General features: G+C 43.7%; 326 protein-coding genes, 3 tRNA genes, 3 pseudogenes and 2 riboswitches (1 of these 334 cut by a window edge). Of the genes and pseudogenes, 176 read left to right on the forward strand and 156 right to left on the reverse strand.

The genetic code is table 11. The features are described 5' to 3' along the window. Window positions 1-1,648: the 3' portion of a selenocysteine-specific translation elongation factor gene (gene selB / locus K5R16_RS00205; protein ID WP_220735539.1), read on the forward strand. The gene continues 260 nt to the left of window position 1, outside the view; the window shows 1,648 of its 1,908 coding nt (coding positions 261-1,908); the start codon falls outside the window, past its left edge; the stop codon is at window positions 1,646-1,648. Here selB and K5R16_RS00210 read toward each other — a convergent pair. Beyond that, window positions 1,626-1,720, reverse strand: a tRNA-Sec gene (locus K5R16_RS00210). The genes selB and K5R16_RS00210 overlap by 23 nt on opposite strands. Window positions 1,721-1,868: 148 nt before the next feature. Between K5R16_RS00210 and fdhD the strand changes: the two genes are divergently transcribed. The 5 genes from fdhD (at window position 1,869) to K5R16_RS00235 (ending at window position 5,567) form a co-directional block, all read left to right on the forward strand. After that, window positions 1,869-2,732, forward strand: coding sequence for a formate dehydrogenase accessory sulfurtransferase FdhD (gene fdhD, locus K5R16_RS00215; RefSeq protein ID WP_220735540.1), 864 nt, complete (start codon window positions 1,869-1,871; stop codon window positions 2,730-2,732). A gap of 23 nt (window positions 2,733-2,755) precedes the next feature. Then, entirely contained in the window at window positions 2,756-4,003 is a 1,248-nt protein-coding gene (gene yedE / locus K5R16_RS00220) for a selenium metabolism membrane protein YedE/FdhT (RefSeq protein WP_220735541.1), read from the forward strand. A gap of 85 nt (window positions 4,004-4,088) precedes the next feature. Next, window positions 4,089-4,325 carry a sulfurtransferase-like selenium metabolism protein YedF gene (gene yedF, locus K5R16_RS00225; RefSeq protein WP_220735542.1) on the forward strand — a complete coding sequence of 79 codons (237 nt, stop codon included), beginning with the start codon at window positions 4,089-4,091 and terminating at the stop codon, window positions 4,323-4,325. Window positions 4,326-4,497: 172 nt separating this feature from the next. Further along, on the forward strand, window positions 4,498-5,148 hold the full coding sequence (locus K5R16_RS00230; RefSeq protein WP_220735543.1) for a thiol:disulfide interchange protein DsbA/DsbL: 651 nt from the start codon (window positions 4,498-4,500) through the stop codon (window positions 5,146-5,148). Between the two features lie 11 nt (window positions 5,149-5,159). After that, entirely contained in the window at window positions 5,160-5,567 is a 408-nt protein-coding gene (locus tag K5R16_RS00235; protein WP_220735544.1) for a thiol-disulfide oxidoreductase DCC family protein, read from the forward strand. A 73-nt stretch (window positions 5,568-5,640) separates the two neighbouring features. Here K5R16_RS00235 and K5R16_RS00240 read toward each other — a convergent pair whose 3' ends face one another. After that, window positions 5,641-6,375 carry a YebC/PmpR family DNA-binding transcriptional regulator gene (locus tag K5R16_RS00240; RefSeq protein WP_220735545.1) on the reverse strand — a complete coding sequence of 245 codons (735 nt, stop codon included), beginning with the start codon at window positions 6,373-6,375 and terminating at the stop codon, window positions 5,641-5,643. Window positions 6,376-6,509: 134 nt separating this feature from the next. Then, window positions 6,510-7,037, reverse strand: coding sequence for a carboxymuconolactone decarboxylase family protein (locus K5R16_RS00245; protein ID WP_220735546.1), 528 nt, complete (start codon window positions 7,035-7,037; stop codon window positions 6,510-6,512). A gap of 117 nt (window positions 7,038-7,154) precedes the next feature. On the opposite strand from K5R16_RS00245, the gene K5R16_RS00250 reads away from it, so the two are divergent. Further along, window positions 7,155-7,541: a VOC family protein gene (locus K5R16_RS00250; protein WP_220735547.1), complete on the forward strand. Its 387-nt coding sequence runs from the start codon at window positions 7,155-7,157 to the stop codon at window positions 7,539-7,541. 203 nt (window positions 7,542-7,744) lie between these two features. Here K5R16_RS00250 and K5R16_RS00255 read toward each other — a convergent pair whose 3' ends face one another. Then, window positions 7,745-8,647, reverse strand: coding sequence for a LysR family transcriptional regulator (locus K5R16_RS00255; RefSeq protein ID WP_220735548.1), 903 nt, complete (start codon window positions 8,645-8,647; stop codon window positions 7,745-7,747). 122 nt (window positions 8,648-8,769) lie between these two features. On the opposite strand from K5R16_RS00255, the gene K5R16_RS00260 reads away from it, so the two are divergent. Both K5R16_RS00260 and K5R16_RS00265 read left to right on the forward strand, forming a co-directional pair. After that, window positions 8,770-9,135 (forward strand): isochorismatase, encoded by a 366-nt coding sequence (locus K5R16_RS00260; RefSeq protein ID WP_220735549.1) that lies wholly within the window; start codon window positions 8,770-8,772, stop codon window positions 9,133-9,135. Between the two features lie 399 nt (window positions 9,136-9,534). Continuing rightward, complete coding sequence (locus K5R16_RS00265; protein WP_220735550.1) at window positions 9,535-11,562, forward strand: hypothetical protein; 2,028 nt, start codon at window positions 9,535-9,537, stop codon at window positions 11,560-11,562. Between the two features lie 386 nt (window positions 11,563-11,948). On the opposite strand, the gene K5R16_RS00270 is transcribed toward K5R16_RS00265, so the two are convergent. Then, window positions 11,949-12,890: a LysR family transcriptional regulator gene (locus K5R16_RS00270; RefSeq protein WP_220735551.1), complete on the reverse strand. Its 942-nt coding sequence runs from the start codon at window positions 12,888-12,890 to the stop codon at window positions 11,949-11,951. Between the two features lie 126 nt (window positions 12,891-13,016). Between K5R16_RS00270 and K5R16_RS00275 the strand changes: the two genes are divergently transcribed. From K5R16_RS00275 to K5R16_RS00290, 4 genes are all read left to right on the forward strand, one after another. Next, window positions 13,017-14,090, forward strand: a complete 1,074-nt coding sequence (locus tag K5R16_RS00275; RefSeq protein ID WP_220735552.1) for an HlyD family secretion protein — start codon at window positions 13,017-13,019, stop codon at window positions 14,088-14,090. After that, window positions 14,087-15,676: a DHA2 family efflux MFS transporter permease subunit gene (locus K5R16_RS00280; protein WP_374758362.1), complete on the forward strand. Its 1,590-nt coding sequence runs from the start codon at window positions 14,087-14,089 to the stop codon at window positions 15,674-15,676. Before K5R16_RS00275 ends, K5R16_RS00280 begins: the two co-directional genes overlap by 4 nt. A gap of 90 nt (window positions 15,677-15,766) precedes the next feature. Continuing rightward, entirely contained in the window at window positions 15,767-16,228 is a 462-nt protein-coding gene (locus K5R16_RS00285) for a GNAT family N-acetyltransferase (protein WP_220735553.1), read from the forward strand. 115 nt (window positions 16,229-16,343) lie between these two features. Beyond that, window positions 16,344-17,228, forward strand: coding sequence for a radical SAM protein (locus tag K5R16_RS00290; protein ID WP_220735554.1), 885 nt, complete (start codon window positions 16,344-16,346; stop codon window positions 17,226-17,228). A 17-nt stretch (window positions 17,229-17,245) separates the two neighbouring features. On the opposite strand, the gene K5R16_RS00295 is transcribed toward K5R16_RS00290, so the two are convergent. Continuing rightward, the gene (locus tag K5R16_RS00295) at window positions 17,246-18,082 is read right to left on the reverse strand and encodes a mechanosensitive ion channel family protein (RefSeq protein ID WP_220735555.1); all 837 of its coding nucleotides are present in this window, start codon (window positions 18,080-18,082) and stop codon (window positions 17,246-17,248) included. A 210-nt stretch (window positions 18,083-18,292) separates the two neighbouring features. Here K5R16_RS00295 and K5R16_RS00300 point away from each other — a divergent pair, with 210 nt between their 5' ends. Beyond that, complete coding sequence (locus tag K5R16_RS00300; protein WP_220735556.1) at window positions 18,293-18,751, forward strand: hypothetical protein; 459 nt, start codon at window positions 18,293-18,295, stop codon at window positions 18,749-18,751. Between the two features lie 334 nt (window positions 18,752-19,085). Here K5R16_RS00300 and K5R16_RS00305 read toward each other — a convergent pair whose 3' ends face one another. Continuing rightward, window positions 19,086-19,301: a YdcH family protein gene (locus K5R16_RS00305; RefSeq protein WP_020914669.1), complete on the reverse strand. Its 216-nt coding sequence runs from the start codon at window positions 19,299-19,301 to the stop codon at window positions 19,086-19,088. 376 nt (window positions 19,302-19,677) lie between these two features. Between K5R16_RS00305 and udp the strand changes: the two genes are divergently transcribed. Continuing rightward, window positions 19,678-20,436, forward strand: coding sequence for a uridine phosphorylase (udp, locus tag K5R16_RS00310; protein ID WP_220735557.1), 759 nt, complete (start codon window positions 19,678-19,680; stop codon window positions 20,434-20,436). Window positions 20,437-20,534: 98 nt separating this feature from the next. Here udp and K5R16_RS00315 read toward each other — a convergent pair whose 3' ends face one another. Then, on the reverse strand, window positions 20,535-21,287 hold the full coding sequence (locus tag K5R16_RS00315) for an ion channel protein Tsx (protein ID WP_220735558.1): 753 nt from the start codon (window positions 21,285-21,287) through the stop codon (window positions 20,535-20,537). Between the two features lie 409 nt (window positions 21,288-21,696). Here K5R16_RS00315 and K5R16_RS00320 point away from each other — a divergent pair, with 409 nt between their 5' ends. The 4 genes from K5R16_RS00320 to K5R16_RS00335 all read left to right on the forward strand — a co-directional run bounded on the left by K5R16_RS00320 (window position 21,697) and on the right by K5R16_RS00335 (window position 24,998). Next, window positions 21,697-22,176: an NfeD family protein gene (locus K5R16_RS00320; protein ID WP_220735559.1), complete on the forward strand. Its 480-nt coding sequence runs from the start codon at window positions 21,697-21,699 to the stop codon at window positions 22,174-22,176. 350 nt (window positions 22,177-22,526) lie between these two features. Beyond that, complete coding sequence (locus K5R16_RS00325; RefSeq protein ID WP_220735560.1) at window positions 22,527-23,456, forward strand: slipin family protein; 930 nt, start codon at window positions 22,527-22,529, stop codon at window positions 23,454-23,456. Further along, window positions 23,456-24,397, forward strand: a complete 942-nt coding sequence (locus K5R16_RS00330; protein WP_220735561.1) for an SPFH domain-containing protein — start codon at window positions 23,456-23,458, stop codon at window positions 24,395-24,397. The genes K5R16_RS00325 and K5R16_RS00330 overlap by 1 nt, the downstream gene beginning before the upstream one ends. Before the next feature lie 187 nt (window positions 24,398-24,584). Further along, a complete protein-coding gene (locus tag K5R16_RS00335; RefSeq protein ID WP_220735562.1) occupies window positions 24,585-24,998 on the forward strand; it encodes an NUDIX hydrolase in 414 nt (137 codons plus the stop codon). Here K5R16_RS00335 and K5R16_RS00340 read toward each other — a convergent pair. After that, the gene (locus tag K5R16_RS00340) at window positions 24,982-27,111 is read right to left on the reverse strand and encodes a bifunctional diguanylate cyclase/phosphodiesterase (protein WP_259649726.1); all 2,130 of its coding nucleotides are present in this window, start codon (window positions 27,109-27,111) and stop codon (window positions 24,982-24,984) included. The genes K5R16_RS00335 and K5R16_RS00340 overlap by 17 nt on opposite strands. Before the next feature lie 487 nt (window positions 27,112-27,598). Between K5R16_RS00340 and K5R16_RS00345 the strand changes: the two genes are divergently transcribed. The 4 genes from K5R16_RS00345 (at window position 27,599) to K5R16_RS00360 (ending at window position 32,135) form a co-directional block, all read left to right on the forward strand. Then, the gene (locus tag K5R16_RS00345; RefSeq protein ID WP_220735563.1) at window positions 27,599-27,949 is read left to right on the forward strand and encodes a RidA family protein; all 351 of its coding nucleotides are present in this window, start codon (window positions 27,599-27,601) and stop codon (window positions 27,947-27,949) included. A 234-nt stretch (window positions 27,950-28,183) separates the two neighbouring features. Further along, the gene (gene uvrD / locus K5R16_RS00350) at window positions 28,184-30,349 is read left to right on the forward strand and encodes a DNA helicase II (RefSeq protein ID WP_220735564.1); all 2,166 of its coding nucleotides are present in this window, start codon (window positions 28,184-28,186) and stop codon (window positions 30,347-30,349) included. A 107-nt stretch (window positions 30,350-30,456) separates the two neighbouring features. Beyond that, window positions 30,457-31,320, forward strand: coding sequence for a 4-hydroxybenzoate octaprenyltransferase (ubiA, locus tag K5R16_RS00355; RefSeq protein WP_220735565.1), 864 nt, complete (start codon window positions 30,457-30,459; stop codon window positions 31,318-31,320). A gap of 278 nt (window positions 31,321-31,598) precedes the next feature. Then, window positions 31,599-32,135, forward strand: coding sequence for a hypothetical protein (locus K5R16_RS00360; protein ID WP_220735566.1), 537 nt, complete (start codon window positions 31,599-31,601; stop codon window positions 32,133-32,135). Here the strand turns inward: K5R16_RS00360 and K5R16_RS00365 are convergent. Continuing rightward, on the reverse strand, window positions 32,132-33,019 hold the full coding sequence (locus K5R16_RS00365) for an alpha/beta hydrolase (protein WP_220735567.1): 888 nt from the start codon (window positions 33,017-33,019) through the stop codon (window positions 32,132-32,134). The genes K5R16_RS00360 and K5R16_RS00365 overlap by 4 nt on opposite strands. Before the next feature lie 191 nt (window positions 33,020-33,210). Between K5R16_RS00365 and K5R16_RS00370 the strand changes: the two genes are divergently transcribed. After that, on the forward strand, window positions 33,211-34,260 hold the full coding sequence (locus K5R16_RS00370) for a hypothetical protein (protein WP_220735568.1): 1,050 nt from the start codon (window positions 33,211-33,213) through the stop codon (window positions 34,258-34,260). 468 nt (window positions 34,261-34,728) lie between these two features. Here K5R16_RS00370 and K5R16_RS00375 read toward each other — a convergent pair whose 3' ends face one another. The 5 genes from K5R16_RS00375 to K5R16_RS00395 all read right to left on the reverse strand — a co-directional run bounded on the left by K5R16_RS00375 (window position 34,729) and on the right by K5R16_RS00395 (window position 37,752). Further along, entirely contained in the window at window positions 34,729-35,307 is a 579-nt protein-coding gene (locus K5R16_RS00375; RefSeq protein WP_220735569.1) for a DUF6680 family protein, read from the reverse strand. A gap of 127 nt (window positions 35,308-35,434) precedes the next feature. After that, window positions 35,435-35,812 (reverse strand): SHOCT domain-containing protein, encoded by a 378-nt coding sequence (locus tag K5R16_RS00380; protein WP_220735570.1) that lies wholly within the window; start codon window positions 35,810-35,812, stop codon window positions 35,435-35,437. A 701-nt stretch (window positions 35,813-36,513) separates the two neighbouring features. Continuing rightward, entirely contained in the window at window positions 36,514-37,092 is a 579-nt protein-coding gene (locus K5R16_RS00385) for a nucleoside triphosphate pyrophosphohydrolase family protein (protein ID WP_220735571.1), read from the reverse strand. 132 nt (window positions 37,093-37,224) lie between these two features. Further along, a complete protein-coding gene (locus tag K5R16_RS00390) occupies window positions 37,225-37,518 on the reverse strand; it encodes a hypothetical protein (protein WP_220735572.1) in 294 nt (97 codons plus the stop codon). Next, entirely contained in the window at window positions 37,519-37,752 is a 234-nt protein-coding gene (locus K5R16_RS00395; protein ID WP_220735573.1) for a hypothetical protein, read from the reverse strand. A 368-nt stretch (window positions 37,753-38,120) separates the two neighbouring features. Here K5R16_RS00395 and nhaC point away from each other — a divergent pair, with 368 nt between their 5' ends. Then, a complete protein-coding gene (nhaC, locus tag K5R16_RS00400; RefSeq protein ID WP_220735574.1) occupies window positions 38,121-39,623 on the forward strand; it encodes a Na+/H+ antiporter NhaC in 1,503 nt (500 codons plus the stop codon). A 61-nt stretch (window positions 39,624-39,684) separates the two neighbouring features. Here the strand turns inward: nhaC and K5R16_RS00405 are convergent, their stop codons facing one another. The 4 genes from K5R16_RS00405 to K5R16_RS00420 form a co-directional block, all read right to left on the reverse strand. Beyond that, window positions 39,685-41,289: a winged helix-turn-helix domain-containing protein gene (locus K5R16_RS00405; RefSeq protein ID WP_220735839.1), complete on the reverse strand. Its 1,605-nt coding sequence runs from the start codon at window positions 41,287-41,289 to the stop codon at window positions 39,685-39,687. Window positions 41,290-41,571: 282 nt separating this feature from the next. Then, complete coding sequence (locus tag K5R16_RS00410) at window positions 41,572-42,195, reverse strand: TlpA disulfide reductase family protein (RefSeq protein ID WP_259649727.1); 624 nt, start codon at window positions 42,193-42,195, stop codon at window positions 41,572-41,574. After that, window positions 42,188-42,664, reverse strand: a complete 477-nt coding sequence (locus K5R16_RS00415) for a cytochrome c-type biogenesis protein (RefSeq protein ID WP_259649728.1) — start codon at window positions 42,662-42,664, stop codon at window positions 42,188-42,190. The genes K5R16_RS00410 and K5R16_RS00415 overlap by 8 nt, the downstream gene beginning before the upstream one ends. Further along, window positions 42,661-44,652 (reverse strand): heme lyase CcmF/NrfE family subunit, encoded by a 1,992-nt coding sequence (locus tag K5R16_RS00420; RefSeq protein WP_220735575.1) that lies wholly within the window; start codon window positions 44,650-44,652, stop codon window positions 42,661-42,663. The genes K5R16_RS00415 and K5R16_RS00420 overlap by 4 nt, the downstream gene beginning before the upstream one ends. A gap of 604 nt (window positions 44,653-45,256) precedes the next feature. Here K5R16_RS00420 and K5R16_RS00425 point away from each other — a divergent pair. The 11 genes from K5R16_RS00425 to K5R16_RS00475 all read left to right on the forward strand — a co-directional run bounded on the left by K5R16_RS00425 (window position 45,257) and on the right by K5R16_RS00475 (window position 56,405). Further along, window positions 45,257-47,290: a cytochrome c3 family protein gene (locus K5R16_RS00425; protein WP_220735576.1), complete on the forward strand. Its 2,034-nt coding sequence runs from the start codon at window positions 45,257-45,259 to the stop codon at window positions 47,288-47,290. A gap of 72 nt (window positions 47,291-47,362) precedes the next feature. After that, window positions 47,363-47,791: a rhodanese-like domain-containing protein gene (locus K5R16_RS00430; RefSeq protein ID WP_220735577.1), complete on the forward strand. Its 429-nt coding sequence runs from the start codon at window positions 47,363-47,365 to the stop codon at window positions 47,789-47,791. Between the two features lie 60 nt (window positions 47,792-47,851). Further along, complete coding sequence (locus tag K5R16_RS00435) at window positions 47,852-48,643, forward strand: FKBP-type peptidyl-prolyl cis-trans isomerase (protein ID WP_220735578.1); 792 nt, start codon at window positions 47,852-47,854, stop codon at window positions 48,641-48,643. Between the two features lie 42 nt (window positions 48,644-48,685). Further along, complete coding sequence (locus tag K5R16_RS00440) at window positions 48,686-49,402, forward strand: nitrite reductase (RefSeq protein ID WP_220735579.1); 717 nt, start codon at window positions 48,686-48,688, stop codon at window positions 49,400-49,402. Window positions 49,403-49,455: 53 nt separating this feature from the next. Further along, on the forward strand, window positions 49,456-50,160 hold the full coding sequence (locus tag K5R16_RS00445) for a 4Fe-4S dicluster domain-containing protein (RefSeq protein ID WP_220735580.1): 705 nt from the start codon (window positions 49,456-49,458) through the stop codon (window positions 50,158-50,160). A 2-nt stretch (window positions 50,161-50,162) separates the two neighbouring features. Beyond that, window positions 50,163-51,110 carry an NrfD/PsrC family molybdoenzyme membrane anchor subunit gene (gene nrfD / locus K5R16_RS00450; RefSeq protein WP_220735581.1) on the forward strand — a complete coding sequence of 316 codons (948 nt, stop codon included), beginning with the start codon at window positions 50,163-50,165 and terminating at the stop codon, window positions 51,108-51,110. Window positions 51,111-51,234: 124 nt separating this feature from the next. Continuing rightward, entirely contained in the window at window positions 51,235-51,720 is a 486-nt protein-coding gene (locus K5R16_RS00455; RefSeq protein ID WP_220735582.1) for a nitrous oxide reductase accessory protein NosL, read from the forward strand. Window positions 51,721-51,740: 20 nt separating this feature from the next. Further along, a complete protein-coding gene (gene nosD, locus K5R16_RS00460) occupies window positions 51,741-53,072 on the forward strand; it encodes a nitrous oxide reductase family maturation protein NosD (RefSeq protein WP_220735583.1) in 1,332 nt (443 codons plus the stop codon). Then, the gene (locus K5R16_RS00465) at window positions 53,062-54,054 is read left to right on the forward strand and encodes an ABC transporter ATP-binding protein (RefSeq protein WP_220735584.1); all 993 of its coding nucleotides are present in this window, start codon (window positions 53,062-53,064) and stop codon (window positions 54,052-54,054) included. Before nosD ends, K5R16_RS00465 begins: the two co-directional genes overlap by 11 nt. After that, window positions 54,051-54,896, forward strand: coding sequence for an ABC transporter permease (locus K5R16_RS00470; RefSeq protein WP_220735585.1), 846 nt, complete (start codon window positions 54,051-54,053; stop codon window positions 54,894-54,896). Before K5R16_RS00465 ends, K5R16_RS00470 begins: the two co-directional genes overlap by 4 nt. 231 nt (window positions 54,897-55,127) lie before the next feature. After that, window positions 55,128-56,405, forward strand: coding sequence for a winged helix-turn-helix domain-containing protein (locus K5R16_RS00475; protein ID WP_220735586.1), 1,278 nt, complete (start codon window positions 55,128-55,130; stop codon window positions 56,403-56,405). A 74-nt stretch (window positions 56,406-56,479) separates the two neighbouring features. On the opposite strand, the gene fre is transcribed toward K5R16_RS00475, so the two are convergent. Both fre and ubiD read right to left on the reverse strand, forming a co-directional pair. After that, a complete protein-coding gene (fre, locus tag K5R16_RS00480; RefSeq protein ID WP_220735587.1) occupies window positions 56,480-57,190 on the reverse strand; it encodes an NAD(P)H-flavin reductase in 711 nt (236 codons plus the stop codon). 73 nt (window positions 57,191-57,263) lie between these two features. Continuing rightward, window positions 57,264-58,745: a 4-hydroxy-3-polyprenylbenzoate decarboxylase gene (ubiD, locus tag K5R16_RS00485; RefSeq protein WP_220735588.1), complete on the reverse strand. Its 1,482-nt coding sequence runs from the start codon at window positions 58,743-58,745 to the stop codon at window positions 57,264-57,266. A gap of 235 nt (window positions 58,746-58,980) precedes the next feature. Between ubiD and K5R16_RS00490 the strand changes: the two genes are divergently transcribed. Both K5R16_RS00490 and K5R16_RS00495 read left to right on the forward strand, forming a co-directional pair. Beyond that, window positions 58,981-59,478, forward strand: a complete 498-nt coding sequence (locus K5R16_RS00490) for a hypothetical protein (protein ID WP_220735589.1) — start codon at window positions 58,981-58,983, stop codon at window positions 59,476-59,478. Between the two features lie 54 nt (window positions 59,479-59,532). After that, a complete protein-coding gene (locus K5R16_RS00495) occupies window positions 59,533-60,123 on the forward strand; it encodes a hypothetical protein (RefSeq protein ID WP_220735590.1) in 591 nt (196 codons plus the stop codon). A 139-nt stretch (window positions 60,124-60,262) separates the two neighbouring features. Here the strand turns inward: K5R16_RS00495 and K5R16_RS00500 are convergent, their stop codons facing one another. Together K5R16_RS00500 and lepB are read right to left on the reverse strand one after the other, a co-directional pair. After that, complete coding sequence (locus K5R16_RS00500) at window positions 60,263-60,772, reverse strand: TlpA disulfide reductase family protein (RefSeq protein ID WP_220735591.1); 510 nt, start codon at window positions 60,770-60,772, stop codon at window positions 60,263-60,265. A 167-nt stretch (window positions 60,773-60,939) separates the two neighbouring features. After that, window positions 60,940-61,608, reverse strand: coding sequence for a signal peptidase I (gene lepB, locus K5R16_RS00505; RefSeq protein WP_220735592.1), 669 nt, complete (start codon window positions 61,606-61,608; stop codon window positions 60,940-60,942). Between the two features lie 285 nt (window positions 61,609-61,893). Here lepB and K5R16_RS00510 point away from each other — a divergent pair. Beyond that, a tRNA-Ser gene (locus K5R16_RS00510) sits at window positions 61,894-61,984 on the forward strand. A gap of 401 nt (window positions 61,985-62,385) precedes the next feature. On the opposite strand, the gene K5R16_RS00515 is transcribed toward K5R16_RS00510, so the two are convergent. Together K5R16_RS00515 and K5R16_RS00520 are read right to left on the reverse strand one after the other, a co-directional pair. Continuing rightward, window positions 62,386-63,255, reverse strand: coding sequence for a GyrI-like domain-containing protein (locus K5R16_RS00515; RefSeq protein WP_220735593.1), 870 nt, complete (start codon window positions 63,253-63,255; stop codon window positions 62,386-62,388). A gap of 85 nt (window positions 63,256-63,340) precedes the next feature. Next, window positions 63,341-63,775 (reverse strand): DUF3859 domain-containing protein, encoded by a 435-nt coding sequence (locus tag K5R16_RS00520; RefSeq protein WP_220735594.1) that lies wholly within the window; start codon window positions 63,773-63,775, stop codon window positions 63,341-63,343. Between the two features lie 252 nt (window positions 63,776-64,027). Here K5R16_RS00520 and K5R16_RS00525 point away from each other — a divergent pair, with 252 nt between their 5' ends. After that, on the forward strand, window positions 64,028-64,708 hold the full coding sequence (locus K5R16_RS00525) for a DsbA family protein (protein WP_308440775.1): 681 nt from the start codon (window positions 64,028-64,030) through the stop codon (window positions 64,706-64,708). Between the two features lie 158 nt (window positions 64,709-64,866). Here K5R16_RS00525 and K5R16_RS00530 read toward each other — a convergent pair whose 3' ends face one another. The 5 genes from K5R16_RS00530 to arfB all read right to left on the reverse strand — a co-directional run bounded on the left by K5R16_RS00530 (window position 64,867) and on the right by arfB (window position 67,437). Continuing rightward, the gene (locus K5R16_RS00530; protein ID WP_220735595.1) at window positions 64,867-65,223 is read right to left on the reverse strand and encodes a hypothetical protein; all 357 of its coding nucleotides are present in this window, start codon (window positions 65,221-65,223) and stop codon (window positions 64,867-64,869) included. Window positions 65,224-65,318: 95 nt separating this feature from the next. Next, window positions 65,319-65,981 (reverse strand): SDR family NAD(P)-dependent oxidoreductase, encoded by a 663-nt coding sequence (locus K5R16_RS00535; RefSeq protein ID WP_220735596.1) that lies wholly within the window; start codon window positions 65,979-65,981, stop codon window positions 65,319-65,321. 23 nt (window positions 65,982-66,004) lie between these two features. Continuing rightward, window positions 66,005-66,460 (reverse strand): acetyl-CoA carboxylase biotin carboxyl carrier protein, encoded by a 456-nt coding sequence (accB, locus tag K5R16_RS00540; protein ID WP_220735597.1) that lies wholly within the window; start codon window positions 66,458-66,460, stop codon window positions 66,005-66,007. 15 nt (window positions 66,461-66,475) lie between these two features. Next, on the reverse strand, window positions 66,476-66,928 hold the full coding sequence (aroQ, locus tag K5R16_RS00545; protein ID WP_220735598.1) for a type II 3-dehydroquinate dehydratase: 453 nt from the start codon (window positions 66,926-66,928) through the stop codon (window positions 66,476-66,478). Window positions 66,929-67,014: 86 nt separating this feature from the next. After that, window positions 67,015-67,437, reverse strand: coding sequence for an alternative ribosome rescue aminoacyl-tRNA hydrolase ArfB (gene arfB, locus K5R16_RS00550; protein WP_220735599.1), 423 nt, complete (start codon window positions 67,435-67,437; stop codon window positions 67,015-67,017). Window positions 67,438-67,629: 192 nt separating this feature from the next. Between arfB and K5R16_RS00555 the strand changes: the two genes are divergently transcribed. The 6 genes from K5R16_RS00555 to K5R16_RS00580 all read left to right on the forward strand — a co-directional run bounded on the left by K5R16_RS00555 (window position 67,630) and on the right by K5R16_RS00580 (window position 75,041). Then, window positions 67,630-67,989: an STAS/SEC14 domain-containing protein gene (locus tag K5R16_RS00555; protein WP_220735600.1), complete on the forward strand. Its 360-nt coding sequence runs from the start codon at window positions 67,630-67,632 to the stop codon at window positions 67,987-67,989. A gap of 66 nt (window positions 67,990-68,055) precedes the next feature. Then, a complete protein-coding gene (locus K5R16_RS00560) occupies window positions 68,056-68,232 on the forward strand; it encodes a DUF3012 domain-containing protein (RefSeq protein ID WP_220735601.1) in 177 nt (58 codons plus the stop codon). A gap of 174 nt (window positions 68,233-68,406) precedes the next feature. After that, window positions 68,407-68,814, forward strand: a complete 408-nt coding sequence (locus K5R16_RS00565; RefSeq protein ID WP_220735843.1) for a hypothetical protein — start codon at window positions 68,407-68,409, stop codon at window positions 68,812-68,814. Window positions 68,815-69,157: 343 nt separating this feature from the next. Beyond that, window positions 69,158-70,477 carry a TolC family protein gene (locus K5R16_RS00570; RefSeq protein WP_220735602.1) on the forward strand — a complete coding sequence of 440 codons (1,320 nt, stop codon included), beginning with the start codon at window positions 69,158-69,160 and terminating at the stop codon, window positions 70,475-70,477. Window positions 70,478-70,517: 40 nt separating this feature from the next. Then, window positions 70,518-71,780, forward strand: a complete 1,263-nt coding sequence (locus K5R16_RS00575) for an efflux RND transporter periplasmic adaptor subunit (RefSeq protein WP_220735844.1) — start codon at window positions 70,518-70,520, stop codon at window positions 71,778-71,780. Between the two features lie 12 nt (window positions 71,781-71,792). After that, window positions 71,793-75,041 (forward strand): efflux RND transporter permease subunit, encoded by a 3,249-nt coding sequence (locus K5R16_RS00580; RefSeq protein ID WP_220735603.1) that lies wholly within the window; start codon window positions 71,793-71,795, stop codon window positions 75,039-75,041. Window positions 75,042-75,092: 51 nt separating this feature from the next. Here K5R16_RS00580 and K5R16_RS00585 read toward each other — a convergent pair whose 3' ends face one another. Next, window positions 75,093-76,355 (reverse strand): alpha/beta hydrolase-fold protein, encoded by a 1,263-nt coding sequence (locus K5R16_RS00585; protein WP_308440776.1) that lies wholly within the window; start codon window positions 76,353-76,355, stop codon window positions 75,093-75,095. 291 nt (window positions 76,356-76,646) lie between these two features. Here K5R16_RS00585 and K5R16_RS00590 point away from each other — a divergent pair, with 291 nt between their 5' ends. From K5R16_RS00590 to mepA, 3 genes are all read left to right on the forward strand, one after another. Next, window positions 76,647-77,687, forward strand: coding sequence for a cytochrome-c peroxidase (locus tag K5R16_RS00590; protein ID WP_220735605.1), 1,041 nt, complete (start codon window positions 76,647-76,649; stop codon window positions 77,685-77,687). Beyond that, a complete protein-coding gene (locus tag K5R16_RS00595; RefSeq protein ID WP_220735606.1) occupies window positions 77,684-80,488 on the forward strand; it encodes a PAS domain-containing hybrid sensor histidine kinase/response regulator in 2,805 nt (934 codons plus the stop codon). Before K5R16_RS00590 ends, K5R16_RS00595 begins: the two co-directional genes overlap by 4 nt. A gap of 95 nt (window positions 80,489-80,583) precedes the next feature. Further along, the gene (mepA, locus tag K5R16_RS00600; RefSeq protein ID WP_259649729.1) at window positions 80,584-81,438 is read left to right on the forward strand and encodes a penicillin-insensitive murein endopeptidase; all 855 of its coding nucleotides are present in this window, start codon (window positions 80,584-80,586) and stop codon (window positions 81,436-81,438) included. Between the two features lie 73 nt (window positions 81,439-81,511). Here the strand turns inward: mepA and K5R16_RS00605 are convergent, their stop codons facing one another. From K5R16_RS00605 to K5R16_RS00620, 4 genes are all read right to left on the reverse strand, one after another. Further along, window positions 81,512-83,797 carry an aminotransferase class V-fold PLP-dependent enzyme gene (locus K5R16_RS00605; protein WP_220735608.1) on the reverse strand — a complete coding sequence of 762 codons (2,286 nt, stop codon included), beginning with the start codon at window positions 83,795-83,797 and terminating at the stop codon, window positions 81,512-81,514. A gap of 267 nt (window positions 83,798-84,064) precedes the next feature. After that, a complete protein-coding gene (locus K5R16_RS00610; RefSeq protein ID WP_220735609.1) occupies window positions 84,065-84,598 on the reverse strand; it encodes a protein tyrosine phosphatase family protein in 534 nt (177 codons plus the stop codon). 22 nt (window positions 84,599-84,620) lie between these two features. Further along, entirely contained in the window at window positions 84,621-85,082 is a 462-nt protein-coding gene (locus K5R16_RS00615; RefSeq protein WP_220735610.1) for a YhcH/YjgK/YiaL family protein, read from the reverse strand. 85 nt (window positions 85,083-85,167) lie between these two features. After that, window positions 85,168-85,596 carry a hypothetical protein gene (locus tag K5R16_RS00620; protein WP_220735611.1) on the reverse strand — a complete coding sequence of 143 codons (429 nt, stop codon included), beginning with the start codon at window positions 85,594-85,596 and terminating at the stop codon, window positions 85,168-85,170. An 87-nt stretch (window positions 85,597-85,683) separates the two neighbouring features. On the opposite strand from K5R16_RS00620, the pseudogene K5R16_RS22440 reads away from it, so the two are divergent. Next, window positions 85,684-85,806, forward strand: a pseudogene (locus K5R16_RS22440) (alpha/beta hydrolase); the annotation flags it as partial. Window positions 85,807-85,892: 86 nt separating this feature from the next. Here the strand turns inward: K5R16_RS22440 and K5R16_RS00625 are convergent. Both K5R16_RS00625 and K5R16_RS00630 read right to left on the reverse strand, forming a co-directional pair. Beyond that, window positions 85,893-88,721, reverse strand: coding sequence for a serine/threonine-protein kinase (locus K5R16_RS00625; RefSeq protein WP_259649741.1), 2,829 nt, complete (start codon window positions 88,719-88,721; stop codon window positions 85,893-85,895). Window positions 88,722-88,749: 28 nt separating this feature from the next. Next, window positions 88,750-89,334, reverse strand: a complete 585-nt coding sequence (locus tag K5R16_RS00630; protein ID WP_220735613.1) for an ECF-type sigma factor — start codon at window positions 89,332-89,334, stop codon at window positions 88,750-88,752. Between the two features lie 574 nt (window positions 89,335-89,908). Here K5R16_RS00630 and K5R16_RS00635 point away from each other — a divergent pair. From K5R16_RS00635 to K5R16_RS00680, 10 genes and pseudogenes are all read left to right on the forward strand, one after another. Beyond that, window positions 89,909-90,316 carry a hypothetical protein gene (locus tag K5R16_RS00635; RefSeq protein ID WP_220735614.1) on the forward strand — a complete coding sequence of 136 codons (408 nt, stop codon included), beginning with the start codon at window positions 89,909-89,911 and terminating at the stop codon, window positions 90,314-90,316. Window positions 90,317-90,402: 86 nt separating this feature from the next. Beyond that, the gene (locus K5R16_RS00640) at window positions 90,403-90,816 is read left to right on the forward strand and encodes a hypothetical protein (RefSeq protein ID WP_220735615.1); all 414 of its coding nucleotides are present in this window, start codon (window positions 90,403-90,405) and stop codon (window positions 90,814-90,816) included. 23 nt (window positions 90,817-90,839) lie between these two features. Continuing rightward, complete coding sequence (locus K5R16_RS00645; RefSeq protein WP_220735616.1) at window positions 90,840-91,664, forward strand: hypothetical protein; 825 nt, start codon at window positions 90,840-90,842, stop codon at window positions 91,662-91,664. Between the two features lie 236 nt (window positions 91,665-91,900). Then, window positions 91,901-92,275: a hypothetical protein gene (locus K5R16_RS00650; protein WP_220735617.1), complete on the forward strand. Its 375-nt coding sequence runs from the start codon at window positions 91,901-91,903 to the stop codon at window positions 92,273-92,275. Between the two features lie 530 nt (window positions 92,276-92,805). Next, window positions 92,806-94,785 (forward strand): hypothetical protein, encoded by a 1,980-nt coding sequence (locus K5R16_RS00655; protein WP_220735618.1) that lies wholly within the window; start codon window positions 92,806-92,808, stop codon window positions 94,783-94,785. A 67-nt stretch (window positions 94,786-94,852) separates the two neighbouring features. Beyond that, window positions 94,853-96,781, forward strand: a complete 1,929-nt coding sequence (locus K5R16_RS00660; protein ID WP_220735619.1) for a S8 family serine peptidase — start codon at window positions 94,853-94,855, stop codon at window positions 96,779-96,781. Window positions 96,782-96,940: 159 nt separating this feature from the next. Continuing rightward, the gene (locus K5R16_RS00665) at window positions 96,941-97,336 is read left to right on the forward strand and encodes a hypothetical protein (RefSeq protein WP_220735620.1); all 396 of its coding nucleotides are present in this window, start codon (window positions 96,941-96,943) and stop codon (window positions 97,334-97,336) included. Window positions 97,337-97,512: 176 nt separating this feature from the next. After that, window positions 97,513-98,460, forward strand: a pseudogene (locus K5R16_RS00670) (alpha/beta hydrolase); the annotation flags it as partial. A 159-nt stretch (window positions 98,461-98,619) separates the two neighbouring features. Continuing rightward, window positions 98,620-99,210, forward strand: a complete 591-nt coding sequence (locus K5R16_RS00675) for an LON peptidase substrate-binding domain-containing protein (protein ID WP_220735621.1) — start codon at window positions 98,620-98,622, stop codon at window positions 99,208-99,210. 57 nt (window positions 99,211-99,267) lie between these two features. After that, window positions 99,268-100,191: a pseudouridine synthase gene (locus K5R16_RS00680; RefSeq protein ID WP_220735622.1), complete on the forward strand. Its 924-nt coding sequence runs from the start codon at window positions 99,268-99,270 to the stop codon at window positions 100,189-100,191. Here K5R16_RS00680 and K5R16_RS00685 read toward each other — a convergent pair. Beyond that, window positions 100,188-102,107 (reverse strand): alkaline phosphatase D family protein, encoded by a 1,920-nt coding sequence (locus K5R16_RS00685; RefSeq protein ID WP_220735623.1) that lies wholly within the window; start codon window positions 102,105-102,107, stop codon window positions 100,188-100,190. The genes K5R16_RS00680 and K5R16_RS00685 overlap by 4 nt on opposite strands. Before the next feature lie 102 nt (window positions 102,108-102,209). Between K5R16_RS00685 and K5R16_RS00690 the strand changes: the two genes are divergently transcribed. From K5R16_RS00690 to K5R16_RS00705, 4 genes are all read left to right on the forward strand, one after another. Continuing rightward, window positions 102,210-103,121 (forward strand): SDR family oxidoreductase, encoded by a 912-nt coding sequence (locus K5R16_RS00690; RefSeq protein ID WP_220735624.1) that lies wholly within the window; start codon window positions 102,210-102,212, stop codon window positions 103,119-103,121. Between the two features lie 14 nt (window positions 103,122-103,135). Continuing rightward, window positions 103,136-104,449 (forward strand): sensor histidine kinase KdpD, encoded by a 1,314-nt coding sequence (locus K5R16_RS00695; protein WP_220735625.1) that lies wholly within the window; start codon window positions 103,136-103,138, stop codon window positions 104,447-104,449. Next, a complete protein-coding gene (locus K5R16_RS00700; protein ID WP_220735626.1) occupies window positions 104,446-104,982 on the forward strand; it encodes a response regulator transcription factor in 537 nt (178 codons plus the stop codon). The genes K5R16_RS00695 and K5R16_RS00700 overlap by 4 nt, the downstream gene beginning before the upstream one ends. A gap of 221 nt (window positions 104,983-105,203) precedes the next feature. Continuing rightward, window positions 105,204-106,181 (forward strand): sensor domain-containing diguanylate cyclase, encoded by a 978-nt coding sequence (locus K5R16_RS00705; RefSeq protein WP_220735627.1) that lies wholly within the window; start codon window positions 105,204-105,206, stop codon window positions 106,179-106,181. Window positions 106,182-106,261: 80 nt separating this feature from the next. On the opposite strand, the gene K5R16_RS00710 is transcribed toward K5R16_RS00705, so the two are convergent. Next, on the reverse strand, window positions 106,262-108,313 hold the full coding sequence (locus K5R16_RS00710) for a TonB-dependent siderophore receptor (RefSeq protein ID WP_220735628.1): 2,052 nt from the start codon (window positions 108,311-108,313) through the stop codon (window positions 106,262-106,264). Window positions 108,314-108,612: 299 nt separating this feature from the next. On the opposite strand from K5R16_RS00710, the gene K5R16_RS00715 reads away from it, so the two are divergent. Continuing rightward, the gene (locus K5R16_RS00715; protein WP_220735629.1) at window positions 108,613-109,023 is read left to right on the forward strand and encodes a cupin domain-containing protein; all 411 of its coding nucleotides are present in this window, start codon (window positions 108,613-108,615) and stop codon (window positions 109,021-109,023) included. 2 nt (window positions 109,024-109,025) lie between these two features. Continuing rightward, complete coding sequence (locus K5R16_RS00720; protein WP_220735630.1) at window positions 109,026-109,235, forward strand: DUF3955 domain-containing protein; 210 nt, start codon at window positions 109,026-109,028, stop codon at window positions 109,233-109,235. 20 nt (window positions 109,236-109,255) lie between these two features. Here the strand turns inward: K5R16_RS00720 and K5R16_RS00725 are convergent, their stop codons facing one another. Then, the gene (locus tag K5R16_RS00725; RefSeq protein ID WP_220735631.1) at window positions 109,256-110,170 is read right to left on the reverse strand and encodes a LysR family transcriptional regulator; all 915 of its coding nucleotides are present in this window, start codon (window positions 110,168-110,170) and stop codon (window positions 109,256-109,258) included. Window positions 110,171-110,272: 102 nt separating this feature from the next. On the opposite strand from K5R16_RS00725, the gene K5R16_RS00730 reads away from it, so the two are divergent. Both K5R16_RS00730 and K5R16_RS00735 read left to right on the forward strand, forming a co-directional pair. Beyond that, a complete protein-coding gene (locus K5R16_RS00730; protein ID WP_220735632.1) occupies window positions 110,273-110,674 on the forward strand; it encodes a hypothetical protein in 402 nt (133 codons plus the stop codon). After that, the gene (locus tag K5R16_RS00735) at window positions 110,671-111,765 is read left to right on the forward strand and encodes an alkene reductase (RefSeq protein WP_220735633.1); all 1,095 of its coding nucleotides are present in this window, start codon (window positions 110,671-110,673) and stop codon (window positions 111,763-111,765) included. The genes K5R16_RS00730 and K5R16_RS00735 overlap by 4 nt, the downstream gene beginning before the upstream one ends. Before the next feature lie 91 nt (window positions 111,766-111,856). Here K5R16_RS00735 and K5R16_RS00740 read toward each other — a convergent pair whose 3' ends face one another. From K5R16_RS00740 to K5R16_RS00780, 9 genes are all read right to left on the reverse strand, one after another. After that, on the reverse strand, window positions 111,857-113,005 hold the full coding sequence (locus K5R16_RS00740) for a putative sulfate/molybdate transporter (protein ID WP_220735634.1): 1,149 nt from the start codon (window positions 113,003-113,005) through the stop codon (window positions 111,857-111,859). Window positions 113,006-113,276: 271 nt separating this feature from the next. After that, the gene (locus tag K5R16_RS00745) at window positions 113,277-125,207 is read right to left on the reverse strand and encodes a VCBS domain-containing protein (RefSeq protein WP_220735635.1); all 11,931 of its coding nucleotides are present in this window, start codon (window positions 125,205-125,207) and stop codon (window positions 113,277-113,279) included. Between the two features lie 14 nt (window positions 125,208-125,221). After that, entirely contained in the window at window positions 125,222-126,547 is a 1,326-nt protein-coding gene (locus K5R16_RS00750; protein ID WP_220735636.1) for an HlyD family type I secretion periplasmic adaptor subunit, read from the reverse strand. Further along, on the reverse strand, window positions 126,540-128,663 hold the full coding sequence (locus tag K5R16_RS00755; RefSeq protein ID WP_220735637.1) for a peptidase domain-containing ABC transporter: 2,124 nt from the start codon (window positions 128,661-128,663) through the stop codon (window positions 126,540-126,542). The genes K5R16_RS00750 and K5R16_RS00755 overlap by 8 nt, the downstream gene beginning before the upstream one ends. After that, window positions 128,660-130,318, reverse strand: coding sequence for an ABC transporter transmembrane domain-containing protein (locus K5R16_RS00760; protein WP_220735638.1), 1,659 nt, complete (start codon window positions 130,316-130,318; stop codon window positions 128,660-128,662). Before K5R16_RS00760 ends, K5R16_RS00755 begins: the two co-directional genes overlap by 4 nt. Before the next feature lie 273 nt (window positions 130,319-130,591). Next, entirely contained in the window at window positions 130,592-131,929 is a 1,338-nt protein-coding gene (locus K5R16_RS00765) for a tetrathionate reductase family octaheme c-type cytochrome (protein ID WP_374758365.1), read from the reverse strand. 105 nt (window positions 131,930-132,034) lie between these two features. After that, window positions 132,035-133,747: a DUF3373 domain-containing protein gene (locus K5R16_RS00770; protein WP_220735640.1), complete on the reverse strand. Its 1,713-nt coding sequence runs from the start codon at window positions 133,745-133,747 to the stop codon at window positions 132,035-132,037. 174 nt (window positions 133,748-133,921) lie between these two features. Further along, complete coding sequence (locus K5R16_RS00775; RefSeq protein ID WP_220735641.1) at window positions 133,922-134,251, reverse strand: cytochrome c; 330 nt, start codon at window positions 134,249-134,251, stop codon at window positions 133,922-133,924. A 436-nt stretch (window positions 134,252-134,687) separates the two neighbouring features. Continuing rightward, a complete protein-coding gene (locus tag K5R16_RS00780; protein WP_220735642.1) occupies window positions 134,688-135,407 on the reverse strand; it encodes an SDR family oxidoreductase in 720 nt (239 codons plus the stop codon). Between the two features lie 199 nt (window positions 135,408-135,606). Here K5R16_RS00780 and K5R16_RS00785 point away from each other — a divergent pair, with 199 nt between their 5' ends. Further along, window positions 135,607-136,506 (forward strand): LysR family transcriptional regulator, encoded by a 900-nt coding sequence (locus K5R16_RS00785; RefSeq protein ID WP_220735643.1) that lies wholly within the window; start codon window positions 135,607-135,609, stop codon window positions 136,504-136,506. 189 nt (window positions 136,507-136,695) lie between these two features. Here K5R16_RS00785 and K5R16_RS00790 read toward each other — a convergent pair whose 3' ends face one another. Continuing rightward, window positions 136,696-136,893, reverse strand: a complete 198-nt coding sequence (locus K5R16_RS00790) for a hypothetical protein (RefSeq protein ID WP_220735644.1) — start codon at window positions 136,891-136,893, stop codon at window positions 136,696-136,698. A gap of 271 nt (window positions 136,894-137,164) precedes the next feature. Here K5R16_RS00790 and K5R16_RS00795 point away from each other — a divergent pair, with 271 nt between their 5' ends. Both K5R16_RS00795 and K5R16_RS00800 read left to right on the forward strand, forming a co-directional pair. Further along, window positions 137,165-137,476: a helix-turn-helix transcriptional regulator gene (locus K5R16_RS00795; RefSeq protein ID WP_220735645.1), complete on the forward strand. Its 312-nt coding sequence runs from the start codon at window positions 137,165-137,167 to the stop codon at window positions 137,474-137,476. 329 nt (window positions 137,477-137,805) lie between these two features. Continuing rightward, window positions 137,806-138,999 carry a conjugal transfer protein TraF gene (locus K5R16_RS00800; RefSeq protein ID WP_220735646.1) on the forward strand — a complete coding sequence of 398 codons (1,194 nt, stop codon included), beginning with the start codon at window positions 137,806-137,808 and terminating at the stop codon, window positions 138,997-138,999. Window positions 139,000-139,054: 55 nt separating this feature from the next. Here K5R16_RS00800 and K5R16_RS00805 read toward each other — a convergent pair whose 3' ends face one another. Both K5R16_RS00805 and metJ read right to left on the reverse strand, forming a co-directional pair. Then, window positions 139,055-139,783, reverse strand: a complete 729-nt coding sequence (locus K5R16_RS00805; RefSeq protein ID WP_220735647.1) for a sulfite exporter TauE/SafE family protein — start codon at window positions 139,781-139,783, stop codon at window positions 139,055-139,057. A gap of 268 nt (window positions 139,784-140,051) precedes the next feature. Continuing rightward, window positions 140,052-140,366: a met regulon transcriptional regulator MetJ gene (gene metJ / locus K5R16_RS00810; RefSeq protein WP_020914530.1), complete on the reverse strand. Its 315-nt coding sequence runs from the start codon at window positions 140,364-140,366 to the stop codon at window positions 140,052-140,054. A 209-nt stretch (window positions 140,367-140,575) separates the two neighbouring features. On the opposite strand from metJ, the gene metB reads away from it, so the two are divergent. The 6 genes from metB (at window position 140,576) to K5R16_RS00840 (ending at window position 146,709) form a co-directional block, all read left to right on the forward strand. Beyond that, complete coding sequence (metB, locus tag K5R16_RS00815) at window positions 140,576-141,736, forward strand: cystathionine gamma-synthase (protein WP_220735648.1); 1,161 nt, start codon at window positions 140,576-140,578, stop codon at window positions 141,734-141,736. A gap of 15 nt (window positions 141,737-141,751) precedes the next feature. After that, window positions 141,752-144,145 carry a bifunctional aspartate kinase/homoserine dehydrogenase II gene (locus K5R16_RS00820; RefSeq protein ID WP_220735649.1) on the forward strand — a complete coding sequence of 798 codons (2,394 nt, stop codon included), beginning with the start codon at window positions 141,752-141,754 and terminating at the stop codon, window positions 144,143-144,145. A gap of 205 nt (window positions 144,146-144,350) precedes the next feature. Beyond that, window positions 144,351-144,926: a c-type cytochrome gene (locus K5R16_RS00825; RefSeq protein ID WP_259649730.1), complete on the forward strand. Its 576-nt coding sequence runs from the start codon at window positions 144,351-144,353 to the stop codon at window positions 144,924-144,926. Between the two features lie 10 nt (window positions 144,927-144,936). Next, window positions 144,937-145,992: a c-type cytochrome gene (locus K5R16_RS00830; protein WP_220735651.1), complete on the forward strand. Its 1,056-nt coding sequence runs from the start codon at window positions 144,937-144,939 to the stop codon at window positions 145,990-145,992. A gap of 93 nt (window positions 145,993-146,085) precedes the next feature. Further along, entirely contained in the window at window positions 146,086-146,454 is a 369-nt protein-coding gene (locus K5R16_RS00835) for a GFA family protein (RefSeq protein WP_220735652.1), read from the forward strand. Window positions 146,455-146,472: 18 nt separating this feature from the next. Then, complete coding sequence (locus K5R16_RS00840) at window positions 146,473-146,709, forward strand: cysteine-rich CWC family protein (RefSeq protein ID WP_220735653.1); 237 nt, start codon at window positions 146,473-146,475, stop codon at window positions 146,707-146,709. Window positions 146,710-146,817: 108 nt separating this feature from the next. On the opposite strand, the gene K5R16_RS00845 is transcribed toward K5R16_RS00840, so the two are convergent. The 4 genes from K5R16_RS00845 to uvrA all read right to left on the reverse strand — a co-directional run bounded on the left by K5R16_RS00845 (window position 146,818) and on the right by uvrA (window position 153,097). Beyond that, window positions 146,818-148,662: a DEAD/DEAH box helicase gene (locus K5R16_RS00845; RefSeq protein WP_220735654.1), complete on the reverse strand. Its 1,845-nt coding sequence runs from the start codon at window positions 148,660-148,662 to the stop codon at window positions 146,818-146,820. A gap of 226 nt (window positions 148,663-148,888) precedes the next feature. Further along, complete coding sequence (locus tag K5R16_RS00850; protein ID WP_220735655.1) at window positions 148,889-149,854, reverse strand: M28 family peptidase; 966 nt, start codon at window positions 149,852-149,854, stop codon at window positions 148,889-148,891. An 80-nt stretch (window positions 149,855-149,934) separates the two neighbouring features. Beyond that, window positions 149,935-150,240, reverse strand: coding sequence for a hypothetical protein (locus K5R16_RS00855; RefSeq protein WP_259649731.1), 306 nt, complete (start codon window positions 150,238-150,240; stop codon window positions 149,935-149,937). Window positions 150,241-150,256: 16 nt separating this feature from the next. Further along, the gene (gene uvrA / locus K5R16_RS00860) at window positions 150,257-153,097 is read right to left on the reverse strand and encodes an excinuclease ABC subunit UvrA (RefSeq protein ID WP_220735656.1); all 2,841 of its coding nucleotides are present in this window, start codon (window positions 153,095-153,097) and stop codon (window positions 150,257-150,259) included. A 265-nt stretch (window positions 153,098-153,362) separates the two neighbouring features. On the opposite strand from uvrA, the gene K5R16_RS00865 reads away from it, so the two are divergent. Then, the gene (locus tag K5R16_RS00865) at window positions 153,363-154,730 is read left to right on the forward strand and encodes an MFS transporter (RefSeq protein WP_220735657.1); all 1,368 of its coding nucleotides are present in this window, start codon (window positions 153,363-153,365) and stop codon (window positions 154,728-154,730) included. Between the two features lie 303 nt (window positions 154,731-155,033). On the opposite strand, the gene K5R16_RS00870 is transcribed toward K5R16_RS00865, so the two are convergent. Both K5R16_RS00870 and K5R16_RS00875 read right to left on the reverse strand, forming a co-directional pair. Then, on the reverse strand, window positions 155,034-155,249 hold the full coding sequence (locus K5R16_RS00870) for a hypothetical protein (RefSeq protein ID WP_220735658.1): 216 nt from the start codon (window positions 155,247-155,249) through the stop codon (window positions 155,034-155,036). 371 nt (window positions 155,250-155,620) lie between these two features. Further along, on the reverse strand, window positions 155,621-156,946 hold the full coding sequence (locus K5R16_RS00875) for a phosphatase PAP2 family protein (RefSeq protein ID WP_220735659.1): 1,326 nt from the start codon (window positions 156,944-156,946) through the stop codon (window positions 155,621-155,623). 459 nt (window positions 156,947-157,405) lie between these two features. On the opposite strand from K5R16_RS00875, the gene K5R16_RS00880 reads away from it, so the two are divergent. Then, window positions 157,406-158,521: an MFS transporter gene (locus K5R16_RS00880; RefSeq protein ID WP_220735660.1), complete on the forward strand. Its 1,116-nt coding sequence runs from the start codon at window positions 157,406-157,408 to the stop codon at window positions 158,519-158,521. Between the two features lie 37 nt (window positions 158,522-158,558). On the opposite strand, the gene K5R16_RS00885 is transcribed toward K5R16_RS00880, so the two are convergent. The 4 genes from K5R16_RS00885 to K5R16_RS00900 form a co-directional block, all read right to left on the reverse strand. Continuing rightward, window positions 158,559-159,485, reverse strand: coding sequence for a LysR family transcriptional regulator (locus K5R16_RS00885; protein ID WP_259649732.1), 927 nt, complete (start codon window positions 159,483-159,485; stop codon window positions 158,559-158,561). 574 nt (window positions 159,486-160,059) lie between these two features. Continuing rightward, a complete protein-coding gene (locus K5R16_RS00890; protein ID WP_220735661.1) occupies window positions 160,060-160,620 on the reverse strand; it encodes a cytochrome P460 family protein in 561 nt (186 codons plus the stop codon). A 150-nt stretch (window positions 160,621-160,770) separates the two neighbouring features. Next, entirely contained in the window at window positions 160,771-161,748 is a 978-nt protein-coding gene (locus K5R16_RS00895; protein WP_220735662.1) for a linear amide C-N hydrolase, read from the reverse strand. Between the two features lie 401 nt (window positions 161,749-162,149). Next, a complete protein-coding gene (locus K5R16_RS00900; RefSeq protein ID WP_259649733.1) occupies window positions 162,150-162,872 on the reverse strand; it encodes a hypothetical protein in 723 nt (240 codons plus the stop codon). Window positions 162,873-163,904: 1,032 nt separating this feature from the next. Here K5R16_RS00900 and K5R16_RS00905 point away from each other — a divergent pair. The 8 genes from K5R16_RS00905 to K5R16_RS00940 all read left to right on the forward strand — a co-directional run bounded on the left by K5R16_RS00905 (window position 163,905) and on the right by K5R16_RS00940 (window position 170,746). Next, the gene (locus K5R16_RS00905; protein WP_220735664.1) at window positions 163,905-164,594 is read left to right on the forward strand and encodes a hypothetical protein; all 690 of its coding nucleotides are present in this window, start codon (window positions 163,905-163,907) and stop codon (window positions 164,592-164,594) included. A gap of 1,070 nt (window positions 164,595-165,664) precedes the next feature. Then, the gene (locus K5R16_RS00910) at window positions 165,665-166,354 is read left to right on the forward strand and encodes a hypothetical protein (RefSeq protein WP_220735664.1); all 690 of its coding nucleotides are present in this window, start codon (window positions 165,665-165,667) and stop codon (window positions 166,352-166,354) included. Between the two features lie 134 nt (window positions 166,355-166,488). Then, the gene (locus K5R16_RS00915) at window positions 166,489-166,866 is read left to right on the forward strand and encodes a hypothetical protein (protein ID WP_220735665.1); all 378 of its coding nucleotides are present in this window, start codon (window positions 166,489-166,491) and stop codon (window positions 166,864-166,866) included. A gap of 350 nt (window positions 166,867-167,216) precedes the next feature. Beyond that, window positions 167,217-167,909, forward strand: coding sequence for a single-stranded DNA-binding protein (ssb, locus tag K5R16_RS00920; RefSeq protein ID WP_220735666.1), 693 nt, complete (start codon window positions 167,217-167,219; stop codon window positions 167,907-167,909). Window positions 167,910-168,197: 288 nt separating this feature from the next. Further along, complete coding sequence (locus K5R16_RS00925) at window positions 168,198-168,593, forward strand: curli production assembly/transport protein CsgE (RefSeq protein ID WP_220735667.1); 396 nt, start codon at window positions 168,198-168,200, stop codon at window positions 168,591-168,593. A gap of 10 nt (window positions 168,594-168,603) precedes the next feature. Beyond that, window positions 168,604-168,990: a curli assembly protein CsgF gene (locus K5R16_RS00930; protein ID WP_220735668.1), complete on the forward strand. Its 387-nt coding sequence runs from the start codon at window positions 168,604-168,606 to the stop codon at window positions 168,988-168,990. A 3-nt stretch (window positions 168,991-168,993) separates the two neighbouring features. Next, window positions 168,994-169,782 (forward strand): CsgG/HfaB family protein, encoded by a 789-nt coding sequence (locus K5R16_RS00935; protein ID WP_374758363.1) that lies wholly within the window; start codon window positions 168,994-168,996, stop codon window positions 169,780-169,782. A 292-nt stretch (window positions 169,783-170,074) separates the two neighbouring features. Continuing rightward, complete coding sequence (locus K5R16_RS00940; protein WP_220735669.1) at window positions 170,075-170,746, forward strand: response regulator transcription factor; 672 nt, start codon at window positions 170,075-170,077, stop codon at window positions 170,744-170,746. 65 nt (window positions 170,747-170,811) lie between these two features. Here the strand turns inward: K5R16_RS00940 and K5R16_RS00945 are convergent, their stop codons facing one another. Both K5R16_RS00945 and K5R16_RS00950 read right to left on the reverse strand, forming a co-directional pair. Continuing rightward, window positions 170,812-172,329 (reverse strand): curlin, encoded by a 1,518-nt coding sequence (locus tag K5R16_RS00945; protein ID WP_220735670.1) that lies wholly within the window; start codon window positions 172,327-172,329, stop codon window positions 170,812-170,814. 14 nt (window positions 172,330-172,343) lie between these two features. Continuing rightward, window positions 172,344-172,727 (reverse strand): curlin, encoded by a 384-nt coding sequence (locus K5R16_RS00950; protein WP_220735848.1) that lies wholly within the window; start codon window positions 172,725-172,727, stop codon window positions 172,344-172,346. A gap of 510 nt (window positions 172,728-173,237) precedes the next feature. Here K5R16_RS00950 and K5R16_RS00955 point away from each other — a divergent pair. Further along, window positions 173,238-175,751 (forward strand): S8 family serine peptidase, encoded by a 2,514-nt coding sequence (locus K5R16_RS00955; RefSeq protein WP_220735671.1) that lies wholly within the window; start codon window positions 173,238-173,240, stop codon window positions 175,749-175,751. Window positions 175,752-175,965: 214 nt separating this feature from the next. Here the strand turns inward: K5R16_RS00955 and K5R16_RS00960 are convergent, their stop codons facing one another. Then, window positions 175,966-176,706, reverse strand: a complete 741-nt coding sequence (locus tag K5R16_RS00960; protein WP_220735672.1) for an ABC transporter substrate-binding protein — start codon at window positions 176,704-176,706, stop codon at window positions 175,966-175,968. A gap of 501 nt (window positions 176,707-177,207) precedes the next feature. Between K5R16_RS00960 and K5R16_RS00965 the strand changes: the two genes are divergently transcribed. Beyond that, on the forward strand, window positions 177,208-177,642 hold the full coding sequence (locus K5R16_RS00965; RefSeq protein WP_220735673.1) for a hypothetical protein: 435 nt from the start codon (window positions 177,208-177,210) through the stop codon (window positions 177,640-177,642). 49 nt (window positions 177,643-177,691) lie between these two features. On the opposite strand, the gene K5R16_RS00970 is transcribed toward K5R16_RS00965, so the two are convergent. From K5R16_RS00970 to K5R16_RS00995, 6 genes are all read right to left on the reverse strand, one after another. Then, complete coding sequence (locus K5R16_RS00970; protein WP_220735674.1) at window positions 177,692-178,723, reverse strand: aldose epimerase family protein; 1,032 nt, start codon at window positions 178,721-178,723, stop codon at window positions 177,692-177,694. A 93-nt stretch (window positions 178,724-178,816) separates the two neighbouring features. Then, the gene (gene galK, locus K5R16_RS00975; protein ID WP_220735675.1) at window positions 178,817-179,974 is read right to left on the reverse strand and encodes a galactokinase; all 1,158 of its coding nucleotides are present in this window, start codon (window positions 179,972-179,974) and stop codon (window positions 178,817-178,819) included. A 267-nt stretch (window positions 179,975-180,241) separates the two neighbouring features. Next, window positions 180,242-181,273 (reverse strand): UDP-glucose--hexose-1-phosphate uridylyltransferase, encoded by a 1,032-nt coding sequence (locus tag K5R16_RS00980; RefSeq protein WP_220735676.1) that lies wholly within the window; start codon window positions 181,271-181,273, stop codon window positions 180,242-180,244. Window positions 181,274-181,333: 60 nt separating this feature from the next. Beyond that, entirely contained in the window at window positions 181,334-182,758 is a 1,425-nt protein-coding gene (locus K5R16_RS00985) for a solute:sodium symporter family transporter (protein ID WP_220735677.1), read from the reverse strand. A gap of 68 nt (window positions 182,759-182,826) precedes the next feature. After that, on the reverse strand, window positions 182,827-186,057 hold the full coding sequence (locus K5R16_RS00990) for a glycoside hydrolase family 2 TIM barrel-domain containing protein (protein ID WP_220735678.1): 3,231 nt from the start codon (window positions 186,055-186,057) through the stop codon (window positions 182,827-182,829). Between the two features lie 103 nt (window positions 186,058-186,160). Then, on the reverse strand, window positions 186,161-187,795 hold the full coding sequence (locus K5R16_RS00995; RefSeq protein ID WP_220735679.1) for a cation:proton antiporter family protein: 1,635 nt from the start codon (window positions 187,793-187,795) through the stop codon (window positions 186,161-186,163). Between the two features lie 26 nt (window positions 187,796-187,821). Here K5R16_RS00995 and K5R16_RS01000 point away from each other — a divergent pair, with 26 nt between their 5' ends. Beyond that, window positions 187,822-187,992, forward strand: a complete 171-nt coding sequence (locus K5R16_RS01000; RefSeq protein ID WP_220735680.1) for a hypothetical protein — start codon at window positions 187,822-187,824, stop codon at window positions 187,990-187,992. A gap of 316 nt (window positions 187,993-188,308) precedes the next feature. On the opposite strand, the gene K5R16_RS01005 is transcribed toward K5R16_RS01000, so the two are convergent. Then, window positions 188,309-190,123, reverse strand: coding sequence for a protein-disulfide reductase DsbD (locus tag K5R16_RS01005; protein WP_220735681.1), 1,815 nt, complete (start codon window positions 190,121-190,123; stop codon window positions 188,309-188,311). Then, on the reverse strand, window positions 190,120-190,443 hold the full coding sequence (gene cutA / locus K5R16_RS01010) for a divalent-cation tolerance protein CutA (RefSeq protein WP_220735682.1): 324 nt from the start codon (window positions 190,441-190,443) through the stop codon (window positions 190,120-190,122). Before cutA ends, K5R16_RS01005 begins: the two co-directional genes overlap by 4 nt. A gap of 309 nt (window positions 190,444-190,752) precedes the next feature. On the opposite strand from cutA, the gene K5R16_RS01015 reads away from it, so the two are divergent. Beyond that, window positions 190,753-191,334 carry an FxsA family protein gene (locus tag K5R16_RS01015; RefSeq protein WP_220735683.1) on the forward strand — a complete coding sequence of 194 codons (582 nt, stop codon included), beginning with the start codon at window positions 190,753-190,755 and terminating at the stop codon, window positions 191,332-191,334. Window positions 191,335-191,337: 3 nt separating this feature from the next. Here K5R16_RS01015 and K5R16_RS01020 read toward each other — a convergent pair whose 3' ends face one another. Continuing rightward, window positions 191,338-193,140: a protein kinase gene (locus tag K5R16_RS01020; protein ID WP_220735684.1), complete on the reverse strand. Its 1,803-nt coding sequence runs from the start codon at window positions 193,138-193,140 to the stop codon at window positions 191,338-191,340. Window positions 193,141-193,377: 237 nt separating this feature from the next. Between K5R16_RS01020 and K5R16_RS01025 the strand changes: the two genes are divergently transcribed. After that, entirely contained in the window at window positions 193,378-193,728 is a 351-nt protein-coding gene (locus K5R16_RS01025) for a hypothetical protein (RefSeq protein WP_220735685.1), read from the forward strand. 151 nt (window positions 193,729-193,879) lie between these two features. Next, a complete protein-coding gene (locus K5R16_RS01030; protein WP_220735686.1) occupies window positions 193,880-194,548 on the forward strand; it encodes a thiopurine S-methyltransferase in 669 nt (222 codons plus the stop codon). Window positions 194,549-194,768: 220 nt separating this feature from the next. Here the strand turns inward: K5R16_RS01030 and K5R16_RS01035 are convergent, their stop codons facing one another. Both K5R16_RS01035 and K5R16_RS01040 read right to left on the reverse strand, forming a co-directional pair. Next, the gene (locus K5R16_RS01035) at window positions 194,769-195,809 is read right to left on the reverse strand and encodes a porin (RefSeq protein WP_220735687.1); all 1,041 of its coding nucleotides are present in this window, start codon (window positions 195,807-195,809) and stop codon (window positions 194,769-194,771) included. A 497-nt stretch (window positions 195,810-196,306) separates the two neighbouring features. Continuing rightward, window positions 196,307-197,368 (reverse strand): porin, encoded by a 1,062-nt coding sequence (locus tag K5R16_RS01040; RefSeq protein ID WP_220735688.1) that lies wholly within the window; start codon window positions 197,366-197,368, stop codon window positions 196,307-196,309. A 369-nt stretch (window positions 197,369-197,737) separates the two neighbouring features. On the opposite strand from K5R16_RS01040, the gene tcdA reads away from it, so the two are divergent. Both tcdA and K5R16_RS01050 read left to right on the forward strand, forming a co-directional pair. Then, on the forward strand, window positions 197,738-198,565 hold the full coding sequence (tcdA, locus tag K5R16_RS01045) for a tRNA cyclic N6-threonylcarbamoyladenosine(37) synthase TcdA (RefSeq protein ID WP_220735689.1): 828 nt from the start codon (window positions 197,738-197,740) through the stop codon (window positions 198,563-198,565). 153 nt (window positions 198,566-198,718) lie between these two features. Continuing rightward, complete coding sequence (locus K5R16_RS01050) at window positions 198,719-199,336, forward strand: superinfection exclusion B family protein (RefSeq protein ID WP_220735690.1); 618 nt, start codon at window positions 198,719-198,721, stop codon at window positions 199,334-199,336. Between the two features lie 96 nt (window positions 199,337-199,432). Here the strand turns inward: K5R16_RS01050 and K5R16_RS01055 are convergent, their stop codons facing one another. Next, window positions 199,433-199,567: a DUF3149 domain-containing protein gene (locus tag K5R16_RS01055; RefSeq protein ID WP_079891968.1), complete on the reverse strand. Its 135-nt coding sequence runs from the start codon at window positions 199,565-199,567 to the stop codon at window positions 199,433-199,435. A gap of 318 nt (window positions 199,568-199,885) precedes the next feature. On the opposite strand from K5R16_RS01055, the gene K5R16_RS01060 reads away from it, so the two are divergent. The 3 genes from K5R16_RS01060 to K5R16_RS01070 all read left to right on the forward strand — a co-directional run bounded on the left by K5R16_RS01060 (window position 199,886) and on the right by K5R16_RS01070 (window position 201,253). Further along, window positions 199,886-199,970, forward strand: a tRNA-Leu gene (locus K5R16_RS01060). 340 nt (window positions 199,971-200,310) lie between these two features. Continuing rightward, a complete protein-coding gene (locus tag K5R16_RS01065) occupies window positions 200,311-200,544 on the forward strand; it encodes a hypothetical protein (RefSeq protein WP_220735691.1) in 234 nt (77 codons plus the stop codon). Between the two features lie 436 nt (window positions 200,545-200,980). After that, window positions 200,981-201,253 carry a hypothetical protein gene (locus tag K5R16_RS01070; RefSeq protein ID WP_220735692.1) on the forward strand — a complete coding sequence of 91 codons (273 nt, stop codon included), beginning with the start codon at window positions 200,981-200,983 and terminating at the stop codon, window positions 201,251-201,253. Between the two features lie 522 nt (window positions 201,254-201,775). On the opposite strand, the gene K5R16_RS01075 is transcribed toward K5R16_RS01070, so the two are convergent. Next, window positions 201,776-202,456, reverse strand: a complete 681-nt coding sequence (locus K5R16_RS01075) for a TorF family putative porin (RefSeq protein WP_308440777.1) — start codon at window positions 202,454-202,456, stop codon at window positions 201,776-201,778. Window positions 202,457-203,023: 567 nt separating this feature from the next. Here K5R16_RS01075 and nrfD (K5R16_RS01080) point away from each other — a divergent pair. The 3 genes from nrfD (K5R16_RS01080) to K5R16_RS01090 are packed head-to-tail and all read left to right on the forward strand — an operon-like array spanning window position 203,024 to window position 207,731. Continuing rightward, on the forward strand, window positions 203,024-203,920 hold the full coding sequence (nrfD, locus tag K5R16_RS01080; RefSeq protein ID WP_220735694.1) for an NrfD/PsrC family molybdoenzyme membrane anchor subunit: 897 nt from the start codon (window positions 203,024-203,026) through the stop codon (window positions 203,918-203,920). Window positions 203,921-203,929: 9 nt separating this feature from the next. Next, window positions 203,930-204,646 carry a sulfate reduction electron transfer complex DsrMKJOP subunit DsrO gene (gene dsrO, locus K5R16_RS01085; RefSeq protein ID WP_220735695.1) on the forward strand — a complete coding sequence of 239 codons (717 nt, stop codon included), beginning with the start codon at window positions 203,930-203,932 and terminating at the stop codon, window positions 204,644-204,646. A 4-nt stretch (window positions 204,647-204,650) separates the two neighbouring features. Then, a complete protein-coding gene (locus tag K5R16_RS01090) occupies window positions 204,651-207,731 on the forward strand; it encodes a molybdopterin-dependent oxidoreductase (RefSeq protein ID WP_220735696.1) in 3,081 nt (1,026 codons plus the stop codon). Between the two features lie 266 nt (window positions 207,732-207,997). On the opposite strand, the gene K5R16_RS01095 is transcribed toward K5R16_RS01090, so the two are convergent. The 10 genes from K5R16_RS01095 to K5R16_RS01140 form a co-directional block, all read right to left on the reverse strand. Next, window positions 207,998-208,960 (reverse strand): LysR family transcriptional regulator, encoded by a 963-nt coding sequence (locus K5R16_RS01095; protein ID WP_220735697.1) that lies wholly within the window; start codon window positions 208,958-208,960, stop codon window positions 207,998-208,000. Between the two features lie 149 nt (window positions 208,961-209,109). After that, entirely contained in the window at window positions 209,110-210,228 is a 1,119-nt protein-coding gene (locus K5R16_RS01100; protein ID WP_374758364.1) for a site-2 protease family protein, read from the reverse strand. A gap of 85 nt (window positions 210,229-210,313) precedes the next feature. Next, a complete protein-coding gene (locus K5R16_RS01105) occupies window positions 210,314-211,984 on the reverse strand; it encodes a DUF342 domain-containing protein (RefSeq protein WP_220735699.1) in 1,671 nt (556 codons plus the stop codon). 183 nt (window positions 211,985-212,167) lie between these two features. Next, window positions 212,168-213,196 (reverse strand): methyltransferase, encoded by a 1,029-nt coding sequence (locus K5R16_RS01110; RefSeq protein ID WP_220735700.1) that lies wholly within the window; start codon window positions 213,194-213,196, stop codon window positions 212,168-212,170. Window positions 213,197-213,332: 136 nt separating this feature from the next. Further along, entirely contained in the window at window positions 213,333-214,637 is a 1,305-nt protein-coding gene (locus tag K5R16_RS01115) for an alkaline phosphatase (RefSeq protein WP_220735701.1), read from the reverse strand. Between the two features lie 18 nt (window positions 214,638-214,655). Then, window positions 214,656-215,603, reverse strand: coding sequence for a glutathione synthase (gene gshB, locus K5R16_RS01120; RefSeq protein ID WP_220735702.1), 948 nt, complete (start codon window positions 215,601-215,603; stop codon window positions 214,656-214,658). 118 nt (window positions 215,604-215,721) lie between these two features. Further along, window positions 215,722-216,453: a 16S rRNA (uracil(1498)-N(3))-methyltransferase gene (rsmE, locus tag K5R16_RS01125; RefSeq protein WP_220735703.1), complete on the reverse strand. Its 732-nt coding sequence runs from the start codon at window positions 216,451-216,453 to the stop codon at window positions 215,722-215,724. Window positions 216,454-216,467: 14 nt separating this feature from the next. Beyond that, window positions 216,468-217,217 (reverse strand): endonuclease, encoded by a 750-nt coding sequence (locus K5R16_RS01130; protein WP_220735704.1) that lies wholly within the window; start codon window positions 217,215-217,217, stop codon window positions 216,468-216,470. A 93-nt stretch (window positions 217,218-217,310) separates the two neighbouring features. Beyond that, complete coding sequence (locus K5R16_RS01135; protein ID WP_220735849.1) at window positions 217,311-217,877, reverse strand: SprT family zinc-dependent metalloprotease; 567 nt, start codon at window positions 217,875-217,877, stop codon at window positions 217,311-217,313. 85 nt (window positions 217,878-217,962) lie between these two features. Next, window positions 217,963-219,123 carry a hypothetical protein gene (locus K5R16_RS01140; protein WP_220735705.1) on the reverse strand — a complete coding sequence of 387 codons (1,161 nt, stop codon included), beginning with the start codon at window positions 219,121-219,123 and terminating at the stop codon, window positions 217,963-217,965. A gap of 262 nt (window positions 219,124-219,385) precedes the next feature. Here K5R16_RS01140 and blaOXA point away from each other — a divergent pair, with 262 nt between their 5' ends. Then, complete coding sequence (gene blaOXA / locus K5R16_RS01145) at window positions 219,386-220,210, forward strand: class D beta-lactamase (RefSeq protein WP_220735706.1); 825 nt, start codon at window positions 219,386-219,388, stop codon at window positions 220,208-220,210. A gap of 10 nt (window positions 220,211-220,220) precedes the next feature. Here the strand turns inward: blaOXA and K5R16_RS01150 are convergent, their stop codons facing one another. After that, window positions 220,221-221,132, reverse strand: a complete 912-nt coding sequence (locus tag K5R16_RS01150; protein WP_220735707.1) for a LysR family transcriptional regulator — start codon at window positions 221,130-221,132, stop codon at window positions 220,221-220,223. 122 nt (window positions 221,133-221,254) lie between these two features. Here K5R16_RS01150 and K5R16_RS01155 point away from each other — a divergent pair, with 122 nt between their 5' ends. Both K5R16_RS01155 and K5R16_RS01160 read left to right on the forward strand, forming a co-directional pair. After that, entirely contained in the window at window positions 221,255-225,808 is a 4,554-nt protein-coding gene (locus K5R16_RS01155) for a biotin carboxylase N-terminal domain-containing protein (protein ID WP_220735708.1), read from the forward strand. A 235-nt stretch (window positions 225,809-226,043) separates the two neighbouring features. Further along, window positions 226,044-227,027, forward strand: coding sequence for a sensor domain-containing diguanylate cyclase (locus K5R16_RS01160; protein WP_259649734.1), 984 nt, complete (start codon window positions 226,044-226,046; stop codon window positions 227,025-227,027). A 14-nt stretch (window positions 227,028-227,041) separates the two neighbouring features. Here the strand turns inward: K5R16_RS01160 and K5R16_RS01165 are convergent, their stop codons facing one another. Continuing rightward, complete coding sequence (locus tag K5R16_RS01165) at window positions 227,042-227,659, reverse strand: hypothetical protein (protein WP_220735709.1); 618 nt, start codon at window positions 227,657-227,659, stop codon at window positions 227,042-227,044. Window positions 227,660-227,767: 108 nt separating this feature from the next. Then, window positions 227,768-228,655 (reverse strand): LysR family transcriptional regulator, encoded by an 888-nt coding sequence (locus K5R16_RS01170; protein ID WP_220735710.1) that lies wholly within the window; start codon window positions 228,653-228,655, stop codon window positions 227,768-227,770. Between the two features lie 114 nt (window positions 228,656-228,769). On the opposite strand from K5R16_RS01170, the gene K5R16_RS01175 reads away from it, so the two are divergent. Continuing rightward, window positions 228,770-228,910: a hypothetical protein gene (locus tag K5R16_RS01175; protein WP_220735711.1), complete on the forward strand. Its 141-nt coding sequence runs from the start codon at window positions 228,770-228,772 to the stop codon at window positions 228,908-228,910. Window positions 228,911-228,959: 49 nt separating this feature from the next. Here the strand turns inward: K5R16_RS01175 and K5R16_RS01180 are convergent, their stop codons facing one another. From K5R16_RS01180 to K5R16_RS01190, 3 genes are all read right to left on the reverse strand, one after another. Further along, on the reverse strand, window positions 228,960-229,175 hold the full coding sequence (locus K5R16_RS01180) for a TIGR02450 family Trp-rich protein (RefSeq protein ID WP_220735712.1): 216 nt from the start codon (window positions 229,173-229,175) through the stop codon (window positions 228,960-228,962). A 127-nt stretch (window positions 229,176-229,302) separates the two neighbouring features. Beyond that, window positions 229,303-229,563 (reverse strand): DUF5062 family protein, encoded by a 261-nt coding sequence (locus tag K5R16_RS01185; protein WP_220735713.1) that lies wholly within the window; start codon window positions 229,561-229,563, stop codon window positions 229,303-229,305. 134 nt (window positions 229,564-229,697) lie between these two features. Further along, window positions 229,698-230,894 carry a cation:proton antiporter gene (locus K5R16_RS01190; protein WP_220735714.1) on the reverse strand — a complete coding sequence of 399 codons (1,197 nt, stop codon included), beginning with the start codon at window positions 230,892-230,894 and terminating at the stop codon, window positions 229,698-229,700. A gap of 122 nt (window positions 230,895-231,016) precedes the next feature. Between K5R16_RS01190 and K5R16_RS01195 the strand changes: the two genes are divergently transcribed. After that, entirely contained in the window at window positions 231,017-231,889 is an 873-nt protein-coding gene (locus K5R16_RS01195; protein WP_220735715.1) for a universal stress protein, read from the forward strand. A 265-nt stretch (window positions 231,890-232,154) separates the two neighbouring features. Here K5R16_RS01195 and K5R16_RS01200 read toward each other — a convergent pair whose 3' ends face one another. After that, a complete protein-coding gene (locus tag K5R16_RS01200; RefSeq protein WP_220735716.1) occupies window positions 232,155-233,189 on the reverse strand; it encodes an AraC family transcriptional regulator in 1,035 nt (344 codons plus the stop codon). A 168-nt stretch (window positions 233,190-233,357) separates the two neighbouring features. On the opposite strand from K5R16_RS01200, the gene K5R16_RS01205 reads away from it, so the two are divergent. Continuing rightward, on the forward strand, window positions 233,358-234,725 hold the full coding sequence (locus K5R16_RS01205) for a hypothetical protein (RefSeq protein WP_220735717.1): 1,368 nt from the start codon (window positions 233,358-233,360) through the stop codon (window positions 234,723-234,725). An 83-nt stretch (window positions 234,726-234,808) separates the two neighbouring features. On the opposite strand, the gene K5R16_RS01210 is transcribed toward K5R16_RS01205, so the two are convergent. From K5R16_RS01210 to K5R16_RS01245, 8 genes are all read right to left on the reverse strand, one after another. Continuing rightward, window positions 234,809-235,231, reverse strand: coding sequence for a nitrate reductase cytochrome c-type subunit (locus K5R16_RS01210; protein ID WP_220735718.1), 423 nt, complete (start codon window positions 235,229-235,231; stop codon window positions 234,809-234,811). Next, window positions 235,228-236,109 (reverse strand): quinol dehydrogenase ferredoxin subunit NapH, encoded by an 882-nt coding sequence (gene napH / locus K5R16_RS01215; protein WP_220735719.1) that lies wholly within the window; start codon window positions 236,107-236,109, stop codon window positions 235,228-235,230. Before napH ends, K5R16_RS01210 begins: the two co-directional genes overlap by 4 nt. After that, entirely contained in the window at window positions 236,106-236,840 is a 735-nt protein-coding gene (gene napG / locus K5R16_RS01220; RefSeq protein WP_220735720.1) for a ferredoxin-type protein NapG, read from the reverse strand. The genes napH and napG overlap by 4 nt, the downstream gene beginning before the upstream one ends. A 61-nt stretch (window positions 236,841-236,901) precedes the next feature. Then, a complete protein-coding gene (gene napA, locus K5R16_RS01225; protein WP_220735721.1) occupies window positions 236,902-239,385 on the reverse strand; it encodes a nitrate reductase catalytic subunit NapA in 2,484 nt (827 codons plus the stop codon). Next, window positions 239,375-239,650, reverse strand: coding sequence for a chaperone NapD (locus tag K5R16_RS01230; protein WP_220735722.1), 276 nt, complete (start codon window positions 239,648-239,650; stop codon window positions 239,375-239,377). The genes napA and K5R16_RS01230 overlap by 11 nt, the downstream gene beginning before the upstream one ends. Before the next feature lie 345 nt (window positions 239,651-239,995). Continuing rightward, complete coding sequence (locus tag K5R16_RS01235) at window positions 239,996-241,102, reverse strand: lipocalin-like domain-containing protein (RefSeq protein ID WP_220735723.1); 1,107 nt, start codon at window positions 241,100-241,102, stop codon at window positions 239,996-239,998. After that, the gene (locus K5R16_RS01240) at window positions 241,099-243,621 is read right to left on the reverse strand and encodes an ABC transporter permease (RefSeq protein ID WP_220735724.1); all 2,523 of its coding nucleotides are present in this window, start codon (window positions 243,619-243,621) and stop codon (window positions 241,099-241,101) included. The genes K5R16_RS01235 and K5R16_RS01240 overlap by 4 nt, the downstream gene beginning before the upstream one ends. Next, window positions 243,614-244,282, reverse strand: coding sequence for an ABC transporter ATP-binding protein (locus tag K5R16_RS01245; protein ID WP_220735725.1), 669 nt, complete (start codon window positions 244,280-244,282; stop codon window positions 243,614-243,616). The genes K5R16_RS01240 and K5R16_RS01245 overlap by 8 nt, the downstream gene beginning before the upstream one ends. A 500-nt stretch (window positions 244,283-244,782) precedes the next feature. Between K5R16_RS01245 and K5R16_RS01250 the strand changes: the two genes are divergently transcribed. Both K5R16_RS01250 and K5R16_RS01255 read left to right on the forward strand, forming a co-directional pair. Beyond that, window positions 244,783-250,065, forward strand: a complete 5,283-nt coding sequence (locus tag K5R16_RS01250) for a PAS domain S-box protein (RefSeq protein ID WP_220735726.1) — start codon at window positions 244,783-244,785, stop codon at window positions 250,063-250,065. Window positions 250,066-250,194: 129 nt separating this feature from the next. After that, complete coding sequence (locus K5R16_RS01255) at window positions 250,195-251,211, forward strand: two-component system response regulator (RefSeq protein ID WP_220735727.1); 1,017 nt, start codon at window positions 250,195-250,197, stop codon at window positions 251,209-251,211. 62 nt (window positions 251,212-251,273) lie between these two features. On the opposite strand, the gene ygfZ is transcribed toward K5R16_RS01255, so the two are convergent. Both ygfZ and serA read right to left on the reverse strand, forming a co-directional pair. Beyond that, window positions 251,274-252,245 (reverse strand): tRNA-modifying protein YgfZ, encoded by a 972-nt coding sequence (gene ygfZ, locus K5R16_RS01260; RefSeq protein WP_220735728.1) that lies wholly within the window; start codon window positions 252,243-252,245, stop codon window positions 251,274-251,276. 164 nt (window positions 252,246-252,409) lie between these two features. After that, window positions 252,410-253,639, reverse strand: a complete 1,230-nt coding sequence (serA, locus tag K5R16_RS01265) for a phosphoglycerate dehydrogenase (protein ID WP_020914426.1) — start codon at window positions 253,637-253,639, stop codon at window positions 252,410-252,412. A 462-nt stretch (window positions 253,640-254,101) separates the two neighbouring features. Between serA and K5R16_RS01270 the strand changes: the two genes are divergently transcribed. From K5R16_RS01270 to katB, 11 genes are all read left to right on the forward strand, one after another. Then, the gene (locus K5R16_RS01270; RefSeq protein ID WP_220735729.1) at window positions 254,102-254,719 is read left to right on the forward strand and encodes a DUF2238 domain-containing protein; all 618 of its coding nucleotides are present in this window, start codon (window positions 254,102-254,104) and stop codon (window positions 254,717-254,719) included. A gap of 203 nt (window positions 254,720-254,922) precedes the next feature. Next, window positions 254,923-255,591, forward strand: a complete 669-nt coding sequence (locus K5R16_RS01275) for a response regulator transcription factor (RefSeq protein WP_220735730.1) — start codon at window positions 254,923-254,925, stop codon at window positions 255,589-255,591. 917 nt (window positions 255,592-256,508) lie between these two features. Further along, window positions 256,509-257,561, forward strand: a complete 1,053-nt coding sequence (locus K5R16_RS01280) for a porin (RefSeq protein WP_220735731.1) — start codon at window positions 256,509-256,511, stop codon at window positions 257,559-257,561. A gap of 33 nt (window positions 257,562-257,594) precedes the next feature. Further along, window positions 257,595-260,858: an ExeM/NucH family extracellular endonuclease gene (locus tag K5R16_RS01285; RefSeq protein ID WP_220735732.1), complete on the forward strand. Its 3,264-nt coding sequence runs from the start codon at window positions 257,595-257,597 to the stop codon at window positions 260,856-260,858. A gap of 74 nt (window positions 260,859-260,932) precedes the next feature. Next, window positions 260,933-263,725 (forward strand): endonuclease, encoded by a 2,793-nt coding sequence (locus tag K5R16_RS01290; protein WP_220735733.1) that lies wholly within the window; start codon window positions 260,933-260,935, stop codon window positions 263,723-263,725. Window positions 263,726-263,880: 155 nt separating this feature from the next. Beyond that, window positions 263,881-265,623, forward strand: coding sequence for a bifunctional UDP-sugar hydrolase/5'-nucleotidase UshA (ushA, locus tag K5R16_RS01295; RefSeq protein WP_220735734.1), 1,743 nt, complete (start codon window positions 263,881-263,883; stop codon window positions 265,621-265,623). A 611-nt stretch (window positions 265,624-266,234) separates the two neighbouring features. After that, window positions 266,235-267,461, forward strand: coding sequence for a NupC/NupG family nucleoside CNT transporter (locus K5R16_RS01300; protein ID WP_220735735.1), 1,227 nt, complete (start codon window positions 266,235-266,237; stop codon window positions 267,459-267,461). Between the two features lie 88 nt (window positions 267,462-267,549). Further along, window positions 267,550-268,260 carry a purine-nucleoside phosphorylase gene (gene deoD / locus K5R16_RS01305; protein WP_220735736.1) on the forward strand — a complete coding sequence of 237 codons (711 nt, stop codon included), beginning with the start codon at window positions 267,550-267,552 and terminating at the stop codon, window positions 268,258-268,260. Between the two features lie 281 nt (window positions 268,261-268,541). Next, complete coding sequence (locus tag K5R16_RS01310; protein ID WP_220735737.1) at window positions 268,542-268,979, forward strand: PaaI family thioesterase; 438 nt, start codon at window positions 268,542-268,544, stop codon at window positions 268,977-268,979. 118 nt (window positions 268,980-269,097) lie between these two features. Further along, complete coding sequence (locus K5R16_RS01315) at window positions 269,098-269,352, forward strand: hypothetical protein (protein WP_220735738.1); 255 nt, start codon at window positions 269,098-269,100, stop codon at window positions 269,350-269,352. 528 nt (window positions 269,353-269,880) lie between these two features. Next, complete coding sequence (katB, locus tag K5R16_RS01320) at window positions 269,881-271,344, forward strand: catalase KatB (protein WP_220735739.1); 1,464 nt, start codon at window positions 269,881-269,883, stop codon at window positions 271,342-271,344. A 110-nt stretch (window positions 271,345-271,454) separates the two neighbouring features. On the opposite strand, the gene K5R16_RS01325 is transcribed toward katB, so the two are convergent. Then, window positions 271,455-272,009 carry a TMEM165/GDT1 family protein gene (locus K5R16_RS01325; protein ID WP_220735740.1) on the reverse strand — a complete coding sequence of 185 codons (555 nt, stop codon included), beginning with the start codon at window positions 272,007-272,009 and terminating at the stop codon, window positions 271,455-271,457. 662 nt (window positions 272,010-272,671) lie between these two features. On the opposite strand from K5R16_RS01325, the gene K5R16_RS01330 reads away from it, so the two are divergent. Together K5R16_RS01330 and K5R16_RS01335 are read left to right on the forward strand one after the other, a co-directional pair. Then, window positions 272,672-273,871 carry an aromatic amino acid transport family protein gene (locus K5R16_RS01330; RefSeq protein ID WP_220735741.1) on the forward strand — a complete coding sequence of 400 codons (1,200 nt, stop codon included), beginning with the start codon at window positions 272,672-272,674 and terminating at the stop codon, window positions 273,869-273,871. A gap of 192 nt (window positions 273,872-274,063) precedes the next feature. Further along, a complete protein-coding gene (locus K5R16_RS01335; protein WP_220735742.1) occupies window positions 274,064-276,223 on the forward strand; it encodes a S46 family peptidase in 2,160 nt (719 codons plus the stop codon). Window positions 276,224-276,300: 77 nt separating this feature from the next. On the opposite strand, the gene K5R16_RS01340 is transcribed toward K5R16_RS01335, so the two are convergent. Then, window positions 276,301-276,885 carry a hypothetical protein gene (locus tag K5R16_RS01340; RefSeq protein WP_220735743.1) on the reverse strand — a complete coding sequence of 195 codons (585 nt, stop codon included), beginning with the start codon at window positions 276,883-276,885 and terminating at the stop codon, window positions 276,301-276,303. A gap of 1,227 nt (window positions 276,886-278,112) precedes the next feature. On the opposite strand from K5R16_RS01340, the gene K5R16_RS01345 reads away from it, so the two are divergent. After that, window positions 278,113-278,397 carry a hypothetical protein gene (locus K5R16_RS01345; RefSeq protein ID WP_220735744.1) on the forward strand — a complete coding sequence of 95 codons (285 nt, stop codon included), beginning with the start codon at window positions 278,113-278,115 and terminating at the stop codon, window positions 278,395-278,397. 172 nt (window positions 278,398-278,569) lie between these two features. Continuing rightward, window positions 278,570-279,286, forward strand: a complete 717-nt coding sequence (locus K5R16_RS01350; protein ID WP_220735745.1) for a Crp/Fnr family transcriptional regulator — start codon at window positions 278,570-278,572, stop codon at window positions 279,284-279,286. Here K5R16_RS01350 and K5R16_RS01355 read toward each other — a convergent pair. The 3 genes from K5R16_RS01355 to K5R16_RS01365 all read right to left on the reverse strand — a co-directional run bounded on the left by K5R16_RS01355 (window position 279,283) and on the right by K5R16_RS01365 (window position 282,288). Then, window positions 279,283-280,005: an RNA pseudouridine synthase gene (locus K5R16_RS01355; protein WP_220735746.1), complete on the reverse strand. Its 723-nt coding sequence runs from the start codon at window positions 280,003-280,005 to the stop codon at window positions 279,283-279,285. The genes K5R16_RS01350 and K5R16_RS01355 overlap by 4 nt on opposite strands. 7 nt (window positions 280,006-280,012) lie before the next feature. Further along, complete coding sequence (locus K5R16_RS01360; RefSeq protein ID WP_220735747.1) at window positions 280,013-280,723, reverse strand: DUF998 domain-containing protein; 711 nt, start codon at window positions 280,721-280,723, stop codon at window positions 280,013-280,015. 215 nt (window positions 280,724-280,938) lie between these two features. Beyond that, entirely contained in the window at window positions 280,939-282,288 is a 1,350-nt protein-coding gene (locus K5R16_RS01365) for a Na+/H+ antiporter NhaC family protein (RefSeq protein WP_259649735.1), read from the reverse strand. Between the two features lie 365 nt (window positions 282,289-282,653). On the opposite strand from K5R16_RS01365, the gene K5R16_RS01370 reads away from it, so the two are divergent. The 4 genes from K5R16_RS01370 to K5R16_RS01385 all read left to right on the forward strand — a co-directional run bounded on the left by K5R16_RS01370 (window position 282,654) and on the right by K5R16_RS01385 (window position 288,312). After that, a complete protein-coding gene (locus K5R16_RS01370) occupies window positions 282,654-283,178 on the forward strand; it encodes a DUF3087 domain-containing protein (RefSeq protein ID WP_220735748.1) in 525 nt (174 codons plus the stop codon). A 220-nt stretch (window positions 283,179-283,398) separates the two neighbouring features. Then, a complete protein-coding gene (locus K5R16_RS01375; RefSeq protein ID WP_220735749.1) occupies window positions 283,399-284,679 on the forward strand; it encodes an O-acetylhomoserine aminocarboxypropyltransferase/cysteine synthase family protein in 1,281 nt (426 codons plus the stop codon). Between the two features lie 274 nt (window positions 284,680-284,953). Further along, on the forward strand, window positions 284,954-286,825 hold the full coding sequence (locus K5R16_RS01380; RefSeq protein ID WP_259649736.1) for a GGDEF domain-containing protein: 1,872 nt from the start codon (window positions 284,954-284,956) through the stop codon (window positions 286,823-286,825). Between the two features lie 320 nt (window positions 286,826-287,145). Next, complete coding sequence (locus K5R16_RS01385) at window positions 287,146-288,312, forward strand: porin (protein ID WP_220735750.1); 1,167 nt, start codon at window positions 287,146-287,148, stop codon at window positions 288,310-288,312. A gap of 70 nt (window positions 288,313-288,382) precedes the next feature. Here K5R16_RS01385 and K5R16_RS01390 read toward each other — a convergent pair whose 3' ends face one another. Next, window positions 288,383-289,093, reverse strand: coding sequence for an oxidative stress defense protein (locus K5R16_RS01390; RefSeq protein ID WP_220735751.1), 711 nt, complete (start codon window positions 289,091-289,093; stop codon window positions 288,383-288,385). A gap of 227 nt (window positions 289,094-289,320) precedes the next feature. Between K5R16_RS01390 and K5R16_RS01395 the strand changes: the two genes are divergently transcribed. Beyond that, window positions 289,321-289,668, forward strand: coding sequence for a hypothetical protein (locus K5R16_RS01395; RefSeq protein ID WP_220735752.1), 348 nt, complete (start codon window positions 289,321-289,323; stop codon window positions 289,666-289,668). A gap of 3 nt (window positions 289,669-289,671) precedes the next feature. Here K5R16_RS01395 and bluB read toward each other — a convergent pair whose 3' ends face one another. The 4 genes from bluB to K5R16_RS01415 all read right to left on the reverse strand — a co-directional run bounded on the left by bluB (window position 289,672) and on the right by K5R16_RS01415 (window position 294,555). Further along, window positions 289,672-290,316, reverse strand: coding sequence for a 5,6-dimethylbenzimidazole synthase (gene bluB / locus K5R16_RS01400; protein WP_220735753.1), 645 nt, complete (start codon window positions 290,314-290,316; stop codon window positions 289,672-289,674). Between the two features lie 128 nt (window positions 290,317-290,444). Continuing rightward, window positions 290,445-291,761 (reverse strand): anaerobic C4-dicarboxylate transporter, encoded by a 1,317-nt coding sequence (locus tag K5R16_RS01405; RefSeq protein ID WP_220735754.1) that lies wholly within the window; start codon window positions 291,759-291,761, stop codon window positions 290,445-290,447. Between the two features lie 449 nt (window positions 291,762-292,210). After that, window positions 292,211-293,056, reverse strand: coding sequence for a universal stress protein (locus K5R16_RS01410; RefSeq protein WP_220735755.1), 846 nt, complete (start codon window positions 293,054-293,056; stop codon window positions 292,211-292,213). 11 nt (window positions 293,057-293,067) lie between these two features. Beyond that, complete coding sequence (locus K5R16_RS01415) at window positions 293,068-294,555, reverse strand: SulP family inorganic anion transporter (RefSeq protein ID WP_220735756.1); 1,488 nt, start codon at window positions 294,553-294,555, stop codon at window positions 293,068-293,070. 490 nt (window positions 294,556-295,045) lie between these two features. Between K5R16_RS01415 and mpl the strand changes: the two genes are divergently transcribed. From mpl to K5R16_RS01440, 5 genes are all read left to right on the forward strand, one after another. Then, complete coding sequence (gene mpl, locus K5R16_RS01420; RefSeq protein WP_220735757.1) at window positions 295,046-296,431, forward strand: UDP-N-acetylmuramate:L-alanyl-gamma-D-glutamyl-meso-diaminopimelate ligase; 1,386 nt, start codon at window positions 295,046-295,048, stop codon at window positions 296,429-296,431. A gap of 32 nt (window positions 296,432-296,463) precedes the next feature. Then, window positions 296,464-297,117, forward strand: coding sequence for a flavin prenyltransferase UbiX (locus tag K5R16_RS01425; protein WP_220735758.1), 654 nt, complete (start codon window positions 296,464-296,466; stop codon window positions 297,115-297,117). Window positions 297,118-297,124: 7 nt separating this feature from the next. Next, a complete protein-coding gene (gene hpt, locus K5R16_RS01430; protein ID WP_044556115.1) occupies window positions 297,125-297,658 on the forward strand; it encodes a hypoxanthine phosphoribosyltransferase in 534 nt (177 codons plus the stop codon). A 136-nt stretch (window positions 297,659-297,794) separates the two neighbouring features. Then, window positions 297,795-298,739, forward strand: a complete 945-nt coding sequence (locus K5R16_RS01435) for an ABC transporter ATP-binding protein (RefSeq protein WP_220735759.1) — start codon at window positions 297,795-297,797, stop codon at window positions 298,737-298,739. A 2-nt stretch (window positions 298,740-298,741) separates the two neighbouring features. After that, complete coding sequence (locus K5R16_RS01440) at window positions 298,742-299,512, forward strand: ABC transporter permease (RefSeq protein WP_220735853.1); 771 nt, start codon at window positions 298,742-298,744, stop codon at window positions 299,510-299,512. A gap of 65 nt (window positions 299,513-299,577) precedes the next feature. On the opposite strand, the gene K5R16_RS01445 is transcribed toward K5R16_RS01440, so the two are convergent. The 10 genes from K5R16_RS01445 to sfsA all read right to left on the reverse strand — a co-directional run bounded on the left by K5R16_RS01445 (window position 299,578) and on the right by sfsA (window position 307,649). Beyond that, entirely contained in the window at window positions 299,578-299,919 is a 342-nt protein-coding gene (locus tag K5R16_RS01445) for a DUF4144 domain-containing protein (protein ID WP_220735760.1), read from the reverse strand. Continuing rightward, window positions 299,916-300,329 (reverse strand): hypothetical protein, encoded by a 414-nt coding sequence (locus K5R16_RS01450; protein ID WP_220735761.1) that lies wholly within the window; start codon window positions 300,327-300,329, stop codon window positions 299,916-299,918. Before K5R16_RS01450 ends, K5R16_RS01445 begins: the two co-directional genes overlap by 4 nt. A gap of 115 nt (window positions 300,330-300,444) precedes the next feature. Continuing rightward, complete coding sequence (locus K5R16_RS01455; protein ID WP_220735762.1) at window positions 300,445-300,951, reverse strand: DUF4124 domain-containing protein; 507 nt, start codon at window positions 300,949-300,951, stop codon at window positions 300,445-300,447. A 655-nt stretch (window positions 300,952-301,606) separates the two neighbouring features. Beyond that, window positions 301,607-302,455, reverse strand: a complete 849-nt coding sequence (gene panC / locus K5R16_RS01460; protein WP_220735763.1) for a pantoate--beta-alanine ligase — start codon at window positions 302,453-302,455, stop codon at window positions 301,607-301,609. A gap of 59 nt (window positions 302,456-302,514) precedes the next feature. Next, entirely contained in the window at window positions 302,515-303,309 is a 795-nt protein-coding gene (gene panB, locus K5R16_RS01465) for a 3-methyl-2-oxobutanoate hydroxymethyltransferase (protein WP_220735764.1), read from the reverse strand. A gap of 128 nt (window positions 303,310-303,437) precedes the next feature. After that, complete coding sequence (gene folK / locus K5R16_RS01470) at window positions 303,438-303,929, reverse strand: 2-amino-4-hydroxy-6-hydroxymethyldihydropteridine diphosphokinase (protein WP_220735765.1); 492 nt, start codon at window positions 303,927-303,929, stop codon at window positions 303,438-303,440. Beyond that, on the reverse strand, window positions 303,929-305,323 hold the full coding sequence (pcnB, locus tag K5R16_RS01475; RefSeq protein WP_220735854.1) for a polynucleotide adenylyltransferase PcnB: 1,395 nt from the start codon (window positions 305,321-305,323) through the stop codon (window positions 303,929-303,931). The genes folK and pcnB overlap by 1 nt, the downstream gene beginning before the upstream one ends. An 87-nt stretch (window positions 305,324-305,410) precedes the next feature. Then, on the reverse strand, window positions 305,411-306,289 hold the full coding sequence (gluQRS, locus tag K5R16_RS01480; RefSeq protein WP_220735766.1) for a tRNA glutamyl-Q(34) synthetase GluQRS: 879 nt from the start codon (window positions 306,287-306,289) through the stop codon (window positions 305,411-305,413). Window positions 306,290-306,340: 51 nt separating this feature from the next. Beyond that, window positions 306,341-306,784, reverse strand: a complete 444-nt coding sequence (gene dksA / locus K5R16_RS01485) for an RNA polymerase-binding protein DksA (RefSeq protein WP_220735767.1) — start codon at window positions 306,782-306,784, stop codon at window positions 306,341-306,343. Between the two features lie 160 nt (window positions 306,785-306,944). Further along, entirely contained in the window at window positions 306,945-307,649 is a 705-nt protein-coding gene (gene sfsA / locus K5R16_RS01490; RefSeq protein ID WP_220735768.1) for a DNA/RNA nuclease SfsA, read from the reverse strand. A gap of 225 nt (window positions 307,650-307,874) precedes the next feature. Between sfsA and pepB the strand changes: the two genes are divergently transcribed. Then, window positions 307,875-309,152, forward strand: coding sequence for an aminopeptidase PepB (pepB, locus tag K5R16_RS01495; protein ID WP_220735769.1), 1,278 nt, complete (start codon window positions 307,875-307,877; stop codon window positions 309,150-309,152). Window positions 309,153-309,378: 226 nt separating this feature from the next. After that, the gene (locus K5R16_RS01500) at window positions 309,379-310,284 is read left to right on the forward strand and encodes a winged helix-turn-helix domain-containing protein (protein WP_220735770.1); all 906 of its coding nucleotides are present in this window, start codon (window positions 309,379-309,381) and stop codon (window positions 310,282-310,284) included. A gap of 488 nt (window positions 310,285-310,772) precedes the next feature. Here the strand turns inward: K5R16_RS01500 and K5R16_RS01505 are convergent, their stop codons facing one another. Both K5R16_RS01505 and thpR read right to left on the reverse strand, forming a co-directional pair. Continuing rightward, entirely contained in the window at window positions 310,773-311,084 is a 312-nt protein-coding gene (locus K5R16_RS01505) for a hypothetical protein (RefSeq protein WP_220735771.1), read from the reverse strand. A 75-nt stretch (window positions 311,085-311,159) separates the two neighbouring features. Continuing rightward, window positions 311,160-311,705: an RNA 2',3'-cyclic phosphodiesterase gene (thpR, locus tag K5R16_RS01510; RefSeq protein ID WP_220735772.1), complete on the reverse strand. Its 546-nt coding sequence runs from the start codon at window positions 311,703-311,705 to the stop codon at window positions 311,160-311,162. A gap of 132 nt (window positions 311,706-311,837) precedes the next feature. Between thpR and hrpB the strand changes: the two genes are divergently transcribed. Beyond that, window positions 311,838-314,348, forward strand: coding sequence for an ATP-dependent helicase HrpB (gene hrpB / locus K5R16_RS01515; RefSeq protein ID WP_220735855.1), 2,511 nt, complete (start codon window positions 311,838-311,840; stop codon window positions 314,346-314,348). A gap of 25 nt (window positions 314,349-314,373) precedes the next feature. Then, window positions 314,374-316,740 (forward strand): penicillin-binding protein 1B, encoded by a 2,367-nt coding sequence (mrcB, locus tag K5R16_RS01520; RefSeq protein WP_220735773.1) that lies wholly within the window; start codon window positions 314,374-314,376, stop codon window positions 316,738-316,740. Between the two features lie 57 nt (window positions 316,741-316,797). Here the strand turns inward: mrcB and K5R16_RS01525 are convergent, their stop codons facing one another. Beyond that, entirely contained in the window at window positions 316,798-317,550 is a 753-nt protein-coding gene (locus K5R16_RS01525) for a hypothetical protein (protein WP_220735774.1), read from the reverse strand. A gap of 344 nt (window positions 317,551-317,894) precedes the next feature. On the opposite strand from K5R16_RS01525, the gene K5R16_RS01530 reads away from it, so the two are divergent. The 4 genes from K5R16_RS01530 to K5R16_RS01545 all read left to right on the forward strand — a co-directional run bounded on the left by K5R16_RS01530 (window position 317,895) and on the right by K5R16_RS01545 (window position 322,665). Next, the gene (locus tag K5R16_RS01530; protein ID WP_220735775.1) at window positions 317,895-318,797 is read left to right on the forward strand and encodes a LysR family transcriptional regulator; all 903 of its coding nucleotides are present in this window, start codon (window positions 317,895-317,897) and stop codon (window positions 318,795-318,797) included. 149 nt (window positions 318,798-318,946) lie between these two features. Beyond that, window positions 318,947-320,821: an alkyl sulfatase dimerization domain-containing protein gene (locus K5R16_RS01535; protein ID WP_220735776.1), complete on the forward strand. Its 1,875-nt coding sequence runs from the start codon at window positions 318,947-318,949 to the stop codon at window positions 320,819-320,821. Window positions 320,822-320,987: 166 nt separating this feature from the next. Continuing rightward, the gene (locus K5R16_RS01540; protein WP_220735777.1) at window positions 320,988-321,665 is read left to right on the forward strand and encodes a glutathione S-transferase family protein; all 678 of its coding nucleotides are present in this window, start codon (window positions 320,988-320,990) and stop codon (window positions 321,663-321,665) included. Between the two features lie 238 nt (window positions 321,666-321,903). After that, entirely contained in the window at window positions 321,904-322,665 is a 762-nt protein-coding gene (locus K5R16_RS01545) for a class I SAM-dependent methyltransferase (RefSeq protein ID WP_220735778.1), read from the forward strand. A 99-nt stretch (window positions 322,666-322,764) separates the two neighbouring features. On the opposite strand, the gene K5R16_RS01550 is transcribed toward K5R16_RS01545, so the two are convergent. After that, window positions 322,765-323,370 carry a short chain dehydrogenase gene (locus tag K5R16_RS01550; RefSeq protein ID WP_220735779.1) on the reverse strand — a complete coding sequence of 202 codons (606 nt, stop codon included), beginning with the start codon at window positions 323,368-323,370 and terminating at the stop codon, window positions 322,765-322,767. A 198-nt stretch (window positions 323,371-323,568) separates the two neighbouring features. Between K5R16_RS01550 and K5R16_RS01555 the strand changes: the two genes are divergently transcribed. After that, a complete protein-coding gene (locus K5R16_RS01555) occupies window positions 323,569-324,456 on the forward strand; it encodes a LysR family transcriptional regulator (RefSeq protein ID WP_220735780.1) in 888 nt (295 codons plus the stop codon). Between the two features lie 15 nt (window positions 324,457-324,471). Here K5R16_RS01555 and K5R16_RS01560 read toward each other — a convergent pair whose 3' ends face one another. The 3 genes from K5R16_RS01560 to K5R16_RS01570 form a co-directional block, all read right to left on the reverse strand. Beyond that, window positions 324,472-325,245 carry a PepSY-associated TM helix domain-containing protein gene (locus tag K5R16_RS01560; RefSeq protein WP_220735781.1) on the reverse strand — a complete coding sequence of 258 codons (774 nt, stop codon included), beginning with the start codon at window positions 325,243-325,245 and terminating at the stop codon, window positions 324,472-324,474. After that, window positions 325,242-325,727 (reverse strand): FMN-binding protein, encoded by a 486-nt coding sequence (locus K5R16_RS01565; protein WP_259649737.1) that lies wholly within the window; start codon window positions 325,725-325,727, stop codon window positions 325,242-325,244. Before K5R16_RS01565 ends, K5R16_RS01560 begins: the two co-directional genes overlap by 4 nt. Window positions 325,728-325,857: 130 nt before the next feature. Then, window positions 325,858-327,036, reverse strand: a complete 1,179-nt coding sequence (locus K5R16_RS01570) for a porin (protein ID WP_220735783.1) — start codon at window positions 327,034-327,036, stop codon at window positions 325,858-325,860. A gap of 444 nt (window positions 327,037-327,480) precedes the next feature. Between K5R16_RS01570 and K5R16_RS01575 the strand changes: the two genes are divergently transcribed. The 13 genes and pseudogenes from K5R16_RS01575 to K5R16_RS01635 form a co-directional block, all read left to right on the forward strand. Continuing rightward, on the forward strand, window positions 327,481-328,188 hold the full coding sequence (locus K5R16_RS01575) for a DUF3581 domain-containing protein (RefSeq protein WP_220735784.1): 708 nt from the start codon (window positions 327,481-327,483) through the stop codon (window positions 328,186-328,188). Between the two features lie 351 nt (window positions 328,189-328,539). Continuing rightward, window positions 328,540-328,669, forward strand: a riboswitch (glycine riboswitch). A 206-nt stretch (window positions 328,670-328,875) separates the two neighbouring features. Continuing rightward, window positions 328,876-330,249, forward strand: coding sequence for a sodium:alanine symporter family protein (locus tag K5R16_RS01580; RefSeq protein WP_220735785.1), 1,374 nt, complete (start codon window positions 328,876-328,878; stop codon window positions 330,247-330,249). 319 nt (window positions 330,250-330,568) lie between these two features. Next, window positions 330,569-334,243, forward strand: coding sequence for an ATP-binding protein (locus tag K5R16_RS01585; RefSeq protein ID WP_220735786.1), 3,675 nt, complete (start codon window positions 330,569-330,571; stop codon window positions 334,241-334,243). Then, complete coding sequence (locus K5R16_RS01590) at window positions 334,243-334,896, forward strand: hypothetical protein (RefSeq protein WP_220735787.1); 654 nt, start codon at window positions 334,243-334,245, stop codon at window positions 334,894-334,896. The genes K5R16_RS01585 and K5R16_RS01590 overlap by 1 nt, the downstream gene beginning before the upstream one ends. 88 nt (window positions 334,897-334,984) lie before the next feature. Continuing rightward, window positions 334,985-336,205 carry a phosphoenolpyruvate carboxylase gene (locus K5R16_RS01595; RefSeq protein WP_220735788.1) on the forward strand — a complete coding sequence of 407 codons (1,221 nt, stop codon included), beginning with the start codon at window positions 334,985-334,987 and terminating at the stop codon, window positions 336,203-336,205. Beyond that, window positions 336,193-337,047, forward strand: coding sequence for a hypothetical protein (locus K5R16_RS01600; protein ID WP_220735789.1), 855 nt, complete (start codon window positions 336,193-336,195; stop codon window positions 337,045-337,047). Before K5R16_RS01595 ends, K5R16_RS01600 begins: the two co-directional genes overlap by 13 nt. Before the next feature lie 420 nt (window positions 337,048-337,467). Next, a complete protein-coding gene (locus tag K5R16_RS01605; protein WP_220735790.1) occupies window positions 337,468-338,733 on the forward strand; it encodes a dicarboxylate/amino acid:cation symporter in 1,266 nt (421 codons plus the stop codon). Window positions 338,734-339,776: 1,043 nt separating this feature from the next. Beyond that, the gene (locus K5R16_RS01610; RefSeq protein ID WP_259649738.1) at window positions 339,777-340,022 is read left to right on the forward strand and encodes a pilus assembly protein; all 246 of its coding nucleotides are present in this window, start codon (window positions 339,777-339,779) and stop codon (window positions 340,020-340,022) included. A 60-nt stretch (window positions 340,023-340,082) separates the two neighbouring features. Further along, on the forward strand, window positions 340,083-340,550 hold the full coding sequence (locus K5R16_RS01615; RefSeq protein WP_220735792.1) for a hypothetical protein: 468 nt from the start codon (window positions 340,083-340,085) through the stop codon (window positions 340,548-340,550). A gap of 75 nt (window positions 340,551-340,625) precedes the next feature. Beyond that, on the forward strand, window positions 340,626-341,141 hold the full coding sequence (locus K5R16_RS01620) for a hypothetical protein (RefSeq protein ID WP_220735793.1): 516 nt from the start codon (window positions 340,626-340,628) through the stop codon (window positions 341,139-341,141). Continuing rightward, window positions 341,138-341,455: a hypothetical protein gene (locus tag K5R16_RS01625; RefSeq protein ID WP_220735794.1), complete on the forward strand. Its 318-nt coding sequence runs from the start codon at window positions 341,138-341,140 to the stop codon at window positions 341,453-341,455. The genes K5R16_RS01620 and K5R16_RS01625 overlap by 4 nt, the downstream gene beginning before the upstream one ends. Window positions 341,456-341,663: 208 nt before the next feature. Beyond that, window positions 341,664-342,581 (forward strand): IS5 family transposase, encoded by a 918-nt coding sequence (locus K5R16_RS01630; protein ID WP_220735795.1) that lies wholly within the window; start codon window positions 341,664-341,666, stop codon window positions 342,579-342,581. A gap of 69 nt (window positions 342,582-342,650) precedes the next feature. Next, a pseudogene (locus K5R16_RS01635) lies at window positions 342,651-342,872 on the forward strand (DUF4892 domain-containing protein); the annotation flags it as partial. Window positions 342,873-342,944: 72 nt separating this feature from the next. Here K5R16_RS01635 and K5R16_RS01640 read toward each other — a convergent pair. Both K5R16_RS01640 and K5R16_RS01645 read right to left on the reverse strand, forming a co-directional pair. Then, on the reverse strand, window positions 342,945-344,318 hold the full coding sequence (locus tag K5R16_RS01640) for a sigma-54 dependent transcriptional regulator (RefSeq protein ID WP_220735796.1): 1,374 nt from the start codon (window positions 344,316-344,318) through the stop codon (window positions 342,945-342,947). Then, a complete protein-coding gene (locus tag K5R16_RS01645) occupies window positions 344,315-346,327 on the reverse strand; it encodes an ATP-binding protein (protein ID WP_220735797.1) in 2,013 nt (670 codons plus the stop codon). The genes K5R16_RS01640 and K5R16_RS01645 overlap by 4 nt, the downstream gene beginning before the upstream one ends. 407 nt (window positions 346,328-346,734) lie before the next feature. Here K5R16_RS01645 and K5R16_RS01650 point away from each other — a divergent pair, with 407 nt between their 5' ends. Next, the gene (locus K5R16_RS01650; protein WP_220735798.1) at window positions 346,735-348,525 is read left to right on the forward strand and encodes a flavocytochrome c; all 1,791 of its coding nucleotides are present in this window, start codon (window positions 346,735-346,737) and stop codon (window positions 348,523-348,525) included. 87 nt (window positions 348,526-348,612) lie between these two features. Here the strand turns inward: K5R16_RS01650 and K5R16_RS01655 are convergent, their stop codons facing one another. Continuing rightward, the gene (locus K5R16_RS01655) at window positions 348,613-349,524 is read right to left on the reverse strand and encodes a LysR family transcriptional regulator (protein ID WP_220735799.1); all 912 of its coding nucleotides are present in this window, start codon (window positions 349,522-349,524) and stop codon (window positions 348,613-348,615) included. A gap of 97 nt (window positions 349,525-349,621) precedes the next feature. On the opposite strand from K5R16_RS01655, the gene K5R16_RS01660 reads away from it, so the two are divergent. After that, a complete protein-coding gene (locus K5R16_RS01660) occupies window positions 349,622-349,972 on the forward strand; it encodes a DoxX family protein (protein WP_220735800.1) in 351 nt (116 codons plus the stop codon). A gap of 146 nt (window positions 349,973-350,118) precedes the next feature. Here the strand turns inward: K5R16_RS01660 and K5R16_RS01665 are convergent, their stop codons facing one another. Then, a complete protein-coding gene (locus K5R16_RS01665; RefSeq protein ID WP_220735801.1) occupies window positions 350,119-350,559 on the reverse strand; it encodes a MarR family winged helix-turn-helix transcriptional regulator in 441 nt (146 codons plus the stop codon). 98 nt (window positions 350,560-350,657) lie between these two features. On the opposite strand from K5R16_RS01665, the gene K5R16_RS01670 reads away from it, so the two are divergent. Both K5R16_RS01670 and K5R16_RS01675 read left to right on the forward strand, forming a co-directional pair. After that, window positions 350,658-351,149: a DUF2798 domain-containing protein gene (locus tag K5R16_RS01670; protein ID WP_220735802.1), complete on the forward strand. Its 492-nt coding sequence runs from the start codon at window positions 350,658-350,660 to the stop codon at window positions 351,147-351,149. 194 nt (window positions 351,150-351,343) lie between these two features. Then, the gene (locus tag K5R16_RS01675; protein WP_220735803.1) at window positions 351,344-351,634 is read left to right on the forward strand and encodes a DUF3861 domain-containing protein; all 291 of its coding nucleotides are present in this window, start codon (window positions 351,344-351,346) and stop codon (window positions 351,632-351,634) included. 73 nt (window positions 351,635-351,707) lie between these two features. Here the strand turns inward: K5R16_RS01675 and K5R16_RS01680 are convergent, their stop codons facing one another. Further along, window positions 351,708-352,697 carry a class 1 fructose-bisphosphatase gene (locus tag K5R16_RS01680; RefSeq protein ID WP_220735804.1) on the reverse strand — a complete coding sequence of 330 codons (990 nt, stop codon included), beginning with the start codon at window positions 352,695-352,697 and terminating at the stop codon, window positions 351,708-351,710. A 542-nt stretch (window positions 352,698-353,239) separates the two neighbouring features. Between K5R16_RS01680 and K5R16_RS01685 the strand changes: the two genes are divergently transcribed. Further along, a complete protein-coding gene (locus tag K5R16_RS01685) occupies window positions 353,240-355,438 on the forward strand; it encodes a DPP IV N-terminal domain-containing protein (protein ID WP_374758366.1) in 2,199 nt (732 codons plus the stop codon). A gap of 334 nt (window positions 355,439-355,772) precedes the next feature. On the opposite strand, the gene arcA is transcribed toward K5R16_RS01685, so the two are convergent. Beyond that, window positions 355,773-356,489 carry a two-component system response regulator ArcA gene (arcA, locus tag K5R16_RS01690; protein WP_020914329.1) on the reverse strand — a complete coding sequence of 239 codons (717 nt, stop codon included), beginning with the start codon at window positions 356,487-356,489 and terminating at the stop codon, window positions 355,773-355,775. Between the two features lie 569 nt (window positions 356,490-357,058). Between arcA and K5R16_RS01695 the strand changes: the two genes are divergently transcribed. The 4 genes from K5R16_RS01695 (at window position 357,059) to K5R16_RS01710 (ending at window position 361,023) form a co-directional block, all read left to right on the forward strand. Then, window positions 357,059-357,487: a DUF3293 domain-containing protein gene (locus K5R16_RS01695; RefSeq protein WP_220735806.1), complete on the forward strand. Its 429-nt coding sequence runs from the start codon at window positions 357,059-357,061 to the stop codon at window positions 357,485-357,487. A gap of 143 nt (window positions 357,488-357,630) precedes the next feature. Continuing rightward, a riboswitch (Lysine riboswitch) is annotated at window positions 357,631-357,810 on the forward strand. 134 nt (window positions 357,811-357,944) lie between these two features. Beyond that, the gene (gene lysC / locus K5R16_RS01700; RefSeq protein ID WP_220735807.1) at window positions 357,945-359,309 is read left to right on the forward strand and encodes a lysine-sensitive aspartokinase 3; all 1,365 of its coding nucleotides are present in this window, start codon (window positions 357,945-357,947) and stop codon (window positions 359,307-359,309) included. 49 nt (window positions 359,310-359,358) lie between these two features. Then, entirely contained in the window at window positions 359,359-360,465 is a 1,107-nt protein-coding gene (locus K5R16_RS01705; protein WP_220735857.1) for a succinylglutamate desuccinylase/aspartoacylase family protein, read from the forward strand. Window positions 360,466-360,543: 78 nt separating this feature from the next. After that, complete coding sequence (locus K5R16_RS01710; protein WP_220735808.1) at window positions 360,544-361,023, forward strand: hypothetical protein; 480 nt, start codon at window positions 360,544-360,546, stop codon at window positions 361,021-361,023. A 112-nt stretch (window positions 361,024-361,135) separates the two neighbouring features. Here K5R16_RS01710 and K5R16_RS01715 read toward each other — a convergent pair whose 3' ends face one another. The 8 genes from K5R16_RS01715 to K5R16_RS01750 form a co-directional block, all read right to left on the reverse strand. Then, complete coding sequence (locus tag K5R16_RS01715) at window positions 361,136-365,077, reverse strand: rhombosortase-dependent M36 family metallopeptidase (RefSeq protein WP_220735809.1); 3,942 nt, start codon at window positions 365,075-365,077, stop codon at window positions 361,136-361,138. 562 nt (window positions 365,078-365,639) lie between these two features. Further along, window positions 365,640-366,101: a transcriptional regulator AsnC gene (gene asnC, locus K5R16_RS01720; protein ID WP_220735810.1), complete on the reverse strand. Its 462-nt coding sequence runs from the start codon at window positions 366,099-366,101 to the stop codon at window positions 365,640-365,642. A gap of 87 nt (window positions 366,102-366,188) precedes the next feature. After that, complete coding sequence (gene rluA / locus K5R16_RS01725; protein ID WP_220735811.1) at window positions 366,189-366,866, reverse strand: bifunctional tRNA pseudouridine(32) synthase/23S rRNA pseudouridine(746) synthase RluA; 678 nt, start codon at window positions 366,864-366,866, stop codon at window positions 366,189-366,191. Between the two features lie 209 nt (window positions 366,867-367,075). Then, entirely contained in the window at window positions 367,076-367,702 is a 627-nt protein-coding gene (locus K5R16_RS01730; RefSeq protein ID WP_259649739.1) for a DUF2182 domain-containing protein, read from the reverse strand. A gap of 114 nt (window positions 367,703-367,816) precedes the next feature. Beyond that, on the reverse strand, window positions 367,817-368,443 hold the full coding sequence (locus K5R16_RS01735; RefSeq protein ID WP_220735812.1) for a DUF1326 domain-containing protein: 627 nt from the start codon (window positions 368,441-368,443) through the stop codon (window positions 367,817-367,819). Between the two features lie 370 nt (window positions 368,444-368,813). Further along, window positions 368,814-369,104: a hypothetical protein gene (locus tag K5R16_RS01740; RefSeq protein ID WP_220735813.1), complete on the reverse strand. Its 291-nt coding sequence runs from the start codon at window positions 369,102-369,104 to the stop codon at window positions 368,814-368,816. Window positions 369,105-369,132: 28 nt separating this feature from the next. Beyond that, window positions 369,133-369,672 carry a bifunctional 2-polyprenyl-6-hydroxyphenol methylase/3-demethylubiquinol 3-O-methyltransferase UbiG gene (locus tag K5R16_RS01745; protein WP_220735814.1) on the reverse strand — a complete coding sequence of 180 codons (540 nt, stop codon included), beginning with the start codon at window positions 369,670-369,672 and terminating at the stop codon, window positions 369,133-369,135. Further along, window positions 369,647-370,057, reverse strand: a complete 411-nt coding sequence (locus tag K5R16_RS01750) for a hypothetical protein (RefSeq protein ID WP_220735815.1) — start codon at window positions 370,055-370,057, stop codon at window positions 369,647-369,649. The genes K5R16_RS01745 and K5R16_RS01750 overlap by 26 nt, the downstream gene beginning before the upstream one ends. A 184-nt stretch (window positions 370,058-370,241) precedes the next feature. Between K5R16_RS01750 and K5R16_RS01755 the strand changes: the two genes are divergently transcribed. Beyond that, window positions 370,242-371,231, forward strand: a complete 990-nt coding sequence (locus tag K5R16_RS01755) for a 2-hydroxyacid dehydrogenase (RefSeq protein ID WP_220735816.1) — start codon at window positions 370,242-370,244, stop codon at window positions 371,229-371,231. A gap of 175 nt (window positions 371,232-371,406) precedes the next feature. Then, on the forward strand, window positions 371,407-372,144 hold the full coding sequence (locus tag K5R16_RS01760) for a dienelactone hydrolase family protein (protein WP_220735817.1): 738 nt from the start codon (window positions 371,407-371,409) through the stop codon (window positions 372,142-372,144). Window positions 372,145-372,189: 45 nt separating this feature from the next. On the opposite strand, the gene corA is transcribed toward K5R16_RS01760, so the two are convergent. The 3 genes from corA to K5R16_RS01775 all read right to left on the reverse strand — a co-directional run bounded on the left by corA (window position 372,190) and on the right by K5R16_RS01775 (window position 374,385). Beyond that, a complete protein-coding gene (gene corA, locus K5R16_RS01765) occupies window positions 372,190-373,161 on the reverse strand; it encodes a magnesium/cobalt transporter CorA (protein ID WP_220735818.1) in 972 nt (323 codons plus the stop codon). Window positions 373,162-373,194: 33 nt separating this feature from the next. After that, a complete protein-coding gene (locus K5R16_RS01770) occupies window positions 373,195-373,740 on the reverse strand; it encodes a mechanosensitive ion channel domain-containing protein (protein ID WP_220735819.1) in 546 nt (181 codons plus the stop codon). A 114-nt stretch (window positions 373,741-373,854) separates the two neighbouring features. Next, window positions 373,855-374,385: a DUF3332 domain-containing protein gene (locus tag K5R16_RS01775; RefSeq protein WP_220735820.1), complete on the reverse strand. Its 531-nt coding sequence runs from the start codon at window positions 374,383-374,385 to the stop codon at window positions 373,855-373,857. A 308-nt stretch (window positions 374,386-374,693) separates the two neighbouring features. Between K5R16_RS01775 and K5R16_RS01780 the strand changes: the two genes are divergently transcribed. The 4 genes from K5R16_RS01780 (at window position 374,694) to K5R16_RS01795 (ending at window position 379,403) form a co-directional block, all read left to right on the forward strand. Then, window positions 374,694-375,437, forward strand: coding sequence for a spermidine synthase (locus tag K5R16_RS01780; protein WP_220735821.1), 744 nt, complete (start codon window positions 374,694-374,696; stop codon window positions 375,435-375,437). 335 nt (window positions 375,438-375,772) lie between these two features. Beyond that, complete coding sequence (gene ahpC, locus K5R16_RS01785) at window positions 375,773-376,342, forward strand: alkyl hydroperoxide reductase subunit C (RefSeq protein ID WP_220735822.1); 570 nt, start codon at window positions 375,773-375,775, stop codon at window positions 376,340-376,342. 262 nt (window positions 376,343-376,604) lie between these two features. Continuing rightward, entirely contained in the window at window positions 376,605-378,167 is a 1,563-nt protein-coding gene (ahpF, locus tag K5R16_RS01790) for an alkyl hydroperoxide reductase subunit F (protein ID WP_220735823.1), read from the forward strand. A 168-nt stretch (window positions 378,168-378,335) separates the two neighbouring features. After that, a complete protein-coding gene (locus K5R16_RS01795; protein ID WP_259649744.1) occupies window positions 378,336-379,403 on the forward strand; it encodes a GGDEF domain-containing protein in 1,068 nt (355 codons plus the stop codon). Window positions 379,404-379,690: 287 nt separating this feature from the next. Here the strand turns inward: K5R16_RS01795 and K5R16_RS01800 are convergent, their stop codons facing one another. The 4 genes from K5R16_RS01800 to K5R16_RS01815 all read right to left on the reverse strand — a co-directional run bounded on the left by K5R16_RS01800 (window position 379,691) and on the right by K5R16_RS01815 (window position 382,893). Beyond that, window positions 379,691-379,888, reverse strand: coding sequence for a cytoplasmic protein (locus K5R16_RS01800; protein ID WP_220735825.1), 198 nt, complete (start codon window positions 379,886-379,888; stop codon window positions 379,691-379,693). A gap of 100 nt (window positions 379,889-379,988) precedes the next feature. Then, complete coding sequence (locus K5R16_RS01805) at window positions 379,989-381,404, reverse strand: cytochrome C biosynthesis protein (RefSeq protein ID WP_220735826.1); 1,416 nt, start codon at window positions 381,402-381,404, stop codon at window positions 379,989-379,991. 365 nt (window positions 381,405-381,769) lie between these two features. After that, window positions 381,770-382,216, reverse strand: coding sequence for a hypothetical protein (locus K5R16_RS01810; RefSeq protein WP_220735827.1), 447 nt, complete (start codon window positions 382,214-382,216; stop codon window positions 381,770-381,772). A gap of 251 nt (window positions 382,217-382,467) precedes the next feature. After that, window positions 382,468-382,893, reverse strand: a complete 426-nt coding sequence (locus K5R16_RS01815) for an organic hydroperoxide resistance protein (RefSeq protein WP_220735828.1) — start codon at window positions 382,891-382,893, stop codon at window positions 382,468-382,470. Between the two features lie 113 nt (window positions 382,894-383,006). Here K5R16_RS01815 and K5R16_RS01820 point away from each other — a divergent pair, with 113 nt between their 5' ends. The 3 genes from K5R16_RS01820 (at window position 383,007) to chrA (ending at window position 386,431) form a co-directional block, all read left to right on the forward strand. Beyond that, a complete protein-coding gene (locus K5R16_RS01820; protein WP_220735829.1) occupies window positions 383,007-383,450 on the forward strand; it encodes a MarR family winged helix-turn-helix transcriptional regulator in 444 nt (147 codons plus the stop codon). Between the two features lie 520 nt (window positions 383,451-383,970). Beyond that, window positions 383,971-385,146 carry a glycerol-3-phosphate dehydrogenase/oxidase gene (locus K5R16_RS01825; protein ID WP_220735830.1) on the forward strand — a complete coding sequence of 392 codons (1,176 nt, stop codon included), beginning with the start codon at window positions 383,971-383,973 and terminating at the stop codon, window positions 385,144-385,146. Window positions 385,147-385,237: 91 nt separating this feature from the next. Then, window positions 385,238-386,431: a chromate efflux transporter gene (gene chrA / locus K5R16_RS01830; protein ID WP_220735831.1), complete on the forward strand. Its 1,194-nt coding sequence runs from the start codon at window positions 385,238-385,240 to the stop codon at window positions 386,429-386,431. A gap of 106 nt (window positions 386,432-386,537) precedes the next feature. Here the strand turns inward: chrA and fdhF are convergent, their stop codons facing one another. Beyond that, entirely contained in the window at window positions 386,538-390,821 is a 4,284-nt protein-coding gene (gene fdhF / locus K5R16_RS01835; RefSeq protein ID WP_220735832.1) for a formate dehydrogenase subunit alpha, read from the reverse strand. Between the two features lie 327 nt (window positions 390,822-391,148). Beyond that, the gene (locus tag K5R16_RS01840; RefSeq protein WP_220735833.1) at window positions 391,149-391,637 is read right to left on the reverse strand and encodes a hypothetical protein; all 489 of its coding nucleotides are present in this window, start codon (window positions 391,635-391,637) and stop codon (window positions 391,149-391,151) included. Window positions 391,638-391,921: 284 nt separating this feature from the next. Here K5R16_RS01840 and K5R16_RS01845 point away from each other — a divergent pair, with 284 nt between their 5' ends. Further along, complete coding sequence (locus tag K5R16_RS01845) at window positions 391,922-392,203, forward strand: putative quinol monooxygenase (RefSeq protein WP_220735834.1); 282 nt, start codon at window positions 391,922-391,924, stop codon at window positions 392,201-392,203. Window positions 392,204-392,667: 464 nt separating this feature from the next. Here K5R16_RS01845 and K5R16_RS01850 read toward each other — a convergent pair whose 3' ends face one another. Beyond that, window positions 392,668-392,820 carry a hypothetical protein gene (locus tag K5R16_RS01850; protein ID WP_220735835.1) on the reverse strand — a complete coding sequence of 51 codons (153 nt, stop codon included), beginning with the start codon at window positions 392,818-392,820 and terminating at the stop codon, window positions 392,668-392,670. 360 nt (window positions 392,821-393,180) lie between these two features. On the opposite strand from K5R16_RS01850, the gene K5R16_RS01855 reads away from it, so the two are divergent. After that, window positions 393,181-393,636, forward strand: coding sequence for an energy transducer TonB (locus K5R16_RS01855; RefSeq protein ID WP_220735836.1), 456 nt, complete (start codon window positions 393,181-393,183; stop codon window positions 393,634-393,636). The last annotated feature ends 636 nt before the right edge of the window (window positions 393,637-394,272 follow it).

Here is a 394,272-nt window from a genome sequence, read left to right on the forward strand (position 1 = left end):
CATCATGCCACAAACAACAGAGCATCTCGCTATTTTACAGCTGCTGGATCTTGAGCATTTAGTTGTCGTACTAACGAAAAAAGACAACGTTGATGACGCTCGCATAGCAGCGGTTAAGCTTCAGGTGGCATCGCTATTACAGCACTACGGAAAACAAAGTCCCATCTATGTCGTATCGGCACTAACAGGCTGCGGGATCCCTGAACTAAGCAAGGCCATTAAGCAGCTGGCGCTAACTGAAGTGCAGCTCGTTAAGCAACGACAGCAGCAAACAAGTTTTCGCATGGCTATCGATAGGGTTTTTACGGTTAAAGGATCAGGGCTGGTGGCCACTGGCACTGTAATCAGCGGTAAGGTCAATGAAGGCCAAAGCCTCTATCTTTCAGGGCAAAGCAAGGCTGTTAAGGTTCGAACACTTCATAGCCAAGGGAAAGTGAGCAATCATGGCCAAAGTGGTCAACGCGTTGCGCTCAACCTAACAGGGGTTAATCAACATCGTGGTGCTCAACGCGGTGACTGGCTAACGGCCTTATCCCCACTGGAGCCCGCTAACGTTATCTGTGGCGTACTCGATAGTCATTTGCCATTCAAACATTGGCAAAGCGTGCAAATTCACCTCGGTAATAGCCATACCACTGCGCGACTTGGTTTATTGCAAACACTGTCTGCTAACCAAGCATTAATAGAACTTCAGTGCGAGCATCCATTCGCTTGTGTAGAGCAAGAGAAGATCATTATTCGCGATGCAGCAGCCAAGACTACACTTGGCGCAATGCGAGTGCTCGATATTACGCCGCTTAAGCGAGGCAAGCGCAGCCCAGAACGATTGAGATTTTTAAACACGTTAAGGCAGTGCACCACGCTCAACGCGAGCTTAAAAGCTCAAACTGCCGAACATTGCCTGCAAAAGTCTGCTTTCATGTGGGCCAATCAGTTGAGCCAATTAAATGATGCTGTACTGCTCGATAATGAGGTGATTGAAGCTGGCGGTTATTTGCTATCAAAGTCGCTAAATACACAAATCGAAGTTCAGCTACTGGGACTAGTTAGTGATTATCATCAAGCCTCACCAGAGCTATTAGGGCTGACGCTCAATCGCTTGCAGCGCATGACCCACGGACAATATCCGCTCCCCATTTTAGTTTATGTTAGCGATAACTTATGTGAGCAAAAGCGCCTGCACTGCACTAGAGGCTTGTTTCATCGGCCGCTGCATAACTTAACGTTATCAGATAATGAGCAACAGCTATGGATGTTAATTAAGCAGCAGATGCTAGTGGAAAGAGGGCCGTTGTGGTCATCAGAGCTGGCTAAATGGCATAACGTGGACTTGAGGATCGTGCGTCAGCTTTGCCGCAAGCTGATTCAATTGGGTTACATCTCCGCGATTATTAAAGATCGTTATGTATTAACTGAAAGTCTCTATTTCTACGCCAATGTCATACGCGAACAGATTAATGCACATGGAGAGATAAAAACAGCCGACTTTAATTCCATTACTAAATTAGGCCGAAAGGCGAGTATTCAACTTCTCGAGTTTTATGACCGCAGTGGATTAACTTGGAGGAAGAAGAAGGATAATTCTAGAGTCATAAGAGATAGCAGTAATTTTATATTAAGTGATTTGGCGGAAGAACATAGGAGTTGAACCTACCCAGGACTGCTGGCAGCCCTACCTGGATTTGAAATCCAGACGTTTCACCGGAAACGACGTTCTTCCTTAACACTTGCAAGAATAATAGAGAATTGTTTTTTACTAAACAATATCAGTTGCTTTATGAATTGAGTAAATGTGAATCCAACAATCATTTATCGATATGAATGGTCAACAGTGGGACATTATTTACCAGAACAAATGGAAATTCACGATGACGGAACTTGTGTGTGGACTAAATAATATTACCGAACAAGCTGAAGTGACTTGTTTTAGAAATGATAGAGAACAGGCATTAATAGAAACCATCGCGAAAGAAGTTCGAGTTGCATTGATCTATAACGGTATATCACATGTGGTAATGATGGCTTGCCCAACCGCATTGAGAGAGTTCGCCATCGGATTTAGTCTATCTGAATCGATAATTGGTGAAGTGAAAGATATTCGCTCGATTGAAGTTGAGCCCATAACAGCTGGCGTCTTAGTGCATATAACGATTAGCCCAAGAAGCTTTGCGCATCTTAAATCCCATCGACGCAGCCTTGCAGGTCGAACTGGCTGTGGGCTTTGTGGTGTTGAACAGATAGAGCAAACTCTTAAACCCACGATTAGAGTTGAAAATAGTAATAAATTTAATCTTAACAGCTTAAAAAAGGCATTAGCTTACTTACATAAGCATCAAACTACATTTAATTTGACTGGGGCCACACATGCAGCTGCTATGTTATCTGCAGAAGGTGATATTATATCCTGCTTTGAAGATGTTGGTCGTCATGTCGCCCTCGATAAATTAATTGGTCATACTGCAATTAATAATGATTCGCGTCAGGCAGCGTTATTGTTAACCAGTCGCGCTAGTTTTGAAATGGTACAAAAAGCAGCCACTGCAAACATTAGTATTGTATTTGCGATTTCTTCTGCTACGTCGTTAGCGATAGAAATAGCGCATAAGTCGAATATAACCTTGGTTGGGTTTTGTCGTGAAAATAGAGTGACAATATATACTCATCCGCAAAGGTTGTATTTGTGTAATAAAACACTAAGTAATGTTAATCGTAATAACTTAGCTGTAATGTGAAAATAGAACTTGGTAATTTAAATATGTGGTTAACTTTTAAAAATAAATTCTTTATTCAATTCTGGTCACCTTTTGCAGCAGTAATTGCAGCGGGTATCTTATCGACCTACTTTTTTGGTCTCACTGGATCTCTTTGGGCCGTGACGGGTGAGTTCACTCGTTGGGGTGGGCATATCATGCAATGGTTTGGTGCGGAGCCTGAAACGTGGCAGTACTTTAAAATTATCGGCCTTGAGGGGACACCACTCGATCGGGTTGGTGGCGTGATGATTATTGGTATGTTTGGTGGTTGTTTGGCAGCTGTGCTTTGGGCTAATAACATGAAACTGCGCATGCCTAGTAGTAAAAAACGTATCGCGCAGGCATTAGCCGGCGGCATGATCGCTGGCTTTGGAGCTCGTTTGGCGATGGGGTGTAATCTTGCCGCTTTTTTCACTGGAATTCCGCAGTTTACCTTACATGCTTGGTTATTTGCTTTTGCAGCCGCAGCAGGAACTTATCTTGGGGCTAAAATTACTTTACTGCCCTTTATCCGCTCAAAGGCAACCGTTAAGCTAGGGGGCTTAACGAAAATGGCCATACCTCATCCTAACCAAGTGAAGAATCGCTTTCGATTGGGTTGGGTGGTGTTTGGCGCAATGATCGCGGGCTCATTCTATATCATGAACAGCTCCCAAAAACTTGGTTTTGCTATGTTAATGGGGGTTGTGTTTGGCTTACTGATTGAGCGAGCGCAGATCTGTTTTACGTCGGCTTTTAGAGATATGTGGATCACAGGCCGTACTCATATGGCGAAAGCGATCATCCTTGGGATGGCGGTAAGTGTTATTGGCATTTATAGCTACGTGCAGCTGGGAATGACACCGAAAACGTTGTGGGCAGGGCCTAATGCCGTGATCGGCGGTTTGCTGTTTGGCATTGGTATTGTTATTGCTGGTGGCTGTGAAACGGGCTGGATGTATCGTGCATTAGAGGGGCAAGTGCATTTTTGGTGGGTGGGGATCGGCAATATTATTGGCGCCACTGTTTTAGCTTACTACTGGGATGTATTTTCAGGTCCATTGGCAACTCAATGGGACAGGGTGAACTTGCTCGATGTCTTCGGGCCATTAGGGGGCTTAGCGGTGACTTATTTGTTACTCGGTCTGTCCTTTTTGCTGATCCTATTGTGGGAAAGACACTTTTTTAAGCAGCAGAGTGTAACAAATTCAATACCATGTTCTGCTGTGTCACAACAAGAGTTGGTTAACGCTATGACTAAAACACACTAATCGTGCCGCTAACATCCCTTTTATAAACGAATTCAATTTACCGAGAGCTCAAGATAATTTGAGCCTATTTTGCTGAGGATCATTTATGACCGAATCTGTTGTGGCTGATTATAATTTAGAAATTTATGGTGAGCCATGCCCTTACCCTGCAGTCGCTACGCTTGAAGCGATGGCGTCGTTAAAGCCTGGTGAAGTGCTAGAAGTGCTGACAGACTGTTCGCAATCTATCAATAATATCCCTAGCGATGCACGTAATCACGGCTATGAAGTACTTGATATTAGTCAGCAAGGTGTAATGCTGCGATATTTAATCAGGCGATAATCGCTGCAAACTCAATATAGTGAGTCGGGATTAATAATGCTTTATTGGTCGCGCGATACAAAGGCACTCATTGAGTGCCTTTTTTATGCTAATTTAGTAATGAATAAAAAATTTGCTAATCAGCCAACTGCTGATACTGATTGGTAAAACAAACACATCGTAAGGATACTTGATGAAAAAATTACTGACGCTGCTACTTTTGACCTTTGTCGTTGTGGGTTGCGGTGATAAAAATGCAATCGATGCCAATTATGTTGAAGGCGTTAACTATCGTGCGCTTGCAACTCCGATTGTGACAAGCGGTGAGCAGGTCGAAGTGATGGAGTTTTTTTGGTATGGCTGTCCACATTGTGAGTCATTTGAGAAACCGCTGCACCAATGGCAAAAAACAATGGCTGCAGATGTTCGCCTAGTGCAGTCACCCGCCATTTGGAATGATCTAATGAAGTTGCACGCCAAGGTATTTTTCATCGTGCAAAATATGCCTGCTGGCGATAAGGCACATGCTGCGCTGTTTCAAGAAGTGATGGGATTGCGAGAGATCCGTGATATTAAACTGCAAACACAAAAGATGGCTGAGTTTTTACAGCGTTTCGGCCTTAGTCAGACAGACTTTGAACGACAATTGGCATCGGCAGAGATCAACCAGCAGCTTGCTCAAGCCATTAAGCTTATGTCTCAGTCTGAAATCGATGGTACGCCTTCAATTGTGGTAAATGGCCGCTACTTAGTACTGAATCAGTCAGCAAAGAGTTTTGAGCAGGTATTGGATATTACTCGCTTTCTGGTTGAGAAAGAGAAAGGGCGTTTAGCTGCGAATTAACGGTGGGGATAGTGCAAGCTCAATCACAGATAATCATCTTTGATGGCATATGTAATCTATGCCACGGTGCAGTTAATTTCGTGATTAACCACGATAGCCACGAGCAGTTTGTGTTTGCCTCGCTGCAATCGAATGTGGGTAAAAGGTACTTGTCTAAGTTCGGCGTTTCTGAGGTTGCTTTAGATAGCGTGATATTGATAAAGGCAGGTAAATGCTATTTGCGCAGTGATGCGGCGATTGAAATTGCAATGTCTCTTGATGCACCTTGGTCGTTATTACGTTTTAGTCGTTTTTTGCCGAAAATAATACGTGATGGACTTTATAATGCGCTGGCGAAACGTCGTTACGCATTATTTGGCACTCGAGCTATATGTTTGATACCAACTGTCGCACTTAGCAAACGTTTTATCGAAGACTGATATCCAAATTAAAACCAATAAAAAAGGCACTCAATGAGTGCCTTTTCTGTATCAATATTACCTTTAGATAAGCTTATGCTTGCTCTGGTAATTCAGCGTTGTGGTAGATGTTTTGCACATCATCACAATCTTCAAGTGCTGCATAAAACTGCTCAAACTGTTCAACTTCTTCTGCATCAGTAATCGCTGTCATGGTTTGCGGTACGAAAGTAATCTCTTCCATAACATAATCAGTATCAGCAGGTAATTCAGCCGTTAATGCCGTTTTAACTTTGAAGAACTCAGTATGTGGTGCGTAAACGCTGATCATGCCGTCATCAAGCTCAACGTCAGTCACATCAACGTCAGCCATCATTAGCATTTCAAGAATGGCATCTTCATCGTCACCTGCAAATACGAATACTGCTTGGTGATCAAACATGTGACCTACGGTACCTGGTCCACCTAATTTAGCGTGGTTCTTAACGAACGCTTGGCGCACTTGAGTGAAGGTACGCTTACCGTTATCGGTTAGGCAATCTGCAATGACCATGCAGCCACCAGGGCCAAAGCCTTCGTAACGTGCTGATTCATAATCTTCACCGCCACCGCCACGCGCTTTCTCAATTGCACGCTCAATAACGTGAGCAGGAACCTGGTCTTTTTTGGCCTTGGAAATCATTTGGCGTAACGCTAAGTTACCTTCAGGATCGAAACCACCATTTTTAGCACAAACGTAGAGTTCTTTTCCGTATCTGGAATAGATTTTTGTTTTCTGCCCAGCGGTTTTCGCCATGGATTCTTTCTTGTTTTGGTATGCTCTGCCCATCTTGATTCTTCTCACTAAGCTTTAAAAATTGCCAGCAATGTTAGCAGCTTTATTTGCACAAATCAGGTGCAGGTCTTTAAAAATACTAATCGCAGTCAATAAATACGGCTTAGTGCAACGTTAGCAAGCGTATCTTAGTGTTGAAATAGAGTTTGGCTGTTGAAGTGCACCTGGCGAGCAGCCATAACTGCAGCGGTTATTCGCATGGCTTGATCGATTGCGGTATCACTTTCTCCTAGGGCTTTAAGGCTCATGGTATGGCTTTTAAAGCATGCATAGCCACCATTAACCATGGATACCGCGATACAGGCGTAGTGATAGTTAACTTCGTTGTCGACCGCAATATCAGCAAAAGGCCTAAATTTTAGCGATGGTAGATCGCCCCCTGCATGGATATCGACAAACTGACGGCTAAAAAAATAGGGGTTGGTGACTGACATTCTACTCATCGCGTACTGCATGTCTCGTTTGGCTTCTTTGCATAGCTCGCCAACAATGAATTGCACCTGCTTAACCACTTCGCTATCTCTACAGGCTAGAGCTGCTGACCAGGCTACCATCCTTATTGCTGAGGAGGGTAGGTGGTTCTCACCAATTAATACCGATTTAAGCAATAGTCGTTGATCTTCTGACTCATCGGGAAATTGTACAAAGGTGGACATAATTGCCTCCGAGGTTAAGGAGCTGGAGAATCTAGTTTTTGTCCGAATTCAATGAGTTTAGTTCAAAGGTCCATAACCTGTTATGTTTAATACAATGAGTATAAACAGGAACTAACGATGCCTACTGATAAAAAAGCCCCTTCAATCGGTGCTGTTGAGTGGTGTGATTTAACAGTACAAGACGCATCACATGTAAAAGATTTCTACTGCAATGTGATTGGCTGGGAGTCCGCAGCGGTTTCCATGGGAGATTATGACGATTTCAATATTACATTGCCCAATGGTGGAGACACGATTACTGGCATTTGCCACGCTCGAGGTGGCAACAGTAATTTGCCGCCGCAATGGTTACTGTATGTCAGAGTCGCCAGTGTTGCTGATAGTGCCGCAATCTGCATCGCCAAAGGTGGCAAAGTTATTGAGGGGCCGCGCGAAATGGCGGGATGCCAATTTTGCGTCATTAAAGATCCCGAAGGAGCCGTATTGGCGTTGCTATCAGATTAAATGCTCGCTGGGCTTATTAGGTTATGTTGCTATTGTACTGTTGTTTTTGCCGCAGTTTACTGGCCGTTTTGGGGCGATTCAATGCTTCTATTACTGTGTGATGAGTTTTCACTTAGCCAGCTAGGCTTCAGCGGCAAGTCTGTACTCGTAACATTGAATTAGCACAAAACTAAGCTCTAAAGAGCAACAGCCCTTAGGCATATTTAAAAATAATTCATCATTAAATCAATGGTGCGTTTTATCAGTTGTGGTGGCTTATGGCCAAAATCATGTACAGCGTACACGGTATTAAGTGGGCATTGGTGATCGGGCACTAACATGGCTAATTGATTTTGTTGCTCTGCTTGCTGAAATACAAACTCAGGTAATAGTGCAACGCCTAAACCTGCTTTAGCTAAAGCGCAAACCGCGGATGAATTATCGGTGAATCGATTGGCGACAAACGCTAAGTGTTTTGTCATTGCCGTGTTGTTGTTATTTGTATTTGATAGCGGCTCTAGCTCATGGGTTAATCTTGCCTTTTGCCATGAGTTGGCTATGTAATCCAAAGATTGCCACTGCTCTGCATCAATCTCGTGCTTATGTCGCTCAATATACGTTGGACTAGCACAAACTACATCCCTGAAATCGCCGAGCTTACGCTGCATTAAATTGCTAGAAGGCAGCTTTCCGACCCGAATAACTAGATCAACATCATCACTGAGCAGGTCAATACGTTGATCGGCAACGGAAATCGTTGGCTTTACCTGCGCGTTATCACTACATAGTGCAGCGATAGCTGGAGCAACGATTGAATCAATAAGCGCATGGGGCGCACTTATTCTAATGGGGCCAGCAAGCTTTCCGCCTGTATCGCGTGCTTCCTGCCATGCGGTTTGAGATATGTCAGCCATTTGCGCGCAGCGCTGATAAAAGTCAGTTCCCGCTGGGGTTAGCTGTTGCTTGCGGGTGGTTCGATGCAGTAATTGTACTCCTACTGCTAGCTCAAGGCTTTTTAGGTGATGGCTTACGACTGATTTCGACAGTTCTAAATTGTCTGCCGCAGCACTGATAGAACCCGCATCAACTATCTGTTTAAAAATGGCCATATGCCGTAAGTAATCCATAATACCTTCAGTATTGTTCTGTTTTATCGAACAGTGGTTGCTGTATTGGCTAGGTTATCAATCTCAATCTTAGCTGTAAACTGGTCTCATATTTTGAAAACAACAGTGATTGGAGTTATACAATGTCTTCGACCTTATTAGATGCAGTTAAGTTAGCCAGTGAAACGTGGAAAAATGGTTTTAATAGCCAAGATGCTAAGCAGTGCGCTGGGCAATATGAAGTGAACGCGACCATGAATGCTCGACCATTCGGCGAATTTGTCGGCAGAGATGCTATCGAGGCATTTTGGCAAAACTTGATTAATGAAGGGTTTGATAGTGTGGAATATATCGAGCCTAACTTCAGCATTGTGGACGACAAGACTGTGTTACTAACCTCTTCGTGGAAAATGAATAAGGCTCATGGCGTGATCCATAAAGAGCTGTGGGTGCTGCAACAAGATGGTAGTGCCAAGCTTGCAGATGATGATTTTGAAGTGCTGGGGTAGTTGCTCTGTTAGCGGGGTAATTATTCATAGGCAATTATTGAAGAAAGCCAAGGTGAAATTTACAGACCGCAGTAGAGCTATTAACTATAAAAAACGTCGGCAAACTTGCCGGCGTTTTCGTATGTAGGAAGCAATCGATTCACTCATTTATACCGAATGGTATAGGGTATACTTTTAATCTAAACTCTCTATCGATGAGTTGTAAGTCATTAAATATTCGTAAAATATTAATTTAACATTAATTTAATTCTGTATATTAATTGCTCTTTTTATTTTTGTGATGAGTGATGAAAAGGCTTCATGTTAATGGGGAATAATTCACACATTAAATGTTTAAACATCATTACTGTATTCACGGGGGAGTAAAGATCACATCTAAAGAATAATTTTGGAGTGATGATGAAGCGCTTTAACAAATGTGGGGTCGCCTTAATTGTAGCGGCAGCTTTCGGGCTTACAGCTTGTAGTGATGGAAAAGATGGTAATGACGGTGAAGATGGCACCAGTCCGTTGCCACCTGTTGTAGAGAAATCTACAACGACAAATGTAGAAATGATAGCGCACAGCCTTGAAGCCGGGGCAATTAAATTTGAGTTTGAAATTACTAACGAAGAAGGGTTATTGATTTCAGGTTTAGAAAATGTCAGCGCTGAAATGGCGGCATTAACCGAAAAAGGTATCGCTCGTAGTCGCCCTGATTACGAAGGCACTATAGTCGGTGGCAATGCAGACCAAGCAACAGATGGTGCGAGTCTGACAATGACTGACAATGGCCGTTATGAATTTTTTGCACCAATGCCAGCGATTGATGCCGGCAGTGAAGGGATAATTCGTCTTGTTGTTGGTGGTGGTGACAATATCGCCAAGTCGCGCTATATGGTTGTCGATAAAACCGAAGGCCTACACACTACGTCAACAGCAACCTGCCAGGGTTGTCACGTCGATTATACGGCGTCTAAATTAAAGCATCCAAGCTACACTGCAATTAATACTGATGGCGATACTGATCTCGTTGCAGGTTGTATGGTTTGTCACGGCAATGTTGTACGCGATGAAGGCGGTTACGCACGTAACTCCATGCAAAAAATTGGTCATATTAATCACCAAAAGTTTGAAAAAGATTTCGAACCGGCCAATTGTTACACCTGTCATGCTGAACCGATCACTAAAGTAAATAGCATGACGACTTGTACTGATTGTCATGATGCTGCTGGCGTTGGCTCAACGGCTGTGACTATGACTTATAGCGGCTTTAGTGAGTCAGACGATGTTCGTTTATTCCATAAGAAGGTAATGGAGAGAGCACAACTTAGAGAAGATCACTACACCACGACATCGGTGCCATTTATTGATAATTCAATTGAGTGGGAAGAATATCCACAGGGTGGCTGGTGTACAACTGTATCGCTATTCAATACCGCAGGTGACACTGAGCAACAACTTAATATCGGTGAAATGTACGCTGCAAAAACTTTGACATATGCAGGGGCTTACATTCATGGCTACCATAACGAGTCTTTAGTTGGTCGCCCGAGTCCACGTGGTTCTGATCAGTATATTGAAAATGAAGATGGTAGCCGTTCGGTCTGTTACCCATACTTGGATGGATTAGACACTGACTATCGAGTGGCAGACTTAGTCGCAAGTACTCGTGTGACATTTAAACAAGCTGATGATGACGGTGGCTACGACGGCGTGTCTTTCACTAGTTATTCAGATGCAGTCGATCATAGTGGTGTGAAAACACAGGACTATGAACGTCGTCATTCGGTGACAGCTAATAGTTGTACCACTTGTCACAACAATGAAACTAACTACCATAAAAACGGAAGTTATAATGAAGGTGGCTTAGACTGTGTTGCTTGTCATAACAACGGCCAAGATCGCTCAGGTATGAGAACTGTTGCGATGGATGCGTTCGAAACAGATGCTAAACGCGTTAAAGCTGGTTACATTATTCGTGCTATGAGTGATGGTGTTCAAGTCGGTTGGAAAGCGAACAGTGCTCCAGGTTTTGGGCCGCTAGTACATGCTCAGCACTGGGGAATACAGGCGGTTGTAGGTTCGGAGATGAGTAAAGAAGTAGAAGTACTTGTTACCAACTCTGCCGCGAAGCTAAACGCCGAAAACTGTGTGGCATGTCATGCTGATGGTATCGATTTGAATGCGATTCCAAACCAGTTTATCCGTGCAAAGTCGTTCAATGGCAATGACAATACTAAGATGGCAAGCCCAATTACGGCTAACTGTTTTGCTTGTCACAACGACGATTCAGCGCTAAATCATATGATTCAACAGGGTGGTTCGATTGATGAGGAAGTCGTTGCTGATTGGTACACCCAGCCAACTTCTGAGTCTTGTGCGACTTGTCACGCCGAAGGTAAGTCTTACGGTATTGAGAAGTTCCACGTATTTGAGCGTAACTAATAAAAAGTAAGGATTAGTTTTCCCTGCAATCAGCTAATCCATGACTTTTTAGGGCTCTTACATAAGAGCCCTTTTTCGTTTTCGATGCTCAGATTATTCTAATAATACCAATCAGTATAAGAAGTTGATCTACTCAGAGCGTTTTTGGCAAGCGAGTTCAAGGCAGGCTAATTCAAAGTGAGTAATGACATAATGGTTATTCCCTTATGAGTTTATTCAACGTAGAAGTAGCAAGCCCAAAACACTCCTACTGGCGAGTTTTAGCGGCTCTGATACTGCGTTAATGAACTTGAGCGTAGAATAACTATGCTCTTCATTCATCGCCTTGCTTCAAAGCCGCTAAACTCTCGCTGAGCGATCAAATCTTTATACTGATTGGTATTAGCTCAATGGCCTTGAGCTGGAGCGGTTATAAAGTCCGGTATATCAATAATTTGATCTTGCCAATTTTCAAATAAACTTTGATATAAAAACTCTATAAACACTCGGTATCTTCTGGGGAGATAAATCCGCTGCGGCATACTCATGGTGACAGCACTTTGTTTCATTGGATAGTCCTCAAGTATTGGTACTAATAGGCCATCCTCGATTGCCGCATTACCAATAATAATCGGCACAGTGGCGATGCCAAGTCCCTCAATAGCGGCCTCTCGAACCAAAGTAATGTTATTGGTCTCTAGCCTAGATTCTGGTTCGACGGTTATCCACTGCTCGCCATTAAACAGAGTCCAGCTATTGTCAACATAGGGGGTCGAAAGGCGAATGCATTGATGCTGGCTAAGATCTTCGGGGATCTGCGGTGTGCCATGTTGGCTGAGATATTCAGGGCTTGCCATCAGCACTTTTGGGGTATTCATCAGGGTGTATGTTTGTAGCGCTGCGTTAGGTTTTTCGGTAATTTGAAAGTTGAAATCTACCCCCTCGGCAATTACATCTACCATACGGTTTGTTAACTCTGCATCAATGGTTATCTGTGGGTAGGCTTTTAGGAACTTTGCCAGCACTCGCCCAAAATACAACTGGCCTAATTCGATTGGGCAGATGATTTTAAGATGGCCGCTAATAGTCTGCTGGCTAGCACTGAGTTGATCTTCAGCATTTTGCAGTTCAGATAAAATATGATGCACTCGATTGTAATAATTTGCCCCTGCTTCGGTCAGCTTTAAGGCTCGAGTGGTTCTAAACAGCAGCTGCACACCAACGTCAGCTTCTAGCTCTGCAATCTTGCGGCTTACGGTTGCTTTAGTGATCCCCAAGACCTTGGCTGCCTTGGTAAAACTTCCCTGCTCAACCACTTGAGCAAACATCTGCACTCGATTTAAATCCATTTTTTTAAACTCATGATTGTTACACCTGTGAAACAGTGGGTAATTTTTTAGCTATCTAATAAATATAGTGAAACAGTAGTAAAATGTCTTCTACTAATTTACGGGCCGATGATTGGGGAGTCACTTATGTCCATTAATAGAATGTTTATCGCTGTACCTGTTTTACTGCTAGCCGTCGCTGCTGGTGGCTATTATTGGTGGAATGAAGTGCGAAACTTTGAATCGACAGATAACGCCTATGTCGAAGCCGATATTTCTAATATCAGCGTTAAGGTACCAGGGTATGTCACTGCGACCTTTGTGACTGACAATCAGCATGTTGAAAAAGGCCAGTTACTGGCGCAACTTGAAGACAATCAATACAAAGCAAAGGTTGCTCAAAATCAGGCCATGCTGGCTAGTGCCAACGCGGATCTGCAGACATTAGCGGCGCAAGTTGACTTGCAACGTGCACTGATTACTCAAGCCAAAGCGGGCGTGGCAGCTGCCGAGGCTGAAAGGTTACGTTCATCGCAGCAGCTTAACCGGGCGACTCAGCTTAAAATCAAAAACTACAGTTCACAAGATACCGTTGATGAGGCGCAAGCTGGTTTCCAGTCAGCGATAGCTCATCTCGATGAAGCAGAGGCTGCGTTGGTGGCTAAGCAACGCGAGCTAGCAGTATTTAAATCGCAGCTTATTGAGGCTGATTCTAGTGTCGAGCAAGCTAAAGCGGGACTCGCACTGGCCAAAATCCAACTGGCTGATACACAAATAACCGCACCATTTAATGGCATAGTGGGTAAGCGCGGTGCGCTGCAAGGACAATATGTACAGCCAGGGCAAGCCATTTATAGTTTAGTGCCAGACAACGCCGTATGGATAACTGCGAACTTTAAAGAAACCCAGATAGAGCATATGCAGCCAGGGCAAACGGTAGCGGTAGAGCTTGATGCTTTTTCTGGTGAATCATTTATTGGGGTGATAGACAGCTTAGCACCAGCTTCAGGGGCAAAATTCAGTTTGTTACCTGCTGAGAATGCCACCGGTAATTTCACTAAAATAGTACAAAGGATCCCCGTTAGAATCCGCCTCGAATCAGCAACTTCTGGAGACATTCAACAGGTAAGAATCGTTCCAGGCTTGAGTGCATTAGTTAAGGTAGATACCTCGAAAAGTGGCTTAACTGAAGCCGTTGCTCTTAACTCGGCCAAACAATGATGTCAGTTTTGCAGCAATCTCAACCAAGCATTGTTCCTGCCTATGAGCAGGTTGAGCGTGGCAGTCGCCGCGCTTGGATAGCGGTTTTTGGTGGTCTGATTGGCGCCTTTATGGCCATTTTGGATATCCAAATTACCAATGCTTCAATGAAAGAGATCCAAGGCGGTTTAGGGGCAACGCTTGAGGAAGGTTCCTGGATTGCTACTGCCTACTTAGTTGCTGAGATGATAGCAATTCCCCTTTCAGGTTGGCTCAGCAAAGGGTTGGATATACGGCGCTACATGTTATGGAATAGCGCCATATTTATAGGCGCTTCTCTGCTTTGCTCAGTCGCATGGAACTTAGAATCAATGATCGCGTTTAGAGCGATGCAGGGGTTCTTTGGTGGTGCGCTTATTCCGATGGCATTTAGACTTATTCTTGAATACCTGCCGGATGAGAAGCGTGCAGTGGGCATGGCCTTATTTGGGGTCACGGCTACCTTTGCTCCTTCGATAGGGCCAACATTAGGCGGCTGGTTAACAGAGCAGTTTAGCTGGCATTATCTGTTTTATATTAATGTGCCACCAGGGTTGCTGGTGATGTCGATGTTGGCATATGGTTTAGTTAAAAAACCGATAAACTGGCCGGAGCTTAAAAATGTTGATGTGAGCAGTATTATCACCATGGCACTGGGGATGGGCTGTTTAGAAGTTGTGCTGGAAGAGGGTAGCCGTAAAGAGTGGTTTAGCTCAGATTTTATTCGTAATTTAGCGATTATATCTGCGATTAATATTGTTATTTTCGTCTATTTGCAGCTTAAAAGAAGCAATCCCTTAGTGAATTTAAAGTTGCTAGGACAGCGAGATTTTGCGCTTTCTACCATTGCTTATTTTCTGCTGGGATTAGCGCTGTTTTCATCTATCTATATGGTGCCGCTGTATCTATCGCAAGTGCAGGATTATAACTCGCTAGAGATTGGTGAAGTACTGATGTGGATGGGATTTCCTCAACTGCTCATTTTGCCTTTTATGCCCAAATTAATGCAGCGATTTGATAATAGATATTTGGCGGGGTTTGGCTTTTTCATGTTTGGCGTTAGTTACTATATGAATAGTCATATGACCTCAGACTTTGCTGGACCGCAAATGATAGCCTCGATGGTCGTCCGAGCCATTGGTCAGCCATTTATTATGGTGCCTATCGGCATGTTGGCCACAGCGGGGATTAAAAAGGCTGAAAACGCTTCGGCATCAACGGTGCTTAACGTTATTCGTAATCTTGGTGGTGCGGTTGGTATAGCGCTTGTTGCCACATTAACGGATAACTTAAGCCGCAGCCATCTGGCACACATAAAAGAAACAGTACCAGCGGTTAGCTCAATGGCTAATGAGTATTTAGCAGCAACTGCCAATATGTTACAAGCGTCGGGCTCGAACCCTGTCACTGCAAGCTTACAAGCATCGGCATTACTAGGACAAACGATGGCCAAACAGGCATCTATTCAAGCATATAATGATGTGTTTTTCATTATGTCAGCGCTGTTGATGGTGGCGGTATTGGCGGTATTATCAATCCGCAAACCGGCTGCTACTGCTATTAGCTAAGCAATCTATTCGCTTAGCTAATATTGTCTGTATTTGTTGATTTGAAGCGGCTAGACTGCTGATAAAACTGGTTGTGATGGAGAGAGACTTTTGTTGTGGAAATCGCTAGCTTTTTCGGAGCTTACACTCGATGAATTGTATGAGCTACTCAAACTGAGAGTAGATGTGTTTGTGGTAGAGCAAAACTGCCCTTATCCAGAGTTGGACAATAAAGACCGCCATAGCCAAACCCAACACTTACTCGGTGTCGATGGACAAGGCGTTATTCAAGCTTATGCACGGGTGCTAGCGCCTGGCGTGAGTTATCCAGATGCCAGTATTGGCCGTGTGATTGTTTCCGAAGCTGCTCGAGGGGGCGGAGTTGCGCATACCTTGATGCAAAAGGCTATTTCGATATCAACCAAAAAGTGGCCCGAGCATAATATTCAACTCGGTGGACAAGAGCACTTAAAAGGCTTCTATCAAAAGCTCGGTTTTGAGCCCGTATCGGAAATGTATCTTGAGGATGGGATCCCTCATCTCGATATGTTACTAACGCGAGAAGGTTTATAGCATACAGCTCTAGTTTTAAACTAAAGTTGGAGATGTTTACCGACGAATAAAGATAGTTTTTTTGTGGTAAAAGTGTTCAACTTTATATCCCGTTATCAATCAATAAAGGCGCGCAGTGCTAAATTATATTGAACCTGTATTTAGACCCCCTTCGGAGTGGAAATCACTTATTCTGCAGGTGACCAATGGTTGTAGTTGGAACCAGTGCAGCTTCTGCGATATGTACACTGCTAGCCAGAAGCGTTTTCGAGCGCAAAAAATTGATAAAGTAGAACAAGAGCTGATCAAAGTATCTAGCTCCCAAGCTCACATCTCTAGAGTATTCTTGGCTGATGGCGATGCCATGACGCTACCATTCGCCAGATTGGAAGAGATCTGCTTACTTATAAAAAAATTCCTACCGTCAGTGACACGGATCAGCAGTTATTGTTTGCCTCGTAATATCAACAACAAGACTCCAGAGCAGTTACAACGATTGCGTGAACTAGGGCTAACTTTGCTCTACATCGGCTGTGAAAGTGGTGACGATGAAGTGCTAAAACGGATCAACAAGGGTGAAACGTTTACCTCCTCATTGACCGCGCTGCAAAAAATTAAAGCGGCGGGTATCAAGTCATCGGTAATGATTCTAAATGGTCTAGGCGGGGTGTCGTTGTCACGGCAGCATGCATTGCAATCAGCAAAGCTAATGAATGCTGCACAACCCGAATTTTTGTCAACGCTGGTGGTGACGCTACCACTGGGCACTGAGCGCATGGACAAGGCGTTTGATGGTCATTTTCAATTGCCAAATCAAATGCAATTGTTTGAAGAGATGCAGGTACTTCTGAGTCATTTAGAACTGGATAAAACTATCTTTCGTTCAGACCATGCTTCTAATTATTTAGTATTAAAAGGTGTGCTGGGCAAAGATAAAGCAAGCTTATTAGGCCAAGTCGAGGCCGCAATGAATACGCCTGAACGTATTCAATTGCGACAAGAATGGCAACGAGGTTTGTAGCATCGCCATAGCGATGTTTACGGCTCTTGAATATGGATCTCTCTTACTGGGCAAGGGATCTCTATATCGGCTTCTCTGAGTGCTTTGATTAGGCTAGCGTTGGTTTGGTATTTATCTTGGAAATAGCTTTCGGTTGCCACCCAATAACGAATGCCGATCTCAATACCTATGTTATTAAAATCATTGATACCCACTTGTGCATGCTCGCCATCACTTACCTGAGCGCTGTCAGCTAATACTTGTTTGAGGATTGACACAACCTGTTCAGGATCTGATTTATAGCTGATATTGAGCGTAGTCTCTACCAGTTTGTTAGCAAAAGAGTTATGTAATACCTCACCGACTATGTGTTTATTGGGCACATTTATTTGTTCGCCCTCTTCATTGGTGAGCACTGTCATTCCTAGATGAATATCCTTAACTAACCCGCTAACTCCTTTTACTTCAATGGTGTTACCGACAATGAAAGGTCGAGTTACTATGATAGTGATACCAGCGGCATAGTTTGCCAACATCCCTTGCAGAGCAAGACCTGCGCCTAATGATGCTGCACCAATCGCGGCGACCATAGGAGTCACACTAATCCCGAGTTTTCCAAGGGCAATAACGCCAACCAATAGGATGACTAGAATACGAACAAAGTTACTGGTGAAATTGCTGAGGGTTATATCGATTTCATGTTTTTCAAAAAGGCGGGTAACAAGGTTGGATGCTTTAGCTGCAACCCATAAGCCAATTAAGAAAATTAGCGCAGCACCTAAAATACTAAAGCTATACTGCACAATAAACTCAGTGATCATGCTATAGGCATTTTGTAATTGAGCGATCTCTTGATCTAAACCTTGTTCATTCATTATTTGGTCCTTAATACAACATTTTCACTTTGCAGCTTACTGAAGTTAAACTGTTTTGTAACTTGGTATTTACCTTGAAAATAGTTTGTTTTCAACTTTTACCTAGTCAGGTAACGATCCGTGAAGATGATCATGGTTTGCTGTAAACCTTCTGTGATATCAGCAAGAATAGGTTATTCTCAAGGGTAATTCTAATCAGTGAGATCCACTATGAAAGCGATTATTCTAGTTATATGTAGTTTGTTTGCGACCTCTGTCTGGGCAAATACTTATAGTATTGGCGATCAGTTGGAGACACTAAAATTACAAGATCAATACGAAGCAGATTACGCTGTTGATCAAAAAGTTACTCGAGTATTGTTTAGCCGTAGCATGGACGGTGGCAACCTTATTCAGGAAGCATTAGAAACAGATCCAGCGCTTTATGAAACGAACTCACTCGCTTACGTAGCAGACATTAGTGGCATGCCTTCATTAATTGCTCGCTTTGTGGCGATTCCACAGTTTAAGAAGTTTGATTATAGAGTGGCATTAGATCGAGAGGGTGAGATAACCAAGGCGCTACCTGCTGAAAAAGATCAGGCGACGTTGATTGAGCTTACAGATAACAAGATCACTCAAATCAGTTATTTTGACTCAACAGAGTCATTGTTAGAAGCGCTTAAGTAACTTATAAGTTTATAAAAAAGGCGCGTTAAGCGCCTTTATTAGTTTTATACCAATAGCATTAAGTATTTTCCCCGTTCAGAGCCCCTCAGTCTTTTCAATTCAAAGCGCATTGGTAAAGGAATGGTTATTCCCTTTTAAGTCAATGCAAAGCAGAAGTGGAAAGACTGAGGGGCTTACGTAGTGTGGCTGAGGTAAAAATGGGTAAAACGCTGTATGCTTCGCTATGAGATTTGGATATAGAATAACGATTAGCTCAAATCCCACTACTTGCCTACAGCGTTTTGAATTCCCGCTGAATGGTCAAACTTTTAATACAATTGGTATTAGCATCTAGCTAAGCTGAATGACCTTTCAAAATATCGTAGATCTCCTCTTTTAAATGCAGCTTCTGCAGCTTTAATTCGTGTACCTCTGGGGTGTAGTCGCTTGCGCTATGCTGTTCCAGATTCTTAATCTCTTCATCGAGCTGGTTATGCTTGTTAAATTTTTTCTGGAAGTGAGTATCAGAAGTTTTAAGTTTGCTTATTAATTCTCTATATTCTGGAAACATGCAGGCTGTCCTTTTGCTGATATTTTCTTGTGGTTCAACTTTAAACTAGCGTGTTCTATTTGGACTATTTGTGAGCTAGATCATGTTTTAGTGCTTTATCCCACTTGAGGAGTGTTTGATACTGTAATTGTTTGTTTTTATTGTGTTTTTAATGTTAATTATCTTTTGGGGAAATAACCTTAAGTGCGGCTGGCACTCTGCTGTTCTACTGCTATATTTCTACAATCGTTAACAATCTTGGTTTGGTAACTAGATTACGACAATTCATTTACTCTTGGCAGAAAAAGTGTGATCAGGTTAACCTTATCGCAGTCGATACTAGGTTAAAGTCGATTTATTGAGAATTTTATAATCAAAATTGAAAGAGGTTTTCACAATGTCTGATGTATTTCATTTAGGCTTAACCAAAGAAATGCTAGCTGGCGCAAGCTTAGCTATCGTTCCAGGTGATCCAGAAAGAGTTAAACGTATTGCAGAGCTAATGGAGAATGCGACATTTCTTGCAAGCCACCGCGAATATACCAGTTATCTAGCGTATATCGACGGTAAGCCTGTTGTCGTGTGTTCAACGGGTATCGGTGGACCATCTACCTCTATCGCAGTTGAAGAGCTGGCTCAGCTAGGTGTACGTACCTTCTTACGTGTTGGAACAACTGGTGCTATCCAGCCACAGGTTAATGTTGGAGACGTGATTGTTACTCAAGCTTCTGTCCGTCTTGATGGCGCTAGCTTGCACTTTGCTCCAATGGAGTTCCCAGCGGTTGCAAACTTTGAATGTACTACAGCTATGGTTGAAGCAAGCCGTGATGCAGGTTTAGAGCCTCATATCGGTATCACTGCGTCATCTGACACCTTCTACCCAGGACAAGAGCGTTACGATACGGTTTCTGGCCGCATTACTCGTCAGTTCAAAGGGTCGATGCAAGAGTGGCAAGATCTTGGTGTGCTTAACTATGAAATGGAGTCTTCAACGCTATTTACCATGTGTGCTTCACAAGGTTGGCGTGCAGCCTGTGTTGCGGGTGTTATTGTGAACCGTACACAGCAAGAGATCCCAGATGAAGCGACGATGAAGAAAACAGAAGTTAGTGCTGTTTCTATCGTTGTGGCTGCAGCTAAAAAGCTGTTGGCATAGTGGTATGACATTCTCTATAAGAGGGGTCTATTAGGGAATTAATATACTTAAGCAAAAAGGCGCATATAGCGCCTTTTTTGTATCTGTATCAAACATATTTAGAAGTGATATTTTGCTATCACTGAGTAGGTGTTCTGATCGATACCATCGACACCATACTTGTTCTTCCAGTAATCGTATTCGATACCGACAAACAGTTTATTCTTCTTATGCTCACCGAAAACCACTGCGCCTAGATCATATTTAAGCTGTGGGTTGAAGTGGAAGTTGGTTTGATACGCATCTTCATCAGTCGCGAATACCCAATCAAAGAAGCCATCAAATACGATATTAGAGTTACCAACAGGAAAGTCCATTCTAAATGCTGGAGTTAACTGCCAGCCATCGCTGATGTTATCGCTACCGGTTGCATGTCTGCGGTAGGTATTGAGCTGGAAATAGCTGAAGTACGGCACATTCAAATCCATACCTAAACCATATAGCCAGCTTTTTACTGGGCCTTCACCTTCTTCGAAGGTAAGTGCTAGAGATAGATCGCTAATTGGGCCAAGGGCTATCTCTTTGCCTAATATTTTCCCCGCGCTAAAACGAGTCGATATTTCGCCGTACGTGGTGCTGTCTTTGCCACCATTATTGCCGTTAAAATAAGTAACATCTTGGAAAGCAAACCAATCACCATACTTCCAGTCACCTGCCGTTTCAAAGGTGAAAGTTGTTTGTGAGTCAGACGGTGCCAAGTCGTAATTATCACCATATAGCGCAGTGACGCTTGCATCCCACCAATTAATCATATTGTCAGCCATTGCGGTTGGGCTGACTAGTAGCGCTAGGCATAACCATTTCTTATTCATCTCAAAACCTTTTGTGTGCAGCTTGCGCTGCTTATTGTTTGGCAATCTATACACTCTATGGTGTTATTTATAAGGGGACAGACCAATTTAAAACGATTGCTCTATAACCGTTTTAATGGCGTGGAATATAGGCTGAAACTGAATATTGTTCAAAGAGTTTGTTACGATTTTTTGCGTTAGATTGTAAATATTTTACGGTAGATTGTAATTGCACTGAGTGAGGTGTAAAAAGGTGTGTTGTGCTAGTTAGCTGCTAAGTGTTATTTATTCAGTGGTTTATGTTCGATTAATAAATGATTCATAGACCTCAGGTAGCGTGTTCTTTATAGCTTGTTTGACATAATATGTCGCAAAAAAAACAAACAGCTGATATAGTGACTGTCTGGACTCTTTCATTTCAGGGGGAAATATGGAGTTATCAAATCCTATCTTGATCTGGGCTGTAATCGGCCTATTTCTGATGTTAGCGGAGATTATTTTACCAGGTGGTATTGTGATTCTTCTCGGTGCAGCTTGTTTGGTAGTAGCTGGAGCATTAGCGACTGGTTTAGTTGAAGGTATTGTTCAAAGCCTTACGTTGTGGTTTATCGCTTCCATGGTGCTTTTACTGCTATTTAGGCAGGTAACGCAAAAGCTTGTTGGTGGTGATGCCCACGTGGATAATACCGATGAAGAGTTAGAACTCTTTAATCAATCTGCCATCGTCAAGCAAACAATCGGTCCGGCACAAAAAACGGGTCGTATTGAATTTCAGGGAAGTGAATGGCCAGCACTCGGTGATGGCACTGAAATCGCTGTCGGTAGCCAAGTCAGAGTTATCTGTCGAGACAATATCGCCTTAGTTGTCGAGCCGTTAGTTGAGCAAGCTGAAAACTTAACAAATACCTAGTTATACCAATCGGTATAAAAATTTGGTCGCTCAGCGAGAGTTTAGCGGTTTTGAAGCAAGGTCATTAAATGCTCCTGCATTAATGACATTCACCACATCCATGTGGTTTGCAGTGAGTGAAGTACATAGTTATTCTACGTTCAAGCTCATTAACGCAGTATCAGAGCCGCTAAAACTCGCCTGTAAGGAGTGTTTTTGGCTTCCTACTTCGGTGTTGGATAAAGGCAAAAGGGAACAACCATTCTGTCAATTATCCGCCTTGAATTAGTTCGCCAAAAAACACTCTGAGTAGACCAACTACTTATGCCGATTGGTATTACACTGTTTTTCTGTTGGGAAGGAATCTATACATGTTTATATTTACAATATTTGTTCTATTTGTTTTTTTCATCCTCTATAAGTTGCTACTTATTGTGCCAATGCGCGAAGTCAATGTGATTGAGCGTTTAGGGAAATTCCGAGTTGTCCTGCAGCCAGGGTTTCATTTTCTAATCCCATTTTTTGATCGTGTTGCTTACAAGCATGAGATCCGCGAGCAGGTACTCGATGTGCCGCCGCAAAGTTGTATTTCAAAAGATAACACCCAGCTTGAAGTTGATGGTTTAGTTTACCTTAAGGTGATGGACGGTAAGTTAGCCAGTTATGGTATTGAGGACTATCGTCTTGCTGCGGTTAACCTTGCACAAACAACCATGCGCTCTGAGATTGGTAAATTAAGCCTAAGCCAAACTTTCTCCGAGCGAGATAGCCTAAATGAATCTATTGTGCGTGAGATTGATAAGGCTTCAGATCCATGGGGTATAAAAGTGCTCCGTTACGAGATAAAGAATATCACTCCGTCTCGAAAGGTTATCCACACACTTGAGAAGCAGATGGAAGCTGAGCGTAGTAAACGTGCTGAAATTACGCTAGCTAATGCTGAGAAAGCCGCGATGATTAACCTTTCGCAAGGTGAACGTCAGGAAGCAATTAACCTGTCAGAGGGTGAAAAGCAGCGCCGTATAAATGAAGCAAAAGGTACGGCAGCAGAGATCACCATTATTGCCAAAGCGAAGACCGAAGGGATGGAGTTAGTCTCGACTGCACTTGCACAAGAGGGCGGTAATGAAGCGATGAACATGCAACTGAAAGAGCAGTTTATAAGCCAAATTGGTAAAATTCTCGATGAGGCCGATGTGTCAATTGTGCCTGCTGAGCTAGCCAAACTGGAAGGTTTTTTTGAAGGTATGGAGCAAGTCACTCATGCTGTGTCTGCTAATTCAGTGAAAGGAGCACGCTAATGTTTGCAGGAATTAATACTGATCTGATTGTAATGGCGATTTGGGGACTTATCTTTGCCATCTTCGTGGTTAAGCTATTTCAATCAATTCGCTTGGTGCCGACTAAATCGGCTTACATTGTTGAGCGTCTTGGTAAGTACCATTCAACCTTAGATGCTGGTTTTCATGCTTTAGTACCGTTTGTAGATAAAGTTTCTTATATCCACGACTTAAAGGAAGAAACTATTGATGTGCCACCGCAAGAGTGTTTCTCTTGTGACGAGGTTAACGTCGAAGTTGATGGTGTTATCTATATTTCAGTGACGGATCCAGTAAAAGCGAGTTACGGTGTGGTTGATTATCGTTTCGCTGCGATTCAGTTAGCGCAAACGACCACCCGCTCGGTGATTGGTACCCTTGATCTCGATCGTACCTTTGAAGAGCGAGATGTCATTAGTGCCAAGGTGGTTGAAGTACTTGATCAAGCTGGTGCTATGTGGGGGATCCGAGTTCATCGTTACGAAATTAAGAACATCACTCCACCAGAAACGGTTAAAAATGCCATGGAGATGCAGGTCAATGCCGAGCGCGAAAAGCGTGCACTGTTGGCTAAGAGTGAAGGCGACAAGCAAAGTAAGATTAATCGCTCTGAAGGTGTAAAAGCTGAAACCATTAACCACTCTGAAGGTGAAATGCAGCGCCGCATCAACGAAGCGGAAGGTAAGGGCGAGGAGATATTAACGATTGCTCGTGCTACCGCTGAATCGATTGAGCGGATGGCGGCAGTGATTGCAGCTCCAGGTGGTAAGAATGTGGTGCGTATGCAGCTTGGCGCTCAATATCTTAAGCAGATGGATGGGCTGAGTTCAAGTAAGAGTAAAGTGGTCTTGCCGGGCAACATGATGGACTTTGACCATTGGATGAATAGCATCGGGTTAGAAGAATCCAAGACTAAAAAGTAGTTCTCAGTGGTTTAGATGAACTAAATACGCCACAAATTAAAATGCTGGGTTTCAATAGGAATCCAGCATTTTTGTTGTTCGCTATTTGTCGCTCACGTAGTGTGGCTGAGGTAAAAAATTGTCAAAACGCGCTAAATGGTCAAACTGTTAATGCAATTAGTATAAGCTATTGATAATAGGAGCAAGTATGGCATTCAACGACAAGTTTAGATTGAGTTGTCACGCGGTGATACTGCGAGAGGGCGTGGATGAGATGGAGGTTCTACTGTTGAAAGCAACCTATGGTGCTTACTCATGGGGACTGCCAGGTGGTGCGTTAGAGCCTGGGGAGACTATCCATCAAGCGCTTATTAGGGAATGCCGAGAAGAGCTTGGTTTGAGCATCAATGTTCAATATCTGTCTGGCGTTTATTACCACAGCGCTTATGACTCTCAAGCATTTATCTTTCGCTGTGAAATGGATGAATCAGCGCTAATCATCTTGAGTGATGAGCACTCAGAGTACCGGTTCGTAGCAATCTCTGCACTTTCTGCGGTGCAGAAAGTGAGAGTATGTGATTGCCTTGAATATAGCGGCGCTGCGGTTAGCCGTAAGTTTTAACGGGTTTATCCTCTGCTATAGCCTTATCTTCAATAGACGCTGTTACTTGCCCTTGAGTGCTTTTCATATAGTGTTCACCTATCTTTAATAGGTCATCGAGTACCACAGGTTTACTGATCAAAAAGCCTTGGGCGTAGTCACACATCATAAAGCTTAATTCGTCGAACTGCTCTTGGGTTTCAACGCCTTCTGCAATCACTCTAATCCCGAGTGCATGCGCCATCTCTATGGTGGCAATAATCAGCTCTTTGCTGGTATCGTCGTTGTTCATATCTTTAATAAAGCTACGATCAATTTTCAAGATCTGGAATGGATAAGTACGCAGGTAACTCAGCGATGAATAGCCAGTACCAAAATCATCCATCGAGATACAGAAGCCAGCTTCACTCAGCGCCATTAAAGCATCAAGCGTATAAGCATGGCCACTGAGCAATACGCCTTCAGTTATTTCGAGTTCCAGATCTTTAGGTTGCATGCCTAACTGATTAACACTGTCATTGATTAGTTGAACAAGGTTTGGGTTTCTAAACTGTCTTGGTGACAGGTTGATAGCGATTCTAAAATCATCATTAAAGGTCTGCTGCCAAGTATGAGCGGTTTCAAGTGCACGATGCAGAATAAATTCTCCCATTGGTTCAATCACTCCCGTTTGCTCAGCAATCGGAATAAACTCTGCTGGAGAGACATTTCCTAACACTGGATTATTCCACCTCAGTAGCGCTTCAGCCCCCATTATGCTGCCATCGCGAATATCGAGCTGAATTTGATAATGAACTTGCAGTTCGCCTCGTTCAAGCGCGCCGTGGATCTGCTCCTCAATCGCTAAGCGACGAGATACTTCTTTATTCATTGCATGGGTGAAGTAGGAGTAGGTATTACGACCAATACTCTTAGTGTGGTACATGGCGGAATCGGCATTTCGCAGCAATTCTGACGGCGTTTTGCCGTCGTTAGGGTAAATAGCGATACCAATACTAGCGGTTAGAATTAACTGTCGATTATCGATGTAGAAGGGCTTTCTAAAACCACCAATAAGGTTTTCAGCCAAGGGCTGCGCATCATTGGCACTGGAGAGGCCATCGAGAAGAATGATAAATTCATCGCCACCTAAGCGACCAACGGTATCTTCTTTACGGGTGGCTTTCATAAGACGGTCGGCGGCAGTGATCAGTAGCTGATCACCAGCTTCATGCCCTAATGAATCATTAATTTTCTTAAAGTCATCTAAGTCTAAAAAGATCACAGCCAGCATTTTACCACTGCGCTCAGAGGCATCGACCAACTGCTCTAGTCGTCTTAGTGCGAGGAAGCGGTTAGGGAGATCCGTTAGCGCGTCATAATGTGCTTGGTGGCGAATTAACGCTTCTGACTCTAACCGTTCACTATTATCGTGAAAGGAGATCACCGCCCCCATTTTGTTATCGTTTAAGGTCATTGGATGTGACCAATACTCGACCGGAAAACTACTGCCATCAGCTCGCCAGAAATGATCCTCTTTGAGATTTTCATCTCGCTTATTATCTTGCTCGATAATTGAACTGACAATAGCGTTAACATCGTCAGGATTTTGGTGAATTAGACTGCGCATGTTGCAAGCGATAAGCTGTTCTTCGCTACGATAGCCAAGCAGTTTCACACACTGGGGGTTAGCAAAAATGCAGCGCCCATTTTCGTCGACACCATAAATGGCTGCAGCAGCAGAGTCCAAAATAGCAGTTAGAAGATGGTTCTTGCCAAGGATAGTTTGTTGATTATTGTGCTCCTTAGCTGAGATCTCTTGCAGGCGACTAAACATATGGTTGAGTTCAACCTCTAGATCGCTTAATTCCCCATAATCACCAATTTTATTGCGCGTATTAAGATCGCCATTTGACCAACGCCTTACACAATTTGTTAGATGGCGAACTCGCGGTGCTATCGACAATAGTTGGTATAAGCTGACGCTTAACACTGCGACATTGGCTAAGCAAAACAGGCTGACGACAAATACAAGCGTCATGTCTAAAGAGGGTTTAGCGATATATAGATAGATCACTAAACAAAGGGATATCACGCTGATGAATGAAAGTGTTAGCTGCCATGGCTTAAGTGTGTGTCGTTTCATTGTTAGCATACGCATTTCCTAACCTTGAGTTGTAAAAACAGCACCGCTCTTGCTGATAATTCAAGAGAGATGTTGCAGTGCTATCGCCGTTTTCTGAAAAACAGCTTTGCTTTGAGATAATCAACGAAATCGCCAAACCGCCCTGAAGCTCCATCGCTAGAGGACTTTTTGGCAGGTAAAAATCGTGAAATGCATAAAGTAATGTCTAGTAAGGGATAACACTTATCTAGGTGTCTAAATATGAACGTGTGGGAGTTGTGGTTGAAATTTGCTGTAGAGGTCATTTTAATCCTTTAAAATATAAGAAATCAGTCCGTGATCGCTTGTCTTGCCTGAATAAGTATAGGATCTAATTTGTTAAACAGGAAACAAGCAATTTAGCGATAAAATATCTATCTGAATGATAAGTATTTTTCACTGGTTAATTTGCACCTTTTCGATAGAATCCACTAAATTGATCAGAGCCTAATCGCCAATAAATGAGTATGAGTTGAATATGAGTATTGAAAGAATTGAAACAGGTAGTCGAATGAGTCGTATCGTGAAGCATAACGGTACTATCTATCTGTGCGGCCAAGTTTGTAAGGATGCTGAACAAGGGATTATTGAACAGACAAGCTCTATGCTGGAAAAAGTCGATGCGTTGCTTGCGCAAGCGGGTAGCGATAGAGAGCACATCTTATCGGCGACGATTTACGTAAAAGATATGCAGTACTTTGCCGAAATGAATGCCGTTTGGGATGCTTGGGTGCCTGAAGGTCATGCGCCGGCGAGAGCATGTGTAGCTGCAAAAATGGCTCGCGAAGCACTGCTAGTCGAAATTTCAGTGGTTGCTGCAGAGAAGTAATCAGCAAGTGCTGAGATGGCACCGCGATAACCAGCCATCTCAGCGATCCTCTAAGCTTTCTGTCGTTAAGATAATAGCGGTTGTTATTCCCTTCCTAGCCGTGGCGACAACGCAGAGAACTTGCAAAAAGTCTTCCTCGGTAGCAACTTCGTTTATATAAAGAATTGCCTCTGAAACCTGCACATTCACGTGGCTTGGGTATATACTGCCTGCTTGATTTTCTTGGAGGCAATAATGGACGTATCTTCTTTACTAGACGGCCTAAATGACAAGCAGCGTGAAGCCGTAGGCGCGCCGCAATCTAGCATGTTAGTGTTGGCTGGAGCGGGTAGTGGTAAAACTCGAGTGCTAACACACCGAATCGCTTGGCTAATGCAGGTCGAACAGCAAAGTCCTTACGCTATTTTAGCGGTAACTTTTACCAATAAAGCAGCTAAAGAGATGCGTGAGCGCGTCGAGAAAGTGGCTGGCGGTAATATGAGCCGTATGTGGATTGGTACATTCCACGGTTTAGCTCACCGATTACTGCGCACTCATTATAAAGATGCCAATCTGCCACAAAGCTTCCAAATCTTAGATTCGGATGATCAGCTACGACTGATTAAACGCATTCTTAAGAGTCTTAATCTGGATGAAAAACAGTATCCGCCAAGGCATGCTCAAGGCTATATCAACGGTAAGAAAGATCTCGGCCTACGACCTGCGCATATTGACGCTGGTGGTTTTCCAATTGAGCAAAACCTGCTAAAAATTTATCAGGTTTACCAAGACTCTTGCGACCGAGCGGGTCTGGTCGATTTTGCCGAAATCTTACTGCGCGCCCACGAACTGTGGCTTAACAAGCCGCATATCTTAGATCACTATCAAGATCGATTTAAGCATATCTTGGTGGACGAGTTTCAAGATACCAACGCCATTCAATATGCTTGGATCCGTGTACTCGCGGGCTCAACAGCTAACGTAATGATAGTGGGTGATGATGATCAATCTATTTACGGATGGCGTGGCGCCCAGGTTGAAAACCTACACAAGTTCTTAGGGGATTTCCCAACGGCACAAACAATTCGCTTAGAGCAGAACTACCGTTCAACTGCCAATATTCTTAATGCCTCTAACGAACTGATCGCTAACAACCCAGATCGCATGGGTAAAAAGCTGTGGACCGATGATAAAGACGGCGAGCCTATTGGGCTTTATTGTGCGTTTAATGAAATGGATGAAGCCCGCTTTATTGTGGGGCGAATTAACGATTGGCAAGATGAAGGTGGCAAGTTAGAAGACTGCGCCATTTTATACCGCTCAAACGCCCAATCACGCGTGTTAGAAGAAGCCCTGCTGCACAAAGGGATCGCTTACCGCATCTATGGCGGTCTACGATTCTTCGAGCGCCAAGAGATTAAAGATGCCATGGGTTACCTAAGGCTCATCAGTAATAAAAATGATGACGCCGCTTTTGAGCGTGTGGTGAATACACCTGCGCGTGGTATTGGCGGTAGAACCTTAGAGATAATGCGCACCACAGCGCGTCAGCAAGAGCTCACCCTGTGGGATGCCTGTGTACGTTTACTAGAAGAGAAAGTACTTAGCGGCCGTGCGGCCAATGCGGTACGTGGTTTTATGGACTTAATTGTCGCGCTAAGAGTCGATACTGAAGAGCAGTCGCTGCACAGACGTACCGATCATGTGATCCAAGCGTCTGGCCTTAAGTTGATGTATGAAACTGAAAAGGGCGAGAAGGCTAGAGCGCGCGTGGAAAACTTAGAAGAACTGGTTACCGCTGCCCGCAGCTTTGTTGTGCCTGAAGAGCTTGAAGATATGGGCGAGCTCAATGCTTTCTTATCGCACGCAGCATTGGAAGCAGGTGAAGGCCAAGCCGATGAGTTTACCGATGCGGTGCAGCTGATGACATTACACTCAGCCAAAGGTCTTGAATTCCCCATGGTCTTTATGGCGGGGGTTGAAGAGGGATTGTTCCCAAGCCAGATGGCAATCGATGAAGGTGACCGCCTCGATGAAGAACGACGTCTTTGTTATGTCGGTATGACCCGAGCGATGCAGCAGCTCTACATTACCTATGCCGAGTCTCGCCGTATTTATGGCCGAGAAAGCTTTGCGAGGCCGTCACGTTTTGTGAAAGAGATCCCTGAGCAATTTGTGCAAGAGATCCGCATGCGCACCCAAGTGTCGGCGCCAGCAGTAAGCACTCGCTTTAGCAAACAGGACAGCTCTTTTAACGAATCGGGTTTCAAAATTGGCCAAAAAGTGAGTCATCCAAAATTTGGAGAGGGCACTGTTACCAATTACGAAGGCAGTGGCCCACAGGCAAGAATTCAGGTTAACTTTTATGATGTCGGCAGCAAGTGGTTAGTGATCGCTTATGCTCGGCTAGAGAAGCTATAGCAGCGCTATTTCCAACGGATTGACGATAGCAGTTGAATACTGATTCAGCTCAGTCATAATGCGGGTATTAATTAAAGGCCGAAGACGTTTTAGGAGAGCCTAATAAAATGAATTTAAGGGATAAATTGGATGTCTACCTGCGACTAACACGCATGGACCGTCCTATTGGCACCTTGTTGTTAATGTGGCCTTGTTTAATGGCATTATGGTTTGCCGCTGGTGGGATGCCAGACATTAAGGTTCTGGTCATTTTTGTCATTGGTGTGGTTGTAATGCGTGCTTGTGGCTGTGTTATTAATGACTACGCTGACCGCGACCTCGATGCACATGTTGAACGTACTCAATCTCGACCATTAGCCAGTGGCGAAATCAGCAGCAAAGAAGCACTAATGTTGTTTGTGGTTATGGCACTGTTTGCATTTTGCTTGGTGTTATTACTCAATCCGCTAGTGGTTAAGCTGTCAGTGGTTGGCATCATTCTTACTATCATCTATCCGTTTACCAAGCGCTATACCAATATGCCGCAGATGTTCCTTGGTACGGTTTGGAGCTGGTCGATTCCAATGGCCTATGCAGCACAAACGGGTAGCGTTCCGGCTGAAGCTTGGTGGTTATTTGCTGCGAACTGGTGTTGGACAGTTGCTTACGACACCATGTACGCCATGGTTGATCGTGATGATGACCTCAAAGTAGGCATTAAATCGACGGCTATTTTATTTGGTAAATATGACCGACAGATCATTGCAGCCTTTCAATTCGCCGCACTGTGCTGCTTTATTATTGCTGGTTTTATCGCTAATCGTGGTGAGATCTACGGCTTAGGGATCTTAACCTTTATTGGTTTTGCTCTTTATCAGCAAAAACTGATTTTTGGCCGCGAAAGAGCGCCTTGCTTTAAAGCCTTTTTGAATAATAACTGGGCTGGCATGGCACTGTTTATTGCGCTTGGATTAGATTATTTAGTTTTTTAATTGTAGTACCAATTACCTCTGCCTCACTGAGGTACTGATAAGTTCATCATTATAAACGCCTTCCATCTGAAGGCGTTTTTTTATGGCTCGCTGCCGCACTGACAAATGGGCTTTGCTCTGCCCAACCTTGCTTGAATAATTGCAGAACTGTCTATACTTAATGTGTCACGGGTAACCTACATAGGCCATTTGGTCATCATTTTACTAACCACTTAAAGCGTTACCTCATCGAGACTATGGCAACAAACAAAAGGAATTGTTTGCATGGAGGAGAGCGTATGTCGTATTGGGTAACGAGCTTCGATTCGAGCCAATGGGCCGACTATGAATTAGCACTGTTGATGGTCGCCATTCTTATCTTGGTTATTTGGATTTGTGTTTGTTTATTTAAGCCTCAAGGGGCTTTACGTTGGACTGCAGCGGTATTGAGCTGCGTTGTCGTTAGTGGTGTGTGCCTTACAAGCCGTGTCGACGCGCTGCAGTTAAGTTCGTTGTTAACAAAAGGGCAGAACATCGAGGTGCTCGATGGCAGTTATCGTTACGGGCGCTATCATTTTCCCCACAATTCAGCTCACGGCGTCGACTTTCGAGAGATCCATATTGGAGGGCGCATATTAAAGCTGTATCACGCTGGGTATCTTGAGCATACTCGCTGCTATCGCAGTTTTTATAACAGTAATGAGTTCGATGACAATGCCCAGCTACGTTTATACATACATTGGTATGAACATGAAATCGAACATAACAGCGATACCGTAAAGATTAGAACCCCATGTATTCTGCGCATTGAGCAGCTTGGCACTGAAGCAGCCTAACTGACTTTTTCGCTGACGCCATTGTTAAGGTTAAACAACCAATAAAGCCCCTGTATAGCACTCGTCGGAAAAGCCGTTTCATGGCTCGCTTGGTCGATAATCAACAATTTGCTATTAATGCTGTCGAGCATTGTTTTAAACTGCTGCGCATCAGCGACCATATCAAAGTTTGAAAAGCCGCCATCGCGATTATGTTCTAATGCGCCAATCCCAATAAAGACATTGGCTTTTATGTTGCTCAAGGTCTTTTTTTGCTGCTTAATCACCTCAAATATCATCTGTTTATCCCACCAGAAAGAGGGACTGCCGAGCACATAGTTGCGGAACAACTCAGGATTTTTAAGCAGAATATAACCGCCTAACAACCCACCTAAAGAGTTACCAACAAAAGTGCGTTGTTTAGGCTCTGTTCTGAAATGCTGCTGCATATAGGGCAATATTTCGTGCTGTAGAAAGGCAATATGCCTATCGGCACCACCAGTCTGTTTTTTCCAACTGTTATCAATGCTTGGAGTAAAGTCTCGCACTCGGCTCTTGTCGCCGCGAAGGCCATTTTGCCATGAGATCCCAACTAATATCGCCTGCTGCATTTTATTCGAGTTCATTGGAAAGCGAGTGGCACCAGAGACAATTTGAAAGGCATACATAGCGTCGGTAATATAAATAACGGGATAGTGTTTAGCCTTATTGCGCTCTGCGCTATAGCCTTTAGGTAACTTAATATAGAGCTCATAGCTTCTATCGCTATCTTGGAGTGCCACGGTTTGGGTTCGAGGAATGGTAAACGCAGTATTATTGTCAGCGCTGGCGCTTGTTAATGCCGATAGCGATAGCAAGCTAATGAGAGCCAATAAAGAACCTGAGCGGGAGAGTGACTTAAGCAAACGACTGCTCCTGAAGAATGACTATGAACGGCTAAACATACGCGCAATGTATCGGATTTGGTAGTATTAACATTAGTTTACACTTAAGTTGTGGTTGTCTGCGGGCTTCACTTTCAATTAACGCGATATATGCGTACGTTAAGTGAACCGTTGAACAGGAACAATAATCATAATAATCGCAGGGAGCCAATATGCGGCGCAGCGTAAAATTCAGGATAAGCTTTTTAGCACTGGCCATTATCAGCTATGTGTTAGGGTTCAACACTCTTCCTGACACCTTATTAACTGATATTGATGAGCTCAAACTCGCCGCAGTAGCAGGTCTCTACTTTGTGATTTTGCCAATCTTCTACTGGTTGTGGATAATCAAAGCAGGCCAACAAAAAGCGTGGAAGTTGCTGCTTATTTTTAGTCTAAGTGGCTTGATGGCTAGACTCAGTTTTCCTGCCGAAATTGCCAGCTATTTTGAATTTATCATGTGGTTTAGGTACCCGATTATCGCCATATTGCTCGTCATTGAGCTGTACTTGATGGTCAGTATTGTTAAAGGACTTTGGCAAGCGCGTAGTTTAAAAGGCGACCCTAGAGTTCATATTGTTGAAAAGTATCAAGACGAAGATGACAAGAAGCGCTCTTTAGCATTGGTGTTGGCGTCAGAGCCTGCAAGTTGGTACTACGCCATCCCTTGGTTTACCCGTAATCATGTTGAGAGTGATCATTCAATAGCGCTGTTATCAGGTAAGCCCTGGGCATGGTTGCTGATGTTAATCGCAACGATTGCTTCTGCTACCGTGGTGTATCTACTACTGGCGCAGTGGAGTGAGTTAGTGGCGATTATCATCTCCAGTATTATCGCTTACGGGGTTATTTTTATTACTGCCAACTACCGAGTTTCTCGCCATTACTCTGTTTATATCCAACAGGATAAACTGGTCATTAACAACAGCATGTGGGGCTTTTTGGCTATCGATATAAATGATATTGCAGAGGTCGAAGTTGGTGAGTGGCACAAACAAACCCAAGACTCAGAGCTACTAAGCATAGGTCGTGGTACTAGCGCAAATTTACAACTTAAATTTAGCCAACCGCAGACTTACTTTGGTGCACTCGGTCAGTTGCCCGAGCAGATAGAGAAGCTTAAATTAGTCGTGAGTGACCCACAAGGTTTAGCTGCTGAGCTTGAGTTATTGCGCTCAGAGAACGCTGAGTTGTCAAATATTGAAGTTGCCAAAGCGGGCTGAAAGCAGCTCGCTAAAGTGTTTTACCTGTTGACTGGAATTGGGTTGCTTCTAGCTCGCTTAGGCTGGAATGAGCTAATACGAAGAGTCTAAAGGTCAGCACCTAATTGAAGGTGATATATGTCAGCTGAAACGTTATTCAGCTGCATTGAGCTTTTGCAAGCCGCCGTGAATATATCCCTATAGGCTCTGCTAAATCATCCATGATTTAGAAGCTTGCACAGCTCAACTCAGATGAATCACAGGCTGTTCCATGAGTTTGACTCGTTAATGGACAGGAACGCGTTAGTGCAAAGCGTCTAAGAATGGGTAGTGGAATTAGCAAATGTATGGGTATGAATTAAAGTTTACACTGACCCCACTTTTTCATTTAAGAAACACTAACACCGCATTAAGCAGCAAAAAATTGTTGGCTAAAATGTTGAACCGAGTGAAAACAGCCAACTGTTTTTGTCCACTTTAAGCGACTTGTTATGTGCTTTTTACATCTGCCATTTCTGGTTCAATAGGATGATATGGCGGTAGATATGTAACAGCCATAGGAATTGACTTTTTTCCATCCAATACAGCAACAATACCTTCACGTATCTTTTGTTGTTCGGCTTCCACGTCACCATGAGCCATAGGCTTATAGCAGTCTCTTTTTAATTGAACTTCATCAAAGTCATAACCTAAGTGTTGCGACATTGCATATAAAAGCGCCGTGAAAAGGTCATCACGTTTATCAGCCCAAGCACCTAACCTATCTTTTGTGAATTTTTCATTTAAATGGTCGTTATATACTTTCCATGCATTGGTTATTTTCTTTTCACCAGCGGATTGCGATCGTTTACCAAATAGAGTCTTTCCGTAAAACTCTAGATCAATCATGTTAAGTGCTGATACGTGTGCTTGTGAAACCCTATTTGCCCTTGTTGACATTAACGTGTGAAACAAGCCCATTTTACGTCTTTTATTTTCTTTAATGCTTTCAAGGTACTTTTGAGCCTGTACTGCGAGAATTGGTCCTGCGATGACAGCAATAACCATAATGATTTCTTTATATTCCAAGTTAACTCCTTAACTCAATGAACTACATAACGCTTTGCTAAGAGGAAAATTATGGTTGGCTAAAATGTGCGAGGCACGAGCGCAGCCAATTGTAATTTTTCCTTTTAAGCAACTTGTTATAACACGATTACGACATTACTTTATCAAGTATATCTTGGACTCTTTTTTTATATTCTGCTTCTGTGATTGTGCCTTCGTCAGCCATTTTCTTCAAAGCTTTTAATTTTTCATCTGTTTCTTTACGTTCTGCTTCAGGTGTATTTTTCCAAGCACTCCAAGCTTTAGATATTGCTTCAACAGTAAATGTCCCTCCGGTAACCGCATAGACAATAATCCAGCCCGTAGCACCGACTACACCAGCGGGGGCAAAGGCAGGAACCGCCAATAATATACCTATAGCTGTTGCCCCAGCTAATAGTGACTTTACAAAAATATTACTTTGAATCGATTCAGGGATAAAACTTGCGATAATTTCCTTGATTTCTTCTTTACTCATTGCAGGCATAAGTTGCCAACTCCTTTAGTGTTATAACAGTATATTAGGCTGAATTCCGATTAAGAACGGTCTTAATAAGAACAAGTCACCAGGGTTTCAACCACTCAAGACTAACAGTAAACTACTGTATAAACATTGAGTTGCAGCATATAAGGAAATGACTCCCTGTTTCTTTGCCTGAGTGAAACAAAGAACCTCTATCATTGCATAAAGTGCAATGTTCACGCAGGAAGAAAAGTCACTAGGCTGCGGCATATATGATAATTCGGGGGCAGGTCTTTTATCTTGCGTCCCACATTAGCTTTTGTAAGGCTGAAGCTTTAATTGCGCGACTAACAACTTCTACCAGTGAAAATCATTTTGGGGCAAAAGTGAGTTACAAAACTTGTAGAGCACACCGATTCCCCATCGGAGTTGCCGAAGTGCGGAGATGAAAATGCCGTAGAACCATCATGGATGATGGTTCAGGCTCGGCGGGACATGGATGTCGCATCTGAGCCGTTAGGCGATTTTTATTAGAGCATGAGGAGCAACAACTTCGTAGGGGCGTCATGGTGGATGCAAGGAGGATAAGGACGAGCAGTCCTCCTTGGCTCGGGTGTGGGCGAAGCGCCACGACTTTAGTCAGACGCAGTCTGATGCATTAGAAGTGTAGGCGAAGCATTATCACCTAACTAAAACTAAACAACCCAAATAAAGCGAAAAGAAGACTAAGCTTTAACGAGCTTATCCAAATCCGCTGGACGATAGTAAACCGACTTAAGCACCTTACCTTGGCGAACAATCTTACCCGCCATATCAACATCTTTAGCGCATTTAGCGATAATGAAATCACCTTTTGTGCTACCAACAATCTCTACACCTTGCTCGGCATAAAACGCGATAGTCTCTGCTAGCTCTTGCTCGTTGCGGCATACTTTGCTCATGTTGCTTGAGTGCACTTCATCCCAGCAAGTCACAAAATCGATTTCACGGTTTTTAGCCACATGTAAAAGTAGATCTATCACGTAGCTTATCTCAACACGGTCGGTCAGTTGAGTTGCACCTAAGTGCACTAAGCGGCCCATTAATACATAAACGGAGTCGACAATCGCGTCAGCTTGTTCCACTCGGCTGTCGGCTTCTGCAAGCTCTGTTAGCTCTTCGATAGCAAGGGATGTGTGCAGAGTATCGGCTTTATCATCCAGTGTTGATTCATCTTCAATCGGCAAATCAAAGGTTGCCCGAAACTCTCTAATATCACGGTAAAGGTGGTCGTAGAGTGGTTGATCTAAAGCGGATAGTTTCATTGGTATTGCCCTTGGCGCTAATATTCAAAAATTGACGCCATAGTAAAGAAATGAGCTTAAAAATGAAAGCTTGGTCTATGAGTGAATGGACTCAAGCCTATGTTGTTATTTTAAGGTCTTGGAATGAGTCAGTTAATCCTCATTATGCCCTGAAAACAGAAATGCCATGATAGTGGTTAAAATACCCACTTCAACATCTTTATTGCTGCTTTGCTGGCCATTAATATTGTGTGCATCTTGCTCTTCTCTCGCTTCACGGGCCCTGTCTGCACCTGTAATGAAAGGTTCTGCAACGGATTGAGTTTGTTGCACACTGCATCCCGTTAAGGCTGGCGTAACCAATAACATGGCAGCAAGCAGACATGCTGCTGTGGCAGGCTTACTTATGCTGCTGACTAAAAATTTGTTATGTGCTTTTGGCATCATTTAGTTCTCTATTTTTAAGTGCTCAATAACTGGAGAGGTCAGTTCATTGAGTAGTGGCTGCAGTGAATCTGCACTGATATCTAATGCTTGCCAGCCATCGGTGCCCATTATCTCTAATGAGGTGATGTGAATTGGGGGCTGAACCGTACTATTTGGCATGTTCATAGTTAATTTGCCAGCGATTCTAAAGATACCTTTTTCGGTCGTAAGGCGACTGATATTAAACACTTGCATTGCGACAGCACTATTACTGAATGATGCTGCTCACCATAAAATAATTGTCCGCACAATGAAAGAAGATGCAGGTTTGTTAGGATAATTTTTAACTTGAGCCACTTTTTTCTGTTTCTAGAAATTATTTTGTAAATATGTCTGCCAGCTTTAAAAACTATATTTTTTGCATAATAAGTTGTCACGGAGTGGCTAGATTGAATGGTTAGTCTGTTCTGCTGCGGACGCAGGTATTGCTGAAAGGGGGGCTGAAGCTAGTTGGCTGGACGCTGATGTTGCATTTATGTAAGGATTGTCGGCTTGCTAAATCAGTTGCCCGTCTTAGAGGCGATATAACATAGCAAAAGATAACAATAATAAAAGGATGTTGTATGACCTCAAATAATGACCCGAGTCCGTCCCCTACAGAAGAAAAGCCGCAACACAGGTTACCTTCGTTATTCGATGCACTGGTGCCTATCATCGCGCTGGTGATCATGTTGACCGCTGCGGTGTACCTATTCTCATCTGACAGTTCTTATGGTGCCAACCAGATAGCATTGATCATGGCGGCGTGTATTGCTTTGGTGATTGGCTGGAAAAACGGTTATAGCTGGAACGAGATGGAGAAGGGGATTGTACGCAGTATTGGCGTGGCAACCGGTGCTTTACTGATCCTGTTTACGGTTGGCTCGCTAATTGGTACCTGGATTTTAGCTGGTACGGTGCCGACGATGATCTACTACGGCATGCTGATCCTCAATCCTGAATATTTCTATGCGGCTTGCTGCCTATTATGTGCCGTGGTTGCCATCAGTATCGGCAGCTCTTGGACTGTTGCGGGCACCTTAGGTATTGCATTAGTGGGCGTGGCATCAGCCATGGGGCTCAGTGTTGAAATTACTGCCGGTGCCATTATCAGTGGCGCTTACTTTGGTGACAAAATGTCCCCAATGTCAGATACCACTAACTTAGCTCCTGCAGTGGCGGGCACTGATATTTTCTCTCATATTCGCCATATGGTGTGGACTACCGTACCGAGTATTATTATTGCGCTGATTATCTTTTTGTTCATAGGGTTAAACAGTGAAGCGACGACCAACAGCAGCAACTTTGAAACCACCTTGTCCTTGATAGAAGCCCAGTTTGCACCGGGCTTACACCTGTTATTACCATTGTTGGTGGTATTGTTCCTCGCATATAAGAGAATGCCGGCGTTTCCAACGGTAATTATTGGCACTATTGCTGGTGCTATCTGCGCTGCAATCTTTCAGTTTGATGGGGTGGTTGCACTGGCACAAGATGACACGCTATTACCTGTGGTTGCATTGGTGAAAGGCATTTGGATAGCCATGTTTAACGGTTATAGCGCTAACACTGGTGATGAAGTACTGGATAGTTTATTAAGCCGCGGCGGTATGAGCAGTATGATTAATACGGTGTGGCTGATCTTATGCGCAATGACGTTCGGTGGCATCATGGAAGTAACAGGCCTACTTAAACGGATACTGCAGGGCATTTTAGTTGGGGTTAAATCAAGTGGTAGCCTAATTATTACTACCTTAGCCAGCTGTATTGGCGCTAACTTGATCACCGCCGATCAGTTTATTGCCATCGTATTGCCGGGACGCATGTTAAAAGTGGAATACGCCAAGCGCGGTCTGGCGCCAGTGAACCTGAGCCGAGCATTGGAAGATTCAGCCACTATTACTAGCCCACTGATCCCGTGGAATACTTGTGGCGCTTATATGGCGAGCACACTTGGCGTTGCGACGATTGCCTATCTGCCCTACGCCTTTTTTAACTTAGTGTGCCCGTTTATTAGTGCCGCTTATGCTCATTATGATTTTAAGATTGAGCGTTTAGAGCCTGAATTGGAAGAGGCCATCGCGTAACTATTTCGACTGTCAGATAAGACCGAGTATTTTAAAATATTCGGCCTTTTTTTATGGCGATTTAGTTGTCTATTTGCCACTGTCTTTGGTTGTTCATCTCGGTGAGCAACACTTGAAAGCTATGTTGATTGTGTAGGTAATCAAAGCTTGGGTGCCGTAGTAATAATTCGCCGTTGAGTAAGCCCTGATTAATCGCCTGGATCAGGTAGCGCAAGCTATCATCAGTTTGCTGTTGATGGGCGTAAATCAGCGCCAATGACAAGCTATCTTCTGCTCTGTCTGAACCGTTAGTGAGCCGGAGTTTGTACTGCTCAATCAGTGAGGGTGCAGCGAGATCTTGCTGGCTTAGATAAAGCAGTAATTCAGCATGTTGGCGGGTGTGGTTGTTGCTGCTGTTAATGTATGGGGCAATCGTTTTAGCGGCCAATTCAAAGTGCTGTTGATATAAATAGCTTTGCGCCAGACCATAGTGATATTGGAACTGCTGCGGATGGGATAACAGCAACTGGCTAAAGTGACTTTGCGCCGCAGTTAATTGCCCCTGTTGCAGCAGCCAAAGGCCAAGCGTGGTGTTGCCAAGCACTGAGTCAGGTTGCAGCAGCAATGCTTTGTCGAGCCATTCTTTAGCTTGGGAGTATTGAGTAAGTGCGAGTAAGGTTTGTGCCTTGTGAACCATGCTAACGCTGTTGGTGTTATCTCTATCGAGTGCTTTATTGTTCCAATACAACGCCCGTTGTAACTGCCCCATTTCACGATAGATAAAGCCTAAATTTGACATCGCTTCGCTAAAATCACTTTGCTTTTGCAGCGCTTTTAGATTGGCATTGGCGGCTTTAGTTAACCAGCCCTTATTGTAGTAAGCCAGTCCTAGCGCTTTATAAGCTTGAGCCAAATTGGGATCGAGTGCTATCGCTTTATAGGCGGCATCTATGGCTAGCTGTTGCCAATGATCGTCACCGTTAAACTGAAATACCCCTTGGCTGTAAGCATCTGATAGCCCTGCATAAGCTTTGGCCATATTAGGGTTGATCTCTATGGCGGATTTGAACAGTTTTATGGCATTTAAGTTATCTGCTTGTCGATAGCGATGATAGTAATCTAGCGCCTTACGATAAAGCTCATTATCAAAACCTTGGGCTTGTTGCTCTGCCATGGTCTCGCTGACTGATTTGGGAATATTATGGCTAGAGGAGATAAGCAGGGCGATGCAGGCGAATAGCACTACGATAGTGGCAAGCCCCAGTGAAGTAACCTTCCAGAATAAAGGATACCCGTGGCCAGCTTTAGGGCTGACATAGCTATCATTGGCTAAGCTTAACTTGACGCTTAAAGATGTGTCGGCAATCGGCGTTTTATTGACCTCGCCGAGCATACGGTAGCCACGGCCTCTTATCGCTTCTATATATTTAGGTTGTGAAGCATCATCTTCTAAAGCTCTTCTAAGCAGTTTGACTCGTTGCTTTAGTGTTTCGTTGCCCACAACAGTATTGGGCCAAACTTTTTCTAGTAGCTGCTGCTGGCTTAATATTGCGGGAGCCGCCTCTAATAGCGTGCAAAGTAGCTGATAGCTTAACCAAGGCAGTTTAAGCTCTTCTGTGTCATTGCGAACAAGCGTTCCAAGCTGGGTATCTAACTTAAAGTCAGCAAATTGGTAGCGATAATTGATAGTGCCATCCTATAGCGAGCCCAGTGAATAGGCCATATCTTGGTGAATGTTCACAACTTAAATGCGGTGACTCTTAGCATCAGTTCAAGCCGCTTGAGCCGATGCTAAATGTCTACTTTACCCATGTTTCACCAACTGACAACTGCTTTCACCAACCTTCACCAAGATTTACTTAGCCTTTCACCGAGTGTTCTGAGGCTATTCTACAAAAAAGCCCCTTTGATTATCATCAAAGGGGCTGCTCTATAGATACGTCGAGCTAAAGTATAGCGAGGAAAAGGGTTAGCGTTTTGCGTACTTGTTGATGAGCTTCTCAAGGTAAGGTTGGATCTCTTTATCGCTCCAGTCTAGGTAACCGCGCAAAAAGCCTATCAGGTTGCCCGAACCGTCAAATACGTAGGTGGCAGGTACGATATCAGCAGGCATTACCTGACCGATGTTCATTTTAGGGTCTAGCCAAGTTTGGTAGTAACCAAGGTCGTGACGTTCTAAGAATGCCGCCACTTTATCGCTCTCTTCATCAATTGATATCGGCAGTACGATAAGGTCATTATTGATATTGGCTTGGCGAATAGCTTCCATCTGTGGGATCTCTTTTATACAAGGTGAGCACCATGTAGCCCACAAGCTCACAAGTACGACTTTTCCATCAAATTGTTTTAGGCTTACTGAGTCTCCTTTTGTATCGCTAAAGCTAACATCAGGTACTTGTCTGGCTGCACTCATCTCGACAAAGCGCGACATAATCATCGGTTTTTCAATCGGCTCGCCGGTATCGTAAACTTTGTTGCTAGGCACCGATGCCTGCGCAGAGAAAGCCAAACCTAAACTAAGGCTGATAAAAGCTATCGATGAGAGAAGTCGCTGTTTGGCATTAAAGCCTTTATGCATACCTAACTTAGTCATGTGAAGTGTCCTGAATGTTCTTTGAGGTAATAAGTGCTGGTCTAATAAAAATAAATCCGCCTATAAGCACCAATATCACAAGTGCCAGCGGCAATAGCCAAAGTACTGCGGTATTACTATTTAGCGGTGGCATATAGCGGATCTTGTCGCCATAGCGGGCAACCATAAAGTCGATAATCGCCGCTTTTGATTGTCCCTCTTCTAACATTAAAAATATCTGTCCTTTCAGTTCACTGGCGATTTGGCTTTGAGAGTCGAACAGGTTTTGATTCACCGCCATCGGGCAGCGCAGTTCACGAGCTATTTCAAAGCCAATGACCTGTTTTTGTTGTTCGCTATAGTGGGTCGGTGCACTGTGTTCTTGGGCAAATACACTGATACAGATAAATAGCTGTAGCACTGCTAATACTGCAGTGATAAGCAGCTTTACCGCGATCATATTATTGAACCAAGGCTTAGGAGATTTCATGACAAAACCTCCGTGCGCAGTGGTTGCTGTACTTTAGAATTGACTGAGTTGCGCGTAGTAATAAAAACAGTGCTTAGTCCACCACACATCATCAGCAGTGCACCTAACCATATCCAGTTTACCAGCGGTTTGTAGCTGATCCTGATGAGGTATTCGTTGTCATTGAGATTGTTGCTATCAGTCAGTTTTTGCCCCATAGAGACATAAAGGTCACCAAATAAACCGCTGTGAATCCCAGCAGCTGACATCTGCATACCATTGGTTTTAAAGGTTTGCCTCTGAGGGTAAAGGTAGGTGATGAAATTATCTTGGCTATCTACCACTCTGACCTGTGCTTGAATCGCGTTGTAGCTGCGATGCTCTACTGCTTGAGTCTCTTCATAGATAAAGCTGTAGCCGCTTAATGTTTTACCTTGGCCTGGCCCCATCCGCAGTAGCTCTTCTGTTTCAAAGTTTGATACTAGCGTGGCGCCCAGAACAGACACTGCCACACCCAGATGCGCAATACACATCGCGTAAAAGCGGATTGATGAAGAGCTGCAGTTGCCACGGTTGACTTCATATTTTCGAAAAGCGACTCGTTGCACTATCGCAAGGCCAGTGGCGCTAATAATCCACAGCGCTGAAAACAGACCAAGTAACAGCCAAATGTTGAAGCTATCTTGCATTATTAGGGTAGCAATGAGTGCCATAGCCAAACATATCGCTGCTAGTATTAGCGCGAGTTTTAGTTTGTTACTGGATTGCCATTTTAGCAGGGGGGCAAAGCCCATTAGTAAAAATATAAGCGCGGCAATAGGAACAAAAATACTGTTGAAGTAGGGCGCACCCACTGAAATAGTTTGACCGGTAATGACTTCAAAAATAAGTGGATAGCAGGTGCCTAGTAGCACTGAAATTGCTGCAACGACCAACAGCATATTACCAAATAGAATCAAACTTTCTTTGGATAATAGTGAGAAGCCAAGAGGTGTTGATTTTACTTTGACTCGCTGGGCAAACAACGCCAATGCAGAGCCTGAAAATACAATCAACAGGATGAGTATCGACAAACCTCGGGTTGGATCGGAGGCAAAAGCGTGTACCGATTGCACCACGCCAGAGCGAACTAAGAAACTGCCAAGTAGGCTTAAGGAAAATGCCAGTATGGCGAGAAAAATACTGCAGTAACCTAATATTCCACGTTTGGCGGTCAGTAATATAGAGTGCACCATGGCTGTTGCCACTAACCAAGGAATAAAAGAAGCGTTCTCTACAGGATCCCAGAACCACCATCCACCCCAACCCAGTTCGTTGTAAGCCCACCAAGAGCCGAACGCATTACCACCCGTTAAAAATACCCAAGCCAGAATAGCCCACGGTTGCAGGTAGCGCGCATATTGTTGACTCAGTCCACCACACAGTAAAGCGGCAATAGCGCCAGCAAAGCAGATGGTTAAGCCGACATAGCCAAGAAACAGCAATGGTGGATGAATAATAAGCCCAATGTCTTGCAGTATTGGATTGAGATCTCTGCCTTCAATGGGGATGTCGGGCAGTAACCGCGCAAAAGGGCTAGAGGTAAAAAGTAGGAATAGGCAAAAACCAAAAATGAGTAAAGCGGCAACGGCAACAAGTTTATGGTGAAAGTGTTGTTCGGTCTTAGGAGCACGATTAATGATAAAGGCTGCCCAAACCGCTATCGAGACCACCCAGAACAACATTGAACCTTCATGTGAGCCCCAAACTGCAGCTACCTTATATAAGGTTGCTAATTGAGTGTTTGAGTTATTGGCGACATAGGCAACAGAGAAGTCATTAACGAGAAAACAATAGGCGAGTACTGCTATTGCAGTGATTAAAGTAAAGCACATTAATGTTGCTAATGGCTTGGTGTAACTCAATAGGTATTCACTATCTAACTTAATACCTGCAATCGTTACGATGGATAATATAAGTGATAGTGAAGAAGATATTATTAATAATATTAAGCCTATCTCTGGGATCATATCTGTGCCTATTTATTAAATTTTATGCAGTAAAATAAATACGTTCTATTCTATTTTAATTACTTGTGTTTATTTGTTATGTATATATAAAGAGGTGCTTTGCTATTTTTTAAATTTAGGGTTTATTGACTTGCTCTTATCCTAAGGTACAAAAAAATGGATTAATGAGAGGCTCCTCAAACTCTATAATCGCCAATCCTATGACTACAACTTTTAATATCTAAATGGTGGTCATTAGCTTTTTTTAGATCTAAAAATGACCGTTTTTATTCTTGAAAACTTATCGATGCTGAAACCTATCTTATTGTTACTAAAGGACTAAAAGTCTTTTATAACTCATCACAACTAATGCGTTTTTTTATGTGCTCTAGCGCATGTTTTTTCTATTAAGGATCAGGAGAATAGCGGTTGCTCAGTTGTTTAAGTCGTTCGGTGAACGGTTAGGTTTTGTAAAACATATTTGATTTATTACTGGAGGCTTAACTGGATAAATAGCAAATCGGTGAAGCTGTTTATAGGTTAGGTAAAGTAAACATTAAATGTGATGCGTTATATGTAAGAACAAAATTCAAAGAATAATACTGATGATAAGTAGGAGTGAATGATGAGACGATGGAAACACAAGGTAGCATTAAGCGTGCTGTTTTGTTTTGGTGCCATTGCTAATGTGAACGCTGCTGGTGGTAAATACAACAGCGTACCAGAAATGGGCAAGACAGCTAAAGAAATGATTGCTGATTACCAGGGCACAGAGAAAGTTAACGGTGTTAAAACACTGCAAGACTACGTTGTCCAAGAGGGTGAACTTTTTGATTTTCTATTCGAAAACCACCCTCTCTTTAAATATCAAGAGTCAGGTAACTTAGTGGGTGATTACCACATCAGTGACCGTGGTGAAGAGTATTTTGATACTGGACATAGCCCGAAATATAGCAAGTTAGATGGTAAGCCTCGTTCAATTCAATACCGTTTAGGGGCAAAGTCTATTCTTGATTACCCTAACAACTTTGTTGGTCCTGAAAAATGTGCTGAATGTCATGCTGCTCAATATGAGAAGTGGAAACGTTCGCGCCATGCCCAAACAGTTCGTTTCCCTGGTGAACATCCAGAAGTGGATAACGATATAGAAAAAACCATGTATGGCACCAAAGATACGTCAATCTTGCCGGACGGTATCACCCCAGACATGATCTACGCCACTATTGGTACACCTCGTACAAAATATGGCTTCATGGATGCTTGGCTAGTACGCGGTACTTACCACATTGAAGGCGGCTTACTACGTGACGGTACCGGTAAAATGGTTGCCGGTGCTAACCAGTTCTCCCGCGGCTGGGCTGAGTGGTTAACCGACGATATGGCGAAGAAAATTAACGACGTCATTCCAGAGTTCCCACTCACTGTAGCTGACTTTGGTGACTCCGGTTCTCATCAAAAAGGCATGAGCTCTTACGGGGCTAAATACCGTAAAGAGATGCTATTCCAACCTGCATCGTCTTACTGTGAAATTTGTCATACCTTCAAGTTTGACTTCCAAGACAAGCAAGAGTTCTTTGACGCCTTGGGCGATCCTAAGAAACTGCAAGAACATACCATCTCTAAAGGTATTGCTTGTGAAGAGTGTCATGGCGCTGGTGGTCACTTAGATGGCGGTACTGGTGGCATGCAGTCTAACTGTGAACGTTGTCATCAACGCTTCCAATACGATCCAACGATGACTGAAAGTGCTGCTGAAAAAGGCAAGCCTGAATTAGCGTTCGGCGTAAAAATGAAGTCTCTATGTCCATCTTGTGGTACCGAAGGTTCACAGATGTTCGGCTCTAAGCATTACGAAAAAGGCATGCGTTGTACTACTTGTCATGATCCGCATGAGGTGACTGACGGTGATTGGATGTCTGGTATCACTAAGCCGAAGCTGAAAAAAGACTGTAAAGATTGTCACGCAGCACAGACTTTGATTGCGGAGAATACTAAGACTCACAGTGAACAAACTTGTCAAAGCTGTCACATGCCTAACATGGGTAGCTGTGAGAACTTCAAAGCGATGCAGTTCCCTGACCAAGCTGGTTTCGATGCAGTACGTAAGTCTCACATGTGGAAAATTGATGTCGACCCTGTTCGTAAGACATTGAACCCACCAGAAGGTGAGCCGCGTACCCAAGGACCTAAAGCGGGTAAGGGTTGGACTGTTGCTAAGAACGAAGACGGTCGTACTTACCTCGACTTAATGTGGTCTTGTGCACGTACCGCGATTTCAGATCATGACGTAGTAGAAAACAAAGGTTGTCATAGCCAGTTCCAATCAGAGCTTGAAACAGGCCTGCACTATGAAGACCAAATGGAAATCTACGGCGAAGTAATGAAATGGCAGACGCCTATTAAGGAAGTCTTCGGCCAAGTTGAGCAAGCGCTAGTGCGTATTGACCAACTACTTGAAGTGACCAAGCTTCCTACGGAAGACAAGACTCAAGTGCTACTTCTCGCAGAGAAGGCGCAAGAGGCTGTTGAGCTAATCAAGAAAGATGGTTCTTGGGGGGTACACGGTTTCCGTTATAGCCAGAAACGTCTAGATGCCGCGCTAACTTATGTTACGCAAGCGCAGAACATCCTTGATGGTTCAGGTTACAAAGCTAAATAAGCGATAAGTCTTTAATGACCTCGACACCGGATTAAGTACCAGCAGGTGTCGAGGTATTAAGAGAGGAATGAGATGAAAAAAGCACTTGGTCAAATACTGGTAACACTGACATTGATCGCAAGTTCGGCAAGCTGCTTAGCAGGTGGCGGTAGCGAAATGGCACCAGCACCAAGATATGAGCACCAGCTAAATACCATCACCATGCGCGAAGCCCAGATGTTATTAGAGCAAGGTGGAGTCACTTTCTTTGATGTTAACACTTTGGAGTTATGGGCAGAGGGGTTCATCCCTGGAGCCATCTACTTCAATGTTAAAGATTGGAAAAAACTGCTACCTGAAAACAAAGAAACACCGATGGTTTTCTACTGCGCTAACCGTATCTGTAATGCCAGTGAGATTGCAGCAAGAGCTGTGATGAAGTTGGGTTATACCAACGTAAAGCAGATGCCAGACGGAATATATGGCTGGCGACTATCAAACCGTGTGACTGAAAAGCCATAGAAGATGGATCTTTGGCAATCAATATACTGAATCAAAATGTTCCTAAATGAGATGATTAAAATGACTAAAATTAGCAAAACTTCATTAGCTGTTATTACCGGCCTTTCACTATTTATTTCAGCCACTAGCATGGCGAACACGCCACTCAATACTGAGGTTCAAAAAGAGTCTTACAGTATTGGTGCTTCTTTAGGCAAATACCTTTCTAGTCAGATCTACTCTCAAACAGAACTGGGTGCCGAAGTGGATGTTGAGTTAGTGATTGAAGGGGTGGTCGATGCCCTCAAAAACAAAACACAATATTCAGATGAAGAGATTTTAACTTATCTGAATCAACGCGCAGAGCAATTAAATGCTGCTAAAGAAGCAGCCAATGAGCGCATCGCATTAGAAAACATGACCGCAGGCAGTAGCTTCCTCGCTAATAACAAAAAACAAGACGGTGTCATCGTGACCGATTCTGGGTTGCAGTATCAAGTTGTTTCAGAAGGTGAGGGTCGTAAACCTAACCCTGAAGACGTGGTTACTGTGCACTACAAAGGTTACTTAATCGACGGCACTGAGTTTGACAATTCTTATGAGCGAGATGAACCAAATCGCTTTGCACTTATGAGTGTGATTGAAGGTTGGCAGGAAGGGATCCCACTGATGAATGAAGGTTCTACCTATAAATTCACTATCCCATCAGAGCTTGCTTATAGCACAAAGCAGGTTGGCATCATTCCACCTAGCTCCACCTTAGTGTTCGAAGTTGAACTGGTTAAAGTGGAAGCGCCAGGTGATAACGCCCACGGCATGGGCCTAAGCGGTATGGGCATGGGTGGCATGATGGGATCCGGTAGCGGACATTAGTCGCCACGTACTCAATAAGTTAAAACAAATTAGAGAGTCACTATGAGTAGTCTTGCTGTTGGTATTGGTTTTTGTCTGGTTAGCGTTATTGCGTGTGTTTGGGGCCATCACCTTCAAGCTCATCATCTCAAACGTACTGCGCTAGCGAGCCAAAAGGCTGCGTCGACTGCTAAAGGACGAGCTTTTAACGGAGCGGTACCAGCAGCAATCTCTTTAGTGATGTTAATCATTCCCTTGATGGTTTACAGCCAAATAGGACGATTTAGTGAGTGGGATAAAGGAGTAATTGACGAGAACATTGATTATCTGATCGCCGCAGATATCAATAAGAACGCACGAAAAGTAAATGAGCAACCTAACAACGAAATTGCATTATTAACTTTGGCTCAATCATACGCAGAGGGCGGCTTATATGCCCAATCTGTATCGACCTTAAATGACCTACTCGCCATCACTGGTGATGACGCTAACACATTAGGGATGAAAGCCACTGCTATGTACTACCGTGACAATCGAGAGATGAGTATCGAAACCAAATTAGTGTTGGCCAGAGCACTAGCGCTTGACGAATTTGAGTTTCAATCTCAGTTACTTATTGCTACCGATGCATACCTTAATCAAGAGTATGAAACCGCAATAACTCACTGGCAGTTGCTGTTACGCAGTCAAAGCCAGAGATTTAATCGAGCCTCAATTAATAATGCAATTTTGAAAACCGAGCAAAAAATAGCTAATCGTTCAGTGACTGCATCTGAGTAAAGTCACACCAATAAAAAATAGGTCAGCAAGATAGCTGATAGATGGAGGATGCTGTGAGTGAAAATATAGAGAGACGGAGGTTCCTTAAATGCTTAGGAGCCAGCTCTTTGATAATAGCGCCCTTAGGGTGCAGTTCAGTCAAAGAGGAGTCAGATGCAAATAAACCCCATTATGTGATGGTGTTTGATCAAAACAAGTGTACCGGTTGTGGTGAGTGTAAGGACGCTTGTAACGTGACCAATAATCTTCCTGATGGCAAATCACGGATGATTATGGAGCAGCAGTCAGGTGGCGTAGCAGGTGAGACTTGTCCTCACTGTGGTAAGAAGAACTGCGACTGTGAACGCAAGTATGTGCGGGTTTCGTGTCAACAATGTAAGAACGCTCCTTGTGTCACTGTCTGCCCAACTGGCGCAGCGCATCGTGATGAGAAGACGGGCATTGTGACTATGGATGCTTCGAAATGTGCAGGTTGTAAGTACTGTATTGGCGCTTGCCCATACGATGCTCGATTCATCAACAAAGAGACTGATGTTGCTGATAACTGCGACTTCTGCTTAAACACCAAGCTGGTGAAGGGTGAGCTTCCTGCTTGTGTACAGCAGTGCCGATACGATGCATTGATATTTGGTGATGCGAACGATCCGACCTCTTATGTGAGCAAGTTGCTAAGAGTTAAAGATTCAGTGCGCATTAAGCCTGGCTTTGGAACGGAGCCGAGCTTGAGATACATACCAATTGTTAAGCTGGGGGTGTAGCGATGGACGGAACTATTGATTTTAGCATGGGATTATCTCAAGGCATTGCGTGGCCTTGGCCAATTGCCGTTTATCTGTTTTTTGCGGGTATTTCTGGTGGTGCGCTAGCCACTGCAATATTTATCCGTTTCTATAAAAAGCAGACTGAGAATACCGCCTTTTACAAAGCGGCGGCGATTATCTCTTTTGTCACCATCAGCTTAGGCATGCTGTGTTTGGTTTTAGACTTAACTAATCCGCTGTTTTTCTGGCGAATTCTGGTCTACTACAACCTTAATTCAGTCATGTCGATAGGTGTGATTGCGTTGACGGCTTATATCCCGTTAACGGCGGTCATTGCGCTATTAGCATTGGAAGATGAGCTACGTGCCATTCCTGCACTTAAAGTGTTAATGCCAATCATTGAAAAGCTAAAAGCAGTGCGTAAGCCAATGGAAGTGTTGGTGCTGATTTTGGCGTTATCTGTGTGTGCTTATACAGGTTTCCTTATCTCAGCACTTATTCGTTTCCCGATTATAAATACCTCGGTATTACCGGCGCTATTTATTGCGTCTGGGATCTCGGCTGGTGCTGCATCGGCAAAAATGTTGGCGGTGTCATTCTTTAAAGAAGATCTGCATAGCCAAGATATGAAGCTGTTACATGGTGCTGAATGGCCAATTATGTTCGCTGAAGCCATGTTCATTTTCATGATTGTTACTTCGCTGATGACGGGCAATGCGGGTGCACAAAGTGCGTTTGCGGCGTTCCATACTGGTGAGTGGGCTAATGTGTTCTGGCTTGGTGTGATTGGAGTTGGTTTTGCAGGTCCACTGCTGCTGAACTTTGCTACCAGTAAGTCGTTTAGTCACTCTGCTAAGGCGTTTTACGCTTCAGGTGTTTGCGCTGTGACAGGCATGATGTGTTTGCGTTTATTCATCTTGTATGCGGGACAAAACTTTGCCATTTAATGTTCAAAGTTTGCTTGACGGATAGCGAGTAGGTCAACCCCAATTGCGCCGCCCCTGCAGGGTTGCAATTGGGTGTTGTACCGAAAGTTAGCTAGATATTATGAAATAGAAATAGAGGTTATTAATGAAAAAACTTTTGTGCTTGCTACTACTGCCTTTGTTATTTGCTTGTAGTCAAGGTGCCGATGACAACATGGTTTTAGAAGCGCCTGCTATTCATGACCATGACCGCTGTCATATGTGCGGCATGATGATTAAGAAATACCCGGGTCCTAAAGGGCAAGTTCATTTGAAAGGTCAGCTGGTAACTCCAAAGTTCTGCTCGACTCGCGACATGTTCAATTTTGTGCTGCAAAGTGAAAACAAGCGTCAGGTAACTGAATTGTTTGTACATGACATGGCAAAAACAGATTGGGCGGATCCTCAAGATAGTGCTTTTATTGATGCTAAAACCGCCTGGTATGTCTACGGCAGCAGTAAAAAAGCGGTGATGGGGCCTGCGGTGGCAAGCTTTGGTACTAAAGAGGCTGCATTAAAGTTTGCCGAAGAGTTAGGCGGTATCGTGCTTAGTTATGATCAAATTGATACCAAGTTGCTTGCGGGTGAGTGAGTAGACTTAGGTTAGGTGCTATGACGAAATTAACGGTTGTCTCGGTTTCAATCCTGTTGATTGCAAGCGCACTGCTAAGCAACGACTCGATGGCTGCGACATGGACCGTAAATAATAGTCATGACTTACAGCAGCAATTAACTCAAGCAAGTATTGGCGACACTATTATTTTAAATGCTGGCCGTTATCAGGGAAATTTTGAAATAGCCAAAGCCCTCACAATTAGCGGTGAACATGGAGCCGTTATTGATGCCAAGGGGCTGGGCAGTGCAATAAAAGTCAGTGCTAATGATGTCACGATTGAAGGTCTTAGGATTGAGAGCTGGGGCAGTGACCTGTATGAACGTGATGCCGGTATTTTGGTTATGGAGCAAAGCCGCAATATCAAGATAATGCACAACAACCTGCAAGGGGACGGCTTTGGGGTTCGTGCAGATCACAGTGAACAACTGGTAATACGTCACAACCAAATTCGCGGCAACTCCCAGCTGCATGTGCTTGATCGAGGGGATGGTATTCATCTTGATAGAGTGCAGCAAGCAATGATTGAGTATAACCAGATTGAACATGTTAGAGACGGTGTTTATATCGAGTCTAGCAAAGGCAGTTTAGTGGCAAATAACCACTTTTATCATCAGCAATACGGTATTCATTACATGTATAGCGAACATGACGAAGCCTACGGTAATCATAGTGAGAATGTCAGTGGTGGTTACGCGATCATGAGCTCTAAATTTGTCTATTTACATCATAACCGAGCAGAAAGTGCCACTGAGTATGGGGTGTTACTTAATATCACTAACGGTGCGCGTATTGAGTTTAATGTATTGCGTAATATCCATAATCCTCAAGGTCAGGAAGCTTTAGGCAACCAAGGTCGCGCAATGTTTATTTATGGCGCGTTAGATAATGAAATCCGTGGTAATGAGTTTGCCTTGAGTGATATAGGCATTGCGATGGCAATGGGTGGAGAGAAGAATCGTATCTATGAGAATAACTTTATCAATAATCTTACCCAAGTGAAGTATGTTGGCGACGAACTGCTGCAGTGGAGCCAACAGGGGCGTGGTAACTATTGGAGCAGCTATATGGGCTGGGATCATACTCAAGATGGCATTGGCGATCAGAGTTATCAACCTAATGACTCGATGGACAAATTGTTCTGGCGCTACCCTGAAGCCAAGTTTTTGATGAATAGCCCAGTGGTGTCGTTATTGCGCTGGGTCGAATCGCAAATGACGGTATTTACCGCTACGGGCATAAAAGATGATTTCCCTTTGATGCAACCTATTCAGATTAATCCAGCCGTCGTGTCGACAGCGTCTGCCAGCGAGCTCGCTTATGAACATTAACCTTAATTCTGCTAGCCACAAGCCTGTTGTAAGGGTTGAGCATGTTGGTTTACGCTTTGGTGATTTCGAAGCATTGCAAGATATCAATATCGATATCTTTCAGGGCCAAACGCTTGCCTTACTTGGCCATAATGGCGCAGGGAAATCGAGCCTGATCAAGCTGGTTTTGGGGCTGGTAAAGCCAACGTCAGGCAAGCTAACGGTGCACAATGAATGTGATCAATCGAGTGTAAATCTGGGGTATTTACCCGAAGATGTCAGCTTTTATGACAAGTTGACCGGTCTTGAGGTGTTACGCTATTTCGCCGCACTAAAAGGTATTAATGACACCCGAGTAAAGCAATTAATTGAAGAGTTTGAGCTGGGTTATGCGCAGCAAAAACCACTAAAAACCTACTCAAAAGGGATGAAGCAACGCTTGGGCGTTGCGCAGGCGATTTTATCGCATCCAGATATTTTATTGCTCGATGAGCCAACAGTGGGGCTTGATCCACAGGCATCGCAGTTTCTTTATCAGAAGATAGATTCGCTTAAACAACAAGGCTGTGCTGTGATTGTTTGTACCCACGAACTGTCGATAGTCGAGAAGCATCTTGATAGCGCTTTACTGTTGGCTCAAGGTCGCAGAGTCGGCAGTGGAACCCTCGATGAGTTACGCCAAGCGAGTGGATTGAAAAGCCAAATCAAACTCGCTGATTTTGCTGGTACGCTGCAGCGCGATAGCTTTTTAGCTTCGTTTAGCCAAGGACAAAAGCTACTGGTTGATAGTGCTGAGCGCAGCGCTGTGGTGGAATATTTGGTACAGCAAAAACAGTGCAGCGACTTTAGTGTTATCGAACCGAGTTTAGAGTCTATTTACCATCATTGTATGTTGCAGCAAACGGATAGAGCTGAGCCAAGCAGAGTGGCTACAACGCAGAAAAGCTGGCGACAATCGCTACAGCAATTCCTTCGCCCAACGGTGAGTCAGAGTCCATTATGAATAGCATACAGTTAACATCGCCAGTTTGGGTTATCGCTAGTAAAGAGCTGCGAGACAGTTTACGAAATCGTTGGATACTATTTATGGGATGCATATTCATGATGCTATCTCTGTCAGTCACCTTTGCAGGAAGTGCGGTCACCGGTGAATTGGCGTTGCCTCCGTTAGCTAATTTAATGTCGAGTCTCTCAACTACCGCGGTATTTATTATTCCCTTAGCGGCAATTCTGCTCAGTTACGATAGTTTTGTTGGTGAGCAGGAGGCGGGAACTTTACTGTTGCTGTTGTCATATCCGGTCAGTCGTAGTCAGATATTAATGGGCAAACTTTTAGGTCACTGCTTGGTGATGTTTATCACCACTAGCTGTGCTTTTGGTTTAACGGCAATCTTATTGATTATGCTAGGTGAGCAATACGCGACCGATGAAGTGGTAAGTGTGTTTATGCAGTTTATTATCAGTAGTAACTTACTGGCGCTGACGTTTATTTTGTTAGGTTATATTGTCAGTATACGAGCAACAGAGAAAGCCAAGGCTGTAGCCGGACTGCTATTCGTTTGGTTTCTGTTAGTGCTTATCTATGACCTATTGCTACTCACTGTATTGGTCTCTGATGTCGCGTTTATGGATAAGCCGCTGCTTAATATCTTAATTGCGCTGAACCCTACAGATCTTTATCGAGCAATGAACTTAGTTGCCGTTGATGCCAAAGGCACGGGCGCTGCACTATCTATGATTGCTGATATCGATTTAAGTTTATCTGTGATGTATTTATTGATGTTGGGCTGGATCAGTAGTTTATTGTTTATTTCCCAAAAATTATTTAGCGGTAAACCGTTATAAATTGTTTTCTTTATTGAGTTTGGTTATGGCATGATAGTGAAAAATTAGTGAGTGCTAATTCTGCGTGTTATTAATTATTTTTCATTTTGTGAACAACAACATACCGCTGTTAGCTATGACGAGCTAATTGAGGTTATAGTCACATTTAAAAATTGTTTCTATCATTATAATCCAGCGTAATGTGCCGGTTTAATTGGCCTACTCAATTGACGACATTCTAAGAGGTTAATCTTGCTAAAAGTTACTCCTTATCTGGAGCTAGATGAGCAGGCTAAACACCTGGTGGATCGTACCAATAACACCATCATTAGCCTGACGTTTTCAGAGTCTGCAGTGTTATATCAACTATTGATTGCAGATAGTGTTTGTAGCAAAGAAGCATTACTCGATGCTGGCTGGCCTGATCGTGTTGTTGCTGCCACATCTTTGACTCAATGTGTGAGTACTCTGCGTAAAAAACTGGAAGGCTACCCCGAAGTACAACTTAAAACCGTTGCTCGTCGAGGTTATGAGCTGCATGTTTCTGAGCGCTCTCATATAAAGATGCTTGCAGTGAATGATGCTGAGTCGATAAAAACGGCATTAATAGATGTCTCTATGATGGTTAAGGTCGCAGGCATATTAGTACTTTTGCTGCTGATTTTACTATTTTGGTATAGCAGTGATTATCACAGAACGGTCAAAAATGCTGGGCTTTGGAATGCTGATAAAAAAATGGCATTGAACATTGGGGGGACTAAAGAGATCGTACCTATGTTCTATAAGAATGACGTCGAGCATCTACACCACTCCATGTGGCAAAAGCACCTTGCCCCAGAAAGTAATCATCTAGATAATTTCAAAGACTTTGAAGGTTTTAGCGCGACAGATGGGCGTAACTACTCGATGGCAGTTTGTCCTAATGTTGTAAAAGGCCAATGCTCCGGTCTTGGGTTAATGAATATTGCTGCGATAGATCTTAACCCCGCAGGGCTAAACATCAATCAGTTTGCTGAGCTTTCAGAGCGACTTGAGAAGCGTATTCGTTACAACAAAATTATCATTCCACACGGTAGTAATGACGGTGATATCACTGAGCATCATTACCATGCTGATGTGTATTTTCCTGTGGCTGGTGAACTCTTAGTCCGCGCAGATCTGAGTCTGTCTTTGATCTATGAAGGGGAAGATAGTGGCCAATTTTATTCGGCAACTTGTATTACCGACGAAGACTGTTTAACCACGCCAATTAAATACAAAGTCCGTGGTACGTTTAAGCAGTACCAGCAGAAAATAAGCGGCATTGCAGTTGATGTGTTCCAAGTTAAGTTAAGCCAAAAAGAGTTTATTAAACCTGAGACTGTAAGCCCGTCGGCAATGCACTTTTATAGAGCGATTAGAAAGCATGATATTACCGATGAAGAGCTGTATTTTTATCGAGTTTATACTGATGAGAAAAGTGCAGTTTGGATTACACCTGTTCTTGGCAGTATCGTGGCTTGGTATAAGTATGATCAAGTAAGAATTTAGCCATTTAAAGAATACAGAAATAAAAAGGGCGCTGATAATCTATATCAGCGCCCTTTTTATACAGCAACAAGCGCTTACTTTATAAAAGCAAATGCATCGCCGTAAAGGTGATCTTCTTCAACGCCAATACTGCGGAACACTTCTCTTGCTGCACCAACCATATCGAAACGGCCTGCAATATAGATGTCATAACCATTTAGGCTAACGAAATCAGCTTTAATCTGTTCAAGCAAGTTTGCTTGTTTGCCGTTCCAGTCAGCAGGCGCCTCTTCCACAACTGGCACAAAGTGTAACCAAGGGTGAGCGTCATGCCACTCACGAGCAATGTCTTGGTAGTACATAGCGTCAGTTGTGCGGCAACCCCAATAAAGAGTCGTTTCAACGGTCTGCTCGAGTGCGATTTGGTGTTCAACAATACTTTTGATGTACGAGAAGCCTGTACCGCCAGCAATAAGCAGGCGTGGACGCACACTGTCATGGCGTAGGTGGGCATCGCCGCCTGGTACTTCAATATCGATTGTACCGTTATTGGCTAAGCAATCTTTAAGACGCTCAACCACTTGCATAGGGTAGCTCTCGCTAACTGCGGCGCCTATGTGTAGCTCAATAGCTTGGCTATCAGGCGCTGATGCGATAGAAAATGGGCGTTTGTCTTTCTCACCCATGACGACGCAAAGGTATTGTCCAGCCTTAAAGTCAAAGGCTACGCTAGGCTTTAAAATAACCTGAAATACCGCATCATTAAACGGTGCGACTTTTTCAATTGTACAGCTAATGGTGTTCATCTTGATTCCTTGATGAGCTTCTCTTTGGAAGCTTATTCAACATATTTTTGCACATTGCTTAGGCAATAGTACGTTATAGGGTTGGCGCGTCATCTATTCCTAGATCGCTCCAGATCTCATCGACTTTTTGTTTAACGGCTTCATCCATAACGATAGGAGTACCCCATTCGCGATCGGTTTCACCTTCCCACTTATTCGTGGCATCCATTCCCATTTTTGAGCCTAACCCAGCAACAGGTGATGCAAAGTCGAGATAGTCAATTGGTGTATTTTCGATCATTACCGTGTCACGCTTCGGATCCATTCTGGTGGTAATGGCCCAGATGACATCGTTCCAATCTCGGCAGTTGACGTCTTCGTCGACGACAACAATAAACTTGGTGTACATAAACTGGCGTAAGAACGACCACGCTCCCATCATCACTCGCTTAGCGTGACCGGGATATTGCTTGCGAATTGAGATCACCGCCATACGGTATGAACAGCCTTCTGGCGGTAGATAGAAATCGATGATCTCTGGGTACTGTTTACGCAGGATTGGGACAAACACTTCATTGAGTGCCACGCCTAACATCGCTGGCTCATCAGGTGGACGGCCGGTGTAGGTGCTGTGGTATATCGCATCTTTTCGATGGGTAATATGGGTCACAGTAAATACAGGGAAGGAGTCGGTTTCATTGTAGTAACCAGTATGGTCACCGTAAGGACCCTCTTCTGCCATCTCTTGCGGGTCGATATAGCCTTCCAAGATGATTTCGCTGGTGGCAGGCACCTCTAAATCACAGCTTATCGCCTTGCATACCTCGGTGCGTTCACCACGCAAAAGGCCGGCAAAGGCATACTCACTCATAGAGTCTGGCACTGGCGTTACCGCACCTAATATGGTGACTGGGTCTGCACCTAGAGCGACGACCACTGGGTAGCGTTCACCTGGGTGTTTCTCTTTGAAATCTTTAAAGTCTAATGCGCCGCCGCGATGGTCGAGCCAGCGCATAATCAGCTTATCTTTACCGAGCAGCTGCTGACGGTAGATCCCGAGATTTTGACGTTTTTGACGTGGGCCTTTAGTGATGGTGAGTCCCCATGTCACTAATGGTGCAACGTCACCTGGCCAGCAATGCTGGATCGGCAGTTTAGTGAGGTCGACCTCTTCCGCCGTTTTTATCACTTCTTGGCATGGAGGATTACGCACAGTTTTAGGCGGCATGTTGAGCGCTTGCTTAAACATGGGGATCTTTGAGATCGCATCTTTAAAGCCACGTGGTGGCTCAGGCTCTTTAAGGAACGCAAGTAGCTCACCGACATCGCGTAGGGCAAGAGGATCTTCTTTGCCGAGCGCCATAGCAACGCGTTTTGGCGTACCAAATAGATTCGCCAATACTGGCATGTCATTGCCAACAGGGTTTTCAAACAACAGAGCAGGGCCTTTTGAGCGCAACACGCGATCGGCTATCTCTGTCATTTCCAAATGAGGGTCGACGGGATGACTAATACGCTTAAGCTCACCATTGCTTTCTAGGTGCTCTATAAAACTGCGCAAATCCTTAAAACTCATAGGGGAATTCTCATCGCTATAAACTGTGATATGGCGCGCACTATAGCATTATTAACGTGGCCGTTAAACGCCTGTTCAGCAATGGAGAGTATGCTGGAAAAACAGCAGCGAATATATCAGCTATTTCCTCGGTAAATCCGCTGTTAAATGAGATTGGCGTTAGGGCTATTTAGGCGTAAAATAAGTCAATGCTTTATGTTTCGCTAATGTAATGTTGGCGTATAGGGGTATCATTATGACGAATTTTGGTTTTCGCTTAGCAACGGCGCTCATACTGCTATTTTCGAGCTCTGCATTGGCGCAGCTGTCTATGCCATCATCACTTTTGGTTGTCAGTAACGTGAGTGTTGGTGTTGGTTGGGGCAGCGGCTGGAATTCAGGTTTCAATGATCCTTGGCGCTGGAATGTCGGCGTGTCTAACGGTTGGTACTCGTATCCTTATAGGGGCCGCCATTATCGTCCTGGTTGGGGATATTATGGCTCTCGTTGGGGCTATGCAGGCAATCGACATCTTTACCCTTATCGATACCAGCAGCCCAGTTATCGCCGCGCTGAACCTAAAGTTGTCGCACCGCCTGAAAGAGTCACCACCAGTGTGAGCTATGCAACTGGCTTAACGCATTTGCCTGAAAATGCCCGAGTTATCCAAAAAGATGGTCACACTGTTTACGAGTGGCAAGGGGTAGAGTACCAGTTTGACTGGAACACTAGAACCTACAATAAGGTTGATTGAATTTTTGGCAATTGCTAGTAGCAATGAAGTATAAATAACAGGGAAGAAATAAGAATGAGCTGGATGCAATTTACTATTGAGCTAATTGACAAGTTGGCTTGGCCACTGGTACTGATATTTGCGGTTGTTAGCCTTAAGCGGCCGCTATCTAAACTTATTCCAATGGCGAAGAAGTTAAAGTTTAAAGATTTAGAACTTGAGTTTGGTCAAGAACTTAAGGCAGTAACTCAAGAAGCTGAAGGGATATTTCCTGAGCTTAAAATTGATAAACGAAATGTACTCATCATGTCGGCGAGTCAACTGCCTAATTCAGCGATAATTGAAGCTTGGGAATTGGTTGATTTGGCGGCTGAAAAATTGATTCACTCCCACTGCAGCAATATCAGCTTAGATAAAAATACTCGCTATAAACATATCGAGAATATATTGATCTCCGAGCAACTCATCAGCACTAAACAGGGAAAGCTATTTAGTGAGTTAAGACAACTGCGCAATAAAGTAGCCCATGCAGTTGGCTATGAAGTGGATAAGGCGCAAGCGGTACAATATATCGAACTCTGTTTTAAGCTTATCGAACATCTACATGGTTTAACCCCCTCAACACTGCAAGTATGTCAGGGAGGAGTCAATGAGATCGCTAGCTAAGCTTAATTCGTATTATTGCTGTTAGTTTCGATTAGTGGTGTAGCAGAATATACTTCGTATTAATACGTAGTGCGTTGGGTTATTTGAGCAGATTGGACCGCATTGGTTATGCGACCTTTATTATGGCAAAACTATCGACTTACCAAACGACTTCAGTTATGGCATTTTCTGTTTCACCAATAATCGTTTTAACCACATTATTGTCAGCATCTAGCAAGATAAGCCTAGGTATACCAGTATTGGCAAATTGATTGTAGATGCTTCTGTCTGCATCAGCGACAAGTGCAAAGTTTAGCTCGTACTCTTTGGCAAACTTATCTAATGCTGGTTTATTCTCTTCTCTGCCAATCCCAATAATATCGACGTTAGGACTCAAATACAGATCTGATGCAGTGAGGTGTTTCATGGTGCGCTGTGAATCATGACACCAAGTGGCGAATAAGATCAGTAATTTGTTATTTCTTGATTTGCTTAGATCGATACTGTTTCCCTGAGTATCAACAAATTGAGTAACAGGCGCTTTATCCCCCGGCTTTACATAGGTGAGGTATTCAGGCTTATCTTGGTCGGTACCGTGGCCTGAATTCGTTGCACAGCCGGAAGTGATTAATAAAAGTAAGCTACTGAAGATAAGTGTAAAAGCTCTCATAGGGCATCCATGTGTTTGTAAGTCGACCTAAAGTAGCAAAGCTTAGAGTGATTGTATAATGGCAATCAGCTTGTGAATTAAAGTACGGCTATCATCAAGGTGGCAAGTAAACCTCGGAGATCATGGTGTAAATGTCTCCGAGTCGTAAATAGAGTTATAGTTGGACGTTAAAGTGAATGGAAAAAACGCTCCTGCCTCGGCAAGTAGTAATTATCATAGTTTGCGGAGAACACTACGCTGCTTGAGCGGCCGACAATTTCAGCTCGAGGCACAAAACCTATCATCCTTGAATCGCTACTGTGATCGCGATTATCACCCAAAACTAAGTAATGGCCCTCGGGCACAGTTATTGGACCAAAGCTTGATTGACGGCTAATAACACCTTGGCCTGCTATTCCTGCCACCTTCACTTGATGATTGATACCCAAAAGGTGTTCGGTTCGCATTTCAGAACCATCAGCATTAGGTAAACCTGTGCCGCTATAGGCGATTGTTTCATCATTGATAGATAACACATTGTCTCGCATTGAAATAGAGTCATTGGGCAAACCAATCACTCTTTTTACTAACTTCTTGTTACTGGCTTTTGAATCAAAGACAACGATATCTCCCCGCTGTGGATCAGCAAGTTTAGCGATAGAAATATGAGTAAATGGAACTCTGAGATCGTAAGCCATTTTATTAACCAACAAACGGTCACCTTCAACAATCGTAGGTTTCATTGAGCCCGTTGGTACGCTATTCCAATCGGCGACAGCGCTTCTAAAAACTAGCATTAATGAAACAAACAAAATCAGAGAGTGATTCTGTTTAAGCAGCTTTAATAATTTTCTCATACAATAGTTCCTTTATTGAATAGGGCTTTAGTTCCTTTTTTCAGACTATGAGATCTCATTAAGGTTCGTATTTAAGCGAAACCTAAAGGTAAGCAAATATGAATTTTTAGTTGCATAGAGAATGATGACTCAGTACTAACAGGGATTCATATTAAGAAAAAGTAGAATTTTGCAGCTATAAAACCGCTTTATTGAAAAAAAAACCATTATTGGTCTATTTGTTGCTCAGTTAAGCAAATATAGGCTTTACATTTAACCCCGATATCCCTATTATTCACGGCGTTCGGAGAGATGGCAGAGTGGTCGAATGCACCGGTCTTGAAAACCGGCATGGGTTTGTAGCCCATCTAGGGTTCAAATCCCTATCTCTCCGCCACATTAAGAAAAGCCCGCTATTTTTTAGCGGGCTTTTTGCTATTTAAATTTTAAGTTTAATATGCTGGATAGAACCCTGAGGGTTCCTATTGTTTAAAGTCAGCTATCTCTCCGTCAGATTAAGAAAAGCCGGATATCGAAAGATATCGGGCTTTTTGCTATCTAAATTTTGAGTTTGATATGCTGGAAAGAACCCTGAGGGTTCCTATTGTTTAAAGTCAGCAATCTCTCCGCCAGATTAAGAAAAGCCGGATGTCGAAAGGTAGCGGGCTTTTTGCTTTCTGCGATTTTAGTATGTGTATGCTGGATAGAACCCTAGGGTTGCTATTATTTAAAGTCAGCACTCTGTGAACCTTGCGAATGTGAATTTGTTAGCCTCAGGTACTTTATTGACTGTAACGGTTATGGTTTCAGTGCGAAGTAGATATCGGTGATAAGTTCACTTTCTGCAACTTCAGGGAATAAATTGATGTAGTGAAAGAACAGTGGGAAATCGTTGAGGGTTTCACCACTCGCAGGCAACCATTCACGATAGAACTGATAGATCTTGTCGTCCATCTGTTGATGAGAGCCTAAGTGGCGGATCTTAGCGAAGCGACCACCTGGAATGGTCTTAGTAATAACGCCTTCAGCATTAGCTTGCACCTCTCTAGCAACTGAACCACAGATATCAAAGTGAAATTGTTCTGCTGGCACACTATTGGGGTCGTTATAAGGGATGCCAATAGTCTCACTTGAAGCAATTGGAGACTCTTGACTAGCTTTGCGCCAAGTAATAAATTTTTGGATCGAATTATTTAAGTTGCTGGGCGCGCCATGGTGTTCAAAGACGGCGACCATGGTGGCTGTTCGTGTTGTCAATTCTACTTTCACAGAGTCATTCCTCGTTAGCTGTACCTTGTCATACTCGCTGCTCCATTGTTGCCAATTAGGAGTGAGTCGAAATTGAGACGGCGTTTGTTTAAAGGTTTTTTTAAATGCTCGGGAGAAAGATTCTGAATTTTCAAAGCTAGCATCGAAAGCGATATCCGTTATCGACTCTGTAGTATGAAAAACTAATCGGTATGATGCGCGTTTCAGGCGCATCATCGATATATATTTTCCAACGTTTAAGCCGGTGTATACCTGAAACTGTCGATGAAAGTGGTACTTTGAAAATTGAGCTATTTGGCTCAGCTGCTCTACATCCAGTTTGTCATCTAAGTGCAGGGCTATATAGTCGCAAACCGCGACTATTTTTGCTGAATAGTGCTGCTTTTCTAATGGGCTCAATTCAATCTCTCCTCAAGTGCGAAGCTATTATTGCAGTGCCCAGGCAAGGTTACCTGACTCAAATTGCTGTTAGAAAATATACTGACTAAAACCCACGGCGTTTCCAGAATGCGCCGATTTTGTCGTCTTCTTCATTCATATGAACTTTAAAGGTTTTCTCTGCAATGACCTTACCCTTCAGCTCAAGTGTCATTCGCCATTTACCGACTTTGTTATGCTCCGGTGCCCAAATGGTATCACCTATATAGAACTTCCAATCGTTGGATTTGACGTAGACTTCACCGTCAAATGGCGGACGAACATCGCCATTTTCATCAGGGATGTCGGGGTGATAAATGCAGTAGCGTAGTACTTGGTTCTTAGCCTTTCTTATTTGAGCGATAAAACCAAATTCAATATCAATTTCTGCGGGTACGTGTACTGTAGCCTTAGTGAGTTTAGGCAAGTCATCGTTATCTTCATCCCATTGGGTGAATATACCGCTACGAATGATTGTGACGTCAGGTTTGAGTTTAGACACAGATTACAGATCTTTATGTTATGAGTTAGAGAAATAACTAGGATACTTAAATTGTTTCCAGTAAGCATATTATATTAGCTTTAAGTTGAACCTGAAGATTTCTATACAGTAGAAAATGCTGTTTGGGTGGACATTCTTAGTGATCAAGGTAATCTGAATGGGTTTTTTGTGCAGGGAGCAGTCTTTTTATGATGCTTAGTGGTGTGGTACTGGGCAAGATCTGTGCTGTGATTACGGAGGCGTTAGACTTTCGTGCATAAGACCAATAATAAATTCAATCGGGACAAAGTCGACTATATGAATCTTGCTACGCTATTTTATGTTTATGACCCTATGTGCAGCTGGTGCTGGGGATATAAACCAACATGGTCTTTTTTAGAAGAACAACTCAAGCAACAGTTTCCTCAATTATCGATTGAGTACCGTTTGGGCGGGCTAGCTGCTGATACTAACGAGCCGATGCCCGAAGAGATGGAAGATTTTTTACAAAAAACATGGCGGCAAATATCTCAACAATTAGGGACTAATTTTAATTTTGATTTTTGGGTGAAGTGTCAGCCTCGGCGGGCGACATATCCTGCTTGTCGAGGAGTCTTACTGGCAAGAGACGCTGGGCTTGAGCAGCCGTTTTATCATGCCGTGCAGCAAGCTTATTATCTTGAGGCAAAGAATCCATCTGATGATGCTACATTGGTAGGCATTGCAACTGAGTTGGGGATGGATAGCGAAGCGTTTGCTATTGCACTTAATAGTGAATCGACTCAAAGTCGCTTGTTGCAAGAGATCGGTAAAACGAGAAGGCTACCGATTCAGGGTTTTCCCTCTTTAGTGATGGCATTAAATGGTGATTTAATATTAATCGAATTAGATTATAAAAATGCGCAAACTAGCTTTAACCAGATCGAAAAATTGATGCTAGAGGTGGCTGTTTAAACTTAATTAAGTAGCGTATATTTATTTTAAATAAGAATTATTCAATAATTTATATATTAACTAATATCTACTATTAATTGGGTGATTTTTTTGATTGATTTTTGATGGTAATGTAAATGGTGTTTGTGTGATTTCTTAGTCATTAGAGTGCTTAACCATTATTGTTCAATGCAGTTTACTGCATGATCATTGTTAATCGTAAGCGTTAACACTTTCATATATTGGCCATGAGTCACATATCCACAGTGGCCATTGATCTGTTTACCTGATGATAATCTCACTTGGTAAGTGTATTCGCCATCAGCTTGCTCTGTGCTGTGATGAATGCGCATAGTTTGTGATGGCTCAATATTGTCGAATACTAGCTTATTACTGGGGAGAGTGACTTCTACACGGGTGAGGAGTTGCCCTGATTGGTTGTTGATTTTGACGCTGGGCATAATAAAAAAGTAGGCGTGATAACCGATAAACAAACATAGCGCTGTAAACAGAGAGAATATAAGGGCGTTTCGCATAAAGCTCCTAAATGAATACCAACATAGTTTGATTATAGAAAACCATTGAGCTTTTACCTCAGCACTTTCTTTTTATTTAATGCTTTCGGTATCGCTTAACCTCGATTAATGGTGATGTCAGACACGTAGCCATGTTTGGTTGCTGTCAATGCTTGCTTGAGCATCACTGCAGCCTCGTCAGCACTCATAAAGCTATCGGTATTAAGACTTTTGCCGCTGGTATCCCAAAAAGAGGTTGCCATACCACCTGGGTATACCGCTATCAGTTTCATTGGCAGTCCTTTTAATTCAAGTCTTACCGATTCAACAAGACCACGAACAGCCCATTTCGCGGCACAGTAAGTTGACTCTTCAGCTTTGGCTATTTGTGCTGCCGTCGACATTACCATCACCACAGTGATTGGCTTATCTTTATAACGTTTTACAGCTTCACGTAACAGCATTATCGCTGAGGTGACATTGTTATTAAGCAGCTCCTTAATTGCGGTGGCGGATTGCTGTTCAATAGGCCCAAAGTAGCCACTGCCTGCGCTATGAATGATTACCGAAGGTATATGTGGCAGAGAGTCAAATAAGGATGCAACCGATTGCTCATCAGTTAAATCACAACTGTGGGAACTTACCTCGCCATTAAGTGCCGCTGCGACAGCATCTAAGCGCTGAGTATTACGGCCACTAATGCAAACTTTTTGATCTTGGCTGTAGAGCTTTGCTAACGCGGCACCTAAGCCAGAACTTGCACCAGTGATCAGAATCATAACGGTTTAGCCTCTTAAAAAGTTTATTCGATCACGAGAATGGCTTGTTCGAAATCAATTTGGTCGCCATCTTCAATAAGTAGTGCGCTTATGATGCCACTTTTGTCGGCGGTAATGCTGTTCATCATGGTCATAGCTTCAATCACACACACGACATCACCTTGCTGTACCTGCTGGTCTATAGCGCATAACGGCTTGCCCGTTTTTTTGTCATTGAGGTAAATAGTACCGACCATAGGTGATAATAGTTTATGGATATCACTATCATCGATAGTGCTACTGTCATTGCTAACATTTGCAGTTGCAATAGCCGCTGCAACACTACTAGCAGGCGCCAAATAGGTTTGCGCCCCAGCTTGCATAGGCACAGGACTGTGGCGACAAATGCGTACTGACTCTTCGCCTTCTTTAATCTCCAGTTCAGCAATATCAGACTCTTGAACCAGTTCAATCAATTTTTTTATTTTACGAATATCCATATTAACAGGCTGACCTTATTTCTGTTTTGTAGCGTTCAGTTGGGCGATTACTGATTGCAATGCAAATTGGTATCCCTGAGCACCTAGGCCGCAGATAACGCCAACGGCTTTGTCTGAAAAGTAGGAATGATGACGAAAAGGCTCACGGCTATGCACATTAGACAAATGCACTTCAATAAAAGGAATTGCGACGCCTAACAATGCGTCACGCAGTGCCACACTGGTATGAGTGAATGCCGCTGGGTTAATAATGACGTAGTCGGCATCAGTGTTGTGAATCGCCTCAATCAATAGGTGCTCGGCATTTGATTGGATATGCTCGAGTTGTAGATTGGCATCTGCAGCTTGCTGCTTTAAGCCATTAACAATTTGTTCAAGGGTGTGATGACCATAGTGGCCAGGCTCTCGGCGACCGAGCAGGTTCAAATTAGGACCGTTAACGAGTAATACTTTGGCTTGGCTGCTCATGAAAAATTCCCTTGGATGAATCGTTTAAGATTTACTGATTTCAACAAAAAATCACCCTGTTGTCGAACTCAGAATTTAATAGTTAGTTAATAACCGCTTTTGTTTTGCCTTAGGGCTTTGGTTGCACCTTTCTGTTTTTTTGCATCGACTCTACGTCGTTGACTGCCTTTAGTGGGTTTGGTGGCGATGCGCCTTTTCTGTACCGCCGAGACACTGGCGACCAAGGCGATAAACTGCTCAAGTGCTGTTTGGCGGTTAAAGTCTTGGCTGCGACTTTGTTGGCATTTTATGATGATTTTGCCGCTTTTTGTGATGCGGTGATCAGCCTTGGCGAGCAGACGTGCTTGGTAAAACTCAGGCAAAGAGGAGTTTTTAATATCAAAGATAAGCTGGGCGGCAGTCGACACCTTATTAAGATGTTGGCCTCCGGCGCCGCTTGAACGGATAAACTGCCATTCAAGCTCGCTATCTTGAATCGAAACTGAGTTGGATATTTTGATTAATGCCAATGAATAATGTCCACTGTAAAAGGTTCATTTCAAGACAAAGCTGGTACTGCTAAGCTTGATGAAGGTCAATGTTAACAGACTTTAAGCTAAAATAAGGGCTTAAGCCGCTTTTCCTTCAACTTTGATTTGCTATCATCAAGCAATTATCGATTCGACTTTCTGCATTAAAGTATAGCGTTATGGGGTCTAAATATGCTGTGTAAAATTCCGGATATCACTAAAGGCGTCATTAGTTTATTTGCCAGCGGTCGTTTATCGACTGAAGATTATGGTCAAATCCTGCAGCCGATGATTGAGAAGTACCAAGGGAACACCGGTAAGGTGTGTTTATATGTTGAGGCTGATGTGTTGCTCGAAGGGTGGGATCATCAGTCATTAGCCGGTAGCGGTGAAGTGCAGTTACCTAACTTTGAAGCGTTAGTGTTAGTTGGCGGCCCAGATTGGTTTGGTAATGCGGTGAGATTACTGGGGCCATTTATGCAAGGTGAAGTCGCTTGGTTTCCGCTAGAACAGAAGCAAGAAGCGATTGATTGGATTGCGGGGCGTACCTAGCACTTTATTTTGGGTATACTGGCTGCAAAGTGGGTGCTTTACCCCATCTATAAAAAGGATTAACAGATGTCTTTATCAAAATTGTCAGCCGTAAGTTTGGCTTTAGCATTAGCATTAGGTATGACAGCTTGTGCGCCAGAAGTAGGTAGTGAAGCTTGGTGTAAGCAGATGAGTGAAAAGCCATCGGGTGACTGGAGCACAAACGAAGCGACTGATTATGCTAAACATTGTGTTTTTAAGTAATACGTAAGAATAAACAATATTAGAGTTGCGACCAAGTTCACTAAGTGCGATTTAAAAGTTGCCCGAAGTGAACTTTAGGATATTGTACGAGTCCTATTGGCTACAACCGTATGTTTTAGTTTTAATTATTTAGGGTGAAATTTGCGTTTATTTGCTCCCCAAAATCTTCTAAAGATGGCAACAATGCTTATCGCTATTGTGCTCCTGCAGTTTGCAGGCGGCAATCTTGGCGCGCACCAATTGCATTTAGGAGATCACGAGGAGGAGAGTGAATCACATCCACATATCCAGTTTACTGCTGATGTCACCACCTTTGCTCAGTGTATCGGTGACTGTACTTGTCCTCTTGAACAGCAACAAAGTGAACAAGTTGACCCGGTAAAGCATGAGCATACCATTGCTAAAACAGAGTCGCAGAGTTTCGATCTGTGTCTAGATTGTCCCTGTCATGGTGGTCACGTTACCGCTATGGCTATTGAATCAATAACACCATCTGTGCCAGTCGGCGATATGGTTGTTAGCATTGATAAACAGTACTTTCCTCCTGTTCAGCTGCGAAATTACCGCCCCCCTATCGCTTAACCCCTAGCAGCATTAGTGTCTTTACAGCGTTTGTTGAGCTTGCATTTTGTCGATGTTTAGCTGCTGCACAGTTGTATGAGATCTTTGCTGAATCTTTAGTTTCCAATGAGTATGAATAAGCCAACAACATGTTATTGCAGCAGCAATCTAGCTTACTGTACGTGCTTATCCATACTGCTCTATAAAGATTGATACAGGCAGTCAAAGACCACAGTGTCTTAGGCAATCTGTATGACATTCGGCCGAAACACCGTTTTGATTAACCTACCGATGAGTTTGTGTTCTTTATGCATACTTAATAGGGCGTTAGTGGAAACGTGTTGCCGGATAGATAGGATCCGTGATGAAAAAAACCATGATCGCCACTGTTTTGCTAGGCTACTTGGCCAGTAATGCTATTACTTCACAGGTAATTGCAGCAGAAACAGAGTTAATGGCAAAAGTACCTTCAAATGCGTTAAGCACATCCAATACTGGTGTCGCACAGTTTAATGACTGGCTACCAGAAGTGATGCAGCGTTTTAACACGCTTCCAGAAATTCAAGCGCAAAGTGCACGTCGTCAGCAAGCCAAGCTGAGTATTTTGGCGGCAGACAAAGCCGTTTATAACCCTGAATTGGGCGTGAACTATCAAGCAAATGACACTGAAGCATCGGACGACACTTATACCTTAGATATCAGTCAAACCATAGATTGGGGCGATAAACGTGGTGCTGCAACGCGTATGGCACAGCTTCAAAGTGAAATACTACTGTCTGATATGACGCTAGAGCGCAGTCAAATGTTGGCCGAGCGTCTACAAGCATTGGCCAGCCAAGCTCAAGCTAAAAAGGCATTGCAGTTTCAACAGCAACAATTTGAGCGCGCTAAAGCGCAATTGGATATAGCACGTCAACGCATGGAAGTCGGTGATATATCCGCTGTTGAGCTGCAGTTAATGCAACTTGAACTAGCCAATAATGCTGCTGATTATGCCATTGCAGAGCAAGCATCAATTGCCGCCGACGGTGCAGTACTTGGCTTGTTTGGTGACATTGAGCTGCCATTTTCAGACTTTCTGAACGCGCTTAGCCCCCAAGCTAGCCAGCCTGAGGTTTCCCCTGAACTGCCTGCGCTAAAAAGTGCCTATCAGCAGGTGTTGATTGCGAAAGTCGCTGCCAAGCAAGCCAAAGCTGATAATGCCGCCGACCCAACGATTAGTTTAAGTGCTGAACGAGAAGGTGAAGACAACAAAGTCGGTGTAGGTGTTTCTATTCCATTGCAATTTAGAAACAACTACAGCGAAGTTATCGCTGTGGCCAATGAAGAGATTGCAATCGCAGAACAAACTTACCTTGCCAAGGAGCGAGTGCTATCGCAGCAGCAGAAGCAATTTAGCTTGAGCCTACCTAGGTTGACACAGCGTTATCAAGACTGGCGTGAGTTAGTGCTTACTTCGGGGGGCGAAGCTGCAAAAAGCCTAGCCCAGCAATGGCAAACGGGTGACATAAACACCAGTGATTACCTGCAAAGTCAAAGGCAGATGAGCAGCAGCTATCTTGCTGGACTCACGTTGGAATCCGCTCTGTATGAGAACTGGTTAACGTGGATGGGAGCAAGTGGTCAACTCGAGTCTTACCTCAATAGTCAACTTGCACAAGCCGCGCGCTCTCAAGCTAAGTAAGGGTTAGATAATGATAAAGATTAAAACAGACATCATCAAAATGAATAGCATCAATTCGGCAGCATATATGAATACTTCAACGAATAAAGATACTCAAAAAGCGCTCTTCGGATTTAACGCAATCACTCGTGCCATGAGTTTTGGTTTGATCATGGCATTGAGTAGTGCATTAGTGATGCCTATAGTCGCTAACGCGAGTGAAGGGCATGATCATACGCAGGAGCTGCCAGCTAAATCTGAGGTGATAGAGGATGACGGTCATGGTCATGGCGCTGTTGCAGAAACTGAAGAGGAGCATGGACTCGATGCGCTAACGTTGACGGCAGAGCAGCGCGAGCTAGCAGCGATCAAAGTGGTGAATTTAACCGAACAGAACTTTAGTTTAGAAGCCGTCGCTACGGCAACTTTAGTTGTGGATCGCGACCGCACAATCACGATCGCTCCACAAGTCGACGTTCGAGTACAAAAGCGCAATGTGGTGCCGGGTCAGGAAGTAAAGCAAGGTGATGTGTTGCTGACTCTTGGTGGCGTTGCTGTTGCTCAAGCCCAGGCTGATTATATTAATGCAGAGGCAGAGTGGAGCCGAGTACAGCGTATGAGCAAAAGCGCTGTGAGTGCTAGCCGCCGACTGCAAGCGCAAGTTGATGCAGAGTTTAAGCGCGCCACTCTAGAAGCGATGCAGATGACACCCAAGCAAATTAAAGCGTTGGCTTCAAACCCTGAGAATATCGGTAGTTACCAATTACTCGCGCCAATTACCGGCCGGGTTCAACAAGACTTGGCCATGCTGGGACAAGTTATTGCTGCTGGCACTGCACTGATGCAACTCACCGATGAATCACATCTTTGGGTACAAGCAGAGTTAACGCCGACTCAAGCGGAGAAAGTCAGTATTGGTAGTAAGGCGATTGTTAAGGTGGGTGACAAGAGCCTAGAGGCTAAGATTATTGGCCGTTCCCATGAGCTCGACAGTGTTACCCGTACCGAACAGATTCTGGTGAGTTTCGAAAATGCAGGTCATGTACTGCACGCAGGTCAGTTTGCTGAGCTGTACTTACCTGACGCCCTGCAAGGTGGAGTGATTCTACCTGATGCTGCACTTACCCGTGGTGGCGATGGCGACTGGCAGGTGTTTATTGAAGATGAAGATGGTTTTGAAGCCCAAGAGGTTGAAGTGGTTGAGCGTCAACGTGGTATGAACTTGGTTCGCGGTTTGGCTGCTGGCACTAAAGTGGTGGTTTCAGGCGCATTTTTTCTAGCGTCTGAGCAAGCTAAATCTGGCTTCGATATTCACAACCACTAGGAGGCGAACGCTATGTTACAGAAATTAATAGACGCTGCGATCCGCAATCGTCTGATGGTGGTACTCGGGCTAATTGGAGCCTTAGTTGCCAGTGCAGCGATGTTGCCAAAACTTAACCTTGATGCGTTCCCTGATGTGACTAACGTGCAAGTCACAATCAATACTGCCGCTGAAGGACTTGCGGCTGAAGAGGTTGAGAAACTCATTAGTTACCCTGTTGAATCAGCGATGTACGCTTTGCCATCGGTGACTGAAGTGCGTTCACTCTCGCGTACCGGTTTGTCGATTGTGACAGTGGTTTTCGCTGAGGGAACGGATATTTATTTTGCTCGCCAGCAGGTGTTTGAGCAGTTACAAGCAGCTAGAGAGATGATCCCAGACGGGGTAGGCGTTCCTGAAATCGGCCCAAACACTTCTGGTTTAGGGCAGATCTATCAGTATATTTTGCGGGCTGAGCCAGGTTCTGGCGTTGATGCTTCAGAGTTAAGAAGCCTCAATGACTATCTGGTTAAGCTCATCATGATGCCTGTTGGCGGCGTGACCGAGGTGCTGTCGTTTGGTGGTGAAGTGCGTCAGTACCAAGTGCAGATCGACCCAAATAAGATGCGCAGTTATGGCTTGTCGATGGAGCAAGTCACTAATGCGTTAGAGAGTAACAACCGCAACGCAGGGGGTTGGTTTATGGACCAAGGCCAAGAGCAACTTGTGGTTCGTGGCTATGGTTTACTGCCAGCAGGTGATGCCGGTTTAAAAGCGATTACTCAGATCCCACTTACTGAAGTTGGTGGCACACCAATCAGGGTGAGTGATATTGCGACCGTCGAGTACGGCAGTGAAATCCGTGTCGGTGCCGTTACTATGACCCGCCGCGACGATGCTGGTAATAAGCAAGTGTTAGGTGAGGTTGTGGCAGGTGTGGTGCTTAAACGCATGGGTGCGAACACTAAAGCGACCATTGATGATATCAGTGCTCGCACTGCTCTAATAGAGCAAGCTCTGCCAGATGGCGTATCGTTTGAGGTGTTTTATGACCAAGCAGATTTGGTTGATAAAGCAGTAGAAACGGTGCGTGATGCCTTGTTGATGGCATTTGTATTTATAGTGGTGATCTTAGCGTTATTTTTGGTCAATATCCGCGCCACCATGTTGGTCTTACTGTCGATTCCGGTATCGATTGGTTTGGCGTTAATGGTGATGTCTTACTTTGGTATGTCAGCAAACCTAATGTCACTTGGGGGCTTGGCGGTGGCAATAGGTATGCTGGTGGATGGCTCGGTAGTGATGGTTGAAAATATTTTCAAGCACCTTACTCAGCCTGATAGACGCCACCTGGCAGAGGCTCAAACCCGTGCTTCAGGTGAGATAGACCCACATCATGCAGAAGAAGATGGTATCGATGCAGCAGGGCGCAGTGGTATAGCTATGCGGGTAATGTTGGCGGCGAAAGAGGTGTGTAGTCCTATCTTCTTTGCTACTGCAATTATCATCGTGGTATTTGCGCCCTTATTTGCCTTGGAGGGGGTTGAAGGCAAGCTGTTTCAGCCGATGGCAGTGAGTATCATATTGGCGATGATCTCTGCGTTGTTAGTGGCACTTATTGCGGTTCCTGCATTAGCGGTCTACCTGTTTAAACGCGGCGTAACGCTTAGAGAAAGCGCGGTGCTTAAGCCGATTGAAACGGGATATCGCAAACTGCTGACTGCGACTATGGCAAAACCGAAAGTGGTGGTGATCACCGCTTTAGTGATGTTCGTCATGAGCATGGCATTGCTGCCAAGGCTAGGCACCGAATTCGTGCCTGAACTGGAAGAGGGCACAATTAATTTACGGGTGACTTTAGCACCAACTGCGAGTTTAGGTACCTCTTTAGACGTTGCACCCAAGCTTGAGTCTATGTTGCTTGAGTTCCCTGAAGTTGATTATGCACTAAGTCGTATTGGCGCCCCCGAACTTGGTGGCGATCCTGAACCCGTGAGTAATATTGAGATCTATATCGGTCTTAAGCCTATAGATGAGTGGCAGCACGCTGAAACTCGTCTAGAGCTGCAGCGACAAATGGAGCAGAGACTGAGTATCTATCCTGGTTTACTGTTTACTTTCTCTCAACCGATAGCGACCCGAGTTGATGAGTTACTGTCTGGGGTAAAAGCCCAGCTAGCGATTAAAATATTTGGACCAGATTTAGATGTATTGTCTGAGCGTGGCCAAGTGTTAACCGACTTAGTCGCTCAAATTCCTGGTGCGGTGGATGTGTCATTGGAACAGGTGAGCGGTGAAGCTCAGTTGGTGGTGCGGCCTAAGCGTGATCTATTAGCGCGTTATGGGATCAGTGTCGATACTGTGATGAGCTTGGTCAGCCAAGGCGTCGGTGGAGTGAGTGCTGGGCAAGTGATAGATGGTAATGCTCGCTACGATATTAATGTACGTTTGGCTGAAAAGTATCGCAGCGCACCTGATGCATTGCGTGACTTGCTGTTGACTGGCGCCAATGGCGCGACTGTGCGCCTAGGCGAGGTTGCTGATGTGATTATCGAGATGGCGCCACCGAATATTCGCCGAGATGATGTTCAGCGTCGAGTGGTGGTGCAGGCAAATGTTGCAGGTCGTGACATGGGCTCCGTCGTCAACGATATCTATGCCGTAGTACCTCAAGCACAATTACCCTCTGGTTACACTGTGGTGGTTGGCGGTCAATATGAGAACCAGCAACGGGCGCAACAAAAGCTTATGCTCGTGGTGCCTATTTCTATCGCACTTATTGCGCTGCTGCTGTACTTCTCGTTTGGCTCGATAAAACAGGTCGCATTGATTATGGCTAACGTGCCGTTAGCACTCATTGGTGGTGTCGTTGCCTTATATGTCAGTGGAACCTACCTTTCTGTGCCAAGTTCGATTGGTTTTATCACCCTGTTTGGTGTCGCTGTACTCAATGGTGTGGTGCTGGTGGATTCAATAAATCAACGCCGAGCTAGCGTAAAAAATGAGACAAATGCATCGCTGTATGATGCCGTTTATGAGGGGACCGTTGGGCGTTTGCGTCCCGTGTTAATGACGGCGTTAACCTCTGCATTAGGGCTGATACCTATCCTTATTTCATCGGGGGTAGGCAGTGAAATTCAACAGCCTTTGGCGGTGGTGATCATTGGCGGTTTGTTTAGTTCAACAGCACTGACGTTACTGGTGCTGCCCACCCTGTATCGCTGGTTATATCAAGATCGTTGTAACAAAGGTTTAAGTAAGGACTTTGAAGCGCTAGATTGATGAGATAATGCGTAAGCGCCCTATATCCATAAAGGTTAGGGCGCTGAAAGTTTACTTTAATTCCCAAATTTCCCAGCCATCGAATTGATATTTTTCTGCTAGTTCTAGTGCGGTTTCAAACAGCTGCTGCGCTTGTTTTTCATCACCTTCAGCCTTGTAGTAGAGGCTTAATTGTTTATGCCAATTGGGGTTTGCTTCGCCCTCTATGCGGACGTTTTCTAGCACAGTTTTAGCGTGTTGGTTATCGCCTTTTTTGAGTAGCCCTTTTGCCACTTCAATGCTGACTATAGTCAAAGACTCTGGAAAGCTGGTGCTGATAGCTTTGAGTATTTCATCGACGTTATCGACCTGCTTTGACCAAAATATATATTTGGCAAACTGATAAGCCTGCAGCCATTCAAACTGAAAGCCTGCCCACTGTTTTTGCAGTGTTTGAAAGTGTTTGATAACAGCCTTGTAATCACCCATTTCTAGCATATCTGTGCCATCAGTGGCGTAGTTTGGCGCTAAGAATTGTAGGCCATCGTATAACGCAGGTAGCGCCGTGGTGAAGTGGTTCTCAGTCGGATAGGATTTGAATTGCCACTGCAATGACTTGTCCGCTGAAGATTCAAAAGCCGCGGCAATTTTATCTACTCCCATATCTTCTTCACGAGCAACAGAGAAAAACAGCGGGGAAGATAGTTTATTTTGTTGTAACAGTGACTCAATTTTACTCGCCACGCTGTAGTCATCAAACCAAGCGCTAGGGCTCATGGCAAGGTAAGCATTAAACGGGCTATCTTGCTGCATCATACTGTAAAGCGTAAACAAGCCTCCAAGTGAGTATCCGGCGAGTGCTTTCTGGCTGTTGCTTTTGAACTCTTTATCTATCAGCGGCACTAGCTCGTTAGTGAGGTAACGATGAAACTCTGCCGCACCGCCAAAGGCTTTATCTTCTGTCGCCCAAGTCGTGGTGTATAGGTAGTCATCATCGCCTTGATTCGCGACACCTACCACTATCATCGGCGGTAGTTTCCCCATGCGTGCAAGGTGTTTTACCAGCGCCGAAACATGCTGAAACTGAAAGTCTGCATCAATAATATACAGAGTCGGGAAATGCCTATCGCTGGCATAGTAACGCTCAGGAAGTGACACCATAAAGCGCCTTTCCTGTTTTAAAATATTGGATGGATGAGTGTATTCGGTTGCGCTGATAATAGAATTGAGTTTCTGTAGAGGGAATTGAGGTTTTTGCGCCATCGCGTGGTTATTTATGATTAGTGAAATCAACAAAGTAATCAAAAATGATAGTATGTATGCCAATGTTTTCATTGTTTTTAAGTCTGTTTTTATTGACGAGGTGATTTTAGCTTAGCTGTTTTTCTCAACGAGAAAAGACGCGGTTGGTGAAGATTTTGTAATCCTTGGTGAAGCATTAGTGAAAGTGATAATGACGAGTCGATTAGGATGGGTTTTCCAAACCATGGCATGGCAGTTATTTGTTTGGTGATGAACTTACTCGTTATTTCATTTGGTTGAATATTCGCATTCTCAGATGCTTTAACTACACTAAAACCTGAATGTAGCGAAGGATTGCTGCATAGGCTTACAGGGAGGTTAGGCATGATATTCAAGTATCGCTGGGTGATAGCGACAGCGATCGTTATCGGTTTCAGTGTATATCTATATCAAGAGTTCAAATTGCAAGCGAGTTTTGTCAAAAAAGTTGAAATTGATGAGGCGCTTTCTCATTCATTGCAAACATCTAATGCAGTTAAACACACATCTATTGCAGCCGTCCCCGCATTTATCTTCGAGCAAGAAACAAAGCCGCATATAGCCTTAGGTTTAAGGTTATTTTTAGATCCTCAGTTATCCTCTAATGGTGCGGTAAGTTGTGAGTCCTGCCATCATATTTATGACAATGGTGCCGAAGACATTGCTGTCTCTACCGGCGTTAAAGGCGCTGGTAATCGGAACTCGCCAACAGTATTCAATATTGGGCTAAATACTCGGTTTTTCTGGGATGGCCGGGCGAACAGCTTGCACGAGCAAATTGATGGACCTATCCATAACCCGCTAGAGATGAACAGCAATTGGGATGATATTGTGGTTCGTTTGTCCAGTCAGACAAGTTATCAGAGCGCATTTGCTGAGCATTATGATGAGGGCATTACTGAAGATACGATTAAAGATGCACTTATCACCTTTATGCTGCAACTTAATACTCCTGACGCGCCGTTTGACAAATATTTGCAAGGCGATACTAGCGCTATGTCACCCGCAGCAACTTTAGGTTGGCAAAAGTTCCAGTCGCTAGGCTGTATCTATTGTCACCAAGGGCGCAATGTTGGTGGCAATCTGTTTCAAAAATTTGGCAGTGTCGAGTCGGTAGAAGCACTTAATGCCGACCTTGGTCGCTATCATCAAACCAATGACATTAGTGATAAATACGTTTATAGGGTGCCAAGTTTGCGCAACGTTGCGCTTACTGCACCTTATTTTCATGATGGTCGTGCTCAAAGTTTAGAAGAGGCTGTGCTTGTGATGGCAAAAGTTCAGTTAGGTAAGGATTTAGAGGCTACAAGCTTAATAGAGCTGGTGGCATTTCTTGATTCATTAACCGCCCCTAAACCTCCTATTCTAAAGGAACTGAGTAAATGATTAATCTAAGTTATAAGACCAGTACCAGTTCTTTAGCCATACTGATTACATTGACAGTATTGGCGATATCGATGCTGTTAGCTAAAGTCTATATCGTGCAGCAATATCAACATGCTTATACAGAGCTAAGTCATAATATCTTGTCTGTTAGGGATGATGTTTTTAAAGTCGAAGTGAGTAACGGACTCGACTACGATGTTATTGCTGATGCACTGGTGGGAACTGAACGGCATGTTCAACAACTGCAAAAAAGCCTAAAAACAGAGAGTCTTTCTATCTTGCCATGGATGTTGTTAAGGGATCCTCAAATATCAATGCACGCGAATCGATTATCAGCATCTGTTGCCGCGTTAGTTACCGATCTTGAAACCATTTTAAGACTCAAAATTTCGCAAGAATATTCAAAGCATACCATTAACTTACTACAGCAGGAGTTGTGGCAAAAAATGCCCAGTAGTGATGATCGGATCCACATGATCGGCCAAACAATGTCCTTGCCTATCTCTAGCCGAGTGAGTCCTGAACTCGCTTCATCCAATAGCTTCAAAAGTTTAAGAATACATGCTCAAATTCTAGCGGATATCAAAAAGGATATTTCTCTTAAAAACCAACAGATATTGAATGCGAAGGTGAGAGAAGATATTAATGAACAGGAGTTCTTTTGGCTATCAGTCGTTGAAGAGACTAAGCAAAGCCTGCTGCTAAGCTGCATGTTGCTAGTGGTCATTTTCTCGTTTTACTACCGTGTGCAATTGCAGGAACAAACTCGCAAAGAGAGACTGATTTTACAAAGCCTAACAGCATCAGAAAAAGAAAAAGATATGCTGGCGTTGGTCGCTGAGCATGCTCAAGATGGCTTTATTATCACGGATAAGCAGGGAGTTGTGACCTGGCTAAATAAAGGTTTTACCACCATTTCGGGTTATAGCTTAGCAGAGTTACAAGGCAAGAAGCCTGGTGATGTTTTACAGGGTGAAAATACCGATAAAGAGGAGGTCGAAAAAATTGGTCAAGCAATGAGAGTTGGCCAGTCTGTTGCATCGGAGGTTATCAACTACCATAAAGATGGGACTCCCTACTGGGTCGACATGAATATCAGTGCGGTCACCGATGAGCGGGGAGAAGTGAGTAACTTTATTGCCGTTGAAAGAGACACTACTGCCCGCAAGCAGATGCAGGATGATTTAGCGCAAGCAGTGATTAAAGCTGATGTCTCCAACAAAGCGAAATCAACCTTCCTAGCCACGATGAGCCATGAGTTAAGAACACCGCTAAATGGCATTCTGGGCATGGCACAAATTATTGAGCCTAATCTAGATAATCCAGAACATCGAAAGCAGATCCAGATCTTACTAGAGTCAGGTAACCATCTAACTTCGTTATTAAATGATATTCTCGATTTTTCAAAAGTGGAGCAAGGTAAGCTGGAATTAGAGAGTGAAGTCTTTAGTTTCAGTAGCGTGCTCGAACCGATTAGCAATACCTATGCACCAATCTGTGATGAGAAGAATATTCAGCTGATTGTCACCAATGATATAGACGAGCAGCAATGTTTTAGAGGTGATAAGTCTCGGATAAGGCAGGTGATTTATAACCTAATGAGTAACTCCGTTAAGTTTACAGAGCAGGGCAGCGTCGCTCTTAGGTTTAAACAAGGGATAAATGCAGAAGGGAGTCAGGGAGTAGAAGTTACCATTACCGATACCGGAATAGGGATCAGGCAGGAGCGGCTGGTATCGATCTTTGATCCTTTCGTGCAAGCAGAGTCTTCAACAACTCGCCAATATGGCGGCACAGGCTTAGGTTTATCCATCGTTAAGCAATTAGTGGAGCTAATGGATGGTACTATTTCTATTACCAGTAAAGTGGGGGAAGGTACTTGTTTTGCCATATTTATGGCAATTGAGCGGGCACAATCACAACCTAAAACCACTGCACACAGAGCAACAGTTACCAGAAATTTACCCGATAGCATCAATATACTGATTGCTGAAGACAACAAAATAAATGCCTTAGTGGCTAAGACCTTTTGCCAGCGATTAGGGCATAGTGTTGATGTGGCTATTAATGGTTTAGAAGCCATACAGATGGTGCAGAACAAGCAGTATGACTTAGTGGTGATGGATAACCACATGCCTGAGATGGACGGCATTGAAGCGACAGAATTTATTAGGAAAAAGCTTAAGTTGGTTATCCCAATTTTTGCCTGTACTGCTGATGTGTTTCAGCAAGCCCATGACAATATGATTGGCGCGGGGGCTAATCACGTATTGACCAAGCCTTTGCAGGAGCAAAGTTTTAGGGATGCACTCAGTCAGCATGCGCATTTGATCGGTAAAGCTCACCTTGCTAACGAAATAAGTCAAACTCACTGCGGAGATAATAAAGTGGTGGCGCTAGCGCGTCATAAAGAGGAGGAACTCAATATTACAGAAGCTGATATTGACTTCAAACAGCTGCTCGAAATTCATGATAATAGCTATACCAAAATGGAAGAATTGGTTGACTCATTTAAGGAGTTTGCTGAACATTCGATTACTCAAGTGATACAAGCGGTTGATAAGGGTGATGTGAGAGATATCCATATTCTTGCGCACTCCATACAAGACATGGCAGCCCATTTCTATGCCAGTCGCTTACATCATTTAGCCAAAGAAGTAGAAGCGATTACTGCAACTGGTATTATTCCGCCACTAGAATCTTTGCAGCATTTAATTAACCTGCTAGAGGTCAATATCCATCAAAATCAGCGTTTCCTTGCTAAGTATCGTAGGCAGAATAAAAGCCATCAAGTGAGCTAAGTTTACTGCTTGAGAAATGAAAACTCGTTTAAGCTTATAGTAATGGTAAAACGATCCTTGTTTTTGAGTCATGGTATGAGATGAGGCTTAATTGTGTGAATAGACTTAGCAGCAACAGCACCTTTATGTGGTTAAGCGTGATCCTTTTGTTGGCAAGTTCAACTGTATTCGCGAACCCGTGGGAGCGAGTCAATAGCCCTTTTAACGGCGATGCCGCCGCTGTAGGTAGCTATGCCAATGGCTGCTTAGCCGGAGGCGAAGCACTACCTTTATCTGGGGTTGGTTTTCAAGTTATTCGTACTGAACGGCAGCGTTACTTTGGTCACCCGCAGCTTATTTCTTTTATCAGTGATTACAGCAACAACCTACAGCAATATCAGCAATCCAATGTGCTAATTGCTGATATGTCTATGCCTCGAGGTGGCAACTTTTCTCATGGTCATTCCAGCCACCAGATAGGGCTCGATGTTGATATTTGGCTTAGGTTGACTGAGCAGCCGTTAACGCTAAAGCAACGTGCTCAACCAGAACCGTTTGATATTGTTAATACCAAGCGGTTCAGCCTTGATAGCAAACAGTGGCAGCCTCAACATACTCGCATGGTGCAATTGGCTGCGGAGGATAGTCGTGTTGCGCGCATTTTTGTCAGTCCAGTTATTAAGCAGCATCTATGCGATATGAAACTTGGCGATGATGCTTGGCTTAACAAAGTGCGACCTTGGTGGGGGCATACATATCATATGCACGTTAGGTTGCACTGCCCAGAAGATGACGCGAGCTGTATTAATCAGGCTGCTATCCCACAGGGTAATGGTTGTAATGAACTGAGGTGGTGGAAAGATCAGTATACCCAGCCAAAAGTACAGTCGAAAACTAAAGTGACAGATAAGCCAATTAAAAAGAAGAAAAAAGTGAAACCCAAGCAGTGTGCACAACTACTGAGTTCTTAATACTCATATTGAATATAAAAAGCCCTGTACCGATTAGATGCAGGGCTTTTAGACCGTCACGACTATTTACAGCCTATGAACTTAATGCATAGCCGCCTTTAAGGTGAGAAACTTGTTCAAACCCAAGTCGATGCATAGCTTGAGCTGCAATCATTGAGCGACTGCCGCTACGACAAACTAACACCCACTGTTTATCTTTTTGGTTCTGATGCTCTTGGATAAACTGTACTAAGCGCGTCAATGGCACATTCTGACTCGATTGCGTGGAGTGGCTCAGCGCATACTCGTGGGGTTCACGGATATCAATAATACAAACATTATCATCTTGCTTCATTGCTGCTTCTAAACTGATTGCGTCGTACTCTTTGATGTTGGATTTATCGCAGTTACCAATGATAGCCCCACACATTATCTCGGTACCGACTTCATCATTTAGGTGGGTATCAAGATGTGCTTTATGCTGCTGGAAAATATCCACTGATATTTGATTGTTGATAACAGCTTTAAGCAATTCATTGCGGCTTACTTCAGCGTTTAGACTGGTGGTAAACTCGTTATTATAATCGTGGCTGGCACAGATTAACGTGGTGTTACTTATACTGTCTCTAATCAATTTCAAGCTATTAAACAGCGCTTGGCTACAGCTGGAGTCGAAGTTGGTTCGCCCTAAGCTACCCATTAAAATGGTATCACCACAAAATGCATATTGTGTTTGCTGTGTTAGTTGGGTGGGGGATAAAGGAGCCTCGCATAGCAACAGGCTTATGCTATCGCGAGTATGACCGGGTGTTGGTAGTCTGAGTAATTGTTTTGAACCAATGGCTATAGTTTGTAGTTGTTGATCTAAATGCTCAACGCTATCTTGAGTCACTGGCCAACCTAAGACGTCAGACTGCTGCTCGGCTAAAAAGCGTGCGGCTAAAGCCTCACGCCCAGAAACATGGTCGGCGTGGCCGTGGGTATCAATGGCGGCCACCAGTGTTAATTTCTGGCATTCAAGTAGGGTTTCAAGTCTTTGTTGTAGTTCTGGCAGCGGGTCAATAATAAGTGCTTGCTTGCTAGATGAGTCCACGAATACCCAGGTACAACTCGGACCCGATCGCAGCTGCAGCAAGCCGTCTAAATCGCTTCTGTCAGAAATATCGCTAGTATCATCTAAAATCATGCAGCTTTGTGTCAGTGCTTGTGATGCTGTTTTAATGCGGGCGCAGGCGCTATCGACTTCAGCTTGAGTTATCGCAGGGCCAAAAGACATGCGAATAGCCGCTTCACTTTGCCAGGCGGGTAGCCCCATGGCATCGAGTACAAAACTTCGGGTAACTTTAGAACTACAAGCGGAGCCAGAGCTTACGCGAATGTTAGCGGCATCAAACAGATCCATTATCTCTTTGCTACTAAAACCCGGTACTGCGAAATTAATTGTGGTCGCAACGCTATGCTCAAAACTATTGTTAAACACAATGTCGCTGAAGCACTCCGTTAGAGTTGCTGCAATCTGTTGTCTATATTGATTGAGCTGCTCAGTATTTGAAAATGGCGATGACTCTTTGTTGAGTAACATCTCAAAAATCACATTCAGTGCAGCCATACCAGGAAGGTTTTCTGTACCAGAACGCAACCCGCTCTCTTGACCACCACCAGCAATAAAAGGCGTAAATGGCGCTGAATCTCTGATGTAGACAAAGCCTATCCCTTTGGGGGCGTATAGCTTATGTCCGCTAAAGGGCGCGTAATCAATTGTTGTCGCTTTTAAATCTAGCTCGGTTTTGCCAAGTGACTGAACACAATCAACCATCCAAAATATATTTGAATTGGCGCTGCGAATAGTGGTTTCTAATGCAGAAAGATCTTGATACACACCGGTTTCATTGTTAACAGCCATAGTGCAGATCATTAAGGCATTTGGTGCGTGTAGGCTAATAAACTTATGATCAAGTATGCCAAATTTATCTACCGGAATAGCGGTAACTTCAGCTTTTATATCGAGTACGTTCAGCCAATGCTTTAACGACTCTGGTACGGCTTTATGTTCAGTTGCTCCATAAAGCACTGAGTAGCTTTTATCTGCAGACATGCTGCTTTTAGCGGCGATTAATGCAGACAATATTGAGGTTTGAATTCCCTCGGTCGCACCACTCGTAAAGATGAGTTTTCCATTACCGCTGCCAAGTAAAGTTCGCGCTCTTAAGCGAGTTTGCTCCATCAGGTTTTTGGCTTTTAGCCCGGTAATGTGACTACTGCTTGGATTGCCGAATAGGTTTTCCATTGCAGACAATGCCGCGCTCGCCGCTTGAGGTAGTACCGGCGTAGTGGCATTTGCATCAAGGTAAATTTGGGTTAACTCGGTGGTGTTTTTCATAGTATTTAGCTCTTAATTTTTATTATTCTAAAGCCCAAAACTGCTTATTACTTTTGGCTATAACTAATATCTTGAGGCTATATTAGCAGGTTGCGAGTAATGATCAAGATCACATTTTCTTGAGGGGGATAACAGAATATTCTTTGGCGAGATGCTATTTATTAGTCGATTATATTGCTAATTTTTACCTGCAAATAGGAGAGGATTGAGAGAGATTAGAACTAAAAAAAGCGCCATAAAGGCGCTTTAATTGCTTCAAAGTTAAACTTATTTTAACTCTGCTTTTACTGTTTCAATCAGTGTATCCCATTGCGGGTACTCGGCTAAGCTTTCAGACAGGTCGCCCCATGGCTGCATTGTTTGCTGTTTGAAATCTAGGTTATCTGCTTTACCTCTTTTTAGCTCATAAAGGTAATAAAAGGCTGATGCCCGATAATTGGCAGCGCAGTGGATTAAAATGTTCTTGCCTTCATTAGCATCCATAATGGCAAAAAATTGTTCAACATTGGCGGTTGTAGGTTGCTGCCAATCGACATCTATCTGTTGATATTGCATGCCAGCGTTGGCGACGAAATCGGCTTCATCGTCATGGCCATTTGGGTTGCCAATCGGGATGAGATTGATGACCAGTTCAACACCCGCTTGTTGTAACAGTGGGAACTGTGACTCGCTTGGTAAGCCTGCAGTGATGATACTGCCATCATTAAGCTGTAACGCTTTTACTTGTTGTAGCTTTTCAGGTGATATAGCTGCAATAGCAATACTGCTAAACAAGCTTGCCAGTATAATCATTAATCTCATGTTATTAGCCCTTGTTTTGATGCTAAATTTTAACTTTTATAACCACTTTACGCACTTGTTTCGGCGTAGCACTGGTGCCTGGCATATGCATGTCTTGTGGAAAAAATAGTGCAAACATACCTGCTTTAAAAGGAATAAATGCCGCTAGGTCTTCATTTGATTGATAGTCATATTCAGCGTAATCATGCTTGGCAAAATAAGGCTTTGATGGCGTTTGATCTGCTAAAGGCAGGTAACCAAACTCCTCTTCACCGCTGACAACGAATTGCACATCAATATATTGCTGGTGGACTTCGAAAGGCTCTACTTCTCTAGGCTTAGTTTCATAATCATTGACGATAACAAACAAATTCTTGCCATCAAGCTGGTAACTGCCAACTTCAAGCTGGCTGAAATCGGTTGTAGCGAGATGGTTTAGTGCCTGAGCGATACGTGGGCTTATGTGGCTGTATAAATCGCGGTTGGCTAAGGTATCTACAATCATAATCTTCTCGTTAATAGGGTCGCTTAATTCAGCTATTTAACTGAGCTTAAGACTTCAATAAAGGGAAGTTTAGCGCTAATAGCGGTTAGGCGATACAGGAGTTCACTTCAAACTCGATCCCTTTAGATTCAAAAGCCTGTTTTAGCTTGGCAGCCATTGACGACTTTGGTTTTAATGGGAAGTTGATTTTGCCACTGCTTGAGTGGATAAATAGGTGATCGCCTAGCAAGCGCACTGAATCGATATCGTGATAATTTAGCGTTAAGGTTTGTGGCATTGTGGTATCAGATTTCACCATCATTTTGATAAAAGTGACTTCAGCTGCAGCAAATATAATGCGTTGAGTCCATAGCAGATGGATGAGCCAAGTAGTAGAGAGTACTAGGTTAACGAGTATGACGTAATCCCAAACCTCATTGTCATTGCGTGAATAAATCGCCATAAAAGCGATGACGATAGCAATAAGCACAAAGCCTGCTTTTTGAAAGGGTTTAATAACCGTCGTATTTTCCATAACACTTCCTTGTTGCTTCCATTAAGCATCAAGTTTACGGTACTGATTATGTAAAGCAAAAGTTAATTATTGTTTATTGAGGTGAGTGTGTCTTCTCTACGATTTATTGCGGGTCCAAAGGCCTTTAAAACATTGAGTGAAAATGGTTTTAAACCTGAGTTGTTTAGCCAATTGTTAGCAGCATCCGGTGGGCCTAAATGGATTGGGATTTAACAACCTTACCAATAACGATTAAAGCTGTTTTTTTATTTAAGCTTTAATCGAAATCGGCATTGTCATTGTCACTATGTAAATCTCTACAAAGCTGTTACAAAACTGTCGACTGACGAATAGATAGCTTCTGCTAGATGAGTATCCTTTACTACATCTTTCCAGTGCAATTTTCCTTCACATATCAACTTAGGTTTCATTTTTAACTTTGCTCGATACAGATTAATATCTTGAATGCTAGAATTTGAAATGTTGTTACAGTCAACAACTGGTATAGAGCTCAATTCGACAGCGAGGTTATCATGTTGTCCAGTACTAGATAGAAGTTTCAATTTGAGAAGATATTGTTCAAACTGGCCAGAGTCGGTGGACGAATTAAACTCAGAGAGGAGTCGTTCTGCCGTATCAAAATCCTGCAACTCCAAGAATGCTCTTACGAGAGTTATATAATATTTATCTTCTGTAGCTGGGTAAGATATGTGCTCTTTTAACAATGTAGCTTCTTTTACTAAGTTTTTCATGCCATTAAAGTCACCAGAATTTGTTAAGTGGCGTAGCTTAGAAAGCAATGACATAATGTAAAAGTTACTATTGGGACCTTGATACTTTTTATAAAACTCCATTGCTTTATCACAAGCATCAACGCCGACTTTGAAATCAGATGAATACCTCTCGTCAATATTAGCCGAATTACTACATAAGGCATAGGTAAAGTAAGCTGCATGGCCTGAATTATTCTTCTGTCGATAGTGTTCAATGAGTGTTGAAAGATGGTTTAAGTATAGGTCTTGGCGGTTAAACTTATTGGCAAACACCGTAAACTGTAAATAGTAATTGAGTGCATTTTCACCATAGCTAGACAAATCACTATAAACATTGCTCATTATGCCGTAAGATTTTATTAACTCATTGTTTTTGATGGACTCAGACAATTCAATAATAAAATAATTAGTCTGATACGAGGGGGGAATGACATTAGCATCTATACTATTATAAATATCACGAATACTATCAGGAAGTAGAAAACCGTTAATTACTGACGTCTGCTTTGCCAATATAGCCAATACATACACCGATGGGTGATCACTATCAAGTAGAGATTGGAGTAATTGAGCATTTTTGACCAATCGGTCACTGATATTATTAGCCGATTGCTTCCCCTGTATATTAGACATTAAATACCAGTCATGCAAAAGACTAACCCACCTTTTAGAAGATATGTCAGAAATATTGCTCTCCACCAACTCCAGCAACTTCTCAACTCCGCTTAACTGCTCCGCTTTGCTGATATTAGACATAGCTATTAATCTAATATGTTCCAGCAAAACCTCTTGATTTCTATTGACTGGCTCGAGGTTTGAGGTAAGAAAATCAAACAGTTTTTGCAACTCTACATTTGAAATTGTAGTCGTACCAACTTCCCAATCGATAAGATAAAAAAGTCGGTTGTCAGATAAGTCAGTAAGCTTCAACACATCTTCATTTAAAGCTATGAGATTATGTTGCATCTCTTTGTTATTATTATTCAATACATTTAATTCAATTTGAATCTTTCGTGCTATTAAGTTTTCAACTTTAAATTCTGCGTTACCATTAGTTAGCTTTGACAATTTTGATATATATAACTGACATTGCGTATAGTCACCGATAGTTTTATAGGCATTAGCCAGAGACAATGTAAATCTGACAGCTTGCTCTAAAGGGAGTAAGCTAATATCGATACTCCTAGCTGAGTTAACTAAAGATCTCTGCCTTTCAATCTCTGTTACTACTCTAACATCAACCTGCTTTAGCATGTTCTCAGCAAGTTTTAAGTTACTATCCGCTAATAGCGTTTGCTGTTGAGCATAGATGTAGGAATCATAATACTTGCCTCCAGATATCACACTAACTATCGCAATGACCAGTACTAAAGAAAAGCGGATATAGTTGCGTTTGAACCATAACCCTGAGTTATACCATGGATTATTGAAAGCCATTGTTGGTTTGTTGTAAAGAAAACTTTCAATATCCGCTTTAAGCTCAGTAGTCGTTTGATATCGTTGTTGCGTATCATCTTGAGTTGATTTTAAAGCAATACTTTGCAAGACAGGGGTGTCATCGATCAAGTCATATAAAACTTTTCCAAGACTGTAGATATCCGATGCAATTGTAATATGCTCGCCTGATTTTTGCTCAGGAGAGGCGTAAGAAAATGAAAGTGCTTTTAAATATGGTTCAACGTATTCTGTTTTTGGGGAGTGAACAAATTTTGAAATACCAAAATCAATTATGTGAACTTGACCTTGAGTATCAACCAAAATATTTTCTGGTTTAATATCCCTATGGAGTATTTGGTTTGCATGGGCATGGGTAATTCCATCGATGACTTGCATAAACAGTTCAAGTTTCTGCTGTTCGGATAGAAAATTACGCTCTACATATTTGCTCAAGGTTTGTCCGCTAACATATTGCATCACGATATAAGCGAAACCTCGCTCATCTCGACCAGCATCTAAAACTGAGACAATGTTAGTGTGATTTAATGAAGCAAGTGCCTGAGCTTCATAGTTAAAAATCTGTTCTGATTCATTATTCAATAGAGCAAGCGGTACAACCTTAATCGCCACATCTTGCGCATACTCGCCATCTTGCCTTTTGCCTAGATAGACACTGCCCATTCCCCCTTTACCAAGTAGTTCTATTATTTTGTATTTCGATACACTATCACCTGTCTGAAGGTTGCCAGTTATCTGTTCTCCAGCAAGCTCAATACTTTCATTAAAAATTTGTGTGATATCAATATTTACATCCATAAGCATCTTTTTTAACGCTATATAGGTAGCTTCATCATGCTTAAGGCTTTCTATGTAATCGGATTTTTCTTTTTCATTAAGTGTAGATAAATGGCAATAGTGCTCGTAAAGGTTTTGCATCACTAGAACGTCCCTGTAGTGAAATTGGTTAATTGTGGTAATAATTTGAAAGCCGTAGCTTGATAAAAGAAAGGTCTTTATCGATTGTTGATTCTGAAACAGAAAACAATTCAGCTATCTCTTTTGATGGGGTAAGGCAAACATATTTATAGATAAAAACGGATACCTGCCTAGAGTACTCGATAGATAATTTTTTTAGTAAAATTTCAATATCTAAAATACGCTGTATTTTGTCTAACATAGCAGTACTCTCAGTATCTGTACTGTATTTTTGTCGCTTTTTTGCTTTAGATTTTCGTATATTATCTACCAAGATTGAATAGATCACAGTTGAAAATGTTATGTAAAGCTCTCTAGTCGTTTCGGGGGCAACATCTCTACTTTGATGAATTTTTATAAAAGCGTCATGAACTAGAGATGTGGTATTGCTGGATATGCTAAGTAGCGTATTTTCTGGTCGTTCACCGATAGAGTTTGATTTGACTTCGCTAGCAAGTTCACGGAACTTTTGATAAGCAAATTGATAGAGTTGTTGCTCTGCAACCTTGTTTCCAGTATTGAATTTAACCAATATACTGGTTAGATGTTCAAAATCTTGATCTGTACTCGGCATAAACTCTATTCTTCCTGCTTGAATGCAATCCCTATCAAGGTGCAACCAATTAGTGATGTTGAAGGAATCAGTGCCCAAAAGGTATTTAAGCAATTTCCAACACCTCATATGAGCTGCTATAGGTGCATATTCCCCAGCTACTTTATAATAATATCCATAATTATTCTACGTTTAAGCAACAAATGTATGAGTCGTCGATTTAGGAGGATGATGAGAAGTTGTTATGTACATCATCAATAGCTGAATCAAGTGAAAGCTATGATATGAGGACGCTTCGGCACATTTAATATACTCAACCTGTGCTTTGCTGGTACGCAAATCATGAAAACCAATACTGTGGTCATGTCAAATTTCTGTGATTTCCTGTTATCTATTCTACGAATTATTTCGGCATTTACGTATCTTCCCTTTGCTAACCATTCAGATACGTTAGTTTAATCTTTGCACTGGAGGCTAAACATTGGTGATCAGTAACAAGACCTTAAGTACTGATGAGCAGACTCTTTTGGACACTTTCAGATGTAATATAGGTAAATCTGACTCTGCATATTGTTAATTTAAAAGGACTTAAAGTATGAAAACCCTCAAATCACAGGTGTCTTTATGTGTGTTGACTACTGCCATAATTGGCTGCTCAGATGCTCCACTGACAGATGAGCAGATCTCAAAAATGAGTAATGAAGAGGTTGGAGTATATGTTTGTGAAGCGTTTAGTGAATTTGTCACTGAAGATGCCAATCCAGAAAAATTAAAGGCATACCTCCTAGAGTCAGAATATAGCAAACTCGTCACTCAAAAAAATAAAGGGTTACCTAAAAGGGTTCAGAAGGAATACTCAGATTCAGACTGTGAATTGGTCGATATGGTATTGAAAGAAAAATCAGGGATGGTAATTATCTCATACAGGTTTAAGTCATTTGGGAGTCGTGACAGGTTTAAATTATCCAAAGAGTTCGGTAGGTACACCTTAGTCGACATTTAAATATAAGTTACACACCTATATGCATATAAATACAGTTGCAATTTTGTCAAAGCAATTACCACTAAAAGAAGAATAAAGGCAATACAATGAAACTTTTAACGCTACCATTAATACTCGTATCTGGTTTTTCATTGGCTGAAGAGCCACAAATCATATCTGACGTGGTGCAACTTCAGGGCCCCTATAGCGCTAGCATAGATCAAGTTCAAAAATCAGTCGTCAATATGTATGTACCTGACGGCGGTGTGGCTGTGCTTGATATTACTGGCCAGGATAGGTTTGTTAGCTATACGAAAAATACAACGGCCTTAAGTTTGGAAATAAAATCATCTGGCAAAACGGTAACGATTAAAAGTAGTGTGGATGATGGTAAAACTAATACTCTTGCAGTTGAAACGCTATGTGGGCGTTCGGTTTCAATTAACATTGTTGGCCTTTCATCAAAAGTAACTCCTGACACTATCAAGCCAAAGTTGCTAATTTCGGCGCCTAGCTGTTAACCCTAAGAGTAAAAGGAGTAGTAATGAAAGGGACAATTTTACATATCACTGCTGAGTTAACGATTATTCGGGGTGAAAACGAGCAAAAATTTGAAGTGACACCAGACAAGTTTAGTTCACAGGTTAGCCCAGCTATTAGTGATGAGGTTGATTTTGATGTAACAGATGGTACAGCACATAATATTTATGTTCTGAGAACAACAACTGCTGCTGATAAAGGCTTAAATAAAGCTAAGGCCGTGGCTGCTAATTTATATAGTCAAGCTAGAAATAGTGTTAATGAAGAGAATATTAGTAAAGCTAGAATTTTTGCCGCAGCTACAGCAGGAAAAACAAAGGAGTCAGTGAATAATATTGATTTTTCAAAAGCCAGCAACGCACTTAAATCAATAAGTACTCCTGGAGGGAATGGTTTTAAAATTCATAATAAGTTTTCATCTTTTGTTTTAATTACCTTGTTTATCTCTATGATTTTACCTTTGGCTCAAATATTTAATGAGTCTCAAAGTTACTTTCAGTTAGTTGAAAGTACAGGGTTTCAACTGGTATTTATATTCTTGGCACTCTTCAGCCTATTGCTTGGCCTACCTAGAGTTGTGAGTCGAATTTTAGCGTTAATATTTCTTATTGTGCTATGTGTTCCTATTTATGATGCTTTTTCATACTTTGATGATATGAGAGGCTATTCGGGTTCTTTGGGTTTAGATAAAGAGATGCTGAGAATGCTGTTTGATACCATGAGACTAGGTTTGCCGTTATTACTGGTTTCAACCTTGTTATTTGCTATTTTGCAACTGCTGCCTTGGTATCAAACCAATGAAAAATTTTCAGGTATTAGTGGTCAGTAGCAGGTTTTACTGTGAAGGACGAAACGTTGATATGGCCAGTTCTTGGCTTTTGGATAAATGTTCAGATTTCTTTATGCAAATTATCTGTGCCTTATTTGTTTTTCGGGCTTACAGGGGAACTAGTATGTTAACAACAGGCGCAACCAGGTTGATAGCCAGTACAGCTAAAAATTCCCCCTAGTAATCCATCTTATAATTTTTAGGATATCTAACAAAATTTTGAAGGGATAGTTAACATGAAAAAAATATTGCTTTTAGCATTGGTATTGCTTGGTATGACAGCGTGCTCCAAACCTGTTGACGAGGCCATAAATATTGCAGTAGAAGTTTGCGAAAATATCAAGTCAGCAGATTTTGACATACTAGATCTCGCAGATGCTGATTTAATCCAACAATATAAAGATCTTCGTGAATACGACAAGAAGTTTTTTAAGAGAACTGTTCAGGAAAAAATGGACTGCAAGGTCACAGATGTTGAAGCTGGTTCCAATGAAGGTTCCTTTAGAGTCAACTTTGCAAACGCCAATTCGCTCAATGTAGCTTTAGATCTTGCCAGCGATGATTACAAGGTGAAATACGAGTACAGAGGCACATCTAACTTATTTCTTTAAACTTCGGTGTATGGGGTTAACTGCCCCCCATCTAGTCGATGGCTTTAATACTTGTGTCACCGCAGATGTTTTTAGTTAGTAAGGCTTTATAATTGAAGATTTTGGGTGGCCAAGAGGTGGTTATAAAGTAGCGAGCATGTGATAATGGTAACATTTTCAGTTTCTTACTTGGTTTAAAGTGGTGAATCATTAAGCAATAAATGACAACGTTTTTATCTGGACATTATATAAAGGACTAAATAATGAAGCTCAATCCCTGTGGATACAATATCTCTCTCGCAACCAAGCTCTTCGATTTTACTTCGTTCACAACCCTATTTAATACAATGCTAAATGCACTTAATAGTAACGAACAAAGCGGTAAATCTACTTAGGCTAAAAATAGCAGGGCTAGCTCTCTTATTCTGCTCTATCCCTATGCAAGCTATAGATGCTGACTTACAAAAATGGGTTTTCAAGGAACTATTGAAACCCTTTACCTAAATATTTCATAAACACAATACATTTGTATTCAACTCGAGAAGAAAAATATGAACAAGACTCGTGGATTGTTAGCGGCAGTCATTATATCTCTGATCCTTTCAGCTTGTGGCGGTGGCAGCGACGATAACTCAGGTAGTACCCCCGATAATGGTGGTTCTTCAGGAAATAATGCTCCCACTCTGTCATTAGAGCTGTCTTCTATATCATTAGAAGAGGGAAAGACAAAAAATATCACTATTGATGCCCAAGATGCTGATGGAGACAGCCTCTCTTATTCAGTAACGTCCTCAAATGCAGCGGTGTCAGGCAGTGCTAATAGTGATTCACTCACTATTAGTGTAAGTGAAGTCGAGTCTGATTTATCAGCTATCATTACTTTAACAGTCAGTGACGGTAAGATTAGTACTTCAAAGACAATTACTGTTGCAGTTAAAGATAAGCCAAATTCTATTCCGATTATATCGCTAGCCGAATCGGAAATAATTTTGCGTAGCAACTCTACTGCTGATATAGCATTTACAGCCGTAGATGCTGACGGTGATGAACTGTCATATGCCTTTACCTCCACCTCGTCCGCCATTTCAGCAGCCATTAGTGGTGAGTATTTAGTTATTACCGCAGGTGATGTCGCTGCAGGCAGCACTGTTACGTTGACCATAACAGTCAGCGACGGTAAAGATAGTGTCGTTAAAGATATCACCGTCTCTATCATCAAGTATGTCGCTTACTCTGTAAGCTGGGTTGATGCAGAAGCCATTAACCTTTCAGTTGCTCAGGCAGCCAAAGGTCGATTCCCATTTGAAATTGGATTGGGCTCTGTTGAGCAAGATAACATTACTTACAGTATTGCTATGAATGTTGACTCTGGATTAAATCAAACCGCTATTTCTGCGGTCATTGATTTAGAGAGTAAAGAAGTTATTGTTTCTCCATCTTCTGAAAATCAGGGAGATTACACAGGTGTTCTTACTGTGAGTGATGGTGTTACTACAGAAACTTTGAATTTCTCACTAAATGTTTATTATGCAAATCGTTCTCCTGCAATTGATGGTGCATTCTTTGTCTTTTTAGAAGAGGGTGAAACTAAAACTTTTGATTTAACATCTTCAGAAGTTCTTGATGCTGATAGTTTAGTTATTTACGAAAGTCAGCCATTTGAAGTTTATCAGGGTGATGCAAGCAAGCTTTCATTTACTTATGATAATGCAGCAAAAACATATTCAATTACAGCTCTTACTGGCTCTAAGTTTTCTGGGTTTTCAATTCGAGTTAATACAACTGATTCATTTGGTGGTCTTTCAGGTAATGCTTATCAGATTTATGTAAAAGGAGCTACAACAGCGCAGGAACTTGAATTAGAAGAGAAGATTGTACTTGCTCAAAGATTTGTAAAACAGTCTCAAGAATTAGAGCGTCTTAGTGATTTTCTGATTGATGGTCTTGAAATTACTGGTGTTCTTACAAAGCAAGAAGCATTAATTGAACGTCTACTAATTGCTGATTCACGCCATTTTTCTGAAAATGATTCAACTGAAGAACTAACTTGTATGCTTAGTGCTGTTCAAACTGGTTATGTTGTTAATTATGCATTCAAAGGTGGAAATGTTGATGGTGCTTACACTACTCAACGTGGCTTCATTTGTAATGTAGGCGAAGAAGAAACGTACAACAATACCACAGGCAAGGCTGATTCTCAGTTTTATGCTAACGCTAAAAACTATGCTCTAGCTCTAAGTAATATTGAGCGTATTCGCACCATGCAGGAAAATGATTATTATTCTGCTGGTGGACTAAATATTATTGAACGCACCAACCGTTTGTCTGGAATGTTACAATCTGAGGTTCCTACTTTTGAATTAGGTCGTGTTTATTGGGAACAAATGAATGAACTGGATAATGGCTTTTATAGTCGATTTGTAGGTAATACTACTTACGGTGAATATCAAGGTGAAGCATGGTTATGGAAGCCTGAATATGAAGTTCTTAGCATTTCTACTTCAATGGCAAATGAAGCAGTTATTAATTAGCAAATCGTATTCCAATGACGCTTTTTAAAAATGTGACTTTATATAATTCAAATTAAGAGTAAGAAAAATGAAAATTAAACACATAGCCATTTCAATTATTATAACTATAACCTCGGTTTCAACGCATGCTGCCGAGTTAATTGTAAACTGGGAAGATAATGCAAGCGTGCATAGTACTGAGGCGATTGAGCAACTTTCTGAACAAACAGGTTTATCAATTACTCTACTAAAACCACTTCAAAAAACTTTTGACTTGGTTCATGTTCAGGGTGATAGTGAGACAGCTATTAATACGCTTCAAAACACTGGTTACTTTAAATATGTAGAAGAAAATGGATTGGTCGTTTCTCCAAAAACTAATCGAAAATTAATTAATACAAATCATTTTAATTATAAAAAATTAAACAGTGGAACAATTGGCACTCTTTCTCTTGAAATTGATAAATTTAATGACCCTTTGTATCTAGGTCAAGAATATTTAGATGAACAAGAAGATTCTCGTATGGGATTATCAAGTATTGCTAAAGCTCGTGATTATGCTGTCAAAAATGTAAGCCTTGACCGTAAGGTTCGTGTTGCCGTTCTTGATACAGGTAAGTGGGAACATGAAGATATTGTATGGTCTGACGATGAAGCTAATTTTGTTGTTGGCGGTTCTGGCGCTGTTAATAACGATTATCGTGAAATGGGCTGTTCAACTGTTGATCTTAAAAATACTGGTTTAGATTATACTTGTGATTTTGCAAATCTAATTCCTATCATTGAAAGTAACGATGCCACTGATAAGTCTTGGTGGGATTCGGATGGTGATGGTATCTACAACATTGTTATTGATGGTCACGGATTGAGTGTTGCAAGTCAAATTGCGGCAGTTTCAAATAACAATCTTGGTATGGTTGGCGTTGTTCCTAGTAATTTACTAGAAATTGTACCAGTTCGTGTTCTTGGTAGTTATGGTGGTAATGGTTACAGTACTGCTAACGGTATCTGGTGGGCTATCAAAAAGTATAGCAATGGTTCATTACAAGAGGGTGATCAAGGTTATGTTCGCCCAATCTCTGAACCTGTTGATGTTATTAACTTGAGTTTAGGCGGAAAATCAGCAATTAGTTGTGAAGCAAACAGTTATACAAAAGATGCAATTACAGAAGCTTACAATATGAACATTAGCGTTGTTATTGCTGCTGGTAATGAGTCTGCTGATACTACTTATGTTACCCCTGCTAATTGTGAAGAAGCATTTGGTGTTGCTTCTTCTAAAATGAGTGGTGAGATTAGTGTTTTCTCTAACTATGGTCAATTTGCTGATATTGCAATGCATGGTGAAGAAATTACAGGTGCAACAATGAGTACTCTTTATTATGGTACTGGTAGTAACTGTGGCGACTCTAATAGTTACGATGATTGTTATGCAGAAAGTTCTGGTACTTCAATGTCGGCTCCTAATGTTTCAGGTGTCCTTGCGTTGCTTAAACTAGCATACCCTGATTTGTCAGCTAAAGAACGTGAAGCAATGCTTTTAAATACTGCCGTCCCACATGAGTTTAACGGTAATGGTCAAGCATCAAGAGCGTCTAAAGTTGGTTATGGTGCTGGTGTTATCAATGCTTATAATGCTCTTAAAAACGATGCTCTAGCAATTGATACAGTTAATGTTCAGCATCGCTATGCAGAATTTACTTCACCTGTTCAAGAAGCTTATTTAGCCAAAATGATTACTGTTGCCCCGACTGCTTGCTCAATGTATAACGTACAGTTTGGAACTCTACAACATGCGACAGATGGCGTTAGTTATAACATTTTACAAACTAGCTCTACTGGTGATATTAACTCTGTTACCTTTGATAAGACTGTAGTTGCTGATGTTCCTCGTGTAACTGTAGACACTTCTACTTATACAAGAGTTGCGGTCCAATCTTGTAAAGATGGTACATGTGGTGAAATTGTTGAAGTAGACTTTAGCTATTCTGTACAACCTGCCATATGTGAAGGTTAAGACTTGAAATCATAAATGCCCTTCTTCTAAATGAAGGGCGTTTATAGCTCAACCCCTCGTTGATTTAGCCATTGATTTGTCGGTTTATTTAACCCTTGAATTAACATAAGTGCGAGGCAACACAAGTCAAAAAACCTCTCCCAAACACCAAGGATTCATATGCCATCCATTAATTTTAATATCATCGCTCTCACCCTGATATCTTTGCTGATATCTGGCTGTAGTCAATTTAGCGATAAGTCCATTTCTGAATCTGCAGCAAATATTGTGAAAGAGAACAAGGTAACAGAAAGCCTAAATGCTGAAGCGCTGCTAAGAAGAAAAGTCAGCATGACCTATATTGTCTACTGGAAGGATGCGCTGATTGAAAGTGATTCCAGAGTTGAAGCGCTTAAAAAAGCCACTGATTTGAACGTTGAGCGTATTCAAACTAGAAAAAACATGGATGTCATTATGGTCAAAGACAATCTAAGTCCGCATGACATACTGATGAAAATAGATAACTCAGGCATGGTTAATCAGGTAATACATGAGCAACTTCTTAAAGCGCAGTAGCTAGATAGTCATCAATAGTTAAGGTTTTATGTTCCCCCCTTTAACCCATTCACCCTCTGGTATTTCATATATCTTTATGAAAAACGCTAGATAATTTTAATGATATAAAACAAAAGGTTTGTATCTTATTGAATGTCTGTTTTTAAACATACGAGCGTTTCGGTGTTTAGCCATTAAAAATAATTGGGATAGCGGGGCTCGATAAGTATCTCTTTGGAGAATTTTTTAAGTCACATCGACAGCCCTTGCATACCTTAGGGGCTTCATCTGGTGCTTGGCGGTTAGCGTGTTTAGCGCAAAACAATCCGTTGGCGGCCTACCAACGGCTAGAAGATCTGTATATCGGTCAACGTTATGACACTAAACCCACTGCGGTTGAGGTGTCTGAGCAAGTAAAAGGGATCCTTGCAGGTTTATTGGGTAGTCAAGGTGCCATGGAGATAGTCTCCAACTCTTTTATTAATAGTCACTATATTGCTTGTCGTGGCCGTCATTTAAACCGTGTTGCGAATAAAGCTTCACTTGCAGCGGGACTTGCGACCGCTGCGGCGACTAACTTTGTCAGTCGTAAAACGTTAGCTTGGCATTTTGAGCGCTACGTATTTGGGGTTGAGTCGTCACAATCTCCTTTTGCTAACCTCAGCGATCTACCTAGCCAATTTTGTGGATTGTCTAAAGACAACATTCAGCAAGTCTTATTGGCGACAGGTTCTATCCCTTGGGTATTAGCTCCTGTCACCAAGATAAACGGTGCGCCTCATGGCCATTATTATGATGGTGGCATTACTGACTATCATTTTGACCTGCCGCTTAATAAGCCGAAAGGGCTGACGCTTTACCCACACTTTTTTCCTCGAATGTCGCCGGGCTGGTTCGATAAGTCATTACGTCGCCGAGATGCAAAGCGTAATTACGATAATGCGCTTATCTTGGCACCAACAAATGCTTACTTAGCAAGTTTACCCTACGCAAAATTACCCGATCGTAATGATTTCTCACATTTTGATAGCGACTCTAGAATTAAGTATTGGCGTCAAGCGGCGGCGATGAGTCAGGTATTAGCGGATGATTTGGCAGATGTTATCGCTAAGCAATCTATAGTTGAGCATATAGAGTTGCTGTAGATTTCTGCGCCAAACTGTAATAAATCCGGATAAAAGGCTGTCTAATAAGTGAACAGGTTAGTAAAAAGCCTTGTGGCTGAAATTTAACCAGCTGCTACACTTTAGCTTTATTGACGATCGTCAAAAAGATGGTCTGACCTACCTATTTTGGAGGTTATTATGCGGACAGAAGAGATGGCGTTATTAACGCACGATACTTTACTGTTACCTGAAGGCAGGGTAGAGATCCGTGTGGTCGATCCTGCCTACTTGAGCATAATCGCTGAAGTGCTCAAGCAGCACTATCCGTTGGTGTTTGGCGTCAGTAAAGCTAACAGTAATCCGCCTTGTTATGAGATGGCAACACAATGCGAAATTATTGATTTTAATCAGTTAGATGACGATTCCCTTGGTATTGTACTCGAAGGCAAGCAGCGGGTTAAGATTTTGTCGGCTGCACAGCGTCGTGACGGTGTGTGGATCAGTAGAACTTTAGCCTGTAATAACTGGCAACAAGAACCGATTATCGGTGAGTTTGAGTTGATTAGCGCAGCGTTAGAGCAATTTTATGAGGTAAATCCCGACCTATTTGGTTTATACGAAAATGACATACACCTAGAGGATGCAACCTGGGTCAGTCAGCGTTGGTTGGAGGTGCTACCGTTGTACAATAAAGACAAACTACGATTAATGAACCAGCCTAATTGCCATAAAACTATGAATTTTGTGCTGGAACTTATTAAATCTCATGCAAGTGCAAAGTCTTATTAGCTAAGTGGCTCTCTTTTGCTAAAATAGCGCTCTGTTTAGGTTACTGTAACAAATCGTATGAGCCAATCTGTCCGCGCCGCCCAAGCTTCCTATATTGTGTTGCCTGAAACTGTTACCGATAAACCTACAGTGTTGAGCTTTCTCGTGAGTCACTTTAAAGCGATTGCAGAAACGACTTGGATTGATCGTATCGAAAACGGCAAAGTCCATTGGCGCGATGGTGAGTTAATTACTTTAGATAGTGAGTTTGTCCCCCGTGCGCGAGTCTATTATTACCGTGAAGTGCAGCAAGAGTCCTTGATCCCGTTTGAGGAGAAGGTATTACTGCAAAATGAACAGATCATTATCGCTTTTAAACCACACTTCCTCGCCGTTAATCCCAGTGGGAATTTTGTCAATGAGTGCTTGGTCAATCGGCTGCGGATCAAAACAGCAAATGAGCAGATCGTAGCCAGCCACCGACTCGACCGCGCCACCGCAGGGCTGATGTTGCTATCGCTTAACGCTGATACGCGGCATGATTATCATCAACTATTCAAAACCGGCAATATCACTAAAACTTATCAAGCTATTGCTAAGCTTTCTGATGAGCTAATGGCAAACATAGCGGCTGATGCTTTAGCACTGCCAATGAGCTGGACAGTGAAAAATCGACTGGTGAAAGCTGACCCCAGTTTTATGATGAAGATTGGTATTGGAGAGCCTAATAGCCATTCTGAAATTACGTTGCTGCAGGTTAAAGAGGGCTTAGGCCTATTCGAACTAACGCCTGTAACAGGGCGCACACATCAACTTAGGCTACATATGATGAGCTTAGGTATGCCGATCTTAAATGATAGGCTTTATCCAGAACTACTTGATAAAGCAGCCGATGATTTTGACAAGCCATTAAAGCTGATGGCCAAAAGACTAGCATTTACCGACCCACTAACTGCTGAGCACATTGATATCAGTTGTGATGGTTTTTCGTTGCAGGACTAGCTGCGCCTAGGCGGCAAAAACTCGGTTTCACTCATATCTGCGTGCAGCACCGCAATCTTAGTCGGGGCGCCATTAGCGGCCAATTCAACTCTACCAATACCACTCTTATTCATTAAGCGTTGGCTACGGGCGCCGTTAGGGCGACGGCCACGTATCGACATACGTTTGCGTTTAGTAAAAAAGTTTAACGGTGAAAAATGGCCATATAACCAGCCGTTAAATTTGTCGAAGTAGGGCAGTAGTTTTTCTGGAAACTGGTTTTTAATACCACTACAGGTGATCTGATAAATCGCAGGGCCTGCATCTCTAAAACGGATACTAATATCGTAGCTAAATGAGTAGTGTACATCGCCAGATAGAATGACGAATTGCTCAGGTGTTTTGCGGTGCTGGAAAATACTTAACAGTGTATTAGCTGTGCCAGGATGGGCCATCCAGTTCTCGGCATCAACCAGAAGGGAGGCGCCGCAAAAGGTCGCCATTCGCTGCACGGTCTCAATCAGTTTTACCCCGTACATTGGTGCTGGCGACACGATTATCACATTGGGCTGATTAACAAGCTCCGCCTGAAACTCCATCAATGCTTCCCAATCCATTAAGCCTGATGGTTTACCAAGGTTGGATTCACTGCGCCAACGGCGAGTGCGGGTATCGAGCACAATTATTTTAGGAGTGGTTTGTAAGCTGTAATGCCAGTCTTCAAACTTGAGCAATTCATCGATAAGTTGATCTTGAGCGGTACTTTTCTCTGCCGAGCCATCTTGAGTTGAGGTTTCTCGCTCGTTAAAAAGCGCATCTAACTGTGGACGCACTTCAGCATCAAATTTCGTTGGCGCATTGCCTAGCCCTTGAAACAGGGTATAGGCGATAAGGGCATTGCCTATGATCCGTTTAGATAAAGGGTGGTTATAAGCTGCCATCTCCCATCTGGCTGTGAGATTCCAATCATCAGTGACATCATGATCGTCGAAAATCATATAGGTCGGCAGGTGGGCAAATAAGCGCCTGACTTGTTGTAAGCCACTTTTGAATTCGAGCAGATGAGTCCATTCTCGCTGCCAGCGCTGAGTGTTAGCTTTGCTAAGGCCGCTCACCTCTTTAGGGATATCAATGATATCCCACAGTTCTGGCGACCAACTGAGTAGATAAAGTGCGATGAGTTCATTGAGGCTAACTAAATGGTTCTCAGCGATGGACGAGGTAAATATAGGATGATTAATATACCAACGCTTGATGGCTGTTTTTGCCTTGTATTGAGTTTTCGGCAATAGATTCAGATGGCGTTGGTACATAGCTGCAGGCTGGTAACTGATTTGCTCACTACTGGCTAGGCTGCAGTCGGTAAACTGCTCTTGATTTAAACCTAACAGAGTGATGACTTGCCCTATGGCATAGAGCATAGGTCCCGCGATATCATCAACATAGACTTGATCGCCACTTAGCATCAGTAGCGCAGGCCGTTGTTGTGGAGTGTCTAGTTGAGCTAATTGCGTATCAGCAGCGACCAGTGCGTCACCGCTATGATGAAGCGGATTGCGACATGAGCCGTGAAGTAGATTGTCGACTTGCGGCTTAATAATGAACTCTATCTCACTTTTATCGGCATAAGTCAGTTCATCAACATCAGCAAACAGATCAGTATATTGCGCACTACCAAGTTGATAGCTTAATACTGTGTCGTTGGGTAGTAGTTCTGGCTGTGAAACGCGGATTAGATATTGATACGCCCCTTGCCCCAGTTTTATTACGTGAACCTCATCACCGCTAAGCTTTCGCTCAAAACCGGCGTTGATTATCGCCAAATGCAGCTGTGATAACCGTTCACGGCTAACGAACCACAAGGTAAAATGTTGCTGATCGCAATGGCGCAAACTGGGGCCTGCAATAATGAGTGGCAATGCGTTTTCAAGCGACATTAAAGAGTTCTTTAGTGAAAAGTAATTAATAGCCACAATAAACCAGTGCTTAGATGAAGAAAAGCCCTTAAGCTAACCAAGCGTTAATTCAAGGAGTGACACATGGTTAAGGTGATGGTAACTGGAGCAACCGGTTTATTAGGGCGTGCAGTGGTGGCTGAGCTCGAAGCTCATGCTGATTTTGAAGTATTGGCCTGTGGTTACAGTCGTGCAGTGCAAGGCATATACAGATTAGATCTGACGCACTGTTCTCAAGTGACAGCTTTTATTAAAACTCATCAACCGGATGTTATTGTTCACTGCGCTGCGGAGCGTCGTCCTGATGTTTCTGAGCAAAATCCTGCCGCCGCGTTGGCGCTTAACGCTGATGCGACGCGCTCGCTTACCCAGGCTGCTAGTCAGTCAGGTGCTTGGCTATTATACATTTCAACCGATTATGTTTTTGACGGTACTACGCCGCCTTATAATGAACATTCAGCGACTAATCCTGTGAATTTTTATGGTGACTCTAAGCGGCAAGGCGAAATGATTGTCACAGAGGCTAAGCAAGGTTTTGCTATTTTGCGTTTGCCTATTCTTTATGGCGCTGTAGAAACGCTGCCAGAATCTGCAGTGATGATATTGCTACATCAGCTGCTTGATAAAAATGAGCAGCTTGTTGATGATAGGGCTGTGCGCAGTCCGACCTCTACTGCAGACATCGCTTGCGCGATAGTGCAAATGATTCAGTTACAAACAGCTGGTGAACCTTTGTCAGGCCACTATCATTTTAGTGCTAGCGGCAGCATGAGTAAGTATCAGATGTTGTTAGCCATGGGCGATTTGCTTGGTCTAAGTACCGAGCACCTCAAACCCGTGACCAGCCCCACAGATAGTGCAAAACGCCCCCATGATTGCAGCTTAAGTTGTGAGAGACTTGCCAGTTTATCGATTCAAAGCAACGTAATGTTTAACTCTGGAATTGAAAAAGCGCTGCAGCAGTCACCAGCGGCAATGGCTTTGCTCAAAAAATAAAAGAACAGTGATTAATGATAAATTCAAAATTAAAGAATCCTTTTAGCAGCTTATTTAATAGTAATTTCGGTGCCACAGATCAGTTAGCCTTGCTGCGCATTGCTGGATTGTTATTAAAGCTGGGACTGACGTTTTTTGCTGCAGAAACCTTTGGACTGTCGTTAAGCAGTCCTGTTTTGTATTGGGGCATGTGCCTCGAGGCTATGTATTTAGCATTCACGTTTAGGTTGCGTGAGCCCATTGCCCGTACCGAGTCTGGGTTATTTATAGTGTTACTACTAGACACTATTTTTTGGATCTCCTGGCTCTATTTTACCGGCGGTGCTACTAATGCGTTTATCTCATTGTTGTTGTTGCCGATTGCAATCGCTGCAATCACACTGCCTAAGTGGGCTCCATGGTCATTGACATTATTGTCGACTGTCGCCTATAGCTTGATGATCTTCTCAGTGCCTGAGAGCCAGATGAAGCATCACGGTATGGACATGAGCTCTCATTATTTGGGGATGTGGTTTAACTTCCTCATATCTTCATTGGTACTGACGACCAGTGTGGCCTACATTGCACAACGCATGCGCAAACAAGATGTTGAGCTAAGCTTTATGCGAGAAGCTCAGTTGCGGCAGGAGAAATTGCTCGCTCTTGGCACCGCTTCGGCTCAAATGGCGCATCAGCTGGCGACTCCACTGGCGAGTCTGCGCTTGCTGGTTGATGAAGTTGTAGAGGAGACTCCTGCACAAGATAGCAACCTTAAGCCCATTTTGTCCGAGATGGACAGTGCCCTGCTGCGCTGTGAGCAAACTTTGCATTCACTGCGTACAGCAACTGAGTCTATTCGAGAGCAAAAACAAACAGTACTTAGTGCTAATCAGCTACTGAATACCTTAAAGCAGCAAGTGCTGTTGCTGATGCCGCAAGTGAAGTTGGAGCTAACACTAATGGACGAATCTAATGCAGATTCTCACATGGGTATTGTTACTGATGCTAGTTTGTTGCCAGCATTGATGTCACTAGTGGAAAACGCGGCGAGCGCAAGCTTGGCTGAAATTGGAGAGGAGCGAGTGAATGTGTCTGCATTGGTCGCTAACCAAGGCCATCGACTGAGCATTTTAGTGAAAGATCATGGTGTTGGCATTCCTAAAAAAATGCATGCTCAGCTGGGACAAGAGTTAATTGAAAGCGAACAAGGCATGGGCATGGCACTGCTATTAAGTCATGCCAGTTTTGAGCGCTTGGGAGGGAGGTTATTATTGGCTGGTCTTCCTGAAGGAGGCACTGTTGCTGAAGTGAGTTTTCCAATGCAGAAAAGCGTAGGGGCAACGACATGAACCGATTACTTATTATTGAGGATGATGTTGCATTGGCAGCAATATTAACCAGGCGTATGAGCAAGCAGGGATTTGAGTGTCAGCAGTGTCACGATGCCAGTCAAGGTTTGTTGCTAGCACGTCAATTTAAACCGACTCATGTGCTACTCGACATGAAGTTGGAGCAAGAAAATGGTCTTAAGCTTATCTCTCCATTACGGCAATTACTGCCAAATGTCATTATGGTGCTATTAACGGGTTATGCCAGCATTGCCACTGCAGTTGAGGCGATTCGCCTTGGCGCAGACAACTATTTGGCAAAACCTGTCGATACTCAAACTTTACTGAATGCACTTTCTGTCACTCCAGTTGATACCGTTGTCGAGGCTTTGCAGGAGGAGCCATTGTCAGCTAAAAGGCTTGAGTGGGAACATATTCAGCAAGTGTTAACAGCTAATAGTGGCAACGTTTCTGCGACGGCTCGGCAGTTAGGTATGCATCGGCGCACACTGCAGCGAAAATTACTTAAAAAGCCAGTGGTGGATCATCGTTAAGCTCTAGTTCAGCTCCAATTGCTTGCTCTGTACTTTGTGTTGTACTTTGTATTGTAGTTTTCACAGTTTTTAATTCTGTAAAGTCCGGGCTTTATCATGCTCGTAATGAATTATGCTAATAGTGCCTGTCATATTGGACAAACCTATTGCGATATCGCTATGCTGAAGCAAGATAGTCGGTAACAATAATTATGATGACTCATCTGGATGTGGAGTAGCCTATGACCAAAAATGCAGTTTTTAATACTGATTCTTTTTTACTTGAAGATCCAAATGAACTTATCTCAACTGACAAATGGCAAAAAACAGTCAATTTGTTAGCCAAGCTTTTTGACGCTCCCGCCAGCTTTTTAGTGCAATATACCCAGAAAGGCTTTCAGATCACTATCGCCAGTGAGCAAGAGACTAATCCTTATCCCGCGGGTATTATTATTGAGCCCGAAGTTAATATTTTTTGCCGTCGTATCGTTGAAACACGTCAACAACTGTATGTGAGCAATGCACTGTTAGATAGCTGTTGGGACAGTAACCCCGAAGTCTATAATGATGGTTTTAGATCTTACTTAGGTGTTCCAGTATTTTGGCCTAGCGGTGAGCCGTTTGGCACCTTCTGCGTCATGGATTTTAAAGAAACTGATTACCAAGCGACCTACCTTGAATTGATTCGTCATCTTAGAGATATTTTAGAATCGGATCTGTCTTTAATCGGCGCTTATGCCGAAATGCAGAGGTTGGCAATCACCGATCCTCTTTCTGGGGTAAACAATCGTCGCGGCTTTAATATTCTCGCAGAACAACGCATTAAGTTAGCTCAAAGAACAGAGAGCCAACTTGGGCTTTTATATTTAGATGTTGATAACTTTAAAGCGATAAATGATGAGCATGGTCATGGTGTTGGTGATGATGTGATCACCCTAATAGGCATGGTTTTAACTCAGTCAGTACGCCAGTCAGACGTGGTTGGTCGTGTTGGTGGAGATGAGTTTGTAGCGTTAGTGATGTATGACGTTAAAGAGGAGCTTGCTAGCGTAAAACATCGAATTGCAGCTGCATTTTGTTCTCATCATCAGCTTGAGCGGCTACCGGTATTTACTGTCTCGATTGGTATTACAGACGCTAGCCCTTCAGCTTCTATCGCTGAACTTTTGGATCTAGCAGATAGAGATATGCTGCAAAGAAAGCGTAAAGTGACCGATTAAAAAATCCCCGAGACAGAGGAGTCAGCTCGGGGCAAAGATGGGCGCAGTGGAGTGCTCCCTGTTAATAACTCTGTTTGACTTTAAAAGCGGTATTCTCCTGTAACCCAAGCATTTAGTCCCGTTCCTGGCATGCGTTGACCAGGTGCCAGATCGCCTGCCATCACTCGGTTATAAGCGGCTAAATGGTCTTCATATTCCGTATCAAATAGATTGTCTACGCCGACTTTGACTAACCAGTTATCGGCATCAAAGCCGACAGAGATGTTGACTAAAGCGTAGCCAGCAGAAGTTTGCTCTAATTGAGATTCGGAGACATCGTCTTGAGCTGAGACTGCCAATGTTTCTATGCGAGCAGTCCAATTATTACGCTGGTAATTAACACCAACATTTACTTTTGGCGGACTTATCCTATAGAGATTATCGTCAATGTCTCTGCGTTCGCCTTTGACGTAGCTGGCATTCATATCGACTAACCAGTTTGAACTGATCTGATAACTGGCCGTGAGGTCCATACCGTAGAGCTGTGCATCGACATTAGCAAACTGCATAGGGTTGTCGTCACCCATCATTTTCGCCGCCATAATCACAGCGGGATCGGTTGCCGAAATACCTTGAATATAGTCATCAATACGTTGGAAAAAGATGCGTGGATTAAAGCTAAAGTTATCAGTTTGAAACTCACTGCCGAGCTCAATTTGATAGGCAGTTTCTAGGTCAAGATCCATCTGGCCTACATAGGTGCGCCCATCCGCTAAACCGCCAGTAGACTGCATCGGCACCCATAAATAACGCTGTTGATAACTAGCGCTATCTTGCTTTCTCGCCAGCCCTACAATCCAGCTTAACTGCTCGGTTTGTGTATAACGGCCATTTATGACCAGATCGAGTCCTGTTTGTGATTGCGACCTGTCGGCATTGTTATATCGATCCATTAATACCTTTATTGCTGGCATAGAGCCTGCCATTGAATGATTCACTTCATCAGCATCGGTTTGATAATGCTTAACTCGAGCACCTAACTCCAATTGCCATTGGTTAATATCCTGCTGCCATTGGGCAAAAGCACTATAAGTGTTATCGATAACAGCATTGAAATTATCAACTTCGAACATAGGTTTTGTCGGATCGCTAATCACTGAGTTATGTTCACTCAATTGGCTATCTAAGCCAAACAGCCAACTATTTTTACCGAAACTAAATGCGGCATCGTAGCTCTGGCTTTCTGCGTTGTTATAGCGGGCATTCATGGTTGGCATTTTCATGCGTTCGCTAAAGTTATCCATTCCATGTCTGGCATCGCTATATGCCAGGTGCCAATTCAACTCCCAATCATTGATGTCATGGTTGCCCTCTAGTTTGACTCGATCTGTTTTGATGAAGTCGATATCCATTGGCAGTGCAGGAGTGCCTGCATTCGTGGTTTCTAAATGTTGATATCCGATGGCGATGGAGTCATTAGCGCTAGCGTCACCGAGGCGATAGCGGTATTGGCCGCCAAACATGTTCTTGTCATAAGTGGTGGGTGAGATGGTTTGAGCGCCACCGGTAGTGACATTCTCATTGCCGTTGAGTATATCTGCATAGACCAAGACAGCATGTTGGTCATTGGCAAAATTGCCTTTGGCACCAACATGGCTTCGCTGGCCATTGTCTTGGTATTGGGCAGCGACTTTGCCGCTGACTTCATCGAAACTCGCTTGAGATTCAATCACCTGCACGCTACCACCAACAGTGTTAGTTCCTGCGGATACCGGCGCAATACCGCGGGTCATCTCTAAACGCTCGGTTAGAATTAAACTGGCATAACTGAGAGGGGTATCCATGGCATTGGGACCCGCGCTTGATAGAGTCATGCCGTTGACTTGGGTGTTAACCCTATCGCCGTATAAGCCACGATATTGGGCGATACCTGTAAGAGGTCCGTTGCCATTGACTGACGCACCAGGAAGATTGTTAAGCAAGCCACTGATGTCTGTTTGAGGTGTAGCGGCCTCAGGGGTCACCGCACTGTAGCTGCCTTGGTGTTGTCCGGTGACTTCAATGACTTCAAAGCCGGCATCATCGGCGAACGAGTGTAACGGAAATAGCGCAGTAATGATGGAAAGTGAAACGAAAGATAAATGCAACTTCATAATAATGTTGTTATTTTGTTTTGTGTGCTGCAGATGGTGTCAGGATGGTTTATGACTGGCAAAGCTAAATCGGTAATCTGCGACACCATGTCGCAGGTAAGTGGTTAAAGTTGCCCCATTGCAACACATTAATTTAGATTAGAGCTGAGTTGCTCCCATAGTGGATCTAGGTATGCTAGTTAATGTGTAGAGCGACAAAGTCAGCTTTCTAAATAGTTTTGCTAGTCCGCTGCTTCTAGTGCTTCGCTTATTTAGTTCAAAAAAGCTTATATGGATATCAATTAAAGGGAATATTTAGCATGTTGAAACAAGTTTTATTGGGATTAATGTTTGCAGCGACCTCTGTCAGTGCCGCCAGCTCGAAAGATTTGATCAAATCGACACACTCATGGAACGGCAATAAGCTACCCGCTTATGCGTTAACTCAGCCGGAAGTCACAATCAAAGAGATAGTGATAGCCCCCGGTGAAAAGCTACCTTGGCACCAGCATCCAGTCATCAATGCTGGGATTCTGTTGAGCGGTGAACTAGTGGTACAAACTCGCGAAGGCAAAAAGTTACATCTCAAAGCTGGAGATACACTTATTGAACTGGTCAATACCTCTCATACCGGACAAAATATCAGTAACGAACCCGCTAAAATTGTGGTTTTTTATCTGGCTGAACAGGGTGAGAAAGTGACCATATTGGATCATGAACACAAGGATTAACCATGAAGTTGTTGCAACAGTTTTGGCTATCAATCGTGTTGTTAGTTTTAGCGCTACTGGCATCGATTAGCTATCAAGTTATCGGTATATCAATTGATAGCAATGGCTTGTTGAACGAACCATTTGGATTAATCCCAGTAGCATGGCTTTGTCTGTTTTCAGCTATCTTTTCTGCGGCAGTGACCTTGCTCCGTCATAGCAAGCCAATGTAATAGCCTACTATTAACTCGTTTTAACTAGGACACGGATATTGTTCGAGATAACTTTGTGATTTTTGTTTGAGAAAATCGATAGCACTGCGGACTTTATGGCTTGGGTAATCTGATTGCAGGTACACCAATTGTAAAGGGATCTGCTCTGCGAGTTGATCGGCAAAAAGTACCACCAGTTCGCCTTGATTGACCTCTTTGGCAACATCAAACCAACTCTTATAAGCAATGCCCTGGCCTGCAAGGGTCCAATCTTTTATTACTGCACCATCGTTGCAGCTTTTATTGGCGATTACCGCAACTTCATACTGTTTACTCTTGTGGCTAAAGCGCCATTTTTGCCATGGCTCAACGCCTCTGTTGAGTACCAGTACTTGGTGTTGTGACAACTCTCTTGGATGAGTTGGCTGGCCATGTATTTTTAAATACTCAGGAGAAGCAACCGCGACTCTAGGCATCATCGCCAATTGACGGCGCATTAAGTTGGAGTCCTCCAGTTGACCATAGCGCAATGCCAAATGGACATTCTGGCCAATAAGATCAGTCATTTGATCAGCGAAATAGAGAGTGATTTTTAACTGTGGCGCTAAATGACAAAACTCATCGAGCCATTTACGCACAATATTACGGCCCAGATCTGACGGCAGTGAAATCCTCAATTCTCCTTTTAATTCACCACGATTATCAGCTAATGCATTATTAGCACCCTCAAGCAATTGAATGGCTTTACGACCTGACTCAATAAAAAGTTGTCCCTCTTCGGTAAGAGTCATTTTCCGTGTCGAGCGGGCAAATAGCACGCAATCTAATTTCTTTTCTAAACGCTGCAGTGCGGCGCTCGCGGCAGCGGGAGTCATGGCTAGTTCACGCCCTGCAGCTGAAACGCTGTGAAGATCGGCAATGCGAATAGCTAATTTAAGATCGTTAAGGTGATACATATCAAATATTTTTTGAAAATGATTTTAATATTAGCTCAATTATCAAAATAAGTTAACAGGTCTACACTGCTTAGCATCATTTGAATACTGAGATTACTGATTTTGGCAATCACATTTAATCACCTTAATTTACTCACCACTAAAAATAGCGATGCTATTCATTTGCTAACAGAAGTGTTGGGGTTAACCGATGGTAGTCGCCCGAGGTTTCCCTTCAAGGGACAATGGTTATATCAAGGTGATGAAGCCTTAATCCATATTATTGAGTCTGACGAGCCCCAGTGCAGCATTGGTCATGTCGCTTTCGATACAGATATGAACTTAGAGGTATTAACCCAAAAGTTACAGCGCAGTGGCATCAAATACAATGTTCGGCAGGTACCTGATAGCAAGGTTATACAGGTTTTCATCCGTGCCGATGAGGTGATATTCGAATTGATCACTATGGACACTTCAAGTCAGCAGAATTTCGACGTTTTTAGCCAACATCAGGAGCTATTATGAGCCTTTTTACCCCTTATCAAAAACCACAGCTATCACTAAGTAATCGTATGGTGATGGCACCAATGACGCGTTCAAGAACGACTCAACCGGGTAACATCCCTAATGAGATGATGGCCACTTATTATGCTCAAAGAGCATCAACGGGGCTAATTATCAGCGAAGCGACACAGATCTCTGATGATAGCCAAGGCTATTCATTTACCCCAGGTGTGTATACTCCTGAGCAAATAGCAGGTTGGCAAAAAGTAACGGCTGCAGTGCACAATGCTGGCGGCACAATATTCAACCAGTTATGGCATGTTGGTCGTGTGTCTCACCCGGTGTTTCAAGCTGGTTCTGCACCTATGGCACCATCAGCTATTAAACCTACTGACACCCAAGTTTGGGTAGTGGATGAAGCCAACCCAGAAGGACAGATGGTTGACTGCCCGATGCCAAGAGAGATGGAGCAAGTGGATATTGACCGCGTGGTGGCTGATTTTGCGCAAGCGGCTAAAAATTCGATTGATGCAGGCTTTGACGGAGTTGAGATCCATGGTGGTAATGGTTACTTGGTAGACCAGTATTTACGTACCAACTCCAACCATAGAACAGATGAATACGGTGGTTCGCCACTAAAACGGATTCAGTTTTTATTAGAGATTGTTAATGCAGTAAGTCGCAAAATAGGCTCTGATAAAATCGGTGTTAGACTCGCACCATTTGTGACCTTTAAAGATATGGCTTGCCCTGAGATTGTTGATACGATTTTGCTAGCAGCAGAATATCTAGGTCAGCAGGGGATTGCTTATATCCATCTTTCTGAAGCGGATTGGGATGATGCACCACAGATCCCTGAGGATTTTCGCATTAAATTAAGACAGGTGTTCAGTGGCACCATTATTGTTGCTGGGCGTTATGATGTTGAGCGTGCCAGTGCTGTTATTGACAAAGGTTATGCCGACCTCGTTGCCTTTGGTCGCTCATTTATTGCCAATCCCGATCTGCCATATCGATTGCAGCATGACTTACCACTGGCCGATTTTGATAAAGGTCCACTGTTTGGTGGGGGAGCGGAAGGCTATATCGATTACCCTGCTTTAGTTGGTTAAAGCAACAAAGGTGAACTTTTGTAGGACATAACTTTTTGCTGAAAACTAAAAAGGACGCCTATGCGTCCTTTTTACAATAGGTTACCGATTATCAATGCTTAAGATCAGAGTAGAGGTGCCATTGGCGCCTACCCATCTCTAGTAACACTCCTACAGCAAGGCCAGCAGCGGTATTCACAATCAGACAGATAGCAGCAGTTGATAGGATCACAAAAATACAGAAAGGTTTACCATCAATAAAACGCTTAGACCAAGCCAATTGCGTACCTGCAATGGCGAGTAAGCTGCCCAATACCGCCAATGGGATCAACGATAATATACCGGCAATGCCTTGCCCCCAAAACGCAGCAATGAGTAAACAGCTGGTTCCAAAGATAGTTGGTGCTAACCAAGTACGGGCGCCAAAGTGATACTGCACTGCAAGACCACCAGCGCCGTGGCACATAGCTGTAGCGCCAAAAGGTGCAAGTAATAAGTTTGCCCAGCCTGAGCTGGTGGCGAAGCGCTCAGGTGCAAACTTTGCTTTCGCATCCTGTGGGAATTTATCTTTAGCCATTGCAGAGGTGGCGATCACCGCATTGGTTAACGTGAGTGCCAGTTGAGGCAGCACCAGTAAACCTGCTGCTGAGCTCCATTCATCCATACTTGGCCAGCTAAACTGCCAAGCGCTATAACTCGATAGGTTAAAGCTCGGTGCTGTGCCACTATTGAGCTGCCATACAATGCCCAAGGTAATCACTAAAGGCATAGCTAAATATCGCAGAGGAAAAAACTTACTGCCAAATAGTAGGGCAAAGGCGATAAGCCCAATAAGCCAAGTTTGGCTCATCATTTGACCGCCCATCCATATCAGTTGAATGCCAATGGCGAGTTGAATACCAATACTGATAGCGGGAGAAAGTTGTTTTGCCATCCATTTTATGGCGCCACTGTATGCCAGTATGAGCAAGATTATGCCCATCATCATACCGCTAGCTTGTAACATGCCAGGGGTTAACCCCTGTGCAATTACGAGCGCAGTAATGACCTTCATTGGCTGAACTGGAATAGGGCGACGATAGAAAAATGCGGTAAACAGCGCAAACAAACCAAAGCCCATGAAAATCCCTTGTGGGGAGAAATGGTTGAGGGCGATAAGCCCAAGCGCTAAAGGTAGAAAGGTGCCTAAATCGGCGAAGGCGCCACTAAACTCTCCTGAATATTGGTTTACACTATCAAATCGGTTGGTCTTACATGTCATATAGCTTGCCGTGGGAAAAATACCCTCTATGCATCGCAAGTTTGATGCCAGAAATTGTAGCCTAAGCTTGCCGTAAAAACTGATTGAGTAAGCTATCTTCCAAGTTGGGTGAGACAAGTTGACACATCTCGATAGAAACTATGGTCATTAGGTCTAATATTTGAGCTTGCTAAAGTAGCTTGTCGATGGCGTGAATTTAGCTGTTCATTGAACAAAGCAGTGAAATTTATCACTGCTTTGTGGGTTTAATCGCGGTTCAGTTTTAGCTAGGCTAAAGTTGATTGTGCATATCGTTTAACGCTTGGTGCAGTAGGTCGTCATCGTTTGCTTGGTCGACCGCTTGATGTTCAATTGCATCATCAAGAACAGTTAAATCATCATGATGTAAGCCATGTTTATCGTCATCATCGAGTGGACTCTCGAACGCATCGACGTGATTGGTGTCTAGCATGTCAGCATCGGGTGCAGTACTGGTAAGCTCTTGCACATTAGGTAGCTCATTCATGGCAGAGCTATCTGTTTTGGCTGTCAGATCTTGCTGGCTCATACCCACCATCTGTAAGTAGTGATCGATGGGGGCACTTGCTGCAGCTGCAGTCACTGGTGTTGGTGATAGTGGCTGTGACGTCGGTTCTGTCTCTGCTTCAACTTGAGCAGTTGCATCATCAGATGATTGTGTGTCTTGCCCTGCGCTATCTGGCTCGGTGCGAACCGCGGCATCATCAACCACTATATCGTTTAAGTCTATGCTGACCTCAGCAATGGCATCACTTTGGGGCACATCATGGGCATCTGCCGCGGGAGGAGGTGGTGGCGGTGCAGGGTGACTAAAGGTTGGAGTCACCGTCATATCGAGCACTTCTGAACCTAATGTCAGCTTACCACTATGGCCTGGTCCACGGCTTAATATGCTCACTTGAACATGCATGATGACATCATCATGATGTGAGCCCTGTAACGCGACTTCAAATCTATCCTCATGCACGCCAACATTTTGCGCCGAACCATGAGGACCAGTATGAGTATTAGCATGTTCTTGATAGTTCAATTGTCCCGTTTTGGGATTTATGGTCAGTGTGCCCCATTGGCTGGTATAGCTAGTTTGATAGTGGCCATTAACCAGTATTTTCCAGCCTTGCTGAGCCGCAGGTACAGGGGTTTGTGTCGGTATTAAGGTCGGAATCCCCAAAGAGGCGCCAATATGGTGGCTGCCAGGTGGGGCGGTAACCACGATAGGCTCAGGGATAGCGCTTGCTGCAATATTGAGGGCAGAACTAACGTTGCCGTGCTCATCGGTCATGATGGCTTTGACAATTGAATTTGGCGCCACTTCAAGGTCGATACCATGGGCTAAACTATTGGCATCAAGTACATGGTCAACGCCATTGATACTGAGGTGCTCGCCGACTTGGGCGTCAGCTGCAGCATGCACTGTTGCGGTCACTGTTCCTGCGTGACCTTGAGCTATTTCGGCTTTACTGTATGCGTTGTCACTGCCTGGGCTTTCAAAGGTAATGGTTGGCATACCGACTTGTGTGTCGCTGCTATAGTGCATCACTTGTGAAGCACTCGCTGGGTTACCTGCACTGTCAGTGGTTACAACACTCGCTGTTATCGATGAGCTCGATGCTAGTTCCGTGCCTGCGATGTTGACGTTAAAGTGGCCACTGGCATCAACAGTTGCGCTATAGCTATGTTGCCCGACAACAAAGTTGACGATATCGCCTTGGTGGGCATCGCCACTAACTTGACCTGTCACGCTGATATCCGCGCCACTCTCTTGCGCGTTAATAATATTATCGCTAGTGATGGGATCAAGCTTGATAGTTGCGCTGGCTTGAGTATCAATTTGAATATCAACGACTGATGATACCGCTGGTAATATTGATGATGGTGCTAGGGCTTTGGCTGACAGATTATGAAGCCCTTCAGCTAAGCTCGATAAGGTCGCGTTATAGTCGCCGCTGGCATTAGATAGCGCATGACCCACCGGAGTATTTCCGTCATAAATTGTGACCGTTGAGAACGGAATATCAGTATGACCAGTAACGGTTGGTGTGGTGTCATTGGTTAAGTCATCATGATTGCTACTACCTGAGTCGCTATTGGCGCTTAGATCGATACTGATATGGTTGCAGGGTGGAGTTGCAACACTATGCCCAGTCGGCAGCATGTTGCTAACTAAAGGTTGGTTAGTAACACTGCTACTGATGACAAGGGTACCTGCTGTTGTGCTGCTCACCGTGGCCTCGGCACTAAAGCTGATATATTTGCTCGCAACGCCGCCATGGTGATCGCTTACTTGGACTTTAAATACGTCAACACCGCTATAGGTTGAAGTCGCAGAGTTGTAGTTCATCTGTGCGACAGAGTTGTTTTGGGTATAGATATAAGCGCCGCTGTCAGGGTCAATAGACAGGCTACCAAACTGGCCAGTTAGCTGCGGCGCTGAGAAGCTAAGCGTGTCACCGGTATCTACGTCAGTCGCTACTAAATGGCCTTGAGTGTGACTGGTTTGATTGATACTAAGGAGCGGTTGGTCATTGACTGCAGTCACCGTTAGCACTGCTGTATGGGCTGCTGAGTCTTGATGACCGTCGCTGGCAAGGTAACTGAAATGTGCATCACCATTAAAATTTGCCGCCGGTTTGAAAATTAGTTGATCAATAACGTTAGCATCGATAGCTTGCCCTTGTGTTACTGCATGACCATTTAACCATAATGAGCCAGTAGCCGGATCGGGTAGCTGATTAATGCTTAAATGATCAAATGCATCACTATCGCTATCTTGATAGCCAAAACTTGCTGCACTAAATTGAAAATCAGTATCTTCAGCAGTACTGACTGTTAATGTTTGTACCCTTGGCTGGTGGTTGGCACTGATATGGATATCCAGTTTATGCTGGCTATCGTCTTGATAGTCACCATGGGTATCAACAACACGATAGATAAACCCCGGCGCATCGCCACTAAAGCTTGGTTCGGGTGTAAAGGTATAGTCACCATTACTGGCTATAGTGATATGACCAACACCTTTGATGTTGGCATCTTGCCCAGAGTGAACGGTCACATAGTGGTGCGTGGTTGGATCTTTAAACTGTAGATCTTGTAATACTAACTGCGCACCGTCATCTACGTCGGTAGCACCTTGCAGTAAGTTACCCGTTACAGGTCCACTAAATTGCGCTGAATTGGCATTAAAGCCATGGATTATGGGGTTATCACTGGTACCGACTATAACGACTTCCGCTTGTTGACTCGAATGATGAGCAGAGCTACCTGCACCTTCTTGCAGCTGGTAGTTAACCCAAATCTTGTGTTGAGCACCATTGGCGAGGTGATCATATGCAGCATTCGCCGGATCGACTTCAAGGGTATGTCCGTCAGCAGCAAGGCTAAACCCCGCTGGAATTTGACTGCTAAAGTTGACGCCATCGGTAGAGTATTGCAGCTGGCTAATACTGTTACCTTGAATACCAGCGAAGAGATCTAGGCCTTGCGTCGCTCCTGCTTCTTGCAGTTGCAAACTTGGGGTATCGCTGTGGCCATTGATGGTAATTGCTATGGTTTGGCTAGCAGTACCATCGGGTGAAGTCACCGTTATAGTGTCTGTTAATTGCTGCCCAGCGTTCAACATATTAACCAGGGGCGAAGCGTTATTAAGTGCATAATGCCAACTGCCATCTTGATCGACAGTGAGCTGACCATATTGACCGGATATTTGAGTATTGCTGGCAAATTTATCTTCGCCAGCATCGGGATCTACCAAGGTCAACTGGCCTGATATTACGCTGGTGGCCGAATCTTCCGTAATTGAAGCGCTAGTGTTTGATTGTGTCTGTCCATCAATGGTAGCAGCATCATTGACTGGGCTAATGTGTAGCGTGTTGCTTGCTTTAGCTGAATCTAAATGGCCGTCGTTAACGGTGTAAGAGAAATCTACATCCCCATTAAAGTTATGCGTTGGCACAAACTGTAGTTTGCTTATATCGCCTGCAGCAATCACCTGATTGGCGCTAATAGCGTGGCCATCCAGCATAAATTTACCCTGCAGCGGGTCGGGGAAGTCCGTTATGGAAACTGAATGTAGCGTATCTTTGTTATCGACATCAGTGAAACCAAACTGACTGGCCTGCATTTGATAGCTGATATCTTCACTGCCGTCAGCTAGTGTGTGAACACTAATGGCAGGAGCATCGTTAGTACCGACCACATCAACGGTAATGTTATGGGTATCGCCGCCTCTTGAGCGCACTTGGTAAGTGACTTGTACTGTTTCGCCTTCAGCAAGATGATTTAAGTTGGCATTAGGTACCGAGTAGGTCCAATCGCCCGCACGGCCGATACTTAAATGACCATGCAAGGGATCGCTAACGGCATGCACATTTCTGCTTGCAACAAACTCGCTTTCATTAGCATCAGGGTCAGTGACATTGAGTACTCCTGACACTGCCACACTCTGGTCTGCATCTCCTTGAACATGTCGATCTTCTTTAATCGCGCCGCTGTCAGTATGGCTGAATGTCGCGGCATCACCTACCGCTGCAAGGGTAGTTGTAGCACCTGTATGAGTGACGCCACCATGAGCATCTTTCACGTCATAGCTGAAATGCACTTGGCCGTTGTAGTCTTTTTCTGGGGTAAAGCTGAAACTGCCATCGGAATTAATAGCAATAGAGCCATGATCAGGGTGTAGATTTTCAATCGTGAGTAAGCCGATATCATTGCTATCAACATCAACGGTATTGGTAAGTAACTGCGCTACGGTAATCGTTTGGTGGGTATCTTCAGTTCCAGCATTTAGCTGTACTTCTGATGAGCAGTAAGGACGGTCATTATCGCCATGGATAGTGATCACAATGTCATGATTAGTACCGTCCGCTGACGTGATTGTGACAGTATCGGTTAAGTTTTGCCCCTGACCGAGTTTATCAATTGCTCTGCCCGTTGAATCTTGGCCTATTGATGCGTAATAGCTCCAATCGCCATTGGTTTGTAATATTATCTGGCCATAATTACCTTGATAAATACCCGTTTGAGCGTGGTCTTCACCGCTATCAGCATCGTTGGTATTAAGGTGGCCGTCGGTATGGATTTTATCATTCCAAAGCTTGCCAATATTGCCATGCTGATGATCGGGCGAGCGATCCCCCACTGAACCATTAGTGGCTGTTCCATCGGCAGCAGTAAAACTATGCCCTTCATGCACATCGCCAGTGCTATCACCGCTAAATGTTGCGGCATCTTGTGAGGCTGTTAAGGTCAGCCCAGCCTGAGTATGGGTGATACCACCATGCGCATCTTTGATGTCATAGTTAAATTGCACAGCACCGTTATAGTCTTTTTCCGGCACGAAGCTGAATGTTCCATCTTTATTATCGATAACCGTTCCATGATCAGCCACTAAATTGGCAACATCCAATTGACCGATATCGTTATGATCAACATCAGTCGTATTCGCCAGTAGTTCAGACTTACTTAATTGAATATCTGTATCTTCAATGCCGGGGGCAAGTTTAACGGCGGCAGAAACCATTGGTGCATCGTTGGTGCCGTGAACTGTGACGGTAAGTAATTGACTGGCGGTGCCATCGAGAGAATGGACAGTGTGGGTCTCAGTGAACGATTCACCAGCGCCTAGCTTTTGTACTTCATCGATGGAATTATCAATGGTGTAGTTCCAGCCTCCATCAGCGCTGATTTTGAACTGGCCGTGGTGTGCAGTATTGATAGTTTCTGCTTGCAGATAAGATTGGTCGTGGTCTGGATCTACCACCTGTAAACGCCCGCCAGCATAGAGATTGGTCGCACTAGCAGGTACAAAATTTTCTTCCGTTATATGTTGTGAGGCAGGTAACATATTCGGCATCGACACATGGATTTGCGCATTACTATCTTCGCCGGTCACGTTGACCATAATGGTCAGTGTTTGACCGTCACTGGTTTTTATCTCATAAGGAAATTGTTTCGACTCGCCAGCGTGCAAGCCCGCGACGAGATCATCAGCGTGACGATTTAATGCGCCTTGTAATCTAAATTGGTAAGAACCATCAGGCCAAACAGTTAGATCTCCTGGGGCATACCCTTGTCCGATGTATTGCCCACTAAATACAAACTGGGTGTTGTCGCCAGTGTCGGGGTCCACTAACTGTAACTTGCCACCATAGCCGTGTTGCGCGCTATCAAGCGCTTGTGTTTCAGTCATCTGAATAACGTTAGCTGCAAGCGTGGCTTTATCATCTGCGCCGACCATAGTGATGGTAGCGACAGCGGACGTTTGCCCACCATGATTATCATCAATCATGTAATGCACCACGATATCGGCTTTCTCACCAACGCCGAGGTGCTGAAATACTTGGGCATGACTATCAATGATAAGCGAATGGCCATCGCTGGCTACAGTTACACCTTGCGGCAGTGCTCCGCTGCTGCCTTCAAATGAAGCCTGTATCTGGCTAATCGATAACGCATCGCCATCAACATCGGTGGCACCCCCGAGTAAGTTAATTGCATGGTGGCTATCAGTATCTTCAGTTATAGAATCGACGACTGGTATGTTATCAGGATTATCATTAACCGCAGCTAGCGTGGTAGATGCACCTGTATGAGTGATGCCTCCATGCCCATCTTTAACGTCATAGCTGAAATGCACTTGGCCGTTGTAGTCTTTTTCAGGGGTAAAGCTGAAACTGCCATCGGAATTAATGGCAATAGAGCCATGATCGGGCTGTAGATTTTCAATCGTGAGTAAGCCGATATCATTGCTATCAACATCAACAGTATTGGTAAGTAACTGCGCTACGGTAATCGTCTGGCGAGTGTCTTCTGTGCCAGCATTTAGCTGTACTTCTGACGAGCAATAAGGACGGTCATTACTACCATGAATAGTGATAACGATATCGTGTGGAGTGCCATCTTTACTGTGGATGGTTATCGTGTCGGTTAGCTTTTCACCCTCGCCAAGTTTATCAATGGTAGTGCCGCGTGATGTCGGTCTACCACCAATATGGCTGACATGACCTAAGTCTGCATGATAATGCCAGCTGCCGTCTCTGTTTAAAATTAAGTCGCCATAGCTGCCATGATAGTTGTAACCACTGGAATGACTACCGCCAAATTCGAGTTCGTCTTTATCGGGATCGATTATCGTAAGCTGCCCATCAGCCGACAATACTCGATTTCCTAGCGTCGCCATGCCAGGCTGAGCATAATCAGGCGACATGTTTTGTCCGGCTTTTACTTCAAAAATATCACCGCTATCTACCCCAGCAATCACGGCGGCATTATTGACCCCAGTAATGCTAATTGTAAGGTTTTGGGTTGAGCTGGCATTATTTTCATCGGTTACTTTAACTGGGATTGTTAGGGTTTTACTGATACCAGAGGCCAACGATTGATAGCTGGAATTACTGGGGTCGAAACTATAGCTTCCGTCTGAGTTAAATATCAATCCATCAACTGTGGGAGTTGAGTAATGCAGTATTGCACCAGTATCAATATCTTGACCAAGCATTTGCCCGTGTAAGAGGGCGCCGCCTTCAATAACCGTATGGGATTGGGCTGCGATAGTCGGTTGGTCATTGGTTCCGCGTACGGTCAGTTCAATGGTGTGGGTGGTACCATCCGCTGAGCGAATGATAACTGAGTCTTGTTTAACTTCACCTTCTGCAAGGTTTTGAATATTGCGATTGTCCAAGGTGTAGGTGTAATGACCATCTTGCATCAGCAATACGTGGCCACCTAATTTGGTGTCATAGCCGATGCCTTGATATGTTTGCGGGCCAATATTGGGATCAAATTGAGCTTCACCTGTATCAGGATCTTGGATATTGAGTTGACCGTCATAATGCAATTGATAGTGGGTATCGATATAGCCACGATCTTCTGTGACGCCGCGTAAGTTAGGGTCAGTTTGAGCATCAGTAATCACGGCATTATCTGGAGATGCTGCTAGGTTGAATCTAGCTTGGGTATTTACGCTGCCACCGTGTCCATCTACCACGTTATAAGTTAAGCGAACTTCACCGTTATAGTCTTTATCAGGAGTGAAGCTATAACTGCCATCATTGTTGTCGATGAGATGACCATGGCTTGCTTGTAATTGGTTGACTTGCAGAGTATCGGTAGCATCAACATCGGTTGCATGAATGAGTAAGTCAGCGGCTTTTATAGTCACAGTTTTGTCTTCTGTACCTGCAGCTAGTTGTGCCCAGGAAGAGACAACTGGCTTGTCATTGCTGCCTGTGACATCAACAGTAATTCTGTGTGGTACAGCAGCACCAGAAGAGTCAGTTGCTGTTACCCAGAACGATTCATGTGGCTGTTGACCTGCAGCTAATTTATCTGCCGCGCTGCCAGTTGAGTTATCTAATTGATAACTCCAGTTGCCGTGCTGATCAATTGATAAGTCGCCAAATTTTCCTTGAGGCTGTCCAATCGTCCATGTAATAACATCTGTTGAATCAAGATCTGTCACAGTGAGTGTGCCGGAAGCATTTGCTGTCCCGGTAACATTTTCACCTTGCTCGATAACGCTTGCCGAGGATATCCCGGAAACAACAGGTAAATCATTGGTGCCATCGATACGGATAATTAAGTTTTGCGGTGCACTTTGGCCGCCATTGTTATCGGTAGCGGTAACTGGAATGATCAGCGTTTGATGCTCACCAATCGCTAAATGATTAAAGCTCGGATCGGTGGGATCCAGTGTGTAGCTGCCGTCTTGATTGAGTACAAAGCCTGCGTGGCTGAAGCTGGTGGCGAAGGTCGCGCTGTCGCCATGATCGAGATCGGTGGCGGCGATCTGCCCGCTGATCTTAGCTGAACCTTCATCAACTGTCTTGGAGCTGATATGGCTAACCACTGGATTATCATTGGTGCCGTCGATCTTGATGATTAAGTTTTGCGGTGCACTTTGGCCGCCATTGTTATCGGTAGCAGTCACTGAAATGATCAGCGTTTGATGCTCACCGACAGCCAAGTGATTAAAGCTCGGATCGGTGGGATCGAGTGTGTAGCTGCCGTCTTGATTGAGTACAAAGCCTGCGTGGCTGAAGCTGGTGGCGAAGGTCGCGCTGTCGCCATGATCGAGATCGGTGGCGGCGATCTGCCCGCTGATCTTAGCTGAACCTTCATCAACTGTCTTGGAGCTGATATGGCTAACCACAGGATTATCGTTAGTGCCGTCGATCTTGATAATTAAGTTTTGCGGTGCACTTTGACCACCATTGTTATCGGTAGCGGTCACCGGAATGACCAAGGTTTGATGCTCACCTACCGCTAAGTGGTTGAAGCTCGGATCGGTGGGATCGAGTGTATAACTACCATCTTGATTGAGGATAAAACCTGCGTGACTGAAGCTAGTCGTAAAGGTCGCGCTGTCGCCATGATCGAGATCGGTGGCAGTGATCTGACCGGTAATTGGTTTACCGCCTTCATCAACTGTCTTGGAGCTAATATGGCTAACCACTGGATTATCATTAGTGCCGGTGATGGTGATACTTATTGTTTGCTCAGTGCCATCGATACTATGAACAAGCAAAGTATCGGTAATAGGCTCTCCGGTTTTGAGTCCCTGTATCTGGGCACTCGAATTGTTGGCGGTATAAGTCCAATGGCCGGTGTTATCGATACTCAGCTGGCCATATTGGCCTTGCAATGAATCGGCGGTGAACTGGTTTTCACTACTATCTAAATCAGTCACTGTGAGCTGGCCATCGGCGCGTAACATGTCACCGCTGGCTAAGTTTTTATCTTCGGTCAAGCTGGCAGTCGAGGTACCAGCTATCACCGCTTTATCGTCAGTACCATTAATGGTGATAGTGATTTTCTGCTCGGTGCCGTCTACCGAATGCACCAATAGCGTGTCGGTAACGGTTTCACCCGTTTTTAAGCCCTGAACTTGGGTACTGGAATTGTTGGCGGTATAAGTCCAATGGCCGGTGTTATCGATACTCAGCTGGCCATATTGGCCTTGCAACGAATTGGCGGTGAACTGGTTTTCACCACTATCTAAATCGGTCACTGTGAGCTGGCCATCGGCGCGTAACATGCCACCGCTGGCTAAGTTTTTATCTTCGGTCAAGCTGGCAGTCGAGGTACCAGCGATCACCGCTTTATCGTCAGTACCATTAATGGTGATCGTGACTTTCTGCTCAGTGCCGTCTACCGAATGCACTAATAGCGTGTCGGTAACAGTTTCGCCCGTTTTTAAGCCCTGAATCTGAACGCTAGCGTTGTTAGCGCTATAATTCCAATGGCCAAGGTTGTTGATGGAAAAGGTACCGTATTGGCCTTGAATACTTTCAGCCTTAAAGATACTTTCTCCTCTGTCTAGATCGACAACAGTTAAGTTGCCATCAACAGATAAGGTATTTTGATGGACATGTTTATCTTCAGTGATCTCTGCTTGTATCAAATCTTGTGGGGTCGGTGAGCCACTACTTGACCCCCGTGCAGAATTTAAAGCTGAATTTATTGATAATGCATTATTTATAAGTGCTTTATCATCAGTGCCATTAATGGTGATAGTAACCTTTTGCTCTGTGCCGTCTACCGAATGTACCAGTAAAGTATCGGTAACTGTTTCACCGGTTTTTAAGCCCTGAATTTGGGCACTAGCGTTGTTGGTGGTATAAACCCAATGACCGTGTTCATCAATGCCAAATTGACCGTATTGCCCAGAGTAGTTATCTGCTATGAATTGACTTTGGCCTGCATCGGGGTCAGTAATGGTTAACTGGCCTTCGGTTCTCAATTGTTCGCCATTCGGGCTTACTGATACATTGAGATCTTCTGTAATTGTTCCTGTAGATGTACCGCCAATTTGTGCTAACTCATTACTACCAGTAACTTGAATTGTTACTTGCTGAGCAACTGGCTGACCTGAGCTATCTGTGGCTATTACTGTAAAGGTTTCTGTTGCTATCTGACCTTGATTAAGCGCTTGTGTTGAGGGGTTTTGATTGTTGAGTTGATATTGCCAAGTGCCAGTATCGGGATCTACGGTTAGCTCGCCTAGTTGACCTTGCCCATTAGCAATTGACCAGCTGACGTTGTCACCATTATCGGGATCGGTTGCAATCAAACTGCCTGAAGCGCTATCTATCGCACCGTTTTCATTGAGTGCTGCATGGTGTACTCCTGAAATGCTAGGCAGATCGTTGCTACCTTCAACTTCAACGGCAATTGTTGTCTGAACGTGGTTTCCTTCGGCGTCTGTTGCGGTGACTATAAACTGTTCTGTGTGATGCTCATTTTCTGCTAATGCATTTGTTGTCTGGGCTGTGTTATTGAGTTGGTAATGCCACTGTCCACTTATTGGATCGATATTGAGTGAGCCAAATTGCCCTTGTGACTGGTTAACACTCCAGTTTACTTGTGCAGAATTCTGCCCCTGAGCCTGCAAAGTACCTGCAACAGTATCAGTACTCGAATCTTCTTTAACTTGTTGTATTTGTTGTTGACTATCAATTGATAGCGGTTTTTCATTAGTGCCAGTGCCAGTGCCAGTGCCAGTGCCAGTGCCAGTGCCAGTGCCAGTGCCAGTGCCAGTGCCAGTGCCAGTGCCAGTGCCAGTGCCAGTGCCAGTGAGATATGATGAGTGCAGTGTTAGCGGAGCTGCAATTGAGGACTTATCTGGAATAATGGCGGTTAAAGCAACAGTAAAGTGTGGTTGATTATGCTCATTCGGGCTGAATGTAAGTGGCTTGGTGATGCTGCTTAGGCCTATAGGAACGCCTGCGCTTGCGTGAAAATGCGCTCCTGAATGCAATCCCGTCGTTTCGCTGGAACCTTGCTGTAGAGTACCGGACTGTTGCGCTGTTTGAGTATTTTCTGGAGCATTTTCTGCTTGCTCTGCCTCTACAGTTTGCGCGGTTATTGCCGCTTCAGATCCTTTATCCGCTTGCTCGTTTAGTTGCTGCCCTAGCTGAGCTGTATCAGTTTTCGGTTCACTTTCACTTTCATTTTCATTGGCTATCGGAGTCGCAGTGCCCCAAGATTTATCAGCGACCAAGTCCTTATTGCCGATGACACTGGCTTTGCCACCGCTATCACGCAGCTCTTTGGCTTTTAAACGAGCAACATCTTTATCGAGTTGTTTCGCTTTTTGTTTGGCTTGCTGATCTCGCTGCTTTTTTTCAGCTTCAATCGCTTTTGGTGTATTGGGCTTAGGTGTTGATTTTTTATCGTCCGGACTCATTATCTACTTCCTCTTTAGCGCTCACCAAAAGCTTCTGTCACGTTGGTAAATACAGGCTTCCATAAATATTGGAATACCGTTTTATCACCGGTCACTATGTCTGCTTCACCTGTCATCCCTGGAATTAAGTCAAACTGTCCGGGTTTATCTGCAAAGTATGGTTTATCTATGCTGATCTGCACTTTATAAAATACGCCACCTTTCTCATCTGAGTCGGTACTGGGTGATATGCGCTTTACAATGCCGTCGAGTGCGCCATAACGGCTGTAATCAAAAGCATCGATTTTAATCCGCACTGGTTGGCCAACTTTCACAAAACCAATATCACGCGGAGACAGCTTGGCTTCCATTAAGCCTGTTTTAGTCATTGGCACGATCACCGCCACAGTGCCACCAGGTTGGATCACGCTGCCAGTAGAAGAGGAGGGGATGGATTGAATAATGCCGTCAACTGGCGCGGTAACCGTATTTTGTGATACTAGAGAACCCGATGATTTTAGGCGAGCGATAATCCCAAGTAACTCGGCTTGGGCATCGGTACGTTTTTCGCCGACCTCTTTGAGCAAAGTGGCTTGCTTCTGTTTCAACTGCTGTTCTAAATTGAGCAAGTTTTTAGACAATACCTGCTGCTTACTCTCCATTCCTCTTAGCTCGCGCATGTAGGCATCAAGTTTTTGTTGTGATTCTAAAATTCGCAGTTTTGAGACCGCTTGCTCGGCAGTGACTGATTGCATCATCTGAAGCGTCTGTTCGGCAGTTTTTATCTGGTCGCTGAGCGGGGGGATTTCTGCTTTTAGGCCGTCGATCTCCGCTTGCGACTTAGCGATATCAGACTCTGATAACTGCTGCATTGCTAAACGTTCTTGGTTCATACGGCTGAGCGAGGCAGTATGCAGCTTAACTAGCTGTGGATACTGCAATTCAAACTCAATGAAGCTGGCCTCTCTTTGATCGATAAAAGCCTCATAGCGCTCAATTCTTAGTACCAAATTTGCGCGTTTACTAGCTAGTTCCTCTTCAGCTGACTGACTGTCTATAGAGACAAAACTGGCTAATACATCGCCTTTTTTAACCACGTCTCCCTCTTCTACCACTACAGAGGCGATAGTCCCACCTGTGCGACTTTGTATTATTTGACGGTGACCAAGCGGGACGACTTGCCCTTTCGATTTAGAGATCTCTTCAACCTGAGCGAAAAAAGACCACAGCAGCATAATCAGCACTGAGCCAGTGATCAAAAAGATGATACGTTTAATAAACTTTCTTTCCGCAGGCGCTTCAATTGCATCGGTAAATTCGTGCTCAGGCCAGACTCGATTCGCTAGTTGACGATTATCCATTAGGGAGGTTCTCCTGAGATGCTGCAGATTGTGGTTGCTGAGCTGATTGATCGGGGATAGGACCTGCGTAAACGACTGCACCCTTATCTAAAATTACGACTTTATCAGCTTGCTGGATCAACTCTTGATCATGGCTGGTAAATAACACTGTGCTGTTGCCTTTAAGCGAGCTGAATGTTTTTAGCAATTGAGCTTTGGCTGCAGGGTTACGGTTGGCTATGGGTTCATCAAGTATGATTAAACTTGATTGCTTGAGCAGTGCTCGAGCTAAACTGATATAGCTACCTTCAACGGCAGATAACAGCGTGTGACCGCGGTTAAATAGATCGATGTTAAGATCGTTTCCTAAGGCATTAAACAGTGACTCGCCTCCGGCAGCTTTGATAGCCGCAATCAGCTCTTCATCGCTGGCATCTTTTTTTGCTATGCGTAAGTTGTAGGCTAAAGAACCCGGGAAAAGATCTGGCTCTGCAGGGCAAAATGCGGCCCATTTTCGGTAAGCTTCAGGATCATATTGTTTTAAGTTTTTACCATTAACACTGACGTATCCAGCCTGTGCCTCTGCGACACCCATCGCCGCAAGTAACATTGAGGTTTTTCCGCAGGCATTAGGGCCGATAATTGCGACATTCTCCCCAGGCTCTATATCAACGCTTACCCCTGCAAGGGCAGGATCCACATCTGCACCATAACGCAAAGTAACGTGTTGAAAGCTAATCGCTGGCGGAGTATCTGTTGCTGGAGTATCGAGCCTTAATTCACTGTTCTCGGTTCCCGCTTGCATAAAGCGATCAAACTGCTTGATTGCCATATCCATCATGGTGATCTTTTGGCTAGAAGAAAACGCCAGTTGGGCTGGTCCTGTAATACGCCAGATTAGCATCACACAAGCAATGAGCGCTCCGGGGCTAATACTTTGGTTAAGCACTAAAAATATGCCGGTAAATACGGTGACCAATGCAGTGAGTAAGCTCATGGCATGGGCCACTGCGGCATTTAAACCATTACGCTTGGCAAAGAGAAAGTTTTGCCGACAATTTTCTTTGCATTGCCGCGCAAACTTAGTATTCCAACCGTCTGTTTCACCGCTTGTTTTAAGTTGTAGTAAGTTTTTGGCTAGCTCGTTTATTGAGTTTTGATAATCTCCGCTAATGGTGGGGGAGGCTGATTGAGCGTACTTATTAACTGCTTTCATCACCAAATAAAATAGCAGCAACATGGCTAAAGGAACCACAACCAACCAGCCACTTAAGAATGCAATAGTGACTAATGCAATGGCAGTAAAAGGCAGGTCAACCAAACCTGCGCCGCCTGGGCCAGAAAGCAAGGTTCTTACTTTTTCTGCATTGCGCATCCGTGCCATGTGGTTAGAGCTTCCCACTCTCGATAACACCATCAGTGGCATGCTAAGTAAACGCCTAAAAGTAATATCGGAAAGATCTCGAGCAAAGCGGTTACTGGTGGTTGCGAGTACATTGGCTCGTGTCAGTCGAGTCGTGACCAACACCGCTAAGGCTAATGCGGCGCCAAGAGCGATAGTGGGCAGAACGTCTGGCGCTTGCCCACCAATGACACGGTCATAAACCGCCATGGTAAACAGTGGCACCGCTAAGCCAGTAATACTCGACAGTAAACTTAGCCAAAATACGGGTCGATACCATTTGGTGCGTTTACTCATATGGGCAGCAAAAGCACGTATATTTTGCTTACTGGCTGGGAGGCTTTCGATAATAAAAACATGGCCAACTAGTGGTAACTCTGCAGCGCTTATGGCTTGCCACTGCTCTGTTTTTAGGTCAAAAATCTCATAGCGATCATCTCTACGTCGAGCTATAAATGCAGGCTTATCATCGGGGATAATAATAAAGGGGTGAATGGCTTGTGAGGTTGCCTTTTTATCGGCTTTAAATACTGAGTAACCGATATGGTGCTTGCTCAATAAATTAGCGAGTGTAACGGTATCAACATCCTTAACTGAGTCATCATTAACGATATTATTTGCTTGCGAGAATAGCCCTAGTTGCTGAAATAGCGCGACTAAAACACTTTTCAATTCTGTTGACTCTAATGCTTCGCTTTTGGCTTCTGTTGGCTGAGCTTGATTGATTGAATTCATGATTCAGCCTCCTGAGTAGCGGTTAATAGTTGGCAGCTACCAGCGCTATCGATATTGACCCTTAGCCCGGCGTTGTTAGCAAGCTCTGCAAAATGAGAGGCGCAGATGATAGTCATCTCCCCTTTGTAGCGATTGATGACATTGATTAGCCGCACTTGGGAATCCGCATCTAGCGAAATCATTGGCTCATCGAGCAGTAAAATAGAGGGTGATTGCACAAAAGCTCTGACCAAAGCGATGAGTTTTATCGCGCCTTTATTAAGCATTTGATTGTCGCTAACGCCCACTTCGGTTTGATAGCCAGATGGCAGCTGAGCAATGCTGCTGGTTAGCCCTAACGCTTCAGCTACCTCCATTGCCAGAGACTCTCGTTCGGGTCTAAACATGGTCATGTTTTCAAGTAAACTGCCGGCAAACAGCGTAGGCCAAGGTGAGACATAGGTTACCGATTGTCGATATTCATTGGCCTTGTGCTCGTCTTGCGCAATGCCTGCAATGGTAATTTTTCCTTGCTCTAAATGGTGGAAAGCACCAATAACGCTCAGCAGTAAACTGGCATGGGTGAGAGGATCTGAAGTTACCGTAACCAAACCGCCACTTGGAATTGATAAGTTAAAATTGCTGAGCTTAGCACCCACTTGCGAGCTGGCAATATTGTCAAACTTGATCGGGCCTAGAGGCAGTTTCTGTTGATATTGGGTGCTGCCTTTAAACATCTCTTGTGGCAATTTAGCAAGGTCATTGACGTGATTCATTGCAGTATTGGCACTTGCGAGTCGCGATCGCAGACTAATGATGGCGCTGAGAGGGGCAATTGCTCTACCAGCCAATATCGAGCAAGCCGCAAGCCCACCAGTTGTGAGGTTGCCATTGAGTACCTCATAACAACCAATCAAAACGATTAAAAGCGTAGTGCCCTGAGACGCGCCTTGGATCAACTCTTGTAGTTTGGAAGATAACCAATCGACTTGTTGCTGCTGTTCTAGGCGGCGGTAATTTATCTCGCTATAAATTGCTGATAGTCGAGTTTCTAAGGCTAGCGCCTTTGCGGTAGTGAGCCCCGATAACACCAAAATCAGCATACGTGAGCGTTCACTGTCGGTGAGCGCTAAATCTTCAGTGGCACGGTTTAGCTTTTGACCGATAACAAATACTAAGCCACCGATAACAAACCAGACAGCAACGGGAATGAACACTAACGGGCCACCAATATAGGCAACCAGCGCTAGAAATATCAGCACAAAAGGGAAATCCATTAATGCCACAAGTGCTTGCCCTGAGTAAAGTTCGCGCATCGCGGCAATACTAGCAAGCCCGTTTGATACTTTCCCTGTACCGAGACTTTCGACGTGGTGGTAGTCAGATTGCATTAAAGCATTAACGACTTTGGTGGTGGTTTGTAACTCAAAGTTAGCGGCTGATGAGGCCAATAACCAGCTGCGGGAGTAGCGTAATAGCAGCTCTAATAAAATAGCCACCGCCACGGCTGAAGCAAGCACACTGGCGGTACCATAGCCCTCATTAGGTAATATACGGTCGTATATTTGTAGCATGGTAAAAGGCAAAGCCAGCGATAACAAATTGATGAAAGTTGAGGAGAGTAGTAACTCAGCCTTAGCGCGATTATTATTTAGTAAACTGAAGTTTTCTCTCATCGTTCATCACATCCTTAGAAAGGCAGAAAAGGGTGTATAAATAATAGTATAGCTTTAGCTAACCTGTTCAACTTAACAGCTTATTTACATCTTTTGTTAATAAATAGTGTCTATTTTGTGGTTTTTTATTTGGCTGGATGACAGATTTTATAATTACTGGAGGGATGTGGTGAGAAAATGAGGGTGTCAGCCGGCAAATTGCAGGGGCCCGGCTGACGATTAGCGCAGCTATTGGAGCGATAGCTGCGCTAAATACTGCGTTGAAGTGTTATGTTATTTTGCGTGTCGTTTTCCTGTTTTACTCTTCATTGGATCAGTGTCATAGCCTAAAGCTTGCCAATTCATACGAGTGCCTTTGTTATGGCAGTCGCTGCATTTCAATGCTTCCGTTTTGGGTGAGACCATGTGATTAATACGCCACCACATTTCGGTTGCTGCAAAGCCGTGCTCGCCGCTATAAGTGATGCCTTTGTCAGCTAAGACTTGATTGGCTTCCATGCCCAGTTTGGCGGCCTTATCCCAATCATAATCTTTCCAATACCCGCCTTTACCGTAGACTTTAGCAGTAACAAAGATGTTCTGTTTACTGTCGTAGATCTGCTTACCGCGGTGTACCTTAAACGGATAGATTTTGGCGCTGCTATCGTTAATGTCTCCTAGTGGGCTAGTCAGTTTAGTCACCTTAGTTGGATCCATCTTGTCACCCACCATATAGGCATCGGCATTACCGTTATACCAGGCGTACTCAGGCTCAACCATCTTGCCCCAAACGAAGTTACCTTTCTTTTTCTGGTAATTTTTCTTGCCGTATTGATCTTTAGTTTCTTCAAGATCGCTACCCGCCGTTGACCAATCCCAGCTCATTTTGGTCGCTTCATTACGAGCAAAAAATGGAATATGACAAGTTTGGCAGGCAACAGTGGCCGAGTGGGTATTCAGTTTTTTGTTTTTGTGCGGCGTAGCATCGTGGCAGTTGACACAACCTATCGGGTTTTGCCCACCAGGAGAAACACCCATTGCGTTACCGGTGATCTGATGATCTTCGGTGGTATGGCAAGTCTGGCATTGGAAGTCATTGCCGTCGGTGTCCATATGCACATCGGTCGCTTTATCTGGGTAAGACATTGATGAATCTAAATCACCATGCTTTACCGCATCGCCACCGCCACCAAAGAAGTGACAGGTGCCACAGTTATCTCGCACTGGTGCGCCGACATTTTTAGCGACTCGCTCAAGGTTAACCTTGGCTAGCACTTCGCCAGCACCAGCGGGATCTTTGACATAGGTACCAGTGGTGTCATGACAGACAAGGCAGTCAACTTTGGTCATATCAGTAAAATCAAAGTTGTTGTCTTTCCAGCCATAGCCAGCATGACAACTGGTACATCTTGGTTCGTTACCTGAAATAGAGGTACAGAAATTATTAATGGCGTCTTTTTTACCACGTTTTACTGTACGTCCTGGTAGCTTCTGTTCAAGCTCCCATGTCCAGTGTGATGACTTCATAAAGTCTTTAGCGTGGTCTTCGTGACATTCAATACATTGAGTAGTGACGTCTGAGCCTTGGGTAAATGGCCCCTCAACGTACTCGCTGTGTGGATTCGAGGCCATGGCAAACTGAGTGCTGACGAGCAGCCCTAATGCCACGGTGGGGATGATGATTCTTTTCATTTTAAATACTCCTGCCCCGGCTAGCGCCGGGGGGATTCACTAGACTTAGAATTTTACGGTAAGAGAGGCGTTGAGGTCATAAGCGGTGTCGACCACGGGTAGCATTGAGTAAGCACTGCCTTCGATGACATCATCGATTTTCTGAGGTGCGCCAACTGGGGTGCCACTGCCGGTATATTCGAAGTCGTAATACATTCCTGCCAGCTTGATGAACATATTCGGATTGATATCGAACATGTAATACGCTTCAGCAACATGACCTCTAGTGGCTAACTTACTGCCGATAGGATCGTCTTGTGCTTGGGTAAACGGAGTCCAATATTTTGAGCCGTAGTTGTATTCAAAACCGACCTTGCCGTAAGGCGCTGGGATCTGAATACCGGCATAGATGCTGTAACCGTCTTTTGCACCACTATCATCAGCTGCACTTGGCATCATGATGATCTCTGTGCCATCGGCATTGAGCTGAGCTTCAAATACGGCATCACTTAACATGCCGCCAAACATACCAGCGTTACCATTGCCATCGGCGCGAGTCCAACCACCAGAAACAAACCACTTCACGTCGTTGTCCTCTTCACGTGAGAAGCCAATTCCGCCTAAGAACATGTCGCCAATGACACCACTTGGCTGCACGCGAGTGACAAAGTTAAAGTTGTCGAATTTTTGCATATCTTGATACATGGTTGGTGCAAAAATACCCGCTAACTGAGTGGGGAATGCCATGGTACCTTTGAAGCCGTCATTCACATCTTTAGCGCCAAATAGAGTGAACTGGAGGAAGTTTTTACCATCGTTAATGGCATCAATATTAAATCCGCCGAGATGGGTATCTTTAGTGACGATGTCACCGAATAGCTCACCATTGCCCCACTGTGATTCAAAACCTTGACCGTAGCAGAATCGCACGACTTGGCCCTCGACGCCGGTAATATCGCCGAGGTGATAACCCATGGTCGCGCCGTCAAAATTGAAGTTTACTAGGTGGCCTGAAGGAGTGCCGCCACGCTTTTCATTCTCACGGTATTGGGTTGGTGGGCCGTAAGTTGATGGACGGCGTCCAATTGATAGATACAGCGGCGAGCCGTTAATGTTTTTCCAGTCAAAATAGGCGCGTTCAACTCTAAGCCAATCGCCACTGGTACTGCCACCGTTAGTGCCGTCCATGGTGAATGAGTTCCATGAGTCAAACACTTTTACGCCAGTTGAATCGCCCCAGTTTTTATACATAGAGAGTCGGCCAGCAAAGCTGACGTTGTCCCAAACTTTGGCTTTCAGGTTAAGCCTAAGGCGAGTGGTGTAAAAAATATCGTTGTCGATATCTTGAGTGGTTTTAGGTGCTAGTACATAAGGCATAACACCTTGCAGTTGACCGTTTTGAAATGCTGCTGCCAAATTAGGATCTGCTGCCATCATTTTACCGAGTGGCGAATTGGCATCGGTAGGTGAGCCAAATGCACCAGACATTGCTTTGGCGCCAAAGTCATTAAAGTTGACCTTTATAGCAGGATTCCAGGTAACATTTTGATAGTGCAATGTGTGGGCTTTAGTACGGAAGTCGCCAGTTATCTCAAGTCGGTCGAGCGCTGTGTGGCGCTCATTGCTATCGACGCGATCATTGAGATCGTCAAGTTCAGTGGTGATATCTTCAAGCTGAGCTTTTAGGTCGGCAATTTTTTGAGCATCATTATCGTTAGCATAAACGCTACCAGAAAAAGCGAGTGCATTGGCTACAAGTAGTGAAATAAGGGTACGCATAACATCTCTCCTTTTGAGTATTAACCACCTTGTTTTGGTGATTAACCTCGATTGATGTTGAAGAATGACCTCGAGATTGCTGATTTTTGGCAGCATTAAGCCCTGAGGTATTCCCCATTTTTCAATTTAAAGTGTTGTTAGTTATTGATTAGAAGGACTTAATCCCTCATACGGTTAACCACAAGTTTGTGGTTGATCGGAATCGGCCGCATGGTCATATAGGAATTGTTGAATGTCCTTAAGATCTTTCTCTGATAGTGCGTTGAACGCCTCTTGATCACCTTTGTGCTTCATGCGCTTAAAAAAGCGATCCCACTGGCTCATGGTTTTAGTCATTGGGGTTATTTCACCGCCAATATCGCCTTGGCTATGGCAAGCTTTACACTCTTTTTTATACAGGTGTTTGCCTTTTTTCGGGTTGCCGCCGTCTGCTGCTTGGGCTTGAAGTCCCAAAGACAGCGCAAGAGCAAGACCTATTCCGATTTTCGTGATTGTTTTCATCATCAATTCCTTACTATTTTTATAGGTATTACGCCGTCCTTTGCGTGGTTAACAGAATGGTTCCAAAGTGCTTCTGTGTTGTTATTAAATTTAGCAAAGAGATGTTGATTATTAGTTGAGCGAGATCACTTTCATGATAAAAATCTAATTGATAAAAATATCATTGAAATAAATCTAATGGACTGGTGTTGTTATTCGTAAACTGCTGTTTATATTTGCTTTAATTTTGCTTCGACGCTGAGGTTGGAGTATTTAGGCTTGGTTTTTTTCAAATTAGAGGTTGTCCGAGGTCACACTTTCTATTTTTAGCTATCTCTAAAGTAATAGATTGGTTAATTTTAAGTGACAAAAAAGCCTCAGCAGCGGATGCTGTTAAGGCTTAGATTAGGCACTATAATTTACGTAGCTAGTACATTGAGCAAGTGCTAGCTGATAATAATTAAGGTTGTTGGCGTGTTGGCGCTAACACAATCTCACGCACGCAGACATTTTGTGGCTGTTCAAAAGCAAATACTGCAGCGTCAGCGACTGCTGTAGGTTCGATAACACCGCCCATGAACTCTTTCCATTCATTGTAGCCAGCTTTAATTTCTTCATCAGTTGTGTGGCTCAAAAGGGCTGTTTCTACAGCACCCGGAGCAATGGTAACCATACGAACATCATCCATAGCCACTTCTTCACGGATATTTTCAGTCAATGCGTGAACAGCAAACTTAGTGGCACAATATGCGGCGTGGTTAGGGAATGTTTTACGTCCAGCAATTGAGCTAACGTTGATAATCGTACCTGTTTTACGCGCTTTCATATCAGCAAGCACAGCATGAATGCCGTTAAGTACGCCCATCACATTGATGTTGAGCATCTGGCTCCACTCGGCAGGATCTTGTACATCAGCCGCGCCAAGTAGCATTACGCCAGCATTATTGATTAAGCCGCCAACAGGACCAAACTTCTCTTCAGCCGCTGCGATAGCTGTTTTCATTGCTGTAGCATCAGTCACATCAACGCTAACACACATAGCATTTTCAAGTTTCAGTGCTTGCATTGGCTCAACGCGACGAGCTAGAAGAAGTAGTGGATGACCTTTAGCGCTAAATGCTTGTGCCATTGCTGCGCCAATACCTGAAGATGCGCCAGTAATTACGATAAGTTGTTTCATATAAACCTCTGTAAAAATGTATTACTCAACTCATGCAGCTGAATTGACTGTATTGAGTTGGCAATGTTAGTTAGTCATGTCGAATTGGGTGTAGTCTAACGCCAGGGGTATTGTTGATATATAATGTATAGCGAACATCATTGTTTACATATAACTCCTAATGTAAGCTTGCCACTCTGTTTTCAGCCGAGCCGATGAGATGTACAAAGATTTAAATCTAGCAGATGTTAGAGCATTTACAGTGATTGCCGAACAGGGCAGTTTTACCTTGGCGGCTGAAAAGCTTGGCTGTTCACGTTCGCACCTATCTAAGCAGTTGACTCAGTTAGAGACTTATCTCGGGGTGACCTTGATTACGCGCACGACAAGGGCGCAAAGATTAACGGATCAAGGCGAGTTTTTTTATGAACGCTGCCAACATGCACTCGATGTGATGGAGCAAGCCGTTGCAAAGACGGTAGATAATGCCCAAAACCTACAGGGCAATATCAATATTAACTGTGTTGGCGGCTATATTGGTGAGGAGATTGTCACCCGCTTAGTGAATGACTTTATTAGCGCTCATCCCAATATCAGCATTAACCTGGACTTTAGCAGCCAACGTGTTGACCTAGTGTTAGATCATTTTGATTTAGTTTTTCGTATGGGGGAGTTAGAGGACTCTGGTCTAGTGGCTCGTAAACTCATGGACATCACTAACTGCACCTTGGCAGCGCCCGCATATCTTGAGCAAAGAGGCATCCCATCTCATCCTAAAGCATTACATGAACACAGTTGTATTATCGGCTCGATTAACCACTGGAGCTTTCAGCATAAAGCTGATGCGCAGCAAAAAGCAGAGGTTGCGATTACCGGCAAGTTTCGCTGTAAAAACGGCCGAGTAATGAAAAGCAGTGCGTTAGCGGGCCATGGCATTGTGCGCTTACCAGAGCTTTATTGTGCCGATGAGCTACGCACTGGCGAACTAGTGCATGTGTTTGACCAATGGCTTATTCCGGCTACACCTTTGTATCTGTTATACAGTAAAGATAAGTTTCAACCAGCGCGATTAAGAGAGTTTATTACTTTTACTACTCAACATTTTCTGGACTATGTTTGATAGTTTTTGCAGATAGCCTCACGTGTCGCTTCGACCACGCCAGAGGCGGAGATAATCAAACTTCGTTTGATAAAGGTCATGGTGCTTCGCCCATTCTTGTAATCAAGAGTTGAGCCAAGGGGTAAAGCAGCTTGCGCCCGCTCTTGATTTCATAAGAGTCAATCCCTTAACGCCCCGGCGAAATAAGCCTTAAGCTTGCTCAAGCAGCTCTTCGACTCCGGTGACACCAAAGTACTGCACTGAGTTCTTGATGCTGACCTTTTTGGCTATTAGTTCACCATCTTTATAGATCTTAACGACTTTCTTGCCGCCTCTATCATTAGTGCTGTACTCGTACTCATCGTTAAGGCGAAGTTCGTCAAACTGAGTTCTCATGATTAGATGCATAGTCACTCCTGTTGAAGACAAATAATACGGCTCTATAGGCCTACACTATTTAGACGCCTGTTGGCAGGTAATAGTTTCGTTTTATTGTAATACTTTAAAGTCGTATTTATGGCTCTGACTTAAGTTTCAATATAGGTTATCTTCCCAGCGTTTGTCACAGCTTTTATGATTAGATTTTTTGTTGAGTAAGTATTACTGCAGCGGAGTGTTTGGCGAGTATGAGTGCTATATAGCTAGTCTCGCAGAATCTTGTAGGTCGCTGCTGTAAGCGGTGACAGGCCGTCTGGATACTCTTCGTGCTCGACCACAAATAATTGAGTGCTATGAACCGAACCGCACTGCACACCTTTCTATTAGCGCCCTAGAGCGACGATTTACTAAGCATTTAGGGCAAACGCCAAAACAGTTTATCAATGAGGTGAGGCTAAAGAACGCGCGTCGATTGCTAATTGAGACTAATGAAAGTATTGCGAATATTGCCCAAGAAACAGGCTTTAATGACCATAGCTATTTTAGTCGCCAGTTTCAGCGCCTATTCGGCAAGAGCCCTTCGCAGTTTAGGCGAGAGCATTGTACTCATTAGCCTGTTCAATTAACGGGTAAACGCCTTAGAACTTAGCTTTAGGTGACGCTAAATAAGCAGATTAGAGGTTATGTTTTAAGATTCTGATATATCGTAGTTATATGCGTTTTATCGTCATTTTTCTTCATCATTCTGCAAGCCTATTGAACCCACATTGACCTGAGTTAATATTGGCTAGTAATAAAAATGTGTCTTTAACGTTAAAATTTATCCCTTAGTTGTTATTTTTGGCTTAGAATAACTCTAATAAGAAAAAACAATTTAAGACCTTTTTTCGATTTGGGCCGTATTGGTGTTAAAGCGTTAAGGAAATAAAAAGGGCGGAATGGATGAAACTACGTAAACTAGCGCTACTGTGTACCTTGATCCCCAGTTTTTTTGCCTACTCAGGCCAAGAATATTATGAAGCACGTAGTGATGCTATGGGCGGTGCAGGTGTTGCGGCATCGAACCATGAAGGCGCTGCATTCGTAAACCCCGCTCTACTTGGAATAAATGCCCATAAAGATAACTCTGCTGTATTGCTTATGCCTGTTTTAGGTGTTGATATGGCAGATAGCGACAACATGATCGACAAGTTCGATTCGCTTATTGATTCCTATGACGGACTGGCTGCATCGATTGATGCTGGAAATAGTGCCGATATCGATGTTTACCGAGATGAATTGATTCTGGACTTAGAGTCTCTAAAGGGAACATCAGCATATGCCAGTGCTGGCCTTGGGTTTAGCGTCGCCATTCCTCATCAAAGAATGCCGATAGCCATCTTTTATAAGAGTTATGTTAATGCTGTAGGGGCTGCCAATATTGCTCAAGCAGATATCGATGCGCTTACGGCTCTCGATCCGGTTAATCCACCAGAAGTGACAGATCTGCTTTCTGAAGGGCAAGTGATTGGTGGTGCGGTATCAGATTTAGGTGTTGCATTAAGCTTTCCACTATCTATAGTTAATATGCCGATTTCTGTCGGTATTTCGCCAAAGTTCCAACGCATCGATACCTATAATTACATTGCTAATGCCAACAACTTCTCGGCCAGTGACTTTGATGACGTTGAATATCGTAATGATGAAACTAATTTCAACGTCGATGTTGGCTTCGCTATTGAGCCCATTAACGGCTTAGTATTTGGTTTATCAGGGCGTAACCTTATCAGCCAAGATGTGGAAACGAACGAAGTTGAAGGTAACAAGTTTACTTACAGAGTGGAGCCATTAGTCACAGCTGGTGTGGCATATGACTGGAGAAGACTAACCGTCACTACTGACGTCGACTTGGTTGAGAATAAGAAGTTTAAAGAGCTGGATGGGACTCAGTATTGGCGCGTAGGCGGTGAGGTCAGAGCATTCGATTGGATGTCGCTACGACTGGGTTACCGCCATGACATGAAAGACTCTACTGCTAACATTTACTCTATTGGTTCTGGTTTTACCATTGGTGAATCTTTCTTCGTAGACTTTACTGGTATGTTTGGCAATGATGAAGCATTAGGTGGGGTATTGCAGACCTCTTATCATTTCTAAAATTGAGGCCGTTATCGGTAATGAGCCTATTTTGACAAACAAAGTCGTTTGCTCATTAACTTAACTCAATAATAGACTTAATCGTCAAAATCACAGCACTTAAACTACACAAGACCAGAGTGAAAGCTCTGGTTTTTTGTTTATCAACTTTGCCTACCAGTCTCCCTGCCACCACATAGCCGAGTATAACTGACGGCAGTAACATCAAAGAAACCCATAAATGTTCAAGCTTTAATAATCCAGCGAACCCTAGAATAGTTAAGGCGATCATCGAACTGAAAATAAAGAATGCTGATAGTGCCGCTCTAAATTGAGCGGCATCTTTACCCGCAAGTAATATCGCCAGTGGCGGTCCACCAATGGCGGCTATATTGCCAAATACACCGGACAAGATCCCTGCCATAAACAATGTAAAACGATTAACAGGCAGACTAAACTTGAGTAGGCTTAAGCCAACCGCCAAGGCCACAATAAAGGCTATAGCAAGCCCTAGAACCGCTTGGGGTGCGGTTAGAATAAGCGTCGCACCTAAGATCCCACCAGGAATACGTCCGAGTAACGCATATTGCAGTCCATTGAACTCAAGTTGTCCTCTTTCTCTAAACAGCGTTAATGCAGCGATTGAAAAACCCATCAAAATCACTGGGGCTGGCACAAGAGAGGGCTCGACAATGTAAAGTAGTGGGCTGGCGACCACAGCTAAGCCAAAGCCAATTAAGCTTTGAGTTAATGCACCACAAAATATGATCAGTGAAGCGAGAATCAGTGTGCTTGGATCTAACATCTATTTAGCCCTGTAATGGCTTTAAAACTCACTCAACGAGGCGCAGAGCGAGTAGGAGTGCAATCTTCAGTTAAGGCAACTCGTGTAGACTAGATTGCAATGACAACCTTGTGAATTAAGGTATAAGTCGCTATAGCCAAAAAACAGACATTATTAAATCGCTGTCTGCATTGCTTGCAAAACCGTTCAGTAACAATGGATCGGCATTAATAGAGAGCGCTATAAAATCAAAAGAGGACCACCTAAGGTCCTCAATGTCATCACTTGGTTATTCGAGCTCTTCCCACTCGATACCCATTTCATCCATGAGGCGCTTAACTTCCGCAGGCATGCTGTCAGGCTTATCTTTTGAAAGGTCACCATCATTTGGCAGCGGTTGACCTGTGTACGCGTGTAGAAACGCCTCACAGAGTAATTCGCTGTTGGTGGCGTGACGTAAGTTGTTCACTTGGCGGCGTGTACGCTCATCGGTAAGCACTTTGAGTACTTTTAAAGGAATAGAGACAGTAATTTTTTTCACTTGCTCATTCTTTTTTCCGTGTTCAGCATATGGGCTGATATAATCGCCGTTCCACTCAGTCATTGACTCACCTGTAATTTTAAAATGCGGGGCAGATTTTAACCCCTTATGCAGCGCAGTCAAATTATTGCCTCTATTTTATGACAAATGCAAATAGATTTCTAAATGCTTGGACGTCTAAACGGCTAAATTGGTTGACGAGGGTGGATAGCTTAGGTACATTTAGACGTCCAGACATCCCTAATAAGAAAATGTAGACAGAGGAGTAGTACATGACCGAGCGTAAACTAGCCACCGCTGCTGTGCGCCAAGGCATTGAGTCCGATACCCAACATGGTGCAGTCGTACCTCCCATATACCTCTCTACAAATTATTCCTTTGATGGTCACAAAAACCCAAGAGATTTTGATTACAGTCGTTCAGGCAATCCAACTCGCTCAATTCTTGGTGATGCGATTGCTGAATTAGAAAAAGGCTGTACTGGCGTGGTGACCTGTACTGGCATGGCTGCAATTACTTTAGCGACCAGTTTACTCGGTCCTGATGATTTATTAGTTGTGCCTCATGATTGTTATGGTGGCAGTTACCGCTTATTTACTAATCTGGCTAAGAAAGGTCAGTTTAAGCTAGAGGTGGTCGATCAAACTGATGCTGTCGCTTTAGCTAGCGCAATTGCCAAACAACCTAAAATGGTTTGGCTAGAAACCCCTTCAAACCCATTATTACGGGTTGTTGATATCGAAGCGATTAGCGCTGCTAGCCATGAAGTTGGCGCATTAGTTGTGGTTGATAACACCTTCCTATCGCCTATCTTGCAGCAACCGCTTTTACTTGGCGCTGATATCGTTATTCACTCGACCACTAAATACATTAATGGTCACAGCGATGTAGTCGGTGGAGCTGCAGTCGCTAAAGACAAAGAGTTAGGTGAACTATTACATTGGTGGTCGAATACACTGGGGCTAACGGGTGGTGCATTTGATAGTTATCTTACCTTGCGCGGAATTCGAACACTTGCAGTGAGAATTCGTGAGCATCAGGCCAATGCCCAGCGTATTCTTGCTACTCTTTGCGCTCATAGTGCAGTGGAAAAGATCTATTATCCGGGTCTTGCAGATCATCCTGGCCATGAGATAGCCGCTAAGCAGCAGAAGGGCTTTGGTGCCATGCTTAGCTTTGAGTTAAAGGGCGGTGAAGAGCAATTAGTCGCTTTCTTAAAAAATCTTAATTATTTCTCTGTTGCAGAAAGCCTCGGAGGAGTAGAAAGTCTAGTGGCAGTGCCTGCAACCATGACGCATCGAGCGATGGAACCAGAAGCGCGTGCAGAGGCTGGGGTAAAAGACACCCTTATCCGTCTTTCTGTTGGTATTGAAGATGCTGACGATCTTGTTGCTGATATTGAAGCTGCGCTTAATGCAGCTGTAGCTTGTTAATTAAAGGGGTTTAGGATGGCACGTTGTCACTTACATAAATTTGGTGGCTCCAGTTTAGCCGACGCAGACTGTTACCGTCGCGTTGCACATATTCTCCTGACTCATGGTCATAGTGATGATCTAGTTGTGGTTTCCGCAGCAGGTAAAAGTACCAATTTTCTCTACCGCCTGCTTGAGCTGAGCACGACTAAGCAGCTTTGGCAGGAAGAGCTGCAAACCTTAATCAGTTTTCAGCAAAAGCTGATAGAGCAGTTGTTATCTAATGAGCAAGCTCGCTCCTTAAGAGAGCGACTGTCGAATGATAAAGCGCAGTTGATAAGCTTACTTTCGTTAACGGCTATCAATGATTACCAGAGCAGCCAAGTGGTGAGCTTTGGCGAACGTTGGTCATCCCGCTTATTGGCAGCGTTACTGCGCGAGTCTGGGGTTGCTGCATCTGACGTAGATGCACGTACTTTGTTGATTGCAGATGAAGGCGCAGTGCCACAGATTAGATTGCAGCAGTCACGTCAAAAAGTACAAAACTTGATTGCTGAACATCCTAATGAGCGACTCATTATTACCGGCTTTATCTGTGCAAATGATAAAGGCGATACCTTGCTCTTAGGCCGTAACGGTTCGGATTTTAGTGCTACGTTAATCGCAAGTCTCGCTGATATAGAACGGGTAACGATTTGGACCGATGTTGAAGGTGTGTTTAACGCCGACCCTAACAAAATTAATGACGCGAAACTATTGAGTAGCTTGTCATTAGATGAAGCCAATCGCTTAGCGCATTTAGGCTCGCCAGTATTGCATAACCGCACTTTGCAGCCACTATTTGATACCCAAGTTAGCCTAGCAGTGCGATCTAGTTATGCGTCTCATACAGACTTTACCTTGATTGCGCCTAAAAGCTCTTCAGCTAGTGCACCTGTAGTAACCAATCTTAATAGTGTATCTCTGTTTAATATCCAGTTGAATGGTGCTTTCTCTGAACTGCTTAATCTATTGATTGATTCAGGGCTATATCCATTAGCTCACTGGTCGTTGGCGCAGAAGCGCGTTGAATTAACCGTTACGCTTGAGAACCAGAAGCAAGTGCAAGCGCTACTTGATGCCAATAGCGATGCCTTGGGAATTACAGATGTTCAGGTAAGAGACGATCTGGGATTAGTTGCCTTAGTCAGTGCCGATGCAGACCTCTACCGCCGTGGTTTTGCCAGGCTATTAAGTCGTAATGCACGTCCATTGTTTAATGACGGTATGAGTTTAGTGACGTTGGTGCCACAGACGCAGGTGAACTTGCTAACTCAGAAGGTACATCGTCGCTGCGCAGGCCCGCGCAAACGTATTGGTGTACTGTTATTAGGTGTAGGCAATATTGGTGAGGCGTGGATAGATCTGTTTGATGGCGCTAGAACAGCGTTAAATAAAGAGCTTGAAGCAAGTGTTGATTTAGTGGGGCTCGTGAGTTCACGTAAAGCTTTGATCAGCGATAAGGGCATAGCCCTTGATAGCTGGAAAAGTGAATTTGAACAACAGGCAACTCCATGGCAGTACAGCCATCTTTTTGAAGAGTTGCAGGGACTTGAATGCGATGAGGTTGTAGCGCTTGATATCAGTGCGAGTGCTGATCTTACATTGCAATACCCTGAGTTTTTTGCCCGTGGTATTCATGTTGTCAGTGCTAACAAGCTTGCAGGCTCTGGCCCATTACCTTTTTATCGCGAGTTGAAGCTACAGCTGGGGAATCGCCGATTATTTTGGCGTTATAACGCCAGTTGTGGTGCCGGTCTGCCCGTGCAGCATGCTATTAATGATCTGCACAATAGTGGCGACAGCATTGAAGCGGTTGGTGGGATTTTTTCTGGCACCCTATGTTGGTTATTTGAAAACTACGATGCCGTTAAACCTTTCTCTGAGCTAGTCGTCGATGCGCGTGGACTTGGGATCACCGAACCCGATCCGCGAGATGACCTGTCTGGTCGCGACATGCAGCGCAAATTGCTTATTTTGGCTCGTGAAATTGGTTTAGAGATAGAGCTTGAAGATATAGAACTAAAATCCTTGGTACCCGCGCATCTTGCTGAGTTGCCGCTTGAGCAATTTTTATCGCGTATAAATGAGTTAGATGAAGACATGCTACAGCAATATCTTGCAGCAGTTGAGCAAGATAAAGTGCTGCGTTACGTCGCTGCATTAGACAGAGTCGATGGCAAGCTTAAAGCTGAAGTGAGCTTACAATGGGTTGAGAATAGTCATCCATATGCTAATTTGACCCCAGGGGATAATGTATTTGTTATCCGCAGTAAATTCTATCAGGACAACCCGCTTATCATTCGTGGACCAGGTGCGGGTCGTCAGGTGACTGCTGCGGCAGTGCAATCTGATCTGGCACATATCTGTCGAGACCTACTGCAAGAGTAGCTACTCTAAGCAAGTTATCGTCAACTAATAGTGAGTGCATTTCAGTTTATGGAATGCACTTTTTTAATGGCATTAACCCGTCTTATCAACTCCTGTTATTAGCCGCTCCATCAAAATTTTATTTACTTATTGAGCAAATGGGCAGATAAACGCTATTGTTAACATATCTATAGATAGAGGTGTGATAATGAAACGTGGATTCATAATGTCGGCTTTACTCATGTTGAGTGGTGCATCTTATGCTGCTATGCCGCCTCAGGCTGCGCTGTGTGGCGGTTGTCATGGTCCTCAAGGGCAAGGTGTTGAACCTTTAGGTCCTCGACTTGCAGGGCTTCCTTCAGACTATATCGTTAAACAGATTAAACTATTCCAGACAGGTAAGAGACAAAACGCGACAATGCAACCGATGGCAATGACCTTGCAAGGGGATGCCATTGTCGCGGTAGCTGAGTATTTCTCTGCCTTTGAGGTGCCTATGGTTACACCACATCTACGTGGTGAGCAGGCAGTCTATACAGATCCAACTGAGCAGCTAGTTTATCAGGGCGATTGGCAACGGGTCATTCCTGCATGTGTCACCTGTCATGGGCCTTCAGGGCATGGTGTTGGTGAATTCCCAAGGCTTGCAGGCCAACAAGCCTCTTATATCAAAAGCCAGTTACTCGCTTGGCAGAAAGATACCCGAAGTGGCGATCAGGACGGCGTGATGGGCACCATTGCAGACAAGCTCACAAGTGCAGAAGTTGATGCATTAGCCAAATATTTCTCAGAATTGAAATAAGGAGTTAACCATGAAATTACATCATTTAAGTTGGCTCGTTATCAGTCTGTCTTTAAGTGTTGTACAAGCAGAAGAGCTACCGGATAAACAGGCAGAGCTTAATGCTAAAGTGAAGCAGGAAGGGCAAACATACTTAACGCCAGCACCGCTAAGCACTATTCCTGAGGGCGAATTTGGTGACAAAGTTCGTCTAGGTTACCAGCTATTTGTTAACTCTCAGCAGATGAGGGATGCGTACGTAGGCAATAATCTTAATTGTTCTAATTGCCATATGGATGCAGGGCGTCGTGCCAATGCTGCACCATTGTGGGGGGCCTACTTTGCTTATCCCGCGTATCGGAAAAAGAACGACAAAGTAAACAGTTTTGAAGAGCGTCTACAAGGGTGTTTTACTTATTCAATGAATGGCAAACCGCCAGCATCGGCAAGTAAAGAACTGGTCGCTTTGTCGGCTTACTCATATTGGTTAGGTATGAGCGGTTTGATGCAGCAAGCTGGGGTTGATAGCGCGGTGCCAGAACTATCTGATAGCGAATTGCTTAAGGGGGGAAAGCGCGACGAAATCCCCTTACCGCAATCAATTAAAAATGCCATGACTCTTGAACAGCGTGCTTCTTTACCGGGTAAAGGGTATCCGAAAATAGCCAAGCCTGCTCAAGCCTATTCATCAGAGCGTGGTAAGAAGGTGTATGTGGCGCATTGTCAGTCTTGTCATGGTGATGATGGACAAGGTTATGAAACATCGGGTGTTTACTCTCTGCCGCCACTTTGGGGCCCTCAGAGCTTCAATTGGGGAGCGGGTATGCATAGAGTTAATACCGCCGCCTATTTTGTCTATGAAAATATGCCATTCGGCAAAAGTTACCAGCTAAGTAACCAAGATGCGTGGGATGTTGCCGCCTTTATTAATGCTCAAGAGCGGCCACAAGATCCTAGGTTTGAGGGTGATATTAAAGCCCTGAAAGAGAAGTATCATAAACACCAAGGCTATTACGGTAGCAGTGTAAATGGACATAAAGAGCTGGGCAGTAAAGCTTATCCTATCAATCCTAAGCGCAGTGATTAATCGGTTTAATGCACTGTACAGAATCAACAGGGTTCGCTAGTGCGAGCCCTTTTTGTTACATTGAATTTGGTTCTGATATTTGGAGTATAGCGCTTGAAACAAACACATACCGCAAGTTGCCATTGTGGCGCGGTGAAGTTGTCTCTAAATCTCCCGCAAGGGGTAACAGACTTAAGGCGCTGTGACTGTTCTATGTGCCGCCGTCGAGGCACCATAGTGACTTCCGCTGAACTTGATGGGCTCAAGGTTGTTAGTGGTAATGACAAACTATCGCTGTATCAATTTAATACTTTTACTGCCAAACACTATTTCTGCAGTATCTGCGGTATATATACTCATCATCAACGCCGTTCTAATCCAAATCAATTTGGTGTGAACGTGGCATGTATTGATGGGGTTAATCCATATGAACTGACCAATGTCGCCATGCCTGATGGAATTAATCATCCGGCGGATCGATAAAACTGTAGGTGAAGAGCGATGACAATAGATGCTACAAGCTGTCCACTATGCCAATCTAAAAATCGCTGCGCCGTGCAGCAGGGTGAGAGTATTGAGCAGTGCTGGTGCCTCTCGCAACAATTTCCCGCTAAGACTGTGTTAGATAGTGAAAAGCTAGCTAATAGCGTGTTAGATGCTAAATCTTGTTTATGCCAAACATGTATAAAGAAATTGAAGCAGCAAGAGGAGAGTCAACTTTATAAACGAGTTGATTAGACCTTCAGACAAAGTTATACGCCATGATTATTAGCTACAAAAAAAGGAACCATAAGGTTCCTTTTTCATTTTATATAACGCTAAGCTTTAACAAGCAGGCGCTTAATATTACTCAGCGTCTTTTGCTGGGCCTTTACGGTGCGGCTTTCTGTCACCAGAAGGACGACGATCGCCAGAAGGCTTGCGAGGACGACGTGGAGGACGGCTATCGCCACCAGAAGTGTTCTCGAACGTCTCACCCGCTGCTTCGCGAATGTTCAATGGACGGCCACATACACGTACTTTTTTAAGGTGCGCTAATACATCTTTTGGCATACCGTCTGGTAAGTCGATTGCAGTGACTTGATCAAATAACTGGATTTGACCAATGTAACGGCTGTCAATGTTTGCTTCGTTTGCAACAGCACCAACGATGTTACCAACGCCAACACCATTATCACGACCTACGTCGATGATGTAACGGCACATTTTAACGTCTGGATTATCCTTCAGTGAATCTGCTGAACCAATGCTTGATGGCGTTGGACGAGACTCACGACGAGGACGGTCACCACGGTCACCACGCTCACGAGGTGCACGGTCGTTACGGTCACGAGAGTTGCGGTCATCACGGCTATCGCGCTGACGTTCGTTCATTGACGGTAATTGTAATGGACGATCTTTCTGAACTTGCTGAAGTAAAGCTGCTGCAAGCACATCAGTATCAACTTCTAGTTCTTGGCATAATTTTGCAACTGCGCCTTTCATGAAGTCTAAAGAATCTTTAGCGATGACTTCGCCAATTTGCTCACCTAAACGAGACAGACGACGCTCGGTCACTGTCTCTGGGCTAGGAACATCCATTGGTGAGATACGGCTCTTAGTTGCACGTTCGATAGTGCGCAACATACGCATTTCTCTGTGTGTAACGAAAAGAATCGCCATACCAGTACGACCAGCACGGCCAGTACGGCCAATACGGTGAACATAAGCTTCAGTATCATATGGGATATCGTAGTTAACTACGTGTCCGATACGCTCAACATCAAGACCACGTGCTGCAACATCAGTCGCGATGATGATGTCTAGCTTGCCGCGCTTTAGTTGGTCAACAGCACGTTCACGCGCTTGTTGATTCATATCACCATGCAGTGGTGATGAAGCATAGCCACGAGCTTCTAGCTTTTCAGCTAATTCAACACAACTGTTACGAGTACGAACGAAGATAATAATGCCTTCAGTCTTCTCTACTTCTAGGACGCGAACTAACGCTTCTAGTTTGTTGTGTTGTGATACTTGTACAAAACGCTGCTCAATCGTTTCAACAGTCGTTGTTGTTGCTGCGATTTTAACGTGTACAGGCTCAGATAAATATTTGTTAGCAACACGCTTAATTTGCTCAGGCATAGTCGCTGAGAATAACGCTAGTTGGCGTTGCTTAGGTGTGTGCTCAAGGATCCATTCGATATCATCGATGAAGCCCATTTTTAGCATCTCATCAGCTTCATCAAGCACCATTGCTTTTAGTGACTCTAACTTAAGAGTGCCACGACGCATATGGTCCATAACTCGGCCAGGTGTACCAACAATGATTTGTGGTCCACGACGCAAAGCATTCAATTGTTGATGCATGCTCTGTCCACCGTAAATAGGTAGAACGTGTAGACCTTTCATGAATTTAGCGTAGCTGCCAAATGCTTCAGCAACCTGAACGGCAAGTTCACGTGTTGGGGCAAGTACTAAAATTTGTGGAGAATTAGTATTTGGATCAATGCTATTTAGTAGAGGCAGTGCAAAAGCACCTGTTTTACCTGTACCTGTTTGAGCTTGACCTAAAATATCTTTTCCGGCCATGAGAGGATCGATACTCGCAGCCTGGATTGGAGTTGGTTTTTCGTAACCGAGCTCATCAAGAGCACGCAACAAAGGCTCGGAAAGACCGAGTTCGCGGAAAGTTTTTTCACTGGATGACATGGGTTGTAGCCTTGTGGAATAGCAGAGTGCAATAAAGCACTTATGTTTATAGACAGAAAATCAACCCCGTGTCGACTTCCCGCACCGAAAACGTATCAGTAAGCCGACTATTATAGCAGGGTGTAATTGGTATTACCATTTAATGATGCTATTTTTATCTATATTCAAAGCAAATACTAGGCCAGTTAGCGGGTTACAGTAAAATAAAAATCAATAAAAGTGATGTTTATAGGCTATTTTTCAGAAGAAAACTGTCAATAACCAACAGTTGGTAAGCCGATTCCGTTGTAGCAGCGACAAAGTTAATATCTATTTTGTCTGCGATATCACTGGTTTGATGGTAATCCCTATGGGTTGGTACGCCAAAGTAAAGCCAAGGGATCCCTACTTTGTGCATTGCGTAATGATCAGACGCACGCAATAGATCAACACTTATGACACTGCCATCGAATGATTTAGGTTGACTAGTCCTGATGCATAATTGGTTCGACTTAGTCATTATCTGCTGCATTTTATCGAATGAGTCAAAACGCCTTGTGCCTTCGATATAGATGGCGCTACGACGATCGGGGCGGCCAATCATATCTAAATTGATCGCAAGCTCAATCTGGGATATTTGCGGTTGGCTGCTGATGTTTTGTAATTTATCAGTCAGCGCATAACCGCCATAAAGCCCTGGCTCTTCAGCATCGGTTGCAACAAAAAGTAAGTTTATTGGACTGCCTTTGCTAGCGGCGTGCTCGGCAAGTTGCAGTAAGGCTGCGACTCCCGAGGCGTTATCATCAGCGCCAAAGTATATGCGAGAGCCTTTGTGGCCAAGATGGTCATAATGGGCGAGAACAACGCGCCATTTATTGGTTGGTGCCGCGGCAAGTAGCACGCCAGCAATATTAATTCCGACTCTGTCACTAAAAGATTTAGTAAAGCTAAATGGATGTTGAAAATCACCTTGCCAAGGCTCAAGCCCGACTTGTCGAAACCGTTGAATGAGATAGTCTCTTGTTAACGCTGCACCTGCGGATCCGGTTTTTCGGCCTGCGAATTCTGTTGAAGCCAGTTTATGTATATCGCGACTAATCTGTGCTTGGTCTGCCCATGATGTGTTGGGGCGCTTTTGGCATTGAGAGGTTGAACTGCAGGCATTCAGGCTTAGAGTGATAATAATCGCTAAGAGAATCGCTAATTTTTGCATCTAACTCTCCTTTTTATATGCAAAAAAGCCATTACAACTGTGACTAAACCTACAGGTAATGGCTATAAATAGCGATATTCTTACTCAGTTTGTTGATTCTCAGCCGGTTTATCAATATTCGACAACTTTAACTTATACTCGTGTGTACCTGAAAAAAGCCGTTGTTTTGCGCCCACAACCACTTGGGATTGCGGTGCTAAGTTGCCGACATCGACTCGGGCTACTGAGCCATTAGGCAGAGAAATCGTGCTGCTTTGCGGGTCGCTACTTATGACTCTGGCTTCAGTTGAGGCACATTGACCAAATAATGGATCGACGACTACCATAATAAGTAGGCCTAGCGTTACCACTAGGCCTGAGGCTAATAAAATATTACTGCTTGTCATTGAACTGGATGATCTCTTACTTTGCTAAAAGTGGTTTTAAAAAGCGTGCTGTGTGTGATTCAGTATTCTCAGCGACAACTTCAGGAGTACCTGCTACCAAAATGGTACCACCGCCTGAACCACCTTCCGGCCCCAGATCGATAATCCAATCCGCGGTTTTTATCACATCCAAGTTATGCTCAATCACCACTATGGTATTACCATGGGATTTAAGGCGATGTAATACATCCAATAACAGCTGAATATCTGCAAAGTGCAAACCTGTTGTCGGCTCATCCAAGATATATAACGTTTTGCCTGTATCACGTTTAGATAGCTCTTTAGCCAGCTTTACTCGCTGCGCCTCACCACCAGAAAGTGTGGTCGCACTTTGGCCTAAACGAATATAGGACAAACCAACATCCATTAGCGTTTGCAGTTTGCGGGCGACCGCTGGAATGGCATCAAAGAAAGGTCTGGCTTCTTCAACGGTCATCTGCAGCACTTCGTGAATATTCTTGCCCTTGAAGCGAACATCTAAGGTTTCGCGATTGTATCGCTGGCCTTTACAGCTATCACATGGCACGTATACGTCAGGCAAGAAATGCATCTCTACTTTGATTAAGCCATCACCCTGACAGGCTTCACAGCGTCCACCTTTAACGTTAAATGAGAATCGACCTGGCTGATAACCACGAGTACGAGATTCTTGAGTGGCCGCAAACAGTTCGCGAATCGGGGTGAAAATCCCGGTGTAAGTTGCTGGGTTAGAGCGCGGTGTACGGCCAATGGGGCTTTGATCAATATCGACCACTTTATCGCAATGATCCATCCCGACAATACTCTTGTAGGGTGAAGGTTCATCAACTGTCGCACCATTCAACTCTATATGAGCAATCTTATAGAAGGTGTCATTGATTAGTGTTGATTTACCTGAGCCGGACACACCGGTAATACAGGTAAACAGTCCTACAGGGATCTGCAGGTCAACGTCTTTGAGGTTGTTACCAGTAGCACCAAAAAGCTCAATGAGTTTGTTAGGGTCATACTGGGTTCGCTCGGTTGAAATGTGGATCTGCTTTTCACCGGATAAATACTGGCCAGTGATAGACTCTTTACACTCAAGCAGGTCTTTAAGGGTACCTTCACCTATAACTTGCCCACCATGAACGCCGGCTCCTGGGCCGATATCGATGACGTGATCAGCCATACGGATAGCATCTTCATCATGCTCAACCACAATGACGGTGTTACCGAGATCTCGCAGGTGAATAAGCGTTTGTAGAAGGCGCTCATTATCACGTTGATGCAGGCCAATAGAAGGTTCATCGAGCACGTACATTACGCCAACGAGCCCCGCACCAATCTGGCTTGCAAGACGAATACGCTGCGCTTCGCCACCTGACAAGGTGTCGGCAGAGCGAGATAAACTGAGATAATTAAGGCCAACATTAACCAAGAAGCCTAAACGATCGCGTACCTCTTTGAGGATTTTGTCGGCGATCTGTGCACGTTGGCCAGTAAGCTCAAGCTTTTCAAAGTAATCCATGGCTTCGCCAATAGACCACTGTGTTAAAACGGGCAGGTTCAACTCTTCAATAAACACATTACGTGCTTCTTCACGCAGGCGTGAACCACCACAACTTTTACATGACTGAGTATTGATAAACTTGGTTAACTCTTCGCGAACAGCATTCGATTCGGTTTCGCGATAACGCCTATCCATGTTATTCAAAATCCCCTCAAAAGGGTGATTCCGAACCACGACATCGCCGCGATCATTGATATATTTGAAGGCGATGCTTTGGGTACCAGAACCGTAAAGCACGATGTTTCTGACATCGTCGGTTAACTGTTCGAAAGGTTTTTCGATATCAAATTTATAATGTTCAGCCAAAGAACTGAGCATCTGGAAATAATAGAAATTACGTCTATCCCAGCCTCTAATCGCGCCGCCAGCGAGTGACAGTTCAGTATTGGTGATCACTCTTTCTGGATCGAAATACTGCTGTACGCCTAAACCGTCACAGGTTTGACATGCCCCAGCTGGGTTATTGAATGAGAAAATGCGCGGCTCAAGTTCCGCCATAGAGTAGCCACAAACAGGGCAGGCAAAGTTTGCAGAGAACACATGTTCTTCTGCTTTTACATGTCCCTCAACAGGATCCATGCTGGTGACTTTGGCTATTCCGCCTGAGAGTTCAAGGGCGGTTTCAAATGATTCTGCTAAGCGCTGCTTAATGTCATCACGGACTTTAAAGCGATCGACGACCACTTCAATGGTGTGCTTAACGTGTAAGTCTAGTTCTGGTGGATCGGTTAAATCGCAGACTTCGCCGTCAATACGAGCACGAATATAGCCTTGCGCCGATAAGCTCTCAAGCAGCTTTACGTGTTCGCCTTTACGTGCATTAACCACGGGAGCAAGCAGCATTTGGCGACTGCCTTCAGGCATCTCCAATACTTTGTCCACCATCTGGCTGACAGTTTGTGCGGCTAATGGCTCGCCGTGAGTTGGACAGCGTGGTTCACCCACTCGGGCAAATAGCAGTCTTAAATAATCATAGATTTCGGTAATTGTACCCACGGTAGAGCGTGGATTATGCGAGGTTGATTTCTGCTCGATAGATATTGCAGGGCTCAAGCCTTCGATGTGATCAACATCGGGCTTTTCCATCAAACTTAAAAACTGACGAGCATAGGCTGAGAGTGACTCAACATAACGTCGCTGACCTTCTGCATACAAGGTATCGAATGCTAAAGATGATTTTCCAGAACCTGATAGCCCGGTAATAACAATAAGTTTGTCGCGAGGTATGGTTAGGTTGATGTTTTTAAGATTGTGGGTACGAGCGCCACGTACTTCAATATTTTCCATCTAGCGTTCAGATCTCAAAGCCGAAAAAAGTGGTTAAGTATCTCACAAATTTACCTTAGGCAATAGACAAAGTAAGCTATCAATTGTAGGAGAAATATAGCGTGTTGACAGGAAAAGTTAGCAAAACCAAGCATGCATGCGGGTTTGCTGCTAATGCTTAAAAGAGGGTTTGACTATACATCTTTTACTTTTCCTTTTGGGCTATTGAAAAACTTCGTGATAAACTGCGCCCCTTATTTAGAGTTCACTGATCAGGGCGGGGGCAATGGCCAATAACGGACTTTCGAAGACTGAGAAAAAAGTAGCGTTTTCTTTAGCCAGTGTATTTGGATTGCGCATGATGGGTCTGTTTATGATCATGCCTGTCTTCGCACTTTACGGGCAGCATTTAGAAGGCTTTTCACCGTTATGGGTGGGTATTGCTATTGGTGCTTATGGCTTAACGCAAGCCATTCTACAAATCCCGATGGGGATCTTATCTGATAAATATGGTCGTAAACCTATCATTTTAATTGGCTTACTGATCTTTGCCCTTGGCAGTTTAGTTGCTGCCAATGCAGAAACAATTTATGGCGTAGTTGCTGGTCGAGCTCTGCAGGGGATGGGGGCAATTGCTGCCGCGGTGCTGGCATTAGCTGCTGATCTAACTCGCGATGAACAGCGCACCAAAGTGATGGCTATTATCGGCATGTGTATTGGCTTTTCCTTTGCCTTATCATTACTTGTCGGCCCTATTGTTGCCCAGCACCTAGGCCTATCTGGTCTGTTCTTTATGACGGGCGGACTAGCTGTTTTAGGCATGTTAATCGTGCAGTTGTTAGTGCCTAACCCGATTTCACAAGCGCCGAAAGGAGATACGGTTGCCGCACCTGAAAAACTGCGTCGGATGTTGGTTGATCCGCAGTTATTTAGACTCGATGCGGGTATCTTTATTCTGCACTTAGTGCTGACAGCTGTGTTTGTGGCACTGCCTTTGGATCTCGTCGATGCCGGACTTGCCAAAGAGGAACATTGGATGCTGTATTTCCCAGCATTTATGGGTGCCTTTTTCTTGATGGTACCGCTGATTATTATTGGTGTTAAACGCAATAATACTAAAGCAATGTTTCAAGTTGCTCTGCTGATCATGATGGTCGCGCTAGGATCGATGGCACTATTTGCCAACAATCTGATGGTATTGAGCATAGCAGTGGTGTTGTTCTTCACTGGCTTTAATTACCTTGAGGCATCTTTACCGAGCCTGATTGCTAAATTCTGTCCTGTCGGCGACAAAGGCTCAGCAATGGGCGTGTACTCGACTAGCCAATTTTTGGGTGCCTTTTGCGGTGGTTTGCTTGGTGGTGGTGCATATCAACTTGTTGGTGCAGAAGGCGTCTTCGCCGTTGCCTTGGGCTTAATGGGCATTTGGTTCTTACTCACATTTGGTATGAAGAACCCTGTGTTACTCAAGAGCTACACATTGGAAGCCGACGTGTCTGATAAGCAAGCAGCCAAAGTGATGGCGACAGAACTATCTGCATTAGCCGGTGTGTCTGAAGCTATCGTGGTGCTTGAAGAGAAAGTGGCTTACCTAAAAGTTGATGACCAATTTGATTTGAAAGCAGCTCGAGCGGTATTAGGTTCTGTAAACTAACAAAGGCTCGAATTCGCTACTCAAGTGAGAGAGCAATATTGCATTATTCAACTGTAGTATTGCTCCTTACATGAGTTTTTTAGCTAAGCGAAAACCATTTATCAGCCAGAGTAACTGACAGAAAATCCGCCGTAATCGAATACTGCATCATTGGCATATTATTCCGTATCGATATCTGCTTTTGACTGTAGCCTTGTGTTAGCGTCCCGTTAGGCTTGTCGATACGACTTCGATGCCAGCAATATCGATTGATAGAGAGGCGGATACATTGTTTATGTAGCGACTAACTCTAAGCTTCGCTGATCAATATTCAATGGGTTCAAATATCTCATCTGCGATAATCTCTTCGGCAATGATTCTATCTTCAATGTCACGCCTTACAATTTCGTCTTCTATAATTTGGCAATTAAGATCACAACCTTTGTCATCATTGTAGATCGTATGACGATTACCACTATTGCTATTGTTAGCGCAGGCCGACATCCCCACGATCAGTATTAAAGTCAGTGCGATTTTCATGTTTTGCTCCCTGTTATTAGGCCCAAACTATCTGGGCTCAGATTCGAGTGCCCGCATGTTGCATTCGCTGCCATCGGCGCGGCGGTTACTTTTGCCAAGGTCGTTGCTAAAGCGATAATTTTTACGTTTTGTATATTTATTTCCTCAATAGAAATATGAGTTTTTAACTCAAACGGTTCCTTGGTTGAGGTAATGATATGGCTATTTTGAAAATGTGTTCAGTTAGAAAGTATATGAAAATCGAATGAACTGAGCCGGGAGGTGAAATACCTGAGGAGTTGGTTTAAAAATACAAATGAAACAGCAATATTGCGTTATTCGACAGCAATATTGCTTTAACATTAGTTTTTTAGGCTAGCGTAAACCATTTACTAGAAAGAGTAATCGACAGAGAATCCGCCGTAATCGAATACTGCATCATTGTAATATTCATCAGTATCAGTGTTTTGTGAAAATTGACCATAGAACAAGGAAGTTGACCATCGTTCATTGAATTGGTACTCAACACTGCCCCATAAAGAATCTGATTGGTATTCAGATAAACCTGAATATTTATAGCCAATGCTGGCGGAAATGCTCTCGGTAAACTGATAGCCACCCTCTACAGCCAAAGAGGGGACAACGAATAGATCATCATGCTCACCTAGGTTGTTGCCATTATAGTCATCTAAGCGAATAGACTGGCCGACAAATGCTATGCCTGCTCCTATATCTGCTTTCCAGCGACTGTCCGGTAGCAAGCGGAACATGTAGTCTGCCGCAAGCGTCCAGTTACGGTAAGCTGATATGACTTCGCTGCCGGTGGCATAGCTTTTTCCACCAAAAATAATGTCTTCTTTTAGAGTCGCAGTATCTCTGGTTTCCATTGGGGTAAATTCAAAGGCAAGATATTGCTGTTTATCGAGACCCCACTTTAGCATTGCAGAAGCATAGGTATTAGGCTCTGATTCTTTACTGAAATCATTTAGATCAAAACCATTTTGGCCCTGCTCATTTATGCTGTTCTTGTTAGTTTCGAAACCACCAATTAACAATGAGTAACGACGCATAAGCTCAGCTTCTTTTTTTCCCCAACCACTATCTACGTTGGGAGAGGACCTAGCTTTACTACCTGCAAGACCGGGTGTATAGCTCATTGCTAAGCCTATTTGACCATCACCAAAACTTGGCGCAATAACCAGATCTGTTGGGTTATAAGGGTCAGTGAAATACAGGCTGCTCATCACCGCAATAGAACCTCCAGCTAACACATCGTCGATATAGTGTTTGTTTGCCCACAATCGACTGCCACCCACAAATGTAGCCGCTGCGTATGCCGGGATCCCCCATGCATTGCCGTATCTATGATGAATATATGCAGCGCCTGAGAATGCGGCAGATGTATGGCCTGATGGAAAAGAGTTGTTCTCGGAGCCATCTGGTCTGAGGCGCTCATAACCAAACTTCAGCGTGTGGGTTATTGCTGCTGTAGCCGCAACCCCTTTGGTTAATTGCCAAGCTCCTTCTGTATCACCTATCCATAAACTGCCAATCAATGCACCGGCGGGCAGCGCGATTTGAACGACATCACCAATCTCTGAAATAGTACCGGATTGATTCTCAAATATTTCACTCTGTGCTTGGCTTAAATTTGGTATCGAGATAAGAAAGATTGACGCTGCGATTGCGCGATTTAAACGGGAAGCCTGAAAGTGCATATATATAATCCCAAAATACAGAAGTAACCTAAGTGTATCAGTAGAATGATTGTTAATACATTGTTTTGCTTTGTGTCGTTTGTTGTTTTTTGTTAATTAGCAATGGGGGTGAGTACTAAGTAGGGTTTATATTAGTTATTTGTATTTTAATGTCGTAGTAAAATGTGCCATTACTAATTAACTTAACTCTTATTTTTGGTTGTTAGTTGTGGTTGCTTGTTGGTGTTTGAAAATAAAGGATTATTGTTTTGTGCGGTACGATAATTTAGTCATTAGGACCGGTTTTAAATAGTAATGCTTTTGGAAAATGAACTGTTACTATGCTTGGTTAATGGAAAATACAAGTAAAACCTTGCAGATTATGGGTTGATATTGTTCACACACAACTGGTTAACTTTGTTTACATACTCCAGGCTAGAGGCTAAAGTTGGATTCTGTTACCCATAATAAGGCCTATGTGTGAACTCAGCTTCAAGCAAATATCTTTATCTGTCGACTAGTATGAAACTCGCGGTTGCATCGAGCATTTTTTTATTATTACCAAGCTATCTTAATGCGATATCAATACAGTTCGAAACCTCGGTTTATGATCTAAGTTATTTGGCGACAGTTGAATTATTTGGCTTCGCGTTAGCTTCGATTATCTGTTATTTTCTGGCACGATTTCGCACCATTAAAATTAACGAGCACTTCGCAATTGTTGTCTTGGCAAGTACTCACTTGGCTAGTGCATATTGTAACGATATCAACCTTTTTCTAGCGCTGAGAGCAATATCAGGCGTCGCAGCTGGACTAATTTTAGTACTAAGTTATGAAGCGCTGTCACAAGAGGCTAATCCAGATCTTGCTTTTGGCAAGGCTATCGCTTTTCAGATGTTATATAGCGGTTTTCTATTTCTCTGTTTACCCTATTTGATTCTAGATTTTGGTGTTGATACTTTCTTTTTCCTGTTGGCCGGACTGAGCGCTTGCCTGCTGCTATTACCTAAATTCTCACCGTTAGATCCCCATTCTGCAGAGGTGTTTAATCTGCAAAAAGCTGACCTATCAACCAAGCTATTGGGCTTGGCAGCGGTGTTTATGATTATCTTAACTCACTCTGGTTGTTGGTCTATGTTGAGTGTTGTTGGTGACAAGCTACAGATATTGCCGACAGAGCAAGGTCAGGTGTTAGCGGTTGGAACTCTGTTTAGCTTGTTTGGTGCTGTGTTAGCGAGTTTAGCCTCTTTAAGTCACTATAAAAAAGCGTTGACGATAGTGGGGCTATTTTCTCAAGGGCTGGTGATTGTATTGCTGTTTACCACCGAGAACCACTTACTATATTTTATTGCTGTTAGTCTATTTATGCTGTTTTGGAATTTTCTATTACCGCTGTTTATGGGCACTATTTCAGAAAGTGATCACAGCGGAGACATTATTCGCTTATCGGTGGCGGCGCAAACAACAGGCGCTGCATTAGGTCCTTATGTGCTGCTTAAAGGCTGGGTATTGTCTGAACTGGTGGTTTTCTTGGCGATTACGTTAATCTGTATCTTTCCACTGTTATCTCATCGTAACGCAGTGAATGCAAAGTGACGCTTGATAGCTTACTGCAAGGAAGTATTACTAATCGCTACAGCTCTACGAATTGCTCTACAAACCAACGTCCTGCTGGGCCAAGAGAAGGGCTCCAAACAAGCTCTATTGGCCAGCCTGGCTGCTGCTCACTATCCTCCATTTTTAACTCTACTAAGCTAGTAGCTGCAAAGTGTTTTTCAGCTAAGTGGCTAGGAAAAAGTGCGAAGCCAAGTCCGTTAAGTAGCATTGATTCAATTTGATAAAACTGTGAGCAATACAGTAAGTTGGGGCTGAGTCTGAGAGACTCGACCAGATGCTTTTCGGCAAAAAGACTTTCTGCGGTAATGATCTGCCGATGGCTGATCAAATCTTGGTAAGTTAAGCGGCTTCTTATTTGGGCCAGTAGGTGGCTTGGTGAAGCAACGACCAGCCAATCTAGCTTATCAATAATTTGGGTATCGTAGCCGTGGCGCTGCTTTAATTGGCTTGGGGCGATGATGATATCCGCAGCATTACTATCGTCTACGCTAAGCGCTGTAATATCTTCTACATCCATTAAGTTAATGGTAAGTTCTGGAAACTTGCTGGACAGCGCCGCAATTTTATCGACATAACTGGGGAATAGGGTAAAGCCATACACTGCGATATTGAGTTTATCTTCTATCCCAGCTTGAAAAGCTTGAGCACGTTTCTCCATCGCCTGCAGTCTTGGAATGACCTCTAAAGCTTGCATATACATCGCTTTACCAACAGCGGTTAATTGTGGTGCTTTGCCTGCCACTCGGTCAAAGAGTACGATATTTAAGTCTATCTCCATATTTTGAATGACTTGCGCGACCGCGGAGGGACTAACGCCCATCTCTCGACCTGCAGCAGAGAAAGAGCCTTTATCTGCAACTAAGACTAAATAAGTTAACCGTTCAGGTGTGACCAGCATGTTGGGCTCTTCGATATTGCGATTGACTGCTGCTAGCTTAATCAATTTGCGCCCTGTTTAACACCCAGTTTGTTTGCGACGATTACTGATACCAATTCTATTAAGGATATACTCAGTTCAGAGCTTTCTTAGGGCTTTCAATTCAAGGCGCGTTGTGGAAGAAATGGTTATTGAGACAATGCAAGGTAGCAGTGAAAGTCGTGAGACGCTCACAACGTGCGGCTGATATTTAAGGCATGGGGAAATCACTTAATACAGCGCATGTGCCATTCGATATCCGAATTTTTTTCAATACAAAATAAGACATTGCGGCCTTCTTGGCAGTCAGATTTAGGCGGTACGAGACCAAGGATGGTCGAAGGTAGAATAATGCAGGCGCAATTCTCGAGAGCGGAGCAGGATGCCAGAGCCGAGAATAACGATTAGCGATAAGCCACTTAATTGTCTAAAGTGATTTTAACTGCCGCTGAATGAGCAACTCTTTAATGGAGTTGGTATTAATATGTGAGGTGGTAAGTTTATGGGGTATTCACTGATAGTCGTCATGATTTAGTGCCTGTACTCTTTACTTGATTTGCAAAATACAGGCACTCTTTTAGGGCGTTATTTTCGCGCAAGGTTAGCGTTGCATTTGCGGATAGATATCTGTGTATAACCAATCAGTTTGCTTGCGAGGGAGGTGACAACCCTGGCAGTAGTTTTTGTCTTGATTGGTATTTACCGTTGGCTGTTTAACATCAGTGAATTGTGCCCAGCCCCACCCATTACCCCAGATTGCTTTATTGCTGGAGTGTTGAAATCGATTCTCAGTATCTTTAACCATGACAAATGCAATATCTTGGCTAGTTTGGTGTTGAACCTGACCCGAGAGCAGGCTTTTTTTACCGGAAACAAACTTTAAGATCTTAACAATGAGTGTTCCATCAGGCCACTCTCCGGTTTTTTGGTAACTAACAAGCGCAGCTTTTTGGGTGTAACTAGAGTTTAAGTTGAAGATCTCGCCTGTTTCTGGATTGGCTACAGTATTGCTACCTAGGTGGACAAAGCCATCCATCAAAAAGTCAGTTGGAAAAGTGATATTACCCTGCCGATCAACATGTTTACTGTAAGTTTGTGATAGCTCATCAGCCTGTATAGAGAGTGATAGTAGCATTAGTGTTGTGTAGATTAAGTATTTCATAGCGTTACCGAATAGTTAGGGGTTAATCGTTGCGGAACTGGTTATAACTAGAGTTCTGTTGAAGCTTTTTGGGGATCTAAGCTGGCTCGATTTGGAAAGGGCACTCATTTTAGTGCCCTTTAAATTTAAGCTTAACCTTGACCTTGACCCTTACTTCGCTTGTGGGTGTGCGCCAAGTACAACACGTTTAGCTTGTGTAGCGTCGAACATGTCAAAGCTATAGTGCTCAACTGTCCAAGTGTCGTAGCGGTCAAGGTTCCACTCTTTTGCATCGCGGTCAGTGTGAATCGTCCACAGTGTAGGGAAAACATCATTTACATACGGGTCGATTTGGTCGTAGCCTGCGAATACCGTTGCTGCAACCGCTTTGATAGAAGCTTTTGCTTTGGTGTTATCGGTTACATCACGAGCGTACATATCTTCGACAATCGTTTTTGCACGTAGGCGACGGTCATAGGCACGTACCGTTGGGCCTGCTTCTGCTTTTTCAGCATCAAGCACTAGGTGTACGCTAAACTCTGGATCGTTACTCATGTATGCAGAGCCATCTTCTGTGTAGGCTTTCATTTCGCCATCAATAAACTCAACTACTGCCGTGTTGCCTTGTGCATCTGCAAACTGGTAATGCACTGGTGGGTATAAACATTCGCCTTCGTGTTTAGGTAGGTCACACACTTTGGTCGGCAGTACATCTACGTTTTTCAGTGCGTTAATCACGTCAGTGACACTGTCAAAGTTATCAACAGCCCAGCTCGGAATGTTAGCGGCATCGACGTTTTTAACCTTAACCCTGTCTGCTGCAAACTGAGTGCCCGCTGCAGTACCTAAGTAGAGGATACGTGCTTCTAGCCCTTGTTCATTCATGGCTTCGGCTATGATACCGGATTTGAATGATTCTATTTTCATCGCAGCAAACTTAGAGTCAGTTTGCACGCCGTTGGTGCTGCTGTAAGTGTTAGTCATGCCAGCACCTGTTCCTACCACTACTGCGTCATCATGTCCAAACCAGTCCATAGTGCGTACGGTTAGATGAGCATCACCATTGTTATAAACGGCAGTGGTACATGCTTGCGCGATACCGATAGCAGCTGTTGCAGCAATAGCGATGACAAGTAGTGACTTTTTCATGGTGTTACCTCGATATTTTGGCTAGTGCCTCGTTGGCTTGAGTGAATTATTGCAAAAGCTATAAGGTAGGTCGATTTAACACCTTTAAGCCTGGCTATTAGGTTGGTGGTGTATAACGGAGGTTATGGGAGCCTGTAGAATTAAGGGGGGGGAAAATGAGGTTTTGACAGAAGTAGTGTTAGGCAATTTGAGCATTGTCTTTGTTAAGACGATGAGTTTCCAAAGTGACAGGATCTTATTAATAAGCAGAGGGAAGACTACAAATGCTGAATGCAGTAGTGGTAACGACGAGTGAGGTAACAGTAGTTGCTCGGTCAAGGGAAGTGTTGGTGGCAAAACCAAGCTAAAGGTTAGATCTCTAGCTTGGTTGAGGATTGAAGCGGCTGGGTAGGCAAAAGCGTTCAAAAAATCCAAGCATAACGTAGCTTGATGGTAGACTCAGTGCCGGGCACGTAACCTGCAATCGGCGCATTTTCACCCACATAACGAGTACGCAAGCCCGATGCCCGATTATTGACCATAAAATGTTCGTTCACTAACATGAGTTTGTGACGTTTACTTTCGGTAAGATCAAAAGTCGCTCCCAACTCCAGCTTAAGCGTGGAACCCATGGTATCGGATTGCCAGTATGCATACTGAGGGTGAAATGACAGGCTGAGGCGATCGTGTACTTTATAATCTAGCTTTACGTTGAGCTGTGCTCCATGGTCATTAAAGTTGCTACCGTCTGCCAACTTGTTGTCGAGTCTGGCTAGAGTCGGGTTGATGCGAAAGCACAAGTCACCGCTGCAATTCTTATAGGCAACACCAGCTGCAAATATGCTCGGTCCGACTCCTTGCCAATCACCTTTTATGATGTCGAGTGACAAGCCGAAATTTTCGTTCCAATATCCATAAGCCCAGTTTCTAGCCACGGTTATATTGCCATGACGATTGAATTTGGCGGCGGTGGTGTTATGCCAGTTTAACCCTGCAAAGTCGATTCCTATGCCTTGGACAATGGTTTCTATTTGCTGCACATCTTTCTTTGAGCTTGCTTGCACGGTTCTAGCTTGCTCTAGTCCGACTATGCCAACCCAAGTTGATTTAGCATAGGCTGCACTCGTGACGGTACTGAGTAGCAACGAACTACACAATATTAGTTGTCTCGATATTGATTTTCTACGTAATAGCTTTATACACATTATCTTTAATCTATATAAGAAATAATATGCAGATGGTGCAATATTTTTTATTAAAATGCTTGTTAACACCTTTAAGTTATTCTTGGAGGTTAAATGCAGAGTGATTTATTTTACTACTGTTTAAAGCTAAGCTGTAGATGATTACTTTTTACTGGTGTTCTCTGTGTTTTTTCGAATTATATTGATGTATTAGTTTTTCGAATAATAACTATCTAATAATTTATTATTTTTTCTTATAAGATGAATGGGTAACGGATTGTTTGGTTGCTTAGAACCACTCCCGCTATTTTAATCTTGAGTAGTCAGTATGATAAATACCTCATTATTAAAATTCTGAACGTCAAATTTTTCGTTACCCTATTTTGCTCCCACTAGTTTCAATGTTTTGGCTGACGGCGTTGCTAGTTGGGGGCGCCTACATGATTAACCTCTTCGTAAATGCATCGATTTAAACAGTTTTTGGATACATATTTCGCTTCATTATTCCTAACAGTTATTAGTCTATCAATGCCCCTTCTATTGAATGGCCTTCCTATTGCATTGGTGAATCGATTGTTACTTTAACTCTTCAATCTTTTTAAAAAATTAAACTGTAATGGTCGGTATTATAAGTGGGCTAATAAAATATCCATGTAATATTCATTGAGCCTGCCAATTGAATGCCCTCATCATGAAATTATTAGTCGTAGCCGTTTTCAGTAAAAGAAAAATTAGTCTCACCGGCGACTGCATTATTGGTACTTATTAAAAAATGACCAATGACTGCGCTGCAACTTTAATCATCTCATAGCTGATACAAACTGAACCAGAGCTGATCAACTGTAGATTCGGCCCTTTTTAAGTATTCGTTTTAAATATAGTAACTAACTCAATGGATTTAATTTTCGATGGGATAATAGCCCCACTTAGCGACAACGCGGAATGTTTCGCACTGCTAATTAACTTAAAAACTACCCCTTGAGGATGAACACTATGAAAAAGTCAGCCATTGTTATTGCAACTCTAATCGCACTTTCTGCTGGTACTGCAAGCGCAAATACTGAAGTCTTAAATGGCTTCACTGGTAAAATTGAAGCGGAATTTACTACCCAAGATAAGAATGCAAACGTTGAAACCCAACTCGGTTATGACTTCAACTTCGGCGCAGTATCGGTTATCCCGTTCTTTGCCGCTGAAACAGCCTACTCAGGCGAGCGTAATCTAGAAGATGGTAAGCGTGAAGGTTTTGATAATGGCGGCCTAGGTGGCGGTATCAAGGTTCAAACCAACTTTGACAACTTTTACGCTTATGTTGAAGGTCGTGCAATGCGCAAAGACCGCATTAAGCTTGGAATGCCAGTTGCTGTTCCTATGAATGATAGTCCTTACCTAGTCAACAGCACCGTCAAAGAGTATCGCGCTGAAATTGGTACCGGCTACCAGTTTGACAATGGCCTAAGCGCAGGTATTGAAGCCTCTTTCACTCAAGACCGATTCGAAGGTCTTAAAGATGAGAAGCGTGAAGTATATGCAGTTGCTGGTTACCAGGTGTCTGACAACTTTAACCTCTACGTTAAAGCTGGCCAAGCCGATACCGGTGTACCAAAGGCTGAGCTGGCGAAAAAATCAAATAACGATGAGTGGGAAACTAAAACGGTTATCGGTCTAACTTACAAGTTCTAAGCCAAGCGACTCAGTTAATTAAAGGTGCCTAAACAACTAAAGTTTGGCACCTAGTATTGTTCGCAATCTAATCAGTAAAAGATCTTTTAAAAAAGCTAAAATATTTTTATTAGTGATTACTTATTATCGATTGCTTTTTAGTAAATACTCAATCGTATATTATAACCCTATTTTTGAATGACAATTTTATAGCAAATTATTAGTTAGTATGTTCTAACCTTTCTATGAAGGTATTCGTTTCTTCTACTATTGCCTTATAGATATGTTGAAAACATTTTAACTACAGGGAAATATAAGTAATTTACTCTATTTCTAGGCAGTTAATTAGTTATTATTTTGCTATTGATTTTAGGTCAGTTATTTTATAGCTAAGAGCCACGTCCACTAGCTTAAACGTGAGTAGTCAGCATGATAAATGTCTTACGATTAAAAATGCTAAGAAAAAATTTGTAGTTACCCTATTTGCTCCCACTAGTTTCAATGTTTTGGCTGACGGCGTTGCTAGTTGGGGGCGCCTACTTGATTAATCTCCTCGTAAATACGTCAATTTAAGATGTTTGTAGATACATATTTCACGTCATTATTTCTAACAATTATTAGTCGTTCAAGACCTCTTCTATTGGATGACCTTCCTATTTTATTGGTGAATCAATTGTTACTTTAACTCTTCAGTTTTTTAAAAAATAAAACTGTAATGGTCGGTATTATAAGTGGGCTAATAAAATATCTACTTAATATTTACTGAACCCATAAATTGAATCCTTCATCATGAAATGATCAACCGTAGCTGTTTTCAGTAAAAGAAAATGTTGTCTCGCCAGCGACTGTATTATTCGTACTTATTAAAAAATCACCAATGACTGCGCTGCAATTTTAATCATCTCATAGCTGATACAAACTGAACCAGAGCTGATCAACTGTAGATTCAACGCTTTCTAAGTATTCGCTTTCGATATAGTAACTAACTCAATGGATTTGATTTTCGATGGGATAATAGCCCCACTTAGCGACAACGCGGAATGTTTCGCACTGCTAATTAACTTAAAAACTACCCCTTGAGGATGAACACTATGAAAAAGTCAGCCATTGTTATTGCAACTCTAATCGCACTTTCTGCTGGTACTGCAAGCGCAAATACTGAAGTCTTAAATGGCTTCACTGGTAAAATTGAAGCGGAATTTACTACCCAAGATAAGAATGCAAACGTTGAAACCCAACTCGGTTATGACTTCAACTTCGGCGCAGTATCGGTTATCCCGTTCTTTGCCGCTGAAACAGCCTACTCAGGCGAGCGTAATCTAGAAGATGGTAAGCGTGAAGGTTTTGATAATGGCGGCCTAGGTGGCGGTATCAAGGTTCAAACCAACTTTGACAACTTTTACGCTTATGTTGAAGGTCGTGCAATGCGCAAAGACCGCATTAAGCTTGGAATGCCAGTTGCTGTTCCTATGAATGATAGTCCTTACCTAGTCAACAGCACCGTCAAAGAGTATCGCGCTGAAATTGGTACCGGCTACCAGTTTGACAATGGCCTAAGCGCAGGTATTGAAGCCTCTTTCACTCAAGACCGATTCGAAGGTCTTAAAGATGAGAAGCGTGAAGTATATGCAGTTGCTGGTTACCAGGTGTCTGACAACTTTAACCTCTACGTTAAAGCTGGCCAAGCCGATACCGGTGTACCAAAGGCTGAGCTGGCGAAAAAATCAAATAACGATGAGTGGGAAACTAAAACGGTTATCGGTCTAACTTACAAGTTCTAAGCCAAGCGACTCAGTTAATTAAAGGTGCCTAAACAACTAAAGTTTGGCACCTAGTATTGATTGTCACCTAATCAGTAGCAGTTACTGAAACTAAAAAACGTACATATACATCGCTTTTAAGAGGCTTAATTCTGATGGCTAAATTTGATTCTTGTGATAATCGATTCAACTTAAAGCAGTCTACGCTTTTACCCGAATTGCCGCTTTTAAAAAAGAGAAAGTCTAAGCTGGCTAACTTTTTGTCGGTAGCTGTTCCTTCAGCAATGCTGAGTTTCATTTTTATCAATGATGCTAATGCAGCCCCGGTTTGTGGGAGTACTGATTTTGAATGTAAAGCAGCCTATGCCGCAGAGGTCGAACGCGAGCTCGATGAGCGTTTAGCACTTTATAATAAGCAACAACAGCTGCAACTTGAGAAACAACAGGTACAGCGCGAGCATATGAAACAGGCTCATAATCTTTGCTTTGAAGATCCGTTAACGCCAAAAGATGAAAGGGACTGCAAGCGTTGATAATGTTATTGCTGTGGACAAATTTAGAGCCTGAGTCTTATCATTTGGGCTTTTTTGCTATCTAGCAAACATCAATAAATATCGCTAATCGCTATTACATCACTTCTGCAACGCTATAGACCATCTGCTGTTTGAATATTTACCTGTGACTATCCACAGTCCTCTATTTTACACGCTAATATCTTTAAAAATCGTCAGTTAGTGCTGACTGAGATCATTAACCAACAGAACTGCACTTACGATTAATCCGGCTTATTTAAAAGTTGCTGAGCTTTTCGATTTGAGAGTAGCCTAAGCTGTGTTACGCTCTGTCGATTAGTAAAAATTTTAAAATTTAGCAGGAGATTTCAATGGCCAGTCGTGGTGTCAATAAAGTAATTTTGGTGGGTAACTTAGGACAAGATCCTGAAGTTCGTTATATGCCGAACGGCAATGCCGTAGCCAACATTACCGTGGCGACAAGTGAGTCTTGGAAAGATCAAAGTGGTCAGAAACAAGAGCGCACTGAATGGCACCGCGTAGTGATGTTTGGCAAGCTTGCTGAAATCACTGGTGAGTACCTGCGCAAAGGCTCTCAAGTTTATCTAGAAGGTAAATTGCAGACGCGTAAGTGGAAAGATCAAAGTGGTCAAGATCGTTACAGCACTGAAGTTGTTGTTGATCAAGGCGGTCAAATGCAGATGTTGGGTGGTCGTGGCCAAGGTCAAGCCGCTGGCGCACCTGCACAAGGTGGTTATCAGCAACCACAGCAGCAAGCGCCTCAACAGGGTGGTTATGCGCCTAAGCCACAGCAGTCAGCGCCTCAGCAAGGTGGTTATGCACCTAAGCCTCAAGCCGCTCCAGCACAGGGTGGCTACCAGCAACCACAACAGCAGCAACAAGCTGCACCTGCACAAGGTGGCTACCAAGCACCTCAGCAAGGTGGTTATGCGCCTAAGCCACAAGCGGCTCCAGCTGCACCTCAACAGCGTCCAGCTCCTCAGCCACAACAGAATGTGACGCCAGATTTGGATGATGGTTGGGATGACGACATCCCGTTTTAGATCACGTTAAATGTAGAAGTGTTAAATTAAACACGTATTTTACGAATTATTATGACTAACCCAGCACTTTTGCTGGGTTTTTTGTTCTCTGCTGTTAGTGTTAAATCTATACCTGAAGTGCCTACCCAAAAGTATTACTCCTTTATGCTAGTTCTCGTTTTTGACTGGTAATATTCTCCTATTTGAACATCAACTTTTACTATTTGCTGATAGGGTAAGAAAGTTAATGTGGCTGGATTAATTAAAACTAAGCCGACTATCGAGTGTTCAACAAGGATTGTATTGCTAATGCACGGAATACTGCTTTCACTATTATTAGCTTTTAGCTGCCTAACACCTGCGTTTGCGGAAGAGCCTGATATTGAAATTAGTGGGTTAGTGATTGACCGAACATTAACTCGATTCGGTAAAGACTTTAACTTTTACTACTCAAGCTATTGGCGTGATCTTCCTTTCACACAAGGTTTTAATATTACGCTTTACGAAACTGTGTTCCCGCAGGCGGGTACGTTACTCAGTTTAGAAGTGAATGGAGTCATAATTTACAAAACTCATTTTGGGCGCAGAGCCAGTCCAATAAAAGAAAGAGCAGAGCAGGCCATTTTACTGACAATTGACTATTTAGCTCAAGTTAGAGCTAATGCAATGACTGGTGATCTTTCAAGTAGTGATGATGGATATTAGGATAATTATAATGAATAACAGGATGTTAACTATCGCATTTCTCTTTGCAATAACTCCAGCTCAAGCAACGGAGTTGGTTTATACCCCAATTAACCCTAGCTTTGGTGGTTCGGCATTAAATGGCTCTTATTTACTCAACAAAGCAAATGTACAGAATGATCATACCGCAGAAAGTGCTGAAAAAGACTTCGTAACTCGTTTTAAGGAGTCATTAGAGCGCAACATAATGAATACGATTACTCGTGGTGTTGCAAGCGGAGAGATTACCGATGGTACATATGATACTGGGGATTTCAGAATTGAGGTTGCTTCAATAGGTGGCGGGGTGATGTTAACGATTACCAACTTAATTACAGGTGAGGTTACTGTAATTGAAATGCCTACTTACGGAGGGTAACTGATGAAACTGTTCATTAGCTTATTGCTTATAGGTAGCTTATCAGCTTGTAGCCTTATTCCTAAACCAGAATTGAATATCAATGCTGCAGAGTTAAACCCAACCAGCGAAACAATGCGAGAGCTGGCTAAAAAGCCAGGCCCTAAATATCCAATTCCAGTTGCTGTTTATTCCTTTAGGGATCAAACCGGCCAATATAAGCCTCAGCAAAATGTCAGCTCTTTTTCTACTGCTGTTACGCAGGGAGCAACGTCAATGTTGGTTCAAACCTTGTTAGATTCTAAATGGTTTACACCTGTTGAACGTGAAGGTTTACAGAACCTATTAACAGAACGAAAAATCACTAAGAAGCAGCCCAAAAAAGAGAGTGTACCGCAGCTGACAAATGCCAGATTATTGTTAGAGGGCGGTATTATCAGCTACGAAACAAATATCAGTACGGGCGGTTCTGGGGTTGAGTATTATGGAATTGGTGCATCAGAGATGTACAGAGAGGATCAGGTAACTATATATCTACGCGCTGTCGATGTGCATACGGGGAAAGTGATGATGTCAGTTTCAACCACTAAGCGAGTTTTCTCTCAAGAGATGCGGGCAGGACTAATTCGCTTCACTAGTCTAAATAGACTTGCTGAAGCTGAAATTGGTTTCACTACAAACGAGCCTGTACAATTCTGTGTTTTACAAGCTATTGAGTTAGCAGTGTCTGAATTGGTTGATAAAGGTGTAAAAATGGGCTTTTGGAATCCAGCAGAATCTGCTGTAAAAGAGGTGATTCCAGTTAATTCATAGTGAAATTTTTTACATTTAACTTTCTTTAACAGCGATGGGGTATCTTCTATCGCTGCTCTTCATTTTGTCTGTCATCATGCCACTAAGTATAACTATTAAGTTTTATATCCTGAATATTTAACATTGGTGATTTTTTGTGTTGCTAAGCTCTTTTTAAGTGGTAATTGATGCTGTTTTGTTGTATTAATGTTAGCCGGTTTGTTGTAAGGAATAATTTAACCGTCATTCATAAGGGTGAATATGGATGCTTTATCTATATAAATATGTGAGTTCAATTCAGGGAGAGAATTCAATGAGCAAAATCGATGAGCTAGTCTTTATTCATCAAGTCGCAGCACCTTGCCATTTGGCGATTCTAGCCGAGTCAATTGGGATTAAGACTAAAGTTATCAGTAAACCTTCAGATCTTGTTGTCGCCAAAGAGTGTAATCGTTTTTATATGATAGCCCAGAAAGGAACCGCGCAAGACAGTAAAGGGATCCCGATAATAGCTGCTCGTTTAGTTTCCCAAGTTCCAATTGCATTATATCAAGTAGAACGTGGGAGTTTGGATCCCAAAGCTGCCATGCTTTTGGGGATTAAAGGCCTTTTATATGTAGATCAGGGGATGGACCTTTTACTTACGGGGTTAAAGAAAATGATTGCTAATGAGCTTTGGTATGAAAGGGCTTTGTTGAGCGAGCTATTTGGCCATTTGGTAAAGCGTTTGGATAACAATAACGAAGTACTGCAAGATCAAGATACTGTCGCAATGCTGCAGATGCTAACCAATCGAGAGAGAACAATTATTCAGCTAGTGGCAAGTGGCGCACGAAATAAAGAAATCGCGCATCAATTGTGCATAAGTGAGCATACGGTTAAAGCGCATATTTCATCGATTTTTAGAAAAACGCAGTCGCGTAACAGAGTTGAGTTATTGCGCTGGGCGCAGAACTATCAAAGCCAGTTTGAATTATGTTCTTGATTTATTGAACACAAAAAAGGGAGCGTTAGCTCCCTTTTTTTGTATGTTCAATCTAAATGAATCATTTAGTTTTGCATTACTGTTGCTGTATTGAACTCGCCAGTTTGAGTGACTGTAATACTGTTAGCTGTACCAGTTTGAGAACCTGTTACTAAGTTATCGTTACCGGTTTGAGCAATCATCAGGCTGTTACCTGTTCCGTTAACAGCAAATGCTGATTCGTCTTCACCACCAACCCAGTTACGGTCACCAACTTGAGTGATAATCGAGCTGTTTTCGTCACCAGTAATAATTAAGTCGATAAGGTTTAAGTCACCTTCTTGAGTTGCTTCAACATCGGTATTGTCAAAACCTACCACAGTGACTAGTGCTTCGTTTTCAGCTCCATCTTGGTCAATATCCACTTCGTTATCGCTGCCTTCAACGCCAGCGTAGCCGTAGTTAGTATCGCCATCTTGATGTACTTCTAGGTCATTATCTTCGCCGTCAGCAAAGGCGAAGATTTGGTTGTCATTACCATCAGAACTCATGTCGATATCGTTATCATCACCATAAGCACCAAACGTTGCGAAGTTGGTGTTACCTTCCTGATCAAGGTCGATATCGTTTTCATTGCCCCATACTTGGAACTCAGTACTGTTGTTGTTACCTTCCTGTTCAAGGTCGATATTGTTGTCATTGCCTTGAATGTCAGCAATCAATGTATCGCCAACAGTATTTGAATTACCGTCTTGGGTAATTTCAACATCGTTATCATCACCGTTAGTCAACGCAAGATAGGCAGTATTGTTATTGCCTTCTTGACCGATTTCAATCTCATTATCAGAGCCTGTTAGTGAGTAAACAAAGCCTGTGTTTGAATTACCTTCCTGGTTAACAACAAAGTTGTTGTTATCACCAAGTACACCTTTGACTGCTCCGAGATTGTTATCACCTTCTTGGTAGACCTCAACATCGTTATTGTTACCAATATTAGGCGTGATATCTAATGACACTAAACCTGCGGTGTTATTGTTACCATATTGAGTGATATCACCGTCATTACCATTACCTTCAACACGGAACACTCCAAAGTTTTGGTCGCCTTCTTGGGTGATTGCGGCAGAGTTGTTATCACCTAAAAGCTCAACAGCGGCTTCATTCTGTCCGCCATCTTGATAAACATCAGCGCCGTTCTCGGTGCCTGTAATGATAATACTTGTTTCATTGAAGAAGTCTTTTTGTTCAACTAAAGCTTCATTGCCATCGCCTTCAATTTTGACGTCAGCGATATGCCAAAGATCAGCTTGGTTAACTTCAACGTTGTTACCTTGACCTTTTGAATTTACATATGCTTCAGCCCACCAACCTTCTTGCATTATTGAAGCTGTCTGGTCATCACCGTCTTGAGTTAGGACTGTTGTATGTTGGTCGCCTGTTTGAGTTACTGAAGCCTCTTGCCCGATGACACTTGCGCCATCTGTAACAGTTGTAGTTTGTGTCACCGTGATTGAATTATCTGTGTCTGCGTGAGCAGATAGTGACATTCCAAGTCCCGCTGCAATAGCTAAAGCTATCATTGATTTTTTTGTCTGTGTTTTCATTTTGCTCTCCCTGATTAATACTGAGTTATCGTGATTGCTGCACCATCTGCAATCTGTTCAATTGAAAAGCTGGCACTTCCTAACTGATTCATCTGTACCAAATTGTCATTCCCTATTTGGGTTATATTGGCGTGATTTTCAGTTCCAGCTTGAAGTAGTTCTACTTCATTATCTTCACCAACCTGAGTTATCTCAGCGTGGTTACTGCTCCCTATTTGAACTAAGCTCGCTGTATTACCAGCGCCTGATTGACTCAAGTTAGTATTATTGAGCGCGCCTAATTGAACTAGGTTAATGATATTTTCCCTTCCTGTGCTTTCAAGCATGGTTTGGAGTGTTATTGGTAGCTCAGTACTTTGGTTGTTGAGCTCAGTGGCTAATGCCGACGTTGAGCTCATCAATAGCGCAATAGTGAGTCCAATTGTTTTAAAAATTGACACTTAACGCCCCTCTGTATTGGTATAAATAGAGTTTTGATTTGCCTAATTCATCTCAACTCTACGCGTGCTGGCAAGCACTGTTTTGTGTAGCTCTCACCAGATAAGTGCCTCAAGTTACAGCGGTGAAAGATTGCTGCAATCAGATAAAAGTCTATTTATTTACCACGATTAAAAAATATTCTTTTCGGTTCTAGGTAGGTATTTGCTGTTGATATATATGATTTTTATTTCAGCTAATGAATCTTGTGCTAGTAATTACTAATCCAATGTAATTAGCTCTTAAGTGTTAAATGCTAATTAGGTTCTTTTAAAAAAATGAAGGCTATGACAACAATCCTTGGGTTAAAAACTTCCGGAGATGCATAAGGTGGTTGCAGTAGTCGGTATCTGATGTGGCTATGGATGGCACCAAGAGTATTCGAAGTACCGGTTTGAATACATTTTAAAGGACTAATAGGAAAACTATTTATGTTTAAGAAGCTCACACCACTAGCAGCTGCAATTGCTAGCATTGTTGCCGTATCGTCGGCTCCAGTTTATGCAAAAACACCTGCAACCCCTGAAATAGTGAAAGACTCGCTTATCGTTGTTTATAAAGATAATGCTACGGCTAGCGAACGTGCTTCTGCACAGCGCTTAGTACGGGGCTCTGTACGAGATATGAATGCTGACGGTGTTGATGATCGCTTTGCAAACCTACTCAACGGCAAGTTGGCTCGACTTTCGCTACGCTCAGGATCTGATGTCGCTCAGGCTATAAAAATGATTAGCCGTCACCCGGCGGTCAAATATGCAGAGCCAAACTATGTAATAAGAGCTATTGGTACACCTGATGATCCAGATTTTGTTTCGTTATGGGCATTAAACAATACTGGACAAGATGGTGGAACCTCAGATGCCGATATTGATGCGTTAGAAGCTTGGGATATCACTACGGGTGATGCAAATATTGTCGTTGGTGTTATCGACACCGGTGTTGATTATAACCATCCAGATTTACAAGCTAATATGTGGGTTAACCCCAATGAGATAGCGGGTAACGGTATTGATGATGACGGTAATGGTGTTATCGATGATATCCACGGTTTTAGCGCTGTTAATAATAGCGGCGATCCAATGGATGGTAACGGTCACGGTACTCATGTCGCTGGCACTATTGGAGCCAAAGGCAACAATGGTGTTGGTGTGGTTGGTGTTAACTGGGATGTTAGCATCGTAGGCTGTCAATTTTTAGATGCTAGTGGTTCGGGCTCGACTGCAAATGCAATTGCTTGTATCGATTATATGACTGACTTAAAGGTAAACCATGGTGTTGATATCAAAGCGACAAACAACTCATGGGGAGGCGGTGGGTTTAGCCAAGCATTGAAAGACTCTATCGAAGCGGGTGGTAACGAAGGTATTTTATTCTTTGCCGCTGCAGGTAATGATGCTGTCGATAATGATGCTAATCCACACTATCCTTCAAACTACGATTCAGATGTGGTTATGTCGATCGCCAGTACCGATCGTAATGACAACATGTCAAGCTTTTCACAGTGGGGATTAACCAGCGTTGATATGGGCGCACCAGGCTCAGCTATTTTATCTACGACGCCAGGTAACACTTACTCTACTTACTCTGGTACTTCAATGGCTACCCCTCAAATGACGGGTGCTGCTGCATTGGTGTGGTCGATCAATCCCGATTTAACTCCATTAGAAATGAAGCAGTTGTTAATGGATTCTGGTGATGCGAATGCTGCTCTAACTGGAAAGACAGTTGCGGGCACACGATTAAATGTTGCCAACGCTCTCGATCTTGCGGATCCAGATCCTAGTTATCGTTTTAGTGTTTCTCCTAGCGCACAAACTGTTGAAGCGGGCAGCACAACAAGTTTCAATTTTAGTGTTGGAAGTGTCGCTGGTTGGGATGGCACAGTAGCATTAACGGTTGAGGTTAATCCTACTCTTACCGGCGTTTCATTATCAAGTGATAGTGTTGAAAACGGCGATGACTTTACCCTTGATGTCGCGACTGCTACAGATGCAATGTGGGGAGACTATGCAATCACTGTATCTGGTGATGATGGCAGTATTGTTAAGAGTAAAACTGTTGCGCTAACAGTATTACCGCAAGGCATTCAGGATTTTACTTACTCAAATAGTGACTCTGTATCGATTCCAGATAATGATTCTGAAGGCATTGTAAGCTCAATAGTTGTTGCTGATGACGTCCAAGTATTTGGTGTTAATGCTGATGTTGATATTTCTCACACTTGGAGTGGTGACTTGTTGGTGACTCTGACTTCACCTGCAGGAACAGAAGCTGTACTGCATAATCGTGAAGGTGGCAGTGCCGATGATGTGGTGAAGAGCTGGGACCTTAGTGTCTTTAATGGAGAGATGGCTACAGGTACATGGACGTTAGCAGTGAGTGATAATGTAGGCTCTGATGTTGGTACGCTCAATAGTTGGGGATTAGTTATTTCAGGTGTTGGTGAGGCTGCTCCACAAGCTCCTGTAGCTGAGTTTAGTTACGCTACTGATGGTCTGGAGGTTACCTTTACAAACACAAGCTCAGATATGAATGACGATATTGCCAGCTATAGCTGGGATTTTGGTGATAGTAATATCTCAACAGATATGAGCCCTGTTCATAGTTATGATGCCGCTGGCAGTTACACTGTGTCTATGACCGTTGTCGATGCTGAAGGTAATAGCGATACTCAAACAATGCTTGTTGAAGTATTTGAACATAGTATTACTGCAGAGGTGGCAAGAGCTAAGTTATCTCGCCGTGGTAGTGCGCTGGTTGATCTAAAATGGGATGGTGCATCAGGTGATGATGTAATGATCTATCGTGATGGTAATGCTATTGCCACGACGTCAAATGATGGTCGTTATCGCGATCGTTTCAGCAATGCAGCTGCAATGGTTGAATACAAAATCTGTGAAGTAAGCAGTAGCTTGTGTTCAGATCCTATTGTAGCAACATTCTAAGCAATAATTATTTTACTTGTCTTTAGCGGCCTTTGGGCCGCTTTTTTATTACTTAGTAACTCTTAGATATATTTGGATAGGGCAAAATTAGCTGGAAAAGTGGTACAAAACTGTTAGCAATATATGATTCTAAGACTTGTACGTCGTGTTACTAATATATGTCCCGGTCATGAACTATTTGGCAATAAGGAATACTGTTGTAGCTAATACTGCATTACCAAGGCTTAATATTGTATCTATCCAAAATCGCTTGATATTGACCGGACTCTTTGATGTTCTGTATCCCTTCTGCAAATTTACTCGCATAGTTCTGCTGAAGATCTTTATGGCTAAAGCCGACAAAGAGTGGAGTTGAAATCCCTTCACTACCAGCAAATTTTATATTGTCGTAATAATCAAATTTCTTCGCTGTATATTCAATGACATAACGGTTGCCAATTAGGACGTCTACGCGGCCTTTTTGCAGCAGGTTTAGGTTTGTTTTTAGTGGTGCCTCACCTGAAGCGCGAAAACTGGTTGGGCTTTTAGCTAGCAAGGAGTTAAGTTTATCGCCGTAGTCGTAGCCCAAAATGCTGGCGATAGCTTTATTATTTAGATCCACCAGTGATGAGTACTGCCAGCGACTTGTAGATTGAACAAAAAAATCATTGGCATATTGGCCTAAAATTAAATCAGAATCTTGCAAATTGGCCTTACCAATATGCTCAGGAGAAACCGCCAATACCGCATGAATTCTATCTGCTTGGGCTAATCTCAATGCTCTCTGAAATGGTATAGTTTCGAATTTAGTACTGACACCAACTGAAGCAAATGCTTGTTGAGTTAGCTCTACAAAGTAGCCGGAATTATCTGCACAGACGTAAGGGCACCAAATATCAGATGCAATCACTATCTGTTCAGTTTCAGACTGAGCTTGGAAGCTCAAACATAAAAGGGCGAGTAACTTAAGTTTCAAAATTGTTTGGCGAGCATTATTGGTTAGTGATTAGTTTGTCAGTGTAGCAAATATTAACTTTCAATATGGGCATTTTCGTCAGACTAACGCTTGCTTAACTGAGGTTGCATGTCGGTCTGCTAAAGCTATTCGTTACACTGACATCGTTTCGTCATGTTAGTCGAGCACCATACATCAACGCTTAGCTCTGGAGATGTACATTTATTTATGGTGCTAAGTTTCTGATAAATTTTAATTTATTACAGATATTTGCTGTTGTTACAATTTATTGTCTAATAAAAACTTGAATAACGACCGCTTTGGACTAAATTCGATATTAGTGCATTAGAGTTGAATTGTTTTCGCTTAACTCATATGAACTCTGCTATTGGAATTTGTCATAAAATGGCAAGAGTATAGCTGGAAACCCAAGCGACATTCATTGGGGAAACCGAAGTAAATGAGCATTTGGTTTACTTCATATTGATTAGTATGTGTTGATTTTTAAGGGCATTAGCATATATGTATGACACCTCTAAAAAATCTGTTTGGTACGGTGAGCATAGAAGCTCACGTGGTAATACAGTTATCATCTACGATAAGCAGTTTCCTGAAGCATCAGCGGGTAGAGTTTATTTTTATAACACTAGCCGTGACGTTATTATTGAGTATGCCGAAGAGATAGTTAAACCCCATTTGCATGAGCTTAGCAGAGCAGAGTTAGCTGTTGCAGAAGCCAATTATGGTACGGCATGGGAGTTGGCGCGAGAAGCGTTTATGGAGAAGCACTCAGGCTGGGTGGAAGCTAATAACCCAAAAGCTGCAAGTTTGGCTAAGAAGCCGAAAGCAGAACCTGAGCCTATCATGGAAGTTGAAGAAGACTCTGAGCTAGAGGTTGAATCAGCGAACGACGATGACTTCAGCCGCGGTTGGTCAAGTGATGACTTAGACGATTAGCATTAGTAGTAAAGCGTCGCCCATAAAAAACAGCGCACCCGCGCTGTTTTTATGCTTCAGTATCAAATTGATAGCGACTGATGTGATGATATAGTTCGCCAGGTCTAACTAATGCATCTCCGCCAAATGTTGGCTGATTCGGTGCATCAGGAACCTGTTGAGGCTCAAGGCAAACGGCTTGGTATTGAGATAATGATTGCTGACCTTTACCTATGGTGCCTTGTAAGTGGTTTGCACCGTATACTTGTACGCTTGGTTGGTTGGTGTATAGCGTCATTCCTCGACCACTTTTAGCCGAACTTAAGCGGCCAAATCGCTGCAGTTGTTGATCGCTCTTCGGCATGACATAACAGTGATCAATTCCTGACGTTGGAATGAACTCTTCGGCACCAATCAATGACTGCATCAATTTTGGCTGCTGCATATCAAGTGCACTATTCTGGGTTGAGCTTATTGCGGTTGGTACGCCAACATCATTCATCGAAAGATACTGCGTTGAGTCAACCTGTAGGGCGTGTTGTAAGCTTGAGTCACTGCCATCAAGATTGAAGTAACTATGTTGGGTCAGGCTGATGGGGCAGGTTTTATCTGTGCTTGCTAGTATTTCAATATAGAGGTTATTACCCGCTAGACGATAATCAAGTTGCACGGTACATTTCCCGGGAAAACCCATGTCACCATCGGGACTTACTAAGCTTAAACGGACACCGTCTGGTAATTGCCCCAAGTTCCAACGCTGACGGTTAAAGCCGTCTTTGCCGCCATGCAGACAATTACTCGCTTGGTTGATGCTTAATTGATGGCTTTTTCCATCGGCGGTGAATTTGCCCTGAGCTATTCGGTTAGCAAAACGGCCTGCGATGGCACCTAAGTGGGCATCTTGCGCTAAATAGTCGCTGGCACTGTCGCAACCTAATACGATACTAGCCCGTTCTCCCTCTTTGTCAGGTGTCCAAAGCGAGCGAATAATACCGCCTAAGCTGAGAACTTCTAATGCAATGGTGCCATTATCTATTCTCACTCGTTCAATCTGGCCACCACGGGGATCATTCCAAGGGTCTAGTGGGCGAAAACGTACCATGGCTTGTCCTTGTTATTAGCTAAACATTACAATGTACTATTCTGGCGTTAACATTTTGATTTAGCTAGATGAATACGTATTCCAATGTTTATATTAGCTATCTATTCTTTTAGCTCCGTCAGAGGCAGAGCATAAATAAATTGAAGCTTCTATGCCAGTTTTTTGCTGATACTGTTGTTCTACGGCTTCTACCACTGCATCTGTCAGCTCATGATCAACCAATGCGACCACACAGCCGCCAAACCCGCCCCCCGTCATTCTTACGCCGCCTTTATCGCCGATAACATCAGCGATAGTCTCGACCAGATAATCAATTTCAGGAACGGTAATTTCAAAATCATCACGCATTGATAGATGAGACTCTGCCATTAAGCTGCTTAACTGAGTGATATTGCCTGATTCTAGTGCCCAGGCTGCATTTTGAGTGCGGCGGTTTTCAGTAATGACATGTTTTGCGCGTCGATAGCAAACCTCACTCAACTCATCTTTTGCAGCTTCTAGAGCATTAAGCTCAAGATGGCGCAGAGAGTCTAACTGAAAATGCTCCGCCACTTGTTCACATTGCTCGCGTCTTAAGTTGTATTCAGACTCGACCAAACCACGCTTAACATTTGAGTTGATAATAATCAGGCTCAAATTGTCAGGAATACTGACCGCTTCACTATCGAGATCCAGACAGTCAATTAGTAGTGCATGGTCTTGCTGCCCAAGGGCACTGATCATCTGATCCATAATGCCACAGGCGCAGCCAACGTATTGATTTTCGCCGCGCTGTGCCAGTTGAGCAATGGCTAACGGTGATAATTTAATTTGGCTGGCATCATTAACCGCAGTACCAAAAGCTATCTCAAGTGCCGCCGAAGAGGAGAGGCCTGCGCCTAGTGGCACATTACTGACGATAGCTAAATCAATTCCTTTGGGTGATAGACCTGCGGTAGCCATGGCTGAGCTAAAGCCTTTTAGGTAGTCGGCCCATTCCGGAGTTTGCGGAGTTTGACCTTCTTGGCCAAAGGTCCACTCTTTCATTTCACCGGGAAAGGCGTCTGATACAGCACGAAATTGGGTATCATCACGACGTTTAATGGCAATAATAGTATTAAAATTTATCGCAGCAGGCAGCACAAAACCATCGTTATAATCAGTATGTTCGCCAATTAAATTGACTCTTCCAGGTGCAAAATAGAGCGCATCAGCTTGGGTGCCGAAGGTTTGGACAAAGAGTTTATTGGCGCGTTGAACTGGATTGGACATGGTTTGCTGTATTCCGAAAGTTAGCCGTTGTAATTAAGGCGAAGTCTGCCTATTTTTTTGCAACCGTTTACACTAGAGCGTGGCAAAATTGATTGCCACCGATGATATTTTGCGGTCTTGAACTTACGACTTTGGTTAAGCGTTAAGTTACTTATCAATGAAAGTAAGTAAGCTATTTAGCTTGATACTCTGTCCCTGAGTCAAAATATTTACTTACATTTCATTAGCTTTATATCACGACTTTACATCATGTGTAACTGAGTTTTTCTATTGATTTTGATAATGCACTTCAGACTGGGCTCGCAGCAGGTTTGCAGCCTGTTCTGGCGTGAGGTCTCGCTGACTTTCTGCCAACATCTCGTAACCGACCATAAACTTTTTTACGTCAGCGCTGCGAAGTAATGGCGGATAGACGTGTCCATGCAGTTGCCACTCTGGGTGTTCGCTGCCGTCAAATGGTGCGCCATGCCATCCCATAGAGTAGGGGAAGCTAGTATTAAATAGATTGTCGTATCTGGTCATGAGTGATTTCATTATGCAGGCTAAAGAACCTTGCTGGTCTGCTGTGAGCTTGTCCAGATGTGCTACCGCAAAGCGTGGTAAAATCAGCGTTTCAAATGGCCAAGCTGCCCACCATGGCACCACAACAAGCCAATCATCATTACTGACGACAACTCGCTCCGCATTGATGAGTTCTTTGTTTGTATAATCAAGTAGCATGTTTGCTTGATGATTTTTAAAGTAATTAAGCTGGGTGCGAGACTCTGTAACCGCCTCGTTAGGTAGTTCACTCACAGCCCATATTTGCCCATGAGGATGCGGATTTGAGCAACCCATAGCGGCGCCCTTGTTCTCAAACACCTGTACCCAAGGGTATTGCTCTCCAAGTTCAGCAACCTCTTTGCCAAGTCTGGCGAACACGGCAGTGAGCTGTGCAATAGAAAGCTTAGGCAGGGTTTGGCTATGATCGGCAGAAAAGCAGATAACCCGACTGGTACCCGTTACGGATTGCAGCGCAAAGAGAGGATCGTTTTGCTGAGCTGCTGGCGTATCTGCGGTTAGCGCTGCAAAGTCATTGGTGAACACAAAGGGCTCTGTGTAGCTTGGGTTTTTTTCGCCACTAATTCGACTATTGCCTGGACACAGATAACACTCAGGATCGTAATCAAGACTTGTTACTTCAGTCGTTGCTTCGCGTTGCCCTTGCCAAGGACGTTTTGCTCGATGGGGCGAGACCAACAACCATTGTTCGGTTAGCGGGTTAAAACGTCGGTGAGGGTGGTCGTCACGATCAAACATCTATGAATAATCCTTTATGATGAGCAGTAAAAGGGGCTACTTTAAGCAACCCCTTTGCGTTTAAGTATTAGCGGTAAGCGGCGTGATATCTTGCTGCGCTGCGAATACAAATCGACTGAGAAACAAGGTAACTAAGATGGTTGCCGCTAGGGTAATAGCCATCATGTGAATGAAGTGGAACGGACTCCAGACGAAGGTAAATACGGCGTAAACTAATACTCCAAATACTAGGCCAACCTTAATCGCTTTAGCGCTGACATTTTTAAATGCCAGAGCACAGATAAAGGCTGCTAATACGGGCATCGAGTAAAGGCCATTTAGCTGTTGTAGTAACGAGATGATACTTTTTGATTCCGCGAATACTGGTACTAATGCAACTGAAATTAGAGTAAATACCAGCGCAACCCGAGTGCCTATTTTTTTCACATTGGTATTTGGGTTGATATAGTTTTGGTGGATGTCACAGGTATATAGCGCTGCGGCAGAGTTCAGGCATGAGTTAAATGAGCTCAATACTGCGCCAGCCATTACTGCCGCAAATGCGCCAGACATCCATGTTGGTAATATATCGCCGACCAGTCTGCCATAGGCTACGTCACCGACATCACCATACAGCTTGTAAGCGACCAGTCCTGGCAGTACCACAATAATCGGGATAATAAGCTTCATCACTACCGCAGCATACAAGCCTTTTTGGGCTTCTTTAACTGACTTAGCAGCAAGGGCGCGTTGGGTGATCACCATGTTGGTGCCCCAGTAAAAAACTTGAATGAAGACCATCCCGGTAAGCAGGGTATGCCAAGGGATATCTGATTGGTCGTTACCCACTAAGGTTAGTCTTTCAATCGGTACGCCAGATAGATCCCAGTTGACGGCGTTAAGTGCAAGATAAGACACCACCACACCCATCAACAACAAGCCGATACCATTTAAACTATCCGATATTGCGATGGCTCTCAATCCGCCGAAAATAGCGTATATGGCACCAACAATGGCAAAGATAATCGCCAATGCGGTGACAGAAATAGACAGACCAAACATAGATTTCATAAACAGCGAACCAGTGTACAGCACCACAGGCAACAGGATGAATGCATAACCGAGCATAAACAGTACCGAGACCATGGCGCGGATCCCTTTGTCATTATATTTGCGCTCAAGCAGTTCAGTGGTCGTGGTACAGTTATATTTGTAGTAGATAGGGATTAACCATTTTGCGAGAATAATCAAACCAATAGCTGCAGCTATTTCCCACCAAGCAACCAGCAGAGTTTGCGCACCATTCATGCCAACAATCTGTTCGGCGCTGATATTGGTCATCATCAATGAGCCGGCAACCACGATCCAGCTTAAACCGCCTCCAGCAAGAAAATAATCTTTACTGTCACTGCTATCTCTGACTATTTTTCGGCACTTTAGATAGGTGATCAGACCGACGAGTGCTGTTAAGCCAAAAAATATGACCAGCTGAATAACTTGTTCCATGTTTATCCTTTATTATTTTTCTAATGCCGTATTAATAGCTAATTTTAGGCGTGGTTACTTCCCAGTTATTAAGGTTTAGTTCTTGCTTGTTGTTGAATGTCAGCAGCTGCCGCTAGTGCTTCAATGGTAAAATTGAACTCCATCGGCTTAGCTTTGATGCGGTAGGGCTGGTGGACCTGCCTGCCCCAAGATGTATCGCCGCCTACTCCCATTTGTTTATGGTCAATATTCCAAGTGACAACCTTTTGAGTCGGTATTTCTGCGCCGTGATTGGCGGTAACGGGCACGAGTCCCGAAGCAGAGCCTGACGCGTCACCTTGTCTGAAGTCGATATCGGCTTGTGCAAAGGGCCAAAGGCTGGTTTGCAAAGCGGTATCGCCTGCATTGGCTTTGGCTAATAATCCTTTTCCCTTGCTATCGGTGATTGCCACATACCGCACATCAGTACGTTGACCTGTTTCTTGTGGGCGAGAGTAACGGTGAAAGGTTTGCTCGATTGGCTGTGCAAACCAACCTAGGGGATTACCTGACTTTCTATCAGCGTAGGTTTCTTCTGGCCCACGGCCAAAGTAATGCATAAAGCGTTGGCTAACAGGCAACTGTGTTTGAAAACCAAAGCGGGGAAGGTCGGCAAGTTCTATCGTCCCTGGTTTAAATTGGCTCTGCACCAGCAATTGACCTGCGGTACTGATTTGGTAGCGAGTGCTAAGGACAAAACCTAAGGTCGGGTGCTGCTGCTGAACCTCAATACAGTAGGGGTTAATACGCTTAATCGATAGGAGCCTTAGCTCCTTTGCTGCATCTTGCCACATGCCTGCCCATTCGGGCATCTGATTACCTAAATCATTGTCGGTTGGTGCACGCCAGAAGTTAACCATCAATGGTGCGGCAAGCTGTGATTGGCCAGCTTGCTTGATATCGGTGAGCCAACCACTTTTTTTGGAGATAAGGTATTGGATCTGCTCATCTCCTAACTGCCAGAAACTATCTTGCTGCGTTATTGCTACCGCTAAGGTGTGTGGCTTATTGCTGGCGGCTTGCAATGAGAACTGCTCAAATGCGATGCGGTGATCGCTAGGTAGCATAGGTTGAGGCTTGTCGACTAACACCTCGAGCAACAACTGATATTCAAAATGGTCAGCGAACTGACTTTGGTCTAGTGGCAAATCTATCTGCTTAGATAAGCCAGCTTTTACCCGCGGCATCTCAATGGTGCCAGTGCTAAATGGGCGACCATCTTGCTGGATGGTCCATTTCAGCTGTAGATTTTGGCTATCGATAAAGTCATAGCGGTTTTCAAGTTCAAAACTCACTGCATCAGTGGTTGCCACGAAATTATTAAAACGTAGCGGTTGGTAGACTTTCTTCACTTCACTTAAATGCGGGTGTGGATTACGGTCAGGATCGACCAGACCATTATTAAGAAAGTTACCGTCAGTTGGCATATCAGGGTGGTAATCTTTGCCATAAGCCCAATAGCGTTGACCGTTTTGGTTGGTAAAGGCTAAGGATTGATCCACCCAGTCCCAGATAAAGCCGCCTTGTAGTTGCGGGTAGCGTTCTATGACGTCCCAATAGTCCTGTAGATTACCCACCGAGTTGCCCATCGCGTGGGCGTATTCAATCATAATCAATGGGCGGTCGTTATGGGTTTTAGCATATTTCTCAATCCGCTCGATTGACGGGTACATAGGAGCTACGATATCGGTATAGGCGTGTTGACCTGCAGGTTCATATTGCACTGGGCGACTCGGATCGCGTTGTTTAACCCAATCATATAAAGCTTCAAATAAACGACCTTCTCCAGCCTCATTACCTAGCGACCAGATAATGATAGAGGGATGGTTTTTATCACGTTCTATCATGCGCTCAACACGCGCCTGGTGCGCTGGTAACCAGCTCATCTCGTTACCGAGTTGAGTCTTTTCATCAATTGCTAATGGGTGTGATTCGATATTGGCTTCATCGATAACATACAGGCCATATTTGTCGGTTAAGCTTAGCCAGTAAGGGTCATTAGGATAGTGACTTGAGCGCACGGCATTGATGTTGTTCTGCTTCATTAAACGGATGTCGGTTTCCATGCTGACCCGACTCACCACATGGCCGGTATCAGGGTCGGTTTCATGCCTATCGACACCGCGTATAGTAATAGCCTTGTTATTGACCAGTAGCTGACCTTGCTTTATCTCTACTCGGCGAAAGCCTATCTTCTGGCTACTGGCCTGCAGCAGTGTGCCATTCGCGGTTTTTAGACTGACTAGCAGCTGGTATAAAGATGGGGTTTCCGCGCTCCAAAGGGCGGGATTATCGACAGTTAAAGTAAGGGTTTGCTCAAGGCTTTGATTAAACTCCACGACAGCTTGTTGGCCCAATTTAGTGCTAGTCCCTTGAGGAGAAAGCAGCTGGTACTCTAAGTTGAGCTCCTCAGTTTTAATGGCGGTTTTGGCATGATTGTTCAGCTTAATTTTAATCGCCATATTGGCTTTGGTGAGATTGGCATTGAGCGTATAAGTCGCGTCGATATCAGCGATACGTTGCTTTTCTGTAGCGTAAAGATATACATCACGTTCAATACCACTGACTCGCAGCATATCTTGGCTCTCGAGATAGCTGGCATCACTCCAACGTATTATCTGCAGCGCCAGCAAGTTTTCATCTCGGTTAAGATGGGGAGTAATATCAAACTCAGCCGGTGTTTTGGCCCCTTGGCTATATCCGACCTCTACACCGTTTATATGTACGCTTAACGCGGAACGCGCAGCACCAATATGCAGGAATACTTGTTTATTTTGCCACTCTTTGGGTAATTCAAACTGACGACGATAGCTACCTGTCGGGTTGTGATCTTCTGGGGCATTGGGCCATGTGGTAGTGAAAGGGTAGCGTTCATCTAAATAGATAGCATGACCAAAACCTTGGGTCTCCCAGTTACCCGGTACTTGTATGCTTTGCCAGTCATCTAGCTTAGCCTGTTGCTGAGCAAAATCTTTGGGAGTCACAAAGGGGTTTTTAGCGTAATGAAATTGCCAGCGGCCATTGAGATTAAGAAAGTTATTACTGGCTTGATAATCATCGACAATGGCTTTTGATAATGAAGAATAGCCAAAAAAGCTGGCGTGGGGTGGCTGTTTATTTTGCTCAAACACTAGATGGTCTTGCCAGCGCTCTGCTTGTGCAAAGGACAATGGGCTTATCAGGCTCACAGCCAATAAACTGATCAGTTTGGCGAAATGATATTGGAGACGCACTTGTTTTAGTGAGGGCTGAAACTGTCGGGTTCGAAGTGTGGTTAGCATAGTATGTTATTTGGTATTATTTTTATTTGCCAAATAACATACTCGATAGTAAGAATAAAGTATACAATCAGTCTGGTTGTTTACTTTATAAACGCTGTAAACCTTAACTTTCGCTGCGTGGATGATTCACTGCTTCTGGATGATCTGGCGCTGTGCCATTAGGGCTAAGTAACTCTTTCACTACATGATCGACAAAACCCGCACCAGCCGCTTCATAGAGGTTATATACACTGTGCACCCCTGATTCTTGCAATGAATCAGCATCCTCTTTGTATTGCACAATGGCGCTTAACTTGCCTTGATAATCTAGACGTTTAAGTTGTTCAACGGCAAAAAGATTACCCACGTGATGCGGCATAGCCAGTAATACCAGCTCTAGATTAGGAGCTTTGTCTAATTTCTCCCAAAAGTCGGTATCGGAAGCATCGCCCTGCACCACATTACGACCTTGTTGATTATGGTAATCGACCAAATCTTGTTTATGCTCCACCCCCAGTATTTCACCTTCGTATTGCACTCTAAGCTCGTCATATGCGCCAGAACCAATACGACCCATACCTAAGATTAAGAACCTTGGATTGCCAACATGAATGGGGCGATCTTCTGGGTGTAGCGGATGCTTCTCCAGTCTTTGCAGCCGGCTTTGGTACTTTTGATATAGCCTGTTTGAGGCAATATTGAGCGGTGCTGAAAATAGAAAACTGAAGCTCAATGCCACAGCCAATATCACCATCCACTGCGGCGGTAACCAGCCTTTTGAGGTCGCGACAGCTGCAACGATTAAACCGAATTCACTGTAATTACCTAGGCTAAATGAAGACAATAACGCAGTACGTGAACGCAATTTAAAGTGAGTCAACAGATAGAGGAATAGCACGATTTTAATCGGGACGATTAACACCAAAATAGCCGCTAAACCGATATCAGAGAATGTTGGCAAACCGTTGAGGCCAACAGTTAAGAAGAAGGCAACGAGGAACAGCTCTTTAAAGTAAAAGAGTGACTTTGCTAGCTCTGAAGACTTAGGGTGTCCGGCCAGTAATATGCCGATAATCAGCGCGCCAAGATCGGGTTTTAGGCCGACGATTTCAAACAACCATGCGCCCATCACCAACGCCATGACTAACCCGAATAGCACCAGTAACTCACCGTGACCGACTCGATCAAAGGCCTTATAAATAAGCGGTTTGGCTAGCGGAAGCAGTAGTAAGCACAACGCCCAATATGAGGGAACATCACCTTTTGATATCGTTAAGAAAGCAACGGCAAAGATATCCTGCATAATCAAGATACCAATGGCAACGCGGCCATAAAGAGACTGCATGTCACCTTTGTCTTCTAATATCTTTACCGCAAAAATAGTACTAGAAAAACTTAATGCAAATGCGAGTAGGCCAAGTTGATTGAGTTCAAGACCTGTTAGTTGCTCTAAACCAAGCAGACCTAACAATTTTAACAGCGGTATAAAAAACAACATAGAACCAAGCAAGTGCAAGCTGGAACCAGCTAAAACCTCTGCTTTAAACAAGCTGCGAATATCCAGCTTAAGACCTATGGCAAACAGTAATAAGGTCACACCTAAGTTAGCTAATTGCTCTAACATTGGCAGGCTAGATTCTTCAATTCCGAAAAGAAACAGTACAAATCCCGCAACAAGATAGCCGATCAATGGGGGCAGTCCCACACGGCTAACTAGCATGCCGCAGGCTAAGGTTATAATGAGTATCGCGGGTTCCATGGTGCTCCTTGCAAAAGATATTATTAGTGAGCATTGTACAAGAAGTTTGTGAATTTGAACTGAAGTTTACGGATTTATTTACAGGTTGTGATAGCGGTAATCGTGGTGGTAATTGTTATCTGATAGAGGGTGAGATGGCGCTGCAGCCTTACTTTGTCAGTTTCTATCAAAATCAAAAAAGCCCCAATAGCAGATAAACGCTAACGGGGCTTTTTACTGGATACTTCTGAGTTATACCAATTGTGTTAAGTATTTGACCAGTTCAGAGTCCCTCAGACTTTTCAATTCAAAGCGCATTGGTAAAGAAATGGTTATTCCCTTTTAAGCCAATGCAAAGCAGAAGTGGAAAGCCTGAGGGGCTCACGTAGTGCGGCTGAGGTTAAAAAAATTGGCAAAACGCTGCATGCTTCGCTTTGGGATTTGGATATAGAATAACTATTAGCTCAAATCTCACTGCTTGCCTACAGCATTTTGAATTCCCGCTGAATGGTCAAACTTTTAGTGCAATTGGTATTATTTTACTAAATGGTCCAGATGTTCTGCGAACGCTTTAGGACGCATAAAGCCGGTGACTCTTAAGTCATCTCTTACTGCCCCATTTTCGTCAAACATCAGTAGTGTCGGCAAACCAAGCACATCGTAATGTTCTAGCAATTCAATATCGACCGCATCATTTTTGGTGACATCAGCTTGCAGCAATACCATCTTGTTCATCCGCTCAAGGACTGCAGCATCCTTAAAGGTAATCGCTTCAAATTCTTTACAGGCGACGCACCAGTCGGCATACAGATCTAACATTACTGTTTTGCCCTGCGCAGATGCTGCTGCTATTTCACTGTTGAGGTCTTCAAGTGATTTAACACGCTTGAAGCTGTGATTTTGCTCACCAGAAGCGAGCGTTGCACTGCTGTTTGAGGCAAAGCCAAAGTGCGACATTACCGCTTGTAAGCCGTAAGAAAAGCTGCCTAAAAGTGCTAACAGAAGCAATACCGAGCGGGTTGTTTGCTTCCAGTTGAACTCAGTAAGTTTGTTCTGGTGCATTAGGTAACCGACGATGCTGATCCCCCAAATAGACCAGAGTATATCTGAGATGAGTCCTGGCCAAATTCGACCTAACATCACGATAGAAACAGCAATGAGTAGGAAACCGAAGATGGTTTTGATGATATCCATCCAGCTGCCTGCTCTTGGTAAGATCTTACCACCTGAGGTGCCGATAATTAGCAGCGGTAGTCCCATCCCCATACTCAACACGTAAAGCGCTAAGAAGCCTTGCAGTAAGTCGCCTGTTTGGGCGACGTAAATCAGTGCCCCAGACAGTGGTGCGGTTGTACAAGGCGAGGCTACAAGACCAGAGATAACACCCATCAAAAACACACCAATGACGTTACCGCCTTTTTGGTTGTTCGATACCGAGTTCATCTTCTCTTGCCATTTAGATGGCAGTTTCAAGTCGTATAAGCCAAACATCGACAAGCTCAATACGAAGAACATAATGGCCAGAGTAATCAATACTGCGGGGTGCTGCAGGTAGGCCTGATATTTCATCCCTGCTGATGCGACTACCAAGCCTACCAGTGAGTAGGTGATAGCCATACCTTGCACATAAACCATCGACAAGCTAAAGGCTTTGGCGGTAGAGAGTTTCTTGCCTTGGCCAACAATAATGCCTGATAGAATCGGATACATAGGGAATACGCAAGGCGTCAATGCTAAGCCGATCCCTAAGCCAAAGAAGATAACCAAGGTCCAAATTAAGCTATCGCTAGCAAGCATTTGAGTCAGGTTATCTTGCTGAGTGATTGGTGCGTTTGGCTTGTCTGCAACAGCGGTTATGTTATTACTGTCTTTTACGTCGAGTATGCCGTCATTGGCGCTAACCTCGGTTAACTCAGCCACTTTTTTGGTTGGGGGGAAGCACAGTTTTCCCTCAGCACAACCCATAAATGTGACGTTGAGAGTATCGCCTGCTGCCGCTTGTTTAATTGCGACCGGCATTTCAACAAATGAGTAATAAACTTCTTGTTCACCAAAGTATTCATCGGTATGAGGTTTACCTTGGGGTAAAGCTATTTCACCCAGTACTGCCCCGTTGGCTTCAAATTTGAGCTTATCGCGATACATGTAGTAGCCATCGGCAATAACCCAGCTAATTTTTACCTTGTTGCCCTCCTGCTTGAAGTCGAAAACAAATGCTTCATCGACAGGCATCAACTCTGGTTCACCCTTTAAAAAGGAGAATTTACTGCTATTGAAAATGTTTTCAGCTTGTACTAATGGACTAAGCATTAGTAGCGATGCTAAAAACAGAGTAATGATTTTTTTCATGGCTGTGTGGTTTCTTTTATCCAATCAAAATAGGCTGGCAATCCCTGAGTCACAGGCAGTGCAATTAGCTCGGGAACGTCATAAGGGTGCAACTGTAAAATTGCAGCCTCAATCGCAGGGTAATGCAGGGCAAGGCACTTAATGTGTAAACAAAATTCTGTCTCTTCACAGACCTCAGATTGCCACTCATATACGGACGTAATGGCTGATGAGATCTGCACGCATGCCGCTAATTTCTCTTTGACAAGCGCATGAGCTAAAGATTTAGCGCAAGCTTCATCTGGGCAAGTGGTCATTAAGAGTAAAAATTCGTTTTCCATTAAACTGTGTTTGTCCGGCTGATAGCTTGTTCAATTTATATTAAGCAGATTAAAGCTGCGTTAAGGCAATTAAGTTAAGCTGATTATCACGATAGTCACTATTGTTACTTTACGTGTTTTGCAGAATGCTTGCATTAAGGCATTGCTAAAATAGTGATGCCAGTAGTTTTTGCATTACAAATGCGTATGTATTCTGCTGCTTGTGTTGATTATTGTTAGCACATAAGCCAATTCTTGGTTATGCGACTTGAAAATAGACCGACTAACCCCAATTTAGTTTTCATCGCCATAAAAAAATGTGAGGTCAGCGTGTTTTTTATTCTGTTATTAATTTTTGTATTGGTTCCTGTGATGGAACTATCTGTGTTGATCCGAGTGGGCGAAGCATTAGGCAGCTGGACAACGGTCGCTTTGGTTATCTTTACCGCGGTGGTCGGCGTATCGTTAGTCCGTAGCCAAGGCATTAGTACCTTGATGCAGGTTCAGCAAAAGTTGGCGCGTGGCGAAGCACCAGGACAAGAAATTGTAGAAGGGATGATGTTAGCTGTTGCAGGTTTACTGCTGCTGATCCCAGGTTTTGTGACCGACTTTTTGGGGCTCATTCTATTAACCCCATTTACCCGTATTCCAGTTGCAGGCTATTTTTATAAACGTATGCAATTGAAAGCTAAAACCAATGGTGGTTTTCAAGCTGGCTTTGGTCCTGGTATGGGCGGACAAGGTAACCCCTTTGGGCAACAAGGTGGACGCTCACCTTTTGATGATGGAAATACCTTCGACGGTGACTTTGAGCGCAAAGATGATCCCAGTGATAAGCGCCCAGAAACACATCAAGTCGAAACCTCGCTTGATGACGATGACAAGCCAAAGGATGATAAACCTAATAGCTAAGCTTTAGCTTTGTTTTGGGTTGCGCGGATAAAAGTTATCGGGCTTACGCTCAAGGTGGCTAAATTTACGGGTGTTTTTATAGGGAAGCTTCATAAAACCCGACACCCCTTTGCCTTGTATCTTATCAACGTGACTTAAAATACGGTCTAAACAACCTCTAAAAGCTGCTTGTTTCCTCGGGTTTAACAGACGTAAATAGCTGTGGATCTTCATATGGTTTGGCAAAGCCTCAAAGATAATACAGCCGGTATGGTGAATTTGGTTGATGATGGCGAGCTCTGTCATGATCTCTTTTGGCAGCTCTAAATTTTCTTCAGGATCGCGGCCATCTTCAAAATAGGAGTGTAGTCTTGAGCGATCTTCTAAAGACGGTACATCGCCAACTTCAAAAGGCAGTTGTAGCTCACTGCTAATCACAAAGGGTTGCTGACTATCTTCTCGTTCAATATGCAGCGTATCTCTTGCATTAAAGAAGCATGCTTTAAACACCCCGATCCGATGAATACCACGGGCGAGAGTCACCATATTGTTGACTGCAATTGTCAAAGCCTGCTTTTGGCTGTCGTTATACAGTGCTAGGTTCGAATCGATAAACACGCCGGTTTCACGCCAATGAATCGCTAAACCACCCACGATGTCGTATTGCGCTAAACGGCCTACTGATGCGATAAAGCCTTTTTCAGTATCGCCCATGCCAGCCATAAAGTTACGGTAGTATTTTTCGAGTTGTAGGTCGTCCATTTTGGCGATGGGATCATCGGCATTATGCTCTTTGAGGAATGATTTTCGTGAGCTATAGCTAACGGTTTCTACCTCTTTATTACTAGCAAGCACCCAAACTGGGATCTCGGCGATAAGCGGTCCATTGTCGATCTCTGGCAGATGCAATCTATGGCTGTGAGCCATACTCTTAAGAAAATAATCGCCAGCCTGTTTTCGTTGCATGGGGTCGTCGCTCAGCATGCCATCCAAGGTTTTAGCAAGTTCAATGGGTAAGCCTACGCTGGTGGCGGGGATAACTTTACTACCGAATCGGCTAGCTTGACCTGATGCCAATGCATAAAGTGTTGCGGCCACGCCTTGCTCATCAAAACGCGGACTCGACAACGCGCCATTGAGTTGCTCTTCGCCGATAAAGTACACATCACCCATACGTGCATTGGTGTGCTGATGATCGCTGGACATTAAATCCATGACGTTGCCATTAACTGGGTTGCCGTCATTGTCGCGCTGAGCAAATACCGCTGAGCCCCAGTCAATTAAAGACAAGTGTTGATTTTTAACATCATAAACCAGGTTTGAGGGTTTAATATCGCCATGGATCAGTGGCCGACCGTTATGCAAGTATTTCAGTATTGCTGCAAGTTGGCGGGCGATATTCATTACCATGGCAACAGGCAGTGCACCGATACGCAGACAAAGTTGTTCTAAGTCTTCACCAGGCGCTCTTGCCATAACAAGAATGCCCTGCTTTCCTACATGCTGGAATTTAATGGCCGGAGGTACGTTGGGGTGGATAACTTGAGAAAGCATAAACGCTTCTTCTTCAAGCCTGTCTTGCACGTGCTGCGGCAGTGTTAGTCGGGAGAATTTAAAAACATGAGCCTCGCCACTGGCGTTAACACCTGCAAATACAAACCCATAAGCACCTTTACCAACCATTTCAAACTCTTTATAACCTAACTTACTCAGCTGCTGCTTACACAGCCTTATCCAAGCACGGTGTTTGCGGGCGTCATTGGCCGCGAGCAAGTAGATTGATTGCTCTTCTGAGATATAAAAGTGTTGAAGTTCTTGGGTTTGCAATTGTCTCTCCTCGTTAATGTTGTTATTAAATCAACATTCGCAAAGATAGTCCAAGCTGATTAACTAAAAAACTGACACTTAAAAGGGGGAAGTGGGTCACACCTAACCAATATTTTTGGATGAGATATTGATGTATATCAACTCTGTAACAATAAGAGAAAGGTAGTCTTAAAGTCAGTACTAATATAGAAGATATCAACTTAGTTTTATAAGTTAAATCAGCACAAAGGTGATTATATGTCAGGATTAGATAAGTCACGGTTAATCGAATTGCTCGAGTATCCTCGGCAGCGGATTTTGCAGTCAATGGAGCTAAACCAATGTCCTCACGCTGGTTTTTTTAATCATACAGACATGCAGTGCATCAATTGTCATCAAGGGATGGAGTGCACCTGGATGAACCATAACGATGAGACTGTTGCGGTGGATCAAAAGACAGCCGAAGAGCTCAAACAACAGTTACTGGTTGCTGTGGATTTTATTGATTCAAGCTTGAGTCCACACCATTTATCTCGCCGCCAGTGTGAGTGCGAGAATTGTACTTGGCTTAAGAAAGTACAAAAAGCGTTAGATATTCCTGCAAGCTAAAGCATTAGCGTTTATTTTTCCTTTTGCTAAATGAAGGTGTTGGCTTTAGAGTGTTGCTCATTCGGTATTAACAGAAGTCGCTTAATTAAGGGATAATGCCTTTGTTATAGCATTCTGCTTAAGCCCACTCTAACGCTCTAGGATTTTAGCAATGCAACCAAGCTTTTGGCATGAAAAATGGGACGCTCAACAGATAGGTTTTCATCTAAGCGCTGTTAACCCGCTACTGATTCAGTTTTGGCCACAGCTAAAACTCCCCGCAAAATCGCAAGTTTTTGTCCCTCTTTGTGGTAAGTCTCTTGATATGTGTTTTTTGGCTGAGCAAGGCCACGATGTGCTGGCTTGTGAGCTCAATGAACTTGCGGTATCCCAGTTCTATCAAGAAAATAACCTTACTCATAGCGTAGAACAAATTGGTGAGCATAAGCGTTATTCAACTGAGCAGATCACTATCTATCAAGGTGATATTTTTAGCCTCAAAAATACTAATAGTACAGAGTTTGCCAAAACCAGTGCTTTTTACGACAGAGCAGCCTTAATTGCTTGGCCTGAAACGATGCGATTGCAATACGCAAAGCAGCTTGCCAGCCTGATCCCAGCAGGCAGTGTTGGCTTGCTTGTGACGCTAGATTACCCGCAAGCAGAGCTAAATGGCCCACCATTTGCGGTATCCGATGATTGGGTGGCAGCCAATATGAGCACTGATTTCGAGATTGAGCGTTTAGCCTATGAAGATGTACTGAGTGACAACCCGCGCTTTGTCAAAAAACAGGTGTCATCGTTAACTGAGTCAGTTTATAAGTTAACCCGAAAAGGCTAACAGCGGATAAGCAGGATAAGAGCAGTGAAAGCTGAGGAAGATAGTCACGTCACTGACCATCTTTTATTTTTGTATCAATGTAGCGACGGCCTTGGTACTTCAGCTATCGGCATCTATTGATGGATAATAGTCTTCACTTGACCTTATTTCAGGCATTAAAAAAGCGACCTTCAGGTCGCTTTTTTGTACTTATGATTCAAGAGTCTAATGACTCATTAAATTAGAAGTTGTAACGAACACCAACAGTGAAGATGTTGTCGTCTTCTAGGTTAACTTTATTACCTGCGACTTTGTGCTCACCTTCGTACATAGCGTAGTGGCCATATACCATAGTTGATTTAGAGATCTTGTAGTCAGCACCAACAGTGATAACTTGAACATCAATGTCAGTTCCAATTACTTTGTCACCAGCAATTTTTGGTACAGAGTTTTGGTAGAACTTACCAAATCCACCTTCGTCTTTACCATATTCAGCTTTAAGGTTAACGCCGTTTAGGTTGTAAGCAACGTTTACAAAGTAAGAATTACCTTCTTGCTCAGTTGTTTGGCTTTCAGTGTTTTGGAATAGACCACCTACTTTGAAATCGCCTAGTTTAACTTGAGCCACACCACGGTATGCATCGATGCCACCGATAGTGTTGTAAGCAGCTGCTACGTAGTAGTTCTGTGCTTTAAGCTTCTTGTCACCGATAGTCGCGCTAAGTGCGTACTGATCTTCGTAAGAAGTTTCGTTAGCTTCGTTAGTGTAGTTGTCTTCCATTAGGTACGTAGCGTTCAACGTCACTAGGTCAGCAATTTTTGGCGAGTAGTACCAGATACCATCGCCCTTACGTGCTTGACCACCAACTAAACGGTCAATATCGGCGTTTGTGTTACCAAATACGTCAACACCACCTTCAGCTTGCTTGAATACTGTGTCGTTACGTCCAACAAGTACAGTACCAGCTTGAGATTTAAGACCTAGGAAAGTATTACGAGCCTTGAACGTCTCACCTGAGTTAGTAGTGTTCTCTACTTGGAACTCCATTTGGTAGATAACGTCGATGTTGCTAGTTAGGCTTTCGCTGCCTTTAACACCTAGGTGAGAGAAGTTGTTCTCTAGAACAGTACCTTCTTTACCATTTTGTGTAGTCGCACCAGTATCTGAGTTAGTTACTGATAGATCTAAACGACCGTAAAAGCTTGGACCTTCGGCTAGCGCGCCGAAAGAAGCTAGGGTTAAAACTGATGCCACTGATGCAGAGATTAGTGTCTTTTTCATTTCATTTGCTCCCAGAACCTAAGTTCTTATACGTTTCTTATGGTTTTTTACATAAACTTTTGTTTTTGTTACAAGCATCCGAGCTCATAACAATTGTGGGTGCAAATATTACAGTTTTATGGCTTTCAAATTGTGGGCTAGATCAAGTTTTTACTTTTCCACCGTAGATTTGCTGCTTTTTTGTGGTGCTTGAGGGTTTTTCGTTATCTAAATGGCAATATATACAGAATTCAATGTCATAAACTATCCCTAAAGGAGTATTTGTGGCGCTTTTATGTGGGAATGATGTTGTCTTAAATTGTCAGGAATAAGCCAAAACTGAGCCGAGAAATGGCTAAGTTTACAATGTTAAAAATGAGTGTGTGGCCGTTATCGTGTCAAAATGGAGTGAAGTAGCCGGAATGTTGCGTTTATGTTGTGTGCGGGTGAGGCTGTTCATTTATAAGAACAATAAAAAAGGCAGCCAAAGCTGCCTTTTTGTTGAGCAGGTTAAAAGCTTAGAAGTCGAAACGCATACCTATGGTAACAATATCATCACCAAGGTCTTGTTTAATGTTGCTCAGCATCATGTCGCCGTCATACTTAGTATAGTGTCCATAAATAAGCGTGTTCTTGCTTAAGCGGTAATCTGCACCAACACTGAACTGCTGAATATCGACGTTGCTGACGGTTTCTAGACCACCATCGACATTACCAACATAACGGCTGACGTATTTGCCTAGACCGGAATCATCGCTACCGTACATCGCTTTCAGTTTTAAGTTACCCATCACGTATGCCGCGTTGACGAAATATGTGTCACCTTCAAGATTGGCATACTTGCTGTCAACATGTTCACTGTTTTGGTAGAAACCACCTAGAATAACATTGCCTAGTTTAACTTGAGCAACACCACGGTAAGCTTTAATGTTTTCAATACTGTCATTGTAAGCCGCTGATACATAGTAGTTCTGCGCTTTTAGCGCTTTGTCACCAATTGTTGCACTCAGTGCGTACATATTGTCGGTATACTTTTCTTCACCATCAGTATCAACTTGATCGTAGTTATCATCCATCAAGTAAGTTGCATTTAAGGTAACGAGGTCAGCAATTTTTGGTGAGTAGTAAGTAAAACCATCAGCACTACGTGTTTGACCCGCAGCTAATAGATCGATGTCTGAGTTAGTATTACCAAACAAGTCAAATCCGCCTTCAGCGGCTTTGAAAACGGTGTCGTTACGACCCACAAGAATAGTACCTGCTGCTGCAGACTTAAGACCTAAAAAGGTATTACGTGCGCCGAATGTGTCACCTGAGTTGTCGAAGTTGCTTACGCCAAACTCCATTTTGTAGACAACTTCTAACTCGTCATTAATTTTTTCAGTGCCTTTAACGCCTAACCAAGAGAAGTTGTTCTCAATGATAGTGCCAGATTTTTGGTTTTGGGTGGCGAGACCCATGTCTGAATTGGTGATTGCTAGGTCAGCACGACCATAAAAGTTCGGGCCATCAGCTAGTGCTGTAAAAGAGGTGGCAGTCAGTGCTGAGATAATAGTGGCGGACAGAACAGTTTTTTTCATTTTCATCTTCCTATAGCTTGAAGCTATTCTAAGTTTGGGCTGCCATCTCGGTTATTGAACCGGCTGAATAACCAAGGTGAAGCTGTATTTGTCGATAGAAATACTGCAATGAAAGGGAACTTATAAGTGTGATCTTGGTCAAGTTTTGCGGATGATGTGTGATATTAATCATAGTTGTTTACCTAGATTAAACAGTTACTTAATTTAAATTAGATAGTTGATTACAGGGATGTTTCGAAACACTGTTTTTTGCTTTAAATCGTTTACATAGCTTTCATTGCTACAGGTAATAATTTAGAGTTTTCAGAAGAATTAATATAAAATTGACCATCACATTTTATCTATTACGCCTCCAGATTGAGTATTACCTTGAATAATCAAATTTTGTCAGACGCCTACCTGAATCGTTTTGCTGGTATTGGTCGTTTATACGGTCAACAAGCGCTTCATTGTTTTGCTCAATCTCATGTTGTGGTTGTTGGAATTGGTGGTGTTGGTACATGGGTGGCGGAGTCTTTAGCGAGAAGTGGCGTTGGTCAAATCACCTTAATCGATCTCGATGATATCTGCGTGACTAACACTAATCGTCAAGCCCATGCGTTAAAAGAGACGATTGGTGAATCTAAAGTCGAAGTGATGGCACAACGATTAAAGCAGATTAATCCAGAGTGCATGGTGAATGAGGTTGAAGACTTTATTACCGTAGATAACTTGGCGGAATATTTTCTAGGAAAGAAAGCGGGTGGCGACTTAGATTATGTGATCGATTGTATTGATGCAGTCAAACCCAAAACGGCATTAATCGCTTGGTGTAAAAGGCAAAAACTGCCAATTATTACTGTTGGTGGTGCGGGTGGGCAAAGCGATCCAACCCAGGTACAAGTCACCGATCTTGCCAAGACTTACCAAGATCCTTTACTTGCTAAAGTACGTAATTTACTAAGACGTGAGTATAATTTTTCTAAAAATGTAGCGCGTCGATTTGGCATTGAAGCTGTGTTCTCGACCGAGCAGTTAGTTTACCCTCAAGCCGACGGTTCAGTTTGTAATACCAAGGCAACGGCAGACGGCAGCATGCGCATGGATTGTGCCTCAGGCTTTGGTGCGGTAACGGTTGTCACTGGTACATTTGGTTTTGTTGCGGTTAGTAGAGTCCTAAGCAAGCTTGCAGCTAAAGCACAACGCAGTGAGTCATAATCATTGCTTGAGTAACCTATCCGTTAGGGCAGATGTTCTGACGGTCGACTCACTAACAAGCTAACTTTTTGATCTTTATTTTTTTGACGCGATCTTTGGCATTGTTTTTGCTTTTGTCTGGTTAGGAACAGAATTCTGACACTGGATTTGGCAATGCAAAAAATTAACCTCAATGCACTTTCTTTTACTGGTAAATCAATTAAAAAATTGATCTTTAATGCAATGCTGTGGCTTTCTTTGGCATGTACTGCGTTATTATTCTCGCCAGTTAATTTTCTTGCCTCAATTAATCTTGCTGAATTTTCAGAGCAACATGCCAATCTAATCGGTCTAGGTTTAATTATCGGCGCCGCATATTTATTGACGCAGATCCTTAACTATTTCCTTGATGAAGCCATTGGTTATTTAAGTGATAAACGCTCAGTTGAAGTCATTGAAGAGAAGGTGAAGCTACTAGATCCTACGGAGCGTGCTTTATTGAGAGAGTTTTTTTTGCAGGGGGAAACGATTTTAACTCTGCCTGAAGCTGAACAAGCAGTGAAGAGCTTATCTAAAACGGGAATACTGGAGCACCTTGGTAATCAAAAGCATTATGCTATTCAAGGTTCAACCGCAGACTTCAAAATATCGATGCGTGCTCGTGAGTATCTAAATCGTCAAGTGCTGCGCTTTCCGGTTGGAGAGCCTAGTCCTGAAGAGATGAAAAACCTGATTAAAGCTCGCCCGCAGTTCATTAATAGTTTTGTTACACCGCGTAAACACGCAGCTTAAGCTTTTTAGCTGTGGCTGGTTCTGTTCGTTTAATAGTGAAAAAACAGACAAAAAAATGGGGGCAAATAGCCCCCTGCATTAATAGAACGTTGGAGATTAACTCTCAGGATCCGCAGACTTGGTATAGAACATCCACATTAGATAGGAGACGATACCTATCGTACTAAAAATTACTATCATTGATAGCAAGCCGATAGCGTTGCCAAACATCAAATCTAACCAGAATGCCATGTCCGAAATCCTCTTTCTTCTTAGTTCACAGTTAAAGTACTCCTCTGCATTCCTGGCGTAATTGATCTTGGTCAAGTTATAGAGTGGTTATTGGTATTTTGCTGCGCAAGTGTTAATAAAGATGGCGTTGATCACACTTTGCTAATGCTTACATTCGCTAAAGTAAATTCGGTTGCTGGAATTAGCGCATTTTTCGCGACTGAGGCTGAATTTTGTTCAGTTGATAAGAAAGTCAAATCAAAGTGCTTGCCATTACGATATCCGAAGGTATAATTCGCTTCACTCCTTGAGGTCCACCTCATTGAGTCGAGTAACAAAGCCTGAGTGGTGGAATTGGTAGACACGTCGGATTCAAAATCCGATTTCGAAAGAAGTGACGGTTCAAGTCCGTCCTCAGGTACCATTTCTCTTAAAGAGAAATAATCAAACCGACATTAAGTCGGTTTTTTTGTGCCTGAAATTCACGGCTTGCTCACTCTTGGTTTTTCCAACTGCTAACAACTTACTATTTTAATAGTTTAAGTTGCCATTGAATGCATCTGCACATGTTAGTTAATATTGACTAGTGACCCACATTACTTCTGTTCAACTTGTCATGCATCCTATGCAAGTGACCACTTTATCATGATAAATTCCTCCAATATCAGATTTGATATCGATAGTGTCATTGCTATATAGGAATCTATTTAAAGGAATGTAATGTATCTCTAATCAAAAATATTCTTGGGTTTACCGCCTTAGCCATGCTGTCGCTATCAGCACAAGCGATGACGGTGGAAGAGTTTTCCAAGCATCCACAATTTTATGATGTCAAAATTTGTCCCGACGGTAAGTACATTGCTGTATTAATCAATACCGAAGGGCGTAAGACGTTGGCGTTTCTAGAGACTGATACTAAGAACAAATCACTTACACTGTACTTTGCGGCAAGCGTGACCAAACTGGAGACTATATACTGGGTTATAACGAAAGGTTAGTCGCTCAAGTTGAGCTGGTCAGTGGTCAATTTGAGCATCCTGCGCTGCGGGTGAGCTTTACGCTGTGAATTACGATGGCAAGAAAAGGAAAATGATTTTTGGTTATCGCTCTAAACCTGGCATTGTATTTGGAACTGAGTATGGGCTTCTTCTTCTGGCTAATCTCGAGGGTGATGATAAGCATGTTTTTATTGAAAACGTACGTTGTCAAAGACCCGTAGTGCTATCCCGCAAGCAGTGAAACTTTATGTTTATAACGGTTGAGAAAGACGAATTAAAAAAGCGTCGATAGCTTACGATAGTTTTTTAGTTGATCACGCTAGTACGCCACGTTTATCTATTGGCGTTAACGACAATGCTCTCCCCCAAGTTAGCTACAGTAAAGGTAAAGATTAGCAGAAGTTTAGTGAGGATATTGAAGGGGAGTTTCAAGTGTTTGGTTTTTGCTGAAGACAATAAAACCGTTGATATCATGCAAAGTAAAAAGGGCGAACCTAAAGGCCTGTATGAGCACAATATAGAGTCGACACTGTTATACGAGAGTGTGCTTGCTGAGCCTTCAGTTGTATTGCGTGTTGATCTGAATCAAGTATATGGGGTTCGTATCTATGAGGACTACCCTAGTTTTCATTTTATCAATAAAGACTCGCCGAAAAATCAGTTACACCAAAAATTAGTTAACTCATTTAATGGTGAGCATAATCGCTGACAGGCATAAAGCCGTGCTGCATGTGTCAGGCGATCGCAACCCTAGCGAGTTCTATCTATACGATACGAAAACCAATAAAGCAGAGCATATGTTTAGTCGTCTCAATTGGATAGATAAAAGCAAATTGGTGCCCACCGAGCTTTTTCGAATTAAAACGCCCGATGGCTTAGTACTTAATGACTATATGACGCTGCCGTAGGGAAAATCGAGTAATTTGGCGACAGTAGTGATCCCACATCGTGGACCACAAAATTTAAGACGATATCTTATTGGTTACTAAATATGCGGTGCAAACTGGTGTTTCAGTTAATTATTGGTGCTTGAGTTTGCCCATGTAGCCTGTCTCGTGTTGGTACTTATAAGATCAGATCACAGAGCGACCAAATAGTTCCTTCGATTTTGGCCATTACGCCTAGTGAATTAGCATGGTTTCGATAAGTTACTATGAGTATGTTGTTAATGGAATCTATTTTATAGACTCCATTAACCTTTATGTTAGGACCAAACATATCAATTATAAGATTAGAAGTTATACGCTATTCCAATCATATAGTGGTCATCGTTAAATTCGTGATAACTGGCTTCAAGCATCAGATCAAGCTGTGACAGCAGCGGATAACAGTAACGCAGGGCGACGTCGTAGGCCGTGTCAGCCACCATGCCATTATCATTAAAATCATAGGCTTCGGCATCGGTAAATAGACCCGCATGTGCTACCAAGGTGCTGTCGTTAAATAGTGGGAATGAGTAATTCAGTTCGGTGTACCAAGCTTCTACATCCTGATCGTAATTAACTGCCAGATTCATTGCCTGATAATCTACTGACAGTGCATATTCGACGCTATATCCACCCGCGCCGTAAGTGTACTTCATGGCATTGAAACCGAAACCTAAATTATCGTTAACCATTTGGTAATAACCGCCGTAGTAGTCGATTTCATAGTCGTTATTTACATCATTTTCATCCTCATAGCGGTAGGTCTCAAATGAGGTTCCTAAATAAAACCCACTATCGTGTTCCACCATAAGATCGGCTTGGAGCGATGGCTTATCATCACTAATTGTCTGCCCACGCCAGAGGTAATTGCTCAACCCCATCATCACTCCTGATGTCGTAAATTGGCTCTCTTCGGCAGCGACGGTCTGACTGGCACTCATAGCAATTGCTATTATGCACGATGTTAATAGTAATTTTTTCATCATTAACCCTTATATTAAATAGTTTGTCTATTTGATAGTTAGTATGTGTATTTTTGTGTAATTGTTTTCGCTATTTACTTTACAATCTTTTAGTTTATTTGAATAAGTTGATTTGTGAAAATATAGAAACGCTTGCAGTTTTATATTTATTTGTGATTTTTGTTTTTATTTTTATTTTTTGATAAATGCATTTTCTGCTTTTATGGATATGGTTGTAAATATAAATTCTTATTTATCATGAAAAAGTTTAATCTTTATTTTTGCTTCATGTCGTTGGTTTTAACGATTTTTAGTCTTCGGTGTGGTTTTATTGTATTTCGGGAAATGTATTTATCGAAATGTGTTAAATATGGGTGGATTCAAAAATAACAAATTGAATTCATATTTTATAACTTTGTGTGACTTAGTGCTATTTTAGTTTTTATTAATGCTATGTATTATTTTGTCAACGGCCAGGTTTTAATTTGGTTATTAGTTATTGTCTTCATTAATTGTACTTACCTTTGGTTTCGATTAGGTATGGATAAGAAGTCGTCAATAAAGGTATAAATATTATAATAAGGGATTTTTATGAACGAAGTTCATTGGGGGTTGCTAGTCGCAGCCTATCTGTTTTTAGCCGGAGCCGGAGCCGGAGCACTTTTTATTAGTGGTTGTCTCGTGCTATCTAATAAAATTCAAGTGCCGCATCACTTAGATACGGCAAAAATGAGCGCCATTTTGGGTACACTATTATTAATTATTGGTACGGGAATGATCGTATTCGATCTCACCTCATTCCAATACGGGATTGCTCATGGTGATATGAGTAAATTCTTTCGTTTCTATCGCCTGTTTATGACCTTTGAGCCAAGCTCCATGATGAGCATTGGTACCTGGTTGCTGACGTTGGCGATTGTCTTTGCCTCGCTCTTTTGTCTCTCATTTAGAGCGAAAGGTAATCAGCTTGCCTATAGCCGCCCCTTTGCCGCAATTAATGTCATCTTGTCTATCTGCGTTGCTTCATATACCGCATTACTTATTGGTGATATCAACCATAACTTGGTTTGGTCAAACAGTATTCTGGTGGTGATATTTTTATTGTCGGCCCTCTCTTGTGGTGCCGCTGTGATATTGATGGTTAAAACCCGTCTCAAGATAACCGATGTCAACCACTCCTTCGCTAAATCAGATTCAGCACTGTTGGCGCTCGAGTTACTTACCGTGTGTGTGTTTGCCTACTCGATTCGCAACATCAGTATATTCAATGGAATAGACAACCTTCTTTCTATCTCAAGTGATGCCGGTGCTATTTGGTGGATAGGTGCTGTTTTAATCGGATTAATCATTCCATTATTGCTGAACGTAACGTCAATCATTGGTAAGACAGCGGTGTCTCATAGCAAAGAGTATCTGTTAGCTGTGTTGATATTAATTGGTGCATTTTGCTTGCGCTATTCGGTTTTACTCGCGGGTCAGTATTATTAGGAGTCTACGATGCTAGATAGAAGAAGAGCCCTCAAACTATTGGCTGGCGGTGCAATTGCTACAACTGGGGTCATGTTTATGCCTGCGGGCAACGCGATTGCAGCGATTCGTCAACAAGGTAAAAAGCGTCTGGCTATGGTGATCGATCTTAGCCGATGCAATGGTTGTAAAGCGTGTGTTGTCTCCTGTGGCATGGAAAATGGTACCAAACCCGATGAACATCGCACCCAGGTTATTCAAACCAGTGCGGAAATTGGTGATAAACAGTACGCATTCAATCTGCCAATCATGTGTAACAACTGTGAGACCCCCTCATGCGTGTCTGTTTGCCCGACTGGCGCGACATTCAAGCGTGAAGAAGATGGCATTGTCGTCGTGGATTCAACGCTTTGCATAGGGTGCAACTACTGTATCCAGGCATGTCCATACGGTGGGGTTCGTTTCACTAACTCAACCACGGGTACCGTAGATAAGTGTAACTTCTGCATTCAGCGTACTTCCAGAGGCTTGCTACCTGCCTGCGTAGAGACTTGTACCGGTGGTGCACGTGTCTTTGGTGATATTAACGATGTTAATAGTGAAATATCCAAACTGCTGAGCCAGAGTAACCCTATGGTGCTGCAGGCGAGCAAACAGACTTCACCTAATGTTTTTTATATTGGCTTAACGCAAGAAGAGAGCAACACCGCGTTCAGTATACATTCTCCTCAATTGTGGCAGAGGTAGCATCATGGATCGTAGAAATTTTTTAAAGGCGGGATCGGTCGCCGCAGTGATGACAGCGGGTACGGCAAGTACCAACGTTATGAGTTCGGCTGATAGTAAGACGAGTGATGCAGATATTAATAAGTATGCACCCACTTCATTAACACCAGAGTATCGCTTCGATGCGGACAATAAGATGATTGAAAACCAGGATCAGCGCTTCGCGTTTTCCAAGTGTTATGGTTGCTTCAATGTCTGTGGTGCGCGGCTGAGTATCGACAATAAGACCGACAAGGTGTTACGCGCCGTGGGTAACCCTTATACCTTGACCAATAATGCCGGTCAACCAATGACAATGGAAACAGCGCCTAAAGATGCCATGTTCCAGCTCTCTGCGGTCAGTGGTATGAGTCAAAGCAATCGGGCAACCCTTTGTGGTCGTGGTAATGCGGTTCCCGATGCGTTCGATGATAAACACCGAATAACCTCTTGTATGAAACGTGTCGGTAATCGTGGTGAAAACAAGTGGCAAACAATCTCCTATGAACAATTGCTACAAGAGGTCATTGATGGAGGCGATCTCTTCGGTGAGGGTGATGTCGAAGGTTTGAAGGCGATCCACGCTAACCCGGCATTAGCCAACCCGGCTTACCCTGATTTTGGTCCGGTTAAAAACCAGTTGCTGGTTTCAACGTCATCTGAGCAAGGTGCGAGGGCCGATTTTATGCATCGCTTTGTTTATGATGCCTGGGGGACACCCAATATCGGTACCAAGGACTCTTACTGTGGCCACCAACAGGTTGCGGGCTGTGCCTTGGGTTGCTTCGACGCTGTCGATGAGATGGCGCTGCCTCAAGCCGATTATGAAGAGTCAAAGTTTGCTATTTTCATCGGCACTAATCCTGGGACCAGTGGTAATGGTTTGAATGTAGGCTCTCGTCGTTTATCTAAGGCGCGTAGCGACCGTGATGACTTTAAATATGTGGTCATCGATCCCATTCTGCGTTCATTAACCTCGGAAACAGATACCACAAATGGCGAATGGCTACCGATCAAATCTGGTGGTGATACCGCGTTAATGTTCGCTATGCTGCAGTACATCATTAACCATGAGCGGTATCGCAGGCCTTATCTGGAAGCGCCTAGCCAGGCAAGTGCCAGCGCCGTTGGTGAGATGAATTACACCAACGCCACCTACCTTGTGGTAAAAGATAAAAAAAACCCTCTTTATAACCAGTTTCTGACTGCAGAGGCCTGTGGATTAGGCGACGCAGAAGTGAAGATGGTGATAGATAAACAAACCGGTAAACTGGTCACGGGAGATAGTGAGCAGGCGGCAGCATTATTCTATAGTGACAGCGTTACCTTAGGCGATGGTTCACAAGTGCAGGTTGAAACGGCGTTTTCACTGCTTAAAAAGCGCGTCAACAGTCACTCCATGCAAGATCTGTCGGAGCGCTGTGGGATCCCGCCAGCCAAGATAGAAGAGCTGGCTAAGGAGTTTACCTCCCATGGTCGCAGTGTCTCTATTGAAACCAATACTGGCTGCAACGCTACCGATGGCGGTCAGTTTGCCTTTGCGATGATTATGCTGGCGACTATGGTCGGCGCGCACAATGCTAAGGGCGGCATGATGCATATGGGCGGGGTGGGATATGCCGCCATGTATGACATCTATGACGGCCCCTTGTATAACTTAATGGACTTTGAACATACTGAGGTAGTCGGATTTAATGCCGAGCGTTCCGGTGATTATGAACAGAGCCACGAGTATCAGCAGAAAGTGGCGCAAGGGTTGAATCCATACCCTGCAAATGAGGCATGGAACAACACCTTTGTGCAAGATAACAGTGGTGAGTTGCTGGTTGCCCATGCCAATAAAAACCCGTTTAACTTCAAGGCCTGGATAACTTGGTCTACCAACCCAATTTACGGTTGCTCAGGTCTGCAGGATCAGGTTGAAGATTCCATCAAAGATCCTAAGCAACTGGGCTTGATCATTGCGCTCGACCCTTATATCAACGAAACCAATGTTTTCGCAGATTATATTGTCCCGGATACGCTTCAATATGAGGCATGGGCAAGTTCACGTATGTGGGGCAGCGAATATATTGGTGATGTGGCTTGTGTTCCGGTTGTCGAAGCGCGCACCGCTAAAACCGCTAAAGGTGAGCACGTCAATATGGAGCAGTTCATCATCGACGTCAGTAAAGCAATCGGCTTAAAGGGATTTGGCGATAACGCATTTACTGATGTTGCAGGTAAATCATACCCGCTGAATACGCCGGCTGATTTCTATGTCCCCTTATTTGCAAATATCGCACATACAGGCACGGTATTACCAACGCCTACAACAGAGGACATTAAGTTCACCAGTGTCGATCGTGCTTTACCTATGTTCGAAGCACGTTTGAAGCCGCAAGAGGTTGGACCAACAGCGTTTATGCTGACTCGTGGTGGACGTTATGAGCGTGTCGATGAGCGTTATGAAGGCGAGTTTTTCAACGCGGCGATGCGGATGGATACTCAGTTTCAGATCTACAACGAATCATTAGCCAGAGTAAAGGACTCCTATACGGGAGAGTTCAATGATGGTCAGCCTGTTTACGATGTTGATCGTTTCTGGGATGGTTCATCGGTTCGAGATCACTGGAATGAGCAAGACTATCCGTTTAACTTCTCAACCTTTAAGTTGCACCTGCGTAGCCCCTATTCAGTGTCCCTGCCTCGCATTACTTCTTTAGGAGATACAAACTATATTCAGTTACATCAGGATGATGCAGCTAAATATAACCTGAAATCTGGCGATAAGGCTCAGATTCTCTCACCTAAGGGCAAATACTTAGAAGGGATCGTTCAGGCGGATAAAACGGTTGCGCGGAGCACTATCGTCGTCGGTATGGGTTATGGCCATACCGCATTCGGTGCCAGTGCCGTTGAGGTCGATGGCCTGGTACGTCCAGGGATCAAAGAACGCGGTACAGGGATCTGCCCCAATGCGTTTAACGTAGTCGACCCAACTCGTAAAGGCGCTAGTCTTTATCGTGATAGAACCTTCGGTTCGACGGCGAGGCATGGTGTTCCCGTAGGGCTCAAGAAAGTATAAAAATAACTGATTAAACGCTAGGCCCCTCCTCGTTATCGGTAATGGTAATGAGGTTGGCCTGAGCTGTAAACATGTATCCTGAACTCGGGATAATGAGTGAATATTTATCTTTTTCTACATTGAGGAGTGAGTTGTTGTGCGCTTAGCTGGCGGATACGTTGTTCCCCTCCATTCTGTCGGCTCTTCAACACCTTTTACCCTATAACCTCTATTTATCTGATTAAAGGATAAGTAGAGGATTTTTTATAAAGCCAGCATTAGCAGGTTTAAAACTTCAGTGCCAAGTACCACTCATCTCTAATGTTGTTAAACAGTTGCTGCTTGAGCCAGTGGTGAGTCGCTGATTGATTAATTTCGGAGTAAATCAGATAATTTCCTACTCTGCGCCCTACGTTGATCATACCAAGTAGTTGTTCGGTAAGATCATGGGGTAGGGTGCAAGTTTGTATATTTGGAATTAAGTCATAGTATTCACGAGTAAAGACATTACAGCTCATCGAAATTGAATTGGTATCGATAATATGACGACTCAATGCAGCGATATTATCTGTAGCACCAACTATTTGTAGACTCTTTCCCTGTTTTCTCGCTATCTGCTCCAGTATTGGGGAGCAGAGGTCATTAAAATTATCCAATGCAAAATAACCATACTGACATAGATTATTGACAGTAAGCTCATCATTAAATACAGGGTGCCCAGTCTTGGCGATTAAAAAAATCTCTTCAGTCGGGGAGAGCATTTCATTGATGATTTTATGCTCTTTAAAATTTTCGTATACCACGGCAAAATCGATTTCACCATGTTCGATGGCTCGGCTGCAGTCGCTGGACAGGGTTCTAATCTCGAATGTTAAATTTGGAGCTTTTGGTAACACGAATTCATTGATGACTTTATTTATCACGTAGGTAAATTCGTTATAGGCATAGATCTTAAAATGCCCCTTAGCGGTTAGGGGATTGAATTGAGTATGGTTGTGCTGGAGAACCTGATAACCATGTAGAAGTTGCTTAACACAGGGTAAAACCTGTATCGCTTTATCCGTTAACACGAAACCCTGAGCTCGACGAATAAATAGTACGTCTTTAAAGATGTCTCTTAATATACCGAGATGCCGACTTACCGACGAAATACTCATACCTAATTCGTTAGCGACTAAGCCAGCATTTAAATGCCGGCTCACGGATTCGAATACAATTAAAGAGTGATAATCTAACCGTTCAATATTCATGTTTGATACAAAATAATTTCTTTGTTATTTCATATCATATGAGTCTGGAGGCGGCAAACATGGAGTGCCAAATTTGAGCCATGGATTGGATTTTTGTTGCTTGATTTTTAGCTAGTTGGGCGTGATGATTCACGCTCATAAATACATATTTAGCTCTGCAATATCTTTAATGGTAAGCGCAGCATATCGTCACCGCTACCAGCCAGGTACCAGATAATTCCAATCAAGCATCCAACTGTGAGGAAATACCATACTGCTGAGAAGATTTGACCGTAGCGATCAAGTGGCAGTAAGTGACTTTGATGACGGGCTTTCCATTCAAAGACGATTTCAGCGCTACCAATGAGTAGCAGGAAGCCTAACAGCGCCAAGCCAAGGCTATAGCTGATGTAGACGCCAACTGCTGCGCCTGCAATACATGCAACAAGCCCCATAACGCTGTTCATCGAAAAGCTGATGCTTTTGAGAATATGACCGCCATCAAGGGGTAATATCGGTAACAAGTTAAACAGATTCAGCAATGCATTAAAGGCCGCTAATCCGGCAAAGAAGATATTACCTGTTACCCAATAGGCAATCAGCGCAGCGATTGACATGAATAGGCCAAATGTAGGCCCCATTATTGAGATCACTACATCTTGCCAGCGAGTATTTATTTTCTCATCACTTAAGGCTAAGCCGCCCATAAAGGGGATGAGGTAGATCCCTTTTGTTTTCATGCCAAAATACTTCATCGCACGAATATGACCATATTCATGGAATACCAAACAGGCAATAAGCGCGAGAGCAAACTGAAATGAAAACAACCAAGAGTAGGCGGCTACACTGGCGCCAGCTAATACGACTTTAATCACCTTGGCGCTTTTTAATAGCTTAAAGCCCAGAGATGCAAGGCCGATCATGCTAAATTGCTTTTTTTCTACAATAGCGACAGTTGGGACTTGTTGCTCAATATCTTTAGTGTTGCGCTTGCCGCTAGCGATGACATTCTCATCTTGCAACAGGCGGTAATCGATGACAAAAGGCTGCCAACGTAAATCCGTTTCTAAAGTGATTTTTATGGTTTTATGTGGGGCTTCATCTGGTGAATCAATTGTGGCAGGAGTTGCAGTATTAAGCTCAAAAGAGTGGCTTTTTAAGCCTTCGTTGTCGCTACTTGCTTGAATAACCGAGACTAAGGCGTCGCCCCAAAACAGTTGTTGCCAGCCTGCCAATGAGCCTTCTAAGCGAAGCGGCTTACCTAGGCAGTCAATTTTCAATAATTCCACGTCATATCTCAACGATTTAAAGTAACGTTATTATGACGCTAACCATCACCCTTAGGCAATGGCTGTAAACCTGTCAGTTGTCGGGCTATTTTTTAATACTGTAATCGTAGTCAATCTCTTGATTACAGTTGGTGATACAGCAGGGACCATGTTCTCTTTGAGTTCGGTTGAACGCGCCACCAATATGGATCTCGATATTGGCGAAAACATGTTTTAATGCATCAATACGGTAGTTTTTGTAATAGCCTTCAACTTCTTGCTTAGTCGTTTCAAACTCTGTTTCTTCCTCCCTCAATGTGCTGATGATTCGCCGTTTCTCCTCTAGCATACCTTTGACTTGCTCGACCATCATTTCGTCGTCTTGCCATTGCGCTTTTGGCGGCAGGTTACCTAGCTGTCCTTCAATATTTTTTATTGCGACTCTCATTGAGGTAATGCTCTCTTTGAGCTGAACCAGGTTATGCTTGTGTTCGCTAATATGCATGGCGCAGAAGATTTCAGTTTTTGTGCCTGCAGTTGCGCCAATGGCAACGACCTTCACCCCTTTATCGACTTCGACTTTACCTCCGACTAAATCGCCGCGGCGACCGCTCGCATCGCAAACTATTAGCTGTTGTTTAGTTTTAGCATGACTATGCAGGAGTTGTTTGGTTACAAGAATATTACCTGTGGCTTCAAGATTTGAGTATTGAACGAATTGAGCACTGATCTGCCCTTGAGCTTTGAGTGTGGTAGAAAGCGCATTGTCTTTTAGCTGACGGCCAATAACGCCTTTACTGACAGTAACATCGCCTTGTGCAATTAGGGTTGCAGAATCCACAAAGCCCATCACCGTGATATCACCGCTGCTTTTAACCACCATACCTTCGCCAACATCACCGGTAATTAACACGCTGCCTTTAAAGTCGACATGGCCATAACCAACGTTGACATCTTTTATCTGCAGTACGTCATCAACTTGCATGCCATTTTTGGTTTCTACCGGTTGCCCTGCAACGCTTGCGATAAGCAGGTTAGGGTTATTGGTACAAAACTCGGTGCCCTCACCAGCAAGTAGTTTTATATCTTTGCCTGGCTTAGCAAGCAGTTTGTCGCCAAAGACGTTGTAGCCATCAACTCCAGCAGTCGCTGGGTGCTTCAAAATAAGTGCGTTGCCGGCCTTTACCATGATGACCGAGCCGAGGTTGCGCATATCAACGCTGCCGTCACTGTTCTCTTGAGGTTGTAATAGCCTTTCTCGTGCCAGCATGACTTTGCGCTCAACGCTGGCAGTGTTTCCATGAACGGGCATACGACCCTGGGCGATAATATTAGAGCAGGCATCGCCTGGTAAAAGGTTGGCTAATTGCTTTAACGATAGTTCTATTTTGGGTTTACTTAAACCAAGTTTAATATGCTGCGATTTTAAGTTTTGCAGGATATCTTTCAAGGTGATCGTTTGGCCGCCATACGCTGCGGTCAATGTCATTGAAGCTTGCATTTTGTCATCGGAGAACTCAAAGCTGATTACGGCATCGCGACGCTCAGCGATTTCAAAACGTTGTTCAAACTGGCCGTCATCAGTACCCGATAATTGGTTTATCTGGATAACAGCTTTGCTTATCGTTTCTTTGAGTGGAAATAGGGCGCTAAAGTCGGGAAATGCCAATAGCTCCACAATGTCCTTTTCAGTTAAAGGACCATGGGTATTGGGAATGAGTGTTAATACGGCTTTTTTACCGTCAACACCTAACTCTATAAGCTCCGGATGCAGCATGCAAACCCCTAGTATTTACTCTTTTTATAAGAGATATTACCTTTGATTATAAGCATATAATATCCGTATACGGAAATATTAAATTAACAATATTTGACAAAGATATCAGTGAATATGTAACACAATATTGATTACAGAATAATCAGCTGGTTAGAGGTTCAAAGCATACTTTAATACTCTGCTTTAACGTTTTGTGTTGGAGTATATTTTGTAGCGATTATTTTCGGCACTAACGTTCACTTTGCCAAAGTTCTCAGCGATACAATCCGAATAGGGGAGGTGGCGGTTAGCAACAATATGGAACAACCCTCCCCGTACTAAATTGGCCGCGCTGGCTTTGACGAAATCTGTCGCAATATTGGTGGTACTGGTTAAGCCGTCATGAAAAGGAGGGTTAGAGATAATGCCATTGTAGTGCTGATTGGTTTGCGCCATGCCGTCAGATGCAAATACATTGGCGTTAAGTCCATTGGCTTGCATTGTTAGTTCGCAAGAGGCTAGAGCCATCGCGTTAATGTCGACGCAATCAAGCTTGAGTGTCGGTTGTGCCGTTAGTAATGCTGCGGCGATTACCCCTGCACCACAGCCAAAATCAAGCACATTACCTTGCATTCTCGGCAGATTTTCGAGCAGTAACTTAGTGCCTTCATCAAGTTTTTTCTCACTAAACACGCCTACCAGGTTACAGATAGTGATCTCACCTTGTGGTGTTTGCAGTTGATACTTGCTGTACCAATCTTGCAGTTTTATCTCTGGTGCTGGTCGATTTAGCTCACTGGTGAATACGATGCAGTGGCGGGCATTATCCGTTTTAAATGCTTTGTCGAAGTAATCAGGGAGTTGTTTAGGTAATGACTTAATACCGCCTTTATTCTCACCAACAACAATGAGCTGTCCTTGAGGTTTAAGGTGTTTCGCCGCTAGGTTGAATAGATACGGTGCTAGTGCTTTGGCTTTTGGAAAATAGACTATGACGCTATCAAAGCACTCTTGGCTAGGCAGTTGATGACCAAAATACAATTGCAGATTTTTGGCTGCGTAGGGCTGCATTATAAGGTGGTGATGAAAATCCAATGCTAAGGCAGTTACGCTCGACGCGCTATCTAACAGCGCTTTAGGAAGTGTATCACCTTCGTAGTTGAGTACTAATACAGATTGGTCTTTGACTAAATCACTATTTCTAAGAAGGACTTGCGAAGCGTTGGTTAGCATGAGTTTTCAAGGTTGGATGTTAAGTGGCAGTAATTATACCCAATTGGCCTAAATATGCACATTGCACCAATATAAAAATGCCAGCTAACCACAAAAATTAACTGACATTTATTCTTAATTTTAGATTGTTATTAGACTAATCTTTCTTTGGCAGCAGACTCATCATCTTTTCAGCTATCTGGGTGTTGTCTTGATTGCCTTTAAACAGATCGGCGGCTGGGCCTACAGCAAAGACTTGCACGTCACTGCCGGTGTGGCCACTTGTCGTCCAGCCTGTATGGCTGCGGATATCGATAAGCTTCTTCAGGGCTATTTGCAATGCTTCATTGCCCTGCATGCGCGCATTACTCAACTGTTGTAATTCTTCGGCTGTTAAATCAAAACCAAGGCTTTTGCTTACACCTGCCTGCCACTCTTCATTGGCAATGGCTGCTACGCTAATGTTTGATGGGCTAGCGCTAATGCCTTTAAGCAGCTCGGTGTCCCAAGCATATTCGCCATTCGCACCAATAGAGAGGCCACCAGTATTATGATCCGCAGTTGCGACGAGTAAGGTATCTGGGTGTTGGCGAACATATTGCTCGACTACTTCCATCGCGTTGGCAAAGCTGTGCATCTCTGCCATGGCGGTAGCTATGTCGTTATTGTGTCCAGCCCAATCGATTAAGCTGCCTTCAACCAATAGTACAAAGCCTTTATCATTTTGCGATAGTAGCTCTAAAGATTTTTGGGTCAGACGGCTTAATGTATTCGGGTCTGTATCGTTAATCACCCATGGTAGTTGCACCTCGGCAAACAGACCAATGACTTTGGGTTTGGTAATGGATTCAAGCTGTGCCAAGTCATTAATATGTTGGTAGCCTTTGGCTTCAAACTGGCCTAGTAGCGCTTCAGAGAAGTATTTCTGTCCGCCACCTAAAATGACATCAGCATCAGACTGCAGCATATCGGTGGCAATTGCGTCGTAGTTGCGACGGCTTTCGTTATGCACTAAAAAGGCTGCTGGTGTTGCATGGTTTACTTGTGAAGTCACAGCTACACCTGTTGACATGCCACGCGCTTTTGCCATCTGCATGATGGTGGTCAATGGTCGCTTATTGGTATCGACTGAGATGGCGCCGTTGTAGCTTTTAAACCCAGTGGCAAGTGCAGTAGCTGATGCCGCTGAATCGGTTACATAGCCGCTTTCTCTCGCGGGGTAAGTGGATGCCATACCCACTAACAGGCGATCAAATACAGTCTGCTCGATCTCTTCGGTATCAGGGTTGTCCTGAAAGTAACGATAGGCGCTGGTATAAGCGGGACCCATGCCGTCGCCGACCATGATGATCATATTCTTAGGTCGTGATGGTGCATCTGTAATATCGATATTGGCTGCAGCATACAGTGGCAATATGGCAAGGGCACTAAGGACCCAAGTAAAGGTGTTTCTAAAAGTCATACCGGGTCCTTGGACTGGTTATTTGTTGATTCTAGCTTCAATGGCGTCCATTAACATGCCGCTAATATCGACATCAAAAGCAGCTTCAATCTCTTTTATGCAGGTTGGACTGGTGACATTAATTTCAGTCAGTTTGTCACCGATAACATCGAGCCCAACAAAGATTAGCCCGCGCTTTTTAAGCTCAGGACCTATGGTGCGGGCAATATGCCAATCGGACTCAGATAAAGGTTGAGCAACACCGCGGCCACCGGCTGCTAAGTTACCACGTGTTTCACCTTTTTGCGGAATACGTGCTAACGAGTATGGGACGGGTTCGCCATCGACAACCAAGATACGTTTGTCGCCTGAAGTGATATCTGGAATAAAGGCTTGTGCCATTGCATATTGCTGGCCTTCACTGGTTAAGGTTTCGATAATCACACCAAGATTTGGGTCATCTTTTTTGACTCTGAAAATAGAGCTACCGCCCATGCCATCTAATGGTTTTAGAATGATGTCGCCTTTTGCTTTGTGGAAAGCACGAATACGTTGCTCGTCACGAGTAACAATAGTCTCAGGCGTAAACTCAGAGAACCAAGCGGTAAACAGTTTCTCGTTAGCATCACGCAGGCTTTGCGGCTTATTGACGATAAGCACGCCTTGCTCTTCAGCTCGCTCAAGCATGTAGGTTGAGTAGACGAACTCAGTATCGAATGGCGGGTCTTTGCGCATTAAAATAACGTCTAGATCGGCCAAAGGAGTGTCGATAGCTTCTTCAAGCTGATACCAATCAAGTGGATCTTGTTTGACTGTTAATGCACGCATGGTCGCCATCGCTTGGCCATTCACCATGGCTAAATCATTCATCTCCATGTAAAACAGCTGGTAACCGCGAGATTGGGCTGCCATTAACATGGCAAAGCTTGAATCTTTCTTAATATTAATGTCGCTGATGGGATCCATCACGATACCGAGTTTAATCATGGAGCGTATTCCTTATCTAATATTCGTATCAAGGCTAAACATGGGGGCGACTAAGCCGCTTTTCTAGCATTGAACTTAAATTCTTGTCATTGCACAATTAACTCATCATGCCAGAGTATTATCCAATATCACCAAATTTTAGCTGTAGAGCCGTGATGGTGGTGAGTGCGGCCGTTTCAGTGCGCAGCACACGTGGACCAAGCAGGACATCGGTAAATCTATGGGTCTCGGTCATGGTGATTTCAGTTGCTGATAAGCCACCTTCAGGGCCAATAACCAAGCGCACGCGATTGTTAGGTAAACTGAGTCCATTAATCCCGTGAGAGGCTCTTGGGTGCAAGTTCAGCTTAAGTGAGCTTGTCTCCTCTGCGCACCAATCAATCAGTTGCATGGCGGGACGAATAACTGGCACCACACTGCGACCAGATTGTTCACAGGCGCTAACGACTATTTTTTGCCACTGCTGGATCTTTTTCTCTAAGCGCTCACCGCTTAATTTGACTCCACAGCGCTCAGAGAAAAGTGGTGTGATAGTGTTAATACCCAACTCGACAGACTTTTGAATGGTAAAGTCCATTCTGTCTCCACGGGAGATCACTTGACCTAAATGTAGATGCAGTGGCGACTCGCTGTCGTTGCTTTCACAGGATAAGACCTTTACTGCGACGTTTTTCTTACTGGCGCTGACAATCTCTGCGAGGTAATCATGGCCGTCACCATTAAATAAACAGACTTGCTCACCTGCAGCCATTCTCAGTACGCGGCCTACATGACCTGCAGCTTCCTCGTGAAGTGACACTGTTTCATCAATAGCCAACGAAGAGGCTTGGTAAATTCTTGGAACTCTCATGGTACAGGTTTGCCTTATTCTGCGATGTTCGATGCTGAGATTAGTTGCTGACACTGAGTTTGTACAAAATGATTGTGATTACCTTGTACATTTGCAATAGCTTGATCTCGCTTGCACTCAATAGTATCAACTGGATAGCTTTTATCCCATGCTTTAAATAACTTTAATTGGCTACTGGATATTTGTAACGCATAGGCGTTTTGCATATAAAGATAAATGCGGGCGATTTGCCCTCGAGTATAACTAGGTGGCTGCACTTTTCGCGACTTAAAATCGACGCTCATATCGCATTGGCCATATTGTACGGGGTTAGCATTCCACTGGCTAAAGCGATAGTTACTGCGATCGCCATTTACTTCGCCAATAGCGGGCACTAAATTGTGCAGATCTGATTCCATTTTTTTGAATAGTTTATCAGTCCTACCACAGTTTTTTCGTCCACCTTTTTGCCAACATTGGCGTTGGTGGCCGAACTCCCAAGCCGGAACGATATGCTCCCACTCAATTCTTGCGGCCCTTTTTTGTTGCTTACGCACCTGATAACCACAACGGTTAAAGTCAGTTCGCCATTTTTTGCCTTCAATCTTAATATCGCAGCCGCAATAGAAACTGCTGATAGGTAAAGCTTCGCTGTAGAGCTTTTTAGCTAAACGTTTCGCTTGGCTGAAACTGGTTGGGTGCTTTGCTTCGGCAAAACTCTGCTGAGGTGCTAGCCATATAATACTAAGCGCTAATAAAAGCGTTTTAAATCCACTGCTGTTCAATCTTAATCCCCAATACTAACGAATCGAAGGCTCGTTTGCGGCGATTGTAAGGGAGCAGAGGGGTTGGAGCAATATGGGAAGAGATTGAAAGCGCTAGCCAGCTTTAGTATTTAGTAAATTCTGACCGCATTTACGACAACGGTATTGGGTATCTCCTCGTACAACTTTGTTATGACGCCTGATGCTCAGGTTTACCGAGCCACAACCGCAAAAATACTCGAATGTCTTACCTTCGACTGATTGAGTATTAAAGCTATGCGTAGTGCGAGGTTGGCGTTGATAAAGCTGACGCATTAAGCGTTGCCATTCAAGACCGTGAGGTTTTACTCTGCCATAGAGTTGGAAAGCCAATAGATGGCAGATCTCATGTGGCACCACATCATCAACAAAAGCTTGTGAGTTATCTTTAAGTAACAGCGGATTAAAGCGCAGTTTATTGAGTTGTAAATGCGCTGTGCCTGCACTTTTTCCGCGCAGCTTAAAGTTGACCTCTGGTCGTGGGAACCGTTGTGACAATGCCGATTCCGCTATTTGATAACAGCGCTCGACCTGAACCGCAATGGATTGCTGCAATGGGTCGTTGAACGTCAGCTGAGGGTAATTCACCAGAGAACTGGTTTTTAATTGCTTGGACTTGAAAGGGTTAAGCGCTTTGAACATTGACTCAATTAACTCATGGTTGATGAACTCGCACTGCACGAGTTCATCAATGTTACCTGAGACAATAGTGCCATACCAGAAGTGGTTAAAGAGTTGCTGCAGCCACCTCTACCATGGCTCTTACTTGTTCGACAATATCGTGCTCAACTTGAACGTCGTATGCTGCAATACGCGGCGTGTGAATATGGCCAACTGCAATGCTGCTATTGAACTGTTTTTGTAGCAATATAGCGCGGTAAGATATCTCATTAGACAGATAGCCACCGCCCGAACCCTCCACCGAGATTGCACTTTGTAGTTGTCCTAACGATTTCGCTTGAAACTCGCCTTGCGCTAACGTCGACACCGTATGGTTGTCATTAACTTTCCAAGGGCCAGCCACAGTTTGCATCGCCGCAACGGGTAGCGAAAACTCAACAAATTCAGGACCATTAAGTGTGCCACCATTAAATAAAGGTGCGATAGGGGCTTGTTTGTTAGCACCGGTCAGTACATTTAAGTTATCAGGCGCTGCAGCACTGCGATTACGTCCTGGAAAACGCTCGATATCAAATTCGTCGCGGCCCATGCTGACGGTAAATATCATATCAACGCTGTTGTCGCGGTAGATAGGCGTTAATATTGACTCGATAAGTCCATCATCAAAATCGGCAAATCGCACTGGGATCATCGCAGTTTCAATTTGAGCCTGTTTACCATCAATATTAAAGCGGTAGCCATCTAGCGCCAGAGCTACTAAGCCCGATGGATTACTCTGGTCGATATGTCGATCGAGGAAAAAAGGATCAAACCCTGTCAGTAGAATTTTAATCTCGGCATCATCTTTAAAAGCGATGTCACTTAAACCACGTGATGATTTTTCAACAGCTTTGATAAGGATATCTCGCTGCCATGCGGCAATATTAAAATCCGGCTTTTGTGTCTTCAGTAGCTCTCGCATCGCAAGACGATTCCAATACAAAGAGCGATCGTCCAAGTGACCTGACTGTACATCTCTCACTGCTTGCTGCCATAAGCGTAAACCTTGGTGCGCCACCATTTGGGTGATTTTAAGTTCATCAGAGTGCTGGGCATATTTGTCAGCAAGGTTGCTGACGAATGCTTGGTAGCGGCTGACGACATCAGGCATTGCCTCTGTTGCAGCAGGTAATCTAGCCTCTTCAACATCGAGTTTTGCAAAAGCAGCAGTTGAAGTTGCGCTGACAAAAAGTGCAGTGGCGACAAGTGCCATGCTAGATAATTTCATTACTACATCCTTTGTTATTATTCTCAGTTTTTGCTACTGGCTGTAAGCAGTAAAAGCTGAACTCTCAGGCTATTAGCTCATTTGCTTCAGTATGCCTTAGCCATGAAAACATTGAAAGCGACGAATAATTCTTCAGCTTGAGAGGCTCCTACTGCCATTATTTGGCCACAATTGATCTTCATATAGCCATTTTTCACCGCCTAATAACCGCTACTATGAGTATAAAGCTCAGTGCAATAAAAAGAGAATGAAGAGGCTTACAATGACAAAAATAGTACCGCTGCTGTTGTTCACCCTATTAGCTGCAGCAGCACTGATTGTTGATGCCAGTGATCGCGATGACCATAGCGTTCAATTGGCAGAGTTAAGATTGACTCCGCAATTAACAACCGACTGGGACTTAGTCTTTCAGCAGCACCAAGTCGAGGGTGTGTTAGTGCTGTTTGATCCCCAGCAACAGACTTTGACCACTAATGATTTGAACAGAGCCAATACAGGCTACATACCAGCTTCGACCTTTAAAATTGCCAATGGGCTAATCGGTTTGGAGTTAGACGTGGTAGCTGGCGCTGAACAAGTCTATCCGTGGGATAAGCAACAGCGTGCTTTTAAAGTTTGGAATCAAGACCACAGCTTTAAAAGCGCATTTAAGTATTCAGTCGTACCAATATTTCAGCAAATTGCCCGAGATATTGGCAAACAGCGGATGGTTAACATGCTGGCAAGCTTAGAGTATGGTAACCAGAAGGCGGGCCCCGTGCTGGATAGTTTTTGGCTTGATGGTGATATAAGGATTAGCGCCATTGAGCAGCTACAATTTTTGCAAAAACTGCACAATGAAACCTTAGCGGTTAGCCATCGCTCGCAACAGATCATTAAGCAGGTAATGCTGACGGAATCCACAGAGAATCATGCTCTTTATGCCAAAACAGGTTTTGGTCATCATGGCGATAAATACATTGGTTGGTGGGTAGGCTGGGTCGAGATGGATGAGCGCACTGTTTATTTTGCGCTCAATCTTGATCTTGCCAACATACAGCAAGCGAGCCTTAGGCAAAAGATAGTGAAACAGGTCCTGCAATTATGAGGTAACTGTTTTACCCCATCAGTGATTGCAGTGACTCTTGACTGGTGAAACGTTTATGGAAAAAGTCGAGAAAGACACTAATGTTGGTCGCCAGTTGTCGACGACTCGAGTAAACGCCATATACCTTAAAGGCTTCCATAGGCCACTCTTGTAAAATGGGTACGAGGGAGCCGCTGGCCAATTCATTCTTGCAGACGGAATTGGATAACATCGCAATGCCAAAATCATCCATCACAAGTTGTTTGACCATCACTGCGCTGTTAACTCTGACTTTACGCTTAAAGTTCACCATCGTTTTACGTGTCCCTTTGCCTAAGGGCCAGATAGGTGCTGAGCGCGATGTACCTAATAATATGCCGCTATGTGTCGCCAGCTCTTGTGGGTTGGCTGGGGTACCATGGGTTTTCAAATAACTTGGGCTTGCCACTAATATCGGTTGGCGTTCGAACAACAACCGCGCCACTAAATCGCTTGATTGCAGAGGGCCATACTTAATCGCAATGTCGTAACCTTCACCGACCAGTCCAACATCATTATCGGTAAATTGCACGTCGAGTTCTACATTTGGATAGAGTCGCATAAAGCCACTACAAAGGTTGGCGATAAGCTCCTGGCTGAAAGAGACAGGTATAGCTACCCTCAATGAGCCGGAGACATCATTGTGGGTGTTTTCGATAGTCGCTTTGGCAGCTTCTATTTCATCGCTTATACTGGTGCAATGCTGGAAAAAAAGCGCGCCAACCTGAGTTAAGCTCAGATTACGGGTATCTCGCTGTAAAAGCCGAACCCCTAGCTGCTCTTCAAGCTGGGCAACCTTGCGACTAATGGTTGACTTTGGCATGCCTGTTTCGCGGGCGGCTTGAGAGAAACCCTGGGCTCTAACAACCGCTGCAAACAGCATCATACCGTTTAAATCTGGCATGTTATCTTCACTGTCTCAAAAATGGAACAAAGCGTCTAGTGCAGTTTAATAGCAATTGACAGGATAACAAAGTTATATTTACGGGCTAAAAATTTCAGAGGCTAAAAGCAGAGGATCTTTCGATGACCAGCAAAAATCAGCCCGCTAACATGACTCAAGCGCAAACTGCCGACCCGCTTTTCTTAAAAGCAGAGCAATTGGCTAAAGACTTTTCGCTGTTTCCTGAGCACAGTAAACAGACACTATCTGAGGAGATCAAAGGTCTTCTTGGTGATGACGAGATCCAAGCGAATCTAAAAGACCTTGCTGGATTGGACGTTGATGGTTATGTCACTAAGGTGATCCAACCGACACAAGACAAAAACCGTCCGGGTGCGAAACGCATCATTGCGGATCTTAAAGGTAAGCTTGTTACCGAAACCCACATCGGCCCTTTTTATAGTGCAGAGATTGAACTGAATTTTGGATCTCGTACTCGCCGTATTGGTTTTGTTGCACAAGAGCGTACTACAGCTAACGGTGCGTGGATGCCTGAGCATCACCTAGCCTGCTGTAAAGCGATTCGTCACTTCGCCGAATTGTCTATGCCTATTATCTACCTTATCGACACCCCTGGTGCTGATGCAGGCGAGATTGCTAACAGCCAAAACCAAGCTCACTCAATCTCTAAAGCGATTGCAGAAAGTGCTAATGTTGACGTACCAACAGTCGGTATTGTGATTGGTGCTGGTTACTCTGGTGGTGCTATTCCACTGGCAGCAGCAAATATCTTATTGTCACTGCGTGATGGTATTTTCAACACTATTCAGCCACAAGGCCTGCAAAGTATTGCGCGTAAATACAACTTGTCTTGGCAGGAATGTGCTAAATCTGTGGGTGTTTCTCCAGAAGAGCTATACACCTCTGGCTGCATTGATGGCATTGTCGACTTCTCGCCGTCAGACAGAGATGAGCGTCAACATAACTTGCGCCGCGCCATTATCAGCAGTGTTGAAGCTGTTGAAAAAGCCGCAGTGCAGTTTGTCCGTGAATCACCGGATTTACGTGAGCATTATGACCGCAGTCTAGAGCGTTTCTTAGCACCGTCTAAAAGCTTAGCAGCACTTGAAGTGAATGCTGAGCTGGCAGTGGCTAACAACCCAACCATGCACTTAAACCTGTTTGGTAGTACCTATCGTTACTTGCGTTACCTAACGTTACGTAGTCGCATCCACTCCATCTCGCAAGAGCAGTATGGTCGTCTATCTAAGGTCAGCGTACCTGAAGGTGATTTGCTAGCTCGTATTCAGCAAGAGCAGGATCGTGTGTTCCAGTCTTGGTTATCAAGTCCTGACAAACTGGTTTATGACGAAGAGTTGAACAAACTTTGGGGTAACTTCACCTCTAAGCGTGATGATGTTTCAACTGAGCGTAACATGCTGACACGTTTGATTTTGGGTGAACCAAAAGAGAACTATAAGAAAGCTCGTAAAGCGCTTATCTTTAATATCAGCTGGTCGCTATACCACCGCTGGAAAGGCAATGCAGAGAATAACTTCAAAGGGCTAATTAGCTACCTTGAAACATTGCCATCAGAAGTGACTCAAGCAGACTGGCCAGAGCTGAACCAACTTACTGTACTCGATGTGATTGTGCATGATGAGCTACGTGAAGATTTCATCTGGCAGTGTCATAACATTTTGGTCTTTAACGCGCTGTACGACAACGTAGTGGGTAACCTTGCTTCAATCGCTAAAGAAGCGATGATGTCTAAGAGCTTGTCTCGTAGTTCAGTTGATAACCTATTGCATGACTCTATCGACAGAGCACTATCAACTCAAGATGTTGCTAACGATAAGAACAAATTCTACAAGTGGCTGAAGTACTTTATGTCTCAGTCAAACCGTGCTGAGCTACTGACTCGAACCGAGCAGTGGAAGAGTGTTGGTTTCCCACAACTGAACGACAGTCTATTTGTTATTTTGACTTACTTCTTCGAACGACTACTGCCTGAGTATTTTGACAGCGAAGAAGAAAGCAGTGAATACACTGGCGCAATCAACCCTGTGCGGATCGGACGTCGTAAAGACTTCTGGAATCGCTTGACCATGGGTTATCAAGATCTACTGATCCAAAAAGTGCTTCGTGATGAAAAGCGTGCAGGAAAAATGGGTTGGGATGCCATCATAGGTAAGTTTTTCACTGATTTCGAAGAGATCAATGGCGATAAAATGTCAGCTAATCTGCTGAACTTCCCAGGTTTCCGCCTTTCTATTGAAGATGCTATCGATAAAGGTATCCGCCCTTGTGGTTTGATTACCGGTGTGGCTGATTTTGACAGCGATGGTAAGCCAATGCGCGTTGGTGTTGCAGTTTCAAATACTGCATTCCAAGCGGGTGCATTTGATATGGCCGCTGCTGAGAAGTTCAGTGCGCTATTGATTGAATGTGCCAAGCGTAAACTACCGGTTATTTGCTTTATTAGCTCAGGCGGTATGCAGACCAAAGAAGGTGCAGCAGCACTATTCTCAATGGCTGTAGTGAACGACCGTATTACACGCTTTATTCGTGATAATGAATTGCCTGTATTGATGTTCGGTTATGGTGATTGTACTGGTGGTGCTCAGGCGAGTTTCGTGACGCATCCTTTGGTACAAACATATTACCTATCGGGTACTAACATGCCGTTTGCTGGCCAAATGGTTGTGCCTGCATACTTGCCATCAACTTCTACATTGTCGAACTACTTGTCTAAAGTGCCTGGCGCGATGAATGGTTTAGTTGAAAATCCATTCAGTACCACTTTGGATGACCAGTTAAGCAGCATCGATCCACTGATGCCAAAGCCTACCGGTAATATTGAAACCATTATTAATAGTGCGTTGTCGACACTGGTTCCTGAAGCTGAAATTGAAGATGAAGAGATCGTTCAAGACGATCCGCGCGCACTGATGAAGCCAATCAACAAAGTATTGGTTCATGCTCGTGGTTGTACAGCGGTTAAGCTTATCCGTAAAGCACACGATAACAACATTGACGTAGTACTGGTTGCATCTGATCCAGATATGACATCTGTCCCTGCGGATATGCTAAAAGCGAACGACAAGCTCGTTTGTATCGGTGGTAACACCTCGGACGAAAGTTACCTCAATGCATACTCTGTATTGAAGGTTGCTGAATACGAGAACGTTGATGCATTGCACCCAGGTATTGGTTTCCTATCAGAAAGCCCACAGTTTGCAGCACTTTGTGTGAACAATGGCGTTAACTTTGTTGGCCCTAGTGTCCACAGTATGACGACCATGGGTAATAAGTCGAATGCGATTAAGACGTCGCAAGACCAAGGTGTACCAGTTGTACCTGGTAGCCACGGTATTTTGACCAATGCAGAGCAAGCGGTAAACGTGGCAACTGAGATTGGTTACCCTGTATTGCTTAAAGCTGTACAAGGTGGTGGTGGTAAAGGTATTCAGGTTGTTGAACGTCCTGAAGACATGATTGAGCTGTTCCAAAAGACTGCGACAGAAGCCGCTGCAGCATTTGGTAATGGCGATCTTTACCTAGAGAAATATGTTACTTCACTACGTCATATTGAAGTACAACTACTACGTGATCAGTTCGGCAATACTAAAGTACTGGGTTTACGTGATTGTTCTGTACAGCGTAACAACCAGAAAGTGGTTGAAGAGTCAGGTTCAACTATGTTGCCTGACGAGCTGAAGCAGCAGGTCATGGAATATACTCGCCTACTGGGTGATGCGACCGATTACATGGGCGCAGGTACTGTAGAGTTCATCTATAACTTAGACGCAAACGAAGTCTACTTTATGGAGATGAATACCCGTCTGCAGGTTGAGCATCCAGTAACGGAAGCAACATCTTGCATCGATATCGTAAGCGCTGGTTTTGATATTGCAGCAGGTCGTTCAATTGCAGACCTAGAGCCACAAGACAAAGGCTATGCGATGGAAGTGCGTGTCACTGCTGAGAAAGCGGCTCTTGATAGCAACGGTATCTTGCAGTTATTACCAAACCCAGGTCTTATCTCTGAATACAAGATGCCTGAGCGTGATGATATTGAGATCATCTCTATTGCTGGTGAAGGTAAAGAAGTATCGCCTTACTACGATAGCTTGATTGCACAGATTATTTGTCGCGGTGAAAGTCGTGAAGATGTCATTAACAAGCTGCATGACTACTTAGCAAACGAAGTGGTTATTAAAGGCATTGCATCTAACATTCCATTGTTAACTCGCATCCTTAAAGATGGCACCTTCAACGAAGGCGTTTACGACACTAACTACTTACCACGCTTTATGGCTGAGCTAGATATTCCAGAGCTTATTGCTGAGATGGAAGCGGCGGCAGAAACTGTGGGTGTTGATACTGAGTCACTGCGTGTCGGCGAAAGTAACGAGCTTAAAGTAATGGCACAAGGCGCTGGTATCTTCTATACCTCTCCAGCACCGGGTGAAGCAGACTTTGTTAAAGAGGGTGACATTGTTACCGTGGATCAGACTTTAGCGCTAACTGAAGCTATGAAGATGTTCTCACAAGTGACATTGGCAGGCTTTAACCGCAAGAACGCAGTACTGTACCCTGAAGATCAGCAGTACCGTATTGAGCGTATTCTTAACAGTAACGGCCAGCAGGTTTCACAAGGTGAATTATTGTTTGTGGTATCGCCAGTAGCATAATCATTGAGTGTAAAGCAGCGTTGAGTTTCAGGATGCTGTTTTAGCCTTTATGAGTATTTGAAGTACCCACCTATCGGTGGGTATTTTTTTGCCTAAAATTTTCGGGCTGTCAGTCGATAGTATTATATAACTTGTATTTAACAAGTGATGACAGTAGTTTTAGCTCAATTGCTATAACAAGAATATAGAGGTTTTTTGATGAGAGGCTTTGCTTAGCTCATCAGCATGTTGATTAATGGGTTCATTAGAGGCTGAAATCGCTCAATTGAAGTTGATGTTGAGTGCTGTAGAGCAAGAGAATCACTTGCTCAAAACTAATAATACTGAACTGCTACAGCAAAAATCAGTGTTAGAAGAAAAGCTCAATGCCGCACTCGATGGCACGGGGCTATGTCTATGGGAGCAGCATATTCCCTCAGGTAACCTCACCATGTTTAACATGGAGTGGGGCTCGCTACTTGGCTATACCATCGATGAACTTGCCGCCCATATAGATAGCTGGAAAGGCAATTTGCATCCAGAAGATCGGAGCTGGGTGATCCAGAACTTTGACGATCATGTCAGCGGCAAAACAGACTCCTATCAAGTAACTCACAGAATGTTGCATAAAGACGGTAGTGTAAGCTGGGTTTCGGATCGCGGCCGAGTCATTGAATTTGATGATAATGGTCAACCACTGCGAATAATGGGCACCCATATAGATATAACGCAAGAGAAGCGCTATGAGCTTGGTTTGGCTGAACTTGCGAACAAAGACCCTCTAACAGGTTTATTGAACCGTAAGGCGCTCGTAGAGGCCTTTGAGCTGTCAAAACAACGAGCCTTCACTGGTGCACTGCTATTTATTGACCTTGATGACTTTAAAGCCAATAACGACCATTACGGGCACAAATTTGGCGATAGCGTACTCATCGCAATAGCTAACAAGTTAACCTTATATCTACAAGAAACAGCTGACATTGCGCGTTTAGGTGGAGATGAGTTTGTGGTGCTCTATCCTGCCGAAGATAGAGGGGTACTAACCGAGGTTGCCACTCAATTACTGCGACTGTTTGCAGAGACGCTAGAGGTTGAAGGGCGCCGCATTAGCGTTGGCTTGAGCATTGGTATCGCTGTCTATCAAACCGATGAGCAATTTAGCACTGTCTGTGAACATGCCGATACTGCAATGTATCAAGTAAAACGACAAGGGAAGAACTGTTTCCAGTTCTTCCCTTAATCAAGCTCATCTGCTTAGCGTGTACGTCTAGGTGTTAATGCCAAGGCGCCATTTCCCCACTGGCTTAATACCGCACTAACATCTCCGATGCTGGCATCGAGCAGGGTCACTTTCTCATTTGGCACCAATTTCAATGGCCCGGCAAACCCTGCTGGAGCATGAGGAATAAGCACACTTGAATAGTTATCATCTTGCTCAATTAGATAGGCAAATTGATGACTACCATCTTGGTTCTTAAGCATCGCGGCGCGAAAGCCGCCATTGTATTCACCGTTCTCATTAACTGAATTCTTATCGCAGAAAATACCGCTCGCGAGTTGTTTGATGGAGCGATAAAGCGCTAAACGACCGATGGTGCTACGCTCGATATAACGAAAGAATTGGCTCATGAAAGCGGATTTCAAAAAAATGCCAAATAGTAAAGATGTTAACGCAAGGGTAAGCAACGCTAGGCTAAACGGGTGCTCTTCTAATCCCATGACTGAACTGGGTAACAATTGCACTATTGGGCTCGATAAGCCGATAAGGAGTTCTATCATTTCATCGGCCATAAGGTACAAAAGGAGTAAGGGTAATACCACTAGAAAGCCGCCAAACAGGCTGGCCTTTATCAAATCAACTGCATTTTTCATCTTATCCTCGCAAGGTTATCTGTTAGATAGGCTATTCAATGCGGCGATAATACAGCTTGAATCGAATATGTCCGTGGTAGTAACTATGCGATATTTGGATACATATAATTAGCTTACACTTAACTCTCTGCTTAGGTTGATAAAAGTCGATGCCGCAGGTGTCAGTGGCAAGTTTTTACGCCAAATTAGCGCTAAATTCCAAGTCAGTTGCGGGTTGAGTGCTTTATAAATCAAAGTGTCTGAGTTCACTTTCTGGCAGATAGGTTCAGGCAAAATAGCCACCCCCATTTTAGCTTCAACCATCGCGGCGATAAAATCCCATTGTCCACTTTGAGCAGCGACATTAAGTTCTACATTTGCTGCTCGACTTAAGCGATGAATTAATTTTGTCAGTGAGAAGTCATCGTTATATTGAATGAACGGGAACGGCGCCAGATCTTGCCAGCAGATATTGTCTTTTTTGGTTAGCGGGTGTTCTTTCGGTAGACAGGCCATGAGTGGATAGCCCTTAAGCTCCAAACTATCAAACTCCTGAGTATGGGTCGTTGGTAGAGCGGTAAAAGTCAGATCTAGGCTGTCGTTAAGCAAAGCTTGCTCTGCACCGAAACCACCCAACTCTTGAATACTCAGCTCAACCCCTGGATATTTTTTCCTAAAATGGGCAACCAACTCAATAATCATCTCGCCCATCATTGGGCAAACTCCTAAGCGCAGTTGCCCTGTCTGTAGGCCATTAAGGCTATTAAGATCTTCCCTGAGTCGGTGCCATTGCCCGACGATCTGCTGTGAAGTGCAGATGAGTGCTCTGCCAGCTTCTGTGGCGATCACTTTCTGGTTATTACGGATCAACAGTGGTTGCCCGAGGTTCTCTTCAAGGCGCTGGATCATTTTGGTCAACGTTGGCTGAGTCAGGTGTAACTTTTCCGCCGCACGGGTGTAATTACCCATTTCAACTAGAGTCACGAAACAGTGTAGGTTCTTAATTTGTATATTCATGCTTATATGGAATGTAGTCGATGGATATTATTCATTTTACTAATAGTATAAACAGGATTACTTTGACCTCAACCACATATCCAACCATTTATTCCATTTGCAGAGGTCACCACTATGAAATCTTACCAAGGTCTGTTTGCTCAAGCACTTTATCTAGCCGCAATGCCGTTAAACTCAGAAGAATCGAGCAAGGCTAAAGCGAACACCAATGAGCAAGAGTGCATTATTGAAGAGTCTACCAATAAGCAGGCTTAAAACTGCAAAAGCATAACGTAGAGACGAGCGCTGATCACCCACAGTCAACCTACTGCCAGCCAAAATGCCATTTGTCCTCGTTTGTTAATTCGTGCCAATCGATTTGATATTGGGCACGAGTTAACACAGCTTCAAATAGACATAAGCTGACCAAACCCTCCTCATCAAATTTTACTTTAGTGACTAAAAAGTGTTTCTGCTTTTTTTTAGGCTCAATGGCCGTCCACTTGCTATGAAGCAACTTTCTTGGATTTATTTTATTCATGGTTGTTTCTACGAAATGAAGCCACGAAAAGATCAGTTACGATCGATAACAGCAAGTAGTTAACAGCGGGAAGAGCAATCTGAACCCATCGATATTTTAATGATAGGTTCGATTAGGGGGTGAGTGGTTAGTTGAGTAGTTCGTGATCTGCAGGTAACTGGCGGCTAATCCATAGCACCAATTTGTGCTTCATATTAGGACCATCTTCTTTATCTTTTGATAGAGCTTGAATTAGGTTGTCTTTAACCAATAAGCGGTAAATACACTCCACTTTATCTTTCGGTGAAATACCTTGGCCGAAATCAGAGAACCCTCTTTTTTTCGCATAACCCACACCAATTTCCATTGCTAACTTTAGTAATTGTGCATCGTGCTTTCCAGACTTCATATAGACACTTCTTAAGTCGATTGATATAGCTCTAACGTTACCTGAATCTAAGGGAATGGCAAGAGACATTACGCGGATAAAATGAGTTTGACCGCTCGCAATAGTGACCAGCCATTAGCAATAGAAGTCCCTGTTTACAAGGTTTTTTGCTCTTTTAATGACCACTTTAACATTAGCGGTCCTGCGATGGTGGTAATGACGATAATCATCACCAACTCAGTGAATAGTTTCGGCGGAATAATACTGGCTTGACGTCCCATTTCAGCAAAGACAAGTCCGACTTCACCACGAGGCACCATGGCACAACCAATAGTGAGCTTACTACGCCAACTCCCTTGTGCTGATAACCCCGCTGCGAGTTTGGTCAAAATAGCAATTAGTGCCAGCCAGAACAGTAACAATAACCCTGTCCCACTAAGATCTAACTGGCTTAGATCCACCGTAATTCCAACGTAAACAAAAAAGATAGGCGCGAAAACATCGATAAGAGGTTTGGTGGACTTTTCCAGTCTATGTGTAAATGCAAAGGGGTTTTGCAGATAACGGTTTATTGGGGAGACAAACTGTCGTGATAAAGCAATACCCACAGCAAATCCGCCGAGCAGTGCAGGGGCGCCGAAGAGGTGGGCTAACCAGGCAAATAGACAGATTAAAGTGATGACAATGAAAACGTCGTAGCCAGGCTGTTTAAACTTTGATTGAAGTCCGCGTGCCACATAGATTAACGTCCGAGCGAGTGGTGGGGCGATGAGTAAAAAAATAACCACTTTAAGGGTTAATAAAGCTATGGATACAAAGTGTAAACTACCAGATTCATTATAGTTTAATAGAATGCTCAGCAATACAACTCCGGCAATATCATCTATTACAGCAGCCCCTAAAATAACTTGCCCTGCATGAGTATGAGTCTGCTTAGCTTGCGACATGACACGAATTGAAATACCAATGCTGGTGGCGGTTAGCGCACAACCAAAAAATAGTGCACTAAATGTTGGTAAGTTGAGCCAGTATGCAGCACAAGCCCCGGCTATTACGGCAGGGAATAAAATACCACTTAATGCTACCCAAAGAGAGTGCCTGCCAGCATGATACAACCGCTTGATGGAAGTATCACAGCCAATATCAAACAGCAGTAAAATCACCCCTAATTCGGCCAGTACTGAAAGGGTATTGTGCGGGCTTATCCAGCCTAAAACAGAGGGGCCAATGAGTAACCCGGCGACAATCTCTCCCACAACCGCTGGTGATCCTAATCTAGCTGAAAGCTCTCCGAGAAACCGACCACAAAGCAGGATAAGAAAAATGGAGATAACAAAGCTTTCTATTGGCAATTTTTCCTCCTTAAATTATTTGTGTATTGGCTTTGATCTTGATCATAAGTCAGCGGCATCGAGCTGCAGAGATGTATAAGCTTGTCTAAGCTAAAGTAAGGTAATAATAGCTGGAGCAAACCATGGATAAGGTATTTATTATTTCGCCAAGAGAAGAGTCGCATACCGATGCTATCGCTGCGGGAATTGACTTGGCAAATGTGCTGGGAAAACGCGCTGAAATATTTGCCTATAGCTTCGAATATTTTGGCAGTGCTGAATACTATAACGCCAGCTTTGCTGCAGTAGCCCATAAGCATATTATGAAGCAACGAGAGGCGAAGATTGAAGCGCAACTGAAGGTGTTGCAGGCAAAGGATGTGCCTATCCATAGTGTCTGGAGTAAAGATCTGTCTGAACATGCCTGCAATCATTCTATTCGTCATGGTTTTGATCTCATGGTTAAAGCTGTGCATCATGCTGAACATTACCTTCCTGCTGATTGGAATTTGATCCGTCATGTCCAAATCCCCCTCATGTTGCTGACCGATAACCCTTTGCACAAAGGCAACGCTATCATGATGGCTGTCGATCTTGGCAGTGACAAACCGCTTAAAATGCAGCTTAACCAGTCAGTCATTAAGCATGGTAAGGCATTAGCTAAAGCTACGGGCTGCCAATTACATTTAGCCTTTGTTATCAGAGTCCCTAAGGTGCTCCGTGATATGGATTTGATCAATACCAGCACCTTGGTCAAAGATGCCCATCAAAAGTATCAGCAGCAGTTAGCTCAGTTGGAGCTGGAGCCTGACTGTATACACATCACAATCGGTGAACCTGACCTTTGCCTTTATGAGCTTTCTTGTCGTTTCAAGGCTCGTTACTTAGTACTTGGAGCATGTCAGCGTCACGGTATTTTTGGTTATGTTATCGGCAACACTGCTGAATCTATAATCGGTAGGATCCGCAGCAATGTGCTGGTCATTCCCGCAGACAGATCTCTTTGTCTCACGTAGGCAGAGGCAAGATCGACTTAACCTTATAAAACGTCTTGCCTTACCCTTTGATATATAGTCAATAAATAGATATTTAGGCAGTGAATCGAAGCGTTAGTTGATTAACATCAAAACTTAAGTCGATGTCCATTTCATTTTTTATTACGTGGAGGAACTTCCTGTATGGGCTTAGTGTATTCGTTACACCCAAGAAGTGGTAAAGCGGTAGTTTATTTAGCTGTTTTTTTGTGGCTTTCGTAGCCAGTTTGGCTGAGATTTAGCGGGACTATGGAGTACTGTTTTTCTGTCGATATTGCAATGGGGAAACTTGATACCAGCGTTTAAATGCTCGGGTAAAATTACTAGGATCTTTAAAGCCCAACCTAAATGATATCTCTATGATTGATAGTTGTCCTGTGCGTAAATACTTTACTGCTAGTGATTTACGTACTGATTCTACTAGCTCACTAAATGAAGTTCCTTCATCGAATAACTTACGCTGTAAGTTGCGGCTACTCATATGAAATATTTTGGCTATAGTATCTCGGTCTGGGTTACCACGAGTCATTGCAAAAGTGATCTCTTCGGTAACTCTCTTGCTAAAATGCCCCTGTGACACCGCTTGAAAGTAGCTATTTATTGCCTCATCATTCTTGATGGCTAGCTCTCTGTTAGCCGAAGGAAATGGCTGTTTAAGATCGGAGTTTGAAAAATAGATTTTGTTTGCCGGGGCTGAAAATTTAATCGGGCAGCCGAACAAAGTTGCAAAGGACTTTGAATCAAAAGGCTCCCTGCGCTCAAGTTCAAGCCTAGTCGGTTTAATTAGCCCATGGCTGACCTGCATCGGCATTAGATAGCTAGTTGCCATAAATGCATCAATAGCCTCATCAGCGTAGTCATTTCCAATAATTTTATTAAAGCACAGTGCTGATTCGTACTGACCTTGTTCAATGTCTATCTCTAAAACATTACTAATAATCGTGTAAAACCGCTTTACACGACTCCATGCATCCTCCAGAGAGTCGCTAACTAATAGCGAAAAACTAAGCGCATTAAAGCTTGTTGGTTGCACAAAATTCGCTACTTTTAGGCCGATAGCTTCATCACCTGTCTTTAATACAGCTTGCCGCCATAGTTGAGTCATTTTTTCTAATGGTATTCGTGCATTAGGGTCGAGTAGTAAAGAAGGAGGAATCGCAATATTCGTCAGCACTTGATTGCTATCAACACCGGCCGCATCAATTGCTCTGCAGATCGCTAACGCCCAAGATGCGATGGTGGTTGGTTCATTTTTCTGTTTATTTTTGTCTTTCAAAGTCATAAATCTGTCTCTATACGACCATAAAGCCCTGAGTTGTTGGTTTAGGTTACAAATAATGCCACTGAAGCTCAATCTTTATCGAAAGTATCAATCATTGGTATTTGAGATAAATTTGGGATTGAGTGATAGAAGGACTGTGGTTATTACCGAGTAGAATAAGGAATAAAAATGAACAATAACTCGCGTAGACTTATGCATTTCACCAAGCAAGGTTCGCTTGCTTTTGCGGCAATATTATCAGTCGCTACTCTAGCTGGGTGTGACAATAATTCAGAGGTAGAACCTTTACCAGTAGCCAAGACAATAGAACCCAGTGCTTGTTTTTGGGTTGGTCCATATAATATTGACCACCCCGATCGTAATTTTGCTTATCCAGATACAGGAGCTAATTATTGGCATGCTGGATATGTGTTACCTGAAGGTGCTAGTTTGAAGCTTCATGGGCAATACCCTTATGCTCGATATATCTCACTCAATACCTATCGTGCAGATACATCTCCTGCTATGGCACTTACCGATCAAAATATTGCTGCAGATAGTGGCTCGTTTAATCCATTTTTAGAGGCTGCTGATAGGCTGCAGTACCCGCGAGATTTTACGATTTCAATGCGCAATGGTTCACCAGTTACAGATGTTGCTAATAATACTCTATTTGACTATGCAGAGTCTGGCAGCAAATCAACCTTGATCTATCGTGTTTATGTTGCTGACGAAGGGAAGGATATACAAGGTGGAGTCACATTGCCCGCTGTTGAGCTGACATTATCATCGGGTGAGCAATTGTTTGGCCAACAAGCTTGTGATGTTCTCCAAGTCGATACTGACGAATTGGCGATTCCACTGGTGCCAATGGAGACATATGCAAAAATTCGTTCTAATCCAGCATTCAGTCCCGCCAAGCAACCAGCTATTTGGCGCGCAGCTTACAATGGACAATTTGGCATTCAATGTGCTTTTTTAGGTCAATGTGATGGTACTCCGCAAAGGCAAGTGAGCTACTATGCCAATGCAGACAATCAGTACATTAGCACCTTTTTAGACAGTAACTTTGGTGAGATAGCCGTTACCCGCGGCAAGCTTCCGGTAGTACCTAAAACTCAAGCTGGTGCAGCAATTTTTGATACATCAGAGGCGCAGATGCGATATTGGTCAATATGCCAGAACGAGTACTACTCGCAGGTTGTGACAGCGTGCTTATTTGACGAAAATATTTTCGTTGATGACGATGGTTATTACACTGTTGTTACTAGTCCTAAAGAGAGCAGACCTAATAATGCTGTTGATGAATGTGAGGTTAATTATTTACCTTGGACAGAACAAGGAGATGGCTTTAAACGGGTGACACAGTTAGGGGAGAATAAACTCAATGAGGCCTTATTGATTGTGCGCAATATGTTGCCTAAAGCAGGGTTTAATCAAGCTGTTCAAAATACTGTAACCCCTGGTGATGAGTATGCCGTAATGGCTGAATACTTACCTGTCACTGAATACATGAGTCAGGCAGACTTTGAAGCTCTGGGCTGTGGCGGTAAGTAACTTTGCCGATAACGAGTTTGGGTTAACGATAAAAATTAAAAAGCCACTCTTAGAGTGGCTTTTTGGCTTGAAAACTACATACATTACTTGTTTGAGAAGTCGTTCTCTACAAGCTCTGTTTTGTTTTCGGCTTGCGGTGTATGACACTGCGTACAGTTGTAGTACTCATTGTTAAGCTTAGCGTCAGCGAGTAAGTGTGAAGGATCGATTTGAGTCGCCTTCATACGTTTTGCTTTTGCCGGGCTGTGACAGCTCATACAACCGTTTTTCTTTAGCGTGATTGGGTATTCCGCTTTATGTGGGATCATCGGTGGTTGATGTACAAAAGTACGCTCAATTGACTTACCACGTTTAGGGTAAACCGGTACTGCATCGGCAGCACGAATATCGGTGATCTCTGACTTACCAAGTGAGCTAACGTTTACCGGCTCTGCTTGAGAAGTTGCTTGCTGACCAGAACAAGCGCTAAGCGCCAATAGCGCAGCTAAGGTGAGTGCTTTTTTCATTGGTTGTTCTCCGCCTTTAGGGCAATTCGATTTTGATACTGGAAAACGCGTTGGGCACAAACGTCGATACAACGGCCACATTGAGTGCAATCACTGTCGGTTATCATCGGCTGTTGTCCTCGCAAGGCAGGTTTTAATACCTGTCTTTCAGGGCAGACGTCAAAACAATCCATACAGTTATCACAATCTTTGGCATTCACTGCCGATACTTTAACTGGACTGGCTTTACCAAACAGAGCAAATAATGCACCTGTTGGACAAAGGTGTCCGCACCATGCTCGCTCACTGATAAACAGATCCAGTAAGAAGATGGCGGCTAATATCCATAAACCACTGCCAGCGCTAAATAACACTGCTCGATACAATACAGGAACAGGATTTACCCATTCCCAGACTGTCATGCCTGTTAGCACGGGCAGAATAAGCACGAGTGCTAGTAAGTAGTAACGCAAATTTCTTGGCATCTCACTGGTGCGAGGCAAGTTCATTTTGCGGCGTAACCAACTAGCAAGATCTGTCACCATGTTAACGGGACAGACCCAGCTGCAAAATACTCGACCACCCAGTAACGCATAAAACAGTGCGATAATGACGGCGCCAAGTATCAGGCTTAGCTCTGGAATATGACCTGTCAGTAGCACTTGCAAGCTGGCAAGTGGATCTGACAGAGGTACAACACTTAAAAGCTCACTGGCTGAGAGGTTACCTTTTAGCAACCACAGGCCAAACCAAGGACCAATGGCGAACAGTGCAAAAACGCTGACTTGGCTTAAGCGGCGTAAGAATAGAAACTTGTGGGCTCGCCACCATCCTAGTTCATCAATTGCCGCCTGGGCGAAGCCCGGCTTTTTCAGCGTACTATTTTTGCTGTGGCTCATAGTTCAAGCCCCCTGTTCAACATCTCAAGCGTGGTATCTTCAGTGTTGATATAAGTATCGTGTGCAGCAGTTTTACCGAGTGCAATATGAGCAGGCAGTACTCTAATCGCAGCTTCCTCTAACACGCAAACATGTTCGCACTTACCACAGCCAGTGCAGCTATCGCTGTTGACCGTAGGTAGGAACATAGCGTGATGATCGCTACGATTATTGTGTTGCATTTCAAGCGTGATAGCGTCATCAATCAACGGGCAAACCCGGTAACAGACATCGCACCTTAAGCCTTTAAAGTTAAGGCAGTTCTTCTCATCGATAAGTACCGCTATTCCCATTTTTGATTGTTCGATATCGGTAAGTTCATGATCCAGCGAGCCCGACGGGCAAGCTTTAACACAGGGGATATCTTCACACATCTCACAAGGAATAGTGCGGGCGGTGAAATAGGGCGTGCCCGTTGCTGCACCTTCAAACCAGCGCGCTAGTTTGAGGGTGTCATAAGGGCAAGCTTCTACACACAGACCGCAGCGTACACAGGCTGAGAGAAAATCATCTTCGCTTAATGCGCCTGGAGGTCGAATCGCGAGTGGATCTAACTGCGCAGACTGTTTAGCCACTGCAGTTATCCCCATCCCTAGTAAGCCCATTGCGCAACCTGCCTTAGCCGAAGTGGCTAAGAACTGGCGGCGGTTGACGCCTTTGACGCTGAACTTACTTTGATTGACCTGACTCATTTGCTTTCGTTGTCTCCGCTTTTGCTCAAGCGATTAAAGTTAAGTGTGTTGGTGAAAAGTCTTAAGCTTTCATCACTTTGACTGGACACTTCTTGAAATCTGTCTCTTTTGACAGAGGATCAGTCGCGTCGAGTAACAACTTGTTGACCAGTTGGCGCGCATCGAAGAACGGCATAAATGCCACGCCTCTAGGCGGCTTGTTACGGCCTTTAGTTTCCACACGGGTTTTCACTTCACCGCGAGGTGAAGCAACAATCACTTCATCACCACGTTTAACGCCACGTGCTTTGGCATCTTCTGGGTGCATGAAGATCTGTGCATCTGGATAAGCACGGTATAGTTCAGGTACACGCGCAGTCATTGAACCTGTGTGCCAATGCTCTAGCACACGACCGGTTGATAACCATAGGTCATACTCTTTGTTTGGCTCTTCGGCAGCAGGCTCAAACGGCAGTGCAAAAATAACAGCTTTACCATCTGGCTTACCGTAGAAGTTGAAGCCTTCACCAGCTTTAACATAAGGATCACTACCTTCAACAAAACGACGTAGTGTCTCTTTGCCGTTAACTACAGGCCAGCGTGCGCCGCGGTTTTCATGGTAAGTATCGAAGTCAGCTAGATCGTGAGCGTGGCCGCGACCAAACTGCGCGTACTCTTCGAATAGACCTTTTTGAACGTAGAAGCCGAATGCATCAGATTCATCATTAAGATCTGCTTTACACTCTTCAGCAGGGAACTTGTTGACTACGCCATTGGCAAATAGCACGTCATAAAGTGTCTTATCTGCATATTCTGGCTGCTTAGCAATCAGCTCAGCAGGCCATACTTCAGAGACTTTAAAGCGCTTAGAGAATTCCATAAGCTGCCATAGATCAGACTTAGCACCTTCTGGTGGCTTAACTTGCTGATGCCACATGTGAGTACGACGCTCAGCGTTACCGTAAGCACCTTCTTTCTCAACCCACATAGCGGTTGGTAGGATCAAATCGGCAGCCATTGCTGTTACTGTTGGGTATGGATCTGATACCACAATGAAGTTTTCTGGGTTACGGAAACCTGGGTAAATCTCATCATTGATGTTCGGACCCGCTTGCATGTTGTTGGTACACATAGTCCAGTAACAATTCAGCTTGCCATCTTTAAGCATACGGCTTTGCAGTACAGCGTGGAAACCAGGCTTTGGTGGGATAGTCCCTTCAGGCACTTGCCATAGTTTTTCTGTTTTAGCGCGATGTTTAGGATTGGCAACTACCATGTCTGCAGGTAGACGGTGCGCAAACGTACCGACTTCACGTGCAGTACCACAAGCAGATGGTTGACCCGTTAGCGAGAATGGGCTGTTACCTGGGGTTGCGATTTTACCCGTCAATAGGTGGATGTTATAAAGCATGTTGTTTGCCCAAACACCACGAACGTGCTGGTTAATACCCATGGTCCATAAGCTCATTACTTTCACTTTAGGGTCGGCATAGGCTTTAGCCATCAGCTCGAGTTTTTCTGGCTCAACACCACTCATCTCTGCTGCATATTCTAGGGTATAAGTGCTAACGAATTTCGCGTACTCATCAAAGCTGATAGGCGCAGATTTACCATTACCTGGGTTCTTTGCTTTTTGCTCTAATGGATGCTCTGGACGCAAGCCATAACCGATGTCAGTTGTACCTAAGGCGAACTTAGTGTGCTTGGTGACAAACTCTTTGTTCACTGCATCATTCTGGATAATGTAGTTGGCAATATAGTTAAGGATCACTAAGTCAGACTGAGGACGGAAGACCATCGAGTTATCAGAAAGATCGAAGCTGCGGTTCTCGTAAGTAGACAGTACATGTACACGGCTAGTCGGGCTGCTTAAGCGGCGATCAGATAGACGAGCCCAAAGGATTGGGTGCATCTCTGCCATGTTTGCGCCCCATAGGACGAACTCATCAGCGGCTTCAAGGTCATCGTAACAACCCATTGGCTCATCAATACCAAAGGTACGCATAAAGCCACCAACAGCTGATGCCATACAGTGACGCGCGTTAGGATCGATGTTGTTGGTAAGGAAACCTGCTTTGTGCAGCTTAGAAGCTGCGTAGCCTTCCCATACTGTCCACTGACCGCTGCCGAACATGCCTACAGCTGTTGGGCCTTTAGTTTTAAGCGTGTTTTTCCACTTATCAGCCATGGTATCGAGTGCGACATCCCAGCTAACTGGTGTGAATTCACCCTCTTTATCATATTTGCCATCGGTCATACGTAGCAGCGGCGTCGTTAGACGATCCTTACCATACATAATCTTCGATAAGAAATAACCTTTAATACAGTTAAGGCCTTTGTTGACTGGGCTTTCTGGATCGCCTTTAGTTGCAACAACTTTGCCATTATCTGTACCGACAAGAACACTACAACCTACGCCACAAAAACGACAAGGTGCTTTGTCCCACTTAATGCTATCTTTTTGCTCTGCAGCTTCTACTATCTTCACTGGCAGAGTCGCACCGACGGCTGTTGCGGCGGCAACTGCTGCGTTGGCTTTTAGAAACTCGCGACGGCTAATGCTCATGGTGTTCCTCACTCTTTTGTTCTACTGGATCGACTTGATGATAAATAAGGCTGCTATTAATGACGCCTTCAAAGGCGTTAATAGCTTCGACGTTATCGAGGATAGAGCGCTGGGTTTCACCTTCTAGGGTGACCACAAACTTTCCTTCATCGGTAACGGCATGGATTTCGGCGCCAACAAGGGCTGACAAGCGCTGCTTGATATCTTCTACAGACTTGGACGCTGCATGTATGACTAAGCTGGTAATATGAAATTCTTGGCTCATTCTTCTACCTTCTTTGTTTTGGCAAATAACGGCGACGAGTAATCTTGCTGTTACTTACCAAGGTTTAACTCGAGTCTAGACCTCATAGAAAATGTGGGTATACCTCACAAGGGGTATTGAGGTTTTTTATCGACCAAGATCAACTTTTAGAGGGTGATCTAGTTCTCAAATTTACTAATAAAGACTAGAAGCTTGTTTGAATTTTGTCCACTCGAAATGTTAGCTTGCGCTACATTAAATATTCAAGATATTCATAAGCTTAGTAAATGATAACTATTCTTATTTATTGCTTTTTGAATGCAATTAAATCGTTCATTAAGTTTGTATTTGAGTGGCTATGACGGCTTAGTAGCCGGTGAGTTCCATGTAACCTTCGCCACGATGGCTTCCCTCTATACTTATCGGTCCCTCCCAATAAGGGATAGAGAGCGGCATGCTAGAGTCATTATTTAGCGGGGCGGTGCTAATATCGATATTTTCTGAAGGAATTTGAATGCGCCACTTTATTGGGTAACGGCCGGACTGTGTCTGTTGCCATGCCGTGGCAGTCATACTTATCTGCTCACTGGCAATGTTGCGGCCACGACCATCTCGATACATAACTCGGGCGCTATAAAAGCTACTCTGGGTTTTGCTGTCATCCCTTAGCTGAAACAACATCAGTGCAGTGTCGTTATTCAGTCGAATAGCAAACCAATCCCAACCCTGCTGTGTTTTCGATAAAAACTGCGAGCTCCATTCTCTGTCGAGCCAAGCTTGTCCGCTAACTTTCTGAGGTTTACCATCGATAACTACGCTGCCACTGACATTGATAAAAGGTTGGCTGTAGTAATAGGAGGCGACGCTGCCAGCTGCATTCTTCTCACTGTAACCATTGTCACCCTGCAGCTGAAAGGGCGCAGTTGAATCAAGTTGTAATTGATAACTGAAATCTTGACCACTAACACTGAGTGTTGCGGGAAACAGGTGCTCGCTCTGGCTTAGCCATTGCCAGTCATCTTGCCTAATGGATAGTGGCTGAGCTTGAGTGCCAGCAATACTTTGATGACCGCGAGACCACTTCTCTTCAGCTAAATGGTTGGATATAGAGGTAACAGCGGTATGTGACATATAGAGTTGCTGGGTCTGCCAGGCAGCGCTATTAATCGGTGCGTCTTGCTCGTTACTCATCGCTGAGGGCGGTGCTAATGCAATGCGAAACTGCGTCCACTGTAAGCCAATTTTTTGTTTTGATTCAGTCTCTAGATTAGCGGTGAGATACCACCACTCTTGCCTGAAATCATTATGCGCCATATGATCATCTGGAAAGCGTAATATGACGTGTGGCTCTACTGGACTATAACCCTGTGTTTTACCATCGAGTAGCTCTCCCATGCCCGCTGTGCTTTGTTGAACAGGCGAGCAGGCTGTTATGCAAAGTGCCAAGAGTGAAAAGACTATCACTTTGTTCATAATGCCTCCTGCTGCAAACTGCTGACTAACGGTTTACGGGTTTGCCAATATAGCGGCAGTAATACGGCTAATGCACTGGCAGCGAGGGCGATAGCCACCACTCTAAAATAAGCTTGCCAGTCCCAAACCATAGCAATACTCCAGCCAAATGCTTGTAGCGTCACCTTGTTAATTAATAGATAGCCTAGTAGCGCACCACTTGGCAGTGCGAGTAAGCAAGTAAACAGAACGATTAGCAACATTTGTAGCGACACCAAACTTCGCAGTTGAGTTCGACTCACGCCCAGTGCATATAAACGAGCCAACGGTGCTTGCCTCGCTTTAGTGAGCATTAAGCAGGCACTGAACAGCCCAATAGCGGCAACCATGAGGGTAAGGCTGTTAAGAACCAATGTAATCGAAAAGGTGCGTTTAAAGATCTCCAATGCGCGCTGTTTTATCTTGGCTTGGTTATACATCTGCGCTGCAGACAATGGAACTTGCTGCTGTAATATCTGTTCTAATTCAGCGATATCACCATCGTAACTGGCTGCAATACTGCTTGGGTTATTTGGTAGGTTCAATTGCTGCCAAGTATGTTGACTAACAATGATTTGGCCTAACGGATTGCCGTAATCATAAAAAATGGCGCCAATAGGCAAAGGAGGTTGCTTGGCTGACTCAAACTCTGCAAGTGAGATGGAGTCACCGACTTTAAGGCGATATTTGATAGCCATGGGCTCACTTATCATCAGCGCTTTGCCCCCAAAAAACTGCGGCCATAGGTTATCGGTTTGCGCTTTCATTTGATTGCTATTTCTAAGCGAGTGTTCATCTCGGGTCATCAAGCTCACTGGGGTATGTTGATATTGGCTGTTATGCACCCACTGGCCGTATATTTCAGTTACTTTAGGTTGCTGAGCTAGCAGTGTTTCAGTGGCTACGATTTTGTCATTAGGTGGGCGAATATAAATATCTGCATACAATCGGGCATCGAGCCAGTTCTTCAAAGTTATCTCAAAGCTGCCAACGAGGGTGTTCATCGAAATATTTGCCGTCAGCGCTAGCAACATCGCCATCATCGCCAGTGACAATGGAGCGATCAACTCTTTGCTCTCTGCAACCGCATATTGCCATAAGCCATTGCTAGTCACACGGGTAGACAGGCTGAGGCAAAACTGCAGTGATAATGGCAGCAGCAAGGGAATTGCCACGGTGACTACACCCAATAACACCAGGCTGTGTTGATACTCTTGAGTTAATGGAAACAGCATTGCAGCGAGGATGAGCAGAGCAATAGCGACGATAAACATAATTCGCTGATATTGTGCCGCATGGCGTTGCTGTTCAAAGCGGCTAGCGCTACGGGCTAAAGGTTGCTTTGCTAATGCATTAAATAGTGGGAAGCATGCACAGATAGCGGCAACAAATGTCAATCCAACAGCTTGATAAAGCCAGCTCCACTGCCACAGTCCCGGTAACAATCTAGCACCATAAAGCTGTTCGAGAGTCAGCGCTATCATGGGTTGCAGCCAGTGACTTAGCTGTAAGCCAAGTATAAAACCAAGGATAGAGCCAATAACGACCAATACCAGTAGCTCTAACATTAGCGCGGTTAATAATGCTAGCTGTGGGATCCCTTGTTGTTGCAGTTGTACCAGCAGTTTTTGTCTTTTTAATAAACTGTAACGTACACCGTTATAAGCGATAAATAGCCCAACGACAAAGGCAAGTAGGCTCATAGCGGTTAAATTCAAGTGGAAACTACGCGTGAGGCTCGTCAGTCCTTCGCCTTCATCTTGCTCAGCAATTTCAAACTGCTGAGCACTTTGCTGGCTAAAGATTTGCGTCACTTGCGTGTTGAGCTTATTGGCATCACCAAACAACGCGATGTAACTTAGCTTGCCGTATTTATCTAATAGTCTTTGGCCTAAAGAGATATCCATGAGAATGGCATTACCGAGACCAAGCTCGTCATCTAAGCTAATAACGTTAAGAGATTCACCTTCAAGCTTAAGTTGACCATTAGTGGTTGCTTGTTCGGCAAAGCTTTCACTCATGAGTATGTAAGGTTTTCCAGAAAGCAATTTAGCCAACGGGATCTGACTTGAAAGTAATGAAGTTTGTGTGGGCTCAGCTGATTTATCTGAATGTTGCTTAAATTGCTGCACTGATAGTGCGGCAATCAAATCACTGGCTTGAATATCCCATCGCTGACCACTGTCATCGGTCACCGTGCCTGTTAGTACCGCCAATGATTGACTCACACCGGCTTGTCGAAGGCGAATGTAAACTGATTCTGGAACCATTTTTTGCCCAGCAATAGGCGCAAGAAGAAGTTGAGCTCGCTGGCTTAATAACTCTGTTGCTTGAGAATAACTGCGCACTGCATTTTCGTTGGTTGCACGAACACCTATCAGTAACATCACCGCTAATATAAAACCGAGCAGTATTGCGCCAGCTTGCAAAGGGGCTTTTAGGTAGTGGCGAGCAAATACCTGTAAGCTGAGACGGACGGATAACCTAAACTGGCTATTCATTTATCTTGCCTTGTTCTAAATGCCAGCGTCTTTTCATAAACTGCGCACACTCATTGCTGTGGGTCACCATCAATATGCTGGTGCTGGACTCATTGGCCAGTTCGGTCAGCAACTGCATCACCTCAGAACCCGCTTTCTCATCGAGGTTGCCGGTAGGTTCATCGGCCAGTAATAATCTAGGTTGGTGTGCTAATGCTCGTGCTATGGCTACCCGCTGTTGTTGGCCGCCTGAAAGTGCTTCAACATGACGTTTTTTAACATCGTTTAAACCGAGCTGTTTAATGAGGTGATCAACCCAAGGTGACCACGACTGTTTATTGAGGCGCAGTGAGAACGCAATATTGTCTTGTACATTTAACGGGGTGAGTAAGTTGAATTGTTGAAATACTACGCCGAGGTCGCGGCGTCTAAATTGACTCCAGTGTTGGTCCTGCCATTGGCTGGTGTTGTCACCAAATAGGCTTAGCTTACCGCTATCGATAAACTCAAAACCGCCGATGATATTGAGCAGGGTGCTTTTACCACAGCCGCTAGGTCCAGTCAGTGCGACGGTATCTGCATCTTCAAGCTGAAGGTCAATGTCATCGAGTACCTGATGATACTTATCACCGTCGTCAAATCCTTTCGATACTGCAGACAAGGTCACGATACTCTTAGCCATTACAACTCCCTCTTTTAATGCTACAAATTGGCCAAGATTAGTGATTCTTGGCTCAGGTAACACAGCTAGCCACTCAATACAGCATATAATTATTCAGTATACGCATTAAAGTAGGATTGAGATCGCTTGGTCGTAAAACTATGTCATTATTTTTACTTTGTTTTGTCTATAAAGTGGCTTGGTATCAGGCATTCTGTAAGTGTTATATGTTTCCACTAATGCTGATGAAAATACAGCATTTGTAGTTCAATTAAACAGCTGTTATGTTTGGATTGTAGTCAATTGTAGGATGAATTTTGTTTTATCTTCAGCTTATTACAATGAAAATATTATGAATCTATTTTGGGTTTTAGCTGCTCGCCTTGTCTACACTGAGAGAGTAGCGATTTAGCAACTCCCCAATTACCGTAATAATCTCAATAGCAGAGTTATCGAAACAGCGATTATTGATTTTTATTTTGCTGAACTGCTTATTGGCGATAGCACTGTGGATTAAGGACATGACCAGACTTCGTACTTTTCGTAGCCGAATTTTATCGCAAATAGCCTTGCCGTTAATTGGGATCATGGCAATAGTATTTAGTATCAATGCTTGGTTTAACTATCAGGCAGAAGAGCAGTACATCTATGATGACTTAGAACAGCAAGCGGACAATATTGCTCGAAGAATTGAGTTCTTTCTCAAATCTGCTGAGACAGATACCCGATCTATTGCTGATCTTCTCGGTGATAGTCGCAACAATGGTTTATACCGCGATGATGCCAAACTCAATTTATTACTGACACGCAGACTCGATAGGCACCCTGATTTCTACGGCAGTGCCATCGCATTTCAAAAGTCCCTTTCTAATGAGCTGTTCGCTCCCTATGCGTACCGTGATGGCGGTAAGATTAAGGTTATTGATATCGGAGCTGATGGCTACGATTACACTGATGGAAATTGGGATTGGTGGACTAAAGCGATAAATAACATCAACGGCTATTGGTCGAGTCCCTATTTTGATGATGGTGCAGGGAATGCGTTGATGATCAGTTACTCACAGCCCTTTGGTGAGTCATTACCCTATGATGGGGTGATAACCGTTGATCTTGCATTAAATATGCTCCCACAAATGGTGAATGTTGCTGCGAATAGAATTGTGGTAATTGATGATAAAGGCCAACTCGTTTACCACGCAAATGATGCTTTATTATTGGCGAAAAGCACTGATAAATGGTTAGCTAAAATAGACAGTAATCAGGCTTTTATTAACTTAGTACGCAGCAGTCAACCTGGTTATAGCCATATTGAAGATAGCCAAGGGAAACGCTACTTAGCCAGTGTTGGCGTGGTGCCATCACTTAACTGGCGGGTCATTATCATGACCTCTGAGCAGCAACTACATAATAACTTTTTACTGGGGTTTTCATCACTGGCCTTAAACCTGCTGTTAATTTCAATCGTATTACTACTTACTGGCTATCTCACCGCGAGAAGGTTAACTCGTCCTATTGAAGAGCTGGAATCAGGGATTGCGGCTTTTGGTGCCGGCGAAAAAAAACGCCTCGAAAACCCAAAGGGAGCAGTGAGTGAGCTTGTTACGTTAACTAACAAGTTTAATGCAATGGCCGAGGTGTTAGAGGAGCGAGAGCAAGCTTTGCTTGATTCCCGTGGTAACCGTTTTGCTAAATTAATTGATGGCATGAGTGATAAATCCTTTTACTGTTCGATTGAGCCTGATGGGCAGATAGCTCAAGTTAGTGACGGCGTTGAAAAGGTACTGGGGATCACGCCTGAATTATTGAAGCGCAAGTATCAAAGACTCTTTTCCGACAATCCAATTAATGAGCAGAATTGGCAATACATGGATGAGGCGCTACAGGGCAGGAATGTTCCTCCTCATCAAATAGAGATGTTGGATTCATGCAGTAAATTACGCCGATTAGATGTGTTTATGCAGCCTTTGCTGTCAGATAATCAAGAGTTACTTTCGGTTGAAATGCTGTTTAATGATGTGACGGAGCAGTTTTCGGCGGCAGCCTGGTCAAACGCCGTATTGGAGTCGGCACCTGAGGCGATGTTGATTGTTGACGAAGCGGGGCAGTTGGTCTTTACCAATAGCCGTTGTCAGTTATTGTTTGGATACGATGAAGCGCAAATGCTAACGATGTCCGTTGATCAACTGGTACCTGACTCAATCAGGCCTAAGCATGCGGGCTTACGTGAGAAGTTTGTTGCTGAAGGGAGAGATCGTAAGATGGGGTTGGGGATGAACTCTGAACTGATGGCACTCAAAGCGGATGGCGGTGAATTCCCTGTGGAGATTAGTCTTGGCTTACTCCCCGTTGACGTCGATGGCCAGCGCCAAGTGGCTGCGACTGTGCGCGATATGACCGAAGAACTCAAAATTGCGCAGCGTATTAAAGACAGTGAAAATCGTTTTCGTGGCTTAGTGACCAATATCCCTGGAGCCGTTTACCGCACTCGAATTGAAGGTGCATGGATAATGGAGTATGTCAGTGACAATATCGGTGATGTTACTGGCTACCCCGCTGCAGATTTTATTGAAAACAGTAAACGTAGCTTTGCTAGCCTGATTGTTGAAGAGGACTTAGCCATTGCCAGTCATGCGATAGAAACGGCATTGGCAGAACAAAAAAGTTTTGAAGTGCAATACCGAATCCAGCATCGAGATGGCAGTATTCACTGGGTGCATGAAAAGGGGAATGCAATATATGACGAAAACGGTGTAGCTCTGTGGTTTGATGGCAGTATTAATGACATCACGATTAGTAAGGCTGCACAAGAAAAAATCGCCCAATCTCAGCAGCAACTTGAAACCATCACCGAGTCGATCCCGAGTACCGTTTACCAGCTGCATTGGCGATCAAATCGCGATCGCAACTTTACCTTTCTCTCTAGTGCTTGTATCGCCACGCTAGGCTTTCACCGAGATCAAGTGATTGAAAAATTCGATCTGGTCGCTGAGTGCATTATCAACGATGAGCGAACGCATATCATAGAGGCTTTATCTGGGGTGAGTTCATCGGGCTTGAATTGGACTGAAGAGTTTCGCTATCAGCACCCTATGGGAGACATTCGCTGGTTGCAGGCGGGCGCACATGGTAACCAACTTGCCGATGGCAGTATTATCTGGAATGGCTACTTGATGGATATTACAGAGCGCAAACAGATTGATAAAGAGTTGGCTAAGCGTGAGGCACACTTTAGAGCCCTGTTTGATAACGCTGGAATCGGTATCGTTAATGTTGATGAGCGAGGACTAATTTTAGATTGCAATGAGCAATTTAGTCAGTACGTTCAATTATCATCAGATGAGCTTAATGGCAGCTCCTTTTTTGACTATCAGCACAGTGACGACAAAGAAACCGCCAAGCAGTTGTTTAGTCAATTGATGGGAAATGATGGCAGCAGTATGACTGCAGAGATCCGTTTATTGAGGCAGTCTGGTGATGTGATGTGGATGGATCTGACCTTAACAGGCCTTCAAGATAAACACGGCACGCTCAATTCTGCAGTGCTATCGATGGCAAATATTACCTCATTGAAACAGATCTCTAATGAGCTCAAGCAAGCCAAAGATTCAGCCGATGCCGCCAGTAAAGCAAAGAGTGATTTTTTAGCCAATATGTCTCATGAAATCCGCACACCAATGAACGCCATTATCGGTATGTCGCAGTTATGCTTGCAAACTGAATTAGACAAGAAGCAGCAAAATTATGTGCAGAAGATTGATAGAGCCTCAAAGTCATTACTCGGGATTATTAATGACATCTTAGATTTTTCAAAGATAGAAGCGGGTAAGCTCGATATAGAATCAGTTTCTTTCCAGCTGGATACCATGCTGGAAGATCTCAGCGATATGTTCTCGGTTAAAGCAGCCGATAAACAGTTGGAGCTGCTATTCGCTGTTGCGCCTAATATCCCAAGGCAACTGGAAGGTGACCCGCTGCGTTTGTCCCAAGTACTTATTAACCTCATGAACAATGCCGTTAAGTTTACCGACCAAGGAGAAGTGTTGCTGTCTATCAGTCAGCTTGAACGTGTAGAAGATGCAATCACTCTGCGTTTTAGTGTACGAGATAACGGTATTGGTCTGACCGAAGAGCAACGCAATAAGCTGTTTAAGTCATTCAGTCAGGCCGATACTTCTACGACCCGTAAGTATGGTGGTACAGGGCTAGGGCTTGCTATCTGTAAGCAGCTAGTGGAGTTGATGGGCGGTGAGATTGGCGTTGAGAGTCAATTTGGTAACGGCAGTACCTTCTTCTTTACCGTCAAGTTCAAAGTGGCCGATAACAAGCTGATTAAGGCGGGGCAAGAGCTTGAGGGTATGCGAATTTTAGTGGCTGATGATAACGCCACCGCGCGGGATATTTTGCGCACAACGCTTGAGAGCATGGGCTTTGAGGTTGATACCGTTAAAAGTGGTGCTCAAGCAGTAGAGCGATGTAAAACAACGCAATATCCTGTTGCGCTCATTGATTGGTTAATGCCTGAAATGAACGGCTTAGAAACTTCATCGGCAATTATTGCTAATAGTGAAACGCCGCCCAAAATATTAATAGTCTCGGCACATGCTAACACCGAACTGACCGATCATATTGAGGGTAGCGGTATCGCAGGTTATATCACTAAGCCCATCAGTGCTTCGCGTCTACTCGATGGCATTATGTCATCACTAGGGAAAAACGGTGCCATACCTGTGCGTCGTAAAGGCACTGAGGTGAACCAGAAACTACTGGCACAGCTTAAAGGCAAGCGTATTTTGCTGGTGGAAGACAATGAGATGAACCAAGAGGTTGCCACTGAGTTTCTTGAGCAAGTTGGCATAATACTGTCGATTGCAGACAACGGCCAAATAGCGCTTGAAAAACTCGCAACACAGACATTTGATCTGGTGCTCATGGATTGCCAAATGCCTGTGATGGATGGCTACCAAGCCACGCAAGCGCTGCGTAACATTCCTGAGTTAGTCGACCTCCCTGTTATCGCTATGACGGCAAACGCAATGGCGGGTGATAAAGAGATGTGTCTAAGTGTTGGCATGAATGACCATATTGCCAAGCCAATAGAAGTCTCGCTGCTATACACCACCTTGTTGGAGTATCTTGGTGATGGCAAGCAGCAGATATTGGCCAGTGATCTAGATAATAGCAACACCGACGCTGCTGTATTATTTTGGCCCCAACATGACGAGCTAGATGTTGATAAAGGTTTGCAGTTAGTGCAGAACTCAGTGCGCCTTTATCGAAGAATATTTGAGCGTTTCTATACAGGGCAGATGCACACAGCCGAGCAGATAGAATTGGCGTTAAGCCAAGGTAAAGTCGAGGATGCTATCCGCTATGCACATACCTTAAAAGGGGTTTCGGGCAACCTATGTGCACCAAGGTTAGTTGAAGTGGCTAAAGTGATTGAAGCTCAATTAACATCAGACAGTGAAGTTGACATTGCTGCTGAAATTGACGAGTTAAAGCAGCTAATAGAAGTGATCTGCCAGGCTATTTCAGAGTGGATGACGCAATTAAACTTGCCAGAGTCTGCAGTGCCTGTGGCTGAAGATATCAAAGTTTTGTCAGCTGCAGAGTTAAAGGTAGCGATTACAGAGTTGCTGGTCATGTTAGAGGAAGCTGACTCGGACGCCGTTGAAAAAATGGATGAGATAAAAGCTCAGGTTGCCGCAGATATGTGGCACAAAATGAATCCGGCACTGGCGATGATTAATAGCTATCAATTTGATGATGCCGCAGAGCTTATTAAGTCGCTATTCGAGATTTGATACTTTTATTTAGGTTTGCTAATCGTGAAAAGTATTGGCGTATCCAAATGCGCGGCAGTTTTAAAGCTGACTATACTTAAAAGCAATTAATCCTAATATAGATCCCTTACAGAAAGGAGAGTTAGTTTAATGGACAAGGCCACCATTTTAGTTGTGGATGATACCCCAGAAAACATCGATATTTTGGTGGGGATATTAAGTAGTGATTACAAAATTAGAGTGGCAATCGATGGCCCAAAAGCTTTAGCGCTGGCACAGAAAAGTATGCCCGATATTATTTTACTGGATGTGATGATGCCGGGGATGAATGGCTATGAAGTTTGCCAACGTTTAAAGCAAGATCCGCTTACCTGCCATATTCCAGTGATTTTTGTTACCGCTCTGGCTGAAACCGCCGATGAAACCCAAGGATTCGCTCTTGGGGCTGTTGATTACATCACCAAACCCGTAAGTGCCCCAGTGGTACAAGCTCGGGTTAAAACACATCTAGCGCTTTACGACCAAAAACGACTACTTGAACAGCAAGTCAAAGAGCGTACCAAAGAGCTAGAGGAGACTCGATTTGAGATCATCAGACGCTTAGGGCGAGCCGCCGAATATAAAGATAATGAAACAGGACTACATGTTGTCAGAATGAGCCATTACGCGCGCCTATTGGCGATACAATCTGGCTTGCCCGACAAGTATTGCGAACTGATCTATAACGCGGCACCTATGCATGATATTGGTAAAATAGGCACGCCGGATTCTATTTTGAAAAAACCGGCAAAGTTGGATGAGCCTGAATGGGACGAGATGCAACGCCATGCTGAAATTGGCGCCGAAATTATAGGTGATCATCAAGATCCATTGCTGGAGATGGCAAGAAGGATTGCATTGAGCCATCATGAGAAATGGGATGGTAGTGGTTACCCATTTGGGGTGTCGGGTCAAGATATCCCAATCGAAGGACGGATTGTGGCAATCGCCGATGTATTTGATGCGTTGACGTCAATTCGTCCCTATAAAAAGGCATGGACAGTCGCCGATACCATGGCACTCATTGAGAGTGAGTCCGGTAAGCATTTTGATCCTGAACTAGTAGAGCATTTTAAGCAGATAGTGGATGAGGTCACGAAAATTCGCGATAAGCATCATGAGACTTAAGCTGCATACCATCGATAAAAAAGGCGCTCAATGAGCGCCTTTTAAAATACATTTACCGGTTATTATTCACTATCTTCTAGTGTGTATGGCAGCTCAATTATGCGTAATTTTGATGCTTCATCGCCGGCAATTCTTAAGCTTGCGTCTAGCGGTGTATCATTGGCAAGTACAGCAGTAAATAGTACTTGTTGCTCACGCTGTGCGCTTTCAATAATAGTACCCGCACGGCGGAACCCCGCTCCCTCTTCTAACGCTATTTCTAACACGCTTTCATCAGTCAATGCTGTAGAGACCGTGCCGCTAACGATATAGAGAGCGCGTTTATTACCACCACGGTACTTCATACGTGCAATAGTCTCTTGCCCCATGTAGCAACCTTTATTGAAGCTGATGCCATCGATCGCCTGTAAGTTGCACATCTGTGGCACGAACTGCGCATTATGGTTTGCACCAATGTTAGGGTAGCCTGCGAAGATCTCCAATGCTTGCCAAGCGGTCGCATCAAAAACGCTAATATCAGCAAGTAGGTTTGTGGTATCAACTTTACTTTGCTCTATCACAACAATGAAACGGCCATTATCTTGGATAATCATGCCATTATCGATAAGTGTTAGCTCTGCATTGAGTTCACCAAACTTTGCCGTTAACCAGCTTGCTGCTTGCTCGCCGGCAACCCCTAGAATTAACCATTGCTCGCTAACATCATTGAGCTCAGCCTTACTAAATACTGCATATTTTTGTAGTTGCGGTAGATCCAATGCCAATGTTTGCTTTGGCATCAGTATAAATAGCGTGTCGTCTTTGGCAAAGGTTCTAAACGTTGCCAACATCTTTCCTTTTGGATCGCAGTGCGCGCCCCATCGCCATTGCTCTGTTTCTAGCGAGCTAATATCGGTCGTGACTTGGCCATGAATAAAGCTACGCCCCTGCTCACCGGTTACTGACATTAAACCAAGATGAGACAGATGAGATACCATTAAGGCAGGTTGCTGTCCGTTTAAAGGCCAGTTCGGCTGAGAAGTTGACAAGGTCATGAGCGAGTCCAAGAGTTTAACCAGAAGAGAAATGATTGTACCGCTAATCAATGGCGGCGAAAAGTTGCATCTACCGTGTTTATAGCAATTCCGTTAAATATATTTAGGGCCGCTCAATTTACATTGAGCGGCCCTAAAGGTTCTAGCTATATTTTCTATCTTAGCTAGTGCAGCAGTCGAGTTCTAATCGTGCCTTCAATCGCTTGCATCTCTGTTAGCGCTTCATCGGCTTTATCTGAATCAACTTCCATTACCACATAACCAATTTCCGCAGTTGTTTGCAGGTATTGCGCGGCGATGTTGATACCTTTCTCTGCAAATGCCAAGTTGATTTGGATTAGAATTCCCGGTCTATTGCGGTGTATATGCAATAGTCGTGAGGTACCTGAATGTTGTGCTAAAGAAACTTCAGGGAAGTTAACTGCAGTCATGGTTGAACCATTATCTGAGTACTTAGCGAGCTTGCCAGCAACTTCAATACCGATGTTTTCTTGGGCTTCAGCTGTACTACCACCCACATGTGGAGTCAGTAGCACGTTATCCAGTCCACGCAGTGGGCTAATAAACTCATCGCTGTTAGACTTAGGCTCTACCGGGAATACATCAATTGCAGCGCCTGCTAAATGCTGCTCTTTTAACGAGGCAGCAAGGGCGTCAATATCGACTACTGTGCCGCGGGAAGCATTAATCAATATGCTACCTTTACGCATGCAAGCCAGCTCAGCGTGGGCAATCATCTCTTTTGTTTGCGGTGTTTCTGGTACATGCAGACTGACTACGTCCGCAAGAGACATTAACTGTTCCATGGAGTGAACCTGCTGTGCATTACCCAGTGGTAGTTTATCTTCAATATCGAAGAAGATAACGCGCATTCCTAAGGTCTCAGCTAGGATCCCTAATTGGGTGCCAATATGGCCATAACCAATAACCCCAAGGGTTTTTCCACGAGCTTCATAACTACCAGCGGCACTTTTGAGCCAGCCACCACGGTGCGCCATCGCATTACGCTGGGGGATCCCACGCAGTAACATGATGATCTCGCCGAGTACTAATTCAGCTACACTTCGTGTATTAGAAAAAGGAGCGTTGAAAACTGGAACTCCCAGTTTTTCTGCTGCTGCCAGACTCACTTGATTGGTGCCAATACAGAAACAACCTATCCCGACAAGTTTCTCTGCTTGAGTTAATACGGTTTCAGTCAGTTGGGTACGGGATCGAATACCAACAAAATGAGCATCTTTAATCGAAGAGAGTAGTGCCTCTTCGCTCAAGGCAGCCTTATGGTACTCAATATTGGTATAACCCGCTCGTTCGAATACATCTACCGCAGATTGGTGGACGCCTTCCAACAGCAGGATTTTAATCTTATCCTTGTCCAGCGAGTGTTTCGCCATGATTTATGTACCCTTTTGGTTTATTTGTATTTTTTATACCGCGCTTCACAGTTGAGACGACTAAATTCAAGCGTTAGCATGGTTTCGGTATAGACTGTCAATTAATATACCTAAACCACCAGAAGATACTCTTTGTAGAGCACTCGCATTAGCTTAATTCTAAGTGCATTACCGAGGAGTTGTTGCTCCTTGCTGTGATAATGCAACAGCGAAGTTAAGTAACGCAAGGCGTTCATTGCGAGGTTTTAACCTACTTCATAGTTTGTATTTGATTTTGGTAAGAGGCTAGCTATTACCAGTAATCAATGACTTGGCTAAAGTTTGTTAAACTTCCACACAATTTTAGAACTTCAGGTAGTCTGGGTTTAAACAAAGTAGCACTTTTTTTGCTCGCTGTGGAGGGCTAGATGGCTAAAGTGTTTATTCTAAATTTAGAACAATATCTTATATGGGGGAGATATTTTGAATAAAAGCGTTTTATGGCTAGTGATATTTTTTACAGTGCTAGTTTGGTCTGCTGTTGGACCTAAAGATCAGTTCACTTGGTTTTTAGAGGTTTTACCTGCTTTAATCGCATTACCTTTACTTGCATTTACTCGTAAAAGGTTTCCGCTTACGAGTTTGGCTTATGTCTTAATTTTAATTCACTGCGTGATTTTAATGGTTGGCGGCCACTATACCTATGCTGAAGTGCCATTGTTTGATTGGATAGCCGAATGGACTGGAGGTAGCCGGAATAACTACGATAAAGTTGGTCATTTAGCCCAAGGCTTTGTGCCTGTCTTATTGGCTCGCGAAGTGTTCATTCGTCTAAGTGTTGTCAAACTGGGGGCTTGGTGTAACTTTTTGGCGGTGTGCTTTACGTTGGCATTCTCAGCTTTTTATGAACTCATTGAGTGGTGCGTTGCCGAACTTACAGGGGAAGATGCAGAAGCATTTTTAGGTACGCAAGGATACATTTGGGATACCCAGTCTGATATGGCAATGGCATTGGTCGGTGCGATATTTGCTATCGTGCTACTGAGCCGCTATCAAGATAAATTAATTGCATTGAAGATGAATGTGCAGGCTAAGGCATAAAAATTAGATAATAACGCTACAAGCAGCATTAAAGTTAAAGTTTGTACTGTTGTTGATAAGTAAATTTCATTAAGCATACTTTATTACTAGAGCAACTCTATGTAGACTGGTGTTGTCTGCTTTATAGTCAAATTGCGCTTATAAACGCAATTTGACTGTTTTGCATTGAATGGATTAAGCGAAACTTTTCAGGGAGAGAAGTGATGAACGATATTGATGAAGTGGTATTCCTTCACCAGGTGGCCGCGCCTTGTCATCTAGCCATGCTTGCAGAGTCAATTGGACTGAAAACGCGAGTTATTTCTGATATTGAACTGCTGGAGCCTCGTGGTAGTCGCAGTTTTTACCTCATTTCACAGCAAGGCGCCGCTATAGACTGTAATGGTATTCCTCTGGTAGCCGCGCAGTTGGTCAAGCATGTTCCTGTGGCACTTTACGATGTAACAAAAGATTCGTTAGATGAAGAGTCAGCGCTGCTTTTGGGTATTAGAGGTTTACTTTTCTCTGATCAGCGGATGGATCTACAGCTCACGGGATTACGAAAAATACTGGCAGACGAGCTTTGGTATGACAGGACCTTAATAAGCCGAGTTTTTCGTCAATTAGTCAGCCAAATTGAAACGCCATTACAGCTATCTACTGAAGGTTCGGAATCCTTCCAGCAGTTAACTCGTCGAGAAAAAACTATTATTCAATTGGTCTCTAGCGGTGCGCGCAATAAAGAGATAGCCGAAGGCTTATGCATTAGTGAGCATACAGTCAAAGCGCATATCTCATCTATTTTTAGAAAAACCCATGCCCGTAATCGTGTTGAATTATTACGTTGGGCGGAGCCGTTTCAGAACCAGCTGAATCTCCACGCTGCGGTTTAGCTATTGCCCAGTGGCCATGACAAATTAAACGACCTACGGGTCGTTTTTAAGTTATGGGCTCTAACACTATTTACATGAAGTAATCACTCGGTGGGAAAAGTGCTGAAGGCAAAATCTGTATTTCCTCCTCGGTAACAGCTCCTGCGTTGCTCTAGCCTTATATCCATATAATCGTGCACTATAGATTTTCGCCACATCCAGTTGGCTTAGGGAAACTTTAAGCTAATCGTTATTGTTGGCTCTGGCATTCTCGATAATTTCTCCTAAAAATCGCATAGCAAGACTGCTCTTCGCAGCAAGCAACGTTGTGTTGTTTTCCATTAACATTTCCCTTTTATAGGAAGCGAACAAGCATTCCAACTCTGCTTTTTATTGGCTTAAGCGGGCAAGTTCGATGTGATCTTGGTTTGTTAAAATTGGTAATTTCTAGTCATTTAAAAGGTAAGATACTACTTGGCTAGATCAAATCGCTAAAAAAGCAATTTATTTTAGTCAAAAAAATGCACGTTCCCGCCTGATTATGATCCACCACTGTTCTTTGTTAACTACTTGATTTAAGTGTTTGTTTGGTAGTGCTTGTTTTTACTGTTCTTGGTGGTGGTCATTTTATCCTTATATTACAGTTGTTTACTGTGATCAAATGTGACGAAACCTCCTTTTTTTTGTTGCAGAACTCTGCAACAATCGCTACGCACGTTAATAGAAAATAGCGGCGTTATTATAAAAATGGGGTTGAATGTATGCAGTATGTAATAAAGAGATCGGCGGTTTTGTCATCGATTTCGTCATCTATTTCACCATCTAATTTTCCAGCTACCTGAGCAGCTAGCAGCTTAAGGTACGACTAATAAACATTTTTAATTTTGGGTTCGGTCTTCAATGAAAGGCTGACAAATTACTAATCGGAAGTAACAGAAATGTTAAATAAATCAACAATTGCAATCGCTATCGTCACTATGCTTAGTGCCGGTTCAGTGAACGCTGTAATACTAGATGGTGACAGTCAAGGCGACCACGTTCGCTTATATGGCGAAGTGGGCGTAGGTGGGCATTTTGATACCCATGCAGATTATAACCACGATGAGTTCTACGACACCAAAGGCTATGTAGATGATAGCTTTGCGACTATGGGTGTATCGGGTCAACGTCAACAATTCACTTACCGTCTTGAACTTGACTACCAACGTCGTAACTGGCTTGGCGGAGACGGTGAGTTTGAGCTGGCTATCGACAAATTATACGTAGGTTATCGCTTAACCGATCAGCAGTGGGTCGAGCTTGGCTTGACCGACACCGCCTTCGACGATTACGACCACTTTGGTGACTTCACATTCAACAAGTCGATTGAAACCGGTGAAGCCGGTGACCAAGAGAATACCGTTAAGTATCAAGCCAAGTTCGAACACCTTGTTACCGGTATTTCTTACTCATATAACGGCGAGCACAAAAGTGGTGCACTTCAAGGTGACATCATTAATGGCTATGTAGGCTGGATGTCAGATCTGCTGTCTGTTGTGGTTGGTTTAGAAACTCGCGGTGGCTCAAACGGCATCAGTAAATATGGTGAGCAGCAACAGATCGGTATGGGGTTACGCCTTAAATTGATGCAAGAGTTCTCTATTGGCGTCAATGGCTTTATAGAAGATGAAGATTTATCTACACGTAAGAGCGGTGATGTACACCTGGATTATCAGACCTTCCGCAATCAGGGATTAACGGTAAGTGCCAAGTACGACCTGAATGAACATTGGGAAATCATCAGCTCCGTAAACCACGAAGAGTACGAAGGATGGGATCTTATCAGCCCTAACTACGACTACTCTGACCTACCACCTGAGTACGGAAAAGAGCGTCAATGGGCCAGCCTAGGCTTCAACTATCGCCCCGCTCGCGACATCGTGGTGTCACTAGAAGGCCGAGTCGGGGAAGCCCCTGAAGCCGGCTACGCATACGTGCGTATGTACTTTTAGTCCTAATTGAATTCAACTTTTATAGAGTTTACTATGAAAAAAAGTTTCCTATCGCTGGCTATTGCCAGCACCATCAGCATGGGCGCCTTCGCTGGCGTTGAAGACCTGCTGATCACCGAAATGACCCAAAGTTCTGATGCTAATGTTGGATCTGTTGAGATCACTAACACAGGTTCTGACGCCTTTACTTTTACTGCTGACATTACAGCTTTCCAACGCTCAAGCGGTAAGTACGACAATGAATTGCTTAACGCTGATGCTAAGCCGTTGTTGACTGGGCAGACGCTTGCTGCTGGTGCCTCTCTAGTGCTGGTTAACAGTCGATCTACCGAAGAGTTTCGCAATGCGATTGAGACTCAAGGTGGCAGTGTTGTTATCTCCACCTATGACAGCAGTAATAAATACAACAATCTGTTCATGACCAGTGATGACGGTTTCTTCCTGAAAAATGGCGATACCGTTATCGATCGTGTTGGAGCTGTGAACGACAATAGCAAGTGGGCACCGAATACTACTCTGCGTCGTAAACAAACTGCTGATGGTAACAATCCTGCTCAATCAGGCACTTTCGATGCGACTCAATGGCAAAACATTTTGCCGATGAGGACTGACGATTTAGGCAAAGCTGAGCTACCCGCTTTTGATGCTGAAGACATCATGGACATCTTTACTTGTCCAACTGATAAAAATGAAATCATGTCTCCTAGCGAAGTTCAGGGCACAGGCTTTACCTCGCCGCTGATTGCTGAAGGTGAAACCGAATCTGCTGAAAAAATTGCCGTAGAAGGTATTATTTCAGCCAAGGTATCTCTCCCTAATGAGGGCTTCTACCTTCGCAATTTTGCTTCTGACAATGACCCTGAAACTTCCGATGGCATCTTCGTTAGCTCAAGCGCTGCGGGCGACCTTAAGGTTGGTCAAACTATTTGTATCGGTAGTAAAGTGGCTGAATACCAAGGCCAGACTCAACTGTCTGCAGATACTGCATTTAGCTGGAATGTTACTGATACTAACATCATAACTGACCCTACCGATATTCAGGTATTGAGCTCTGATAATGGTTCTTTCGATAAGACCCTAGAGCGTTACGAAGGTATGCTGGTTAATCTGCCTGAGGATTTGGATCCTAGTACTCCTAGCGATGAAGCCAAAGAGGATATGCGTATTACTCGCAGCTTCAGCTACAACTACCTTTCAAGTAGCAAAGGGCATAACCGCAACAATATGGTGGCGGCATATAAGCGTCCTAACTTGCAGCCAAACCATTTGCATGTTGCTGGCAGTCCTGAGTCTAAGGCAGCCTATGAGCAAAACAATGACTATCGTTTAGTTATTGAGAGTGCTACTAAGTCAGACGGTACCTCGCTGCCTTATTACGCTGGTTTTAACAGTGACCCACACACCAACTACATCCGTATCGACGATAGTCTCGTTAATGCGCAAGGTGTGATCAGCCAATACGAAACTGAGCTGATCCCAGGAACTGATAAATATGATCAGGACTACAGCCTGACTATAATTAACCAGTTAACCAGCGATAACTTTATTCACAACTTACCGCGTACTGATAAACCTGATCTAGATGACACTGTGGCAGAAAATGATTTTGCTATTCGTGTTGCCAGTCAGAATCTGTTTAACTTCTTTAACTCTCCTTTCGGTGGCGATAATAATAACTTTGGTCAAAGCCGAGGTGCAGATAGCTACGATGAATACATTAACCAGAGAACCAAACTGGTAGAAATCATTCGTGCGCAAAATGCTGATGTCATGGCGCTGATGGAGATTGAAAACAATGGTTTTGGCGATGGCAGCGCGATTGCTGAAATTGTAAATCAGGTCAATATTCTGTATGTAGATGAATATGCCCAAGATTATAATGGACCTAACTCAACAGAAAACCGTTATGTATTTGTTGGTTTTGATAATAACGGCAATCAAATACTGGATAACCTTGACGCCATTGGTTCAGACGCCATTGCGACAGGTATTATTTATCGCCCGAGCAAGATGAGCATTGAGCGCACTCGTGTTATCCCAATGCCGCAGCAAAAAGCACCTACCACAGTGAATGATCTTGGTGAAGTGGTTAAAGATCAAAACGATGAAATCCTAGAGAACGGTCAGAACTACCATCGTGATGCATTAGTGGTCACCTTTATCGTTAATCAAACCGGTAAGCGTTTGACCTTAGCGGTAAATCACCTTAAATCGAAAGGCTCTACTTGTTATGAAGAGTGGCAAGGTGTCGAGTTTGGCAAAGACACCACTTGGAACAACCGTACAGCACCAGATTTGGACTATCAAGGTTCTTGTGCTGAGTTCCGCGTAGCCGGTGCCGTGCATTTAGGTGAAGAGATGGAAGATGTTCTTGGGGATAAGATTATCCTTGGTGATTTGAACGCCTATGGTAAAGAAGATCCTGTACTCGTTCTTACTGAGAACCCACGCAACAAGACGATCGTTACCGCTAGTCACACTTTCCTTGGACCTAAGCCTCAATTTAACGAAGATGGCTCTGCAGCCATCATTACTAAGACGTATGGCTACATCGACATTGTCGGTGAAAAGTTCAAAGAGAAAGGCAAAACACCTTGGAGTTACTCTTTTAGTGACGAAATAGGCTCGCTGGATCACATCTTGATCTCACCTTCTTTGAAAGATCGTGTTATTGATGCAACTGACTGGCATGTGAATGCAGCAGAAACAGCCTTGTATGATTACAAAAATAACCGAAAAGGTAGCCTCGACGGTACTGGCGCGCATAAGTTCTACACTGGAGATGTTTATCGTGCATCGGATCATGATCCAGCACTGCTGACACTGAGCTACAAGCCAGGTGATGCAGATGCGGATGTCCCTCTGACTTTGACCAAACTGAGAAAGTTAATCAAGGTTCCTTATCAGATCCCAACGGGTGTTACTGCTCAAATTGGCGATGTAGCGACCGTCAATATGACTCCTACAAATGATGAAGAGCGCTTAGATTTGAGCCAAATGGTGTTGCCTAATGTGGTTCTTTCTAATGACGCAATAGCTTTGGTGAATTTCGAAGTCTTCGGTGCGCCATCAGCTATCTACAACGTTAGCGTAAGCCTACAGCGTGATGGCCAAATTGTTGAAGGGTCTAAGCAAACTTTCAAAGCGAAGGTATCTAGCCGTGACTCTTTGATTGCGGACATTGTTGAAGAAGAAAGCGATAACACTGGCGGTGACGGCAGTGCGGGTAGTGCCGGCTTCATCAGCTTGTTATCCCTGTTCGGACTAGCAGCTATACGCCGTCGTCTTCGCAAGTAAGCGTTGATCTCGATAATGAAGCGCCTGCTTTCGGGCTGCGCGCTTCCCATCAAAGATTCAAAAGAGATACGATTATGAGAATTAAAATGAACGCAGTTGCCGCAGCAACTGCTATGGTTTTGTGCGGCTTGTCCACTGCTGCTAATGCTGATTTAGTTATTACTGAATATAGTGAAGGCGATAAAAGTTTCAACGGTGGCGGTAATAATAAGGCCGTCGAGATTTCTAACCTTGGTACTGTGGCGGTCGATTTAACTAAAGTTAAGATTGCTTCTTATACGAAAGGTGCAGCGAATACAATAGATGCGCCTAATTACACTTATGATAAATTTACAGGAGAGCTAGCACCAAATAGCAGTATAGTTATTTATAACCCAGGCGCTTCTGTTGGGTTTAAGACAAGAAAGAGTGCAATAGACGTCGAAACAACAGGAGTTACTTATTTTACTGGAAATGATACTTTAATCCTGACCCAAGATGGTGCCATTGTAGATATCTTTGGTAAATTCGGCGAAGACCCTGGAAGCAATGGATGGGCAGACGCGAATAACCCAGATTTCACAACCAGTAATGCGATATTACGCAGAAAGGCAAACGTTACTACTGGTGTTACTGATATTACAGCTGATTTCCCAGGAAGCACCAATCAGTGGGTCTTAGTTGGCTCAAAAGTAAAAGGACAGATCACAGATATTGAGGCCAGTAAAGGCTTTGGCTGTCCGGGTGAAGATGCTTGCTCTTCAGATGCCACTCCTGGTGGACTATTGATTACCGAATATAGTGAAGGTGATAAAAGTTTCAACGGTGGCGGTAATAATAAGGCCGTCGAGATTTCTAACCTTGGTACAGTGGCGGTCGATTTAACTAAAGTTAAGATTGCTTCTTATACGAAAGGTGCAGCGAATACAATAGATGCGCCTAATTACACTTATGATAAATTTACAGGAGAGCTAGCACCAAATAGCAGTATAGTTATTTATAACCCAGGCGCTTCTGTTGGGTTTAAGACAAGAAAGAGTGCAATAGACGTCGAAACAACAGGAGTTACTTATTTTACTGGAAATGATACTTTAATCCTGACCCAAGATGGTGCCATTGTAGATATCTTTGGTAAATTCGGCGAAGACCCTGGAAGCAATGGATGGGCAGACGCGAATAACCCAGATTTCACAACCAGTAATGCGATATTACGCAGAAAGGCAAACGTTACTACTGGTGTTACTGATATTACAGCTGATTTCCCAGGAAGCACCAATCAGTGGGTCTTAGTTGGCTCAAAAGTAAAAGGACAGATCACAGATATTGAGGCCAGTAAAGGCTTTGGCTGTCCGGGCGAAGATGCTTGTTCAGGTGATGTAACGCCTCCAGAACCTGAGCTTGAAACAGGTCCTTGCACTAACTGCGAGACTCTGACTCCGGTTGCCGATCTTACTACGTTCAATGCTGAAATCTATTACTCAGATGTACTGAGTGGCGATTTTGCTAATGCAGAAGAGCTTAAGAATGCGCTATCAACCATCATTGCCAAAGGTCATAAGCAACTGAGCTATAAGCAAGTTTGGTCCGCATTGACCCACGCTGATCAAGATCCTAATAACGAAAAAAATGTTATGGAGATCTACACAGGTAAATCCATCCCTAAGCTCGACAACCAACAAAGTGGTGGTGGTGTCGGCAAGTGGAATCGTGAACACGTTTGGGCCAAGAGTCATAGCTTTCCGAGCGATTCTCAATGGGGCTACACCGATGCTCATCACCTGCGTCCTTCAGATCCAGGTATCAACACAGCACGAAGCAACAATGACTTTGGTGCGTGTAGCGACACGGGTGAAGAAGTACTATTCAACGGTGTAGGTACAGGTAACTACCTAAACAAAACGACCGACTGCTGGGAACCTCGTGATGAGGTGAAAGGCGATGTTGCTCGTATGATCATGTATATGGATACTCGCTATCAAGGTACCGATACTGCTACTACTCAAATGCTTGATCTGGTTGCTGTTGATCGTCTAACCACTACAGCAGAAGATAACTTGCCACTGATTGGTACCCTTTGTGAGCTATACGCATGGAACACGCAAGATCCAGTGGATAGTTACGAGCAGAACCGTAACAACCAAGTATACAAGTACCAGGGCAACCGTAACCCATTCATTGACCGTCCAGAGTTAGTACAAGAAGTCTATGGTGCAGTCTGTGGTGACGATCCAAACCCTGCTCTGGTAGTTGATGGTGATATTGTTACTCCTGAGAGTGTCACTGAAGGGACTGGATACACCATCGATGCTTCTGCAATCACGGCAGGTGAAGGTGTTACTCTTACTTACAAGTGGGAGCAGATTGTTGCTGAAGAGAAGACGGTTGTGGGCGACCAAGCTGTATTATCTCTGACTGCACCAATGGTTAAAGCCGACGAAACTTTGAGCTTTGCCTTGACTATCAGCGACGGTAGCTTGGCAACAACCAAAGACGTTAGCCTGAGCGTAGTTAATGTGCCTTTGACTCTGAGTGTAGAGTTTGCAGGTACAACTAAGGTTACCGAAGGTGATAAAGCTTCTATTACAGCTACTGTTGCTGACGCTCCAGAAGGTACTAGCTACAGCTGGAAGCAGCTATCAGGAAGCACGGCAGTATTTACCGCTACAGGTCTGACACTTGATGTGACTACACCTAGCGTAAATATCGATCAAGTGCTTGTGTTCGAACTCACGGCAACTCTTGGCGAAGAAAGCTTCAGTAAATCTGTTAGCATTGAGGTGATAAACACCGAAGAAACAGGTTGGACTAAGCCAGATGGTGCCGGTAGCTTAGGTGGTCTTATGACTCTGCTGCTACCGCTAATGTGGTTGCGTCGCCGCCAAGGCTAGTCATTCGCTAAGCCTATAAAAAGCAGCACCGGGATCGCTCTGGGTGCTGCTTTTTTTAACTGTACAGCCGTTGCCTTATATCCAATCTTGGTGCATTGCTCTCAAGATGAAAAAGCGAGTGGCAACGTTTATCTGTTTAATACTGAAGGGTTATTATGAATACTTCACTCCGTCCTTCTCGCCTGCTTCTAGCTGGCTCAGCTATCGCCCTTGCGTTGGTATTGAGCGGCTGTGGTAAGAAAAAGGTGGAAGAAGCGCCTAAAGCGCCGAAGGTGACTGCATCAGCTGCCTGTATTGCTGCAGGCGATGATTGCAAGCGCTTCACCTTATTGCATACTAATGATCACCATGGCCGTTTTTGGCAAAGTAAAAGCGGTGGCTATGGCATGGCTGCACGGAAAACCATCCTTGATGAGATCCGCAAAGAGGTGGCTGAACAAGGAGGCGAGGTTCTACTGCTCTCCGGTGGCGACATCAATACTGGTGTTCCTGAATCTGACCTGCAAGACGCCGAGCCAGATTTTATCGGCATGAACCACCTTGGTTATAACGCAATGGCTGTGGGTAACCATGAGTTTGATAATCCATCGACAGTGATGGATAAGCAAAGAGGCTGGTCAAAATTTCCGTGGTTATCGGCCAACATCTATCGTCAAGTTGATGGCGAATGGCAACGATACTTTGAGCCCTACAAGGTGTTTGAGGTGCAAGGCTTGAAGCTTGCCGTCGTTGGCCTAACTACTGAGCATACTGCTGAGATAGGTAATCCAGAGTTTGTTGAAGATTTTAAATTCACTTCTGCTCAAGCTGAGGCGAAAGGCATTTTGGCAGAGCTTGAAGAGAAGCATCATCCTGATCTAGTCTTTGGTCTCACCCATATGGGCCACTATGAAAATGGCAATCATGGCAGTAACGCTCCGGGGGATGTTGCTTTGGCTCGTAGCCTTGAGGCTGGTCAGATCCAGGCAATCATTGGCGGTCACTCACAACTGCCTGTCTGTATGGAAGGGGATACGGGCGAGTACGTAGAGAAGTACGGCCGCGATGAACCGTGTAAGCCGGATCGCCAAAATGGCACCTGGATTATGCAAGCTTATGAGTGGGGCAAATTTATTGGCCGTGCTGACTTTGAGTTCTACGGTAACGAGCTTCATTTAGCCAGCTACGAGCTGGTTCCAGTGAACAGTGAAAGTAAGTATGGTTTCATGCTGCACTCTTCGATGCTAACTCCCAAGGATCCGGAAACCCTCGAGTTGCTGCGTCCTTTTCAGCGTAAGGGACAGGTCAAACTGAGAGAGGAAATTGGTGTTGCAAAGGCGGATTTCATTGGTAAACGTAGGGTTGTTCGTTACCAAGCTACACCTTTAGGGATTATGATAGCCCATGCTCAAACTCAGCTGCCAGTGCCAGCAGATTTCGGCATCATGAACTCCGGCGGTATTCGTGCCAGCATAAAGAAAGGGCCTATTCGCTATCGCGATGTGCTTAAGGTGCAGCCGTTTTCCAACAGTGTGACTGTGACTGAGATGAATGGGGCTGAACTGAAAAAGTATTTGTCTAGGGTTGCGCTTAAGACTCGAGGCTCTGGAGGCTTTGCCCATTTTAGCGGCATTAAGATGACCGTTGACTGTAAAGCTAAAGATGTTGATATCAAAGCTGTTGCTGACAAACCTTTCAAGCTCACGGATAACTATCGATTTACCCTACCAAGCTACAACGCTGCGGGCGGTAACAAATATCCCAAGTTGAAGGAAAAGGCTAGAGACACCGGCTTTATTGATGCCGATATGCTTTATCAGTTCATCAAAAAGCATAAAACCCTCGATCCTGCCAGTTATGACAGAGCCAAAGATGTTCGTTATATCAACTCTAGAAATTCTAATGGTTGCGGCGGTTAAGCTTATTATTTTATAAGGTTAATAAGCTGCTAGCTTAGATATCGATACAGTAAAGATAGCGTTGAGCGACCCTGCGCAGATTGATGTGATTGTTCAATTTGCGTCGTTGCACTCGTTAATGGCCTTTTCTGGAAAAATAAAGCTAGCCATTAAAAAATGCCTCAAAGCCACTTTCTTGATTGAAAGTGGCTTTTTAATTTCAAATTAAGGCTAAGAGAGCATTATCTCTAATTGATGTAATCAGCTAAAACTTCAGTTTAGCCATCAAATATGCGTTAAGTTAGTATATTTGTACGTCATAAACTTCCTTTTTTGTAATTATATGATCTAATATTGGCTTGTTTGCAGTTCGATGCAACATTTTTAATGCGCCACAATATATCTTGAAAGTGTTGTTCAACATGAGTTAAATAGCACATCCTGTAATTTCTTTGCTGCCAATCTGTTTGTGATACTTTGCTGTAAGTTTACCTTTTGAGTCATTCGGAGTGTATCGCTGATTAAGGTGATAAAAAATCAGTTTTACTCTGCTAAATTCCCGCTTAATCCTTGCAGCTAAATGCATGCTGTATACACTGCGTCCATATAACGATTCATTGAGCTAAAAATGTATGGAAGTTTTCATCAGTTTATTGGGCATGCTCTGCTTGATGGGTATTGCAGTGGCATTATCTGAAAATCGCAAAGCTATTAATCTACGTACCGTGCTCGGTGCGCTGGCATTTCAGGTCGCCTTTGGTGCCTTTGTTATGTACCTCCCTATGGGTCAATCCATGTTAGATGGTGCTTCAAACGGCGTGATGCATGTAATTAACTACGCCAATGAAGGGTTAAAATTTCTATTTGGCGGTTTAGCGACCTATAGCCTTGGCTTTATCTTCGTCATTAACGTGCTATGCGTAGTGGTGTTTATCAGTTCTCTTATAGCAGTGCTCTATTATTTGGGCATTATGCAGCTGATTATTGGTGTGATTGGTGGCGGTTTATCAAAGTTACTTGGCACTAGTCGCGCCGAGTCACTCTCTGCGACCGCAAATATCTTTGTGGGACCGATAGAAGCGCCATCAATGGTGAGACCATTTGTTAAACATATGACGCGCTCAGAGCTATTTGCGGTAATGACGGGCGGACTCGCATCAGTTGCTGGCGGCACCATGATTGGTTATATCCAGATGGGTGTGGACGTTAAATATGTTCTGACAGCAGCCTTCATGACCGCTCCTGCGGGACTTCTGTTTGCCAAATTAATGTGGCCAGAAACAGAAAAACCAATAAATGACATAAAGAAAGTCCTCGATGAGCAAACTGATAAACCTGCCAATGTTATCGATGCTGCTGCGGGTGGCGCGGCTATGGGGCTGCAGCAAGTACTCAGTGTATCGGCATTATTGCTAGCTTTTGTTGGTCTTATCGCACTCGTGAATGGTTTTATTGGCGGTATTGGCGGCTGGTTCGGCTTCGAGGAGCTGACCATGCAAGCTATTTTGGGGTATATCCTTGCACCACTTGCGTGGGTGATGGGAGTGCCTTGGAGTGAAGCGGTTCAGGCTGCATCATTCATCGGTCAAAAGATGGTGATTAACGAATTCGTCGCCTATATAGATTTTTTAAAAGTCCAAGACCAACTGTCTGAGAAAACGCAGATTATTATCAGTTTTGCTTTGTGTGGCTTTGCCAATATAGGTTCGCTGGCGATGGTGATGGGCGGCTTAGCGGCACTTTGTCCTGAACGCAGACATGATTTGAGTGAACTCGGCATGAAGGCACTGATTGGTGCTGCACTGGCTAACTTAATGAGCGGCACTATTGCAGGTTTGCTATTTAGCATTGCGGGATAATTTAAAACACAGATTGTAAATCTAACTAGGGTTTTGGTGTGCTTGCTGAGGGGTCAACAAGTACCTAATTGATATAAAAGGAAAGACAATGACACCACATATTAATGCTACAGACGACGCATTTGCTAAAACAGTACTAATGCCAGGCGATCCACTGCGCGCTAAGTACATCGCTGATAACTTCCTAGATAATGCCGTGCTAGTGACTGATGTTCGAAATATGCTCGGCTACACCGGCGAGTATAAAGGTAAACGTATTTCAGTGATGGGCTCAGGAATGGGGATCCCATCGATCTCTATTTATGCCAAAGAGTTGATTACTGAATATGGCGTCGAGAACATTATCCGCATCGGTTCATGTGGTGCTGTCAGTGACAAAATCAAGTTGATGGATGTAGTCATGGCAATGGGCGCAAGCACAGACTCTGCTGTTAACAGAACTCGCTTTGCTAATACCGATTTTGCCATGATTGCCGATTTCAATTTGTTGAAACGCGCCACTGACTCAGCAGAAAAGCTAGGGACTAACTACCATGTCGGTAACCTTTATTCGTCGGATCTATTTTATAGCAGCGATGAGCAGCGTTACGACTTGATGGAGAAGTACGGCATCTTAGGCGTCGAGATGGAGGCTGCTGGCCTTTATGGTGTAGCGACTGAATTTGGCGCGAATGCATTGGCGATGATGACTGTGACAGACCACTTGCGCCAGGGGTTGCATTTGACTGCCGAAGAGCGCCAGCAAACATTGAATGAGATGATTAAGCTGACACTTGATGCCGTAGAAGACTTAATTTAATGCACGACCTTTTGGTCTTAATAGAGAGTTAAGCTAATACTGATATTGTTCAGTGATATAACTTTTTACCCTATGGCGCGCGATTAGGCACACAAGTTGAACGTGAAAACGTGACAGCACCTAATATAAAGCCTAATTGCGCGCCAATTCTTTAAAGCCTTCCGCTTTCTAAGCATTAAATCTAATAGCCTTAAATGCCTCTGTTAACTCATCTTACCTGTTTAAACAATCTTGCTTACACAGTAGACTATCAACAATAACTACAACAATGGATGTAACAGATGTCGATTTGGTTTAGACCAGTAAGCTTAGAAACGTGTGCCAAGATGGATTCAGGGATGCACGGTAAAGGCACGCTAATGCAAACAATGGGGATCACCATCTCAGAGATTGGTGATGACTATATGAAGGCAACGATGCCGGCATCTCCTGCTGTGCATAACCCTCTCGGCATTGTGCATGGTGGCGCAAACGTCGCTCTGGCAGAAACCGTAGCCAGTTATGCCGCGAATTTCGCAGTCGATTTTGAGCAGTATTATTGCGTCGGACAAGAGATCAATGCTAATCATCTAAAAGCATCACGGAATGGCACATTAACGGCGACTGCAAAGCCTATACACCTAGGCAAGCGCAGCTCTGTGTGGGAAGTCTTAATCCACAATAGTGCCGGTGAGCTATGCTGCATATCGAGAATGACTGCAGCGGTAGTCAAACGCTAATAGCGATAGCGGAAGGTGAGCGCACTGCCGAGTATTTAATTACGCAATAAGCTGTTGCATTGGCAATCTATTGCTCATACTCAGTGTATGATTTTTTAGGATAAAGGTTGGAGCGAAAATGGATAGCGCAACAATATGGGAATGGGTCGGGTATTTAGCTTCTGTGGTGGTTGCCATCTCGCTGATGATGTCAAATATCAAAAAGTTACGCTGGTGGAACCTGATTGGTGCAGCACTGTTTGTGGCTTATGGCTTAGCAATTGATGCTATTCCAGTCGCATTAGTTAACTTTTTCATTGTACTGATTGATGCATACTATTTAGTTAAACTCTATAAAGCCGCCCCCCAGGAGCAGGGCAATCCAGATTCTTAAAGGGGTTTTATTATCGTTTATTAGGCATGAGTGAATACTCTGCTAGATAGGGAGGCAATATCAATTGACCTCCTTTTACTTTACATCATCTGTAACGTTCAAATACTCACCCCTGTGAATTTACACGCCCCAAGTGATGTCTTATATCACTCTACTTCGTAGCAGTCTAAACCTTCAAATAAGTGACGCCTCACCTGTTATCCAACTGATTAATTTAGATATTAAGATAATTGCAGCTAATGCTATCTGCTTAAACGTTTATTGTATTTTCGACGAACACTGGTCTTAGTCAGAAAGTTAGCCTAGCACTCGTATATAATTTTGAAATTACTAATCTGCATTTTAGTTTAGTGTTATCGGTTTTAATCGTTTTATTGTTTTGTGTTTGGCGACTAATATTAATCCATCGACAAGAGGTCAATATCACCGCAACGCTTTACCGAGTTGCACAGAGGAGATAAACCATGGCCACCATTTTTGATTTAATCGAAACTTGGCTTGAACCTAGCCAAGATTGAGGAGTAATTTATGAGTCAGCAAAACCGAGTTCTTACTGCACAAAATGGCGCACCAATTAGCGACGACCAAAACTCACTGTCGGCCGGTGAACGTGGACCGTTATTACTTCAAGATTGGCATTTAATTGAAAAGTTGGCGCACTTTAACCGCGAACGTATCCCTGAGCGTATTGTCCACGCTAAAGGTACTGGTGTTTACGGTACATTTACCCTCACTAAAGACTTAAGTGACTTCACACTTGCAGACCATTTCAATGGCGTAGGTAAGCAAACAGAAACTTTTGTACGCTTCTCTACCGTTGGTGGCGAGATGGGCAGCGCGGATGCTGAGCGAGATCCTCGTGGCTTTGGTCTACGCTTTTATACAGAGCGCGGTAATCACGATATTGTCGGTAATAATACTCCGACCTTCTTTCTGCGTGATGGGATTAAGTTTCCAGACTTTATCCATACCCAAAAGCGTAACCCGCAAACGAACTTAAAAGATCCACATGCAATGTGGGACTTCTGGGCGTTGAATCCTGAGGCGCTGCACCAGGTAACTATATTAATGTCAGACCGAGGCATTCCAGCAAATTACCGTCAAATGCATGGATTCGGTTCGCACACTTTCTCTTTTTGGAATGCCAAAGGCGAGCGCTTCTGGGTTAAGTTCCATTTCAAAACCCAGCAAGGTATTGCCAACTTGACGGCTGAGCAGGCAGATATTTTGAAAGGTATCGATCCTGATTCATCGCAGCGTGACATGGTGGCAGCGATTAATGATGGCAACTTCCCTAAGTGGAGCGTTAAAGTTCAGATCATGCCGGAAGTTGAAGCGAATACTTATAAAATTAACCCGTTCGACCTGACTAAAGTATGGCCTCATGCTGACTACCCACTGATAGAAATTGGCGAGTTAGAGCTTAATCGTATGCCTGAGAACTACTTTGCAGAGGTCGAGCAAGTTGCATTGGCGCCAAGTAACCTAGTACCTGGTGTGGGCGCATCGCCTGACAAGATGCTGCAAGCACGTTTATTTGCTTACGCTGATGCACAGCGCTACCGTATTGGCGCTAACTACAACCAATTACCCGTGAATTGCCCTCATGCAACGACGGCAAATCATCATCAACGTGGCGGTGCAATGGCCGGAACTCAGTGCCCATTCTCCGGTAGCCAAACGGGTGGTGATGCGAGTCGTAACTATGGTCCTAATAGCCATGATGGTTTGCAAGATCAGACGCAGTTTGCTGAGCCACCACTGCGCTTAGAAGGTGAAGCTGACCGTTACAGCCGATACGATCAAGATGACTTTAGCCAGGCAGGTGATTTGTACCGCTTGCTACCAGCAGATGAGCAGGCAAGATTGATTACAAATATTGTCGGTACCTTAAGTGTGGTTAGTGAAGCAACTCAAACTAAGATGGTTGAACACTTTACTGCAGCAGATAGTGATTATGGTCAACGCATTAAGCAAGCGTTAGGGCTGTAGAGGCCGGAAGCGTCGACAGCAAAATATAAAGGCTTGTGGAGCATAAATCCACAAGTCTTTTACTCTTATCTACATCATCTCAGCCTGAGCCGTCTCAGCTCTATCCAATCTTAAAACATCAAAGTGACTACACCGAGCAGCGCAAATAAGACAGCACAGCCACGATGGATCCAATGCATTGGTAGCTTCTCGGCGCTAAAGTGCCCTGCAATAACTACAGGGACGTTGGCGATTAACATGCCCAGCGTTGTGCCCATCACTACCATTGCCAACGCATCATATTTAGCGGCCAGTACGACGGTGGCTATTTGGGTTTTATCGCCCATTTCGGCAATAAAAAATAGGATAAAGGTAGCTAAGAAAGGTCCCATCGAATAAAAACGACTCTCCTCTTCATCAATTTTATCTGGCACAAGCACCCAAAGTGCAATGGCGAAAAATGATCCTGCGACTAAATAGCGTCCGATCTCGGGACTGATATAACCGATAGCCCATTGCCCAAGCCAAGCAGCGGCAAAATGGTTGGCGAGTGTCGACAGAAAAATACCCAGAATAATGGCTGTTTTGTTTTTAAAGCGGGCGGCGAGAATGAGCGCCAATAGCTGAGTCTTATCGCCTATTTCGGCGACAGCAACGGTAAACGTTGAGGCAAGCAGAGCTTCCAATAGTATTCCTATATTAGGGAGGCAAAATTCCAAGCACAATACACCCCTCCCTAAAATGAGTGGCAATGTGCTCAGGTCTTGCTGGGTTAATGACAACAGTCACTAACTGTAAGTACCATGGCGTATGGCCAATTATGTTGATACTTACTCAATCGATGTAAATCAGTTACTGCGATTGATAGCTACTCCCCTGAAGCAGAGCCGAGCATTATAGTGATAATGGGGCTAACTTCAATGCTAAAAAGGCAACCGATGCCTCATTTTTGAGCTAAAACAGTAAAACGTAAACTAAGTGTTACTAAGGCTTTACAGCATTATTGTGGATTCGTATTAAGTTGATTTTATGCTATGCAGATGGCTTGCCCGCTGGGTTAGTAGCTGTTAATGTCGCTAACAGTCATTTTTTAGAGAAAGAGTCGTAATGAAACAATCTTATCGATATTGCCCGCGATTTATCAAGCCTCAGTGGCAAAGTTGATAAGGTGAATATCCGTATTATTTAACTAAGCCGTTGGGGCCAATTGGAATCGTAAGGTCGATGATGACCAGATTCGATTGGGGGCTGTTAATAGTATTGTTAACTTGCGAAAATATCTCTCCCTCAAAGTCGTTCTAAATCTGACCTACCAAAAATAAATTATAAAATCTAACAGGACAATTTTGTGAACTCAAAAATACTTGGCTCTATCGCCATTGTAGCTGGAACTGCAATTGGTGGTGGTATGTTGGCATTGCCACTTGCTACTGCATCACTCGGTACTATCCCTGCACTACTGTTACTGGTAGTCATCTGGGGCGTATCTATCTACACCTCTTTATTAATGCTTGAGATCAATTTACGTGCAGGCGTAGGCCTAAACGTGCATGCGATTACCGGTAAAACCTTAGGTAAATTTGGGCAACTTATACAAGGTGGCTCATTTCTAAGTTTGCTGTTCGCATTGACTATGGTCTATCTGATGGGTGGTTCGTCGCTGCTTGAATCTAAGATGGAACTGGTTGGCATGCAGATGGACAACCAGCTCGCGGTACTGCTGTTTACCGCTATTTTTGGTGGTTTTATTGCCGTCGGCGTGCGTTGGATTGATAAAGTCTCTCGAGTTCTATTTACATCGATGATCGTACTACTGGTTATTGTTGTGGCCTATCTGCTACCTGAAGTGGATATGAATCTGCTGATGAAAAACTCAACTGCTGGTATGGTTGTAGGTAGCGATTTAACTAATCTATGGTTAGCGGCTATTCCTATTGTGTTCACCTCTTTCGGTTTCCATGTCTGTATCGCGACTATCGTGCGCTACTTAGATGGCGACGCAATCTCACTACGTAAGGTGCTTATAATTGGTTCAACTATTCCGTTGGTGTGTTATATCCTTTGGTTGATGGTGACATTAGGTACGTTAGGCGGCAAGACGGTTTATGGCTTTGAAGGCTCATTACCGCTATTGGTAACAGCGCTGCAGGGCGTAGCTGATTCTGCCATCTTACAGCAGTTTATTGACCTGTTTGCTAACCTTGCATTGGTTACATCGTTCTTGGGCGTGACCATGAGTCTGTTTGATTATGTGGCTGAACTAACCCGCGCTAAAGACAATGCCTTTGGCCGTGCTCAAACTTGGTTATTGACCTTTATACCGCCACTTTTATGTGCGCTTTACTACCCAGATGGTTTTTTCCAAGTGCTCGGTTTCGCCGCTATTCCGCTGGTTGTGATGATTATCTTCCTGCCAATAGCCATGGCTTTAGGCCAGCGCAAGCAGAATTTGGGCGGTTATCAAGTGAGTGGTGGCAGCGCTGCATTAAGCGCTGCAGGTGTATTGGGCGTCGGGATTATTGCCGCGCAGCTGTGGGTTGCTCTATAGATAAAGTAGAAATGCAACGTTAGTTTTACAGATGATACATTTGGAGTCTGTTTATTAGCTAACATCTTGTGATAAAGTCGAGCGTCGATATAAATATTGAGCTCGGCTTTTTTGTATCTAAAGCAGAGCATAAGTTGTATCTGGCAGTAAGCAAAAATAATAATCCTAAAAATAAAAAATGGACTTAACAACATGAAAAAATGGCTTTTGACAGCTGCAGCGATGGCGACCTCTTTTGGTGCGATTGCTGACGAAGGTATGTGGCAGCCTTATCAGTTGCCTGCAATGGCAGACGAACTGAAGGCAAAAGGGTTGGAGATCGATGTTAACTCGATTTCAAAACTAACCGAATTCCCAATGAATGCCGTGATCAGCCTTGGCGGCTGTACAGCGTCATTTGTTTCACCAAAAGGCCTAGTGGTAACTAACCATCACTGTGCTTATGGTTCAATTCAATACAACTCAACACCAGAGAAAAATTTACTCAAAGATGGCTTTTTAGCTAAAAGCTTTGCTGAAGAGTTGCCTGCTACGCCGGGTTCTCGTATCTATGTTACTGAAGCCGTCACTAATGTGACCGACGATGTGAAGTCAGGCCAAATGAGTAAAGTGGGTAATGACTTCTATAAAGGCATAGAGCAAAAAGAAAAAGCGCTAGTAGCTGAGTGTGAAAAAGAAGATGGTTACCGCTGTCAGGTTTACAGTTTCCATGGTGGTCTTGAGTATTACCTAGTCAAGCAAATGGAAATTCGTGACGTACGCCTAACGTACAACCCAGCTGCGAGTGTGGGTAAATACGGTGGTGATATCGATAACTGGATGTGGCCACGTCATACTGGTGATTACTCTTTTTATCGTGCCTATGTAGGCAAAGATGGTAAGCCAGCTGATTTCAGTAAAGACAACGTGCCTTACGAGCCAAAGAGCTTCTTGAAAGTGTCTGCTAAAGGCGTTAGCGAAGGTGATTTCGTCATGGTGGCAGGCTACCCTGGCCGTACAAATCGCTACCGCACCGCGAATGAAGTCGAAAACCAGTTTGAGTGGGCTTATCCAGAGGGAAAAATTCTCCGTGAGCGCATTATTGAGATCATCAAAGAAACTGCACCTGAGGGTAGCGATGAGCGCATTAAGTATGAAAGCGCGATTGCAGGTCTAGCTAACTACGCTAAAAACTTCACCTCGATGATTGAGTTCTACGGTAAATCAACCATGCTTGATGACCGTAAAGGACTAGAGCAAGACTTAGCTAATTGGATTAAAGCTGATAAGAAACGCCAAACTAAATACGGCGAAGTATTGGCACAATTGGACAAGCTAATTGCTAAAGGTCAACAAGGTCAAGAACGTGATTTACTGCTGGGCTATATGGGTTACAGCACCATGATGAGCACAGCTAATCGTTTGTATCGTTTAGCCAATGAAAAAACGTTACCAGATATGCAGCGTGAACCAGGTTATCAAGACCGTGATATGACTCGCTTTACCTCTGGTATGGAGCGTATTGAGCGCCGTTATGCTGCCAGTGTTGATAAAGCAATACTCGCAGACCTAATTAGCCGTTATGCCGCACTACCAAAAGATCAGCGCTTACCTGCGTTTGATAAAGCCTTTGGTATTGGTAACAAGTTCGATATGGCTAAGTTTAATAAAACGCTAGATAAGATGTATGCCAACACTAAGCTGTCAGATAAAGACACGCGTTTAGCATGGATGGATAAGTCAGTTGCTGACTTTAAAAAGTCTAAAGATCCATTCATTCAATATGCAGTCGCGACTTATGACGAGCGCATGCAACGCGAGCAGGCTGAAAAGCAGTTAGCGGGTGATTTAATGAAGGTCCGTCCACAATATATGGACGCCATCATTGCTTATAACCAAGAGCAAGGTAAGCCAGTGTATGCTGATGCAAACTCTAGCCTGCGGGTAACAGTTGGTCATGTTAAAGGTTACTCACCTGAAGATGGTCTACAAGCAGTGCCATTTACTCGTCTTGAAGGTATCTTGGCCAAAGACACAGGTGTTGATCCATTCGATGCGCCTAAGAAGCAACTTGAGCTTATCGCTAACAAGCAGTACGGCGATTACTATGTCAAGTCGCTAGATTCTGTACCCGTTAACTTCCTATCGACGCTTGATACCACAGGTGGTAACTCAGGTTCGCCAACCCTGAATGGCCGTGCTGAGTTAGTCGGTCTACTGTTTGACGGTGTATACGAGAGTATCATTGGTGATTGGGGTTACGATCCTGAGACTAACCGCTCTATCCAAGTTGACAGCCGTTATATGCTTTGGGTGATGAAGTATCTGGATCATGCAGATAACTTGCTTGAAGAGATGGAAATTGTGCATTAATCATATTGATTATGATTAGTTAGCCTTTTGATGCAAAAGCCGAAACATGAAAGTGTTTCGGCTTTTTTGTTGGATATTTAACTTTCGCTATTTTGGCTGCTTTTTACCAAGGAGCTTTGGAGTTTATTGATAGTTTTCATTAGTTCCGTGATTCTGGACTCTAATTCAAAAAAAGCATTGTTCAAATTGCTGTTGGAGCTAGAAATGTATGACCAACATGTTATTGAGATATTTGATGAGGCTTCTTCGTACTCAAAAAGTTGATCTTTTAACTCTGGGGTATAAACATGGATAAGCATATTAAGGCGCATTTGATTTTCGGATTGATCCGACAGACTCTTTTTAATACTTTCTATTTGTTCAATAATTTCTGCTTCAGATAACCCTTTTCTTTGATTCGGTTCAATTTCAGTTTTATATAATTCGGAATGAAATTGTCGTAATTCAAATAAGAGGTTAAACATTGGCTCGAGGTTACTGAGTTTTTCTTTTCTAGCGCTAACACGTCGTTCATGTTGATGCTGCATATCTAATTGCTCAAAGCGGGCTCTCATTTCAGTTTTTGCTCTTCTATGAAGAAAAATCTGTATCAGTATTACTCCGATAAAAGCAAGTAGCCCAACAGCTAACTGAGCGGCGGGCCCGAATAATTTATGAATCATCAGGAATTCAATAATGTACATACTCTGAGTGTTTTTTGGATGTTGTGAACAGTACACTAAAGTGAAATCTTAATTTTATCAATGACTAAAAATACGAACTTACGCCCGAGGAAAGTCGTGGCGCTTCGCCCACACCCGAGCCAAGGGGGAAAGCGCTTGCCCCCCTTAGCGAACCCTCAGCGCCCCGGCGAAATTTAAAAAGCGAAATTTCCAACGGGGGAGATTAGCTTCTGCGAGCTCAGCTTTTTATCTTTACTCCAGTGCTAACTGAGAGCGCCGTTAATTTTTAGCATAAAGCTGAAAACTGAAAACTCAAATACAGCAAGTTCGCGCTTTTTTAACCCAGTGTAGATACGGCTGTGACCATCCATGACATGGATGTCATGGCGAGCTTCCATGGACGGACTTGCTGCGCGTCACGGTCGTATCTGTACATGCGCCGACCGCAGGTCATTGGAACCGCAAATATATCAATCTGCACCCGAGCCAAGGGGGAAAGCGCTTGTGCCCCGCTCTTGATTTCATAAGAGTCAATCCCTCAGCGCCCCCGGCGAAATTTAAAAAGCGAAATTCCCAACGGGGGAGATTAGCTTCTGCGAGCTCAGCTTTTTATCTTTACTCCAGTGCTAACTGAGAGCGCCGTTAATTTTTAGCATAAAGCTGAAAACTGAAATACAGCAAGTTCGCGCTTTTTTAACCCAGTGTAGATATGGCCGTGACCATCCATGACATGGATGTCATGGATGTCATGGCGAGCTTCCATGGACGGACTTGCTGCGCGTCACGGTCGTATCTGCACATACGCCGACCGCAGGTCATTGGAACCACAAATACATCAAGCTGCACCCGAGCCAAGGGGTAAAGTACTTGTGCCCCGCTTTTAATTTCATAAGAGTCATCCCTCTGCACCCCTGATGAAGTTGTCGCCCTCGTACTTATTCGAAATAGCCTAACGCTTCCGATGGGACATCTGCTGTAAATGGACTTACGAATGCTGCGGTGGCATGGCCTATTCTGTTCAGCACTTACCACAGGCAATTGGAATCAGTGACATGTAAAGTCAGTTTAATCGCGTTTAATAACGTTTAAGCCGGCAGTATCGTTATAGGTTTGTCCGATAACGGACATTCATTCTGTCTGAAAAACCGTACCCTGTGCTGTATCGAAAATGCTCTTAGCTGCCAAGGTGATTGAACAGCTAATTCTAGGGTTCTTACAGGTGGTAAAATGAAACAGTTTTTAGTCTTAGTACTCGCTATGTTGGCTTTTAATTCCGTAGCGAGTTTTGATGAAAAAGTAGCGGCGTCCTTTGCCGCTAAATATGAAGTTTGTGCATTAAAGCTCAAAGATACTAAAGGATATAAGTTGAAGGCTCTGGGGCTTAAAATTAAGGCTGATGAGATAGGTCGAGATAAAATAAGTGGCGACTATATTAAGGCTTTTGTAAAAGAGAAAAATAAGGCTTGGCTGCTACCACTACATAAATGCAAAAAATTCGCTGATAGGCTGTAGCTGATTAGCGTATTCGATTTTTGAAATGATAAATCAACATTGAGGCTATCATTGGCCTAACCGTTCACTGTGGACGGTTTTCTTGTAGGTGAATTACGTCATTGTGGTCAGTCTCAATATGCCATAATAGGGCTAGCTAACTATGGGTAACTCATCTGTTTAAGGTAATAATTTGATTGACTCTACGCTGCTAAAGGCACTCCACTGGAATACAGAACTTTCAGCAGGTTTGACTGAAAAGTTGTTATCGATTGCCCAGCTTAAAACGCAATTGAAAGCGAGTGAGATGGACGGTGCGACGATTGCGCATCAAGGCGCCAGCTTTGTGGTACAAGGCACCGTAACAATTTGCCTGCAAACCCCGAACCTTAAAACCGTCAACAATATCGTGATGGGCAAAGGGGATTGGTTTGGTAATTATGACAGCCGTAACTCATCTTATACGCCATTTTTTATTAGCGGAATTGATGAGGTAACTCTTATCCATTTCAGTAATTTCGATCTACACCGTCTTGCTCAAGAGAATGTTGAGATCTATAAGTGGTTTCATTCGTTGTCGCTGGAGTCTAAAACTAAGTGGCTGCAGTCGCAGTTGATGATGAGTGAGAATAAACTAAAGCGAGTGGTGTATCTGCTTTTGGAGCTTGCCGCTCATATTCCATTGCTACGTGGTGAGACACCTAAAGTGTCGATATCTCAACAGCAAATCAGTCAAATAACTGGTATTGCTCGTCAGCGAGTTAATGAGGTTATTAAGCAACTGGAAAAAGAACAGTTATTGCAAATTAAGCGCAGTTGTATTTACCTAACTGACTTAACCGGGCTGGGACACAAACTTGATAAAGTCGATTTGAGCCTGCGAGATCCAAGGTTGATGATAGACCTTTAGTTGGGAGCTATTGAAGCCAGCAGCTTGCCTAATTCAGTTTGACTTAAAGGGCGCATCTCACCTTTAGCTAGGTCAGCTAGCTCTAGCGTTTGAATCGAAACTCTTTTCAGATCTATAACCTTAAACCCGAGTGCTTGAGACATGCGGCGGATCTGTCTATTCAACCCTTGAGTCAAGATTATCTCATAGCTATCTGATGCTAAACGAGTGATAGTGCAGGGCAGAGTGGTGACCTCTTTATAACTCACTCCCGCAGCCATTTTCTGTAAAAAGTCTTCATCAAAATTGCGATTAACTCTTACGTGATAAGTCTTATGGTGACCAAAGTCGGGGTGCATTAGCTGATGGGTTAGCTCACCGTCATTGGTGAGTAGTAATAGTCCACGGGAATCTTTATCGAGCCTACCCACTGGATAGAGTCGTGGTGATGTCGGTAGCAGATGCAGCAGGCTATTCGGAAGGTCGTCCAATAGACGACTGTCGGTGCCAACGGCTTTATTAAACAACCAGTAAGCTTTAGCTTCAACGGCTTTAAGTCGCTCACCATCGACAACAATTTTCTCTAGGCAGTCTTGGCCGTCAGATGTGTCGATGAGGGTCACGCTATCAATATGGTTGGCGAGGCGATCGTTGAATATGACATGGCCCTCTCTAATCAAACGCGTTGCAGCGCGGCGAGAACAGTATCCTGTCAGTGCTAAGTATTTTGCCAGCCTCATAGTGTTTTTATTGCTCTCCAGCTAAGTAGCGCTGAGACAGTTCGAGATAGTTTTTTATGGCTACTTTCCTTACCGTCCAGGCAAAAGATAAACACCAAAGCAGAACAATATTGGTTTGTAGCCACATAGTGATAGCTACCCAGCATGGAGCGCTTTCGGGGGGGTCACAAGGGCTAAAGTCGAGAGTATTCCAATCGAGCTGTATCACTAAGGCTGATGCAGCGATAAAACCCAGAATGCTCAAAATAAAAATGGGTCCTTTGCAGATGGAGTGCTGACTGAATCTGTCAGTAATACATAAAAAGTACATCAATACTGTGCCGAGTAAAAAGCAGGTTGATACTAAGCGGTGCATCTCTAGGTAATTAATCGGAAACATGCCCATTAACAGAACACTGATGCCGACCCAACCACCGACGAGGGATAAGTAGTGACTAAAGAATCCTTGCTTGAGTTGGTACAAGCCGAACATCGCCAACATAATGCAAATACCTGTGATCATCAGTGCGATATTAAACACAAAGGCGAATTTAGCGTTGTTGTAGTCACCTAGAAAATCAGAACGGCGATTGAAAACAGCATCTCCGATAACCTGGTATTCAGCCCAAACAGAGATGGAAACACCTGTAGCGGCGATGAGTGCACCAAAGAAAATGGTCAGTACGACTAATCGGTGTAGATCATACTGCACCGATTGATATTTAGCTCTATCTTCCATACTTGCGCTTGCGAGCCATAAGTTAAATCCCTTGCTGTGATATGAGTAGGGTAAGTCATTATGACAAAAAGTGCTCGGGTGGTGCAGATATTTTCAGCATTGTTTTTAACTTGCGTATACACAGTGATTTATTTAGCAATAAAAAAGCACCCTTGAGGTGCTATTTTATTGCTATTTACACTATGACTAAATAATAGCTAACTTACTCGGATTGACTAAGCACGTTTACGAAATGCCACAATCAGCACCGCGACAACTGCTAAGATCATGCAGTACCATGCGTGAGTAACCACTTCTAATGGTGATAAGCTAAAGGTTGATGCAACCAACAATGCTTGTGCGCCGTATGGGATTAGGCCTTGGATAATACATGAGAATATATCCAAAATACTGGCTGCACGTTTTGGCGTTACGCCATGCTTTTGGGCTAAATCTTTAGCAATATCACCAGTCACTACAATTGACACTGTGTTGTTAGCTACACAAGTATTGGTCGCTGCCACAATGCCTGCCATGCCTAGCTCTGATGCGCGGCATGATGCTTCGCCTTTCGCTTTAGAGAATCGAGCAATCAGCTTTTCTATGTGCTTGCTAACAAAGGCTAGTCCGCCTTGTTGCTGCATAAGTGCAGCTAAGCCACCCACTAGCATAGATAGAATGAAAATTTCCTGCATGTTGCCAAAGCCAGCGTAAATATCTTGGCCAAACTGAATAACGCCGTAGTCCATGGTCAGTAGCCCTGTAACACCAGCCAGTATAATACCCACAGTCAGTACAACAAATACGTTAAGGCCTGCAACTGCCAAGAACAGAATAGTGAGATAAGGAATGACTTTAATGAAGTCAATCTCTTGGGCTGCTACATCAGCTTGTCCTTGGCCAACTAAAGTGAAGATAATTAGAGTGATAATAGATGCTGGAATCGCAAAGATAAGATTCTCTTTAAACTTATCTTTCATTTCACAGCCCTGAGTTCGCGTGGCTGCAATGGTGGTGTCAGAGATAATTGATAAGTTATCACCAAAAAGAGCACCAGAGATAACAGCGCCCGCCATAATGGCTAAATCAATTTGTGCTTCGTTGGCAACACCCAGGGCGATAGGCGCCACAGCGGCAATCGTGCCCATTGAGGTACCCATTGCGGTTGCGATAAACGCCGCAATGACAAAGAAACCAGGTAACAATAAGCTTGAAGGCACGAGTGATAAGCCCAAGGCTACAGTGGCATCAACACCGCCAGTTGCTTTTGCTACTGCCGCAAATGCACCCGCAAGCAGATAGATCATACACATTGCAATGATATTAGAATGACCAATACCTGCTAGAAATGTCTCAATTGATTGATTCAGTTTCTGCTTCGAGATCAGTATCGCAAAGATAATCGCCGGCAGAATCGCAACTACGCTCGGTAGTTGGTAAAAAGCAAAGTCGACACCTTGGCTTTGAAAGTAAACTCCAGCACCAATAAACAGTGTTAGAAAAAGAAAAAGCGGAGTTAGCGCAAGAAACGATGGCGCTGTTGCGTCAGTTGTTTGAGCTTTTGGGGCGTTACTGGAATTCGTCAATGTTATCTCTCTTATTTTAAATCAGTCATCGAACCACTGTTCCCATCGCCCTCCTAGCTGGAACAAACTGTGCTTTAAATGAATAAATTCACAGAATGGTACATCTCAATAGCTAAGAGGATATGAGATCAAGCGACGCCTGTCAATTTAGACGTCTAGATGTTTTTACTGCCAAAGTGAACGTTTGGTAAAAGTTGTGACATAAGTAGGATTAACCGCTACTTATTTTAGCAAGAACTTAACTTGCCAACATTGAAGGATAAATACAAATGTTTTACCAAGACAAGGTGGATTTTGGAATATTAACTGATAGCTAAGGTGCTAGAATAGCAGCTCTTCTATCTGCTTAATCTTGAGAGCCACTAATGCAATTAATGCACGTTGATAAACAGACATATCGAAAGAACACTAATATTGTTATCGCGACGTTTGTTGCTAGTCTGGCCATACTGTCGCTGGTTTTTGGGTCATTGTTGATTCAGTTATTTGGCGCACCAGCACTACCTGATGACGGGTCGACGGGGAACTTTCATCTGAACGTATTAGGTGTGATTCTGTCTTTAGTTGTCTGTAGCGGTGTGTTGCATAGTCAGAAGAATAAACCTTATATGCGCGAAGTTTATTACGTTTGGCGACTAAAGCAGCTGCACAACCAAATTTATCGTAAGCTGGCTAAAATAAAAGTGGCCGCTGAAAACAATGATGTAAATGCTTTCATCATCCTAAGTTTCTATTTTGTCAGCCTCAAGCAAGTTTATAGTTTGGATGACAATACGTTAACTATCGCGACAGTCGAAAAAGACCTTCAGCAGTTAAATGAAAAGATAGCATCGCTAGGGCTAACGATTTCAGCTGAGCAGTTTGAGCCAGAGCTGCTGGATAAGGTTTAGTACTGATCGAGTCGCTGCTGTGTGAGCTAGCAATAGCTAGCTCACGGTTGTACTGAAGTGAGTTACCTTCAGGCAAATATGATGGCAATAACTTGCGACCAATGCACTCCACTCAGCAGGCGTTTAGCTTAGCTGGACTCAAAGTAAAAAAACATTTAGACTTCTAGATGGCTATTTGTTATGTTCATATTTCATTCAAATGGAATAGGAACTAGCTGGTATGAAACTCGAATCTTTAGCACTGCATCATGGTTATGAATCGGAAGCGACCACTAAGGCGGCCGCGGTGCCTATCTATCAAACCACCTCTTATACCTTTGATGACACCCAACACGGAGCGGATCTATTCGATCTTAAGGTGCCTGGTAATATCTACACTCGGATTATGAACCCCACTACCGATGTGCTTGAACAGCGCATTGCGGCTATTGAAGGCGGAATTGCTGCACTAGCGTTAGCATCGGGTATGGCGGCAATCACCTATGCAATCCAAGCCCTCACCGAAGTGGGTGACAATATTGTCAGTACCAGCCAGCTATACGGCGGCACTTATAATCTATTTGCACATACACTACCAAGGCAAGGTGTTGAAGTCCGCATGGCGGGTTTTGATGAGTTCGAGCAGCTAGATGCACTTATTGATGACAAAACTAAAGCACTTTTTTGTGAATCTATTGGTAATCCTGCCGGCAATATTGTTGATCTACAGCGCTTAGCTGAGATCGCTCATAAGCATGGTGTACCGCTAATTGTCGATAATACCGTAGCAACCCCGGTGTTATGTAAGCCGTTTGAACATGGCGCAGATATCGTCATTCACTCACTAACCAAATATATTGGTGGTCATGGTACGACTATCGGTGGAGCGATTGTTGATAGTGGTAAGTTTGATTGGGCTGCGCAGCCAAAGCGTTTTGCGCTGCTTAATGAGCCAGATGCGTCCTACCATGGTGTGGTCTATACCCAAGCCTTCGGCCCTGCGGCATTTATTGGTCGTTGCCGTGTGGTTCCTTTAAGAAATACTGGCGCTGCACTCGCACCACAAAGTGCATTCTTATTGCTGCAAGGGCTAGAAACTTTAGCGTTAAGAATGGAGCGCCATTGTGAAAATGCGCTAGTTTTAGCGCAGTATTTAGAGGCTCACCCAAAAGTGAGCTGGGTTAATTACGCTGCGCTGGCTAATAGTCCTTTTCATGATAATTGCCACAAAATCACTGGCGGTAAGGCCTCTGGTATTATTAGTTTTGGTATTAAGGCGGCAGATGGGAAAGTGGCTGGCGGACAGTTTATTGATGCACTAAAAATGATTTTGAGACTGGTCAATATTGGCGATGCTAAATCATTGGCTTGCCATCCAGCTTCAACAACCCACAGGCAGCTCGATGCCGCTGAGCTGGAAAAGGCTGGAGTGTCGGAAGATTTAGTGCGGATCTCCGTGGGCATTGAACATATTGACGATATCATTGCTGATGTCGAGCAGGCCTTAGCGCAAGCTTGTTAACTTGTTCACACTTCAGTTAAAAGGTTAGCTTGCAGGCTAACCTTGCCTGTCTGGCCGCAGAACATTCAGTAGGTAGTTGGGATAACTAGTGATGTGGCCAATAGGCAGTGCTTTAATGTCTTCGAAGGGGATAGATAGATATTTACTATAGTGTTGACTATGTCATTATTTTATATTGAAAAGCGTTAAATCAAGTTACCAAGTTCACAATTTTTTTTCATGTGTTACTCTGCTATTTACTACTCATAAAGAGTTAAGTTTAAAGAGTTGTAAAATGCATAAAAAAATAATAATCGCGATCACATGTTCTGTTTTTATGGCACTTTTTTCCTCTGCTCATGCGAATACTACGCTGCTGCAGTTAGAAACAAAGTTTAAAGATAACTTTCCAGAAACGGCGCTATCCACACTTAATAATGCTGACATCGCAGAAGATGAATTAACCGCATCTGAACGTGCGCGCTTGTACTTCCTCTATGGCCAAGCTTATGAGAAGGCTCGTCAGCTAGAGTTAGCGATTGAAAGTTATGATAAAGGTATCGCTGAAGTTGAGTCTCTACCTATTTCAGACATACTGATCGATAGTTATTTAGAACGCTCTTTTGCTGCCTACTTGCAGACTAACGACCCGGCTGCTTACTGTGTTGACCGTCGTAAGGCTCTTGAATATGCACGACAACATGACAATCAAGAATTGCTTGCTAAGACTCTGACCCAAAACGCTTATTGCTATTATACAGCTACAACTGTTAATGAAGGGATTGCGCTGCTCGATGAGGCGATGGTGATTGTTGATAAAGGTGAGCAGCTAGATGTACACAGAAAAGCGGTTATCTATAATGCTACTGGCAGTTTATATCGCATTGCAGGCTTACATAAACGTGCCTACGATAATTTTAACAAAGCCTATGAAACTTGGAAAACGGTAGACGACAAAGAAGACATGTTTAACATGCAGCATAATATGATTAGCTCAGCGATTAAGTCTGGTGATTGGGATAATGCTAAAGTTAATATTGCTGCACAGTTTACCTTAGCGGAACAAGCTCCTGAATTTAAAGATTTTTACTTTTTTGCCTACCTAAATGCTGGCCGAGTGGCACTTGGGACCTTCGATTACTCACTTGCGGTTTCACACCTCGAACAAGCCGTTGCCTTTAAAGATACCACTCAAGAGCGCTATTTTGTCACCAGTAGCCATCTGTTTTTGGCATTAGCGTATATGCGAACCGGTGAGGTAGATAAAGCGGCTAATATGGCGGCTATTTTTAAACAAGATACGCGTTTCCCTGCCAATATGACCAGTATGGCGCTGACCGCTGATGCGATTTTGGCATTCGACAACCGTGACTACTTGAGTTCAGTGAATACGCTGTTAAAAATTATAGATGAAGAGCGTGAGCAAAATAAGATCATCATCAATAATAAGGTCATAGAAGCCGCATTAGATCATAACGCTAAACTGGCAGAGTTCGAGAATATGTTATTAGCGAATAAGCTCGAGCTCAAGGAGCTGAGCTTGAAAGCCGCCACAGATAAAGAGCGCATCAGTGAACTTAAGCTCAGTATCTATTTTTTAGTGGCAGTGGTGCTATTAGCAGCAATAATCTTCCTGCTACATTCTCGAAAAGTGTTTATGGGTCGCGCCCAAACTGATTATCTCACCGGTATTGCTAACCGAGGGTATACCTTTGTGGCAGGCGATAAAATCCTCGAAAAAGCGATCAAAAAGCAGCAGTCAGTATCGGTGATCATTTTTGATATCGATAACTTTAAAAGCATCAACGATCAATATGGTCATCATGTTGGTGATCTCACCATTCAAGCTACGACCAAACGTATTCAGCGTTTGCTTAAAGAGCAAGACCTTATAGGTCGAATTGGTGGCGAAGAGTTTCTTATTATTTTACCTGATACCAGTGGCGAAGAAGCAGCAGCGATTTCTGAGCGGATCCGCAGCGCCGTTGCATCACAGCCTTTTCAGTTTGATGAGATTAAATTAGAGCTAACTATTAGTTTGGGTATTGCGGTTTTACATGAACAAGCGACTACGCTGAGTGAGCTCGTCATAGAAGCAGATCAAGCGCTCTATAAGGCCAAGTTCTCGGGTAAGAATAAGGTCTATCTCGCTTGGCAACGTGCCTAAAGCTGAAGGGCCTTTAAGCCATAAACATTACACCGCAGCCCAAGTCTTGGGCTGCTTAATTTGATGTTCAATCTGCGTTACCAGCTTGCCAGTCATAAACTTTTCATCATATTGAGTAAACCTACTAAAGCAATTTGACCTCCCAGCGCCAACTTACAGCGATGCTTCTAGTGTTATCAACTTGTATTAACCTATTTATTTGCTATGTTTTTTGGGTAGTGATTGCTGTTTTGAATATCAATTATGCTTATAAAAATCAAGGCCAGCTAATGTATGACGCTAAAGCAGAAAATGGATAAATAACCAAGGTTGGAGATATTATGAAAAAAGCGCTAGCAATTTTGCCCCTCGCCACGTTGGTTTTCGTGCCGACAAGCTCGGCGATTGAAGTATTTAAAGATGATAAGAATGCATTTGAAGTTGGTGGTTTTGTTGATGCTCGTATTATTGATACCCAGGGTGTTACCGAAGTTGTAAACGGCAGCTCTAGAATCAATTTCGGCTTTACTCGAGAGATGTCCAGTGACTGGAAAAGTTACGTTAAATTAGAGTGGGGTGTAAATCCCTTTGGTAATGCAACAATTGCCTACAGCAGTGAGAGTAATTTCGAGACTCAAAGCGGCGATTTTCTAAATAATCGCTTAGGTTATGTTGGTTTAAGCCATGATAATTATGGTTCTGTCTCTATTGGTAAGCAGTGGGGCGCATGGTACGACGTGGTTTATAACACTAACTATGGCTTTGTATGGGATGGTAACGCCTCAGGGACTTATACTTACAATAAGTCTGATGGTGCCATCAATGGTGTGGGTCGTGGTGATAAGGTTATTCAGTACCGCAATGATTGGGGGAACTTGAGCATTGCGCTACAGATGCAGCTAAAGAGCAGCATGACTGATATTGCTGATGATGGCAGCAATAACCCTAATCGACTGGTATCAACCGAATACGATAATACTTATGGTATTGGCTTAACTTACCAAGCGACAGAGATGTTAGTGATTACCGCTGGTGGTAATATCGGTGAACCGGAGGGGACCACGGCAAGCGGTCGAGTGATCTCTGAGACTGACTATATTTACGGTTTTGGGCTAACTTGGGGCAGTTGGGATGAGCACGGCTTTTATGCGGCGATGAATCTCAACCAAAATGAGTTCCACGACACCGATAACTTAGGCCGTTTTTTGCAAGAGTCGGTCGGTCTAGAGACCTTAGCTTCTTACTTACTAGACAATAACTTTAAGCTTATGGCCTCATACAATATTTTAGAGGCTGGAGATGCTTATGAAGCGGCACATCCTGGTGATGTATTTAAGCGGCAATTCGCCGTTGCTGGCCTGCATTATGTGTGGGATAACAGCTTGGTCTTGTACTTAGAAGGTCGAGTCGACTTTAGTGATTTCAGTAGTGCCAATCCAGAAAATGAAGCTAAGCAGTCAGTTTCAGAAGATGACGGTATAGCCATCGGTATTCGATATGTTATGTGACCACTATAGTGAGTAGAAAAATAAATGCTTATCAAACTTAAGTTATTGATAAGCATTTATTATTGCTAGGCTATTTCAGGCGGTATGTCACTTCAACCCTATCTTGGATCGTCACTTGTCCCTGTTGGTAGCTTTTTGCCACATTGTAGCTGTCGCTTTCTGCGTTCATTCTCATCATTATCGGTTGTACTGGGCGTTGGTCAAAGTAACGAATTTGCCAAACTCCATTGAGTTCTTCGCCAAAACCTTCGGCCAATTCAGCTGCTTTTTGTTGGGCATCTTTAATTGCTGCTAACCTCGCTTGTTTTATATATTGTGCCTCTTTGCTCGATTTTAGCGCAATGTGATTGATGCGATTAATGCCTTGCTCGAGGGCGGTATCTAAAATACTGTTAAGCTCGCTGAGATCATTAACAGTGACGGTTACACGGCGATTGGCACTGTAGCCTATTAGTTTATTAGGCTGACCTTTTTCGTAATGATATTGTGGTTGTAGATTGATATTGGCACTTTGAATAAGCTCGCGGCTAACACCTGCTTTTTGTAAGCGCTCAATGAATTTTGCGACAGCTATATCCGATTGTTTTTTGGCTGCCTGTGCCGTTTCTGCTTTGATAATCACTTCGACGTTAACATCTGCCATATCGGCTTCAGCTACAATATTGCTGCTACCGATAGTTTCAAGGTGTGGGAAATTGACCTCGGCAGCCAATGTTGGCGCCGCGAGGCTTGCTGATAGAATGAGACCGGAGATTACTGCCGCGATTGTTGATTTATTCATGATGACTCCAAAAGTTGGCTGGTATTTGCCAAGAGGTAATTGAGTTGTTGTGAGTTATAAACGGCGCTGATTTGAAAAAGGGTTATATTTTTTTGATATTTAAATATTATTGGGCTCAATGCTCAAACTCGGTATTTATTTGCTTTTTTACAGTGATTTACTTTATGCATCATGTCCATTACAAACCATTGGCTATACTGATTACTTCAAACAAAAGGAGTAAAGTAATGCAACGCATTTTATTCGTAATGATACTTCTGCTAAGTGCAGCATGCGCCAATGTAGCAGCCACAGAGCGAGCAGATTCAGGAAAAATGTTAGCTAAGCTGACTGAAGAACTAAGCCTTACTGATGAGCAGCAAACAGAAACAGAAGTTGTGATGGGGTTATTTCATGATGAGATGAAACTACTGCACGAAAGTGAGGGCAGTCGCCGTGATAAAGGCAAGAAAATGAAGGTTGCCGCTGAGACTAGAGATAGTCAAATGCAACAGATTTTAGATGAATCGCAATTTGAACAGTATCAAAATATGGTCGCTGAAATGCGCGAAAAGATGAAGCAGCGAAGAAAATAGCCCTTAGGTAAACTTTTCTTTGAAAACCACCTGTGCAGCAGGCTTTGTTTGCTGCCAACCTTTCTGTTTAAGTTCTGGTTCATCTAGAAATTCATCAACGTAGCCGAGACATAAATAGCCAATTAACTCAGAAGCAGCGGGTGCATTGAGAATGTCCTTAACCTTAAGTGGGTCTAAAATACTGACCCAGCCAACCCCGATGTTGAGTGAACGAGCCATTAACCACAGGTTTTGAATCGCGCAAACTACGCTGAACTTGCCCATCTCGGGCATACTCGTTTGGCCTAACACGGCTACTGTGCTGGGCTGATAAAATACCGCTAGATTGATGGGCGCCTCAATAATCCCCTCAAGCTTTAGTGTGTCATATTGAGCTCGTTTATCGCCACTAAATTGCTGGCTGCCAGAAGCATTTTCTTCGCTGAAGGTTTGTTGAACTGCTTTTTTGGTCACTAAGTCTCTGATAACCACAAATTGCCAAGGTTGTGAATATCCCACTGAGGGCGCCAACATCGCTGCATTTAGCAGTGAATCAATCGTTGCTTGAGAAACCGGTTTATCATTAAAACGATTGCCGCGTACATCGCGCCTAAGGCGAATAATATCAGCCAATACTTGGCTATCGCTTTCACTAAATAATTGACTCATTTGGTTTCCATTTATGCTCAGGGCTCATTCGTTGCGAATAAAAAACGTGCCTTTTTAGGCACGTTATTGAGTATACTCAGATAGACAACTGCTAGGTTAGTTTGATTATGTATCAGTCTTCAGTTTTACTAATTTATCGCCATTGAAATGAAGTAGCCGACAAATGTCGCCGTCACCACGCCGATAAAGCCCGGCACGATAAAGCTGTGATTTAAGACATACTTGCCAATATGGGTAGTGCCCGTTCTGTCGAAACTAATTGCTGCTAAGTCACTTGGGTAAAATGGGAAAAAGAAGTAAGCATAACAAGCTGGTAATACACCGATTAATACTGGCGCAGGGATCCCTAAAGAGAAACCTAATGGCAGCATGATTGTTAAAGTAGCGGCTTGGCTTTTTAAAAACACCGAAGCGACAAACATCGCAATCGCAAACGACCAAGGATGTGCATGTACTATGTCGCTAACAGATTCAATCAAGTAACTCTTGTGATGACCGATAATGGTGTCACTTAACCATGCGATACCGAAGATAATAATTACCGCGGTCATCCCGGCAATAAACACGTTACTGTTGACGATCTTCTTGGGATCAACTTTGGTGGCTAATAAGATAAGCGCGCCGACAGAGAGCATCATAAATTGAATCGCCACCGACATTTTAACGCCTTCAGGCAGTAACTCTTTACTGAACATTGCCAATCCAATGACAGCAAGGATCCCCAATAAGAATATGCTTAATCCTTTCTTGGCAATGCTGTTACTCTTAGCCGTATCGCTGGTTTCAATGTCAGGGTCAATTAAGCTATTTTTAAACTCTTCATCTAACAGGCGAGCTTGAAATTCTTCGTCTTTATCAAGATCTTTACCGCGCGTTAAACTCCATGCTGAAGCGACTAAAACCCCGATTAGCGTAGAAGGGATAGTGACTAGCAACACATCTACTAAGCTGATATCGAGGTTATTCTCCATCGAGGTCGCAATAACCACTGCGGCAGCTGCGGCGATTGGACTGGCGGTGATCCCCATTTGTGATGCAACAGTTGCTATCGCAAGTGGCCGCTCAGGTCGAATACCTTTCTTGTATGCGACATCGTAGATGACTGGCAACAGCGGATAAACCGAGTGACCAGTACCAACCAGCACGGTGAGTGAATAGGTACATAGCGGCCCGAGAAATACGATTTGATTCGGATGTTTACGCAGGAGTTTTTCTGCATAACGCACGAGAAGCTTAAGCCCACCAGTCGCCTCAAGCGTCGCAGATGCAGCAACCACGGCTAGAATGATCAGCATGACGTTGATAGGGGGCGAGCCAGGAGCAATGCCAAACACAAAGGCCAGAATCGATACACCTAGCCCACCTAAAAGGCCAAAGGCAACACCGCCATGACGGATCCCGACAAAGATGACAGCCAGTAATAACAGCATATGTACGAAAAACATAAGGTATCCCTTCTAGTGATGTACTGAATTGTGTTTCTACAACAAATGGTGGTTATGCGTTAGAAAATGCCCTGCAATAGCTAACTTATACCGTATGTTATCTACTGCTTAAATAGTGGCTGTTCAGCAAGGTGATAAGCCGCATTGTTCTGCCACTATTTTTAGAAAAAATGTGAGCTTTGTACTTTTCATTAGAGACTAAATCGTTGTGTTAATATTGGGCAATTAACAGTTAGGTGATTTTAAAGTCTTTCAATAATATGGTTGGAGAGTTAGGGACTGTTGATCTCTCGAGCTTAGTCTTTGTTCGGATTCAATGCTTTTAGGGCAAGGCTTGAGCGATGATGCTTAGTGAGCTAAGTGAAAAATGCGTAACGCAGTAATAAAAACATTGAAAGATCAATAGCCCTAGTCAGCAGGCCGTAGATAGCCTGCTGTAGGGGAGGATATTATCGGATCAATAATAGCGGAACAGTGCTTTTTAACAGCACTTGTGTGGTGTTACTGCCAACAAAATACTGCCTTAATTTTGAGTGGCCGTAGGCACCCATTACAATCATTCCAAGCTGCTGTTGCTGTTGATAATCGAGTAATGCTGTATCGACATGACCTGTTAATACTCGCTCGGTCACTCTTACCCCAGCATCTTTTAGCTGCCTTGATGCCTGTTTAAAAGCCGCAGTTTGATCGCCTGAGCTATTAATCATCACAAGATGACATTCTAGCCCTGTGAGCAAAGGGGTATTTTTTGCTTTTTCTATTAACTTATCGCTGGTTGCGCTGCCGTCAAAGGCAATCATGTATGAGCTAGGTATGGCAAAGGTTTCACTGACCACCAAAGTGTGTGCTTTGATGCTTCTAACAACGCTCTCTAGCTGAGAACCAATGGCTTTTGAAGCGCTATGTTCTTCACCTGAACGACCAATAACTAATACCCTTAGCTGATGTTCAATATCACAGAGCGTTTCAAGTAAGCTACCATGGCGCTGTAATTTATAGATTTCATCGACACCCTTAACATGCGCTAGCTCTTCAGCGTGATTGAGTAGTTGTTTTCCATGTTTCAGTGCCACTTTACTGCGTAGTTCATCGAGCTCAACCAGTTCATTGAGCAGCTCTTCTTGACTGCCAATGCCTATTTGCCCTGATAGTTCACTGACCACAGGCCTAGCTGTTCTATCAAGCACGTGCAGTAGAGTTAGTGGTGCTTTGACTTTCTGTGCAACCCACGCACTGGCTTCACAGGTGGCTAGTGTTAACTTAGAGCCATCGATACATGCAACTATGTTTTTCATCTGTCTCATCCTTAATGTCCAGCCAGTAGTCTTTCAACTTCTTCAGGTTTGTCGTGTACACCAAATTTATCGACAATGGTGCGAGTCGCTTGGTTCATACCAATGAGATTAACTTGAGTCCCTTCACGGCGAAACTTAATTACTACCTTGTCTAATGCGGATACCGCGGTTACATCCCAAAAATGTGCAGCAGACAGATCGATGCTGACTGATTCTAAAACCTGTTTAAAATCAAATGAATCAATAAATTTATCAGCGGATGCAAAAAACACCTGCCCAATAACACGATACTCACAGCTGTCATTTTCAGCACTGTCACTCTTTACTACCATCATGCGACTAATTTTGTTGGCGAAAAATAGCGATGCCAATAGAACACCAACAAATACACCTATGGCGAGGTTATGAGTCGCCACTACCACGACAACCGTCGTCAACATGACAATGTTGGTCGACAGTGGATGTTTCTTCATGTCGATAATTGAGCGCCAAGAGAAGGTACCAATGGCTACCATTATCATGACGGCAACTAAGGCGGCCATTGGAATTTGCTTTAGCCAAGGGCCAAGAAATACCACCATGATCAGTAAGAAGATCCCCGCCGAAAAACTGGATAGACGTCCACGGCCACCAGATTTGATGTTAATCATCGACTGACCAATCATGGCACAACCTGCCATACCACCTAGTAAACCCGTTGATATATTGGCAATCCCTTGTCCCTTACATTCGCGATTTTTATCACTGCCGGTATCGGTGAGATCATCGACAATGGTTGCGGTCATCATTGACTCTAACAGTCCTACAACAGCAAGTCCTAGAGAGTAAGGTAATACAATCAGTAACGTATCCAGATTTAGTGGTACATCCGGCCATAAGAATATCGGTAAGGTATCGGGTAAGTCGCCCATATCGCCTACTGTGCGTATATCAACATCGAACATCATCGCAAATGCTGTTAAGCCAACAATACAAACTAAAGGGGAGGGCACAACTTTGCCGATAACCGGTAAATAGGGAAATAGGTAGATAATCGCTAGCCCCGCCAATGTCATTGCATAGACATGCCAAGTTACATTGCTCAGTTCAGGAAGTTGCGCCATAAAAATGAGTATTGCTAGTGCATTCACAAATCCGGTGACTACCGAGCGGGATACAAAGCGCATAAGATCGCCAAGCTTTAAATAACCTGCAAGGATCTGTAGTAAGCCGGTTAACACTGTTGCTGCGAGTAAGTATTGCAAGCCATGTTCTTTGACTAACGTAACCATTAACAGTGCCATAGCGCCAGTTGCCGCTGAAATCATCCCAGGACGAGCGCCAGTAAAAGCGATAACCACCGAAATACTGAATGAGGCATAAAGGCCCACTTTGGGGTCGACACCGGCGATAATCGAAAAGGCGATAGCTTCTGGGATCAGCGCTAAGGCAACAACGATACCCGCGAGCATGTCGCCACGAATATTAGATATCCAATCAATTTTGAAATTTTTAAACATTGAACTCTCAGTTTACGCACGGCAGTTCGCACCAGGTAAGGCTGGAGTGTTATGCGTGCTTTTTTGATAAAATTTTGGCGCAGAAAATGGTCGTAGTGATTCGACAACAAATTAACAAGCGCAAAGAATTAAGTGTGATACTTAGTTAGCAATGAAAGCTATAGGGAGGGCAGAGCGTTAGGGCGGCGTCATTAGCACAGTGAGTAATTTCCTCTAGATTAATTTTGGCTGGATACTACACCTAATAAGGCGTCGTTTGTGTGATTAAGATCACGCTAGAGTCGTTTCAAATTTATGCCAAGCCACGCTGGCATAGCCGTTTAGGCGTTTATGGTTGAGAAGGTGGCGTTGTAAATTCAGCTGTTAAACCGCTTCGATATCTCACTGAATTGGCAATCTTGTGTTTGAGTGAGTTTAAACCATAGTTAACTGACAAATAGCCGCGCAATTGGTTAGAATAAAGCAGATTTTTAAATTCAGAGTGACCACTATGCACGTACATATATTAGGGATTTGTGGCACCTTCATGGGCGGCCTTGCGCTGCTAGCAAGAGCTGAAGGGCACAAAGTGACAGGCAGTGATGCCAATGTATACCCGCCAATGAGCACTCAACTAGAAGAGCAAGGGATCGAGCTTATTCAAGGTTTTGACCCATCTCAATTAGGACAAGGTGAAGATGATGCTCCAGACCTTGTCGTGATAGGCAATGCGATGAGCCGCGGTAACCCTTGTGTGGAAGCGGTGCTCAACCGTGGTCTTAGATATACCTCTGGCCCACAATTTTTAGCGGAACATATTCTCGCCGAGCGTTGGGTATTAGCGGTTTCTGGTACTCATGGCAAAACCTCAACTGCTAGCATGTTGGCTTGGATTTTAGAAGATTGCGGCTATGAACCTGGCTTTTTAATTGGTGGTGTGCCGCAGAACTTTGGTGTATCGGCCCGTCTTGGAGGCTCACCATTTTTTGTGGTGGAAGCCGATGAATACGACAGTGCATTTTTCGATAAACGATCCAAGTTTGTACATTACCAGCCACGAACGTTGGTGATTAATAACCTTGAGTTTGACCATGCAGACATTTTTGATGACCTAAAAGCCATCCAACGTCAGTTTAATCACGTAATACGCACCGTTCCCGGTGAAGGCAAAGTCATTTGGCCTGCTGATGCTAAAAGTGTGCAGCAAGTTATTGAACTGGGTTGTTGGAGCGAACAGGAGATGTACCATCTACACTCCGCTGCAACAGGTTGGTACGCCACTAACCTAAGTGAAGACGGTCATGAGTTTGAAGTGTTCTTCGATGGTGACTCACAAGGTGTTGTTAATTGGCCGCTAATTGGCCAGCACAATATTGAAAATGCAGTGATGGCAATCGCAGCAGCAAGACATGTGGGTGTTAAGCCAGATGCCGCTATTGCAGCATTAGTTAAGTTTGCGCCACCAAAGCGCCGTATGGAGCTGATTGGTTGTGTTGGTGGTGTTGAAGTTTATGATGACTTTGCTCATCACCCAACAGCGATAACCACCTCTCTCGCGGGTATGCGCGCCAAAGTGGGTGAGGGGAAAGTGACGGTTATTTTAGAGCCGCGCTCAAACACCATGAAAAGCGGTGTGCATAAAGACACTTTAGCCAATTCATTGGCCTTAGCCAGTAACGCATATCTTTACCAAGCGGGTAATATCGATTGGGATATAAGCGCTGCTATGAGCACAGCAGCAGTGCCTGTTGAGGTATTATTCGATATTGATGAGATTATTACCAAAGCCGTGGCCCAAGCCTGCAGTGGAGATACTATCATTGTGATGAGCAATGGTGGCTTCGGTGGCTTGCATCAAAAGTTACTGGCTCAGCTAACCGATAAAGCTAGCCACTAATTATAGCGATTAAAACAGGTAACAAATAAAGCATGAGTGTGACAATTCAAAAAGCAGACAAGTCTATCAGTTTAGCTTGGACCGGCGCCTCTGGTGCGCCTTATGGTTTGAGATTATTAGAGATCCTGCTTAAGAGTGATTATCAAGTTTTCTTGATGATTTCATCTGCCGCCAGAGTGGTACTCGCCACAGAGCAAGGTTTGCAGTTAAGTGCCAATAGTGACAAGGCTAAAGCGCAGCTACTTGCACAATTTGGCGATGTGGCCGGAGAGCTCATTGTACTGGGTAAGGAGGAGTGGTTTTCACCGCCAGCATCTGGCTCCGCTGCACCTAAACAGATGGTCATCTGTCCTTGTAGTACTGGGACTTTAGCCGCGGTTGCCACTGGGATGAGCAATAATTTACTTGAACGAGCGGCGGATGTTGTAATAAAAGAGCGTGGCCAATTGATACTTGTTCCAAGAGAAACCCCTTTTAGCGCCATACACTTAGAGCATATGTTGTCGCTTTCTCGGCTCGGGGCTACCATCATGCCTGCTGCGCCAGGCTTTTATCATAATCCCAAATCGATTGAAGATCTGGTAGACTTTATGGTCGCCCGGATTCTTGACCATTTGGGCGTCGACCATGCATTAACGAATCGTTGGGGTTATGAAAAGCATAATACCAATGACATCGACTATTGAGAGTTTTATGAAACACACCACTGAAGTGATGATCTCTGCTGAAGAGATCGATCAAAAATTGGATATTTTGGCTGAGCAGATTAACGCTCATTACGCCGATAGTGACCGCCTGTTGATGGTAGGTCTACTTAAAGGTTCTGTTGTATTTATGGCAGATCTTTGTCGACGTATTAAAGGCCACGTAGAGATCGATTTTATGTCGGTATCGAGTTATGGCAATGCCATGACAAGCAGCCGCGACGTAAAAATCCTTAAAGACGTGCAGTCCGAGATTCAGGGGCGTGATGTACTGATTGTTGAAGATCTTATCGATTCAGGTAATACCTTGAATAAGGTACGTGAGATGTTACTTATCCGCGAACCAAAAAGCTTAGCCTTATGTACGCTGCTTGATAAGCCTGAACGCCGTGAAGTTAACGTACCTGTCGACTTTATCGGTTTTACCATTCCTGACGAGTTTATTGTTGGTTATGGTATCGACTATGCGGAGCAGTATCGTAACCTGCCTTACATCGCAAGAGTCGTTCCACTAGAAGACTAATTTGGTCTCTTTAGCTTTAATCTAGCTTCAACGCTGTCTAGCGTTAACTCTAGATTGAAGTTGGGAGCGCAATGTAAATTATTGACTCCCGCAATTGCGGGAGTTTTTTTATTGATACAGATTGATTGGAATAACCATGGCAAACACAGAAGCCGCCTTAGTTATTGACTCCCTAAAGAAAACCTATAAAGGCGGAGTTGAAGCAGTAAAGGGCATTAGTTTAACCGTTAACAAGGGTGATTTCTTTGCACTGCTTGGGCCAAACGGAGCAGGTAAATCTACAACGATTGGTGTGATTAGCTCTTTGGTGCAAAAAAGTTCAGGCAGCGTGTCTGTGTTTGGACACGATATTGATAAAGAGCTTGAGCTTGCCAAACTCAGTATTGGTTTAGTGCCGCAAGAGTTTAATTTCAATCAGTTTGAAACCGTACAGCAGATAGTTGTTAATCAGGCTGGCTACTACGGCGTAAAGAAAGAAGTTGCGCTACAACGTGCTGAAAAGCATTTGAGTCAGCTCGATCTATGGGAAAAGCGTGATAGCCCTGCACGAGCTTTATCTGGTGGCATGAAGCGCCGTTTGATGATTGCTCGCGCGCTGATGCATGAACCACAGCTTTTGATCTTAGATGAGCCAACCGCAGGCGTAGATATTGAGCTTCGCCGCTCCATGTGGACATTTTTAACTGAACTGAATGAGCAAGGTGTGACGATTATCCTCACCACTCACTATTTGGAAGAAGCGGAAATGTTGTGCCGTAATATCGGCATTATCGATAAAGGTGTGCTGGTGGAATGCACCACGATGAAGTCACTATTGAGTCGATTGAACATGGAGACGTTTATTCTTGATCTCGCTGGTGATCTGGCGGATAAACCTGAGTTGTTAGAGATTGATTGCCGTCTTAGCGATCCGCATACGTTAGAAGTCGATGTGGCTAAAGATCAGAGCTTGAACGATGTGTTTGTGCAACTGAGTAAGCTTGATATTCAAGTGTTGTCTATGCGCAACAAGGCTAACCGTCTAGAAGAGTTATTTGTCGAGCTGGTAGAGAAGGGCAAAATGGCCGGGGATCAACAATGAATATGAAAGCGCTGTATTTTACAGCTTTTAAAAGTATCTTAACCAAAGAGATAAACCGTTTTACCCGCATCTGGGTGCAAACATTAGTGCCGCCAGCCATTAGCATGACCTTGTATTTTTTGATATTTGGTAACTTGGTTGGCAAGCGTATCGGAGAGATGGGCGGCGTATCATACATGGAGTTTATTGCCCCAGGTTTAATTATGATGGCAGTTATCACCAGTTCATACTCTAACGTGGCATCTTCCTTTTTTAGTGCGAAGTTTCAACGCAACTTAGAAGAGCTTATTGTCGCTCCTGTGCCGCACTATGTGATTATTGCTGGCTATGTGGGTGGTGGTGTTGCCCGCGGCCTCTGTGTGGGCACGATAGTGACCTTAGTGGCACTGTTCTTTGTCGATATCAGCATACAACATGTAGGGTTAGTTGCTATTACCGTGTTTTTAACCGCTGTATTGTTTGCCTTAGCTGGCTTGATCAATGCGGTTTTTGCCAAGAGCTATGACGATATTAGTATTGTTCCCACTTTTGTCTTAACGCCGCTCACTTACCTTGGTGGTGTGTTTTACTCGTTGTCTTTGTTACCAGACTTTTGGCAAGGGGTGTCAGCGCTAAATCCTGTGGTTTACATGATCAACGTATTCCGCTTTGGCTTTTTGGGTTACGCAGATATTAGTGTGCCTTTGTCTGTTGCTGTGATGGTTGGCTTCTGCGTCGGCTTCTGGAGCCTAGCTTATTACCTGATTTCACGTGGGATCGGCTTGAGAAGTTAGCGTGGTCGTTAGCTCTTGCCAGCTCTAAACAAAGCCAGTAACTCAATTGCTGGCTTTTTTATTAGTTAATTCTGCTCAATAAATGCCACAACCTCGAATAGCTGTTCAATGGTATTTATCGTTAACTTACTGGTACAGCAGTGACCGTTTTGGCTGGCATATTGTTGAACAGAGCTGCGTAGCTGCTCTAAAGATACCTGTGGCGAAGCAAGCTGGAACCTTGTCGGAAGATCTTCGTTAATCAAGTAACTGTTACCTGTATCATCGATAATATAGCTGCCTTTTAGCACGCCGAGCATGTCTGTTTGCTCTGACCAATCTAGCGAAGATTCAACAAGCAGCAAATCAACGCTATCTTGTTGTAGCAGTATAACTGGCCAGTTAACTTGCTCTAGTAGTATGCTCATTGGTCCTCCTGAACTAACCATGGGTACTGTGTTTGACAGTCGTAATCGGCAAAAGCTTTAGCTTTATCTTTATCTTGTATGCTATCAGCAATACCAAAGGCATAGCCTTTAATATAAACCAATACATAAAATGCCCGTTGCTGACCATTATCATAGGGTGCCAGCAATGAGTTAAGTCGAAAGTTAAGCGACATATTATCTATTTTTTGGCCACTGCTCATTGCCAGTTTTGAGCAGATTAGCATATTGGTTATTTCAGGTTTGCTTAGTGCTTTATCTGCTGTAGCAACAAAGCCATGCATCCCCATTCCTCCGCGGCTAGCAATCATCTTTTGCAGGGTGATGTAAGCGAAAGCTGTACCCAATAATAGGCCGAGTATAAAGAGAGTGATGTAGCTGAGTTTACGCATGATGATAGCGGTGCTTTTATAATGGTAATAGATGAATATTACTCGGGTGGCATACAAAGCCTAGTTTCAATACTCTTATATGTGACATAAGCGGCTAGCGCAGTGCAGTAGTATGCTATTTAGCGTTAGAAGTTTCTAAGGTAATTTGCTCTTTATGGTCATCTAACAAAATAATTGTAGATGCATTATTGGCAATGAGGTTATCAAAGTGCAAATTCATCTCCTCAATAGACGCTATATAGGCTGGATCTGTAGTTTCTTTTTTTTGCCAATATCGGTTACGTTCTAATTTTTGTAACTCACTGGCTCTTAATATTTCAAAGTAGCTATTTTCTTGTTTTAAGCGGTACATTTCACTGTCTAAAAGCTGTAATAAACGAGTTTTAGAAATGACTTCTTTCTGCAGTAGTGCTTGCAGTGGATCGACAGTATTAGTGCGTTTATCTGAGTCAGTTTCGGTAGTAATACCTAGTTGATACTCAATTTTGTGCTGTCGAAATTCTTTGGGACAGGAGTGTTGGCTAAAGACGATCTTATCGTCTTTAATACACTTAAAAATGCTGTTTGCCACAGCGGAACCACTAAACATTAAGCAAAGTATTGAGAGTATGACTTTCGTCATTGGGTTAAATATCCTTTTAGCCACAGATTCCATTACCAATCTCATCCATATTCCGTGAGCATTTTTAGCGATGCTTGGTGTTATACCAATTCCACTAAAGATGTGATCAATTCAGAGCTTTCTCAGGACTTTCAATTCAAGGCGCATTGTGGAATAAATGGTTATTCCCTTTTAAGACAATGCAACGCAGCAGTGAATGTCCTGAAAAGCTCACTGCGTGCGGGTTTTAAATCCCTTAATACGGCGAACGTGGCTTTCGATATACGCCTGCATGGATGCAGAAGGTAGAGCGAAGCAGGATGCCAGAGCCGAGAATAACTATTAACTAAAACCCATTTGCTTGTCTAAAGTGATTTAAATTTCCGCTGAATGACCAACTCTTTAATGGAATTGGTATTACTGTCGATACAAATGTGTGGTTTGTGTAATAAGCATACTATGACGTAACTCGAAAGATAAAACCAGTTTTTTGACGCGAGATTATGATGAAAAATTATGCTGGTAAAGCTAGATGAAACACCGTTTTATGAATTTTATTTGTGTTCAAAGTTCAAAATATTGACGTGTCACCCAGCCTAGTTAATGAAATGGAATAGGTTAAAACAGCAGGCAGAACTTTAGCTGCTCAAGCCTGACGGCTTGAGCCAAGAATGGGCTACTTAAGTTTGACGACTAGGTTATCGATTAAGCGTGTTGCGCCCATATAAGCGGCGACCAAAATTACCTGTTCAGTATCACTGTTTGCAGCCTTATTGAAAGTTTTTGCGTTACGAATATCGAGATAATCGTTATCAAATCCAGCTGCGGAAATTGCTATATTTGCTGCGCTGATAACCTCGTCAGTTTGCTTGCCAGCGCAAAGCTCTATTGCCATTTTATCTAAGGTTTGTTTGAGCACTGCTGCTTGCTGCTTTTGCGCTGCAGTTAAGTAGCCGTTACGTGAGCTCATTGCGAGGCCAGAATCTTCACGAATCGTTTCGACACCGATAATTTCAATCGGCATCGAAAGATCTTCAACCATGGTCTTAATGACTAACAACTGTTGAAAGTCTTTCTGCCCAAACACAGCGATATCAGGCTGAACAATATTAAACAGCTTGCACACTATTGTGGCTACACCGCGAAAGTGACCAGGACGACTTTCACCACACAGCTGGTTCGAAATAAGTGGCACTTCAACAAAAGTCTGCGCCTCCATTCCCTTTGGGTAAATAATGTCTGGAGTCGGAGTAAACAGCAGCTCTGCTCCCGCTGCTATCAACGCACTCTGATCATTACTAAGGGTTCTTGGGTAGGCATCAAGATCTTCGTTCTGACCAAATTGCATAGGGTTGACGAAGATAGAAGCGACTACGTGATCGGCGCGTGACTTGGCTTCTTTAACTAATGTGAGGTGCCCTAGGTGTAAATTACCCATTGTAGGGACAAAGGCTACAGTTTCGCCTTTCATACGCCATGCAAGGACTTGCTTGCGAATAGCGCTAATAGATTCGGTGGTGATCATGATTTTACTGCTCTAACACTAACAAAAATTAAATTGTTGAAATACGTTTAACTAATCGTTTAGTTAAACGTATGCTCTTCAGCTGGAAAAATACCTTGAGCGACTTCGTCAATATAGGCACGAACCGCACTGCGGATCTCGCCTGTTTGCTTGAGGTAATTTTTAGAAAAGCGCGGAATGTAACCACTAGAAATACCGAGTACGTCGTGCATCACTAAAATCTGACCATCGGTATCAGCGCCAGCTCCGATACCTATCACTGGTATGGTTAAGGCTTCGGTAATTGCTTTTGCTAACGGTGCAGGAATGCACTCTACCACCAGTAACTGCGCTCCTGCGGCTTCTAACGCTTTAGCTTCATCGAGAATGCGCTGGGCATTATCTGCATCACGACCTTGAATTTTGAACCCACCAAAGACATGTACTGATTGCGGCGTTAAACCCAAGTGAGCGCAAACAGGAATACCGCGCTCAGTAAGCATTTTAACGCTCTCTAATAACCAGTGGCCACCTTCAACCTTGACCATATTGGCGCCAGCCTGCATCAGCGTGGTAGCGTTAATCATGGTTTGCTCAGGTGTGGCATAACTCATAAAAGGCATATCTGCGATTAGCAATGCGCGTTCTACGCCACGGCGAACACAGCGAGTATGATAGGCAATATCGTCAACGGTAACAGGCAGCGTATCGTTATGTCCTTGAAGTACCATTCCCATAGAATCACCGACTAATAGCACGTCAACGCCTTCGCTATCGAATGCGTTTGCAAAACTGGCATCATATGCTGTTAATGCAGTGAATTTCTTGCCTTCACTTTTGAAGGTTCTCAGTGTAGAACTCGTAATTTTGGACATAGTGGTAATTTTAAAACCTAAATTGTGAAGTTGTTATAAGCCAAGTAGCTCCGAACTTCAATGGTCATGGAATCAAACATCTGAACTAATATGGATAGTCTATCAAAAAACAGCCATGAAAATGAATTCTATAGCTCGGACTGCTGTGCTAGTTGCAATTCGGCAACTAAAGCGTCGGTTATCAAACTGCTTAACGGTACTTCATCTGGTAGTACGAGTGTTGGAGATAGATCAAATAACGGCACTAAGACGAAGCTGCGTTGCTTCATTCCATAATGAGGTACTGTCAGTCGAGGCAGGTTGATCTGTTCATGTCCATACAGCAGCAGGTCTAAATCTAAGGTTCTTGGTCCCCAACGCAATGTTCTCAATCGACCTTGTTCATTTTCAATCTTTTGCAGTGCGTCGAGTAGAGCAAGGGGAGCGAGATCCGTCTTAAAGCCAGCTACGGCATTAACATAATCAGGTTGCTCAACGTCGCCCATTGGCACTGAACGGTAGTAGGGGGAGATGCTAAAAGAGGCTTCTTCGGCAATGCTCAACAATGCTTGGCAAGCATTGTTGAGCTGTTCGATGGGCTGGCTTAAGTTAGCACCCAATGCAACATAGACTTGAATCATTATTCAGCAGGTTTAGGTGCTGCTTTTTCTGAAGGCTTACGGCGGCGACGCTGAGAGTTGCGGTTACGTCCACCTTTGTTAGTCGATTTTGCAATAACATTGCGTTGATCTTCACTGCCTTCAACAAAGCTCTTCCACCAGGCTGCATTCTTGGCGACAGTCCCGCCTTCGGCCTCACCACGTAGCAACAGTAGATCGTAAGCTGCTCTGAACTTAGGGTGCTCTATAAATTTAAACGCCTTGGTGCCTTTATTACGTTCAAAACGCAGTTGCAGCTGCCAAATATCTTTGGTTACAGTGCTAAAGCGGCGTGGAATGCTGATCGAGCGACATTGCTGCTCCATGATATCGCCCATGGCAGCAGTGTAGGCGTCATACAAGCTAAGACCACTTTCTAGAGCTATATCGTCAGATCGCTGGGTGAGCGGATACCAAAGCATTGCTGCATAGAAAAATGCAGGAGTGACAGGTTTTTCCTGCTCAATACGTGAATCGGTGTTTTCCATCATCTCTTGTAGTAGCTTAGCTATCGGCCCGTGTGGAGCTTCATTTAACTGTGTATCAACAAGTGGAAATAGTGGCGCAAATAAACCAAAGTCACGCATCATATTGTAGTTTTGTGCAGCTTTACCGGCGAAGAACAGTTTTAATACTTCTTCATACATGCGTGCAGCTGGAATATCTTTCAATAGTGGCGCTAGCTCTTTTATCGGGTCCGCTGCTGCAGACTCAATGCTCATATCGAGCTTGGTGGCAAAGCGCACTGCTCGAAGCATGCGCACTGGATCTTCACGATAGCGAGTCTCTGGATCACCAATAAGACGAATAGTGCGCGATTCTAGATCTTGTAGTCCACCGCCGTAGCTATGAATAGAGAAGTCGCTAATATCGTAGTAGAGTGCGTTAACTGTAAAGTCACGACGTTCGGCATCTTCATCTATTGAGCCATAAACGTTGTCACGCAGCAGACGACCCGACTCGTTAGTCTTGGAGATCTTCTCACCGCTATCCACATGGTGACCACGCAACGTTGCCACTTCAATGACATCACGGCCAAATACAATGTGTGCGAGGCGGAAGCGTCTACCGACAAGGCGACAGTTACGGAATAGACGTTTTATCTCTTCCGGCGTCGCATTGGTTACCACGTCAAAATCTTTTGGCTGCATTCCCAATAGAATGTCACGCACACCACCGCCGACTAAGTAAGCCTTAAAGCCTGACTTATGCAGTCTGTAGAGAACTTTGATCGCATTTTCACTGATCTGTCTACGAGAAATTGAGTGCGCTTTTCTAGGCACAACTTCTAAACTCAGACCTTCCTGAGTATCTTCTTCAGCTTTTGGACTATCGTCAAATAACTGTTTACAGAATTGGCTAATACGGCGAAAAATGGGACACCTCTGATTTGGATCTTAACTTAGGTAAAAACAAGTGGGCTATGATAACTCAATTAAAGCTCAATGAGTATACGATTCAGTTCACGTAATAAGGAGTATTTCAGATTGTGTAGGTACCTTCGTCATATCAAACTGGCTAATTGCTTGCACTAGCATCTTAGTAACGTCTGTTTCAGGTACCACTTCTGCTTGGCCTAAAAAGGTGAGTGCGGCATTAATACTGGCTTGTGGCTTAACAACATCAATTGCTGCAGCATGATTTTGTTTGGATAACTTACGGCCTTTTTCAGCGCAGGCTAACGGCAGGTGCAGCCAATCAGGACTGGGGCAATTTAACAGCTTAAATAGACTTATCTGACGACAGGTCGGCTCTAGCAGATCCGAGCCTCTAACGACCTCGGTAATCTGTTGATGAATATCGTCAAGTACCACAGCCAACTGATAAGCATAAAGGCCATCGCTGCGCTTAATGATGAAGTCTTCAGCGGCAAATTGGTTATCGACTGCAATAGTACCTTTTAGCTGGTCTTGGAACTGTGCCACACCATAATGGTTTCGAATGCGAATCGCTCCTGTTTTATGGGGCTGAATACGCGTTCCACATCGACCATCATAACTGCCGCCCATGGCTTTAATCTCTTTACGAGTGCATTGGCAATAGTAAGCGTTATCCGTTGCGAGTAATTGATTTATCTGTTGCTGGTAAACATCCAGTCGCTGACTTTGATAAAGCACTGTGCTGTCCCAATGCATACCATAGGCTGCTAGCGTTGTGAGTATTTGATCGCTAGCACCAGCAATTTCGCGCGGTGGATCAATATCTTCAATACGCACTAGCCATCGGCCGCCCAAAGAGCGGGCACGCAAAAAACTGCCGAGGGCAGCAATCAATGAACCAAAATGAAGTGGACCAGAAGGGGACGGTGCAAAGCGACCGATATAGGGTGTCGAGTTAACCATTAGGAAAAGAACAAAAGAGCGGAGCTTTTGCTCCGCACCTTATGATGGCGTTTAACCCGCCATCTGCTTTTCTTTGATCTCTGCAAGTGTCTTACAGTCGATACATTGATCGGCTGTTGGACGAGCTTCCAGACGGCGAATACCGATTTCGATACCGCAAGAGTCACAGAAACCAAAGTCTTCTTCTTCGATTTTCTGTAGCGTCTTTTCAATCTTCTTGATTAGCTTGCGCTCTCTATCACGAGCACGCAACTCTAAACTAAACTCTTCTTCCTGGGCAGCACGATCGACAGGATCTGGGAAATTGGCTGCTTCGTCTTGCATGTGATTAAGAGTACGATCGACTTCTTCACGCAATTGGTTACGCCAAGCTTCAAGAATTATTTTGAAGTGAGCAGACTGCTCCTCATTCATGTACTCCTCACCGGGTTTTTCCTGGTAAGGTTCTACACCTGCGATAGCGAGCACGCCGAGTTTTTTAGTGCCTTCTGGCATAACGCATCTCCTGTTAATCATTTGCGTTGTAGGGCGTCTGTATAATAACGGGCGCTATCTATATCAGAAACCCACGATATAGGCAAATAATTTGTGTTATCTGGACTCTATTCTTTGACTATGTCCGCTATTAAGAACAATTTCAACTGTATATTCTGAATTAGAGTTTAACCGGGCAGGATTTAACCAAACTCGCAGCGATGGGCGACATGTCAGCACTATAAGCTAACACCTCTACTCCGGTTGAATAGGCTTCACTGAGTAATTTGGCATAAGCTGGATCAATATGTTCAGCTGCTTTGACTGAGTGTATTCCTGTGTGCTGAACAACAAACAACAAGACCGCTCTGTGCCCTTGCTCCACCATCTCCATTAATTCGCGTAAATGTTTTTGACCACGAGTGGTGACGGCATCAGGAAAATACCCTTGTCCGTTCTCGAGCAAAGTACAGCTTTTTACTTCTACATAGCAGTTAGCTTGTGCGTCGCTGGTTAATAATATATCTATGCGGCTGTTTTCACTACCATACTTAACTTCTCTTCGCAGTGAGTCATAGCCTTGTAGCTCCACTATAGTGCCATTATTAATCGCTTCTTCGGCTAAGGCATTAGCTCTGCCCGTATTGATACCAATAATGTCACCGTCAGGCGTTTGTGCTTGTTCCCAAGTGCGACTGTACTTGCGCTTTGGGTTGTCGGAGACTGAAAACCACACCTTGCTACCCGGAAATAAACAGTTACGCATTGAACCGGTATTTGGACAGTGAATGGTGACTTCATTGCCATCTTCTAGGGTGATATCGGTTAGAAATCGTTTATATCGTTGAATGAGCAACCCGCTCGCAAATTCAGGGATGAATTTCATCTCTACTACCAAGTTAAAACTGATTTGGCGTTAGGTTAACAGAGTTCATATGTAGGGTATGAGAAATATTCATTGGGGTTAGTTTAGTTTTGACTCGCTTGTACTCTAGAATAACCTCAGAAAATACTGGCTTTAGAAATCAATAACAATCCAGTAAACTCAGCTAAAAATAATAAGCGAGTCGAGGGCACCACTGCTTATCGATTCATATTTTAAGGACCGAAAATGACGGATTTAATGCAAGTTACCCTCACTCAAGATGCACCTGCTGCACATTGGGGCAAAGCCAATGTTACTTTCCAAAATGATGTGGCCTCAATCCATATCAAAGCAGGTGATACTCAGCGCCAAGTTCAACAGGCAGCAAGAAAACTGCAAAGTCAGGGTGTGAGCGCAGTTGCTCTGCAGGGAAAGTTATGGACTGTTGATTCTCAGTGGGCCTTTGCTCAAGGTTTCGCTACCGCGAGAACAGAGCCACAAATTCACTGGGCAGGCGATGAGGAGACAAAGACACTACTGGCTAACCGTCTAGAGAGTGCCAGTTTTGCTCGCAAGTTAATTAACGAAACGCCTGAAAATCTTTCACCAATGGTATTAGCAACGCAAGCGGCGAAGTGGCTGAGCGATATTGGTGGTGACAAAGTTAGCTACCGCATTATTGAAGGTGAAGCATTACTAGAACACCAATGGATAGGTATTCATGCCGTTGGTCGAGGCAGTGAGCGTCCGCCTGCATTACTAGAAGTTGATTTTAATCCATTGGCCGCAGATGCTGACGTCGCGGTAGCGCTTGTTGGTAAAGGGATTACTTTTGATTCTGGTGGTTACAGCATTAAAGGCTCAGAAGGCATGTTAGGTATGAAGTGCGATATGGGCGGTGCAGCTACCGTTACCGCTGCACTTGGACTCGCAATAAAGTCAGGCTTAAATAAGCGCGTTAAGCTATTTTTGTGCTGTGCGGAGAACTTGATCAGTGGCCACGCATACAAGTTGGGCGATATTCTTACTTACAAAAACGGTGTCACTGTTGAAGTGGTAAACACTGATGCCGAAGGGCGCTTGGTATTGGCAGATGGTCTGCAAGCAGCATCTGAAACTGGCGCACCGTTAATTATCGATGCGGCGACGCTAACGGGCGCAGCTGTAATGGCTGTAGGCACTAATTACAATGCTATCTTCTCGCCAAAAGCGGAAGTACTGGCGTTGGCCCAACAAAAAGCGATTGCAGCAGGTGAGCGAGTATGGCCGTTGCCACTAGACCCTTGGCATATGGATAACTGTCCAAGCCCATACGCAGATACGGCTAATAGTCGAGCGATGAAAGGTGGCGGCGCAGGCGGCGCATCAAATGCAGCGGGTTTCCTATGGCGTTTTGTTGCACCTGAAGCTAACTGGTTGCATATTGATTTAGCATCAGCATTCTCCGACTCGGGCGATGCTCTATGGGCTGCGGGTGCAACCACTCATGGTGTACTGACTATTGCAGGCTTATTAGAAGATTAAAGTAGTAAAAGCTAAACTAAAGCCACCTTTAACAAGGTGGCTTTTTAGTATTTATAACACCCAGTGTAAGCCCTTTCAAAAATGATCCTCTTTAGTTTCAGTATTGAAGCGATATTCTGTTGAATTTTATTCGCAGCGAAACCCATTGTGCTGAAAACAGCCTTTGCCAAACCTTTTTTATTGTTGCAGTATTGTTAACTAGTGCTTAAGTATTGGTTTGTCGTCCATGAAATTGAGTTTTAGTGAATTTACCATCGATAATGAAGCTGCGGAGCTACAGGTTAATGGCAATGTTTTTGCTTTAGATGAGCGCAACATTGCACTTATCCAACTGCTTGCTAATCATTATCCTGAACACTGCTCAAAGCAGGATTGTTTAGATAATATTTGGGTTGGCACCGTAGTGTCTGACATGTCTTTGTCCAAGCTGGTGTCTGATACACGTAAAGTGTTTAGCAAGGCTGGATATTCCGGGCCCCTTATTCAAACGGTTCATGGCCGAGGTTACCGGTTAGAGCATACGCTTGGAAAACAGCTGTCAAAGGCACAACCTGCGGCCAAACCTACTAGCACGCCACAAGATCAATCGCCCTCAGCAGCTCCGTTTGTTGAGCGTCGTAAACGTCCAACACCCATTTCTTGGTGGGAAGTTTTTGCTAAGGTGTTGGTTGCACTACTTTTAGTGCTCGGTTTATTATTTCAGTTTTGGCAAGGTAATGATCATCAACATGAGGCAACGGACACAACGCGCGATCTTAATTATAGTGAACCCAAGGCAGCGCTAGGTAGAGTATTGTGGGTGGACGATCATCCTGAAAATAATTTACTTGAGAAGGCTTATTTGGAGTCCAAAAACGTTGGCGTTTATACCACCGTTACCTCAGAAGAAGCGCTTATGCTGCTATCCATGTATAACTATCAAGCGATCATTTCTGATATGGGACGCCATGGAGATTCATTGGCGGGACTGAAATTGTTACAGGCGGTTCGTGCGGCAGGTTACGACACCGACTTTTATCTTTACACCTATGTTGATTCCCCTGGTGTCAGTGATGCTATTTTTAAAAGTGGCGGTCAAGCTGTTGTTATCGATAGTGATACATTGTATCAGTTGGTATTAGCTCACTTTTAGACTCCTTTAGTTGACTTTGTGGCACTGTTTTATGAGTGCCGTAACGTGCATGCTGTTAATTATTGTTCTCTACTAACAAACCCACCATCAATACAAGCCATAGTCATTAACTATCAAATGTTTGAGCTTCAATTCAGACTCTTGAATTTAACTCAAAACAATAAATATGGAAAAAAGTCATTAATCTATATAGTTGATATTAATGATTTTAATCTCAATTCATAATCTTTCAAACAAATTCAAATTATCTCAATGGGCAATTAGCATTGCCTATGGTATCTATATGTTTAACAAGTGATTAAAGCTTTAGCGCAAAACCTTCCTTGATAGTTTCGTACGCCAAAAGTGATGGTGTATCAGATTTAGCAGTATTAATAGTTCTTCGATTAGCCACCTATGATTAGGTGGCCTTTTTTTGTGTCGAAATTGGCTTAACTGCGGTTGAATTGGCTTTAATTGAGTTAACGATAAAAATGCATTGAAGCTGCCTAATCAGAAAAGCCATCTTGGATAAATAGGTGTTTAGTTTGATTAAAGTTTGCTTCGCTACAGTTTACAAAATCAATAGCATACTGCGCATTGTCTAAGCGAAATTTCTCTATTTTTGCTATCTCATATTCATTCATCACGATATTCATCGCTTCTTGTGTCCACTCAGGCTCACCTTTACCAATTACAACTTCAGGCGGATCGTAGTGAGTCACCATCCAGTTTTGTAGTTCTTCTGCTGTGATTTTTCCCTGTTTCCAAGAGGATAAAAGCTCGGTTAGCTGTACTTTGGTAATATCTGATGTCGTCATAATGGCTTCCTATTGGCGCTAATGCGGCATAGCTTAGCTTAATTTTACAAAGCTCAACAGTGGGTTTGGGCGCGATTATGTCAATTGCCATGAGTGCAATATCGGGTATTCAACGCCATCTTTACCGGCAAACGATTCAAAGAGGTGTAACGCACTAGGTTTTATAGTCAGTGTGGTATAACAAATACCGTCCACTGCAGCCTTGGCTTTTCTTGAAAGGGTAATATGCGGGTTATAGTGGTATTCGCTTTGATGTAGCTTGAGTTTCTGCGCAATCGTTTGACTATCGGTTGCCATCGATAACAGGTTTGGGTCAGACGCCGTACCTTTAAAGCAGAGAATTTTTGGCTTTTTCCAGTGTTCAATGCAATCTAAATCGACAGTGAAACGCGGTTTACTCATGGCATCGATATTGTTGATGAGCGCATCGATAGTCTCATTGCTAGCGTAGCCTAAAAATGCCAATGTCATGTGTAAGTTTTGACTAGGTACCAGCCTAACATTTGCAGGAAGCTGCAGCTGAATGGCTTCAATTTGCTTAGTTTGTTCAGTGGTGAGTGAGAAGCCAAGGAAAACCCGCTTTCCCGTCGCAGTGCTTATGTTGCGTGTGCTGTTAGTCATCAATCGGTACCACAATAAAGATAAACACCTTTGAGAGTTTAGCCTGTTAGCGCTTTTAGAGTACACTGCTTGGCAAACATTACTTTAGTATGGTGCGTTATACGCCACCATAACGAGCCTTACTACAAAACAATGCCAGTAACTTCATTACCCATTCACAGCTTATTAGAGCCTATTCGCAGTGCTTTTAATCAAGCGAATCAAGTGATACTTGAGGCGCCTACCGGAGCTGGAAAGTCGACCGCATTACCCTTGGCTATGTTGGATTGGGATGAGATCGACGGCAAGATCTTAATGCTTGAACCCCGACGAGTAGCAGCCCGAAATGTGGCCCAGTTTATTGCAAGGCAACGCGGCTGTTCTTTGGGGGCTGAGGTTGGCTATCGGGTTAGAGGGGAGTCAAAGGTTAGCGGCGATACCCGCCTTGAGATTGTGACAGAGGGCGTGCTGACGCGGATGATCCAAAGCGATCCTGAATTGACGGGTATTGCATTGGTTATATTCGATGAGATCCATGAGCGCCATCTAACCACAGATTTGGGGTTAGCACTGGCATTAGAGATCCAAGCTAGCTTTCGTGAAGATCTGAAACTGCTTGCGATGTCAGCCACTTTATCAGGCTTACCTTTAAGCGAATTGATGCCTGATGCGCTCACCCTCAGTAGTGAAGGACGTAGCTTCCCAGTTGAGCAAGGTTACCGAGCTGCTCCCACGCAATCATTGTGGCTCGATCATATGGCTAAAGTGATTATCGATGCGTTAAATAACCAACAACAAGGTTCGCTGTTAGCTTTTCTTCCCGGACAAGGGGAGATAAGGCGGCTACAAACTCTACTTACACCGCGTTTAGATCCACACTCATTTGTTATCTGCCCGCTATACGGCAGTTTGCCGGCTAAGGCACAGGATCAAGCTATTGCGCCGTCAGCAACAGGCATTCGTAAAGTGGTGCTCGCGACCAACGTCGCCGAGTCTAGTTTGACGATTGAGGGAATAACGCAGGTTATTGATTCAGGTTACAAACGCCAAGCAAGCTTTAATCCAAGAACGGGAGCGACGCGGCTATCACTTAAGCGGATAAGTCAGGCCTCTGCAGCTCAGCGTAGTGGGCGAGCGGGGCGACTCATGGCGGGCTTTAGCACTCGATTGTGGAGCCAGGAGGAGCATGGGCGATTGATAAAGGCTGATGAGCCAGAGGTTATGCATACCGACTTGATTTCGATGGTGTTAGATGGTGTGTACTGGGGGGTTAAATCTCTCGATGAGTTGCCTATGCTAACCCAACCGTCAAAAGCCAATGAAGAGGTTAGCTGGCAGTTACTTCGGTCGCTTGAAATGGTTGATGATAAACGGGTGATTACCGCTCACGGTCGAGCAGCTTATGAGTTAGGTTGTCAGCCACGTATTGCGCATATGCTGCTTAAAGCGCAGCGTTTATCAAAGCAAGAGGGTGATAATAATCTAGTGATGCTTGCTGCTATTCTGGCTGGCACTTTAGAGGCTAGAGGCCGCAGTCGTAAAGGCAGTGATATCAGCCATTATTTCCAAGAAGCATTAACGTCGGAGCCTGCCAAGCAAGTTCGTCAGTGGCTTAATAGCTTAGGTGTTCGCAGTTGTTCGTCGCAAACTCTATCAATGGTCGCAAGGCAGGCTGCTAGCGATGACATTGCCATGCTGTTAGCTTTTGCCTATCCCGATCGCATTGCCAAACAGCGCGGAGCAAGCGGCTATCAGTTAGCTGGTGGAACGGGCGTCGAGTTAGCTAATGATGATAGCTTGTCGGGGCAACCTTGGTTAGTGGTTGCTGACTTTCAAGAGAGTGAAGGGCGAAGTAATGGCAAAGTCTATCTCGCTGCCACACTCAATGAACAATTATTTACAGATCAACTCGCTGGCTTAGTGGATACTATTGAGTATTGTGGTTGGGATGACACTAAAGGGCGATTTTTCGCCGAGCTACGCCGTAACGTTGGTCAAATATCCCTCAGTAAAATCCCAGTTAAACAGTTAGACAAAAAGCTGATTAAAAATGCGATTGTAGAGCAGGTCATGCTCAATGGCTTAGGATTACTGAAATTTGATGAACGCACAGAGCAGTTGCGCTATCGGGTGGCGATTGCCACTGACCTCGATAAATCACATGATTGGCCAAGCTTAGATGATGCAAGCTTAATTGCACTGTTAGATGATTGGCTTAAGCCCTATCTGGATGATGTGCGCAGTTTGGCACAATTACAGCAATTAGATTGTTATACTCTGCTGCTTAATTTAATGCCTTGGGCTACCCAGCAACACCTAGACCGAATATTGCCAATTAAATGGCTCATGGCCACCGGAACACATGCCAAGATTGAGTATGATGCACAAAAGCGTGGACGTTTAAGCGTAAGGTTGCAAGAAGCCTTTGGTATGCAGCAGAGTCCCCAATTAGCTGGTGGTAAGTTAGTGCTTACTATGGCGCTGCTGTCGCCAGCTAGACGACCTTTGGCATTAACGGCCGATTTAGCGAGTTTTTGGCAAGGTCCATATGACCATGTAAAGAAAGAGATGAAAGGGCGTTACCCAAAACATCTATGGCCTGATGACCCGGCAAATACACAACCCACCAAATTTACTAAAAAGAAGACCTTTAGCTCACAATAGTGTTGAGCTAGGCAGCGGAACCGTAATGACTGATAAAGCGACACCAAAAACTAAGAAAACCACCAAGCGCCCAGCGGTAAAAAGAGTCTCAGCAGGCAAAGGTGGTAAAAAACGAACCACCAAGAAATCACCGAGTAAATCGGGTTTGGGCCGTAAAATTTGGTCTATAACTTGGAAGCTTGGCGTTATTGCTGCGGTTATCGTTGCCGCTTATGGTATCTATTTGGATCAAATCATAGCGCGCAAGTTTGAAGGGCAAAAATGGCATTTACCTGCGCAAGTGTTTAGCCGTTCTATGGCATTATATCCTGGGGCTGCTGTTAGCCACGGGCAGTTGATGTCTGAGCTAAAACTACTGGGCTATCGTAAAGTGGCTAATCCACGTCAGGTAGGGGAGTTTTCTGCTTCAAAAACAAAAATTGATTTGTGGCGTCGACCTTTTCTACATCCTAAAGGTGACCAAACCGAACAAAGAGTGATGATCACTTTTGACTCGAACGGCATAAGCTCTGTGGCAAGAAGTAGCGACCAACGCCAACTCGCGGTATTTCATCTAGAACCGGTATTACTCGACAGAATTATTACTGGAGATGGCGAAGATAGATTATTTGTGGCAGCCGATAAGATGCCACAAGCGATAATTGATGCGCTTATCTTGGTTGAAGATCGCAGTTTCTACGAGCATCACGGGGTTAACCCTTTTGCTATCTTGCGTGCGGCCATGGTCAATATCAGTGCGGGTCGGACAGTGCAGGGCGGCTCAACCTTGACCCAACAGCTTGCCAAGAATTTCTTCCTTTCAAGTGAGCGTTCACTGACGCGTAAGCTGCGTGAAGCCTTAATGGCGATTATTATCGATTTTCGTTATGAGAAGAATGAAATTCTTGAAGCTTATCTAAATGAAGTCTACATGGGGCAAGACAAGGCGCGTGGCGTCCATGGCATGGGGCTAGCCTCACAGTTTTATTTTGGTCGACCAATAGGCGAGTTAACCCTGCCGCAGCAAGCATTCTTAGTGGCGGTGATTAAAGGTCCCTCCTATTACAACCCTTGGCGTTATGAAGAACGAGCACAAAAGCGTCGTGATTTAGTGCTTAGGTTACTGATGGAGGCTGGAGAGCTGAATGTGGCTCAATATGAAGCTGCAGTTGAATCACCATTAGGATTAAGAAAATCCGATAAACCAGTACACCAAAAACTGCCGGCATTTTTTGCAGTGGTTAAGCGCGAATTGTCGACTCGATATGGCGAGGCGCTGTTACAACAATCAGGCATTAAGGTCTATACCACACTTGACCCTATGGCGCAGGAGGCTGCTGAGAAAGCGGTGAAACAGACCCTTAAACAGCTCGGTAAGAATGATGAATCCTTGCAAGTCGGCATGGTGCTGACCGATAAGTATTCAGCGGGTATTGCGGCCATGGTCGGTGATAAGGTACCTAGCTATCAGGGCTTTAATCGAGCGGTTGAGATCAGACGACCTATTGGCTCGCTCATTAAACCGTTTGTATATGCCACTGCGCTCAATCAACCGAAAAAGTACACCTTAGCAACGCCTTTAAAGGACGAGCCTATTACCCTTAAAAATGGCCAAGGTAAAACGTGGTCACCGCAAAACGTTGATCGAAAATTTCGCGGCCAAGTGCCGCTATTAACTGCGTTTAAAAAGTCGATGAACGTGCCGACCGTAAACTTGGGTATGGCAATTGGTGTCAGTAGTGTGGCCACTACCTTAGATAAAGCGGGCTGGAAAGATAAGATCCCAGAGTATCCATCAATGTTGCTGGGGGCTGTTAATGGCTCGCCACTCATGGTGGCACAGGTGTTCCAGACCGTTGCAGATAATGGTCGTTATCGCCACTTAAACTCGGTCACCACAGTGCTAGATGAGGATAATCAACCGCTAGTTGCCTCTAAACGGACTGCGACACAAGCGATTCCGGTGGCAAGTAATTATCTGGTCAAGTATGCCATGACGCAAGTGGTCGACAGTGGCACAGCTAAACGTTTGGGCAATGCTTTCCCACGAGCAACACTAGCGGGCAAAACTGGCACCAGTAACGACTCAAGAGATTCGTGGTTTGCAGGTTTTGATGAGCGAAACGTAGCCGCTATCTGGGTTGGCCGTGATGATAATGGTAAAACAGGTCTCTATGGTAGTAGTGGCGCGATGGCAGTTTATCAAGCGTTCTTAAACAATCGTCCACCGCTGAGCCTGCGTATGGCACCTGTCGATGGCACGGTGCAAGGTTATTTTGATCGAAATAGTGGCGCTGCCAAACAAGCTGACTGTGGCAATGTGGTCAAGGTTCCTGCTTTAAGGGAAAGCTATCAGCCGGTTGCTAATTGTGGTGAGCCGCTGCCGTGGTGGAAAAAGCTGATTGGGGGCTAGATCATTAACAGCAGCTTTCTCCTTTGCCTTAAAGGAGTAAGCTGCTGTTGCTTAATACTAGATCCAACTTTGTTCAATAGCGGTTGAAAAAGCGGCAGAGAAATTAGATAAAATAGCGCTATGCCCTGTAGTAAACGCTTTAAATGATGCGTCAGCAGGCTCTGTTTGGTCGCTGCTTGTTACACTCACCATTAGTACCGGGAATAACACTGTACTGGCGCTATTCACTAAATCTTGTGCTTCAGTTATTGAATATTGCTCATTGCTAACAGAGGCAGTAGATACATTGGTTAGCTTGGAGCTAGTCACTCGCTTTATAACTGCGGAATTCACTAATTTGGCTAGTGATTCATCAGCGTCATTGATAACATCGGCTGTTTCTATATCAGTGGGTTCCACCCAAGTGAATTCATAGCCATCATTAAATTGGTAGCTGCGGTTATTTTCAAATTGAATTCTGGCAGCTGTGTTGTCGACTGGCAGATGAAAAATAATACGACTAGCATCGGTACTTTTGGCGTAATCATTTTTCTGCGTCACATTATTGTAAGTATATTCAAATCTGACTTCTTTTTGGTTGCTGTCGCTGTTCAAAACGCTAATACATTTAACACTGATCTCCTTTGTTGCCGTACAGAGTTGAGTCACAATAGCTTCCGATAAGCCCAACTGCAGCGCATCATTTTTGAAGTTTTCATCAATTACGATTTCATCGTCATCGTCTGGATGTAATATATTGTCGACGTATTCACAGCCGATTAAATTCAAACATAGCAAACTTGCTAGCAGTATTTTAACTTTTCCATTCATGCCTTGAGTACTCTTTCTAACTGATTAATTCGGCGATAGCGACAATTTAGCATTGTTTTTCTTAGTATTAATAGTGATATTTACACTTATTGGATACGAAGGCCGAACTTGCGTTTTCGATAGCTGTTAGAGTTGAGAGAGTTGAAGTTCCGCTAACCTAGATGCTATTAAGACAGTGTATTACGGCTGTAGGCAGAAACACTTATTGCTAGTTTTCTATGTCGAATTGAATAAGACTATATACTGTTGCTATAGGTCTTTTTTAAGTCTATTTTTAAGTTGCAATGACTCACTGCTAAGCTGAGACGTTAGCTTATTGTTAGCAGCAGAATAAAGAGGTGAAAATGGATTTAAATCTGTTGAAAACGTTTGATGCAGTGATGAACGCCCGTAGTGTCAATGTAGCAGCTGAAGTGCTAGGAATAACCTCTCCTGCGGTTAGCCAAGCGTTAAATCGGCTCAGAGAACAATATGGTGACCCACTATTTGTGAGGGCAGGGCGAGGAATACGGCCTACTAATTTTGCAGTAGAGCTTCATGCCGAAATACAGCAACCCTTGCTGCAGTTAGTTAACGGCACGCAATCTCGGCATCTTTTCAATCCTGAAACCAGTCAACGAAAATTCAGAGTATCTAGCCATAAAGATCTGGATCTAATGCTGATCCCAAGCCTAGTTAAGTATCGCCAAGAAAAAGCGCCCCATACTAAATTTATCGCCGACATCGAGCACGACAGTGAAGAGTCTAGACAAGATGATTTAAGGATGAGAAAAGTCGATATTATTATATCGACTGTGCAATTCGAAGAGCATGGTTATCATAACCAGTTACTTTTCAAACAAGATCTCGTTGTGGCGCTAAGCCGTGAGCATCCAAGAATTCAGGGGGGAATTAGTGAGGATGCTTTTTTTGCTGAGGAACACATTCTTTGGCAAACAAAAAGAATGGACCGCTATACCCTCAACTCAGTATCGGCTAAGCATTTACCCTCAAGAAGAGTTGCTTATTCAACGGGCTCTGCGATGACAGGGCTTAACTTAGTGGCTGACACTGAATGGTTATGTGTGAGTTCACGTTGGCATGCTAACCAAGTTGCTGTGACTGGACGAATACAGGTGCTGGAGCTGCCATTTGAAACCCAACAAGTCCCGGTTTATATGACTTGGCACCATTCGCAACATAAGGATGCTGGCCATCAATGGTTAAGGGAAGCGGTAGTTAACACAAGCTCCGCTTTATATCGCTAGTATTAATTAGTTTCGTTTATGGTTTAATGATAAGTAATACTTAATAGTTGTTTAAGTTTTGCTCTATCGATACTGTGGCAATTAGTTATTAATATCTCTCTCATCAACGGGCCAAATGGTTGAGTCCGTCACTTTGAGAGAGTATCACTATGTTTAAATCTAACGTCATCGCAACATCAATTTGTGCAGTACTTTTAGCTTCTGCAACAACGAGTGCATTTGCTGCCAATACCGACTTAGTTCGCAGCGCCGACCCGTCTTTTTTCACGAACGCGAAAGTGCAGAGCCATTTGGCGAAAGTGGTTTGGCAAGATGAAGCGCACAATAAAGCTTACACCGAAAGCTCTGACATGATCCCTGTGGCAATGACTGAGTTTGCTAAGCAAATGGCCCCTAAAATACAAGAGATTGCACCAGGTAAGCTCTATTCTATTTCTGGTTTTCAATTAGCATCAACGCTAGTTGCCGTAGGTGATGATGGTTTGATCATTGTTGATCCCGGTGAAAATGATACCGCAGCTAAAGCCTCTATGGACGCTTTTAGTCAATTCTCTAAGTTACCTGTAAAAGCGGTTATCTATACCCATCGCCACCCTGATCACGCATTTGGCTCTGCAGGCTGGGGCGTGACAGAGGAGCAAGTGAAATCAGGTGAAGTTAAAATTATCGCTTCAGATAACTTTATTCCAAACCTTGTCAGTGATGTAGGGGTGACAGGAGCCATTCTGACTCAACGTACTGCTTATGCCAGTGTTTATCTACCAAAGGCACCGGCAGGGCGTCCTGCACAGTTTGGCCTTGGTCCAACCTTTACCGCTGGCCCAGTTTCATTCTTTATGCCAAATGTCTTAGTGAGTAATGATCAGCCGTTAAAGATCACTGTCTCGGGCATCGATATGGAGGTGTTTGGTGCATATGGTGATGCAGGTGATGATGAAATCGATATCTATTTCCCTCAATTCAAGCATGTTCATGGTAGCGAAACGATTCAAGGTGAAACGTTCCCTAATCTATACACACTGCGCGGGACTAAGTATCGCGATGTGCAAAAGTGGTATGAAGGGATAGATCATCTAATAAAGTATTCTGAAAAATCGAATACATACAGTGGTTCTCACATGCGAGCTTGGGTTGGTCACGATTTTATTAATCAACGCATAACTAATTATCGCGATGCAATTCAATATGTGCATGACCAGTCTGTTTACTACATTAATCGTGGTATTAAGCGTGATGAACTTGCTGAGAAGGTTATCTTGCCAGAGAACTTAGCCAATGATCCTTGGTTAGGTGAGTACTACGGTACTGTTGCTCATTCTGTGCGTAATATTTATAACGGTTACCTAGGTTGGTGGGAAGGTGATGCAACTAAACTTGCTCGTCCAGCTGTCAAAGATATGGCTCAAGATTACGTCGATGCCATGGGTGGTGAGGCTAACGTGATTAAGATGGCGCAAAAAGCCGTTGATACCGAAAACTATGGTTGGGCTGCTGAGATTTTAACTCATGTAAACAACGTCGACCCAGCAAATATGGATGCGCGTAACTTAAAGGCTGAAGCATTACGTGAGTGGGGTTACAAGCAAACTAATATTTACTGGAGAGGATTTGCTGTTGCAGATGCTGGAGAACTTGATGGCACGTTAGATCGCTCGGTTGCTTGGGATTTTGCAAATCCAGCCATTGTGAAAGTGCTGCCAACAACTAAGATTCTGGCCACACAGCGTGTGAACCTTAATGCTGAGCGTGCCAAAGGCCAAGAGTTATCTATCAATATTAAGGTGTCAGATACTGGCGAAGTGGCTAACTATACCGTACGAAATGAGATTGCTATATTCTCGCTAAAACAAGACCCTAATGCAGATGCTACATTAACAGGTAAGAAGCTAGAAATGTTGGGATACTTCACTACGGGAGATGCTAGCAAAGCTCAGGTAACGGGGGACAGCAAGTCAGTTGAAACCTTCTTTAGCTTATTTGACCACAACAAGGCAAATGATATTAATCTGGTTTTACCAAACTAATTAGTGTGTAAATAATGAAAAAGCGGCTCTCATTGAGCTGCTTTTTTGTTTGACGGTAAAGTCGCGGCTGAATTTTTTGGTCGCGGATATCCAATGGTTTGCGTCTTTTGCAACTCTATTGCGTCTTAAGAGGTAATTAAACAATAATTTTCTCTCGGAGTTAGTCATGATCAAACTTATTAGCTTTAAAAATTGTCCCTTTGTACAACGCGTGGTGGGAGCACTTGTTAGCAAAAGTATTGCTTTTGAAATTGAGTACATCGAGCTCAGCAATAAACCGCAATGGTTTCTAGATATTTCGCCGAATGGCCAAGTGCCAGTACTTATTACTGAAGATGAAACCGCATTATTTGAGTCTGATGCCATTGTCGAATACCTCGATGACAAATATGCGCCCATTGAAACGTTATCAGCGGAAGAAAAGGCGCTGGACCGTGCGTGGGCTTATCAGGCTAGTAAGCACTACATGGTGCAGTGTGGAACGATGGCAAGTAAAGATAAGGACAGCTTTGACACTCGTTTAGCAAATCTATCAAAATCATTTGTCAAAGTGGAAAAGAAGCTGACAGGCTCAACCTTCTTTAAAGGAGAGATGATTTCAAATGTTGATATTGCCTGGTTACCTATTTTGCATCGTGCTGCCATAATAAAGGATAGTGCAGGGTTAGACATGCTAGATGGTTTCCCTAAGCTGCAGAAATGGCAAGCGGCATTGATAGCGTCCGGCCTGACGGATAAATCTGTCCCTGCTGATTTTGTTAAAACGTTCAGTGACTTCTACTTGAGTAACACCTATCTGGCGAGTTTAGTTGCTGCTAGACAAATCGAAGCTAAAGCAAGTTGAACCTCGGCTAGATATGATATAAGCCTCTGAGTAAGTTGTTTTCATATTACTTAGCAAGGTTAGAACTCAGCGCTAAAGTTTAGTCAAAGCTCTGCCTTTAGACCATTATGGTGGTTTATGTTGCAGAGCTTTTTGTTATGTTGGTTTCTGCTTATGTATGAGCTTTGCTGCTGCTTGCACAGCTCGGATATTTGCTTCAGCATGTGATGGAATATTATGAAAACTTGAGGCGTTATCATTGGATCTGTTTGAGGAATATCGACAGCAACAAACTTGGCGAGATTGGCCACAGTATTTACAGCATATTCCTTTTAAAAGTAGTGATGTTGTCGTCGATCTTGGCTGCTCTGTGGGTGGAGTATCCTCACTGTTTGCGTCTCGAGTGAAACAAGTGGTTGGGGTCGATTTGAATCGGAGCTTTATCGACTTCTGCCAGCAACATCAAAGTGCAAACCAAACTTTTATCCACTGTGATTTTGATAATATTGATTACCAGTCGTTGGCTGAGATTAACGGTGTATGGGCTAGTTTTTCGCTATCCTACCTACCTGTTCCGCTTGATTACCTGACGAAACTGCATTCGATTATTCAGCCTGGTGGCTGGATAGCCTTGCTCGATGTCGCATGTTTTATCTCTGCGAATCTCAGTCTCGACAGTGTTTATTATGACAAGGTGCGTCAGTTTGAACTGCTGTCGGCACAATCTGGCTGCTATGATTTTAACTTCGGCGACAAAATGCAGCTGATGTTGCAGCAGGTTGGTTTTGAAATTAGCTATGTCGATAATGATGTTACCGACCTTGAACTTAACTTTTCAGGCGCTGCGCGGGCAGATGTAGTCCAAGGCTGGTCAGCAAGGCTTGAGCGCATGCAAAAATTGCGCGAATTACTTGGAGGTGATTATTCTTGTTTTTGTGCTGAATTTCTGGCAAATCTTCAATCGCCTCAGCACCAGCAGCGGGGCTGCGTTAAGTATGTTGTTGCTAAGAAAGCTCAGTGAACTGGTTATTTTTACCTTGTGGTGAATCAATTTTTCCTGAGTGAGACCAGCATAGCAAGATAAACTTGCTATGCTTTTACGATTGTCTGCTCACTAAGTCTAGGCGTCGACGAAAATGACTTCGCCAGTAATAAATCCATCGACTGAACGTTCAAAGGCTTTGCCGACCAATTTACTTGGCACTGGCTCAAACCCAGGCATCATTTCACCGTAAACATCCCATGCTTCTGTTAATACGGTTGGATTTATAACATTAATACGTTGATTTCTTGGCATTTCAAAAGCAACACATTTGGTAAAGGTGTCGATAGCACCACTCGTCGTGGCGTCGGCAATAGCAAAAGGGATCGGCTTAACATTAAGTATGCCGCTTATTAGCGTGAACGAGCCGCCGTCAGCGATGTACTCTTGGCCAATACGTACTAAGTTAATTTGGCCCATCATCTTGCTCATTACTGTGCTCATCCACTGGGCTTCTGTCATTTCAATGAAGTTGGCGTATTCACATACACCGACTGTGTTCACTACAGCATCAAATTGACCGACGCTTTTATAGAGATCTCTGATTGATTGCTCATTGGTAATATCAACGATGTGGTCAACGTCACCAGAGCGACCAGCTGTAATTACTTTGTGTTTGCCTAATCCTGTTAATGCTGCTTGGCCCATTTTACCGAGTGCACCGATTAAAATTACTGTTTTCATTTTGTTCTCCAGTCATTCATTTTGTTTCGATGTGGAGATATTAAGACTTAGCTGTAACAAACAGAAACAAAGCTTATTTGTTAGTGATACAATTTTATCTTGTTATCTTGTTATCTTGTTATCTTGTTATCTTGTTATCTTGTTATCTTGTTATCTTGTTATCTTGATTGGTATAAATAGAAAATGAGGCAATAAGTTTTGAGCAAAATAGACCGGTTAGATATTAAGCAGCTACGTGTGTTCCAAGCGCTGATCCGCGAGCAGAATGCATCTAAAGCGGCGAGCCAACTGGGGATGACACAGCAAGCGGTAAGTGAGCATTTGAAAAAACTGCGTGATGTGTTCGACGACCGTTTGTTTCTGCGAAAAACCAATGGTTTTGTGCCGACGCCTTTTGCAGAGGAGCTATACATCGGTGTCGATAAGCTGTTAAACGATTTTAAGGCGCTGTTAGCACCTAGCAGTTTTGAGCCGCAAACTATTAGCGGGACTTTTGTTATTGCCGCCACCGATTATGCTCAACAGGTGGTGTTACCAGAGTTGATTGCAAAGTTAAGGCTACAGTCGCCCAATCTAAAGTTAATTGTTCGGGATTTTGAGATCGATAAACTGCACGATCTAATGCAAAGCGGTAAAGTAAACCTAGCGATAGCCTTCCCTGATTACATTCCAGATAGTTATCCAGTGGTTAGGCTATTTGAAGAGCATCATGTTTGTGTCGCTTCACCGAGTGCGTCTATAGCGCAATCAAAGCCTTCATTGGCAGAAGTAGCAAACTACCCGAGTATTATTGCTTCGCCATCCAGGCCGAATTTTAAAGGCTCGATTGATGATTGGTTTAAGCAGTTTGGTTTAAAGCGCAATATCGTTATATCCGCGCCTTGTTTTTCAGTTGTGCCTATGTATCTTGAAACCACAGACTCAATTGCATTTTTGCCATCGAGGGCTCTTAATAATTTGGGCTTGAAGGAGATAGCGCTTGAACAGTCGCCAGATAAGTTTGATGTTATTGCGGCTTGGCATCCGCGTTATAGTGATGACGCATTGCAAAAATGGGTAGTTTCGCTATTAAGAGAGAACGAGTAATTAGAGCTCACTACTTCATTTCTTCTTGCGACGTTTCACTTTAGCGGGTTTCTGTTGCAACCAAATATAGCAGCCAGTCAAAGACATGATTATCAGTGCCAGTGCGACCAGATCCATCAGCCATGGGCCTAAACTACCAAAGAATCGACCACTGTGGAGGTCAAGCAATACTCTTTCCCAATGCAGTCGGCTGCTGCGAATTTGCTCGGCTATTGCTGAATTATCGGCGTTTTCTATCGCGTTTACCCAAGGGATGGCAGTCAGTGGTTGGGCTTCAGACCAATCGATAAGATCGCTATCAGCGATAAACATTCCAGATTGAGTCCTAAGCCAAAGATTTTGCTGTAGCCCTATAGCTTGAATATGAGCAGGTAAGCCGGTGGCACTGTCTTGGGTTTCTAGCAGCTCACCCTGAGCTGACATTAAATACAGATGACTTGCATCGACCGCGACTAGCATATCGTGATAGGTAGTAACGCCTAACACTAAGCTGTTAGCTTCGAGAATGAGCTGACTGTCTAGCCAGACTTGATTTCCAGCGCTAATGAGTTTCTTTGGGCTTTGCTGATAAAGGCTTATCTCTGTGGGGGCCTTAATACCGTAGTAATCGAGTAACCAGCGCTGTTTTACTTGGGCGTTATCGAGCGAAAGGTCATTACTGTGATTAATCAGCACCCCTGAAACGGCAATAAAAATAACTAATAGGGTGGAAAAAATACCTACTCTACGATGCCAAGGGCGTAATTGTCGTAATAGTTTGACTCTAAAGCTGGGGTGTTTGCGCGTCATTCTTTATCTTTATTTATCACATAATCGTCTAGATACAGGGCTATTCGCGATAACTTTGTTAACGCTCTAACGGATAATGTTGCGCCTGTTATGCCATCGATATGTGTATCGAGTTGTAAGTCTTGCTTGAGTTTGGCTGATTTAAACTGATCAGTAAAGAAGTCATGTCTTACTTCATCGCCGCGGCTCTCTCGATATACCAGCACTTTTGTCTGCGAAATGGCGCTGTCTTTGATATGAACAGCCACAGTAATAGGCGATTCTTTGCCGATTTCATCCATTATCCATATACTTTCATTCGCTTGTTGCCAGTAGCGTAGGCGCATTTTATTAAAGCTATGAGCGAGAATAGATTCAATGGCCTGTTGTGCAGGTTCATCAACCCAGAATACTTTTGCTCTTGGCACTTCAGCATTAAAAGCTTGGCCAATAAACTCTTCTGGTGTTTGGTAGGTCCCTCTAGCGTTTACTGTCGCGCTCATCATTGAGCAACTTAATAATACAGATATTATAACGAGAGGTAGTTTCATATTGAGCGAGCTCACGTGATAGTAAATGAATGAGTGCTCAATACTGAGCACTCATATCGTTGTTCAAATTTAGCTGTCTAAATTAGAACTGGTAACCAACACCTAGGTTGAAGCCGTCAGCGTCTTTAGCGCCGCCCACTTTTTCATAGTCAGCTTTAAACACAACATTTTCGTGCAACCAGTAGTTAATACCTACATTGGTTTGCTCGATTTTAGTGTCATCGCTGTTACCTGCGTTGTTGTCATATTCGTTGTAGCGAGCAAATAGACCGAAGCTTTGGTTGAACTTGTATGATGGTTCAATGTACCAACCATTTTGCTCATCACGACCAAGTAATTCTGCTTCTTTACCATCGATATCCCACTGTGCGTATAGCGCTTTAACAGTGAAACCTTGGATTGAGTAGATAGCGTGAGCAGATAGTAACGTAGCAGATGCCGTTTCAACGCCAGCCGCACTTTGAGTTAGATCTGCTTGATATTGTGCAGTTGCAGCAAGCTCAAGACCAGGAACTGCTGTGTATTTAACACGTGCAGTATAGGCAAGATCTGACGCATCAGCCTTGGCTACCTTTTGACGGCCGCCACGAATGCTATAAGTTTCATCAACTTTAAGACCTGAAGTAATAGCACCATCGAAGGCTAAACCTGGAGCTGCTTTTAAGTTAAGTGCTGCACCCGCTTCCCACCAAGTTGCTGGGATGATGTTTTTCTCAACTGGATTACGCTCAACACCGTAGAATGCTGGTGGCTCGTGAGTTTCGTTAATGATACCGACTGGCATCAAGAATAGACCCGCTTTACCAACGAACATGTCGTTAAAGTCATGCTCAATATAAGCTTGTTCTAGCTCGACTTCACCTGGCTTATCGTCACCAGAAAGGGCATGTTCAATCTCTACCTCTGAGAAGAAACGCGTGCTTTCTGTGAACTCATGGCCAAAGAAAAGTACGAAGCGATGGAAATCGATTGCTTTCTTATCTTTACCTGACTTGTTGTCAGTGATGTTGTTGTAATGCAGCTCACCGTAACCACCGATTGTTGTGGCACTCTTTGATTCAGAAGCTGACTCTTCTACTACATCAGCGGTTTTCTCTACACGCTTTTCAGTTTCATCAAGACGCTTTTCAAGGTCTTGTAAAACCTTCTGCTGTTGCTCAATTATTTTACGTAGCTCAGCAGTTTCATCAGCAGCATAAGCACCTTGAGTAGCAAACAAGCTAACTAGCGCAGTAGCAAGTAAGGTTTTCTTCATCATCATTCAGTCCCTTTGTTATAGCGGGTTATAAAATTTGTGGAGGAGTTTACCAATTGATTAACATAATGCAAATTATTCTCATTTAAATTATGATTTAGATCAACATTTGTAAAGTATTTGTGGATCCTTTAATAGCCATTCTAATTGTATGGTTATATTTATTCTTTTTAAAACAATGGCTTGCTACGTTTGGTTTGATGCTGCTATTTTCTTTACATTTAGCCGGGAGTGACAGCGTGAATCAAGGGTGGTTGAAAAATCAGCAGTTTTTGTTGTTTTGAACTTGAGCTGACTTAGAACAAGTTATTTTTTCTAATAGTTTTTGGTTATAGCGTGTTACCTAAATGAGTGGTGAAATGACTCGTTTAAGTCATCGGGTGAGTCAAAATTCAATCATGGTATACAATGCTCGGCCACTTTGAAGGCTAACAAGATTGTTGAGTGACTATGTTTCTAAGTTCTTTCTTTAAAAAAGCAAACCAGTCAGTTGTGATTGCTCCAGAACAAGCGAGTGAGTTTGCTAAAAGCGTTGCCCATGATTTCAATCCAATCCATGACGTTGCCGCAAAGCGTTTTTGTGTACCTGGCGATCTGCTTTTCTCTTTAGTATTAAATGAATATGGTCTCAGCCAGAAAATGACCTTTAATTTTGCAGGTATGGTGGGTGATGGCGTTAAGCTGCAGTTCCCTGCTGCAGTTGAAGAAGATTTCGATATTAGAGATGACAAAGACAAATGCTATCTAAATGTACACCGTAGTGGTGACGTTCGTCATTGTGATGTGCAAATAGAGTCCTTTATTCGCAAGTATGTGGCGTTTTCAGGCCTTAACTTCATGCATATTTTGGTGCCGATGATGAAGCAGCGCCAGATGATGATTAACCCAGCAAGACCATTAGTCATTTATGAAAGCATGTCTTTTGACTTAACGACTCTTGATTTTACCGAGGTTGAGTTGACCTTGGTTGAGCAAGACTTAAAAATTGAAGGTAAGCGTGGCGATGTCACCTTAACTTTCGAGCTGCACAGCGGCGACAAGTTAGTGGGCACAGGTATTAAAACCTTGGTTATGAGCGGCCTACGCCCCTATGTTGATGATCAAGCGCAGCAGATGTTTGATAAATATGAAGAGCGTCGCCTCAGCTATGCTGGCTAAGCAATAGCACTTAACTGACCATCGGACAGTCGTTAACGATTGCTGATAAACCGACTAATTACACTGGTGATTAGTCGGTTTTTTGTTTTTAAGCGATGATTAAAGCAGCAGCCAATCCTATTTGAGCTTGCGAGTGAATAAACTGTGAGCTGGCTCACTTGAGGCTTGACGATCTATGACGCATTCTGTTTGACCCATTAGCTTTTATATAAAAGCGAATGGGATCCGTTCGGATGAAGGTAGCAGGAGAGTGGGGACTAACCCCACACCGACGAGGCAACTTTGATTTAGCTAATGAGGCTAAGACAAAGCACTCTTTCAGGTGCCACTTATGTGGTGAGGACTGTTACTGGACGAGCCTCTGGAGAGACTGTGAGCAAATAAGCGTTCGTCAGCTTGATTGTCACACAGCGCCGAAGGCGAAAGTGTTAGCATTTTTTGCTAACGCGAAACGCTCAGGCAAAAGGACAGAGGAGAGGATGACTGTGTTAACTTTTATCAAATCGATATTAGTCACTGTCGTTTGCTGCTGCGCCTTTTCTGTCCTCATTCGAGGCAGATAAACCGTTTGCTGCGCTCGGCAGCACGCTACACTAGCCATTTCTTTTCCTCCTCCGATTATTAATAACTCCTATTTCAAGCCGTTTGAATATAGCGAGTTCTGTTGTTTAATACTCGAGGAACACCATGAATTTTGAAGCACTTCTAGCCGATATCAACGCCATTGTTTGGGGGCCTATCACCCTTTGCTTACTGGTCGGTACCGGTCTTTATCTCACTATCCGATTAAAGCTTATCCAAGTTTTTAAACTGCCTTTAGCACTTAGTTTGCTGTTTAAGCCTGCAAGTGGCAAAGGTGATCTGTCCTCTTTTGCCGCGCTATGTACCGCACTGTCGGCTACTATAGGTACCGGTAATATAGTCGGGGTTGCCACCGCGATAAAAATGGGGGGCCCGGGGGCACTATTTTGGATGTGGTTAGCGGCCTTTTTTGGCATGGCAACCAAATATGCTGAATGTATGTTGGCAGTTAAATACCGCACCACTGATGCTCGTGGCAATATTGCTGGCGGCCCAATGTATTACATTGAACGAGGGTTAGGACTTAAGTGGTTGGCAAAAATATTCGCCGTGTTTGGTGTCGGGGTCGCCTTTTTTGGGATCGGTACCTTTGCACAAGTTAATGCGATTAGCGATGCGATGACTATCGCTTTCGACGTACCTGCTTGGACAACAGCCATCGTGTTGACGCTAATGGTCGCAGCGGTAACTTTAGGCGGCGTCAAGCGTATTGCCAATGTGGCGCAAAAGCTGGTGCCGACAATGGCGCTAGGCTATGTGTTGGCTTGCATTTGGATTTTGGTTCTGTTTGCCGATCAGATAATGCCGGCATTGCAACTCGTGCTGCACTCGGCTTTCACGCCGATATCGGCAGCGGGTGGTTTCTTAGGGGCGACGGTTGCTCAAGCATTGCAAATTGGTATTGCTCGCGGGGTATTCTCTAACGAGTCAGGTCTAGGTAGCGCCCCCATCGCGGCTGCTGCTGCTAAAACCAATGAGCCTGTTGAGCAAGGTATGGTGAGTATGACGGGCACATTCTTCGACACTATTTTAATCTGTACCATGACTGGTTTAGTGCTGATTATTACCGGCGTTTGGAGTGGTGACACTGCGGGTGCTGCCATGACCAGCGCTGCATTTGCCGCCGGAGGCTCAGCGATTATCGGCCAGTACGTGGTGACCATTGCGTTGGTTTGTTTCGCTTTTACTACTATTTTGGGCTGGCATTATTATGGCGAGCGTTGTTGGTACTACCTAACAGGTAAGCGCCTAGGAGAAAAAGGCATTAAGTTATATCAGCTGACTTTTCTCAGTTTGATCGCCGTGGGCGCCTTTATAAAACTTGATCTTATTTGGATGCTAGCCGATACGGTTAATGGTTTGATGGCGATTCCAAACCTAATCGCACTTATCGGTTTAAGACATGTGATTATGGCGGAAACCAACAAGTATTTTGCTAAACGGCGTGCAGCAGTACTTGATGAATTACGCGCTCAATAGCTTGCTCAGCGGCAGTCGATAACTCATTAAAGCTGCCGCAAATTGATATCTCTTATATTGTTTTCATTAAGGTGCTCAATTGCCGATTGATTGAGCACCTTCACCGCAGAAAATGGCGTATGATCGCGCTTCCCTGATTTAGTCACTAAAGTCAGCAAAATAGCTGCTTGGCGATGATTGCCAAGCGCGACGCTTTCCTTTAATTTAGTGACCAGCTAATTTTATTATCAACCTCTTTATATGCGTGTTGCTATCACCGCGACACGTAACAGCTTGCTAGCCATTTTTGCTACAAGCTGCGTTTGGATTAAGGAATGTAATGCCAAGCTTAAATCGCATCGTACTGATTGATACTCACTTGCCAGGCGTGGTTGAACTCGCCCTTGATGGCCATACCAACATATGCGGCACTAACGCATCGGGTAAAACCACGCTACAACGCTTGGTACCGGTTTTTTACGGTGAGTACCCAAGCCGAGTTGTCCCCTCGACTCGTGATAGTTTTGAGCGCTGGTATCTGCCGCACGAATCGAGCTTTATCATCTATGAATATATCAAGTCTGACGGACTCGCTTACCAAGCGGTATTAGCTTCTGCGGGAGACGGCAAAGGAGTTAATTACCGCTTTATCGGTAAAGGTTTTGAGCTAGATGATTATATCAAAACCCAGCAAGGCGATAACATTCAGTGTTTTACCATGGCTGAACTTGGCCGTGAGATGAAGCGCGCGGGTATTGCGATCACTAACCTACTCAATACTCGTGAGTTTAGGGCGATCATTCAGAACGATAGAGCATTATTGAGTACCGGCAGTAACCGCACCGAGTTGCGTAATTACGCCCGTCAATTCTCACTGTGTGAGGCGGAACATTCGCTGCGCCATATTGAAAAACTGGCGAAAGCGGTGCACTCGAAAGAGGGGAAGATGGAGACGATCAAGTCGATGATCGCCGCTATTCTTGAAGAGGATGGTGTTAATCCTCCTAGCTCTCGCATTAACCCGCAACATGTTGAGTCTTGGATAAAAGAGAGTCAGCTTATTCAGGGCTTTGAGCTTATTCGCCCTGAGTTTGAAAAGTTAGAGCAGGAGTTTGACCAGCTACTAAGCACAGAGCAGCGACTTGCCAGCCTGCGCCGCGGTTATAGCAAAGATGAAAGTGATGAGGTCGAAAGACAAGAGCATCACCAAGACTTGTCAAAAGCACTCAACGCTAAACTAAGAGAGTTGGACGAAGAATGGAAAGAGCAACGTGACGAGCTCAACTTAGACTTGTCTGCCGCTAAGGGCGATGTGGCCAAGTGTGAACAAGAACTAGATTCGATTGAAGATCAACACGCTTCATTTCAAGACGCTGAAATTGAACAAGCTAAGTTAGATCTCGAACAGTTACCTAGCTGGCGCGGTACCTTAGAAAACTTGTCAGAGCGACATAAACTACAAACTGAAAAGCACCAAGATATTGAGGCCGCGTACAACGCCCGTCGCAGTAAAATTGGTGAAGGGCTTAACCGAGAGCTGGAAAACTTGCACCAAGAGCAAGACAGCTTAAGAGAGTCTCGCGATAAACAGCGTGAACAAGGCCGCTCTGAGTTAGCAGCATTAGAAGATCAATGGCGTGACGCGACCGATAAAGGCCAAGCACAATTTAGTGAGCAAGCGTATCAACTGAAGTTATCTGCAGCAGAGCTGAAAGTACGCGTTGATAGCGTGACCTACTCGGAAGAGGAAAAGCTGGCGTTAGCGGTGTTTGATGAACGAATCACTCGCGCCGATGAGGAGCAAGAGAGCTGTAACGCCAAGGTTGACCGCTTCACGAGCGAAGAGCGTAAGCTGCGTGCTAAACGCGATCAAGCTAATGAAGGACTGCGGGTTGCCGGTATTCGAGTCACAGAACGTCAAAGCGAACTTGAAGAGCTGCACCATATCTTGTTCCCCCAGTCACACACGTTACTAGAGTTCTTACGTAAAGAGGCCAATGGCTGGGAAAACACCTTAGGTAAGGTGATCAATTCAGATCTGCTGCACCGTAGTGACTTACACCCGACTATCAGCGGTGAAAATCTTGAAGCCCTATACGGCATAGCGCTCGATCTAAAGGCGATCGATTCACCTGAGTACGCTGCATCTGAGCAAGAGCTGCGCATCAAGCATGCTAATGCCGAAGAGATGTTAACCAGTGCTAAAGAGTTACAGGCAGAAGCTGAGTCCAAGTTAGTGGCCGTTAATAGCGAGCTCGATGCCATGGCACGTGAGCTAACGTTTGCTCGCACCGCCTATAAAAATAGCCGTGATGATCTGCGCCGGCTGTTTGATGATAAACGTGCTGAACAAGAGAAGATCAACCAAGCACTTAATGAGCGAAAGTCTGCTTCGCAGAAGCAACTTGCTAGGCTCGATAACGAACTGAAGCAATTAAAGCAACAGCAACAAGAGTGGCATGAAGAGCAAAAAGAGCAGGCGTTAGAAGCGCGCATGGAGAAAAATGCTTATTGGCAAGAGGTTGTTGGTGCTTTAGACAATCAACTTGGCCAAGTTAAAGCGAATATCCAAAACCGTCGAGACCACGCTAAAAGTGAACAAAAGGCCTGTGAGCAGTGGTACAAGAATGAGCTTAAATCTCGTGGTATCGATGAAGCCAAAATTGTCGCGCTAAAAACCGAGATCCGTACCCTTGAAGCTAATATCAGTAAAGCGGAGCAACGCCGTAGTGAAGTGTTGCGTTATGACGACTGGTATCAACATACTTGGTTGAAGCGTAAACCTAAGTTACAGACTGAGCTCAGCACAGTTAAGCAGGCTAGCTTATCGTTAGAGCAGCAGCTCAAAGCTAAATCTAATGAGGTTAAAGCCAAGCGTAGCGAGCTAGACAGTGAACGCAAGCGTTCTGACGCGGTACAAGTTGAAGCCTCAGAAAATCTAACCAAGCTACGTAGTGTCATGCGCAAACTTACCGAGCTTAAACTGCCTGCTAATAATGAGGATGCTCAAGGCGGACTCAGTGAGCGTCTGCGGCAAGGTGAAGATCAGCTGTTAAAGCGTGATTCACTGCTGGGTTCAGTTAAGCAGTATGTTGAACACTTTGATTCAGTGATTGCCAGTAAGTCAGGTTCTAGCTTATCGGAGACATGGGAGCGTGCGCGCGAAGAGTCGAGCTTTGTTAATGACAAAGGTATTCGTATTCTGGATTACCGCAAACTAGTGCCGCAGCTGGAGCAGCTACTGAACGTAATGGTGCCACAATCGATGATGGCACTGCGTGAGCAGGGGCGTATTTTTGGTGTTGATCTCACCGCGTTTTACGATGTACTCGCCGATATTGACCGCCGCATAGCCACTCAAAGCGCCCGTATTACCCGTGAGGTAGGCGAAGAGTTGTTCCTTGATGGGGTATCAGAATCTGCGGTTAAGATCCGTTCGCGCATTAGCGAACTAGAGTTTTGGCCAGAGCTTGAAGCGTTTGTTAAAGCGTTCCGTCAATGGAAAGCTGATGGCTTTAGCGAATTGCCGGGTGAGGATTACACCAACAGCATGCGCCGTGCATTAGATATTATCGGTCGCGCCGCATTATCGGGCGGGATCTCTAAGTTACTGGAGATTGAACTGCGCTTAAAAGAGGGGAATAGTGACCTGATTATTCGTACCGACAGACAGCTTAACGAGTCATCAAGCCATGGTATGGCATACCTGATCCTTTGTAAGTTCCTATTAGCATTTACCCGTCTGTTACGTGGTCGTGCTGAGGTGACTATTCACTGGCCAATTGATGAGCTTGGTACGCTGCACCACGGTAACGTGAAAAAGATATTTGATGCTTGTGAAAACAACAATATCTCAGTACTTGGCGCATTCCCTAACCCTGATTCTGAGGTGCTTAGCTTGTTTGCTAATCGTTATATTATTAATAAACAAACCAAAAAACTGCAGGTGGTTAAACCGCAGGTTAACTCGATTGCCGAAAAGCTTAGTCAGCGACGTACTCAGGAGGCTGTGTAATGAGCCAAGTAACAGAAACTACATTAGTGGGTACCAGTGCGCTGATTGAACGTTTATTAAAGGGCGAGTTTATTTGTCGTACCACCGATGAAGATGGCTGGCGCGCACTGAAAAATCCAGATACCCGTGAGCGTGTTGAAGTCTACTTAAACCAAATAAACCGTACGATTGGTTCTGCTGGCGAAGGAGAAGTGTTCTTTTGCGGTTATCAGCAACTAGGCGAAAGTGAACGTAAGGTCATTTCGTCGCAGTTTAAAGATATCTGTAATGCGCTTATCCCGCTGGTGGAATGGCTGGTGTTAGTACAAGAGGGCAGCGGTCAAGATGCACCTTTGTCTGAAGGCGCTGCAGTTAGACTGACAGAGCTACAGACTCGCATTGAAGATACGCCGGCTTTTCGTGAACAATTGGCTAAAATTAGCCAATATCGTCTGTTTGGCTCAACCAGTAGTAATGTAGATGCGCAGATCAAGCTGGTGTTTAAGCGCTTAGTAGAGCTGGGTTATTTAACTAAGCCTAACGCAGAGAAACAGATCTTTATTGCCACCGGTAAGCTTGATTACCTGTATGAGGTTATTCGGTTTATTGATGAAACCGAAGGCTTAAGCTTAGAGGCGCAAGCTGAAACGGCGACGCAGAGGGATCTGGTTTGATGCTGAATCAACAGCGATATCAGTGTGCAGTAAGCTGTTGGTTGAGCGCTGCTAGCCAATACTGCGATGCATGGGGAGCTGACTTACGATGAGCAGTAACTTACATCAAGCAGGGGTAAAACTGCTTAAACAACTTGGACGTCACGCTGAGCTGGTCATGGATGTTTATCTATCGGGCTCAGTATCTGAAGATGAAACCAACGCTGCGGCCATAGAGAAGCTACGTAAAAACGATATTTTATGGCGTCCAGAAGCGGATCAAGAGTTACGTTTAAAGCGTTCGGTGCGCGCCTTGTTAGAGGAAGCATTAAGCGATGAGCGTAATCGCCAGATAGATTCTAATGTCGGTAGCTCTTTGGCCAGCATTAAAACACTGGCGGCTCATTATAAGGAAGCGCGTCACAATGTTGATTACGCTGCCTCTGAGGCTTATCTCGCTGACTTAAGTGAGCATGTCTATAGCTTTGCTGATGGCCTACGTTATTCAATTCGAGTGCTGTGGAGCCGTATTAACAACGAGTTTGGTTATGTTGGTACCATCAACGCTAAAATTCGTGAAAATGAGCTGGCACAAAAACAGGTGACAGAGCTGCTTAATGGCTTAGAGATGTTCCAGTTTAGTGAACTTGGTGAAATAGCTGGAGATATACGTGAGCTAAGAAAGCTACTGGTCACCTCATTGCAGGATACTTTGAGTGATTGTACGCAAGAGTTAAGTGTCGTGCAGGGACGTCTGCTTGAGCTGCTTGGCCGTTTCCGTCAAATTAGAGGTCGTACTCGTTTACTGAAAGGTTGGCTGCTTTATACCGATCTTCATCCTGATTATCGTCCCGCGGATCATGTTAGCCACAAACAGCTACCTGCATTGTTTAATTGCGCAGAGGCGCTACTTGCTCCTGCTGCGGTAGATGTTCACAGTACTTTGTATGAGCCTGAGCTGTTTGAAATTGTTTCCAATATTAAGCGTATCGATAGACTTAATGCCGGGCACGTAACCGCCGAGGAAGATGTATCAGTATCGCTAAGTCAAACTGAAGACTTTGATATTCCGGATAACCCGCTCAAGTTAGCGGTTGATGCATACTTCTGTGCGGTGATTGATTCAGGCAAGAGTCAATCAGCATTAGAGTACCTCGATGAGCAAGCGTTAAGCTGGGATCGTGAAAGTTGGTTGTATCAAGTCATTTGCGGTTATGAAGGCTTGCCTGAAGAGCATAGGCAGTATTTCGAACTCGAAGCCATCGGCGAGTCAGATCCTGTTTATACTGGTAACTTCGTGATTCGCGATGTTGAGCTGTGGCTCGCTTAACTAAAGTCCATGCCAATTTGATTGCCAATGTGCTGCGAAAGCGCATTGGCAAGGTGTCCTTTAGCGCTAATTGGCAAAAGATATTCGCAGAACTGGAAGTCGGTGATGTTGATGAGTCTAGCCGCGCCTTGCGATTTAGTGCTGAGCAGTTACATCAACTGAATCAAATGTCGACGGTTTACTTTGGTAGCGAGCTACTCAAAGACTCCTTCGAGGGCACTCGCGCAGAGGTCGCTAAACACAGTCGCTATGAAAAGCTCGCTGCAATAGCCCCAGATGAACAGTATGTGCTGCTCAAGCCGCAACCTTTTTATATGAATCTTCCACTTGAGTACTCTCTTAGAATACCGCTTGCTAACGTCATTCAATTACTGGAATCTCAGACTACACCGATTACTCACTTAGTGATTGTTGAAAACCTCGATGCCTTTGATTGCTGGCATCAGTTTTCGGTCGATGAATCGCTCAACAATGCATTAGTGGTGTATCGAGGGCATAACGGATTGACTAAAGGACTTAGTGTTTTGCTTGAACAGCTACCTGAGAGTGTAACTGTTGTGGCATTCGTCGATGTCGATCCTGCTGGTATACAAATCGCACTCACGACCCCCAGAGTCACTCAGTTGCTCGCCCCAAGTATTGAAGCCCTTTCATCGTTAGTTGTTACCGCAAGCTCTACGGAAGACTACATAGCGCAAAATAAGCAGCTTAAGTATATTAGTCAGCAAAGCAGCGATTGGCAGCCATTACAGCAGTTTATTATCGAGCATCGAGTCAGCATTAAGCAACAGCATCTGTTAGCTCATAAACTAGGATTAATAACCCATTCGCGAGCTTGTTAAGCACAAATATTCAGCAGTTTTGCTTTAGATAACACTGCTTAATGAAACTTACTGGTTATGAAAACTATTTCTCAGTGCCAGACTGGTGGTTTATATTGCTATCTTTGGTTTTTGTGGTTGTTATGACTATGACGTTTTTGCTGAATTGTTTTCGTTGTGTTGCTGTGGTGTTGCTTGTGTAAAAGTTGCTTCAATTTGGCTTTCGGCTGTTGAATTGAATTTGCTGTTTATACAGCGACTTATATTGTTACTACTGGGCTGTTATAAGATTGTTTCGTAAACTAATTTTATGGTTTTGATTGAAATTCTTGCCAGCATGTTTCACTATCCTTGCCACTAATAGATGGAAATTAAATATCCATCAAGATTGAAGGCAATAGAAGACATGCGATAAGACGTGTCGAATAATAAGGCAAGTTAATGACTAAATCACTTTCTACTCGGATCTTTATCGGTCTATTTTCAGGTTTGATCCTCGGCTCGATCATTCAATACTTCCTCGCAGATATCGGTTTCTTCAGCGGTACAGTGGTAGATATCGCCTCCGGCGCTGGCACCATGTTCGTTAATATGATCATGATGTTAGTTGTGCCATTAGTATTCGTTTCAATTGTATGCGGCGTTTGCGAACTGAAAGACCTCAATAGTTTTGGCCGTTTAGGCGGTAAAACGTTTGGCTTCTACATCATTAATACCTTAGTGGCTATTTTTGCTGCATTAGCTGTCGCTTTGCTATTGGCGCCGGGTAAAGGCGTTGATATGTCGAGCAGTGGTGGTGTTGATATCGTCGCCACAGAGCTACCAAACTTAGTACAACTTATTGTGGGTATCGTACCTAGCAACCCTGTTGCAGCCTTTACGTCGGGCAATATGTTGCAAGTTATCTTTATGGCACTTTTGCTAGGCGGCGTGATTAAGTCACTTGGTGAAACAGCTAAAAGCGCTGTGAGCGGTTTTCAGGTTGCCAACAAAATAATGATGAAGCTTATTAGCGTGGTGATGCAGTTAGCGCCTATTGGTGTGTTCGCATTGATGCTTAAGCTAGGTGCAACCCTTGAAGCTGCGATATTTGGTAGCGTATTAGAATACCTTGTGGTCATTCTAAGCTTACTGCTGTTGTGGATATTTGTTGTTTATCCTTTTGCTGTAAGCATGTTTACTCCAGTATCTGCCAAAGAGTTTCGCGCTAAAACTCGTGAACAGATTTTATTTTCACTTTCAACAGCGAGCTCAAACGCTACTATCCCAGTGACAATGCGTACCTTAACCGAGAAGCTGGGTGTTAATCGCGCCGTAGCAGGTTTTGGCGTACCGCTGGGTGCAACGATGAACATGGGCGGCGTATCAATTTACATCACCATTGCTATCTTCTTTGTGGCTAATGCGTTTGGCGCGCCAATCGGTATGGATCAGTTACCAGCACTACTGTTTAGCATCTTCTTACTGTCTGTTGGCGCTGGCGGTGTTCCAGGTGGCGGAATGGTGATGATTGGTGTGCTTATTCATCAGATGGGTCTACCGGTTGAAGCATTTGCGATTGTGGCCGCGCTTGACCGCCTTATCGATATGGTACTGACATCATGTAACGTAGTCGGAGATGCTGCGGTATTGACCATAGTTGATGAAACTGAAAAGCGTGCAGAAGCTAAGCTGGTGACTGCATCAAACAGTGTTACCTCAAGCTAGCTTAAGGGCTGCTTAATTCTAAAAACTCGCCTAAATAGGCGAGTTTTTTGTATTGCACGGTTAAATTGACGATGCGGTGAATGAATTTTTTATTGGGTCGTTACTTCAGTCTTTAGTTTTATTCAAAATTTAAACTAACGCTGTATGAAATCGAGCAAAAACCTGATTAATTCCAGTATAAATGGTAGCTGGTTCATTCTATAATCAGACGATTTTTAGTGATGGTCTCACTCATTTATTGCGTTCAGCTCAACACAACAGAAGCTAAGTTAAGACCATGGAGTTTTGATAGCAACACCTATTGGGAACTCATATAAAACTATAACGGTAAGCACTTTAATAACAAGAACGTGCAGTGGGGTTAGTACTCCCGAATAGCGCCCGCTGCCGATAGAATGAAATTAGCGGGTAAATGGAGTACTGCCTATTTCGCTCGTGGAACCACATACCCTCTAGGTATGGTGTAATGAATCAAAATGTTATTGAGTTGACTTCTGAGATGGCTGATGCTGCTGACGGGAATCAGAACAGTGATGAATCACCGATGGCGCGAGCCGCTTAGTTTGATGTATTACCCGACACCACAAAACTTCGCAGAATTATAAATACTGAATCACTCGATTTCCGGGGATATAGCACTTCTATATAACTTCTGAATACAGTAACTCATAAACCGTAGTGTTTCCCATATTAGTGTGTACAACTAATATGGATTGACGGTTTGGCATTCAACGATTGTTTGGTATGAGTTCATGTGGTTTTCAAGGTGTTGAAAATATTTATAATAGCTTAAGTATTCTTTTATAATTCAATATATATTAACTTCGATGAGATTTGTAATAACTTAATTGATTTGGTATTAATTATGAACAGCTATTGTGTATATAATACTACAATCCAATAGTTCTAATTTTTAAGTCTTTGGAATGGTAATTAATACTTATGGGTGATTGAGTTGATGCATCTTCACTGTAGAATCTAGCCGGCTTTAATTAGATTTCAAGGAGTGAATAATATTAAAGAATAAAATGCACGGTCAAGGGATGACAGAATATATCATTATTGTAGCACTAATCGCAATTGCCGCTATTGGAGCATTTACAATGTTTGGCGACGTCGTTCGTAATCAAACTGCATCTATGGCCGCTGAATTAGGTGGTAGCGGAACTGAAGCAACGAAAGCGACAAAACAAGCGACTAAGCAGGGCAAGGCTGCGGTAACCATCGCAGCTAAAGAAGGTGGTTTAGATAAATATAATGCTACTGCTGGTTCATCAATTAAAAAATAATAATAGCTATTATAGTGCGGGCCTGCCCGCACCCTCTTTTATGGAAAATAAGAGTCTCCTATGCCTATCAAACCATTTTTTAAACTCAAATGCTCTTTAGCCACTATCTCACTATTTTTTTGTGCTCAAAGTATAGCGGCTGAAGCACCAAAGCCGTGGCATTTTGACGGCAATATTTATAGGGAGGCTTTAAGTGAAAGTATAAGTAGCGGTGAAAGCAATCAAAGCCTGTTAAATAAAAACATACAATGGGATGAATGTTCGACAATGGCGCCAGCTACAGATCGAATGGCTTTAGGAGTGCAAGATAATCCTGATGATCCTGATTTTATGCGTGAGACGATCCGAGATCTGTATCCTGTGGATAATGATAGTTTTTCAGATGTGATTAATCAGAAAATGATGGATTTGGCTTTTGAAATGGCTGATGTAGCAGACGGTGACAAAAGCAGTGATGATTCTGTTGTTACTCAAGCCGCTTGGGATTGGTGTATTGCTCAAGACCCAAACGATTTTTCTGATTTATAACGAATGAAATTATTGATTAAATATATATCTTTAATATGGCGCTATCGCTACTAATAAACTAAGCGAGTTATTGACATGGAATGTCATTTAAATCTTCCTCTATCAAAACGTCCCTGTTTTTTGACATCGCAAAAAGGTTATGCAAGCGTACTTTTTTTGGCTTTCTTTGGCTTTCTTTGGCTTTCTTTGGCTTTTTTGGCTGTTTTTGCCGCTGTGGCCTTGGCGCTATTCTCACTTTATGACACAGGTATTGTCGCTTCTGAGCGAATAAGAATGCAAAATACTGCCGATAATGTTGCCTATAGCACAACCACTATGGTGACGCGAGATATGAATATCATCGCTATCACTAACCGCGCCATGGTAGCTAATCAAGTGGCGATAGGGCAAATGGTCGCCTTAGCCTCTTGGGCTAATATGGTACAAGAGTTTGCTGGTAACTTGGAGACTCTTGGCTATTTTGCGCAAGTCATTCCCTATGTTGGCAAATTGATAGAGCAAATTACTGAAGTTGTCTATAAAGCCACGACTCAACTTAAAATGTTATTCAAAAATTTGGTAATAAATTTATCCTTGCAGAAGATAAATTGATTGGCTTGTTATATGCCATGCAAGCTGCTAATCATCAAATGACACTATTCAGCGGTAAAATTATTTACGATGATATTATCGCTAAAAACGACCCTGATGTTAGCGCTAATGCCCTCTGCACCGTTTATAACATCAACAGTTTTATCAAAGCCTATAAAGGTCATACTCAGTATAATATTCGGGATAATATAAAGAGTAAAAAACTGACTGGACAACGCTTTGCTGAAATGGCCAACATGGTCAATGATTCTCGAGACAAAATGATGGCCGATCGTGCTTATCGGGTAATACCAAAGATTACTGTTTTTCCTTGACCAGTGAGGCTTAAGTTTTGGGGACCAAAGTATGGTGGAACTGATTATGTCATGAGTAAGAAAAAGAATAAGTATGCATGGAGCTGGACGTCGCTAGATACTTTTAGTTTGTGGTGGAGTTATCGCTACGGCCTTGTTTCCTAAATCGAATGAACTTTTTGCCATTAGCGTGATCTGATCTCCCAAGATAGCTACGCGGAGCAGCAAAATGGGAAAGTCTAAGCATAAAATGACTAACTGGTCTCAGTACAACAAAGCACTAGTCAATCGTGGCTCTCTGACGTTCTGGATTGATGAGCAAGCCATTAAGTCTTGGCTATGTATCGAACACAATGGTCGTCGTGGTCGAGGGTATATTTACTCCGATGTTGCTATTGAAACAGCACTGGTTGTTAAAGGCGTATTCAACTTGTCACTGCGAGCACTAGAAGGCTTTACCAACTCTGTATTCCAGCTTATGGATGTGCCACTGACCTCCCCGAGTTACAGCTGTATTAGTAAGCGAGCTAAGACTGTTGAAATCAAGTATCGGGCAAAGAGTCGTGGTCCTGTGGCACATGTTGTTATTGATTCAACAGGTCTCAAAGTTTACGGTGAAGGAGAATGGAAAACCCGTAAGCACGGCAAAGAAAAGCGCCGTACCTGGCGTAAGCTACACCTCGCAGTTGATAGTAATACGCATGAGATTGTGTCAGCAGAAGTCACCTTAGTTAACGTTGCAGATAATGAAGTGCTACCCACATTGCTCAACCCGTTGAGAAGACGTATAGCTCAGTTATCAGCTGATGGTGCATACGATACCAAGGCATGCCACAAGCAGCTTCAACGCAAAAATTGCAAACCCACTATTCCCCCCAGAAGTAATGCAGGGTACTGGGAAGATGGGCACCCGAGAAATGAGGCAGTAAAAGCGCTCAAGACCAGCCAATTAGCACAATGGAAACAGGACAATGATTACCATCAAAGATCACTATCTGAAACAGCGATGTATCGATATAAGCAGCTGGTGAGCCCGAAACTTAGCCTGCGCGACTATAACGCTCAAGTAGGTGAAGCTTTAGCGGGAGTAAAAGCAATCAACAAAGTCATAGAACTAGGAATGCCCATTAGGAAAGAAGCTGCCTAATTCGATAAAACACTTGGGGTAGCTGCATCTAGTACTGGGATTTGATCAACAACGCCTTTCTACGTTGTTGGGCATATAGACGATCAGGGAAAGCAAGGTTACAATCAAACGTTACCTGAAAAAAGATCAAAGGTTGTTGTGTGCACGTTAATCGTCGATTACCAATTGTCTGAACAGCAATTAGTTGCGGTTGGTATTGGGGAATACTCGCCTGTAGCGAACAAAAATAATGATGCCGGTCAGAAGCTAAACCGCAGGGTAGAGTTAGTCTTACGTTCAGATACTAAATAGCTATTTTTAACTTCAGGGTAAGCTCGTCTAGTTTGGCGAGCTTTTTTAGTACTTGTAGGTAGACAATTTTTGTTATTGCTTTAGCCTGCGGCTCAAAGCGCTTTGGCTGATCCCCAACATTCTAGCTGCGGCTGTCTGGCTATTGGCTGTGCGGCTCATCGCTTCATTGATCAATGCATCGCCCATCTGTGCCAATGTCGGCAGTTCTTTGGGAAAGACTAACTGATCACTATCCTCTGCAACGACCTTGCTTAGATTGATGGCTTCCATAAACGGACTGATATTGAGTTGAATACCATCGCTGCGACTGACGGCATCAAATACCATGCCTTTTAACTCATGCAAATTGCCTGGAAACTCATAGTCTGCGAGTTGTGCGGCAAGGGTACTTGGCTGATCAGGCCTTGGTAGGTTCATTTCATCAGCCGCTAAGCTGATGAAGTGATTGATTAGCATAAATAGATCGAGTCTACGCTGCCTAAGCGGAGGGAGTTTAATGGTGTGAGAGCGTAAGCGGTAGAGAAGGTCATTTCGAAATTTGCCCACTTTACTTAAGGCCAGCAGGTCATGTTGCGTTGAGGTGATGATTTTACACAGCACTGGGTAGGCTTTATCGCTGCCAATGGGGTAATACTGTTTATGCTCTATGACATCGACTAGCTTTGCCTGTGATTCTATTGGCAAATCACCAATTTCATTGAGATACAGTAAGCCTGATTGTACTTGATGTAATACGCCAGCTTGGGCGCTGACCTGTCCATTATCTAAGGTTTTTATCTGACCAAACAGCTGTAGCTCAAAGGCGCTGGCACTGATCCCGGCAAGATTAACGTTGATAAACGGGGCATCTGGACAGCAAAGCTGATGCGCTGATTTGGCAAATTCATCTTTGCCGGTACCGCTCTCGCCTTGAATCAAGATAGGTTCCGGACTGGGTGCAACCGCTTCAAAATAACGAAACTGATCCAGCAATGCAGGCTCACAAGTAAGGATGTTATTGAAGGCTTCAGGCTGGGAAAGCGTTTTGCTGAGAAAGCTCTCTTTAATTCTTAGATAGTTCCGTTCAAGCCCTACAACTTCTAATGCACGGCGTACTGTGCGGGCAAGGTCATCGACATTATCTGTTTTAATAAAGTAATCATAAGCACCATGCTTAATGCAGCGCACTGCGGTATCAACCTCGTTGACACCTGTGACGATAATGACCCGAGTATTGGGACAGGCATTACGGATCATATCCAATAGTTCTTCGCCGGAGTGGAAGGGCATGGTTAAGTCCAGTAACACTAAAGCGTAATCACCGACTTCAAGACGATTCATCACCTGCCGGCTGTCGACACAAGTATCGATTTTTGCCTCGGGCACTAGCCTGTTAAGCGTTATCGCTAGGGTGCGTAACCAAGATGCTTCATCGTCGACAAGTAGAATATTTCTGGCTAGTTTCACGTGTGAGTCTCCAATGGGAAGCGAAGGGTGATTACGGTACCTTTGCCAATACGCGACTTTATCTGCATATCAGCGTCGTGTTCTTTAATGATGCGGCTACAAACTGACAGTCCAAGCCCGGTGCCACCACTTGAGCGTCTTGTGGTGAAAAATGGCTCGGTGATCCGTTGCAATGTTGCTCTGTCCATACCTTGACCCTTATCGGTAATCGTCAAGTAAGCAAACCCGTGTTCAACGTGGGTTTTGAGTACAATATGTTGGTCATTATCATAGGTGTCAGCATCCAGCACTATGGCGTGGCAGGCATTTTGAATTAAGTTGATTAGCACTTGGTTTAACTGCTGTGCATCGCCTGTAATTATGGGGCTAGGGCTGTATAAATCAGTGACTACATTTAAGGTTTTTATCTGGTTGGCTGTTAAGCGCAAAGAGACCTGTACCACTTCATTCAGTGATATCGCTTGGTATTCATCAGCGATGGTGGGTAAGGCATAGCGTTTTAAGTCGTTAACGATACGACTAATGCGATCGGCACCCTCAACAATCGATTGGCTACTTAGATTGAGCTCCGTCAACGCCGATGTAGACTCTAGCCCTGCAATATTCCAAAATGGATTCTGTTTCTGGTAGCTATCCGCGGCGATAGAAAGATCGGCTAGGGCATCGTTTATAAACGCTATCGAGTGGATGATTATGCCGGTAGGGTTATTGATTTCATGGGCGATACCTGCTGAAAGCTCTCCTAAAGAGGCCAGTCGGCTGGCTTCGTCATTAGCTTGGCGAAGTCGCTGCTGCTCAGTGGTTTCTTCCAGCAAAATAACCGCTTGATCATCACCAATGGGATGCAATTGTAACTGCCAATGCTGATTTTCAATGGCCATATCAGCAATCGTGGATCGGTTGCTGTCTAAGGTTTCAATAAGGCTTGGTAATAGTTTGAATGGTTGACCATCGATGTAGTGGAAGTCCGGGTTTTTGAGCAATTGATTATTATCATTACTCCACAGGCATTCACCTTGGCGGTTAAACAGTGTCACCCCATGAGGAATACCATCGAGTACTGACTGGAACTGTTTCGACAGGTTAGAAATAGCCGCTTCGGCTTTTTTGCGCTGAGCTAACTCTAGCTTTAACGCCTTGCTGCGTTTACGTAGGCTTAGGCTGACGTAACCGGTGAGCAGCATGCCAACAGCAGAAATTAAGCTAACAAAAATTGCCAGTGACAGCATACGTTGTTGCGCGGAGTTTAGATCGACCTTCTCACGTCCTGTACCAAACCATTTATTCACTAGACGGTCATATTCACCCGATAGCTTTAGTTGGCGCAGCGCATCATTAATGTGCGCCATTAGTGCTTCATTTTTGCGATTACTGACAAAGTTAAACGCCCCATATATCAGTGGATCACTAGAGCTTCTAATTGAGGGGTATAACGGCATTAATCGTCTGGCAACAAAGTTTTCTGCAATGACGACATCGACCTGGCCCTTTATTAATAACTGAAATCCTGTTTCGTAAAGATCAACGTCGACTCTTTTAAAGTCTTGTTGTTTGCCAGAGATATAAACATCAACAAAGGCACCCTTTTTAATGGCAACTCGTTTACCTTTCAGATCGTCCCAGCCTTCGATGAATGATTTGCCTTGCAGGGTATAAGCTTTTGCGTGGGTGGCGTAGATCGGATCTGACTGACTAAGATCGCGATCGATTGTCACCGGGCTGACAACCGCGATCACATCAATCAAAGAGTCTGGGTTATGAACATCTGTCAGTAACTGCTGGAAGGTTTTACGCCTAACGACTATCCGTTTACCGGTGAGTTGGCCGATCCGATCCAGTAGCTCTAAGTTAAAACCTTGATCGACGCCGTTATTACGCCATTCAAGCGGTGCTGTTTTTGAGTGAACACCAAACACAACACTGTTGCTATCTTCAGCTACAGCAGTTTGGGGGAGCAGCACTGAAGTCATTGCCAGCAGTGTGCATAAAAGTTTAACGAGTATTTTCATGAGCTAATCTTAGCATGCACTTATACACGTTAACTGTGCAGTAATTCTCGGTTTTTGACCGCTACAGCAGCTATATAATGGGGCTATATCCCAGCCTCGCCATCTCTGTTAACAGTTAAATAATCGCTGGAAGGTACCTTATTTACCAATGTTAGCTAGCTCACACAGACTTATGCATTTTTGCATAACCCATCATGCAGTTATGCATTCGTGCATGAGCAATTTGGCAAGCTGTGATCAAGTGTTCAGTTTGTTAAGAGCTAATGGCTTGTTGGTTGAGAGAAGCGCTTATCAGGCTCAAAATGAATTCGAACTTAACAATTGACGACAACATTAACGATTGTCGAAATTACCGTGATGACTTTTACAAGTGACAATAAGTGACTTGCTGAGAGTGAGGATTTGAGATGAAAAACTTTAAAAAAGCAGTGTGTATTGCAACTCTTCTAGGTTCTGCAGGCCTAATGGGTAACGCAATGGCAGCTGATAACTTAGCTGAATTCCATGGTGAAAACCAAGAGTGTGATAGCTGCCACATGCCAGATGGTGAGCTTTCAAATGACAACCTAAGTTACGAAAATGAGCAGTGTGTATCTTGTCATGGCACGATGGAAGAGGTGGCAAAAGAGACTGAACATGAACACTACAATGCCCACGCATCTCACTTCCCTGGCGAAATCGCTTGTACTTCTTGCCACAGCGCTCACGAAAAATCGATGGTTTACTGTGACTCTTGCCACAGCTTCGACTTTGACATGCCATACACGAAGAAGTGGGAACGTAATGAGCCAAGCATCGATGAGTTATTAAAAGACAAATCAGATCGCCAAGCGGCATTAGCAGCAGCTCCACGCGATACAACCGATGTTGTGATTATTGGTTCTGGCGGCGCAGGTTTCTCGGCCGCGGTTTCAGCTCATGATAATGGCGCTAAAGTTATTCTTGTTGAAAAAGAACCTGTGATTGGCGGTAACGCTAAGTTAGCTGCAGGCGGCATGAATGCTGCTTGGACTGATCAACAAAAAGCTAAAGGTATTGAAGATAGCGTTGAGTCTATGGTTAAAGACACCATGAAAGGTGGCCGTAACTTAAATGACCCTGCTCTTGTAGATGTACTGGCATCTCACTCAAAAGGTTCAGTTGACTGGTTAACAGCAATGGGTGCAGATTTAACTGATATCGGCCGTATGGGTGGCGCATCTGTTAACCGTTCTCACCGTCCAACAGGTGGTGCTGGTGTTGGTGCTCACGTGATTCAAGTGCTTTTTGATAATGCGGTTAAGCGTGATATCGATATGCGCATGAACACTCGTGGTATTGAAATCCTAAAAGACGACAAAGGCAACGTTAAAGGCCTGCTCGTTAAAGGTATGTACAAAGGTTACTACTGGATTAAAGCTGATGCTGTTGTATTAGCAACTGGTGGTTTCGGTAAGAACAATGAGCGTGTCGCTAAGCTTGATCCAAAACTAAAAGGTTTTGTATCGACTAACCAACCAGGTGCGACAGGCGACGGTATCGATGTAGCGGGTAATGCTGGCGCAGCGATGCAAGATCTACAGTACATTCAAGCTCACCCAACACTATCAGTTAAAGGTGGTGTGATGGTTACTGAAGCGGTACGTGGTAACGGTGCCATTTTAGTTAACCGCGAAGGTAAGCGTTTCGTCAACGAGATTACCACTCGTGACAAAGCTGCTGCAGCAATTCTTGAGCAAACAGGTAAAACAGCTTACCTAATTTTTGATGACTCTGTACGTAAGTCGCTAAGCAAAATTGATAAGTACATCGGTCTAGGTGTAGCACCGACTGCTGACTCGCTTGTTAAGCTTGGTAAGCTAGAGAACATCGATGGTAAAGCATTGACTGAAACTGTGGCGCGTTACAACAGCTTCGTGACTGCTGGTAAAGACGCAGACTTTGAACGTCCTAACCTACCGCGTGCTCTTAATGAAGGTAACTATTTTGCGATTGAAGTCACTCCTGGTGTTCACCACACTATGGGCGGCGTGATGATTGACTCTAAGTCTGAAATTCTAAACGCTAAGAAACAGGTTATTCCCGGTCTATACGGTGCGGGTGAAGTGACTGGTGGTGTACACGGTGCTAACCGTCTAGGTGGCAACGCGATTTCTGACATCGTCACCTTCGGTAGAATGGCTGGTGAAAATGCAGCTAAGTACTCTGAGAAAAAGTAGTCTTAGAAATAGTAGACTGCAATGAGTGACTGTTAAGTCTCTCTTTAAATTGAAAGCCTCTATCTTTTAGATAGGGGCTTTTTTGTATCATTCCTCGTTGTTAAGCTCAGCTAGAGATTCAAAGTAATCTAGCAAGTAGTCTACAAATGCTCTCACTCGGTAGGGTTGATACTCATCGTTCTTGAATACAGCATACATAGGCAAAATGTTCGGTTCATAATGACTTAATACTTGAATCAAACTGCCATTTTGTAAATGTTCTGCAACCATCCAGTGCGGCAGGGCAGTTATACCATGCCCCAGTAACGCCATTTCTAATAACAGCTCTGGACTATCGCTTTTAAAAACCTCCTTGACCACTACCTTTGTGTCGGCTTGATTGCTTTTACGTAACCTCCAAGTATTTGATGGCGTCGTTAACGAATAGGTAAGACAGTCGTGAGACAAGAGGTCATTAGCTGAGGTTGGTATTCCTCTACCTTGTAAATAGCTGGGTGAAGCAAAGTAGATTGGATGATGATTAAATAAAAAGCGTGCTTTGTAGCCCGAATCTTCTAAAACTGACGCTCTTATCGCTATGTCTATATTGTTTTCAACTAGATCTATCCGTCGATTATTGACAGAGGTGTCGATTGTCAGTTCAGGATGAATTTTCATAAAATTGCTTATTGGTTTCAATAGCAATTTAGTCACGAGTGAGCTGGGAACAGATAGCTTTAGTTGCCCTTTGACCTGCTTTAATTCCTCTTTTAAGCTAGATTCGAAATGTGACATCTCGTCGATGAATCTCTCACTGTATTGGAGATATTGAATAGCTTGAGCGGTTAGCTGGATCTTTCTGCTATTGCGATGAAACAACGCAAATCCAACTCTGTTCTCTAACCAAGCTATCTTTTTACTCACAGCACTTTGAGTCATATTTAGCTCACTCGCTGCTGCAGTAAAGCTACCTAAGTGCGCGACTCTGATGAAGAGTTGCAGGCAATCAAATTTGTCCATTGCATTCTTATTTGGAATGGTTGTTGTGCTAAATGTAGCGTTTAAGGTTGGCTTTGGGAATGTTTTAATTGGGATATTCACCAAGAGGATATTCAAAATGAAAGATATTGCTATTGTTGTATTAGTCGCTTTTTTTATGTTTGCTAGCTCAATAAAGTTACTAGGCTGGCAAAAACTGATTTTCGAAACCCAGCTTAATTTCTTTAAAAAGTATGGCCTCAACAGAGAGATAATGTTTCTGGTTGGATTAATTGAGTTTTCAGGAGTTACATTACTTGGTGCATTTCTAGCATTATCGGCGCCAGAGTGGGCTCTTTGGGGCGGTGCAGGGCTAATTGCTGTCACGTCCTTGGGGGCAATATTTTTCCATCTACGCTTTGATAGGTGGCAAGATGGTATCCCTGCCATCGTCACTCTATTTCTGTCTCTGTATGTACTGCTAAGTTAATTATTGCTTAGTTAAAATTGCTGCTTAGGTCGCCTCTAATAATCAGGAGGCGACTTTCTAATTTAGTTGATGTGACTAAACAATATTAGCTTAGAAGCGGGCGTTATCTAGAGCTTGCTGATGCGCTTAAATCAGCTTTTCTGGGGCTAACTTTTTGGTGCTTGAGCTGCAAGGTTATGCATCATTTTATCTGTCACTGCCATAAAACTTTCTAACTGCTGCTCTGAAACTCCGGCGGCCATTTGTTCAAAAATGCGCTTGTTTACCTCAGTTAATTGGCCGGTAATCTCCTTACCTGCATCAGTGATGCTTAAGCATTGGCTGCGCTTATCTTCTGGGTTTGGCTGCTTAATAATGAGCTCTTGCGCAATTAACGTATTAAGCAAACGAGTCACTTGAGCTTTATCACGGTCTAGAAAGTTTGCTATGTCGATGGCTGTGCAGGGTGTTTTGGCATTTATTATTTTCAATACTCGCACATGCATAGGTGCAATACCTAGATCCATTACCTCAAGGTGGTCATGGATTTTTCGTTTCAATGTATGAGCTAAGTGAAACAAGCTATCGAGTGGTTGTTGGGTTGACATACAATCCCCTATGAACATAGTTGACAATATCAACTAGTTTGAATTATAGTTGATATTATCAACTATGGTGGGTGTGATTACAAGTTTGGAGAATTAGTATGGGTATACAAGCAGCGGTATACGCACCGCTACCAGAGAAAAGCAAAAAACCTTTGGCTTATAAAATACTATTGGTGCTAGCAATGATGTCATTAATGGCAGGTTCGTTAACAGGGGTCATGACCTATTTTACTATTGGTTATACGGAAACCTTTTTTACTGATTGGTTGAGTTCTTTCTTGTTTGCAGCAGTGACTGTGATGCCTGCAGGTTTTTTAATTATGGCTATGCTAACGGGGATCGCTGCTAAACTTTTACCTGAGGTAGCAGAGCAAAAACGAAATCTAGCAATAGGGGTATCGATGGCTTTTATAATGGAGTCATTAATGGCACTCACAACTGCATACAACAATGTAGGATTTAATGAGAGTGTTACATTTTTTAATGCTTGGTTTGATGGGCTTGTTGGAGCATTACCTGTGGCGTTAGCCCTTATGGTTACTATCTCGATGACAGTGAAGCCTAAAGTGGAAGCTTATCTTAGAGGCTGAGCCTAACATGCTTATGACGAGGCAATATTGATCAATAATTTTTCAGCCTCTCAGTAACCCAATAAACAGCTTAAAATCCTTTCTTTAAAAACAATGCCGATTGCAGTAACGCTCGCTCACAGCGCTACCGCACTGGTTATCTAGACTACTGCACTGAGTCGAAATTTTGTCCAGCTTGGTTATATGAGGTTCACATGAAACATTATCGTGTCACTATCGAAGAAATGAATACAGAGTCAGAAACGGTTAGAATCTTAGTGTTTGAACATCAAGATAGAGAAGATCTATTTAATGTTGTTGAGCAGTTAAAGCTGGGGAGTGGTTTAGATGAAGCCTTAGCAACAAAGGTAGCGGTAGCATTGCGGCTGTTAGGCCCTGTTATGATGCAAAATCGAAAGCATCCTTTATTTGAAGATTTCATGCCTCATTTCAAAAGGTTTATGCACAACTTAAAGAGCACAGTAAAAGCAGCTGTAAAGGCTTAACTCTGGTATGAAAAAAGCGCAATACCCTAAGGGCGTTGCGCTTGTTAGATTTTAGGAACGATAACCTAGAATCTTATAAAGTTGGCTCTTCTGAGTAATCAACTTGATGATACTCAAGGCATGCATCAACTTCATTGGCAGAACCCAAGATAACAGCAACACGCTGGTGGATCTCTGTTGGCTCTATATCCATAATAGTTTCATAACCGGTAGACGCTTTACCACCTGCTTGCTCAACTAAGAAAGACATTGGGTTTGCTTCGTACATCAAACGTAATTTGAATGGCTTATTTGGGTTCTTGTTGTCTGTTGGGTAGGTGAAGATCCCGCCGCGGCAAAGTACCCGGTGAACATCGCCAACCATGGCTGCAATCCAGCGCATGTTAAAGGCTTTTTCGCGTGGCCCAATGGTGCCTAGTAGCAGATCGTTAATGTAGGTCTGCATTGGCGCTTCCCAGAAGCGTTGGTTTGACATGTTAATGGCAAACTCAGCAGTGTCTTTGCTGATGCTCATAGCAGGATCAGTCAATAGATACTGGTTGGTTTCAGGATTAAGGGTGAACAGTTGCACGCCTTTACCTGTGGTGAGAGCCAGCATAGTAGAAGGGCCATAAAGCACATAACCTGCGGCAACTTGTTTACGACCCGCTTGCAAGAAGCTTTTCTCTGAAAACTCACCGGCTGGCGCTGGTAGTACCGAAAAGATTGTACCGACTAACGAGTTGATGTCGATATTTGATGAACCATCTAATGGATCAAAGCAGACTAGAAACTCGCCGTTAGCATCGGCATCAACCACGTAGTCTTCCTCTTCAGACGCAATGCCTCGGACTGTACCGTCAGCTTTTAGCGCATCTTTGAGCATATCATTGGTGATGATATCCAGTTTCTTTTGGGTTTCACCTTGAACATTTTCTTGCTCTGTTGCGCCCAAAATACCCGCTAAGGCACCATGGCGAACGGCATGGCTGATCTCGATAGAGGTGTCAGCTAAGGTCAGGATCAGTTTTTCAAGAGAGGGAGAAATTGCTTGCGATGTCAGGTTTTCAGCCAGAGTCTGCATGTTGTTTCCTATGACAATTTAATTGTATTAAATTGAGTTAGAGGTCGGGATTTTTAGTTTTAATACCAATCGGCATAAGTAGTTGGTCTACTCAGAGTGTTTTTTGGCGAACTAATTCAAGACGGATAATTGCCATAATGGTTGCTCCCTTATGCCTTTATCCAACACCGAAGTAGGAAGCCAAAAACACTCCTTACAGGCGAGTTTTAGCGGCTCTGATGCTGCGTTAATTAGCTTGAACATAGAATAACTATGTACTTCGCTCATTGCCTTGCCTCAAAACCGCTAAACTCTCGCTGAGCGACCAAATCTTTATGCCGATTGGTATAAACTTTTTATTGTCGGCGATGATACCTGAGAATGGCAGTTTTTTCAGCTGTAAAGCGCACACGCCAGTGCATATTGTCTGCATTGTTTTTGTTTTGCTGATGTTTGAGGCACAATGTAGACCAATTTTCAGCCAAAGCACGTTTTAACAACGTGTTATCCAAGGAATAATAATGAAAAAAAATTGGATGAATTTGCTGCTTGCCACGTTTCCTATGATGATGGCATCTCCAGCAATTGCACAATCTACAGCAAATAAGGGTGGCGATGAGCCGTTAACTATCGAGCGCATGTACGCTTCACCGGCATTGGCTGGCACCAGCCCGCGTGGACTTAAGCTTTCGCCAGATGGTAAGCGAGTGACCTATTTAGCTGGCCGCAAAGATGATCAACATTTTTACGATTTATGGCAGATGGATGTCGCAACGGGCAAACAGAGCATGCTACTTGATGCCGATAAGCTAACTATTGGTGAGCTATCCGATGAGGAAAAAGCGCGTCGCGAACGTCAGCGTATTTATGGCCAAGGCATTATGGAGTATTTCTGGGCTGATGATAGCCAAGCTATGCTTATTCCTGCCTCAGGTCAGCTGTATTACTTCTCGGTAAAGAACAATCAAGTAAAACTGCTTAAAACAGGTGAGGGCTTTGCGACCGATGCAAGACTATCTCCTAAGGGAAATTACGTCTCTTTCGTACGTGAACAGAATTTGTATGTGCTGGATCTTAAATCAGAGAAGGTTACTGCATTAACCACTGATGGCGGCGGCGCGATTAAAAATGCCATGGCGGAGTTTGTTGCCCAAGAAGAGATGGGTCGTATGACGGGTTACTGGTGGTCGCCTGATGAATCAGCGATTGCCTACACTCGGATTGATGAATCAGCTGTTGAGTTAGTCACCCGCAATGAAATCTACGCCGATGGCATTAAACTCACCGAGCAACGTTATCCATATGCAGGTAAAAATAACGTAACAGTCGCGCTAGGTGTGGTGTCGCTTAATGATAGTAAAGTCGCTTGGGTTGATTTAGGCAAAGAAACCGATATCTATATACCACGGGTTAAGTGGCTGCCAAATAGCAAGCAGCTCTCTTACCAGTGGCAGAGCCGCGACCAACAATCGCTCGACTTAAGAGTCGTCAATATTGATGATATCAAGCGCAATAAAGACTTGGTGCAGGAGCGCAGCGAAGCATGGGTTAACTTAAACAATGACCTACATTTCTTAAAGAAACAGAAATCGTTTATCTGGGCGTCGGAGCGTGACGGTTTCAACCACCTTTACCTAATAGGGCTTGATGGCAAGGTTATTCGTCAGCTTACCCAAGGTGATTGGGCGGTAGATGCTGTTGAGTACATCGATGAAAAAGCCGGCCAAGTTTACTTTACCGGGCGTAAAACTAAGGTCACTGAAAAGCAGTTATATCGGGTCGCTATCACTGGTGGAAAGGTCGAATCTATTAGTCGTCGCTCTGGCATGCATTCAACGGTATTTGCCGATAACCAGCCAGTCTATTTAGACTATTTCAGTAGCTTGTCGCAGCCTCCCCAAGTGAGTTTGCACAGTGAGTCAGGTAAGCGATTAGCTTGGGTCGAGCAAAATGAAGTCAAAAAAGGGCATCCGCTCTATGACTACTTTGGACAGTGGCAAATACCTGAGTTTGGTGAGCTAACCGCAGAAGATGGTCAAGCGTTACAGTACCGCATATTTAAACCAACAAATTTTGATGCGAGCAAGAAATACCCTGTGGTTGTTCGAGTCTACGGTGGTCCACACGCACAACTTGTGACAAATAGTTGGAGCCATCAAGACTACTTTACTCAACACCTATTGCAGCAAGGCTTTATCGTTTATCAATTAGATAATCGTGGTTCAGCTCATCGCGGTACTAAGTTTGAATATGTGATTTACAAGCAGTTGGGTGATGCTGAAGTTAACGATCAAAAAGTGGGCGTCGACTATCTACGTAGCTTGCCGTATGTTGATGGCGATAATATTGCTATTTACGGCCACAGTTATGGTGGTTATATGGCGTTGATGAGTCTGTTTAAATCGCCTGATTACTTTAAGGCTGCAATCTCAGGTGCACCAGTATCCGATTGGTCATTGTATGATACCCATTACACCGAGCGTTACCTGAGTCATCCCGAGACAAATGCTAAAGGCTATGAGGCGAGTAGTGTGTTGCCGTATGTCAAAGGTTACCAGTCTGGATTGCTGATGTACCATGGCATGGCGGATGACAATGTACTATTTGAAAACAGCACTCGAGTTTATAAAGCATTGCAAGATGAAGGTAAGCTATTCCAAATGATAGATTACCCTGGTTCTAAACACTCTATGCGTGGCGAAAAAGTAAGGGTTCATTTATACCGTTCGTTAGCAGACTTTTTGGATCGTGAACTGAAATAGAGTTAACTATTTCAAAATAGGTATAAAGACAATTTAAATTTATGCCTATTTTGATTAACCAAAGATTAAATATCGTTAATAAGATAGTTTATTTATTCTTAAAGTTAAAAAGCGACCTTTAAAGGGGCAAAGCAATATTTATAGTTATTGTTGGCTTATTTGACAAATGACGATTATCTGCTAGCGGAATTTAACTTGTTGCAGAGTCAGTTTAAGGTTTAATTAAGGTTAGGCCATCAAGTTTAATAGCTTGGCTATTTGACTTGTTTTCCTCGATTTTAGATACAAAAAAAGCCAGTCAAATGACTGGCTTTTATTTTATTAGAAGATTGAATTAGTCTTCTAAGTTACCACAAAAACGGTAACCTTCACCGTGGATGGTAGCGATGATTTCTGGTGTATCTGGCAAGCTTTCGAAGTGCTTACGGATACGACGAATCGTCACATCAACAGTACGGTCATGTGGCTTAAGCTCACGACCAGTCATTTTCATTAGTAGGTCTGCACGGCTAAGGATCTTGCCTGGATTCTCTACAAAGTGCAGCATAGCGCGGAATTCACTACGTGGCAGCTTGTAAGACTCACCTTGTGGGCTAACGAGAGAGCGGCTGTTGATTTCCAAGCTCCAACCGTTGAAACGGTAGAACTCAACTGCGCTTTTCTCTTCAGACTCAGCACCAGTGCTATTTACACGGGTCAATAAGTTGCGAGCACGAATAGTCAATTCGCGAGGATTGAATGGTTTAGTGATGTAATCATCAGCGCCAATTTCAAGTCCAAGGATCTTGTCTACTTCGTTATCACGGCCAGTAAGGAAGATAAGGCCAATGTTATTAATTTCACGAAGTTCGCGTGCTAATAAAAGTCCATTTTTGCCGGGTAGATTAATATCCATCACGACTAAATTAACTTTGTTATCTTGCATAGCTTTATGCATTTCAGCGCCATCATTGGCCTCAGATACCACATATCCTTCTGCTTCAAAAATACTTCTAAGTGTGTTTCTGGTAACTGCTTCATCTTCAACAATCAGAATGTGCGGGTTTTGCATATTAATTACCTAATCTCTGTCAATTCTATTCTAACCATGAGTATAAATAATTTTATACTCCATAAAGTCATGCTGATATTTCACTGATACACGCTGGTGTTTTCAAATTCTATTCTGAAACAGCAACACACTTCATGATAAGTAAAGTATGGGTATCTCACATATGGAAAACGTAAACTGTATTTCCTTCGATAAACAATAGGGACAAGAAGTTCCTTAACGATTGTTTTTTTTTGAAGTTTAAATGTTAAATCAAACATAGATCACATTTGGTACAGCCGTGTGGATTACTCTTCTATCTGTTTCAGATATGTGTAACAAAATATGTCATCACATGTATATCAGTGCGAGTTAATCAACAGGACCTATTGTACTCGTTTTAGGCATTTGTTAACAAATGAAATGTTAACAAATTTACTGGAAGGCATGATTTAGATCACGTAAAAGTAGTTAAGTCATTGATATTAATGGTAAGTGAAATTTTATTTACTGTGATCGATATCACGTGCCTAGGCAGCCCTAACGATTTTGCTATAATAAAATCACTTCAATTGGAGAATTTGTTAGCAATGAATCACTCAGTAGAAAGACTTTGGCACGAATATCAACAAACGGAATTCTTGTTCACTCAAGGTTTATCTCCCAAAATTTCATTCGCAATCATCACTGCACACAATCCGAAAGGTCAAACATTGGCTCCCAGCCAGAATCGATTACTCGATCGTAAGTTACTGCAAGAGATCCTCGGTTTACGGCGTCCTTATCGGGCGATGGTAGGTGCTTCTCAAGATGGCAGCCATATGGAAAAGAGTTGGGCTGTAGCGACTGATAAAGCCTCGGCGATTAAGCTTGGCTGCAAATTTAATCAAAATGCTATCTATTATGTCGAGTCTGACAAATTGCAGTTGATCCCTTGCTTATTGTCACAACAGGAAACGGCTCTTGGTGCGTTTTCACCTAGAGTTAACGTGGTGCATGAGCTGCCTGATAGCGTGTAATAGCTATTGATATCAAATCAAGATGAGCGGCTTTGAGTCGAGCAGTTATTCATTGGTTGGTATAATTCTAAAGTTGTACAAATTTTGTTTGACTTGCTGGCGTTAATTATATATTTTTCACTTTCTTGATTTGTATACAAATTGAGTACAGAAGAGGAGCGTTAACTAGGTAGTGAATGAGAGGGGACCAAAACCCAAAGATCATTCATGAGGGAGATTAGCGCCGAGATATTAAAAGCTTTTTGGATAGCTTTAAGTATCGGTCGTGCAGGCTGAATCCTGTCGATTGTCACCTATTATTATGGTGGAGAGCTTCTGGTGACGATCGCTGTTTCCCATCAATGGGGTGCATATCTTAGCACCAGGCTCTTCGAACGAAGTTAGTTCGGAGCTTATTCATGTTAGTTTTTCAAAATACCTATTCTATGCAGATTCCATTTAACGTGGAGGCTGACTTATGTCTATAACCAATGGTTTAACGGTCGCCAAGTTTGGTGGAACCTCTGTTGCTGATTATGATGCAATGCATCGCTGTGCTGATATCATTATCAATAACCCAGCCACAAAAGTGGTGGTGGTGAGTGCTTCAAGTGGCGTCACCAATAAGCTTGTAGCGCTGACTCAAGCTACAACAACCTCAGAGCAAAGCAAACTGCTCATAAAGCAGATTGCTTCTATTCAGTATCAGATCCTCGATAGACTGGGTCATCCAAGTGATGTGGCTGCAAAAATTGATGCGGTTATTAGCCATATATCGGTACTCGCCGAACGCTTAGTACTGAGCCGAAGCAAAGCGGTTATGGATGAAATGCTATCTCAAGGTGAGATGTGCTCGTCGGTATTTTTCGCGGCTGTATTACGTGAAAAAGGTGCTTCTGCTGCTGCATTCGATGTGCGACAAGTAATGCGAACTGACAGCCATCATGGTCGCGCAGAACCGCAAATAGAAACCATTGCTCAACTTGCTGAAGAACATTTAGCGCCATTGTTGAGCTCTCAAGTGATTGTCACTCAGGGTTTTATAGGGGCAGATGAAGAAGGGGCAACGACTACTTTAGGTCGTGGAGGCAGTGACTATTCTGCTGCTCTATTAGCAGAAGCGCTGCGGGCAACAGCAGTTGAAATCTGGACTGATGTCGCAGGGATCTACACTACTGATCCAAGACTTGCACCGAACGCTAAGCCTATTGCCGAAATCAGCTTTAATGAAGCGGCTGAGATGGCGACTTTCGGCGCTAAAGTATTGCATCCTGCCACGATTCTTCCTGCGGTTAGGCAAAAAATCCAAGTGTTTGTTGGCTCAAGCTGGACACCAGAACAAGGCGGAACTTGGATCCGTCATCAGGTGTCTGATGAGCCCGTTTACCGCGCGGTAGCGGTAAGAAGAGATCAAACACTGTTAAATCTTCACAGTCTACAAATGCTTCATGCACAGGGCTTTTTAGCTGAAACTTTTGCTACATTGGCAAAGCATAAGATTAGTGTTGACTTAATTACCACTTCAGAAGTTAATGTGGCGTTGACCTTAGATAAAACCGGCTCTGATTCGAGTGGCCATGGTTTATTGAGTGAGTCGCTGCTGCAAGAGTTGTCGCAGCACTGCCGAGTTCGCGTAGAAGATGGTTTAGCACTTGTTGCTGTTATTGGAAACCGAATCGCTTCAACGGCGGGTGTATGTCGTAGAGTGTTTGAAGTACTTGAGCCTCATAATGTACGGATGATCTGCCAAGGTGCTAGCCCACATAACCTATGTGTATTGGTAGAAGAGGCGGAAGCTGCTGATGTGATCCGCGCATTACATGAAAATTTGTTTGAATCATAATCGCTGTTGAATATATGTCGCTGTTGAAGCAAGGAATCGAGTACACATGATGCAATTTACCCAATCTAGCCTCAATGTTGGCGAACTGGCGACAGGGCAAGAGCTAAGCATTCCTGTATATCGTATGGCAGCGAAAGACCCCTCTGCGCCGAGTGTATTTGTGCAAGCGAATGTGCACGGTGCAGAAGTGCAGGGGAATGCGGTTATTTTCCAGTTAATGAAGCAATTAGAGCGAATGGATGTGCGTGGAGAGGTGACTCTATTGCCGCTTGCTAATCCATTAGGGATCAATCAAAAAAGTGGCGAGTTTACCCTTGGACGCTTTGATCCTATTACTGGTGTCAACTGGAACCGTGAGTACCTTGAACACTCAATCGATATCCCTGCATTTTATCAACAGCATTGCCATTTAGACGAAACGCAGCTAAAGCAGCAATTTAGGCAGGCATTGTTGGCATCATGTGAGGCGCATTTAGCAAATTCTTGGGGCGTGACGACAGGAAAAAGGCTCGCTGTCACCTTGCAAACGTTAGCGCATCAGGCCGATATTGTGATTGACCTGCATACGGGGCCGAAATCTTGTAAACATCTTTATTGCCCTGAATACGATAGAGACTCTGCAAAGTTCTTTTCTATTCCTTATAGCTTAATCATTCCCAATGATTTTGGCGGCGCGATGGATGAAGCAGCATTTTGTCCTTGGTGGGCACTGGTCGAGCATGCTGCTAGTCAAGGGCGGGAGATCTCTGTTCCAGTTGCGGCTTTTACACTTGAGTTGGCAAGCCAAGAGCGCATTGATATGCAAGATGCCCTGCTCGATGCTCAGGGGATTTTGGCTTATCTTAGTTATCGCGGAGTTATTTCGGAAAAAGTAGCTCCAGTCGATATGCCTCGCTTTGGTTGTCTACTCAAAGACTACAAGAAATATCATGCACCTAAAGGCGGATTAGTGGAATACATCGCTCAACCCGGCATACCGTTAAAAGCTGGTGAGCCGTTGGCTAATATTCTTAGGCTGGACTGTTATGGCACCAAAGATGAGTTAACTTCGCTGCAGCTTGAGCAAGATTGTGTGCCCATTCTTCACTTTGCTTCAGCCTCAGTTTATCAAGGCACTGAGTTGTATAAACTGATGACTAATGTGTTTGAACTTTAATATCATCGCTAAGTATGGGTTGTTTAATGTTATGCTAATGTTTAAATAGAACATTATCGATAAAGGTCCGAGCTAATTATGCGACTAATCCCACTATGTGCAGTGCTACTGCTAACAGCAGGTTGTACTGCCGACAAAGCAAATCCAGATAAAAATGTGGAAGCTAAAGTGACGAAAGTAGCCGAAGCAGAGGTTGAAGCCAGCGTTATAGGAAAGGATAAGGTATCGACAAGCAGTGCGACTAGCTTACAGCTAAACGGTGCTAAGTTTATTGCAGCGTCTACTCCTCTCGCTAAAGGAACTCGAGTCTTTAATCCCGAAATGAGCCAAGACGGAGTATTAAAAGGTAGTTTTGTCGTTCAAAGCGAGTCCGGACTTGATTCACTGCGTACGTTGTACTCTATTAAGCAGATAGCGGCAGAAACTTACCGGTTGGTACCTACCGGTGAAGATATTGACCTATTAGTTATGTATAAGTCACTGCAACAGGATGTAAGCTTACGTACAGTTGAAATTGAAATTGATTATAGCCGCGCTTTAGCAACCGACGAATACTAAAATTTTTCTAAACCCCTAATTAAGTAAAATAAAAAAGCCATAACTTTCGTTATGGCTTTTTGTTATCAGTTACAAATCTCTATGCATTTGATCATTATCGATTATAGCAAGCTTACTTGCGGCGACGGAACGCTGCAAATGGCAGTAGCATTAATGCTATCCAGCCCATAGAGCCACCGCTTGAAGAGTCCGATGCTGGCTTGGCAACTTCTGGAGCATCCTTAACGTAAACATTGATTTCAGATACTACATCGCTTGTACCATCATTCACTGTTAGGCTGAACTCTAAGGTTTCACTGCTAGCGACTGTTGGTGCAGTAAAGGTCGCTTCATGAGTATCTGCTCCCGTTAATGTTGCAGCTGTGCCGGCTGTTTGTACCCAGCTATATGTATGGCTATCAGCTGCATTGGCATCGACAGTTACTGACGATAGCGTAACAGAATCACCTTCATTAACGCTTGAAGCGCTTACGCTTATTGAGACGTTAGGTAAGCGATTGTCACAAGCATTAGTATCACCAGCGATTTGTGTGTTGAAAACATTAGAAGTGATATTGCTGAATGTAACGTTATCAACAATCCAACCGAATGAATTGGTATTGCTATCTGATACTATACGGAAGCGGAATTGAACTTCATTGCCGTTTAATGCGGTGCCAAAGTTAAGTGATTCAGTCTCACCTGGAATAGGTAAATTACCTGTAAATGCTTTTCTACCTGGTAACAGGTTTTCAAGCTCAGCAGAGTAACCTGTGCCACCAAATACACCGCCCATTTCAGTTGCATCTGCCCATTCGCCGCCATTGACGCGCATTTCAACAACGCCACCATCATACTTGGTTTCGATTTGATAGAATTGGAACCAGCTCACGCTGAAATCGCCACCATATCCAACAGTAAATGGTTTAGTCTCAAAGGCTACATCTGATGCAAAACCATTATTTGCAATGTACATGTACTGGCTGCCAACAGGAAATAGACTTGTATAGCGTGAATCAAGTGATGAAGTGCCTTCCGCTAGCTCTCCACCGCTTAGCACTACTTCCTGGAAGTCGACTAGGCCTGAGTAATCTTCCATGTCACTGGTAGACATATTGTTCTCTATATCTTTACTTGCAAAGTCCATGTTTACCGCTGTACTTACGATATAGTCAGCAGGTTTGATATCTTCATCGAGATCAGGGAAAGATAGCTCGAAAGTGACTTCGTCGGCAGTGCCTGCTTCGTCTAATGTAAATTCAATCGGCGTACTAGTGGCATCATTATATGGAAGTACGTTAGAGAAACTAACTTTACCTTCATTCGCTAACGTTACTTTATGATCACTGGTTACCTTCACGACTGCATCGATAGTTTCAAATACTTCGCTACCTTTGTTGGCGACTGTAAATGAGATGGTAGCAGTTTCACCTTTGTCGACGATGCCATCTTTTGAGCAGTACCCAACAGTCATGCCTTCGTAATCGGCATCGATGTCATGATCAGCAACAATGAATTTTGCCAATGTTGCTTCGTACGATTCAACAACACCAGTGTGCTTTGTGTCGAAACGAGCTGGTGATACTGCACCAAAACCCATGCCGCGACGCGCAAACGCTGCCATGATTAATTCGTAGTCCGCCACATCATTTGCATAGGCTGCTGCAAGAAGTGCATCACGAGCTTCAGTATAGGTTGGCGCGACCGGAGTCATCTTATAACCAGCAACAAGATAGTCCATCATCAAGCTACGAGCTTCAGCAAAAGAATGGCGCTCATCGTTGATAAGGGCTACATAGCTATCCCAAAGCATTGCTGCCCAGGGCTCACCAGCATCATGTACTTCTGCGTTATTATCTCTATCAGGCCTAGTACCATTACCTAATTCAACATTGGCAAAGGTGAGAGGGTTAACTTTCATATCGGTACTATATGGGTAGTTACGAATACCTGTATAGAAAGAGCCTACGTAAGATACTGCCGCGTAAGCTTTTTGGAACATTTCATTGCCTTCAAGCTTAACGTCGTCAGCTTCCGAAACTAACAGTAGTGCATGGAAGTCACCCCAACCTTCACCCATTGAGCGGCCTTGTTGGTTATATAGACCTGAAGCGTTACCTACTAAACGGTTAGAGATGTAATGTCCCCATTCATGGGCAACAATTGCATTATCCCAAGAACTTGCCTTGTAAGGCTTTTGGTTAAACATCGACACAGTGACGTCTTCATCAGCATCAAGTAAAGCATCAATTGATTTAGCATCATTGAGTGATAATCCCATGCTTGGGATCGTAACTGTATCGTCGCTGCCGCCCATTGGAGCGGGCTCTGTTGTACCAGAATTATTCGCAATTAAGACTGCTATTGCACCCGCATCCTGTGCGTGCTTAACCTTTTTAGTAAACGAACAGGCACCGCGATCGATTAATGCAATATTTCCCATAATGTCTGCAGCGTTGGTCGTTGCTTCACAGCCATCTTTAACTGTGCCGTCGATAGTGCCACCTTCACCGTCATCAGTTAAAATTGAACCATCATCGACACGCACAATTGAACCTGAAAGTTCAAACTGTCCTTTGCCGAAACTTGCTCGTTGAGATGAGAGGAGTAAACCAACAGAGTCATCTGAAGTCACCGTCACACCAAAATGTTCACCAACAATGGCATCTTTGCTATCCCAAAGGTACATCTGCATACGCGGTGATGCACCATCAGCAGGAGTGCTCATATTGGCGTTATTAAAGCCGGAGTTATCTTGCACTTCTGCACGTATTGGGTCGCCCTCAACACCACCACGGTCGAAGTTTAATGCTTGTGCATTACCTGATGCTTCATCAAAGCCATGATCATAGAACGTATCATGTAAGTAGTTGTTGATATAGAAAAGGTTAACGATTGCTGCTTTACGGTTACCTACAGAGCTTTCAGCCTCTGTAGTATTATATTTATAGTCGAACGTGTTAGCACTAGTCACTTCAGCAGTAAAGTCACCATTAGTGAACCCATCAGGTGCGATAGCATCCACATAAGCATTGACGTTATTACCTGAAGTGGTAGTGGCATCTGCTGAAAGCCAAGCATCTTTAGTGCTGATAGGGCCATGGGTCATTGTCACCATTGGCGCATCAAGGTAGGCAGATGCATCAACTTGATCTGCACTTGCTGCTGGAATCACATTGCCGTGTGGGCTGTCCCAAGGTACACCCGCTTCATCTGCATATACACGGTAGTTAAAAGCTGAATCTTCAGATGTTAAGTTGTGTTTGAACAGTACTTCCTCGGTATTTGCATCAATAATGAAACTGTAGAATTCAGAATCAACACTTTCAGAATCTGCAACTTCTAGCTCAACATAATGAGCTGCAACGAGGTCACCTTTCTTTTCGAAGTAAACTTTTTTAGTTCTAGGTTTTCCAACTATTTGTTTGGAACCTGATGCATTTGAGCTTAAAAATGACTGATATTTTGTAGAGTCAGAATCTATAGCTGTAAGAGATACTATATTGCCGCCCATGTTTGAGAATGCAGTGTTAATGGCCGTAGAAGCTTCGCCAAAGTTGTGCTGAATACCGGTAATACTGTTGCTTGAGCTAGAAACGTTAGCAAACTTACCTGAACTGGCGACTAGATTGAATTCACGGTCCATCATGATGTTTACTTCATGATTGAATACTTCAACGCCATTAATCTCTTGGCTGTACTTAGCAACTGAAGCCCCACGGCCATTATCATGCATGCTGGTTAATACTGCTTTTGCAGCACCTTTATTAGCAGATGAAATTCCAGTAACTTTATTTAGGTAGTAGTCAGCAGCAGTTGCCACTTTGTACTTTTGTTCCAGTGCGCCTAATGCCGGTGCTTGCTGGCCTTTTTTAGCCCACTGAAAGGTTGCTTTACCTGATTTTGCATCATATTGATCGCGCATACCGCTGATGCTTGATGTTGTCACTTGGGACTGCTGTGCAACAGCTTGAGGTATTTGGCTAATAGTTGCATTGCTTGCAGAAGCGGCAACCGAGTAGGTAGCCGATGAAATAAGCGCAGCCGAAATGGCTATTGATAGTTTAGTTTTCACAACGATTTCCTTGTCAATTTTGTTGTAACTCCAAAACCTACGTGGGTTTTGGTTATTTTTATGTGTTATCTTTTTGTTATGGTTGCGCTGCTAAATCCACAGGCTGCCGCTAGCTTTGTAACACAAAAGGCTTATTTTGATAACAAATGTGTTAAAAAAAGTCATAAATAGTGCCTTTTTTGATACATTCGACTGATTTTTGTACCATAATTATGGGTTAGATAACAGAAAGCTAGATATAGCTGGGGTTGTACGAGTCAAAAGCATATTTGTATCATTAGTCATTAAATGACATGAGTGGTGGTAATCAGGGCGGGTAATGGAAGAATGGAACACTGGCTTTACAGATAGAGAGTGGTTGTCGCTATTTTTCTGCTTTATTTCGATATTTTATATACATGAAATAGAAAAGGACTACTTAATTTGAATACTAATAGAGAGATCTTTTGTTAACTACAGAGTTTGCTCGCAAGTCAATGCATTAGATTGCTTCAACGTCATTATATAACAGCGTTATTGTTACCACGCATATGGATATACGTGGTACATCGGTCTGTGAACGTTAAGGCTTAACCGCTCTTACTATTGGGTTTTGCAGACTGATAAGGGTTTCGGTGGATTGGATTTCATCAATTGACTGAATGCGGTTAATCAGTACATGTTGCAGACCATCAATTGATTGGCACATCACTTTGACAAATACGCTGTAATTACCAGTGGTGTAGTAAGCTTCTACAACCTCTTCAAGCGCATTGAGTTTAGACAGTGCTGCAGGGTAATCACCTGCACTTTTTAGGTTAATGCCGATAAAACAGCAAACATCATAGCCAAGTGCTTTTGGGTTTACGGTTATTTGAGCACCGGTGATAATCCCCGCTTGCTTCATTTTCTCGACACGGACGTGAATGGTTCCTGCGCTAACACCAAAACGTTTTGCTAGCTCAGCGAAAGGCGTACGTGCTTCCTGCATGAGTGCTGAAAGAATTTGATTATCGAGTGAATCTCTTTGAAATGAAGTTTCCATAATAAATACGCAGATTAGCTAAGGGAGTGCTTGGTAATCTACGTATTTTTGTACCGATAATCTAGTCAATAATCGTTTTAGGGGCAATTACTGCTCCCCTTCAGCATCCATAAAGGGGGCCTCACAACTAAAGGTCATGGGTTCTTTAGTAAACGGGTGCGTAATGGTTAGTGATTGAGCGTGTAGCAGTAGTCGCGGAGCTAAACGTTTGGCTAATGGATCGGCATAAAAGTTGTCACCTAGAATAGGGTGACCCAATGCCATCATATGCACTCGCAGCTGATGAGAACGGCCGGTGATCGGTGTCAACTTGACCAAAGTCGAGCGCTTTGCACGGCTAACTACATCATAATGAGTTTGTGAGGCTTTACCTATTTGATGATCGACCTTTTGCTTTGGTCTATTAGGCCAGTCACAGATTAATGGCAGATTAACGGTGCCACTTTCTGCTTTGACATGGCCAGCAACACGGGCGTAATAGGTCTTAGCTGTCTCTCGGTCTCGAAACTGTCTTTTTAGCTCCGATTCGGCGCTGCGTAGTAGCGCTACAACGATGACACCAGAGGTCGCCATATCGAGTCGATGCACGATTTTTGCATCAGGGTACTCGGCTAATACACGGCTATAAGTACTATCATTATGCGATGGCGCTCGCCCAGGCACAGACAACAAACCTGACGGTTTATTGAGCACCATGATGTCTTGGTCTTGATGCAAAATATCTAGCCAAGGTTTAGTGGGCGGAGAGTATACGAAATCAGTCATGATAGAACCTTATTAAAAATGCGCCGCAAAGATACCTCTTTGCTGGTTATTGATGCAAGCAGATTGTCAGTATTGAAGCAACTATCTGAATATTTCTTGAGGAGGCGTAGAAGCGGTTTAGTGGCGTTAAGCTGTACTCTTCACTGATTAGCCTTAGAATCATGTGGATAGTTAACTAATATCAGATTAGTCGTTAACATAGATTAACGTCAAAGCATGCAGTATAAGCCACTTGCAATCAGTATCACGCCTATAATTCTGCTTGAAATTTCGCCAAACGGCAGCAGTTTTTCTAACATGACCAGTAAAGTGAGTAAAAGTATCCACTTAAGATTCATCACTCCAGTAGCAAATAGCAGTGCCATTAAAAACCAGCAACAACCTAAGCAGGTTTGACCATGTTTAAAGCCCATCCAAATAGCGCCGGTCACTCCCTCTCGCCATTGGGTGCTAATAAAGCTAATTGGCGATCGACATTGGCTTAAGCAGGCTTGTTTCAATGGAGTGAATTGGTACACCCCTGCTATTAACAATAATATTGCAGTAAAGGTTGAGTTCGCACTGACCATCATGCTGTTGAGTAGCGACAGATGATGCAGTGCATATTGCACTAGCGTAATGATCGCACTGTAGAAGCTCCATGCGAGCAGATAACCCAACATAAAGTATAAGCTAGGAGCATAGCTGTTATGACGGCGTTTACGTTGCTGGTTTAGCTTTTCAACTAATAGGATAACGGGTGCTGCAGAGGGCAGCATCATACCAGCCATCATGATAGCCCACATCAAAAAAAGCATCACAATATCGTATAGTTGCCACTGTTGAACTGGATCCATGTTCATACTCATGGCAAACAGCATGTAGTACCAGCTTAGTGCCGTGGCTAGCAATAATGTTAGTGCAACTAGGCTACGCCTGAGGCCGCAGGGCGATAACCATTGCGCTAACAACTAAGCGTTGCTCCAGTTAACAACGGCTTTAGCCGCAAATCTGCCGACATGCTCAAAGTTCACTGCACCATAATTCATTGACATTTTATCGGTGGTACCAATGATGCCGTCACTCCACATAAAGCCACCATCAGGAAAGGTAATATGCACATTTTGATCTTCACCTGATATTGGATTTTTCAGTGGCCTCTGCTGTGCCTCGGTTATTCCTTCAATCGAGAACCATGAGTGAGTATCTGACGCATCCATGTTGATATCGCGAATTATGGGTCCTTCAAAGGCGCTAAATGTGGTTGCCAATGCTTCTAATGGCATGCCGTTAGCTTGTCCCGACATAATGGTCGCAAGTGCCGTAATTTGGTCACCGTTAGCCGCTGAATCGATAAACAATACACCTTTACCATTACCTTCATGCATCGCTTGTGGCCACATAGCGGCAAATACCATTTTTAAGCCCGATAAGTCTAAGTCACCGTAATGACCTTTGATGATCAAAAAACCTAATACCGCTTCACAACCACCATTCTCACTGTCAGGAAAGCCGCCAAATTGGCAGCCACAACCATGACTGCAACTGCAGTTTTCTATTTGATGCATCGATAATGCCCAATCTTTAATATCCGACATAATACTTCGCCTCGAACGGTCAATATTCGCTAGAGTATAGTTCAGTAGAAGTCATGTGCTGTGGGCGTTTGAGCCATAAATAGGGGGTTGTGGAAAGTTGTCAGATTGAGCTACTCAACTTTCAATATATTCAATCATCTACACTGGAAAGCTAACAGGAGCTGTCGATAGAATAAATATATCTATTAATGCACGGAGACCAATTAAAAGGTAATTTAGCGAAATTTTGAAGCGATATTCGAAAATCTACTCGTTGGATATGGGATTGCTAAGCAAGATTAACTTGCTGCAATAACCATTGAGTTCTCATTGAGTCCTGCATCTTCAGGTCGAACAGGTATTAAGTAATGGTTATTGACTGCATGTCTTTTTAAGAGAAGCCACTGCCATTGACGTGCATAATACAGAATGTCCACACAACAAACGCTAAACAGCAATGTATTAGCGCGTAAAAGGATTGATCGAGCCGGCCCATATTTCTCGCATCCCAAATAAGGACTAAATGCAGTAACACAACAAGTGGGAACAGTGCCAATAGCGGGTAAAGGCTAAAGCTACTGGCATCGCCAAATACTAAGCGGCTGATGAGAGCCCATACAACCATACCACCAGTGATGATTGGCGGAGCTGCAACGCGGTATTGTTCAGGGTATGGAAACATAATTATGCTATTAATCCTTTAGCCGTTTTCACAATGGTTTTTGAGCAATGATTTGTGCTTTGTAGCTTGCGCTAGTTAATTCGCCAAGCAGACCTTCAGAGTAATGTAGGCAGCGCCAGTTAGCAAATAAAGCTTTTAACTCGGTCTCTTTTAAAAGGAAATTGGGGTTGCGCGGCCGACCAATAGTTGCTTGTTGGCGAGTAAAGGTCTCATAAATAATCAGCCCGCCTGGTTTAATCGCATCGATTATTTGTGGTAAAAGTGGTCGATGTAAGTAGTTGAAAACGACAACAACATCATAGCGGTTTACGGGTAATTTTGGTGGATTATCGGTTTCGAGATCCCATTCCAGGCGTTCTACCTTGTCGTTAGTTTGGCTAAGTTCAAGCCGGCTCAAATCACGATCAACATAAGTGACATGGCAACCTTGCTCTAAGAACCAGTTGCCATTTCGTCCCGTGCCGCAGGCTAAGTCTAGAACGCGACTATCTGGAGTGATTAAATCTTTTAGTGGAGTAAATTCACTAATAAGCGCTGCTGTTTTAGCCTTTAACTTCTTTTCTGCCATCTATTCTGCGTCCATGTACGATTGAAAAGTGTCTCAAGCCAGCTGGCCCATGAGAGACTATCACCGACAGTAACACAATCGTGATCAGCAGTTCAGGTTTATAGTTTGCTAAAGGAATAAATAGCGCCAGTAGGCCTAACTTAACAAGAGTTAGCACTCCTTTTAGTTGAATCAGCCAGCGCCAATCTCTGACCACTTCCCAGAGCATCATCGCAGCTCCTGTGCTCATAGCCATGATCCAGTAGATCTGCCATTGATCTTTAGGGACATGCATTAATATGCCACCGCCAGCGCCGGTAATACCTAATATGTGTAAAGCACGCAAACTGGTTTTTGAGAAGCGTTGGATCCAAAACTGCTTTTCGCTGAGCTCTTTTCTAGCCATAGTAAAATGAATCTTCCTATCAATTTGAGTAAAGCTTATCAGTAATTGTTGCAAAGGTAAGCGGAGATTGATCACAGCTTGCTTATCTATCTTGAGAAGGTAATTACAGTGTGCAAGACAAACTTATCAATATCACATAAACTTACTTCCCATATTATCTACTTATTTTGGATAAGGTTCTGCAATGAAAATCGGTTTTTTTAGCGCTAAGCATTACGATATGCAGCATTTTGATCGCACTAATAGCGCATTCGGTGCTGATATTGAATATTTTGATTATCGTCTGTGTATGCAAACGGTAAAACTTGCAGCGGGCTTTGAAGTCATCTGCGCATTTGTCAATGACTCTCTATGTGAAGAGGTATTAGTAGAGCTTGCTAAAGGCGGCACGAAGATCATTGCCATGCGCTGTGCAGGCTTTAATAATGTCGGCCTAGAAGCCGCGGAACGCTTGGGGATGAAAGTTGTTAACGTTCCGGCTTACTCGCCAGAGTCTGTCGCCGAACATACTGTCGCCTTGATGCTGACTTTGAATCGTAAAATCCATAAAGCCTATCAACGTACTCGTGACGCTAACTTCTCACTTGAAGGGTTAGTGGGCTTTAATATGCACGGTCGAACAGTGGGCGTAATTGGTACGGGGAAAATTGGTTTAGCGACCATTAAGGTTTTGCAAGGGTTTGGTTGTAAGGTGATTGCGCATGATCCCTACCCAAGCCAAGCGGTAATAGATTTAGGTGTTGAGTATGTCACGCTTGAGCAGATGTACCCAATCTGTGATGTGATTAGCTTACACTGCCCATTAACGGCTGATAACCACCATCTTTTGAGCGAAAAAAGCTTTGCTAAGATGAAACCTGGCGTAATGGTGATTAACACCAGTCGTGGTGGTTTGTTGAATGCCCTTGATGCGATGGAAGCCCTTAAAACGGGTCAGCTAGGCTCACTAGGGCTTGACGTATATGAGAATGAAAAAGAGCTGTTCTTCGAAGACAAATCTAGCGAAATCATCCAAGACGATGTGTTTAGACGTTTATCAGCATGTCACAACGTTATTTTTACGGGTCACCAAGCTTTCTTAACAGAAGAAGCGCTTGGAGCAATTGCCGCGACAACATTGACTAATGTGCAGCAGCTACTCGCTGGAGAAAAGTGTCCTAACGAATTGTTTTAATTTTCACCAATACATTGATTGGTAGCAGTACACCAAGCAAAAGCAGATGTCGAGGTTAAGCCCGCATCTGCTTTTTTGTGGCTAAAAATCGCTGGCTGCTTTAGGCTAGAGAGATACTGATTGATCTAACCACCTTCAATCAGCCTCTATGACTGAATCTAAGGAAAGATAGCCGATGATCATCACCCAAGAAACCCATGATATTTCGACTGCCACCGGCACCATGCGTACCTACCTTTACCGCCCAGATAGCGAAGGTCAGTTTGCTACCGTCATCTTTTATTCAGAAATATTTCAACAAACCGCACCGATTGCCCGTGCCGCAGCATTACTCGCTGGCCATGGCTTTGTGGTATTAGTACCGGAAGTATTTCATGAGCTTAACCCGATTGGCACAGTGTTAGCTTATGACGATGACGGCAAAGATAAAGGGAATGCCGATAAGTTCACCAAGCCACTAGAACATCATGATAGTGATACAGAAGCTTTGGTTGATTTCGCTCGTAGCTTGAGCTTTTGTACTAGTCAGGTTGGCAGTATGGGGGTGTGTATTGGCGGACATTTGGCATATCGAGCTGCGTTAAACCCTGACATTCTTGGTGCATTCTGTTTATATCCAACCGATATCCATTCCAATACCTTACCTTGTGAAAAAGACAATGATTCTCTGTCTCGTACAGGCGATATATCTGGCGAGTTGGTAATGGTATTTGGTAAGCAGGACCCGCATGTTTCCAGTGAGGGGCGTAAACTTATCTATGCCAAACTAGAAGCTACTGAGCGCAACTTTAGTTGGCATGAGGTTAATGCCCAGCACGCCTTCATGCGTGATGAAGGCGAGCGTTATGATGCGGCGATTGCATTGCAGATCTACCTACAAGCGGTAGCGTTTTTTCAGCGTACTTTGCGTTAGCCAGTTATAGCAAAGATAACGGCAAATTAGCCTTTATCTTTGCCGTTATAGCCATTTTTTCTTTCTAAAAACTCCGATCAAAACCGTTGTTAGAAACAGCATGACTCCCCAAACAATAAAGTAGCCAAAACGGTGCTTTAATTCAGGTATATACTCGAAGTTCATGCCGTAGATCCCCGCTATAAAGGTTAAGGGAACAAAAATGGCGGTGATAATAGTTAACACCTTCATGATGTTATTAAGTCTGTGGGCACTCACCGAAATATAACCATCAATAAGATCACCAGCCACATTATAAAAGAGATCGGCGAGACTCGCGGCTCTGTGCTGCTGCTCGCATATATCGTTGATTTCGTGTGTCAGACTATCATCAAAAGGTAACGATGGAGTCGATTGCAGCGTATCAAATAACGCGACATGGTAATGAAAATTACGCCTTAACCGAGTCAAATGCGTTTTATACTGAACGACTTCCGCGAGTATTTCATCATTTGCAGTGGTGAGCATTGTTGACTCTAGTTCTTCTAGGCGGGTTTCTAAGTCATATAATATTTTGTGATAGCGTTTGACGACCATGCGGCTAATTCTAAGGCTGAGCTGAGCCGTGCCTTGGGCGAGAGAAAACTCCCCGCTTGCTATCGCAGCTTGGGTGTTTTCGATACTCACCGAGCGCTTATTGTGGCGAGTGATGATAAAGCGTTGACCAATGAACATTGCCAGTAGAATGTTTTCGCCATCTATCGAGTCTGAATCTGCTGACAAACCACGCAGAATGATAAATGTATGGGAGTCAAACGGTTCTATCTTCGGCTGATGGCGCTCTCGAGAAGCATCTTGTAGAGCCAGTGGATGTAAACCAAACTTACTTTCTAACATCGCTTGTAACTCGGGAGTTAATTCGCCATCAATGTTAAGCCACAAAATAGCGTCTTGTTGCTGCTGCCAAGTCGATATTAATGACTCATTGCCTGTGGCATGTGAGCCATCTTTTGGCGAGTAGAGTAGGGTTGTTAGCATGGAGGAACCTTCCATTGTTGTGTTTTCACAGCGCTAATCACTTTGGATCTGGACATGATCTTTTTCAAGCTTCTTAGCCTCATCCATAGTGGCTTCGTTGGGCAATTTTAAAACCCCTTTTTGTAGCATCAAATTATTGGGATAGGTAATTAATATCCCATCCTCTCTTTGAATAAGTATGTGAAACAGGTTTATTTCTGTTATTACACCACTGATATTTTCATCCTTATCGACCACTTTAATTCGACTACCAATGCGATACGGGAACACAAAAAAGATCAATATACCGGCGGTGATATTACTTAAAATAGACCATTGTGCGACGAGAGCAACACCAAGGACTGCAAACGCTGAGGAGATAAATAGTGATACTTGTTGATATTTTATTCCCAAAGAAACAACAGCTAAACAAGTAATAATAATGAAAAGAAGATAAGTGATGTAGTGGGTTACGACCTTTGTACGGGTCTCGGATACCTGCTTTACCTGAGCAAGTTTAGTAATTTGTTTTTGGATAATACGCTGGCCAAATATAAAGAGCGCAATATATATCGATATGATGATTAATGATTGAAGCATAGTTAAGAGACAATAAGCATTAGGTCTCAAACGAATACTACAGCTTTGTAAATAAAGCAATCTATCGTTATGAGTTTATGGATATTGTCTCTTCGGTATTAGGAGAACAAGAGACTAACTTTTTAGCGCTGAATACTGCTGCATCTCTTTAATACTAACGGTTGCTACGAATTGATCTTCGAAGAAAAAGTTAACCTCATCGCCCACTTTTTTGCCTAGCAGCTGTTGGGTGCTGTGGTCTTCATATGACAAGGTCATTAGCAATGTATTTTCATCTTTTGCTTCAATGGTCGCTTGGGTCAGTTTAATCTCTGGCAGTGGTGCTTTAGTCAAATCACCGTTTAAATGCTGATCAACTTTGAAAATTGCTTCTACTGGCATATCGACAACAGCAGGAGAGCGACCAGTCACCGGATTAGTGCCAGTCCAAAATTCAACACTATTGACAACAAACAGGTCAGCTGTCGCAGCGAGGCCATATATTGGGCTCATTAATACAAATAAGCCAGCACGGCCATAGCGATTATCAACGGCACTTAAGTTACCTTTGGTTACCATCGCACTGAGTCCCATTTGCCCCATACAACCAGTCAGTTGAGTGGTCAATAAACCCGTTATTAGCAATGCAGATATTTTCTTTTTCATCGTTATATTTAGATTTTTCTATGTCATTTTAGCAGGACGCTGATTGTAAGTATTAGCGCAAAATGAATTGCGATCTCGTTCTCATTATTAGGTTGATATTTGGCTGGAAAGGTTGTGTAGTTGTGCGGTTTGATAATGTTTCTGTTGAGTCGTGTATTCGTGCCTGAGTATTAGTTTTATTCGTAAGTGATTTGTTAAGCGGTGGTGGGCGGGTAAACGGTTTTCGTGGTCAATTTTAGACTATTTACATTCCGTTCAATTGTGGTTCAATTTAACGCATAATAGCTAGCGCTATTACTGGAGAACACATGTCAGAACACCAAGTACTACACCAAACAGAAGATCAATACGGTCCATTATTCGTATTGGACGATAAAGAGAGCAGAATTTTAGCTTTTGCTGAAAATGATGAGCAAAGCAAGCTACTTAAAGCAGCGCCGCATATCCCGCAGCACACTTATGTACAAGCGATGTTATTGGTATTACTTTACAGCCAACCAAAAAGTGCCATCGTACTTGGTTTAGGGGGCGGGGGACTGATCCATGCTTTGCGTCATTTCGATGCCGGTATTAAGTTGACCGCCGTTGAACTGAGAGCCGATGTTATCGAAATTGCCAAGCGTTACTTTCAATTGCCAATGAGCAAAAAACTGAAAGTGATTAATCAAGATGCGACTCAGTTTTTAGCTGCGGGCGATCATAAACGTGTCGATATTATATTTACTGACATATACAGCGCCGAAGGCGTCGATGCGGCGCAGGTATCGCAAGCTTTTATTGCTCAGTGTGCCGCACTAATTAAAGCCGATGGCTACTTGGTACTTAATTGCTGGAAAGAGCACAGTAAAAATCGTGAGTTATTGGCATACCTTGAGCAATACTTTGTTGAAGTGCGAGCTTGCCTGACTGGTAGCGCTAACTGGGTGGTGATTGCAGGTAAGGCTAAACGAGATATCAGTGCCAGTGGGCTCAAGCAACAGGCGCAAGCCTTATCGCAACAGCTTGATTTTCAATTGGGGCGTTCGCTCAATCGATTTGATGTGTGGGAATAGCAAAAAGGTGCAACCTCTTTGCTAATTAGAACAAGCAGAACTACCACCGGGGAAGCGGATGTTATTCGCTACTTTCGAACTCAATTATACAAGATTTACCCACTGCTATATTAGCGTTGTCGGTGACATCGCTTTTTCGTTTCACTCTTCTGTTCGGAAAAACAGATTAAGATAATAGCTTTTATCCGTTATCTTATTCTTTTGTGCTGCTCTATTATTCTCACATCGAAAACGAACTGGCTTAAAGAGACTCATCATCACTCATCTCAGTTTGTTGAATTATAAAGACTCATCATCTTATTTTTTAATTTTTAATATTTAAAACGGAGCTTCACATGCATCAATCAATCATCAACTCAACTATCAAGCCTTTTTCAGCCACTGCTTTTCATAAAGGTGATTTCCACCCAGTAACTGAGCAAGACCTATTGGGTAAGTGGTCAGTCGTCTTCTTCTACCCAGCTGACTTTACTTTTGTTTGTCCAACAGAACTTGGTGACATGGCTGACCATTACGAAAAGCTACAGGCTATGGGCGTTGAAGTTTACTCAGTATCAACTGACACTCACTTTACTCACAAAGCATGGCATGCAAGCTCTGACACTATCAACAAAATCCAGTACCCAATGATTGGTGACCCAACTGGTGCAATCACGCGTAACTTTGGTGTGATGATTGAGGAAGACGGCTTAGCACTTCGCGGCACTTTCGTTATCAATCCAGAAGGCGAAATCAAAGTTGCTGAAGTACATGACCTAGGTATTGGTCGCAGTGCATCTGAGCTAGTGCGTAAGATTCAAGCTGCTCAGTATGTTGCTACTCACGACGGTGAAGTTTGTCCTGCAGCATGGCAGCCAGGTGAAGCAACACTAGCGCCATCAATTGACCTAGTGGGTAAGATATAACTCAAGACCAGTTGGATGATAGTGTGCTAACGAGCCCCATCTCTTGTTATCACACTTGATATTCATCATCGAGTTACATCTGTATCGTTCAGCTTGGTATTCCCCTGATACTAAGCTGAACAACCCTCACTATCCAACGCTAGTCGCTTTACCTTTTTTATTTTCGATTCATTTTTATTTTCAAGACTTAAGCGCAGGCTTACGAACACTGCTGTCTGTAAGTTCAACCAAACCGAATTGCTTTACCTATTTTGGAGCCATCATGTTAGATGCAAACGTTAAAAATCAACTGAATACTTACCTGCAGAACCTCAAACACCCAGTTGAGCTTGTTGTGTCTGCCGATAACAGTGCTAAAGCACAAGAACTTAAATCACTGGCTAACGATATCGATAGTTTATCGGCACTTATTTCTGTTACAGAAAAAGTCGGCAAACGTACGCCCTCTATGGCTGTCATTAACCCGCAACTCGGCAGTGAAATTACCTTTGCAGGCTTGCCAATGGGGCATGAATTTACATCGTTAGTGCTAGCTTTACTGCACAGTGGCGGTCATCCAATCAAGCTTGATGCTGATGTGATTGCGCAGATCCGCGATCTTCCCGGTGAATACCAGTTTGAGACTTATGTGTCGCTAAGCTGCCAAACATGCCCTGAAGTCGTACAGGCATTAAATATGATGGCGGCAATTAATCCTAATATCACTAACGTGATGATTGATGGATCTTTGTTCCAAGACGAAGTCAACGATCGCAATGTGATGGCTGTGCCGTCGGTATTTCTCAATGGCGAGCAGTTCTCTATGGGAGCAATTAGCACGGTAGAGATCCTTAACAAACTAGACGTTAATGCCGCTGGTCGAAAAGCCGAGCAGCTCAATGACAAAGAACCATTCGAAGTCTTAGTTGTGGGTGGCGGACCTGCTGGTGCATCAGCAGCTATTTATGCCGCTCGTAAAGGTCTACGTACAGGGATTGTTGCTGATAAGTTTGGTGGCCAAGTAGCTGAAACGGTGGGTATCGAGAACTTTATTTCCGTTAAAGCGACAGAGGGCCCTAAGCTGGTGGCCAATCTGGAAGCGCACGTGCATGAGTATGATGTTGATATTATGGATAGCCAGCGCGCACTAAGCTTAAAGTCAGGTGAGCTGTTTGAACTCACGCTTGAAAGCGGTGCGGTACTGCGCAGTAAAACAATATTGCTAGCAACGGGTGCACGCTGGCGTGAAATGAACGTCCCTGGTGAGCAAGAATACCGTGGTAGTGGCGTTGCATACTGCCCTCATTGTGACGGTCCACTGTTTAAAGGTAAACGCGTTGCAGTCATTGGTGGCGGTAACTCAGGTATCGAAGCTGCAATTGACCTCGCGAATATCGTTGAGCATGTCACTGTACTTGAGTTTGACAGTTCGCTGCGTGCAGATGACGTGCTGCAGCGTAAAGCCAAATCAATGGGCAATATTGAAATCATCACTCAGGCGATGACCACTGAAGTGACTGGTGACGGTAAACGAGTTAATGGCCTTAACTACACCAATAGAGCGACAGGCGAGTCGCACCATGTTGAACTGGCTGGCATTTTTGTACAGATAGGTTTGGTGCCAAACTCTGAATGGCTGCAACAGACAATTGATTTGACTGCTAGAGGCGAAATCATTGTCGATGCTAAAGGTGAAACATCACTAGCAGGTGTGTTTGCCGCAGGTGATGTCACTAATTCAGCTTATAAGCAAATTATCATTGCAATGGGCAGTGGCGCTACCGCTTCACTGGGGGCATTTGATTACCTCATTCGCCACAATGTTGATGAAGCGGTTGCAGCATAACGCTTAGTATTTTGTTTGCTCGACTTATTCATCTCGTAAGAGCCAGTGTTTACTGGCTTTTTTTATTGGAAAACTCAACTAACATTGAGGGGCATTCTGTAAAAATACTGGGGCGTTAACCTGAACAGTAACCAATATAAACATCAGCTCAAAATTGAAACTCAAAAAATCCTCCAGACAGGGATCTTTTGGGCGATGTATATGACGCTGTTTTTGGTATTCGTTGTGATACTCAATACTTATTACTTTTCGCATGATATCTATGATCTAAAAGATATTTTTCCAGAGTTGGCGCCTGTCACTCTGTTAGTTATCATCGGATTTGCTGCATTAAAATTAAGGCATATCGATAGTGTAACCCCCAAGCAAAGCCAGTTCTTTTTAATGTTGCTTATTTTAGCTTGGTGTTACCTGCTTTATGGGCTTATTCAGTTATCATCAGCTCCTCTGCCAGGTATAGAATCTCTGGCAGATATTCTCGTTATGGTGTTTGTGTTTGCCTTATTTCCCAATCGAAAGGTGATGTTACTCGGTATTTTACCCTTCTTACTGTTCTCCTGCTTTTATCGATTGTATGAATTTCCTGAATCGCCAGTTTATCCACTAACAAAATTTGCCTGTGTATTGGCGATAATCATCTCTGGGCAAAAAATTATTTCTGGCTGGTTTATTAAGGCAGTGATCCGTGATTTTGAGAAGCAGAAGCTGCTTAAGCAATTTAAACGTTTAGCGCTCATTGATGGGCTTACGAATATTAGTAATCGGCGCCATTTTGACGAGATATTGAGTCAGGAGGTTCGAGCTGTCGAGCTTAATCATCAGGCATTATCGATTATATTGCTCGATATAGATTTCTTTAAGCGTCTCAATGACACTTTAGGCCACCAAGCGGGGGATGAGCAGTTAATTAAAGTCGCTGAGATCATCAGCTCTGCGGTGAGTCGACCACGCGATCTGGTGGCTCGATATGGCGGCGAAGAGTTCGTTATCGCATTGCCAAACACTAATCTAGAAGGTGCTATTAGAGTCTCTGAAAAAGTCAAAGGGTTACTGCAACAAGCTGAGCTACTGCACCCATGTTCAGATGTATCAGAACAGGTGACATTATCTCAAGGTTTAGCACAGTGGGAGCTGGGTATGAGTCAAGACCAGCTAATAAAGGCGGCTGACCGCATGTTGTATCGTGCTAAATCAGCCGGTCGAGATCGTTACTGTTTTGAAGGCAATGATTACTAGGGGCTGTTGACCTTTCGAGCTTAGTTTTTGTTCGGTTGTTTACCGTAAGGAATAATGCTTCTAGTACAAGGCTTGAGCGATAAAGCTTAGCTGGCTAAGTGAAAAGCTCATAACACATTCTAGTCATAAAAGAATAGAAGCATTGAATCGAACCCAAAGGGCCGCGTTTCTTGGCTATTTTTACTGTGTCGTAGACTATTTGTGGAGAATAACTAAACGGCATAGCCTCCGCCTTGTCAAAATAGCCAATAATCTGCGGCAAAAACAACCGTGAAAGATCAACAGCCCTAAGCTTTAGTGCTAATAATATGCCCGGCATTGCCGACAGGGCCTGGAGCTGTTTCAGGCAAAGCGGATTCGATCAGTTTTAGCGCAATGTCACCCTCAATTTTCTGCTGTTCTTTAGACATCTGTGCGACTTTCAAACCGACACTACCGTGACTCATATTAGGTTCGAGATTTGGGGTGGATAGTGAAATAGCCATAGTGGACTCATGGTTAGGGGATTCAAGCTTTTATCGGCGCTGCACACTGCAACTTAAGCGTTTGCTTGTTACAGTGTGTATCGCCGTTTCTGGTTGAAGGTTAACTTAGCTTTTTATTCCTTTTCTCTATCACCTTACGAGTCAAAGTGATGATAAAGGTGAGTACTATTGAGCTTAAGATAAGTCCAATTGCCAGTACTACGTTTTGTAAGGCTGTTGGATCCATCGCCAACATACCGCCAAGCCCAACCATCATGATGCCTGACATTAACTTTAATGTTTGTCCCTCTTTTTCTGTGAGCTTACGTTTGCCCAGCGAGACACTGAAGGCGATAACAATAATGGCCAATGGAATGACATAGACAATGTTATAAAACACCAAGTACATGTAGCGCTCTGCGACCTCTAGATCATGCATCGACAATACACTGGTGTAGATCATTGGGAAGCCAGCAGTGCACAGTAATTCATAAGCATTGGCCAGTATTGAAAGCACCACAGTACCGGCTATCATTGCGGTCATGCTACTCGCACTGGTGAGTTTACCCATACGCTTAATAAGACCGGTCCGATTTTCTGCAGACATGGAGAGGGTAACTTCCCCTTTAGTAAAGAAGTAGTCCTTTATGTTCACCGCCCCCGCGATAAGTGCGAGAATACCCGCCCCGAGAATAATCCAACCACCATCGCTACCTGCGCCAAGTAATTGGAAAATATTCAGCCATGCGCTCATAAAGATAAAGTAGATAAAGCCTGAGAAGAATACAAAAATACCGCCAACAATGAGCATTCGAGTACGGCTTTTGGCATTAACCATTATCGATAATAGAAACAACAACACGAAGAACGCACATGGGTTAAATGCATCAACGCCAGCAAGGACTACGGTTAGCAATGGTAGAGACATCTGTTCTGGGTGAACCACGCCCACAAGCGGTATTTCTACTGGTTGTACATCAGAAGTGCTTATTTCGCTGGTAGTCTCAAAACTTAAATCACAAGTTCCTTCATCGGCACTCTCACTGCAAGTTTCGAAAAATGCGCCGCCTGCAGCTGGTGTTTGCGTGGTATAGCTACTGCTATCTTCTGGTTGTAGCTTGCCACCAAGAGAGGTGTAGTAAGACTTTAATCGGCTCACTAAAAACTCGCCGGTAACCGCTTGGCTGCTATAGCCTACCACCGCTTTTTCGCCACTAGCAAAGTAGGGCACTGAACGAGCTTCAGTCCCAGTTTTACTGGCGATATCTTGCCAGATTTCCATAGTGCCCGGATCTGAAACTAGGTGCTCTTCTACTTCGATCCACGGATAACGTTCAGGCAGACTATTAATAAAAGGGTGTGCTTCTTTGCAGTGTGGACAGGTTTGCGACCAGAAGAAGTGGAGTTTAACCTTCAGCTCACCAGCATCATTGGTATAGTGCCAGGTTGTAGGTTGCTCTGCGGCGGAAGCTGCAAAGCTTGGGAGTGAAAAACTCGAAAATAACAAAGTAACTAAGAGTAAAATATATTTCGTCATAGGGGCTCCGAATTAGCTAATGACGCAAACTTTTTGCGGTTAATAGTTACTTTACTAAAGCTATATTTAAATAGTAAATAAATGTGTCAAATCTGCGGGGCAATTCTCGATTAAATAACTTTTGGGAACAGCAGTTTGTTTTTAATAATATTTTGAAACTTTCCATCGTATTGTGAGTCTGCTATTTAAGACTGTTATCAATTAGATATATTCAATGAATGGTAGTGGAGATATTTATTTTATGTTGATAATTATCAAGCGTTGCCAGTGTCATTGCGGCATAAAAGCAGAAGCTAATGATGTACTCGGCATTAAGGCTGCAACATAATATGCTGCAGTGTGAATGTTTAAAGCGTAATTTACGCTTATTGAGTGATATCAGTTGAGTTCTCGGATTTTGCTACCCGCAAGTGTGTCTCTTGCTCTGCGAAAGCGCACCAATGAATGGCAACGGATCGATCGGTAGTGGTACTGGCAGTTAAAATTCTACTGATGATTGGCGCAGAATATTCAGACTCAATGAGGTAAGTTCTAATACGATCTACTCTACGATTGGCCAGCCATTTATTATAGTGACGCACATCTTCACTCGGCTGAATTTTGTTAACTTTAAACTCAAGCAATAAATAACCTGCTTGCTTGGGGGGATGAGCGATCAGTTCATCAAGCTCTGAACCGTACTGACTACTGAAGTAGGAGCTATTTTTAGCATACGTAATATCAGTAATATGAACTTTCTGATTGCACTGCGCCATCACTGAGGTGGCAGTGAAACTTATGAAAATTAGCCACGTGGCAGCTATAAACCTCATCTTTAACATTCCCTTGTAAAATAAAAGTCTTTAAAGAGCCTTTTGGGCAGCATTATCCATTGATTTTATGGCGGAGAATTTATGCTATTGCGCAGTTGATTGCAATGGGAAATGGTTATTTTTTACGACGAAAGTATTGCAAAAGAAGCTAGCGTGATGAGTGTCATTAAATGGTCGCCCGATTTCACTCGGCTAGCTTTAACAGCGACCAATTTAATGACAATAATTTGACTCTTTTTTGAGCAGATGAATTATGCTAATAATTGCTTATTTACTGTCAATTCAACCTCAATATTGTTACGTATTGCATTGGAATATGGACATACTTGATGAGCAATACGAACCAATTCAACAGCGGCAGTTTGTTCAAGTTCAAGCTCAATCGCTAGCGCTGCTGAAAGTGCAAATCCGCCTGATTGATTAGCGCCTATACCAATCGTTGCGCTTACCGGTGCCGCACTAATAGCAATTTTTTGCTCACGAGCTACATGTAAAATAGCATTTGAAAAACATGCTGCGTAACCCGCTGCAAAAAGCTGCTCAGGGTTAGTAGCATTGCCGGCCCCGCCCATCTCCTTTGGATAGCTTAAATTAACTTCCAGTAGGCCATCTTCTGTTTTAGCTATGCCGTTACGGCCAGCGGTAGCATTTGCAGTTGTTTGGTAGATAGTTTTCATCATTAATCCTTGGATTTAAAGTTGTGTGCAATTCAATTGCTAGCAAGTTTATCTCGATTTTTATGTTTAACGCAAGTATATTGTGCGCAATTAAATTGCTAGAGTATTTTTAGATGGCTAATGACAGCATGCGCGACCCACTTTGTTTAGATAACCAAATCTGTTTTTCGCTGTATAGCGCCACCAATGCAATGGTGCGGGCATATCGTCCACTGCTGGAAAAACTCGATCTTACCTATTCGCAATATTTGGCCATGATGGTGCTGTGGCAAAGTGATGGGATTAGTGTGAAAGATATGGGTGAGCAGCTGCATTTAGATTCTGGCACGTTAACGCCGTTATTAAAGCGTCTAGAAACTAAAGGCTTGGTGGTAAGAGGCAGAAGTGAACATGATGAAAGAGTGCGTGTACTGAATATCACCGCCGCTGCCAGAGTATTAAAGCTAGAGGCTGAAAAAGTGCCCGCGCAGATGAAATGCCAAATTACAATTTCAGAGGCCAAGTTAATGCAGTTAAAGTCGCTTTGTGATGAGGTCTATAGCAACTTAGCTAAGTAGTGTTATGCGTTGGAAGTTTAAAGCTCTGAATTGAAAAGATGTTTAATGGTGTGTGTATATCGGCATTGTCGACTCCGAAAAACTAACAAAAGGCTGTGGCATAGGGTAAGTTAGATAATACTTAATACCAATCGGTATAAAGATTTGATCGCTCTGCGAGAGTTTAGCGGTTTTGAGGCAAGGTCATTAAATGCTCCTGCATGAATGACATTCACCACATCTGACATCCAAGGATGGAGGGAATGCCTTAAGCATGTCAGGAACATGCTAGGCCATGTGGTTTGCAATGAGTGAAGTACATAGTTGTTCTACGTTCAAGCTCATTAACGCCGCATCAGAGCCGCTAAAACTCGCCTGTAAGGCGTGTTTTGGCTTCCTACTTCGGTGTTGGATAAAGGCAAAAGGGAACAACCATTATGGCAATTATCCGCCTTGAACTAGTTCGCCAAAAAACACTTTGAGTAGACCCACTACTTATACCGGTTGGTATAAGACTGGTTAGTTCACGCATGGAGGTGGAATGTCGACAGTCGATCTGGTTATCGTTGGCGGCGGCATTAATGGAGCGGGTATCGCCCAGTGTGCTGCAGCTGCAGGTTACAGCGTTATATTGCTGGAAAAAGGTGTGGTTGCAGGTCAAACCTCGGCTAACTCCAGCAAACTTATTCATGGCGGTTTACGTTACCTAGAAACAGGCCAGCTATCGTTAGTTAAGCAGTCGCTTGCTGAACGTCGCGCCTTGTTGAAGTTGGCGCCCTCTTTAGTTAACCCAATCCCTTTTTATATCCCAGTTTACGAAAATAGCCGTAGAGGTGCGATTGCAATAAGAGCCGGTTTGAGTATGTATTCAATGCTTAGCAAGTTTGATGCTTTAGGCCAATTTAAATCAGTTCCCTCAGTGCACTGGGCTAAAATCAAAGGGCTTAAGCTCGATGGCCTTAAGGCTCTTTATCAGTACTGGGACGCACAAACAGACGATAAATTACTGACAGAGGCAGTGGTTCGCAATGCCCGTAGTTTAAGTGCACATGTGCTTGAGCATGCAAAGTGTACTCAAATCGAGCACTTAGAAAGTCACTGCGTGGTGCATTATCAACACCAACAAGCGTTACATAAAGTTGAAGCGCTAGCGGTGGTGAATGCGGCAGGCCCTTGGGTTAATGATGTACTTGATTGTGTAATACCTGCTGTTGCTCCATTGCCGATTGAATGGGTGCAAGGTAGCCATCTACTGCTCGATATTGACGCCACCGATGGCATTTTATATCTCGAGTCTTGCTTTGATAAGCGGGTTATTTTCGTGATGCCATGGAACGGTAAAACCCTGATTGGCACCACTGAAGTTGTGCTCGATAAAATAACAGGGCGACCGACACCAACAGCTGATGAGATCGATTACCTACTCGGTATTTATCAGCACTACTTTCCAACGATGGGTGATGTTGATAGCTTAAAAGCACAAATTATTGATACGTTTTGTGGTGTACGAGTGTTGCCTAAGCAGCAGGGGAATGCTTTCGATCGTCCCCGTGATACCTTGCAGCAAACCACTGCAACTCATCCGCATTTGCTGACGCTCTATGGCGGTAAGCTAACCACCTATCGCACCACGGCAGTTGAAGTGCTTAGCTGGGTAGAGTCTCATATTGGTCGTCGTAATGTATTGGCGGACTTTAATCAGTTACAGTTAGACTGATAAAATTTGGCATTGTTAGTGCTTCATTAAACTGTCATCTTTATGTCATATTCTTTGGAAAATTTATGGCTGGTATTTTAGGACGTTGAACATGCTGCAAATATTTATACGATTTTTCTCATTAGGTCTAGTCTCCTTTGGCGGTCCTGCAGCCCATATCGGCTATTTTAGGCAGACTTTTGTGCAAGAGCTGCAATGGCTTGATGATAAACACTATGGCAGCTTGGTGGCGTTAAGCCAGTTTATGCCAGGCCCAGGTTCTAGTCAGGTAGGTTTTGCCATTGGCTATCATCGAGGCGGCTTATTAGGCGGTATTGCTGCGTTTCTAGGATTTACACTACCTTCATTCGTTTTGCTATTTTTACTGGCGGTGACTAGCAGCCAATGGCTGGAGTATTCCATCACTCAAGGGGTGATTCATGGTTTAAAGCTGTTGGCCGTTGTGGTGGTTGCCGATGCGATTTTGATTATGTTTAAGCAGTTTTGTCAGCGCAAAACCGCCAAGATATTGATGGTGTTAAGTTGTGTGGTTATTTTGCTGCAGCCTTCAATGCTAGTGCAATTTTCACTGCTAATTATTGCCGCCATAGTGGGACGTTATTATCTGTCGGCAGCCGATGATAAAGAGCCATTAGCGAATGTAAGTTCAGCACAAACAACAGAACCTGTGCAGCTTAACTTCTTCTGGTTAAGTATTTTTGTCGGTCTACTTATCGCTTCGTTAGTGGCTATTGGCTTATCTAAACAAGCTGGCATAGGTACCCTGACAGAACTGTTTAGCCAGTTTTACCAAGTTGGTAGCATGGTATTTGGTGGCGGCCACGTGGTATTGCCACTGCTGCAATCGAGTATTGGCGATGCGGTTAATAATGACCAGTTCTTAACAGGCTATGCATTAGCGCAGGCAGTGCCGGGGCCGATGTTTGCCTTAGCGGCATTTCTGGGGGCGGAGATCTGGATATCGCAGCCTTTAGTGGGTGCATTAGTGGCAACCTTAGCCATCTTCCTGCCGGGCTTTTTACTGATGTTAGTTGCGCTTAAAAGTTGGCATGCCATCAGCAGTCGTCCTAAAGTGACTGGGGCGATAGCGGGAGTGAATGCGACGGTGGTAGGTTTCTTGTTAGCTGCGCTGTACAACCCTATTTTTAGTAGTGCGGTACTGTCGCCACTGGATATGGCATTAGTGGTGTTAGGTTTTGGTTTGTTTAAGATTTTTAAACCGAATATCTTTATTTTAGCTGCAGGGTTTGGCGTTTCAGGTGCACTGATCTCAGCGATTATTTGATAGCTTTTTACAAAAAATAGTGCAAGAAAAGACCGCAGATTGATAGCTATTCTACTTGAATATCAGTATCAACCTGCGGTTTTCGTCATTCTAGATTAGTCACTTGCTACACAAGTGCTGCACTGTCGACCTTAGCCACTTTTTCGACCTTCACTGCACAAACTTTAAATTCAGGGATTTTAGCCACTGGATCTAACACATTATTGGTCAGTTTATTCGCCGCCGATTCAGCAAAGTGGAACGGCAAGAAAATCACCCCAGCTTGTGCCCGTTTAGTCACAAAGGCATCGATCTCTATCTCACCGCGACGGGTAGATAGCTTTAACTTATCGCCGTTGTTTATCTGCAGCTGCTCAGCATCGAAGACCGATATCATCACCCGTGGTGCGCCCAGTTCATTAAGCCCTGGCGTTTTACGGGTGAGGGTGCCTGTGTGGAACTGCTCCAATAAGCGTCCGGTCGACAACATCAGAGGGTATTCATCACAAGGCATCTCTGCTGGTAAGCGATACTGCACTGGGCGCATCTTCCCCTTGCCATGAGTAAATTGCTTGCTGTGCAATATAGGTGTGCCTGGATGACCTTCTGCAGGGCAAGGCCATTGTAGACCCTGTCGACCATTGGCGGTTTCACTGTCGATAACTTTCCAAGTAATACCACGGTATTGTGGAGTCACTGCGGTTATTTCGTGCCAGATCTGACGTTCAGATTGATACTGCCAGTCTTCGCCCATCTTTTGTGCGATCTGCTGCACTATCTGCCAGTCATTCATCGCCTCGCCCGGCGGCGTTACTGCTGGTAGCAGCTGCTGCACTCGGCGTTCGGTATTAGTAAAGTGACCCTGTTTTTCAGCAAAGGCTGCGGCAGGTAACACCACATCGGCAAGCTCTGCGGTTTCAGTTAAGAAGATATCTTGTACTACCACAAACTCTGCCGCTGCTAAGCCAGCGAGAACATGCTTTTGATCTGGATCGCTCAGCACCGGGTTTTCACCCATTACATACAAGGCTTTGAGTTCGCCATGGGCAAGCCCATGCATCATCTCGGTGGCAGAAACGCCTTTGTCTGAGCAAAGCTCATTCTTACCCCAGGCCTTTCTAAAGCGTTGTTGTACCAAAGGGTCATCGAGTTTTTGGTAACCGCTGAAGTAGTTTGGCAGTGCCCCCATGTCACACGCACCTTGAACATTGCTTTGACCACGTAATGGGTTAATACCTGCGCCCTTAATGCCAATATTGCCACACAACAGCTGCAAGTTAGAGATAGCAGTGACATTGTCATGGCCTGAAGTGTGCTGGGTGATCCCCATGGCATAATAGATGGCGGTCTTGTTGGCGGTGCCAATTAATCGAGCCATCTCGATAATATCAGCTGCGCTTACGCCGCAGATTAACGCGGTATTTTCAGGGCTATAATCGTCACTCATCACCTCGTCGAAAAGCTGACTGAAACCTTCAACACGCTGTTGAATATAATCTAAATCGTGCCAGTCGTTTTTGATGATCTGCTGCATAATTGCATTCAATAGCATCACATCGGTGCCAGGCCTTTGCGCAACATAAAGCTGGGCTTTATCAGCAATAGAAACCTTTTTCGGATCGGCAACGATTAAGCGTGCACCATGATTTTGTAGCGCCAGTTTTATGTGTGAGGCAATGATAGGATGTGCACTTTCAGTATCTGATCCAATAATAAAAATCAGATCAGATTCTTTAATGCTGGGAATGTCATTGGTCATTGCGCCACTGCCTAAGCTTTCGCGCAGGGCGGTAACGGTAGAGGCATGGCATAACCGTGCACAATGGTCGACGTTGTTATTGCCAATCACACTGCGAAATAACTTCTGGAACACATAGTTATCTTCGTTAGTGGCCTTCGCCGACGAGAGTCCGGCTATTGATTTGCGACCATGCTCGGCTTTAATGCTAGTGAACTTCTCTGCAATTAAGCTGATAGCTTCTGGCCAACTGGCAGGGGTGAGCACTCCTTCTTTGCGAATTAACGGTGTGGTGAGTCGTTTATCACTGTTGACAAAATCGAAACCAAAACGTCCTTTCACGCACAGCATACCAGCGTTGACGGGTGAATCTGTGTCAGCGCTTATGTGGCGGATTTGATTCTTCTGTTTATCAACATGCATCTCTACTCGGCAACCAATACCGCAGTAAGTGCAAATAGTCGACACCGTTTCAAGTGGCGCTTTTAGCTCGTTCGTTAGCCCTTGGGTTTTATCTCGCGAGTCAACCAGCGCACCTGTTGGACATACCTGCACGCAGTTACCGCACTGCACACAATCGCTGTCGTTCATGGTGGCGTTAAAGCCAACTCTTGGCGCATTACGCTTGCTTGCACCCTCTATAGTGGGCAGCGCTTGATAATTATCTTTCTCAAAGCAAATCGCATGATGTCCGCTAGCACCTTTGCAGGTTTCTACACAGGCACCACAGCTAATACAGCGGTTTGCGTCGAAAGTAATAAATGGCGCGCTATTGTCGACACTAAAGTGCTGCGCTTCACTAATGTCGAGCTCTTCTGCTTTGACTTTGTACTCAGTGGCATAATCGCGCAGTTTACAATCTGTATTGGCTTGGCAAGCACACTCAAGGCAGCGGGCGGCTTCTTTCATCGCTTCATCGGCGGCAAAACCTAACTCAACTTCACTAAAATTTAGTGCCCGTTGCAGTTTGGCAAGCTCAGGCATTTTGCTGCGTGGTTCAATGTTTGTATCGGGATACATGGCTTGAGCGTTGAGTGTTTCAAGCTGACTGGTTTTGCAGGCTTTAGTCGAGTTAAAGGGCTGCTTTTCAAGCTCGCAAGTAAGGCCCTGGGTCAGTAGTTTCTCAATCGCATCAGAGGCCTTTCTGCCATCAGCTACGGCTGCAACCGCGGTGGCAGGGCCGGTGCGAGAGTCGCCAATCACAAACAGTTTATCAAGCCCAGCCGCAAGCCCTGCTGACATTGTATGTTCGCAACCTTCAAAAGTATTCCAGCGGGTAAGGGCAATCTCACCGGTGGCGAGTTGACTGTCAGGATGGTTGAGAAACTCCATGTCTGGCGTTTGAGATACAGCAGGGATCACGGTATCAAAGGCTTCAGTAAAGGTTTCGCCGGTTGGTTTTGGCGAGCGACGACCAGAGCTGTCAGGCTCGCCGAGTGCCATTACTTCAAAAGTGACCCGGTTAACGCGGCCATCTTCATCGCTGTGATTCTCAATAGGATTGGTTAAGAAGTGAAATTTAATCCCTTCCTCTTCTGCTTCATGGATCTCATAAGGCTCGGCAGGCATCTCATCGCGAGTACGGCGATAAACTAAGGTGACATCTGCGCCATCGCGTTTGGCGGTGCGGGCACAATCTATGGCAGTGTTACCACCACCAATAACGGCGACTTTTTTGCCAGTGCGGTACTGTTGTTCGGTACAATAATCTTTAAGGTAATCGACGCCCAAGTAGCAACCATCAAGTTCAATACCTGGATAGTTCATCGGCACCGCTTTTTGTGCGCCAATCGCTAAACAAACGGCGTCATAACCACTTAGTAGCCCGTTTAAATGGATATCACGGCCGAGGCGAACATTGGTTTGAATGTCTAAGCCATTTTTACATAACAGCGCTATCTCTTTGTCGAGAATCGCTTTCGGCAAGCGGTACTCAGGGATGCCATATCGTAACCAGCCGCCAGCTTGGGGCATAGACTCGAATACCGTAACCTCATGACCATTATTCGACAGGTAATATCCCGCAGAAATACCAGCAGGGCCACTGCCTATGATGGCGACCTTTTTATTGGTCGGCGCTTTTTTAGCGGGAACGTAAGGGGTGTCGCCTTCAAGATCGAGATCGGCTGCGTGACGCTTAAGTTGGCGAATCGCCACAGGCTCGTCAACTAAACCACGTCGACACTCTGTTTCACAAAATGCAGGGCAAACACGGCCGATAGATAGCGGCAGCGGCAGTGTTTGTTTGATAACTTTAACCGCTTCTTGATGATCGCCTTGGGCAATATGGTACAGGTAAGATTGCACATCAACACCTGCAGGACAGGCGGTTTGGCAGGGCGCTTCACAATCTGCAAAGTGGTCAGAAAGTATATTGTGTAATGCCGCTTTGCGCTGTTTGCTTAGCGCTGCAGATTGAGTGATAACTTCAATATTCTGAGCATCTAAATCGGCAATTTTGGTTTCGCAGGCGCGTACTGAACAGAGCTCGCCGTTGGCTGATTTAAGTTCAACATGGCACAAGTCGCAATGTTGCTTAGTGTTAGTGACTAAAGAGCCTGCAGGGCTTTTACACAAATTAGGGATCGCGATATCGGCGTTTAACGCAGTATCGAGTAAGGTGTCTTGTTGATTGGCAGTGAGGGTTTTGCCATCAATAGTAATTTGTTTCATCGCAAGGGCCTTTTAGTTATAGGGCTCACAGCTTGCGACAAGGTATTGAAACACTAAGTCTCAATTGTCACTGCGGCGCTTTGAGTGTGGACTCGGCGAAATGAGTGACTTTGAGTATACCTGTGCACCTTTTTTACGCAGAAAATGCAGCTTAAGTTTGTGCTAAATTTGCAAGCGAATTCACAAAGGCTAATAGAAGTGTGCGCTAGCGACTTTTGTTGTTTTTTGGTGTGTGAGCTGGTCGGTGTTTGTTGCGCTTCGCCCCGTCTCTTTATAAAGAGACTGGGCGAAGGGGAGGGTGTAGTTCCTTCTCCTCAGGCAAAACGGTTACGTTTTTCTTGCCTGAGCAGAGTTTAACAAGCTGCTATTTCTTATAATGGATATTCCAACAACGACCATGATAAAAAACAGCATATGTAGCCACAGTTTAGGTCCAACTTGAGTATTTAGCGCTGATAGAGAATCGATTGCAGGTAACTGTCCTGTGGTAATGAGTTTTACAACCCATTCGTTAGCTGGAGTGGCTAGGAGTGTGGTTAGCCACCCCAACAGTACTACTTGTAAAAAATTGACTAAATAAGAGTGATTTAAGTTGTAAATCAACAATGAAACTAGCGTGTAAAATATCGAAACACTCACATGGACTATCCAGGATAAGGTGACGGCTATAGCTTCACTGTAACCACCAATATCCACATAGGCAGCAGCATGCCTTGACGTTAAAGTGAGCATGCCAAATAAAGGTTGGATCCAAATAAAGGCAATGCTCGCAATAACTCCAACTAACAAGGTAGTGACTAAATTATTAATATTCATATTAAATTATTGGTAGTGTATGGATAATGAGGAGACAGGGTTAGCTTGTGATTTATTTCAACCGATGTCATGGCTCACCGTAAATTAAATAGTACGCAGCGGCGTATTTGTTAACGCTTATGGCTGGTAGAGTGAGTTTTGCTAGTGCAAGCTTATAGCGGCATGGGGTGAACTGCTTGTGATGGAGCTGGTGATACTAATCAGAAACATGAAAACATCTATCCTGTGATAGTTTTTACTCTGGATAAAGTGGTTATTTTCTCTTTGAATATAAGGATATTAGATTGTCTACCATAACTGTACTTGGCTTCATCTCTATCCCCGAAGCCGACCTTAAGGCGGTCACACAAGCATTACCAGAGCACATTAAACTCACGCTTGCTGAACCGGGTTGCCTGACTTTTAGTGTTACCCCATCAAACATCGACCCAAGGCGTTATGAGGTTTATGAGGAGTTTGTTGACCAGCAAGCCTTTGACTACCATCAGCAGCGGTCTCTAGCGTCAGAATGGGCTAAGGTTAGTAAAAATGTGTCACGTTTTTATCAAGGGACAGTTGATGACTAGGTAGCAATTCATAGAATTGCTTTTGGGTTAGCTTGCTCAAGCTTCTGCTACATTTCTAATGCATCAGACTGCGTCTGATAAAAGTCGTGGCGCTTCGCCTATTATTTGTAATAAAGAGCAAAGCCAAGCGGGAAAGCGCTTGCGCCACGCTCTTGATTTCAAAAGAGATTATCCCTCAGCGCCCCAGACGAAGTTGTCTCCCTCGTACTTATTTGAAATCACCTAACGCTTCCGGTGGGACATCTGATGTAATTGGATTTACCAATGCCGTGATGGCATGGTCAATGATGTTCCCGACATCATATAGACATTTCCCATATCCATATGGGTCAGATGCCAAAGAACGGCCTGTCCCGCGAAAGTTATGCCCACGTCTGATAGGCAGGATGCCTGAATGTCTTGAAGTGCATGGATGCACGAGAAAGACCGTGTGGGGATTACGAACTTTGGCTTATAAAGAGTCTTCAACGTACTTCGGCAACTCCGATGGGGAGTTGTGTTTTCTGTAAGTTTTTGAAACTCACTTTTTCCCCTTTATCATCTTCACTACAAGAAGTGTTTAGTCGCACACGTGAATCCTTGCTAATAGCAAAACCTAATGTGAAAGGGTTATGCATAGTCCTATCTTTTGATGACATAGCGCTCCCAAAAAAAGAACAGTATATTTAAACAGTTATAATTAATATTTCAGATTTTCAACATTATTTTAGGGTAAGAAGGAAGGAGATTGAGAGTCAATAACGACTAAGTGATTGTTTAAAATCATCTATACCCAATAGCTAAATAGTCCTATATCACGAATATGCAAATTCTGACTTTCACTATCAGAAGAGTCAGTGGGGTTGCAGTAAGATATCTTTTAAGATGTTGATTAAAAGCATATTTAAAGTTACCTTGTCAGCGTAGGATTAACTAGGCTGACTGTTCTTATTTCGGAATTCAGCCTAATAGACTGTTAGAGCTATAGGGAATTAGCAATGAGAAAAGTAGTTACATTATCATTTTTTAGTGTTTTTTTGATGGCATGTGCTTCGACTGATACAGCCGAAGTGTCCGTTGAAGAGCCTATACAGTATTTAGATTTGACCTTGGATGATAAAAAGAAATTAATTGATGATTATTGGGTAGTAGAAAAAAAGCAAGAGCCTAAATACCCAATTAGTGCCGCTAGAAAAGGTTTATCCGGTTGTGTTGACCTAATTGTAGGTATCAAAAGTGATGGAAAGTCAGGCGGGTATAAAGTTAAAAAATCATACCCTAAAGGTGTCTTTGATAAATATGCCGCCGATGCATTAAATAACTGGAAATGGGTAGCAGCTGATAAAAACGGCAATAGCGTACCAGTTCTAACTACTATTCAATTGGACTTCATGGTCAGTGGGTCTAAAAACAAAGCTGAAGCTGAGAAACAGTGCGGATTTTCTCACAAGTAATAGCTCTAACAAGTTGCTCAAACGGACTGCTAACAGTTGGCTGCGGTTCGTTCCTCACGCATTATAGCCAAATATAATCAGCCGCTTAGCAAAGCGTTATCCAGCGACCAATGAATAAGCATGGGACATGCCTAGAGGTATTCTAGTTTTGAAGCGTTATCAGAAATTTAATTTGGCATTATTAATTCAGGTGGTTCTGACAGCGCTATTCAAGTTGTTACCGGTGACGTCAGAGATTTTGGATGTTCTGCTCTGGGCTGTCGGTTTTGGGAATGGAATCTATATATTTATAATGATCTTCAACTATTTCTGTCCTAATTGCAGGAAGAATCAGGTCATGAAAGGCTTTTTAAGTTACTCATTGTCATCCGAACGTTGTTGGAACTGCAACGAAAAGATCAATTAGATGGTTGGCTAGGCACTTAACAAGGCATTGCAGGTGGATTTCAACTAGGTTGGCTGCGCTCGAGCCTCGCGAATTTTAGCCATCCATGTTGCTCCCGCTGAGTGGAGCGTTAGTTTTACAAGGAGAGTCAGGTGTATAAAAAATCTTTTGGAGTTTTATTAGCTTTAACATTATTTTCAAGTACTAGTCATGCGAGTGATACCACAGAATATGACAATATGGCTAAACAA

Origin of the sequence: Shewanella sp. c952, from assembly GCF_019654975.1 — a bacterium.
Lineage (GTDB): Bacteria > Pseudomonadota > Gammaproteobacteria > Enterobacterales > Shewanellaceae > Shewanella.

What these genes read in the sequence shown, in the direction of transcription:
- K5R16_RS01755 (WP_220735816.1), top strand. Translation starts at nt 370,242, where the DNA reads ATGAAAATCGGTTTTTTTAGCGCTAAGCATTACGATATGCAGCATTTT.
- K5R16_RS01620 (WP_220735793.1), top strand. Translation starts at nt 340,626, where the DNA reads ATGGAATGTCATTTAAATCTTCCTCTATCAAAACGTCCCTGTTTTTTG.
- K5R16_RS00710 (WP_220735628.1), bottom strand. Translation starts at nt 108,313, where the DNA reads ATGAAGTTGCATTTATCTTTCGTTTCACTTTCCATCATTACTGCGCTA.
- K5R16_RS00640 (WP_220735615.1), top strand. Translation starts at nt 90,403, where the DNA reads ATGAAACTTTTAACGCTACCATTAATACTCGTATCTGGTTTTTCATTG.
- K5R16_RS01135 (WP_220735849.1), bottom strand. Translation starts at nt 217,877, where the DNA reads ATGTTCAAAGCGCTTAACCCTTTCAAGTCCAAGCAATTAAAAACCAGT.
- K5R16_RS00300 (WP_220735556.1), top strand. Translation starts at nt 18,293, where the DNA reads ATGAAAGCGATTATTCTAGTTATATGTAGTTTGTTTGCGACCTCTGTC.
- K5R16_RS00945 (WP_220735670.1), bottom strand. Translation starts at nt 172,329, where the DNA reads ATGAAAACACAGACAAAAAAATCAATGATAGCTTTAGCTATTGCAGCG.
- galK (WP_220735675.1), bottom strand. Translation starts at nt 179,974, where the DNA reads ATGTCCAATCCAGTTCAACGCGCCAATAAACTCTTTGTCCAAACCTTC.
- K5R16_RS01775 (WP_220735820.1), bottom strand. Translation starts at nt 374,385, where the DNA reads ATGAAAAAGAAAATATCTGCATTGCTAATAACGGGTTTATTGACCACT.
- K5R16_RS01355 (WP_220735746.1), bottom strand. Translation starts at nt 280,005, where the DNA reads ATGAGGCTGGCAAAATACTTAGCACTGACAGGATACTGTTCTCGCCGC.
- K5R16_RS00470 (WP_220735585.1), top strand. Translation starts at nt 54,051, where the DNA reads ATGAATAGCATACAGTTAACATCGCCAGTTTGGGTTATCGCTAGTAAA.
- K5R16_RS01500 (WP_220735770.1), top strand. Translation starts at nt 309,379, where the DNA reads ATGAAATTGAGTTTTAGTGAATTTACCATCGATAATGAAGCTGCGGAG.
- K5R16_RS01310 (WP_220735737.1), top strand. Translation starts at nt 268,542, where the DNA reads ATGTCGATTTGGTTTAGACCAGTAAGCTTAGAAACGTGTGCCAAGATG.
- K5R16_RS00275 (WP_220735552.1), top strand. Translation starts at nt 13,017, where the DNA reads ATGTCCATTAATAGAATGTTTATCGCTGTACCTGTTTTACTGCTAGCC.
- fdhF (WP_220735832.1), bottom strand. Translation starts at nt 390,821, where the DNA reads ATGAAACAAATTACTATTGATGGCAAAACCCTCACTGCCAATCAACAA.
- metJ (WP_020914530.1), bottom strand. Translation starts at nt 140,366, where the DNA reads ATGACTGAGTGGAACGGCGATTATATCAGCCCATATGCTGAACACGGA.
- K5R16_RS01275 (WP_220735730.1), top strand. Translation starts at nt 254,923, where the DNA reads ATGAACGATATTGATGAAGTGGTATTCCTTCACCAGGTGGCCGCGCCT.
- K5R16_RS01375 (WP_220735749.1), top strand. Translation starts at nt 283,399, where the DNA reads ATGAAACTCGAATCTTTAGCACTGCATCATGGTTATGAATCGGAAGCG.
- K5R16_RS01695 (WP_220735806.1), top strand. Translation starts at nt 357,059, where the DNA reads ATGAATCACTCAGTAGAAAGACTTTGGCACGAATATCAACAAACGGAA.
- K5R16_RS00555 (WP_220735600.1), top strand. Translation starts at nt 67,630, where the DNA reads ATGCTGTGTAAAATTCCGGATATCACTAAAGGCGTCATTAGTTTATTT.
- ubiD (WP_220735588.1), bottom strand. Translation starts at nt 58,745, where the DNA reads ATGAGTTTTAAGGATTTGCGCAGTTTTATAGAGCACCTAGAAAGCAAT.
- K5R16_RS00265 (WP_220735550.1), top strand. Translation starts at nt 9,535, where the DNA reads ATGAAGCGCTTTAACAAATGTGGGGTCGCCTTAATTGTAGCGGCAGCT.
- K5R16_RS00610 (WP_220735609.1), bottom strand. Translation starts at nt 84,598, where the DNA reads ATGAGATTAATGATTATACTGGCAAGCTTGTTTAGCAGTATTGCTATT.
- K5R16_RS00925 (WP_220735667.1), top strand. Translation starts at nt 168,198, where the DNA reads ATGCACGGAATACTGCTTTCACTATTATTAGCTTTTAGCTGCCTAACA.
- K5R16_RS01595 (WP_220735788.1), top strand. Translation starts at nt 334,985, where the DNA reads ATGAGCAGTAACTTACATCAAGCAGGGGTAAAACTGCTTAAACAACTT.
- K5R16_RS00575 (WP_220735844.1), top strand. Translation starts at nt 70,518, where the DNA reads ATGAATAGCATCAATTCGGCAGCATATATGAATACTTCAACGAATAAA.
- K5R16_RS01380 (WP_259649736.1), top strand. Translation starts at nt 284,954, where the DNA reads ATGCATAAAAAAATAATAATCGCGATCACATGTTCTGTTTTTATGGCA.
- K5R16_RS01385 (WP_220735750.1), top strand. Translation starts at nt 287,146, where the DNA reads ATGAAAAAAGCGCTAGCAATTTTGCCCCTCGCCACGTTGGTTTTCGTG.
- ubiA (WP_220735565.1), top strand. Translation starts at nt 30,457, where the DNA reads ATGAATTTAAGGGATAAATTGGATGTCTACCTGCGACTAACACGCATG.
- sfsA (WP_220735768.1), bottom strand. Translation starts at nt 307,649, where the DNA reads ATGAAATTCATCCCTGAATTTGCGAGCGGGTTGCTCATTCAACGATAT.
- rluA (WP_220735811.1), bottom strand. Translation starts at nt 366,866, where the DNA reads ATGACTGATTTCGTATACTCTCCGCCCACTAAACCTTGGCTAGATATT.
- K5R16_RS01670 (WP_220735802.1), top strand. Translation starts at nt 350,658, where the DNA reads ATGGGTATACAAGCAGCGGTATACGCACCGCTACCAGAGAAAAGCAAA.
- K5R16_RS01630 (WP_220735795.1), top strand. Translation starts at nt 341,664, where the DNA reads ATGGGAAAGTCTAAGCATAAAATGACTAACTGGTCTCAGTACAACAAA.
- K5R16_RS00985 (WP_220735677.1), bottom strand. Translation starts at nt 182,758, where the DNA reads ATGGAACAAGTTATTCAGCTGGTCATATTTTTTGGCTTAACAGCACTC.
- K5R16_RS01760 (WP_220735817.1), top strand. Translation starts at nt 371,407, where the DNA reads ATGATCATCACCCAAGAAACCCATGATATTTCGACTGCCACCGGCACC.
- K5R16_RS01255 (WP_220735727.1), top strand. Translation starts at nt 250,195, where the DNA reads ATGGACAAGGCCACCATTTTAGTTGTGGATGATACCCCAGAAAACATC.
- K5R16_RS00410 (WP_259649727.1), bottom strand. Translation starts at nt 42,195, where the DNA reads ATGACTAAGTTAGGTATGCATAAAGGCTTTAATGCCAAACAGCGACTT.
- K5R16_RS01280 (WP_220735731.1), top strand. Translation starts at nt 256,509, where the DNA reads ATGTTAAATAAATCAACAATTGCAATCGCTATCGTCACTATGCTTAGT.
- K5R16_RS01200 (WP_220735716.1), bottom strand. Translation starts at nt 233,189, where the DNA reads ATGACTTTGAAAGACAAAAATAAACAGAAAAATGAACCAACCACCATC.
- nrfD (WP_220735694.1), top strand. Translation starts at nt 203,024, where the DNA reads ATGAACGAAGTTCATTGGGGGTTGCTAGTCGCAGCCTATCTGTTTTTA.
- K5R16_RS00240 (WP_220735545.1), bottom strand. Translation starts at nt 6,375, where the DNA reads ATGGGCAGAGCATACCAAAACAAGAAAGAATCCATGGCGAAAACCGCT.
- K5R16_RS01450 (WP_220735761.1), bottom strand. Translation starts at nt 300,329, where the DNA reads ATGCGTAAACTCAGCTACATCACTCTCTTTATACTCGGCCTATTATTG.
- K5R16_RS00965 (WP_220735673.1), top strand. Translation starts at nt 177,208, where the DNA reads ATGTATGACACCTCTAAAAAATCTGTTTGGTACGGTGAGCATAGAAGC.
- corA (WP_220735818.1), bottom strand. Translation starts at nt 373,161, where the DNA reads ATGCTAACAACCCTACTCTACTCGCCAAAAGATGGCTCACATGCCACA.
- K5R16_RS01035 (WP_220735687.1), bottom strand. Translation starts at nt 195,809, where the DNA reads ATGAAAAAGACACTAATCTCTGCATCAGTGGCATCAGTTTTAACCCTA.
- K5R16_RS00845 (WP_220735654.1), bottom strand. Translation starts at nt 148,662, where the DNA reads ATGTCATCCAGTGAAAAAACTTTCCGCGAACTCGGTCTTTCCGAGCCT.
- K5R16_RS01805 (WP_220735826.1), bottom strand. Translation starts at nt 381,404, where the DNA reads ATGACGAAATATATTTTACTCTTAGTTACTTTGTTATTTTCGAGTTTT.
- K5R16_RS01300 (WP_220735735.1), top strand. Translation starts at nt 266,235, where the DNA reads ATGGAAGTTTTCATCAGTTTATTGGGCATGCTCTGCTTGATGGGTATT.
- K5R16_RS00990 (WP_220735678.1), bottom strand. Translation starts at nt 186,057, where the DNA reads ATGCTAACCACACTTCGAACCCGACAGTTTCAGCCCTCACTAAAACAA.
- K5R16_RS01160 (WP_259649734.1), top strand. Translation starts at nt 226,044, where the DNA reads ATGGGTTCATTAGAGGCTGAAATCGCTCAATTGAAGTTGATGTTGAGT.
- K5R16_RS01810 (WP_220735827.1), bottom strand. Translation starts at nt 382,216, where the DNA reads ATGAGGTTTATAGCTGCCACGTGGCTAATTTTCATAAGTTTCACTGCC.
- K5R16_RS00695 (WP_220735625.1), top strand. Translation starts at nt 103,136, where the DNA reads ATGATAAATTCAAAATTAAAGAATCCTTTTAGCAGCTTATTTAATAGT.
- K5R16_RS01660 (WP_220735800.1), top strand. Translation starts at nt 349,622, where the DNA reads ATGAAAGATATTGCTATTGTTGTATTAGTCGCTTTTTTTATGTTTGCT.
- K5R16_RS00535 (WP_220735596.1), bottom strand. Translation starts at nt 65,981, where the DNA reads ATGATTCTGATCACTGGTGCAAGTTCTGGCTTAGGTGCCGCGTTAGCA.
- K5R16_RS01550 (WP_220735779.1), bottom strand. Translation starts at nt 323,370, where the DNA reads ATGAAAACAGTAATTTTAATCGGTGCACTCGGTAAAATGGGCCAAGCA.
- K5R16_RS01425 (WP_220735758.1), top strand. Translation starts at nt 296,464, where the DNA reads ATGAGTGTGACAATTCAAAAAGCAGACAAGTCTATCAGTTTAGCTTGG.
- K5R16_RS01850 (WP_220735835.1), bottom strand. Translation starts at nt 392,820, where the DNA reads ATGCATAACCCTTTCACATTAGGTTTTGCTATTAGCAAGGATTCACGT.
- napH (WP_220735719.1), bottom strand. Translation starts at nt 236,109, where the DNA reads ATGAGCCACAGCAAAAATAGTACGCTGAAAAAGCCGGGCTTCGCCCAG.
- K5R16_RS00330 (WP_220735561.1), top strand. Translation starts at nt 23,456, where the DNA reads ATGTTTGCAGGAATTAATACTGATCTGATTGTAATGGCGATTTGGGGA.
- K5R16_RS00245 (WP_220735546.1), bottom strand. Translation starts at nt 7,037, where the DNA reads ATGTCCACCTTTGTACAATTTCCCGATGAGTCAGAAGATCAACGACTA.
- K5R16_RS00685 (WP_220735623.1), bottom strand. Translation starts at nt 102,107, where the DNA reads ATGTCGCTTGAAAACGCATTGCCACTCATTATTGCAGGCCCCAGTTTG.
- K5R16_RS00955 (WP_220735671.1), top strand. Translation starts at nt 173,238, where the DNA reads ATGTTTAAGAAGCTCACACCACTAGCAGCTGCAATTGCTAGCATTGTT.
- K5R16_RS00230 (WP_220735543.1), top strand. Translation starts at nt 4,498, where the DNA reads ATGAAAAAATTACTGACGCTGCTACTTTTGACCTTTGTCGTTGTGGGT.
- K5R16_RS01530 (WP_220735775.1), top strand. Translation starts at nt 317,895, where the DNA reads ATGGATTTAAATCTGTTGAAAACGTTTGATGCAGTGATGAACGCCCGT.
- K5R16_RS01560 (WP_220735781.1), bottom strand. Translation starts at nt 325,245, where the DNA reads ATGACGCGCAAACACCCCAGCTTTAGAGTCAAACTATTACGACAATTA.
- K5R16_RS01745 (WP_220735814.1), bottom strand. Translation starts at nt 369,672, where the DNA reads ATGGCAGAAAAGAAGTTAAAGGCTAAAACAGCAGCGCTTATTAGTGAA.
- K5R16_RS01170 (WP_220735710.1), bottom strand. Translation starts at nt 228,655, where the DNA reads ATGAATATACAAATTAAGAACCTACACTGTTTCGTGACTCTAGTTGAA.
- K5R16_RS00650 (WP_220735617.1), top strand. Translation starts at nt 91,901, where the DNA reads ATGAAAAAAATATTGCTTTTAGCATTGGTATTGCTTGGTATGACAGCG.
- mrcB (WP_220735773.1), top strand. Translation starts at nt 314,374, where the DNA reads ATGACTGATAAAGCGACACCAAAAACTAAGAAAACCACCAAGCGCCCA.
- K5R16_RS00430 (WP_220735577.1), top strand. Translation starts at nt 47,363, where the DNA reads ATGAAAAAAGCACTTGGTCAAATACTGGTAACACTGACATTGATCGCA.
- K5R16_RS00340 (WP_259649726.1), bottom strand. Translation starts at nt 27,111, where the DNA reads ATGCTAACAATGAAACGACACACACTTAAGCCATGGCAGCTAACACTT.
- K5R16_RS00875 (WP_220735659.1), bottom strand. Translation starts at nt 156,946, where the DNA reads ATGCACTTTCAGGCTTCCCGTTTAAATCGCGCAATCGCAGCGTCAATC.
- K5R16_RS00320 (WP_220735559.1), top strand. Translation starts at nt 21,697, where the DNA reads ATGGAGTTATCAAATCCTATCTTGATCTGGGCTGTAATCGGCCTATTT.
- K5R16_RS00325 (WP_220735560.1), top strand. Translation starts at nt 22,527, where the DNA reads ATGTTTATATTTACAATATTTGTTCTATTTGTTTTTTTCATCCTCTAT.
- K5R16_RS00995 (WP_220735679.1), bottom strand. Translation starts at nt 187,795, where the DNA reads ATGGAACCCGCGATACTCATTATAACCTTAGCCTGCGGCATGCTAGTT.
- K5R16_RS00910 (WP_220735664.1), top strand. Translation starts at nt 165,665, where the DNA reads ATGAAAAAGTCAGCCATTGTTATTGCAACTCTAATCGCACTTTCTGCT.
- K5R16_RS01815 (WP_220735828.1), bottom strand. Translation starts at nt 382,893, where the DNA reads ATGAAAACTATCTACCAAACAACTGCAAATGCTACCGCTGGCCGTAAC.
- udp (WP_220735557.1), top strand. Translation starts at nt 19,678, where the DNA reads ATGTCTGATGTATTTCATTTAGGCTTAACCAAAGAAATGCTAGCTGGC.
- K5R16_RS00665 (WP_220735620.1), top strand. Translation starts at nt 96,941, where the DNA reads ATGCCATCCATTAATTTTAATATCATCGCTCTCACCCTGATATCTTTG.
- K5R16_RS00585 (WP_308440776.1), bottom strand. Translation starts at nt 76,355, where the DNA reads ATGAAAACATTGGCATACATACTATCATTTTTGATTACTTTGTTGATT.
- K5R16_RS00435 (WP_220735578.1), top strand. Translation starts at nt 47,852, where the DNA reads ATGACTAAAATTAGCAAAACTTCATTAGCTGTTATTACCGGCCTTTCA.
- nosD (WP_220735583.1), top strand. Translation starts at nt 51,741, where the DNA reads ATGACGAAATTAACGGTTGTCTCGGTTTCAATCCTGTTGATTGCAAGC.
- K5R16_RS01030 (WP_220735686.1), top strand. Translation starts at nt 193,880, where the DNA reads ATGCAACCAAGCTTTTGGCATGAAAAATGGGACGCTCAACAGATAGGT.
- K5R16_RS00980 (WP_220735676.1), bottom strand. Translation starts at nt 181,273, where the DNA reads ATGTTTGATCGTGACGACCACCCTCACCGACGTTTTAACCCGCTAACC.
- K5R16_RS01455 (WP_220735762.1), bottom strand. Translation starts at nt 300,951, where the DNA reads ATGACGAAAGTCATACTCTCAATACTTTGCTTAATGTTTAGTGGTTCC.
- K5R16_RS00315 (WP_220735558.1), bottom strand. Translation starts at nt 21,287, where the DNA reads ATGAATAAGAAATGGTTATGCCTAGCGCTACTAGTCAGCCCAACCGCA.
- K5R16_RS00455 (WP_220735582.1), top strand. Translation starts at nt 51,235, where the DNA reads ATGAAAAAACTTTTGTGCTTGCTACTACTGCCTTTGTTATTTGCTTGT.
- K5R16_RS01570 (WP_220735783.1), bottom strand. Translation starts at nt 327,036, where the DNA reads ATGATGATGAAGAAAACCTTACTTGCTACTGCGCTAGTTAGCTTGTTT.
- K5R16_RS01820 (WP_220735829.1), top strand. Translation starts at nt 383,007, where the DNA reads ATGGCTAATGACAGCATGCGCGACCCACTTTGTTTAGATAACCAAATC.
- K5R16_RS01415 (WP_220735756.1), bottom strand. Translation starts at nt 294,555, where the DNA reads ATGTTTAAAAATTTCAAAATTGATTGGATATCTAATATTCGTGGCGAC.
- K5R16_RS01580 (WP_220735785.1), top strand. Translation starts at nt 328,876, where the DNA reads ATGAATTTTGAAGCACTTCTAGCCGATATCAACGCCATTGTTTGGGGG.
- K5R16_RS00690 (WP_220735624.1), top strand. Translation starts at nt 102,210, where the DNA reads ATGGTTAAGGTGATGGTAACTGGAGCAACCGGTTTATTAGGGCGTGCA.
- chrA (WP_220735831.1), top strand. Translation starts at nt 385,238, where the DNA reads ATGCTGCAAATATTTATACGATTTTTCTCATTAGGTCTAGTCTCCTTT.
- arcA (WP_020914329.1), bottom strand. Translation starts at nt 356,489, where the DNA reads ATGCAAAACCCGCACATTCTGATTGTTGAAGATGAAGCAGTTACCAGA.
- K5R16_RS00570 (WP_220735602.1), top strand. Translation starts at nt 69,158, where the DNA reads ATGAAAAAAACCATGATCGCCACTGTTTTGCTAGGCTACTTGGCCAGT.
- K5R16_RS00250 (WP_220735547.1), top strand. Translation starts at nt 7,155, where the DNA reads ATGCCTACTGATAAAAAAGCCCCTTCAATCGGTGCTGTTGAGTGGTGT.
- K5R16_RS01205 (WP_220735717.1), top strand. Translation starts at nt 233,358, where the DNA reads ATGAACAATAACTCGCGTAGACTTATGCATTTCACCAAGCAAGGTTCG.
- K5R16_RS01435 (WP_220735759.1), top strand. Translation starts at nt 297,795, where the DNA reads ATGGCAAACACAGAAGCCGCCTTAGTTATTGACTCCCTAAAGAAAACC.
- K5R16_RS01825 (WP_220735830.1), top strand. Translation starts at nt 383,971, where the DNA reads ATGTCGACAGTCGATCTGGTTATCGTTGGCGGCGGCATTAATGGAGCG.
- uvrA (WP_220735656.1), bottom strand. Translation starts at nt 153,097, where the DNA reads ATGGAAAATATTGAAGTACGTGGCGCTCGTACCCACAATCTTAAAAAC.
- deoD (WP_220735736.1), top strand. Translation starts at nt 267,550, where the DNA reads ATGACACCACATATTAATGCTACAGACGACGCATTTGCTAAAACAGTA.
- K5R16_RS01180 (WP_220735712.1), bottom strand. Translation starts at nt 229,175, where the DNA reads ATGAATAAAATAAATCCAAGAAAGTTGCTTCATAGCAAGTGGACGGCC.
- K5R16_RS00655 (WP_220735618.1), top strand. Translation starts at nt 92,806, where the DNA reads ATGAACAAGACTCGTGGATTGTTAGCGGCAGTCATTATATCTCTGATC.
- K5R16_RS00775 (WP_220735641.1), bottom strand. Translation starts at nt 134,251, where the DNA reads ATGATGAAAACAATCACGAAAATCGGAATAGGTCTTGCTCTTGCGCTG.
- K5R16_RS01050 (WP_220735690.1), top strand. Translation starts at nt 198,719, where the DNA reads ATGCAAAAAATTAACCTCAATGCACTTTCTTTTACTGGTAAATCAATT.
- K5R16_RS00725 (WP_220735631.1), bottom strand. Translation starts at nt 110,170, where the DNA reads ATGTATCACCTTAACGATCTTAAATTAGCTATTCGCATTGCCGATCTT.
- K5R16_RS00390 (WP_220735572.1), bottom strand. Translation starts at nt 37,518, where the DNA reads ATGATGCCAAAAGCACATAACAAATTTTTAGTCAGCAGCATAAGTAAG.
- K5R16_RS01610 (WP_259649738.1), top strand. Translation starts at nt 339,777, where the DNA reads ATGACAGAATATATCATTATTGTAGCACTAATCGCAATTGCCGCTATT.
- K5R16_RS00680 (WP_220735622.1), top strand. Translation starts at nt 99,268, where the DNA reads ATGAGCCAATCTGTCCGCGCCGCCCAAGCTTCCTATATTGTGTTGCCT.
- K5R16_RS01800 (WP_220735825.1), bottom strand. Translation starts at nt 379,888, where the DNA reads ATGGCTATTTCACTATCCACCCCAAATCTCGAACCTAATATGAGTCAC.
- metB (WP_220735648.1), top strand. Translation starts at nt 140,576, where the DNA reads ATGACCGAGCGTAAACTAGCCACCGCTGCTGTGCGCCAAGGCATTGAG.
- aroQ (WP_220735598.1), bottom strand. Translation starts at nt 66,928, where the DNA reads ATGAGCAGCCAAGCCAAAGTATTACTCGTTAACGGTCCTAATTTGAAC.
- K5R16_RS01240 (WP_220735724.1), bottom strand. Translation starts at nt 243,621, where the DNA reads ATGAATAGCCAGTTTAGGTTATCCGTCCGTCTCAGCTTACAGGTATTT.
- K5R16_RS01285 (WP_220735732.1), top strand. Translation starts at nt 257,595, where the DNA reads ATGAAAAAAAGTTTCCTATCGCTGGCTATTGCCAGCACCATCAGCATG.
- ahpF (WP_220735823.1), top strand. Translation starts at nt 376,605, where the DNA reads ATGTTAGATGCAAACGTTAAAAATCAACTGAATACTTACCTGCAGAAC.
- K5R16_RS00580 (WP_220735603.1), top strand. Translation starts at nt 71,793, where the DNA reads ATGTTACAGAAATTAATAGACGCTGCGATCCGCAATCGTCTGATGGTG.
- K5R16_RS00830 (WP_220735651.1), top strand. Translation starts at nt 144,937, where the DNA reads ATGAAATTACATCATTTAAGTTGGCTCGTTATCAGTCTGTCTTTAAGT.
- K5R16_RS01340 (WP_220735743.1), bottom strand. Translation starts at nt 276,885, where the DNA reads ATGATTCATAAATTATTCGGGCCCGCCGCTCAGTTAGCTGTTGGGCTA.
- uvrD (WP_220735564.1), top strand. Translation starts at nt 28,184, where the DNA reads ATGGACGTATCTTCTTTACTAGACGGCCTAAATGACAAGCAGCGTGAA.
- lepB (WP_220735592.1), bottom strand. Translation starts at nt 61,608, where the DNA reads ATGAGAAAATTATTAAAGCTGCTTAAACAGAATCACTCTCTGATTTTG.
- hrpB (WP_220735855.1), top strand. Translation starts at nt 311,838, where the DNA reads ATGCCAGTAACTTCATTACCCATTCACAGCTTATTAGAGCCTATTCGC.
- blaOXA (WP_220735706.1), top strand. Translation starts at nt 219,386, where the DNA reads ATGACAAAAATAGTACCGCTGCTGTTGTTCACCCTATTAGCTGCAGCA.
- K5R16_RS00700 (WP_220735626.1), top strand. Translation starts at nt 104,446, where the DNA reads ATGAACCGATTACTTATTATTGAGGATGATGTTGCATTGGCAGCAATA.
- thpR (WP_220735772.1), bottom strand. Translation starts at nt 311,705, where the DNA reads ATGACTAACAGCACACGCAACATAAGCACTGCGACGGGAAAGCGGGTT.
- ygfZ (WP_220735728.1), bottom strand. Translation starts at nt 252,245, where the DNA reads ATGACCTTGTCAACTTCTCAGCCGAACTGGCCTTTAAACGGACAGCAA.
- K5R16_RS00740 (WP_220735634.1), bottom strand. Translation starts at nt 113,005, where the DNA reads ATGACATGTAAGACCAACCGATTTGATAGTGTAAACCAATATTCAGGA.
- K5R16_RS01345 (WP_220735744.1), top strand. Translation starts at nt 278,113, where the DNA reads ATGAAACAGTTTTTAGTCTTAGTACTCGCTATGTTGGCTTTTAATTCC.
- K5R16_RS00765 (WP_374758365.1), bottom strand. Translation starts at nt 131,929, where the DNA reads ATGGCCTCGAATCCACACAGCGAGTACGTTGAGGGGCCATTTACCCAA.
- K5R16_RS00605 (WP_220735608.1), bottom strand. Translation starts at nt 83,797, where the DNA reads ATGAAAAACACCACCGAGTTAACCCAAATTTACCTTGATGCAAATGCC.
- K5R16_RS01535 (WP_220735776.1), top strand. Translation starts at nt 318,947, where the DNA reads ATGTTTAAATCTAACGTCATCGCAACATCAATTTGTGCAGTACTTTTA.
- fre (WP_220735587.1), bottom strand. Translation starts at nt 57,190, where the DNA reads ATGAACACCATTAGCTGTACAATTGAAAAAGTCGCACCGTTTAATGAT.
- K5R16_RS01680 (WP_220735804.1), bottom strand. Translation starts at nt 352,697, where the DNA reads ATGCAGACTCTGGCTGAAAACCTGACATCGCAAGCAATTTCTCCCTCT.
- K5R16_RS01770 (WP_220735819.1), bottom strand. Translation starts at nt 373,740, where the DNA reads ATGCTTCAATCATTAATCATCATATCGATATATATTGCGCTCTTTATA.
- K5R16_RS00370 (WP_220735568.1), top strand. Translation starts at nt 33,211, where the DNA reads ATGCGGCGCAGCGTAAAATTCAGGATAAGCTTTTTAGCACTGGCCATT.
- K5R16_RS01040 (WP_220735688.1), bottom strand. Translation starts at nt 197,368, where the DNA reads ATGAAAAAAACTGTTCTGTCCGCCACTATTATCTCAGCACTGACTGCC.
- K5R16_RS01360 (WP_220735747.1), bottom strand. Translation starts at nt 280,723, where the DNA reads ATGGAAGATAGAGCTAAATATCAATCGGTGCAGTATGATCTACACCGA.
- K5R16_RS01290 (WP_220735733.1), top strand. Translation starts at nt 260,933, where the DNA reads ATGAGAATTAAAATGAACGCAGTTGCCGCAGCAACTGCTATGGTTTTG.
- K5R16_RS01685 (WP_374758366.1), top strand. Translation starts at nt 353,240, where the DNA reads ATGATGATGGCATCTCCAGCAATTGCACAATCTACAGCAAATAAGGGT.
- K5R16_RS01370 (WP_220735748.1), top strand. Translation starts at nt 282,654, where the DNA reads ATGCAATTAATGCACGTTGATAAACAGACATATCGAAAGAACACTAAT.
- K5R16_RS00745 (WP_220735635.1), bottom strand. Translation starts at nt 125,207, where the DNA reads ATGAGTCCGGACGATAAAAAATCAACACCTAAGCCCAATACACCAAAA.
- K5R16_RS01440 (WP_220735853.1), top strand. Translation starts at nt 298,742, where the DNA reads ATGAAAGCGCTGTATTTTACAGCTTTTAAAAGTATCTTAACCAAAGAG.
- ahpC (WP_220735822.1), top strand. Translation starts at nt 375,773, where the DNA reads ATGCATCAATCAATCATCAACTCAACTATCAAGCCTTTTTCAGCCACT.
- K5R16_RS01780 (WP_220735821.1), top strand. Translation starts at nt 374,694, where the DNA reads ATGTCAGAACACCAAGTACTACACCAAACAGAAGATCAATACGGTCCA.
- K5R16_RS00420 (WP_220735575.1), bottom strand. Translation starts at nt 44,652, where the DNA reads ATGATCCCAGAGATAGGCTTAATATTATTAATAATATCTTCTTCACTA.
- K5R16_RS00930 (WP_220735668.1), top strand. Translation starts at nt 168,604, where the DNA reads ATGAATAACAGGATGTTAACTATCGCATTTCTCTTTGCAATAACTCCA.
- bluB (WP_220735753.1), bottom strand. Translation starts at nt 290,316, where the DNA reads ATGAGTCAATTATTTAGTGAAAGCGATAGCCAAGTATTGGCTGATATT.
- K5R16_RS00675 (WP_220735621.1), top strand. Translation starts at nt 98,620, where the DNA reads ATGCGGACAGAAGAGATGGCGTTATTAACGCACGATACTTTACTGTTA.
- K5R16_RS00335 (WP_220735562.1), top strand. Translation starts at nt 24,585, where the DNA reads ATGGCATTCAACGACAAGTTTAGATTGAGTTGTCACGCGGTGATACTG.
- K5R16_RS00495 (WP_220735590.1), top strand. Translation starts at nt 59,533, where the DNA reads ATGAGCTGGATGCAATTTACTATTGAGCTAATTGACAAGTTGGCTTGG.
- K5R16_RS00905 (WP_220735664.1), top strand. Translation starts at nt 163,905, where the DNA reads ATGAAAAAGTCAGCCATTGTTATTGCAACTCTAATCGCACTTTCTGCT.
- K5R16_RS00750 (WP_220735636.1), bottom strand. Translation starts at nt 126,547, where the DNA reads ATGGATAATCGTCAACTAGCGAATCGAGTCTGGCCTGAGCACGAATTT.
- accB (WP_220735597.1), bottom strand. Translation starts at nt 66,460, where the DNA reads ATGGATATTCGTAAAATAAAAAAATTGATTGAACTGGTTCAAGAGTCT.
- pepB (WP_220735769.1), top strand. Translation starts at nt 307,875, where the DNA reads ATGACGGATTTAATGCAAGTTACCCTCACTCAAGATGCACCTGCTGCA.
- K5R16_RS01055 (WP_079891968.1), bottom strand. Translation starts at nt 199,567, where the DNA reads ATGGCATTCTGGTTAGATTTGATGTTTGGCAACGCTATCGGCTTGCTA.
- asnC (WP_220735810.1), bottom strand. Translation starts at nt 366,101, where the DNA reads ATGGAAACTTCATTTCAAAGAGATTCACTCGATAATCAAATTCTTTCA.
- K5R16_RS01665 (WP_220735801.1), bottom strand. Translation starts at nt 350,559, where the DNA reads ATGTCAACCCAACAACCACTCGATAGCTTGTTTCACTTAGCTCATACA.
- K5R16_RS00490 (WP_220735589.1), top strand. Translation starts at nt 58,981, where the DNA reads ATGACGAATTTTGGTTTTCGCTTAGCAACGGCGCTCATACTGCTATTT.
- K5R16_RS01410 (WP_220735755.1), bottom strand. Translation starts at nt 293,056, where the DNA reads ATGAAAAACATAGTTGCATGTATCGATGGCTCTAAGTTAACACTAGCC.
- K5R16_RS01605 (WP_220735790.1), top strand. Translation starts at nt 337,468, where the DNA reads ATGACTAAATCACTTTCTACTCGGATCTTTATCGGTCTATTTTCAGGT.
- K5R16_RS00620 (WP_220735611.1), bottom strand. Translation starts at nt 85,596, where the DNA reads ATGGAAAATACGACGGTTATTAAACCCTTTCAAAAAGCAGGCTTTGTG.
- K5R16_RS01710 (WP_220735808.1), top strand. Translation starts at nt 360,544, where the DNA reads ATGCGACTAATCCCACTATGTGCAGTGCTACTGCTAACAGCAGGTTGT.
- K5R16_RS00645 (WP_220735616.1), top strand. Translation starts at nt 90,840, where the DNA reads ATGAAAGGGACAATTTTACATATCACTGCTGAGTTAACGATTATTCGG.
- K5R16_RS01095 (WP_220735697.1), bottom strand. Translation starts at nt 208,960, where the DNA reads ATGAATATTGAACGGTTAGATTATCACTCTTTAATTGTATTCGAATCC.
- panB (WP_220735764.1), bottom strand. Translation starts at nt 303,309, where the DNA reads ATGTCCAAAATTACGAGTTCTACACTGAGAACCTTCAAAAGTGAAGGC.
- K5R16_RS01025 (WP_220735685.1), top strand. Translation starts at nt 193,378, where the DNA reads ATGTCAGGATTAGATAAGTCACGGTTAATCGAATTGCTCGAGTATCCT.
- K5R16_RS00395 (WP_220735573.1), bottom strand. Translation starts at nt 37,752, where the DNA reads ATGCAAGTGTTTAATATCAGTCGCCTTACGACCGAAAAAGGTATCTTT.
- K5R16_RS00425 (WP_220735576.1), top strand. Translation starts at nt 45,257, where the DNA reads ATGAGACGATGGAAACACAAGGTAGCATTAAGCGTGCTGTTTTGTTTT.
- folK (WP_220735765.1), bottom strand. Translation starts at nt 303,929, where the DNA reads ATGATTCAAGTCTATGTTGCATTGGGTGCTAACTTAAGCCAGCCCATC.
- K5R16_RS00790 (WP_220735644.1), bottom strand. Translation starts at nt 136,893, where the DNA reads ATGCATCTAATCATGAGAACTCAGTTTGACGAACTTCGCCTTAACGAT.
- K5R16_RS00360 (WP_220735566.1), top strand. Translation starts at nt 31,599, where the DNA reads ATGTCGTATTGGGTAACGAGCTTCGATTCGAGCCAATGGGCCGACTAT.
- K5R16_RS01675 (WP_220735803.1), top strand. Translation starts at nt 351,344, where the DNA reads ATGAAACATTATCGTGTCACTATCGAAGAAATGAATACAGAGTCAGAA.
- K5R16_RS01390 (WP_220735751.1), bottom strand. Translation starts at nt 289,093, where the DNA reads ATGAATAAATCAACAATCGCGGCAGTAATCTCCGGTCTCATTCTATCA.
- K5R16_RS00865 (WP_220735657.1), top strand. Translation starts at nt 153,363, where the DNA reads ATGGCCAATAACGGACTTTCGAAGACTGAGAAAAAAGTAGCGTTTTCT.
- cutA (WP_220735682.1), bottom strand. Translation starts at nt 190,443, where the DNA reads ATGGAAAACGAATTTTTACTCTTAATGACCACTTGCCCAGATGAAGCT.
- K5R16_RS00625 (WP_259649741.1), bottom strand. Translation starts at nt 88,721, where the DNA reads ATGCAAAACCTTTACGAGCACTATTGCCATTTATCTACACTTAATGAA.
- K5R16_RS01335 (WP_220735742.1), top strand. Translation starts at nt 274,064, where the DNA reads ATGAAAAAATGGCTTTTGACAGCTGCAGCGATGGCGACCTCTTTTGGT.
- K5R16_RS01525 (WP_220735774.1), bottom strand. Translation starts at nt 317,550, where the DNA reads ATGAATGGAAAAGTTAAAATACTGCTAGCAAGTTTGCTATGTTTGAAT.
- K5R16_RS00705 (WP_220735627.1), top strand. Translation starts at nt 105,204, where the DNA reads ATGACCAAAAATGCAGTTTTTAATACTGATTCTTTTTTACTTGAAGAT.
- hpt (WP_044556115.1), top strand. Translation starts at nt 297,125, where the DNA reads ATGAAACACACCACTGAAGTGATGATCTCTGCTGAAGAGATCGATCAA.
- yedF (WP_220735542.1), top strand. Translation starts at nt 4,089, where the DNA reads ATGACCGAATCTGTTGTGGCTGATTATAATTTAGAAATTTATGGTGAG.
- K5R16_RS00630 (WP_220735613.1), bottom strand. Translation starts at nt 89,334, where the DNA reads ATGCCGAGTACAGATCAAGATTTTGAACATCTAACCAGTATATTGGTT.
- K5R16_RS00805 (WP_220735647.1), bottom strand. Translation starts at nt 139,783, where the DNA reads ATGTTAGATCCAAGCACACTGATTCTCGCTTCACTGATCATATTTTGT.
- fdhD (WP_220735540.1), top strand. Translation starts at nt 1,869, where the DNA reads ATGACGGAACTTGTGTGTGGACTAAATAATATTACCGAACAAGCTGAA.
- K5R16_RS00755 (WP_220735637.1), bottom strand. Translation starts at nt 128,663, where the DNA reads ATGAATTCAATCAATCAAGCTCAGCCAACAGAAGCCAAAAGCGAAGCA.
- K5R16_RS00820 (WP_220735649.1), top strand. Translation starts at nt 141,752, where the DNA reads ATGGCACGTTGTCACTTACATAAATTTGGTGGCTCCAGTTTAGCCGAC.
- K5R16_RS01395 (WP_220735752.1), top strand. Translation starts at nt 289,321, where the DNA reads ATGCAACGCATTTTATTCGTAATGATACTTCTGCTAAGTGCAGCATGC.
- K5R16_RS00595 (WP_220735606.1), top strand. Translation starts at nt 77,684, where the DNA reads ATGATTAATCTAAGTTATAAGACCAGTACCAGTTCTTTAGCCATACTG.
- ssb (WP_220735666.1), top strand. Translation starts at nt 167,217, where the DNA reads ATGGCCAGTCGTGGTGTCAATAAAGTAATTTTGGTGGGTAACTTAGGA.
- gluQRS (WP_220735766.1), bottom strand. Translation starts at nt 306,289, where the DNA reads ATGGTTAACTCGACACCCTATATCGGTCGCTTTGCACCGTCCCCTTCT.
- K5R16_RS00385 (WP_220735571.1), bottom strand. Translation starts at nt 37,092, where the DNA reads ATGAAACTATCCGCTTTAGATCAACCACTCTACGACCACCTTTACCGT.
- rsmE (WP_220735703.1), bottom strand. Translation starts at nt 216,453, where the DNA reads ATGAGAGTTCCAAGAATTTACCAAGCCTCTTCGTTGGCTATTGATGAA.
- K5R16_RS00565 (WP_220735843.1), top strand. Translation starts at nt 68,407, where the DNA reads ATGGCAACAATGCTTATCGCTATTGTGCTCCTGCAGTTTGCAGGCGGC.
- K5R16_RS01065 (WP_220735691.1), top strand. Translation starts at nt 200,311, where the DNA reads ATGCTGTCGCTATCAGCACAAGCGATGACGGTGGAAGAGTTTTCCAAG.
- K5R16_RS01645 (WP_220735797.1), bottom strand. Translation starts at nt 346,327, where the DNA reads ATGAAAATACTCGTTAAACTTTTATGCACACTGCTGGCAATGACTTCA.
- katB (WP_220735739.1), top strand. Translation starts at nt 269,881, where the DNA reads ATGAGTCAGCAAAACCGAGTTCTTACTGCACAAAATGGCGCACCAATT.
- K5R16_RS00270 (WP_220735551.1), bottom strand. Translation starts at nt 12,890, where the DNA reads ATGGATTTAAATCGAGTGCAGATGTTTGCTCAAGTGGTTGAGCAGGGA.
- K5R16_RS01750 (WP_220735815.1), bottom strand. Translation starts at nt 370,057, where the DNA reads ATGGCTAGAAAAGAGCTCAGCGAAAAGCAGTTTTGGATCCAACGCTTC.
- K5R16_RS00770 (WP_220735640.1), bottom strand. Translation starts at nt 133,747, where the DNA reads ATGCGTACCCTTATTTCACTACTTGTAGCCAATGCACTCGCTTTTTCT.
- K5R16_RS00970 (WP_220735674.1), bottom strand. Translation starts at nt 178,723, where the DNA reads ATGGTACGTTTTCGCCCACTAGACCCTTGGAATGATCCCCGTGGTGGC.
- K5R16_RS01250 (WP_220735726.1), top strand. Translation starts at nt 244,783, where the DNA reads ATGACCAGACTTCGTACTTTTCGTAGCCGAATTTTATCGCAAATAGCC.
- napG (WP_220735720.1), bottom strand. Translation starts at nt 236,840, where the DNA reads ATGAGTCAGGTCAATCAAAGTAAGTTCAGCGTCAAAGGCGTCAACCGC.
- K5R16_RS00850 (WP_220735655.1), bottom strand. Translation starts at nt 149,854, where the DNA reads ATGCAAAAATTAGCGATTCTCTTAGCGATTATTATCACTCTAAGCCTG.
- K5R16_RS01110 (WP_220735700.1), bottom strand. Translation starts at nt 213,196, where the DNA reads ATGCTAACCAACGCTTCGCAAGTCCTTCTTAGAAATAGTGATTTAGTC.
- gshB (WP_220735702.1), bottom strand. Translation starts at nt 215,603, where the DNA reads ATGATTAAACTCGGTATCGTGATGGATCCCATCAGCGACATTAATATT.
- K5R16_RS01210 (WP_220735718.1), bottom strand. Translation starts at nt 235,231, where the DNA reads ATGAAAAAAGCACTCACCTTAGCTGCGCTATTGGCGCTTAGCGCTTGT.
- K5R16_RS00560 (WP_220735601.1), top strand. Translation starts at nt 68,056, where the DNA reads ATGTCTTTATCAAAATTGTCAGCCGTAAGTTTGGCTTTAGCATTAGCA.
- K5R16_RS01230 (WP_220735722.1), bottom strand. Translation starts at nt 239,650, where the DNA reads ATGAGCCAAGAATTTCATATTACCAGCTTAGTCATACATGCAGCGTCC.
- K5R16_RS00345 (WP_220735563.1), top strand. Translation starts at nt 27,599, where the DNA reads ATGAGTATTGAAAGAATTGAAACAGGTAGTCGAATGAGTCGTATCGTG.
- K5R16_RS01590 (WP_220735787.1), top strand. Translation starts at nt 334,243, where the DNA reads ATGAGCCAAGTAACAGAAACTACATTAGTGGGTACCAGTGCGCTGATT.
- K5R16_RS01245 (WP_220735725.1), bottom strand. Translation starts at nt 244,282, where the DNA reads ATGGCTAAGAGTATCGTGACCTTGTCTGCAGTATCGAAAGGATTTGAC.
- dksA (WP_220735767.1), bottom strand. Translation starts at nt 306,784, where the DNA reads ATGCCAGAAGGCACTAAAAAACTCGGCGTGCTCGCTATCGCAGGTGTA.
- panC (WP_220735763.1), bottom strand. Translation starts at nt 302,455, where the DNA reads ATGATCACCACCGAATCTATTAGCGCTATTCGCAAGCAAGTCCTTGCA.
- K5R16_RS01730 (WP_259649739.1), bottom strand. Translation starts at nt 367,702, where the DNA reads ATGGATCCAGTTCAACAGTGGCAACTATACGATATTGTGATGCTTTTT.
- K5R16_RS01540 (WP_220735777.1), top strand. Translation starts at nt 320,988, where the DNA reads ATGATCAAACTTATTAGCTTTAAAAATTGTCCCTTTGTACAACGCGTG.
- K5R16_RS01655 (WP_220735799.1), bottom strand. Translation starts at nt 349,524, where the DNA reads ATGGACAAATTTGATTGCCTGCAACTCTTCATCAGAGTCGCGCACTTA.
- K5R16_RS00940 (WP_220735669.1), top strand. Translation starts at nt 170,075, where the DNA reads ATGAGCAAAATCGATGAGCTAGTCTTTATTCATCAAGTCGCAGCACCT.
- K5R16_RS01165 (WP_220735709.1), bottom strand. Translation starts at nt 227,659, where the DNA reads ATGAAAAATGCAGTTGATTTGATAAAGGCCAGCCTGTTTGGCGGCTTT.
- K5R16_RS01115 (WP_220735701.1), bottom strand. Translation starts at nt 214,637, where the DNA reads ATGACTTTTAGAAACACCTTTACTTGGGTCCTTAGTGCCCTTGCCATA.
- K5R16_RS00720 (WP_220735630.1), top strand. Translation starts at nt 109,026, where the DNA reads ATGAAGTTGTTGCAACAGTTTTGGCTATCAATCGTGTTGTTAGTTTTA.
- K5R16_RS01090 (WP_220735696.1), top strand. Translation starts at nt 204,651, where the DNA reads ATGGATCGTAGAAATTTTTTAAAGGCGGGATCGGTCGCCGCAGTGATG.
- napA (WP_220735721.1), bottom strand. Translation starts at nt 239,385, where the DNA reads ATGAGCATTAGCCGTCGCGAGTTTCTAAAAGCCAACGCAGCAGTTGCC.
- K5R16_RS00660 (WP_220735619.1), top strand. Translation starts at nt 94,853, where the DNA reads ATGAAAATTAAACACATAGCCATTTCAATTATTATAACTATAACCTCG.
- K5R16_RS00635 (WP_220735614.1), top strand. Translation starts at nt 89,909, where the DNA reads ATGAAAACCCTCAAATCACAGGTGTCTTTATGTGTGTTGACTACTGCC.
- K5R16_RS00415 (WP_259649728.1), bottom strand. Translation starts at nt 42,664, where the DNA reads ATGAAATCTCCTAAGCCTTGGTTCAATAATATGATCGCGGTAAAGCTG.
- K5R16_RS00855 (WP_259649731.1), bottom strand. Translation starts at nt 150,240, where the DNA reads ATGACAAGCAGTAATATTTTATTAGCCTCAGGCCTAGTGGTAACGCTA.
- K5R16_RS00255 (WP_220735548.1), bottom strand. Translation starts at nt 8,647, where the DNA reads ATGGATTACTTACGGCATATGGCCATTTTTAAACAGATAGTTGATGCG.
- K5R16_RS01140 (WP_220735705.1), bottom strand. Translation starts at nt 219,123, where the DNA reads ATGAAATTATCTAGCATGGCACTTGTCGCCACTGCACTTTTTGTCAGC.
- K5R16_RS00895 (WP_220735662.1), bottom strand. Translation starts at nt 161,748, where the DNA reads ATGAAAAAGTCACTACTTGTCATCGCTATTGCTGCAACAGCTGCTATC.
- K5R16_RS01195 (WP_220735715.1), top strand. Translation starts at nt 231,017, where the DNA reads ATGGATAAGGTATTTATTATTTCGCCAAGAGAAGAGTCGCATACCGAT.
- K5R16_RS00305 (WP_020914669.1), bottom strand. Translation starts at nt 19,301, where the DNA reads ATGTTTCCAGAATATAGAGAATTAATAAGCAAACTTAAAACTTCTGAT.
- K5R16_RS00530 (WP_220735595.1), bottom strand. Translation starts at nt 65,223, where the DNA reads ATGCGAAACGCCCTTATATTCTCTCTGTTTACAGCGCTATGTTTGTTT.
- K5R16_RS01840 (WP_220735833.1), bottom strand. Translation starts at nt 391,637, where the DNA reads ATGAATATTAATAATTTAGTCACTACCTTGTTAGTTGGAGTTATTGCG.
- lysC (WP_220735807.1), top strand. Translation starts at nt 357,945, where the DNA reads ATGTCTATAACCAATGGTTTAACGGTCGCCAAGTTTGGTGGAACCTCT.
- nhaC (WP_220735574.1), top strand. Translation starts at nt 38,121, where the DNA reads ATGACCTCAAATAATGACCCGAGTCCGTCCCCTACAGAAGAAAAGCCG.
- K5R16_RS00870 (WP_220735658.1), bottom strand. Translation starts at nt 155,249, where the DNA reads ATGAAAATCGCACTGACTTTAATACTGATCGTGGGGATGTCGGCCTGC.
- K5R16_RS00890 (WP_220735661.1), bottom strand. Translation starts at nt 160,620, where the DNA reads ATGAAATACTTAATCTACACAACACTAATGCTACTATCACTCTCTATA.
- K5R16_RS00760 (WP_220735638.1), bottom strand. Translation starts at nt 130,318, where the DNA reads ATGAGAGAAAACTTCAGTTTACTAAATAATAATCGCGCTAAGGCTGAG.
- K5R16_RS01155 (WP_220735708.1), top strand. Translation starts at nt 221,255, where the DNA reads ATGACCAGCAAAAATCAGCCCGCTAACATGACTCAAGCGCAAACTGCC.
- K5R16_RS00280 (WP_374758362.1), top strand. Translation starts at nt 14,087, where the DNA reads ATGATGTCAGTTTTGCAGCAATCTCAACCAAGCATTGTTCCTGCCTAT.
- K5R16_RS01735 (WP_220735812.1), bottom strand. Translation starts at nt 368,443, where the DNA reads ATGTCGGATATTAAAGATTGGGCATTATCGATGCATCAAATAGAAAAC.
- K5R16_RS01105 (WP_220735699.1), bottom strand. Translation starts at nt 211,984, where the DNA reads ATGCTGCATCCGGAGCTTATAGAGTTAGGTGTTGACGGTAAAAAAGCC.
- K5R16_RS01315 (WP_220735738.1), top strand. Translation starts at nt 269,098, where the DNA reads ATGGATAGCGCAACAATATGGGAATGGGTCGGGTATTTAGCTTCTGTG.
- K5R16_RS00715 (WP_220735629.1), top strand. Translation starts at nt 108,613, where the DNA reads ATGTTGAAACAAGTTTTATTGGGATTAATGTTTGCAGCGACCTCTGTC.
- K5R16_RS00295 (WP_220735555.1), bottom strand. Translation starts at nt 18,082, where the DNA reads ATGAATGAACAAGGTTTAGATCAAGAGATCGCTCAATTACAAAATGCC.
- ushA (WP_220735734.1), top strand. Translation starts at nt 263,881, where the DNA reads ATGAATACTTCACTCCGTCCTTCTCGCCTGCTTCTAGCTGGCTCAGCT.
- K5R16_RS01005 (WP_220735681.1), bottom strand. Translation starts at nt 190,123, where the DNA reads ATGAAAAAAATCATTACTCTGTTTTTAGCATCGCTACTAATGCTTAGT.
- K5R16_RS01650 (WP_220735798.1), top strand. Translation starts at nt 346,735, where the DNA reads ATGAAAAACTTTAAAAAAGCAGTGTGTATTGCAACTCTTCTAGGTTCT.
- K5R16_RS00840 (WP_220735653.1), top strand. Translation starts at nt 146,473, where the DNA reads ATGACAATAGATGCTACAAGCTGTCCACTATGCCAATCTAAAAATCGC.
- K5R16_RS01705 (WP_220735857.1), top strand. Translation starts at nt 359,359, where the DNA reads ATGCAATTTACCCAATCTAGCCTCAATGTTGGCGAACTGGCGACAGGG.
- K5R16_RS00915 (WP_220735665.1), top strand. Translation starts at nt 166,489, where the DNA reads ATGGCTAAATTTGATTCTTGTGATAATCGATTCAACTTAAAGCAGTCT.
- K5R16_RS01585 (WP_220735786.1), top strand. Translation starts at nt 330,569, where the DNA reads ATGCCAAGCTTAAATCGCATCGTACTGATTGATACTCACTTGCCAGGC.
- yedE (WP_220735541.1), top strand. Translation starts at nt 2,756, where the DNA reads ATGTGGTTAACTTTTAAAAATAAATTCTTTATTCAATTCTGGTCACCT.
- K5R16_RS01855 (WP_220735836.1), top strand. Translation starts at nt 393,181, where the DNA reads ATGAGAAAAGTAGTTACATTATCATTTTTTAGTGTTTTTTTGATGGCA.
- dsrO (WP_220735695.1), top strand. Translation starts at nt 203,930, where the DNA reads ATGCTAGATAGAAGAAGAGCCCTCAAACTATTGGCTGGCGGTGCAATT.
- K5R16_RS00825 (WP_259649730.1), top strand. Translation starts at nt 144,351, where the DNA reads ATGTCGGCTTTACTCATGTTGAGTGGTGCATCTTATGCTGCTATGCCG.
- K5R16_RS00735 (WP_220735633.1), top strand. Translation starts at nt 110,671, where the DNA reads ATGAGCCTTTTTACCCCTTATCAAAAACCACAGCTATCACTAAGTAAT.
- K5R16_RS00260 (WP_220735549.1), top strand. Translation starts at nt 8,770, where the DNA reads ATGTCTTCGACCTTATTAGATGCAGTTAAGTTAGCCAGTGAAACGTGG.
- K5R16_RS00780 (WP_220735642.1), bottom strand. Translation starts at nt 135,407, where the DNA reads ATGAAACAACTTATCGTAATTACTGGCGCATCTTCAGGTATTGGCGCA.
- K5R16_RS01575 (WP_220735784.1), top strand. Translation starts at nt 327,481, where the DNA reads ATGTTTCTAAGTTCTTTCTTTAAAAAAGCAAACCAGTCAGTTGTGATT.
- K5R16_RS01740 (WP_220735813.1), bottom strand. Translation starts at nt 369,104, where the DNA reads ATGTTTCCATACCCTGAACAATACCGCGTTGCAGCTCCGCCAATCATC.
- K5R16_RS00380 (WP_220735570.1), bottom strand. Translation starts at nt 35,812, where the DNA reads ATGCCTGCAATGAGTAAAGAAGAAATCAAGGAAATTATCGCAAGTTTT.
- K5R16_RS01615 (WP_220735792.1), top strand. Translation starts at nt 340,083, where the DNA reads ATGCCTATCAAACCATTTTTTAAACTCAAATGCTCTTTAGCCACTATC.
- K5R16_RS01445 (WP_220735760.1), bottom strand. Translation starts at nt 299,919, where the DNA reads ATGAGCATACTACTAGAGCAAGTTAACTGGCCAGTTATACTGCTACAA.
- K5R16_RS01565 (WP_259649737.1), bottom strand. Translation starts at nt 325,727, where the DNA reads ATGAGCGCGACAGTAAACGCTAGAGGGACCTACCAAACACCAGAAGAG.
- K5R16_RS00950 (WP_220735848.1), bottom strand. Translation starts at nt 172,727, where the DNA reads ATGAGCTCAACGTCGGCATTAGCCACTGAGCTCAACAACCAAAGTACT.
- K5R16_RS00500 (WP_220735591.1), bottom strand. Translation starts at nt 60,772, where the DNA reads ATGAGAGCTTTTACACTTATCTTCAGTAGCTTACTTTTATTAATCACT.
- mpl (WP_220735757.1), top strand. Translation starts at nt 295,046, where the DNA reads ATGCACGTACATATATTAGGGATTTGTGGCACCTTCATGGGCGGCCTT.
- K5R16_RS00800 (WP_220735646.1), top strand. Translation starts at nt 137,806, where the DNA reads ATGAAACTACGTAAACTAGCGCTACTGTGTACCTTGATCCCCAGTTTT.
- serA (WP_020914426.1), bottom strand. Translation starts at nt 253,639, where the DNA reads ATGGCGAAACACTCGCTGGACAAGGATAAGATTAAAATCCTGCTGTTG.
- K5R16_RS01075 (WP_308440777.1), bottom strand. Translation starts at nt 202,456, where the DNA reads ATGATGAAAAAATTACTATTAACATCGTGCATAATAGCAATTGCTATG.
- K5R16_RS00440 (WP_220735579.1), top strand. Translation starts at nt 48,686, where the DNA reads ATGAGTAGTCTTGCTGTTGGTATTGGTTTTTGTCTGGTTAGCGTTATT.
- K5R16_RS01185 (WP_220735713.1), bottom strand. Translation starts at nt 229,563, where the DNA reads ATGAAGTCTGGAAAGCACGATGCACAATTACTAAAGTTAGCAATGGAA.
- K5R16_RS01235 (WP_220735723.1), bottom strand. Translation starts at nt 241,102, where the DNA reads ATGAACAAAGTGATAGTCTTTTCACTCTTGGCACTTTGCATAACAGCC.
- K5R16_RS00615 (WP_220735610.1), bottom strand. Translation starts at nt 85,082, where the DNA reads ATGATTGTAGATACCTTAGCCAACCGCGATTTATACAGCCACATAAGC.
- K5R16_RS00785 (WP_220735643.1), top strand. Translation starts at nt 135,607, where the DNA reads ATGTACAAAGATTTAAATCTAGCAGATGTTAGAGCATTTACAGTGATT.
- K5R16_RS01405 (WP_220735754.1), bottom strand. Translation starts at nt 291,761, where the DNA reads ATGTTTTTCGTACATATGCTGTTATTACTGGCTGTCATCTTTGTCGGG.
- K5R16_RS01150 (WP_220735707.1), bottom strand. Translation starts at nt 221,132, where the DNA reads ATGCCAGATTTAAACGGTATGATGCTGTTTGCAGCGGTTGTTAGAGCC.
- K5R16_RS00465 (WP_220735584.1), top strand. Translation starts at nt 53,062, where the DNA reads ATGAACATTAACCTTAATTCTGCTAGCCACAAGCCTGTTGTAAGGGTT.
- K5R16_RS01505 (WP_220735771.1), bottom strand. Translation starts at nt 311,084, where the DNA reads ATGACGACATCAGATATTACCAAAGTACAGCTAACCGAGCTTTTATCC.
- K5R16_RS01175 (WP_220735711.1), top strand. Translation starts at nt 228,770, where the DNA reads ATGAAATCTTACCAAGGTCTGTTTGCTCAAGCACTTTATCTAGCCGCA.
- nrfD (WP_220735581.1), top strand. Translation starts at nt 50,163, where the DNA reads ATGGACGGAACTATTGATTTTAGCATGGGATTATCTCAAGGCATTGCG.
- K5R16_RS00935 (WP_374758363.1), top strand. Translation starts at nt 168,994, where the DNA reads ATGAAACTGTTCATTAGCTTATTGCTTATAGGTAGCTTATCAGCTTGT.
- K5R16_RS00590 (WP_220735605.1), top strand. Translation starts at nt 76,647, where the DNA reads ATGATATTCAAGTATCGCTGGGTGATAGCGACAGCGATCGTTATCGGT.